The sequence below is a fragment of the Leucobacter sp. UT-8R-CII-1-4 genome (assembly GCF_030010235.1).
GTDB lineage: Bacteria > Actinomycetota > Actinomycetes > Actinomycetales > Microbacteriaceae > Leucobacter.
Genome location: NZ_JASCRS010000001.1, coordinates 228,932 through 690,304, shown reverse-complemented (window position 1 = coordinate 690,304; position 461,373 = coordinate 228,932). Strand labels below are relative to the sequence as shown.

At 58.8% G+C, this 461,373-nt stretch carries 393 protein-coding genes, 4 tRNA genes, 3 pseudogenes and 2 riboswitches (2 of these 402 only partly in view); of the genes and pseudogenes, 239 read left to right on the top strand and 161 right to left on the bottom strand.

Going from position 1 to position 461,373, the window contains the following annotated elements:
* A protein-coding gene (locus tag QBL02_RS03040) for a Calx-beta domain-containing protein (protein ID WP_282724877.1) crosses the window boundary here: on the bottom strand, nucleotides 1-2,488 show its 5' portion. The gene continues 389 nt to the left of window position 1, outside the view; 2,488 of the gene's 2,877 nt are visible here — the first part of the coding sequence; the start codon lies at nucleotides 2,486-2,488; its stop codon lies off the left edge, out of view.
* 301 nt (nucleotides 2,489-2,789) lie between these two features.
* Between QBL02_RS03040 and QBL02_RS03035 the strand changes: the two genes are divergently transcribed.
* The 3 genes from QBL02_RS03035 to QBL02_RS03025 all read left to right on the top strand — a co-directional run bounded on the left by QBL02_RS03035 (nucleotide 2,790) and on the right by QBL02_RS03025 (nucleotide 3,745).
* Nucleotides 2,790-2,987, top strand: coding sequence for a DUF4244 domain-containing protein (locus tag QBL02_RS03035; RefSeq protein WP_282724876.1), 198 nt, complete (start codon nucleotides 2,790-2,792; stop codon nucleotides 2,985-2,987).
* A 14-nt stretch (nucleotides 2,988-3,001) separates the two neighbouring features.
* The gene (locus QBL02_RS03030; protein ID WP_282725273.1) at nucleotides 3,002-3,349 is read left to right on the top strand and encodes a TadE family protein; all 348 of its coding nucleotides are present in this window, start codon (nucleotides 3,002-3,004) and stop codon (nucleotides 3,347-3,349) included.
* Nucleotides 3,350-3,415: 66 nt separating this feature from the next.
* Entirely contained in the window at nucleotides 3,416-3,745 is a 330-nt protein-coding gene (locus QBL02_RS03025; RefSeq protein ID WP_282724874.1) for a hypothetical protein, read from the top strand.
* Nucleotides 3,746-3,838: 93 nt separating this feature from the next.
* Here the strand turns inward: QBL02_RS03025 and QBL02_RS03020 are convergent, their stop codons facing one another.
* Nucleotides 3,839-5,281: an Ig-like domain-containing protein gene (locus tag QBL02_RS03020; protein ID WP_282724873.1), complete on the bottom strand. Its 1,443-nt coding sequence runs from the start codon at nucleotides 5,279-5,281 to the stop codon at nucleotides 3,839-3,841.
* A gap of 337 nt (nucleotides 5,282-5,618) precedes the next feature.
* Entirely contained in the window at nucleotides 5,619-7,010 is a 1,392-nt protein-coding gene (locus QBL02_RS03015; RefSeq protein WP_282724872.1) for a glutamyl-tRNA reductase, read from the bottom strand.
* Nucleotides 7,011-7,144: 134 nt separating this feature from the next.
* Between QBL02_RS03015 and hemE the strand changes: the two genes are divergently transcribed.
* The 8 genes from hemE (at nucleotide 7,145) to tmk (ending at nucleotide 17,724) form a co-directional block, all read left to right on the top strand.
* Nucleotides 7,145-8,263: a uroporphyrinogen decarboxylase gene (gene hemE / locus QBL02_RS03010; protein WP_282724871.1), complete on the top strand. Its 1,119-nt coding sequence runs from the start codon at nucleotides 7,145-7,147 to the stop codon at nucleotides 8,261-8,263.
* 14 nt (nucleotides 8,264-8,277) lie between these two features.
* Nucleotides 8,278-9,810, top strand: a complete 1,533-nt coding sequence (locus QBL02_RS03005) for an FAD-dependent oxidoreductase (RefSeq protein ID WP_282724870.1) — start codon at nucleotides 8,278-8,280, stop codon at nucleotides 9,808-9,810.
* Between the two features lie 2 nt (nucleotides 9,811-9,812).
* The gene (gene hemC, locus QBL02_RS03000) at nucleotides 9,813-10,889 is read left to right on the top strand and encodes a hydroxymethylbilane synthase (protein WP_282724869.1); all 1,077 of its coding nucleotides are present in this window, start codon (nucleotides 9,813-9,815) and stop codon (nucleotides 10,887-10,889) included.
* The gene (locus QBL02_RS02995; protein ID WP_282724868.1) at nucleotides 10,886-11,671 is read left to right on the top strand and encodes a uroporphyrinogen-III synthase; all 786 of its coding nucleotides are present in this window, start codon (nucleotides 10,886-10,888) and stop codon (nucleotides 11,669-11,671) included. The genes hemC and QBL02_RS02995 overlap by 4 nt, the downstream gene beginning before the upstream one ends.
* 106 nt (nucleotides 11,672-11,777) lie before the next feature.
* Nucleotides 11,778-12,767 (top strand): porphobilinogen synthase, encoded by a 990-nt coding sequence (gene hemB / locus QBL02_RS02990; RefSeq protein WP_282724866.1) that lies wholly within the window; start codon nucleotides 11,778-11,780, stop codon nucleotides 12,765-12,767.
* Nucleotides 12,768-12,778: 11 nt separating this feature from the next.
* A complete protein-coding gene (locus QBL02_RS02985; protein ID WP_282725272.1) occupies nucleotides 12,779-14,107 on the top strand; it encodes a glutamate-1-semialdehyde 2,1-aminomutase in 1,329 nt (442 codons plus the stop codon).
* Nucleotides 14,108-14,284: 177 nt separating this feature from the next.
* Complete coding sequence (gene topA, locus QBL02_RS02980; protein ID WP_282724865.1) at nucleotides 14,285-17,098, top strand: type I DNA topoisomerase; 2,814 nt, start codon at nucleotides 14,285-14,287, stop codon at nucleotides 17,096-17,098.
* 2 nt (nucleotides 17,099-17,100) lie between these two features.
* Entirely contained in the window at nucleotides 17,101-17,724 is a 624-nt protein-coding gene (gene tmk / locus QBL02_RS02975) for a dTMP kinase (protein ID WP_282724864.1), read from the top strand.
* A 121-nt stretch (nucleotides 17,725-17,845) separates the two neighbouring features.
* On the opposite strand, the gene QBL02_RS02970 is transcribed toward tmk, so the two are convergent.
* Both QBL02_RS02970 and purL read right to left on the bottom strand, forming a co-directional pair.
* Complete coding sequence (locus QBL02_RS02970) at nucleotides 17,846-18,184, bottom strand: multidrug efflux SMR transporter (RefSeq protein WP_282724863.1); 339 nt, start codon at nucleotides 18,182-18,184, stop codon at nucleotides 17,846-17,848.
* 155 nt (nucleotides 18,185-18,339) lie between these two features.
* Nucleotides 18,340-20,757 (bottom strand): phosphoribosylformylglycinamidine synthase subunit PurL, encoded by a 2,418-nt coding sequence (gene purL / locus QBL02_RS02965; protein ID WP_282724862.1) that lies wholly within the window; start codon nucleotides 20,755-20,757, stop codon nucleotides 18,340-18,342.
* Between the two features lie 102 nt (nucleotides 20,758-20,859).
* On the opposite strand from purL, the gene QBL02_RS02960 reads away from it, so the two are divergent.
* Complete coding sequence (locus tag QBL02_RS02960) at nucleotides 20,860-21,840, top strand: hypothetical protein (protein ID WP_282724861.1); 981 nt, start codon at nucleotides 20,860-20,862, stop codon at nucleotides 21,838-21,840.
* A gap of 123 nt (nucleotides 21,841-21,963) precedes the next feature.
* Nucleotides 21,964-22,476, top strand: coding sequence for a GNAT family N-acetyltransferase (locus QBL02_RS02955; RefSeq protein ID WP_282724860.1), 513 nt, complete (start codon nucleotides 21,964-21,966; stop codon nucleotides 22,474-22,476).
* 163 nt (nucleotides 22,477-22,639) lie between these two features.
* Here QBL02_RS02955 and purQ read toward each other — a convergent pair whose 3' ends face one another.
* From purQ to purD, 4 genes are all read right to left on the bottom strand, one after another.
* Nucleotides 22,640-23,344 (bottom strand): phosphoribosylformylglycinamidine synthase subunit PurQ, encoded by a 705-nt coding sequence (gene purQ, locus QBL02_RS02950; RefSeq protein ID WP_282725271.1) that lies wholly within the window; start codon nucleotides 23,342-23,344, stop codon nucleotides 22,640-22,642.
* Nucleotides 23,341-23,601 carry a phosphoribosylformylglycinamidine synthase subunit PurS gene (gene purS / locus QBL02_RS02945; RefSeq protein ID WP_282724859.1) on the bottom strand — a complete coding sequence of 87 codons (261 nt, stop codon included), beginning with the start codon at nucleotides 23,599-23,601 and terminating at the stop codon, nucleotides 23,341-23,343. The genes purQ and purS overlap by 4 nt, the downstream gene beginning before the upstream one ends.
* Before the next feature lie 197 nt (nucleotides 23,602-23,798).
* Nucleotides 23,799-24,704, bottom strand: coding sequence for a phosphoribosylaminoimidazolesuccinocarboxamide synthase (locus QBL02_RS02940; protein ID WP_282724858.1), 906 nt, complete (start codon nucleotides 24,702-24,704; stop codon nucleotides 23,799-23,801).
* Nucleotides 24,701-25,966, bottom strand: coding sequence for a phosphoribosylamine--glycine ligase (purD, locus tag QBL02_RS02935; protein WP_282724857.1), 1,266 nt, complete (start codon nucleotides 25,964-25,966; stop codon nucleotides 24,701-24,703). The genes QBL02_RS02940 and purD overlap by 4 nt, the downstream gene beginning before the upstream one ends.
* A gap of 255 nt (nucleotides 25,967-26,221) precedes the next feature.
* Between purD and hisC the strand changes: the two genes are divergently transcribed.
* The 4 genes from hisC to QBL02_RS02915 all read left to right on the top strand — a co-directional run bounded on the left by hisC (nucleotide 26,222) and on the right by QBL02_RS02915 (nucleotide 30,198).
* Nucleotides 26,222-27,283: a histidinol-phosphate transaminase gene (hisC, locus tag QBL02_RS02930; protein ID WP_282724856.1), complete on the top strand. Its 1,062-nt coding sequence runs from the start codon at nucleotides 26,222-26,224 to the stop codon at nucleotides 27,281-27,283.
* A gap of 92 nt (nucleotides 27,284-27,375) precedes the next feature.
* Entirely contained in the window at nucleotides 27,376-28,362 is a 987-nt protein-coding gene (locus QBL02_RS02925; protein ID WP_282724855.1) for an ABC transporter substrate-binding protein, read from the top strand.
* A gap of 54 nt (nucleotides 28,363-28,416) precedes the next feature.
* Nucleotides 28,417-29,403, top strand: coding sequence for an ABC transporter permease (locus tag QBL02_RS02920; protein ID WP_282724854.1), 987 nt, complete (start codon nucleotides 28,417-28,419; stop codon nucleotides 29,401-29,403).
* Between the two features lie 3 nt (nucleotides 29,404-29,406).
* A complete protein-coding gene (locus QBL02_RS02915; RefSeq protein ID WP_282724853.1) occupies nucleotides 29,407-30,198 on the top strand; it encodes an ABC transporter ATP-binding protein in 792 nt (263 codons plus the stop codon).
* 182 nt (nucleotides 30,199-30,380) lie between these two features.
* On the opposite strand, the gene QBL02_RS02910 is transcribed toward QBL02_RS02915, so the two are convergent.
* Nucleotides 30,381-30,845: an Lrp/AsnC family transcriptional regulator gene (locus tag QBL02_RS02910; RefSeq protein WP_282724852.1), complete on the bottom strand. Its 465-nt coding sequence runs from the start codon at nucleotides 30,843-30,845 to the stop codon at nucleotides 30,381-30,383.
* A gap of 436 nt (nucleotides 30,846-31,281) precedes the next feature.
* On the opposite strand from QBL02_RS02910, the gene QBL02_RS02905 reads away from it, so the two are divergent.
* From QBL02_RS02905 to QBL02_RS02890, 4 genes are all read left to right on the top strand, one after another.
* Nucleotides 31,282-33,672: a M28 family peptidase gene (locus QBL02_RS02905; RefSeq protein ID WP_282724851.1), complete on the top strand. Its 2,391-nt coding sequence runs from the start codon at nucleotides 31,282-31,284 to the stop codon at nucleotides 33,670-33,672.
* Nucleotides 33,673-33,786: 114 nt separating this feature from the next.
* Nucleotides 33,787-34,158 (top strand): sterol carrier family protein, encoded by a 372-nt coding sequence (locus tag QBL02_RS02900; protein ID WP_282724850.1) that lies wholly within the window; start codon nucleotides 33,787-33,789, stop codon nucleotides 34,156-34,158.
* A gap of 79 nt (nucleotides 34,159-34,237) precedes the next feature.
* Nucleotides 34,238-34,600 (top strand): hypothetical protein, encoded by a 363-nt coding sequence (locus QBL02_RS02895; protein ID WP_282724849.1) that lies wholly within the window; start codon nucleotides 34,238-34,240, stop codon nucleotides 34,598-34,600.
* Between the two features lie 33 nt (nucleotides 34,601-34,633).
* Nucleotides 34,634-34,957 (top strand): twin-arginine translocase TatA/TatE family subunit, encoded by a 324-nt coding sequence (locus tag QBL02_RS02890; RefSeq protein ID WP_282724848.1) that lies wholly within the window; start codon nucleotides 34,634-34,636, stop codon nucleotides 34,955-34,957.
* Nucleotides 34,958-35,031: 74 nt separating this feature from the next.
* On the opposite strand, the gene purF is transcribed toward QBL02_RS02890, so the two are convergent.
* Complete coding sequence (purF, locus tag QBL02_RS02885; protein WP_282724847.1) at nucleotides 35,032-36,492, bottom strand: amidophosphoribosyltransferase; 1,461 nt, start codon at nucleotides 36,490-36,492, stop codon at nucleotides 35,032-35,034.
* A gap of 137 nt (nucleotides 36,493-36,629) precedes the next feature.
* On the opposite strand from purF, the gene purM reads away from it, so the two are divergent.
* Nucleotides 36,630-37,742, top strand: coding sequence for a phosphoribosylformylglycinamidine cyclo-ligase (purM, locus tag QBL02_RS02880; protein WP_282724846.1), 1,113 nt, complete (start codon nucleotides 36,630-36,632; stop codon nucleotides 37,740-37,742).
* 262 nt (nucleotides 37,743-38,004) lie between these two features.
* On the opposite strand, the gene QBL02_RS02875 is transcribed toward purM, so the two are convergent.
* Complete coding sequence (locus tag QBL02_RS02875; RefSeq protein WP_282724845.1) at nucleotides 38,005-38,190, bottom strand: DUF3073 domain-containing protein; 186 nt, start codon at nucleotides 38,188-38,190, stop codon at nucleotides 38,005-38,007.
* 224 nt (nucleotides 38,191-38,414) lie between these two features.
* Between QBL02_RS02875 and QBL02_RS02870 the strand changes: the two genes are divergently transcribed.
* Nucleotides 38,415-39,062, top strand: coding sequence for a hypothetical protein (locus QBL02_RS02870; RefSeq protein ID WP_282724844.1), 648 nt, complete (start codon nucleotides 38,415-38,417; stop codon nucleotides 39,060-39,062).
* A gap of 157 nt (nucleotides 39,063-39,219) precedes the next feature.
* On the opposite strand, the gene QBL02_RS02865 is transcribed toward QBL02_RS02870, so the two are convergent.
* The 4 genes from QBL02_RS02865 to QBL02_RS02850 form a co-directional block, all read right to left on the bottom strand.
* On the bottom strand, nucleotides 39,220-41,190 hold the full coding sequence (locus QBL02_RS02865) for a hypothetical protein (protein WP_282724843.1): 1,971 nt from the start codon (nucleotides 41,188-41,190) through the stop codon (nucleotides 39,220-39,222).
* A 379-nt stretch (nucleotides 41,191-41,569) separates the two neighbouring features.
* Nucleotides 41,570-43,594 (bottom strand): hypothetical protein, encoded by a 2,025-nt coding sequence (locus tag QBL02_RS02860; RefSeq protein WP_282724842.1) that lies wholly within the window; start codon nucleotides 43,592-43,594, stop codon nucleotides 41,570-41,572.
* A 268-nt stretch (nucleotides 43,595-43,862) separates the two neighbouring features.
* Nucleotides 43,863-45,860, bottom strand: a complete 1,998-nt coding sequence (locus tag QBL02_RS02855; protein ID WP_282724841.1) for a hypothetical protein — start codon at nucleotides 45,858-45,860, stop codon at nucleotides 43,863-43,865.
* A gap of 305 nt (nucleotides 45,861-46,165) precedes the next feature.
* Nucleotides 46,166-47,458, bottom strand: coding sequence for a DUF445 family protein (locus tag QBL02_RS02850; protein WP_282724840.1), 1,293 nt, complete (start codon nucleotides 47,456-47,458; stop codon nucleotides 46,166-46,168).
* Between the two features lie 107 nt (nucleotides 47,459-47,565).
* On the opposite strand from QBL02_RS02850, the gene QBL02_RS02845 reads away from it, so the two are divergent.
* Nucleotides 47,566-50,886: an efflux RND transporter permease subunit gene (locus tag QBL02_RS02845; protein ID WP_282724839.1), complete on the top strand. Its 3,321-nt coding sequence runs from the start codon at nucleotides 47,566-47,568 to the stop codon at nucleotides 50,884-50,886.
* On the top strand, nucleotides 50,798-52,303 hold the full coding sequence (locus QBL02_RS02840) for a DEAD/DEAH box helicase (RefSeq protein ID WP_349238627.1): 1,506 nt from the start codon (nucleotides 50,798-50,800) through the stop codon (nucleotides 52,301-52,303). The genes QBL02_RS02845 and QBL02_RS02840 overlap by 89 nt, the downstream gene beginning before the upstream one ends.
* Here QBL02_RS02840 and QBL02_RS02835 read toward each other — a convergent pair.
* From QBL02_RS02835 to ppa, 4 genes are all read right to left on the bottom strand, one after another.
* A complete protein-coding gene (locus QBL02_RS02835) occupies nucleotides 52,300-53,712 on the bottom strand; it encodes an aminotransferase class I/II-fold pyridoxal phosphate-dependent enzyme (RefSeq protein WP_282724838.1) in 1,413 nt (470 codons plus the stop codon). The two genes, QBL02_RS02840 and QBL02_RS02835, sit on opposite strands and share 4 nt — an antisense overlap.
* Nucleotides 53,709-54,962 (bottom strand): aminotransferase class I/II-fold pyridoxal phosphate-dependent enzyme, encoded by a 1,254-nt coding sequence (locus tag QBL02_RS02830; RefSeq protein WP_282724837.1) that lies wholly within the window; start codon nucleotides 54,960-54,962, stop codon nucleotides 53,709-53,711. Before QBL02_RS02830 ends, QBL02_RS02835 begins: the two co-directional genes overlap by 4 nt.
* A gap of 190 nt (nucleotides 54,963-55,152) precedes the next feature.
* Nucleotides 55,153-56,157 carry a polyphosphate kinase 2 gene (gene ppk2 / locus QBL02_RS02825; protein WP_282724835.1) on the bottom strand — a complete coding sequence of 335 codons (1,005 nt, stop codon included), beginning with the start codon at nucleotides 56,155-56,157 and terminating at the stop codon, nucleotides 55,153-55,155.
* A gap of 12 nt (nucleotides 56,158-56,169) precedes the next feature.
* A complete protein-coding gene (ppa, locus tag QBL02_RS02820; RefSeq protein ID WP_282724834.1) occupies nucleotides 56,170-56,664 on the bottom strand; it encodes an inorganic diphosphatase in 495 nt (164 codons plus the stop codon).
* A gap of 128 nt (nucleotides 56,665-56,792) precedes the next feature.
* Here ppa and tilS point away from each other — a divergent pair, with 128 nt between their 5' ends.
* From tilS to QBL02_RS02770, 10 genes are all read left to right on the top strand, one after another.
* Nucleotides 56,793-57,860: a tRNA lysidine(34) synthetase TilS gene (gene tilS, locus QBL02_RS02815; protein ID WP_282724833.1), complete on the top strand. Its 1,068-nt coding sequence runs from the start codon at nucleotides 56,793-56,795 to the stop codon at nucleotides 57,858-57,860.
* Nucleotides 57,861-57,869: 9 nt separating this feature from the next.
* The gene (hpt, locus tag QBL02_RS02810; protein ID WP_282724832.1) at nucleotides 57,870-58,427 is read left to right on the top strand and encodes a hypoxanthine phosphoribosyltransferase; all 558 of its coding nucleotides are present in this window, start codon (nucleotides 57,870-57,872) and stop codon (nucleotides 58,425-58,427) included.
* Nucleotides 58,428-58,718: 291 nt separating this feature from the next.
* The gene (ftsH, locus tag QBL02_RS02805; RefSeq protein WP_282725270.1) at nucleotides 58,719-60,722 is read left to right on the top strand and encodes an ATP-dependent zinc metalloprotease FtsH; all 2,004 of its coding nucleotides are present in this window, start codon (nucleotides 58,719-58,721) and stop codon (nucleotides 60,720-60,722) included.
* A complete protein-coding gene (gene folE, locus QBL02_RS02800) occupies nucleotides 60,719-61,297 on the top strand; it encodes a GTP cyclohydrolase I (RefSeq protein ID WP_282724831.1) in 579 nt (192 codons plus the stop codon). Before ftsH ends, folE begins: the two co-directional genes overlap by 4 nt.
* Before the next feature lie 23 nt (nucleotides 61,298-61,320).
* Nucleotides 61,321-62,562 (top strand): dihydropteroate synthase, encoded by a 1,242-nt coding sequence (folP, locus tag QBL02_RS02795; protein WP_282724829.1) that lies wholly within the window; start codon nucleotides 61,321-61,323, stop codon nucleotides 62,560-62,562.
* On the top strand, nucleotides 62,559-63,119 hold the full coding sequence (folK, locus tag QBL02_RS02790; RefSeq protein ID WP_282724828.1) for a 2-amino-4-hydroxy-6-hydroxymethyldihydropteridine diphosphokinase: 561 nt from the start codon (nucleotides 62,559-62,561) through the stop codon (nucleotides 63,117-63,119). The genes folP and folK overlap by 4 nt, the downstream gene beginning before the upstream one ends.
* Before the next feature lies 1 nt (nucleotide 63,120).
* The gene (locus tag QBL02_RS02785; RefSeq protein ID WP_282724827.1) at nucleotides 63,121-63,615 is read left to right on the top strand and encodes a DUF3180 domain-containing protein; all 495 of its coding nucleotides are present in this window, start codon (nucleotides 63,121-63,123) and stop codon (nucleotides 63,613-63,615) included.
* 56 nt (nucleotides 63,616-63,671) lie between these two features.
* Complete coding sequence (locus QBL02_RS02780) at nucleotides 63,672-64,172, top strand: PH domain-containing protein (RefSeq protein WP_282724826.1); 501 nt, start codon at nucleotides 63,672-63,674, stop codon at nucleotides 64,170-64,172.
* Nucleotides 64,169-66,079: a PH domain-containing protein gene (locus QBL02_RS02775; protein ID WP_282724825.1), complete on the top strand. Its 1,911-nt coding sequence runs from the start codon at nucleotides 64,169-64,171 to the stop codon at nucleotides 66,077-66,079. The genes QBL02_RS02780 and QBL02_RS02775 overlap by 4 nt, the downstream gene beginning before the upstream one ends.
* Nucleotides 66,079-66,792, top strand: coding sequence for a DUF2520 domain-containing protein (locus QBL02_RS02770; RefSeq protein ID WP_282724824.1), 714 nt, complete (start codon nucleotides 66,079-66,081; stop codon nucleotides 66,790-66,792). Before QBL02_RS02775 ends, QBL02_RS02770 begins: the two co-directional genes overlap by 1 nt.
* A gap of 133 nt (nucleotides 66,793-66,925) precedes the next feature.
* Here QBL02_RS02770 and QBL02_RS02765 read toward each other — a convergent pair whose 3' ends face one another.
* Nucleotides 66,926-68,131: a multidrug effflux MFS transporter gene (locus tag QBL02_RS02765; protein ID WP_282724823.1), complete on the bottom strand. Its 1,206-nt coding sequence runs from the start codon at nucleotides 68,129-68,131 to the stop codon at nucleotides 66,926-66,928.
* A 102-nt stretch (nucleotides 68,132-68,233) separates the two neighbouring features.
* Between QBL02_RS02765 and lysS the strand changes: the two genes are divergently transcribed.
* Together lysS and QBL02_RS02755 are read left to right on the top strand one after the other, a co-directional pair.
* The gene (gene lysS / locus QBL02_RS02760; RefSeq protein ID WP_282724822.1) at nucleotides 68,234-69,778 is read left to right on the top strand and encodes a lysine--tRNA ligase; all 1,545 of its coding nucleotides are present in this window, start codon (nucleotides 68,234-68,236) and stop codon (nucleotides 69,776-69,778) included.
* 31 nt (nucleotides 69,779-69,809) lie between these two features.
* Complete coding sequence (locus QBL02_RS02755; RefSeq protein ID WP_282724821.1) at nucleotides 69,810-71,012, top strand: MFS transporter; 1,203 nt, start codon at nucleotides 69,810-69,812, stop codon at nucleotides 71,010-71,012.
* Between the two features lie 38 nt (nucleotides 71,013-71,050).
* Here the strand turns inward: QBL02_RS02755 and QBL02_RS02750 are convergent, their stop codons facing one another.
* Complete coding sequence (locus tag QBL02_RS02750; protein WP_282724820.1) at nucleotides 71,051-72,169, bottom strand: mannose-1-phosphate guanylyltransferase; 1,119 nt, start codon at nucleotides 72,167-72,169, stop codon at nucleotides 71,051-71,053.
* A gap of 235 nt (nucleotides 72,170-72,404) precedes the next feature.
* On the opposite strand from QBL02_RS02750, the gene sdhC reads away from it, so the two are divergent.
* The 6 genes from sdhC to QBL02_RS02720 all read left to right on the top strand — a co-directional run bounded on the left by sdhC (nucleotide 72,405) and on the right by QBL02_RS02720 (nucleotide 83,966).
* Complete coding sequence (gene sdhC / locus QBL02_RS02745; RefSeq protein WP_282724819.1) at nucleotides 72,405-72,821, top strand: succinate dehydrogenase, cytochrome b556 subunit; 417 nt, start codon at nucleotides 72,405-72,407, stop codon at nucleotides 72,819-72,821.
* A 19-nt stretch (nucleotides 72,822-72,840) separates the two neighbouring features.
* On the top strand, nucleotides 72,841-73,284 hold the full coding sequence (locus QBL02_RS02740) for a succinate dehydrogenase hydrophobic membrane anchor subunit (protein ID WP_282724818.1): 444 nt from the start codon (nucleotides 72,841-72,843) through the stop codon (nucleotides 73,282-73,284).
* Between the two features lie 31 nt (nucleotides 73,285-73,315).
* Nucleotides 73,316-75,148, top strand: coding sequence for a succinate dehydrogenase flavoprotein subunit (gene sdhA, locus QBL02_RS02735; protein ID WP_282724817.1), 1,833 nt, complete (start codon nucleotides 73,316-73,318; stop codon nucleotides 75,146-75,148).
* Nucleotides 75,149-75,150: 2 nt separating this feature from the next.
* Entirely contained in the window at nucleotides 75,151-75,924 is a 774-nt protein-coding gene (locus QBL02_RS02730) for a succinate dehydrogenase iron-sulfur subunit (protein WP_282724816.1), read from the top strand.
* Nucleotides 75,925-76,078: 154 nt separating this feature from the next.
* Nucleotides 76,079-77,044 carry a YihY/virulence factor BrkB family protein gene (locus QBL02_RS02725; protein ID WP_282724815.1) on the top strand — a complete coding sequence of 322 codons (966 nt, stop codon included), beginning with the start codon at nucleotides 76,079-76,081 and terminating at the stop codon, nucleotides 77,042-77,044.
* A gap of 295 nt (nucleotides 77,045-77,339) precedes the next feature.
* Entirely contained in the window at nucleotides 77,340-83,966 is a 6,627-nt protein-coding gene (locus tag QBL02_RS02720; protein ID WP_282724814.1) for a DUF5979 domain-containing protein, read from the top strand.
* A 202-nt stretch (nucleotides 83,967-84,168) separates the two neighbouring features.
* Here the strand turns inward: QBL02_RS02720 and QBL02_RS02715 are convergent, their stop codons facing one another.
* The 7 genes from QBL02_RS02715 to QBL02_RS02685 all read right to left on the bottom strand — a co-directional run bounded on the left by QBL02_RS02715 (nucleotide 84,169) and on the right by QBL02_RS02685 (nucleotide 92,531).
* Nucleotides 84,169-85,080: an ADP/ATP-dependent (S)-NAD(P)H-hydrate dehydratase gene (locus QBL02_RS02715; protein WP_282724813.1), complete on the bottom strand. Its 912-nt coding sequence runs from the start codon at nucleotides 85,078-85,080 to the stop codon at nucleotides 84,169-84,171.
* On the bottom strand, nucleotides 85,077-86,840 hold the full coding sequence (locus QBL02_RS02710; protein ID WP_282724812.1) for a phospho-sugar mutase: 1,764 nt from the start codon (nucleotides 86,838-86,840) through the stop codon (nucleotides 85,077-85,079). The genes QBL02_RS02715 and QBL02_RS02710 overlap by 4 nt, the downstream gene beginning before the upstream one ends.
* A gap of 444 nt (nucleotides 86,841-87,284) precedes the next feature.
* Nucleotides 87,285-88,697 (bottom strand): MFS transporter, encoded by a 1,413-nt coding sequence (locus QBL02_RS02705; RefSeq protein WP_282724811.1) that lies wholly within the window; start codon nucleotides 88,695-88,697, stop codon nucleotides 87,285-87,287.
* Between the two features lie 197 nt (nucleotides 88,698-88,894).
* Nucleotides 88,895-89,710: a purine-nucleoside phosphorylase gene (locus QBL02_RS02700; protein ID WP_282724810.1), complete on the bottom strand. Its 816-nt coding sequence runs from the start codon at nucleotides 89,708-89,710 to the stop codon at nucleotides 88,895-88,897.
* Nucleotides 89,711-89,784: 74 nt separating this feature from the next.
* Nucleotides 89,785-90,504: a CoA pyrophosphatase gene (locus tag QBL02_RS02695; protein ID WP_282724809.1), complete on the bottom strand. Its 720-nt coding sequence runs from the start codon at nucleotides 90,502-90,504 to the stop codon at nucleotides 89,785-89,787.
* A gap of 33 nt (nucleotides 90,505-90,537) precedes the next feature.
* The gene (locus QBL02_RS02690) at nucleotides 90,538-90,870 is read right to left on the bottom strand and encodes a hypothetical protein (RefSeq protein ID WP_282724808.1); all 333 of its coding nucleotides are present in this window, start codon (nucleotides 90,868-90,870) and stop codon (nucleotides 90,538-90,540) included.
* 41 nt (nucleotides 90,871-90,911) lie between these two features.
* Nucleotides 90,912-92,531, bottom strand: a complete 1,620-nt coding sequence (locus tag QBL02_RS02685; protein WP_282724807.1) for an acyl-CoA carboxylase subunit beta — start codon at nucleotides 92,529-92,531, stop codon at nucleotides 90,912-90,914.
* Nucleotides 92,532-92,722: 191 nt separating this feature from the next.
* Here QBL02_RS02685 and QBL02_RS02680 point away from each other — a divergent pair, with 191 nt between their 5' ends.
* Nucleotides 92,723-93,577, top strand: coding sequence for a biotin--[acetyl-CoA-carboxylase] ligase (locus QBL02_RS02680; RefSeq protein WP_282724806.1), 855 nt, complete (start codon nucleotides 92,723-92,725; stop codon nucleotides 93,575-93,577).
* Nucleotides 93,578-93,667: 90 nt separating this feature from the next.
* Here QBL02_RS02680 and QBL02_RS02675 read toward each other — a convergent pair whose 3' ends face one another.
* Both QBL02_RS02675 and QBL02_RS02670 read right to left on the bottom strand, forming a co-directional pair.
* Nucleotides 93,668-95,068 (bottom strand): APC family permease, encoded by a 1,401-nt coding sequence (locus QBL02_RS02675; protein WP_282724805.1) that lies wholly within the window; start codon nucleotides 95,066-95,068, stop codon nucleotides 93,668-93,670.
* 33 nt (nucleotides 95,069-95,101) lie between these two features.
* The gene (locus tag QBL02_RS02670; RefSeq protein ID WP_282724804.1) at nucleotides 95,102-96,745 is read right to left on the bottom strand and encodes an amidohydrolase; all 1,644 of its coding nucleotides are present in this window, start codon (nucleotides 96,743-96,745) and stop codon (nucleotides 95,102-95,104) included.
* A 143-nt stretch (nucleotides 96,746-96,888) separates the two neighbouring features.
* Here QBL02_RS02670 and QBL02_RS02665 point away from each other — a divergent pair, with 143 nt between their 5' ends.
* Together QBL02_RS02665 and QBL02_RS02660 are read left to right on the top strand one after the other, a co-directional pair.
* Complete coding sequence (locus QBL02_RS02665; protein WP_282724803.1) at nucleotides 96,889-97,554, top strand: TetR/AcrR family transcriptional regulator C-terminal domain-containing protein; 666 nt, start codon at nucleotides 96,889-96,891, stop codon at nucleotides 97,552-97,554.
* Complete coding sequence (locus tag QBL02_RS02660; RefSeq protein ID WP_282724802.1) at nucleotides 97,551-99,182, top strand: amidohydrolase; 1,632 nt, start codon at nucleotides 97,551-97,553, stop codon at nucleotides 99,180-99,182. The genes QBL02_RS02665 and QBL02_RS02660 overlap by 4 nt, the downstream gene beginning before the upstream one ends.
* A 129-nt stretch (nucleotides 99,183-99,311) precedes the next feature.
* On the opposite strand, the gene QBL02_RS02655 is transcribed toward QBL02_RS02660, so the two are convergent.
* Both QBL02_RS02655 and purU read right to left on the bottom strand, forming a co-directional pair.
* Nucleotides 99,312-101,291 carry a hypothetical protein gene (locus QBL02_RS02655; protein WP_282724800.1) on the bottom strand — a complete coding sequence of 660 codons (1,980 nt, stop codon included), beginning with the start codon at nucleotides 101,289-101,291 and terminating at the stop codon, nucleotides 99,312-99,314.
* Nucleotides 101,292-101,631: 340 nt separating this feature from the next.
* A complete protein-coding gene (gene purU, locus QBL02_RS02650; RefSeq protein WP_282725269.1) occupies nucleotides 101,632-102,507 on the bottom strand; it encodes a formyltetrahydrofolate deformylase in 876 nt (291 codons plus the stop codon).
* Between the two features lie 236 nt (nucleotides 102,508-102,743).
* Nucleotides 102,744-102,826, top strand: a riboswitch (ZMP/ZTP riboswitch).
* A 30-nt stretch (nucleotides 102,827-102,856) separates the two neighbouring features.
* Between purU and glyA the strand changes: the two genes are divergently transcribed.
* Together glyA and QBL02_RS02640 are read left to right on the top strand one after the other, a co-directional pair.
* Entirely contained in the window at nucleotides 102,857-104,140 is a 1,284-nt protein-coding gene (gene glyA / locus QBL02_RS02645; RefSeq protein ID WP_282724799.1) for a serine hydroxymethyltransferase, read from the top strand.
* Complete coding sequence (locus QBL02_RS02640) at nucleotides 104,134-105,009, top strand: bifunctional methylenetetrahydrofolate dehydrogenase/methenyltetrahydrofolate cyclohydrolase (protein ID WP_282724798.1); 876 nt, start codon at nucleotides 104,134-104,136, stop codon at nucleotides 105,007-105,009. The genes glyA and QBL02_RS02640 overlap by 7 nt, the downstream gene beginning before the upstream one ends.
* 291 nt (nucleotides 105,010-105,300) lie before the next feature.
* Here QBL02_RS02640 and QBL02_RS02635 read toward each other — a convergent pair whose 3' ends face one another.
* The gene (locus QBL02_RS02635; protein ID WP_282724797.1) at nucleotides 105,301-108,075 is read right to left on the bottom strand and encodes a LuxR C-terminal-related transcriptional regulator; all 2,775 of its coding nucleotides are present in this window, start codon (nucleotides 108,073-108,075) and stop codon (nucleotides 105,301-105,303) included.
* Between the two features lie 216 nt (nucleotides 108,076-108,291).
* Between QBL02_RS02635 and QBL02_RS02630 the strand changes: the two genes are divergently transcribed.
* On the top strand, nucleotides 108,292-108,978 hold the full coding sequence (locus QBL02_RS02630) for a VTT domain-containing protein (RefSeq protein WP_282724796.1): 687 nt from the start codon (nucleotides 108,292-108,294) through the stop codon (nucleotides 108,976-108,978).
* Nucleotides 108,979-109,053: 75 nt separating this feature from the next.
* Nucleotides 109,054-109,473 (top strand): hypothetical protein, encoded by a 420-nt coding sequence (locus tag QBL02_RS02625; RefSeq protein WP_282724795.1) that lies wholly within the window; start codon nucleotides 109,054-109,056, stop codon nucleotides 109,471-109,473.
* Nucleotides 109,474-109,523: 50 nt separating this feature from the next.
* On the opposite strand, the gene QBL02_RS02620 is transcribed toward QBL02_RS02625, so the two are convergent.
* From QBL02_RS02620 to QBL02_RS02610, 3 genes are all read right to left on the bottom strand, one after another.
* The gene (locus QBL02_RS02620; RefSeq protein WP_282724793.1) at nucleotides 109,524-110,399 is read right to left on the bottom strand and encodes a neutral zinc metallopeptidase; all 876 of its coding nucleotides are present in this window, start codon (nucleotides 110,397-110,399) and stop codon (nucleotides 109,524-109,526) included.
* Between the two features lie 191 nt (nucleotides 110,400-110,590).
* Nucleotides 110,591-111,220 (bottom strand): hypothetical protein, encoded by a 630-nt coding sequence (locus QBL02_RS02615; RefSeq protein ID WP_282724792.1) that lies wholly within the window; start codon nucleotides 111,218-111,220, stop codon nucleotides 110,591-110,593.
* 203 nt (nucleotides 111,221-111,423) lie between these two features.
* Nucleotides 111,424-111,906: a carboxymuconolactone decarboxylase family protein gene (locus QBL02_RS02610; RefSeq protein WP_282724791.1), complete on the bottom strand. Its 483-nt coding sequence runs from the start codon at nucleotides 111,904-111,906 to the stop codon at nucleotides 111,424-111,426.
* A 151-nt stretch (nucleotides 111,907-112,057) separates the two neighbouring features.
* On the opposite strand from QBL02_RS02610, the gene QBL02_RS02605 reads away from it, so the two are divergent.
* Nucleotides 112,058-112,130: transfer RNA gene (locus tag QBL02_RS02605), tRNA-Lys, on the top strand.
* Nucleotides 112,131-112,283: 153 nt separating this feature from the next.
* Here QBL02_RS02605 and QBL02_RS02600 read toward each other — a convergent pair.
* Nucleotides 112,284-113,666 (bottom strand): hypothetical protein, encoded by a 1,383-nt coding sequence (locus tag QBL02_RS02600; protein WP_282724790.1) that lies wholly within the window; start codon nucleotides 113,664-113,666, stop codon nucleotides 112,284-112,286.
* A gap of 421 nt (nucleotides 113,667-114,087) precedes the next feature.
* Nucleotides 114,088-114,267: a hypothetical protein gene (locus QBL02_RS02595; protein WP_282724789.1), complete on the bottom strand. Its 180-nt coding sequence runs from the start codon at nucleotides 114,265-114,267 to the stop codon at nucleotides 114,088-114,090.
* 473 nt (nucleotides 114,268-114,740) lie between these two features.
* On the opposite strand from QBL02_RS02595, the gene QBL02_RS02590 reads away from it, so the two are divergent.
* Together QBL02_RS02590 and QBL02_RS02585 are read left to right on the top strand one after the other, a co-directional pair.
* On the top strand, nucleotides 114,741-115,145 hold the full coding sequence (locus QBL02_RS02590) for a hypothetical protein (RefSeq protein ID WP_282724788.1): 405 nt from the start codon (nucleotides 114,741-114,743) through the stop codon (nucleotides 115,143-115,145).
* Entirely contained in the window at nucleotides 115,142-116,242 is a 1,101-nt protein-coding gene (locus QBL02_RS02585) for a ParB N-terminal domain-containing protein (protein WP_282724787.1), read from the top strand. Before QBL02_RS02590 ends, QBL02_RS02585 begins: the two co-directional genes overlap by 4 nt.
* 85 nt (nucleotides 116,243-116,327) lie before the next feature.
* Here the strand turns inward: QBL02_RS02585 and QBL02_RS02580 are convergent, their stop codons facing one another.
* The 14 genes and pseudogenes from QBL02_RS02580 to QBL02_RS02515 form a co-directional block, all read right to left on the bottom strand.
* A complete protein-coding gene (locus QBL02_RS02580; protein WP_282724786.1) occupies nucleotides 116,328-116,528 on the bottom strand; it encodes a hypothetical protein in 201 nt (66 codons plus the stop codon).
* A gap of 441 nt (nucleotides 116,529-116,969) precedes the next feature.
* A complete protein-coding gene (locus tag QBL02_RS02575) occupies nucleotides 116,970-119,543 on the bottom strand; it encodes a hypothetical protein (RefSeq protein WP_282724785.1) in 2,574 nt (857 codons plus the stop codon).
* A 173-nt stretch (nucleotides 119,544-119,716) separates the two neighbouring features.
* Nucleotides 119,717-120,457, bottom strand: coding sequence for a LysR family transcriptional regulator substrate-binding protein (locus QBL02_RS02570; RefSeq protein ID WP_282724784.1), 741 nt, complete (start codon nucleotides 120,455-120,457; stop codon nucleotides 119,717-119,719).
* A 62-nt stretch (nucleotides 120,458-120,519) separates the two neighbouring features.
* The gene (locus QBL02_RS02565) at nucleotides 120,520-120,858 is read right to left on the bottom strand and encodes an MGMT family protein (RefSeq protein WP_282724783.1); all 339 of its coding nucleotides are present in this window, start codon (nucleotides 120,856-120,858) and stop codon (nucleotides 120,520-120,522) included.
* Nucleotides 120,859-120,904: 46 nt separating this feature from the next.
* Nucleotides 120,905-121,630 (bottom strand): VIT1/CCC1 transporter family protein, encoded by a 726-nt coding sequence (locus QBL02_RS02560; RefSeq protein WP_282724782.1) that lies wholly within the window; start codon nucleotides 121,628-121,630, stop codon nucleotides 120,905-120,907.
* 162 nt (nucleotides 121,631-121,792) lie between these two features.
* Nucleotides 121,793-122,728 (bottom strand): tetratricopeptide repeat protein, encoded by a 936-nt coding sequence (locus tag QBL02_RS02555; RefSeq protein WP_282724781.1) that lies wholly within the window; start codon nucleotides 122,726-122,728, stop codon nucleotides 121,793-121,795.
* A 34-nt stretch (nucleotides 122,729-122,762) separates the two neighbouring features.
* Nucleotides 122,763-123,236: a MepB family protein gene (locus QBL02_RS02550; RefSeq protein ID WP_282724780.1), complete on the bottom strand. Its 474-nt coding sequence runs from the start codon at nucleotides 123,234-123,236 to the stop codon at nucleotides 122,763-122,765.
* Between the two features lie 4 nt (nucleotides 123,237-123,240).
* The gene (locus QBL02_RS02545; protein ID WP_282724779.1) at nucleotides 123,241-123,678 is read right to left on the bottom strand and encodes a DUF4440 domain-containing protein; all 438 of its coding nucleotides are present in this window, start codon (nucleotides 123,676-123,678) and stop codon (nucleotides 123,241-123,243) included.
* 100 nt (nucleotides 123,679-123,778) lie between these two features.
* A complete protein-coding gene (locus QBL02_RS02540) occupies nucleotides 123,779-128,602 on the bottom strand; it encodes a lamin tail domain-containing protein (RefSeq protein ID WP_282724778.1) in 4,824 nt (1,607 codons plus the stop codon).
* Nucleotides 128,603-128,828: 226 nt separating this feature from the next.
* Entirely contained in the window at nucleotides 128,829-129,908 is a 1,080-nt protein-coding gene (locus QBL02_RS02535) for an FAD-dependent oxidoreductase (protein ID WP_282724777.1), read from the bottom strand.
* Complete coding sequence (locus QBL02_RS02530) at nucleotides 129,905-130,135, bottom strand: hypothetical protein (RefSeq protein WP_282724776.1); 231 nt, start codon at nucleotides 130,133-130,135, stop codon at nucleotides 129,905-129,907. The genes QBL02_RS02535 and QBL02_RS02530 overlap by 4 nt, the downstream gene beginning before the upstream one ends.
* A 27-nt stretch (nucleotides 130,136-130,162) precedes the next feature.
* A complete protein-coding gene (locus tag QBL02_RS02525) occupies nucleotides 130,163-130,471 on the bottom strand; it encodes a hypothetical protein (RefSeq protein ID WP_282724775.1) in 309 nt (102 codons plus the stop codon).
* Nucleotides 130,472-130,522: 51 nt separating this feature from the next.
* Nucleotides 130,523-131,374 carry an alpha/beta hydrolase gene (locus QBL02_RS02520; protein WP_282724774.1) on the bottom strand — a complete coding sequence of 284 codons (852 nt, stop codon included), beginning with the start codon at nucleotides 131,372-131,374 and terminating at the stop codon, nucleotides 130,523-130,525.
* Nucleotides 131,375-131,478: 104 nt separating this feature from the next.
* Nucleotides 131,479-131,613: pseudogene (locus QBL02_RS02515) on the bottom strand (alkane 1-monooxygenase); the annotation flags it as partial.
* 255 nt (nucleotides 131,614-131,868) lie between these two features.
* Here QBL02_RS02515 and dcm point away from each other — a divergent pair.
* Genes dcm through QBL02_RS02500 form a run of 3 tightly spaced genes read left to right on the top strand, consistent with a single transcriptional unit; the run spans nucleotide 131,869 to nucleotide 134,988 of the window.
* Entirely contained in the window at nucleotides 131,869-133,206 is a 1,338-nt protein-coding gene (gene dcm, locus QBL02_RS02510; RefSeq protein ID WP_282724773.1) for a DNA (cytosine-5-)-methyltransferase, read from the top strand.
* The gene (locus QBL02_RS02505; protein WP_282724772.1) at nucleotides 133,193-134,704 is read left to right on the top strand and encodes a hypothetical protein; all 1,512 of its coding nucleotides are present in this window, start codon (nucleotides 133,193-133,195) and stop codon (nucleotides 134,702-134,704) included. The genes dcm and QBL02_RS02505 overlap by 14 nt, the downstream gene beginning before the upstream one ends.
* A complete protein-coding gene (locus tag QBL02_RS02500; RefSeq protein ID WP_282724771.1) occupies nucleotides 134,701-134,988 on the top strand; it encodes a hypothetical protein in 288 nt (95 codons plus the stop codon). Before QBL02_RS02505 ends, QBL02_RS02500 begins: the two co-directional genes overlap by 4 nt.
* A gap of 60 nt (nucleotides 134,989-135,048) precedes the next feature.
* Here QBL02_RS02500 and QBL02_RS02495 read toward each other — a convergent pair.
* Nucleotides 135,049-135,168: pseudogene (locus QBL02_RS02495) on the bottom strand (alkane 1-monooxygenase); the annotation flags it as partial.
* A 79-nt stretch (nucleotides 135,169-135,247) separates the two neighbouring features.
* Between QBL02_RS02495 and QBL02_RS02490 the strand changes: the two are divergent.
* Nucleotides 135,248-135,772, top strand: coding sequence for a hypothetical protein (locus QBL02_RS02490; RefSeq protein ID WP_282724770.1), 525 nt, complete (start codon nucleotides 135,248-135,250; stop codon nucleotides 135,770-135,772).
* A 3-nt stretch (nucleotides 135,773-135,775) separates the two neighbouring features.
* Here QBL02_RS02490 and QBL02_RS02485 read toward each other — a convergent pair whose 3' ends face one another.
* Nucleotides 135,776-136,828, bottom strand: coding sequence for an LLM class flavin-dependent oxidoreductase (locus QBL02_RS02485; RefSeq protein ID WP_282724769.1), 1,053 nt, complete (start codon nucleotides 136,826-136,828; stop codon nucleotides 135,776-135,778).
* A gap of 186 nt (nucleotides 136,829-137,014) precedes the next feature.
* Between QBL02_RS02485 and QBL02_RS02480 the strand changes: the two genes are divergently transcribed.
* The 10 genes from QBL02_RS02480 to QBL02_RS02435 all read left to right on the top strand — a co-directional run bounded on the left by QBL02_RS02480 (nucleotide 137,015) and on the right by QBL02_RS02435 (nucleotide 145,039).
* A complete protein-coding gene (locus tag QBL02_RS02480; protein WP_282724767.1) occupies nucleotides 137,015-137,779 on the top strand; it encodes an ABC transporter ATP-binding protein in 765 nt (254 codons plus the stop codon).
* Nucleotides 137,776-139,167, top strand: coding sequence for an FtsX-like permease family protein (locus QBL02_RS02475; protein ID WP_282724766.1), 1,392 nt, complete (start codon nucleotides 137,776-137,778; stop codon nucleotides 139,165-139,167). The genes QBL02_RS02480 and QBL02_RS02475 overlap by 4 nt, the downstream gene beginning before the upstream one ends.
* A gap of 52 nt (nucleotides 139,168-139,219) precedes the next feature.
* Nucleotides 139,220-140,755 carry a leucyl aminopeptidase gene (locus tag QBL02_RS02470; protein ID WP_282724765.1) on the top strand — a complete coding sequence of 512 codons (1,536 nt, stop codon included), beginning with the start codon at nucleotides 139,220-139,222 and terminating at the stop codon, nucleotides 140,753-140,755.
* Between the two features lie 150 nt (nucleotides 140,756-140,905).
* On the top strand, nucleotides 140,906-142,198 hold the full coding sequence (locus tag QBL02_RS02465) for a M18 family aminopeptidase (protein ID WP_282724764.1): 1,293 nt from the start codon (nucleotides 140,906-140,908) through the stop codon (nucleotides 142,196-142,198).
* A gap of 68 nt (nucleotides 142,199-142,266) precedes the next feature.
* Nucleotides 142,267-142,548, top strand: a complete 282-nt coding sequence (locus tag QBL02_RS02460; protein WP_282724763.1) for a hypothetical protein — start codon at nucleotides 142,267-142,269, stop codon at nucleotides 142,546-142,548.
* 376 nt (nucleotides 142,549-142,924) lie between these two features.
* Nucleotides 142,925-142,997, top strand: a tRNA-Glu gene (locus QBL02_RS02455).
* A gap of 22 nt (nucleotides 142,998-143,019) precedes the next feature.
* A tRNA-Asp gene (locus QBL02_RS02450) sits at nucleotides 143,020-143,096 on the top strand.
* A 68-nt stretch (nucleotides 143,097-143,164) separates the two neighbouring features.
* Nucleotides 143,165-143,237, top strand: a tRNA-Phe gene (locus QBL02_RS02445).
* A 170-nt stretch (nucleotides 143,238-143,407) separates the two neighbouring features.
* Complete coding sequence (locus QBL02_RS02440) at nucleotides 143,408-143,827, top strand: DUF6389 family protein (RefSeq protein ID WP_282724762.1); 420 nt, start codon at nucleotides 143,408-143,410, stop codon at nucleotides 143,825-143,827.
* A gap of 105 nt (nucleotides 143,828-143,932) precedes the next feature.
* On the top strand, nucleotides 143,933-145,039 hold the full coding sequence (locus QBL02_RS02435) for a hypothetical protein (RefSeq protein WP_282724761.1): 1,107 nt from the start codon (nucleotides 143,933-143,935) through the stop codon (nucleotides 145,037-145,039).
* 17 nt (nucleotides 145,040-145,056) lie between these two features.
* Here QBL02_RS02435 and QBL02_RS02430 read toward each other — a convergent pair whose 3' ends face one another.
* Nucleotides 145,057-145,950, bottom strand: a complete 894-nt coding sequence (locus tag QBL02_RS02430) for a LysR family transcriptional regulator (RefSeq protein ID WP_282724760.1) — start codon at nucleotides 145,948-145,950, stop codon at nucleotides 145,057-145,059.
* A 71-nt stretch (nucleotides 145,951-146,021) separates the two neighbouring features.
* Here QBL02_RS02430 and QBL02_RS02425 point away from each other — a divergent pair, with 71 nt between their 5' ends.
* On the top strand, nucleotides 146,022-146,921 hold the full coding sequence (locus QBL02_RS02425) for an EamA family transporter (protein ID WP_282724759.1): 900 nt from the start codon (nucleotides 146,022-146,024) through the stop codon (nucleotides 146,919-146,921).
* A 59-nt stretch (nucleotides 146,922-146,980) separates the two neighbouring features.
* On the opposite strand, the gene QBL02_RS02420 is transcribed toward QBL02_RS02425, so the two are convergent.
* Together QBL02_RS02420 and QBL02_RS02415 are read right to left on the bottom strand one after the other, a co-directional pair.
* The gene (locus QBL02_RS02420) at nucleotides 146,981-148,879 is read right to left on the bottom strand and encodes a sensor histidine kinase (protein ID WP_282724758.1); all 1,899 of its coding nucleotides are present in this window, start codon (nucleotides 148,877-148,879) and stop codon (nucleotides 146,981-146,983) included.
* A gap of 1 nt (nucleotide 148,880) precedes the next feature.
* Nucleotides 148,881-149,855, bottom strand: a complete 975-nt coding sequence (locus tag QBL02_RS02415) for a hypothetical protein (protein ID WP_282724757.1) — start codon at nucleotides 149,853-149,855, stop codon at nucleotides 148,881-148,883.
* Nucleotides 149,856-149,966: 111 nt separating this feature from the next.
* Here QBL02_RS02415 and QBL02_RS02410 point away from each other — a divergent pair, with 111 nt between their 5' ends.
* The 4 genes from QBL02_RS02410 to QBL02_RS02395 all read left to right on the top strand — a co-directional run bounded on the left by QBL02_RS02410 (nucleotide 149,967) and on the right by QBL02_RS02395 (nucleotide 153,715).
* Nucleotides 149,967-150,653 (top strand): response regulator transcription factor, encoded by a 687-nt coding sequence (locus QBL02_RS02410; protein ID WP_282725268.1) that lies wholly within the window; start codon nucleotides 149,967-149,969, stop codon nucleotides 150,651-150,653.
* Nucleotides 150,654-150,784: 131 nt separating this feature from the next.
* Nucleotides 150,785-152,206 (top strand): acyltransferase, encoded by a 1,422-nt coding sequence (locus tag QBL02_RS02405; protein ID WP_282724756.1) that lies wholly within the window; start codon nucleotides 150,785-150,787, stop codon nucleotides 152,204-152,206.
* Between the two features lie 49 nt (nucleotides 152,207-152,255).
* Complete coding sequence (locus tag QBL02_RS02400; protein WP_282724755.1) at nucleotides 152,256-152,885, top strand: hypothetical protein; 630 nt, start codon at nucleotides 152,256-152,258, stop codon at nucleotides 152,883-152,885.
* A gap of 134 nt (nucleotides 152,886-153,019) precedes the next feature.
* Complete coding sequence (locus QBL02_RS02395; RefSeq protein ID WP_282724754.1) at nucleotides 153,020-153,715, top strand: FCD domain-containing protein; 696 nt, start codon at nucleotides 153,020-153,022, stop codon at nucleotides 153,713-153,715.
* Between the two features lie 71 nt (nucleotides 153,716-153,786).
* Here QBL02_RS02395 and QBL02_RS02390 read toward each other — a convergent pair whose 3' ends face one another.
* On the bottom strand, nucleotides 153,787-154,629 hold the full coding sequence (locus QBL02_RS02390) for a class I SAM-dependent methyltransferase (RefSeq protein ID WP_282724753.1): 843 nt from the start codon (nucleotides 154,627-154,629) through the stop codon (nucleotides 153,787-153,789).
* Nucleotides 154,630-154,856: 227 nt separating this feature from the next.
* Here QBL02_RS02390 and QBL02_RS02385 point away from each other — a divergent pair, with 227 nt between their 5' ends.
* From QBL02_RS02385 to QBL02_RS02360, 6 genes are all read left to right on the top strand, one after another.
* On the top strand, nucleotides 154,857-155,660 hold the full coding sequence (locus QBL02_RS02385; RefSeq protein WP_282724752.1) for an AraC family transcriptional regulator: 804 nt from the start codon (nucleotides 154,857-154,859) through the stop codon (nucleotides 155,658-155,660).
* Between the two features lie 145 nt (nucleotides 155,661-155,805).
* A complete protein-coding gene (locus QBL02_RS02380; RefSeq protein ID WP_282724751.1) occupies nucleotides 155,806-156,888 on the top strand; it encodes an iron chelate uptake ABC transporter family permease subunit in 1,083 nt (360 codons plus the stop codon).
* Complete coding sequence (locus QBL02_RS02375) at nucleotides 156,885-157,970, top strand: iron chelate uptake ABC transporter family permease subunit (protein ID WP_282724750.1); 1,086 nt, start codon at nucleotides 156,885-156,887, stop codon at nucleotides 157,968-157,970. Before QBL02_RS02380 ends, QBL02_RS02375 begins: the two co-directional genes overlap by 4 nt.
* Nucleotides 157,967-158,821, top strand: coding sequence for an ABC transporter ATP-binding protein (locus tag QBL02_RS02370; RefSeq protein WP_282724749.1), 855 nt, complete (start codon nucleotides 157,967-157,969; stop codon nucleotides 158,819-158,821). Before QBL02_RS02375 ends, QBL02_RS02370 begins: the two co-directional genes overlap by 4 nt.
* A gap of 111 nt (nucleotides 158,822-158,932) precedes the next feature.
* Nucleotides 158,933-159,940 (top strand): ABC transporter substrate-binding protein, encoded by a 1,008-nt coding sequence (locus QBL02_RS02365; RefSeq protein WP_282724748.1) that lies wholly within the window; start codon nucleotides 158,933-158,935, stop codon nucleotides 159,938-159,940.
* Nucleotides 159,941-160,150: 210 nt separating this feature from the next.
* Complete coding sequence (locus QBL02_RS02360; RefSeq protein ID WP_282724747.1) at nucleotides 160,151-161,905, top strand: Ig domain-containing protein; 1,755 nt, start codon at nucleotides 160,151-160,153, stop codon at nucleotides 161,903-161,905.
* On the opposite strand, the gene QBL02_RS02355 is transcribed toward QBL02_RS02360, so the two are convergent.
* Nucleotides 161,906-163,291: an MFS transporter gene (locus QBL02_RS02355; RefSeq protein WP_282724746.1), complete on the bottom strand. Its 1,386-nt coding sequence runs from the start codon at nucleotides 163,289-163,291 to the stop codon at nucleotides 161,906-161,908.
* A gap of 190 nt (nucleotides 163,292-163,481) precedes the next feature.
* Nucleotides 163,482-164,915 (bottom strand): MFS transporter, encoded by a 1,434-nt coding sequence (locus QBL02_RS02350; RefSeq protein ID WP_282724745.1) that lies wholly within the window; start codon nucleotides 164,913-164,915, stop codon nucleotides 163,482-163,484.
* Between the two features lie 26 nt (nucleotides 164,916-164,941).
* Between QBL02_RS02350 and QBL02_RS02345 the strand changes: the two genes are divergently transcribed.
* The gene (locus QBL02_RS02345; RefSeq protein ID WP_282724744.1) at nucleotides 164,942-165,472 is read left to right on the top strand and encodes a CGNR zinc finger domain-containing protein; all 531 of its coding nucleotides are present in this window, start codon (nucleotides 164,942-164,944) and stop codon (nucleotides 165,470-165,472) included.
* A 53-nt stretch (nucleotides 165,473-165,525) separates the two neighbouring features.
* Here QBL02_RS02345 and QBL02_RS02340 read toward each other — a convergent pair whose 3' ends face one another.
* On the bottom strand, nucleotides 165,526-166,287 hold the full coding sequence (locus QBL02_RS02340) for a helix-turn-helix transcriptional regulator (protein WP_282724742.1): 762 nt from the start codon (nucleotides 166,285-166,287) through the stop codon (nucleotides 165,526-165,528).
* A gap of 83 nt (nucleotides 166,288-166,370) precedes the next feature.
* Between QBL02_RS02340 and QBL02_RS02335 the strand changes: the two genes are divergently transcribed.
* The gene (locus tag QBL02_RS02335; RefSeq protein WP_282724741.1) at nucleotides 166,371-167,180 is read left to right on the top strand and encodes a sulfite exporter TauE/SafE family protein; all 810 of its coding nucleotides are present in this window, start codon (nucleotides 166,371-166,373) and stop codon (nucleotides 167,178-167,180) included.
* Nucleotides 167,181-167,213: 33 nt separating this feature from the next.
* Entirely contained in the window at nucleotides 167,214-167,666 is a 453-nt protein-coding gene (locus tag QBL02_RS02330; protein WP_282724740.1) for a hypothetical protein, read from the top strand.
* A 62-nt stretch (nucleotides 167,667-167,728) separates the two neighbouring features.
* Here QBL02_RS02330 and QBL02_RS02325 read toward each other — a convergent pair whose 3' ends face one another.
* The gene (locus QBL02_RS02325) at nucleotides 167,729-168,340 is read right to left on the bottom strand and encodes a thermonuclease family protein (RefSeq protein WP_282724739.1); all 612 of its coding nucleotides are present in this window, start codon (nucleotides 168,338-168,340) and stop codon (nucleotides 167,729-167,731) included.
* Nucleotides 168,341-168,409: 69 nt separating this feature from the next.
* On the bottom strand, nucleotides 168,410-168,871 hold the full coding sequence (locus tag QBL02_RS02320) for a GNAT family N-acetyltransferase (RefSeq protein ID WP_282724738.1): 462 nt from the start codon (nucleotides 168,869-168,871) through the stop codon (nucleotides 168,410-168,412).
* 202 nt (nucleotides 168,872-169,073) lie between these two features.
* On the opposite strand from QBL02_RS02320, the gene QBL02_RS02315 reads away from it, so the two are divergent.
* Nucleotides 169,074-170,525, top strand: coding sequence for a PLP-dependent aminotransferase family protein (locus QBL02_RS02315; RefSeq protein WP_282724737.1), 1,452 nt, complete (start codon nucleotides 169,074-169,076; stop codon nucleotides 170,523-170,525).
* Here the strand turns inward: QBL02_RS02315 and QBL02_RS02310 are convergent.
* Both QBL02_RS02310 and QBL02_RS02305 read right to left on the bottom strand, forming a co-directional pair.
* Complete coding sequence (locus tag QBL02_RS02310) at nucleotides 170,466-170,906, bottom strand: RidA family protein (protein WP_282724736.1); 441 nt, start codon at nucleotides 170,904-170,906, stop codon at nucleotides 170,466-170,468. The two genes, QBL02_RS02315 and QBL02_RS02310, sit on opposite strands and share 60 nt — an antisense overlap.
* Nucleotides 170,903-171,514 (bottom strand): XRE family transcriptional regulator, encoded by a 612-nt coding sequence (locus QBL02_RS02305; RefSeq protein WP_282724735.1) that lies wholly within the window; start codon nucleotides 171,512-171,514, stop codon nucleotides 170,903-170,905. The genes QBL02_RS02310 and QBL02_RS02305 overlap by 4 nt, the downstream gene beginning before the upstream one ends.
* A 300-nt stretch (nucleotides 171,515-171,814) precedes the next feature.
* Here QBL02_RS02305 and QBL02_RS02300 point away from each other — a divergent pair, with 300 nt between their 5' ends.
* From QBL02_RS02300 to QBL02_RS02280, 5 genes are all read left to right on the top strand, one after another.
* A complete protein-coding gene (locus tag QBL02_RS02300) occupies nucleotides 171,815-172,741 on the top strand; it encodes an amino acid ABC transporter permease (RefSeq protein WP_282724734.1) in 927 nt (308 codons plus the stop codon).
* On the top strand, nucleotides 172,738-173,538 hold the full coding sequence (locus tag QBL02_RS02295; RefSeq protein WP_282724733.1) for an amino acid ABC transporter ATP-binding protein: 801 nt from the start codon (nucleotides 172,738-172,740) through the stop codon (nucleotides 173,536-173,538). Before QBL02_RS02300 ends, QBL02_RS02295 begins: the two co-directional genes overlap by 4 nt.
* Before the next feature lie 72 nt (nucleotides 173,539-173,610).
* On the top strand, nucleotides 173,611-174,519 hold the full coding sequence (locus QBL02_RS02290; RefSeq protein WP_282724732.1) for an ABC transporter substrate-binding protein: 909 nt from the start codon (nucleotides 173,611-173,613) through the stop codon (nucleotides 174,517-174,519).
* Between the two features lie 17 nt (nucleotides 174,520-174,536).
* Nucleotides 174,537-175,448 (top strand): acetamidase/formamidase family protein, encoded by a 912-nt coding sequence (locus QBL02_RS02285; RefSeq protein WP_282724731.1) that lies wholly within the window; start codon nucleotides 174,537-174,539, stop codon nucleotides 175,446-175,448.
* A gap of 24 nt (nucleotides 175,449-175,472) precedes the next feature.
* Nucleotides 175,473-176,420 carry a hypothetical protein gene (locus tag QBL02_RS02280; RefSeq protein WP_282724730.1) on the top strand — a complete coding sequence of 316 codons (948 nt, stop codon included), beginning with the start codon at nucleotides 175,473-175,475 and terminating at the stop codon, nucleotides 176,418-176,420.
* 95 nt (nucleotides 176,421-176,515) lie between these two features.
* Here QBL02_RS02280 and QBL02_RS02275 read toward each other — a convergent pair whose 3' ends face one another.
* Nucleotides 176,516-176,899: a hypothetical protein gene (locus QBL02_RS02275; RefSeq protein WP_282724729.1), complete on the bottom strand. Its 384-nt coding sequence runs from the start codon at nucleotides 176,897-176,899 to the stop codon at nucleotides 176,516-176,518.
* A 237-nt stretch (nucleotides 176,900-177,136) separates the two neighbouring features.
* Here QBL02_RS02275 and QBL02_RS02270 point away from each other — a divergent pair, with 237 nt between their 5' ends.
* Nucleotides 177,137-177,958 (top strand): CPBP family intramembrane glutamic endopeptidase, encoded by an 822-nt coding sequence (locus tag QBL02_RS02270; protein WP_282724728.1) that lies wholly within the window; start codon nucleotides 177,137-177,139, stop codon nucleotides 177,956-177,958.
* Between the two features lie 36 nt (nucleotides 177,959-177,994).
* Here QBL02_RS02270 and QBL02_RS02265 read toward each other — a convergent pair whose 3' ends face one another.
* Nucleotides 177,995-178,930, bottom strand: a complete 936-nt coding sequence (locus QBL02_RS02265; protein ID WP_282724727.1) for an alpha/beta hydrolase — start codon at nucleotides 178,928-178,930, stop codon at nucleotides 177,995-177,997.
* Between the two features lie 288 nt (nucleotides 178,931-179,218).
* On the opposite strand from QBL02_RS02265, the gene QBL02_RS02260 reads away from it, so the two are divergent.
* From QBL02_RS02260 to QBL02_RS02235, 6 genes and pseudogenes are all read left to right on the top strand, one after another.
* Nucleotides 179,219-180,160 (top strand): metal ABC transporter substrate-binding protein, encoded by a 942-nt coding sequence (locus tag QBL02_RS02260; protein WP_282724726.1) that lies wholly within the window; start codon nucleotides 179,219-179,221, stop codon nucleotides 180,158-180,160.
* Entirely contained in the window at nucleotides 180,157-180,897 is a 741-nt protein-coding gene (locus QBL02_RS02255) for a metal ABC transporter ATP-binding protein (protein WP_282724725.1), read from the top strand. Before QBL02_RS02260 ends, QBL02_RS02255 begins: the two co-directional genes overlap by 4 nt.
* A complete protein-coding gene (locus QBL02_RS02250) occupies nucleotides 180,894-181,766 on the top strand; it encodes a metal ABC transporter permease (RefSeq protein ID WP_282724724.1) in 873 nt (290 codons plus the stop codon). Before QBL02_RS02255 ends, QBL02_RS02250 begins: the two co-directional genes overlap by 4 nt.
* 258 nt (nucleotides 181,767-182,024) lie before the next feature.
* A pseudogene (locus QBL02_RS02245) lies at nucleotides 182,025-182,726 on the top strand (NAD(P)H-dependent oxidoreductase); the annotation flags it as partial.
* 289 nt (nucleotides 182,727-183,015) lie between these two features.
* Complete coding sequence (locus QBL02_RS02240; protein WP_282724723.1) at nucleotides 183,016-183,219, top strand: cold-shock protein; 204 nt, start codon at nucleotides 183,016-183,018, stop codon at nucleotides 183,217-183,219.
* A 149-nt stretch (nucleotides 183,220-183,368) separates the two neighbouring features.
* Complete coding sequence (locus QBL02_RS02235; protein ID WP_282724722.1) at nucleotides 183,369-184,799, top strand: hypothetical protein; 1,431 nt, start codon at nucleotides 183,369-183,371, stop codon at nucleotides 184,797-184,799.
* Here QBL02_RS02235 and QBL02_RS02230 read toward each other — a convergent pair.
* Together QBL02_RS02230 and QBL02_RS02225 are read right to left on the bottom strand one after the other, a co-directional pair.
* Entirely contained in the window at nucleotides 184,796-185,470 is a 675-nt protein-coding gene (locus tag QBL02_RS02230) for a metal-dependent transcriptional regulator (protein ID WP_282724721.1), read from the bottom strand. The two genes, QBL02_RS02235 and QBL02_RS02230, sit on opposite strands and share 4 nt — an antisense overlap.
* An 82-nt stretch (nucleotides 185,471-185,552) precedes the next feature.
* The gene (locus QBL02_RS02225) at nucleotides 185,553-186,032 is read right to left on the bottom strand and encodes a RimK/LysX family protein (RefSeq protein ID WP_282724720.1); all 480 of its coding nucleotides are present in this window, start codon (nucleotides 186,030-186,032) and stop codon (nucleotides 185,553-185,555) included.
* 24 nt (nucleotides 186,033-186,056) lie between these two features.
* Here QBL02_RS02225 and QBL02_RS02220 point away from each other — a divergent pair, with 24 nt between their 5' ends.
* The gene (locus QBL02_RS02220; RefSeq protein WP_282725267.1) at nucleotides 186,057-187,256 is read left to right on the top strand and encodes a RimK family alpha-L-glutamate ligase; all 1,200 of its coding nucleotides are present in this window, start codon (nucleotides 186,057-186,059) and stop codon (nucleotides 187,254-187,256) included.
* A gap of 50 nt (nucleotides 187,257-187,306) precedes the next feature.
* On the opposite strand, the gene QBL02_RS02215 is transcribed toward QBL02_RS02220, so the two are convergent.
* Nucleotides 187,307-188,035: a YceI family protein gene (locus tag QBL02_RS02215; RefSeq protein WP_282724719.1), complete on the bottom strand. Its 729-nt coding sequence runs from the start codon at nucleotides 188,033-188,035 to the stop codon at nucleotides 187,307-187,309.
* 235 nt (nucleotides 188,036-188,270) lie between these two features.
* On the opposite strand from QBL02_RS02215, the gene QBL02_RS02210 reads away from it, so the two are divergent.
* Nucleotides 188,271-189,083: a 3-keto-5-aminohexanoate cleavage protein gene (locus tag QBL02_RS02210; protein ID WP_282724718.1), complete on the top strand. Its 813-nt coding sequence runs from the start codon at nucleotides 188,271-188,273 to the stop codon at nucleotides 189,081-189,083.
* Between the two features lie 44 nt (nucleotides 189,084-189,127).
* Here the strand turns inward: QBL02_RS02210 and QBL02_RS02205 are convergent, their stop codons facing one another.
* Nucleotides 189,128-189,745, bottom strand: coding sequence for a TetR/AcrR family transcriptional regulator (locus QBL02_RS02205; protein WP_282724717.1), 618 nt, complete (start codon nucleotides 189,743-189,745; stop codon nucleotides 189,128-189,130).
* A 94-nt stretch (nucleotides 189,746-189,839) separates the two neighbouring features.
* Between QBL02_RS02205 and QBL02_RS02200 the strand changes: the two genes are divergently transcribed.
* From QBL02_RS02200 to QBL02_RS02175, 6 genes are all read left to right on the top strand, one after another.
* Nucleotides 189,840-190,613: a cyclase family protein gene (locus QBL02_RS02200; RefSeq protein WP_282724716.1), complete on the top strand. Its 774-nt coding sequence runs from the start codon at nucleotides 189,840-189,842 to the stop codon at nucleotides 190,611-190,613.
* A 119-nt stretch (nucleotides 190,614-190,732) separates the two neighbouring features.
* On the top strand, nucleotides 190,733-192,037 hold the full coding sequence (locus QBL02_RS02195; RefSeq protein WP_282724715.1) for an ABC transporter substrate-binding protein: 1,305 nt from the start codon (nucleotides 190,733-190,735) through the stop codon (nucleotides 192,035-192,037).
* A 73-nt stretch (nucleotides 192,038-192,110) separates the two neighbouring features.
* A complete protein-coding gene (locus QBL02_RS02190) occupies nucleotides 192,111-193,037 on the top strand; it encodes a branched-chain amino acid ABC transporter permease (RefSeq protein ID WP_282724714.1) in 927 nt (308 codons plus the stop codon).
* Complete coding sequence (locus QBL02_RS02185) at nucleotides 193,021-194,010, top strand: branched-chain amino acid ABC transporter permease (RefSeq protein ID WP_282724713.1); 990 nt, start codon at nucleotides 193,021-193,023, stop codon at nucleotides 194,008-194,010. Before QBL02_RS02190 ends, QBL02_RS02185 begins: the two co-directional genes overlap by 17 nt.
* Nucleotides 194,007-194,738: an ABC transporter ATP-binding protein gene (locus tag QBL02_RS02180; protein WP_282724712.1), complete on the top strand. Its 732-nt coding sequence runs from the start codon at nucleotides 194,007-194,009 to the stop codon at nucleotides 194,736-194,738. Before QBL02_RS02185 ends, QBL02_RS02180 begins: the two co-directional genes overlap by 4 nt.
* A complete protein-coding gene (locus QBL02_RS02175; protein WP_282724711.1) occupies nucleotides 194,731-195,438 on the top strand; it encodes an ABC transporter ATP-binding protein in 708 nt (235 codons plus the stop codon). Before QBL02_RS02180 ends, QBL02_RS02175 begins: the two co-directional genes overlap by 8 nt.
* Here the strand turns inward: QBL02_RS02175 and QBL02_RS02170 are convergent.
* Together QBL02_RS02170 and QBL02_RS02165 are read right to left on the bottom strand one after the other, a co-directional pair.
* Nucleotides 195,435-195,932 (bottom strand): SIP domain-containing protein, encoded by a 498-nt coding sequence (locus QBL02_RS02170; RefSeq protein WP_282724710.1) that lies wholly within the window; start codon nucleotides 195,930-195,932, stop codon nucleotides 195,435-195,437. The genes QBL02_RS02175 and QBL02_RS02170 overlap by 4 nt on opposite strands.
* A gap of 182 nt (nucleotides 195,933-196,114) precedes the next feature.
* Complete coding sequence (locus tag QBL02_RS02165) at nucleotides 196,115-198,772, bottom strand: aminotransferase class I/II-fold pyridoxal phosphate-dependent enzyme (protein WP_282725266.1); 2,658 nt, start codon at nucleotides 198,770-198,772, stop codon at nucleotides 196,115-196,117.
* A gap of 336 nt (nucleotides 198,773-199,108) precedes the next feature.
* Here QBL02_RS02165 and QBL02_RS02160 point away from each other — a divergent pair, with 336 nt between their 5' ends.
* Nucleotides 199,109-200,554 carry an NAD(P)H-quinone dehydrogenase gene (locus QBL02_RS02160; RefSeq protein WP_282724709.1) on the top strand — a complete coding sequence of 482 codons (1,446 nt, stop codon included), beginning with the start codon at nucleotides 199,109-199,111 and terminating at the stop codon, nucleotides 200,552-200,554.
* The gene (locus QBL02_RS02155; protein ID WP_282724708.1) at nucleotides 200,551-200,916 is read left to right on the top strand and encodes a cupredoxin domain-containing protein; all 366 of its coding nucleotides are present in this window, start codon (nucleotides 200,551-200,553) and stop codon (nucleotides 200,914-200,916) included. The genes QBL02_RS02160 and QBL02_RS02155 overlap by 4 nt, the downstream gene beginning before the upstream one ends.
* Before the next feature lie 7 nt (nucleotides 200,917-200,923).
* Here the strand turns inward: QBL02_RS02155 and QBL02_RS02150 are convergent, their stop codons facing one another.
* Together QBL02_RS02150 and QBL02_RS02145 are read right to left on the bottom strand one after the other, a co-directional pair.
* Entirely contained in the window at nucleotides 200,924-201,907 is a 984-nt protein-coding gene (locus QBL02_RS02150; protein WP_282724707.1) for an LLM class flavin-dependent oxidoreductase, read from the bottom strand.
* 86 nt (nucleotides 201,908-201,993) lie between these two features.
* Nucleotides 201,994-203,763: a biotin carboxylase N-terminal domain-containing protein gene (locus tag QBL02_RS02145; protein ID WP_282724706.1), complete on the bottom strand. Its 1,770-nt coding sequence runs from the start codon at nucleotides 203,761-203,763 to the stop codon at nucleotides 201,994-201,996.
* Between the two features lie 109 nt (nucleotides 203,764-203,872).
* Here QBL02_RS02145 and QBL02_RS02140 point away from each other — a divergent pair, with 109 nt between their 5' ends.
* The 8 genes from QBL02_RS02140 (at nucleotide 203,873) to QBL02_RS02105 (ending at nucleotide 213,363) form a co-directional block, all read left to right on the top strand.
* Entirely contained in the window at nucleotides 203,873-204,313 is a 441-nt protein-coding gene (locus tag QBL02_RS02140; RefSeq protein WP_282724705.1) for a MaoC family dehydratase N-terminal domain-containing protein, read from the top strand.
* The gene (locus QBL02_RS02135) at nucleotides 204,310-204,735 is read left to right on the top strand and encodes a MaoC/PaaZ C-terminal domain-containing protein (protein ID WP_282724704.1); all 426 of its coding nucleotides are present in this window, start codon (nucleotides 204,310-204,312) and stop codon (nucleotides 204,733-204,735) included. Before QBL02_RS02140 ends, QBL02_RS02135 begins: the two co-directional genes overlap by 4 nt.
* Before the next feature lie 26 nt (nucleotides 204,736-204,761).
* The gene (locus QBL02_RS02130; RefSeq protein ID WP_282725265.1) at nucleotides 204,762-205,859 is read left to right on the top strand and encodes a UDP-N-acetylmuramate dehydrogenase; all 1,098 of its coding nucleotides are present in this window, start codon (nucleotides 204,762-204,764) and stop codon (nucleotides 205,857-205,859) included.
* 229 nt (nucleotides 205,860-206,088) lie between these two features.
* On the top strand, nucleotides 206,089-208,122 hold the full coding sequence (locus QBL02_RS02125; RefSeq protein WP_282724703.1) for an acyl-CoA dehydrogenase: 2,034 nt from the start codon (nucleotides 206,089-206,091) through the stop codon (nucleotides 208,120-208,122).
* 71 nt (nucleotides 208,123-208,193) lie between these two features.
* Nucleotides 208,194-209,168 carry a prolyl aminopeptidase gene (gene pip / locus QBL02_RS02120; protein ID WP_282724702.1) on the top strand — a complete coding sequence of 325 codons (975 nt, stop codon included), beginning with the start codon at nucleotides 208,194-208,196 and terminating at the stop codon, nucleotides 209,166-209,168.
* Between the two features lie 9 nt (nucleotides 209,169-209,177).
* Nucleotides 209,178-210,467, top strand: a complete 1,290-nt coding sequence (locus tag QBL02_RS02115; protein ID WP_282724701.1) for an amidohydrolase — start codon at nucleotides 209,178-209,180, stop codon at nucleotides 210,465-210,467.
* A gap of 253 nt (nucleotides 210,468-210,720) precedes the next feature.
* Complete coding sequence (locus tag QBL02_RS02110; RefSeq protein WP_282725264.1) at nucleotides 210,721-212,073, top strand: PhoH family protein; 1,353 nt, start codon at nucleotides 210,721-210,723, stop codon at nucleotides 212,071-212,073.
* 120 nt (nucleotides 212,074-212,193) lie between these two features.
* The gene (locus tag QBL02_RS02105) at nucleotides 212,194-213,363 is read left to right on the top strand and encodes an acyl-CoA dehydrogenase family protein (protein ID WP_282724700.1); all 1,170 of its coding nucleotides are present in this window, start codon (nucleotides 212,194-212,196) and stop codon (nucleotides 213,361-213,363) included.
* A 100-nt stretch (nucleotides 213,364-213,463) separates the two neighbouring features.
* On the opposite strand, the gene QBL02_RS02100 is transcribed toward QBL02_RS02105, so the two are convergent.
* From QBL02_RS02100 to QBL02_RS02080, 5 genes are all read right to left on the bottom strand, one after another.
* Complete coding sequence (locus tag QBL02_RS02100; protein WP_282724699.1) at nucleotides 213,464-215,479, bottom strand: hypothetical protein; 2,016 nt, start codon at nucleotides 215,477-215,479, stop codon at nucleotides 213,464-213,466.
* Nucleotides 215,480-215,761: 282 nt separating this feature from the next.
* Nucleotides 215,762-217,171, bottom strand: a complete 1,410-nt coding sequence (locus QBL02_RS02095) for a class II fumarate hydratase (protein WP_282724698.1) — start codon at nucleotides 217,169-217,171, stop codon at nucleotides 215,762-215,764.
* A gap of 42 nt (nucleotides 217,172-217,213) precedes the next feature.
* Entirely contained in the window at nucleotides 217,214-217,903 is a 690-nt protein-coding gene (locus QBL02_RS02090; protein ID WP_282724697.1) for a carbonic anhydrase, read from the bottom strand.
* Between the two features lie 9 nt (nucleotides 217,904-217,912).
* The gene (locus tag QBL02_RS02085) at nucleotides 217,913-218,608 is read right to left on the bottom strand and encodes a DUF4245 family protein (RefSeq protein WP_282724696.1); all 696 of its coding nucleotides are present in this window, start codon (nucleotides 218,606-218,608) and stop codon (nucleotides 217,913-217,915) included.
* A gap of 2 nt (nucleotides 218,609-218,610) precedes the next feature.
* Nucleotides 218,611-218,898: an exodeoxyribonuclease VII small subunit gene (locus tag QBL02_RS02080; RefSeq protein ID WP_282724695.1), complete on the bottom strand. Its 288-nt coding sequence runs from the start codon at nucleotides 218,896-218,898 to the stop codon at nucleotides 218,611-218,613.
* A gap of 172 nt (nucleotides 218,899-219,070) precedes the next feature.
* Here QBL02_RS02080 and QBL02_RS02075 point away from each other — a divergent pair, with 172 nt between their 5' ends.
* The 5 genes from QBL02_RS02075 (at nucleotide 219,071) to QBL02_RS02055 (ending at nucleotide 225,232) form a co-directional block, all read left to right on the top strand.
* Nucleotides 219,071-220,195, top strand: coding sequence for a class II histone deacetylase (locus tag QBL02_RS02075; RefSeq protein WP_282724694.1), 1,125 nt, complete (start codon nucleotides 219,071-219,073; stop codon nucleotides 220,193-220,195).
* Between the two features lie 85 nt (nucleotides 220,196-220,280).
* Nucleotides 220,281-221,327 (top strand): LacI family DNA-binding transcriptional regulator, encoded by a 1,047-nt coding sequence (locus QBL02_RS02070; RefSeq protein ID WP_282724693.1) that lies wholly within the window; start codon nucleotides 220,281-220,283, stop codon nucleotides 221,325-221,327.
* 308 nt (nucleotides 221,328-221,635) lie between these two features.
* On the top strand, nucleotides 221,636-222,613 hold the full coding sequence (locus tag QBL02_RS02065; RefSeq protein WP_282724692.1) for a sugar ABC transporter substrate-binding protein: 978 nt from the start codon (nucleotides 221,636-221,638) through the stop codon (nucleotides 222,611-222,613).
* Nucleotides 222,614-222,705: 92 nt separating this feature from the next.
* Nucleotides 222,706-224,178, top strand: a complete 1,473-nt coding sequence (locus QBL02_RS02060) for a sugar ABC transporter ATP-binding protein (RefSeq protein WP_282724691.1) — start codon at nucleotides 222,706-222,708, stop codon at nucleotides 224,176-224,178.
* Nucleotides 224,179-224,209: 31 nt separating this feature from the next.
* Complete coding sequence (locus QBL02_RS02055; RefSeq protein ID WP_282724690.1) at nucleotides 224,210-225,232, top strand: ABC transporter permease; 1,023 nt, start codon at nucleotides 224,210-224,212, stop codon at nucleotides 225,230-225,232.
* Between the two features lie 36 nt (nucleotides 225,233-225,268).
* Here QBL02_RS02055 and xseA read toward each other — a convergent pair whose 3' ends face one another.
* Entirely contained in the window at nucleotides 225,269-226,516 is a 1,248-nt protein-coding gene (xseA, locus tag QBL02_RS02050; protein ID WP_282724689.1) for an exodeoxyribonuclease VII large subunit, read from the bottom strand.
* 115 nt (nucleotides 226,517-226,631) lie between these two features.
* Between xseA and QBL02_RS02045 the strand changes: the two genes are divergently transcribed.
* Nucleotides 226,632-227,375 (top strand): GTP pyrophosphokinase family protein, encoded by a 744-nt coding sequence (locus QBL02_RS02045; RefSeq protein ID WP_349238626.1) that lies wholly within the window; start codon nucleotides 226,632-226,634, stop codon nucleotides 227,373-227,375.
* A 93-nt stretch (nucleotides 227,376-227,468) separates the two neighbouring features.
* The gene (locus QBL02_RS02040) at nucleotides 227,469-227,861 is read left to right on the top strand and encodes a VOC family protein (protein WP_282724688.1); all 393 of its coding nucleotides are present in this window, start codon (nucleotides 227,469-227,471) and stop codon (nucleotides 227,859-227,861) included.
* Nucleotides 227,862-227,917: 56 nt separating this feature from the next.
* Here the strand turns inward: QBL02_RS02040 and QBL02_RS02035 are convergent, their stop codons facing one another.
* The 7 genes from QBL02_RS02035 to QBL02_RS02005 form a co-directional block, all read right to left on the bottom strand.
* Entirely contained in the window at nucleotides 227,918-229,453 is a 1,536-nt protein-coding gene (locus tag QBL02_RS02035; protein WP_282724687.1) for an aminotransferase class V-fold PLP-dependent enzyme, read from the bottom strand.
* The gene (locus QBL02_RS02030) at nucleotides 229,450-230,901 is read right to left on the bottom strand and encodes an MFS transporter (protein WP_282724686.1); all 1,452 of its coding nucleotides are present in this window, start codon (nucleotides 230,899-230,901) and stop codon (nucleotides 229,450-229,452) included. The genes QBL02_RS02035 and QBL02_RS02030 overlap by 4 nt, the downstream gene beginning before the upstream one ends.
* Nucleotides 230,902-231,048: 147 nt before the next feature.
* Nucleotides 231,049-231,969, bottom strand: a complete 921-nt coding sequence (locus QBL02_RS02025; RefSeq protein WP_282724685.1) for a DUF6264 family protein — start codon at nucleotides 231,967-231,969, stop codon at nucleotides 231,049-231,051.
* A complete protein-coding gene (gene fbaA / locus QBL02_RS02020; protein ID WP_282724684.1) occupies nucleotides 231,966-232,994 on the bottom strand; it encodes a class II fructose-bisphosphate aldolase in 1,029 nt (342 codons plus the stop codon). Before fbaA ends, QBL02_RS02025 begins: the two co-directional genes overlap by 4 nt.
* Nucleotides 232,995-233,121: 127 nt before the next feature.
* Nucleotides 233,122-233,319: a helix-turn-helix transcriptional regulator gene (locus tag QBL02_RS02015; RefSeq protein WP_282724683.1), complete on the bottom strand. Its 198-nt coding sequence runs from the start codon at nucleotides 233,317-233,319 to the stop codon at nucleotides 233,122-233,124.
* A gap of 9 nt (nucleotides 233,320-233,328) precedes the next feature.
* Nucleotides 233,329-233,727 carry a hypothetical protein gene (locus QBL02_RS02010; protein WP_282724681.1) on the bottom strand — a complete coding sequence of 133 codons (399 nt, stop codon included), beginning with the start codon at nucleotides 233,725-233,727 and terminating at the stop codon, nucleotides 233,329-233,331.
* Nucleotides 233,728-233,786: 59 nt separating this feature from the next.
* The gene (locus QBL02_RS02005; protein WP_282724679.1) at nucleotides 233,787-234,506 is read right to left on the bottom strand and encodes a type II CAAX endopeptidase family protein; all 720 of its coding nucleotides are present in this window, start codon (nucleotides 234,504-234,506) and stop codon (nucleotides 233,787-233,789) included.
* Nucleotides 234,507-234,674: 168 nt separating this feature from the next.
* Between QBL02_RS02005 and glpX the strand changes: the two genes are divergently transcribed.
* Together glpX and QBL02_RS01995 are read left to right on the top strand one after the other, a co-directional pair.
* Complete coding sequence (gene glpX, locus QBL02_RS02000) at nucleotides 234,675-235,658, top strand: class II fructose-bisphosphatase (protein ID WP_282724678.1); 984 nt, start codon at nucleotides 234,675-234,677, stop codon at nucleotides 235,656-235,658.
* Nucleotides 235,659-235,755: 97 nt separating this feature from the next.
* Nucleotides 235,756-236,370 carry a GNAT family N-acetyltransferase gene (locus tag QBL02_RS01995; RefSeq protein WP_282724676.1) on the top strand — a complete coding sequence of 205 codons (615 nt, stop codon included), beginning with the start codon at nucleotides 235,756-235,758 and terminating at the stop codon, nucleotides 236,368-236,370.
* Here QBL02_RS01995 and QBL02_RS01990 read toward each other — a convergent pair.
* On the bottom strand, nucleotides 236,357-236,944 hold the full coding sequence (locus tag QBL02_RS01990) for an exonuclease domain-containing protein (RefSeq protein WP_282724675.1): 588 nt from the start codon (nucleotides 236,942-236,944) through the stop codon (nucleotides 236,357-236,359). The two genes, QBL02_RS01995 and QBL02_RS01990, sit on opposite strands and share 14 nt — an antisense overlap.
* Before the next feature lie 166 nt (nucleotides 236,945-237,110).
* Here QBL02_RS01990 and QBL02_RS01985 point away from each other — a divergent pair, with 166 nt between their 5' ends.
* From QBL02_RS01985 to QBL02_RS01975, 3 genes are all read left to right on the top strand, one after another.
* Nucleotides 237,111-237,536, top strand: coding sequence for a DUF1761 domain-containing protein (locus QBL02_RS01985; protein WP_282724674.1), 426 nt, complete (start codon nucleotides 237,111-237,113; stop codon nucleotides 237,534-237,536).
* Between the two features lie 96 nt (nucleotides 237,537-237,632).
* Nucleotides 237,633-238,706 (top strand): redox-regulated ATPase YchF, encoded by a 1,074-nt coding sequence (gene ychF / locus QBL02_RS01980; RefSeq protein ID WP_282724673.1) that lies wholly within the window; start codon nucleotides 237,633-237,635, stop codon nucleotides 238,704-238,706.
* Nucleotides 238,699-239,070, top strand: a complete 372-nt coding sequence (locus tag QBL02_RS01975) for a zinc ribbon domain-containing protein YjdM (RefSeq protein ID WP_282724672.1) — start codon at nucleotides 238,699-238,701, stop codon at nucleotides 239,068-239,070. Before ychF ends, QBL02_RS01975 begins: the two co-directional genes overlap by 8 nt.
* Nucleotides 239,071-239,264: 194 nt before the next feature.
* Here QBL02_RS01975 and QBL02_RS01970 read toward each other — a convergent pair whose 3' ends face one another.
* Entirely contained in the window at nucleotides 239,265-240,275 is a 1,011-nt protein-coding gene (locus tag QBL02_RS01970; RefSeq protein WP_282724671.1) for an agmatine deiminase family protein, read from the bottom strand.
* A 241-nt stretch (nucleotides 240,276-240,516) separates the two neighbouring features.
* Between QBL02_RS01970 and QBL02_RS01965 the strand changes: the two genes are divergently transcribed.
* The 4 genes from QBL02_RS01965 (at nucleotide 240,517) to QBL02_RS01950 (ending at nucleotide 249,124) form a co-directional block, all read left to right on the top strand.
* Nucleotides 240,517-242,247, top strand: a complete 1,731-nt coding sequence (locus QBL02_RS01965; protein WP_282724670.1) for a sigma-70 family RNA polymerase sigma factor — start codon at nucleotides 240,517-240,519, stop codon at nucleotides 242,245-242,247.
* Nucleotides 242,248-242,526: 279 nt separating this feature from the next.
* Complete coding sequence (locus QBL02_RS01960; protein ID WP_282724669.1) at nucleotides 242,527-246,444, top strand: SpaA isopeptide-forming pilin-related protein; 3,918 nt, start codon at nucleotides 242,527-242,529, stop codon at nucleotides 246,442-246,444.
* A gap of 84 nt (nucleotides 246,445-246,528) precedes the next feature.
* The gene (locus QBL02_RS01955) at nucleotides 246,529-248,079 is read left to right on the top strand and encodes a SpaH/EbpB family LPXTG-anchored major pilin (protein WP_282724668.1); all 1,551 of its coding nucleotides are present in this window, start codon (nucleotides 246,529-246,531) and stop codon (nucleotides 248,077-248,079) included.
* A 133-nt stretch (nucleotides 248,080-248,212) separates the two neighbouring features.
* Nucleotides 248,213-249,124, top strand: a complete 912-nt coding sequence (locus QBL02_RS01950) for a class C sortase (protein WP_282724667.1) — start codon at nucleotides 248,213-248,215, stop codon at nucleotides 249,122-249,124.
* On the opposite strand, the gene QBL02_RS01945 is transcribed toward QBL02_RS01950, so the two are convergent.
* A complete protein-coding gene (locus tag QBL02_RS01945; protein ID WP_282724666.1) occupies nucleotides 249,078-250,250 on the bottom strand; it encodes a hypothetical protein in 1,173 nt (390 codons plus the stop codon). The two genes, QBL02_RS01950 and QBL02_RS01945, sit on opposite strands and share 47 nt — an antisense overlap.
* Nucleotides 250,251-250,350: 100 nt before the next feature.
* On the opposite strand from QBL02_RS01945, the gene QBL02_RS01940 reads away from it, so the two are divergent.
* From QBL02_RS01940 to QBL02_RS01920, 5 genes are all read left to right on the top strand, one after another.
* Complete coding sequence (locus QBL02_RS01940; protein ID WP_282724665.1) at nucleotides 250,351-251,178, top strand: alpha/beta fold hydrolase; 828 nt, start codon at nucleotides 250,351-250,353, stop codon at nucleotides 251,176-251,178.
* Between the two features lie 86 nt (nucleotides 251,179-251,264).
* Nucleotides 251,265-251,474, top strand: a complete 210-nt coding sequence (locus tag QBL02_RS01935; RefSeq protein WP_282724664.1) for a DUF4287 domain-containing protein — start codon at nucleotides 251,265-251,267, stop codon at nucleotides 251,472-251,474.
* 4 nt (nucleotides 251,475-251,478) lie between these two features.
* Nucleotides 251,479-252,111 (top strand): DUF1345 domain-containing protein, encoded by a 633-nt coding sequence (locus QBL02_RS01930; RefSeq protein ID WP_282724663.1) that lies wholly within the window; start codon nucleotides 251,479-251,481, stop codon nucleotides 252,109-252,111.
* Nucleotides 252,112-252,113: 2 nt separating this feature from the next.
* Nucleotides 252,114-252,581, top strand: a complete 468-nt coding sequence (locus QBL02_RS01925) for an SRPBCC family protein (protein WP_282725262.1) — start codon at nucleotides 252,114-252,116, stop codon at nucleotides 252,579-252,581.
* 46 nt (nucleotides 252,582-252,627) lie between these two features.
* Nucleotides 252,628-253,914 (top strand): hypothetical protein, encoded by a 1,287-nt coding sequence (locus QBL02_RS01920; protein WP_282724662.1) that lies wholly within the window; start codon nucleotides 252,628-252,630, stop codon nucleotides 253,912-253,914.
* A 43-nt stretch (nucleotides 253,915-253,957) separates the two neighbouring features.
* Here QBL02_RS01920 and QBL02_RS01915 read toward each other — a convergent pair whose 3' ends face one another.
* The gene (locus QBL02_RS01915; RefSeq protein ID WP_282725261.1) at nucleotides 253,958-254,749 is read right to left on the bottom strand and encodes a CPBP family intramembrane glutamic endopeptidase; all 792 of its coding nucleotides are present in this window, start codon (nucleotides 254,747-254,749) and stop codon (nucleotides 253,958-253,960) included.
* A 258-nt stretch (nucleotides 254,750-255,007) separates the two neighbouring features.
* Here QBL02_RS01915 and QBL02_RS01910 point away from each other — a divergent pair, with 258 nt between their 5' ends.
* The 8 genes from QBL02_RS01910 to QBL02_RS01875 all read left to right on the top strand — a co-directional run bounded on the left by QBL02_RS01910 (nucleotide 255,008) and on the right by QBL02_RS01875 (nucleotide 266,049).
* Nucleotides 255,008-256,618 carry an ABC transporter substrate-binding protein gene (locus tag QBL02_RS01910; RefSeq protein WP_282724661.1) on the top strand — a complete coding sequence of 537 codons (1,611 nt, stop codon included), beginning with the start codon at nucleotides 255,008-255,010 and terminating at the stop codon, nucleotides 256,616-256,618.
* 57 nt (nucleotides 256,619-256,675) lie between these two features.
* Nucleotides 256,676-257,755, top strand: coding sequence for an ABC transporter permease (locus QBL02_RS01905; protein WP_282724660.1), 1,080 nt, complete (start codon nucleotides 256,676-256,678; stop codon nucleotides 257,753-257,755).
* A 100-nt stretch (nucleotides 257,756-257,855) separates the two neighbouring features.
* Nucleotides 257,856-258,818 carry an ABC transporter permease gene (locus QBL02_RS01900; protein WP_282725260.1) on the top strand — a complete coding sequence of 321 codons (963 nt, stop codon included), beginning with the start codon at nucleotides 257,856-257,858 and terminating at the stop codon, nucleotides 258,816-258,818.
* A complete protein-coding gene (locus QBL02_RS01895; RefSeq protein ID WP_282724659.1) occupies nucleotides 258,815-260,500 on the top strand; it encodes an ABC transporter ATP-binding protein in 1,686 nt (561 codons plus the stop codon). Before QBL02_RS01900 ends, QBL02_RS01895 begins: the two co-directional genes overlap by 4 nt.
* A gap of 171 nt (nucleotides 260,501-260,671) precedes the next feature.
* Nucleotides 260,672-262,276 carry an ABC transporter substrate-binding protein gene (locus tag QBL02_RS01890; RefSeq protein WP_282724658.1) on the top strand — a complete coding sequence of 535 codons (1,605 nt, stop codon included), beginning with the start codon at nucleotides 260,672-260,674 and terminating at the stop codon, nucleotides 262,274-262,276.
* A 185-nt stretch (nucleotides 262,277-262,461) separates the two neighbouring features.
* Nucleotides 262,462-263,388, top strand: coding sequence for an ABC transporter permease (locus QBL02_RS01885; RefSeq protein ID WP_282724657.1), 927 nt, complete (start codon nucleotides 262,462-262,464; stop codon nucleotides 263,386-263,388).
* Nucleotides 263,381-264,364, top strand: coding sequence for an ABC transporter permease (locus QBL02_RS01880; RefSeq protein WP_282724656.1), 984 nt, complete (start codon nucleotides 263,381-263,383; stop codon nucleotides 264,362-264,364). The genes QBL02_RS01885 and QBL02_RS01880 overlap by 8 nt, the downstream gene beginning before the upstream one ends.
* The gene (locus QBL02_RS01875; RefSeq protein ID WP_282724655.1) at nucleotides 264,361-266,049 is read left to right on the top strand and encodes an ABC transporter ATP-binding protein; all 1,689 of its coding nucleotides are present in this window, start codon (nucleotides 264,361-264,363) and stop codon (nucleotides 266,047-266,049) included. The genes QBL02_RS01880 and QBL02_RS01875 overlap by 4 nt, the downstream gene beginning before the upstream one ends.
* A 74-nt stretch (nucleotides 266,050-266,123) precedes the next feature.
* Here QBL02_RS01875 and QBL02_RS01870 read toward each other — a convergent pair whose 3' ends face one another.
* Nucleotides 266,124-267,812 carry a hypothetical protein gene (locus QBL02_RS01870; RefSeq protein ID WP_282724654.1) on the bottom strand — a complete coding sequence of 563 codons (1,689 nt, stop codon included), beginning with the start codon at nucleotides 267,810-267,812 and terminating at the stop codon, nucleotides 266,124-266,126.
* Nucleotides 267,813-268,052: 240 nt separating this feature from the next.
* Between QBL02_RS01870 and QBL02_RS01865 the strand changes: the two genes are divergently transcribed.
* From QBL02_RS01865 to QBL02_RS01835, 7 genes are all read left to right on the top strand, one after another.
* Entirely contained in the window at nucleotides 268,053-268,508 is a 456-nt protein-coding gene (locus QBL02_RS01865) for a CrcB family protein (RefSeq protein ID WP_282724653.1), read from the top strand.
* Nucleotides 268,501-268,896, top strand: a complete 396-nt coding sequence (locus tag QBL02_RS01860) for a CrcB family protein (RefSeq protein WP_282724652.1) — start codon at nucleotides 268,501-268,503, stop codon at nucleotides 268,894-268,896. The genes QBL02_RS01865 and QBL02_RS01860 overlap by 8 nt, the downstream gene beginning before the upstream one ends.
* Nucleotides 268,897-268,977: 81 nt before the next feature.
* Entirely contained in the window at nucleotides 268,978-269,763 is a 786-nt protein-coding gene (locus QBL02_RS01855) for an NUDIX domain-containing protein (protein WP_282724651.1), read from the top strand.
* On the top strand, nucleotides 269,760-271,118 hold the full coding sequence (gene nadA / locus QBL02_RS01850) for a quinolinate synthase NadA (protein ID WP_282724650.1): 1,359 nt from the start codon (nucleotides 269,760-269,762) through the stop codon (nucleotides 271,116-271,118). Before QBL02_RS01855 ends, nadA begins: the two co-directional genes overlap by 4 nt.
* Complete coding sequence (locus QBL02_RS01845; RefSeq protein ID WP_282724649.1) at nucleotides 271,115-272,782, top strand: FAD-binding protein; 1,668 nt, start codon at nucleotides 271,115-271,117, stop codon at nucleotides 272,780-272,782. The genes nadA and QBL02_RS01845 overlap by 4 nt, the downstream gene beginning before the upstream one ends.
* Nucleotides 272,776-273,672 (top strand): carboxylating nicotinate-nucleotide diphosphorylase, encoded by an 897-nt coding sequence (gene nadC, locus QBL02_RS01840; RefSeq protein ID WP_282724648.1) that lies wholly within the window; start codon nucleotides 272,776-272,778, stop codon nucleotides 273,670-273,672. Before QBL02_RS01845 ends, nadC begins: the two co-directional genes overlap by 7 nt.
* 14 nt (nucleotides 273,673-273,686) lie before the next feature.
* The gene (locus QBL02_RS01835; protein WP_282724647.1) at nucleotides 273,687-274,838 is read left to right on the top strand and encodes a cysteine desulfurase family protein; all 1,152 of its coding nucleotides are present in this window, start codon (nucleotides 273,687-273,689) and stop codon (nucleotides 274,836-274,838) included.
* 81 nt (nucleotides 274,839-274,919) lie between these two features.
* Here QBL02_RS01835 and QBL02_RS01830 read toward each other — a convergent pair whose 3' ends face one another.
* The 5 genes from QBL02_RS01830 to QBL02_RS01810 all read right to left on the bottom strand — a co-directional run bounded on the left by QBL02_RS01830 (nucleotide 274,920) and on the right by QBL02_RS01810 (nucleotide 280,685).
* Nucleotides 274,920-276,275: a DUF4192 family protein gene (locus QBL02_RS01830; RefSeq protein WP_282724646.1), complete on the bottom strand. Its 1,356-nt coding sequence runs from the start codon at nucleotides 276,273-276,275 to the stop codon at nucleotides 274,920-274,922.
* A 204-nt stretch (nucleotides 276,276-276,479) separates the two neighbouring features.
* Nucleotides 276,480-276,956: a Fe-S cluster assembly sulfur transfer protein SufU gene (gene sufU, locus QBL02_RS01825; protein WP_282724645.1), complete on the bottom strand. Its 477-nt coding sequence runs from the start codon at nucleotides 276,954-276,956 to the stop codon at nucleotides 276,480-276,482.
* Nucleotides 276,953-278,254, bottom strand: a complete 1,302-nt coding sequence (locus tag QBL02_RS01820; protein ID WP_282724644.1) for an aminotransferase class V-fold PLP-dependent enzyme — start codon at nucleotides 278,252-278,254, stop codon at nucleotides 276,953-276,955. Before QBL02_RS01820 ends, sufU begins: the two co-directional genes overlap by 4 nt.
* Before the next feature lie 125 nt (nucleotides 278,255-278,379).
* On the bottom strand, nucleotides 278,380-279,525 hold the full coding sequence (locus tag QBL02_RS01815; RefSeq protein ID WP_282724643.1) for an MFS transporter: 1,146 nt from the start codon (nucleotides 279,523-279,525) through the stop codon (nucleotides 278,380-278,382).
* 83 nt (nucleotides 279,526-279,608) lie between these two features.
* The gene (locus QBL02_RS01810) at nucleotides 279,609-280,685 is read right to left on the bottom strand and encodes a thioredoxin domain-containing protein (RefSeq protein ID WP_282724642.1); all 1,077 of its coding nucleotides are present in this window, start codon (nucleotides 280,683-280,685) and stop codon (nucleotides 279,609-279,611) included.
* Between the two features lie 196 nt (nucleotides 280,686-280,881).
* Between QBL02_RS01810 and rsmI the strand changes: the two genes are divergently transcribed.
* Both rsmI and QBL02_RS01800 read left to right on the top strand, forming a co-directional pair.
* Nucleotides 280,882-281,706 (top strand): 16S rRNA (cytidine(1402)-2'-O)-methyltransferase, encoded by an 825-nt coding sequence (gene rsmI, locus QBL02_RS01805; RefSeq protein WP_282724641.1) that lies wholly within the window; start codon nucleotides 280,882-280,884, stop codon nucleotides 281,704-281,706.
* 33 nt (nucleotides 281,707-281,739) lie between these two features.
* Nucleotides 281,740-282,243 carry a hypothetical protein gene (locus tag QBL02_RS01800; protein ID WP_282724640.1) on the top strand — a complete coding sequence of 168 codons (504 nt, stop codon included), beginning with the start codon at nucleotides 281,740-281,742 and terminating at the stop codon, nucleotides 282,241-282,243.
* Here the strand turns inward: QBL02_RS01800 and QBL02_RS01795 are convergent.
* Entirely contained in the window at nucleotides 282,240-282,887 is a 648-nt protein-coding gene (locus QBL02_RS01795; RefSeq protein ID WP_282724639.1) for a lysophospholipid acyltransferase family protein, read from the bottom strand. The two genes, QBL02_RS01800 and QBL02_RS01795, sit on opposite strands and share 4 nt — an antisense overlap.
* Before the next feature lie 128 nt (nucleotides 282,888-283,015).
* Here QBL02_RS01795 and QBL02_RS01790 point away from each other — a divergent pair, with 128 nt between their 5' ends.
* The 6 genes from QBL02_RS01790 to QBL02_RS01765 all read left to right on the top strand — a co-directional run bounded on the left by QBL02_RS01790 (nucleotide 283,016) and on the right by QBL02_RS01765 (nucleotide 291,861).
* Nucleotides 283,016-283,996, top strand: a complete 981-nt coding sequence (locus QBL02_RS01790; protein ID WP_282724638.1) for an FKBP-type peptidyl-prolyl cis-trans isomerase — start codon at nucleotides 283,016-283,018, stop codon at nucleotides 283,994-283,996.
* A 168-nt stretch (nucleotides 283,997-284,164) separates the two neighbouring features.
* Nucleotides 284,165-284,256, top strand: a riboswitch (glycine riboswitch).
* 141 nt (nucleotides 284,257-284,397) lie between these two features.
* Entirely contained in the window at nucleotides 284,398-287,292 is a 2,895-nt protein-coding gene (gcvP, locus tag QBL02_RS01785; RefSeq protein WP_282724637.1) for an aminomethyl-transferring glycine dehydrogenase, read from the top strand.
* Nucleotides 287,289-288,401 (top strand): glycine cleavage system aminomethyltransferase GcvT, encoded by a 1,113-nt coding sequence (gene gcvT, locus QBL02_RS01780; protein ID WP_282724636.1) that lies wholly within the window; start codon nucleotides 287,289-287,291, stop codon nucleotides 288,399-288,401. Before gcvP ends, gcvT begins: the two co-directional genes overlap by 4 nt.
* Nucleotides 288,402-288,486: 85 nt before the next feature.
* Entirely contained in the window at nucleotides 288,487-288,867 is a 381-nt protein-coding gene (gene gcvH / locus QBL02_RS01775; protein WP_282724635.1) for a glycine cleavage system protein GcvH, read from the top strand.
* 128 nt (nucleotides 288,868-288,995) lie between these two features.
* The gene (locus tag QBL02_RS01770) at nucleotides 288,996-290,456 is read left to right on the top strand and encodes an L-serine ammonia-lyase (protein WP_282724634.1); all 1,461 of its coding nucleotides are present in this window, start codon (nucleotides 288,996-288,998) and stop codon (nucleotides 290,454-290,456) included.
* A 73-nt stretch (nucleotides 290,457-290,529) separates the two neighbouring features.
* A complete protein-coding gene (locus QBL02_RS01765; protein WP_282724633.1) occupies nucleotides 290,530-291,861 on the top strand; it encodes a site-2 protease family protein in 1,332 nt (443 codons plus the stop codon).
* Between the two features lie 93 nt (nucleotides 291,862-291,954).
* On the opposite strand, the gene QBL02_RS01760 is transcribed toward QBL02_RS01765, so the two are convergent.
* Nucleotides 291,955-292,794 (bottom strand): M15 family metallopeptidase, encoded by an 840-nt coding sequence (locus QBL02_RS01760; protein ID WP_282724632.1) that lies wholly within the window; start codon nucleotides 292,792-292,794, stop codon nucleotides 291,955-291,957.
* Nucleotides 292,795-292,884: 90 nt separating this feature from the next.
* On the opposite strand from QBL02_RS01760, the gene QBL02_RS01755 reads away from it, so the two are divergent.
* Entirely contained in the window at nucleotides 292,885-293,946 is a 1,062-nt protein-coding gene (locus QBL02_RS01755; protein ID WP_282724631.1) for a TIGR00730 family Rossman fold protein, read from the top strand.
* A 6-nt stretch (nucleotides 293,947-293,952) separates the two neighbouring features.
* Here the strand turns inward: QBL02_RS01755 and QBL02_RS01750 are convergent, their stop codons facing one another.
* Nucleotides 293,953-296,325: an excinuclease ABC subunit UvrA gene (locus QBL02_RS01750; protein WP_282724630.1), complete on the bottom strand. Its 2,373-nt coding sequence runs from the start codon at nucleotides 296,323-296,325 to the stop codon at nucleotides 293,953-293,955.
* Between the two features lie 82 nt (nucleotides 296,326-296,407).
* Here QBL02_RS01750 and QBL02_RS01745 point away from each other — a divergent pair, with 82 nt between their 5' ends.
* Nucleotides 296,408-297,271, top strand: a complete 864-nt coding sequence (locus QBL02_RS01745) for a CPBP family intramembrane glutamic endopeptidase (protein WP_282724629.1) — start codon at nucleotides 296,408-296,410, stop codon at nucleotides 297,269-297,271.
* An 84-nt stretch (nucleotides 297,272-297,355) separates the two neighbouring features.
* Here QBL02_RS01745 and aroQ read toward each other — a convergent pair whose 3' ends face one another.
* Nucleotides 297,356-297,799: a type II 3-dehydroquinate dehydratase gene (gene aroQ / locus QBL02_RS01740; protein ID WP_282724628.1), complete on the bottom strand. Its 444-nt coding sequence runs from the start codon at nucleotides 297,797-297,799 to the stop codon at nucleotides 297,356-297,358.
* A 217-nt stretch (nucleotides 297,800-298,016) separates the two neighbouring features.
* Here aroQ and trmB point away from each other — a divergent pair, with 217 nt between their 5' ends.
* Nucleotides 298,017-298,769 (top strand): tRNA (guanosine(46)-N7)-methyltransferase TrmB, encoded by a 753-nt coding sequence (gene trmB, locus QBL02_RS01735; protein WP_282724627.1) that lies wholly within the window; start codon nucleotides 298,017-298,019, stop codon nucleotides 298,767-298,769.
* Between the two features lie 93 nt (nucleotides 298,770-298,862).
* Here the strand turns inward: trmB and QBL02_RS01730 are convergent, their stop codons facing one another.
* The 3 genes from QBL02_RS01730 to QBL02_RS01720 form a co-directional block, all read right to left on the bottom strand.
* Entirely contained in the window at nucleotides 298,863-299,426 is a 564-nt protein-coding gene (locus QBL02_RS01730) for a methylated-DNA--[protein]-cysteine S-methyltransferase (protein WP_282724626.1), read from the bottom strand.
* Nucleotides 299,427-299,457: 31 nt separating this feature from the next.
* Nucleotides 299,458-301,020: an Ada metal-binding domain-containing protein gene (locus tag QBL02_RS01725; RefSeq protein WP_282724625.1), complete on the bottom strand. Its 1,563-nt coding sequence runs from the start codon at nucleotides 301,018-301,020 to the stop codon at nucleotides 299,458-299,460.
* A gap of 85 nt (nucleotides 301,021-301,105) precedes the next feature.
* Complete coding sequence (locus QBL02_RS01720) at nucleotides 301,106-301,933, bottom strand: inositol monophosphatase family protein (protein WP_282724624.1); 828 nt, start codon at nucleotides 301,931-301,933, stop codon at nucleotides 301,106-301,108.
* 55 nt (nucleotides 301,934-301,988) lie between these two features.
* On the opposite strand from QBL02_RS01720, the gene QBL02_RS01715 reads away from it, so the two are divergent.
* From QBL02_RS01715 to rplQ, 9 genes are all read left to right on the top strand, one after another.
* Complete coding sequence (locus tag QBL02_RS01715) at nucleotides 301,989-302,888, top strand: LysR substrate-binding domain-containing protein (RefSeq protein WP_282724623.1); 900 nt, start codon at nucleotides 301,989-301,991, stop codon at nucleotides 302,886-302,888.
* A 130-nt stretch (nucleotides 302,889-303,018) separates the two neighbouring features.
* The gene (locus tag QBL02_RS01710) at nucleotides 303,019-304,170 is read left to right on the top strand and encodes a CoA transferase (RefSeq protein WP_349238625.1); all 1,152 of its coding nucleotides are present in this window, start codon (nucleotides 303,019-303,021) and stop codon (nucleotides 304,168-304,170) included.
* Entirely contained in the window at nucleotides 304,167-305,363 is a 1,197-nt protein-coding gene (locus QBL02_RS01705; protein WP_282724621.1) for an acyl-CoA dehydrogenase family protein, read from the top strand. Before QBL02_RS01710 ends, QBL02_RS01705 begins: the two co-directional genes overlap by 4 nt.
* A gap of 342 nt (nucleotides 305,364-305,705) precedes the next feature.
* Nucleotides 305,706-305,927 carry a translation initiation factor IF-1 gene (gene infA / locus QBL02_RS01700; protein WP_017885304.1) on the top strand — a complete coding sequence of 74 codons (222 nt, stop codon included), beginning with the start codon at nucleotides 305,706-305,708 and terminating at the stop codon, nucleotides 305,925-305,927.
* A gap of 65 nt (nucleotides 305,928-305,992) precedes the next feature.
* A complete protein-coding gene (gene rpmJ / locus QBL02_RS01695; protein ID WP_005050492.1) occupies nucleotides 305,993-306,109 on the top strand; it encodes a 50S ribosomal protein L36 in 117 nt (38 codons plus the stop codon).
* A 179-nt stretch (nucleotides 306,110-306,288) separates the two neighbouring features.
* A complete protein-coding gene (rpsM, locus tag QBL02_RS01690; protein WP_282724620.1) occupies nucleotides 306,289-306,657 on the top strand; it encodes a 30S ribosomal protein S13 in 369 nt (122 codons plus the stop codon).
* A 41-nt stretch (nucleotides 306,658-306,698) separates the two neighbouring features.
* A complete protein-coding gene (gene rpsK / locus QBL02_RS01685; RefSeq protein WP_282724619.1) occupies nucleotides 306,699-307,097 on the top strand; it encodes a 30S ribosomal protein S11 in 399 nt (132 codons plus the stop codon).
* A gap of 162 nt (nucleotides 307,098-307,259) precedes the next feature.
* Nucleotides 307,260-308,246 (top strand): DNA-directed RNA polymerase subunit alpha, encoded by a 987-nt coding sequence (locus QBL02_RS01680; protein ID WP_282724618.1) that lies wholly within the window; start codon nucleotides 307,260-307,262, stop codon nucleotides 308,244-308,246.
* Nucleotides 308,247-308,291: 45 nt separating this feature from the next.
* Complete coding sequence (rplQ, locus tag QBL02_RS01675; RefSeq protein WP_282724617.1) at nucleotides 308,292-308,789, top strand: 50S ribosomal protein L17; 498 nt, start codon at nucleotides 308,292-308,294, stop codon at nucleotides 308,787-308,789.
* Nucleotides 308,790-309,004: 215 nt separating this feature from the next.
* Here the strand turns inward: rplQ and QBL02_RS01670 are convergent, their stop codons facing one another.
* Entirely contained in the window at nucleotides 309,005-311,005 is a 2,001-nt protein-coding gene (locus tag QBL02_RS01670; protein ID WP_282724616.1) for an acyltransferase family protein, read from the bottom strand.
* Between the two features lie 97 nt (nucleotides 311,006-311,102).
* On the opposite strand from QBL02_RS01670, the gene truA reads away from it, so the two are divergent.
* The 8 genes from truA (at nucleotide 311,103) to QBL02_RS01630 (ending at nucleotide 318,879) form a co-directional block, all read left to right on the top strand.
* The gene (gene truA / locus QBL02_RS01665) at nucleotides 311,103-311,939 is read left to right on the top strand and encodes a tRNA pseudouridine(38-40) synthase TruA (protein WP_282724615.1); all 837 of its coding nucleotides are present in this window, start codon (nucleotides 311,103-311,105) and stop codon (nucleotides 311,937-311,939) included.
* A 169-nt stretch (nucleotides 311,940-312,108) separates the two neighbouring features.
* The gene (rplM, locus tag QBL02_RS01660) at nucleotides 312,109-312,555 is read left to right on the top strand and encodes a 50S ribosomal protein L13 (RefSeq protein WP_282724614.1); all 447 of its coding nucleotides are present in this window, start codon (nucleotides 312,109-312,111) and stop codon (nucleotides 312,553-312,555) included.
* Between the two features lie 29 nt (nucleotides 312,556-312,584).
* Nucleotides 312,585-313,061, top strand: a complete 477-nt coding sequence (gene rpsI / locus QBL02_RS01655; protein WP_282724613.1) for a 30S ribosomal protein S9 — start codon at nucleotides 312,585-312,587, stop codon at nucleotides 313,059-313,061.
* 17 nt (nucleotides 313,062-313,078) lie between these two features.
* Entirely contained in the window at nucleotides 313,079-314,428 is a 1,350-nt protein-coding gene (gene glmM, locus QBL02_RS01650) for a phosphoglucosamine mutase (protein WP_282724612.1), read from the top strand.
* Between the two features lie 185 nt (nucleotides 314,429-314,613).
* Nucleotides 314,614-315,057 carry a DUF4190 domain-containing protein gene (locus QBL02_RS01645; protein ID WP_282724611.1) on the top strand — a complete coding sequence of 148 codons (444 nt, stop codon included), beginning with the start codon at nucleotides 314,614-314,616 and terminating at the stop codon, nucleotides 315,055-315,057.
* Between the two features lie 283 nt (nucleotides 315,058-315,340).
* Nucleotides 315,341-316,435 (top strand): pyruvate dehydrogenase (acetyl-transferring) E1 component subunit alpha, encoded by a 1,095-nt coding sequence (gene pdhA / locus QBL02_RS01640; protein WP_282724610.1) that lies wholly within the window; start codon nucleotides 315,341-315,343, stop codon nucleotides 316,433-316,435.
* Entirely contained in the window at nucleotides 316,432-317,427 is a 996-nt protein-coding gene (locus tag QBL02_RS01635) for an alpha-ketoacid dehydrogenase subunit beta (RefSeq protein WP_282724609.1), read from the top strand. Before pdhA ends, QBL02_RS01635 begins: the two co-directional genes overlap by 4 nt.
* Before the next feature lie 3 nt (nucleotides 317,428-317,430).
* Nucleotides 317,431-318,879, top strand: a complete 1,449-nt coding sequence (locus tag QBL02_RS01630) for a dihydrolipoamide acetyltransferase family protein (protein ID WP_282724608.1) — start codon at nucleotides 317,431-317,433, stop codon at nucleotides 318,877-318,879.
* Nucleotides 318,880-318,977: 98 nt separating this feature from the next.
* Here QBL02_RS01630 and QBL02_RS01625 read toward each other — a convergent pair whose 3' ends face one another.
* Nucleotides 318,978-320,303: an MFS transporter gene (locus tag QBL02_RS01625; RefSeq protein WP_282724607.1), complete on the bottom strand. Its 1,326-nt coding sequence runs from the start codon at nucleotides 320,301-320,303 to the stop codon at nucleotides 318,978-318,980.
* A 258-nt stretch (nucleotides 320,304-320,561) separates the two neighbouring features.
* Entirely contained in the window at nucleotides 320,562-321,887 is a 1,326-nt protein-coding gene (locus QBL02_RS01620) for an MFS transporter (RefSeq protein WP_282724606.1), read from the bottom strand.
* Nucleotides 321,888-322,134: 247 nt separating this feature from the next.
* Here QBL02_RS01620 and QBL02_RS01615 point away from each other — a divergent pair, with 247 nt between their 5' ends.
* Genes QBL02_RS01615 through paaZ form a run of 4 tightly spaced genes read left to right on the top strand, consistent with a single transcriptional unit; the run spans nucleotide 322,135 to nucleotide 327,033 of the window.
* Nucleotides 322,135-323,334 carry a thiolase family protein gene (locus tag QBL02_RS01615; protein ID WP_282724605.1) on the top strand — a complete coding sequence of 400 codons (1,200 nt, stop codon included), beginning with the start codon at nucleotides 322,135-322,137 and terminating at the stop codon, nucleotides 323,332-323,334.
* 2 nt (nucleotides 323,335-323,336) lie between these two features.
* The gene (locus QBL02_RS01610; protein ID WP_282724604.1) at nucleotides 323,337-324,086 is read left to right on the top strand and encodes an enoyl-CoA hydratase/isomerase family protein; all 750 of its coding nucleotides are present in this window, start codon (nucleotides 323,337-323,339) and stop codon (nucleotides 324,084-324,086) included.
* A complete protein-coding gene (locus QBL02_RS01605; protein ID WP_282724602.1) occupies nucleotides 324,083-324,964 on the top strand; it encodes a 3-hydroxyacyl-CoA dehydrogenase family protein in 882 nt (293 codons plus the stop codon). The genes QBL02_RS01610 and QBL02_RS01605 overlap by 4 nt, the downstream gene beginning before the upstream one ends.
* 38 nt (nucleotides 324,965-325,002) lie before the next feature.
* Nucleotides 325,003-327,033 carry a phenylacetic acid degradation bifunctional protein PaaZ gene (gene paaZ, locus QBL02_RS01600; protein ID WP_282724601.1) on the top strand — a complete coding sequence of 677 codons (2,031 nt, stop codon included), beginning with the start codon at nucleotides 325,003-325,005 and terminating at the stop codon, nucleotides 327,031-327,033.
* Nucleotides 327,034-327,203: 170 nt separating this feature from the next.
* Here paaZ and QBL02_RS01595 read toward each other — a convergent pair whose 3' ends face one another.
* The 3 genes from QBL02_RS01595 to paaI all read right to left on the bottom strand — a co-directional run bounded on the left by QBL02_RS01595 (nucleotide 327,204) and on the right by paaI (nucleotide 329,697).
* A complete protein-coding gene (locus tag QBL02_RS01595) occupies nucleotides 327,204-327,818 on the bottom strand; it encodes a TetR/AcrR family transcriptional regulator (RefSeq protein WP_282724600.1) in 615 nt (204 codons plus the stop codon).
* 80 nt (nucleotides 327,819-327,898) lie between these two features.
* Nucleotides 327,899-329,191 carry a phenylacetate--CoA ligase PaaK gene (gene paaK / locus QBL02_RS01590; protein WP_282725259.1) on the bottom strand — a complete coding sequence of 431 codons (1,293 nt, stop codon included), beginning with the start codon at nucleotides 329,189-329,191 and terminating at the stop codon, nucleotides 327,899-327,901.
* 32 nt (nucleotides 329,192-329,223) lie between these two features.
* The gene (gene paaI, locus QBL02_RS01585; protein ID WP_282724599.1) at nucleotides 329,224-329,697 is read right to left on the bottom strand and encodes a hydroxyphenylacetyl-CoA thioesterase PaaI; all 474 of its coding nucleotides are present in this window, start codon (nucleotides 329,695-329,697) and stop codon (nucleotides 329,224-329,226) included.
* Between the two features lie 169 nt (nucleotides 329,698-329,866).
* On the opposite strand from paaI, the gene paaA reads away from it, so the two are divergent.
* The 6 genes from paaA (at nucleotide 329,867) to QBL02_RS01555 (ending at nucleotide 334,586) form a co-directional block, all read left to right on the top strand.
* Nucleotides 329,867-330,832 (top strand): 1,2-phenylacetyl-CoA epoxidase subunit PaaA, encoded by a 966-nt coding sequence (gene paaA, locus QBL02_RS01580; RefSeq protein ID WP_282724598.1) that lies wholly within the window; start codon nucleotides 329,867-329,869, stop codon nucleotides 330,830-330,832.
* A gap of 36 nt (nucleotides 330,833-330,868) precedes the next feature.
* Nucleotides 330,869-331,174 (top strand): 1,2-phenylacetyl-CoA epoxidase subunit PaaB, encoded by a 306-nt coding sequence (gene paaB, locus QBL02_RS01575; RefSeq protein ID WP_282724597.1) that lies wholly within the window; start codon nucleotides 330,869-330,871, stop codon nucleotides 331,172-331,174.
* On the top strand, nucleotides 331,171-332,004 hold the full coding sequence (gene paaC, locus QBL02_RS01570; RefSeq protein ID WP_282724596.1) for a 1,2-phenylacetyl-CoA epoxidase subunit PaaC: 834 nt from the start codon (nucleotides 331,171-331,173) through the stop codon (nucleotides 332,002-332,004). Before paaB ends, paaC begins: the two co-directional genes overlap by 4 nt.
* Nucleotides 332,005-332,009: 5 nt before the next feature.
* On the top strand, nucleotides 332,010-332,525 hold the full coding sequence (paaD, locus tag QBL02_RS01565) for a 1,2-phenylacetyl-CoA epoxidase subunit PaaD (RefSeq protein ID WP_282724595.1): 516 nt from the start codon (nucleotides 332,010-332,012) through the stop codon (nucleotides 332,523-332,525).
* A 76-nt stretch (nucleotides 332,526-332,601) separates the two neighbouring features.
* Nucleotides 332,602-333,711: a 1,2-phenylacetyl-CoA epoxidase subunit PaaE gene (gene paaE, locus QBL02_RS01560; RefSeq protein ID WP_282724594.1), complete on the top strand. Its 1,110-nt coding sequence runs from the start codon at nucleotides 332,602-332,604 to the stop codon at nucleotides 333,709-333,711.
* A 101-nt stretch (nucleotides 333,712-333,812) separates the two neighbouring features.
* The gene (locus tag QBL02_RS01555; protein ID WP_282724593.1) at nucleotides 333,813-334,586 is read left to right on the top strand and encodes an enoyl-CoA hydratase-related protein; all 774 of its coding nucleotides are present in this window, start codon (nucleotides 333,813-333,815) and stop codon (nucleotides 334,584-334,586) included.
* A gap of 164 nt (nucleotides 334,587-334,750) precedes the next feature.
* On the opposite strand, the gene coaA is transcribed toward QBL02_RS01555, so the two are convergent.
* On the bottom strand, nucleotides 334,751-335,719 hold the full coding sequence (gene coaA / locus QBL02_RS01550) for a type I pantothenate kinase (RefSeq protein WP_282724592.1): 969 nt from the start codon (nucleotides 335,717-335,719) through the stop codon (nucleotides 334,751-334,753).
* Between the two features lie 31 nt (nucleotides 335,720-335,750).
* Between coaA and glmS the strand changes: the two genes are divergently transcribed.
* The 7 genes from glmS to QBL02_RS01515 are packed head-to-tail and all read left to right on the top strand — an operon-like array spanning nucleotide 335,751 to nucleotide 342,748.
* Nucleotides 335,751-337,601 (top strand): glutamine--fructose-6-phosphate transaminase (isomerizing), encoded by a 1,851-nt coding sequence (gene glmS / locus QBL02_RS01545; protein WP_282724591.1) that lies wholly within the window; start codon nucleotides 335,751-335,753, stop codon nucleotides 337,599-337,601.
* A gap of 2 nt (nucleotides 337,602-337,603) precedes the next feature.
* Nucleotides 337,604-337,966, top strand: coding sequence for a holo-ACP synthase (locus QBL02_RS01540; protein ID WP_282724590.1), 363 nt, complete (start codon nucleotides 337,604-337,606; stop codon nucleotides 337,964-337,966).
* A gap of 1 nt (nucleotide 337,967) precedes the next feature.
* Nucleotides 337,968-339,632 carry an alanine racemase gene (alr, locus tag QBL02_RS01535; protein ID WP_282724589.1) on the top strand — a complete coding sequence of 555 codons (1,665 nt, stop codon included), beginning with the start codon at nucleotides 337,968-337,970 and terminating at the stop codon, nucleotides 339,630-339,632.
* Nucleotides 339,632-340,324: a tRNA (adenosine(37)-N6)-threonylcarbamoyltransferase complex dimerization subunit type 1 TsaB gene (gene tsaB / locus QBL02_RS01530; RefSeq protein WP_282724588.1), complete on the top strand. Its 693-nt coding sequence runs from the start codon at nucleotides 339,632-339,634 to the stop codon at nucleotides 340,322-340,324. Before alr ends, tsaB begins: the two co-directional genes overlap by 1 nt.
* The gene (rimI, locus tag QBL02_RS01525; protein WP_282724587.1) at nucleotides 340,321-340,794 is read left to right on the top strand and encodes a ribosomal protein S18-alanine N-acetyltransferase; all 474 of its coding nucleotides are present in this window, start codon (nucleotides 340,321-340,323) and stop codon (nucleotides 340,792-340,794) included. The genes tsaB and rimI overlap by 4 nt, the downstream gene beginning before the upstream one ends.
* Nucleotides 340,791-341,882 (top strand): tRNA (adenosine(37)-N6)-threonylcarbamoyltransferase complex transferase subunit TsaD, encoded by a 1,092-nt coding sequence (tsaD, locus tag QBL02_RS01520; RefSeq protein WP_282724586.1) that lies wholly within the window; start codon nucleotides 340,791-340,793, stop codon nucleotides 341,880-341,882. The genes rimI and tsaD overlap by 4 nt, the downstream gene beginning before the upstream one ends.
* Nucleotides 341,883-341,929: 47 nt before the next feature.
* Nucleotides 341,930-342,748: a TRIC cation channel family protein gene (locus tag QBL02_RS01515; protein WP_282724585.1), complete on the top strand. Its 819-nt coding sequence runs from the start codon at nucleotides 341,930-341,932 to the stop codon at nucleotides 342,746-342,748.
* Here the strand turns inward: QBL02_RS01515 and QBL02_RS01510 are convergent.
* The 5 genes from QBL02_RS01510 to msrB all read right to left on the bottom strand — a co-directional run bounded on the left by QBL02_RS01510 (nucleotide 342,735) and on the right by msrB (nucleotide 350,472).
* The gene (locus QBL02_RS01510; protein ID WP_282724584.1) at nucleotides 342,735-343,796 is read right to left on the bottom strand and encodes an Rv2578c family radical SAM protein; all 1,062 of its coding nucleotides are present in this window, start codon (nucleotides 343,794-343,796) and stop codon (nucleotides 342,735-342,737) included. The two genes, QBL02_RS01515 and QBL02_RS01510, sit on opposite strands and share 14 nt — an antisense overlap.
* A gap of 63 nt (nucleotides 343,797-343,859) precedes the next feature.
* Nucleotides 343,860-344,846: a diaminopimelate dehydrogenase gene (locus QBL02_RS01505; RefSeq protein WP_282724583.1), complete on the bottom strand. Its 987-nt coding sequence runs from the start codon at nucleotides 344,844-344,846 to the stop codon at nucleotides 343,860-343,862.
* 79 nt (nucleotides 344,847-344,925) lie between these two features.
* The gene (locus QBL02_RS01500; protein WP_282724582.1) at nucleotides 344,926-345,834 is read right to left on the bottom strand and encodes a DUF4190 domain-containing protein; all 909 of its coding nucleotides are present in this window, start codon (nucleotides 345,832-345,834) and stop codon (nucleotides 344,926-344,928) included.
* Nucleotides 345,835-346,190: 356 nt separating this feature from the next.
* Nucleotides 346,191-348,740, bottom strand: a complete 2,550-nt coding sequence (locus QBL02_RS01495; RefSeq protein ID WP_282724581.1) for a LuxR C-terminal-related transcriptional regulator — start codon at nucleotides 348,738-348,740, stop codon at nucleotides 346,191-346,193.
* 1,324 nt (nucleotides 348,741-350,064) lie between these two features.
* A complete protein-coding gene (msrB, locus tag QBL02_RS01490) occupies nucleotides 350,065-350,472 on the bottom strand; it encodes a peptide-methionine (R)-S-oxide reductase MsrB (RefSeq protein WP_282724580.1) in 408 nt (135 codons plus the stop codon).
* Nucleotides 350,473-350,592: 120 nt separating this feature from the next.
* Between msrB and QBL02_RS01485 the strand changes: the two genes are divergently transcribed.
* Nucleotides 350,593-351,126 carry a 2-phosphosulfolactate phosphatase gene (locus tag QBL02_RS01485; RefSeq protein ID WP_282724579.1) on the top strand — a complete coding sequence of 178 codons (534 nt, stop codon included), beginning with the start codon at nucleotides 350,593-350,595 and terminating at the stop codon, nucleotides 351,124-351,126.
* A gap of 27 nt (nucleotides 351,127-351,153) precedes the next feature.
* On the opposite strand, the gene QBL02_RS01480 is transcribed toward QBL02_RS01485, so the two are convergent.
* Nucleotides 351,154-351,588: a CoA-binding protein gene (locus QBL02_RS01480; protein WP_282724578.1), complete on the bottom strand. Its 435-nt coding sequence runs from the start codon at nucleotides 351,586-351,588 to the stop codon at nucleotides 351,154-351,156.
* A 71-nt stretch (nucleotides 351,589-351,659) separates the two neighbouring features.
* Nucleotides 351,660-353,126 carry a SulP family inorganic anion transporter gene (locus QBL02_RS01475; RefSeq protein WP_282725258.1) on the bottom strand — a complete coding sequence of 489 codons (1,467 nt, stop codon included), beginning with the start codon at nucleotides 353,124-353,126 and terminating at the stop codon, nucleotides 351,660-351,662.
* A 220-nt stretch (nucleotides 353,127-353,346) separates the two neighbouring features.
* On the opposite strand from QBL02_RS01475, the gene QBL02_RS01470 reads away from it, so the two are divergent.
* A complete protein-coding gene (locus tag QBL02_RS01470) occupies nucleotides 353,347-353,772 on the top strand; it encodes a MerR family transcriptional regulator (protein ID WP_282724577.1) in 426 nt (141 codons plus the stop codon).
* On the opposite strand, the gene QBL02_RS01465 is transcribed toward QBL02_RS01470, so the two are convergent.
* Nucleotides 353,717-355,333, bottom strand: a complete 1,617-nt coding sequence (locus tag QBL02_RS01465) for an MFS transporter (protein ID WP_282724576.1) — start codon at nucleotides 355,331-355,333, stop codon at nucleotides 353,717-353,719. The genes QBL02_RS01470 and QBL02_RS01465 overlap by 56 nt on opposite strands.
* A 13-nt stretch (nucleotides 355,334-355,346) precedes the next feature.
* On the bottom strand, nucleotides 355,347-356,351 hold the full coding sequence (gene glsA / locus QBL02_RS01460; protein ID WP_282724575.1) for a glutaminase A: 1,005 nt from the start codon (nucleotides 356,349-356,351) through the stop codon (nucleotides 355,347-355,349).
* 308 nt (nucleotides 356,352-356,659) lie between these two features.
* Between glsA and QBL02_RS01455 the strand changes: the two genes are divergently transcribed.
* The gene (locus tag QBL02_RS01455) at nucleotides 356,660-358,000 is read left to right on the top strand and encodes an anaerobic C4-dicarboxylate transporter family protein (protein ID WP_282724574.1); all 1,341 of its coding nucleotides are present in this window, start codon (nucleotides 356,660-356,662) and stop codon (nucleotides 357,998-358,000) included.
* Between the two features lie 28 nt (nucleotides 358,001-358,028).
* Here QBL02_RS01455 and QBL02_RS01450 read toward each other — a convergent pair whose 3' ends face one another.
* A complete protein-coding gene (locus tag QBL02_RS01450; protein WP_282724573.1) occupies nucleotides 358,029-359,135 on the bottom strand; it encodes an N-formylglutamate amidohydrolase in 1,107 nt (368 codons plus the stop codon).
* A 138-nt stretch (nucleotides 359,136-359,273) separates the two neighbouring features.
* Here QBL02_RS01450 and QBL02_RS01445 point away from each other — a divergent pair, with 138 nt between their 5' ends.
* Nucleotides 359,274-360,032, top strand: coding sequence for a GntR family transcriptional regulator (locus QBL02_RS01445; protein WP_282724572.1), 759 nt, complete (start codon nucleotides 359,274-359,276; stop codon nucleotides 360,030-360,032).
* Nucleotides 360,029-360,745 carry a cache domain-containing protein gene (locus tag QBL02_RS01440; RefSeq protein ID WP_282724571.1) on the top strand — a complete coding sequence of 239 codons (717 nt, stop codon included), beginning with the start codon at nucleotides 360,029-360,031 and terminating at the stop codon, nucleotides 360,743-360,745. Before QBL02_RS01445 ends, QBL02_RS01440 begins: the two co-directional genes overlap by 4 nt.
* Nucleotides 360,746-360,778: 33 nt before the next feature.
* On the opposite strand, the gene QBL02_RS01435 is transcribed toward QBL02_RS01440, so the two are convergent.
* The 5 genes from QBL02_RS01435 to QBL02_RS01415 form a co-directional block, all read right to left on the bottom strand.
* Nucleotides 360,779-361,501 carry a type 1 glutamine amidotransferase gene (locus QBL02_RS01435; protein WP_282724570.1) on the bottom strand — a complete coding sequence of 241 codons (723 nt, stop codon included), beginning with the start codon at nucleotides 361,499-361,501 and terminating at the stop codon, nucleotides 360,779-360,781.
* Nucleotides 361,502-361,548: 47 nt separating this feature from the next.
* The gene (locus tag QBL02_RS01430; RefSeq protein ID WP_282724569.1) at nucleotides 361,549-362,292 is read right to left on the bottom strand and encodes a gamma-glutamyl-gamma-aminobutyrate hydrolase family protein; all 744 of its coding nucleotides are present in this window, start codon (nucleotides 362,290-362,292) and stop codon (nucleotides 361,549-361,551) included.
* Entirely contained in the window at nucleotides 362,285-362,989 is a 705-nt protein-coding gene (locus QBL02_RS01425; protein WP_282724568.1) for an ABC transporter substrate-binding protein, read from the bottom strand. Before QBL02_RS01425 ends, QBL02_RS01430 begins: the two co-directional genes overlap by 8 nt.
* Nucleotides 362,986-364,404 (bottom strand): glutamine synthetase, encoded by a 1,419-nt coding sequence (locus tag QBL02_RS01420; RefSeq protein ID WP_282724567.1) that lies wholly within the window; start codon nucleotides 364,402-364,404, stop codon nucleotides 362,986-362,988. Before QBL02_RS01420 ends, QBL02_RS01425 begins: the two co-directional genes overlap by 4 nt.
* Nucleotides 364,405-364,508: 104 nt before the next feature.
* Nucleotides 364,509-365,723: a cytochrome P450 gene (locus QBL02_RS01415; protein ID WP_282724566.1), complete on the bottom strand. Its 1,215-nt coding sequence runs from the start codon at nucleotides 365,721-365,723 to the stop codon at nucleotides 364,509-364,511.
* Nucleotides 365,724-366,016: 293 nt separating this feature from the next.
* Here QBL02_RS01415 and QBL02_RS01410 point away from each other — a divergent pair, with 293 nt between their 5' ends.
* Together QBL02_RS01410 and QBL02_RS01405 are read left to right on the top strand one after the other, a co-directional pair.
* Nucleotides 366,017-367,288, top strand: a complete 1,272-nt coding sequence (locus QBL02_RS01410) for an FAD-dependent oxidoreductase (RefSeq protein WP_282724565.1) — start codon at nucleotides 366,017-366,019, stop codon at nucleotides 367,286-367,288.
* Between the two features lie 26 nt (nucleotides 367,289-367,314).
* Nucleotides 367,315-367,764: a flavodoxin domain-containing protein gene (locus tag QBL02_RS01405; protein ID WP_282724564.1), complete on the top strand. Its 450-nt coding sequence runs from the start codon at nucleotides 367,315-367,317 to the stop codon at nucleotides 367,762-367,764.
* 45 nt (nucleotides 367,765-367,809) lie between these two features.
* Here QBL02_RS01405 and QBL02_RS01400 read toward each other — a convergent pair whose 3' ends face one another.
* The 5 genes from QBL02_RS01400 to QBL02_RS01380 all read right to left on the bottom strand — a co-directional run bounded on the left by QBL02_RS01400 (nucleotide 367,810) and on the right by QBL02_RS01380 (nucleotide 373,164).
* Entirely contained in the window at nucleotides 367,810-368,586 is a 777-nt protein-coding gene (locus QBL02_RS01400) for a gamma-glutamyl-gamma-aminobutyrate hydrolase family protein (RefSeq protein WP_282724563.1), read from the bottom strand.
* 69 nt (nucleotides 368,587-368,655) lie between these two features.
* Complete coding sequence (locus QBL02_RS01395) at nucleotides 368,656-370,245, bottom strand: amino acid permease (RefSeq protein WP_282724562.1); 1,590 nt, start codon at nucleotides 370,243-370,245, stop codon at nucleotides 368,656-368,658.
* Between the two features lie 270 nt (nucleotides 370,246-370,515).
* A complete protein-coding gene (locus QBL02_RS01390; protein ID WP_282724561.1) occupies nucleotides 370,516-371,781 on the bottom strand; it encodes an MFS transporter in 1,266 nt (421 codons plus the stop codon).
* A gap of 1 nt (nucleotide 371,782) precedes the next feature.
* Entirely contained in the window at nucleotides 371,783-372,514 is a 732-nt protein-coding gene (locus QBL02_RS01385) for a FadR/GntR family transcriptional regulator (RefSeq protein ID WP_282724560.1), read from the bottom strand.
* Between the two features lie 113 nt (nucleotides 372,515-372,627).
* Nucleotides 372,628-373,164 (bottom strand): TetR/AcrR family transcriptional regulator, encoded by a 537-nt coding sequence (locus tag QBL02_RS01380; RefSeq protein WP_282724559.1) that lies wholly within the window; start codon nucleotides 373,162-373,164, stop codon nucleotides 372,628-372,630.
* 101 nt (nucleotides 373,165-373,265) lie between these two features.
* Between QBL02_RS01380 and QBL02_RS01375 the strand changes: the two genes are divergently transcribed.
* Nucleotides 373,266-373,769: an FBP domain-containing protein gene (locus QBL02_RS01375; protein WP_282724558.1), complete on the top strand. Its 504-nt coding sequence runs from the start codon at nucleotides 373,266-373,268 to the stop codon at nucleotides 373,767-373,769.
* A 44-nt stretch (nucleotides 373,770-373,813) separates the two neighbouring features.
* Here the strand turns inward: QBL02_RS01375 and QBL02_RS01370 are convergent, their stop codons facing one another.
* Nucleotides 373,814-374,734 (bottom strand): AraC family transcriptional regulator, encoded by a 921-nt coding sequence (locus tag QBL02_RS01370; protein ID WP_282724557.1) that lies wholly within the window; start codon nucleotides 374,732-374,734, stop codon nucleotides 373,814-373,816.
* 113 nt (nucleotides 374,735-374,847) lie between these two features.
* Between QBL02_RS01370 and QBL02_RS01365 the strand changes: the two genes are divergently transcribed.
* The 4 genes from QBL02_RS01365 to QBL02_RS01350 all read left to right on the top strand — a co-directional run bounded on the left by QBL02_RS01365 (nucleotide 374,848) and on the right by QBL02_RS01350 (nucleotide 384,620).
* Complete coding sequence (locus QBL02_RS01365) at nucleotides 374,848-375,231, top strand: cupin domain-containing protein (RefSeq protein WP_282724556.1); 384 nt, start codon at nucleotides 374,848-374,850, stop codon at nucleotides 375,229-375,231.
* 779 nt (nucleotides 375,232-376,010) lie between these two features.
* Nucleotides 376,011-378,278, top strand: a complete 2,268-nt coding sequence (locus tag QBL02_RS01360) for a LuxR family transcriptional regulator (protein ID WP_282724555.1) — start codon at nucleotides 376,011-376,013, stop codon at nucleotides 378,276-378,278.
* A gap of 291 nt (nucleotides 378,279-378,569) precedes the next feature.
* Nucleotides 378,570-382,622, top strand: a complete 4,053-nt coding sequence (locus QBL02_RS01355; protein ID WP_282724554.1) for a hypothetical protein — start codon at nucleotides 378,570-378,572, stop codon at nucleotides 382,620-382,622.
* A 468-nt stretch (nucleotides 382,623-383,090) separates the two neighbouring features.
* Entirely contained in the window at nucleotides 383,091-384,620 is a 1,530-nt protein-coding gene (locus QBL02_RS01350; RefSeq protein WP_282724553.1) for a GMC family oxidoreductase N-terminal domain-containing protein, read from the top strand.
* Nucleotides 384,621-384,750: 130 nt separating this feature from the next.
* Here the strand turns inward: QBL02_RS01350 and QBL02_RS01345 are convergent, their stop codons facing one another.
* The 4 genes from QBL02_RS01345 to QBL02_RS01330 all read right to left on the bottom strand — a co-directional run bounded on the left by QBL02_RS01345 (nucleotide 384,751) and on the right by QBL02_RS01330 (nucleotide 388,541).
* A complete protein-coding gene (locus QBL02_RS01345) occupies nucleotides 384,751-385,746 on the bottom strand; it encodes an iron chelate uptake ABC transporter family permease subunit (RefSeq protein ID WP_282724552.1) in 996 nt (331 codons plus the stop codon).
* Entirely contained in the window at nucleotides 385,743-386,771 is a 1,029-nt protein-coding gene (locus tag QBL02_RS01340; protein WP_282724551.1) for an iron ABC transporter permease, read from the bottom strand. The genes QBL02_RS01345 and QBL02_RS01340 overlap by 4 nt, the downstream gene beginning before the upstream one ends.
* On the bottom strand, nucleotides 386,768-387,775 hold the full coding sequence (locus tag QBL02_RS01335) for an ABC transporter substrate-binding protein (RefSeq protein ID WP_282724550.1): 1,008 nt from the start codon (nucleotides 387,773-387,775) through the stop codon (nucleotides 386,768-386,770). Before QBL02_RS01335 ends, QBL02_RS01340 begins: the two co-directional genes overlap by 4 nt.
* A gap of 169 nt (nucleotides 387,776-387,944) precedes the next feature.
* The gene (locus tag QBL02_RS01330; protein WP_282724549.1) at nucleotides 387,945-388,541 is read right to left on the bottom strand and encodes a TetR/AcrR family transcriptional regulator; all 597 of its coding nucleotides are present in this window, start codon (nucleotides 388,539-388,541) and stop codon (nucleotides 387,945-387,947) included.
* Between the two features lie 51 nt (nucleotides 388,542-388,592).
* Here QBL02_RS01330 and QBL02_RS01325 point away from each other — a divergent pair, with 51 nt between their 5' ends.
* From QBL02_RS01325 to QBL02_RS01270, 12 genes are all read left to right on the top strand, one after another.
* A complete protein-coding gene (locus QBL02_RS01325; RefSeq protein WP_282724548.1) occupies nucleotides 388,593-390,251 on the top strand; it encodes an ABC transporter ATP-binding protein in 1,659 nt (552 codons plus the stop codon).
* Nucleotides 390,252-390,310: 59 nt separating this feature from the next.
* On the top strand, nucleotides 390,311-391,936 hold the full coding sequence (locus QBL02_RS01320; RefSeq protein ID WP_282724547.1) for an ATP-binding cassette domain-containing protein: 1,626 nt from the start codon (nucleotides 390,311-390,313) through the stop codon (nucleotides 391,934-391,936).
* Nucleotides 391,933-392,781, top strand: coding sequence for an SIP domain-containing protein (locus tag QBL02_RS01315; RefSeq protein WP_282724546.1), 849 nt, complete (start codon nucleotides 391,933-391,935; stop codon nucleotides 392,779-392,781). The genes QBL02_RS01320 and QBL02_RS01315 overlap by 4 nt, the downstream gene beginning before the upstream one ends.
* Nucleotides 392,782-392,954: 173 nt before the next feature.
* Nucleotides 392,955-394,679: a peptide ABC transporter substrate-binding protein gene (locus QBL02_RS01310; protein ID WP_282724545.1), complete on the top strand. Its 1,725-nt coding sequence runs from the start codon at nucleotides 392,955-392,957 to the stop codon at nucleotides 394,677-394,679.
* Nucleotides 394,672-395,640, top strand: coding sequence for an ABC transporter permease (locus QBL02_RS01305; RefSeq protein ID WP_282724544.1), 969 nt, complete (start codon nucleotides 394,672-394,674; stop codon nucleotides 395,638-395,640). The genes QBL02_RS01310 and QBL02_RS01305 overlap by 8 nt, the downstream gene beginning before the upstream one ends.
* Nucleotides 395,633-396,538 (top strand): ABC transporter permease, encoded by a 906-nt coding sequence (locus tag QBL02_RS01300; RefSeq protein WP_282724543.1) that lies wholly within the window; start codon nucleotides 395,633-395,635, stop codon nucleotides 396,536-396,538. Before QBL02_RS01305 ends, QBL02_RS01300 begins: the two co-directional genes overlap by 8 nt.
* Complete coding sequence (locus tag QBL02_RS01295; protein ID WP_282724542.1) at nucleotides 396,538-397,542, top strand: ABC transporter ATP-binding protein; 1,005 nt, start codon at nucleotides 396,538-396,540, stop codon at nucleotides 397,540-397,542. Before QBL02_RS01300 ends, QBL02_RS01295 begins: the two co-directional genes overlap by 1 nt.
* Nucleotides 397,539-398,543, top strand: coding sequence for an ABC transporter ATP-binding protein (locus QBL02_RS01290; RefSeq protein ID WP_282724541.1), 1,005 nt, complete (start codon nucleotides 397,539-397,541; stop codon nucleotides 398,541-398,543). Before QBL02_RS01295 ends, QBL02_RS01290 begins: the two co-directional genes overlap by 4 nt.
* Entirely contained in the window at nucleotides 398,540-399,640 is a 1,101-nt protein-coding gene (locus QBL02_RS01285) for a C45 family peptidase (protein ID WP_282724540.1), read from the top strand. Before QBL02_RS01290 ends, QBL02_RS01285 begins: the two co-directional genes overlap by 4 nt.
* Nucleotides 399,641-399,724: 84 nt before the next feature.
* Nucleotides 399,725-400,588, top strand: a complete 864-nt coding sequence (locus QBL02_RS01280) for a hypothetical protein (protein WP_282724539.1) — start codon at nucleotides 399,725-399,727, stop codon at nucleotides 400,586-400,588.
* Complete coding sequence (locus tag QBL02_RS01275) at nucleotides 400,581-401,492, top strand: MurR/RpiR family transcriptional regulator (protein ID WP_282724538.1); 912 nt, start codon at nucleotides 400,581-400,583, stop codon at nucleotides 401,490-401,492. Before QBL02_RS01280 ends, QBL02_RS01275 begins: the two co-directional genes overlap by 8 nt.
* A 205-nt stretch (nucleotides 401,493-401,697) precedes the next feature.
* Complete coding sequence (locus tag QBL02_RS01270; protein WP_282724537.1) at nucleotides 401,698-402,381, top strand: FMN-binding negative transcriptional regulator; 684 nt, start codon at nucleotides 401,698-401,700, stop codon at nucleotides 402,379-402,381.
* Between the two features lie 10 nt (nucleotides 402,382-402,391).
* Here QBL02_RS01270 and QBL02_RS01265 read toward each other — a convergent pair whose 3' ends face one another.
* On the bottom strand, nucleotides 402,392-403,030 hold the full coding sequence (locus tag QBL02_RS01265) for a TetR/AcrR family transcriptional regulator (RefSeq protein ID WP_282724536.1): 639 nt from the start codon (nucleotides 403,028-403,030) through the stop codon (nucleotides 402,392-402,394).
* Nucleotides 403,031-403,094: 64 nt separating this feature from the next.
* Here QBL02_RS01265 and QBL02_RS01260 point away from each other — a divergent pair, with 64 nt between their 5' ends.
* The 5 genes from QBL02_RS01260 to QBL02_RS01240 all read left to right on the top strand — a co-directional run bounded on the left by QBL02_RS01260 (nucleotide 403,095) and on the right by QBL02_RS01240 (nucleotide 411,448).
* Nucleotides 403,095-404,489 (top strand): amidase, encoded by a 1,395-nt coding sequence (locus QBL02_RS01260; protein ID WP_282724535.1) that lies wholly within the window; start codon nucleotides 403,095-403,097, stop codon nucleotides 404,487-404,489.
* On the top strand, nucleotides 404,486-405,907 hold the full coding sequence (locus tag QBL02_RS01255) for an APC family permease (protein WP_282724534.1): 1,422 nt from the start codon (nucleotides 404,486-404,488) through the stop codon (nucleotides 405,905-405,907). The genes QBL02_RS01260 and QBL02_RS01255 overlap by 4 nt, the downstream gene beginning before the upstream one ends.
* A 70-nt stretch (nucleotides 405,908-405,977) precedes the next feature.
* Entirely contained in the window at nucleotides 405,978-407,564 is a 1,587-nt protein-coding gene (locus QBL02_RS01250) for an AMP-binding protein (RefSeq protein WP_282724533.1), read from the top strand.
* A gap of 350 nt (nucleotides 407,565-407,914) precedes the next feature.
* On the top strand, nucleotides 407,915-409,294 hold the full coding sequence (locus tag QBL02_RS01245; RefSeq protein WP_282724532.1) for an NAD(P)/FAD-dependent oxidoreductase: 1,380 nt from the start codon (nucleotides 407,915-407,917) through the stop codon (nucleotides 409,292-409,294).
* Between the two features lie 204 nt (nucleotides 409,295-409,498).
* Nucleotides 409,499-411,448, top strand: a complete 1,950-nt coding sequence (locus QBL02_RS01240) for a hypothetical protein (protein ID WP_282724531.1) — start codon at nucleotides 409,499-409,501, stop codon at nucleotides 411,446-411,448.
* A 137-nt stretch (nucleotides 411,449-411,585) separates the two neighbouring features.
* Here QBL02_RS01240 and QBL02_RS01235 read toward each other — a convergent pair whose 3' ends face one another.
* From QBL02_RS01235 to QBL02_RS01205, 7 genes are all read right to left on the bottom strand, one after another.
* Nucleotides 411,586-413,427, bottom strand: coding sequence for a sigma-70 family RNA polymerase sigma factor (locus tag QBL02_RS01235; protein ID WP_282724530.1), 1,842 nt, complete (start codon nucleotides 413,425-413,427; stop codon nucleotides 411,586-411,588).
* Between the two features lie 374 nt (nucleotides 413,428-413,801).
* The gene (gene solA, locus QBL02_RS01230; protein WP_282724529.1) at nucleotides 413,802-414,977 is read right to left on the bottom strand and encodes an N-methyl-L-tryptophan oxidase; all 1,176 of its coding nucleotides are present in this window, start codon (nucleotides 414,975-414,977) and stop codon (nucleotides 413,802-413,804) included.
* A gap of 45 nt (nucleotides 414,978-415,022) precedes the next feature.
* Nucleotides 415,023-416,153 (bottom strand): tyramine oxidase subunit B, encoded by a 1,131-nt coding sequence (locus QBL02_RS01225; RefSeq protein WP_282724528.1) that lies wholly within the window; start codon nucleotides 416,151-416,153, stop codon nucleotides 415,023-415,025.
* Nucleotides 416,153-416,869, bottom strand: coding sequence for an amino acid ABC transporter ATP-binding protein (locus QBL02_RS01220; protein ID WP_349238631.1), 717 nt, complete (start codon nucleotides 416,867-416,869; stop codon nucleotides 416,153-416,155). Before QBL02_RS01220 ends, QBL02_RS01225 begins: the two co-directional genes overlap by 1 nt.
* An 89-nt stretch (nucleotides 416,870-416,958) precedes the next feature.
* The gene (locus QBL02_RS01215) at nucleotides 416,959-417,915 is read right to left on the bottom strand and encodes an amino acid ABC transporter permease (protein WP_282724527.1); all 957 of its coding nucleotides are present in this window, start codon (nucleotides 417,913-417,915) and stop codon (nucleotides 416,959-416,961) included.
* Complete coding sequence (locus QBL02_RS01210; protein ID WP_282724526.1) at nucleotides 417,912-418,817, bottom strand: transporter substrate-binding domain-containing protein; 906 nt, start codon at nucleotides 418,815-418,817, stop codon at nucleotides 417,912-417,914. The genes QBL02_RS01215 and QBL02_RS01210 overlap by 4 nt, the downstream gene beginning before the upstream one ends.
* Nucleotides 418,818-419,027: 210 nt before the next feature.
* A complete protein-coding gene (locus tag QBL02_RS01205) occupies nucleotides 419,028-420,011 on the bottom strand; it encodes a helix-turn-helix domain-containing protein (RefSeq protein ID WP_282725256.1) in 984 nt (327 codons plus the stop codon).
* Between the two features lie 233 nt (nucleotides 420,012-420,244).
* Between QBL02_RS01205 and QBL02_RS01200 the strand changes: the two genes are divergently transcribed.
* Both QBL02_RS01200 and QBL02_RS01195 read left to right on the top strand, forming a co-directional pair.
* On the top strand, nucleotides 420,245-421,693 hold the full coding sequence (locus tag QBL02_RS01200) for a serine hydrolase domain-containing protein (protein ID WP_282724525.1): 1,449 nt from the start codon (nucleotides 420,245-420,247) through the stop codon (nucleotides 421,691-421,693).
* 9 nt (nucleotides 421,694-421,702) lie between these two features.
* A complete protein-coding gene (locus QBL02_RS01195; protein ID WP_282724524.1) occupies nucleotides 421,703-423,646 on the top strand; it encodes a prolyl oligopeptidase family serine peptidase in 1,944 nt (647 codons plus the stop codon).
* A 53-nt stretch (nucleotides 423,647-423,699) separates the two neighbouring features.
* Here QBL02_RS01195 and QBL02_RS01190 read toward each other — a convergent pair whose 3' ends face one another.
* From QBL02_RS01190 to QBL02_RS01165, 6 genes are all read right to left on the bottom strand, one after another.
* Nucleotides 423,700-424,461 (bottom strand): ATP-binding cassette domain-containing protein, encoded by a 762-nt coding sequence (locus tag QBL02_RS01190; RefSeq protein ID WP_282724523.1) that lies wholly within the window; start codon nucleotides 424,459-424,461, stop codon nucleotides 423,700-423,702.
* Entirely contained in the window at nucleotides 424,458-425,558 is a 1,101-nt protein-coding gene (locus tag QBL02_RS01185) for an iron chelate uptake ABC transporter family permease subunit (protein ID WP_282724522.1), read from the bottom strand. The genes QBL02_RS01190 and QBL02_RS01185 overlap by 4 nt, the downstream gene beginning before the upstream one ends.
* Nucleotides 425,548-426,588 (bottom strand): iron chelate uptake ABC transporter family permease subunit, encoded by a 1,041-nt coding sequence (locus tag QBL02_RS01180; protein ID WP_282724521.1) that lies wholly within the window; start codon nucleotides 426,586-426,588, stop codon nucleotides 425,548-425,550. The genes QBL02_RS01185 and QBL02_RS01180 overlap by 11 nt, the downstream gene beginning before the upstream one ends.
* Before the next feature lie 76 nt (nucleotides 426,589-426,664).
* Nucleotides 426,665-427,660 (bottom strand): ABC transporter substrate-binding protein, encoded by a 996-nt coding sequence (locus tag QBL02_RS01175; RefSeq protein ID WP_282724520.1) that lies wholly within the window; start codon nucleotides 427,658-427,660, stop codon nucleotides 426,665-426,667.
* A gap of 175 nt (nucleotides 427,661-427,835) precedes the next feature.
* The gene (locus QBL02_RS01170; protein WP_282724519.1) at nucleotides 427,836-428,375 is read right to left on the bottom strand and encodes a hypothetical protein; all 540 of its coding nucleotides are present in this window, start codon (nucleotides 428,373-428,375) and stop codon (nucleotides 427,836-427,838) included.
* Between the two features lie 203 nt (nucleotides 428,376-428,578).
* Nucleotides 428,579-429,151 carry a MarR family transcriptional regulator gene (locus QBL02_RS01165; protein WP_282724518.1) on the bottom strand — a complete coding sequence of 191 codons (573 nt, stop codon included), beginning with the start codon at nucleotides 429,149-429,151 and terminating at the stop codon, nucleotides 428,579-428,581.
* A 74-nt stretch (nucleotides 429,152-429,225) separates the two neighbouring features.
* On the opposite strand from QBL02_RS01165, the gene QBL02_RS01160 reads away from it, so the two are divergent.
* From QBL02_RS01160 to QBL02_RS01150, 3 genes are read left to right on the top strand one after another with little or no spacing between them, the layout of a single operon-like run.
* Complete coding sequence (locus QBL02_RS01160) at nucleotides 429,226-431,412, top strand: efflux RND transporter permease subunit (protein WP_282724517.1); 2,187 nt, start codon at nucleotides 429,226-429,228, stop codon at nucleotides 431,410-431,412.
* A 54-nt stretch (nucleotides 431,413-431,466) separates the two neighbouring features.
* Nucleotides 431,467-433,374 (top strand): AMP-binding protein, encoded by a 1,908-nt coding sequence (locus QBL02_RS01155; protein ID WP_282724516.1) that lies wholly within the window; start codon nucleotides 431,467-431,469, stop codon nucleotides 433,372-433,374.
* 32 nt (nucleotides 433,375-433,406) lie between these two features.
* Nucleotides 433,407-434,282: a DUF1295 domain-containing protein gene (locus tag QBL02_RS01150; protein WP_282724515.1), complete on the top strand. Its 876-nt coding sequence runs from the start codon at nucleotides 433,407-433,409 to the stop codon at nucleotides 434,280-434,282.
* 7 nt (nucleotides 434,283-434,289) lie between these two features.
* Here QBL02_RS01150 and coaBC read toward each other — a convergent pair whose 3' ends face one another.
* Entirely contained in the window at nucleotides 434,290-435,540 is a 1,251-nt protein-coding gene (gene coaBC, locus QBL02_RS01145) for a bifunctional phosphopantothenoylcysteine decarboxylase/phosphopantothenate--cysteine ligase CoaBC (RefSeq protein WP_282724514.1), read from the bottom strand.
* 77 nt (nucleotides 435,541-435,617) lie between these two features.
* Here coaBC and QBL02_RS01140 point away from each other — a divergent pair, with 77 nt between their 5' ends.
* Nucleotides 435,618-436,370: an NRDE family protein gene (locus QBL02_RS01140; protein WP_282724513.1), complete on the top strand. Its 753-nt coding sequence runs from the start codon at nucleotides 435,618-435,620 to the stop codon at nucleotides 436,368-436,370.
* 40 nt (nucleotides 436,371-436,410) lie between these two features.
* Here the strand turns inward: QBL02_RS01140 and QBL02_RS01135 are convergent, their stop codons facing one another.
* The 4 genes from QBL02_RS01135 to QBL02_RS01120 all read right to left on the bottom strand — a co-directional run bounded on the left by QBL02_RS01135 (nucleotide 436,411) and on the right by QBL02_RS01120 (nucleotide 440,634).
* Nucleotides 436,411-437,475, bottom strand: coding sequence for an iron chelate uptake ABC transporter family permease subunit (locus QBL02_RS01135; RefSeq protein ID WP_282724512.1), 1,065 nt, complete (start codon nucleotides 437,473-437,475; stop codon nucleotides 436,411-436,413).
* Nucleotides 437,472-438,569, bottom strand: a complete 1,098-nt coding sequence (locus QBL02_RS01130; protein ID WP_282724511.1) for an iron chelate uptake ABC transporter family permease subunit — start codon at nucleotides 438,567-438,569, stop codon at nucleotides 437,472-437,474. The genes QBL02_RS01135 and QBL02_RS01130 overlap by 4 nt, the downstream gene beginning before the upstream one ends.
* Before the next feature lie 14 nt (nucleotides 438,570-438,583).
* Nucleotides 438,584-439,630 (bottom strand): ABC transporter substrate-binding protein, encoded by a 1,047-nt coding sequence (locus QBL02_RS01125; protein WP_282724510.1) that lies wholly within the window; start codon nucleotides 439,628-439,630, stop codon nucleotides 438,584-438,586.
* 161 nt (nucleotides 439,631-439,791) lie between these two features.
* Entirely contained in the window at nucleotides 439,792-440,634 is an 843-nt protein-coding gene (locus tag QBL02_RS01120; protein ID WP_282724509.1) for an AraC family transcriptional regulator, read from the bottom strand.
* A 111-nt stretch (nucleotides 440,635-440,745) separates the two neighbouring features.
* On the opposite strand from QBL02_RS01120, the gene QBL02_RS01115 reads away from it, so the two are divergent.
* Both QBL02_RS01115 and QBL02_RS01110 read left to right on the top strand, forming a co-directional pair.
* Nucleotides 440,746-442,263: a hypothetical protein gene (locus QBL02_RS01115; RefSeq protein ID WP_282724508.1), complete on the top strand. Its 1,518-nt coding sequence runs from the start codon at nucleotides 440,746-440,748 to the stop codon at nucleotides 442,261-442,263.
* A 2-nt stretch (nucleotides 442,264-442,265) separates the two neighbouring features.
* Nucleotides 442,266-442,676 (top strand): DUF4190 domain-containing protein, encoded by a 411-nt coding sequence (locus QBL02_RS01110; protein WP_282724507.1) that lies wholly within the window; start codon nucleotides 442,266-442,268, stop codon nucleotides 442,674-442,676.
* Here QBL02_RS01110 and QBL02_RS01105 read toward each other — a convergent pair.
* On the bottom strand, nucleotides 442,673-444,346 hold the full coding sequence (locus tag QBL02_RS01105; RefSeq protein ID WP_282724506.1) for a VaFE repeat-containing surface-anchored protein: 1,674 nt from the start codon (nucleotides 444,344-444,346) through the stop codon (nucleotides 442,673-442,675). The two genes, QBL02_RS01110 and QBL02_RS01105, sit on opposite strands and share 4 nt — an antisense overlap.
* A 377-nt stretch (nucleotides 444,347-444,723) precedes the next feature.
* Between QBL02_RS01105 and QBL02_RS01100 the strand changes: the two genes are divergently transcribed.
* Nucleotides 444,724-445,671, top strand: coding sequence for an EamA family transporter (locus QBL02_RS01100; protein WP_282724505.1), 948 nt, complete (start codon nucleotides 444,724-444,726; stop codon nucleotides 445,669-445,671).
* 4 nt (nucleotides 445,672-445,675) lie between these two features.
* Here the strand turns inward: QBL02_RS01100 and QBL02_RS01095 are convergent, their stop codons facing one another.
* Nucleotides 445,676-446,425 (bottom strand): GntR family transcriptional regulator, encoded by a 750-nt coding sequence (locus QBL02_RS01095; protein ID WP_282724504.1) that lies wholly within the window; start codon nucleotides 446,423-446,425, stop codon nucleotides 445,676-445,678.
* A 180-nt stretch (nucleotides 446,426-446,605) separates the two neighbouring features.
* Between QBL02_RS01095 and QBL02_RS01090 the strand changes: the two genes are divergently transcribed.
* The 7 genes from QBL02_RS01090 (at nucleotide 446,606) to QBL02_RS01060 (ending at nucleotide 454,844) form a co-directional block, all read left to right on the top strand.
* The gene (locus QBL02_RS01090) at nucleotides 446,606-447,529 is read left to right on the top strand and encodes a phosphate/phosphite/phosphonate ABC transporter substrate-binding protein (protein ID WP_282724503.1); all 924 of its coding nucleotides are present in this window, start codon (nucleotides 446,606-446,608) and stop codon (nucleotides 447,527-447,529) included.
* 54 nt (nucleotides 447,530-447,583) lie between these two features.
* Nucleotides 447,584-448,402, top strand: coding sequence for a phosphonate ABC transporter ATP-binding protein (gene phnC / locus QBL02_RS01085; protein ID WP_282724502.1), 819 nt, complete (start codon nucleotides 447,584-447,586; stop codon nucleotides 448,400-448,402).
* On the top strand, nucleotides 448,399-450,150 hold the full coding sequence (locus tag QBL02_RS01080; protein ID WP_282724501.1) for an ABC transporter permease subunit: 1,752 nt from the start codon (nucleotides 448,399-448,401) through the stop codon (nucleotides 450,148-450,150). Before phnC ends, QBL02_RS01080 begins: the two co-directional genes overlap by 4 nt.
* On the top strand, nucleotides 450,150-451,388 hold the full coding sequence (locus tag QBL02_RS01075) for a TIGR03364 family FAD-dependent oxidoreductase (protein ID WP_282724500.1): 1,239 nt from the start codon (nucleotides 450,150-450,152) through the stop codon (nucleotides 451,386-451,388). The genes QBL02_RS01080 and QBL02_RS01075 overlap by 1 nt, the downstream gene beginning before the upstream one ends.
* Nucleotides 451,385-452,110, top strand: a complete 726-nt coding sequence (locus QBL02_RS01070) for a phosphonatase-like hydrolase (RefSeq protein WP_282724499.1) — start codon at nucleotides 451,385-451,387, stop codon at nucleotides 452,108-452,110. The genes QBL02_RS01075 and QBL02_RS01070 overlap by 4 nt, the downstream gene beginning before the upstream one ends.
* 11 nt (nucleotides 452,111-452,121) lie before the next feature.
* The gene (locus QBL02_RS01065; protein WP_282724498.1) at nucleotides 452,122-453,339 is read left to right on the top strand and encodes a zinc-binding dehydrogenase; all 1,218 of its coding nucleotides are present in this window, start codon (nucleotides 452,122-452,124) and stop codon (nucleotides 453,337-453,339) included.
* A gap of 137 nt (nucleotides 453,340-453,476) precedes the next feature.
* Nucleotides 453,477-454,844 carry an alpha/beta hydrolase gene (locus QBL02_RS01060; RefSeq protein ID WP_282724497.1) on the top strand — a complete coding sequence of 456 codons (1,368 nt, stop codon included), beginning with the start codon at nucleotides 453,477-453,479 and terminating at the stop codon, nucleotides 454,842-454,844.
* 105 nt (nucleotides 454,845-454,949) lie between these two features.
* Here QBL02_RS01060 and QBL02_RS01055 read toward each other — a convergent pair whose 3' ends face one another.
* A complete protein-coding gene (locus QBL02_RS01055) occupies nucleotides 454,950-456,815 on the bottom strand; it encodes a BspA family leucine-rich repeat surface protein (RefSeq protein WP_282724496.1) in 1,866 nt (621 codons plus the stop codon).
* A 237-nt stretch (nucleotides 456,816-457,052) separates the two neighbouring features.
* On the opposite strand from QBL02_RS01055, the gene QBL02_RS01050 reads away from it, so the two are divergent.
* A complete protein-coding gene (locus QBL02_RS01050; protein ID WP_282724495.1) occupies nucleotides 457,053-459,632 on the top strand; it encodes a S8 family serine peptidase in 2,580 nt (859 codons plus the stop codon).
* 108 nt (nucleotides 459,633-459,740) lie between these two features.
* Here the strand turns inward: QBL02_RS01050 and QBL02_RS01045 are convergent, their stop codons facing one another.
* Nucleotides 459,741-461,373, bottom strand: the 3' portion of a protein-coding gene (locus tag QBL02_RS01045; RefSeq protein WP_282724494.1) for a VCBS repeat-containing protein. It continues 191 nt past the right edge of the window; the window shows 1,633 of its 1,824 coding nt (coding positions 192-1,824); its start codon lies beyond the right edge, outside the window; the stop codon is at nucleotides 459,741-459,743.

Below are 461,373 nucleotides of genomic sequence, written 5' to 3'. Positions count from 1 at the left end.
TCCACGGATCAACCGCAGCGTCGGCGCGAGAAACCGTGAAGGTCAGGGTATCTCCGGCATCGCCGCCCTGGTCATCGCCAACCGTAAACACGGTCGCCTCCGGGGTCGGGTAAGTAATTGCGAGAGCACTGAACGGCACTGAAGCCGGCTTCGCGTACGACTCAGGAGGGTCAGTGGAAGTTACCTGGAGACCAAGCACGCGCTTCGGATCGCCAGCATTGCCCGGCTTCACGGTGATCGTGAAATCCTTCGTCGCCGCATCATTCGGCTGCCAAACCAGAGAGACAACCTCGGCGTAGCTTTCGCCATCGCCCGCCATCGGATCGTAAATCTTTACGTCGACACTCGCCCCACCCCGCCAAGGATTCACAGCACTGTCGGTGCGAGTCACCGTGAACGTGACATCTTGCTCACCGTCGCCTGCCTGATGCCCCGGCTGCTTGGCAGCTGCCGAGACCAGTTGGGGCTTGCTGATAGAGAATACAGAAGGCTCGGGCTGAGGGTACGTGATGGTGAGGTCAGTGGTGAAACCGCCACCGAGTTCAGTGTGCTCAGGCGGGGTGGGCTCAGACAGCTCCACTGTAAGCGCGACTTCGTCGCCGCCTGCAGCACCACCGATCACCTTCACCTGTACAGGCTTCGCGGTGGCAGAATTGCCAGCTGCCCAAGTGATCGTTTCATCAAGCGGTTCATAGTGGACGCCAGCCAGCGCAGTGCCGTCAACGGTACGAACACGCACGCTTGCTTCGTTGGTGTAGGGGTTTTCAACGGCATCGGTGCGCGAAACATAGAAGGTGACCTCGTCACCGTTCTCATCGACCTCAATAGATTGGTCTTCGCTGATCTCAAAGTAGCTGTTGTTTGGCTTCGGCACTGTGAGATCAAAGCGCTGCGTCATTGTATTGCCGAGTGCATCCGAAACTTCAATAGTGAAGGTCCAATCGCCAGCTGAGGTTGGTGTGCCCTTCAGTGAACTCCCGTCGACACTCAGCCAAGCAGGAGCATCTCCAGTGAGCGTTACCTGAGCCATTGGGAAGCCAGCGGTGAAAGTCACCTCGTGGGCCCACGCCTCGTTCAGGGGGATCGTCGCGCTATCTTCGCTCGTAATCGTGCTCCACACGATCGGCATTGCCACGGTGCCAGTGAAACGGTCGTTCGATTTGCTGTCCTCGGCGAAGGTGTACTCGAGAGTCTCCCAGGCCTTAATGACCTCAATACTCATCAGCGGAAGCTCTGGGTCGGGGATCGGCTTCAAATTGCCACCCGGCGCTGGGAACGAGCCGTCACGATTCGCAAGCTGTCCCGTCGCATCGTGCCTAAATTGCTTTGCGCCCTTTGGTACGTACTGCTCTGGGCCGGCGATGCGCTGTGCAGTTACGGCGAACGTGCCCTTTGACGCAGTTTCGGGGGCGTCTTGGAGGCCCACGAGCGAAGAAATAGCGTTGCCCATCGCCTGCAGGCTGACAAGACCGGTTAGACCAAAGAGGGGTTCAAGCGAGGTCGCGCCGATGGCATCCATATGTAGTCGGGTGAGCTCGGTCTTGTTGCCGAGCGCTCCGAGATTGTCGCCGATGCCGGAGTTGTGATGAATCTCTAGCGTGCGAAGATCGCTCATGTTCTCGATGCCAGCGAGACTGTCGAGCTTCGCGTACTCGATGCTGAGGTTGCGCATCTTGGTGAGGTTCACGAGGGGAGCAAGCGTCGCCACATTCGTGTAGCCAGCACTGAGGTTTGTGATTTCCGTGAGCTCGGAGAGTGGCTCAAGTGACTCGACGGCGGTCTTGTAGACGCTTATCGAGGTGAGGGTCTTAAGCGTGCGAAGAGGAGAGAGGTCGACGAGCAGCGGGTTCTGCGAAGCGGTGAAATCGCGCAGCTTTGTCGATCCGCTGAGTGGCGACAGATCTGCGAGCTGGGCATTTTTCGACAGATCAAGCTTGCTGAGTTTTTCAAGCGAGCTCAAAGGTGTGATGTCGGTGAGATTTTGGTTGCCAGTCACGCTCAGTGTGGTGAGGCCCTCGATGGTGCCGATGTCGGCGAATGAGGCGTTGCTCACCTGCGCGTCGGTGAGAGTCAGGCTATTGAGCTTCGGCATTTTCGCGGCAGCGGCGAGCGAGCCGCTTTGCGAGAAATCGTGTTTGCCGCCCGCGAAGAACAGGTTGCTGATTTTCTGCGCGTGTTCGATGCCGTCAAGCGACGATACCGAGAACTGGCTACCGCAAGACAGCCCAAAGATTGTGTTGAGCGCATCGAAGGTGACTGGGTCACTCGGTCCGCGTCCGCCGCCGAGTTTTTCATTGACGCACGCCAATAGTTGATTGTCTGCGAACCGCACAGGATCGGAGCCGGCTGGCGGATCCGCTGCGAATGCCGGCGATGCACTAGCGATGCCTGCACCTCCAACCATCGCGAACGCGGCGAGACTCGCGAGCAGTCGTCTGCTCTTCGTCAACCGCTTCTTTGTCACCTGATCCCCACGCACACGCGACATTGCTCCCCTTTGCAGACTTGATAATGCGTCATCAATCGACCGCCCTGTTTCTGCTGAGCTGCATCTACGAGAGTGGATGCGCGTCGGCATACGGCGGTCGGGTATCGGCACTAGCTTATCCAGGAGAAATCGCCTGGTCCAGGACTTATTGGACAACAAGTTGAGAATTATTTACTACTCGCTCACAACTTTCTCGCTTTGCGGAGTTCTGCACATTGGCGTCTCTTTGGTGCGATGTGGACGGGGCCGGAGCGCAAACTGGATTTCTGCCCCGGCACTTCGCCGGAGAACGGAGAAGCAAATGCGAAAGCTGCGACTAATTGGCAACCGTGCCCGCCAATTATTGAGCGAGGATCAAGGGGCCGTAACTGCTGAATATGCCGTCGTGATTATGGGCGGAGTTGCCTTTGCGGGTGTGCTCGTAGCGATCATGAGGTCGGGGGAGGTGCGTGCATTTTTGCTGAATCTTGTCGAACAGGCGCTCGGCACTGCTGGGTAGCTGGCAAAACTGAAATCGCTTCAGAACAGGGATCAGCAACCGCAGAATTTGCGATCGTCTTGCCTGCCATTTTGATGGTGCTTGTGCTGGTAATTGGGTCGATCCAATTGGCCACGGAACGGTTGTTGCTCACTTCGGCAGCCGCTGAAATCTCAAGGCTTGAGGCTCGCGGCGATTCGGTGTCGGCTAGTGCAGTGATTGGGAGGCTCGGCGGAATCGCTGGCGTGCAAATGGAGAGCGGATCTGAGGGACCGCTCTGGTGTGTGACCCTGAGCGTGAATCCCATCAAGGGAATGCTCGGCGGGCTCAAAATCACGGGCAGTGCCTGCGCCGCGATGAGCGAAACCGGCCAAGAGCAGTGAGCGAGGAACGCCTGCCATAAAGAGCGAAGTTTGTGGCGGTGAGCGCGGAATGAACGGAAGTGTGAGATGAGTGCACCGGGCCTGCTGGCGGTCGCTGCTGTCTGCATCGCGCTTGGTGTGCCGGTGCTCACTGCTGGAGTCGCCGCTGATGCGAGCCTGCGGGCAGCAGGGGCCGCCGACGCTGCTGCGCTCGCCGCAGCTGACGCTGCATCTGGCTGGATCGACGCCGATTCGTGCGAGCTGGTTGCGCAGATAGCTGCTGCGGCTTCGGTCGAGGTGGTCAGCTGCGATGTTGAAGTGGCGAGTGGTGAAGCGCGAGTGGTCGTGCGTGCGCAGACGATATTTGGTCCGGTCACCGCCCGAGCGCACGCTGCACCGCAAACGGCCTGGGGCTAGAAGATGTTCCTTCTCGCCCCAGGCCGTTTGGGTGGTGAGCTTTGCGCCGCACGCCACTGCGGGAGTGCGGCGCAAAGCATCGGGACCGTGCGCCTAGCGGGTTTCCGCTCGGCGGCGCAGGCGGTTTGCCGTGAGCGCAGCGAGTCCGAGCAGCGTCGAAACGATTGCGCCGATGAGGATCGGCGCAGGCGAGCTTGAGCCAGTGTTCGCAATCTGCGTCGTAGGGGTCACTGGCTTCACTGGTGCTGGGTCTTCTGGGCCGTCAAAGTGGTTCGTCACGGTGATCGTTGAGGGATCCTCGCCAATCGCTACTTCGTCAGAGACCTCGACGAGCACTGCGCCGCCAGTTTCGGTCTCGGTTGCCGAGCACACTGCGCCGAGTGGCACTGCCTGTGTGAACGCACCTGCGCCAGTGAATGTGTACTGCTTCGGGAAGCCGGTCACGGTGACCGCGTTCACCGAACAAATGACCTCAACCGTGAATGGGCCAGTTTTGCCGGCGGCTCCCTCACCAGCGAGTGCCTTCACAATGCGTAGTTCGCCAAGACCATTGCCAGCCCCCGTGCCGCCTGCGCCGCCGGAGCGCTCGACTGTTGCGATTGCCTGGACGTGGGAGTTGCCATTGTCTACGGTTGCTGTGTTCGGGTACTCCGCGAAGGTCGCATCGGTCACTGTCGAGCGATACTGAATAACGACAACCTCGCCTGGCGCGCTGCCTGCCGGGAGGTCGACGACAAACTCCTGTGGATCGCAGGTGATCGAGTATCGAGAGGGGTCTACTGCAACGAGATTCTGCAGTTCACCGGTTGCTGGATCAACCTTGGTAGTTGATAGCACCTCGAGCGTGCCGCACTCCATGCGCTGGCCGTCGCGCATTGGATCGGTGAAGGTGAGTAGCGGGAATGGGCCACGGGCTGAAGCGATCATCCAGCTGATTGCGCCGTCTGGCGCGGTGACGCCTTGGTCGGAGATGTTTGTCCAGCCGCCAGACTTCGCTACAAAGTTTCGGTCAATGATTGTTTCGGTAACGAGAATGCCGTCTTCGAATTCGCCACTGTTCGTGACAAAAGTGATGGTTACGTTCTCGCCGGCGCCGGCGGTCGAGTTGAACATTGTCCAAATGAAGCCGCTACCCGAGACATTTTGGTGCGATGAGACGTAGTCGGTGAAAGTGAATGTGACAACCTTGCCGACAACTTCAGCGCGGGCGCTCACTGAACCGTCTGGTGCAGTGAGATCGAAACCAGTGACTGTTGACGAGAGTTCCGCAGGCAGTGTGAGCGAGAAGGTATCGCCGGGCAGTGTGCCAGCAGGCACGGTGAAGGTGAACTCGACTTCAACTTCTGACCAGTTAACTGCGGAGTCTTCTGCGACAGAGACGCCGGTGATTACGCCGGGGACAGGCGCGGCGAAAGCGGGTGCTGCTCGCGGCGCAAATACCAGGGACATGGCGAGTGCGAGCACAGCTATTGCGGCAACTCGCAGCAACTGTGTTATCTGACTTGGGGGTGTGCCTCTGCGTGCTGGGGAGCGCATGTATTCCTCCAGGAATAGCTATTCTCGTTTTGGCTATCTTCAACTAAATAACGCTTGGTTTTTTGTAAGAAAGCTCTTATTCCAGTATGGCTGAGTCTGAACGAGAGTTCAAGGTGATCCATTGGGAGATTGGCGCAAATTCAGTCGCCCATCACCCTGTCTAGCACAAAGGTGATGTGTTTTTCGACAAGTGTAGATTTAAAGTCAGGAATTGCGCTCTAATTGCGCAATCTGCTCTGTTGAGGCCCGACGAGGAGAGTGAGGTTGGGTCCGCCTGCTGTCATGAAGGCGCAGCTGCAGAACAATGCGGTGAGCCGCATCGTTTGTCGAGAGACCGCTAGTGGTCTTGGCTGGCGTGCGGATCGAGGCCGAAGAGAGTCTCGATGGCTTCGACCGCGTCGGGAACGCGGCCCTCACGGCCAAGGGTGCGAATGCGGGTCATTGGGGTGTGTAAGAGCTTGCCGGTGAAGCGTCTCAGTGCCGCCTCCACCTCGGCAGCGCGAATATCGCTTTCGCTGTCACCAGCTTGAGCGGCTTCACCGTCGGAACTGAGCGCCGGCGTCGAGCTCAAGTCGAAGTGGTCGGGCGATTTGGCTGAATCACTTTGCATTGGCGTGTTCAGCGTGGCGCCGGCAGCTTTTCGGGCTCGACAAAGCTCGTCCTCGAGAATGCCAAAGACGTGAGAGCGCAGGGCGAGGAGCACCGGGAGGGCGTCGCGTTCAGCCTGAGACGCCGAGAATTCCGCAGCGGCAGCGAGCACGATTTCTTGCGCCTCTGCTTCGGCGCTGAGCTCTTCAACGGGGGAGTGTTTTGCGATTGTTTCTAGGTCGAGCAGTTCGATGCCTGCCAATTCAGCGACAGCGGGATCGATGTTTCGGGGCATTCCAAGGTCGATCAGGAGCAGCGGCCGCGAGCGAGTTTCGCCTGTTTGGTGAGAAGTGTGCGCCTTGTCGTGCCATGCCCTAAATGATTCGGGAGTCAGGACCGGGTCATCGGCGCGGGTGCAGGCAACCACCAGATCTGCCTCGGTGAGGGCGTGAGCCAAGCCGCCAATTGGCACCGGAGTGAGTTCGTGCTGAGCTGCGTACTCTGCGGCCCGGCCCGATTGCGAGAAGACGTGTATCGTTTCGACGCCGCGTGCGCGAAGTGCCGAAACCGTCGCCCCAGAATATGCGCCAGTGCCGATGAGTAGCACTTTTGCTTGCTCCCAAGTGGGGATGCGGGCTTCGGAAATACGTAGCGCGAGCCGCACGAGTGACCGGCCCGACGAGCGAATGTCGGTGCGATGACCGACCTCTCGTGAGGTGCGGGTTGCGGTGCGAAAGAGGTGTTCAAGATTGTGGGTGAGTGTGCCAAGCTCGCGGGCGTCATCGTGTGCTCGACGAACTTGGCCGGCGATTTCGCTTTCGCCCACTACCGCCGATTTGAGGCCGGCTGCGACCGAAAAAAGATGCTCGACTGTCTCTCGGTCAGTGCCAAAGTGCAGGCTGTTACGCAATTGTTGCTCAGCGATTCCCGAAGCAGCCGCGATGCGGGCGAGTACCGCGTCGCTGCGAGAGGCGCCCGCTTCGGCGTACACCTCAAAACGGTTGCAGGTTGCTACCACGACAGAACCCGCGGTGAGAGTGGGGTCGTCGAGCGCCGCAGCGATGTCTTCGCTGCGTTTTGAAAGTTGCTCAAGCAGTTCGAACGGGGTGCGTTCGATGCTAAAAGAAAAAGAAAGGAGCATTCGAGTTTTCTTAAGTTTTTGGCGGTAATCTGCTGCCGAACCGGAGAGTTTCGTGTTCGGATAGTTAAGGAAATCACCCTAAGCTGAGCACATCTGATCTAACACATCAGATCTATGAGCTAACATCTCGTCCGATGAAACTTTCTGCTGACACCCACCCACTTGTTTCCGGTCAAACAAGTGATGCCCCGCTGATCCGCGCGCTTCGAGGCGACCGACCAGAGACCACGCCGGTGTGGTTTATGCGGCAAGCAGGCCGCTCGCTACCCGAGTACCGCGCGCTCCGCTCGGAGCATCGCATGCTCGACGCGTGTGTGAATCCCGAGCTTGCAGCCGAAATCACACTTCAGCCGGTGCGCAGACATGGAGTGGATGCCGCCGTCTTTTTCAGCGACATCGTTGTGCCGATGATGCTGGCCGGGGTCAACGTAGACCTCGTCGCGGGACGTGGTCCGGTGTTTGCTGAGCCGGTTCGCACGGCAGCAGATGTTGCGCGTTGCCGCGCTGAATTCACGCCCGAACGCCTCCGGGCTGCCCTCGGCCCGATCCGTGAGGCCGTCTCACTCACGGTCGCAGAGCTAGGCGCCACTCCGCTGATCGGATTCGCGGGGGCACCGTTTACCCTCGCCGCCTACCTCGTCGAGGGCGGGCCGTCACGTGAGCACCTTCGTGCACGCGCACTGATGCACTCTGACCCCGACACCTGGCGCGAACTACTCGAGTGGGCCGCCGATCTGAGCGCTGTCTTCCTCGAAGCGCAGGTTGAGGCGGGCGCTAGCGCAGTGCAACTCTTTGATTCGTGGGCCGGTTCGTTGAGTGTCAATGATTATCGAGCTCATGTCGCGCCAGCCTCTGAGCGTGCGCTCTCGCTCGTGCGCGGCATTGGCTACCGGCACCCCGAAATGCACGGCTACGCAGACGCGCCGCTATCGGTTCCGGTGATCCACTTTGCGGTCGGTTCGGGCCACCTGCTTGAAGAACTTGCAGCCATCGATCCGAACGCAATCGGCGTCGACTGGCGAACACCGCTCGACGAAGCAAGTGCTCGCCTAGGCCACAGATTCCCACTGCAGGGCAACCTCGATCCAGCGTTCCTGAGCGCTCCTGAACCGGTGCTTGCAGCGCACTTGAACGAGGTGCTGAGCCGGGGTGAAGCCGCGCCAGCGCACATCCTGAACCTCGGCCACGGCGTGCCCCCAGAAACCGATCCAACGGTACTCACCCGCATCGTTGAACTCGCACACGCGTACTAGCAACAAGATTTCTTATGCCAGCTTCAGAACTCCCCGTCGCGAGGTTCACCGACCCCGCAAACCGGCATATTGCCGTGGTCGGCGGCGGAATTTCTGGGCTGGTAGCTGCGCGCGAACTCGCTAAAACCGGGGTACGGGTGTCGATCTGGGAGCAAGAGCCGACGCTCGGAGGCCGAATACGCGCGACTGAGCTCGCGGGGGTGCCCGCCGACATGGGGGCCGAGGCATTTGCGAGCCGGGGCGGCACCGTCGCCTGCTATCTCGCAGAGCTCGGGCTGGCGAAAGACATTGTGTACCCGGCTCCACTCGGATCTTGGGTGCTCGCCGGCGACCAGGCACTCCCGCTGCCGCGCGGGGGAGCCATTGGCATTCCAGCTCAACCCCTGTCGAAAGAAGCCCGGCGGCACCTTGGGATTCGCGGCTCGCTGCGCGCCGCAATCGAACCGTGGCTGCCGCTGCGCTCAGCAAAACTTGGTGAAGATCCGACCATTGCCGACCTGGTTTCTACTCGGCTTGGCTCTCGTGTGCTCGAACGACTGGTGCGCCCGGTCACGCTCGGGGTCTACTCGAGCGACCCGGAGAAGCTTCGGCTCTCGGCGGTGCCGGGGCTTGACGCCGCGTATCAGCGTGAGCGATCGCTGATCAAAGCCGCTAAAAAACTGCGCCAGGCAAGTAGCGCTGCGGGCGGTGCGGTTGCGGCGCTTTCAGGTGGAATGACGCCGCTGATTCGTGCACTTGAAGCCGAAATCAGACGGCTCGGTTGTGAGGTTCACCCAGGCGTTGAAGTTGCTGAGCTGCGCAGCCGCGATCACGGCGCTTGGCAACTTTGCGATCGAAACGGTGCGGTTCTCACCCGGGCAGATGCGGTGTTGCTCGCGGTGCCTGAGGCAGCTGCGCACGGGCTTGTCACTCTGCCGGGGGAAGCTCCCGAACACGACGAGGTTGAGGTGATCGCTCTAGCGGTCGAGAACTCTCGCCTTGATACTGCTCCCCGCGGTACCGGTGTGCTGATTGCCGCTGGTTCAGTGGGCGCGCGTGGGCAGCGCGAAGATTCTGCTGCGCTGGATCAGCCAGCCGACCAGGCATCTGGCAATGTGGCAAAAGAGAATCTGATTCTCGCGAAAGCTCTCACCCATGTCACCGCGAAATGGCCTGATCGGGCTGCCGCACGCCCTTCCGGGCAGCACGTATTGCGACTCTCGTACGGTCGGGCGGGAATCCGGCCTGAAACGTTGGAACTCTCAGACGCTGCCGCGTTTGAGCGGGCCCGGGTTGACGCTGAGCAGATTCTTGGTATTGCAATTGCTGCAGAACAGGTCGTGGACCGGGCCAGGCAGCGTTGGCACATCGCCGCGCCTTCGCAGAACAGGCCGAACGTCGAGGCGCCACCCGGCATTGCCCTCAGCGGCGACTGGGTGCACGGCACAGGTCTTGCCTCTGTGATTCCAGGTGCGCTCAAAGCTGCACAAGAACTCTTCGCATGGCTCATTGCTGAGCCCGTGCATCCCTGCCACTCCGAACCCGAAAGTGAAGTTCGACCAGAATGACCATGAAGTCCGCCCATTCTGCGCCTATCGCGCATTCGTCGGCGACACCCGCACCGCTTCCCGAGGGCCATCCCGCCGCTGGCCGACCCAACGCTGGGAAAGTCACGAGGCCAAGCGGCGAGGTTTCGGCCGAACCGGGCCTGATCCGAATTGGCACGCGGGGGAGCGCGCTTGCGGTGTCGCAGACGACAACTGTCGCTGAACAAATCGCTCTCGCTACGGGATACGAAGTGGCGTTGGTGATCATCACCACACACGGTGATGTTTCGCGAGCTCCGCTAGCACAGCTCGGCGGCACCGGTGTGTTTGTCAGCGCGCTGCGTGATGCTCTGCTCGGTGGCGAGTGCGACCTGGCGGTGCACTCGCTCAAAGATCTGCCGACCGGTCCCTGCGAAGGGATTTCGCTCGGTGCCGTTCCGGTGCGAGCGGATCCACGGGACGCACTTTGCTCGCGCGATGGGTTCACACTCGAAACGTTGCCGGTCGCCGCGAAAGTTGGCACTGGATCGCCCCGCAGGGCAGCGCAGCTTCTTGCGCGCCGCCCCGATCTTCAAGTCTCTGATCTTCGAGGCAATGTTGATACCCGCCTCGGACGCGTCGGGAATGATCTCGACGCGGTCGTGCTTGCTGCGGCCGGGCTTGACCGAATCGGCAGAGCTGACGCGATTGCTGAACGCTTCGAACTGAGTGATGCTCCGCCTGCGCCCGGACAGGGTGCGCTCGCCATTGAAGTGCGCAGTGCCGATGTCGCCGCCGAACCTTTTCGCACCGCGCTCGCGGCGCTCGACGAGGCCAAGGCCCGGGCGGAAGCGCTCGCAGAACGATTTTTGCTCGGCACACTTGAAGCCGGTTGTGCAGCACCGATCGGCGCAACCGCATCACTCACTGATGGGGTGCTGACTCTGAGTGCTTCGGTGTATCGACTCGACGGTAGTGAACAGCTCACCGCAAGCGCTTCGCTGTCGTTTGATGCAGCTGCGCCAGATGCTGAGATTCCAGCTGAGCTTGGTCGTATAGTTGCCGCGGCGTTGCTTGAGCGTGGCGCTGAAGAACTTGCACCACTTCGAGGCACCCGATGAGCGCGGCGGTTCCGCTTGCCGGAATGCGCGTGTTGGTGCCGCGCGATGGATCCTCAGGCGAACAGATCGGTGATCTTGTGCGCGAGCGCGGCGGTGCGCCAGTGCTTGTGCGCCTGATCAAACACGCAGAACCGAGCGATGCTGCAGCGCTGCACGACGCCATCTCGCTCTGGAACAGTGGCTATTTTGATTGGCTGGTTGTGACCAGTGCCAGAACAGTCGAGGTGCTGCTTGAGACGGGTGCGAGGCGAGACATCGGTCGAATCGCTGCAGTTGGCCCGGCAACGGCGAAAGCGTTGAGCGAAGCGGGCTTCCGTGTAGCCCTCACCCCGGAGTGCGAGTTTACGGGAGAGGCGCTTGGCTTGGCGCTGACCGAAGAACTGCGGGCAAATGCTGTGCCCGGGGGCAGCGCTCGTGTGCTGTTGCCGCTCTCTGAAATTGCTGAGCCAACGGTTGAACGCGCACTGTTTGATGCGGGCCACCAGCCCACCAGGGTCACCGCGTACTGCACTGCTCCAGCTCCGGCAGAACCCCTGAACGATGCCGCGCTTGCGAGTGAGCTTGAGGCGGTTCTGGTGTTTAGCGCTTCTGGGGCACGGGCGCTTGCGACCCGGTTTGCGCCGCTCCCAGAACGCACGATTATCGCGGCGATCGGCCAGCCGACCGCGCGTATTTTGACCGGCCTCAAGATGCCGCCCAATGTGATCGCCACTGAACACACAGCCGAGGGCGTGGTCGAAGAACTCGCTGCCTATTGTGAGCGGCTCACCGGATCGCCCTGATCCGCTACAAATCTTGACGAAGCCAGCGGGGGTTGTCTGTCAGAAAACGCCTGGCGATCCTTCGTGATTTTCAAATCTTCTAATGCTTGAACCCAAGGAAACAATCATGATTCCAACCATCCGTCCACGCCGCTTGCGGGCGACTCCCGCGCTGCGCAATCTCGCAGCCGAAACTCGCTTGCATCCCGCCGAACTCGTATTGCCGCTGTTCGTGCGCGAGGGAATCACTGAGCCGCGCCCAATCACATCGATGCCTGGCGTGGTGCAGCACACAGTTGATTCGCTGCGTGGTGCCGTGGCTGAGGCAGCCGAGGCTGGCGTAGGCGGAGTGATGCTTTTCGGCATTCCTGAGGTGCGTGACGCAGTGGGCAGCGCGGCCGATGATCCGAACGGGATACTGAACGTGGCGACCAGGGCTGTTGTTGCCGAAGCTGGCGACGCGCTCGTGGTGCAGACCGACCTCTGCCTTGACGAATTTACCGACCACGGGCACTGTGGAGTGCTCGCTGATGCCCGCACCCCCGGTGCTGTAGCGGGCGTCGACAATGATGCGACGTTAGAGCGCTACCGGGCGATGGCACTCGCGCAAGCCGAGTCGGGCTCTGCGCTGCTGGGGCTTTCGGGCATGATGGACGGCCAGGTGGCGGCGGTTCGTGCGGCTCTCGACGAGCAAGGGTTTAGTCACACCGCGCTGCTGGCCTATTCAGCTAAGTATGCGTCGGCGTTTTATGGGCCGTTTCGTGAAGCAGTTGATTCTCAGCTCACAGGTGACCGCCGGGGTTACCAGATGGATCCAGCGAATCGACGCGAGGGACTACGCGAGGTGGAACTAGATATCGCCGAAGGCGCAGATGTCGTGATGGTGAAACCTGCAATGAGCTACCTAGACGTGCTCGCAGACGTTTCTGAGACAAGCTCTGTGCCAGTGTGGGCGTACCAGGTTTCTGGTGAAGCGGCCATGATCGAGGCAGCGGCAGCAAACGGGTGGATCGACCGGCAGCGAGCCATTGAAGAATCTGTGATCGGTATTAAGCGTGCAGGGGCAGATGCCATTCTGAGCTACTTCGCTACCGAACTTGCGGGGTGGATCCGATGAATTTTGATGAGATGAAGTTTCAAGCGCAACACACTCCGCGCTCTGCAGAGTATGCGGCTCGCGCCACCAGGGTGATTCCCGGCGGCGTAAACTCGCCCGTTCGTGCCTACGGCTCGGTCGGTGGCACGCCACGATTCTTTGTCAGCGGATCAGGGGCCACCGTTACCGACGCCGACGGCAATGACTATGTTGACCTTGTTGGACAGTGGGGGCCAGCGCTACTCGGTCACGCCGAGCCGACAGTAGTTGCCGCCGTACAAGAAGCAGCCGCGCACGGTCTCGGCTTCGGAGCTTCAGTGCCCGCCGAAGCTGAACTGGCCGAAGAGATTATTGCTCGAATGCCCGAAGTAGAGCGGGTGCGCATGGTATCAACCGGCACCGAAGCAACCATGACTGCCATTCGAATCGCGAGAGGCGCGACCGGGCGACCGCTCATCATTAAGTTTGCCGGTCACTATCACGGACACTCAGATGGCCTGCTTGCCGCTGCAGGCTCGGGGCTCGCCACATTTAGTCTGCCAGGATCGGCAGGCGTCACCGAAGCCACCGCAGGGCAGACGCTTGTGCTGCCCTACAACAACCTGGTCGCGATCGCCGACGCTTTCGCGCGGCACGAGGGCCAGATCGCTGCGGTGATCACCGAGTCGGCCGCAGCGAACATGGGCGTACTGCCGCCAGACCCAGGATTCACCGAGGGACTCATCACCCTCGCGCATCGCAATGGTGCGCTCGTGATTACCGATGAAGTTCTCACCGGATTCCGGGCGGGCCCCTCAGGGTATTGGGGAATCGAACGCGACACGATTCCCGCGAACGTTCGCCCAGATCTTTTTACGTTCGGCAAAGTAGTTGGCGGCGGCCTACCATTGGCCGCGATCGGTGGCCGCGCTGAACTGATGGATCTGCTCGCCCCGCTCGGTCCCGTCTATCAGGGCGGCACCCTCTCCGGTAACCCGATCGCCGTCGCCGCGGGCCTTGCCACCCTGCGCGGTGCAGATACAGCAGCCTACGAGAGACTTGCCGCGGCAGCCGATGCGCTAGAGATTGAAGTGACCCGCGCCCTTGGCGAAGCAGGGGTGGCCCACCGGGTGCAACGCGCCGGAACTCTGCTGAGCGTGCTCTTTGGTGACTTCCCGGTAGCACCGGCAAACTACGACCAAGTGCTCACACAAGACACCGCGAAGCACCGCGCTTTCTTCCACGCAATGCTGGCCGGTGGCGTGAACCTGCCGCCGAGTGCATTCGAAGCCTGGTTTGTGAGTGCGGCCCACAACGAAACAGCGATCGCCCGGATCGCCGAGGCGCTGCCAGCAGCGGCAAGAGCGGCGGCTGCGGCGTAGATCTGTTCGCTTTCGACACGTGCGGAGTGAAGCTGAGACGCGGCCAGGTTCGCATCAGCCTGACCGTGCAGACTATGTTTTAGAGAGAGGCCTAGCGTTCACACGCAGCGCCATCATTGACATAGAGTGGTGCCCCAGGACCGCATCACACTTAGATATACCTTGAGAAGGAGCGCTGTGGGCGCGAAGAAACTCGTTATTGTGGAGTCCCCGACGAAGGCGAAGACCATCGGCGGGTACCTCGGCGACGACTATGAAGTAATCGCTTCAGTCGGACACATTCGAGACCTCGCCGAACCCTCAGAACTCCCGGCGGAGCTGAAAAAGGGCCCGTTTGGCAAGTTCGCGGTAGACGTTGAGCAGGACTTCGCTCCGTACTACGTGGTCAACGCAAACAAGAAGAAAACTGTCACCGAGCTCAAGCGGGCGCTAAAAGATGCGGACGAGCTGTGGCTCGCAACCGATGAGGACCGCGAGGGTGAAGCCATCGCGTGGCATCTGCTTGAAGTGCTCAAGCCAAAGGTTCCGGTTCGCCGAATGGTGTTCCACGAGATCACCAAAGAAGCGATCGAGCAGGCGAAAGCAAACACGCGTGACATCGACTTTGCGTTGGTAGACGCTCAAGAAACCCGTCGTATCCTCGACCGGCTCTACGGGTACGACATCTCGCCAGTGCTCTGGCGCAAGGTCGCACCGAAGCTCTCGGCCGGCCGTGTGCAGTCGGCTGCAACCCGTATTGTTGTCGATCGTGAGCGTGAGCGCATGGCGTTCGTCGCTGCCGAGTACTGGGACCTCTCTGCACAGTTCAACCCCGGTGCCGACGCGAGCGATCCAACTCAATTTGAGGCGAAACTGGTTCGCCTCGATGGTGAGCGCTTGGCAACCGGTGCTGACTTCAACGACCTGGGTGAGCTGAAAGAAAAGTCACGCCAGGCAGGTGTCGTACTGCTGCCGCAGACCCGGGCCGAAGCGCTCGCCGCCGCGCTGACCGGCGCAAATGCCGAGGTGCTCTCGGTCGAGACGAAACCGCACACGAGGCGTCCGGCACCTCCGTTCACCACCTCGACCCTGCAGCAGGAAGCTTCGCGCAAACTTCGCTACAGTTCGCGTCAGACCATGTCGCACGCACAGTCGCTCTACGAGAACGGCTACATCACTTATATGCGTACCGACTCGCCAACGCTCTCGAAGCAGGCGATTGAGGCAGCGCGCAAGCAGGCTGCTGCCCTCTACGGCGCCGAAACTCTGCCAGACGCACCCCGCGTCTACACGGGTAAGGCAAAGGGCGCTCAGGAGGCGCACGAGGCAATTCGTCCGGCTGGCGACACCTTCGCCCGCCCGACCGAACTCAAGGGCAAGCTCACTCAGGGTGACTATGCGCTCTACGAGCTGATCTGGAAGCGCACCGTCGCAAGCCAGATGGCTGATGCAAAGGGCTCGACCGATACCGTCACCCTCGGCGTCTCAGTCGCCGACGCTGCCGCAAAAACCGGAACAGCTGCGGCTGAATTCACCGCTAGTGGCACCGTGATTACCTTCCCAGGCTTCTTGCTCGCCTACGAAGAGGGCAAAGACGAAAAGCGCGGCGCGAAAGACCAGAGCGTTGACCTGCCGCAGCTTGCAAAGGGACAGCGTCTCGCTGTCGTTGAGCCAGAGGCAAAGGGCCACGAAACGAGCCCACCACCACGCTTTACTGAGGCCAGCTTGACGAAGCGCCTCGAAGATCTCGGCATTGGCCGACCATCGACCTATGCGGCGATTATCGGCACGATTACTGATCGCGGCTACGTCACCAAGAAGGGCCAGGCGCTTGTTCCAAGCTGGATCGCGTTCTCGGTGGTGCGTCTACTTGAAGAGCACTTCTCAGAGCTCGTGAACTACGACTTCACCGCTGAAATGGAGGGCGACCTCGACCGCATCGCAGCGGGTGAGGCCGAGCGTGCAGCCTGGCTACGCGACTTCTACTTCGGAAGCGACAACCACCCCGGCCTGCGAGGAGTGGTTGATAACCTCGGTGAGATTGACGCTCGTGCGATTAATACGATTCGTATTGACGACGAGATTTCACTGCGCAATGGCAAGTACGGCCCCTACCTTGAAGTCTTTGACGACAAGTGCGAGGTCGGCGAAGACGGAGCGCTCAAGCCACGCAGCGTGAACATTCCTGACGGCCTCGCGCCCGATGAATTGACCGCCGCCCGTGCCCACGAACTTGCCGACGCCGAACCGCTCGAAGACCGCATTGTCGGTCTGCACCCGGTAACCGGTAAGCGGATCGCGGCCAAGAATGGCCGCTTCGGTCCATATGTCACCGAGCTGCCAGACGAAGACGAAGAACTGCCAAAGGGCCACAAAGCTCGCACCGCTTCGCTATTCAAGAGCATGGACCCGGCAACTGTTGAGCTTGACACGGCTGTTGCGCTGCTTGATTTGCCGCGCGTGGTTGGTGCCGACGCTGATGGCACCGAAATCACCGCGCAAAACGGCCGCTACGGTGCCTACCTGAAGAAGGGCACCGACACTCGTACGCTGCCGAGCGAAGACGCAATCTTCTCGATTGATCTTGCCGGTGCCGAAGAGCTGTTTGCGCAGCCAAAGTACGGTGCACGCAAGGCGTCGAGTGCGCTGAAAGAGTTTGACGCGGACCCAGTGAGCGGTAAGCCAGTGAAAGTGAAAGACGGGCGATTCGGCCCATACGTCACCGACGGCGAAACGAACGCGACGATCCCACGTGGCGATAGCGTTGAAGACATTACTTTCGAGCGTGCCACCGAATTGCTCGCGATTAAGCGCGCAAAGGGACCAGTCAAGCGCAAGACCGCCGCGAAAAAGCCAGCAGCGAAAAAGCCTGCCGCCAAGAAACCAGCCGCCAAGAAGACGGCGACCGGCGCGAAGAAGGCGGTTGACCCTAAGCGTTCAGAGGCCGCAAAGAAGGCAGCAGCTACCCGCGCTGCGAAGAAGGCGGCCGAGGCTGCCGCCGCGGCAGAGTAATCATGACTACTGGCCTCTTTATTACATTTGAGGGCGGCGACGGTGCGGGTAAAACCACCCAATCCGAACTGCTGGCCAAATGGCTGAGTAAGCGCGGCTACGAGGTCGTGCACACCCGTGAACCGGGTGGATCAAGCCTTGGCGATTCGGTGCGCAACGTGTTGCTGCACGGTGGCCACGTGATGCCTCGTGCTGAAGCGCTGCTTTATGCTGCGGATCGTGCGCAGAATATCGCCGAGGTGGTGCGCCCTGCGCTTGAACGCGGTGCTGCCGTGGTGCAAGACCGCTACATTGACTCTTCTCTTGCTTACCAGGGCGCCGGACGACCGCTGCCTCAAGACGAGATTCGCCACTTGAACGTTTGGGCCGCACAGGGCCTCTGGCCGGCCGTGACGGTACTGCTTGACGTTGACCCGAGCCTTGCGGTTGAGCGTCGCGCCAAAGACGGTCAGAAAGCGGATCGACTTGAACGTGAGGCGGCTGAGTTCCATAAACGAGTTCGATCCGAGTATCTCGAACTTGCCCGCGCCGAGCCAGAGCGTTTTCTGGTGCTCGACGCGGCGTTGCCGATCGAAGAGCTGCACGCCGCCATCGTAGAACGGGTTGCGCCGCTTGTCAGTAACTGAACCAGTCTGAGACATCGTTTACACGCAAGAAGCGCGTTTCTACGGAATCTATAAATTCTTCCGCAGAAACGCGCTTCTTGCGTAAACCTGGCGTCAAAGGCTAAATGATCGCCACCAACAATTAGCTCATCACTGCCTCGTGGTCGCTCACGATCTTGAGGCCGATCACACAGCCAACAATGCCGATCAGTAAGAGCACCTTAATCAGGCTCGCAGACTCGGCGCCGGTCACCATGCCGTAGATCACTGCGAGCGAGGCGCCAACGGCGACCCAGACCGCGTAGCCGGTGCCTGTCGGAATATCACGCAGGGCCCAGGCCAGGCCGCCCATGCTGATGATGAGTGCACCAAAGAAGGTGACGGTCGGCCAAAGCTTTGTGAAGCCCTCGGACTTACCGAGAGCGGTCGCCCAAACGGCCTCGAAGATGCCTGAAACGATCAGAATAATCCATGCCCACATGGCTTGCTCCTTTGGCAAGTCTTGTCGCACACGGGGTACTTGTCTATCGTCCCGGGGCTTGATTCACAGCCCGCCAAAAGCATGACACCCCCGCCTGGGCAATGCCTGTGCAAGGCCCAGCGGGGGTGTTGTAGCGGGCTGTTCAGCCCAGATGTTTACTCTGAGATGCCTGGGCCTGCCGGCTGCTGCATTGAGCGCTCAAAACGGGCAGCTGCTGCGTTTGGCAGTGCCGTGTTGAAGTCTGGCTCAATAACATCGCCAAAGCGAGCAGGGAGAGTTTCACGTGAAGCACCACGCAGCTCGGCAAGCGGCAGCGTGAAGCGGTCCTGAACCTCAAGGGCAGCGTCTGGGCCAGGCACGTCGGTGACACCGATTCGCAGCACTGGGAAGTCGCGACCCTCGCAAAGGCCACGGAACTTCACGTCCTCCTCGTGCGGCACAGCGACGAGCACGCGCCCCTGCGACTCCGAGAAGAGTGCAGCAACCGCGTCAACGCCGTCACGCGACATGATTTCATCGATCCAAACGCGAGCGCCAACACCGAAACGCAGCACACCATCGGTGAGCGCCTGAGCCAGGCCACCCTCGCCAAGGTCAACGGCAGCCGAAAGCAGACCGCTTTGCGATGCGCCGTGCAGCAGCTCAGCGAGCGCGCGTTCGTCGTCGAGCGAAACCTGAGGTGGCAGACCACCGAGGTGATCGTGCACTGCCTCAGCCCAGGCAGAGCCGTCGAGCTCGTCGCGGGTGGTGCCGAGTAGGTAAAGGTGCTCGCCCTGATCCTGCCAGCCCGATGGCACACGACGAGCTACGTCGTCAATAATGCCGAGCACACCAACAACTGGAGTTGGGTGAATCGGGGTATCACCGGTCTGATTGTAGAACGAGACGTTACCGCCGGTCACTGGCACCTCAAGTGATAGGCAAGCGTCTGACAGGCCCTCAACAGCCTTCGAGAACTGCCACATGACTTCTGGGTTCTCGGGGCTACCGAAGTTCAGGCAGTCGGTGACAGCGGTCGGCACGGCACCAGTGGTGGCGACGTTGCGGTATGCCTCAGCGAGTGCGAGCTGCGCGCCGGCATACGGATCGAGCTGGCAGTAGCGGCCATTTGCGTCGGTCGAGATCGCGACGCCGAGGCCGGTCTCTTCCGAAACACGAATCATGCCCGCTGCATCTGGGAACGACAGTGCGGTGTTACCCAGCACGTAGTAGTCGTACTGGTTGGTGATCCACTCTGCTGATGCCTGGTTTGGTGACGATGCGACGGCGAGCAACTGGGCGCGAAGATCCTCGCCGCTGTTGTTGCGCGCGAGACCCGCAGCGTTTACCGAGTCTGCTTGCAGCGAGTCGATCCAGCTTGGGTAAGCAACGGGGCGCTCGTAAACAGGGCCGTCAACAGCAACGGTCGATGGATCGACATTCACGATCTCTTCGCCGCGCCAGTTGATGATCAGGCGGTTTGTGTCGGTAACTTCGCCGAGCACGCTTGTCTCAACATCCCACTTCGCGGTGACCGCGAGGAACTCGTCAAGCTTCGATGGCTGCACGATAGCCATCATGCGCTCCTGGCTTTCGCTCATCAGAATCTCTTCTGCGGTGAGCGAAGGATCGCGAAGCAGCACGCTATCGAGCTCGATGAACATGCCACCGTCGCCGTTTGCAGCCAGCTCACTGGTTGCGCACGAGATACCGGCAGCGCCGAGATCCTGAATGCCCTCAACCAGCTCGCCCTGGAACAGTTCGAGGCAGCACTCGATGAGTACCTTTTCCGCGAAGGGGTCGCCGACCTGGACGGCTGGGCGCTTAGTTGGGCCACCCTCGTCGAAGCTGTCGGACGCGAGGATCGACGCGCCGCCGATGCCATCGCCACCGGTGCGGGCACCGAAGAGCACCACCTTGTTGCCAAGGCCAGAAGCGTTTGCGGTGTGCAGGTCTTCGTGGCGCAGCACGCCAACACCGAGTGCGTTCACGAGTGGGTTTGCCTGGTAGACCTTGTCGAAGACGGTCTCGCCGCCGATGTTTGGCAGGCCGAGGCAGTTCGCATATGACGAGATGCCGGCAACAACGCCGTGCACCACGCGTGCGGTGTCTGGGTCGTCAATTGCACCGAAGCGCAGCTGATCCATCACGGCAACTGGACGGGCACCCATTGAGATGATGTCGCGGATGATGCCGCCAACACCGGTTGCAGCACCCTGGAAAGGCTCGATGTATGAGGGGTGGTTGTGGCTCTCGACCTTAAAGGTCACCGCCCAGCCCTCGCCGACGTCGATGACGCCCGCGTTCTCGCCCATTCCAACGAGCAGGCGCTCTTTCATCTTGTCGTTTACCTTCTTGCCGAACTGGCGCAGGTAAATCTTTGAAGACTTGTAGGAGCAGTGTTCGCTCCACATCACGGAATACATAGCGAGCTCGCCCGAGGTTGGGCGGCGGCCAAGAATCTCACGAATCTTGGCATATTCGTCAGCCTTCAGACCAAGAGCAGCAAAGGGCTGCTCTCGTTCTGGCGTCGCGATTGCGTCGGCAACGGTATCGGGGCGGGGTTCGGTGGCAGCTGCATGCGTCTCGGTCACCCTCTAAGCCTACCTTTGCTTTTGGGTGCGTTGGATCGCCCGGCCTTGGCGCAATCTTGGTGAACGGTGGCGATTCTCAGCCAGGCGCGCCAAACTGTATCTATGAGCACTCAAAATGACTCGCAGCTTCCCGCTGGAAGCGCGCCTACCGCAGCGCCAAATCCCGTTGTCCCGGCAGCCAAGAAGGCGGCGCCTGAGACTCCGGGTAAAAAAGTGCCAACCTTTTTGAAGATCAGTATTGTGCTGCTCGCGGCACTCTCGATTGCAGCTATCTCGCTGCTGTTTATTGGTGATTTCGAGGGCAAATTTGAGCGGGTCTTCTCGACCTTTATCGCCTTCGCAGTGTTTGTTGCGTTGACCGCATTCGATACTCGTCGTGGCATGCGCAACGAGTGGTATCCACCGGTTGCCTTGCTCGCAAACTCGTACATTCTTGCTCTGCTGCTGATCGTGGTCTGGATGACCCCCTCAGGCTGGTCGCTCGTCTTCGACATTTTCTGGAAGAGCTTGATCGTGATCGTGGCAACGCGAGCAGTGGTCGGTTGCGCACAGCTGCTGCTCTTCTTGGCTGAAGGCAAGCCAAAGCCACTTGGCGTATTTGCCATGATCACGAGCCTTCTGGCTACCGTGACCGGCATTCTCTTCACCGCACCCATCGCAATCGATGTCTTCAACGTTGAGATTCCAGATATCTACTGGCGCTTCGCTGTTGCCGCGCTCTTGCTGACCGGCCTGAGCCTGTCGATTTCGCTGTTGCTGCGCTGGTCGTATGGCAGCGGGGAGCGTGAAGAAGCTCGACGCATGCGTGAGGCCGAGCGCCTTGCCGCAGTGCAGAACTACCCGAACCCGGCAGCACCGTACCGGGACACGCCAGCTCAGCTGCCTGCGATGCCAGTGGCTCCGCACGCAGAACCGGCAGCGTTTGTCGCGCCAGCCGCCCCAGCAGCGCCAGTGCTGCCAGAGGTGCCTGCTCCCGCAGCGACCCCAGAACAGCAGCTTCTGCCGTGGCCTACTTTCGCCGACGGCACGCCACTGCCAGTTGGCGCAGACGGCCAGCCCGATTTCTCGGCGTTGAACCGCTAAATCAGCATCTTGTAAGCGCGTCAACCGCACGAATGTGTTCGACGCGTTGGGCAGCGTGATCGCTCAGAGCCCCAAGCAGCCACCGTGCAGCTTGGGGCTCTTTCGCTGCCCTAGAATCGCTTGGTGAGTATTCCCGCTTCTCTAGTGATTCGTTTAATTCAAGACGACGAGATCGAGGCGGTGAGCACTCTGACTGTTGAGTCGTACACCTCTGCATATGAGATTAACGATCGATACCGCACTGAACTTGGGCAGGTGGCCGAGCGAGTTTCGAAGCAGCAGGTCTGGGTCGCGCGTGATGCTCAGACCGATGAACTGCTCGGCACTGTCTCGACGCCGCTACCCGGTGAGTTCTTGAACGATTACCCGCAGCCCGGCGACATGGATTTCCGGCTACTCGCAACAACTCCAGCAGCGCGCGGTAGGGGAGTGGGGAAGGCCCTCGTCAAGCACTGCGCGCAGCTTGCACGAGAACGGGGCGCGAGCCGCTTGGTGCTACACACGAACGCCGAAATGCACCTCGCTGTTGGCCTGTACACAAGCATGGGATTCGCGCGCCTCAGCGACATCGAAGACGATTTTCCCTACCCACCAAACATTTGGTACCCCGTGCACGTTTACGGAATGGTGCTCTAACCGCGCGCCCGTCTTCCTGCTGCGGCCTCGCAGTCATCCTGCGGACGTGTGGCAGGCCGCAGGATCTTCAAGTGCAAACAACTGAGCCGCAGGCTCTCAACCCGATTGGGCGAGAGCCTGCGGCTCAGTTGATCCAGCGTGATAGCCGAAAGCTCTGGCTGCGTTAGACGCGAGCGGTCAGTGACTCCAAAACGCTCGTGAAGAAACGTAGACCGTCGGTGCCCGAGCGCATTGCTTCTGGGCTGTTCGGGCCAAAGCCTGGCTCGACCGCGTGCTCAGGGTGCGGCATCAGGCCGACCACATTGCCGGCGGCGTTGGTGAGCCCAGCGATGTCGTCGAGCGAGCCATTTGGGTTCACGCCGCGGTAGCGGAACGCCACCTGGCCTTCGCCCTCAAGGCGCTTCAGTGTCTCTGCGTCAGCGATGAAGCCGCCGTCGGCGTTCTTCAGCGGAATGGTGATTTCTTCGCCGACCTCGAACTGGTTGGTCCAGGCGGTCGATGCGTTTTCAACGACGAGGCGCTGATCGCGGCGAATGAACTGCTGGTGTGCGTTGCGAATCAGGCCGCCTGGCAGCAGATGTGCCTCAACGAGTACCTGGAAGCCGTTGCAAATGCCGAGCACTGGCATGCCCTTGTTTGCTGCGTCAACAACCTCAGTCATGATTGGCGCGACAGCGGCAATCGCACCCGCGCGCAGGTAATCGCCGTAGCTGAACCCGCCGGGAAGCACGATCGCGTCGACGTCCTGCAGATCGTGGTCGCCGTGCCAGAGTGCTACTGGCTCTGCGCCGACGAGTCGAATTGCGCGCTGCGCATCGCGGTCGTCGAGTGAGCCGGGAAAAGTGACTACGCCAATGCGTGCCATTATTCGGCCGACCCGTCGCCGAAGTCGATGCCGACGACGTCTTCGATCACGCTGTTCGAGAGCACCTGCTCTGCGAGTTCACGTACTTCCTTTTTCACCTCGTCGGTGATTGGGCCGTCAACGGTCAGCTCAAAGCGCTTGCCGATCCGTACATTCTCAAACTTGCCATGCCCGAGGCGAGCAAGCGCCCCCGTGGTCGCTTTACCCTGTGGGTCAAGCAGCTCGGCCTTCGGCATCACATCAACAACAATCGTAGGCACGTGTTCTCCGTGTTCGCGTATTGGGGGTGGAACGTCGATTCAAGTCTACCCCGGTAAAAAGTATGAATTTTCCGTGACTGGATACGTTGTCATCGAGTGGATACGTGGGACGCCGCGCCCAAGGTATCCACTCGAACACAACGTATCCACTCGGCGCAGGTGCGGGCGATGGGCCCGGGACAGTCAGCCCGGGACGGTCAGCCCGCGATGCGGGTGAAGAGCTCGCGGTAACGGTCGAGCGTCTGCGCGACGATTTCATCTGGCAGCACGGGCGGCTCGCCTTGCTTGTCCCAGTTCGCAGAGAGCCAGTTGCGCACAATCTGCTTATCGAAGCTCGACAGGCGATCCGCGCCCCCCGCCGCGTAAAGCGTGGCATCCCAGTAGCGTGACGAATCACTCGTGAGTACTTCGTCGGCGAGCGTAAGTTCACCGCTCTGCGGATCCCGCCCAAACTCGAACTTGGTATCGGCCAAAAGCACACCGCGAGAAGCCGCAAGCTCGCGGGCCTTCGCAAAGATCGAAAGCGAGACGTCACGAAGTGCCGTTGCCGCTTCAAGTCCCACAATTTCAGCGCTCTGCTCGAACGTGATGTTCTCGTCGTGCTCGCCGAACGGAGCCTTATACGCCGGGGTGTAGATCGGCTGGTCGAGCAGATCGCCGTCGTTCATGCCAGCGGGCAGCGCAATGCCGCAAACCTCGCCAGTGCGAAGATATTCTGCGTATCCGCTACCGGTCAGCGCACCACGCACGACACACTCAATCGGGTACATATCGAGTCGTTTGGTCAGCATCGCGCGATCGGCAACGGCGGCAGGAACTTCAGGTGCGCCTGCCACTTCTGCACCAACGACTAGATGATTGGGCACCTCAAGCTGCTCAAACCACCAATTGGAAAGCGCCGTGAGTACCGCGCCCTTGCCGGTGATCGGCGGGTTCAGCACAAAATCGAACGCGCTGATCCGGTCGCTCGCAACCACCAGCAGGTAATCGCTCGACTCAATTCCTGCGGCGTCCGCAGGAATGTATAGATCGCGAACCTTGCCCGAGTAGACGTGCTGCCAACCAGGAAGTTCTAGGGTCTCGGTTTCCAACCCCTGGCTCACGCGACGCGCTCCGCAATATCGGTGCGATGCTGGCCGCCCTCAAGTGAAAGCTGCGAAACGCCCTGGTACGCGATTGCGCGGGCCGCGCCGAAGTCGGCACCACGAGCCACAACGCCGAGCACACGACCGCCGGTTGCGATCCAGCGTCCCTCTTCGTCAAGCTTGGTCGCCGCGTGCACCAAGTGCGCGTTCTCGATCGCATCGGCAAGCTCGCCGCTCGCGGCGATACCGGAAACCTCGCGCCCGGTCGTGACCTCTGCCGGGTAGCCCTCGCTCGCGACCACAACCACAACAGCGACATCATCACTAAACGTTGGATCGCCGAGCGTATCGAGGCGACCTTCGGCCGAGGCGAGCAGATACTCGCTGAGCGCCGAGGTCATACGAGGCAGTACCACCTGGGTCTCCGGATCGCCGAATCGGGCATTGAACTCGATAACCCTGGTGCCGGCTGCGGTCACAATCAAACCGCAGTAGAGCAGGCCGATAAACGGGGTGCCCTCAGCTTCAAGCTGTCGTACCGTTGGTAGTGCGACCTGATCGGTGATCTGCTGAACGAAGTCATCAGCAACCCAGGGCAGCGGCGAATACGCACCCATTCCGCCAGTGTTTGGCCCCTCGTCGCCGTCAAAAATGCGCTTGTAATCTTGCGCTGGGCTGAGCGGGCGAACGTTGTGGCCATCGGCGAAGAAGAAGAGCGACACCTCTTGGCCGTCAAGAAACTCTTCGATGAGCACCTCGCCGTGTGGCGCCCACGTGGCAACGTGCGCAATTGCTGCGTCGCGATCCTCGGTGACCAGCACACCCTTGCCTGCCGCGAGACCGTCGGCCTTCACCACGTATGGCGCGCCGAACTCGTCGAGCACACTGGCTGCCTCTGCCTCGTTCGATACCTTGCTTGCACGACCGGTCGGCACATTTGCTTCGGCCATGATGCGCTTTGCAAAAGCTTTTGACCCCTCGAGCTGTGCTGCTGCCTCGCCCGGACCGAAGACCGGAATGCCAGCTGCCCGAAGCGGATCGGCTACGCCGGCGACAAGCGGCGCCTCTGGGCCGATCACAACCAGATCGAAACCGCGCTCTGAGACAAACTCGAGCACTGCTGCTGGGTCGGTGTAATCGAGCGCTGGAGTTTCTACTCCGGCGGCTGCGATACCAGCGTTGCCTGGTGCACACACAACCTCATGTGCGGTGGCTTCACTGAGAAGAGCTTTGACAATGGCGTGTTCGCGGGCGCCCGGCCCCAGCACGAGAATTTTCACCTCTCAAGCCTAACTGTCTTCGGCGGGCGAGTCGCCGCTTGGGGTCGCTAAGGTGGTTTGTAGCGCGGCACACTGGGCCAGCACCCCGAATCGCCGCGCTTCCACTGGACGGAATGTAGCAAATTCTTTCAATCGCTTTACAGATTGTCAGATACCTCTCATTTTGTCGGACGTTCAAATTCACATCTCCTAAGCTTCTGTACATCTAGACACGATGCTGTGCAGATGCAGGTCAAGTAACGAATTCGAGGAAGAATGGTTAAGCAGCGCGAACGCGTTGAGCAATTGCCCACGTACATTCAAGGCAAGTCGATCCCCGGAGCGATCAAGCTCTCTTCGAACGAGAACCCGTATCCTCCGCTTGAGTCTGTAGCGCAGGTCGTTCGTGACCAGGCTGGCTCGATCCAGCTTTACCCAGACATGGGTGCCGTTGCCATCCGGGCCCGCATCGCTGAGCGTTTTGAAGTTCGCCCTGAAGAAGTTGCCGTTGGTGCAGGTTCGGTCGAGGTAGCAAACCAGCTGATTTCGGCTGCTGCCGGCGAAGGCGACGAGGTCGTATTTGCCTGGCGTTCGTTCGAGGCCTACCCGATTCTTGTTCAGATTGCTGGCGCAACTCCCGTAGCTGTGCCGCTTACCGCCGACGATCGCCATGACCTGCCAGCTATGGCTGCTGCGATCACGGAGCGCACCCGTCTCGTGCTGGTCTGCAACCCAAACAACCCAACCGGCGCGGGCGTCTCCACCGCCGAACTCGATGAGTTCATGAAAGCTGTGCCGAGCGACGTGCTTGTCGTCGTTGACGAGGCATACGTGCACTTCAACAACGATCCGGAATCAGCCGACGGTATCGACTTCTTCCGCCGCTACGAGAACGTTGCCGTGCTGCACACCTTCTCAAAGGCATACGGCCTTGCAGGTCTGCGCATTGGCTACGCGATCGCCCGCGAGCAGGTTGCCGACAACCTACGCAAGGTGGCAGTGCCGTTTGGTGTGAGCGCTCTCGCTCAACAGGCCGCGATTGCGTCGCTCGACGCCGAGGCAGAGCTTGACGAGCGAGTACAGGTGCTCGTTGCGGAACGTGCCCGGATGACCGAAGAGCTGCGCCGCCTTGGCTGGCCTGTGCTCGACTCGCTCGGAAACTTCGTCTGGATTCGCACCGGAGAGCGCACGTCTGAAATTGATGTCGCACTTCGTGAGAGCGCAGTAATTGCGCGTGCTTACGGCACTGATGGCATCCGAATCTCGGTTGGTTCGCCAGAAATGAATGACCGTTTCCTGGCGGCTATCGCGCCAGTGGCACCTATTTCGGCAGACTAGCTCTTAGTGCGTGCCCGCAGCGCGGGTGCGTGCAATACAAAACTTCTCGTGTTTTCGAGATTTACCCCCCACCTCACAATGAGTTAAGGATCATGAAAATGAAACGCAAAGTAATCGCGGGTATCGCACTCGCAGCTGCGAGCGCTCTGGCACTCGCAGGATGCAGCAACGGCTCAACCGATGGCAACGATGCATCGGCAGCTGACTACAACATCGGTATTTCGCAGCTCGTTCAGCACCCAGCGTTGGATGCGGCAACCGAGGGCTTCCAGAAGGCTTTCGAAGATGCAGGCATCAACGCGAAGTTCGACATCCAGAACGCAAACGGCGAGCAGGGCACCGCGGTCACCATCGCGCAGACCTTCGCTTCGCAGGATCTCGATCTGGTGCTCGCAGTTGCAACCCCAGCTGCGCAGGCAATGGCTCAGGCCATCACCGACAAGCCAGTGCTCTTCACCGCAGTGACCGACGCTGTTGCTGCTGAGCTCGTTGACTCGAACGAGAAGCCAGGCGCAAACGTCACCGGCACCAGCGACATGGCGCCAATTGACGAGCAGCTGAAGCTCCTCAAGCAGATCGTGCCAGATGCCAAGAAGGTCGGCATTGTGTACGCATCGGGCGAGGTTAACTCGCAGGTTCAGGTTGATGCAGCAACCGAGGCAGCACCAGCACTCGGCCTCGAAATCGTGTCAACGACCGTGACCACCGCAAACGACATCCAGCAGGCTGCTGAGGCTCTTGGCGATGTTGACGCGATCTACGTACCTACCGACAACATGGTTGTTTCGGGTATCTCGTCGCTCGTGCAGGTTGCGGAAGCAAAGAAGATCCCTGTGATCGGCGCTGAGTCGGGCACCGTTGAGGGTGGCGCTGTTGCAACTCTCGGTATCGACTACTTCCAGCTCGGTTACCAGACCGGTGAGATGGCAATCAAGATCCTCAAGGATGGTGGCGATCCAGCAACCATGGCCGTAGAGGTATCGAAGACCTTCTCGTACGTGGTGAACCCAGGTGCTGCAGAGCGCATGGGCGTAACTATCCCGGCTGACATCCTCGACCAGGCCGAGACCGTCGAGTAAATCTCCCTCGCACGTTTTTACGTTCGATTGAGTACTAGTTACTAAGGAATACACATGATTGGCGCACTCGAGCTTGGGCTCATTTACGGTGTGATGGCACTCGGGGTCTACCTGACCTTCCGCGTGCTCAACTTTCCAGATCTGACTGTTGACGGAAGCTTTACTACCGGAGCAGCCACAGCCGCGACGCTAATCGGTTCCGGTGTGAACCCCGTCCTCGCCACCCTCGCGGGTGGCGCGGCCGGGGTGATCGCCGGCATTATTACCGGTCTGCTCTACACCAAGGGGCGGATCGACGGCCTGCTCGCAGGCATCTTGACCATGATCGCGCTCTGGTCAATTAACTTGCGCATTATGGGTAAGGCAAACTTCCCACTATTGCGTTCTGAGACTGTGTTCACCCCACTCAAGGAATCGTCGATGCTCGGCACCTGGGTAGGCGTAGGCATTCTCTTTGTGGCCCTGCTTGTGCTGAAGTTCGTGGTCGACTGGTTCCTCTCAACGAACCTTGGCCTTTCGATTCAAGCAACCGGCGATAACGGTCCAATGATTCGTTCGTTCGGCGTTTCGACTGACTTCACCGCGATTCTGACCCTCGGCCTTTCGAACGGTCTTGTTGCACTCTGTGGTGCGCTTGTTGCTCAGTACCAGGGCTTCGCAGATATTTCGATGGGTGTTGGTCTGATTCTGGTTGGTCTCGCTTCGGTGATTCTCGGTCAGGCGGTCTTCGGTCAGCGTTACATCTGGGTGGCAACCTTGGCAGTAATCTTCGGTGCACTGCTTTACCGCCTCATTATTTTCGGTGCGCTGAAGGTGGGTCTGAACCCGAACGACATGAAGATGATCACTGCAGCCCTCGTGATTCTCGCGCTGCTGTTGCCGCGTTGGGGTTTCTTGAAGAAGCTGCCTTCGCTGCGCGGTCGCGGTGGTCGTGTGCAACCGCGTGAACCGAAATCAGCTGAACCAGCTGTTGCGCTCACTGCCGGAGTCGGGGTCATCGACGCTGAAGAAGCTGCCGGTGCCAAGGCGGGTAAGGAATAAATCATGCTGAAAATCGAAAAGATTTCAAAGACATTCTTCGCCGGAACCGTCAACGAGCGTAAGGCTCTTGTCGATCTTGACCTCGAGCTTGCCGAGGGTGACTTTGTTACCATCATTGGCTCAAACGGTGCGGGCAAGTCGACGCTGCTGAACGCGATCGCTGGTCGTTACTTTGTTGACTCTGGTCTCATCGAGATCGATGGTCGCCGCGTGAACAAACTGCAGGAATTTCAGCGGGCGAAGTATGTCGGTCGCGTGTTCCAGGATCCGATGGCAGGCACCGCGCCGAACCTGACGATTGAGCAGAACCTGGCGCTTGCGCTGCGTCGCGGCCAGCGTCGCGGGCTTGGCATGGCACTTGGGGCAAAGCAGCGGGAACGCTTCCGTGAAGAGTTGAAGTCACTTGAGCTTGGCCTCGAGGATCGCCTACCAGCAAAGGTTGGTCTGCTTTCGGGCGGTCAGCGTCAGGCGCTTTCGTTGCTGATGTCGGGCTTCACTCACCCAAGTATTCTGCTGCTCGATGAGCACACCGCGGCTCTTGACCCGCAGCGTGCTGCGCTGGTGACCGATCTCACCGAGCGTATTGTTCAGCAGGGTGGCCTCACCACGCTGATGGTGACGCACAACATGGAGCAGGCGCTGCGTCTTGGCAACCGCCTGATCATGATGCATGAGGGCCGTATCGTCTTCCAAGCTTCGGAAGAAGAAAAGAAGACCCTTACTGTGCCGCGTCTGCTTGAGGAGTTCTCGAAGATCAAGGGTGCGTCGTTCGACGACCGCGCACTGCTGGCGTAACTCAATCAGCTGAAGCAAAACACAAAGCCCCGTTCCTCGGCACTGTCGAGGAGCGGGGCTTTGTGTTTGGTAGAGCGGTTCAGCGCTGAGTAGTTCAGTGCTGGGCGCAGGCTGCTGGGCGCGGGCTGCTGAGCGCTATTGGGACGGGGGATTACTCTGAACGGGTCGGTGAACGGGCGAGGCTACTTTGCCTTGCTCAATGAGCGGCCACCCGTCGCGACCTGAGTGTCTTCGAAGATCAGCTGCGTGCGCGATCCGCGCACTGCTGGAATCGATTGAATCTCTTCAAGAACCACTCGACGCAGGTCTCGATTGTCTCGTGCACGCACCAGCACGATAACGTCAAACTCGCCACCGATGAGCGCAATGTGATGCACCTCGGGGATCGCGACAAGGCGGTTCTTCACTTCTTGCCACTGCGGCTGTTCCACGGCGAGCGTGACGTAGGCAGAGGCGTGCTGGCCCGCGCGAACGGGGTCGAGCTGCACGGTGAACCCGGTGATGACCTGATTGTCGATGAGACGTTTAAAGCGTGCGTGCGCGCTTGCTCGCGAAATATGCACTGCATCTGCGAGCTGCGTCATTGAGACTCTGGCGTCGGCCGAGAGCACGTTCAAAATTGCTAGATCGATGTCGTCGAGATCCATTGACTCTTTGTTATTCCCCATTGAAAAATGCGCGGAAAAATCCGCTTGTCTGGTGATTGTTGCAGGTTATCGAAGATTCGATCACCCTTCTGAGATACATTCCGACAGTTCGATCCCGATTTGCCATATACGGAAACAAACTGTCGCCTCAGGACAATTCGTCTCCAGTCTACGGCCTCCAGGCGTACGAAAAGCCCGATAATCTGGTCAGTCTGTCGGGCCTGGCCTGACAGACTGCTATATCGCGCAACATCCACTGGTGTGCGTCGGTACGGTTGAGCCGGAGATGCAGTACGCGTCTCGGCACGGGGAACACAGTCTTGGCCACGGTCAGGGTTGATCAGGCGTGCCGTTGTCAGAGAGGACACACATATTCATGCTTCCTAAGCACACCCGGTCGCGAGCCTCGTCTCGCGGGCGGAACACCCTATACGCGATGGGAGCAGCAGCACTTGCCGTGCCGTTGGCCTTCTCATCCTCGGTTACCGCGTTCGCGCAGACCGCTGCACCGGAGCCACTGCCGGCTCCGCCAGCTGAGGCGATCTCGGCAATCACGAGCGGCAACCTGCTGCCCGATTTCCAGAACGAATACCTCTCACAGGTAGTCAAGGAAAACATTTGGAACACCGACGTCAAGCTCTCGCACGAGATTGGTCCACGCGTTCGTGGTTCAGAAGCAGAGACCGAGGCTGTGAACTGGATCGCTGAACAGTTCCGCGGTTACGGACTTGAGACTGAGGTTGAAGCCTTCGAAGTGACTCAGGCACGCTTCGCGGACATCACCCCCAACCGCAAGACCGATGAATACGCGAGCTGGCAGTTCAGCCACTCTGCGAACGGCCCACTCACGACCGTTTCGGGCGATGTAGTTGATATCGCGAGCCAGACCACCGGCCTCGCAGAGCGCACCGACCTTGCTGGCAAGATGGTGCTCGCTGACTGGAACACCGTTGCCGGAACTCGCAACACTATGCTCAAGGATCTGCGCACCGCTGGCGTCGCAGGCGTGATCTTCGCCAAGGTCGCCGGTCAGTCGGCGCCGGAGTCACTGCCAAGCGTTGGCAACCTTGCCTCCGAAGAGGCTGGCATGGTCGTACTTGGCTCAGCAGTGAACCAGGGCAAGCGTATGCGTACCTTGCTCGCTGATGGTCCTCTTTCGATCGAGGCAACCACCAAGATCAGTAGCACAACCAGCCACAACGCAATCGGCGTGCTGCCAGCTGCTAGCGGCAACCCAGATGCGCCAATCATCTACCTTGGTGCTCACATTGACTCGGTGCCAGGTAGCCCAGGCGCTAGCGACAACGGTTCTGGCGTCAGTATCCTCGTTGAGATCGCACGCATCATGAGCCAGCACAAGTACGACGCTGAGATTCGTTTCGGTGTCTGGGGTGCTGAAGAAATCGGCTACAAGGGTTCGAACTACCACGTAAAGACCGTGATGACTGCAGCTGAGCAGGCACGCACGCTCGGCGCTTGGAACATGGACATGGCGGGCACTTCATACGAAGGTAACCCTGGCCAGCCATTCAGCTTCTGGGCGTTGACCGCAGACACCACTCGTCCGCCGCTCGAGCCTCACGAGAGCCCAGTGCTTGACTTCTCGAACCAGGTCTCACTGATTGCTGAGCAGGGCAACCTGCCGATTGGTACTGTGAGCCGAAGCGATCACCAGCCATTCCACGACGTGGGAATCAAGGCTGCGGTCTTCAGCTGGATGTTCTACGCAGGTGGGACCAACATTGTGCTTGAACCGGCATACCACCAGACCACAGACACGCTTGAGTTTGTTTCGGCAGAGCGGATGGCACACGCTGCTCGCATTCTCGGCGGTGGCGCATTCCGTGCGGCGATGAACCAGGCAAAGCTTGATGTCGTTGATGCTGATGAAGCAGTGGTTGCGAACGCTCGTGTTGCAATGAGCTGTGAGGGTGACGAAGGCTGGCGCGACGGTGGCAGTACCGACGCTGATGGCAAGCTCACCGTGTTCACGCCAAACACGAGCTGCGACTTCGTCGCACTTGCTGCTGACGGCTCACGTGCGTTCGTAGCCGACACCGCGCTCGCTGCTGGTGGCGCAGCTGTGCCAATGCAGATGCAGAAGGCTAGTGCACCTGTGTTCGCGCTTGAGGCTGGCCAGGCTCCTTCGGCTACCGGCTGGTACCTGAACGCTCCGGTAACCGTGGCAGCTGACGCATCGAACAACTTCGGTGATGAATTGACCGTTGAACAGTCGATCGATGGTCAGAACTGGGTTTCGGGCACCGACGGCACCACCTTCGAAGAAGATGGTCGCTACGAGCTATTCGTTCGCGCAACTGATGCCCAGGGCAACGTTGTTCCTTCGAGTGTGCCAGTGAACCTTGACTCGACTGCACCAAGCCTCGCCGTGGTCGCTGACGCGGCAAAGCGTGGCGCAGTGAGCGGTACCGCGCTTGACGCTACCTCGGGTGTTGCCTCAGTCCAGTATCATGTCGGTAACGGCGCATGGACTGACCTGAAGCTGGAACAGCCCGAGGCCGAAAACGCTCCACAGGCTCGTGCGATGGCGCCACAGGTGATTGAGGCAGCGAAGTTCGCTACTCAGCTCGACCTCGGCAAGGAAGCAACCACGGTTGAATTCCGCGCACTGGATACTGCTGGCAACACAAGCAAGGTTGGCTCAATCAAGATTGCTGCCGGCGCTCCAACCGGTTCGCTATCGAACACCGGTGCTGAGCCAGCGGCCATGTTTGCTATCGCGGCTGCAGCTCTCGTGCTGCTCGGTGGCGGAGCAATGCTCATGGTTCGCCGCAACCGTGCACAGCAGGTAAACGAAGACGCATAATTCGTTATGCGATGAGGGGTGACCGTGCGGCTTGTTCGTGCGGTCACCCGGCGGGGCAGGCACCTTCCGGGTGGCTGCCCCGCTTTAGTCGGTGCCGGCGGATAGGCTTGGTTCATGGCAAAACGGCGCATCTCCCAGGGCGATGGTATGGCTGCGCTACAGGCGGTCCTTGGCGGTAACTCGGAGCGTCTGCAGATCGCGACGGCTGTACGGTTTTTGCTTGAGGAACTGGCTGAACGGGCCCCAGGCAACTCGCTTGAGGTGCGCGTACCGCCATTTGGTGCGACCCAGTGCGTTGCTGGCCCGCGGCACACGCGAGGCACCCCACCGAATGTGGTGGAGTGCGATCCTGCTACCTGGATTGAACTGGCTACAGGGTCGCTTTCATGGGAAGAGGCTCTCGCTTCGGCGAGGATCAGCGCTTCGGGAACGCGTGCCAACCTTGAGGGGCTTGTGCCGCTCGTGCGGCCGTCCTGGGCGCGCTAGCCGGATCCCACGCGTGGCTCCTGGGTGTTCGCTGCACCCCGATGCTCGAACAGTCCGCGGAGCCTGAGAGAATAGAAGTATGTCCAACGAAGAAACCACGCCAGAAGAGGCAGTGGAGAACGCGCAAGAAGCTGCTGAGAACGCGCCCGAGGTCGTGGAGAACGCACACCAGCCTGTTGAGGTAGAGCTGCGACGCTCGGTACGCTACGGTCGCATCATCACGAGCACTATCGTGATTGGCATTGTTGTCGGCATCGTCGCGAGCCTGTTCTTTCCGGTGCTCGAGGGTGCAAACTACGAGCTCGGTCAGGTCGCTGGGCTGATGGCTGTGGTCGGTGGCGCGATTGGCCTCGTCGTTGGCGCGCTGCTGTCATTGCTGCTCGGTCTCATTGCAAACCGCAAACGCGGTTCAGCAATCGCGGTGCAGACTGACGTAAGATAAGGCCATATTCAACCGATCGGAGCTGTTTCAGTTATGGGAAACCTATTTCACGGGCCGACGCCGTTTATTCTGCTTTTCGTCGTGCTCCTCTTGTTTGGTGCACCTAAGCTGCCAGCCCTGGCGAAGAGCCTCGGTCAGTCGATGAAGATCCTGAAAAAGGAAGTCTCGACGCCAGAAGACGAGAAGAAAGCTGAAGCGGCGAACGCCGAGCCAGCAGCAACCGTCGCTGAGCCGACTGCACCAGCCGTCGAAGACGAGCTTGCAAAAGCTAAGGCAGAGGCCGCCGCAGCAAAGGCAGAAGCAGAGGCGCTTCGAGCCGCAGCACAGCAGCGCGCAGAGGGCAAGAGCGAAAACTAAGCCAAGATAGCAAAGGGTCCGGCACCACCAGATGGTGCCGGACCCTTTGCTATTCGGTCGCTGAGCGAGCGAAGTTAGCTGACCTGGGTTGCCTCAAGCCAAGCGAGGTATTCGTCTGTGACATTCCCGGCAAGATATTCGCCGGTGAAGCAGCTTTCTTCGAGCGCCGTAACTTTGTCTTGGCCAGCGAGAATCGCGCGGTTCATGCCCTCGACAGTCTGATAGACCAGATGGTCGGCGCCCATGGTTGCCGCAATCTCGTCGTTGCTGCGGCCGTGCGCGATCAATTCTTTACGGGTAGGCATGTTGATGCCGTAGACGTGTGGGAACAGTACTGGGGGAGCCGCCGAAGCAAATGTTACTGAAGCTGCGCCCGCGGCCCGCGCCATTTCGACGATCTGGCCAGAAGTGGTGCCACGCACAATCGAGTCGTCAACGAGGAGAACGTTCTTGCCCTTGAACTCCGTGCTCATAGCGTTCAGCTTCTGACGTACGCTCTTCTTGCGAACAGACTGGCCGGGCATGATGAAGGTGCGGCCGACGTAGCGGTTCTTGAAGAAGCCCTCGCGGTACTCAACACCAAGACGCTGCGCGAGCTGCATAGCGCTCGGGCGACCCGAATCAGGAATGGGCATCACTACATCAATGTCGCCAGAGGGCACCTCTGCGGTGACCTGCTCTGCGAGCACATCGCCGAGGCGGAGGCGTGCGTCGTACACCGAGATGCCGCTCAGTACCGAGTCGGGGCGAGCCAAGTAAATGTACTCAAACGAGCATGGCAGCAAACGAGGGTTTGCGGCGCACTGGCGTGAATGCATTTCTCCGTCGGGGGTGATCAGAATTGCTTCGCCCGGCTCGACATCGCGTACGATTTCGTAGCCGCCGGACTCAAGTACGAGAGACTCGCTCGCGACAACCCACTCTGAGCGGCCGCCAACAGCCTCTCGGCGACCGAGCACCAGTGGGCGAATGCCGAATGGATCGCGGAAAGCGAGCAGGCCCTGCCCGGCAATCAGCGCGATCGCTGCGTACGAACCCTCCACGCGCTGATGCACGCGGGTCACTGCCTGGAACACCTCATCAGCATCAAGCGATGAGTCGTCGGTCACATGCTGCAACTCATTGGCGAGCACGTTCAAAAGCAGTTCAGTGTCTGAGTGTGTGTTGAGGTGGCGGCGATCGATCGTGTGCAGCTCAGCATTGAGCTCACGCGTATTCGTCAGATTGCCGTTGTGTACAAGGATCAGACCGTACGGTGCGTTCACGTAGAAGGGTTGTGCCTCTTCTTCGCGGCCGGCTGATCCGCTTGTTGCATAGCGAACGTGGCCGAGACCAACGTTGCCAAGCAGTGAACGCATGTCGCGGGTGCGGTACGCCTCGCGCACTTGGCCGCGGGCCTTCACCATGTGCAGCTGGCTACCGTCTGCGGTAGCGATGCCGGTCGAGTCCTGACCGCGGTGCTGCAGTAGGAGCAGACTGTCATAGATCTGCTGGTTGACAGGTTCGTGAGAGACGATGCCTACGATGCCGCACATATGATTTCGCGATGCTCCTGCGATTGGCGAAGTGCCGCGTTCCGCGGCTCAAATAGTCTACCCGCCTCTCACCTATGCTTCGCGCATCTGTCTGCGGTCGTGCAGTTTCACTCGAATAGCCAGGTAGGCTAGATCAGGTGAGCGAACATCAGAGCAACGCATACGCGCAGGCCGGAGTTGATACCGCGGCGGGAGACCTCGCCGTCGAACTGATGAAGTCGGCGGTAGCCCGCACGCACGGACCAGAAGTGATTGGTGGGGTTGGCGGATTCGCCGGACTCTTCGACGCGAGTGCTCTGTTGAGCTACAAGCGCCCGCTGCTGGCCAGTTCGACCGACGGCGTCGGCACCAAGGTCGCTATTGCTCAGGCGATCGACAAACACGACACCATCGGTCAAGACCTCGTCGCGATGGTGGTCGACGACATTGTTGTGGTTGGCGCAAAGCCACTCGTAATGACCGACTACATTGCCTGCGGCAAGGTCGTGCCAGAACGCATCGCCTCGATTGTGCGCGGTATCGCCGAAGCTTGTGAAGCTACCGGCACCGCACTCGTCGGTGGTGAAACTGCCGAGCACCCTGGTCTGCTTGGCCCGGACGACTACGACGTCGCCGGTGCGGCTGTTGGTGTGGTCGAGGCTGACGATCTGCTCAGCCCAGACCGCGTGCGCGATGGTGACATTGTGATCGCTATGGGCGCTTCGGGCCTGCACTCAAACGGTTTCTCGCTCGTGCGTCACATTCTTGCTGGCCGCGACATTCTTTACACCGATCACAGCGCTGACCTTGGCGCGAGCTACGGTGAGGCTCTGCTTGAGCCGACAGCGCTTTACACCGGCCCACTGCTGCGGGTTCTCGAAAACCCAGAACTGGCTGGTGCGATTCATTCGCTCAGCCACGTCACCGGTGGCGGCATTGCGGCGAACCTGGCCCGCGTGCTGCCGGTCGGTTCATGGGTCGAGTTGGATCGCCAGACCTGGTCGCCACTGCCGGTGTTCCGCCACCTTGCCGATCTCGGTGGTCACACGCTTGAAAGCCTTGAGGGTGCCTGGAATCTTGGCGTCGGCATGTTTGCCGTTGTTGAGGCCGAGCGCGCTGCTTCAGTATCTGCAGCGCTTGCGGCTGAGGGCTTGAAGGTTTGGCAGGCTGGCGTGATCAGCACGAGCGCACGTGACTTCGCTGGTTTCGAGCAGGGCGCTAAGGGCGTGAACGGCGGCGCTGTGCGCCTCGTCGGCGACTACGCCAACTAAACACACGTTATGAGCGCAAACTGCGCTGAAACGGCTTTGCCCGTTATTTGGCTATTCTCGCGAGATGCTGCCAAATAACGGGCAAAGCCGTTTTTGGTGGGTGCATGGTGTGGGCGATCCAGCGCGAGTGCCAACGCGGTCGAAGAAGCCGCGCGCGGGTATGTCAAACCGAGCGTGCACCCGCAGGTACACACTCGGTAGGCACACGAAACGTATCACCGTGCGGTGTGCACGGCGCGACGAAGCTTACGAGTGACGAGGGCTACTCGTCGTCGTCGTAGTCATCCTCATCATCGTTGTACTTGTCGGCATATTCAGCCCACTGATCTTCGTTCGCGTTTGTAGACCCCAGCTCGCGCTGAAGTTGCGAAAGATCAGTGTTCGGGCTGAAGTACTTCAGCTCCCGAGCGACTTTGGTGTGCTTTGCTTTTTGACGGCCGCGCCCCACGCGTGACCCCCTTACACATTCGGGCCTCGTGAATGGGCTGTATCCACGTGGCGCTGCTCAAAATAACGAAAATAGACGTATAGATGCGATCTTAGCACTCTTCTGATGCTCAAAATGCTCTTGCAGCGAATGCACGGCCAAGACACATGCTTGCCAGGGCATGTGCAGCAGCAGCCCAGACAAAAGTGTGCCGCTCAACACGGGCACAGGGCTACGATGAGTGCATGAGCGCTCAAGCCCCTAAACGCAAGCCGTCACGGCGTCTGCTGTATGTTTTGCTCGGCAGCGCGGTGGTGCTCTTGCTTGCGATGGCAGCGGTAGTTCTCGTGCCAATTCTCACCCACCAGAGCGCTGGCGGGTCGGGGCAGCAGTTGCCGTCAGGTTTTGTTTCGCAGTCTGAAGCAAAGGGTGCTGACGGTCGCACCCGTACGCTGAGCGTCGAAACTCTCGACGGTGAAGATGTTGATATGCAGAAGCTTGAGCCTGGTCAGGTGATTGCTGTGCGTGGCACCGGTTACGACCCGAAGATCGGCATTTATGTTTCGATTTGTAAGGTGCCTGAAGCGGCGGGTGAGAAGCCTTCGCCGTGCCTCGGCGGTTTGCCTGAGGGTGCAATGGAGGGCGAAGCTGCTGGCTCTGAGAAGCCGATGTCGAGTTTCTGGATCACCGGGGATTGGGCTTGGAAGGCTTTCGCGAATAAGAACTATGACGACCCTGAAAAGGGCGAGTTTGTTGTGCACCTCATGGTTCCGCCTGCTTCGCAGGAGGGTCTTGACTGCACCGTGCAGCAGTGCGCTGTAACGACACGGGCGGACCACACGGCCGCAACTGATCGGGTGCAGGACATGATGTTGCCGGTGAAATTCGGCTAGACGCATCCTCGGGATGGCGGTCAGGGGCCGCAAGCTCGAAATGAACTTGCTGGACTTTATAGGCAGCAAGCGGGCCCTCGTTTACTGAACTGTTCGGGGTCAACGCGGGCCCTTTTCGTGTGTTCTGTGCTGGTTCGCAGCGGCTTGATATTGCTGCTTATGGTGTTGGTGGTGTTTCTACGATGCAGTACCCGTCTGCGCCGAGGTACCAGAGATCAGTTTTTGTGACGCTCGTGTATTTCCCTGTTTCGCCGAGGTAGACCGCTTCGACTGATTGTGACTGGGTGTTCGCGAGTGGGATCCCGGTGAGTGAGACGCTTGCGGTGCCGTCGCCGTTGTCTACGAGTGGGAGCGGGTCGCCCAGTTTCTTGTTTTTCAGGCTGAATTGCACGAGTCCTTGTGGGGTGGTGCCGGTGCCGCGTGCTTTCACGGTCATGGTGAGGTTGGCTGGCGTGTCGGCGGTGTCTCCTCCGGTGCGGGTGAGGGTCGCTGCCGGGGTGGCTGCTGACACGGTGATGAGCGGGGTAGAGATCGTTGTGCCGTCTGTCCCGGTGATGGTGATGATGATGGTGCCGGCCTGGTTGATTGTTAAGACACCTGTCTCGCTGGTGAAGGGGCCAATCGATGCAACAGCGGGGTCTGATGAGACGATGGCGTACGCGCCGTTGACCGAAAGAGACACCGGTGCGTCACCATAGGTGTAGCCGGTGGCGCTGATGTCGGCAATGGAGGGTGAGATTGGTTCAGCAGCTGACACTTCGAACCCGGTGAGTGGAGCCGATTCAGACGGCGCGAGGAATGGTGAAGCGGTCACGCCCATGTATTTGATTTGGTAGCTGTAGGTGCCGATGGGTGGCGCGGTGTGAGTGAAGGTCACTTTGCCTGAGGCGACGTTCTGGGTTTGCGCGAGGGCGCCGTTGATCCAGAGTTGTGCTTGCCCATTGCTGCCAATCAGCGAACTGGTGGAGTTTTGGGTGATGGATCCGTTGATGGTGACGTTGCCGGGGAACGTTTGCCTGCCCGCCGGGGTGGTGGCTACGGTCGGCGTGGTGGAGTACCAGAAGTATGCAGCCTTCGTAGCTGCCCCGGTGACAGGCAGGCGGTAGGTTGTCGAGACGCCATCGGTCGAAACGAACGGGAGCCCGGTGTCTACGGCTCGGAGCTTCGCGCCACTATTCGGAGTCGCAACGAACGTCACATTGCTCCCGGCCACGACGTTGGTTTGGCTTGTGGCGGATACAACGCTGCCGGCCCAATTAAGCATGCGCATCGTGCCCGGACCAGTTTGACTACTGCCAATTGCATAACTATTCACTGTCGCTGCATAGCTGTTGCTCGACTCCCAGCCTCCTCTGCCAACGCCAGGGGACGAGGCGAAAGTGCTGCCGGGTGTTCCTGGAATGGCAGTTACCAGCCCAGTGGTGTTCACGGTGATTTTGCCAACAGGCGGGCTTGCAAACAGCCTGGGGAAACTGATGCCTGTGCCGATACCTGGAGCCGCGGCTGAGCTGGTTGATCCGTCTGAGCCTTTTGCGTAAACGCTCGCATTCCATGAAATGCTGATTGGGCTTGAACTTCCCAGTGCATCTGTGCCGGAAGTGCCAATGCCGGGGAACGCTGGGGTTCCCGTCGAGACTGAGGTTGCCGCCACATGGCCACCCTGAAAATTAATTGCACCGTGCTGGAGGAAAGTATCTCCGATGGCGACACCATTAGAAGCTCTGATGACTGCCTGACCTGAGTTTTTTACCTGCCCGTAAAAGCTGAGTGTGGTGTTCGACGGTACACGGATCCCGTAGGCGCTTCCGTTGATAGTAAGGGTGCAATTATCAGCCAAAATGAGATTGGTTGCAGAGCTTATTGCGACCGATGAATTGATCGTCAGGGTCGAGTTGCAGACGTACCAACCGCCAGAAAGATTGGTTGAGCTTGAGGTGAGCACTGTCGCAGTCACATATGAGGTGCCACCGTTCGCGTCTGACACAAATGTGGCGAGTAGGGTTGCGGCGTTCGCCGCGACTGTAGATGCGACCACCCCGGTAGTAGTGAGACCGAGGGCGACAAGTGCGGCGATCCAGCGTGATCGCCGTTTCCGCGGCGCGATGGTTTCAGTTGACGCGTGGGACACAGTTCCCCTCCAAAATGAGACAAGAGATATTGGGGGGCGTGTGTGGGCGGTTATCCAAAGAAACCTTATGTTAGGCATCACCCCCTTGCCTCTTCGCTAAGGGGAGCGGGGAATATCGGAGTGGCCAGAGGATGAGAAATAGGTAGGTTTGGCTGGGTACTTAGACAGCTTCTGTGCTGTCTAACCCCGAACGGAGTGAGCCGCGGGACTCACCGAAGCTTCAAGGTGAGCGCGGTCCGTGATTCGCCACGCGAACGCAGGATGACGGGGAAGCTGCCTGCCCGAACGCAGCAACACGGAGAGCGAGCACAGGCAGCGGGCTGCGTCGTACCATACACTCATGCCACGTGCCTGATTCGCAGCGGCTTGATATTGCTGCTTATGGTGTTGGCGGTGTTTCTACAACGCAGAACCCGTCTGCGCCGAGATACCAGAAATCAGTTTTCGTGACGGTCGAGTATTTGCCTGTTTGGCCGAGATAGACCGCTTCGACTGATTGTGACTGGGTGTTCGCGAGTGGGATCCCGGTAAGGGAAACGCTCGCGGTGCCGTCGCCGTTGTCTACGAGTGGGAGCGGGTCGCCCAGTTTCTTGTTTTTCAGGCTGAACTGCACGAGTCCTTGTGGGGTGGTGCCGGTGCCACGTGAGTGAACGGTCATGGTGAGATCTACCGGTGTGAAAGCGGTATCACCCCCGGTGCGGGTGAGGGTCGCTGCCGGGGTAGCTGCTGACACTGTGATGGTGGGGGCGGTGAGTGTGGCTTCGCCATAGTTTGTGTCGCCCGCTCTTGTGCCGGTAACGGTGAAGGTGCCTGCCTGGTTGATGGTGAGGGAGCTAGTGCCAGCGGTGATTGTGCCAAACGATGCGACGGCAGGGTTTGAAGAGGTCAGATTAAACACGCCGGTGCCTGACCCGCCGGTTACGGTGACCGGTATGGGGGCGTCACCGTAGGTGTAGCTTGTGCTGTCGAGACCGGTGAGGGTGAGCGGGTTTTGCGGGTTCGCCAGCACTTCGAACCCGGTGAGTGGTGTCGATTCAGACGGTTCGAGGAACGGGGAAGTGGTCACGCCCAAGTATTTGATTTGGTAGCTGTAGGTGCCGATGGGTGGCGCGGTATGGGTGAAAGCAACTCTCCCTAGGGCGTTGACGTTCTGGGTCCCGGCGAGGGCGCCATTGATCCAGAGTTGCGCTTGCCCGGCAGCGCCGATCAGTGCGCCGGTGGAGTTTTGGGTGATGGATCCGTTGATCGTGACATTGCCAGGGAAGGTTTGACTGCCTGCCTGGGTGGTCGTAACCGTTGAGGTGGTGGGGTACCAGAAAGAGGCGGCCTTCGAGACACTCCCGGTGGCGGGTAAGCGGTAGGTTAGCGAGGAGCCTTCGGAGACAAGGGTGAGCCCGGTGTCTATGGTGCGGAGTTTTGCGCCACTGTTTGGGCTCGGAACGAAGGTCACATTGCTGCCAGTAGCGACATAATTGAGAATCGATTCACTTGTGATATCGCCTTGCCAGTCTTTGAGGTACAACTTGCCGGGCCCGGTAGCGGTAGTACTAATGCTGGAAGTGTAAACTGATTGGCCGCCACCGCCGACATTCCAGGGACCCTGGCCGATACCGACAGCATAGAAGAAACTGCCCTTGGTACCCGGAACCCCTTGTACTAGCCCCGTGGTGTTGATCGAGATCGAGCCAGGCGTAGGGGGTGATTGTTGGCTATTGCTGAAGCCTGTGCCGATGCCAGGGGCAGCAGCCTCAGAGGTGCTACCATTTGTGCCCATCGCATATACGCTCGCGTTCCAATAGACGCCGATTGGGTCCGGAATGCCTGATGCAGTCGTGCCGGTGGTGCCGATGCCGGGGAACGATCGTCCATTGCCCGGCCCGGGCTTTCTTGCGTATGCCCACACGTGGCCACCAAAAAAGAGAATCGTACCGTTTGCGCTGGTGAAGCCAGCGTTGCTGGTGCCCTCGCCGATACCGGGGCCATCGGCGCTCGCGATTTTTGCCGCACCAGTGTTGTTTGTCTGTCCGTAAAATTCGAGTCGGCTGCCCTTTGGTACTCGGATTCCTGCATAGGTTCCGTTGATTTGGAGGTAGCATTTATCACCCAAAATGATTCGGACGTTAGCACCGTTGCTCACCACAACTTGTGAAGTGATCGACAGGGTCGTGTTGCAGACGTAGAAGCCGGTCGTCAAAGTGGTGGTGCTTGAGGTGAGCACTGTCGCATTCACCTGCGAGGTGCCGCCGTTCGCGTCGGACACGTAGGTGGTGAGTTCGGTTGCGGCGTGAGCTGCGGCGGTATACACGAGCGCGCCGGTGGCGGTGAGACCGAGGGCAACGAGCGCCGCGATCCAGCGGTGTTGCCGCTTTCGCGGTGCGTTCGTTTGTATGGATGCGTCGGCCACGGTTCTCCCCAAGAGATAGTTCAATGCTTGATTCGTTCGGTGCGTTGAGCGTGAGTAATAGACCGAACTGAGTCGCTAAAGAAATCAGTATGCTTCGGGGTCCCCTCACGCTCAGAGGGAAGGGGAATATCGAAGTAGTCGGAAGAAGAGTAATAGGTAGGTTTGGCTGAGTACTTAGGCGATTTGCTTTGCCATCGAGTGTTCAATGCTTGCGTCGTACCAAACACTCATGCCGCGTGCCTGATTCGCAGGGGCTTAATCCTGCTACCTATGGTGTTGGTAGTGTTTCTGCGAGGCAGAATCCGTCTGCGCCGAGGTACCAGGTGCTCGTTTTTGTGACGGTCGCGTATTTCCCGGTCTGGCCAAGGTAGTTGGCCTGGATTGATTGTGACTGGTTTTTCGTGAGTGGGATCCCGGTGAGGGAGACACTTGCGGTGCCATCGCCGTTGTCTACGAGCGGGAGTGGGGCGCCAAGGGCTTGGTTGTTCAGGCTGAACTGTACGTACCCTTGCGGGGTGGTGCCGGTGCCGCGTGCGTTCACGGTCATCGTGACATCAACTGGCGTGGTTTGCGTGTCGCCGCCGGTGCGGGTGAGGGTCGCTACCGGGGTGGCTGCTGTGACGGTGATTGGCGGGCTGGTGAGGGTCGCTTCGGCATAGTTTGTGTCGCCCGCTCTTGTGCCGGTGACGGTGAAGGTGCCTGCCTGGTTGATCGTGAGGGGGCTAGTACCAGCGGTGATTGTGCCAAATGATGCGACGGCAGGGTTTGAAGAGGTGAGGTCGAATGCACCGGTTCCTGAACCGCCGGTCACGGTAATGGGTGCGGGGGCATCTCCATAGGTGTAGCCGCTGGGGCTGATCCCGTTTATGGCGAGGGGGTTCTGATCTGTGCTCAACACCTCGAACCCGGTGAGTGGCGCCGATTCAGACGTTGCGAGGAACGGGGAATCAGTCACGCCCAAGTATTTGATTTGGTAGCTGTAGGTGCCGATGGGTGGCGCGGTGTGGGTGAAAGCTACTCTGCCTGCGATAACATTCTGGGTCTGCGCGAGCACACCGTTGATCCAGAGTTGCGCTTGCCCGAAGGTACCAATCCGCGCGCTGGTGGAGTCTTGCGTGACGGTTCCGTTGATGGTGACGTTGCCGGGGAAGGTCTGACTGCCTGCTGGGGTGGTGGTCACGGTCGGGGTGGTGGGGTGCCAGAAGTGTGCGGCCTTCGAGACAGACCCGGTAACGGGAAGGCGGTAAGTTGATGAGACACCGTCGGTAGAGACGAAGTTGAGACCGGAATCTACGGTGCGGATCTTCGCGCCACTGTTCGGGGTTGCGACAAATGTCACACTGCTGCCGAACGCGACACTGCTTAGATCGGCTAAGTTCGTGATAACGCCGGCCCAATCTCGAATCTGCATCGTGCCGGGGCCACTCAGGTCTCGAGCGACACTATAAGTGTCAATGAGTGGGCTGTAACTGCCTGATGCCCAAGTGCCTCTACCAATGTTGGGAGACGCGGAGAAGTTCCCCGCTGTGCCGGAGAATGCCTGCACTACCCCACTGGTGCTGATCGCGACTATGCCCGGGTTGGGTGAACTTATTGTGGGAGTGTAAGCGGCTGAGCCGAGACCAGGCCCAGATGGAGTAGAGCTAGTTCCGCTTGATCCGATCGCGTATACGCTTGCGTTCCACCGGACGGAGATCGCATAGGGAGATAACAGCCCACTGCCGCCGGAAACACCGATCCCAGGGTAGGCGTGCCCCACGGCACTCATGCCCTGCGTAGCAATGTGGCCCCCATAGATACGAATCAAGCCGTGATCCTCATTGATCGTCCCGATGCCAGGTCCTTCTTGGGCGATGATCACGGCCCTGCCTGTGTTTTTCACCTGCGAGTACACGTCAAGGCTGCTGTTCACGGGCACCTTGATGCCGATGCTGGACGAATTGAGACTGAGACTGCAGCTATCGCCCAGAATGATGCCGACGCTGGCACCGTTGGCGACAGAGACTGGAGCATTGATTGCCGTGGTTGAGTCGCAGACGTACCAATCATCTGTGAGCGTGAGCGTACTCGAAGTGAGCACCGTGGCATCAACTTGGTCGGTTTCTCCGTCTTGGCTCGACACAAAGGTCGTAAGTTCTGTTGCAGCGTTTGCTGCGGCCGTGTACACCACGACACCTGCCGCGGTGAGGCAAAGGGCGACAAGTGCGGCGATCCAGCGTGATCGCCGTTTCCGTGGCGCGATGGTTTCAGTTGACGCGTGGGACACAGTTCCCCTCCAAAATGAGACAAGAGATATTGGGGGGCGTGTGTGGGCGGTTATCCGAAGAAACCTTATGTTAGGCATCACTCTCTTGCCTCTTCGCTAGGGGGAGTGGGGAATACCGGAGTGGCCAGAAGAAGAGAAATAGGTAGCTTTGGCTGGATACTTAGACAGCTTCTGTGCTGTTTGGCCCGAACGGAGATGAGTCGCAGGATCCACCGAAGCTTCAGGGTGAGTGCGGTCCGTGATTCGCTACGCGCACGCAGGTTCGCTGTGAAGTGGTCGCGCACCCCGGCTGTCGACGACGAGAGCTAGGAAACCAGTGGCGTAATCACCAGGGTCGCAAAAGCAAAAATGAGCAGCCCGGCAAGAGAACCAACGACCGTGCCGTTGATGCGAATGAACTGCAAGTCTTTACCAACCTGAAGCTCAATCTTTTCGGCTGCCTCGCGGGCGTCCCAGCGGCGCACGGTGTCTGACACGACGCGAGCCAGATCGTGCCGGTAATTGCGCACCAAATGCTCAACAACCTGCATAACCCAGACGTCGATCTTGTACTGCAGGGTGCTATCCCTACGTAGGCGCTGACCGAAGTCTTGCAGAGCGGCGCGCAATCTCGTGCGCAATTCACTCTGCGGTTCCTCAAGCATTGTGACAAGGGCGGCGCGCGCATTGGCCCAGGTGCTTTCGGCAACCGCGCGAATGCGGGGGCTGTCAAAGACCTCGTGCTTGAACGATTCAAGTTGTGCCTGCAACTCTGGCTTCTCGCCAAGGTCGCGGGCCAGATCGCACAGAAACTCACTCACCGCAATGCGGAACGGATGCGAGTGGTCATCGCGCACGGCCTGCACAAACTTCACGGCCTCAGCGTGCATGCGGTCGTCTACAAAACGTTGAGCGATGCTTGGCAACCAAGAGGGCAACCGTGAAGAAACCATGCGGTCAAAAGCTTCGGGGTGATTCACGAGCCACTCTTCGAGGCGGCTGGCAGCAATATCAAGCAGCGCCTCATGGTGTTCGCCCTGCACAAAAGACTCGAGTGCGCGCCCGGTAAGTGGGCCCCACGGTGGATCAACCACATGTTTGCGCACGAGGGCCTCAAAGAGGTCTTGCACGTCACTGTCATTGAGCACGGTGAGGGCGCCGAGCCCTGCGTTTGCCACCATGTCGGCGGCACGTTCGGCGTTGGCTGGCTGAGCGAGCCAATCGCCTGCCATGCGAGCGCCACTGATTTCGCTCAGCTTCTCGTGCACCACCTCGTCGGCGAGGAAGTTTTGCTCGATAAACGAGCCGAGCCCGTCACCAATCTCATCTTTCTTGTTTGAGATCAGATTGGTATGTGGAATCGGTAGTCCGAGCGGGTGCCTGAAGATCGCGGTCACCGCAAACCAATCGGCGAGCGCGCCAACCATGCCGCCTTCGGCGGCAGCGCGAACGTAGCCAAGCCAAGGGAAGTGCTGCTGGAGAGCAAAACTCACCACAAACACCACGGCCATAAACAGCAGCAAGCCGAGCGCGATGCCCTGCATTTTTCGCAACTGTGCGAGGCGCTCAAAATCGTCAGGAGTGACGGCACCGAGCGTGCGCTTTCTCGAAGTGATCACTCTAATGATTATGCCCCGTTCGGCTGATCCTCGGATCACCTGTCCAAGACACGCGAAAATTGTTTTGGTATACCATCATTGCTCGCTGTTCGTGACAGAATTCGCGTATGCACTTGCTTGCGAAGTTAAGTCTGAAAAACCGTGCGTTGATTGCACTGGTGACCATCGTTGCTTCGGTATTCGGTCTGATCGGTGTCAGCTCGCTGAAGCAGGAACTGATGCCCTCAGTGCAGTTTCCCGCCATTGTTGTGGTTTCCTCATACGCTGGCGCATCGCCAGAGGTTGTGAAAAACGATGTTTCTGGGCCAATCGAAACAGCCCTGCGCGGTGTGCCCGGGCTCGAACAAACCACAGCAACCTCAACCACTGGCGCATCAATGGTGCTCGCCCAGTTCACCTATGGGGTGGATCTTGCGGTAACTGAGCAAAAGGTCGAGCGCGCTGTCGCCCGCATCTCGAGCCTCTTGCCAGAGAGTGTTGACCCGCAGGTGATGTCCGGCTCGCTCGATGACATGCCAATTGTGCAGATATCGGTCACTCCGCCAAAGGGAGGCGACCCAGAAGAAACGGCCAGATTGGTTGAGCGGATCGCGATTCCTGAACTCAATGACCTGAGCGGGGTGCGTGAGGCCCAATTGCAGGGTGCCCGAGGCGATCGGGTAACGATCACACCAGACACGACAAGACTCAACGACGAGTACTTGACGAAACAATCCATCACCGATGCGCTTCAACAAAGCGGTGCACTGGTCGCTGCCGGCAGCATCACCGAAGAAGGTCGCACACTTGCCGTGCAGGCCGGTTCGAAACTCAGCTCGGTCGACGAGATTCGGGCGCTGCCGCTGGTACGCGACCCCGGCATGCTGCAGGCGAAGGCTGCCGCAGAACAGGCTGCCGCTCAAGCCGCAGCCGCAGGCGCTGGGCGATCCAGCGCAGTCAACGAGTCGCTCGAAACACAGGCGGCCCCCGAAACCGAAGCGATGCCGGTGATCACGCTCGGCGAAGTCGCCGAGGTGACCCTCGAAGCGAACCCACAGCGCAGCATCTCACGAGTGAACGGTGAGCCTGCACTCACGATCGCGGTAACGAAAGCTTCAGCGGCAAACACCGTTGACGTTTCGCACACAGTGCGTACGGCCCTCGCCGATATTGAGCCAGCCCTTGATGGCGCAAAATTGAGCGTCGTATTCGATCAGGCACCCTACGTTGAACGATCGATTGAAACACTCACCACCGAGGGGCTGCTTGGTCTGCTCTTCGCGGTGATTGTGATTTTGGTGTTCTTGATGTCGGTGCGCGCGACCATTGTGACGGCCATCTCGATCCCAGTATCAGTGTTGCTCACCTTCGTTGGCCTAAACTTCGCTGACTACACACTCAACATGCTCACGCTAGGTGCGCTCACAATCTCCATCGGTCGCGTCGTAGACGACTCGATCGTGGTAATCGAAAACATTAAGCGACACCTGAGCGACGCCGCGCCCGATGCAGACCGCGCAGCAACGATTGTCACAGCGGTGCGAGAGGTAGCAGGGGCGATTACCGCCTCAACCATCACGACCGTCGCGGTCTTCTTGCCAATGGCCTTTGTTTCGGGCATGGTGGGCGAACTGTTCAGACCCTTCGCGTTCACGGTGACCATTGCGCTCGCAGCATCGCTGCTTGTCGCGCTCACGATTGTGCCGGTTCTTGCCTACTGGTTCCTGCGCAACTCGACCAAAAAAGAGCACATTCACGAAGAAGAACACGCGACCGCGATGCAGCGAGGGTATTTGCCGATCGTCAAGTGGACACTGAAACACCCAGCAGTGACGCTGCTCGTCGCCGTAGTCGTATTCGGCGGCACCCTCGCGGCAACCCCGCTGATGAAAACCAACTTTATGGGCTCAGACGAACAGAACTCCGTCGGCCTCACCCAAACGCTCGCCCCGGGCACGAGTCTTGATGCACAACTTGAACAGGTTGAGCGAGTTGAAGCTGCCCTCGACAGCCTCAGTGCAGTACAGACAGTGCAGGTGACCATCGGCAGTTCAGGCAGCGGCATGGGCGCCATCTTCGGTGCCGGCGGAGATGGCGTGGTGAGCTACTCAATCACGACCGATCCAGATGCAGTGCAGAGCGAGGTGCAGGATCAGATCCGGACGACAGTAGCGAAGCTTGAGGACGCGGGGGAATTCTCCGTCGGATCATCAGGCGGTGGAGTCACCATGTCGAGTTCCATCGAGGTTGTCGTAACCGCGCCAGACCAAGAAACTCTTGCCGAAGCGAGCGACCAAGTGGTTGCCGCTCTCGACAAGCAAGAAGGCCTGAAGCAAGTCGAGAGTGACCTTGCTGCATCTCGGCCGTACCTCGCTATTGTGGTTGATCGAGCAAAAGCATCTGAAGTGGGCCTCAGCGAGGTCGCGGTAGCCAGTATGGTGTCGCAGCAGATGCAGCCGCGCCAGATCGGTCAGATCGTACTCGACAATACGAGCGTGAGTATTTATCTCTCGCAGGGCGTGGCACCCAATGATCAGGCCAGTGTCGCAGCTCTCACCATTCAAACGGCCGCCGGAGAAAGGCGCCTCGACGAACTGGCGACGGTTGAAGTCGCCGATGGCCCGGTGACGATCCGCACCCAAGACACCAATCGAACCGTCACAGTGACTGCACTGCCAGCAGGCAACGACCTGCGGGCCGCAAGCACCGAAGTGAATGCGGCCCTTGAAAGCACGAAGCTGCCCGCTGGGGCCAGCGCGAGCGTTGGCGGCGTCATGTCGCAGCAGAGTGAAGCTTTCGAACAGCTCGGACTGGCACTGCTTGCGGCAATCCTGATCGTTTACGTCGTGATGGTCGCCACCTTCAAGAGTCTGCTGCAACCGCTGCTCCTGCTGGTTTCGGTGCCATTCGCTGCCACCGGTGCGCTGATTCTTTTGATCGCTACCGGTATGCCGCTCGGTGTCGCCTCGTTGATCGGTGTGCTGATGCTTGTTGGCATTGTGGTGACGAACGCGATTGTGCTGATCGACCTCGTGAATCAACAGCGAGAACGTGGTAAAGCGCTGCTCGATGCAGTGATTAGCGGCTCGTCGCTCCGACTCCGACCAATCGTGATGACAGCGCTTGCGACGATCCTTGCCCTCACGCCGATGGGAATCGGGATCACCGGATCCGGCGGTTTTATTTCACAACCGCTCGCCGTTGTGGTGATCGGAGGTTTGCTCTCCTCGACGGTGCTGACCCTGATTGTGCTGCCGACCCTCTACTATGCAGTTGAGAGCCGTAGAGAACGTGCGCGCGAACATCGCGCTGCGAAACGGGCCCACAAGGCCGCGACTCACGCAGAAGGGGAACACACAGATGGCAGGCCGACGGGGCTTCAAAGCACCGAGCAATTACGACCCGCGCAGGGGCAAGAAGAACAAACCGGGCAACACCCGGCAGAGTGATTCACCGGCCACGCAGCGTGAAGGGCGGCAGCAAGCGCGCGAACCGCAACCGCAGCTACCTGCCCTAAACACCCTTCCCGCTTCGCTCAACGCGACTCGCACCCGACCCGAAGACGTCGCAAAGCTGAGTTTCGCCGATCTTGGTCTCGGCGGAAACATCGTGCGAGCCCTCGCTGAACTTGGCGCAGATCGTCCCTTCGCGATTCAAGCGGCAACGATTCCAGACGTGATTGCGGGCCACCACCTGCTCGGTCGCGCCCGCACAGGCTCTGGGAAAACCATCGCCTTCGGTGCAGCCCTTGTCGAGCGACTGATGCTGCTGAAAGCGGAGGGGGCGTTTCCGAACGAGAAGCCAAAAGAGAAGGCGAAGCGTGGTGAGCGCAGCGCCCGACCAGACAAGCACAGCGCTCGCGCACCAAAGGCACTGATTCTCGCGCCGACTCGCGAACTCGCGCTACAGATTGATCGCACAGTGCAGCCAATCGCGCGTTCGGTGGGGCTATTCACCGGCCAGTTCGTGGGTGGTCAGCCGTTTGAGCCGCAATTGCACGCGCTCAAACGCGGTGTCGATATCGCCATCGGCACCCCTGGCCGCATCGAAGATCTCGCAAAACGCGGGCATCTATCACTCGGGCAGATTGCGGTGACAGTTATCGATGAGGCCGACCACATGGCCGAACTCGGGTTCATCGAACCGGTGCAGCGAATTCTGCGGCAGACTCGAAAGGGCGGCCAGCGGCTGCTCTTCTCGGCAACGCTGGATCGCGGTGTTGACGGCTTGGTGCGTGAGTTCATGCCTCAGCCAGCCATCCACGAGATTTCAGACGGCAGCGAGTCGGGCAACTCAGACTTGCCCGGCGACTGGAAGCCGCAAACAAATGTCTCTCACCGGGTCTACATTGTGCTCAGAGAACACAAAGACGCCGCATTAGTCGAACTCGTTCGCAACGCTGGATCAGCCGCCGCAGGAGCGCCCGGCAGCGGTACTCGAGGCAAACGCCGTGGTCGCGCCGTGGTGTTTTGCCGCACGCGTGCCTACGCCGAGATGGTGACCGAGATGCTCGGCCAAGCCGGCCTAAACGCTATCGCCCTGCACGGCGACCTGAGCCAGGCCCGTCGTGAGCGTAACCTCGAGAAATTCACTCAGGGCAAGGCCGAAGTTCTCGTCGCAACCGATGTGGCAGCCCGCGGTATTCACGTTGACGATATTGATCTGGTGCTGCAAGCTGATCCACCAGACGACCCCAAGGCTTACGTGCACCGAGCTGGACGCACTGGCCGCGTGGGTCGAGCTGGCAGCGTGATTACCGTGATCCCGCGCACCCGACAAAAACGCACCCGAGAACTGTTCGAAGCGCTCGGGTTTGAACCCGAGGTGTTCGAGGACTATCTGCCAGAGATCACTAGCAAGCGCTAGACGCGGTCGAGAGCCGCGCGCAAATCACAGCTGAGGTCGGCGACGCTCTCAAGCCCGATCGAGAGGCGCAACAGGCCCGGAGTGATACCGAGCCGGTCGTTCAACTCGGCCGTAAAACTCGCGTGGGTTGAGGTGAGCGGGTGAATCACCATCGAGCGGGTATCGCCGATGCCGGTCATGCGAGAGAAAATGCGCAGGCCGTTCACAAACTCACGTGCGCCGTCGATCCCTCCGCGCACCCGAACTCCAAACACAGAACCGGTGCGAGCGTGCGTGCCCTGCGCATTCACGCCGTAATCGCGCGCGGCGAGTGCGAACAGCGGGTGTGAGGGCAAGCCCGCGTAATCAACCGCTTCGACCTCGGCCTGTTCTTCGAGCCAGCTCGCGAGTGCGATCGACGAGTCGACATGGCGATCCATCCGAAGCGAAAGTGTTTCCATGCCCTGATGCAGCAAGAATCCGTTGAACGGTGAGAGCGTCGGCCCAATATCGTTCACAACTGCTTCGCGCACCGCACGAGCGTAGGCCGCCGCGCCAAACCGGTCGAGCATCGAGGCAGCGCCGGGCCGAGGCGCTGCCGTAATCAGCGGATACGAACGCCCTGATAGCTCGGCCGCCTCCCAATCGAAATTGCCGCCGTCGACCACAGCGCCGCCGATGGCTGAGCCGTGTCCGGTCAAAAACTTGGTGGTTGAGTGCACCACAATGTTTGCGCCGTGTTCGAACGCTCGAATCAGCGCCGGAGTGCCGATCGTGTTATCGACTACGAGCGGCAGATTGTGGCGCCTCGCGACCGCAGCGACTCGGGCGAGATCAGTGACATCGTTACGGGGGTTTGGGATCGTCTCGGTGTAAATAGCCTTGGTCTGGGGTGTGATCGCACGATCCCACGCAGCGTCGTCTTCGGCGTCCCAAACATAGTCAACTTCGATGCCGAATCGTTTGAAACTGCGGCCGAACAAGATTCGAGTGCCGCCATAGATCGATGCCGTCGACACGATGTGATCGCCGTGCTGCGCAAGTGTGAACAGGGCTGCACTGATCGCCGCTTGCCCACTGGCAACAGCGACAGCATCTACGCCACCCTCCAGAGAGGTGAGGCGCTGCTCAGCGACCGCATTGGTGGGGTTTCCCTGGCGAGAGTAGATCGCCCCGGGCGACGCCTCTGCCGAGCCAACAAAACGCCCACTTGCACCGGCAGGAACACCGGCGAAACGATTCACTTGATCGTCGAAATCATCAAAAACATAGCCGGCTGAAAGTGCAATCGGTGGCACTCGAAGCCCGCTGTTCAAATCAGCAAATTCGCCAGCGTGCACCTGCCTGGTATCAAAGCCAAAGCTGTCCCAAGCGTCGACAGGTTTCGCCGCCGGTCGTGAGACAACGGGCGGCACGGTGTGCGGACTCATCGCCGCGCGCTCACTAGCTCGGCAATCCGATCGATCGCCTGCACAATCGTGTGCGGTGAAGCCGCCATATTCAATCTGGCGAAACCGGCACCGCCGAGGCCAAAATCGCTGCCATTGTTGAGCGCAACGCGGGCTTCTTGCAGCACCCGCTCAACCGGTTCATCGCCGAGGCCAAGCCCATTCAGGTCAATCCAAGCGAGATAGCCCGTGCTGCCGGGCACGTAGCGGACGGCAGGCAGACGATCGTTCAAAAGCGAAATGAGCAGGCGTTGATTTGCCTCGATCTGCGAAACTGTGCGGCCAAGCCACTCGCGAGCGTCATTGAACGCAGCCACATTCGCGTGAAGTCCGAGGATGCTCGTGCGGGTGGCAACCTCAGGCGGTAACGTCTGCAAGAGCTCGTTTGCGCGGTCATCAGCCGCGACAATGACCGAACACTTGGAGCCAGCGAGGTTCCAGCCTTTGCTTGCCGAAGTTGTGGTGACCGAGTGCGCGCCCGCCTTCGCGGCGATTGGCGCGAATGGAGTAAATGTGGCGTGCGAGTGAGTGAGCGGCGCGTGAATTTCATCGCTCGCCACGAACACGTCGTGTTTCGCTGCAAGTTCGGCAAGCTTGGAGAGCTCAACGCTGGTAAATGGGATGCCGTGCGGGTTATGCGGGTTGCACAGCAAGAACGCATCGATGCCATCTTCGCTCGCGAAGGCCTGCTCAATCGCCGCGAGGTCGAGCGATCCAGCGCTACCGAATTCGCTGCCATCGCTGCCAGCTGCAACTCCAGGCAGCAGCGGAATCTCAACAATCTCGAAATTCAGTTCAAGCAGAATCTCAAAAAATCCCGGGTAACAGGGTGTCGGCAGCGCGAGCCTGCCACCAGCTGGGCGGAACACACGAAACGCTTCAACCAGTCCGGTCGCGACATCGGTTGCGAGGTGCACGTGTTCATTGCGAATCTGCCAGCCCCAACTATCTTGAGCGAACGAGGCGATTGCATCGGCAAGCGGGCCCGGCTCAGCGAGGTATCCGGTGTCACTCGCTTCGACAGCGCGAATGATCGCGCGCTGAATTTCGGGGGCGACGGCAAAATCCATCTCGGCGACAAAGAGCGGCAGCACGTCGGCTGGGTAGCGGGTCCATTTAATGCTGTTGCGTTTCTCGCGCAGCAACGCTGGATCAAGTTCATGCCAGGGCAAACCCGATGGATCTACACCAGCTCCAATGGCCTGTGAAAAACAGTCAGCTCCGTCAGTCATGTATTTATTGTGCACTGGAAAAAGCTCGGGGCACAGGGCCGGGGTCACATCGCGTCACAGTGAAGGTTTGGTGCCGTCCAAGCAGGTACACAAAAGGCGTTGCGCGAAATGAAGCGCAACGCCTGAAGGGGGGGGAAGGATCGCAGCGCCGATGGGGCATCTGCCCGACACTGCGACCCTCGCTTGGCGCTTAGACGACCGGGAACGAACCCGACGGCTGTTCGCCCTCATCGTAGACATCAGCTGGCGAGCCAATGATGTTCGAATCAGGAGTGCCGACCAGTTTGTAATCCTTGCCGGGGTAGTCGAAACGTGAGAGCACCCAACGCATGGCTTCAAGCCGGGCACGCTTCTTGTCGTTCGACTTCACTACGGTCCAAGGAGCCTGTGGCGTGTCGGTGTAGAAGAACATCGCCTCTTTCGCCTTGGTGTAGTCATCCCACTTATCAAGCGAGGCGAGGTCGGTAGGTGAGAGCTTCCACTGCTTCACCTCGTCGTTGCTGCGCGCGGTAAAGCGTGCGTGCTGTTCAGCTTTGCCCACCGAGAACCAGAACTTGATCAGGTGGATGCCCGAGTTCACGAGCATGCCCTCAAAATCAGGGGTGGTGCGGGTGAACTCAAGGTACTGCTGCGGTGTGCAGTAACCCATCACACGCTCAACACCGGCACGGTTGTACCAAGAGCGATCGAAGAGCACGATCTCGCCGCCGGCGGGAAGATGCGCAACGTAACGCTGAAAGTACCACTGGCTGCTTTCGCGCGGAGTTGGGATTTCAAGCGCAACAATACGGGCACCACGAGGATTCATGTGCTCCATGAAGCGCTTGATCGCGCCGCCCTTACCGGCAGCATCGCGACCTTCAAAGATAATGACGATCCGCTCGCCCTGCTCTTTGGCCCAAGCTTGCAGCTTGATCAGCTCAATCTGCAGCTTGCGTTTTTGGCGCTCGTACTCGGCGGTGCCGATCTTCTTGTCGTAGGGATAACCCTGACGCCAAGGGGCATCTGGACCGTCGTTCTTCGCCTTCTTGCTCTTGCCTCGTGCAAGTTTGCGAGTGAGTTCGCCGATCTCGTCGATCTCAGGAGTGACATCGACTTGCCCAGGGGCGGCCGCGAGAAATTCCTCTCCCGCGGCCGTCACGACACTTTCTTCGCCGGTGCCGGCGCCCTCACCGTTGAGGTGATCGTGTTGCATAAGCAGTTTCTCCTAGTGTTCCTGTTCTGCGAGGCGCTGCTGCGCTTCAACAATGAGTTTCTCGGCATCTGCGGCTGAACCCCACGCGTCAACCTTGACCCACTTGCCTGGCTCAAGATCCTTGTAGCGTTCGAAGAAGTGCTCGATCTCTTTACGGGTGTACTCAGGAATGTCTGCGACGTCCTGGATGTGCGACCAACGTGGATCCTTGTGCTGCACAGCAATGACCTTGTCATCGCCACCAGCTTCGTCGCTCATCTTGAGCACACCGACGGGGCGCACTTTAATTCCCACGCCGGGGTAAACCGGGTAATCGAGCAGTACGAGCACATCGAGCGGATCGCCATCTTCACCGAGGGTTTCTTCGAAGAAACCGTAGTCGGTTGGGTAAACGAAACCGGTGTAGAGCACGCGGTCGAGGTAAACGCGACCGGTCTCGTGATCAATTTCGTACTTGTTGCGGCTGCCCTTGGGGATCTCGATGACGGCATCGAATGCGGCGGTCATTCGCGCTCCTTCTGCGTAGTAAATTCGCGATTTTTCGCGCGCGTATGCGCGAGGCACTTCCATTTTTAGAGGTGCAACTCTAAGATTACGCGAAATATTGTCCATCGCGGGCGGTAGCGTTGGTGAGTATGGCAAGCCATCCACACACCCCGGCCAGCATGCGAGTGCGCCTGGCCGTTCGTGACACACTGAGCCGGCACATTGCCGCGTCTTCTGCGTTGGATCGCCAGCCGCTCGTGCTCGTCGCGCTCTCTGGTGGCGCCGATTCGCTCGCGCTCGCCGCAGCTGTTGCAGCCGAGAGCTCGGGGCTCGGCTGCCGAGTCGGTGCCGTCATCATTGACCACGGTCTGCAGGAAGGCTCCACCGAAATTGCAGATCGTGCTGCTGACCAAGCCAGAGGGCTTGGTCTCTCGCCTGTAGTAGTGCGCCGAGTTCGGGTGGCCACAGGCCCAGCGGCCTCGACCGGGGGGCCGGAAGCGGCCGCGCGATCCGCTCGCTATCGGGTAATCGCTGAGGTCGCCAAAGAACTTGAATGCCACACTGTGCTGACCGCACACACTCGAGATGACCAAGCCGAACAAGTGCTACTTGCACTCGCTCGAGGGTCTGGCACGAGAAGCATCGCCGGTATTCCGCCGGAACGTGAGCTTGCCGAGGGAGTGAGTATCGTGCGCCCGCTACTCAATGAACGTGCCGGAGTTACCCGCGAAATTACGGAAACCTCGTGTGCTGAAGTCGGACTCGATCCCTGGCACGACCCGCACAACACAGACCCCTCGTATCTGCGAGTCAGGGTGCGTACCGAAGTACTGCCGGTGCTAGAAGACGCGCTAGGCCCGGGGTTCGCCGCAGCACTGGCGCGCAGCGCCGACCTTGCCCGTGAAGATGCCGATGCGCTTGACCTGATTGCGGATCAGAAACTCGCAGAACTCGTCAGAGTTGAATTCTCGGCGAATAACGCACAACTAGCGAGTCGAGTGTGCTGCCCCGTGAACGCGCTCAGCCAAATGAGTGCAGCGCTTCGAAACCGTGTAATCCGGCGGATCGCCGAACACTACTTTGCCACGCAGCTCACCCGGGAGCACACACTTGCCATTGCCTCATTAGTTACCGCATGGCGAGGGCAAGGGCCGATCCACGCGCCCGGAATTGTGGCCAAGCGCGAAGCTGGAGATTTGGTCATTTTCGCGCGCTAAAGTATTTGCATGGATGCAACCGAACTGGGTAACGAACTTACCAAGGTGCTGTACACCGAGGCCGAACTGCACGCACGTCTTGCCGAGATGGCTCGCGAGATTGAAGCCGACTACAGCGCGGAGAACCCGCCGCTGCTGGTTGGTGTGCTGAAGGGTGCTGTCATGGTTATGGCCGACCTTGCTCGCGAACTGCGTTTTCACGCACAGATGGACTGGATGGCTGTGTCGTCGTACGGCACCGGCACCAAGTCGAGTGGCGTAGTTCGTATTCTGAAGGACCTTGACGCAGACCTCACTGATCGTGATGTGCTGATCGTTGAAGACATCATTGACTCGGGACTGACCCTCTCATGGCTCAAGGAAAACCTGGAGAGCCGTGGCGCGCGCTCGGTGCGTATCTGCACCATGCTGCGCAAGCCAGAAGCACTCAAAGTCGAGGTCGACGTCGCCTATGTCGGCTTTGATATTCCGGTTGAGTTTGTTGTCGGCTACGGTCTCGACTACGCAGAGAACTACCGCAACCTGCGCGACGTGGCGGTGCTCGCGCCGCACGTTTACAGCGAATAAGGCAAACTCAACCGGTGCGAGGTGCCGCGGGCCGAGTCCCAGAGGGTCTCGGCGCTGGCGTCGCGGCGAAGCCCAGAAATGGCCTTCGCTTGTGGCTTCAGCGCGCACGTTTACAGCGAGTAATACGCTGTACTTTGACTAATTAGTTTGGGCTGGAGCCGAGCGCTCCGGCCCAAATTGTTTCCGCGCTGGGCGAATCCCCAGATGCAATGTCGCCGGTGGCGGCTACGCTTATGGCAGTTTGAATAGAAAGGCCGCGCTTTGGCTGAGACTGCACCCGGTGGTTCCCGGATGAAGAAGATCTTCAAGGGACCACTGGTTTACCTGATCCTGGCACCAATCATCGTGCTCCTTGGCTGGTCGCTGCTCTCTGGCGCTGGCGTGCGTGAGGTTACGACCGAGCGCGGTCTCGAGCTGCTCGATAAGGGACAGGTGACCAAAGCTGAAATCATCGATGGTGATCAGCGCGTAAACCTGACGCTCGAAAAGGCCGACAAGAAGACCGGCGCAACCGACGTCTACTTCTACTACGTCATGCAGCGCGGCAGCGATGTGGTCGCAGCCGTCAACGAGGCCTCGCCAAAGGACGGCTTCACAGACCAGGTACCAAAGCCGAGCGCATTCTGGTCACTGATGACCTTCATCTTGCCGCTCCTGCTGATCGGTCTGTTCTTCTGGTGGATCCTGTCTTCAATGCAGGGCGGTGGCAATAAGGTCATGCAGTTTGGCAAGTCAAAGGCCAAGCTGATTTCAAAGGACACCCCCCAGGTCACCTTCGCAGACGTCGCCGGTGCTGAAGAAGCCGTCGAAGAACTGCACGAGATCAAAGACTTCCTTACCGACGCAACCCGTTTCCAAGCTGTGGGCGCACGTATTCCTCGCGGCGTACTGCTCTACGGCCCTCCGGGTACCGGTAAGACCCTGCTCGCGCGCGCTGTCGCAGGCGAAGCTGGCGTACCGTTCTACTCAATCTCAGGCTCAGACTTTGTCGAGATGTTCGTCGGTGTCGGCGCAAGTCGCGTTCGCGATCTCTTTAAAGAAGCCAAGACAAACGCGCCAGCCATCATCTTTGTCGACGAGATTGACGCAGTAGGTCAGCGTCGCGGCCAGGGAATGGGCGGCGGCCATGACGAGCGCGAGCAGACCCTGAACCAGCTGCTGGTCGAGATGGACGGTTTCGACGAGCGCGCAAACGTGATCGTGATTGCAGCTACAAACCGCGCAGATATGCTCGACCCGGCGCTGCTTCGCCCAGGCCGATTCGACCGTCAGATCGGCGTTGACGCACCCGACATGAAGGGTCGCCGAGCGATCCTTGACGTGCATGCCAAGGGCAAGCCGCTCTCGAAGAATGTCGACCTCGACGTGGTTGCCCGTAAGACTCCGGGATTCTCTGGTGCCGACCTCGCGAACGTCTTGAACGAAGCAGCCCTGCTGACCGCTCGCTCGAACGCGCAGCTCATTGACGACCGTGCTCTCGATGAGGCCATCGACCGAGTGATTGCAGGCCCACAGCGCCGTACTCGCGTGATGAAAGACCAAGAGAAGTTGATGACCGCCTACCACGAGGGCGGCCATGCCCTGGTTGCTGCGGCAATGAACCACTCCGACCCGGTCACCAAGATTACGATTCTTCCCCGTGGGCGTGCGCTCGGGTACACCATGGTGATCCCACTTGAAGACAAATTCTCGGTTACCCGCAATGAGCTGCAGGACCAGATTGCCTACGCACTGGGTGGCCGCGTTGCTGAAGAACTTGTATTCCACGATCCGACCACCGGGGCCGGTAACGACATTGAGAAGGCAACCGCAACCGCTCGCCGCATGGTGACCGACTACGGCATGTCTGCCTCACTCGGCCCAGTCAAGCTCGGCCAGGCTCAGGCCTCGCCTTACCTTGGCGAATTCGGTTCTGCGCGTGACTACAGTGAAGGCGTTGCAGTCTCGGTTGACGCTGAGGTGCGCGCAATCATTGAGCAAGCACACAACGAGGCGTATGTCGCGCTGACCACAAACCGGGCTGTCCTTGACCGCCTCGCACGCGAACTGATGGAAAAGGAAACCCTTGACCACATTCAGATCGCAGAGATCTTTGAAGACGTCGTGAAGGTTCCGCAACGCGGCCTCTGGCTGTCAAGCAATGATCGTCCGGTGAGCGATCAGCCACCGATCGAAATTCCTGAGAGCGCCCGGGCAGACGAGCCAATCGCAGCAAACAACGCCAGCGAGCAGGCCACCGAAACACCGGCAGACGCAACAGATTCTTCGAACGAGCAAGGCGACCAAGCGAAGTGAGCGGAACCGTCGACCGCGACCGCGTCGCACAGGCCGTGCGGGAATTGCTGATCGCGATTGGCGAGAACCCCGACAGTGCGGAGCTTGCGAGCACACCAAATCGAGTGGCCGAGGCCTACACCGAGTTCTTTAGCGGAGTCGGTGTAGACCCGGTCGCGCTGCTCGCTGATGCGGTGCCGGTCGGCGAAGACACCGGTGAACTGGTGCTCGTACGCGACATTACGCTGCGTTCGATGTGCGAGCACCACCTGCTGCCATTTCGCGGGAGAGCGCACATCGCCTACCGGCCCGGCGAGAAAGTCGTTGGGCTCGGGGCGCTGCCACGGGTAGTCGAGACCCTTGCGGCTAGACCTCAAATGCAGGAGCGTCTCGGCGAGCAAATCGCAGACGCAATGGTCGAAGGGCTCGCTCCCGAAGGAGTCCTCGTCGTGCTCGAAGCATCACACGGCTGCGTTGCAGACCGAGGAGTGAAGCAAGTCGAGGCGACCGCTGTCACAATCGCTGCCCGCGGCACGCTCTCACAGCCGGGCATGCGCGCCGAAATACTCGCACTGATTGGCGCCTCATCGCGATGAGTTCCGATTCTCGCCCCACAACAATGAACACAAACATCATGGGTGTGCTGAACGTCACCCCAGACTCGTTTAGTGACGGCGGAAAATACTTCAATCCTGAGACAGCTCTCGCGCACGCCCGCGAACTGGTCTCGCAGGGCGCGACGATCATTGACGTTGGCGGAGAATCAACGCGGCCCGGCGCCGATCGGGTACACCCTGACGAAGAACAGAGCAGAGTGCTGCCGGTGATTGCTGCTCTCACTGCCGAGGGCATTGCAGTCTCGATCGACACCGTGAACGCGAGTACCGCAAAGCTCGCCGTGGCCGCCGGTGCAAGCGTCATCAACGATGTTTCTGGCGGAACAGCCGACCCAGAAATGCTTCGGGTAGCAGCAGAGACCGGGGCGACCCTGGTGCTGATGCACTGGCGCGGTATTCCCGACCCACAACACAATAAATCTGGGTACCACGATGTTGTCAGCGAGGTGCGGGCAGAGCTCGCTGCCCTCGCCGGCTCAGCCATTGCGGCAGGGGTGCAGCCCGACAAGATCATTCTCGACCCGGGCCTCGGCTTCGACAAGACCGCTGCACAGGGCTGGCAGCTGCTCGGTCAGATAGATCAGATTGCCTCGCTTGGTTACCCGCTGCTCATCGGGATTTCACGCAAACGTATGCTGCGAGAAACTCTGCCGGAGAGCGCAAGCGATCCACTCGATCTTGCGCGGCTCGACGGAGCCACAGCCACAGTGAGTGCGTTCATGGCAGGCGTCTGGGGGGTTCGGGTGCACGCCGTCCGCGCGAGCGCCGACGCGATCGCGATTGCGGCAGCGCTGCAAACTGGCGCAGCGAAAACTCCCGTGTCGAACTCGACAGAGGCCGTTGCGTCAGCAGCAACGCAAAGTGATGGTTTTACGCAGGATCGGATCACGCTCACCGGGCTCGAAGTATTCGCGCACCACGGCGTGTTCGACTTCGAGCGTGAACAAGGGCAGAGCTTCTTCATCGACGCCGACATCTCGGTAGACCTAAGAGCGGCGGCCGCAGGCGACGAACTCGCCGCGACCGTTCACTACGGTGAACTCGCGGATGCGATCCTCGCCGCCGTAAAACGAGACCCGGTCGACCTCATCGAAACTCTCGCCGAACGTGTCGCGCAAGTAGCTCTGAGCTATGCAGCTGTGCGCGAAGCGCGTATTACCGTGCACAAACCTGACGCCCCGATTGACGCGAAATTTGCAGATGTTTCTGTGACAATTGTGCGACGAAGGGGTGATGCTCGGTGATTACGCAGCTCGTGCCAGTGCTGTTAGCCTTTGGCGCCAACCTTGGCGACCGAGGCGAGACCATCGTCGCAGCGCAAGACGAGATTGCAACAGCTGCCGGGATCGAGGGCTTTCGGGCCTCGCCGTTGCGCGAAACGATCGCGCTTACGCCAACTGGGCCAGACCCGGATGCTCCACGCTATTTGAACGGTGTAGCCGCAGCGCAGACGACACTCTCGCCGCACGAACTGCTTGATCTGCTGCAGGCAGTAGAACACAAGTACGGGCGTGTTCGCGATAGGCGATGGGGCGATCGCACCCTCGATATCGACCTGATCCTGTATGGCGGCCGCGTCATCAAAGACGACCGGCTCACCGTGCCGCACCCAAGAGCGCACGAACGGGACTTTGTGCTCTCGCCGTGGCTTGCGCTCGATCCGAACGCGGTATTGCTTGGGCACGGCCGCGTCGAAGAGCTTTTGGCGAGGATCGGCGACACCACAAGTGCGCTCGACGAGACGCTGCCCGGCGAAACTTCACCGAGCGAAAATGCTGGGCATCTCGGAGAAAGGGCCTGAAATGCAGCGCACCTCTCCGCTCACGGTGGCCACCTTTGGGGTGGTCGGTATCGGCATCGGGCTTTTGCTTCAGCTTGTGCGGTCAAACGCAGGCATGGCGCCGCTCGTGCCGCCAATTTCGCTTGCGCTGACTGAATTGGTGCTTGGCGGAGTGCTGGTGACGCTCGGTATTTCCCTTCGACGAGCTGTGACGAACAAGTCGGGCAAAGCAGTGAACCCGTTTCACGCGGTGCGTTTACTTGCCGGCGCTCGGGCTGGTCAATTCGTTGGCGCATTGATTGGCGGATTCGGGGCCGGGCTTGCACTGCAATTGCTCTCGCGCAGCGTGATGCCGCCGGCGGCAAGCTGGGTGCCGATGCTGTGCGTCTTCGGCGGGGGAGTCGCCTTGGTGGTGTGCGGTGTTATCGCCGAATCGCTTTGCCGTGTGCCGCCTGGCGCAGACGATGCTGATGGGCCACGAACCGACGGCACAGAGGCAGAGCCAGGCGCAGCCTAGCCCGATCGCAGGAATTTTGGTGCACCGTGCAGAACAGTCGCCAGTAGGCTTGTCGTATGACCAATACCGAGGGGCCAACCCACAGCAACACCTGGCAGCGAGTCTCACCGAGATACGCCTGGGTAGATCTCATCTTTAATCTGATTTGGGTGTTCCTGATCGGAGTCGGCTACTTTTTTGTGGTTTCGGTCATCTCCGAAGAAAAACCACCGTTTATGGTGCACCTCATCGTGGTGATTCTTCTGATCGTGCTCTTCGTGAATTCGATCTTGGCGTTCCGTCGTGTGCGCGCGATCGGCTATCAATTGCGCGAAGACGACCTGCTGTTCCGTCGCGGAATCATGTTCGAGCGTGTCATCGCGGTACCTTACGGACGTCTGCAACTGGTCGACGTCACTCGCGGCCCACTGCTGCGAATGCTCGGCCTCGCGAACCTGAAGTTTGTTACCGCCAGTGCAGCAACCGGCGTCAACCTGCCAGGCCTGCCAATGGCCGAAGCAGAAGCGCTTCGTGACCGACTGGTTGAACTCGCTGAGACGAGGCGGTCGGGGCTGTGAGCGGCGAACCGACACCCCAGCCACCGGTGCTAGAAACCGAGTGGCGCAGACTGCACCCCCTCTCACCGCTTTTGCGCGGTGGACTGGTGCTTATCGTGGTGGCAGGTATTGTCATCGCGAACCTTCGAGACCGATTCATCGAGCTGTTTCTAGCTCGAGGCGTCGTTGACGCAATGGGTCCAAACGAGGGTGACATCATCGACTATCTCGCGGGCAGGAGCCTGCTCGTGTGGGCACTGCTCGGTGTTGCCGTTGTCGTGCTGCTCATCATTGGCATCGCGTGGTTCAGCTGGCGCTTCAGCACCTACCGTATTACCTCGGAAGCAGTGGAAGTAAAGCACGGTGTGCTGTTTCGACAGCACCGTCGTGCCCCGCTTGAGCGAATTCAGAGTGTGAACCTGCAGCGTTCGCTGCTCGCTCGCATTCTTGGACTGACTCAGGTTGACGTGCAAACTGCCGGGCAGGGTGGCAAGGTTGCTCTGCAGTTCCTCGGGCACAATGATGCGAAGATCGTGCGTGAGCAGATTCTGCTTGCAGCTCGCGTGAGCAAGGCTGGGGCAGCCGGGGTCGCTGTGGCACCCGATGCGGCTGCGTACGGTACGCCAACCGTGCCAGGCATGCCAGGAGCTCCTATCGCCGATGCGCCGGTAGCAATTGACCCGGCGACCGGTCTGCCCTACCCGGCGGCACCAGTTGCGCAGACACCGCAGGGCCCAATCGCTGTTGACTTCGCGGGCCAGCCGTACACGGTGGCCGCGGGAGCGATCGACAGCAGGCTCCGCGACATCGCAGATTTCGACATCGATCCGAGCGCACGCGCTTCGGGCATGATGATCAAGGTGCCGGTCGGTCGACTGATCGGCAGCATCTTGCTGAGCTCCGAAATGATCGTGATGCTCGGTGTAGTTGCCGCGATTATCATCGGCAGCATTTTTGCTTCACCATTCATGCTTGCCGCAATTTTCCCGTTTGGCATCGTCATGGTCGGTGTGCTGATTGCTCAGTTCAACAAGGGTTTCAACTTTGTGCTCTCGCGCGCAGAAGATGGCGTGCGAATTGGGGCTGGCCTTACTGCGACCTCTACAGAGACGATTCCATTTGGTCGAGTACACGCTGTCGAGGCGTTGCAGCCCTTGGGCTGGCGGCCATTCGGTTGGTGGAAGGTTCGCATCACGACAGCGGGGCACTCTGCCGCCGATGCGGGTCAAAACAAGATGCAGAACACCGTGTTGCCAGTCGGCCAGCTCGAAGATGTTGTGCGCGTATTCGAAACGCTGCTGCATGAGGGTGGTCCCGGGTACGAGGATCGCCACGCCACACTTCGTGATGCACTGGTTGGCGCTGGCGATGGCTATATCAAGGCTGGCCGCCGCGGCGCGTGGTTGCTTTGGTTTGGCGTACGCCGTGCGGGTGTGCAGATTGATCAGCCTTACGACCCAAGTGCAAGCTTGCGCGTTCGTCGTGGCTGGCTCACTCGCTCGCTCTCGGTGATGCCGATCGTTCGTGCCCAGTCGGTGCAGTTGACCCGCTCACTTGGGCACTATCTGTTGGGGCTCGCCTCAGTGAAGGCGCACACTGTGCTTGGACCGGTGCGCATGCAGATGCGCGGGCTTGAGCTAAACGAAGCACAGCGATTTTTTGATGCTCTCGCTGCAAACGTTGTCTACGTGCAGGGTCTTGATGCGACGAGTCGTGTTGCCGTGCAGAGCGCACCTGCTCATGCGGCGCCTGCCCACGCGGCACCTGTTTATGACGCTCCGAACGCGCCAGCGACACAGTACGCTCAGCAGCCAGTGCAGCCAGTGCAGCCGCAGCAGCCACCGGTGCAGTACCTGCCGCCGGTGCAACAACCGATTGATCCGCAAGCTCCAACGGCGCAGCCTGACCCACTGAACCCGGAGCAGTAGTGGCTACGCAGCAGCGTGAAGGCCGCCTCGGCATCGGCATTGTTGGCGCTGGAAATGTTGGTCCGGTGCTCGCCCTCGCCCTCGCCGGGGCGGGCCACGCGATCACCGGAATCAGTGCTATCAGTGAGGCAAGCCGAGAGCGTGCCGAAACGCTGTTGCCTGGTGTGCCCGTGCTCGACGTGCAAGAGGTGGTGCGCCGAAGCGAACTGGTGATTTTCGCGATTCCCGGTGCCGAACTGCCTCAGCTTGTACGCGGTCTCACCGAAACGGAGTCGTGGCAGCCAGGGCAGATTGCGTTGCACACCTCGCCAGAACACGGTTACGGAGTTTTTACCCCTGCGCTTGCTGCCGGGGTGATTCCGCTCGCGCTGCACCCAGCACTCATTTTCACTGGAACGAGTCTCGACCTTGGTCGACTCGTCGGTGCCAGTATCGCGGTCACAGCTCCCGCGCCCGTTCTGCCGATTGGGCAGGCGCTGGCAGTCGAGATGGGCGCCGAGCCTGTGGTTGTTGCAGAAGCAGACCGGCCGGCTTACGCCGAAGCCATCTCCGCGGCGACCGAGTTTTCTCGCGCTGTCGTCAAACAGGGTGTTGATTCACTGCGTGAGATTGGTGTCGACAGGCCGGATCGACTGCTCGGCGGCATTGTGCGCGCCGCACTCGAAGAAGAATTGAGAGCCGCAGCAGGCCAGGCCCCTGATCTCGACGTCTGATCCCACGCGCCGCCCGCAACCCCTTCATCGAAACACACTCTTTGTACCGAGATACACTCAAATTTCGCCGAAAAAAGAGTGTATCTCGGTGAAACCAGGCGAACTCGGTGGAGAAGAGCGTTGACAGCGCGGGTTATGCTCGGGCACGCGCAGCGAAGGCTGCAAAGCAGGCCGCGAGGATCGCGCAGCCGCTGATCAGCACGGCCATCGGAACGGCAGTGTCAGGCCCCCAGGCGCCGGCCAGCGGAGCGAGCAAACCGCCGAAGGTGAACTGCAGGCAGCCCATCAGCGCCGCACCAGCACCCCGTGCGTGAGACGCCTCGGCGAGGGCGAGCGCACTCGCATTCGACATGGTGAAACCAGCGCCCGCCGTGAGCACGAATGCGCTCGCGATGAAATTCCAGGGCGAAAGCGCGCCACTCAGACTGAGCGCAAGCATCGCCGCCCCGCCAAGACTGAGCACGGCGACGCCGTAGCCCAGCATGCGTACCGGGCCGACTCGCTCAGCGATCCTCGCGTTCACAATATTGCTCATCACAAGAGCTGCGCCGCCCGCTGAAAACCCAAAAGCGTAAAGCAGCGGAGGCATGCCGAGCACGTCCTGCCCGACAAACGGCGAGGCCGAAATATAGATGATCATGGCGCTGAAACCAAAGACAAACGCGAGCACAAAGCCGATGTATTTTGGCGCGCGCACCAGTGAAGCAAATGTTGCGATGGTCTGGCCGATACGTGCCGGGCGCCGGGACTCTGGCGGGAGCGACTCGGGAATGAAGATCCAAGCGAGCGCGAGCATCACAAGCGAAATCACCGCCAGTGTTGCGAGCGTTCCGCGCCACCCCCAAAGCTCGTGAGTGAGGCCACCGATAGGTGGTGCCAAGATCGGCCCGAGGCCACCCACCATCGCGATCACGCTGAGAGCCTTCACCGCGGTAGCCCCCTCGCTGAGGTCTGCCGCAATCGCGCGGGCCAGCACGATGCCTGCAGATCCGGTGAAACCGAGCAGCAAACGCAACCCAATAAACACCTCAATCGAAGGGGTGAATACCAGTGCGATACCAAGCGCTGAGTAAATGGTGAGGGCCGTGAGCAGCATCGGTCTGCGGCCAAGACTGTCAGAGAGCGGCCCGATTAACAGCTGCCCAACAGCGTTGCCGAGAAAAAACACCGACATCGTGAGCTGCACGAGCGAGGCCGTTGTGCCGAGGTCCGCTTGAATACTGCCGAAAGAGGCGAGATACATATCGGTCGCGAACGGGCTCACCGCGCCGGTAAAGCCAAGCACCCCGAGCAGCAGCGGGGTAAGGCGAGGAGAACGTGAGGTCACAATACCCGTCACAATACATGGCGCCTTTGCGATTGTTGGCCGACGGCTCGCAGCGCCTTGCACACTGGGTAGACTGGATCAGTACGTCAGACCGCAAAAAAGGATGCCGCAAGCATGAGTGACCAGCACGCCCCCGAGACGACCCCACTGAGCGACGAAGAAGTTTTCGAGCAGAAGCGGGTGCGCCTGGAGAAGCGCGACAAACTCAACGCGCTTGCCGGTGATGACCTGGGCGGTGGCGCTTACCCAGTGGCAGTTCCCGTGACCAGCACGATCCCAGAGGTGCGCGCTACCTGGGGCCACCTTGAGGCAGAACCTGATAGCCAGTCGGGCCAGACAGTCGGCATTGCCGGACGCGTTGTCTTCCAGCGCAATACCGGAAAGCTCTGCTTTGCGAGCCTGCAGGCCGGAGACGGCACCCGTATTCAGGCCATGATCAGCCTTGCAAGCGTGGGTGAAGAATCACTCGCGCTCTACAAGGAACTGGTCGACCTTGGCGATCACCTCTTCGTAAGCGGTGAGGTTATCTCGAGCCGTCGCGGTGAGCTTTCGGTGATGGTCAACGAGTGGAGCATCGCGGCAAAGGCGATTGCGCCGCTGCCAAACATGTACGCCGAACTGAACGAAGAATCACGAGTTCGCCAGCGTTACCTCGACCTCATTCAGCGTGAGCGCGCACGCACCAACGTGCTCACCCGCGCAAAAACTATGGCAAGCCTGCGACAGACCTTCGCTGAGCGCGGTTTCATCGAGGTTGAGACGCCGATGCTGCAGACGATGCACGGCGGCGCGAGCGCTCGCCCGTTTGTGACGCACTCGAACGCGTTCGACACGGAACTTTACCTTCGTATTGCGCCCGAGCTTTACCTCAAGCGCGCCGCTGTCGGCGGACTTGAGCGCGTTTTTGAAATCAACCGCAACTTCCGCAACGAGGGTGCAGACTCGACGCACAGCCCAGAGTTCGCGATGCTTGAGTCTTACCAGGCATACACCGACTACAACGGCATCGCCGACCTCACCCAGGCGCTCGTGCAGAACGCTGCACTCGCGACAAATATCGGCACCGAGCGCGAGGGATCGCACGTAGTCGAGTGGGCCGACGGCACACTCTTCGACCTCGGTGGCGAGTGGGATCGCATCTCGATGTACGGTTCGCTCAGCGAGGCAGCCGGACGCGAGATCACGCCAGAGACGAGTGTCGAAGAACTGCAGGCTATTGCCGACGCCGAGGGTGTCGAGGTGAAGCTGCCAAACCACGGCAAGCTGGTCGAAGAGCTCTGGGAGCACTTTGTGATCGACTCGCTCACCAAGCCAACCTTCGTAATGGACTTCCCGGTTGAGACGAGCCCGCTCACCCGCCACCACCGCAGTATCCCCGGTGTGGTTGAGAAGTGGGATCTCTACATTCGCGGCTTCGAACTAGCCACCGGCTACTCCGAGTTGATCGACCCAGTTGTGCAGCGTGAGCGTTTTGTGCAGCAAGCGGCAGAAGCAGCCCGCGGTGACGTTGAGGCGATGAACGTTGACGAAGAGTTCCTGCGCGCGCTTGAGCACGCGATGCCGCCGACCGGTGGCATGGGAATGGGCATGGATCGTCTGCTGATGGCCCTCACTGGCCTCGGCATTCGCGAGACCATTCTGTTCCCGCTCGTAAAGTAACCGCAACAGCCGCGTTAAACGCAGTATTCGCGTGTCCGAAGCAGTAGAGGATCCGCGAGCTCCCGCAGGAAGCCCGCGCTATCGGCGTGCGCTCATTGCACTATTTTGTGCGGGGCTTGCGACCTTTGCGCAGGTGTACTCCCCGCAAGCGGTCTTGCCCGAAATTGCGCGCGACTTTGGTATGAACGAGAGTTCATCGTCGCTCGCAATCGGTGCCACGACGATTGGGCTTGCTATCGGCATGCTGCCGTGGGGTCGATTGAGCGATCGAATCGGACGTGTGCGGGCGATGCGCTGGGCAATTTTGTTGGCAGTTTCGGTTGGTCTGATCACGCCGTTCATGCCGACGTTTGAGAGTCTTGTTGCGCTGCGTTTCGTCGAGGGTTTGTTTCTCGCTGGGTTGCCGGCGATCAGTGTGACGGCGCTCGCCGAGACGGTCACGCCGATGGCGCTCGGCGGCGCTGTCGGGGCGTTTATCGCTGGCAACACGATTGGCGGCTTGGCCGGTCGAATCATTGCCGCGGCCGCTGGTGAAGCGTTCGGGTGGCATTGGGGGTTGTTCGCGGTTGGTGCTGTAGCTGCGGTGGCGGCGGTCAGCTTTGCGCTTTTGATGCCGCCAACTGCGATTGCCCCGGCGAAGGGTTTACCGATTTGGCGGGCGACAATCGCGAACCTGCGAAATCCGGGTGTGATGGTGATGGTGCTGCAGGCGTTTTTGCTGATGGGTGGTTTTGTTTCGGCGTACAACTACCTTGGTTTTCGCTTGCAAGAGGCCCCGTTCGGCCTGAGTCTCACTGCCGTCTCGTGGCTGTTTTTGGCTTATCTTGCTGGCGCGTTTGCCTCGCGCCGCGCCTGGTCGTTGACCGCGCGAGTCTCGCCCATCACGGTGTTGCTGTTGAGTCTCGGTGTGATGTTGCTTGGTATCTTGCTCACCATGCTGCCGTGGCTGATCGCGATTATTGTCGGTCTGGTTTGTTTCACGGTCGGCTTCTTCGGGGCACACTCGATTGCCCTCACGCTTGTTAGTCAGCGTGCCGAGCCGGGCGCGAGAACTCTCGCGCCCTCGCTGTACAACCTGGGTTACTACGCTGGATCAACCCTCATCGGTTGGACCGGCGGTCTTGCTTTTGCCGCAGCAGGATGGAACGGCACCGTGGCGATGATTGTCGCGGTTGTGCTGTCTGCCGCTGCTGCAGCTTGGCTACAGTCACGCTCGCAGAAGCACGGTGTTTGACCTGACGCTTCGCGTTGTGTTGCGTTGATGAGCCTGAGCTAGAGCAGGTGTTTGCCGCCTCGGCCGCGCATCCGTTCGACCAAACTCTTCACATCTTGCGCGTGCTCTTTCGAGGTGACAAGCAACACGTCTGCGGTGTCAACCACAACAATGTCTTGCATGCCAACGAGCGCGACAAGACGATCGCTTTCGCTCACGACAATGCCGCTTGAGCGATCAGAGAGCACCTGTGCACCGTCGCCAAGCACCGCGAGGTCGCCCTTGCGCCCACGCGAGAGCAGATTCGCGACACTCGCAAAATCGCCCACATCGTCCCACTCGAAGTGTGCGGTGACGCAGACCATTCGCCCGGCCTCGGCTGCTGGTTCGGCAACGGTGTAGTCAATGGCAACCTTTGGCAGTGCTGGCCAGAGTCGCTCACGTACTTCGGCTGCGCGATCCGTGCCCCAGGCCGAAGCGATCTCGCGTAGCGACGCGACCATCTCTGGTTCGGACAGTGCCATTTGTTCGAGCAACACGCTGGCCTTAGCAATAAACATGCCGGCGTTCCAAAGGTAGCCGCCGCGCTTCAGATACTCGGTTGCGGTTGCCTCGTCTGGTTTCTCAACAAACTGGGTGACGTCGTAAACGTCGAACGGTGCCAGGTCGCCGCGCGCCTGACCGCATGCAATGTAGCCAAAGCCGGTTGCTGGGAAAGCAGGGTGGATGCCGATGGTTGCGATGTATCCCTGATCTGCGGCTTGCACAGCTGTGCGCACCGCGCGCTGGAACAGAACATTGCCGCGAATCACGTGGTCGGCTGCGAAGGAACCAAGGATCGCGTCTGGATCGCGCAGTTCGAGCAGTGCTGCTGCCAGGCCGATTGCTGCTGAAGAGTCTTTTGGTTCGGTCTCGATCACCAGATTTTCAGAGAGAATCTCGGGCAGTTGCAATTCGACTGAATCGCGGTGGGCCGAACCTGTAACCACCATCATTCGTTCGGCTGGAACGAGTGGCGATAGGCGATCCCACGTGGTGCGCAGGAGTGATGTGCCGCTGCCGGTCAGATCGAGCAAAAACTTTGGTGCATTCGCGCGAGAAAGTGGCCAGAGTCGAGATCCGGCTCCGCCTGCGGGGATGACGCAGGTAAAACGGTCCATCGCCGTGCTGTTGTTCATAGCTGCAAGCCTAGTCGCCTGTGGGTTTGCGCTGGCTCAGAATTGGGGAGTAGGGAACCCCGCGGCGAGCAATCATCTGATGAAGGTGAGTGTCGCAATGGCATCGGGACACGCAAGAACAGTGTCATAATGGAGGGCGCGGCAGGTTTTGCGGTTTGACATCACGACGATGTTGCTGCCTACCTTGCTCCTGATACCGATTTACTTCGGTGCAACCGATTCTAGGAGGATGCTCGTGTCAGCTAGGCCCGCTCAGGCGACGCCGGTAGTTGCGAAGAAGAGCCGCCCAGGCGGCACGCTCTATCGCGGCAATGAGGGAATGTGGTCATGGGTGCTTCATCGCATCACTGGCGTAGCAATCTTCTTCTTTTTGCTCGTGCACGTGCTCGACACGGCACTCATTCGCGTAAGCCCCGAGGCCTACAACGCGGTGATGGGAACGTACAAGAACCCGATTATGGGTCTTGGCGAAACCGGTCTCGTCGGTGCGATTGCTTTCCACGCGCTGAATGGTCTGCGCATCATTCTCGTTGACTACTGGAGCAAGGGCACCAAGTACCAGCGTGCAATGTTCTGGATTGTGATTGCGCTCTGGGTTGTCGTGATGCTCGGCTTTACGCCACGCCACCTCATGAACGTATTCGGACACTAAGGGCGAGAGGTAAATAGAGATGACTATGACTATCGAAAACCCCCGCTCCAAGACTCCTGCAAAGAAGCGCACCAACTGGGAGAAGTGGGGCTGGATCTACATGCGCGTATCGGGCGTTCTGCTCGTCGTGCTGATCTTTGGCCACCTTTTCTCGAACCTCATGGTTGGTGACGGAATCTCGGCGATTGACTTTGGCTTCGTTGGCGGCAAGCTGGCTAGCCCGTTCTGGCAGGTCTGGGATCTGCTGCTGCTTTGGCTCGCACTGATTCACGGTGCGAACGGCATGCGCACGATCGTGAACGACTACGTGAGCCGCCCAGGCCTTGCGAAGGGCCTCAAGGTCGCACTTTTCCTTTCGGCTGCGCTGCTGATCCTGCTCGGCACCCTCGTCGTGCTGACCTTCGATCCATGCCCAGCTGGAGCTCCAGCTGATCTGGTCGCATCGTTCTGCGCCAATCTCTAGATTTCATTCTTTCTAAAGGAGTAGCAAACTCGTGACTACCAACACCCATGAGGGCGAGGAAGTAACCGTCAAGGACGGCGTTACCTACCACCAGTTCGATGTTGTCATCGTTGGTGCTGGCGGCGCCGGCATGCGCGCAGCGATCGAGGCCGGCCCGAAGGCCAAGACTGCCGTGATCACCAAGCTCTACCCAACGCGTTCGCACACCGGTGCAGCGCAGGGTGGCATGGCTGCAGCGCTCGCAAACGTTGAGGAAGACAACTGGGAGTGGCACACCTTTGACACCGTCAAGGGCGGCGACTACCTGGTCGACCAGGACGCAGCTGAGATTCTCGCAAAAGAGGCAATCGATGCTGTGATCGACCTCGAGAACATGGGTCTGCCGTTCAACCGCACGCCTGAGGGCAAGATTGACCAGCGTCGTTTCGGTGGCCACACTCGCGACCACGGCAAGGCCCCAGTTCGCCGTGCGTGCTACGCAGCGGACCGTACCGGTCACATGATTCTGCAGACTCTGTTCCAGAACTGTGTGAAGCTCGGTGTGAACTTCTACAACGAGTACTACGTGCTCGACCTCGTGATGACCGGTGAGGGCAAGGACCGCAAGCCAGCTGGTGTTGTGGCCTACGAGCTCGCAACCGGCGCACTGCACGTCTTCCAGGCAAAGTCGATCGTCTTCGCTACCGGCGGTTTCGGCAAGGTCTTCAAGACCACCTCGAACGCGCACACCCTGACCGGTGACGGCGTTGGCATCGTTTGGCGCAAGGGTCTGCCTCTCGAAGACATCGAGTTCTACCAGTTCCACCCGACCGGCCTTGCTGGCCTCGGTATTCTGCTGACTGAGGGTGCACGTGGTGAGGGCGCGATCCTGCGTAACGCAAGTGGCGAGCGCTTTATGGAGCGTTATGCGCCAACCATTAAGGACCTCGCGCCTCGTGACATCGTTGCACGCTGCATGGTGCAAGAGGTGCTCGATGGTCGCGGTGCTGGCCCGCACAAGGATTACGTCTACCTCGACTGCACCCACCTCGGTGCTGAGGTTCTCGAAACCAAGCTGCCAGACATCACCGAGTTCGCACGTACCTATCTTGGTGTGGATCCAGTGACCGAGCCAGTGCCAGTGTTCCCAACGGCGCACTACGCAATGGGCGGTATTCCGACCAACAACGACGCTGAGGTCCTGATGGACAACGACACCGTCGTGCCAGGTCTCTACGCAGCGGGCGAGTGCGCTTGCGTGTCGGTGCACGGCTCGAACCGTCTCGGCACCAACTCGCTGCTCGACATCAACGTCTTCGGTAAGCGAAGCGGCAACAACGCTGCTGATTACGCGCAGACCGCGTCGTTTGTTGACCTGCCTGCCGATCCTGCGAAGGAAATCCGCGAGCTGGTTGAGCAGGTTCGTACCGCTGCCGGCACCGAGCGTGTTGCTGATATCCGCAAGGAACTTCAGGAAGCAATGGACCGCGGCGCACAGGTGTTCCGCACCGAAGAGTCGCTGACTGAGGTGCTTGGTGTGATTCACAACCTGCGCAACCGTTACAAGGACATCGGAATCCAGGATCGCGGCAAGCGTTACAACACCGATCTGCTTGAGGCAATCGAGCTTGGCTTCCTGCTCGACCTCGCTGAGGTGCTCGTATTCGCTGCTCGTAACCGTAAGGAAAGCCGTGGCGGCCACATGCGCGACGACTACCCGAACCGTGACGATGAGAACTACATGAAGCACACCATGGCGTATCTCACTGGCGACCCGCACTCGGCTGATCCTGAAGATCACATTCGCCTTGACTGGAAGCCTGTCGTCTTCACGAAGAACGAAAAGGGCGAGCTGAACTACCCACCGCTGGAGAGGAAGTACTAAGAATGAGCGCAACTGTGACCTCTACGGCTCCCGGCACTCCAGCTGAAGAAGCTGGCCTCAAGCCGTTTAACGTTACCCTGCTGGTTCGTCGTTACGATCCAGAATCGGGCCGCGAGGCGTACTGGGAGGACTTCGATGTTCCCATGTACCCAACCGACCGTATTCTTGACGCACTGCACCGCATCAAGTGGGATCAGGATGGCTCACTGAGCTTCCGTCGCTCCTGCGCGCACGGCATCTGCGGTAGCGATGCGATGCGAATCAACGGCCGAAACCGTCTTGCCTGCAAGACCCTGGTCAAGGATCTCGACATCAGCAAGCCAATCTACGTTGAGGCGATCAAGGGCCTGCCCCTTGAGAAGGATCTCATCGTCGATATGGAACCTTTCTTCGACGCGTTCCGCGCCGTGAATCCGTTCCTCGTAGCAAGCTCGAAGCCAGAAGCTGGCAAGGAGCGCATCCAGACGATCGAAGATCGCGAGCGCTTCGACGACACCACCAAGTGCATTCTCTGTGCCGCCTGCACCACCTCGTGCCCAGTGTTCTGGACCGATGGTCAGTACTTCGGCCCAGCTGCAATTGTGAACGCCCACCGCTTCATCTTCGACTCGCGCGATGATCAGGCTCAGGTGCGTCTCGATATTCTGAACGATACCGAGGGTGTGTGGCGCTGCCGCACGACCTTCAACTGCACCGATGCATGCCCTCGTGGCATTCAGGTCACCAAGGCAATTGCCGAGGTTAAGGCTGCAATCATCTCGGGCAAGACGAAGTAAGTTTCGTTTCGCTAAAAAGCGCGGTATCCCTTCGGGGGTGCCGCGCTTTTTTGTGCGTTGGATCGCATAGCGCCGGGAGTGTTGGCGTGTGCGGGCTGGGCGATCCCGCGCCGGGAACCGTGCCGATGAATGCGACAGCGTTAGACTCAGCTACATGACATCGACTCGCTCTGCCGAAACGCCAAGCGACCGTGTGCACGACGAACTATCGTCGATTCAGCAGGCGGTTGCCGTTGGCCGAAGCAGGTGGCAGTGGGTGCAGCAGACGCGGCCGTGGCGCGCGTTCTCGCATTTCACCGATGTCGGCGGCAGTGTGCTCACTGCTGGCATGAGCTACCAGGCCCTTTTTGCCGTGGTCGCAGCGCTCTGGGTCGGTTTTGGTGTGCTGGGAATTGCGCTCTCGAACAGACCTGAGTTGCTGAATGCTTTGATCGAACAGATCAATGTTTCGGTGCCGGGGCTGATCGGCCCCGATGGTCTCGTAAAACCTGATGAACTTTTGAAGTCACGAGCCCTCACCTGGACGCAAGTTATTGCATCTATTTCGCTGCTCTGGGTGATGCTGAACTGGTTTACGGGCACGAGGCGTTCGATTCGGATCATCTTTGGTCTTGACGTGCGTAAGTATCGCAATGCGGTGTTGCTGAAGCTTCGTGATTTTTTGCTTGCGTTGCTTTTTGGCATTGCGCTGTTAGTTTCCGCGAGCTTGACGGTGCTCAGTTCGAATATCACTGACGCGATTTTTGACTGGTTCGGGTGGAGCCGGGGTACCTGGCTATTTGGCACGATGGGCACCATTGCGCGTGATGCGGCGATGTATGTCTTTGACGTGCTCATGCTGATGGCTATGCACCGGTATCTTGCTGAGGTGCGAGTGCCACGAATGAAGCTGCTGATTGGGTGTGCGCTCGGTGGTGCTGGCCTGCTGGTGTTGAAGGTGTTGGGCGCTTCGTTGCTCGGTGGCGCTTCAAGTAATCAGCTTCTTGCGAGTTTCGCGGTGTTGATTGGTGTGCTGCTCTGGTTCAACCTGATTTGTCGGGTGTTGTTGCTTACGGCTGCGTGGATCGCAACTGGTGTAGACCGCACGGTTGGCCTGCCGCCTACTGATCTTGAGGATTGATTTTCTCGGTCAAAACTAGGTGATTCACGATTTTTTGGGACCTTCACCTAGTGCTTATGTAAGCGCGCACGATTTTGGCCAAATGTGCACCTAATCTATTGAATTTTATGCACATGAGTGTGAGACTGAGTGGCATATCTGCGTTCACTGCCGGCGAAAATGCCTGTGGAGTGTGACACACCTGTCTTTTGCGCAGGGTTGAAGTAGCGGATTTCCGGCATAGAAGCGAAGGTTCTCACCACAAGTGTGACTCATCTTCTGTCTCGTGAAATCTGGGGGGACAAGCGGGGAGAGTATGACAACCGACACGGCACAGGGCAGCACGAAGCCACGATTGATGAGATTGATTGGCGGGGTGCTCACCACCTTGCTCGTAGTCTCCGGCATTGTCGCAGGCGGCACGCTACAGCCTGCACAGGCAGCTGACGGCGCATCAGTCTCAATTGACAAGCAAGTCAATGACCAAAACTCGGTGAGCGACATTCGCCCGGGCGCCACCCTGAACTACAAGATCAACTTTCAGGCAAACGACGATGATGCTGACGGACCAGTGCTCATCACCGACAAACTGCCCGAGGAGTTTGCCGGATGGGAGATCCGTGGCCTCAGCGCGCGCGTAAACGGCGCGCAGACGGGCCTCACCCTCGAACTTCCTGGTGTCACCTCAGGCCCCGCACCAACGGCCCCGGTGAATGGTGTGCTCTCTGCTGACCCAGAAGAGTTGAAGCTCGCGCTCTCGGTCGCTCTGCCAGTATTTGGTGGCGTAGGCAACGACGACGGACTTGGCCTGCCAGTTGGTAGCGCCGGCGTCATCGAATACACCCTTGTTGTGCCAAGCGATATCGGCACCGACAGCCCAATTCTTAAAAAAGACCTCGTCAATACCGCGACGATCACCGCAAAGGCCGGAGTCACGCCACTTCGCCGCACCGACTCGGCAACCGTGCAGATCGACAACCCGGTCATGCCAAAGGTCGACGCGAAAAAGACCTGGTCACCTGCAGCGCAGCCATTCCAAGCTGGTCTTGAGTCAACGATCACCGTATCGGCAACTCAGGCTTCAAACATTGACGTAGACCAGATCGATCTGCGCGACCCAGCCGATCCAGCGCTTACGCCAAACGGCGCCACCACACTGCCCGCCAATAACCCATTCAACTTCGTTGACTTCGCCGGGTTCCTCGCTCCAAACGATCCGCTCACCACTATCCCCGCTGGTGTCGAAACCGTTCTCGTTGAGGTCTACTACTTCGACGGAGCAAGCTGGAACTGGGTGCCTTGGGATAGTGCAACCCAAGATCCCAAAAACATCGGTGGCGTGCACATCGAATACGATGCCTCCAACGCCGACATTGCTCCGGGCACCAAGGTCACTCAGGGCATGAAGGTCACTCAGCGTGACAAGAACCGTGCAACGAACCAGTCGCTTTCAGGTGGCTGGAGTGTCACCAACACGGCCGCCGCAACCGTAAACACCGGCGACAAAGAAGCAACCACCACGATGGAAGCAACCTTTGAAGCGATCGCTACACGCGTGGACGTGCAGGCGTCGAAGGGTTTCTACCGTCTGCCAGATGGCCAGCCAGAAAAGAATCTGCGTGATGTGCCAGCCGGTGAAGCTGTCGGTGTGGTCGTACAAGCGACCAACCGTGAAGAACCATTCAGTACCGAACTGAACTCGCTCAAGGTCACCGAACCGAGCACCGGCGCCGATGCCGAATACTTTGGTGAGAATCTCATTTTTGCCGGATTCGACAACGCCAAAACCGTGTGGCCAACCGGCAACAACGGTGCAAAGCTCACCTGGACCATGGCCGATGACACTCGCATCGAAGTGATCGTGCCAGCAAACGGACCGCTGCCCGCTGCCCCAAACAGTGGCGTGGTGAAGGGCTTTGAACTCGAGTTCCAGGGTGCGATTGCTCCGGGTGCGCAGGCACTCGTGCACTACAAGATGGCAACGAACGGCACACGCGACTTCGTTGCTGACGGTCAGACCACCAAGGTTAAAAACGTTGCGACCGTAACGGGTGGGGCGACAGGTCTCCCAGAAGACTCCGCGACGGTCGACGCGAGTATCACGCTCGTTGCTCCGAAGGTCACGGTCACCGTGAAGAAGAAGGCAGGCCCGAACACGGTACTGCCAGGACAAGACCTTTACGTGCAGCTTGACACCGTCGTAAAGACCGGCGGCGCTACCACCAAACCAACCGAGATCATTATTGAAGACTCGCTTGCAAGTTCGAGCGGATCGGCAAATAACTTCTGGGACGCATTTGATGCAAAGCAAGTGCTGCCACCAATCACGAGGCCGCTTGGCGGTGACGGTACCCCAACCGCTGCGACACTCACGATCAACGTGCAGAAGTCCGAGGGTGGCCCCTGGGAAATGGTTGCCGTAGATCCACCTTCGGATCAGGCGCTCGATCTGCCAGCCGACACAATTGGCGTGCAGTTTGTCTACACGCATCCCGAGGGTCTCTCGCAGACCGCTTTGCTGAAACCGAACATGAAGTTCACTGCCCGACAGACTCTGCGCAGCGATCCGACGAAGCCAACCGGTGGTCCGAAGGAGGAGCCTGAGGTCACGTACGAAAACACCGTAATCGCTAAGGCCAAGGCAAAGCTTGGACCTCGCGAGGTAACCTCACCGATTGTCAAAGACAAGATTTCGGTAGTGATTCGCGGTGGCGAGGGTGAAACCGGACCGGTCCCGGGTGGCGAGTATGACGTCTGGACCTCGAAGTCTTGGAGCGACAAGCTCCTGACCTCACAGTCGAACGCCAAAGTCTCAACCACACAGAAATGGGCCGTAACAAAAACGGGCATTCCTGAGGTGACTCTGCAAGACCCTGGCACCACGAGTGCCAGTGGCCAGGGCACCGTCTTCGAGGCGTTTAACCTGCTCGGTATTTCTGAGATCCGTACCTCGGGCGCGGCACCAGGCGCGAACGACAACTGGACACTCGATCCACGCCTCAAGTGGGACACGATCACAGATGTGCAGCTCTTCGACGGTACAACCTGGAACAGCGTGCCAGCGCCAGGTGGTAGCTGGATGACTGCAAACGGCAGCTTCAAGGGTTATGAGCTCAACCAACAAACCGGTGAGCACCTGACCGCGCTCGGAATGCGACTGATTGTTCAGGAGAACTCAGCAGCACGTCTCGCTGCAGGCGGCGATCCAAGTGATCCGGCGACATACGATCCGACTGTTCCTGAGGTTGGTAGCGGAGTCTCCTCATCAGCAGACGTGCGCAGCTACAAACTCAAATGGCAGCTGCGCAGCGCCGCCCGCACAGACGGTTACGTCGAAGGCACCCCACCAAAGTGGGTCATCGCAGGTGGCAGCGGCTTCAACTGTGGCCCAAGCAAGTTGGATTGCGTGAGCAACGACTTCAGCATCACCGGTGGCGCAGGCAAGGTTCGCGAGACCAGCACCGCCAAGGCTGAGGTGACCCTCATTGATGGCCGCGTGAACGTCGACCTCGACAAGACCGTGCGCCCTGTGAATCCGAATGGTCAGCCAAGCGGTTCGGCCGCAGCCTCAATCGACCTGGTTGTGCCAAACCAGGGTGAAGTCGCTGCCGCTGATTTCCCAAGAGCGCAGTACAGCCTCACTGCGATGAACACCTCAGAAACGCCAGAAAACGCTAATGGTGCGATGAGTCTCGCGATGCTCCGTATCGCAGACACCCGCAACCCATCTAGCGATCCAGTAATGATCGGTGACAGCCAGTTTGCTGGCCGTAACTTCCTCACCGAAGCAGCAGACGGCATGAACCCGTTTGCAAATGTCAACATTACGAAGGTGAGCTACGGCCCAATTCCCGACTACATCGACCGTGATGAGTCAGAGGTTGAGGTTTGGATCTACGACGGCAGCACCCCGCAAGGAACACGTCAAACGTTCAAGCTGCAGCAGGTGCTTGACAATGATCCAGCGTTCCAAGCGCTGCTGCCGAACCTTATCGGTGTATCGACCACCTTCACCGGCACCGAGCCGCAGGTAAACGGCAACCGCATTCCGGTTGGCGCGAAGCTGACCACGATCATGGATGTGCAGTTGCGCGAGTTTGATCGCGCGACAGGCGAGCGTATTGAGGGTAGCGGCCTTGTCACCATCGAGTCGGTGAAGAACAACGGCGTTGTTCGTGCATGGGACGCAGTCGTTGCGCCGCACGAACAGCCTCGTGACACCGACGAAGCAACGATCGTGCTGAAGAAGCCGACCGTGAACGTTGAGGCAAGCAAGACAATTGCCGTGCTGCACGGTTCGTCGCGTAACACCGAGATCTACGAGACTGAGCCAGAAGCACCAGTGCGTGTTTCGCTCGCGGCTGCGCCGAAGGGCTCGACAGCTCCGATTAGCTCACTGCGAATCGAAGACTCCACCCCAGAATTCTGGGAGAAGTTCGAGCTGAAGAGTGTTGATTCGATCAAGCTGCCAAAGGACGCCGACACGAGTGACGTGCAGGTGAAGGTTGGCAATGCGTGGGTCTCAATCGACACGATTGATCCGGCAGACTTCGCCCAGGTGCGCGGTCTCGCGGTTGACTTCAGCCGTTCGGGTAGCAACCCACTCTTCCCAGATGGGGCTGCTTCGTGGAGCACTTCCTGGGAGTCGGCAGCTCTGCCGTTCACTGTTCAGCTACGTGCCGACGCGGTAGTTGACTGGACTGGTGACAGTGTAGACAACACCGTGCAGGTTACAGCTGTGAACCCGAACTACGAGCCGGTGACTGACGAAATCACGCGTACCGTGACCTTCGGGCCAGGCACCCACGGCATCACCGTAGAGAAGCGTGCGCCGGAAGAGTCTGGTGCTCACCCGGTTGATCCGCTGGCAAGCCTGCCTTGGCAGCTGGTGTTCAAGAACACCGGAAACAGCTACCTGCCGATCGACAAGGTCGTAGATAGCCTGCCAAGCACGCTGAAGTGGGACTGGGAACTCCCGACCTACACGTCTACTCCTGGACCAAAGGGTCAAGGTCTGACTACCGATAAAGAGCAGATCTCGATCGATGTCGCAGACATTGGCAATACGATCACATTCCGCTGGCCAGAAGGACAGCGTATGTATCCGGGCGAGACTATGACGATCACGCTGAATCTCGCGCTTGATCCACTACCAACTGGTACCCACGCAGTGAACAAGTTCACTGTCACCACCGGTGTCGATCTTGCAAGTTGTGTGGCGCCAAAGCGTGGCCTCACCACTGAGCCGCGGCCGACCGCGCTCAACGAGTGTGCGAACAACAACTACGTAACACCTCGCCTCGGCACCTCAGCGGTTTCACTGAAGGGCGTCTCGGGTGAAATCGAAGACACTCTTGGTGAGAACCTGGTGAACGGTGCAATGAACACGCGTGGCGGTGAGTGCACGCTGCCAAACGTTCCGTTCCTGTCAGCTGATTACACTCGCAGCCCATGCGCGTCATACACAGCTCCCGGTGCGACCGATACTTGGTCGATCCAGAATGTGAACACCGGCAGCACGGCGCTGAGCCGTATGGTGGTCGTTGACATGCTGCCACGGGAAGGCGACCGCAGGCTTGACGGCGGTGCAAGCCGTGGTTCAAGCTACAAGCCAGTGCTCGCAAACTCGGTAGTGAAGGACAACTTCAGCAACATCTCCGGTCTGCCTGCAGGCGCTGTCGTTCGAATTGACGTCACTGACCAAGCAGCTGCCTGCATCGGTTCGGGGAGTGACTCGAAGTGGCCACAAGACCCAACGTGTGAGAACACGACGTTGGTGCCTGAAAACCAGTGGTACGACATTGATGCTGGGGCGCTGCCATTCGCTGTTGAAGACATCGCAGGTGTGCGTTTCGATATCGATATGAGTGCGACTCCGCTGCAGCCAACCGGCCGTATCGGTATCAACTTCCGCACCGTGAACCTGGCAAAGGCTGGCACTACTGGAGAGCTCGCACCATCGCTTGATAGCTTCGCAACCCAGCAGTTCGCTTGGAACCAGGCGGGTATGACGGCTTGGGATGAGAGCGGTGCGCAGCTGCGTCTGCCTAGCTCGCAGCACCGTGCAGGCGTCGTAGTGAAGACCATGGACCTTGAAATCTCGAAGAAGATTTCGGGCCAGGGCGCAAACTACGCTCCTGACGAGTTCGACGTGAATCTCAGCTGTACCGTACCTAGCGGTGACGCGAATGGTGACGACCGGGTTGCTCTCGACATGGGCGCAAACGGCACCGTGAAGCTGGTGAAGACTGAGCAGAACGACGGCACCTGGAAGTTCGGCGCAACTGTGCCAAACATTCCGATCGGTGCAGACTGCTCGGCGAGCGAGACTGGTGCAGTTGGCGAGTACGGTGAAACCGCTCGTTCGATTGCGACAACTCCTGGCGTAACGCCCGCTGACGACGGTCTCTCGGCAGAGGTCAAGATTCGCGAGGCTAATGGTTCGCAGACGGAGCTTGAGTTCACCAACTTCTACACTGTTGCCGGTGTTGCTGTGCAGAAGGTGACGACCAGCAACAACTCGCATCCTGTGCCAGACGCGAAGAAGAACGCCGAATACGGCTTCGAACTGAGCTGTGAGGTCAACGGTTACGATCAGCCGATCGTGCGTGATTTCACGGTCAAGGGTGGCGCCCTGCGCACGCAGAGTGACATTCCCGAGGGTGCACGATGCACCGCAGTCGAGACCAACGATGGCGGCGCTCTTGGTACCACGGTCACGATTAACGGCGAGAAGATTGATGGCACCGCCTCTGAGGAATTTGTAGTTCCGAAGGATGGCGTGGTCGTGCTCTTCTCGAACGAATTCGAGGGTGTTGCAAAGCCACTGCCAAATACTGGTTGGTCAGGCACCATGCCGCTTGCGGCAATGGCGGCCCTGCTCCTGATCGGTGGAGCGGCGATCGCGCTTGAGGTTCGAAACCGAAAGCGTAAGCAGGCCTAACTAGTGTGAAGCCCCTGTTCCGCAGCGAAAGTTGCGGGGCAGGGGCTTCTGCATCTCCTAGCGAGGTTTTTGGGTGCGCTGGATCACAAAGCCGCATCTGTGCTGAAACCTGCGTGGACGAGCCGCGTAATCGGAGTGACTGCGTCAGGGCGGCGAGTCCTCTGCCCGGATTGCCGCCCGAATTTCAGCCCGACTGGCTTGCTCAGCCTCGAATCTGTTCGAACGCCGTGCCGAGGGTGCGCGCAACGTCGAGAGCAGTAACCGGGTGACCCGCGCCGCTCGCCTCGGTATCGTGTGAGGCGATGCGGGCGGCGTGATCGTGCAGCACTGCAGCCGTCGCACCAAGTTTCGCGAGCATGTGAACGTCAGCACTTACTTCGGCGCCACGAGCCGCAACCAACGCGCCGAGGGCGCCAGCGAGTACGTCTCCGGTTCCCGCGGTTGCCAGCCACGGCGTGGCAGGTCCGCACACCAGCGCGAATCCATCCGGTGCTGCAACGATGGTGCGCGACCCCTTGAGTAGCACCGTGATTTGCAGGTGCCTTGCCAAAGTGACAGCCGCCTGGTGGCGCTCGTCTTCGGTTTTGTCATGCAGCTCACCGAGCTCGGCAGCCTGCCAGAGCTCTCGAAACTCGCCGAGGTGTGGTGTAGCAATGAGCGGCGCGTGCAGGGGAGTGCTCCCGAGCAGGTCGAGTGCTCCGGCGTCGGCCACAATGACCGCCCAGTCTGCGAGCAACTTGGTGAGAGCCGCCGTTTCAGCCTCATCGCGGGTCGAAGGGTCGGTGCCGCTGCCGAGCACCCAGGCGTCACAGCGTGCGCGATCCTCGTCGAAATCTCTTGAAAATACCGTCTCGGGACGAGTCGCAAGTACAGCCGCGGCGGCACTGGGCAGGCCGTGCAGGGGCGCTGCATCGCCAAACTGGGGTACGAAGCGCACCAGGCCTGCTCCGGTGCGCCAGGCTGCTTCTGCGCCCAGCACAGCGGCACCTGGAAACGCTGCCGAACCTGTTTTCAGGCCAAGCACTCCCCGAGAGTACTTGTGCGCCTGAACATCGGGCACGCCGAGCAGTTCGGCAGCCTCGGCTGCACCCCACTCGACGAGCCCCTCGATCATGCTGTTGCCTGGTCCAGATATGCGCGAAGCGCAGTTTCGATGGTGCCGAGAGCCGCGTCTGCGGCCGCACGCCGTTCCGTGATCGTGCCCTCACCCGAGAAAGTATCGATGTACACCTTCAATTTTGGCTCGGTGCCGCTTGGCCGGATCATCACGCGGGATCCGTCGGCCAACTGGTAGCTCAACACATTGGCCGGGACCGCAGCGGCTCCTGGCACGAGCAGGTCGTGCACTTCGGCCACAGCAACACCGCCAAACTCACTCGGCGGATTCTGGCGCACCCACTCGGCGAGCTGAGCTGACTCGTGCATGCCGCCGAGACGAACCACCACTTGCGAACTGCTGAAATGACCGAAACGTTCACCAGCGTCATCGAGTAGATCCCAGAGGGTCTTGCCCGCAAGTTTCGCTTCGCGAACCATTGCGATCGCGTCGGCGCTGGCCAGAATGCCGTCTTTGTCGCGCACCACTTCTGGGTGAGTGAGGTAGCCAATCGCCTCTTCGAAGCCGAAGATGAGCGCAGGCACACGCGAAACCCACTTAAACCCGGAGAGCGTCTCGGCATAGTCGAGACCGTATTCGCGTGCCACCGCGCCAAGAGCGGGCGACGAGACATTCGTGCAGGCGAGCGCGCCGCGCAGTGCGGTGCCCTCATTTTCGGCGCGCAAGCGTTCACGGGCGGCCGCGCGCCAGCCAAGCAGCAGACCGAGCTCGTTGCCGGTGAGCCGACGGTAACCTTCTGCCGAATTCGGGTCGGGCAATGCGATGGCCAGGCGATCCGCGTCGGGGTCATGGGCGACAATCAGCTCGGCATCAATTTCTCGCGCCGTGCGGAAAGCCAGGTCAAGTGCCCCAGGCTCTTCAGGGTTGGGGAACGAAACCGTGGGGAACGCGCCGTCTGGGCGATCTTGCTCTGGTACGGGCGTCACGGCAGGCAAGTTCAGAGAAGCGAAAACCTGGTGTGCGGTGTCGGATCCCACACCGTGCATGGCGGTGTAAACGATACGAAGCGGTACGTCTGCCGCGAGCGGCTGGTCTGGCTGCGCTGGATCACGCGGCAGTCCGGCCCGCACAGCTGCTGCGGTGTGGGCGACATAAGCCTGCTGAACTTCTGGGCCCGCAACCGTGTAGTCGTTCGATCGGGGCAGGCCGGCAAATGGGCGCGCAGCCACCAGATCGATCTGCGCGGCAATATCGCCGTCGGTGGGCGGAATGATCTGCGAGCCAGCGTCTGCGTCGCCCAGGTACACCTTGTAACCGTTATCGCGGGGCGGGTTATGGCTTGCGGTGACCATCACACCGGCAGAGACGCCCAGGTGGCGCACCGCAAACGCCGTGACTGGGGTGGGCATTGCCTGCGGCAAGAGGGTGACCGAGAGGCCGGCGCCGGCCATGATTTCTGCGGTGTCGCGAGCGAAAACGTCGGAGTTTACGCGGCCGTCGTAGCCGATCACGATGCTAGGTGGGTTGCTCGTCTCGCCATTTGCTGCGCGCTGCAGCAGGTATGCGGCGAAACCGGCACTGGTTTGTGAAACCACGACCCGGTTCATCCTGGCTGGGCCAGCACCGAGTTCTGCGCGGAGGCCAGCGGTGCCAAAGGCTAGACGGCCAGCGAACGCGCTGCGCAGTTGGGTTTCTGCCTCGGTGTCACCAGCGAGGGCTGAAGAAAGAAGAGTATCTGCTTCGGCAATGGTAACGGGGTCTGGATCTGCTGAGATCCATTCACGCACCTGCGCTTCAAGCTGGCTATCGATGGCCATGGCCCACCTCTCGTATAGCTGGGGGTTCAGATTGACTCAAACTACCATCTTGGGAATGGGATTTGCCGAGTCAAGAGTAAACAGTAAAAATCGTGCGGTTCGTAACGGTGCGATTGTCTAATTGCTCTCACCGGTACGCCCTGTGGCATAGCATCGAAGTATCAATCTTTAGGAGAAAACCATGTGCGTAAAAGTTACTTGCGACAACTGCAACAAGGCGACCTGGAGTGGTTGCGGCGAGCACATTGAGCAGGCGCTCGAGGGTGTAGCGACCGCAGACCGCTGCAGCTGCAATGGCTAAGTGCAGCGCCTAGACGCGGTGCATCACCGGGCAGGCGATTGTGCCCAATGAATATGATTGCGACTGAGCAGGGCCGCGATCCAACGTATAACAACGTGGATCGCGGCCCTGCTTTTGTCTAGGCTTCGAACGCGAGTTCTGACTTACTCGTCGATGTCGACATTTTTCGTCTCGCTGCCAAGAATCAGCGCGATCAGGGTGAGTACCGCAGCACCCGTCAAATAGAAGCCAACGTACATTGGGCTGCCCTCGCCGAGGCCCCAGAGCCAAACAGCGATGATCGGTGCGAGCGCTGCGCCGAGGATCGACGACACGTTGTACGCCACCGCCGAACCGGTGTAGCGAACGTTGGTCGGGAACATTTCGGGCAGGAACGCGCCCATTGGCCCAAAGGTGAGGCCCATCAGGGTGAAGCCAAGCGCCAGGAAGAACATGATCGATGCGGTACCGCCACCGAGCAGTGGCACGAAGGTGAAACCGAAGAGCGCGATTGCGATGGTCACCCAGATGAGTGTGCGGCGGCGGCCGAAGCGGTCTGCCAGCGGGCCGGAAACGAGGGTGAAGATGCCAAAGAACACCACACCAAATACGAGCATCAGGATGAAGTCGTTGTAGACGTAACCTGCACCGGCAACGAAGGTTGCTGGGTCGAATTCCTTACCTGCGGCCTCTGCAGCGGCTTGCGCACCCTCTACGGTTGGGCGGGTGCCGAAGCTCAGCGTGAACGAGGTCATCAGGTAGAAGAGCACGTAGGTTGCAAGCATTGCGAAGGTGCCGTAGAGCAGGCCCTTCCAGTGGTTCTTGAAGACCTCAGCGATTGGCAGCTTTTTCACTTGGCCGCTCTGCTTGGTGCGTTCGAAGGCGTTGGACTCAACGAGCTTGAGGCGAACCCATAGACCCACGATCACCATGACAGCCGAGAAGAGGAACGGGATTCGCCAGCCCCAGCTGAGGAATGCTTCGCTTGCTACGCCCGGTGCTGAATCGTCTGCGAGAGCCTTGTTGATGCCGAAGAAGAGCATGTTGGCGATGATGAAGCCGATGGGCGCGCCGAGCTGCGGGAAGGTACCAAACCAGGCACGCTTGCCCTTCGGTGCGTTTTCTGTTGCCACGAGAGCGGCACCCGACCATTCGCCACCGATGGCAAAGCCCTGGGCTAGGCGCAGAATGAGCAGGAGTACTGCCGCCCACGGTCCGATTGCTTCGTGTGTTGGCAGCAGGCCGATCAAGAAGGTGGCTACACCCATGGTGAGCAGTGATGCGACCAGGGTGGTCTTTCGGCCGAGTCGGTCACCGAGATGGCCAAAGAAGATTGCTCCGACTGGGCGTGCGAGCATGGCTGCGCCGAAGGTTGCGAAGCTTGCAAGCAGCGCTGTGGTCTCATTGCCCGTCGGGAAGAAGAGGATCGGGAAAACCAGAACAGCTGCTGTCGCGTAGACGTAGAAGTCGTAGAACTCGATCGTGGTGCCAACGAGGCTGGCCAGAATCACACGAGAGGTTGAGTTGCGCGGCGCCGTTGCGGTGCTCGGGGTTGTGGTGGGGGTGTCGGAAGACATGAATAACCTTTGAAAAGCGGGAGTTCACCCAGTAGATCGCGGGTTATGCGGTCGAGAAGGCTGAAAAGTGGGCGTTTGCTTGTGGCAAAACAGAAATATATTCTACGACGCTCAGCGGCACCGCGCATCTCCGTTCTGTAACGAAAGGGGATGCGCGGTGCTATCGTCCACTTTTTCGGCAGAGCCGACGCGTGTCCCTAAGGAAGCAGCGGGACGATCTGCGAGAGCAGCGAAGCAAGCTTTGGTTCAGCCTCACGACCGGCCTCAATCACCTCAGCATGGCTGAGCGGAGTCTCAGAAATACCAGCAGCCGCATTCGTGATCAGTGAGAAACCCAGCACCTGCATGCCAGCCTGGCGCGCAGCAATCGCCTCAAGCGCGGTAGACATACCCACAATGTCGCCACCGATGATCCCGGCATAACGCACCTCGGCGGGAGTCTCATAGTGAGGCCCCGTGAACTGCACGTAGACACCCTCGTCAAGCGTTGGATCAACCGTGCGTGCAAGGTCACGCAGCTTCGACGAATACAGATCGGTCAGATCAACAAAGTTCGCACCCTCAATTGGCGAAGAAGCGGTGAGATTAATGTGATCGCTGATCAGCACCGGCTGACCTGGAGAATAGTTCGGGTTCACGCCACCGGCACCATTGGTGAGCACCATAGTTGTTGCGCCCGCCGCAGCAGCGGTACGCACACCGTGTACCACCGCACGAACGCCGCGACCCTCATAGAAGTGGGTGCGAGCGCCAATCACAAGCGCGTGGCGACCATCGGGCATCCGAATCGAAGTGAGCTTGCCGCCGTGGCCGACAACTGCAGCCGCATGAAAACCAGGCACCTGCTCAGCAGGAATCTCAGAAACAATCTCACCGATCGCGGTGGCTGCCTTGCCCCAGCCGCTACCGAGAGTGAGGGCAATATCGTGCTTCTCGATACCGCTCAGCTCGGCGATAACGCGAGCTGCTTCTGCTGCCAGTTCTTGGGGAGTTTGTTCGTGCGATTCGCTCATGCCGATCAGTTTACCCAGTGAATCTGACGCGTCGAGTGCGGAACATTCTGGCGCGTAGCGCCCGGCGGATCTGCCTAGCCCCGCTTGATTTCAAAGGTGCGATCTACGTCCCACTCTTGAGTCCAGCCGACGGTATCGAAGATCCCGGCAAGCAGCATTGCTGTAAAGCCCCAAACAATGTGACCACCAAATTGCGAACCAAGCTGAAACGCCGGCCCGCGCATGGTCAGGCCACGATGATGTAGCACCGAGGTGCCGCGAGCCTTCGGGTCGAGAAGCTCAGCGACCGGAACCCGAAACACCTCAACCGACTCCTGCGCATCTGCAGCGATGTCGCTAGGCAAACGCCACCAACCGAGCACCGGTGTAACAAGATAATTGCTCACCGGAATGTGTGCGTCTGGCAGATAGCCGAGCACATCAACCCCGCTTGGATCGAGCCCGGTTTCTTCGTTCGCCTCGCGCAGAGCGGTGGCGGCACGATCGGTGTCATCGGGCTCAACACCGCCGCCGGGGAAAGCGATTTGGCCAGCATGATTTTTGAGCCCGCTGGATCGCATGGTCAGCAGCACGTCGAGGTCGGCGGCGACCGGCGCATCGGCGGGGTCGCCGAACTCACCGCCGGTGGCCCCAGCAGAGAGCACAGAGTCGAGCGTGCCAAAGAGCACAAGCACGGCAGAGTTGCGCACGCCAGATCCCGGCTCAGGCAGATTCTGGCCGATGAACGGAGATTGAAAACCGCGTTCCAGGCCCGCTAGAAGTTCCTGTTTCGCGCGACCCTTGTATTCCCCCATGCCCCCAGCCTATGCCTGATCTCTTCCTTGGAGTTAACCCTCGAGGAAGAGATCGCCAAAGGGCTGTGGCACGCGCTGCGAGCGAGCCCAGGGCTCGTGTTCTCGGCGCTCGACTCGACGCACCTGAGCGGTCTCCTCGGCGCGCACCTGCGTCAGCACCGCGATGACTGCTGCACGCTCTTCGTCGCTCACCCCGCGGGTGATGAAGTCGAAGCCGTCGCTCTTGATGGTGTCATCGTGCGGGCCGGCTTCTTCGCGCTTTGCGGCGTCGCGGGCGGCCGCATCTGGTGGCAGCACGGCGTCTGCCGACAGCAAGTTATCGCTGTCGGCGGCGCGGTGCCGGCCTGGCAAAGTTGAATCGTTCACTGAAATCCTGATGCGTAGCTAAAGCAGATAGGCGAGAGCGCTTAGAGCGGAATGTTTCCGTGCTTCTTCGCTGGCTGCTCGGTTCGCTTGCCGCGAAGCCCCCGCAGCGCTTTGATCACTGCGAGGCGGGTGCCGGCTGGCTCGAGTACGTTGTCGAGTTCACCGCGCTCTGCCGCAAGGAACGGCGAGGTGACATCGGCGTTGTACTTGGCGGTGAGTTCTGCGCGGAGTGCTTCGACATCGTCTCCGCGCTCTGCTGCGGCGGCGAGTTCCTTGCGGTACAGAATGTTCACGGCGCCTGCGCCACCCATGACGGCGATCTCTGCGGTCGGCCACGCGATGTTGAAGTCTGCGCCCATCTGCTTCGAACCCATCACGATGTACGCTCCGCCGTAGGCCTTGCGGGTGATGATGGTGACGAGCGGAACGGTTGCTTCTGCGTATGCGTAGAGAAGCTTGGCGCCGCGGCGGATCACGCCGTTGAATTCCTGCTCGGTGCCTGGCAGGTAGCCGGGCACGTCGACGAGGGTCAAGATCGGGATTGAGAATGCGTCGCAGAAGCGTACGAAGCGTGCGGCCTTCTCGCTTGCGTCGATGTTCAGTGTGCCGGCCATCTGCTTTGGCTGGTTTGCGATGATGCCGACGGTGCGGCCTTCAACGCGGCCAAAGCCGATCAGCATGTTTGGTGCGAATAGCGGCTGTACTTCAAGGAAGTCTCCGCCATCAAGAATCGCCTCAATGACCGTAACCATGTCGTATGGCTGGTTTGGGCTGTCTGGAATGAGCGTGTTCAGGCGGCGATCTGCGTCGGTAATCTCGAGCGCGGTGTCGCTGTCGTAGATTGGCGCTTCTGCGAGGTTGTTGTCTGGCAGGAAGCTAATCAGGGTGCGCGCGTAGTCGAGTGCGTCGTGCTCATCACTCGCCAGGTAGTGGGAGACGCCACTGGTCTGGTTGTGGGTGCGTGCGCCGCCGAGTTCTTCGAAACCGACCTCTTCACCGGTGACGGTCTTGATGACGTCTGGGCCGGTAACAAACATGTGGCTGGTCTTGTCGACCATGATCACAAAGTCGGTGAGCGCTGGTGAGTACACAGCACCACCGGCTGATGGGCCCATCACGATCGAAATCTGTGGGATCACACCCGAGCACATGGTGTTCAGGCGGAAAATTTTGGCGTAGTTCGAGAGTGCGACTACACCCTCTTGAATACGAGCACCACCCGAGTCAAGAATGCCGAGCAGGGGAGCGCCGGTCTTCAGGGCGAACTCCATTGCTTTCACGATCTTTTCGCCGGCGACCTCACCGAGCGATCCACCGAAGGTGGTGAAGTCTTGCGAGAAGACAACAACCTGTCGGCCGTGAATGGTGCCAGCGCCGGTCACTACTGCGTCGCCGAATGGCCGCGAGTTCTCCATGCCGAAGCCCTGCGTGCGGTGCTTCACGAACTTGTCGAACTCGACGAAGCTGCCGGGGTCGAGCAGGTTGGTGATGCGCTCACGCGCGGTCATCTTTCCGCGCGGATGCTGTTTCGCCGCGGCGGCAGCGTCGCGGTCGCCAACGGCCTCCTGGTACTTACGGCGGTGGTCGGCGATCTTCGCTGCGGTCGTGGCAGGGGTTGCCTGCGGGGCCTGTGCGTCGTGTGCTTCGGTGTTTGCGGTCACGCATGCCAGCCTAGCGCGGCAACGATGCCTCTCGTGGTAGGCATTCACCAAAGAAAACCGCGATTCACTCACGAAAGTCTCCAAGGGGCTTCTGAAAAGCGCGTCTTTATGCCCGAAAGTGCGTTCTACCTAGGCTTTTAAACGGTTTGCTTCTCGACAGATTTGTGGGTCGTCACACTAGGGTGAAAAGCGTGCAACTGCCTCTAACTCGTGAAGCGCTGCCTGAAGTGCAGTGGCTCGAATCTTCGCCGTCCACCAATGCTGCCATGCGTGAGCTTGTCGCCGAGCGTGCCTCGATGGGGGTTGCGGCTCCGCACGGGTTGTTGCTGTCGACGGCCGATCAGACGGCTGGCCGAGGCCGCCAAGGGCGAGGGTGGGACACTCCGCCGGGGACCGCGCTCGCTTCGACGCTGCTGATTCGCCCGAGTCAGATCGCTGCAGGGCTTGGGCTGAGCTGGCTGCCCCTTTTGGCCGGTTCTGCTGTTGTGCGCGCGCTACAGCCGCTTTTTATGAACGAGGATCGCGAAGCGCGTTTGCGGGTCGGCGTGAAATGGCCAAACGATGTGCACGCTCGCAACGAAGACGAAGCGATCGCTGGTAAGCCCGGCGCAAAGCTTTGCGGCATCCTCTGCGAGGTGCTGCCAACGGGCGAGGTGGCCGTGGGTTTTGGTATCAATATGCTGCTCGAGGATTGGCAACTGCCAACCGAGCGTGCCGGTTCTGTACTGGCCTGTGGCGGCAATGTTGGTGGCGCAATGTCGATCACCGACCCGCTGGGTGAGGTGCTTGCAGACCAGGTGTTGAGTGTCGCCTGCGCTGAGCTGCTCAGTCTCGTCGAGCTTGCTGCGACGCAGCCAGAGCGTGCCCGCACCAGAGTGCTTCGTGATTCGCTGACTCTCGGGGCAGAGGTGCGTGTGCACTTGCCGGGTGGTGAAATCGTTGATGGTCGCGCTGTCGGCCTGGGTGACGATGGTGCGCTGATTGTAGATCGGCCAACCACCGGGCAGCTTGTGGTGAGCGCTGCCGACGTTGAGCATCTGCGCTAGAGAAGACACTCGCCTATGCGGGCGAATTCGCTTGCTTGAAACTAGTTGAGGGGTGAGGCACCGAGTGCCCCACCCCTCAACTAGTTGTGGTTAGCGAGCTGCTGGGTGATCCTCGCCGACAACATCGATGAATTCGGTCGAAGGCTCATCTTCGCTGAAGTCCATCTTTGGTGCTGGGCGTCGGAACAGCTTGGTCGACCAAGCGAGTACCAGCACGCCGAAGAACAGCCAGATGCCGCCGTACATGAAGGTCTGGCCCGAAAGCGAGGTCCACAGCCACAGCGTCAGGGCGAAACCGATCAGCGGCAAGAGACCGTAGCGCAGCCAATCTCCGACGGTGGCTGGAGTCTTGCGGCCACCCTTCGGGAAGAGGTAGGTGCGGATCACCGAGAGGTTCACGAGTGAGAACGCTGCGAGTGCGCCGAAGCTGATCATTGTCGACACGGTGAGCAGTGGGATCACGAGGCCAAGCAGTGCGAATGCCGACACCACGCCAGCTGCCACAATTGGTGTGCCGTAGCGGGTCCAGATGCGTGCGAATGGCTTTGGCAGTGCTCCGTCTCGACCCATCGAGTAGAGAATGCGCGAGACGCTGGTTGATCCGGTGAGCCCCGAACCGAATGCGCCGGCAACATAAACTGCGACACCGAAGTTTGCGAAGGCTTCGCCGCCCACTGCGAGCATCGCACCGACGCCGGCAGAGTCGAGGTCTGCTTCGCTCATGCTGCCCCAGTCTGGCGAGTACGCCATTGCGCCAGCCCACGAAACCACGATGAAGATCAGGCCGCCGAAAACGGTTGCCAGCACGATCGCGCGTGGAATGTCGCGGCGCGCGTTCTTCGCTTCTTCTGAGAGGGTCGAGATTGCGTCGAAGCCGAGGAACGAAAGCGCCAGAATGCCTGCGCCGGCAAATACTGGTCCAAGCTCACCCATGAACGGTTCGATTGCGCTAGTTGCGCCCTCACCAGCAGTCATGCTGCGCAGTGACAGCACGACGAACATGACGACCATCACGATCGAAATCGCAATGATCACAAAGTTCACGCGGTTGATGAGTTTGATGCCGAGCGCGTTGAGGGCGAAGACGCCAACGAGAGCGATCAGCATGAAGACCTGCCACGGAATATCCGGGAAGCGGGTCTGCATGTAGGTGCCGATCACCATGAAGTTGATCATCGGAATGAAGAGGTAGTCGAGCAGCATTGCCCAACCGGTCAAGAACCCGACCGCGCCACCAAAGGACTGCTGGGTGTAGGTGTAGGCCGATCCAGCGACGGGATACTTTCGCACCATTGCGCCGTAGCTGAGTGCCGTGAAGATCATGGCAACCGCCGCAGCGATGTATGAGGCCGGCAGGTGGCCGTCAGAGGCCAGGTTTGCGAAGCCGTAAGTGGTGAAGACGGTGATGGCCGTCATGTAGGTGAGGCCGAACAGGGTGAGCCCTGCCAAGCCGAGTGTTCGTTTCAGATGTGGTTCTGTTTGCGTGCTCACGATTCTCCTTCGAATGTGTGGGGGATGCTGCAATTAGTAGCTACGTGCCCCGGCCAACCAGGTGCCGAGCACCGTGATTGTGGGGATGTCTGTTGGGGGGAGCTCGAGCGGGCTGGCGCTGAGCCAAACCGCATCGGCGGTCATGCCGATTTCTAGCGAGCCACGATCGCTCGCTAGAGCTTGAGCGGCGATACCTCGGGTGTAGGCGCCATAGGCCTGTGCCGCGCTGATTCGTTCCTCTGGCAACCAGGCTTCGGCTTCGGGTTCGAGATGGCTGTGGCGGGTGATCGCGGTTGAAAGCGCGGGTCGCCAATCTTTAGTGGTGACCGGCCAGTCGCTGCCGAAACTCACTGTTGCTCCGCTGCGCAGCACGCTGCCGATGAGGTACTGCCAGCCCTCGCGGTCGTGGCCGATGTGCGGAATTGTGAGGTCGCGCATTACGGCGTCGCACTGCGCCCAGTAGGGTTCGAAGTTTGCGATTACGCCGATCTTTGCGAAGCGTTCAGCCTCTCCGGGTGCGAGCATCGCGACGTGCGCGATGACGTGCTGGGTCTGGTTTTCTGGCTGTGCGGCTCGCATTGCCTCAAGTGCGTTGAGAGCGACCGTGTTCGCTGCATCGCCGATGGCGTGCAGGTGCAGCTGAAAACCGAGCTCTGCGAAGGCGGCAACTGCTGCATCGAGCTCTTCGTGTTGCCAGTTCGGCAGGCCTGCGTCGTCACTGCGGTCGGCGTATGGCGCGCCCAGTGCAGCTGTGTGGTTTTCAATCACGCCATCAACAAAAAACTTGATGGTGTTTGCGCTGAGGCGGCTGAATCCTGCAGAAACTGGGCCGTAGTGCTGCTCTGCGGTCTCGTGCACTTGCGCGCGCAGTGTGGCAAAGAGCTCAAGTTGTGTGCGCCAGATCGCTGGATCGGCGCGCAGCGCGAGGTTGACTCTGGTGTGGAGGCGATCCTGCGCTGCCGCAACGAGGTAGTGCTCGACGTCGTGTGGTTCTACCCAGGCGTCTTGTACCCAGGTCATGCCGAGTTCGGCGTATTCGCGGGTAGCCTGCTCGACTGCGGTGACCCGATGTTCGAGGCTGAACGGCGGAGCGACATCGGCGAGGAAGTTGTTGGCGGCAGACTCTTGCAGTGTGCCGAGTGGGGTGCCGTCTTCGCGGCGCACAATGCGGCCGAGTTCTGGGTCTGGCGTGTCTGCGTCGATGCCGCCTGCTTTGAGTGCTGCGGTGTTGACCCAGGCGGTGTGGTAATCCCATGCTCGAAGAATCGTGGGGGTATCGCCTGTGACCTCATCGAGCCAGCGAGCGTCGAATGAGCCACCGGGAGCGAAGGTGGCGTCGTAGCTGCCGCCCACGATCCATTCTGCTGCTGGGTTTGCTGCCTTCCACTCGGCTACGGCATCAAGAATGCCTTGCACGTCGTGCGCTGCCCGTACATTGGGGCCGGCCGATTCGAGCGCGCCGAGTACGGGGTGCGCGTGACCATCGCCTGGGGCTGGCGCGAGTGTGCCGCCGGCCAGGTCGATTACTTCCTCGGCTGTGGCAGCGAGTTGTTCGGCTGCTTCGCCGAGTGCCACTACTTTGCCCTGTGTAAACGCGATCGCGGTTGAGTAGTGTGGTGCGCCATTGGTGTCGGTTGACACCAATACCTTGCCGCCAGTGCAGACGGTGAGAGTCATTCTTGCTCCAGTTTCTTGGCAGCTTTGCCAATCTCGGATGTATCACCCATTTCCAAAATGAACACTGTTCGTTATTGTAAACACAAGAACCGAGATTGGGGAACCATTACTTTTCGATAGAGTCGGGTCGAGAAAGAGGAGACATGCCAGCGCAGGCAAGAAAATCCGGTAGACCGCGGGTAGCGGTGCTCAGTCGAGACCTGATCCTAGAAACCGCACTCAATTTGCTCGATAAAAACGGTGAACACGGTGCAGGGATCCGCGATATCGCACGAGCGCTCGACGTTCGCCCATCTGCCCTCTACAACCACGTCAGCGGCCAAGATGACATCATCGCGGGCATTCGAGAACTTGTCAGCGACCGCATCGATGTGAGCGGCTTTGACACCCTTGAGTGGGACGATGCAGTGCGGCAATGGGCACGCTCATACCGGCTCGCGTTCGCAGCACACCCACCAACAATTGGCATGCTCGCGGTTGCACAATTGAAGCCAAAATCACGCACCAGCAAAATGTACGACGCTGTATGCGCCGGGCTCGTCAAATCGGGCTGGCCGGAGGCTCAGGTGCTCAACGTGATTGTTGCACTCGAATGCTTCATTCTTGGTGCGGCCCTCGACCACGTGGCACCAGACGACATGCTGAACCCCGGCGACGACGAAGACTCGACCGCCTTTGTTGGCGCCTACCAAGCCAGAGCCGAGGCTCACACAGACGTTCGCCCAACCGACGCAGTATTCGAACTTGGCCTCGAAGCCATGCTCGCGGGCCTCACCACCACCTACCAGTCATTGAAAGGCGATTCATGACCCCCGAACACACCGGTTTTGCCTTCATTGGTGCGAAACTTCGCACCAATACCGAGCTCGACCAGCTGGCCGCAGAAGACCAGCCAACCGGCCTGCTCTACATTGACGGCCGTATTGTTGCGATCGGCAACGACGATGAGATTAACACCGCGGCAGACGAAGCAGGCGTTGAAGTACGCAACCTTGGCGGAGCAACCATCACGCCCGGGCTCTTCGACTCGCACACCCACCCGAATTGGGCAGCAGAAGTCACCGCGGGAGTCGACCTCGGCGGGCTCGACTCAATCGCGGCGATTCGTGCAGCGCTCGCAGCAGAACACGAAACCCTGCCAGAGGGCGCTTGGCTGCGTGGCTGGAACCTAGAGTACGAACCATTTGAAGAAAGCGGAATGCTCGGATCGCTGCTCGAAGACGCCGCCCCCGGCCGGCCCATCGCACTGATCTGCTACGACCTACACACCGCACTCGGCACCGCACCCGCGCTCGCCGCAGCCGGTATCGACGCTGCACGCGAATTCGATGACAGCAGTGAGATTGTGGTTGACGAAGCCGGCGTGCCAACCGGTGAACTGCGTGAACCAAGCGCCTACCAGCTGCTCTTCGCCGCTGCGCCAAAGGCGAGCGAGGCTGAGCAGCGCGACGCACTGCGCGATATGTTCCGCAAGCTCGCCGCAACCGGCCTCACCGGTGGCGCAATTATGGATGGCAACGAGCCAACAGTTGAACTGCTCGCGCAGCTTGATCAGCGAGGCGAGTTGGATCACCGGGTCACGGTGCACCACTGGCACGGCGTGGGTGACACCGACGAAGACATCGCCAGGGTAATTGCAGGCAAAGACCGTGCTGGCAAACTTTGGCAAACCGGCGCTATCAAGCTGTTCAGTGACGGTGTGATCGACACCGGAACCGCCTGGTTGCATGAGGTTGATGCGATGGGTGATGGTCGCGCCGCATTCTGGCCATCATGGGAACGATTCGAGCACGTAGTGCGTTCGTATCACGACGCCGGCATGTTGATTGCAACTCATGCCGTTGGCGACTACGCCGTGAGCCGGGTGCTTCAGGTGTATGCCGCGCTGCCGGAACGCGAGGGGTTGCCGTTCCATTCGATTGAGCACCTCGAAGTGCTCGCCGATGATGACGTTGAGGCGCTGCGCGGCAGCGGAGTCACCGCGTCGATGCAGCCGTTGCATATGCAGTGGCGTGAAGCAGAAGGCAGTGACAACTGGGCTATTCGTCTCGGCGAAGAACGAGCGGCGACCGGTTACCGAGTGCGTGATGCGTTGAATGCCGGTGCGCGCCTGGTGCTCGGCTCTGACTGGCCTGTGGCTCAGTACGACCCTCGCTTGGGGATGGCTTGGGCACGCGGACGGCACACGCCGGGCGATAGCTCTGCGCATGTGTTCGAGCCCGAACAGCAACTGACCGGCGAAGAAGCATTGCTGGCTTACACCCTCTGGCCGGCGCTTGCGCGCGGGCACGAAGAGCGTGGCAAGCTCGCCGTCGGTGCTGACGCTGATCTCACGATCTGGGCAAGTGATCCGGTTCTTGCGAGTGCAGATGAACTACCAACACTGCCGATCGTGATGACCGTGGTTGACGGTCGCATCGTGCATGAACTGGGCTAGGCCTCACTGAACGCCACTATTTTTTAGCTGGGCTCCCATTTACCGAGTTGTTGACGGTGTGCGGGAGCCCGGCAGATCCTTGTGCTGAGACAATGTGCTCGCTGGAGTTCCGCGGAGCAGGTTTCTGTCTCAGCTTTCAGGTGGTGTTTCTACGATGCAGTACCCGTCTGCGCCGAGGTACCAGAGCTCAGTTTTTGTGACGGTCGCGTATTTGCCTGTTTCGCCGAGGTAGACCGCTTCGACTGATTGTGACTGGGTGTTCGCGAGTGGGATCCCGGTGAGGGAGACACTTGCGGTGCCATCGCCGTTGTCTACGAGTGGGAGCGGGTCGCCCAGTTTCTTGTTTTTCAGACTGAATTGCACGAGTCCTTGTGGGGTGGTGCCGGTGCCGCGTGCTTTCACGGTCATGGTGAGGTTGGCTGGCGTGTCGGCGGTGTCTCCTCCGGTGCGGGTGAGGGTCGCTGCCGGGGTGGCTGCTGACACGGTGATGAGCGGGGTAGAGATCGTCGTGCCGTCTGTCCCGGTGATGGTAATGATGATGCTGCCTGCCTGGTTGATTGTTAAGACACCTGTCTCGCTGGTGAAGGGGCCAATCGATGCAACAGCGGGGTCTGATGAGACGATGGCGTACGCGCCGTTGACCGAAAGAGACACCGGTGCGTCACCGTAGGTGTAGCCGGTGGCGCTGATGTCGACAATGGAGGGTGCGACTGGTTCAGCAGCTGACACTTCGAACCCGGTGAGTGGAGCCGATTCAGAGGTCGCGAGAAACTGTGAAACTGTCGAGCCCATGTACTTGATCTGGTAGCTATAGGTGCCGACGGATGGCGAATAGTGGTTGAAGGACACTTTGCCGTTAATGACGGTCTGGGTTTGTGCGGGCGCACCGTTGATCCAGAGTTGCGCTTGCCCGTAATCTACAAGCAGCGCGATATTGGAGTCTTGGGTGATAGACCCGCTAATGGTGACGTTGCCTGGGTAGGTTTGTTTGCCTACCGGAGTCGTCGTGACTGTTGAGGTGGTGGGATACCAGAAATAAGAGGACTTTGTGGCGTTGCCAGTGACAGGTAGACGGTAGGTTGATGAGTCGCCATCGGTAGAGACAAGGTTGAGCCCGGAATCTACGGTGCGGAGCTTCGCGCCACTATTCGGAGTCGTAACATAGGTCATACTGCTGCCGGCAGCGGCGCTCCAAGAATTGTTATTCGTTAGAGTGCCGTTCCAGTCTTGCGTTTTCATGCTGCCGGGCCCGATAGCAGTGGTAGTGATGATGTACATATTGATTGTTTTGCTTCCGGCGCCGCCAATCCAGGAACCCGTGCCGATCTCGGGGGAGCTTGGGTATTTACCGGCTGCTCCCGCATACGCGAGTACTAGTCCTGTCGTATCTATGTTGATTGAACCAGCGCTTAGGGTGGGTACGGTGCTGCTGCCGGCACCTGTACCGATAGCTGGAGCACCTGGCCGAATGGTGTCGCCGCCTGAACCCATCGCAAAAACGCTCGCGTTCCAGCGAATGGTGATTGGGCCCGGAGTTCCCAACTCGTTGGTGCCGGAGGTGCCAATGCCCGGGTATGAGCGTCCCGTCAAGCCCGCATAGGTGTTTATCCACATGTGGCCACCATTTAAAGTGATCGCACCGTTTGGAGCATCAACGTTTCCGATTGCGACACTGTATACGCCCGTGACAGCTGCCCTACCCGAGTTGTTTTCCTGCCCGTAAATGGTGAGAGCGCTTGAAGATGGTACAAGGATTCCCGTGCCACCCGTTCCGGGGGAGCCGATGATTTCCAAGACACAGCTATCGCCCAAAATGATTTGGACGTTGCTGGAGCTGGCTATCGTCACTTGAGAATCGATCGTCAGGGCCGAGTCGCAGACATACCAACCGTCCATGAGCGTGGTGCTAGTCGAAGTGAGCACCGTGGCATCAACCTGGTCGGTTTCTCCGTCTTGGCTCGACACAAAGGTCGTAAGTTCTGTTGCAGCGTTTGCTGCGGCCGTATACACCACGACACCTGCCGCGGTGAGGCAAAGGGCGATAAGTGCGGCGGTCCAGCGTGATCGCCGTTTCCGTGGCGCGATGGTTTCAGTTGACGCGTGGGACACAGTTCCCCTCCAAAATGAGACAAGAGATATTGGGGGGCGCGTGTGTGGGCGGTTATCCGAAGAAACCTTATGTTAGGCATCACTCTCTTGCCCCTGCGCTATTCGGAGGGGGAGGTATGCGCGTGTTCTCTTGCTGAAGTTGAGCGTTGAATTCTCGCGTGTGGGTACTGAGCAGGCGTCGATTGAGTGAAGTCAAGGCACTCAAAGCGGCGCCACGATTCGCGCTCTCTTCCGGGACCCTTCCTCAGACCCGGAGAGCTCGCGAGCCACCGAAGCACGGTTGCTTCGAGCGCCAAAGCAAGGTCACCACGGCGTCCGAGGTGATCCAGCGCGGCGGAAACTACTTGAAAATAATCGTGCGGTCACCATCAAGCAGCACACGGTTCTCAGCGAACCAGCCCACTGCACGGCGCAGCACACGAGCTTCTTCGTCCTGACCCAACTGCATCAACTCGGTTGGCGAGTAAGAATGATCAACACGAACCACATCCTGCTCAATGATCGGACCCTCATCGAGATCAGTCGTCACAAAGTGCGACGTCGCACCAATCAGCTTCACACCGCGACCATGCGCCTGGCGGTAAGGGTTCGCACCCTTGAAGCCCGGCAAAAATGAGTGATGAATATTAATAGCCATGCCAGCGAGTGCCTCGCACAACTCAGGAGAAAGAATCTGCATGTAGCGGGCAAGCACCACGAGTTCGATTTCTTCCTGCTCAACAACCTCAAGCACACGGCGCTCAAACGCTGCCTTATCTTCGGGGCTCTTGATCGCAAGATGCTCAAACGGAACACTGTAGAAATCAGCGAGATCGCGCATCGTCTCGTGATTCGAGAGAATCAGCGGAACTTCAATAGGCAACTGGCCACCGCGCTGACGGTAAAGCAAATCGTTCACACAGTGCGTAGCAGTACTGCCGAGCAGCAGCGTGCGCACTGGGCGGCCAACCCAATCAAGACGCCAAGTCATGTGATAGCGCTCGGTAACCGGAGCAAGCGCCGATTCAAAACGCGCGTTAAACGTCTCAGGCTGCGACACTGCAGACACCTGAAGGCGCATAAAAAAGCGACCAGTGTCATGACTCGCGAACTGTTGGCTCTCTTCAATATTGCCGCCGGCAGCAACAACCGCGCCACTAATGGCGTGCACAATGCCAGGACCATCAATGCACGAGAGAGTAAGTACCCACTGAGTCTGCGTGTTTGCCTCTGTAATCACTATGCCAGGGTAGTAGATTCCGCGCGCGTGCGCGGAGTCACCCGCGCGAGAACGGGCGATCCAACGATTTACGAAGTGGCCACCCTGTGCGCAACCCATGCCCAGACAAGTACCAATCCCGCCGAAAGCGAGCGATAGTTACGCCATATTTCGCTCGTTTTCGACGGGAACGGGGCCTCTCGGCGGGAGCAAAGCAAACACTCGGCAGGCGAGGGCGCTTCGTTGGTAGAGTTGTACTCGGTCGTGACTGGCGAATAGGTGGAGTACCACCGGGGAGCGGCCAACGCAGAAAAGACCGCACGCCTGGGTCGCAGATCCTGGAAACATCACCCAAGGGAGACGCAACGTGTCGAACCAGTCCGAATTCTTTAACGAGCCGATCGAGGTCGTAGACCCCGAGATCGCTGCGGTGCTCGCAAACGAGCTGAACCGTCAGCGCACCACGCTTGAAATGATCGCGAGCGAAAACTTCGTGCCTCGCGCAGTACTCGAAGCCCAGGGCTCGGTACTCACCAACAAGTACGCCGAAGGCTACCCAGGTCGCCGCTACTACGGCGGTTGCGAATTTGTTGACGTTGCAGAAGACCTCGCACGCGACCGCGCAAAGTCACTCTTCGGAGCGGCATACGCAAACGTGCAGCCGCACTCGGGAGCATCAGCAAACGCTGCAGTGCTGAGCGCAATCGCCGAGCCAGGCGACACCATCCTTGGACTTGAGCTTTCACACGGCGGTCACCTGACCCACGGCATGAAGCTCAACTTCTCAGGCAAGCTCTACAACGTTGTCTCATACGGCGTAGACCCAGAGACCATGCTGCTTGACATGGATGTGGTTCGTGCAAAGGCACGCGAGCACAAGCCAAAGGTCATCATCGCCGGCTGGTCGGCCTACCCACGCACCCTCGACTTCGCCGCATTCCGCGAGATCGCTGACGAAGTAGGCGCAACACTCTGGGTCGACATGGCTCACTTCGCAGGTCTCGTAGCTGCAGGCCTCTACCCGAACCCAGTGCCACACGCGCACGTCGTATCGTCGACCGTGCACAAGACCATCGGCGGCCCACGCTCAGGCTTCATCCTGACCAACGACCTTGAGCTCTACAAGAAGCTCAACTCGAATGTGTTCCCCGGTCACCAGGGCGGCCCACTGATGCACGTAATCGCAGCAAAGGCAACCGCGTTCAAGCTCGCCGCAAGCGACGAGTTCAAGGACCGCCAGGTGCGTACCCTCTCGGGTGCAAAGCTGCTCGCATCGGCACTGACCAGCGAGTCGTCGAAGGCTGCTGGCGTTGACGTGCTCACCGGTGGCACCGATGTGCACCTCGTACTCGCAGACCTGCGCACGAGCGAGCTCGACGGACAGCAGGCTGAAGACGCGCTGCACGAAGTCGGCATCACCGTGAACCGCAACTCGGTTCCATTCGACCCACGCCCACCAATGGTGACCAGCGGCCTGCGCATCGGTACTCCTGCGCTGGCAACCCGTGGCTTTGGCGACGTTGAGTTCACCGAGGTGGCCGACATCATCGCTCAGGTGCTGCAGGGCAACGGCGACATCGAGGCACTTCGCGGTCGCGTCAGCAAGCTTGCTGAGGCGTTCCCGCTGTACCCCGGCCTCGAACAGTGGTAGCCCAAAAACTCGACGGCACCGCTGCGGCAGCTCAGATCAAGTCTGAGCTTGCCGAGCGGGTTGCCGCGCTCGCTGCTGCCGGAATCGTGCCGGGCCTAGCCACCGTGCTGGTCGGATCTGACCCTGGTTCGCAGTGGTACGTAGCTGGCAAGCATCGCGATTGCGCCGAGGTTGGAATCGCCTCGATCAAGCGCGAACTGCCAGAGACAGTCACTCAAGAAGAACTTGAGTCCGTGCTCGACGAGCTGAACGCTGATCCGGCATGCACCGGATACATCGTGCAGCTGCCATTGCCGAAGCACATTGACACCGATCGTATTCTCGAAAAGATCGACCCCGCAAAGGATGCTGACGGGCTGCACCCGACCAACCTCGGTCGCCTCGTGCTGAACGCCAACACCGAAATCACCTCGCCACTGCCGTGCACCCCGCGCGGCGTGATCGAGCTGGTTGAGCGCAACGGTCTTTCCTGGGCAGGCAAGCATGTGGTTGTGGTTGGCCGCGGTGTTACCGTTGGCCGCCCAATCGGACCACTGCTCACTCGCCGCGAGTACAACGCAACCGTGACGCTCACGCATACCGGCACCGCCGATCTTTCGGCTGAGCTGCGTCGTGCCGACGTTATTGTCGCTGCGGCCGGAGTTGAGGGCATTGTGCGTGCCGAAGACGTGAAGCCGGGCGCTATCGTGCTCGACGTTGGAGTGTCGCGCAAGGTTGACCCTGAGACTGGCAAGAGTCGCGTGGTCGGTGATGTTGATCCGGCGGTCGCCGAGGTCGCTGCTTGGATGTCACCGAACCCCGGTGGTGTTGGTCCGATGACTCGCGCGCTGCTGCTCAAGAACGTTGTTGAAATGGCGGAACGCCAGTAAACGCATCGCGTTTACGGCGTTCCGCTGTCGGCGGCACTGCGCCGACCTGAGCTTGCTCGGTGGGGGGTTGTAAACGCATCGCGTTTACGGCGTTCCGCTGTCGGCGGCACTGCGCCGACCCGAGCTTGCTCGGTGGGGGGTTGTAAACGCATCGCGTTGAGAAGCGCCGATCCCGTCGAAAACGATAGATAGTTGCAGTAGTTTCTATCGTTTCCGGCGAGATCGGTGTTTTTTGTTTTTGAGGTCTATTGTGAGCAGCGCGCATTTTTGGGTGCGCTGGATCGCCAAACGTCAGTCGAGCATTCCCATTCGGCTCGCCTGCAAGATAGCCTCGTCGCGCCCACTCACGCGAAGCTTGCGGTACACCGATGCGAGGTGTTTCTTCACTGTTCCGAGCGTGACAAAGAGCGCCGCCGCGGCATCTTTCGCGGTGCGATGCTCAGTGATCGCGCGCAGTGTGCGCAGTTCCATCTCGGTGAGCCTGTCGTAACGCTCCGAGCGGGCAAGCTCTGGCACTGCATCAAGGTACGGCAATAGATCCGCGAAACCGGCTGCCTGCGCTGCGGTCGCTACGTCGCGCAACAGATCGTATGGCACATTGCGAATGACTGAGGGAATGCCGTGGCGTTCCAACAGTTCTGCGGCTGTGCCGATCGCTTGGAAAGCTTCGGCTTCACGCCCGCAGATCCACGCAGTAATTGCAACGATAAGCGCGCGATCAAGACGCTGCCGAGCTGTCGTACCAGGGTCACCGATGCGCTGTGCGATGAGTAATGCCTCAACATCTTCTCCCGCAAAAAGAGCAAGGCGAGCCTGCTCGATCCGGTGCCTCGGCGACTCAGGATTCTTGTGTTCGGCAAGCGTCTGTTGCGCGCGCGCAAGATCACCAATTGTGGTGTTCAGCATGACGCGGAAGAACATCAGATACTCAGACCAATTATCTTTGGGCTGCAGATAGGAGAGCGTGCTCGTAAGACTCGTCTCAAGATGGGAGAGAGCCCAGACAGGGCCGTGGCTCTCACGCAACGATGCGGTCTCGGCGACCAGCAGCAACTGCCAGCCTTCGACGCGGTCGATGATCGGGGTGAGACGCTTCACCGCGGTGTGCAGCATTGATGGGTCGCCCACCTCGACCGAAATATTCGCGCGGGCGAGCTCGGAGCCCACCCAAGAAATACCCGGGAAGAAAGTGCCGGTGCTAGAAATACGCTCAGCGGTTTCAGCTAGCAGTGCGGCGCTTTCGTGAATATTGCCCTCGATCATCTCGGTGAATGCCAGTTCACCCAGTGCGGTGAGCAGCCAGCGCTGCCCAGACTCAACATCGCTCACACGCCTCGTCGAAGCGCGTGGCTGTTCACCGCGAGGTCTTGAAATCTGACGCTCTGCGAAATGGCGCAGCCGTTCTAGGTTGCGTCGCGCGTGCACCAGGTCGCCGACAACCAAACCGGTGACCGCTGTTTCGTGGAAGTAGCTTGGCAGTGAACCAATCAGGCTCAGGTTCGAGCGAGCTTCGCCGTGGTTCTCCGGTTCAACTGCCTGTGGTGTGAGGCGGCTCTCAAGGTAGCGCATGATGGTGCGCGACTTATCGAAGTGACCGCTCTGACGCGCGCCGACCATTGCCTGGCCGAGCAGCACCTTGTAGAGCGGATTCTGTTGTGCTCGCTCATCATTTGTGAGCTGCGCTTCAAGGCCAGCGCTCCACAGCGTGGAAAGATACTTCAGCGTTGAACTCGCAGTGTCTGAGCGTGGCAGTTCGAGCATGATCATGCCCGCAACCAGCGTCGGGTGGCGGCGCAACTCGGCTTCGGGCACGGCTCGCAGTGATTGCGCGCAAAGCTCGCCCTCATCTGTGATCGTCGTGAAGTTTCGTGCGAGCAAGCTTTCGGCCAGGGCATAGTCTTCGGCTGCACAGGCAAGCTGGAATGCCGTGAACGGAGCAGACGCCGAGAGCGCCTTCGCGCGGGTGCCATACACACAGCGCATCAGCTGAGGATCGGCGTTGCGAACGGCGAACGCGCGCAGTGGCGCTGAGATTGCTCGATGGCAACGATACTCAGTGGTGTCACCCTGGGTTTCTTCAACAAGCAGTCCAAGCTCGAGGAGTTGCTGGGCCGCTTGTTCTGCTGATCCATCGCCATCATCAAAGGCTGCGCTGAGCTGGTCGAAACCAATGCCGATCTGGTCAAGCAGCGCGGTAGCAAAGAGCAATTCGCGGCAATGCGCTGGCAAAAGCTCAACCGCGTCTACAGCGAAACTATCGAGGTTCGCAATCGGGTCGAAGTCTGCTGCAGAGGCGTTCTCGTTCCAGCGGCGCTCGTTTGGTGGGCCGTGGTAGAACTCGTCTGAGCCAAGGTTTAGGGCGGCGCGCACTGCGAGCGGCCAGCCATCTGCCTGTTCAAGCGCCGCAGCCAACGCATCACTCATTGGCACACCCAGCGACGAAGCGAGCTCGAACGACTCGGCCAGTGTGAGGGCCAACTCTTCTGGCCCCACCACGCGCACGATCGTGCCTGCGGTCACCACGGTTCGATCGAGCAGCGTCACACGCCGGGCGATAACCACGAGCGTGAGCATCGGTGATGCCGCTGCCAGGTGCGAAAGCGCGATATCGTTTTCGGCGCTTGTTGCGTGGTTGTAGTCGTCGATTACCAGTGTGATGGGTTTGGTGAGCTGGGCGACCAGACTTGACGTGTGTGACTGTACCTGGTCGCTGAGCGGCGCAGCGTTTGCCAGATCGTCTACGCCTGAATAGGTGAAGTCCAGGGTGCGCGCAACCGCTTCCCAGAAGAGATCTGGGTTGCCGGAATGCTCGGGTGTGCAGTGCAGCCAGCGCAGATCTTCGTTTTGCTTTTCGGCGTCGCCTAGCCAGCCGCGTATGGTGCGTGTCTTGCCGTAACCTGCTGGTGCGCGCATGACAGTGAGCCGGTGCACAGCTTCATTGCTGCCCGTCTCATCTAGCAACCGATCAACGATTTTTGCGCGGGCTGAGAGGCGAACACGACTGTCCTCAAGGTTGCGCGCCTGCGTACTTTGAGAAGCTTCAAACTCCTCGTGTAGCAGTGACATCGGGGGACCTTTCACAGATGCTTCTTCTCTCCCGCGCCAGGAGCGAAGAAAGTGGGGGGAGGCTCGGCGCTTTCGACTCAAACTCGTGAGGAAATTGCGAGCCGGTTTCATTATTACACTGCGTGTCTGATAAATGGATTTCTAGATCATCTCATTTCAAATAAATGTTCCCAGGCGGGGCAGTTTTGTGGAGGTTACAATTCATAGGTGCCAGAGATGTTTGAGACTTTGACCGCGTTCGTGCAACCTGCCTTGCTCGGCATCGATTGGCTCGACCCCGAAAAGTTGCTCGAAGTAGGCGGTTGGGTGGCGCTCGTGCTGGCCGTCGCCTTCGTCTTTCTCGAAACAGGCGTGCTCGTACTCGCGTTTTTGCCTGGTGATTCGTTACTCTTCACCGTTGGCCTCTTCAGTGCCACCGGAGTCATCAACATTCCGATCTGGATCACCTGCCTAGTGCTCTTTGTAGCCGCGGTCGCCGGTGACCAACTCGGCTTTACTATCGGCAGAAAAATCGGACCGAGCCTCTTCAACCGTGAAAAGAGCCGCTTCTTCAACCCGCAAAACGTGCAACGCACACACGAATTTTTTGAGAAGCACGGACCGAAGGCAATCATTATTGCCCGATTCTTGCCAGTGTTCCGTGCCTTCGTGCCGGCGGCTGCAGGCATCGGAAATATGACGCGACGTCACTTCCTTACATACAACGTCATTGGTGCACTGCTCTGGGCAGTCGGAGTTACGCTGCTCGGCTACTTCCTTGGCCAGATTCCATTTGTTCGCGAATACAGCGAAGTGTTCATCATTGTGCTCGTACTGATCCCAGGAATCCCAATCCTGATCGAACTCTTCCGAGCTTTCCGCAATTGGCGTGCGAAGCGTCGCTCAGCTGAATCAGCAGAATAATCAAAACTTCTCAAACCGCCCACATTTTCAGCCAACACTCTTCACATCCATAGGCTTCAATGCAACTGTGGTGTCATGAAGCAGACAGCATGGCTCGCACTGGGCACCGCAGCAATTCTCACAGTCACTCTCTCAGCATGCGGCAGCGCATCACCCGATAGCAGCAACTCAAGCAGCAGCGGCACCGAACAGCCAATCGGCGGCGACATCGTCGCACCCGTAACTATGGGCGTGAACGATCTGCAAGGTGCCAAGGTTGAGCTCGTAGTTGGCCAGGTGCTCAACATCGATACCGAGTCGCTCGCGACAGACAGCTACACCGCCGAACTCTCAGACCCGAAGGTTGCAGAGTTTCACCAGGGCGGCAAAAAAGACACCGCAGATTTTAACCCCGGAATCACCGCGCTATCAGCAGGCACCACAACAGTGACAATGGTGAACGCTCAAGGTGGCATACAGCCGCTCGAATTCACGGTGAAGGTCGTCGCAAAGTAGCCTCGCCTGCGGGCGAACGCGATCCAACGTAGAAGTCGAACGCCGAAGCCTTACAGGCTCGCCGCACTCACCGAGAACGTGTCGCACGCACCCGGGCCCGACTCGTAGCCACGCTGGAACCAGCGCTGACGCTGCTCAGAAGTGCCGTGCGTAAACCCATCAGGGTTCACCGACTGCCCGGCCTGCTGCTGAATGTGGTCATCGCCAACAGCGGCGGCGGCGTTCAACGCATCAGCGATCTCTTCGCGCGTGACCGGCTTCATGAAAGTATTGCCGTTTGCATCCTTCACCTGAGATGCGTCTTTCACCCAAGCACCGGCATAACAATCAGCCTGCAGCTCAAGCCGCACAGAACCCGAGCTTGCACCACTGTCATTGCCGACCTGGCCTAGGGTTCCGGTGAGATTTGAAATGTGGTGCCCCCACTCGTGCGCAAGCACATACATTTGAGCAAGAGGCCCAGCAGTCGCACCAAAATCACTTCGCAACGACTGGAAAAAGTCGGTATCAACATAGATTGACTCGTCACGAGGGCAATAAAACGGCCCAACCGCAGTAGACGCGGTGCCACACGCAGAACTTGTGCTGCCGGTGTACAAAATGACGCCCGGAATGCGATACCCGTCGCCGAGCGTGGCATTCCAGTAGACATCGAGCGAATCCGCAGCGCCGGCCATGCGGCAATTGTCATCTTCGTTCGCGGCGGCACCACTCGTGCAGTGCGAAAGATCAAGAGTCTGCTCACTCGAACTCGTCTGCGTCGATGGCATGTCAGCCAGCGGCATCAGATTTACGCCAAGCAACTGCGAGGCGATGAAAAGAATCAGCACGCCTACGAGGCTGCCACCACCAATCATCGCGGTGCGGCCACCCTTACGGCGCTGCACTTTGCTGGTGTCAATGCGCGCGTTGTCGTTGAACGTCATCGTCGCTCCCTGGACTCAGGCAATCACAAAATTGCGAATTAGCTATGTTCCAAGCATAAAGACGAAAAAACCGAACCGCAGAAACGCCTCTCGGCGGAAGGCCGCTCGAAGCGGCGAATATTGGAGCCCGGGGTTACTGCGGCCCGGCGGTTTAATTCTACCCGATGGCTTGCTATCGAGGTGACGGCAGCTCAGCCGAGCGTGCCGTCACGCCAGCGTCGCGCGCCAGCCTGCAGCTCATTCGCGAACGCTGAATAGCGCAGCGCCCGGGTAGTAAGTTCACTCGCGTGCTCGTCATCGAAATCGTCGCGCTCGTCGGCAATAGCTGCCGCACCGAGCGACATCACACGGCAATAGCTCGCGGCACGTTCGAGAGCGAGCGCCAGATTGCCGCTGAACACCCCTCGAAGAATGGTGTCGCAAAGCGCAGCAATAGTGTCGGGCGCAATCGGATCCTCGACCCCCGCAACAACAGGATCGATCGTAGAAGAAACCGCCTGCCCATATCTGAACAGCTCCGCAGTGCCCTCAGGATCGGCATGCACAATGCGGCGCAACAGGTAGATACGCCAGAGCTGGCCAGCGAGCGAGTGCGCGCTAGAGGTGGACCAGAGCTCAGCGATATCGTCGATACCCTCGCCCGACGCGAGAGTGACCACGCGCTCAACCACCTCAGGATCAGCCACACGGCGAACCCGATCAAGCAGCGCCCAAGACGTCTCTTGCGCGAGGTGTTGCGCCGCTCCGGCCTCATCACTGCCGACAATCCAGTCAAATGTGGCTGAAGGCTGCAGCAGTGGCCGGTGGTGCTCTGTCGTCACGCGATTCCTTTCGGGTGGTATGAGGATCTTGCGGTATCGCCGCCATGCGATTCTACGCAGCGCAAGGCAAACGCGTGTGCAGCCCTCGTTCAAGTTACTCGGGTACCATTATGGGTAACGGCAGACCCGGTTCAAACGCACAATTTTTGAGCGTTGGATCGCCTGCCGTTTCGACTTTTCTTCGTGACTTCGCCGTGCGGCCGCTACCGGGCCGCGCGAATCACCTTGCCCTCGACATCTCTCGGGCGCACCGGGTGTTCGCTCAGAATTGAGATTCGATTGAACATGTTGATCGAAGCAGCCACCCATTCGGCGGTCGCAAAAGTGTGGTCTCCGAGGAGCGCCCGCGAAGCCCCAAGATCAGCCCGAGACTCTTCAGAAAGCGGCAGCAGGGTTGCAGCCTCAGCGATAGCGAGCACTGCCTTTTCGCGCTCACTAAAGACGCTTGATTCGCGCCAAGCAGGCAAGATATCGAGTTTCTGCTGCTCGAGGCCAGCCTCACGAGCCTCGCGAGAATGCAGATCCAGACAGAACGCGCAGCCGTTCAACTGCGACGCACGAACCTTAATCAGCTCGGCTTCACGCTGATCAAGCTCGCTCGTAGCAACGGCCTGATCAATTGCCGAAGAGAACTGTTGCGCACTCTGCCACGCTTCGGGAACCGTCTTATCGATGTACAGCGGCATGACTCTCCTTGAAAAACGCGGGCTTGCTGGGCAGATAAAACCAATCTAACGTTCAAAAACTAAAACAAAACAAGGACTCAGGGCATTCCCAAGGCGCGCGACTTGCCGTTCGAGTTCTCGGAGCGGCCCAGAACCATGTACATTAGTCGAGGGGCCTGTAGCTCAGTTGGTAGAGCATCGGACTTTTAATCCGCGGGTCGCGGGTTCGAGCCCCGCCGGGCCCACATTTCATCCCTCGCTGCTTCGGCAGCGGGGGATGTTTCGTTCTCCGAGTTCTTTTCAGCATCGGGAACGACTCGTAGGCTGAGAAGCTTTTCGCTTTTCAGGCAGGTCAGAAGCCTGAATGCGGAACCCAACTTACACAGGCCACACCAGAATCAAGTGAGCTTCTCTGTTCTGCCGTTAAAGCGCCCAGTATTAATCTCTTCGAGCGTGGCGACTGGCAGCAACTCTTTGAGCTTCTGCTCGGTGGCTTCAACACCGCTTGCTGAGGCATGGTCCTCAAACTCCACCAAGATCCGGAATTTGTCTGGCCAAGATTGAATATGGAATCGGTAGATCTCTGGGTTTTCCGCGAGTATCTCAGTTGCTGCACCGTACATGGTGCGTAGGTCGCTGAGGCTTGATACTCCACCATCAAGTCGAATCTTGAAGTTCTTGTTTTCAGTGCTCGTGAGCAGCACTGAAACCTTGTCTGCCCCGTTCACGAACGAGTCATTGAGCGTCTGCACATGCTCGCCACCATTCTGTTCGAAATAGTCGAGAACCTCATCGATTCCGGCCACACTCGTCGTGGTCACCTCGATGGTCGAGTGTTGATCGAGCTGCGCCGACTCTACTGATGGCAGAACCGCGAGGTCGGCAAGAAATTGCTGCCGGACCGCTGAGACAGTTGAAGAACCGTAAGGGTTGTCACCGAAGACCAGATTGAACGGAACGCCAGCAGCATCGGCCAACTCACGAACCCGGTTGGTGTCTTCGCTCGCGAGATACTCAAGATCGTTCATGGCCACAACAATCCCGTCGTCCTCCCTGAACTTGATGCCCCGGTGATCGAGCAAATAGGCCTCAGCGAGTATCGGGAACACCTTGGAAAGGTCCAAACCGGCAGGAACATCAATGTCCAATTCCATGCCCGTATCTGAGAGTAGTGAGACCTTTTCATCGACTGCACCAGTAAATGAAAAGGGGTCGTTGACGCCTACTGCTGCGTGAGCTTGCTCAGCGAACGCGAATAAATCTTCGACCGTGGTTGTTTTGAACCGAATTGACGGCGGCTTTGTTTCTTCTTCGCCGGTGGCGTAGTCAGTTCTTGTTTCGTAACTCCAGACCAGCAGATCTGCCTCAAATGATGCGGGCTGACGGTTAAGCACTTCGAGTATGCGTGAGAAGTTTGCAAGCTCTTCTTCGTCGCTGCACTTGCCTTGAAGGCCCCGCTTTTCGGCAACAATTTTGAAACCTTGAGAGTCTGCCTCGTAGTGAATCTCGTCAAAGATCGCATCTTCGCGGCAACTCAGTTGAGCCATCTCGCGGGCTTGTTGCTCGGTCATTCCCATGTCGAGGATCACTCGGCCTGTATATACGGAGCCGCCTGTTGGCCAATTGTTGAGGTACTCCCAGTCGGCTGAAATTACAGCGTCAGATTGTGAGATGCGCCTTTCCCAATCGCTGTGAGAGATGCTAACGCCACAGCCACTCAGCGCGAGCGTCGCTGTGACCATGATTCCTGTCATTAGAGCAAGGGAAGCTTTTCTCTTCATGCTGGCAGCCTAGCTATAGGGGAGTAAAAAGCCCTTTTGGTTGGTGCAGGTGCTGGTGCTGGTGCTGGTGCTGGTGAGAGTGCCAGTTTTGGGAGGGTGATTATTTTGGGAGGGTGCTAGCAGGTACTTAAACTCGCCCGTTACGCACGCACCGGTCAGCGCTCACTGAACCTGATCCGGTTTTTTGTTCGCTATTCTGTCTGCTTTTCGTTCCGCTTTTCGCTCCGCTTCGCGCGCTGCTTTGCGCTCCGCCGGAGCTGTTCGTCGCAGCTCTCGCCAATCGCGCTCAACTTTCCGTCGAGCGGCACGACCTTCGCGGAACCACTCCGGAAGAAGAAAACCCGGCATAACAAAAACCCAACAATTGCGAGGCCCATAAGCATAAAGAACTAGGTGGGCGACATTGGGAAGCCGAGGCCGGTCAGGGGATCCCAATACGAAACCAGAATGAGGGCAACCTCGAATATGGCGCAGCAAAGCCACCATAGATCAGGTAGTTCGCTGACTCTGCCCATCCGGTCCATTTTCCGGTGGAGGCCAAGATGCCGGCGCACACGAGAACGACTCCTGGAAAGAGGATCAGTAGCGATATGGCGGTCATTTCACTTCCCAGCTTCGCTAGCACGCTCGGTGAGGCGCTTGAGATGGTAAACGCTTCAGAAACACCTAAGGTTGATCGAATGCTCCCTCAGAAACGACGTTAGGGGTACTCAGAGACGATTGTGCGAAATAGCCTTGGCTTGGTTGGTCAGAGCGGCCTAATCAATTACTGAGATTCATCTCACAGCATGAATCTCAAATATCCCCAACGCAGGTCATCCCCAAAATATCCCCTGCGAGGTGGTGGGGCGTCAACACCCCACCACCATTCCCTTGCTTCGAATAAAGATGCTCTGCTGGCGCTGGATCGATCCAGCGCATTAACAGCTCACACCCCTGCCGCGGTAGGGGTTTTGTTGTGTCATCCGGCAGACACTAAAACAGGCTCATGTTGATTGCTAGCCTGCTCGACACCCGCTCGTCGTGAGCGAGCGATCGCGCGGTAGACGCAAAAGACAACGCAAAGGAGTATCCATGGGCCGAGTGGTCAGGCATGAAGTGGTTGCGCTTCGTTGCGAACTGCGCAGCTGTGCGGCACGATACGAGCTTGAGCCGTTTTCAATTTTCGCCGAACCAGAGATGCAGCGTACCCAGATGGAACACGCAGTCTCTCGCGGATGGGTGCTGGTGCTGACTCCTCGATTGCGCAGCTACTGCACACTTCACGCGAGTAGTGCGTTGATGTGCAGCTGTCGCACGAACCCCGACCGGGTGCATCTTTGTGTGCGCCACGATAGTGATGCCGCGGCGCTGATCTGGAGTGACGGGCATGTTGGTGCCGGTGCCGGTGCCGGTGCCAGTGTCGGTGTCGGTGTCGGTGCTGGGCCTCGCCAGGACTGCGCGCCCGGTGACTCAAATGGCGCTTGTGATGCTGCATGAGTGAGACCCAGCGTGTGGTTCGCGTGATCCCTTTGGCGCGCAATTGGCGGGCGGTTGAGGTTGAGGCAATCAACACTGCTACCGTTCGCCGTCGCCTGAACCAAGAACACGTTGATGCGCTTTCTGCTTCATTTCAGTTGCTTGGTGGCGAACTGCTGATTCAGCCGATCGTGGTCGACGAAACACTCATGCTCATCGACGGCTTGCACCGCCTCGAAGCAGCCAAGCAACTCGGCTGGCGCTTTGTTTCGGCGGTCGTGTTTGAACGGGTAAACGATCAGGATCGTGCGCTCTTACTTGCCGAAGCGAATCGAGTGCGTAAACAGCTTTCGGTTGTTGACCTCGAATGGGAGTGGAGAACCCTGTACGCTCCCGAGCTGGAGTTTCAGGCCAAGCAGCGGCAATTGGCCGGACTTCGAAAACGGTTTCCGTTGCGGGCTCAACGCGTGAGCTCGCCTCTTCTCCCGGTTATTGGAAATTCCAATAACCAAGTAAAGCTTGGGGCTCAAGACAGTCAGCCTCGCTCCGAATCACTCGCAAGAGCGGCGAAACGAATAACTGGGTTTTCGATCGATACTCTCAACAAAGTGGCAACCATTCGGGGGATCGCCAACTCCACCACAGCGCCTACCGATTTACAAGCAGCAGCCAAACACGGGCTTCAGAAGATCGCATCGTCTCGTGCCAGTGTTGACGCGGTCTACCGTCAGTTGCTCTATGCGGCGCAGGCTTGCAAAGAAAACTCCGCTCGCGCTGGGCTGAATCCAGAGCGAGCGAGGCAGGACGAATCGCTACTAGAACGACTCCTAGTTGAAACCTCGTTGTTGGCTGAACGGATGGGGGGATCCGCGTTTGAGGCGTTGAGCAGAGTGGAACCCGACGACCTTGTCTCAGCGCAGCTCATCGAGGGGGTGCGATCTTCGCTTTCGATAGCGCTCGCCCACGTTTCGGCTGCAGAGAGTATGCGCCACCGCGAACCCGCAAGAGAGCTTCGCCGGATCATTACCGAAGCGGGGCAGCTGTGCACTTCGATCGCGCACGAGCGTATTTCAAACGCCGGGCAAAGCAGCCCGGTGCGCCCTATGAAAGCTGCTTAGAGCCGTGAGCGATTCACGAGCACTCCGAGAAACGGACCAGATATCGGGAGAAGACCTTGGCGCCTTGCTGCTGCGACTTGCAGGGTCAACCGATCTGCTTCTTGGCAAAGATGGTGCTGAGCTGATTGTTCAGCTCAGACAATTTTTGGTGCCGGGAATCATGCGAACTGCAATTCGAAGTGGCAGAGGCACGCAAACTTGGCTGCAGGAAGATGAGGTGCTGCATGCCGTGTTGCTCGAGCTCTTGGCCGATGGCTGCAGAGTCGCCCGCGTGATAGGTGAGCAAGCACGCGAACCTTGGGAATACCTAGCGGTGTGTGCAACTGAATGGGTGCACAAGATTTGCTTGAGCAGTTGCGATGAACTCACTGAGCACAGCCCGGTCCTGCCTCGACCTGAACCCCATGATCAGCTCACGGAGCTCGAAGAAGTGGTGGCCCGTTCAGCCCAAATGCTTCTTGCGTATGCTCCGGGTGTGCAGCAGGTAGCGCTTCGTTGTCTACTGTTCTGGCTTGCGAGAAATCCGCCGCAGCGGCTCTCCTATGAGACCGAAGACCGGTCCGCGATGCAGGCGCAGTTTCCAGAGTTCACGAGCGGGCAAATTTCAGCTATTGCGAATGTTACGTGGGGAGGGAGGCCGCGAAGAAAGGAAACCTCGCTCTTTGCTGCTCTTCTGCTAGACCCAGATTTTCGACCCGCGGGCTCCCCGACGCATATTCGTGCCCTGCTACATTTTCGCCAAGTGATGCGCAGGGAAGAAACGCAGTCTCTTGCTTTGGGTCGGCTTGCTGCCTAGATGCCGGCCCGTGCCCTCTTCACAGTCTGTGTGTTCTTGCTTCTTTGTGCTCGCTCGCGCCTCTTTTCGGGCATGCGTCATTCGGACAACGCCGCAGATAAGCAGACCACAAGCAACCATTCCCGTCGCCCAAAACGTTGACGGCAATGGGGCAGCTGAACCAGTTTTCGCGAGCGCCGGAGGCGGGCCGGGCACTTCGAACGCCACACTTGTGGTCTCGTTTGGTAGGCCGCACTCGCCAAGGTGCAGAATGGTCTCTTCGCCGGTGTCAGGGTCTCGGTGGATCAGCGACTCTACCCACCAGTAGGTCCCAGGGTCGCCGACGCTCACCTCTTCAGAGTGATAACTCGCATTTTGGGCGAGACCGGGTTGCACCGGAATAGTCGTTGATACGAATACCCGGTTTTCAAGAGTGCACACTGGTTGGCTCTGGGCAAGGGCGAATTCAGATCCGCTCAAAGAATCGGCTGCTCGTTCTGAAGCCAACAACGGTTGGAGACCAGCCAGCTCTGGTTTTTTGAAGAGTTCGAAGACGAGAGCAGCGTTTGCGGGCACTGATCCATTTACGATCGCCTTGTCAGCGATGGCAGTTCCGGGTGCTGCCTCATTTGAAGCCACACTGCGTACCTCTGGATGGATGATTCGAGCCGACTCGCTCGCCAGGCCGAAGTCATCGCAGACTTCTTCCCACAGTCCGCGGGCTTCAGGTAACTGGTCTTCATCGATCACACACCAGCGCAGGGAAACATACTCGAATTCTCGGGGAGTGCCGATGGGAATGCTGATCGCAGGTGAATAGAGGCTTTGCTCATTGAGTTCTGGGTTGGTGGTGACCTGAACCGTTGTGAGTGCAACAGCTGAGTCTGGCACGTCCACTGATTGAGCAAGTTCGGGTCCTGGTACTAGATACGCGGTTCCCGTAAGGGTGAGTGGAATTCGCGAGCCAGTGCTATCTCTGAGCCAGTTTTGCATTTTTGGGACATCGATACGATCCGTCAGCGTGCCGTTGAGTTCAGTAATAGTTGTCGAGATTTCGGTGCTGAATGCAGGCACAGATTTTCCAATTTGGGTTTCTCCGGCAGTGCCGAAGCCATCGCTGAAGAAGTAGTTTTTCGGGAGGGCGCTACACAGCGCGTTCTCGTTGGACTTTGAGCAGCCACTGAGCTCATTGGTTTTCAAAAGCTGCTCACTGCCGTCAATGTTCCATTTGTAGGTGTAGTAGCCCTGTTCCAAAATGGGCTGATCAAACTTGAAGCTGTATCGCTGCGGAACACTTTGATCACGAGTCGGTTCAGTCGTGAGTGAACCTCTTGCGGCAATAGGTGCGCCGACAGGAGCCTCGAAAGAGGGGTTGAGCGCCGGGTCGCTCAGGTATGGGCCGTATGCGGTAACGCTGGCTGTCACTGGCATCCACTCGCGCGTCCCCGTTTCTGAGATTCGCCAACGCCAATCCCCACTCAACCCGTTTGATGCTGATGCTGATGAAAACACCACGTCGTCGCTGTGTGGTGTACCGACGCTCACATATTTGCTGCCTACCAAGCTGGAGACTTCGGGATGCCAGGTGGTGTCGGCGTCTAGCGCGGTCTCCCGGAGGGGCTTGACCTTGGGCTCAGTGAGGGAAATTGACGACTGTGACCCCTGCCCATCAGCCCACAAGATAGACGTTGGCACCTCAAGGTAGTCGCCGGTAAAGCTCACTCGGTAAAACTTGCCCCAGCTGTCACTCGGCGGTACCCCCACCCAGCTGAGAGAAGTGCCTAGCGGCGCGCCGCTTGCGGGCCACTCGTGAGATGTTGATCCATCCAAGAACTTTCCGTTTTGTATTCGTAGGGATCTGGTACCCAGTGGTACTTTCACGGTTCCGCGGTACGGGGAGCTTGGGTCAAGCGTGATCCCAGGAGTGCTTTCGGAGCTCGGCGAGGCTTGAACTGAGGCGACCCAATTCGCAGCCTCTGCCCGAAACTGCTGTGTGAGGGCGACTACTTCTGAGCCAACGGACGCGCGCACGCGGACGAGTTCAGCTTCGTAGGCTGCATTGCCTCGCCCCTGTGCCCCGCGAATTTCCCACACCGCAAGCGCGACCGCAGCAGCCTGAATGTTGTTTGTGGTTTGCCCGTATCGGGCTAACACAAAGGATATTTCGCGCAGTGGCGCCCCAACAGTGGACGCTACTGAGACGCCGTCTGAACTTGCTGCTGGGATGGAGCTCGCCCCGACAAAGTCTGGAGTTGCTGTGCCCGATCTGACCCAAATCTCGGCGCAGTAGGCGTATGTGCCATCCACAATAAATGCGCCAGCGCCGTGGATGTGGATTCCGTTGCCCCAGTTAATTCCGGGGCCGTGCAAGTTCTCGAGTGCGTGCGCGGTTTTAGGTGGGGTAGAGAAAAGCGAAGTCGCGAACACGCCTAGTCCCATCAGAACGGCGCTGAGCGTCATCGCGACGACATAGCGCCACTTCTGCTGTCGTTCTTCGCCGCGGCGCTGCAACTTGTGTTGGGTCACCAATGAGTTCTCCTCAATCTAATAGAAGAGCTTCCGGAGCAAACGGAGGCTCACTTAATAGACAGAGGCGTGCGCGCAGTCGTGATTATGGAGTAAAACTTCTTTGCTTTGGGCGAGCACACTGAGAAGGTGAGGTTACTCGCTTCACAAGGAGTGAGGCCAGAAGGAAATGATCAGCGGCTGCTTCGTGAGGTTCGACCCCGAAGCACTCCCACGAGACGCTGCAGGTCGTTTCCGTCACGTTCAACGCGCCAGCTTGCCCAGATTTCGGTACCTGGCAGAAGGGAGGTATTGCCGCTGGCGACAGGGATAACCGCGTGCACTCGTTTGCTGGCTAAATGTCTGGCGAGTGGTTGCGACATCAATGCGCCACCAAGACCTGTGGCTACAAGCTCTAGTGTCGCTTTGGCGTTCTTTGGCATCCACGAGGGATCTTTCCACTCCTGGGCGTTGGGCCACTCTCTGAAATGGTCAGGGTGGTCAATCAACGTTACGAGTGCGACTTCATCAAGGGTGACGGATTCTTGCTTCGCGAGTTCATGGTCGGAAGGCACCACAAGCGCGACTTTTTCTTCGTAAAGATGCATCGCATGACGCGAGCGAATCAGGTCGTTGCTTCCTTCTGGCGTTGCACCGTGCTCTACTCGCTCGAGCAGAAGATCCAGGGACTCACGGGCATCGGCTACCTCGTGCAGATCTACTGGCACTAGTTCGAGCGCCTGCTCGGGAACCGCGCGTGCCCAACGCTCTGCCCACTTGCTTGGTGCAACCCCGCGCACGAAACCAAGGTGAATGGTGGGCAAAACTTCGGCGGCGGCGGCAGCAGCAGCTTCGGCTGCTGCTTGTTGTTTCTTCGCCGCTAGTTTTTTGGCGGCCTGCTTCTGCGCTTGGGCCTGTTTGGTTCCCGGCAGCATGGGACGCTTGCCAGATCGAGGGGCACCGCCGCGGGGGGCATGGCGTTTTGGGGCTCGACGGTTCACGGCGCTACTTCCGAGTAGATTTCATGGTCGTAGCCAAGCCGTGCTGACGAAAGTGCAATGCGGTAGTCGTCAGTTGCTTCGAGGTGACGCAACGGAGTGGCTTCATCAATGTAGTGGGGGAGTGCCTCGCGGGCGTGCCCCTGGGGAGGCAATCCGCTTGCTGGAACAACTCGCCACCAGCTGACAGCGTGCCCATACAAGGCGAGAACGCGCCCGACGGCGCGAGGCGCGTTCGACCCGAGAGCGTAGGCGATATCTCCGTAGGTCATTACACGACCAGCGGGAATGCGCCGCACGACGTCGAGTACTGCATCGACGAATTCTGGGCTTGGCATACCTCAAGCCTACGGCTAGTAGAACTAGCTGAAGCCAAGAACGCGGTTATCCGAGGGCTGAAACGCCAAGAAGTTTGCCGATGATGTAAGTGGCGGCGACGGCAATACCACCAAATAGGAGCTGCCTGCCAGCGCCTGCGAATGGGTTGCGGTCGGTGAACTTTGCGGCGACGAATCCAGCGATCAACAGACCAACGCCGCCGAAAACGAGTCCCCAGATCAGGTTGCCGAACGCGAAAAGGAAAGGAATCACCGGGATAATTGCGCCGATACTGAAGGCAATAAACGACGAAACGGCGGCCACCATTGGGGAGGGGCGCTCGTCAGGCCGAAGCCCAAGCTCATGGGCAAGATGCACCTTGAGTGCCTGCTCCGAGTTCGCATGCACCTGCGAGGCTGCATCGCGGGCGGTATCTTCGTGCATGCCCAGTGATTGGAACATGACTGACAGTTCCGCTTCTTCACCGACGGGGTTTCGCGAGAGCGCATCGCGCTCGGTCTGTACCTCGACCTCAAGCTGCTCATTCTGAGTTCTGACCGAAGTGTACTCGCCGAGTGCCATCGAAATTGCTCCGGCGATGAGACCAGAAATACCGGTGATCGCGACGATACCCGGTGCAGCACCCGCAGCGGCGATACCTGCGATCAGACCCACGTTTGAGACAAGTCCGTCCATTGCGCCGAAGACCGATGCCCGCAGCCAACCCGAACCGGCTGACGAAGAATGGGTGTGGTCGTACTCGTGCGGGTTCGCAATGTTTATTTCACTCACGAGGGGCAACGTTAGCAAGCAAACTCAGTGCGTGAGAACCCGCTTGTGATGCTTGGAATGGCGCGAAACTTGACTACGTCATGCCGAACATATTTAAGAGTGTTGACCGGCAAAAGGCCACGGGGAGACGTTCCAATGGGCGTGGGGCCCGGGGCCCTGAAATCACTTCTTGAGTTGCAAATGCAAGATCGGATACGGCTTGCCGTCTCCATCAACTTCGCTTCGCCCAATCTCTGTGAATCCCTTGCTGAGGTAAAAACCATGCGCGCCCGGATTCTGCTCATTCACGTCAACCCGCTGCACATCAAATCTCTCTATCGCCGCACGCAAGAGAGCCGATCCAACGCCACCACCGCGTTCCGCATCGTCGACAAACAGCATTTCGAGGTTGTGATCTGCCACGCCCGCGAAACCGACCACGACACCATCCCGTTCCGCAAGCAGCAAACTCACTGCGGGGAAGTACGCGGGGACCAGGTGGCTCTCAATCTCAAGAAAATCTGATTCCGAAAGAAAGTTGTGGGTAGCGCGAACTGCACTGCGCCAAATCTCTACGAGTCGCGGATACTCCTCGACGCCGTGAGGCTCGCGAATTGAAAGTGGGGTGTTCATCTTGTGATCTTTCGTGCGAAGTGAATTTGCATACTCTGCAACAGCCCTCGAATAGAGAGGCAGCGTTGGAGCGAGCGCAAGCAGTGCCGTGCGCAGGGCGGCCGTTGAATCGCCCGCATCATGCAAAGCAAGGGCGAGAAATGCCTGCGCCGCATCGCCCGTGATTTCGTCGGCGCTCTGACCGCTGAGCAGATCCACCGCGGCCCCTGCGTTGCCCACGTTTCGAAGCGAACTTGCCAACTGGATGATGGCCTGCGGACGTCGAGGCCCGCTGAGCCCGTGATCGAGGGCGGCCCGATACAGGGGGATCGCTTCGGCCTCTCGGCCAAGAAAATCATGTACGGAAGCCCACTCATAGAGGGCTGCTGGGTCGTCAGCGTCACGTTCGGCAACGAGCGCGCGCATTGTCTCTAGCGCGAGCTCTGGCTGCTCGCTGCTGGCGGTCTGCCAGAAACGATCAACGCGTTCATCCCAATTCGCGGCCATACAGTTCAGACTACATCCTGAAGTGAAGCAACTTTCAGACGACAGAAGTTGGCGCTATCAGCTCAGCAAACGCAATTGCCTGTGCCCGCTGTGTACGCGATGCTTGCGGATTTAGGGCCTCGCACCAAGATGGATAGACACGAAAACCGCGTTTGCCGGGTATGCCAGGAGCGCTGACTACACGAAGCGATAAAAGGTGCTCGCGAGTAAAACTAAAGACACCGAAACGGTCACCCTCTGAGACGAACACCTTGAGCCCAACACACTCGTCATCGCCCGAAAACGGTTCAGTAGTGCCGTCGAGCGCTCGCCGCCAGAATGCTAAAAATGCACCGGGCTTGTTTGGTGTGATTCGTGCGGTGCGAATGTGCCAAAGCTGTGAATTGATTTCGAGCTGTGCTGACTCGTAATCACTATTCTGCGTCTCAGGGGCAAGCGATCCGAGATTAACGCGGTCTACACTCAATGCTCGATACCGCTCAATCGCAGTGAATGCGGTAGTTGCCATGAGATCAGGCGCCTGTCTCGGTGAAAGCAATTGGCGTGCCCTGGTGAAAAAAGCACTGCACAGTCTCACCCACACGACGCCAAAGAGCTGAACGCAGACTCTGCTTCCCAGCAAAGCTCAGTCGATAACTCACCAGCACTACATCGGGTGCAATCTCGCGAGCAGCACGTTCCCTCATGATCATCGAAGGAGGTGCTGGAGGTTCCGCGACAAGAGCCTCAACCACTGAGCGACGGGACCAATGCACACCAGACTGCCCGATTTCGGTGAAGTCAGGAGCAAGCAAAGCTTCAACACGGGCCGCATCTCCACGAACCTGCGGTGAGAGCAATGCTTCTTCGCCTCGCCAAGCAAGCTGAATCAAGGCTTCATTTTCGGGGTATTCAGTGGGGGAATTTCTTTCGGTTTCATCGAGTCGACTGACCGAATCATTCTGGGTCATGGTTTGGCCTCCTGAACACAATTCTGCCCTGTTACAGGCGAGGGGGCAGAGAGAAAACCTCTCTGCCCCCTCAGCTGTGGCCGATCACCGAGCTATTTGATCAGTGGCGTCGTGCCCTGGCCGCAAGCATTGACGCTACACCGGCGACGGCGGCGAGCACCGCTCCGGCAATGACGAGCCACGGTGTATCCGAGCCGGTATTTGCGATTGGGTCAAGACCGTTCGATCCACCGGTTGAACCGGTGCCACCGTCTGCTGCACCGTTTGCTCCACCGTTTGAGCTCCCGTTAGAGCCCCCGTTAGAGCCCCCGTTAGAGCCACCGTTAGAGCCTCCGTCGCTCCCGTCGCCACCCTCTGATCCGCCATTGTCGGTGACCGTGAAGGTGCGAACCTCGGAATACTCGACGCCCCCGTAGGGTCCGGTAGTGCGCGCATACCAGCTGTGCTCGCCGGGCTTCACCTTGTTCCAGGTCACACTCGCGGTCTCGCCGCTGCGTACGTCTTCGGCGCACGCAATGGTCTTGCCAGTGAGAATGTCTGCCTTGAAAGCGTCAGTTGAGAGAGTTTTTGCTGCAGAAACGAGGTTTCCAGCCGCATAGGGAATCTCGAACTCCTGCATTCCGGGAGGGCTGTTCAACGATGGCTCTTCAGAGTTGAAAAGATCGCGAGACGGTGAGTACGTGCGAACGATAATCTTGCCATTTTCATTGTCGAAGTGCAGCAGGCGCAAGAAGCCCTGGCCGCCCTCGGCAAGTCCCTGGTAGTCAAAGAGCATTGAATACACGGTGCGATCGGCCAAGCCATCACCATCGTCATCAAACTCGTCTTGGCGGGTATACGCGTCGTGGTAATGGCCAGATGCGACCGAAACAACGTTCGCGTTTGGCGCTACGACCTCGTCATAGATTCGCTGCGGAATCGGGCCGAGGCCACCGGTAGTGAGCATGAACTCGTGCAGGTTAATCATGACCTTGCGCTCGGGGTACTGCTGAATAACCGAGTTCATCCAGGCAATATCTTCCGAGTTGGAGGCGTCATTGTTTGGATCTGGCCAGCCCATGTAGAGCATCAGCAGGTCAATGCCACCTGCGCTCACCAGATCGTAATGACCACGATTGTCCTTGTACGAGCCGCCGTACCAGGGGTTCCCAGAAAAGCGCTCTTCGCCGAAGTAATTCCCGTAATTGGTGTAGTCACCGTCAAAATGCCCGACATCATGGTTGCCTGCAAGCACGCCGTATGGCAGACCAGCATCATCGAGCTTCTGGTATGCCGCATCAGCGTTGTCCCACTGGAAAGATTGATCGAAATTGTCGACGATGTCGCCAGTGTGCGTCATGTACTGAATGTTCAGATTCTCACGCTCTTTGAGCACAAAATCGTGAATGTTCACTTGGTGCTGGTACCACGTATCTGAGCCACCAGTGCCGGCCGGCTTGCCCTCGTTCTTGTTGTAGTACTGCGTGTCCGACTCCCAAGCGAGCGTGAAGTCGTAAGAATCACGAGGAGTCGCATCTGCGTTGAACGGGGTCACCGCAGAATCGCGATTGCTGAGGTCTGCGCCTGCCCAGCCCTCAGAATGCTGCACCAGGAAGGTCAACTTGCCATCGCTGACGTGCCCAGCAACCGGAACTTGCGCTTCGAGAGTGAACTCGGTTGGTGCGCCGCCGGTGGTCACATAGCGGTCAACTTCCTGCCAGGCGCCCTTGTCGGTTTGCACATAGAGCAGCACCTTCGCGTTAGAATTCGCCGATCCGCTCCACTGTACCCGAGCATCTGCACCCTTTTGCGAACCCTCGGGTGCCTCCACGGTGAAGAGCTGGTACGGCAACGCGGAGTCTGACGTTTCTGACACGCTCAGGCCGTCAACGCTGGTGAGCCTCGCCAGTTGCTCTGCGCTCAGCGCGGTAGCGTCGCTGCGATTGGTCGATCCAGCGTGCGCGATTGCACCGGTTGCCGAAGTGACCTGGCTGCTCTGCGGGTCGTAGCTGTACCCCTCTACGAAACATACGTCGAGGAGGTCATCAACGTTTGAAACGGGTACGCCCTCGAGCTTCACTGAACTGCCAGAAATCTTCGCGCCGTGCTCTGGGCTGGTCAGTGTGGTCGTCGGTTTCTCGTTAGGCGTGGTGAACTCAATCGTTTTGGTTGCGACGTTGCCGGCAACGTCAGTTGCCGTAATCGCGAGCGAATGGGTGTCTGGCGAGAGCGTGAGCGACGAGGTATCAAAAGGAATCGAAATGGGGTCACCGTCGAGCGTTGCCTTGACTGTGTCGAGACCGGATCCCGAGTCAGTGGCCGACGCATCGATCGTAAAGTCACCTCGGTACTGCGTGTTGTCTTCGATCGGGCTCGAAATCACAGGCGCGGTGTTGTCGACGAGTACGGTGCGGGTGACACTCTCGCTGCCAACGCTTGCGGTTACTTGGTGTGGGCCATCTGCGACTGCCATCGAGTCCCAGACCTTTGCGGTCGAGTTGAACGCGTCTTCCGGAATCGTGAACGTCGCAAGGTAGTACACCAGATCGTTGTCGGTGAGGTTGATGCGTTCAGCCGAATCGCTTGGGCAGTCAATAGCGCGAAGCGGTTTCACTTCTCCGGCACCCTCGCATGAGCTTGGCAGTAGCACACGGCCATCGGGCAGCGCGAGCCTCGGATTCATGAACGAGAAATCATCATTATTTTCGTTCACATCTGGTTGCGGCCAAGCTTTGGTGCCTGAGTACACGCCAATGGTCAGCGCTTCGCCGGGGATCACCTCGCTCATCGGCACCTCGGCGTCGACCGTGACGATTTTGTCGTAGTAGCCCTCGTCAAAGATTCGAAGCACATTGTCACCGTGCTTAATGCCGTTGCGGAAGAACGCATCAGTGGCGGTCGCCTCAATCGCGAACTTTGGTGCGCGCTCAAGCGAGCGAACTCCATCGCTCACCGCAGTGCCATCGACGCTGAGAGAGAGGCCAGCCACATTGTCTGCAGAGGTTGCGACGAGTGGCGTCTGGCCGCTCACATACTGTCCATCGTTAACATTCAGACGCACCGGATCGAGCTCGCCGTCGGTCAACGCAACCCGCACTGGGCCAAGCGTGCTGCTCTGGTGACCGTCACTGGCAGTAACTGTGTATTCAATCCACTGCTTGCCAAAGAGGTCGACCTGGGGAATCGTGTGACGGTATTCATCGGCCGCGCCAAAGGCAAGGTTCCGAGTTTCTGAGTGACCGAGGTTGTCGGTCACTTCAAGAGTGACCCGGCGCACCAGAGAGTCATCGCTGATCAAAAAATCTAGCGCAAGATCCTGCGCTACTGGAACGCCAGGGGTTACCGTGCGGTCCGTGATTTCAGGTGCTGCGCCTGCCTCTGGAAATTGCACAAATGCGTCTGGGATCTGACCGGTGCTGACAGCGCCAGGGCTGGGGGTTTCAAGCCCGAGCATGGTCTGGGTGCTGCCCGCCGGATCTGCTGGGCTCCACATCGGAGTGCTTGTTGCCGGATTCCAGGCGTACTGAATCGCGGTAGTCGGTGTGGTTTGCGCATCGTTGAAATAGTATGCGCGACTCACGTCGTGCCCCGACTTTGTCATGAGCTGGAGGCCGCGCGATCCACCGTTAGACATACCTGCTGACTTGATCACGAGCAAATTTTCGCCCAACACAAGCTCGCTGCCGAACTCTGAGTTGAAGCGATCTGTGTCATATCCGGCCGCAAGCACAGCCGGGTTTTGTACCCAGAGCACCAGGGTGTTGCCCGGTTGAATGACCGGTTCGCCGGGACCGGCTGGCCAGAGCGTCGACGAGTTTGTGGTTGGGTTTGTTAGGTCGTTGTCGGTCGTGAGGTAATTCAGTACGTAGTCTCCGAAATTCACCGGTGCGTTCGAAGCATTGTAGATCTCGATGAATTCGAAGGCATCTGAGCCCGAAACGTTCGCCGTGTCGGGGGCCACCTCGGTGATCTGGAGCACGGGAGCTCCAAGTGACGGATTTGTTGGTTTGGTGAGCAGACTGGTCACCTGTTCGATGGTGATGCTGCCGGGAGTGGGGCTCGCGGTCGCACCGGTGATGTCGTATTCGGTGAGGCGTGAGTCAACACTGTCGAGTTCGTTTGGCACCGCAAATTGCGCGTTCCAATGGGTTTTGGAGTTTCCATCATCTGCGGGAACCCAGGCTCGGGTGAGCGTCTTTCCGGAAGCATCAGTGACGCTAAAACCGCGGTCTCCGCCGTTTGCGAAACCTGCTTGCGGCCCAAAACGGAACACTTGCACGTCTTCGGAAACGCCATAGAAGGCACGGAATTCGTCTTTCGTGAGTGATTGTCGGCTATCGCCTGGCGCGTAGTTCATCCAGAACACGGCAATCCCGCCCGCCGGGATAACTGTCGGAGCATCGTTCTCTCCGTCAAGGTGAATCAGAGGCTGTACGGTGCCTGTGTTCCACTGGCTCGTGTGGTAGCGAAGTTGAATTCCTGCTGCATCAAGGTCGATCGGCTGATCGGTCGTGTTGGTGACCTCAAGATACTCGTAATTATCGGCGCCAACATTGTCGCCGTTGATCTCGGTAATGACTAGCGGCCAGTGCGCGCCAGCGTTTCCTGAGGTGCCAGTGGTCGGTGCTTCCTCTGGTGGGGCGATAGGGGGCGTTGGATCATCAGGAACCGGTTCTTCGCCGGTCTCGGCGGGTGATTCTTCGCCAGTGCCCGGCTCGGTTGTGCCCGGCTCTGTTGTGCCTGGGTCGGTTGTGCCTGGGAGCTCAGTTTCTGGCGTGCTTGGTTCTACTTCGCTGTTGGGCGGTGCGGTGGAGTTGCTGTTCGCGGTGTCTTCGGCGAATGCTGAGGATGGCATTGTGAATGTGACACCGGAGCAAATTGCGGCGCTGACAAATGCGACTGCAACCGCGCCGGCTCCAAGGCGGGAAAGGGGGAGAGGGCTCATTGAAAGAGAAAACCTGTTCGTCTGCGGAAGGATGGCCGCAGACAATTGTGGGAGTCTCAGTTAGCCCAGAGGTTGCCCCAAATGAATCCTTGTTGACTTTGCAGCTGCGGCTCAGTGAACAGCTGCTTGAAAAACCGTATCTTGGGCGAGTGCTCGGTGCCGTTCCCAGGAAAACATGGCATTTCACGTCGTTGCTCTCGCGAGCGTCACCACGCTCAGCCCATCATTAGTTGCCGTTGCCGTTGCCGTTGCCGTTGCCGTTGCCGTTGCTGGGTGCGTGGTCTGCCGTGACCCGTGCACCGATCGCCGCAGCAAGAATGATGGCCGGGTGTGCGACAGCGAGGTAGAGCCCAGGCGTGCCTGCCGCCGGGCCAACGATCGGCTCACCGTTTCGAGGCATCGGGCGATCCACAACGGTCGCGCGTTCAAGGCGTACGCTTTTTGTGTCGACAAAAGTCTCGTGAATGGCGTCGAGCACATCAGGTACCAGCAGCGTTGGATCGCCGGAAAACCCTGCCGGCACATCTTCGGCGGCCAACAACGTGGTGTCGTTGAGCTGCCGCACCTCAACTGCTGGTGTCGAGAGAATGCCGTTCAACAGCGGAGCCTCCGTGCTGAAACGAATCAGACAGCACGGTGCCGGCACCAGATCCACCGCTGCCCCAACCGAAGCGGCGAGGTCGGCCGAAGCAGTTCCCGCAGCAAGAATGACACTTTCGGCGTGAATATCGCCAGCAGAGGTTTGCGCCCCGCTCACCCGGCCTTCTACGCACAGTAGCTCGGTGACTTTTGTATGCATCAGCAAGGTTGCGCCATTGCCTTTGGCGCTATCAAGTAGTGCGCGGGTGAGTGCAACGGGATCGACGCCAGCATCGTTTGTAGCGCGGGCCACGGCTGCGGGAGCGGCCTTGAGATTCGGTTCAAGCGCGAGAGTTTCGACTGAATTCAGCAACTGCATACTGTGACCAGCGGCCAAGTGATCAGCAACAAATTCTCGGGTCTCATCCTCAGATTCTTCCCACGAGATCGCACCAAATTGCCGATATTCAAAGCACTCGGGGGCGTCTGAGTGCTCCGAAAGTTCAGCGCGTAGGCGGTCCCATTCTTTCAGTGCGCTGCCGCGAAGGTCGCCCTGCTGAGCGCTGGCCGAGCTTTTTGCGAGGCCAAGCCAAGCGAACGACGAAGCGGTTACCTGCGAACCGGCTTCGCCCTGCTCAATCACCGTGACTGTGTGCCCGGCGCGAGAGAGGTGATGCGCGATGCTAGCGCCAACAATGCCTGCGCCGATAACAATGATGGTTTTCAATAGCTCGGATACACCACTTCAAGTTCAGGGAAAGAATCCGGCACAAAGCGTTCCAGCTTCTTGCCAACTTCTACATCGAGCACCAGGATCTGGGGGCTGAAAGGGTACAGCACTCGAGTGAAAAGACCCAGCTCATAGTCAAAAACCATGGTCCCTCGCATCGCGGGATCGCTGCCGTGCTCAAAGGTGAGCAGTAGTGAGTGCGATCCAACGCGCTCCGCAAGCATGGGGCGCAGGCCGTGATCGTGTGTTCCCTACCAAAGCAATCCTTCAGGGAAGAACGGGTCGAGCGATGAGGGTCGCTCGCTGAACATCGTCGTCTCGTGTTCGACAGGCTCGCCGCCGTGAAAGGCTGTCGCGTCTCGAAACTCATCGACGTAGCCCGACTCGTCTATCGCGAACCACTCACCGTTCGCCCGATCTACCTCGACATGCGACTGTTCGATACCCGAGGTCGACTGAACAATCACGCGAGCATGAAAGGGCGAAGTGCGTTGCAAGGCCTGTAGCTCGGGCAGCACCAGTACGCTTTCCTCAGGGGAGAGCACCCGGTCAAAGATCATGCTTCTGAGCGTAGCGGGAGAGCCTGGCGCGGTCGAACGGTGCAGTGGACCCTACGCGCTCGCCAGCTCGAGGATCTTCTTTGCGTGGGTCCACAGCAGAGCTCCGCCAGCATCGGAGAACACGGTTCTTGAAGCGCCCGGGATTCGTGAGGTGAGGGTCTCGCCGTGATCCGGTGAGTGACTGAGGTCACCAGCGCCGAAGAGCACCTGCGCCGGGCAGGAGATTGCATCAAAATCTAGCTGCCATGAGCGCATCGCGATCAGGGTGTCTGTCACGTAACCCGATCCATCGTTCATGAAACCCTCGGCCAGGCCGCGACGATAGAGCGAAAGAAATGGTTCGGCCTGGTAGAAACTCGCGTCATCAGCATTTGAGCCTGAGATGACCATTTCTTCCATTGCCTGCGCCGAAAATCCCCCGAGAATCGCGGCCGCTTCTTCGGGAGCTGATTGCGCGAGGTCCGCGAGCATCGTAGCTTCTGGGGGCAGCATGGCGTGGATTGCCGGATGCGCGAGCTCGTCGGCCGGAGAAACCAGAGTGAGGCTCGCCGTGCCGCCCATGCTCGCAAGCTTGAGCGCGAACACAGCGCCCTGCGAATTTGCGACTACCGGGATCGGTGCAGCTTTCTCGCCGAGAGCTGCCGCGACAAACGATCGGTAGTCGGCAGCGGTTGATTCAAGGGTTCGCGCGGGATCAGGCGTTGAATCGCCAAGGCCTGGCCGATCCATCGTGATGATGCGCAGCTTCATTGCTTCGAGCAGGTCGTCACCGAAAAGCATCGATTTGCCGGTGGCTGCGCCCGCGACAAAGAGGATCGGCTGGCCGTCGGCTGGGCCGAAGCTTCGGCCAGCGAGTACTCGCCCGTCAGTCGTAACCGTTTGGAGTTCTCGTTGGCACAGCATAGAAAAATCGTACAAGAGTGTGAGTGAGATCAGCTGAGTGAGGCTTGCTTCTGTTAGCGGTGGGCAGCGCCTAGCGCAGCCCACCGCCAGTTTTGGTCAGCGATCTAGATCGCGTCGCCCTGCACCGGCCCCTCGGTGTTTGGCTTCCAGCCGAGCGCGGGCGCGACATGCTTCGCGAACGATTCCATCACGTGGGCGTTGTACGAAACGCCCTGTCGGTTGGGGATCGCATGAATTAGATTTGAACGTGCCGATCGATAGTGACCCAGAAGAGACCCCATCGTTTGACTCTCCAGGAGGGGCTTGACTAACGGGACGCGAGAAGCGAGCCCATGTTTGGTTGGGGACGGTGTCCTCGACTGTGGCTCTAAGGACAGCAGTTGCCTGTGATCGTGCGCCCCAATTCGCGTTGATACAATTGCCTGCTGCATGTCCGTGCGGGTGCTGCAGGCGAAACGGCGTTGAATGTCGTACCTCGAATTTAGAATGAGGCAATGATCAAACCAAAAATTGTAAGCCTGTTTAGCGGCGTCGGCGGACTGGACTTGGGATTTGTTGACAGCGGGTTTGATGTCTCACTTGCCATAGACTCTGACCCTGCCGCCGTACTCGCTTACAACTTGAATTTTGGCCATAGGGCTAAGACGGTCGATGTAACCTCGGAAGACTATTACCAGAGTCTGAACGAGGTCGGGCATTGTGATGTACTACTTGGGGGATTTCCTTGCCAGGGGTTCTCGAAAGCCGGTCCGAAGCGAATCGATGACGTGCGAAACACGCTGTACCTCGCAATGATTCAGGCCTTGGAGAAGCTAAGACCCCCAATTTTCATCGCTGAAAATGTTGATGGCTTGTCACAAAACTTCAACGGCGAAATGTTGAGCCAGATTGTTCAGGACTGCGAGCAATCGGGTTATAAAGTTGAGTGGAAGATCCTCGACGCATCTTGGTTTGGGGTGCCACAGCACCGCAGGCGAATAATTATCGTCGGAATCCGTGAAGACCTTGCGAACGATTCACGCTTCATTTGGCCGGTGGCCGAGTATAGGCCGGTGCTCAGAAATGGCGAAAGGAATCTTGTAGAAGAATACCCTTCGTGGGCTAGTCAAGAAGACCTAAAGCCACCTCAGACCTTGAGAGATGCCCTTGTTGGGGCGCAGGACAAACCAGACCATGTTCTTGATGGAGTCGTATCCCCTAAAGTCAAGGCAATTCTGTCCAGGATCGGGCCTGAGCAGAAGCTATGCAACGTAAGGCACGACAAAGCTAGCGTCCGTACATGGGATATCCCAGATGTGTTTGGAGTGACTTCGGCCAAAGAGCGGCTCATTTTGGAGACGATTGCCCGAAATCGCCGCCATCGTAAATTCGGTGATATACCAAACGGAAACCCATTGGCTCGAGAAGTGATCGAAACGTTGGCTGGCGTTTGCATTTCAGATGCAGAGCTGCGGTCGCTTTCTGACAGGCGATATCTCAAGTGCATTGATGAAAAGTGGGATATCTCGGGTGCAAAGTTTGCATCAGGAATTTTTAGGCGACCAGCTCTCGATAGCCCGTCCCCGACTGTTCTTACTAGTTTTCACAATGCGAGATTTATGGCCCATCCGGTGGAGCCTCGACCGTTTTCGATCCGTGAAGTAGCTAGGCTCCAGTCATTTCCGGATTCCTTCCAGTTTCTTTCAGCCGGTGTCGAGGCCCTTGACGCATATCGGTTGATCGGGAACGCAGTCCCGCCACGGCTGGCCAAAAAAGTCGCGGAATCAGCGCGAACGCTACTACAAGGCCTAGAAGCGAGCGACCGGTATAATTCGCAAAGTGTGGCTAAATGAGGTTGATCTAACTAACGATGAAGTCGTAGCTGAATTTGACCAGTGGGTGACACCTGCTCTTGAAAGAATCAGAGACACTGAGAAGTTTGTTTCGCAGCTGGTTGGCTTAGATCGGGTTGTTGACGCTCTGAGTACTTCCCTCGAAACAGGTGAAGATATCGAGGACGTGATCGCTTCAGCGATAGAACGATTTTTGCGGGCGGGCACGACTTCCTCGGTTGAAGAAGTCGAAGCGGTGTTCGCTACACTTTCCTTGGTGACCGCTCAGTCAGATAACGCTGCGAAGTGTCAGTATCCTATTTGGCGACGGCGAAATGAAGGCGAATCATACCCCTTAGTCAAGCGCCGGGCTGTGCAGTGGGGCCCTGTGCCCCATGAGCTGAAGCAAGCAAAAGTTGCGTCGAATATTGTGGCGCTTTGGTCATGCGATAAGAGCGAGGCGTTAACGCTCGCAAAGTCCTACGCGAGCTTCTTGCTATCTGACCCGACAGATCAACGTCAATTGGAAGTTTTGCTGAGGTCATATCGGAGCGCCAAATCGGTTGACTCAAATGACGCCACGCTATTGTTGGCTCCGCTGGTGGCGTTCCAGGTTCGAGGGTCAGTTGCAGCGTCCGGAGGACATGGTCCGGAAGCGATTATGCGCGACTACTTGGTCGAATGGGGGCTTAGTTTTCCTGAGTGGTTCAACAACTCAGACGTGGTTGCGGCGCAACTTGCTGATTGGCTTCAGGAAAACGGGGACTCGACTGTTCGCCCGCACCAGCCGGAACGAGCGCTTGTCGATAGCCAAGGGGAAAAAGCAAAGACTCGAGGGTTTGATTTCGTAATTCCCTATCAGCTCCCAGATGTCTCAACTCGGGTTTTTGTCCAGTCCCAGTTTTATGCGGGTGATTCTGGCTCTGTGTCGCACAAGAACGTGGACCAAGCCGGGACTGCTAGGCGGGGAGCCGTTGCCCTGTTCCCTAACGCCCTCTTCGTTGAATTGGTTGACGGGGCCGGCTATTGTTCTTCGCTCCGCAAGGATCTAAGACACCTATTGTTTGCTGAAGATACAGCTGGATTTGTGCAGTTGCGCTCAATACCCATCCGCCTCCGTAGGCTGCTGCAACAAGCTGGGGTTATATCCCCGCTTGAAATTGCGGTGCTTATCAAAGAGGGAGCTGATACTAACGCGGCGCTGATGGAAATACTCTCCGGAAAAATGGATTCAGGCCAGGCTGACGACGCGGTCGCTCGGGCTCAAATTGCTGGATGGATCGAATCTGCGCCAAACGCTAGATGGGGCGTTGCGCCTGGAAAACATGATGTGGTCACTCAATATTTCATGCTGGATTCAGCAATATCTGTATCTAGGAGATTCACAGACCCTGCTCCGCAGGGGTCAATCTTTCTTCCAGGGTTTGGCCCAAGCTTTGGGGCGCCACCTGGAGAATTTGACCCCGCAGTGCTGGAATCTCGTTGGGTTGAGCTTGGCGTAATTGAGGTGGCTCCATGACTGCGTTGAATGCACTGCAGCAGATTATTAACCAGTTCTGTGAAGACGGGACTTTCAAGCCTGTGGAGCTTGAAATGCAGTCTTCCGAGACCGTGGCTCTAGTAAAAATACGATCGAATCCGCAAAGATTCCTCGCAAACATTTTTGACGGAGACTGGGCTGAGCTGGCCAGCCATCCGGACCCGGGTCCCATCCGGGTATTGCGTGTGATTCAAGGTAACGACGAAGTCGTTCGAGCGATTCTGCGACAAGGCCGCGCACTCTACGCATACCCGTTTCTATAGGACTAGTAATTCAATACCTCTGTGTATCTGAGGAATCTTGTGAGGGGTTTTTACTCCTCCCTAGATCACGTCGCCCTGCACCGGTCCCTCGGTGTTTGGCTTCCAGCCGAGCGCGGGCGCGACATGCTTCGCGAACGATTCCATCACGTGGGCGTTGTATTCAACACCCAGCTGGTTCGGCTGTGGATGACATTGCAAAGACTTCCCGAACTCTGCAACGATGAGTTCAGCCTGGCCTGTTTCCCACGAAGGTGTATTGATGTATTCCCTTGATATTTCAGATGCTCCACAGCGTGCAACGCGTTTCAGGGAATACCTCAGCCTGGTGCTCATGCTCTTGCCGCTTGTGGCTGTTGCGACCTTTCTCTCAGCCAACCCACGTGCATGGTCGACTGACTTCGACGTGTTCTTTTCGCAGGATAGAGAAATGCTTCGAAGCGATCCAGGTTGGATCCTTTCAGCGCTAGCGCTCGTTGCGGCGATCCTTTGCGCAGGTATAGGCGTGCTAGGAACGCGGGACAGCTGGAAGTACAACAGACGCTGGCAGAGAGGAGCGCTTGGCTCAGTCGCGGCCACCCTCACAGCTGTCCTGTTCAGTTCCTGGGGAATGACCCAGGCGATTGAGAGCGGCGCGAACGCAAACGTGAGCCTGGCAATGTTTGCCACAATGTGCGCAATGCTTTATGGCGTGCTGTGCGCAGCTATCTCGCCTCGTGACATCGTTGACGTGTGGTATTCGGAGGATGGTGAGTGCGGCGAAGTGTCGTCGTCACACTCACCGTAGCGCTTAGATCGCGTCTCCTTGCACTGGGCCTTCCCAGTTAGGCTTCCATCCCAGAGCCGGAGCTACGTGCTTAGCGAACGATTCCATCACGTGGGCGTTGTATTCAACACCCAGCTGGTTCGGAATGGTGAGCATGAGTGTGTCTGCGGCCATTACGGCTTCGTCGGCGAGGAGTTGCTCGACGAGGCGATCTGGGGTGTCGGCGTAGGTTTTGCCGAAGGTGCTGCGCATGCCGTCGATCACGCCGACCTGGTCGTTATTCTCACGCGAGCGCATGCCGAAGTACATTTCGTCTTCTTCGCTCACAATCGGGAACACGCTGCGACTCACACTTACGCGGGGTGTGCCAGTGTGCCCGGCTGCCTTGTAAGCTGCGCGGAAGCGCTCGATCTGCTCGCGCTGCAACTCGTGGAATGGCTGACCGGTTGCTTCGGTGAGTAGCGTGGAACTCATGAGGTTGAGCCCCTGGCGGCCGACCTGCTCGGCGCTTTCGCGCGATCCAGCGCCCCACCAAATTCGGTCGCGTAGGCCGGGCGCAATTGGCTCGATTGCGAGACGCTGCCCGGGGCCGACCATCTGGGGGTCGCCCTCGACGACCTTTTCGCCGTCGATGGCCTGCAAGAAAAGTTCGAACTTGTCGCGCGCGATATCGGCGCCACGGGGATCTTCTGATCCGGTGTAGCCAAATGCTTCGTAGCCACGAAGTGCAGTTTCGGGTGAACCGCGGCTAATGCCGAGCGCGATGCGCCTGCTTGAAATCAGGTCGAGGGTTGCTGCTTCTTCGGCAAGGTATAGCGGGTTTTCGTAGCGCATGTCGATGACGCCGGTGCCGACCTCGATGCGCTGGGTCTTTGCCGCCATCGCCGTAAGCAGCGGAATTGGTGCGGCTGCCTGCTTCGCGAAGTGGTGCACGCGAACGTAGGCGCCGTTCACGCCAATTTCATCTGCTGCCTGTGCCAGGTCGATGGTCTGGTGCAGCATGTCTGCTGCAGTGCGCGTTCTGCTGCCGCGCACGTTTGCGTAGTGTCCGAAGGAAAGGAACCCGAATGCTCTCATGTCGGGTACAACATGTATGCGTTTGCAAGTATTCCCGGAATTATTTGCGCTGGATCGCTGGGTCTCTTTGCACGCCAACCGCAGCGCGCAAAGAGACCCTGATCCCTGTCTCTCGGTACCGAAGGATGATGTCCTCGGTACCAACGGGCGATTCGCCAGCCACCCGTCAAAATCTAGTTTTGAAACATGGATGAGCATTCACAACTGCCCAAAACCGTTGCCCGCGTTGAAAACCTGAGCCGCTACTACGGCAATGGAGCGCACCGAGTCACCGCGCTCGACGACATCTCACTCAGCCTGAAACAGGGCGAGTTCACCGCAATCATGGGCCCATCAGGTTCAGGAAAATCGACACTGATGCACGTGCTCGCTGGTCTCGATAGCCCGAGCGAAGGCCGCGTTTGGCTCGGCCAAGACGAAATCACAAGACTTGGTGACGCCGAACTGACCAGACTGCGCAGACGCCGGATCGGCTTTGTCTTTCAAGCCTTCAACCTCGTGCCAACACTTGACGTAATGGGCAACCTTCGACTGCCCTTCGAACTCGGCGGCAACGGTCCTACCGTCGCTGATCAAGCGCGTATCGACTCATTGATCGCGAGACTCGGCCTAGACGGGCGTCAAAAACATCGACCGCACGAGCTCTCGGGCGGTCAACAGCAGCGAGTCGCAATTGCCCGGGCACTTGCCACCAGCCCAGACATCATCTTTGCCGACGAACCCACCGGCGCGCTCGATTCACGCACCGGTCGTGAAGTTCTTGGCCTTCTGCGCGACGCTGTCGACAACGCAGGCCAGAGCATCGCAATGGTCACCCACGACCCAATCGCTGCGAGCCATGCCGACAGGATCGTGTTCATCGGTGACGGGAAAATTGTCGCCGACCGCTCCGCAATGAGCGCATCCGCCATCTCAGAAACCATGCTGAACCTGGAGAGTGTGCAGGCATGAAACGCGAACAACTACGCGAACACGCAGCCACGATTGTCGTAGCCGCACTGAGCTCACTTTTTGCGGTCGCGCTGATCCTCGGGGTCGACATTATGGTGACCGCGATGGATCCAGCTCTCGTCGAAGAAAAAGGCACCTTTTGGATGGTGCTGATGCTAGTCGCCCTCATCTTTATTCTGATCGCGCTCTACGTTGGCTCGATTGTGACAGCGAATACCTTCTCGACGATTATCGCCGGACGCACCAGAACCATCGCGCTCTACAGATTGATCGGCGCAACCTCAGCGAAGGTGCGCTCCCGTGTCGCCGCTGAAGGTCTTGTGACGGGGCTCATCGGCGCACTCATCGGCTTCGCGCTCGCCGAAGCGCTGATTGTATTTATGGCAACACTCGGGCCGACGCTCGGCTGGTTGCCACCGCGCGACAGCTACCCAGTTTTTAGCCCGCTGGCCATCGTCGCGGTCGTGATCGTGGCATTGACCACCTGGATCGCAGCGTGGTCCGGCTCTCGCCGAGTCGCCAAAGTCTCGCCGATCGAAGCAACCGGGGCCGCCGTTGAAATGACAGCAGAACAGGCAAGCCAGCGTGGCGGCCGCACTGTGTGGGCGATCCTGCTGATGCTGATCGGTATTGCGCTGATGGCACTCGGAATCGTGCTTGGCCTGATGACCCCACTCGCGCTCCTTATCTCGTTCTTTGGCGGACTGTTCTCATTCACCGGCCTCGCCCTCGGCGCGCACCTGGTGATGCCACCGCTCTTGCGGCTCGCGGGCCGCGCGCTCGGCAACGGTCCGACCGGCAGGCTTGCTGCCGCGAACGCTGTGCGCTTCCCCGAACGCAGCGCAAGAGCGACCATCGGTCTCGTGATCGGTGTCACCCTCGTCACAATGTTTGCTGTCGCGCTCGCGACCTACGAACGAATGGCTCTCGTAGCTTTTGCGCACGACGCCGAAATGGCAGCCGAGCTCTCGGGCACACTCGCAATCACAACAGCGATCTTCTCTGGGCTGGTTGGTTTCTCCGCAGTGATCGCTGCGGTCGGCATGGTGAACACGCTCTCGCTGGGAGTGCTGCAGCGTACCCGCGAACTTGGCCTGCTGCGCGCGCTCGGCTTCACCGGTAGCCAGGTGCGAGCGATGGTCATGGCTGAAAGCGTGCAGATGACCTTTGCAGCGCTTGGGTTCGGGCTGCTCCTTGGCACCTTCTACGGCTGGCTGGCCGCGCAATCACTCGTCGGCTCACAGGTGGGCCTGATGGCTCCGGTCGTGCCGTGGCCCGTGCTCGCATCGGTCGCCGTGCTGGGCGTGCTGCTCGCGCTCGGCGCGGCCGTCGCGCCCGCACGCAGGGCGATCCGCGTATCGCCTGTTGCCGCTCTCGCCGTCGACTAACTGAATCCCTGGAAGCTGTGTTCGCGCAGCTTCCAGGGCTAGGGTTAATGGCATGACCGTTGTGATTAACCCTGACTTTAACCCAGTGCCGTCACTCGACCGACAGGTCTCGGTGTCAGTAAATGCTGACGTCGAGAACGCCGGCGCAGTAGCGCTTTTTGTATCTGCAGAGGGCGAACTGCCAGCAGAACTTGCAGCATCGTTTGACCGCGATTCGCTCGCAGCTGCGGGCTTCCTCGGCAAAGCTGGCCAGACGCTTGTGCTTCCAGGATCGCCCCTCCGCGTGCTCGTTGGCAGCGGCAAGGGCATCGGCACCGAAGCTCAGCTTCGTGACGCTGTTGCCGCGTTCACCCGTGCCGCCCGCGAAATCTCGACTCTCGCGGTTGACCTCAGCGCGCTCGTCGTCGGCGACGACGCTATCTCGGTGGAAGCAGCCGCGCAGGCCGCTACCGAGGGCGCACTGCTCGCCCGCTATCGTTTTGACGCGCTTAAGAGCGACCCAAAGACCGTGCAGCTTGAGCGCCTCACCCTGGTGCTTACTGATGAGGCAGCAGACCTCGCTGAAGCCGCTGAGGTCGGTGTTGAGCGTGGCCTGATTCTTGCCCGCACCGCTAGCCTCTCGCGTGACCTCGGCAACACTCCGCCACGCCACCTGAGCGCAGTGAAGTTCGCTGAGATCGCGCAGAAGTTTGGCCCACAGTTTGGCCTTGAGGTTGAGGTCTTCGACCGTCAGCAGCTGATCGCACTCGGTTGCGGTGGTCTGCTCGGCGTCAACGCTGGCAGCACCGAAGAGCCACGCATGATCAAGCTTCGCTACACCCCTGAGGGTGCAAGCGATGAGACCGCGCACCTCGCGCTCGTCGGCAAGGGCATCATGTACGACTCGGGCGGCATCAGCCTGAAGCCTTCGAACGCGATGCACGCCGCAATGAAGCTCGACATGATGGGCGCTGGCGCAGTGTTCTCGGCGATGACCTCGCTGCGCGAACTCGGCGCAACCAGCATCGTCACCGGCTGGCTCATGTGCACAGACAACATGCCGTCGGGTAGCGCGACGAAGCTCGGCGACGTGCTCACCATTCGCGGAGGCACCACCGTCGAGGTGAAGAACACCGACGCTGAAGGTCGCCTCGTGCTCGCCGACGGCCTCGTGCTCGCCACCGAAGAAGCACACCGCCCAGACGCAATCGTCGACATCGCCACCCTGACCGGCGCGGCAATGATGGCCCTCGGCACCCGCACCGCGGCGATGCTCGCAAATAACGACTCGATCGCTGAGCAGCTGCAGGCAGCCGCAGATAGCACCGACGAGAACACCTGGCGGATGCCGCTCGATCACCGCTACCGTGAGCAGCTGAAGAGCGACGTCGCAGACCTCTCAAACATTGGCGGCCAGTACGGCGGAGTGATCCTCGCTGCCCTCTTCTTGAACGAGTTCGTCGACGGTACCCCTTGGGGCCACCTGGACATCGCAGGCACCATGCAGGCAGAGGGTGACGACCTGTGGCGCTCAACCGGTTCAACCGGTTTTGGCGCCCGTCTGCTCGCAGAGTTCGCAACCGCGTTCGAAGCTCCCGAAAAGAACTAGTTCTCGGTAACTCAGAAAACGCGCATCCTTCGCCCAGATCGGGCAGGGGTGCGCGTTTTTTGGTTGCCACACCGTGTCCATTTTGCGAAGAGATGGCTGGTGGCGACGAGCCTGGGTGCCGATCCAGCGAGCCCATGATTTGATGGATGCATGTCTGCTTCGCATGATTCCCTGCTCACCGACCGCGACGAATACATCGAACGATTTACCGAGTTCGTTGCGGCATCGCCAACTTCGTATCACGCGGCCGCTGCCGTCGCTTCGGCGCTAGAAACAGCAGGATTCACTGAGGTCAGCGAGAGCGACGCCTGGCAACCACTCAGCTCGGGGGAGGGCGCTTTCACTCGTCGAGACGGCGCAATTATTGCTTGGCGCGCTGGATCGGACCTCACCGCGAGCAGCCCAGTGCGTGTGCTCGGGAGCCACACCGATTCGCCCGGGCTCATGCTCAAACCACACCCGGACTTCTCGGCGCGCGGGTGGGCGCAGCTCGGCGTTGAGGTGTACGGTGGACCGCTGCTGTCGACCTGGTTTGATCGCGACCTCGCCGTAGCTGGCCGCGTTGTGACCGCGGACGGTGCCGAGCACCTCGTGCAGACCGAGGCAATCGCTCGCGTTCCAATGCTCGCGATTCACCTTGATCGTGACTCTGGTGGTGCTCTTACGGTGGATCGCCAGCGCCACATGCAACCGGTAATCGGTATGGGCAGTGCGTCGATCGGCGAACTGCTCGCGGCCTCTGCGGGAATTCGCGTCGAAGACATTGTCGGCGCTGACGTGCGCCTCGCAGATACCCAACGCCCCGCGCGCATCGGCGTCTCACGTGAACTCTTCGCGTCGCCACGGCTCGACAACCTGAGCTCGGTGTTTGCCAGCCTCGTTGCCCTGACCGAAGGAAGTGTCGCAGACGGAGAAATCGCAATGCTTGCGGCATTCGATCACGAAGAACTCGGTTCAGAAACCCGTTCTGGTGCATCGGGCCCGCTGCTAGAAGACGTGATTGTGCGGTTGCGGGCAGGTCTTGGCGCAAATGCAGAGGAATCAGCTCGGGCAATGTCTGCCTCGTGGTGCCTCTCGGTTGATGCGGGGCACTCTGTGCACCCGAACTACGCAGAAAAGCACGACCCAAATGTGCAACCGCTCGCTGGCCACGGAGCCATGCTGAAAGTGAATGCGAACCAGCGCTACGCGACCGACGCGCACGGTGCGGCCATGTGGCAGCGAGCCTGCGATCAGGCCGGCGTGCAGACGCAGGTGTTCGTCTCGAATAACGGTGTGCCGTGCGGCTCGACCATCGGCCCGCTCACCGCGACCCGCCTAGGCATGCGCACGGTTGACGCCGGTGTGCCGCTGTTGTCGATGCACTCAGCGCGAGAACTTGCCCACGTCGACGACCTGCACGGTCTCGCCCGGATCACTGCGAGCTTCTTTGCTGGGGCATAAATCGCCGAAGAAACGCATTCGTTACGGTTTCCGATGCGATTCCCTGGTCGATTGGCTAGGATCGATGCATGAGTGAGGTGCAGCAGTCGGAAAACGTGACTCTATCGACGCGCGCAATGGTGCCCTCCATGCAGCGCGTTGGCGACCGCGAGATTGAGATTACGTTTCTAGGAAACAACTCAAAGGGCCAGCCAACCTGGGTGCTTTGGAACCCACGTGAGCCATATTTGATTGGCATGCTGATTCAGGGCAAGCTCGGCTTTCATTTCGAGCAGCGCACCGATCAGGGCATCATGCTGCACGAAAACATCTCGTTGCAGCGGGTGCAGCGCGCACTTGGCGGTTACTGAACAACCTCTTTGCAAAACCCCCGGCTCCGCTATTGCGAGCCGGGGGTTTTCGCGTTCATTGAGTTGCTTGTTGGGCTTGGCGAAACAAGTGAAACTCCTCTTTCGGTGCTTCACTAACATCGCGACACGCGGACTCGCGCTCGGCCCGCAAATTTTTTGACGCAATTTTTGCCCGAAAATGATGCCCGAGCAGGGCCGCATCGGCCCGCGACACGCTGAAAACAAGCGCGCGACGCGCCGATAGTGAAAGGAAATATTTGGCGGAATTATGCGGATCTTTCACGAAAAACGAACAACTGGTGTCTGCCGATTTGCGAAGCCCCCGTCTTTCCACGTAAGCTTAACTCTCGGTAGCCCAGTAGCGCGAAAGTGCTTCGGCCCCATCGTTTAGCGGCCTAGGACACCGCCCTTTCACGGCGGCAGCACGGGTTCGAATCCCGTTGGGGTCACTACGACAATTGAATAGAACATGGCCCTGTGGCGCAGTTGGTTAGCGCGCCGCCCTGTCACGGCGGAGGTCGCGGGTTCAAGTCCCGTCAGGGTCGCCAAGATGAAGATGCCCTTCCTAGGAAGGGTTTCTTCGTCTCAGGTGGCAAATACATGTTATTAGGCACCTGGCTCTGTAGCTCAGTTGGTAGAGCGTTCGACTGAAAATCGAAAGGTCACCGGATCGATGCCGGTCGGAGCCACGTAGCGGAGATTACACCGCTGCTGAACCCCCAAGAGGCTTCTACTCTTGGGGGTTCCTTTATTTGCGGATTGGTTGTTCCCAATTACTCGATAGTTCCGCATCAGATTTGCACTTTCTCGTGCACTGCAGCGCCAGCCATTTGCCTTGTCTCACAGGTACCCTTTAGAGATGCACCCGCAAACATATAACGATGCGCTCAAAGTGATTCTCGACGCACATTCGAGTGAAGTTGCGGCTCGGCTCGTGCGTTTCCGCGCTGCGGCAGAAGACGCCGGAACTGCGATCGACGGGATTATTCTTGACGTCTTCGTGGATCAGGATGGGGAGGGCCCGTTCGATGTCTGGGCGCGATTTAGTGGCCCGAGTGCCTTCAAACTTGACCGCCAATTCGATGATGATCGAAACCTTTTTGGCGTCGAATGGACTGAAGACGGCTGGGAGCCAAACGTGCCAGCGCGCCCACGTGGCTGGACGCGCGATGACCTTGAGAGTGCTTTGTTTGAGGCCGTCAGTGAGTGGCTTTCGCCGCTCATTCCGCTGGGGGATCCCGAAGATTTTTGGCGTATCGGAACGCCGTGGTCTGAATAGCAAGGCCGACTGTGTAGGCGAAGTGTCGCCGATACGAGTTCGCTCGTAGTCTTTACTCTTTCAAGCTAGCTTCAGGAACGAAAAGGGCTTCACTCGATGGGCGCAATGGACGAACTAATTAACCCGTCGGTTGTTGCGCAGCTACGGCGATCGCTCACGCTGGCTGATCCAAGCGTTGATCTTTCTTCGCTGCAAAGCGTGCAAGACGCGCTCGTAGGTGAACTCTCGCAGGCGCGCCTACGTGACCGCGTTGATACGGTCCGTGAGGCGCTTCTGAACGACTTGCCGAGCGACTTTGATGCCGCCAACGGGCTGGTGCGTGATGCGTGGGGCGATCCAGCGTTCACCGGGTGGATGCTTTGGCCGGTGACCGAATTTGTGACCGCCAGCGCCCTCGCTTCGGGGCTTGAAGAAGATTTTGATGCAGCGATGGAATCTCTCGCATTGCTTACGCAGAGGCACACGGGAGAGTTTGCGATCAGGGACATGATTCAGGCTCGCCCGGAACGCGCGCTTGAGCACGCCAACTCGTGGATGCGGCACGAAAATGAACACGTTCGCCGGCTGGCGAGTGAGGGCACACGAGCCTACTTGCCTTGGGCGAAACGAGTGCCCTGGCTACTGGAACAGCCGCGAGCTACCGTTGACATCTTGCTCGCCGGCCATCAGGACCAATCAGAGTATGTGCGGCGTTCGGTCGCAAATCACCTCAACGATCTGAGTCGTCTTTCACCAAGTGTCACGATCGAAGTTGCTGAGCATTGGGCGCAGCACCCCGGTGAACACACCGCATGGGTGCTCCGGCACGGGCTGCGTACGCTGAACAAACAGGGTGATCAGGCGGCGCTGAAACTGCTCGGCTTTTCAGGGGACGAGCTTGTGATCGAGGCCCCGCAGCTTTCGAGTCACATGATTCCGTGGCAGGGTGAGATTCTCTTTCAAGCGAGTGTGACGAACACTGGTGCTGAATCAGCGAATGTGGCGATCGATTACAACATCGGTTTTCAGCGGGCCAATGGCAGTATTAGTCAGAAAACGTTCAAACTCACAACGAAAACGTTGGCGCCGGGTGAGGCTGCTCACGTTGAAAAGAAGCACTCTTTTCGCCCCATCACCACCCGCCGCTATTATCCGGGTAAACACACCATCGCGATCCAGGCTAATGGGCGGGTATCTGACACGGTCAGCTTTGAAATGACAGCTGCGAACTGAGATGTGAGAGTTGGATGCTAGACGCTGGCACCGACTTTTTGTGTAGTGGTCTTGTCTACTGCAACCGTCTCAACCAGTGCCCGCGCGAGGGGGTGCCAGGGTCGTGAGCTCGGGCCGCTCAGCACGAGGCGTCGAGGCTGGCTCGGCGAGAGCGGCTTCATGGTGAGGGTGTCGGGCAGCATCGCGCGCCCGAGTGAGGGCACAATTGCTACGCCGAGTCCCTGCCCGACCATGTGAAAGAGTGTGCTGATTTCGCGTACTCGGTGCGAGTAGCGAAAGCTCAGTTGCTCTTCGGCGTACATGCGATTTACTTCTCCTTCGCAGCCGCCGGTTGAGACGATCAGGCCGTCTTCGAGCATTTCGGCGAGGGGGATCGCCTCGAGTTCTGCCAGTGGGTGGTCTTTGCGCAGCACCGCACAGAATTCGTCTGTTGCGATGAGTTTTCCGTCGGGTGAGGCGTTGCGGGGTTCGGTCAAGATGGCAGCGTCGACCACTCCCGCTTCGACCCATTCGAGCATTTCATCGTCGTCGCCTTCGTAGATCTGCACGGCAACGCCGGGCAGTCGTGCGGCCCAGTTTGCGAGCAGTTCGGGCACGAGACCTTGGTACACGGTTGGTACGGCCCCCAGGCGCACAACTCCGGTGAGCGCATCGTCTGGTCGTAGGGCGCTCTCCATTGCTTCGATTGACGCGAGGGCGGCTCTTGCGTGGGGCAGAATTTGCGACCCCACGTTGGTGAGAGATACCCCGCTACCTCGGCGTATTACTGGCCCGCCGACGACTCGTTCGAGGCCTGCGATTGCGTGCGAGATTGCTGATTGGCTCATCTGTAGCTGAGCTGCGGCTTCTGTGAATGAGCCGCGGTCGAGTACGGCGACGAATGCCCGCAATTGTGAGAGCGAAACGTCCATGAACAAACCTCATATCTACATGAGTGAATTTGATTATGCTCATGTCGTCGGTGTGTGTCACATTAGTGCCCATGAAGACAGCACACAAGCCATCAATCACCCTTTGGGCCTACATCGCGTTGTCCCTGGCGTGGGGCTCAAGCTTTCTCTTCATCAAGGTTGGTCTCGACGGATTATCACCAAACCAAGTGGTGCTGGGCCGTATCGTTCTTGGCGGCCTCACCCTTGCGGCAATTATGGTCGTGACCAAACGGCGTTGGCCTCGTGACCTGCGACTCTGGGGCCACCTCACCGTGGTTGGCCTGCTGTACTGCGTCATTCCGTTCACACTCTATGCCTGGGCAGAACAGTTCATTTCGAGCGGGCTCGCCAGCATCTACAACGCCACAACCCCAATCATGACTCTGCTGCTCACCCCGCTCGTGCTGAGTTCGCAGCGCCTTGGTCGTTTTCAGGTGGTGGGCCTCCTGATCGGAATTGTCGGGGTCACCGTGCTCGTAGCGCCGTGGCAATTCATCGGCAACCCGCAAGGCGGGCTCGCTGCGAACCTCGCTTGCCTTGCCGCACCGATTTGTTACGGTTTCGCTGGTCTCTACATGCGTCGTTTTGTGACGGGACTACCGTATGACACGGTGACGATCGCCGCCGTGCAACTGGCTACCGCCTCCGCGGTTGTGCTGCTGCTTTCACCGTTCACCGCCATGACTCCGGTGACACTCAGCCCGGTAATTGTGCTCTGCATGGTTGCACTCGGCGCCATCGGCACCGGCCTCGCCTACACCTGGAACACCCGAATTATTCGTGAGTGGGGGCCAGCCCGCGCCTCGACCGTGACCTACCTCACCCCGGTTATTGGCGTATTTCTCGGAGTACTGCTGCTCGGCGAAACTCTGCACTGGTACGAGCCGCTCGGCGGCGTCATCATTGTGCTCGGTATTCTCGCGAGTCAGCGAACACCAAAGGTCAGCTAGCGACCGTGTTGGGGCGTTGGATCAACCACCCGCCAACACCGTCGCAGTCAAAGTATTCACTAACCGAGTGGCAGTACTGCGCGAAGTACAAAACCGCCAGCGTGACTTGGGGCAGCCTCGACTGATCCGCCGAGTGCAGCAACTCGCTCGCGCACCCCAGCAAGGCCGAGGCCTGCGCCGGGTGCTGCGGGCTGTGTGCTTTGTGCATCGGCCGGGCCATTTTGTACTTCGACGGTCACCTCGGTGTCGGTTTCGTCAACTCGCACATTGATGTCGGCGCCGGGGGAGTGCCGCATGGCATTGCTCAGTGCCTCTTGCACGATGCGGTACACCGTAAGCCCGGTAGCAGCAGGCAGCGAGCTTGCATTAGCTGCGGCATCAGAAGCAGCGGTATCAGAATCAGAAGCGGTATCGCCGCCGACTGCGGGCAGATTCGCTACGCCGTTTTTGGTTACCGAAAGTGAAATGCTCGCTCCCGACTGGCGAGTCGCTGCAATCAAAGCAGGAATGTCTTGCGCTCCAGGCTGCGGGGCGAGCTGCAACTGGCGATCCTCGTCACTCGTTCGAAGCAGCGTGAGCAGGCTGCGCATCTCGGTGAGCGCTTGGCGCGATGAAGCGGCAATGGACTCAAACTCTTGCTCAGCATCTTCACCGACTTCTGGCAGCCGATATTTCGCTGTCGTGGCTTGAACGCTGATGACAGACATGCTGTGTGCAACGACGTCATGGAGCTCTTGGGCAATACGATTTCGCTCCGCCAGTTCACGGCTTTGCTCGCTCAACTCGGCGCTCGCTTGGCGCTCTGCCTGTAGCGCTCCGCGGCTTGACATAAGCTGCCGCACGATCGCGCTCAAGATGAGCACGCCAAGCGAGACCGAGCCCGAGACCGTGATGGTCACTTGATTCGTTGTGGTGATTCCAAAAGGAAGCGAAGCGAGTGACACAGCCGCCTGCGGTACCGCCCACGCCGCGATCGCCCAGGGCAAGCGGCAACGCAACGCCACCAGCATTGTGAATAGCGTCTGCGCAATGATCGTTGTCACCGGCCACGGCCAAGGCAACTCAGCAGCGCTGCCCGACGTCGCCAGCATCGTCGCCAAAGCCGAACCCGACTGCAACACGATCGCCACAATCGGCAGTCGCCCTGACAGCACGAGTGCTGCGCCGCTTGCCAACACAATCAGCATGGCCACCACGACTGGCACACCGTAGAGCGTTGCAAGGATCGGCCAGCCAACGGCGATCGAGACTATTGCGATCACCCAGGCCGTGATTCTGCCCCAGCCCTGACGTTGCTCGGCTTCGCCGAGCCCCGCTTTCGTCAGCGTGATTTCGAGCACCGCGAGTCCACGAAGCACCAGCGGCAGAGTGAGGATCAGCACACATCCAGCCGCGAGGTTTAGTACGGCTTCTACCCAGAATGGCTCGTGGTTCGTCGCCGAAAAAGACCCACCACTCAGCCACTGCGCGGTGAGGGCGCCAAGTGACAAATTATCTTTTGGTAAAAACCCGCCCCAGAGTGGGAATGTGATTTCGCCGACCGCGGCAAGGCCCCAACACAGGGCCACCGTGAAGTTAAAGGTGCGCAGCGGGAATGCTATCAACGTCTCAAAAGCAAGATCAAGCCATCGGCGACTCTCTTTAATGCGACTGAGAAATCCAGAAAGCCCAGGGTTGCGAACGGGATATAGTGCCGGTGCCAGATCGGCCCCCCATGCGCGAGCGCGTGAGCGCGATCGCTCAGCAAAATAGCTCGCGAGTTGAAGCGTGACCGGTAGGAGTGGCGCGCCAACCCAAATAACAATGGTGCCGATTGAAAGCGAAAACATCGGCACGAGTACCGCGAATGCCGCGAGCGAGAACGGAAACCCGACGAGTAGCAGCCGGTAGTCGCGGCCAATCGCGCGAAGGTCAAAAAGCTTCGAGCGCTGCGATCCTCGGGATATTTCATTCACCATTTCAGCTTCTCCTATTCTGTGGTGCTGCGCTACTTCGCACGCCGATGTTTACCGGTGCATCTCGCTGTGCGAGCCCCGGATGATGCTGTGCAATCAGGCCAATACCGAAGCAGGCGGTACTGCCGCAGACAAACAATCCAAATGCCGCGAGAGGCGTGAGCGCGCCGTATTCGCCCAGCAGCACCGCGCCGATAAGCACGGCAACCATCGGATCGAGCACAGTGAGGCTCGCCAGTACGGTCTCTGGCGGACCGCTTGCATACGCGGTCTGCACCAGCCACATACCCACAACTGCGGCCACAACCAGTACCGCTCCCAACTGCCAGAGCTGCGTGTCACTCGGTGAAGTCACCCCACCAAGTTCGCGCTGTGCCACCTCGCCGATGCGTTCGACGTGAAACGATCCAGCGCGAAAACCCTGCAGCCTCGCAAGCAACTCAACCGAAACGAGATGCGCTGCCGCAGCCACCGCGCCGAAAATCACCCCGGCAGCCGTGACCCTCGCGAGGTGCCCGCGGCAGCGATGCGCCACCAAAAGGCCGAGCAACACCAAACACAGCAGCAACCACGCAAGCATTGAGGCCGCCGCTGCATCGGGCCGCACACTTTGCACGTATCCTGCCGAAATCGCGACGAACCCGGCGATCGAGAACACTGAAAGCGCGATTCCGACAAGAAGACCGCGCCGAATCGGCACCCCGAGCGCGAACGCGCTGATCACCACCGCACTCACCAACGCGAGCGCGCCGACCGGCTGCACCACAGCAACCGGGGCAAGCCCAAGCGCGACAAGATTCAGTAGCGTTTGCAAGGCGAGGATCGCGAGACCAACGATCCACAGCGGCCTGGTGAAGGCACGGCTCACGCCCGACTTGCGAAGGCCGACATCAAGCTGCACGGCACGGTGCTGCAGATGCGTGCCGACCGAAAGGCCGACCGCGCCGATCGCGGCGAGAAGAATGGCAATAAGCAACATGTGCTTCACCGTACGGGCGAGGTCTTGCGGGCAACATCACCCCAGCGAGTGAAGTCGCGTGCTACTTCGGAGTGACCCCGCAAGATTGTGTGCTCGCTAGGATCAATGAGTATGGGGCAGAGCGACATACAAGCAGAGGCCATCCGAGTCGCGATCGTAGACGACCAGGCAATGGTGCGCCAAGGATTTGGTGCACTGCTTGATGCGCAAGAAGACATTGCCGTTGTTGGCAGTGCAGCTGACGGTAGCGAAGCGGTGCAACTGGTGCGCCGGACACAGCCAGACGTGGTGCTGATGGACATTCGTATGCCCCAAATGAATGGTTTGGACGCGACCAGAGCGATCCTCGACATGCCAGGGCTCTCACACCCCAGAATCATTATGCTGACCACTTTCGACGCCGACGAATACGTTTTTTCGGCGCTGCAAGCGGGAGCCAGCGGGTTCTTACTGAAAGACGCGACCGCCGAAGACCTGATTGCTGCCGTGCGAATTGTCGCTGACGGCGAAGCGCTTTTAGCGCCCTCGATCACCAGCAAGTTGATCGCCGATTACGCTGCAAGACCAGCCCCGCGAGATAACTCTGCGCTGCTTTCTCCGCTCACCGAACGCGAACTTGAAGTGATGAAGCTGATCGCTTCAGGCCAGTCGAACGCTGAAATTGCAGAGACCCTGTTTCTTTCGGAACAGACCGTCAAAACTCATGTCTCGCGAGTGCTCGGCAAACTCGCGCTGCGCGACCGCACTCAAATTGTGATTGCTGCCTATGAGTCTGGTCTTGTCAGCCCTGGGCGCTAGATCCCGGAGCTAGCCACCTCACTCGGGCTCTCGGGTCACTCGCGAGTATCGCCTAGATTCACTCGGTAGGGCGACGCGGCGACGGCAGCGGTATTCGTACGTTCTTCTTGTAGCCAATACAAGGAGAAGCGATGCCTGCAGTACTCACCCGCCCCGCGCCGGGCCGTGCCAGCGATCATACGTTGCGAAGTGAACATGCGACGCCCAAACGCGACGCCACCATTGATGCGGTGCGGGCCGCCTGCTTGCTCGCAGTCGTGTTGTTGCACTCGCTCATGGTTGGGGTGCAAGTTGGCCCCGGCGGCTCGCTGCACACAAGCGTCGCGCTTTCTGGTGAGTCGTGGTTTGCGCCAATCACTTGGATCTTGCAGATCATGCCTCTCTTTTTTATCGCCGGCGGTTTTGCCTCGCTCACGCAATGGCGCAGTATGCGCGCGAAGCACGCCAGCGCGGCTGACTATGTGCTGAGCCGAGTGCGCAGGCTCGCGGTGCCAGCAGCGATCATGATCTTTGCGGTGGGCGCGGTGCTGCTCGGAGCGGTAGCGCTCGGTGCTGATACCGCTTTGATCGCCGAAGCGAGCCTGCGAATCGGCCAGCCGCTCTGGTTTCTCGCCGTCTACCTCGGCGTAACCGCGCTCGTGCCAGCGATGGTGTGGCTGCATGAGCGGGTGCCAATGCTCACCATTGGTGCGCTCGGCGCTGGCGTGATCACGATGGATCTGCTGCACTCGCAGGCAGGTATTCCGGTTGGCTACCTGAATCTCATGCTCGTCTGGCCGCTCATGCAGCAGCTGGGTTTTGCGCTCGCAGACGGGGCCTGTGCGAACTGGTCGAAGCGTGCCCTCGTGTTTGGGGCGATGCTGCCGATCGCGGGGCTGCTCGGGCTGCTTGGTCTCGGCTGGTCGCCAGACATGATCGCCAATCTCAACCCGCCAACCATCGCGATTGCGTTGCTCGGCACCGCACAGTTCTTCTTGCTGCAATTGTTTCGGGGCGCGTTGGATCGCCTGACCGCTCAGCCACGAATTGCGCACGCGGCGCAGCGCGCCGGCTCGATCGCGATGACCGTCTACCTCTGGCATATGCCGCTGATCTTGGCGCTTGTTGCGGTGATGTGGTGGGCAGGTCTGCCCCTGCCCGAACCGCACTCACTGAGTTGGTGGGCAACTCGGTTGCCCTGGATCATTGTGATCGCGGAGTTGGTGTTCCCGTTTGCGAGCTGGTTTGTGAAGATCGAGCAGGTGGCCGTGCGAACCGTGGGCACGGGCCGAACGGTGTCGCGCGGATCACAGCGGCTTCGTGCCCTCGCTTCGGTGCCGTTTGCGGCGCTCGGGGTTGCCATTGCGCTGCTCGGAGGCATCGCGACCTCGGGGATGTGGCTTGCATCGCTTGCCTCACTCGGAATCGGTATCGCGTTCGCCGTGCCCGGTACGTTTGCAGCGCTCTGGGCTCGCGCTGCCGAGTTGCCCGCCCTCGACATTGGCGCGCTGCGCGATCTGCGCTTTATGCGGGGGATCGACCTCACGGTGCCACGGTGGGCTTTGAGCTCATAGCGACGTAGGGTCGAGGTAAGAAAGCGCACTGCGAAGCTGGGAGGAACAAATGGGGCATAGCAGCATGTTGAGTACTCGCGTATTCGATAGACAGGTATTCCAGCCGCGCTATCGGGTGTACATCTTTTCGGGCCCCGCGAGTGACACGGCCGCCTGGGAGCTCAAAGAAACCTCGGTTCAGGATGCAATCAAAACCGCCGAGAATCTCGCCGAGTGGAACGATGCTCTCTGGTCGCTCGCACTGATAGTGGAGGGAGCCGAACCTTCGCAGGAATGGTTGCACGGAATGGACTATTGCCAGCAGCCTGAAACAGCGGCGCAATGGAGCTGCCGCTACGAAATGCAATCGAAGTACCTGCGTGCGCGCACGGCGAAGGGGCTGCCGGGAGTGCTGCCAAACGGAAAACGTTCAATACGCATGTTTCCTGAGTGGTGCGTCGATTTCCCGCTCTGGGATACAACTGGAGAACACTATCCTTACCAGGCTGGGGAGCTGCAGCTGAGCGCTGCGCTCGAATCTGAACTCTCAGCCTGGGGGAGGGAGTGGGGCAGCTACCCGATAGAACAAGAATCTCGACCTGATGCTTGGTATGTGCAGGGGAATGTGTTGTACGAGCGGCTGAGTGAAGAACTGCGTGATGTCGCCGAAATCATTCCCCAATATGACTGGCGTCAATGAAACTCGTAGGTGATCCAGCGCGAAAGACTCTCTGGCCAGGCAGCAGCCTGGGGTTGCCGCTGCGTCACGCGCTTGCACCATAGCGGAAAACGCGAGAAAGTTGCGAGAGCAATTGTGCGATCAAAGGATGTGACATGGGTGAGCCGACCAAGGCCTGGCGAGTTGTCGTAGACCGCTTGCAACATGACTTGGTTACGGGAAAACTCGGCCCGGGAGACCACATTCTGCCGGAGCGAGCGCTCGCCGCAGAACTCGGGGTCAGCCGCTCGGCGATCAGAGAGGGTCTTCGGGTGCTCGAATTTCTTGGGCTGCTACGCACTGGAACCGGGTCCGGCCCAAATGCTGGCGCAATTATTACCTCCCGGCCCTCGGTCGCTATGGCGGCCATGATGCGTTTGCAGGTTGCGGCTCAGGGGTTTCGCGCATCAGAAACCGTTTCGGTTCGAGTCATGCTTGAGCAGGCGGTTGTGACCCAGCTTGCGGCAGACCCGAGCCCAGATCTCAGCAGGCCAGTCGAGCTGCTTGAAGCGATGGAGTTTGCCGGGCTTAGCCCGCAAGAGTTTTTGGTGCTGGACGCACAGTTCCACCTTGCGCTTGCCCAGGCTTCGGGAAACGAGGTGTTGCTTGCGATCATGACTGGGCTGCGCGAGTCGATCGAGTGGTACTTCCTTGAGGCCGCGCGCACTTTCCCGAAATGGGATGAGATGGTGGTGCGAGTGCGCGCTGAGCATCGCGAAATCATCAATGCGATTGTCGACGGAGACGCCGAGCGCGCCAAGCTGGCTGTGGCTCAGAACATTGAGCAGTTGTTGCCGTTTCTCGCAGACTAACGAGTTCGGCAGCACTGTTGGTTCGTGCGGCGAGAGCTTGGTTTGCTGGTTGAGCTTGCTACTTCGCTCGCCTATTCACTTGCCGGTTTTGTGGCGCGCAGCGTGTACGTGAGTGGTACCGAGTTCGGTGAATCAATGCGCACCCACTCGCCGTCTTCGCGCAGACGCATCTGATTAGGCAGTGCCTCCCACGGCACGCTTGGGTGCTCGACGAGAAAATCGATACGCAAGCCAGCCTCAATGAGTGCGGTGACGATCTCACCGAGCGATCTGTTCCACTCGTAGGTTCGTGTTGACCGGATGGCCTCAGCGGTTGGCACGTAGCTCTGATCGTCGTCCCATTCAGTTGGTGCTTCATGTTCAAAGTACGGAAAACGTGGTTGTAGGCGGTCTTCGACGCTTTCGTCGAGAGCCCAAAGGATCGGGTGGCCCTCGCGGATGAACAAAAAGCCTCCGGGCGCGAGCAGTGTTGCTACGGTTGTTGCCCAGTCGAGAATGTTTGGCAGCCAGCAGAGTGCGCCGATGCCGGTGTACACCAGGTCGAAACCGCCAGCAGGTAGCTTTTCTGTCGCTGACTGCACGTCTGACTGCACAAAGTCGACGTCGTCACCGGTGTCTTTGACAAGTTGACGTGCTTCTTCGATTGCTGTTTCTGAGAAATCGAGTCCGGTGACACGAGCGCCAAGTCGCGCGAGTGAGAGGGTGTCGGTGCCGATGTGGCACTGCAGGTGTATTGCGCGCAGGCCTTGGATTTCGCCAAGCAGTGGGCGGTCGAACTTCACCACATCAGAGAGTGCTTCGGGGTCGCGAATAAACTCTGCGACGCCGTAGCCGCTGCCGTCTCGTGCGGCGTGCAGCGATGCTCGCTCGTTCCAATTTGCTCGGTTTGCTTCGAAGTATTCAGTGCTGGTCATGATGAATCTTTGTGTCAGTGTTCGCGTCAATTTTGCGAAGTCTGCACCTACGGTATCGCAGCTGCTATCAGGGCAAAGCTGAAATTGCTTGCCTGATATGCGTGAGGGTTCACATCTGATCTGCGAGGCTGATTGGGAAGTAGCGGCACATCTCAGGCGAAATTCAGGTGAATTTAGGTTAACCTAATAAACATCTCATCAACTCAATTGTGTATCCGAGGTTTGTAATGCTTCTCCTGGCGCCACCGCTCCAGTCGCCTTCGCTGCCAAACCTCGACACCGATAACTCGCGTACGGTGCCCTCGTCGTTCCTCCTCACGACCCGCAAACACGAATCAACACGCGGCCAAACATGGGCACCGCACGCGCACCCAGAGCACGAACTACTGTGGTCTGAACGCGGCATCATCACCATGCGAGTGAACGGCAGGCGCTGGACGATCGCGCCCGGCACCGGACTGTGGCTCCCCGCAGGCACCGAACACTCCGGCTCAGCCCCAGACGGCGCAATCATTCGAACCACCTACTTCGCGCCCGAATCACTCACCAAGGCCTGGCACCAGCCAACCGGTCTCAGCCTGCATCCCGCAGTACGAGAACTTCTGGTGCACGTTGGCAAAGCCCCGATGACGGTGGATCAACGTCTCCGTGCCCAACAGGTGTGCATCGATATGCTCCTCTTGACCAGTCCAGTGCAGCTCGACGTTCCCGTGCCGGGAGACCCTCGCCTCGCCGAACTCGTTGAAGCAGTGCTTGACGACCCCGCCGATGATCGCTCACTCGAACAATGGGCCGCGAAACTTAATGTTTCTTCGCGAACTCTGACCCGTGCCTTCGACTCTGAAATTGCTATGAGCTTCGCACGCTGGCGCAGAATGGTGCGAATGCGAGCGGCGATCGCACAGCTCGCAGACGGCAACAGCGTGAAAGTAGTGGCAAGACGCGTCGGGTATAGCTCGACCAGCGCATTTGTTGCCGCTTTTCACAAGACAGCGGGATGCACACCCGGCGACCTTGCCGAACAACTGTGATGGTGTTTGGAGGCGAGCGATCCAGCGAATGCCGATCTGTCTGGAACGAGATACAGGGTGTCCGCCGATCTGCATTCGACGCTCATAACCTCGGTACAGGCTCCCCGCGTTCGAGGGCAGCCAACGCCAGAGAACGAGTCGGAGCATGATCCCCACTACCTCAACCGAGGCCGAGACGCACTCGTCTCGAAGCCCCGGGAAACCCCCGAAAAGTACTACCGGGCTCGCTGCAAACAACGCGAGCAAAACGGTGGTGCTTCTTGTATGCGTGGTGGCACTTGTCGTCACGATGCTGCTCAGCATCGCGATCGGCTCGCGCAATATCGATCTCGCCGTCGTGTGGCAAGCCGTGATTTCGCCGCAAGACCTCGACGAACACTTCGTCATTTGGGATCTGCGAATTCCACGAACCGTGGTCGCCGTCACCGTTGGTGCAGCGCTCGGTATCGCAGGCGCACTGATTCAGGCCCTGACCCGAAACCCGCTCGCAGACCCCGGCATCCTCGGGGTGAGCTCAGGAGCCTCATTCGCTGTCGCCATCGGAGTCGGCGTGTTCGGTGTGCAATCAATGACCGGTGAAGTCTGGTTCGCCTTTGCTGGCGCACTACTCGCCACGCTCGCCGTTTATGCGATCGGTTCGGTTGGCCGTGGCGGGGGAGACCCACTTCGTATGGTGCTCGCCGGCGTCGCCCTCGGTGCGGTACTCAGCGGGCTTACCGGCGCGATGACTCTGCTGAACCCTCAAGCCTTCGACAAGATGCGTGGTTGGGGAGCGGGTTCGGTCGTCGGTCGAAGCCTTGACGTGGTGCTGCCTGTGTTGCCATTCTTTGTGATCGGATTTGTGATTGCGATGCTGGTGGCGAGGCCTCTGAACGCTGTTGCCCTTGGTGAAGACCTCGCTCGGGCGCTTGGCGCACAGGTCATGCGGACCCGAGTGCTCACCATTATCGCGGTCACCCTTTTGGCCGGCGGGGCGACCGCAATCGCCGGGCCAATCGGTTTTGTTGGCCTCATGGTGCCGCACGTCGCGCGCTGGATCGTCGGCCCAGATCAGCGCTGGATCTTCGCCTATACGATCGTGCTTGCGCCAATCCTGCTGCTCACTGCCGACATCTTCGGTCGAGTGCTAATGCGGCCAGCCGAGATCCCGGTCGGCATCGTCACCGCCTTTGTGGGAGCTCCGGTACTGATCGCGCTGATCCGCCGCAAGAAAGCGAGCGGACTGTGAGCGATTACTCTTCTTCTCTTCGAAACGTTGCTCAGCGCGACAGTATGGATGTCGGCCGAAGCGTGCGTCGTGTTCGCATTTTCGGGGCCTGGTTCAGACTCGATCTTCGCGAGTGCATTGTCGCATTAGTGCTGCTAGTTCTCTGCCTCGTAGTTGGTATTGCGGGCCTGGTGAACGGCGAATACCCACTCACTTTGACTCAGGTCTGGAACGCCATCACGAGCGGAACCGAAGATTTCACGCACACCGTGGTTGTTGAGTGGCGTGCACCTCGCGTGCTTGCCTCGATCGTGTTTGGCGCGGCCCTCGGTGTGAGCGGTGCGATTTTCCAATCGCTCACCAGAAACCCGCTGGCAAGTCCAGACATTGTAGGTTTCTCGGCTGGCGCCTATACCGGTGCATTGATCGTGATTATCGTGCTGAACGGTGTGTACCTTCAGGTCGCAGCGGGCGCACTGATCGGTGGGGTGGTCACCGCGGGCCTGGTCTATCTGCTCGCCTTCAAACGCGGGGTGCAGGGCTTCCGACTGATCATTGTCGGAATCGCGGTTTCAGCGATGCTGAGTTCGGTGAACACCTATCTGATGCTTACGGCAAATCTTGATACCGCGCTCATTGCAGCGGTTTGGGGCGCTGGATCACTCAACGGCATTACTTGGCAGCAGGCAGGCATGGGTGCGCTGCTTGTGATCGTGCTGCTCCTGGCCAGCACGCTACTTTCTGGCCCGTTGAAGCAACTCGAACTCGGCGATGATGCGGCTAAGGCCCTCGGTGTGCGGGTGGAGAGTTCAAGGCTTGTGCTTATTCTGCTCTCGGTCGCGCTGATTGCAGTGGTGACCGCTGCCGCCGGACCAATCTCGTTTGTCGCACTCGCCGCCCCGCAACTGGCTAGGCGTCTCACTAGAAGCGCTGGTGTTACTTTGCCGGCCTCAGCTCTGATGGGGGCTGCAGTGCTTGCTGCCTCAGACTTTGTGGCGCTGCACGCGCTGCCTGCAATGCTTCCGGTCGGCACGGTGACTGTGGTCATTGGTGGCGGATATCTTGTTTGGCTGCTCATTCATGAAGCAAGGAGAACTCAATGAATTCATCACCCCTGGTGGCCGAGAAATCTCGGCTCAGCGTTCAAGACGCAACCATCGGTTACGACAAACGAATCATCTCGGAAGATCTTTCCGTATCGATTCCGGACCGTTCGTTCACCGTAATCGTGGGCCCGAATGCCTGCGGTAAGTCGACGCTTTTGCGCACGCTCTCACGGTTGTTGCGGCCGCACGAGGGCGCTGTTTTGCTTGATGGCAAGAGCATCATGAGCTACCGTGCCAAAGATGTTGCGCGAAAGCTCGGTCTGCTGCCGCAGACTTCAATTGCGCCCGACGGTATCACCGTTGCCGATCTGGTTGCCAGGGGTCGCTACCCGCACCAGGGTTTTGTGCGGCAGTGGACCGACGCCGATGAGGCGGCCGTGGTCAGCGCGATGGATGCGACCGGGGTTACCGAGCTTTCGGCGCGGCTGGTCGATGAACTCTCTGGTGGTCAGCGCCAGCGAGTCTGGGTAGCGATGGTGCTTGCCCAGGAGACGCCGTTGCTGCTGCTCGATGAGCCGACCACCTTCCTTGATATTGCGCACCAGATCGAGTTGCTTGAGCTCTTCACCGATTTGCATCTGGCAGGGAACACCATGGTCGCTGTGTTGCATGATCTGAACCAGGCCGCACGCTACGGAACTCACCTGATTGCCATGCGTGACGGGGCTATTGTTGCCGAGGGTCCACCTGCCGAGGTGGTGACTGAGAAGCTGGTCGAAGAGGTGTTCGGTCTGCCTTGTCGAGTGGTCGAAGATCCTGTTAGTGGTACTCCGATGGTCGTGCCGATTGGGCGCGACCGGGGCAGTCGTGCGGGGGATCCGCTCGTAAGCGATTCGGTCCTGTCTTAATCGCGACGCGCCTCGTCTGCCACGCGTCGAGTGCCGCGAATAGCTTGAAATGTGGGGCCGAAATGCCCGCTTATTCACGCACATCTGTGCGTACTCGCACACAAGGAAACCATGTCTCTCACTCATGCTCACACCGGCACCTTCTGGCGCCGTTCAATGCTCACTGTCACTGCCGGCGTCGCCGCACTCGCGCTGCTTACGGGTTGCGCTGCGGGCGGCTCAGCCGATGAATCTACCGCAACCGGCGGAGAAACGATTGATTTCTCGTACGAAGGTTATGAAGCAACGTTGCCGGCTGAGCCCGAGCGCGTGGTTGTGCTTGACAGCCGAGCTGGCCTTGAAATGGCGCTGCTTGCCGACTACCCGATTGTCGCAACTGCTTACGGCGTCGATAGCCCGCTCTCGCCCCTCGTTTCTGCTGATTCAGCGCACCTGAAGAACACTGCGTTTGATCTGAACCGCGAAGAAATCGCTTCGTACAATCCGGACCTGATTGTGGTCGGTATCGGTTGGTACAACTACTACAAGGATGAGGGCTTTGGCCTCGATGAAATCGCGCCAGTGCTCGCGGTGAATGACGGTATTGATGTTGAGGGCGCGTCGGCTGATGATCCTTTCGTCTCGATGACCGATCAGCTCACCCTGCTTGACCGTGCAGACAAGGCTGAGGACGCTATTGCCGGGTACGAGAAGGCCGTTGAAGATGCCAAGAAGAAAATCGGTGCCTACACCGATGGCAAGACTGCGTCAGTGATCCATGCTCCTGTCGATAACTTCACCGTGATCACCGAAGATTCGATCTACCGTGTGGTGCTGCCAGCGCTGGGTTTCACAATTCTTGAGAACGAAGAAATCAGTTCTGCTCCGCGTAACCAGCAGAACCACGGCCACATGCTTAGCTACGAGAGCGCGGTGAGTGCTCTTGGCGACGCTGATGTGTTGTTTGTGTACAAGGCTGAGCGTGATGCCGATCTTGATCCGCTGCTTGCCCGAGTGCCTGCGGTTGCTGCTGGTCACTGGATCGACGGCAATCTTGCCGAGCGTTTCGGCTTCGCCCTGACGTACACGAGCTTCGTGAATGGCATTGTCGATTCGGTTTCGAGCTTCGACAACTTCTAATCTCCGCGCTCTCTGAGCGTTCATCTGCCGCGAAACCGCGTTGCCCAGTTGCCGGGTGGCGCGGTTTTGTGTTTCACCGTTCAGGGCTATGGGGCTTAGAGGGATTCTGCGCGGAATGTGATATTTCACGCAATTGATCGCAAACTATTGACCCGCGTTGATCCCGCTGCATAGTCTGAGCTTGAATGCCCACGGTGATGAGGAGATCTCTTGCGCGCTCGAATGACGAAACTGGCCGGTACTTCTGTCGCGGTCGGTGCCCTGGTACTTGGTGTAGCTGTGGCGCCAGCCTCGGCGGTAGTGAGCGATGGCAACGTGCCACTCGTAGAAACCGTAGAAGGGCTTCAGTACCCATCAGCGATCGTTATCTCCGCCGACGCGACGACGATGTTCGTGCTCGGCACCTCAGGTGGTTCGAGCGCGACGATCGACCTTGCCACTCGCGAAATTACAGCTCAGAGTGCCCCCGTAGCAGACCATATTCCATACAATGTGTTGCGACCCACAGTTGCGGTAGGCAAGATGTTCGCCGTTGCTGGCAGCGGCGGATACTCGCTATTCGAGCTCGGCACCGACCAGGTAGCGACTTTTGAAGATGATTCAAGTAGTTGGCCATACCTCGGACACCTGGTTGCCGACAGCAACGGCGAGGTCAAAGCGATCTCTGAAGACGGCGAATTCTGGACCTTTGACGGGGCTACCCCAACAAAACAGTCTGAAATCCGCCCCGAGGAAAGCTCAAGCTGGGGTGCACGCGGAGTCACCGCAGACGGAATGCTTTACTTTGAAAGCTACGTAGTGCCGAGCGATCCATACAATCCGACCACCGTCATCGTGAACATGCAAGACGGCCAACCACTTGGCACGATCCAGGGCAGCGAAGATAACTCCTTCGAGCCCGTAGCTTTCGATTCTTCTGGAACGTCACTGTGGGGACGCTATTCTGACGACTATGAAACGCTTGTAAACGTGAACTGGGCTTCCGGAGCAAGCGATTTCCCTGCGGCACTCGGCGTAGAAGCCTATTCAGAGGACACCTATATCAACGGTGACAAGAATTGGTATGTTTCGGGCAGTAGCCCGATGGTTGGCGGAACCCTCTCAGACGCATCGCTCCGTGGAGCGAGAGCGGGCGGATTCAAAGTAGTGACACCGTACCTCTTGCCGAGCGACGGTGGTCTTGTGTTCTTCGACGCGGAAATTCAGCGAGTCAGTTTCGTCAACACTCCAAAGATCGACGCACCGGAATCGGTTAGCCGAGTCAAAGTCGGCGATAGCGTGAGTTTCACCGCTGCTGCCGAAGGGCTTGCGATGGCTGACCCGACAGACTTCGATCCCTTCGGCCGATCGTTCAATCCTGATCGACTCTTCGGCTCAATCTGGCAGTCGTCGGCTGACGGTACCAACTGGACCGACATTGCAGGCGCAGACGGTCCGACCCTGACGCTCACCGCGAGTGAAGAGAATGCTCAGCTTGAATATCGTCGCCACTTCCTTGATGCGTTTTGGGGCGAGCAGAACTCGTCAAGTGCACGGATGAGCCTTCTGCAGGGGCCGAAGATTACCCGTGCCGATGACCTGCCAAACGGAATCGCGGGGCAAAATTATGAGCCAGAACTTATTACCGCGACCGGGCAATCTGAATTGTCCTGGGAGAGCGCAGATATCCCTGCAGGCCTTCAGATCAACGCAAGCAGCGGTTGGATCACTGGCACTGTGTCAAAAGCAGGTGACTACGAGTTCACGGTGACTGTGACCGACGAAGAGGGCCTAAGCGATTCGAAGCTTTTCCATTTGAAGGTTACTGACTCCTCGGTTGTGCCTCCGGTCACACCGCCAACCACGACTCCGCTGCCGAACACCGGTGGGAATGAGTGGGGTCCGGCAGCGGGTATCGCAGCAGCTCTGCTCGCGCTAGGTGCAGCTGGCCTGCTGGTCAGCAGGCGGCGACAGCTGACTCGCTAGTTATCTCCTTCGCCGCTGGATCACTCGTACACCGATGAGTGATCCAGCGGCGAGAAGCACAGCCGCAGTGCACATTGCGGCTCCGTATACCGGTGCGTTGCTGCCGGTCATCAGCGCAGTCACCATTCCCGTGGCACCCATCGCGGCCACACCAATGGCGCCGCCTATCTCGGAGGCCGCATTGAGCAGCGCTCCCGCGATGCCGGTGTGTTCGTCAGCAAGATGAGCCATCGCCAACTGGGTGCCGGCAACAAACGCTGGAGCGATGGCGAAGCTGAGCAGCACGAGCGCGGGAAGCGTCACAGCGGTGTAGGGAGCGATCCCCGAGAAGGCGAGCGGTAGCACGCCGATCGCTGAGAGGCCGAGGCCCGTAACCGCTACTTTCTGCGCGGTAAATCTTGCGATGAGTCGGGGCGCGAATTGTGCGCCAAGTACCATTCCCAGCGGGTAAGGCAAGGTGGCGAGCCCGGCTTCGAGGGGTGTCATGCCGTACTGCTGCATCTGCTGACTCAGCACCACAAACACTCCGGTAAGTCCGAGTGCGCCACTGCCGACGGTAATCAAGCCGAGGCAGCGCAGCGGCGAGTCAAATATGCCCTGAGGAACGAGGGGCTCGTGAGCGCGTCGTTCAAGCGCATACAGTGCAAGGCAGCTGAGTAGGCCCACGGAAAGCGCGAGTGTTATTTCGGACACGCCTGAAACCCCGACCCTGGTGATCGCGAACAGCAATGCGCCAAGCGCAACAATCACCAACAATACGCTGAACGGTCGTATGCTCTGATGCTGCCGTTTTTTCGATTGCGGCAACGCGAGAGCAGCACCGATTACGGCGACAAGCGCGATTGGGGCAGAGACGAACATCACCCAGCGCCACGAGAGCGCGTTGGTCAGGGCTCCGCCAACAATCAGTCCGACGCCCCCACCGGCCCCGGTCACCGCGCCGTACACGCCAAAAGCCTTTGCGCGCTGCATCGGCTCCGCAAACACCGTTGAGATGAGGGCTACAGCGGCGGGCGACACAAAGGCCGCGGCAGCTCCCTGCAGGCCTCGCCAAAAGAGAAAGAACCCTGAACTGTCTGCAAAGCCTGCGCCAATGGCAGCTACTGCAGTAATGATGAGACCGGTGATGAGTACCCGTCTATGCCCGAGCGCATCTGCCACTTTGCCGCCGAGGAGCAGCAGAGATCCGAAGGCTAGGAGGTAAATCGTGACGATCCAGGATTCGTTTTGGGGTGCGAAGGCAAGCTCGGTGGCAAGGCTTGGCAGTGCGATGTTGATCATCGCGTTGTTCATGATCACAAGAAATTGAGCAAGACCGATTGCAGCTATCGGTGCCCAGAAACGACGAATGGGCAGGCTTGCGCCTGCGTCCGAGTATGCGGACATAAAAAGAGACCTCAAATGCTGAGCGGGCAACGCCCAGCTGATTTCACAGCGGGCGGCCAGCAAGAACTAGAAAAGCATGCTCGCAGTGATGCGAGCCCAACTAGGCTCTTGAGATCCAGACGAGGCCGTGCGGTCTGCGGTCGCGGCAACGCGCGCCCAGTCCCATGCCTCTGCTCATGCTGGGATCGTATCAGGCGAGTCTGGGCTGATCCAGCGCGCCAGCTTGCTTGCCGCCACGCGCGCCAACGAAGCACACAGCTATGCCAGCGCACACCGCGATAGCAGCGCAGCTCAGAAGCGCGCTGCCGAGAGCGCCGCTACTGCCATCGCGCGCGAGCACTCCGCATACTGCCACGCCGAGCGCGAGTCCAAGCTGCCGAGCCGCGTTTGGCGCGCTCGAAGCCGCGGCCGCATAGCCGCTCGGTGCAGAGTCGAGCGCGAGCTGCGGCAGCGCTGGTGAGATGAGCCCGGCACCAACGCCGCTGAGCAATAAGAACGGAAGCAGTGCCCACCAGTCGTTCCAGCCATTCGCAGCAAACCCGCTCGCAGCGCCTAGCCCGATCAGTAGTAGGGGAGCGCCAAGTCGCCACGCGATAGATCGCTGGGTGAAACGGTGGCTGAGCAGAGCAGAAGCGACAATAAAGACCAGCAATTGACTGACCAGGATCAACGAGACAGTCATCGCATCAACTCCGAGCTGATGGTGCAACCAAAGCGCGAGTGCCGGAAGCGCACCAAATGCTGCGAAATAGTAGGCGAAAGCTGTCAGCAAAACCATCAGGAATGACGCGGATCGCAAAAGTGTGCCGGGCAAAATCGGTGAGCGCGCACCCCGCTCGACAAACGCGAACCCGCACCAGGCCACAGCGCTCATTGCAAATGCGGCCAGTGTGCGAGGTGATCCCCAGCCAACTTCGCTCGCAGATATCACCGCGTACACGCAACTCGCCATCGCAATTGAGACCGTGGCCATGCCTGGCCAATCGAGCGATTTGGCGGTAGCGGTAGAGCGTGTTTCGGGGCCCTCGCTCGGTAGTGTCTTTGCGATGAGCAGCAGTGAAAAGAGACACAGTGGAACTGCGCCAAGAAACAACCACTGCCAGCCCATAAATTGGGTGAGCACTCCGCCAGCAACAGTGCCAACGGCCGAAGCTGCTCCGGCAACTGCGCCCCACACGGCAAAGGCGATGGCTCGGCGTGCGGGTTCGGGGTAGGCCCGCGCAATGAGCGCTGGAATGGTGGCGAACATTGCGGCACCGGCCACTCCCTGCGCGCCACGCGCCGCGATCAGCCACTCGGGGGTCTGGGCGAGGCCGGCGGCAAGAGTTGCGGCGGTGAACACCGCAATGCCTATCAGGTACACCAGGCGTGCACCGAAGGCGTCACCGATCGATCCTGCACCGAGTAACAAACCGGCAAGCGCGAGTGTGTAGATGTCGACGACCCATTGCAACTGTGTGTAGCTGGCAGCGAGTCCGGTACCAATATCGGGCAGGGCTACCGTCGCGATCGAGGTGTACAGCAAGAGCAAAAAGGTGCCGAGCGAGCACGCGATCAGTGGCCACCAGGAATCGCTGGCGGTGTGCGGTGCGTTTGTCCGGCGTGTTTGCTCGTGGCTGGTCATAAGACCTACTGTGCTGTAATGGTCTTGTGCGAGTAAACCCTTACAGTCAAATTCTGCTCGATCTGACCATTGGGCTATTGCGCAACCCGCCAGGGGCAAACGGCGATCTTGAGGCGCGTTGGATCGCCGCTGGTATGCCCATTGAAGACCCTCCGGGGCAAAACGACGGTGAATTGATCGATCGCTATCTCGCGGACTGGCGAAAACTCATAGGTGTGAGTGAAGAGTCTGACCGAGCTCGCCTGATCAACGCGATGCTGTTGCGTTACGCGAGCGTGCCATCGATGACCAACCACGACGGAAGCGGCTGGCACCTGCATTACCGCCCAGAACGGGCAAGCCTGGCCGAAGCACTTGCCGCAGCCACCACCGTTGCCCTCGCAGAACATCTTGCTGCGCACGGCATTCACCGTTTGGGGCGCTGTGCCCTGAGCGAATGCGGGGAGCCATATATCGATCACAGCCGGCCGGGGAAACAGCGCTATTGCACGCAGCTGTGCGCCAACCGAGATGCGGTGCGACGGCACCGAAATCGGCAGCGGGGTGTGGCTGGGTGATCCAGCGCGCTAGAAGGCGCAACTTGCTAGGCAGTCGATGCTAAACGAACCCCCTACTGCGCATGCAGCCGGGAAGGAGCCACATTGAAGGCGCGCGAGAAGGCATACGAGAACGCCGCGGGAGTGGCGTAACCAAGCCGTGCGGCAACCTCGGAAACGTTTTGATGGCGCAAAAGTGGGATCGCGGCGAGTAGTCTCGCTCGGGCCCGCCACGCGGCCGGGCTCATGCCTGTGGAGAGTTTGAACTGGCGGTTCAGGGTGCGCTCACTCATGCCGCAAGTTGCCGCCCAGTCACTATTGCTGATACTCAGATCGGGATCTGCCAGGTAGCTGCGGCACAGCTGCGCAAACGGAGCCGCGGCGGGAATCGGAACGTGCAAGGGCACCTCGGCGAGCGTTGCGATCTCGTGCATGATGAGATCGAGCACGCCGGCTTCCCTTGCGGTCACGCCGTCCCGAGGATCGATGTGTGAGGCGGCGAGAAGTAGCTCCCGAAGCAGGCTCCCAACCTCAACGACACGGCAGGCGTCAAGCGGCCAGTCGATAGCACTCGGCTCGATGTAGAGGCTTGACGTTTCGACATCGAGCATTCGAACCTGGTGACGCGTGTGAGGCGGAATGATGACGGCGCGTTCGCCGGGAACAGTCCACGCACCATCGTCGGTTTCAACCAGCATGGTGCCCGTTGCCGCGTACAGAAACTGGGCGCGACGGTGCTCATGCCAGCGCAGCAAGAAGCCTGCCGGGTACACCGTGGCGAGCGGGATCACCGGAATCGGAAGGTGATCAATGTCATCGAGCTTGGCGTGCCTCACGCCACACATTGTAGGCCCAAGTGGCTGAAATTCGATAAAGAATAGCCCACATTCGAATGCTCGCTTTACGAAGATCGACTTGCATGGATTCAGTGACGATTATTGTGCTGTTATTGATTGGAATACTGACGGGCATCACCACGGTGATGTTTGGGTTTGGTGGGGGATTTGTAACTGTTCCCGTGATTCTTTGGGCAGATGCAGCTGTGGGCAGTGCGGCTGGAACCGTCGCCGTAGCAACCTCGGCTGTGGTCATGGTGGTGAACGCGATTACCGCAACCGCTGCAACACCTCGGAGCATTCTTACGGGATTGAAGCAGCGGGTGCCACTGCTCTTACTGCTTGCCCTAGGCGGTCTGCTCGGCGCACTCCTTGCGATCGGTGTGCCCGCCGAAGTCGCCTCCTGGGGATTCGTCTGCTACGTTGCCATCACCATCGTTGACGGTTGTGTGCGCCCCGGTTTCATTCGGCCGGCGAATGGGTCGCCTACAACCTCGACAAGGGTGGCGATTCCGACCGTGCTCGGGGCACCAATTGGGGCCATCGCCTCGTTTCTCGGAGTCGGCGGCAGCGTCATGACCGTACCAATGCTGCGCCGTTCCGGCCTGCCAATGGCGCATGCCGCGGCGCTGGCGAACCCGCTCACGCTTGCGATCAGCGTGCCGGCAAGCGCGGTATTTTTGCTCAGCAGTCAGGCCCAGGTCTCGGGCGCAATTTTTGCGGTGGGCATCGTTGATCTTGGTGCCGCCGCACTACTGCTCTGTGGCGCGATTCCGGTGATCATCGTGCTGCGCCGACGGCCACCGAGACTGAATGACAGAGCGCATGCGTGGATTTACCTTGCGCTGCTTGCGCTCGTGCTGATTGCCATGGTGGTGCCGCTGCTGCAATAGCCCGCGAAAAAGTCGGCAAGCTAGGCTTGATCCATGCGTTTCTACACCTCAATCGCCCTTGTTGCCGCGCTGAGCTTGACGCTTGCCGGTTGTTCCGCAGCTGCACCCGAGGCGCCCGCAGCTGTTGAACCTGAGGTGTCTGAAGGGCCGAGCGCTGAGGAGTTTCAGGCCGCAGCGTGCACGCAGGCAGAATTGTTGCTTGAAGAGATGCTCGCTGAACCGGCGCTCTCCGAAGCGGCCGGAAACGAAATTAGGCCCGAGGCAGTAAGCGACGCATTCGAAAGCCAATCGCAAAAGTTTGCTGAGGGCGAGGTCGCTGAAGTGTTCCCGGACGCTGCGGTATCGCTGCATGACATCTCGGTTGGCATGCTTGACGGTGCCGGCGCGCTCAACGCGGACGGTACAGGAACACTGCAGGTGGCACTCACGGAGTGGGCGGAGGCACGTCAGCACATTGTGGAGACCTGCGGGATCGCCGAAAACTAGGCGCAACTAGTGTGTGGTCGCGGCTAGTTCGATTTCTCAAGATCCGCGAGGCGTCGATCCGGTTAGCGTGCGGCGCAAGTCGTGGTCTGCACCGAGCGATCTGTGCCAGCTGTCGCCAACTGCGCGGCTCGATATTCTCGTTCATGCGGATGCGAAGGATACCCGTCAAATGAGTCGTATCTTGCGACCGCATTGCCCGCCTGTAACTGCAGCAAGCTGAGGTCTGTGCCGTCGGCGGTGATCACAAATCGAATGAGGCGATCATATTTATCGGCCTTGTTTTGGCCGTCGGGCAAGAGCAATGTGATTTTCTCGCCGGGAGCAACGTGTTCAAGAATGAGTTCGGCTGCATCGTTGTAGCCGCACTCACCTCGCTCTGGGGTGTCAATGCCAATGAGTCGAACTTTGCCGGCTTCGGTGCGAATAGTGTCGCCGTCAACCACCGAATCAAACACCGTCGTGATTGCGCTCATGCCAGGATCATCGACGCTCGCGCCTGTGTAGCTGCCGTCTGAGCTGCTGATGCTTGTTTCGGGAGAGTCGGGCTGCCGGTCGTTGCCCTGCTGTTGTGATGAGTAGATCGTGCCAATAACAACGACTGCAAGCACTGCCAGGATCCCGATCAGCTCTCGCTGAGTGAGCTTCCGACGGCGATTTTTAGACCTACTGTGCACCGATTTAGCTTATCGAGATTGTTTCACCTGGCGGTGAAGCCCTTTTGCTAGCCCGCCAGGTGAAACATGTTATGCCCGAGGGGTTGGCGCTGCCTCGTAGGTAAACCAGGTGGTTTTGGTGGCCAGCGTGTTGTAGAGGGCCTGCGCGGTGTGGTTGTCCTCAGCGGTCATCCACTGTACGCACGCGCGACCCTCTGCTGCCGCCATATCGGTCAAGCGAGCAATGAGAGCTCTGCCGATGCCCTGGCCGCGAGATGCTGGCAGGGTGAAGAGATCGTCGAGGAAGATGCTGCTGGTGCCCGTGTATGGTGATGAGAAGCGGCGGTGATGCGCAAAGCCGAGCACCTTGCCGTCGACCTCGGCGACAAGAGCCTTGCACTCATGGGTCGGGTCCATAAACCAACCCCAAGCGCGCGAAACCACTTCTTCTGAGGGTTCAAGCTTGTAGAACTCGCGGTAGGCGCGGAAAAGCTCGCGCCATTGCTGCTCGTCTGCGGGGGTAATGAATCGAACGGTGGTTGTGGTGGCCATAAGTAACTCCAAAGTGTGTTGGTTTTCGTGACTGCTTTTGTGTGTCTTGCCCTTGGCGATTGGTCGCGGCGGGCCACGCACGGGCGCGAGGGCACAAGTGGCCTGCGCTTGCGGGGGACGGGCACTTTGGGATGGTCGAGAGAACGCGAAAAGCCAGCGTAACGGACTTGCAAAAAGATGCGTAACGTTATCTACTGGCTTCATGTTCAACGATAACAGAGCTGCGCTAATTGCAGAAACTCTGCAGCGGCGGATCGCCAAGCTGCCTGCCGGTGAAAAGCTGCCGGGCGTGCGCGAACTCTCGCGAGAATTTCAGGCGAGTGCGGCCACCGTCTCTGCCGCGCTTTCTGAGCTGAGCGCGCTGGGGTTAGTTCGAGCTGAGCCGGGGAGAGGCACATTTGTTGCCGAGCGAGCTCAGCAAACCGAACCAGATTTCACCTGGCAGTCACAGGCGCTTGGCCCGGCTCGGGTTGATGCAGACAGAGCTTCACGGCTTGGCGGATATGGCACTCCCGATCATCTGCCGCTGTCTTGGGGGTATCTGGCACCGGAGCTCCTGCCGAATGAAGACCTGCATCGGATTGCCTCAAGAGCGGCCAAACACGCTCGTTCCTGGGCTATGACGCCGGCCGTCGGTTCAGCCGAATTGCGACGAGTGTTCGCTGCCGAGTATCGGGTCGATCCAAGTGACGTCATGATTGTTTCCGGCGGTCAGCAGGCGCTCGTGTTTGCGCTGCGAACGCTCGCAGAACCCGGCGACACCGTGATTACCGAAAGCCCGAGCTACCCGGGCGCCATTCTGGCAGCGCAGAGCGCGGGATTGACCATCGCATCGGTGCCGGCTGACCAAGATGGCATTTTGGTTGAACGTCTTGCCGATGAGCTGGAACGCACGAGGGCCCGAGTCATTTATTTGCAGCCCAGCTACGCAAACCCGACAGGCGCAGTACTGAGCCCGGAGCGACGAGTAAAAGTTCTTGAACTCGCCGAAAGGCACGGTGCATTTGTGCTCGAAGACGACTGGGCTAGATACCTGAACATCGATGGCAAGGCGCCCGGTTCATTAATCTCAGCAGATCAACACGGCCACGTAGTAACGGTGTTGACACTCTCAAAATCCGCGTCTCCTGGGCTGCGGCTTGGAGCAATAGTTGCGCGCGGACCCGCTGGTGAACGAATGCGTGCGTCTCGCACAGCCGATGAACTCTGCGTCGCTCCAATGATGCAGGAGATTGCGCACGATCTGCTCACTTCTTCGGTGTGGCCGAAACATCAGAAACGGCTTCGTCTAGAGCTGGCCGAGCGACGCGATGCGCTGGTTTCTGCACTGCGCAGCTTCGCGCCGAGTTTGCGTATTCAGTCGGTGCCGAAGGGCGGCATTCACCTTTGGGTCAGGATGCCTCAGGGGTCGAGTACTTCGGCAACTGTCGCGGCGGCGTATGCCGAGGGCATACTGGTCGGTGATGGCCGCCACTTTTTTGTTGACGAGCCGCCAGCACCGTTTCTGCGCTTTTCGTTCGGTGCGGCCACCCCGGCGCAAATTTCTCGTGGGGTGAGTCAGCTTGCCCGAATTATTGAGGGGCAGGCAGGCAGGCTAGCGCGCGACAGTAGTGAAGACCGCGTCGATTTCCACGGCAACACCGCGAGGCAGTGAGGCCATGCCGAGTGCCTTGCGGGTTGGCAGGTCTTGCTCGCCGAATACCTCACGTAGCAGGCTGCTTGCGCCTTCGGCGACCTCGCCGTGCTGCGTGAAATCTGCGGTGCTATTCACGCAAACGTTGAGTTGCACGCTGCTCAGATCCTCAAGGGTGCCAACGCTTTCTCGCACTGAGTGCAAGAGCCGCAGCATAGCTTCGCGAGCCGCGGTTTTGCCCTGCTCGATCGTGAGGTTGTCGCCGACCTTGCCGAGGGTGAGGCTGGTGTGTCCCGAGGTGAACACCAGGCCCTGAGCCTCGACTACCTGCTGCATTACCGGCGACTGCGGCCCTGCAGTAGCTCCGAGTGCGATTGAGCGGGCATCGCGCGATTCGGTCATGAGTGTGGTCCCTCGTTGCTTCCTACGGTGTTTGGTACGGTCACTGGACTCACGATCCAGTGCACCTCGGCTACCTCGTCGCCGACATTTACGGTGCGGTGCATTTGTGAGCTGCGGTACTCGATGGTGTCACCCGCTTCAAGGATGTGTGAGCGGCCGTCGATCTGCTGATCGACAGAGCCCCGAATCACGATCAAGAACTCCTGGGAGTCGCCGTGGTTGTAGGGCTCTTCGCCGGTTGACTCACCCGGATCGAACTCGCCAGCAAAAATCTCAATGTGTGAGAGCGGGCGTGGGCTCAGCATGTATTTGCGAGCGCCGCCGTCGAGGAGCTGCGGTCGTTCGGCGTGGCGCACGATGCGTGGGCCGGGGGCTTGGTCGGTGTTGAAGAGCTCGGCAAGTGTGGTGCCGAGTGCTTCGGTGACGTCGCGGAGGGTGCCGAAGCTTGCGCTGCAGGCGCCGCGCTCGAGTTGGCTCAGAAAGCTTGCGCTCACTCCCGAGATCTCGCCGAGCTGGGTGAGTGAGAGCCTTCTTAGTTTTCTTATCTCGCGGATTCGTGCGCCGAGCTGGGCGTCATCGAGTCCGGACTTGCGCTTGTTAGTACTCATTAACTCCGAATAGTACATGTAAAGCGACGGCTTGTCTTCAGTTCAGATCCAGTTCCACTGAAAAGTTTTTGAAGTAAGTCGGTTGCAATTTGTTTCATGGTGTTTGTTGAGATTCTGCGGAAGATCCAGCGCCTCTTGCGCGTTTTGAAACAAAATTTTGATTTGAATTAAATCAAGTTGTAGAAATACTGAATTTCATTTACAGTGAATCTCATCGACTTTGCGTCGCCCCGTTTGAGGTCAGCGCAATGTGCGTCAACGTAGACGAAGCCCACTCGGGCTCGACCGAAAGGTGGCCGATTGAAAACCACATCTCCTCCGCAAGGCAAAGACACCTCACAGTCTGAAGCCGCGATCGCCCCGCTCGAATTTGTGCCGCTCAAGCACTACGGCCGCATGGTCATCGCAGGCGTTGCCGTGCTGCTCGTGGGTGGCCTCGTCGTAGCCCTTGTCACCAGCGAAAACCTACAGTGGTCGGTAGTAGGGCAGTACCTCTTCGCGCCGCAGATTCTGCAGGGTGTGCTGCTCACCGTTCAGCTCACCGTGCTCGCGGTAGCAATCGGAATTGTGCTCGGCATTATCTTGGCGCTCATGAAGCTCTCCGAAAACCGAGTGCTCACCGTTCTCGCCGACCTCTATCTTTGGTTCTTCCGCGGCACGCCTCAGCTGATCCAGCTAATTTTCTGGTTCAACCTTGCCTTCCTCTTCCCGACGATCAACCTAGGATTCGTGAGCTGGGACACAAACGCCCTAATTACCCCCTTTATCGCAGCGCTGATCGGCCTCAGCCTGAACGAGGGCGCGTACATGGCCGAGATTATTCGCGGTGGCATCCTCGGTGTACCAAAGGGTCAGCGCGAAGCCGCGGTAGCTCTCGGATTCACCCCACTTGAAATGATGCGCAAAATCATCTTGCCGCAGACGATGCGAATGGTGATTCCGCCAACCGGCAACCAGGCAATTGCGATGCTCAAGGTCACCTCGCTTGTTTCGGTCATTTCTGCGCGGGATCTGCTCACCAATGCGCAGACAATCTACTCACGTAATTACCACATCATTGAGCTACTCATCGTGGCATCCGCCTGGTACCTATTGCTCACCTCGATCGCGACGCTGCTGCAGAACCAGCTTGAAAAGAAGTACGCCAGCCGTAGCGGAAACACCATGACTCGCAGCTCAAACCGAGGGCTCTTCAAGCGCCTCACCCAGACGGGAGCACAACGATGACTTTGGCAAATCAAAACAGTGCCGCAGCCGCGACCGAGCGCCCCATGGTGCAGGCCGTTGAGGTTCGCAAAGCCTTTGGTGGCAACCAGGTGCTTCGCGGCATCACCATGAATGTGCAACCGGGAACGGTCACCGCCCTGATCGGGCCCTCCGGGTCAGGCAAAAGCACCTTCTTGCGCTGCATCAACGACCTAGAGACCTTCGACTCCGGCGACATCCTGGTCAACGGTGAGCGGGTTGCCTACCGCAGAGAAGGCACCAAAGCTTACGAGCTGAAACCGCGCATCGTCGCAAAACGTCGCGCAAAGATCGGCATGGTGTTTCAAGGATTCAACCTCTTCGGCCACCTGACGGTCCTCGAGAACATTGTGATTGCCCCGGTGCAGGTGCTGAAGCAAGACAAAAAGATTGTTGAAGCTCGTGCCATGGAGTTGCTGCGCAAAGTCGGCCTCGCCGACAAGAGCGGTGCCTACCCTGATTCGCTTTCTGGCGGGCAGCAGCAGCGAGTCGCAATCGCTCGTGCGCTCGCAATGGAACCAGATCTGATTCTGTTTGATGAGCCGACCTCTGCCCTCGACCCAGAAACGGTCGGCGAGGTGCTCGAAGTAATGCGCACCCTCGCCCGTGAAGGCATGACGATGATCGTGGTTACCCATGAGATTGGGTTCGCTCGTGAGGTTTGCGACCAGGTGGCCTTCCTCGAAGACGGTGTGATTCAAGAGATGGGTCCGCCAGAGCAAGTACTTGATAACCCCACCCATGAGCGCACCCAGCGCTTCCTGAGCCGAGTCATCTAACTCGTCATCACTTTTTTGTTCATCAATGCGCTCCAAAGGCGGAGCGTCCCCCAACTGAGAAAAGAGAACATCATGGCCCGTAAATCTGCACAGTTCAAAATTGCTTTACCCGCCGCCCTCGCCGCAAGCCTGCTGCTTTCAGCCTGCGCTGCTGGCACCGCTCCGGCAGAGAACGATACGGCTGTAGACGAAGCTGCCATTGTCGAAGAAATTCGCCAGATGCTGCCCGAATCGATTCTTGAAAAGAACACAATTTCGGTCGTCACCGATCCTTCGCAGGCACCATATGAGTTTGTTGATGACGACGACAACATCGTCGGAATCAACCCAGACCTGGCCGCCGAGGTGGCAGCTGTGCTCGGTGTAAAACTCGAGTGGGCTCGAGCTGACTTCGGCGGTCTGATCACCGGCGTCACCACAAAACGCTACGACATGATGAGCGAAGCAATGTGGGACACCGAACAGCGTCAAGAGCAGATCGACTTCGTCGACAACCTCGTTTCGGCAAACAACATTGTGGTAGCCGAAGGCAACCCTGAGGGCATCAAAGATCTGCCTGACCTCTGCGGCAAAGATGTGTCAACGCTTGAGGGCAGCATGATGGTTGAACTCTTCGAGGAGTACCAGCCAAAATGCGGCGGCAACCCAATCAACGTGTTGATCGCGCCGACCACGGCCGACCAGTTGCTCTGGCTTTCGACAGGCCGTGCAGTGGCAACCATCGCAAACCCAATCGTGACCGAGTTTGGTCTTGAGCAGGGTTCAGCTCGCGGCATCGAGGTTGTGCCGGGCGAAGGCTACCTGCGCAACAACTACGGCTGGGGCTTCCACAAAGACAACACCGAACTGCGTGATGCAGTTGCGGCTGCGATCCAGCACCTCATCGAGACCGGTGTCTACGACGAAGTAATGGATAAGTGGAAGGTGTCAGACAACAGCCGTCTTGACCAGGTAGAAATCAACAGCGAGCCAGTGAAGTGACTTTGGAGCAAACACACTTGAATACCTTCGGACATTTTTACGAATTGACGCCAGATGCAGAGATGACTGCTTCGGTTGAGCCGGGAGGGGAGTTTACCGTTCGAACTCTTGACTCCTCGGGTGGTCAAATTCGCACCGATGTTGATTATGCAGACCTCGATTCCAGCAAGTTTTTCCCGGTGGTTGGTCCCATCAATATTGCCGGAGTGAAACGAGGTGACACCGTTGGGATTGAGATTCTCGAAATGAAACTTGACCCGCTGGCGCACACCTGGACGCGGCCCGGTCTTGGGCTTCTTGGACAGGATCGCTTCGCAGTGATGGCCGTTGATACTGAGACGCTTGAGATTCGGCCCGGTGGCCCGGCTTCACCGGTGCTGGCGTCAGCTGAGGCCAAAGCGCATGTTGGTGCGCTTGGTCTGCTTACCGACACGGTAGAACCTGCGCGCACACTCGGTCACTACGGCGGCAACATCGACTTCAGTGCGGTTGGCGTTGGTTCTACGGTGTGGCTCACCGCCTCGGTAGATGGTGGCGGCTTTTTTATCGGTGACATTCACGCGACTATCGGTGATGGCGAAGTGTGTGGCACCGGTGCAGAGACGGGTGCCGAGGTTCGCTTGCGGATCCACCGCCACGAAGCAGTCGAGCCGATCTTGCCAACCGTTCGCGATATTGATGGGCGCCTCTGGGTGATCGGCATCGGTTCGTCGGTCGAAGAAGCTCTCAAAGAAGCGACCGCATATTGCGTGGCGAGGGTTGCCGAGTACGAGGGTATCGACAAAGATGCTGCCTACCTCTCGGTAGGAATGCTGCTCACCGTGAAGGTCTGCCAGGTGGTGAACCCGCGAACGAGTGTTGCGGTGTCGCTTGACGGCGGGCTTGACCGAGTGCTTCGCGCCGTCGAAGCGACCGCCGCAAACAGCTAACGAAACACAGAGAATGGAGTGGTGATGAGTCTCAGAACAGTGCTCGGCGACGTGAACGCCGATCTGATTGACCGGATTTTGCCGCACGAGCACCTGCTCTGCGACTTCAGCTCGGTGACCGCCGATCGAAACCACATCTTTAACAATCCCGATTTCGCAATTCGTGAGCTCGGTTATTTGAACGAAGATATTGCTCCGGCAGCGGGCACTCAGCATGCCCTGGTCGAGGTTACGTTGCGTGACCTCGGCCGGGACCCTGAGGCTATGCGTAGGATCGCGCAGGCCTCAGGCGTGCACGTAGTAATGGGCACCGGCTGGTATCTGGAGCCGTATTACCCGAAGCGGGTGTACAACGATTCCGCTGCGGTGCTCGCCGAGGAGATGATCGAAGAGATTCAGCTCGGTGTGCTCGCCTCGGATGGCAGCCGTATTCGTGCTGGGGTGATCGGGGAGATAGGTACTCACGGTGGCACGCTTTCGCCGGCAGAGGAACGAGTGCTGAGGGCAGCGGCTCGTACCTCAAACGCCACCGGTGCCGCCGTGACTACCCACGCGTTTTTGTACCCGACCGGAGTGGATCAACTCGACATTCTTGAAGAAGAAGGCATCGACCCGAACCGGGTTGCAATCGGCCATGTTGATACCTTCATGGATCACGCTTACCTCACGTCGCTGTTGAGGCGAGGCGTGTATCTGCAATTTGATACTTGTGGTCGCGAGCACCTTTTTCCAGATTCGCTGCGGGTTGAAATGCTGGCGCGACTGATCGATGAGGGCTGGTTGGAACGGTTGCTGCTCTCGAGTGACCGCTGCCATATGAGCGATCTGAAGATGCGGGGTGGTTTGGGTTACTCGTGGGCCATCGCGGGGTTCTGTGATCTTTTGAGAGCGGCTGGCATTGACGAAGCTGGCATCGACATGATGACCAGGGAAAACCCGCTGCGGCTGTTCTCGGGGATTCACGACGCCTAGGGAACGACCTCTTGCGAGCGCCGGTTGCTGCCGAGGTCTGAGGTGAGAGTTGGGCCCGGCAGGGTCAATCGTGCTGGGCCCAACTCGAAGCGAAATTAGTTCCAGGCGACGTTTGAGCCGTCGGCCTGGGTGGCCTGGTACACGTCTCCGCACTTCTGAATGTCTTCGAGTCCGACGTCTTGAAGCAGCAGAATTGAAGTTGTCGAGTTCGGGGTTGCGTCGCTCGCCTTGCAATCGCCCGAGATGCGATCGCCCTTCCACGAAATGCCGAATTCTTTTCCATCGACTTCGACGCGAAGATCTTTCGTTTCCTTCGGGAACGTTGCGGGTAGTTTGCCGCTGTCACGCAACTCTTGGAGCTGGCTTGAGGCGTCAGGCACGGGCTTTTGGGGGTCGGTGGTTTCACCGGAGGCGCAGCCGGAGAGAATGAGCGGGAGTGCGATAACACCGGTGAGGATTGCGGAGGTTCGTGCGAACATGTTGTTCCTTTCGGAGGGGGTATCTCCGAAACTAGGTGATTTTCCTGGTCATGTGCCTGATTTTGGCTGAGGGCGGACCGTATGCCGATCGTGTTCTCGGGGCGTTCCGAGAGCATTTAGAGGTAAAACATAGCGAGTCGTTTCAAAAAATTCCGACAGCTATTGCCCGTTGGCGCGCAGCGACACTACATTTACAACAAGCTGCCACACACCGATTCCTGCGCGGAAGGAACCCCCATGGCTGAGCATATGCAACGAACGCAATGGCAACAATTCTGGGATCGCGGTGGATGGTGGCGCTCGCTGCTCCTGGTTGCGGCGTACTACGGTCTGTACCAACTGGGCTCGTTCGCGTTCTTGCCTCTGCTGCAGGCGACGAGTGATCCAGCGTTACAAATCGTGGTGGGCACAGCGCTGCCGATAGTCCTAGGCGCTCTGTTGCTGATCGCCTTTGCCGCTTCACTGCGATGGCTGCCAGACGTCTTCGGCAGGCAGCCCGTCACTGGTGCTGGCTGGATGTGGATCGCTGTCGCTATCGTGCTGGTCACCAATGTGTTGCGTTTTGCCACTATCGACTACGGCAAAGCCGGTGCGAGCATCGTTGCCGCGTGGCTATTTGCTGGCCTCGCGATTGGCCTCGCTGAGGAACTTCTCACTCGCGGATTCGTAGTCAGGTTTATGCGCAATGCCGGATATCGTGAAGTGAGCGTGGCGCTGGTTTCGGCACTGCTTTTTGCCGCGATGCACGTGGGCAACATGCTCAGCGGTCAGTCGCTATTCGCGACTCTCTTGCAGTTGGCGTACACCTTTGCCTTTGGCCTGTGCATGTATCTTGCGCTTCGAGTCACCGGCAGTTTGATCTGGCCAGTCTTGCTGCACGCGAGCACTGACCCCTCGGTCTATTTGCTCACGCAGTATCCGGGAGATAGTTCGCTGGCCAAGATTGCTGAGCTCGGCAATGTTCCGGTGATCTTGGTCGGTATCGTCTTGATCTTTTTTGTGCGCGGATCGCAGGGCGATGGGCGTCGCCTGAACAACGGAGCGACGCCCGCCGCGTAGCTGGGCAAACCGGGCGAGCCGGGCAAATTATGCCTGCTAGTTGGTAGTGCTTAGAAACGATCTGGTCTCTGCGGCGATCTGCGCCGACTGCGTGTGGTGCAGATAGTGCTCGCCCGGAAGTTCGATGAGCTCACCGTGGTCGAGCCCACTGATTTGTTCAGCGTGCAGATCCTTCCAAATGGGGGTGGTTGGATCTGGTGCGACAAAAAGCAGCACGGGGAACTCAGCTGGAAAACGCTGATCTTTCACTGTCGCGAAACTTTCTGGCAAGAGTGCAGCTTCACTCACGACGGCCTGGCTCATCGAGTTGCGATTTGTGAGCAACCGGATCTGCTCCTTTTCGCTCTCAGTGTATGGGCCGGTGGCGTAAAGCGGATCCTCGCCGCCGTTGAGCAATCGAAGCAAACCAAGCGACTTCAGCGTGCTTGCAGAACTGAGATCCATTGCCTCGTCTGAACCGGGCTGGCCGGGCACGCTATTGTCAATGCCCACAAAAGCGGCGACTTCGCCGGGATAGGTATTGACGTAATTCAGTGCGTAAATGCCGGCAATGGAGTGGCCCATGAGTACGGGATCGGTGATGTCAAGCTCCTCAAGAGTCTCGTGCAACTCTGAGGCGTAGTTCTCGATTGTGCGCGGCGCGGAGGTGTCATCGCTCAGCCCCGATCCGAGTGGTTCGTATGCGATGACGCGATAGGTTGCAGAGAGCTCGTCGATGAGTGGAATGAAGTCGAGCGCTGGTGAAGCGGTGCCGAACCCTGGCAGTAGCACAATGGTTTGACTGCCCGCACCCTGCTGATACACATTCACCTCGCCGGCGCTCGTGCTGATGCGTGTGCCGTAATCGGTAATCTGCGTGGCCTCTTGCTTGCTCGCGTTTGCTTCGATGATGGTGGTCGTAACAAGCCCGAGTGCGACCACTCCAGCTAGCGAGCCGATTGTGATGAGTGTTGCCTTGATGCCTTTTCGCATGTTCTCTGGCCTCTCTGTTGGTCCGCGGGGTATTGCGGCTTCGTGTTCTCATCGTATTTTTCGCAGCCGCCCGGGTCTTCGGTCTCGAGAATGAACCGCTCCGCCGCTGAGTGGAAATCTCAGATTTGGGAAGCGGCACTCAGGTATGACCCGGAATGATTCGGGATGAGACGGTCAAATAAGCTACGCAGAACTTGCAACTACGTCATACCGAACATTAGAGTTGGCGTTGCCATCGTTTGCTTCATTGCATTCGAATTCCTCGTTTTCAGCAAAGGAACCCTCGCCATGTCAAGAACCCCCAGATTTTTTAGCCGACCAGCGCTGGCCCTGGCGGCCATTTTGAGTCTGGCCATCACCCTTGCCTCCTGTGCTGCCACGCCATCGCACGACGATGACGATGATCGGCCCGTTGTACTCACGACATTTACCGTGCTTTCCGACATTGCAGAGAACGTGGCCGGCGAGCACCTACGCGTCGAATCAATAACCAAGGTTGGCGCTGAAATCCACGGATACGAACCAACACCCGGAGACATTCGCCGCGCGGCAGAGGCCGAACTGATCCTCGATAACGGTATGAATCTTGAAGCGTGGTTTGAGAAGTTTGTTGACGGGCTTGACGTACCCCATGTCGTGGTGAGTGAGGGAGTCGAAGCCATCGACATTTCTGAAGATGCCTACGCAGGCACCCCGAACCCACACGCCTGGATGAGCCCGCTCAATGTGCAGATTTATGTCGACAACATGGCTGATGCGTTCATCGAACTCGATCCAACTCACGAAGTCGAGTACCGGGAAAATGCCGAAGCTTACAAAGCACAATTGCAGGAGGTGCAAGACGAACTTGATGCCGCACTTGCCACGCTTCCAGACAATCAGCGCGCGCTCGTGACCTGTGAGGGTGCTTTCTCTTACCTCGCCCGCGATGCCGGACTCACCGAGAAATACATCTGGGCAGTAAACGCCGAGCAGCAGGCGAGGCCACAGCAGATTGCTTCGGCGATTGAATTCGTGCGTGACAACCAGGTGCCTGCGGTCTTCTGCGAATCAACGGTCTCAGCAGCACCAATGAAGCAGGTGGTCGAAGCCACCGATGCGGTGTACGGAGGCACACTCTATGTCGATTCGCTCTCCGAAGCCGACGGCCCAGTGCCGAGTTACCTCGACTTGATTCGACACGATACCGCTGTGATTATCGAAGCGCTCACCGGCAAGGCCGCGCGATGAACCCGGCGATCCAGGTCGAAAATGTCACCGTGCACTACGGCGAAGTGCTCGCACTAGACGGGGCGACACTGGCAATCGAAGCGGGGCGAGTGTGCGGGCTTGTCGGCATGAACGGTTCCGGCAAATCAACACTGTTCAAAACCATCATGGGTATCGTACGACCTGATAGCGGCACGGTTGCGATTCACGGTGAGACCCCGACAAAAGCCAGAAAAACAGGCACCGTTGGGTACGTGCCGCAGAGCGAAGACGTCGATTGGGCATTTCCGCTTTCGGTACGCGACGTTGTGATGACCGGTCGCTACGGCAAGATGGGGTTCACCCGACGACCAAGCGCTGCCGACCACGAAGCTGTCGAGCAGGCGCTTGATCGAGTGGAGCTCACTGATTACGCAAACCGTCAGATTGGGCAGCTCTCTGGTGGGCAGAAGAAGCGTGCTTTTGTGGCGCGCGGGATCGCCCAGGGCGCGACCGTGTTGCTCCTTGATGAGCCATTCGCAGGCGTTGACAAACGATCCGAAGCGACCATCACCCGACTGCTTCGCGAGCTTGCCGGTGGTGGCGCCACCATTTTGGTCTCCACCCACGACCTGCACGCTCTTCCTGAGCTTGCCGACGAGGCGTTACTGCTGATGCGAAAAGTGCTGATGCACGGTGACCCAAACGAAGTACTCAAACCAGAACACCTCGCCTTAGCTTTTGGTCTCGACGTCATGAACCGCGGAGAAACAGCATGAACTTGATCGACTTCTTTCTTGATCCGCTCAGTTACGATTTCATGGTGCGCGCACTGCTCACCACAATCGTGGCGTCGGTCGTGTGTGCGGTGCTTTCGTGCTGGTTGGTGTTGATCGGTTGGTCGCTTATGGGTGACGCCGTTTCGCACGCTGTGCTGCCAGGGGTTGTGATCGCCTACATTGCGGGTATTCCCTTTGCTATCGGCGCGGTAATTTTTGGGTTCTTGGCCGTCGCTCTGATCGGTGCTGTGAGAAACACGAGCCGAGTCAAAGAGGATGCCGCCATCGGTATTGTCTTTACCACGCTATTCGCACTCGGCCTTGTGCTGATCTCGGTGACGCCCTCACAAACCGACCTGAATCACATCATCTTTGGCAATCTGCTCGGTGTTTCGCAGGCGGACCTCGTGCAGATTGTGGTGCTTGGTGCGCTCACCTTCGTAGTACTTGTTGCGAAGCGTCGTGATTTCACTCTCTTCGCTTTCGATCCGACTCACGCGCACGCAATCGGACTGAACCCGCGCATGCTTGGCGCGGTGCTGCTTGCCCTGCTTGCGCTCACCTCGGTGGTTGCGTTGCAGGCGGTTGGCGTCGTGCTGGTTGTTGCAATGCTGATTATTCCTGGCGCTACCGCCTATCTGCTTACGGATCGATTTGGGCGCATGCTTGTAATCGCTCCACTTCTTTCGGCCGCCTGCGCGGTGGTCGGACTGTATCTGAGTTACTACCTCGATACCGCTTCGGGCGGCATGGTGGTACTCACCCAAGGAACCGTTTTCGCGCTGGTGTATTTGGGAAGCCCCCGTCACGGCTTGATTGGCAAGCGTCTTGCTGCCAGAAAGCGGCGGGGGATCGCGGTGGCGGCTTAGCCGCCACCGCAGCACGGCACCGCGCAGACGTGTTTTGGCTGCGTGGTGCCGTGGTTTCTTCGGGGGCAGCCGAAGAAACCACGATTACAGGGTGTGACACAAGATCCAGCAGCGTTGCCGTTTTTGCTTTACTTTTTGCAATAGCTCTGTTTTGTTTCTTTGTAAGAAGGTAGGCGATATGGCAAATGGTCGGGCAAAGGCGCTCTATATCTATGTGCACCCAGAGGCTGAATCATTTAATCGACAGCTTTTGAGGCCGGGCTTGCGGCGCTTGAACGGAACTACGAGGTTGAAGTAAGTGACCTCTACGGTATGGGGTTCCAGCCGGTGCTTGCCGAGCCAGACCTTGGCCAGCACGTAACTGAGGACGGCACATTTCTGCAGCGATGGTCACAGGCGACCGCCTCACACTCACTGCCGGCAGACGTGCGCGATGAGCAGCGTAAATTGCGCGAGGCCGAGTTGATCGTGTTTCAGTTTCCCCTCTGGTGGTATTCAGTCCCGGCCATGCTGAAAGGCTGGATCGACCGGGTGTTTAGTGCCGGCTTTGGATTTGATGTCATTGATCCAGCGACCGGCTACACCCGAAAATATGGTGACGGACTTTTGCTTGGCAAACGCGCACTTATTGTTGTCTCGTTTGGTGAGACAGAAGCGGGTGTCGGCCCGCGTGGACGATCCGGTGATCTGGATTCGCTGCTGTTCAGCTTTACGCACGGCACACTCTTTTACACCGGCATGGAGGTGTACCCGCTGCACGCGATCGGTCGGGCCGACGACCTCGATGAAGACCGGGTCGCCGAGGAGCTTTCGCGGTTCAGTGATCGGCTGCTGAGCCTCGGCGACGAAACGCCCGACTACTATTGCCCGGCTAGAGGCGGTGACTATATCGCTCAGGTATTGCGCGCGGAGATTGCGCAAGGTCGAAACGACCTTGCGATCCACCGTCAAGAAAGCTGAGGAGCTAGTGAAGTAGCAACAGCTTGCGGTTAAGACTCGGGTGGCAGGGAAATTCCTAGGCGCATTTGGCGGTGCCGTGTAGGGTAGTAGGTACGCACCTGAAAATATGTGCTGTTTGTAATACGTTTCACCCTCGCGCTTTTTGAGGATATGCGCGACACCCAAGCCGATAACGGCTCCGCTTCTGGATCAGCGCCTCAGCGCTCTCCGCTTAGACCACCCACCGGCGTCGTCGATGGGTACATATGGGATTGTTCGTACGATCCTCGACACTATTAAGGAAGACAATATGGCCACCGGCACTGTCAAATGGTTCGATTCTGGCAAGGGCTTTGGCTTCATTGCTCCCGATGACGGTTCGCGTGACGTTTTCGCTCACTACAGCGCCATCGTGGGCTTTGGCCACCGCAACCTCGAAGAGAACCAGAAGGTCGAGTTCGAGATCGAAGAGGGTCCAAAGGGTCCTCAGGCGGCAACCATTCGCGCGCTCTAAAGACAAAGACTAAGAAAGACCGGTCGGGCTTTAGCCCGGCCGGTCTTTCTTGCTTTTATGCGAGCCAAAACTGGCTCTGACCAGATAATCTAAACATGTGTCATCGCCTCCCGCGTGGCATTTGAGTCGCATAACACTGGGGGAGTTCGATGGCTGAGACCCGCGAGATTGAAGCGCTACGCGCCAAGGTCGCAGAGCTTGAGGCAGAAAATCTTGAATTGCAGCAGGGCGGGGATGCTGCTGCGGCAAAGAAACCAGCAAAACATCGGGGCCGCGCGATTACGGCTTTCATCCTGATCTTCGTGAGCGCTCTGATCGCCCCGATTGCAGTGATCAGCAGCTGGGCACGCGCCGAATTGGTTGACACCACCCGTTTTGTTGAAACCTTCGCGCCACTCGCGCAAGACCCCAATGTGCAGACCTTCATTGCCGGTGAAGTTTCAACCGGCATCAAGGACAACGTAGATATCGACGGCATTGTTGGTGACCTATTCACGGGCATCTCTTCGCTCGATCTGCCACCGCAAACCCAAACCGTTTTGCCACTCGTCGAGGGCGCTGCTGCAAACGGTGTGCGATCCCTGATCGATACGGGAGTGCAGAAACTCGTTGAGTCACCACAGTTCGCGAGCATCTGGGAGATGACGCTGCGTGAAACTCACAGCCGAGCAATCGCAGTAATTCAGGGGGATCCGAACTCAGAAATCAAGCTGCAAGACGGCACGCTCTCGATTGACCTCAAAGTTGTCACCGCAGAGGTGAAAGCGGCGCTGATTGAGCAGGGCTTTAGCTTCGCCGAGGTGATTCCGGTGATCGATGAGAGCGTGCCGCTGCTCGAATCGGACTCGTTGACGCTGATGCGTACGATTTATCAACTGGCCGTAGGCGTCGGCTATTGGCTGCCTTGGGTCGTGCTCGGGATGCTCGTTGCCGGCGTGATCGTTGCCCGCAACCGGCTTCGCGCGCTCGCGTGGGGCGCCCTCGGTATCGCAGCATCGCTGCTGCTGCTCTCGGGCGGTATGGGCGTCGGCAAGCTGTTCTTCATGAGTGCGGTGAGCCCGTCGATTATGCCCGAGGCTACGGCTGAGGTGATCTTCGCCCAGCTCACCGGTCTGATCGCGGCTTCTCTGCTTGCTCTGGTAACGCTCACTCTCATGATCGCATTCGGTGCCTGGTTCGCTGGATCATCAAAGTTTGCGCGGGCCACCCGATCGGCATTCGATACTGCGTTCCGTGCGATCCGTAAGGCTGCCGACTCTCACGGTCTGAACCCGGGCGCATTCGGTCGCTTTATTGAGCGCTGGCACTCAGCCATTGTGCTGCTCACCGTTGTGATCGGGGTGCTGGTGCTCTTCACCAACCGGCCGATCAGGCTCGGCGGAATTATCGGCACCTTCGTCTGCGTGCTGATTGTGCTGATGCTTACCGAGCTGCTGCGTCGCCCGCTGCTGTCAAGTGGCGAGCGCGCGAGCGAAGTCGCTGTTGAGGTTGGCGCAACGAACGAGGCCGAAAACGCCGAGGTAGCGGGGGCGGCTGTGGTCGTTGAAGCTGCCGAGGAGACAGCGGAAACTCAGAGCTAGTCGCGCGAGACGTAGAGCGCCTCAGCGGCGATCTTGCCGAGGGCGATGGGCTGATCCTCGCCCTCAAGCAAGACATCGATGGCTTCTGAGAACGGTGCGCCCTCGCGAACCAGCAGGCGCGCGCCAAGCACGATGCCACGGTCTTCGAAAAACTGCAGCAGTGCAGGCTCGTCGTCGCTGATTCGCTCAACCGTTACTCGGGTTCCAGGAATTACCTGGGTGAGTTGAACGGCGTCTGGCGACACAATGGTTCCGTCTGCGAGAGGGATCGGATCGCCGTGCGGGTCTCGCGTTGGATGGCCCAGGAGGTCATCAATACGCGCGATCATAAAATCGCTCACCGCATGCTCAAGGTGCTCAGCTTCGTCGTGCACTTGATCCCAGCCGTAGCCGAGCATCCGCACCAGAAAGGTTTCAATCAGTCGGTGCCGGCGAACCATATCCACGGCGTATGCGCGGCCGGTGTCTGTGAGTTCAACCGCGCCGTACGGGGAGTGGTTGAGTAGGCCCTGCGCGGTCAGTTTTCGCACGGCGTCAGAAACCGAAGAAAGCTTCAGCTCGGTGCGCTCAGCGATAAGTGAGGGGGTCACGGGAACATCTGACCACTCACCGAGGGTCCATACGGCCTTGAGATAGTTCTGGGTGCTTGCGGAAAGATCAGAAACCGACATGCATTCAGCGTACCTTTTTGCTGCCACTTCTGCCCGGTTTCGGGCTAGCGGTCCATTGCGGCGAGTTGCCGAGCGTGCCTGCTTAGATTCGGCCTCGGTTGCGCTTGCGCACGGCGCTGCCGGGCTTTCCGCCCAGATATGAGGCTGCTGAATCGACAACGTACCCTTGCCGCAGTGCTTGGCGGCCGATCAGCATGCGAAAGACCATTTCGTCTCGGCTGGTCAGTGTCACCTCAGCGGGAATGACTCGCCCACACAGACCGATATTCATAATGACGACCAGGCGATCCTGCGAGTGCCCAGAAGAGCTTCGGATCGTGCGTCGGTCGTGCACCGGTCGCTCGACAATAACCTCGTCAAGTTCGCTGTCCTGCCAGGGATGCACGGTGAACCTGACCCAGTCTTCGCCGTCGCGAGAGAACTCTTCGAGCTTCGTGGTGTGGAGTGCTGAGGTCTGCGCACCGGTGTCAATTTTGGCTTTTAGCCACGACACGCCGATTTCGGGTAGGCTGACCCATTCACGCCAGCCCGTGAAGGTGCTTGAATGGTGTGGTTCGGTCACGCTTCTATCTTGGCAGGTATCCTCGTGAAATTGGCGATTCTTTCACGCGCCCCTCAGGCGTATTCGACGCAGCGACTCAAAGCTGCGGCAGAGCAGCGCGGTCATAAGGCGCTTGTTTTGAATACCTTGCGCTTCGCAATTGACCTTGCTGGCGACGAGCCTGACCTGCGTTTCCGTGGCAAACAGCTGAGCGATTACGATGCGATTCTGCCGCGTATCGGTAATTCGATCACCTATTTTGGTACCGCTGTGGTGCGTCAGTTTGAGCAGATGGATGTGTACACGCCGAATACGGCAAATGGCATTTCAAATGCTCGCGACAAGCTGCGTGCGATTCAGATTTTGTCGCGTCACAACATTGATATGCCGGCAACCGCATTCGTGCGAAACCGTGCCGATGTTCGGCCAGCTATTGAAAGCGTTGGCGGGGCGCCCGTGGTTATCAAGTTGCTTGAGGGCACTCAGGGTATCGGCGTGATCCTGGCACCAGAGGTGAAGGTCGCCGAGGCCATTATTGAGACGCTGCACTCAACGAGACAGAACGTGCTGATCCAGCGTTTTGTGTCTGAGAGCCGGGGCAAAGATATTCGTGCGCTTGTGGTGGGGGATCGTGTGGTTGCTGCTATGCGCCGCCAAGCAAGCGGCGACGAGTTCCGTTCAAACGTTCATCGCGGCGGCAGCGTCGAAGCGGTCCAACTTGATGCGGCATACGAGCAGACCGCGGTGCGCGCGGCGCAGATCATGGGTCTTCGCGTTGCCGGTGTTGACATGCTTGAGGGTGACGAAGGTCCGCTGGTGATGGAGGTTAATTCTTCGCCAGGGTTGCAGGGCATTGAGCAGGCGACGGGCCTTGACGTTGCCGGTGCGATCATCGACTATATCGCGAACCAGGTGGCGTTCCCCGAGATTGATGTGCGGCAGCGTTTGAGTGTTTCCACCGGTTACGGTGTCGCCGAGCTATTCATGCACGCGGGAGCCGAGCATGTTGGCAAAAAGCTTGGTGACTTGGGTCTCTGGGATCGCGACATTACCGTGCTCACTCTGCACCGTGGCGTGCAGGTGATTCCTAACCCGAGAAAGCACGTGGTGCTTGAACCTGAGGATCGTCTGCTCTGCTTTGGCAAGCTTGAAGAGATGCGCTCCATGATTCCTGATCGGCCGAGACGTCGTGCTCGGGTGCGCAAGCTGCCGCAGGAAGCTCGAGATCTCGCTTCGGAGAGCTAAGCCGTTTCTGAGTTTCGAGACGCTTTTGGGTGTGGAGTCGTGTTTAGGTCTTACTGGCTCGGCTGTGCGCTCAAGCTGAATTCGATGATTCCTGTCTGTTCGACCGATACGAAGCCGAGCTCGGGAGCGGTCATGCCAAAATCTGAAAACACGATTGGTATCTGACCTGAGACTTCGGCGCTTGCTGGCTGGTCGGCGTAGGGCGCGTTGGCTCGAAGTTGTGCACTAAATTTCACCTCTTTGGTGACCCCGTTAATCGTGAGATTGCCGGTGAATTCTTGGTTGATGACTTCGCCTGAGAGGGGCATCGCTGGCACTGTTACGGGTGAGCTGAGCACGAATGTCGCGCTCGGGTGGGCATCTGTGTGCGCAACCTGGGTTCTGAAGTAGTTGTCTCGTTGCGAGTTGTCGGTTTCGATTGAGGAGACATCGACTGAAAAGTTTGCCTCGTGGAGGCTGAGTGCGTCGATAGCAAGTGTGCCGGTGATGGCTTCGGTGCGGCCGGTCACGGTGACGGCTGTGCCATTGAGCACTTCGTCGACTCGGTATCCTGCGAAGGATCCTGCGCCAATCGTCCACTCGCCTGTGAAATCTGCAGGATCTAGCGGTTCGCCGGCTGCCGGCTGCAGTGCGGAGTCATCGGCGCTGAGTCGTGGCGCATCGGCTGCCGGTGCAGCGATGAAGTCGCGGTAGATAACCGGGGCTGCAATAGCAGCCAACGCGCCGACCGCGGTGACGCAGACCGCGGTGATGATGAGCGTCTTTGCGCTCTTTCGCATGTGAGCTCCCAGAAAAATTTGTTGACGTTTTAAGCATGGGCAACGAGACCATGAACTCGCTGGGAGCGGGCAGTGCGCTAGCTGAGCGCGGTGGTCGTGTGCAGTAAACAGTGGGTAGCCGTGGCCAGGATGGCTGTCGCGTTGACAATCCGGTTGGCTGAGCTTAGGCTAAAAACAGAAAGACTGTACGATCGTACAGCTTTCACGAACAGAGTCGTTAGTGAAAGAAGGAACTATGAGTGTCGTCGTGACGGTTGCCCCCACGGGGCCTGTGGCTACCAAAGCAGACAACCCAAACCTGCCAACCACTCCCGCCGAAATCGCCGCAGCGGTGAAGAGCGCGTATGATCTTGGCGCGAGCGTCGCGCACATTCATCTGCGCGACGAACAGCAGCGCCCCACCGCAGACCTGAACATTGCGCGCGATGTCGTTGCGCGCATCGAAGATCAATGCCCGATCCTGATTCAGCTTTCGACCGGTGTTGGAATCGGGGTGAGTTTCGAGGATCGCGCGGCCCTTGTGGAGCTGAAGCCGGCAATGGCGACCCTCAACCCCTGCTCGATGACATTCGGACCCGGTGAGTTCCTCAACCCACCAAACAAGGTGCGAGAGCTTGCTCGCCGAATGGTCGAGCTCGGTGTAAAGCCAGAGCTTGAGATTTACGACACCGGGCACCTCGAAGAGTGCCTGCGCATGCGTGATGAGGGAATTCTGCCTGAGCCGCTGCAGTTCAGCATTGTGATGGGTGTGCAGGGCGGCATGGCGGCAACCCCAGAAAACTTGATCACCATGGTCAACCGTTTGCCAGAGGGCTGCGTGTGGCAGGTGATTGCGATTGGCCGGCCAAATCTTGAGCTGACTGCTATTGGTCTTGCGCTCGGCGGAAACGCTCGCGCGGGCATGGAAGATGCGCTCTACCTCGGACGAGGGCGCCCAGCGCCGGGCAACGATCCGCTGGTTGCACGCGCTGTAAACCTAGTTCGCGACCTGGATCGCGAACTCGCTACGGTCGATCAGACCCGACAGCTCCTTCAGCTTTCGCGATAGTTGGATTGTGTGGTGCGCTTCTCGAGTCGGCAGCGCACCACACATCAGTTCGACGGATCCTTGCGAAAGGCGGCAAGCAAGAAGCTCTTCAAGATTGCCGACTTTTCTGCGACCGGAATGTCGGGGTCGCCGCCAAGTCGCGAAACTCGCTTGTCGAGAGCGCTCATGCTGATCGCGCCAACCGCGAAAAGGTAGTGCCAGGGGATCACTTCGGGGTCAAGGTCGGGCCGTTCTTTGCTGAGCTCGGCGATGAATTCTCGTGCGAACGGGTCGTATTGGCCGCTCAGAATGGTTCTGGTCTCGGCCGATAGATCTGTTGCTTCGCGCGCTAGCAGTCGGGCAAAAGCGAGCCCGTCGGGTGTGGCGCGAATGCGCATCTGCTCGTCTACGAACGCATCAATGATGAGTTCGAGTCGATTTGGTGCGTGTTCTGGGATCGCCCGAAGCTGTTCGATTCGAGCCTCAAGAACCGATTGTCGCTCAGCGAAGATCGACTGGTACAGGTTCTCTTTTGTCTCAAAGTGATAGGTGAGTAGTGCAACCGAGACCTCGGCTGCCGAGGCAATTTCTCGCATGCCCACCGCTTCAAAGCCATGATCCGCGAACATCTTTTCGGCGGTCCGCAAGATGCGTTCCCTGCGAGAAATTGTGGTGCTGGTCATGTGTTCTCCGAATTCTTGACACGGAATTGTGACCATCGTAGTATCTAGTCCAAAGCCTGTACAAGCGTACAGTCTGACCAAAGGAGTTCAGTTCATGCGCCGTATTGTGGACCTCTCTGTTCCGCTGAAGAACGGAATCAAGTCCGATCCTCCGGGGCACACCCCAGCGATCGAGTACTTCGATCACACCCAAACTCGCGACGACATGCTGCAGTTTTTCCCGGGTGCCACCAAGGAAGATTTGCCCGACCAAGAGGGCTGGGCAATTGAGCGAGTAAACCTCACTACCCACGCAGGCACACACCTCGATGCGCCTTACCACTTCGCCTCAACGATGGACGGTGGAGAACGCGCGCTCACCATCGACGAGGTCCCCCTCGAATGGTGCTACCAGCGCGGAGTGAAGCTTGACTTTCGCAACCTGCCAGACGGATACGTGATCACACCGGAAGACGTAGACCGCGAGCTTGAGCGAATCGGTCACAAGCTGGAACCACTAGACATCGTCGTGGTAAATACCGCAGCCGGAGTGCGCTACGGCGAAGACGACTACCTGGCACGCGGTGTCGGGATGGGTCGCGAAGCCACACTGCACTTGCTTCGACAAGGAGTGCGAGTCACTGGTACCGACGCGTGGAGCTGGGACGCCCCCTTCACCTACACCGCGGAGCGATACGAGCGCGATCACGACGCCTCAATCATCTGGGAAGGGCACCGCGCTGGCCGCGAGATCGGCTACTGCCACATCGAAAAGCTGCACAATCTTGAAAGCCTGCCCGCGAGTGGATTCGACATTGTGTGTTTCCCAGTGAAGATCGAGGCGGCCTCGGCCGGCTGGACTCGGGTCGTCGCGATTCTGCACGACTAAGACCGCGCTCGGCAGAGCGCTCTGCATCAACCGTTTCAAGGACGAAGCGGCTGGCAACAGCTGATTCCTGAACCTTGAGGCACTGCTCTTTTTGTTCATTTCAGTCAGGAGAAAATTCAATGAAGAATTCCACTTTTAAGGCATCAGGGATCGTCGCCCTCGCCGCTGTCACGGCACTCACGCTGAGTGCGTGCGGCGGAGTTTCAGATCCAAACGCGGGCGCAAACGAAGAGACAAGCGCCGAAAATGCGAAGCTGGTTGCGCCGGTTTCCAACATGGAGTGCAACGAGGGCGGCGAACTGAGCGGTGACCCCATCGTTGTTGGTGGCTCAATGTCGCTCACCGGGCCGCTCGGCGGCACCGGTGTCGTCCACGAAGCGGTTGGCGAGATTGTTGTCGATTGGGTGAACGCGTGCGGCGGTATCGACGGCCGCCCGATCGAATACAAGGTGCTTGATGACCAGTCGACACCGGCGCAGGTAACCAGCAACTACGAACGTCTGCTCTCAGAGGGTGTCGACCTGGTCGTCGGCCCTTACGCAGGCGCAAACGTGCTCGCCGGTGCCGGTCCGGTAAGCGCAGCTGGATACGCGTACCCAACCGCAACCAACGGTGCACCAGAATCGCTCATCGGTGACAACCACTTCCCGTCATGGCAGATTGGTGGTGGCGCCTCAACCGATATGTGGCTGCCAACTTCAGAGCTGCTCATTGAAGCTCTAGAGTCTTCGGGCAATGCACCTAAGACCGTCTTCATGGCGACCCAGAAGTTCCCAACGGCACTGAGCTTCGCTTCAGCGCAGAAGAAGGCGTTTGCGGCAGCCGGTATTGAAGTTGTTGACGACATCGAATACGAGATGGGCACGACAGATTTCAGCTCGATTGCTACCCGCATGGTGGCTGCCGATGCCGACCTCGTCTGGCTCGGCGCAATCGGTCTTGACGTTTCTAACTTCCAGCTTGCTTTCGACTCGCTCGGGTACGAACCGAAGAACCTGTTCGCTTCGCTCTCAGGACCAGCTGCCGTGGCCTCGCTCGGTGCATCAAGTGAGGGCATCTTAGTGTCGTCAGTGTACGAAGATAATGCTCCGTTGAATGAGACCGATATCGCAAAGTACTTCACTGCGAGCTACCAGAAGCTGGCGAAGGAACGCGATCTTCTACCAGTCATTGAAACGCAGGCAGCAGCGGGCTTCGGCATGTGGCAGATTCTGCTCACCGCTGTGAACGAGGTTGGCCCCGACAACGCCAAGATCATTGAGTGGCTCAACGCGAATAGCGTTGACACCCTCGGTGGCACCATCAACTTTGATGGCTTCAACGGATACGGTTCTGACGTGAACCGCGTTGCTCAGATTCAAGACGGCAAGCGCACGCTGGTTTGGCCAGCTGATGTCGCAGGTGCCGAAATCCGCGTGAACTAGTCGCGAACGTGTGAGGGTGGCGGCGGGCATCGCGCACCGCCACCCTCGCCTCCCGCTTGGAATTGGAGAATTAATGTCTGGTGCGTCTCTTGCCCTGGTGCAGACGCTCTTGAACGGAGCGCTGCTCGGCAGCCTATTTGGCCTTGTCGCTCTGGGTCTCACCATGAAATGGGGGCACCTCGGAGTGCCCGACTTTTTTCATCTCTCACTCACCCTGTTGAGTGGCTACCTCACCTATTCGCTCGTCACTGGGCTGCTTATGAACCCGTTTTTGACGTTGCTCATTACTGTGCCTGCGATGTTCGTTATCGGCGTGCTCACACAGTGGCTGTTCTATGTGATTAAGGCCTCACCCTTTACCTCGCTGCTGTTAACGTTCGCACTTTTCTTGGTTGCAGAGAGCGCAATCTCGGTAATCTGGACTCCCGATCTACTCAGCATGCGCAAGTGGCTGACAGATGATTTCACAAAGCCCATCCGCATTCCTGTTGGTGGCGAAAGCTCCCTTGCTGTGTCGCCGGTCGACTTGATCGCGCTTCTGCTTTCGCTCACTCTCGTGTTGGCTGCATGGTGGATGCTGAAGTACACCCGCTGGGGCCGCGCACTTCAGGCGATGCGTCAAGACGCCCAGGTTGCTCAGGTCTTTGGTGTGAAGATCTTGCCGGTGACCCTGGTTGTCTCGGGGCTTGCCGCAGCAACGGCGGCGGTGGCCGGTATGGCTATGGCAATGCGAACTCCGCTCTCGCCGCATCTTGCAATGAGTTGGATCGGCATTGTTGTCGTGGCAGCCCTGCTTGGCGGGCTTGGCCGACCTGTTGGTGCACTGATCGCTGCGGTCGTGTTGATGATGGCGCAAAACGCGTGGTCGCTCTGGTTCCCGCCGAAGTGGGCGCCGGCAGTGTCGTTTGGCTTGTTGTTTATTTTCCTCGCGTTGCAGCCACTTGTGCGCGTGATCCGCGAGCGTCTCAAGAAGGGGGATCGCAATGCGAAAACTGCTTGATCGTTCGACCAAACGCCAATTGATCGGCACAGGTGTTGCCACAGTTGTGTTGCTGTTGCTTGCTCTTGTTTTCCCAAATAGTTACGTTGCTGCGTTCGCTTTCCAGCTGATGACCTGGATCGTGCTTGCCATGAGCTGGTCGCTGTTCTCTGGGAACTCGGGCTACGCAAGTTTTGGCCACGGCGTCTTTTTTGGCATTGGTACCTATATCGCCGCGGCAGTGTTGAAGATCAACGGAATGCCGTTTGGTGTGGCGCTGCTCGCAGCTGGTCTGGCGGCTGGGGCGCTTGCTCTTGTGGTTGGCTTGGCGGTGTTCTCATCGCCAAGGTTTGCCGGAGACCTTTTCGGGCTCATCACCCTTGCGCTCGCGTTTATTACAATGACCGTCGTTTCGAATACTGAGTGGCTCGATGGCGGCACGGGTGTCTTCGTGCGTGAATTGGTTGCGGGCAGTTGGATCGGTGCGAGCACCGTGAACCTGTATCTCGTTGCCACATTGATCGCCGGGTTCACTGCGATTGTGGCGATCCTCGCCTGGAAAACTCGCTGGGGTGCCGCGCTTCAGGCGATCCGCGACGATGAGCATGTTGCCGAATCTCTTGGTGTCGCAACTTACCGGCAAAAAGTCCTCGCCTTTGCCGCGAGCGGCGCGCTCGCTGGACTCATCGGCGCTCCGCAGGCGGTGTTCCTTGGGTACATCGAGGTTGGTTCTGTGTTCGCGCTCAACATTCCGCTTTTTGTGCTGATGATGGTGATTCTCGGCGGTATCGGTCGCTGGTGGGGCGCGGTTATTGGCGCGGTCGTCGTCGTAGTGCTGCGTGAGACGCTGCTTGGCCTCGGATCAGCAGATATGGCGCAGATTGTGGTTGGTCTTGCGCTGATCATCGTGATCATCGTGATGCCGCACGGTATTTCGGGGTTCTTTGTGCGGTTACGAGAACGAACCCGTCGCAAGGAAGGAGTCGCAGCGTGAGTACGATTCTTGAGTGTCGCGGAATCACGAAGCGTTTTGGCGGCATTGTGGCGCTGCAGAACGTTGACTTTGAGGTTCGTTCTGGTCAGATCGTTGGGCTTGTCGGGCCGAATGGCTCTGGCAAGACAACTCTGTTGAGCTGTATCGCCGGATCATTGCAGCTTACGGCTGGTGAAATTCACTTCGCAGGCAACAACATTACGAAGCAGAAGCCGCATCGCAGAGCTCACGCGGGTATTGCCCGTACTTTTCAGGTGCCGAGGCCGTTGCCCTCGTTTAACGTGGTCGAAAATGTGGCTGTTTCGGCGATGTTTGGTCGTGACGCAATGCCAAAGGCTTCGGCTGTGCTTCGAGCGCGTGAGGTGCTTGACCAGGTTGGTCTCGGTTCGCACGCCGATTCGAGTGTGGCTTCGCTCACGCTGCACGAGCGAAAGTTTCTTGAAATTGCGCGAGCTTTGGCGCTGGATCCGAAGCTCATTTTGCTTGACGAGGTGCTTGGCGGGTTGAATCCCTCCGAGGCTGCCGAGGGCATGGCGCTGATCGCTTCACTTCGTGAGGCCGGTGTTTCGGTTGTTTATATTGAGCACAATGTGAAGGCCGTTTCTTCGCTTGCTGACTACATGTATGTGCTGAATCAGGGCGGGAATCTGGCGCAGGGTGCACCCGCCGAGGTGCTGAGTGATCAGCGTGTGATTGACGCATATCTGGGAGGGGCTGCTCATGCTTAAGGTGCAAGATTTGGTGGTGCATTACGGTGAGGCTTCTGCGCTTCGCGGTGTGTCTCTGCACGTTGAACGAGGCCAGACTGTGTCGCTGATTGGTTCAAACGGTGCAGGGAAGTCAACGCTTGTGAAGGCGTTGCTTGGCATGCAGCCGGTTACCAGCGGATCGATTTCGTTTCTGGGTGATGACATCACTGCGGCGAGCGCTACTGAGCGGCCGCGCCTGGGCATTGCACTCGTGCCAGAGGGACGCCGTCTGTTTAAAGAGATGACGGTGCTCGACAATCTGAAATTGGGTTTGCACGATAAGGCTGCCAAGGCTCGTTCTGGCGGAGACATCGATTTCGTGTTTGATATGTTCCCGGTGTTGGGAAAGCGGCGTAAGCAGATTGCTGGAACCATGTCTGGTGGGGAGCAGCAGATGGTGGCGCTGGGTCGTGCGTTGGTGTCTAAGCCTGAGCTGCTGATCCTTGACGAGCCTTCGCTGGGCCTTGCGCCGATTGTTGTCGAGGAGGTGTTTGCGACCATTCGCCGTGTGACTGCTGAGGGGATGACGGTGCTGCTCGCCGAGCAGAACATGCAGCAGGCTCTTTCGCTTTCGGCCTACGGCTACGTTATTGCTGATGGTGCAGTGGTGCTCTCTGGAACCGGTGATGAGTTGCTGGCTTCTGAGAGTGTGCGCGAGGCGTATCTCGGCGGGGCTTAGCTGTTTGAGTGGGAGGATCGTTGCGCTGCGGCGACCTCCCGCTCGATGCGCAGCCAATAGCTGTGCATAATGCTGCTGCCGCGGGCCCCCATCCACATTGTGAAGTGGCGGGTGAGGCAGGAGTCGACTCGAAACCACTCGTCAAGCCAGGCGTCAACTGCGGTGGCGAGTGCTTCGCAACGAGGTATGCCGATGCCGGGCCTGGTGCTTTCGCGCAAGCGTTCGCGGCAGATCCAGGTGACGTTCACTCCAGGGGGTGTGTGAATTGGTTCAATTTGGATTGGTGAGAACACCTCGATGAATACTTGACCGTAGCTGTCGATCGGCAGGTTTTCGCACCAGGCTCGCAGTCCTGGCAGATCGCCAATGTCGCCTGCGGCGAGGATGCAGTCGAGCTGGCCGTGGTCGTGCATGAGTTCGTCGCCTGTTGCGGGGGCGGTAAAGCCGTGCGCCTCGAAGCCGGTGTCGTCAGAGTGCGAGGAGTTTTCGTTCACGTCTCTAGCTTAGGCTTACCTAACTAACATCTGGTGAAACTCGCAGCGAATCATCAGCGGAGCGATTCTGGCCCGGCCTTGCCCGCATGGGCGTATCGGCCGGACGCGGAGTCTTGCGCCCGGTAAAACGACAGTAGGCGTTCAAATGTTGCCATTCGAACGCCTACTGATCTGTACAAGCTCTAGAGCAATACGCGGTATCCACGCTCCGCATCAAAGCCGTGAATCTCGCGAGTGTCGAGTACCGACATAAAATCGACAACTTCTTTTGTGATGACCTGACCTGGCACAAGCACAGGGAACCCCGGTGGGTAAGGTGTCACAAATCCCGCGCTCACAAGAGTCTCACCATTGGCAATACGCTCGCGCATCTGAGCGGGCAAGACGTACTCAACCGCAGTGCGGCGCTGGCCGTTAAAGAAAGCTGTTCGCATGTCTCCGTCGGGCAGCGAAGCATCGGTCGCAAAATCCTCAGAGAACGAACTGAAATCTGGCAGCGGCGGCATCGGAACCTCACCCGGCAGAGTGATTGGCTGCGTCATATCCCGCTGCTCCTGACGCTCCTCGAAGCGCTCAGCAAGCTTCACAAGCACCTCGATCAGGTAGGCAACGCCGCTTCGCGAGGTGCCGATATTGGTCATAAAGAGCACCGTGTTGCGGCTTGTCTTATTGACCTGAATACCAAAGCGATCCATCAGGTAATCGTGCTTAAAGGTATCCCCGTCGACGCCGGTACGAGTGATTTCAACGGTGATTCTGCTTGGGTCGACAACAAACTCGTCATGTTCCCACGCACGCCACATATCGGCAAGCCCGCGGCGCAACGGCATCGCCGAACCCTCGCCGCGCAACTCCTCTGGAATCAGATCGTGTGCGGTGAGAACCCGGAAGAACTTACGCAGCAGAGAGTGCCTTGCGATCGCCTGAGAAAGGCTCGTTGCCAGGTCAAGCTGACGCTGCACCAAGTCGTAACCCTCAAGCTCAACCTGTCGACGGCCAAGATCAAGCGAAGTCAGAATCTGGTAGTTCGGCGAAGTCGAGGTATGCGTCATGTACGCCTCGGCGAAGGACTCGCGGGCATCACGCACCCACTCCTGATCCCAAACGTGAATCATCGAACCCTGGCGCAGCGAAGTGAGTGTCTTGTGGGTCGATTGCGAGGCGTACACACGAAGCTTCGCCTCTGGTGATGGGATCAAACGTTCGCTCAACCAGACCTCATCAGGGGCGGGCGTGCCATCTTCGTTGAAGAGTCGCTTCTGCTGCTCGGCGTAGGCCGCTGCGTGAGCTGAAGTCTTCAACCTTTCAGAGAGATGCTTCGCCGAGGCCATCGCGGTGCGGCGACGGGTAACCGGGTGGAAAGCGGCAAAAGCGAACCACGCCTCGTCCCACAGGAACACGAGGTCAGGCTTGATCGCGAGGCACTCCGCCATCACTCGCTCAGTGTCATACACAATGCCGTCGAAGGTGCAGTTGGTGAGAGTCACCATGCGCACCTCATCAAGGCGGCCAGCAGCGCGGTAATCGAGCAGCATTTGTTTGATGCTCGACAGCGGCACCGCGCCATAGAAAGCGTAGTCGTTGAGCGGGTATGCCTCGAGGTACGCGGGCCGTGCACCGGTGAGCATGATGGCGTGGTGGTGCGACTTGTGGCAGTTGCGATCCACCAGCACAACCTCGCCCGGCTGCACCATCGCCTGGTGCACAACCTTGTTCGCGGTTGAGGTGCCGTTGGTCACAAAGAAGGTCTGCTTCGCGCCGAAAGCACGAGCCGCGAGCTCTTGCGCTTTCTTCAACGTGTGCACCGGTGCGAGCAGTGAATCCAGTCCGCCAGAAGTTGCGCTGGTTTCAGCCAGCAGCAGATTGAGGCCGTAGAAATCGGCAAGATCGTTGATCCACTTCGAGTTCACAACCGATCCGCCACGGGCAACCGGCAACGCGTGGAACACTCCGACGGGGCGGCGAGCGTGATCCTGGATCGCCGCGAAGAACGGAGTGTCATACAGGTGTGAAACGCGTCGCAGCAGCGAAAGGTGCAGTTCAAGCTGATCCTCGCGGCGGAACACACGGCGGAACCGACGAGAGAGTGCGCCAGCAAGATCCTCGATATTTGCGCCAGCCATCAAATACAGGTCGATTTCGGGGCGAATGCTGTGCAAAACATCAGCAAGTCGCACTACCCGCTGTACCGAAGAAAGCGAACTCGAAGCCGGCGCGGTCGGCACATTCGCCGACTCCCAAGCGAGCGCGATCGTGTCGCGCAGATCACGGCTGAGAGCCTGAGTGCTACGACCGCTGAACCCCGGGCGAATGATGCAGGCGAGAATGTTCGGGTTCGTGAGCAACGCAGCGATGGCGTCATCGGCAGATGGCACCACAACAAAGTCGTAGATGAACTGGTCTGCCGCGGAGCGCAAGCGCAGGTTTTCGCTGCGCATCGAGTCGCGATCGTTGACCGTGGTTTCGTCGATTACGAGCACCTCAAAGCGAGGCCGCGGATCGGCATCATCGTAGAACTCGGCGCTTTCGCCCTCTTCGAGCAACTCATCGCGTGGGTCCTCAGGAACAGTGGATCCGCGCAGCCGCTGCACCACCCGGCCGATTCGCTCGAGCGCGATCTGGTACTCGCCAGCGCTCAACAGCTCGGCAATACCGCGAACGTAGCGCTGGCCAAATCCGGCCCAGTACATCTCAATGGTTTCAAGGGCACGAAGATTGCGGGCAATCTCGCCGTCGCGGGTAAGCGCGGTCTCATCGTCGTTGCCAAGCGCGATGCGCTTCACACCAAAACGCAGGTACTCCCAAGCATCGCTGCGCAAACGCCAAGTGCTTGACGGCATGCCGAGGTCGCGTTCAAGCTCACCCGTGCTGCCCTGCGTCTGCAGAATTGGCTGAATCGTGGTTTCTACGTCGGTGCGCGCCTCAATAGCGGCAGTGTTGCTTACGAACTCCGGGGAAGCATTGCCGAGAAGCGTCATTGCACGATCCTTTCGTGGACTGCATCCGTTGCAGTCCGCCGAGTTAGCGAAATTTAGTAACGATCTTAGGCCGTGCTAGATGCCCCTAGCGGTAGACGCTTCGCCTGGGCGCCGCAAAAAGCGGTCCTTTTCGCACTTATGGGGTTGAAAGTGGTGGCTCGGGCGCTGATCCGCTGCCCTACGCCGTAGACTGATCACATGGCTAAAACGCAAGATCGCAAGCATCGAATTGTGGTACTCGGCGGGGGTCCCGGCGGGTACGAAGCAGCACTCGCAGGAGCGCAGCTTGGTGCCGATGTCACCCTGATCGAACGTGCCGGTGTAGGTGGCGCAACCGTGCTCACCGATGTGGTGCCATCGAAGAGTCTGATCGCAACCGCTGGCGGTGTGCAGGCGGTTCGCGACGCAGGCCGTCTGGGTGTGCAGACATTTGTTCCGGGCGGCGACGGCAAGCCGGTGCGTCCAGAGACAACTGTGAACCTTGCCGCCGTCAATAAACGACTGCTCGCGATGGCTGGCGCACAGTCCATCGACATGCTGCACAGTCTCGAAGAAGCTGGCGTGCGCGTGGTGCAGGGCCAGGGGCGACTCGATGGCGTCAACGCTGTAGTGGTCTCTACCGGCCATGAGGGTGGCGGTACTGATTTTGATCGTGTCGAGGCAGACACCATCGTGGTAGCCGTCGGCGCTAGCCCACGTGAGCTTGAGAGTGCCATGCCTGACGGCGAACGCATTCTGAACTGGAAGCAGCTCTACGATCTGCAAGCGATCCCAGAACACCTGATCGTGGTTGGCTCCGGGGTGACAGGTGCTGAGTTCGCAAACGCTTACCGAACCCTCGGGTCAGAGGTCACCCTGGTTTCGAGCCGCGAACAGGTTCTGCCTGGCGAAGATCCAGACGCGGCAGCCGTGATCGAGCGCGAGTTCACGAAGCTCGGCATGAACGTGATGTCGAAATCACGCGCCACCTCGGTGACTCGCACCGACGAGGGTGTGCTTGTAGAACTCGAAGACGGCAGGACTGTCGAAGGATCACACTGCCTGATGGCGGTAGGTTCGGTGCCGAACACCGCAGGTCTCGGCCTCCGCGCAGCCGGGGTTGAACTCACTGACAGCGGACACATTCGGGTGAACAAAGTGGCCCGAACCCGGGTTCCATCAATCTACGCGGCCGGTGACTGCACCGATTTCTTCCCGCTCGCATCGGTAGCCTCAATGCAGGGCCGCACCGCGATCATGCACGCGCTCGGCGATTTTGTTCGCCCGATCGATCTGCGAAACGTCGCCGCGAACGTTTTCACCTACCCAGAGATTGCGACCGTCGGTTGGAACGAGCGTTCCCTCGCCGACAATAGCGACCTGGCAAAAGCTGTTTCGCACACCATTCCGCTGAACACGAACCCGCGAGCCAAGATGATCGGCCTTGCTGACGGCTTCGTGAAGCTATTTGCTTGGCAGGCCTCTGGCACTGTGATCGGCGGAGTGATTGTTGGCCACCGCGCCAGCGAACTCATCTTCCCGCTCGCGCTCGCCGTCGAGCATCGTCTCACCGTAGACCAGGTTGCCTCGGCCTTCGCGGTCTACCCATCGATGACCGGTGCCATCACCGATGCGGCTCGCGCGATGCACCGGAGCGCCCAGTGAGCGCCGCGATTGGCCGCCGCGCATTCGGTGGAGTGGTCGCTGCAGCGCTTGTAACTGTGCTTGCCGCCTGCGGCAAGAAGAAGCCAGAGGTAGTGCCGTCTGCAAGCGGAGTTGATCCAGTGGTCACCGTTGCAGCGATTGACAACCGTTTCGAACCGGCCTCAATTGAGGTGAAAGAGGGCGACGCAGTTCGCTGGGTGTTCAAGGGCGTCATGGAGCACGACGTTGTTGCCGAGGACGGCAGCTTCGTGAGTGAACTGCAGAAAACCGGCGAATACGTGCATGTTTTCACCAAGGCAGGGGAGTACCCCTACGACTGCTCAGTGCATCCTGAGATGACCGGGGTCGTCACCGTCAAATAGCGGCGCGCTAGCGCTTCGGTGCGGCGAGTCGCACCGAAGCCAGACGCTCCTCTGGGGTCGGTGCCGGGTGCACCGTAATCAGTTCGTCGGCGTCGGCATGCTTCGCAAACGCTGCAAGCTCGGTCTGCACCCGCTCGGGGCCACCGATCGCAGTGAAGCGTAGCATTTCACGAATCTGCTGCCCACCGGGGCTATCGAAGAGTGCGCCTGCCTCGTCGGCGGTGAGTTCTTGTTCGCGGCCACGTGAGAGGAATCGGCGCACTCGGTCGAGTTCGGCACGAGTAAAGAGCGCTTCGGCTGCCTCGTCGGTCTCGGCAGCGACCACGTTCACTGCGGCGATGACGTACGGTTCGGGGTGAGCCGCACTCGGTTGGTAGTTCGCGCGGTAATGCGCGACGGCTTGCGTGAGCAGTTGCGGAGCGAAATGCGAAGCGAACGAGTAGGGTAGGCCAAATTGTGCGGCCAGGCTTGCGCCAAACATGCTCGAACCGAGCACATACAGCGGAACCTGTGTGCCACGGCCCGGATAGGCGTTTACTGCTGCGCGAGGCAAGTCGTTGCCAAGTAGCTGCTGCAATTCGCGAATGTCGCTCGGGAATGCCTCGCTCGCAGCGAGCTCACGGCGCAGCGCCCGGAAAGTGGCCATGTCGCTGCCTGGCGCACGGCCAAGACCAAGATCAATGCGACCGGGGTGCAGCTCTGCGAGCGTGCCGAACTGCTCGGCGATCACGAGGGGCGAATGGTTTGGCAGCATAATGCCGCCTGCGCCGAGCCTGATGGTTTTGGTGTGTGCTGCAATGTGCGCAATCAAAACAGCGGTCGCGCTTGAGGCGATCGATGCCATGTTGTGGTGTTCGGCGTACCAGACGCGGGTGTAGCCGCCTGCTTCTGCCGTCTGCGCTAGGTCGACCGAATGCTGAAGCGCTTCGCCGATTCTCCCGTCTGATTCGACAGTTGCAAGGTCGAGCAGGGAGAGCGGCACTGTGGTCATACCGAGTGCAACGCTTCCAGGGGGTGTTTCATTCCCGCTGGATTGCCCGACCCGGAGTTTCCCGGGTCGGGATCCTACGACTCGATCTATTCGGCGTCTGGCTCGACGGTCATGAGTACGTGGCCTGATGGCACGGTCTTGCCAAGCGGTGCGTCAACACCGCTCACGACACCGCTGTGTGGTGCGTGGATCGGCTGTTCCATCTTCATCGCTTCAAGCACGACCAGCTGCTCACCGGCTTCGACACGCTGGCCTTCTTCAACGGTGAGCTTCACGACAGTGGCCTGCATTGGTGCGGCTACGGCGTTGCCGCCCGCGCCAGCGACCGATCCGCTGTGTGAACGACGAGGGGCTGGGCCGCGCGTAACGTCTTGATCGCCGAGGGGCATCAGGTTCGCTGGCATGGTGACCTCAACGCGACGGCCATCAACCTCTACGGCGACGGTTTGACGTTTGGCCTCAACGGCGAGCGGGCCAACTTCGCCCTCCCACGGCTCGATGTCGTTCACAAATTCGCTCTCGATCCAGAGCGTGTAGACACCAAACTTGCCGTTCTCAGCGGTGAACGCTGGATCGCGCACAATCTTGCGGTGGAACGGAAGCACTGTTGGCAGGCCCTGCACTTCGAATTCATCGAGTGCGCGGCGGGCTCGTTGCAGTGCTTCTTCGCGGGTGGCGCCGGTCACAATGACCTTGCCGAGCATTGAGTCGAATGAGCCAGAGACTTCGTCGCCTGAACCAACACCGGTGTCTACGCGAACGCCTGGGCCGGTGGCTGCTTTGAACAGTGTGACTGGGCCTGGTGCTGGCAGGAATCCGTTGCCGGGGTCTTCGCCGTTGATGCGGAACTCGAATGAGTGACCGTGCGCTACTGGGTCGGCGTAGTCGATCACGCCACCCTCTGCGATGCGGAACTGTTCGCGAACGAGGTCGAGGCCGGTGACCTCTTCGCTGACGGGGTGTTCTACCTGCAGGCGAGTGTTCACTTCAAGGAACGAAACGGTGCCGTCGAGTGCAACCAGGAACTCGCAGGTGCCGGCGCCGACGTAGCCGACCTCTTTGAGGATCGCCTTCGATGCGCTGTACAGTGCTTCGTTCTGGGTGTCGGTCAAGAACGGTGCTGGTGCTTCTTCGACGAGTTTCTGGTGGCGACGCTGCAGTGAGCAGTCGCGAGTTGAGACCACAACAACGTTGCCGTGCTGATCGGCGAGGCATTGGGTTTCGACGTGGCGGGGCTTTTCGAGGTATTTTTCAACGAAGCATTCGCCGCGACCGAAGGCAGCGACTGCCTCACGGGTCGCTGATTCGAAGAGTTCGGCGACTTCGTCACGCTCGTAGGCGACTTTGAGGCCGCGACCGCCGCCGCCAAAGGCTGCCTTAATGGCGATTGGTAGTCCAACTTCGTCGGCAAAAGCGAGTACTTCGTCGGCGTTTGCGACTGGGTCGCTGGTGCCGGCGGCGAGCGGTGCGCCAACCTTTTCGGCGACGTGACGAGCACTGACTTTGTCGCCAAGGCGCTCGATCGCTTCTGGGCTTGGCCCGATCCAGATCAGGCCAGCGTCGATGACGGCGCGAGCGAACTCGGCGTTCTCGGCGAGAAAGCCGTATCCGGGGTGCACGGCGTCTGCGCCTGAGCGGCGTGCGACTGCGAGCAACTTGTCAATGACGAGGTACGTTTCGGCACTTGTGGTGCCACCGAGGGCGTACGCTTCGTCGGCGAGACGCGAGTGCATGGCATCGCGGTCTTGGTCGGCGTAGACGGCGACCGAGGCGATGCCGCTATCAGCGGCGGCTCGAATAATACGGACGGCAATCTCACCACGGTTGGCGATGAGCACTTTACGGATGCGCGACATGAGTTCCAGCATATTCCAGTAGCCCCCCATCTCGTTGGATATGTTCCACAAGGCTTGTTCGTGTTTGTTGCCGAAGGGCACAGCTTCGGCGGCTCTGTAGACTGGTCGTGTGGTGAATGTAGAGATTCAGGGCAAGGTGTATCCGCCAACTGCCCCATACCTGGTTGGTCGCGAGAAGGTGCGCGAGTTCGCTCGTGCGGTGTTGAGCGAGGCTCCGCTGCATCATGATCCAGAGGCCGCGCGTGCGGCCGGATACGCAGATGTGGTTGCTCCGCCGACTTTTGCGATTGTGGTGCAGGACGCCACGCTGCAGCAGTTGCTGAGCGACGACGAGGCTGCGGTCGATTTTTCGATGGTGGTGCACGGCGATCAGCGTTTTAGCTACACGCGGCCAATTGTTGCTGGCGATGAGCTCACCGGCGTAATGACGGTGACGAGTGTGAAGCAGCTCGGCGGAAACAGCATGGTGACCTCGGCAACCGAGATTAGTGACGCGACGGGCGCCCACGTGGTGACCGCTATTTCGACACTTGTAGTGAGGGCATCATGAGTACCCCAGTTTTTGAAAACCTTGCCGTTGGCGACGTTGTCGTCGATCGTGCTATGAACTTCTCGCGCGATACTCTCGTGCGCTACGCGGGCGCTTCTGGCGATTTCAACCCGATTCATTACCGTGACGACGTTGCGACTTCGGTTGGTCTGCCAGGTGTGATTGCGCACGGCATGCTGACGATGGGGGCTGCTTCGTCGCCGGTTGCCGAGTGGCTCGGTGGTGCGGGTACCGTCGCCGATTACCAGGTACGTTTCACCCGGCCAATTCCGGTTGATGGAACGAACGGTGCAGATGTTTCCGTGGTTGCGACGGTTGGTGCGGTAGATGTTGAATCGCGCACCGCTCGAATCGACCTCAAGGTGGTCTTTGAAGAAAAGACCGTGCTCGGCAAAAGTCAGTTGCTGGTGTCGTTCGCGTGAGTGCATTGCTGTCCGAACTGACGACAATGCGCGTCGGCGGTCCGGCCGAGCGTACCCTGATTGCCCACAATAAAGACGAGCTGGTGCAGTACGCACTTGAGCTCTGGGGTTCTGGCGAGCCTTGGTTGTTGCTTGGCGGGGGATCAAACACCATCGTCTGCGATGAGGGTTTCCCCGGCGCGGTGTTGCTCGTGCGTAGTCAGGGTGTTGACCGGGTGGTCGACGATTCGCTTGCTGAGAGTGACCGGGTGCGTCTTCGGGTGCAGGCTGGCCAGGACTGGGACGCGTTGGTTTCGTTCTGCGTTGAGCAGGGTTGGTCCGGTATTGAGGCACTCTCTGGCATTCCTGGTCTTGCGGGTGCTGCGCCTGTGCAGAACATTGGCGCCTACGGTGCTGAGCTCAGTGACGTGTTGCATTCAATTGAGTTTCTCGATGAGCAAAGCGGGGAGGTGCAGCGGCTGAGTGCCGCTGAGCTTGGTCTTGGCTACCGCGATTCCGCGATGAAGCGCGGTCTCGGAGGTGTGGTGCTCTCGATCGATTTGGTGCTCCAGGTAGCTCAGCTTGGGCTATCTGCCCCGATTCGCTATGGTCAGCTTGCCGGTGCGCTCGGTGTTGAGATCGGTGATCGAGTGACCTTGCGTGAATTGCGTGACGCCGTGCTGGGGCTTCGTTCTTCGAAGGGCATGGTGCTCAACAGCAAAGATCACGACAGCTGGAGCGCTGGTTCGTTCTTTACGAACCCGATCGTTTCTGAGGCATTTGCTCGTGCGATGCCGGGAGAGGCGCCACGTTTTGAAATTGTGACAGAGTCGCCGGCACCGGTTGCGATTTCGCTTGAAGATTTGCAGCGCGGCGCAGAGATTCCTTTGCCATCGCCTCAGCCGGAGCGGCAGTTCAAGCTTTCTGCTGCATGGCTCATCGAGCACGCAGGCATCACTAAGGGGTACCGTTTGCCGGGATCTGGCGCGGCGATCTCTTCGAAACACACTCTCGCGATTACCAATCGGGGTGCAGCTTCTGCTGATGAGGTGGCGCAATTGGCTCGCCTCGTGGTGCAGCGTGTGCAGCAGGAATTTGGCGTGCTGCTGGTGCCAGAGCCCAATATCTACGGTCTCGAAATCTAGGCGCGATCCAGCGTCGTGAAGTGTGGGGTGCGTTGAAGATGGCGCGCACCTCACCTGGCGAACCTCTCCATGAACCAGTGTCTGTTTTTGGAGAGACCTTACAAGAATCCCGCGCCCCGCTCCGCGTGTTGATTGTGGGAACACCGAGCATGCCTTGGCACCGCGTACGAACGGTTCTAGCGTTGAAGCACTAGATGTATTCGCTCGCAGACCGCATGGAGGCATCGCGATGAGCAGCACCCCAAAAATTGACCAAAGAGTCGTAGCTGACGCGCTCTACGGTAAATGGAAGAAGGAGCGCCTTGAGGGGCGCGCGGTCGCATCCGATCCGCGCTTCCAGACGATCCCGGGTCAGTCGATGGACGCGCATCGTGAGCGTGTGCTCGAACAACTTGGTTTGCTGGTTGAGGCAGGTGCGATCCAGCGTGCCTTCCCGAAGTCACTTGGCGGTGGCGATAACCACGGCGGCAACATCGCTGCGTTCCAAGAGCTTGTTTATGCAGACCCATCTATGCAGATCAAGAGCGGTGTGCAGTGGGGCCTCTTCGGTGCAGCGATTTTGCATCTCGGTACGGCAGAACACCATAAGAAGTGGCTGCCGGACGTGATGACTTTGAAGTTGCCCGGCGCTTTCGCAATGACTGAAATCGGCCACGGCAGTGACGTAGCTTCGGTAGGCACAACAGCAACCTACGACGAGGCGACCGAAGAATTTGTGATTCACACCCCGTTCAAGGGTGCGTGGAAAGAGTTCCTCGGCAACGCGGCTCTGCACGGTCAAGCTGCTGTGGTGTTTGCCCAGCTGATCACCAAAAATGTAAACCACGGAGTGCACGCATTCTTTGTTCCAATTCGCACGCCGAAGGGCGAAATGCTGCCCGGTGTTGGCAGCGAAGACGACGGCGTAAAAGGCGGACTGAACGGCATCGACAATGGTCGACTGCACTTCACGAACGTGCGTATCCCGCGGGAAAACCTGCTGAACCGCTACGGCAATGTCGCGCCAGATGGCAGCTACACCTCAGACATTGAAAGCCCAGGCCGCCGCTTCTTCACCATGATCGGTACCCTGGTGCAGGGGCGTGTGTCGCTCGACGGTGCTGCCGTGAACGCGATGAAGGGTGCGCTCGCTATTGCTGTGCGTTACAGCACCGAGCGCCGCCAGTTCCCAGGTCCAGACGGGCGCGACACCGTGCTGCTTGATTACGGCCACTACCAGCGACGCATCATTCCGTTGATTGCCGAGACCTACGCGATGCAGTTCGCGAGCCACCGCCTGCTCGAAACCTTCGACGAAGTGTTCTCTGGGACGAACGACACCGACGAGAATCGCGAAGATCTTGAGACTCTGGCGGCAGCGTTGAAGCCGCTGTCGACCTGGGCCGCGCTCGATACCCTGCAAGAAGTACGCGAGGCGACCGGTGGTGCTGGCTTCATGGCAAAAAACCGAGTTACCGGTTGGCGGGCAGACCTCGACATTTACGTCACATTCGAGGGTGACAACAATATTCTGTTGCAGCTCGTAGGTAAGCGTCTGCTCACCGAGTACGCCGCGAAGTTTAAGGACGTTGACGCGGCCGCAATGGCCAAGGTTGTCGCCGGGCAGATCGGCGAGGGTGCGGTGCGATTCGGCCTGCGCCAGATGGGGCAGAGCATTGCCGACTTCGGTCAGCGTGCCCGCTCGGTAGAGGGTATTCGCGATCCAGAATCGCAGCGCGCGCTGCTCACCGATCGCGTCGAAACCATGGTTGCTCAGGTAGCGATGGCAATGCGTGACGCGACGAAGGGTGTGGCACGCGAGGATCGCGCTGTCGCCGGCGCCGCCGCATTTAACTCGCAGCAGGCAAAGTTGATCGAGGCCGCCCGTGCTCACGCAGAACTGCTGCAGTGGGAAGCCTTCACCGAGGCGCTCGAAGGCTTCAGTGGCGACACCCTGAAAGTGATGACCTGGTTGCGTGATCTCTTTGGCTTCCGCCTGATTGAGAAGCATCTTGATTGGTACCTGATCAACGGGCGACTCTCGGGGGCTCGTGCTGAAGCTGTTACTGCCTACATCGATCGCCTGATTGGTCGTATCCGTGAGCAGGCCATCGACCTGGTTGATGCCTTCGAACTTACGCCAGAACTCTTGCGCGCTGAGATTGCTACTGGAATCGAGGCTGAACACCAGCAGGAGGCCCGCGACTACGTTGATGCTCAGGTGGCGGCTGGTACCTGGCCAATTCATGAAAAAGAATTGCGTAAGCGCGCTCGCAAAGCTTAAACACTAGCTCGCGAAAACAATGCGGGGTCACCTCTCTGGTGGCCCCGCATTGCTGCTTATAGGGTGGAGGAATGACCAACCAGCTGCGCGAAATGTACCCACCGATCGAGCCCTACGAACACGGCTTGCTGCCGGTAGGTGACGGGCACGAAATCTACTGGGAGGTTTGCGGCAATCCAGCTGGTAAACCGGTCGTGTTTTTGCACGGTGGACCAGGGGGCGGTTGCAATCCAGACCAGCGGCGGTATTTTGATCCCGCGAAATATCGAATCGTGCTTTTCGACCAGCGCGGATGTGGGCGTAGCCTGCCACATGCAAGCGCACCCGATGCCGATCTGGCAACGAACACTACCTGGCATCTCGTTGCCGACATTGAGCTGCTGCGCGAGCACCTCAGCATTGATACCTGGCAGGTATTTGGCGGCTCGTGGGGGTCGACTCTTGCGCTCTCGTACGCGCAGACACACGCAGATCGTGTGACAGAACTGGTGCTTCGCGGCATTTTCACCCTGCGCGAAACCGAGATTCACTGGTTCTACCAGGAGGGCGCCTCGCAGTTGTACCCGGACGCTTGGGAGAAGTATCTCTCCGTAATTCCAGAGGCCGAACGCGGCGAACTGGTCGCGGCCTACAACCGGCGGCTGTTTCACCCAGACCCAGCGGTGCACGTACCGGCAGGCATCGAATGGACAGTCTGGGAGAACTCGACGGTGCGTCTGATTCCAGACGAGGCAGCAATCGCAGCAGCACGGGCAGACGAAGCGGCTGCTGTGGCCTTCGCTCGGATCGAGAACCACTATTTCTCGAACGCCGGGTTTATGGAAGACGGACAGTTGATTCGAGATGCAGCAGAAAAGCTGAAGGGTATCCCCGGCGTTATCGTGCAGGGGCGCTACGACGTGTGTACCCCCGCGCAGACCGCGTGGGATCTGCACCGCGCATGGCCGGCTGCCGAATTCCATATGATTCCCGATGCCGGTCACTCTGCGACCGAGCCAGGAATCGTTGACGCCTTGATCCGGGCGACAGACGACTTCGCGAGCTAAGGTACACGCATGACCAAGATTCTTCGTGCCGATGTGTTGCTGACCCCGACCGGCGAAATCTCAAACGCCGAGCTTGAGATTGATGACAATGGGCGTATCGCTTATGTCGGTGTCGCCCGGCCAGAGAGTGCGGTTACGCACGATCTTTCGGGTCACGCGCTGCTTCCCGGCCTCGTCAACGGGCACACCCACAGCGCAATGACCGTGCAGCGCGGAGTCAGCGATGATGAGGGTTTTATGCCGTGGCTTGCCGCGGTGCAGCAATTTGAGCAGGGTCTCACCCGTGACGATATCGTCGCCGGGCTCGAGCTTGCAATGCTTGAAATGATTGCAAACGGTACTACCGCTTTTGCTGACATGTATCACTGGGACGAGGGGCTGCTTGAACTCGTGAAAGAGGCGGGCATGCGGGTGCTCGCGGCTCCCGCGATGTTCACAAATGAGGCCGTGGGTTTTCCAGGGGTGAGCCCACTCAACGGTGCTGAGACGCTCGATCTCACCGAGAGCTTGGCAGAGCGTTTCAAGGGTGATGAGCAGATCAAGCTGGCATACGGTCCGCACGCTCCATACACTTGTTCACCCGAACTGTTGCGCGAGATTTCCGAGCGCTCACAGCGCACAGGTATTCCGATTCACATTCACGTTTCTGAGTCGCGTGCCGAGGTTGAACAGATCACCGAACAATACGGCCGCACACCAGCGGCTCACCTCGACTCTTTCGATTTTTTCGACGCCAATGTGCTCGCAGCTCACTGCGTGCATCTCACCCCGGAAGAAATCTCGATCTTCGCGCACACTGGCACCGCAGCAAGCCACAACCCGGTTTCAAACTTGAAACTTGGCTGCGGAGTCGCCTCACTACCTGAGATGCTTGAGGCCGGAATCCGACTCACCCTTGGCACTGACTCGGTGGCGAGCAACAACTCACTCGACCTCTTTGAAGAAATCAAACTTGCCACGATCCTGCACCGAGGCGTGCGCCACGATGCAGCCGCGGTAAAAGCGAGCGACGTCATCGACATTGCGACCCGGAGTGGCGCCGAAGCAATCGGTTTCGCAGAGGCAGGTGCCCTTGAAGTCGGACGTCTAGCCGATGTGATTGCGCTTGACCTCAGCACCTCGCGGGCCACTCCGCTCAGTTCGCTCAGCTCGTTTGTGGCTTTCTCTGCGAGCGGCGAAGACGTGCGCGAAGTGTTTATTGGCGGGCGTCATATTTACTCAAAGGGTGAACATCTGACGCTCGACGCCGACAGAATTCAGGCCCGAGCAGCAGCGGTTCGCGAGCGCCTCGGAAGCTAGCAAGAGGCCGGTGCGCGCGATCCCGTGCCCGATACACCCCGATCAGTTACGCAACGTTCATGTATTCGGGGTGTGTCGGCGTGCCTGAAAAAGCAAAAGCAGGCGTAGCGTGTGCGGTATCAGACATCGCGTTTGATGGGCGGGAGACCCGCTCGAGACAGGGTCTCTTGCCGTAGCCGCCTCGGCTCAAATTGGGGTCGGGGCACCGGTAAAAGGAGTCACCGTGTCAGACACCAAGCACTCATCGGTCGGGATGAGTTCCGATCGCGGCGAGGATCGCGAAACCGCCAATCTCGGCGGCACACACGAGGCGCTACCTCAGCAGGAGCGTACCTATGTGCTCGACACTTCGGTGCTATTGAGCGACCCGGGGGCACTGTTCCGGTTCGCTGAGCACTCGGTGGTATTGCCCGTGGTGGTCATCACTGAGCTCGAGAAGAAACGGCACGACCCCGAGATCGGTTATTTCGCTCGGCGAGCGCTGCGGCTACTCGATGAGTTGCGCGAGCGACACCTACGCCTCGATTTTCCGGTGCCCGTTGGTGAGCAGGGCGGCACCCTTCGGGTCGAGCTGAACCACTCAAACCCTGAACTTTTGCCAAGTGGCATGCGGCTCGGAGATAACGACACCCGCATTCTGGCAGTCGCCCAGAACCTTGCTGCTGAGGGGCTTTCGGTCACGGTCGTCTCTAAAGACCTGCCGATGCGAGTGAAAGCCGCAGCCCTTGGCCTTGGCGCAGAGGAATATCGGGCAGAACTTGCCGGCGATGGCAGCTACACCGGCGTAGAAGAGATCGAGATCAGCGAAGAGCAGATGGCTGCGCTTTGGGATGACGATCGAATCGAATCTGTTTCGGCAGTTGCTGAAGTTCCTCTTGGTACCGGGCTGATTTTGAATTCGCCACGAGGATCGGCGCTTGGCCGAGTTGATGGTGAGCGCTCGTTGCGGCTGGTGCGAGGCGACCGCGAAGTGTTTGGGGTGCATGGGCGCAGCGCTGAACAGCGCCTGGCAATTGACCTGCTGCTCGACCCGCATATCGGTATTGTTTCGCTCGGTGGCAGAGCAGGCACCGGCAAATCGGCGCTCGCGCTCGCGGCGGGGCTTGAAGCTGTGCTTGAACGCCAGCAGCATCGCAAGGTAATGGTGTTTCGTCCGCTCTACGCGGTAGGCGGGCAGGAGCTTGGCTACTTGCCGGGAGACCAGCAAGAGAAAATGAACCCTTGGGGGCAGGCAGTCTTTGACACTCTTGGTTCGATTGTTTCGCCGAATGTGCTTGAAGAAGTAGAAGCGCGGGGACTGGTTGAAGTATTGCCTCTGACGCATATTCGTGGCCGTTCGCTGCACGACGCGTATGTGATTGTCGACGAGGCACAGTCACTTGAGCGCAATGTGCTGCTCACGATGCTCAGCCGAATCGGGCAGAACTCGAAGGTAGTGCTTACGCACGATGTGGCGCAGCGCGACAACCTGCGGGTCGGTCGGCATGACGGGGTTGCCGCGGTGATCGAAAAGCTGAAGGGTCACCCGCTCTTTGGCCACGTCACCCTCATGCGAAGTGAGCGCAGTGAGATTGCCGATCTGGTGACGAGCCTCTTAGAGGGCTAGGGTCCGCCTGCAAGTGAGCGATCTGCCTTCGGTGAGGGAAATTCTGAAGAATTGTCTCACCGAAGGCAGATCGCTCACCCCGGTCGGCTTCCTCAGAGTCCAGAGTCGTATGCTGGTGGCATGGCTGATGCAAAGATCGATGCCCTGCTCCCGGTTGACCTGCTTGAGCGATTTCGTGAGCGAGCGGGGGCTTACGACGCCGCCAACTCATTCTTCGCCGAAGACCTCAATGAGTTGAAGGAGGTCGGCTATCTGGCAGGCCCCGTTCCTGTCGAGTTGGGCGGTGCCGGCCTGAAACTTGAGCAACTTGTCGCGGCCCAGCGACGCCTCGCCGCGCACGCGCCCGCTACCGCGCTGGGTGTGAACATGCACTTGGTTTGGGTTCAGGTTGCTGCGTTTTTGAGAGCGCGCGGCGTCGGGACGCTTGACTGGGTGTTACGTGATGCCGTGGCTGGTGAGGTGTTTGCGTTCGGAATTAGTGAGGCCGGTAACGAGGCCGTGCTGATGGATGCTTTCAGTAGGGCGGAGCCGCAGCCTGGCGGAGCTTTCTCTATCACTGGCACGAAGATCTTTACCACTCTCTCGCCAGTCTGGACGAGGCTTGGGGTACATGCCAAAACTACCGACGATGGCACTTTGGTGTTTGGGTTTGTGCGACGCGAGGGCGCCAACAATACCAATCTTGCCGCTGGCACAATTAGTCATCCGGGTGTCTGGAACCCGCTCGGAATGCGTGCAACGCAGAGTTACACGACAAAGCTTGACGGCGTGCGAATCGAAGCGGATGATGTGGCCGCTCGGATCGCTCCCTTTGATGGCAGTGATCCGCTGGTGCTTGGTATTTTCTCTTCGTTCTCGATCTTGACAGCTGCCGTCTATGCCGGGATCGCGGATCGCGCGCTTGAATTGGCGACGAAGGCGGCGACCGCCGAGGTAGAGCTTGCCGACGGCAGCGTTACGAGCAAACTTGATGACCCGGATGTTGCCGCGAAGCTTACTGCCGCCGTGTTGGCACACCGACAGAGCATTGACGCCTTAACGATCCTCGCCCGAGATATTGATGATCAGCGCGCGCGTGAAGACTGGTTCTTGGCTCTTGCTGCGGCGCGCAATCAGATTACCGATGAAGCGCGGCAGGCCGTTGATGTGGCCATGCGTTTGCTTGGTGCGCGCGGTTTTCAGGCTGATAGCGAGTTGGCGCGGATGTACCGCGACGTACTTGCCGGAATGTTCCACCCCTCGTCGTCGCGGGCGCTTGCGCGAACCGTACGTGGGGCACTTGCGGGGTAGCGGGCCTGCGAGAGGGCCCGCGTTCATCGAACTGTTTAAAGATGAACGCGGGCCCTTTTCGTGTGTTCTGTGCCGGTTCGCAGGGACTTGATACTGCTGCCTATGGTGTTGGTGGTGTTTCTGCGAGGCAGAATCCGTCTGCGCCGAGGTACCAGGAACTAGTTTTTGTGACGGTCGTGTATTTGCCTGTCTGGCCGAGATAGACCGCTTCGACTGATTGTGACTGGGCGCTCGCGAGTGGGATCCCGGTGAGGGAGACACTTGCGGTGCCGTCGCCGTTGTCTACGAGTGGGAGCGGGTCGCCCAGTTTTTTGTTGTTCAAACTGAACTGCACGTACCCTTGCGGGGTGCTGCCGGTGCCGCGTGCGTTCACGGTCATCGTGGCATCAATTGGCGTGGTGACGGTATCACCACCGGTGCGGGTGAGGGTCGCTACCGGGGTGGCTGCTGTGACGGTGATTGGCGGGCTGGTGAGGGTCGCTTCGGCATAGTTTGTGTCGCCCGCTCTTGTGCCGGTGACGGTGAAGGTGCCTGCCTGGTTGATGGTGAGGGTGCCTGCCCCAGCGGTGATCGGGCCAAACGATGCGACGGCAGGGTCTGACGAGATCAGATCAAACACGCCGGTGCCTGACCCGCCGGTCACGGTGACCGGTGCGGGGGCGTCACCGTAGGTGTAGTTTGTGCTGTCGAGACCGGTGAAGCTGAGCGAGTTTTGTGGGGTACCTAGCACTTCGAACCCGGTGAGTGGCACCGATTCAGAAGACGCGAGGTAGGGGGAGGAGGTGGTGCCTAGGTATTTGATTTGGTAGCTGTAGTTGCCGACGGGTGGCGACGCGTGGGTGAAAGCAACTTTCCCTGCAGTGACGTTCTGGGTTTGCGCGAGGGCGCCGTTGATCCAGAGTTGTGCTTGCCCGTTGCTCGCAATCAGGGCGCTGGTGGAGTCTTGGGTGATGGACCCGTTGATGGTCACGTTGCCTGGGTAGGTTTGACTGCCTGCCGGGGTGGTCGTGACGGTCGGGGTAGTGGAGTACCAGAAGTATGCGCCCTTCGTGGCTGCTCCGGTGACGGGTAGCCGGTAGGTCGAGGAGACGCCATCGGTCGAAACGAACGTGAGTCCGGTGTCTACTGCACGGAGTTTCGCTCCGCTGTCTGGGATCGCAACGAAAGTCACATTGCTGCCAGCAGCGACATAAGGGAACGATGAGTTGAGAGGGGATTGATTACCATCCCAGTACCTCATGTTCAACCTGCCAGGTCCGGTATAGGCGCGATTGATGGTGTACGTGTTGATCGTTGGATTGTAGCTGCCCCCGTTCCAAGAGCCTCTGCCGATGTTGGGAGAAGCAGCAAAGCTGCCAGCTGCACCCGCTACTGCCATCACTGCGCCTGTGGTGCCCACAGAGATTGTGCCAAGAGCCGTGCTATTTTGCGCAATGTTGGCGGCGGCTGTGCCTATGCCCGGCCCCGCGGCGGAACCGGCAGTCCCATCTGAGCCTTTTGCATAGACGCTCGCATTCCATCGAATGAGGATCGTGCCTGGGACTGGCAGTGCGCTTGTGCCACTAGTACCGATACCTGGATAAGCAATAGACGCTATGGTTGAGCTTGCGAATGCTCCCACATGGCCGCCATTAAAAGTGATCGGGCCATTGGGCTGATTGGCACTTCCGATGGCAGGCCCCTGAGCACTAGTGACTGTTGCTTTCCCGGTGTTGTTCATCTGCGAATAAAAAACGAGAGAGCTACTCGAGGGCACCTTGATGCCAGTACCGCCCACATTTACAGCGGAGTTGATGGTGAGGCTGCAGCTATCGCCGAGAATGATCGAGACAGGAGCGCCGTCTGCAATTGTCACTTGTGAATTGATCGTCAGGGTTGAGTTGCAGACATAGTAGCCCGCCGCCAAAGTGGTTGAGCTTGAGGTGAGTACGGTGGCGTTGACCTGCGATGTTGCGCCTGCTGCGCTTGAAACGTAGGTGGTGAGCTCGGTTGCGGCGTTCGCAGCGGCGGTGTACGCGACCACGCCGGTAGCGGTGAGGCCGAGGGCAACGAGTGCCGCGATCCAGCGGTGTTGCCGTTTTCGCGGTGCGGAGGGTTGAGTTGATGAGACGGCCACGGTTCCCCCAAGAAACAGTTCACATAATGCTTGATTCGCCGGTGCGTTGATCGTGGACACGGACCGGTTGTGTAAGGGATCAGTATGGTTCGTGGTCTCCTCAAAACATGGGGGAGGGTGGTAATTGGAGTGGTCGAGAGGTGAGAAATAGGTAGGTCTGGCTAGATACTCAGATGGGCCACGGCAGGGAAATATTGGTTGACGTAGTGTGCCGAGTAGACGCAGAAAGGGGCCCGTTCACTACGCCTAGCGCAGTGAACGGGCCCCTTTGTCTGAAATAACCTACTTGGCGACGCCTGGGTGGGTCATCGACAGCAGATCGAGTGCCTTGTCGAGGTCAGCTTCGGTAACCTCGCCACGCTCGACATAGCCGAGATCGACAACTGCCTCGCGCACGGTAATGCCCTTGGCAACCGAGTGCTTTGCGATCTTCGCTGCAGCTTCGTAGCCGATCAGACGGTTCAGCGGGGTGACCGTTGATGGGCTCATACCTGCGAGAGCCGCTGCACGCTCAAGGTTTGCCTCAAGGCCTGCGATGGTCTTGTCTGCGAGCACGATCGAAGCGTTCGAGAGCAGGCGGATCGACTCGAGCAGGGCGGTGCCCATAACTGGGATCTGCACGTTGAGCTCGAACGAACCCGAAGCGCCAGCCCATGCAATGGTTGCGTCGTTTCCGATGACACGTGCGCAAACCATCAGCACAGCCTCGGGAACCACAGGGTTCACCTTGCCTGGCATGATCGACGAGCCTGGCTGCAGATCAGGAATGTGCAGCTCGGCAAGACCGGTGTTTGGACCCGAGCCCATCCAGCGGATGTCGTTGTTGATCTTCGTCAGCGAGACAGCAATGGTGCGCAGTGCGCCCGATGCCTCAACCAGGCCGTCGCGGTTTGCCTGAGCCTCGAAGTGATTGCGTGCCTCGGTGATGGGCAGGCCACTCGAAGCAGCGATCTCAGCAATGACCTTCTCGGGGAAACCGAGTGGAGTGTTGATGCCGGTGCCGACAGCGGTGCCGCCCTGTGGCACCTCTGCAACGCGGGGGAGTGCCGCGTCAATACGCTCGATGCCGTAGCGGATCTGTGCAGCGAATCCGCCGAACTCCTGGCCGAGGGTGACCGGGGTGGCATCCATGAGGTGGGTGCGGCCCGACTTTACTGCGGTCTTCCACAGTTCAGCCTTCTCTTCGAGCGCGGTCGCGAGGTGTGCAAGCGCTGGCTTCAGCTGCTCGATGAGCGCGCCGGTAACAGCGATGTGAACCGAGGTTGGGAACACGTCGTTCGAAGACTGTGAAGCGTTCACGTGATCGTTCGGGTGCACTGGTGCACCGAGGTGCTTGGTCGCGAGAGTTGCGAGCACTTCGTTGGTGTTCATGTTCGAGGAGGTGCCCGAACCGGTCTGGTAGGTGTCTACCGGGAACTGGTCGTGGTGTGCACCGGCGATAACCTCATCAGCTGCAGCAACGATTGCGTCTGCAATCGCGCCGTCAAGGATGCCGAGCTCCTTGTTCGCGATTGCCGCGGCGCGCTTGATGCGAGCAAGTGCCACGATCTGAGCGGGCTCAAGACCCGAGCCCGAGATCGGGAAGTTCTCTACCGCACGCTGCGTCTGAGCTGCGTAGAGAGCATTCTTTGGCACGCGCACTTCACCCATGGTGTCATGCTCAATGCGGTACTCGATTTCAGTCACTGTCATCCTTTGTTTGTAGATTTCTGAGACGTATGTGGAAGGAACTGGTTAGGCGGCTGCACTGTCTGATTCAGCCAAGTTGATTTCGAGCTTGCCCACTGAGATGTAGGGCACTGCTCGACCTTCAACCAAGCTGTACTGGCAACCGACAACTGCAACATCACCCCGGTCGACAGCGTCGCGCAGCGTCTGCGATGAGCGCAGCAGCTGGTCAACGGTGGCGCGCAGGTGAATTCGGCCAATGGCATCGGCATCAACCGAAGACGCATCAACGTAAGGTGTTTCGCGGCGCTCACGCAGCCAGTATTGCTGCACCGAAGGCAGCACTGGCGCGAGCGTGTTCGCTACCGAGTCAGTGACCGACGACGGGGTGCGGTTTGACTGCTCAATCGCGGCAGCGACTGCGCCGCAGGAGTCGTGCGCGAGTACCACAATCAGGGCTGAACCGAGATAGTGCACGGCGTATTCCATTGAGGCGGTGATCGACTCGGCAACTACATGCCCCATGTTGCGGGCAATGAACAGATCGCCAAGACCACAGTCAAAGATAATCTCTGCCGCGAGGCGTGAGTCGGAACAGCCGAAAAGTGCAACATCTGGAGACTGCGAATTTACGAGTTCAGATCGTCGCTCAACGTTCTGATTCGGGTGCTCTGAAATGCCCGTGATGAATCGCTCGTTTCCGGCGATAAAGGTTTCCCAGGCTTCTTGAGGGCTTACTCGTTGCGCAGTGCTCATGCGGCTTCCTTACTGGTTGTCAGATTCGATGCCAGCATCGAGCCCGAGCGTCTTCGCTTGGGTGGCGATATCGGCTGCGAGGGTGCGCAGCACTTCTGGCCGGTCGGTGCCATACACCAGCAGGGTGTTGTTGCCGACCTGGGTCTGTAGGCCGAAAATCATATTGCTCTCATCGGCGCTACGTTTCGGATGGTCGTAGACGGTCCACTCAAGCCCGCCAATGTTCTCGGTGCCGGTGGGCTGCTGCGCCTCGAGCTGCTGGCCGATCCACGTGTCGTTCACGTTGTCGCCACCCTTGGTGAAGGCCTGGGTGACTGCAGCGAACGCGTTGTTTTCGGTGGTGTAGCTGATGTACCAGTAAAGAATGTCGGTACCTTTTTCGGTACGAATCATTGCTTGCTTGGCTTTCCAAGACTCTGGCACATTCGGCGTCACGAGTGGCCGAGCGGCGTTCGCTTCGTTCTGCTGGGCTGCCTCGGCAACGTTCACTTGGTGATCGCTCCACTGATCGGTGCCGCGCGGCACGATCAGCACGATAACCACCATCAGCGCGACGCTGACAAGCAGTGAGAAGACGAGGTTGTTCACGGTTTTGCGCTGCTTGTACAGGCGGCTCTGTTCAGCCTTACGTGATGCAGTCTCCGAGGCGGTTTCTGGCCGACCAAGTTCTGCGACGATTACTGGTCGCTTTTGCTTCTCCGCCATGTCTAGCGGTCGCCTCCGATCGGGCCATTTGTTTCGCTACCGGCGTCGGCAGTATCGTTTTCGCTCGCTGGATCGCCAGCACGGGCGGCTTCGAGTCGCTTTCGGGCGCCAAGCAGCCATTCTTCGCAGCGAGCTGCAAGTGCTTCGCCGCGTTCCCAAAGTTGTAGCGACTCTTCTAGAGTGGCGCCACCCTGTTCGAGTCGGTTCACTACCTGAACGAGTTCGTCGCGAGCCTGCTCATAACTGAGCGCGCTCGTATCGCTCGTCGACTGCGAGCCGTTGTCTGACATGGAACCAAGCTTACCTTGCGCGGCTGTCAGCACGCTTATGTGCTTGCGCTACGCGTTGTGTGCGGTAACATCGCATATGCGGGAACGTTCCCGCGTCGATCAAAATATGGGCAATTCTTCGCTCCTGATTGGCGCGGCCACGCCCCTGATTTGAGCAAAGGAGCTGCAGATTATGAAGCAACGACGTACCGGATACGTGTGGGATGAGCGTTATGCCTGGCATGACACCGGCACCCACGCAGGGCTATTTCCCTCGGGTGGATACGTGCAACCATTTAAAAACTTCGAGAGCCCAGAATCAAAAGCGCGAATGGCCGCTCTTGTCGAGGTCTCGGGAATGATTGGCAACCTGACTCGCGTACCTGCGCGTCAGGTGTCTGAAGAAGACCTGTTGCGGGTGCACACCGCAGGGCATGTGGATCGCATTCGAACCCAATCCGATGATGCCGGAGGGGATGCCGGCGATGGCTTTTCGCCATTCGGGCGGGGCTCGTTTGAGATCGCAAAGTTGGCTGCTGGCGGCACGCTCGCCGCGGCCGAGGCTGTGATGGACGGTCTCGTAGACAACGCCTACGCGCTTGTGCGCCCGCCAGGGCACCATGCTGAACCAGACCAGGGCCGCGGCTACTGCCTGTTCGCAAATGTGCCGGTTGCGATTGAGGCACTGCGTGCGGCTGGAAAGGTGCAGCGAGTCGCGATCTTTGACTATGACGTACATCACGGCAATGGTGCGCAAAAGATTTACTGGAACGATCCGAATGTGTTGGCCATCTCGGTGCACCAAGATCGACTCTTTCCCACCGATAGTGGTCTTGTCACTGAGCGTGGTGAAGAAGCAGGAGCCGGTCGAAACATCAATGTGCCATTGCCCGCCGGGTGCGGAAACGGCGCATATCTTGAGGTGGTCGATGAGGTTGCGCTGCCGGCGATACGAGCGTTCAAGCCAGATCTGATTATGGTTTCGAGCGGTTTCGACCCATCTGCGTTTGACCCGCTCGGCAGAATGACCGTAACCGCCGCCGGCTTCAAGCAAATGGCTGAAAAACTGATTGCGGTAGCCGACGAGGTGTGCGGTGGCAAAATTGTGTTCTCCCACGAGGGTGGATATTCACCTGTGCATGTGCCGTTTTGTGGCCTGGCCGTACTCGAAGCATTGACCGGAATTGAAACGGGCGTTGAAGACCCCGTGGACATTTCGGTCGGGGAATCGCCAGCGCACGAGCTTACTGCTGCGCAGAAAGACACGATCGAACAGTCGGCTTTGCTCGCCAGGGCGCTCGGCATGATCGTCGACTAATTCGCGCATCACTTCTGCCAGTGGTCTTTTACTGCTGGCAGAAGTGGTCCTGCGTGAATCGTTTGCACGTCACTATGCTGGAGGCGTGATAGGCAGGCCGGTAACAATTGTTGATATCGCGCGTGAGCTTGGCATCTCGAAAACGACGGTGTCCTCCGCGCTACACGGCAATGGGCGTGTCTCCGAAGCAACTCGCGAGCAAGTTTCCGAAGCGGCAGAACGGCTCGGCTACGTTTCAAACCAGGCCGCTCAGCGACTTCGTGGCAGCAAATCCCAGAGCATTGGTCTGCATCTTTTTCCGAACAGTCATGCTCGAAACTTCTACATGCAGTTTGTGTTCGGTGTGATGGAGCACGCTGCTGATTTAAGTCTTGACCTCACGGTGCTCACCGAGAACCGGTGGCATCCGCGCAGACGCAGTCTCTGGGCTGACGGAATTTTGGTGCTCGACCCGGCACCAAACGATCCGTTTATCGCCGAGAGCGCGAAGGCGGGTGTGCCGCTTGTTGCCGTTGGTGCGCTCTCGCCAGAGCAACGCGGGCTCGTGCGGGGTCAGTATTCCGGCGGTCAAGATCTGTTCACGGGGCCCGTGCTTGACCAATTGCGGGCAGAAGGCGTGCGGCGTCCCGCAATTGTCACGCTCAGTAAAGAGTTTGCTCCGCTCTGGGCAAAAGAAGTGCTCGACATCTACCTTGCCAAAATGCAGTCGCTCGGAGTGCACCCGCTCGTGTTGCAAACAAGCTTCTGGCCAAGCGCAGATGAGCTTGATCAGATGGTCGAGCAATTGGGAGTTCATGCCGATGTCGATGGCCTGCTGGTGGTTCAGCAGGGTGTAGCTGGCCCGCTCGCGCGGCGGTACCAACAGCGCTACGGCCACTCGCTCTGGGTCGCCGCCCTTGCGGCCGATCCGGTGACGGAGCAGGGTGTCGATCGGCTCATGTCGGTCGAATTGAACGCACAGTCGTTCGGCCGAAAAGCGGCAAAGATGCTGACTGATTTTATTGACAGCGAAGAGGTTGCGCACGGGGGATCGGACGGCGCTACCGCCACCGGCTTTGAAGCCCGGGTGAACCACGAGATCTCACTGCTGGTGCCGGGGCGTGCGCCTCAGCTCTTGTTGCCAGAAGTTTAGCCTGGCTTCGGCAAGGAACTGGGGTCAGTAGCTTCGTCTTTCGGGCGATGTGCTGCGTGACGAGGCCTGCTCGATTCGTGCCAGCAAGGTCTGGTTTTTGATGGGTTCGCGGGTGCAAGTTTTTCTCGTGACTTGGCTTTTTGTCTCACCTCACAAAAAGTTCTTGCAACACAATCCATTTGCCGTGCTAACATCACATTTGCAGGAACGTTCCCGCTAATGCAGCCCGGGGCCGCTCAATCAACGATCAATGGCTGATCTGATTGAAAACGAAGTGACGTTTTCTGCTCGAGCAAAGGAGCCGAAACATGAAACATCTACGTCGTGCGCTCAGCGCAGTATCTCTCGCAGCAGTCGCAGCACTCGCTCTTTCCGGATGCGCCACTGGCGCCGGTGGCAGCGGTTCTGAAGACTCAAAGGGTGCCGTCGCCATGAGCTTCGCTGGGCTGGACATTCAAATCTGGAACGACATGCTGCCGTTCATGGAGGACGTGGTGAACGAAGCCGGATACGACTTCGTTACCGACGATCCAAAGTGGGATGTCAACACCCAAGTTGCCGACTGGGAATCATGGATCGTGCGCGGAGACATTAAAGCGATCATGGGCTACCCCGCACAATCGGACGCCATGGTTGCGGTAACACAACAGGCTCAAGACGCCGGTATTCCAGTGCTTGGCTACGGCAGCACCTGGGACGGGGTTACTGCTGCAGTCGTACTTGACCACAAAGCAGACGGTTACAAAGCAGGCGAGCGCGCCGCCGAATGGATCAAAAAGACCTACGGCAACACAAAAGTAGACGTTGGGTTCCTCGGCTACCCCGACACCGATCTTGGCCGACTACGTGGCGAAGGCATGATGGAAGCCCTGAACAAAGCTGGGCTAAACCTCAACATCAACGAGCACAAGGTACTCAACCTAGATGACGGCTATGCCGCTGCACAGAACCAGCTGAACGCCTTCCCAGAGACGAAGGTCTGGCTGGCGATTGCGAACGATCCAGCGCTCGGCGCATACCAGGCGCTCGTCGACTCGGGTGTCTCGCCAACTGACGAAAGCGTGATGCTGCTGAACCTCGACGCGACCGATGCCGAACTGAAGATCATCGCAGAACCCGGCTCATTCTGGCGCTACGCGTTCATTCCAGTGACCCGCCAAATCGCAGAAGCAAATGCCAAAATGCTCGTCGCTGCAGCCAACGGAGAAAAGGTGGAAGACACCGTGATCCCGACCACCGAGGTCACCAGCGAAAACGCAGAACAGTATCTGATCGCAAACCAGTAACTGCGGCTCGCGCCGCGGGTGCGCCAGCATTGCACGCGCACCCGCGGCCATTCGCGTACCGCAAAACCACACACGAGAAGAAAGGGAGCAACATGGCACACGCAGAAACCAGGCTTGCTTTCGACGGAGTCACCGTTGACTTCGGTGCGACTCGGGCCCTCGAAGACATCAGCTTCGAGGTGCAACCCGGCGAAATCGTCGGTCTGCTTGGTCACAACGGCGCAGGCAAGAGCACCCTCTTCAACGTCACCACAGGCGTGATCGGGGCAAGCGCAGGCAGCTTCACCGTTGACGGCACCCACATCGCCGGAAAACTGACACCAGGCCAAGCTGCCGACCTCGGCATCACCGTGATTCACCAAGAGCCGGCACTCGCACCCAACATGACAGTGCTCGACAACCTATTTCTCGCACGACGAGCTCCCAGCCGAGCCGAACGTGCAGAAAAGGCGCGAGAGGCGCTCAGCATGGTTGGCGCAAACCTGCCACTCGACATGCCAGTTGAAGCGCTTGGCCTCGGTGAGCGTCAGCTCGTTGACCTCGCGCGTGGCCTGCTCTCCGGCGAGATGAAAGTACTGATGCTCGACGAGCCAACCGCGGCACTCGGCAAAGCAGAGACCGAGTCGCTACACCGACTCATCCAAGACTTTGCAGCCCGCGGAGTGTCTGTACTGTACGTCTCACACCGTCTACCCGACATTCTTGAGGTCTGCACGCGAATTGTGGTGCTGCGCGGTGGCAAGCTCGTCGTCGACGGAGCTGCCACGGAATTTACCCCGGCGAAACTCGCCGAAGCCCTTGTGCCAGATCTTCGTTCGCTCGATTTCACCCACGTCGAAGCCGGCGCAGAAATCTTGCGCACAGAAATCGCCGATCAGCCAGTACGAGCGCGTGCTGGTGAAGTGGTCGGACTCTTCGGCATGGCCGGCGGTGAACAATTCGAACTCGCCGCAAAACTTGCCGGCGCATCAGCACACGCTCACGAGTACACCCTCTCTGGCACAGCAGCCCGGTTTAAGACACCGTCACAGGCGATTCGGCGGGGCGTCTTTTTTGTGCCACCGGATCGCGATACCGAGGGGCTGGTCGCAGGCGAGACCGGCATCGACAACGTGATGCTGCCCTGGTACGGAAAGGGAAGCTCTCGCGGGTGGTGGGTCTCTGCCAACTCAGGCGCAGAGATTTACGAGCGGGCCAGGCAATCGCTTGACATACGCGGTCCAGGGGGAGACGCAGCCGTATCGCAATTCTCGGGCGGGAATCGTCAGAAACACCTGCTCGCTCGCTGGCTATACCCGGCCACTCCGACACTCTTGATTCTTGCGCAACCGACTCAAGGAGTCGACGTAGGCGCAAAACTCGACATTGTCGAAGCCGCCCGCGAAGCCGCTCACGCAGGTGCGGCTGTGATCGTCGCGTCGAGCGAATCCGATGAAATTGCGAGCATGTGCGACCGCGCATACACCCTGCTTGGCGACCAAATGCTTGAGGTGCCGCGCTCAAGCTCATTCAACGAAGACCTGCTCGCGTCGTTGCTCACACTCGCTGAGCACGCACACGCATAAGCACCAACAACTCAACTGAGGACAACCACTCATGAACGCTGAACGCCTCAAGATTTTTGCTGCGAAGAACGGAATTTTTCTCGCGCTAATCGTGCTGATCGCAGTCTTCTCGATTCTGCGACCAAACTTCTTCTCATTCGCAAACGGTCAGAGCATTTTGATGCAAGCAACGGAGCTCGGCATTATTGCGATCCCGGCAGCCTTTCTCATCATGTCCGGCACCATCGATCTCTCCGTCGGCGCAGTGGCCTCAGCCGCAGCGATCACCGGTGGTCTCGCAATGGCGGGCACAGGATCAACACTGCTCGGTTTTGTGATCGCGATCGGTACGGGAATGGCCGCCGGTGCGCTGAACGGATTCCTGGTTTCGTACCTCCGCTTGAACTCATTTGTGGTCACCCTCGGTGCGCTCAGCGTATGGGGTGGATTTGCGCTGCTGCTTTCTGGCGGTAAAACCATTCCGCGTTCAGACCTGCCAGATGCATTCCGCGCGATCGGCACGCTCAAAGTCGGGCCGGTCCCGATTCAAATTATTGCCCTCGCAGCCGTGATTGCTCTCGGCTGGTACGTGCTGAATCACACCAAATTTGGTAAGGAGATTCGGGCGATTGGCGGCAACGAACGTGCCGCACGTCTGATGGGAATCAACGTGAAGCGCTCTCGCTTCCTGCTCTTTGTCGCCTCAGGCGCATTCGCTGCATTCGCTGGCATGCTGCTCTCGGCAAAAGTGCAATCAGCCAACCCAACAATTGGTTCTGGCCTCGAACTTGAGGTGCTCACCGTTGTGCTGCTCGGCGGTGTCGCCTTTGAAGGTGGCGTCGGTCGAATCAGCGGCGTTGTAGCGGGTTTGCTGTTCTTCCGAGTGTTGCGTGCCGGCCTCGTCTTTTTGCAGGCTTCGCCGTTCCTGCAAACCATTCTGGTTGGCGCAACCCTGATCATCGCCGTTGCGCTCGACAGCTCGATTCAGAAAATGATTCGCGGGTCGTGGGCAAAACTCGGCAAAAAAGCCGCCGATGAAGAACCACCGCCCGTGCCCGCAAACTCCAAGCCATAAAGGCTTGCGCACCTAAAACGGTGCAACGTGCCCGTACTAGGAAAGCTCGCTGCCTCGCGACACGGCAGCGAGCTTTCCAGCCGCCAACGAGATACGCAGCAACGCGCCGTCCGGCGCATCAGCAGGATCAAGCAAAACTGTGCCCGGGATGCCGTCTGCCGATACCAGCTGCGCGATGGCATAACCCCGCTCAAGGGTGGCTTTTGGCGAAAGTGCGGTAAGTCTTGCTCGCGTGTGCGAAAGCGCACTTGCGCGGTCTTCGATCGAACGATCGGCGAGCTCCGCGCCGCGCGCGATCCAGCGCACAAGCTCTTCGGCGCGCTCGTCAACAAGCCGCTCAGGCCGCGCAAGCACCGGCCGGGCACGCAACTGGGAGACACGGTCGGTTTCGTGCGAAAGCAGCTGGCCGAGGCGGGCGCTCATGCGGCTGCGTGCCTGATCGATGCCAGCAAGCTGCTCGCCAACATCGGGTACAACCCGTTTCGCGGCATCAGTGGGAGTACTCGCGCGCAGATCTGCCACCTCGTCAAGCAGCGGGCGATCCGCCTCGTGGCCAATAGCGCTCACCAAAGGAGTGCTCGCCGAAGCTGCCGCGCGCAGTACCCGCTCGTCACTGAACGGCAGTAGATGCTGAAAATCACCGCCACCGCGGGCGACAATAATGACGTCGACTTCAGGGTCTTGATCAAGCGCAATGATGCCAGCAGTGACCTCAGCAGCTGCGCGTTCACCCTGCACCGCTGCGTAGTGCACAGTAAATTGCACGCCGGGCCAGCGCAGGGTGGCGTTACGAATGACGTCTTTCTCAGCGTCGCTATCTCGACCGGTAACCAGGCCAATGCGCTGAGGCAAAAACGGTAGTGCCTGTTTGCGTGAGGCATCAAAAAGGCCCTCGGCGCTTAACTGCTGTCGCAGTTGTTCCAGGCGCTGCAACAACTCGCCGAGTCCGACATGTGAAATGTCGAACACTTGAACCGAAAGCGAGCCGCCCTTCACCCAAAAATCTGGCTTCACAAGAGCAATCACACGATCACCCTGCGCAAAATCACCACTGAGCTTCTGCGCTACCGAACGCCAAACAGTGAAACTCACGGTGGCATCCTGCTGCAGATCTTTCAGTTTGCCGTAAACGTGACCACCGCGAACTTGCCACTGCGTGATTTCGCCCTCTACCCAAATCTGGCCAAGACGATCAATCCACTCCTTGATCTTTTGGCTCATCAAGCCAACCGGCCACGGAGTTTCCCTGGTTGCTGGCGAAGCTGCTGCTGCGGGAGGAGTCATGATGCGATTCTACGAGGCAGCACTGACTTGCTGTGCAGGCGCTCCCAGTTCGCCGATCGCGTAAGAAAGAGATATTCTCACACGACTCCCACTCGAATCGGGTAGCGTCAGACTCGTGACCGAATATGAGATCAACGGTGACCGTTCGGAGCCTTCCCCCGCTGTCACTACCCCTGGCGCAGTGGCCATCAGGCCGCTGACTGGACCCATCGATCTTTCGAGCATTGACCTGGCATTGATTGAGGGCCGCCGCGAAGTGCGCGAAAACCTCACTCGGTTCTTGATGCCCTACAAGTTCGCCATTGACGAGGTCATGACGAAACTGAAGATCCTTCAGGAAGAGTTCACCCAGACAGGTGAGTACAACCCGATCGAGCATGTCTCCTCACGCCTAAAAGATCCCGACAGCATTATTGAAAAGATGCAGCGGCGAGGCGTCCCACTAGAGACCGAGCAAGTGCGCAGCACCATCACCGACATCGCAGGCGTGCGAGTCGTCTGCTCGTTCATCGCAGACGTGTATCGAGTATTCGAACTGCTCACCGCGCACAGCGATATCACCGTGTACCAGGTAAAGGATTACATCAAGAATCCAAAACCCAATGGGTATCGCAGTCTGCACCTGCTGCTAGAGGTGCCAGTATTCCTATCAAGCGGACCGGTACCCACGATTGTCGAAGTACAAATTCGCACAATCGCGATGGATTTCTGGGCCAGCCTCGAACACAAGATCTACTACAAATACGACACCGAAGTGCCCGAGCATCTACTCAAAGGGCTCAGCGACGCCGCCGAACAAGCCGGACAACTCGACGCCACAATGGAAAGTCTGCACACCGCGATTCGCCGCACAAACTAACCCCGCGCCTAGCTGGGAGCCAGCGGCGAAAGCCAACGGTTCTGCCCGACAGACACCTATTCAAAGCCCAAGCGCAGACGTAGACTGCGAGACATGACTGGTTACATTGATGTCAAGTCATTCGTGGTTACGCTCGATTGCCCGGATGCGCTGGCGCTTGCGAAATTTTATGCCGAATTGCTCGGATGGCAGATTGACTACGACGAACAAGAACCCGAGTGGGTCGACGTGCTGCCTCCAGACGATGCACCGCAGATCTTCTCAATTTCGTGCCAGCAGATTGATCACTATCGCGCACCCGAGTGGCCAAACGGTGACGTACCGCAGCAAATGCACTTCGACCTCTACGTAGATTCAGTTGAGGCAGCCTCGGCCACCGCGCTCGCACGCGGCGCAAGAAAACACGAGGTGCAACCTAGCGAAGAAGGCACCTTTGTCGTGTTCGCCGACCCAGTAGGTCACCTTTTCTGCCTCTGCCAAGGCTAGTTTCGGCAACGCTGGATCACCCAGCCAGAAACCAGCCCGAGCATCGAAGCAGCACCCTACTCTTCCGCTACGCGCGCCAACAGCTCCGTCAAGAGCGCTTCACCGACCGAAGCGGGCAACGCCTCAACAAGAGCCATGAGAGGCGCCATCCGGGTGGGTAAGGGCGCGCCAGCGCCCGATCCAGCGCGCTTCGGCGCTGCCCCAGCGAGCCGCAGAATGTTCCACGCCGCCGACGGGCTGGGCACCCGATCCTCGTGATAACCGAGCATACGCATCGCCGCAAGCGCGACACCAACCGAAGGCCGCGGCCTGCCACGCACCGCGTCTGCCGCGGCCCGCATAGTGGTGGCTAGCTCAGGCAGAAGTTTCTCGGTGACCGGAGTGATCGTGAGGTGCGCGCTGTGCGGCAGCCGAGTACCGTCAGACTGCGCAACACCCGGCTGATGCTGAATGCGAATACCGCGCTTGGCCATTTCATCAACCAAGAGATGCGGATCAACCTGCTGCGTCTCAGGCAAACGGTCATCGGCAATGATCGCAATAGAGGGGCCGATGGGGTTGCCCCACACCCGAAGCCCAGGAACACTCTGCACCGTCTTAGAGATTGACGCTGCCGAGCGAGCACATGAAGCTGTGAGCGATTGAAACCCCGCAGCCCCGAGACGGTTCACAATCGCCCAAGCCGCGGCGAGTGGCGAAGCCGAGCGAGAACCGAGCAGAGTCGGGTTCACCACCGGGTAACCCGGCCACTGCGTGAGCGCAAAAAACTGCTTACGATGACGCACCCGGCCGCGGTGCAGCAACACCGAGACGCCCTTAGGGGCATAGCCAAACTTGTGCAGATCAGCCGAAATGCTGGTGACCCCAGGATTGCGGAAATCCCATACCGGGGTACCCGGCCACCACGGCAGAGCGAGACCGCCAAAGCAAGAATCAACGTGGCAAGAGACGCCGAGGGTCAGCGCCGCCTGAGCGACAGCAGCCACCGGATCGATCGATCCACTCGGGTACGCCGGGGCAGAGACCACCACGAGAGCAACATCTTCATCAAGGCGCTTGATGATAGATCTTGCACGCACCGAGCCATCTGGATCGCACGGCACAACCACCAGCTCAAGATCAAAAAGTCTCGCCGCCTTATGGAAAGCCGCGTGCACCGTGGCAGGCACCACAAGTTTTGGATACCTACCGGCGCTAGCGAGTTCGCTCGCGCGCGCCGGGTGATCCTCACGCCAAAGATCTCGAGCAGTTTTCACCGCGAGCAGGCAACTCTCGGTACCACCACTCGTGACGCTGCCAACAATTTTGCCGCCGAAGCGTTGCGTATCGCCGTTCAGCGCTCGCCGCATAAACGCCACCAGATCGCGTTCCATTGCAGCAATCGAAGGAAAAGTCGTTGGGTCGAGACCGTTCAGCGGGCGGCACAGTTCAGCAGCTTCGCTCGCGAGCCGGTCGAGCTCCTGAATGCCCGAATCGTAGACGTACGACAGCACACGCCCGCCGTGAGTTGGCGCGTCGCCCGCGCGAAGCTGCTGCAAACGGCTGAGCACCGTTGCCGAGTCGGAGCCGTGGGTCAGAGCCTGGTTCATCATGCTGCCTCTGTGCTTGGAGTATTTGGATTGGTGGGAGCGACTGGCGCACTCGGTGGAGTGTCAGTGATGTCGTGCTCGCGAAGACGGTATTTGCCGAGCGTGAACAGACTCAACAGCATCAGAATCGCGGGCAGCAAACTGAATGAGAGCGCGATTGCGGTGACCGCCGCTGCCGGCTGGGTGGTCGTGACACCGGCGACGGACTCAACATAGCCGGTGAGCGAAAGGCCAATCGTGAGAACAGTTGATCCGAGCGCCATACCTGCGGTTTCACCGGCAGTCCAGACACCGCCGAACACACCAGCTCTCGAACCATCGTTGCCCTCCTGCTTCGCGCGGGCCCTGGTGTCGTTCGCGATAACGTCTGGCAGCATGGCCATCGGCAACGTTTGCATGCCTGCGTAGGCAGCTCCCGCCACACCGACCGGAACCACAATCCACCAACCAGGTAGCCACACTGAGGCGGTAAGTACCAGAGCGGCCGCAAGAAAGATCATGCTGGCGATCCGGAACGAACGTTCCTTGCCAAGACTGTCGGCTACCTTTTGCCAAAGTGGGGCCACGAGCAGCGCCGGTGCGATCAGCGAAGCAAAAAGGATGGTGACCGCGCCCTCATCGTGCAGCACCCAGGTCGCAACAAACTGTGCACCCGCAAGCATCAGACCTGTCGCGAGCGCCTGCAACATAAAGGTTGCGAGCAAGGCGCGAAATGGCTGACTCTCGCGGAGCACCGCAAGGCCGTCTCGATAGTGTTTGGCCGAGAATAGTGGAGCGGTAACCCGAGGGTGATCAGCCGGTAGCGGAGCGTGTTTTGGTGCGACAGAAGACGCGATCCAGAGGCCAAGTCCGAGCAGCAGTGCCGCAACGATCGCCATAACGAGATACCCAAGCGGCGCATTCTCGGGAAACAGGCCACGAATTTCAGGGCCGCCAGCACCAAAGAGCAAAATCGCGACGGTGAGCATCACCACGCGCCAAGTGAGCAGGCGAGTGCGCTCGCGGTAGCCGTCAGTGAGCTCGGCAGGGAGCGCTACATAGGGCACCTGGAACAGGCTGAAGAAAGTTGCGGCGGCAACAAAGGCGATCAGTACCCATATGGCGCTTGCCGATGGCGCCAATCCGCTCGGCACCGCGAAGGTAAGAATGAACGCGAAGGGCAGCCCAATAGCGCCGAGCAGCATCGGCCCCTTCCGCGATCCTCGTTTTGCCAAGGCGCGATCGCTCAGTCCACCGATGATCGGGTCGATGAGCACATCCCAGATTTTTGCGCCGGTGACGATAAGTCCGGCAATGATTGCTGCAACGCCGAGTGTGTCGGTTAAGTAGTACACCAGTACAAGACCGGGAAGGGTGGCAAAACCGCCGGTGCCGAGTGACCCGATGGCGTAGCGGGTCACGGTGCCGCGAGAAAGGCGATTCTCTGCGGCTGGATACGTCGCTGTACTCATTCCCTCAGCGTACTGTGCTTCAGCATCGTCTCGTTGCGTCTTGTATCAACTGGCCAATTGCTGCCAGCTCAGATACGTCTGGAAAACGGCGATAGCCCGGGCCGAAAATCGGGCCCGGGCTATCTTGAGTTCTGCTTCAGTGCGCGGCTAGTTGCTGCTTGGTGTGCTCAGCGTGTCGAGCAGTTCCTGCGTAGCCTTCGGATCAGAAGCGATCCGAATGAGCTCTTGCCAGAGTTCTGGCGACTGGTTCAGGCCAACTGTGAACAGCACAAAGAAGATGATCCAAGCAAGCACTCCAGCAGCGAGTGGTGCCCAGAAAGTGAGCTTTCCGCTGCGCATGCGCCGAATCGAGAAGATCAGCACGAGTGCATAAATTGCGAGCACAAGGATCGCACCAACCGTGCCGGTTGTTTTGAGCGCAGGCGATGGGCTGTAGCTTTCGAGCCCGAGCCCGTCGGCAATCTTGCTGAATTCGAGACCAAGTTGCGAAAGCGAGAGCGCCATGCTGAGCGCAAAATAGCCACCAACCACGAGCAGGAGCACCGTGATGATGCGGTCTGCCAGGCGAGGCTTTTTTGCGCCGTAGGGCGAGCCTGGCTGCGGCTGGAACATCGCTGGCTGCTGGCCCGGCTGAACGGCCTGACCTGGCTGTTGCTCGGGTGCTGGCTGCACGACGTGGCCGGCCGGGGCTTGGCCACGGTAGGGGTCGCTAGGCTGAGCTGGTGCTGCCGGTGCAGTTGGGGTTGTCGGTGGATTCGGTGCTGCCGGTACTCCGGGGATCGCAGCTGGCGCAGCGCCGGTATTGCCTCGAACACCAAGGTTGTGTGGCACTCCGGGAATTGGCCCCGCCGCTGGAACACCAGGAACGACATCGGCTGCGGGAGCTGAGGCAGTCGGAGGAACTACTGGCTGCTGCGCAGTAGGTACTACTGGAGCGTCAACTGCCGCGTCAGCGGGCTCGCCCGAAGCGTTCGCATTCGTAGAATCGTTTGCAGCCGGCGTGACCGCTGCATCATCGGAATACTCGCCATACTGGGGGCGAGGGCGTGGATCCTGCTCTGCGGTCACGCGCTCACTGACTTTCCAGCGCTGCCGAGCTGCTGCGCGGCCTCAACAATGCGTGCGGCCATTGCGGTCTCAGCAACCTTGCCATAGGCGCGTGGGTCATACTGCTTCTTGTTGCCCACTTCGCCGTCGATCTTGAGCACGCCGTCGTAGTTCTTGAACATGTAGTCGGCGACCGGGCGAGTAAACGCGTACTGGGTATCGGTGTCGATGTTCATCTTGATGACGCCGTGCGAAACAGCCTCAGCGATTTCTTGCGCAGTCGATCCTGATCCACCGTGGAATACAAGATCAAGCGGCTTCGAACCGGTGCCGTATTTCGCGGCAAGACCCTGCTGAATTTCATTCAGCAGTTCTGGGCGAAGCTTCACGCCACCTGGCTTGTACACACCGTGCACGTTGCCGAAGGTGAGCGCGGTCAGGTAGCGTCCCTGTTCGCCGAGGCCGAGCGCCTCAACGGTCGAGACCGCGTCTTCGAGGGTGGTGTAAAGCTGGTCGTTGATCTCGTGGGTGATGCCGTCTTCTTCGCCACCGACAACACCAATCTCGACCTCAAGAATGATGCCGGCCGCAGCCATACGAGGCAGCAGGGACTTGGCGATCTCAAGGTTCTCGGTCAACGGCACAGCCGAACCGTCCCACATGTGCGACTGGAAGTACGGCAGGCCGCCCTCTGCGACGCGCGCCTCGCTTGCCTCAAGAAGTGGCAGCACGAACGAATCCAGGTGATCCTTTGGGCAGTGATCGGTGTGCAACGCAACCGTGACGTCGTAGGCCTTCGCGACCTCTTCGGCGTACTTTGCGAAGGCGATAGCGCCGCCCGCGCGGTTCTTCACGGTGTGGCCCGCGAAGTAGTCGGCACCGCCAAAGCTCACCTGCAGAATGCCATCACTACCTGCCTCGGCAAAGCCCTGCAGCGCTGCATTGAGCGTCTGCGAGCTAGAGACGTTGATCGCTGGGAAGGCGAACCCGCCGTTCTTCGCGGCGTCGAGCATTGCGGCGTACTGTTGCGGAGTTGCGACGGGCATAGGGGTGCCTTTCTCGGTTGGCGGGCAAGCTGACTTGCTGATCCTTCGCTCAAGTCTAGGCCGTTCGCCCCTGCCTGGCCTGAAACTGCGCGTAGCTACGGGCGGTTTCTGCCGGATCTGTCAGTTCTCATTCGATTTCTGGCACGAATAGCTCTTCGATGCTTGCTTCAAAGACCGCTGCCAGCTTGAACGCGAGGGGCAACGATGGATCGTATTTTCCGTTTTCGATTGCGATCACGGTTTGACGGGAGACCCCGAGGCGGTCGCCAAGCTCGGCCTGCGACCACTGTTTTGCGGTGCGGCGGGCGCGAATGCTGTTTTGCATGTCTGCACCCTAGCGGTAGCGGATGCCCGCGACGATTGATCCGATCAGCCAGCCCGTCATGAGCACGCCAAATGACACCATTCCATTGATGTGCGGGCCACCAAACGTTTCGAGCAAACCGAGCACGAGTACTACCGGCACGCCAATGGCGAATCCAACAATGAATGATTCACCGAGTTTGCGCTGCACGAACTCGTCTGATTCTCGGTAGTACGCAATGACTGCCCAAGCGATGATTGCCACGCTCGGCAGCGTCAGTAGCCCCGGTTGCCAGGTGCCAATACCTTCGTTGCGTATTGCGATCGCGATAAAAAGCGTGACGATATAGAGCACCATGCCAATGCTGAATCTCGTGAGGTAACGAAAGTGCGGGGTTCGGGTAGTTTTTGGGCTTTGCTCGGTGCTCATGGTGGTTCCTAGCTGGCAGTTGGTTCGTGAGGGGCGTTGGCGTTCGAAGTGCTGGCGTCTTAGGCGATGGCCAGGTAAAAGGTCGGCAGGCCGAGGAAGAGTATGTCGAGACCCCAGTGTGCGAGCGCCAACGGCATAATACGTTTCATCCAGAGCATCAGTGCGCCAAGAATTAGACCCGCGAAGAAGGTTGTCAGAACTTTCGCCAGCACATCTTCGAATGTTCCGAGGGCGAAACCTATGTGCTGCACACCAAAGATCACGGCAACAATGATGAGCGAGAGGGCAGTGCCGATGCGCCCAGCCAGTCTCGGTTGTGCGTATCCGCGATAGAGCGCTTCTTCTGCGAAAGCGATTGTTGCCGGTGCGATGATCAGGGCGACAAGACCCAGCCAGAGCGGTACCACTGGCACGTCTGTTGAGAACGGGGGAGCGCCGCCGTACACAATTAGGTTCGCTGCGTAGTTTGACATGAAGAACCCGACGGTCACGATCACGAGCATGAGTGCGCCCCACGCGAGGTCGATCCACCGCCACCGCCCGAAAAGCGCGCCGAGTGAACTGCCTTCTGCTTTCATAGCGGCTGCGAGCGTGAAGAGGGTGATCACGTCGATGACCACGATGAGAGCGTTGGTGTACATCAGCGAGAAGTTCGCGGCGAGTAGGCCGAGGCCCATCGCGAGAATCAGCACGGGGCGAAGTGAAAGCACGCCTGCGATGCGCAGGAGTGGTGTTTTGGCTGTGGATGCAGGTGAAGTGGCGGGAGATGTTGCGGTCATGTTTGAAATGTACAGTTTCCTTTACATTGATGTCAAGCTTGCTTTACATCTCTCGTGAAGGCTCAATGAGCGCCAAATGCCTGACATCGGGCTGAGATTTTTGGTATTTCGCGCGGATCGGCACTGCCGCAGCAAACAGGCGCCCGTCGGCCACGGTACGCTTAAGGCATGACTGAACACGACTCGCTCGGCACCTGGCAACCCGACCGCAACCTGGCCATGGAGCTGGTGCGCGCAACCGAGGCTGCCGCAATCCGGGCAACCCCCTGGATCGGACGTGGCGACAAAAACGCCGCAGACGGTGCCGCCGTCGACGCAATGCGCCGATTCCTTTCGACCGTGAACATGAACGGCACAGTCGTCATCGGCGAGGGCGAAAAAGACGATGCACCCTGGCTCTACAACGGGGAACAGGTTGGCAACGGCGAAGGCGCAGAGTGCGATGTCGCGGTGGATCCCATCGACGGCACCCGGCTTACCGCCGAGGGGCGCCCCGGTGCACTCTCAGTGATCGCGGTCGCGGACCGCGGCAGCATGTACGACCCATCGGCAGTGTTCTACATGGACAAGCTCGTCTGCGGCCCAGAAGGTGTTGGCATCGTCGACATCGAGCGCCCAATCGGCGAAAACATCCGTGCCCTGGCACGCGCAAAAAACGTGGACGTCAGCGACATTCGAGTTGCTGTGCTCGATCGCCCACGCCACGAGCAGCTGATTGCCGACATTCGTGCAGCGGGCGCTGGCACCCGCCTCATCATGGACGGTGACGTTGCTGCAGGCGTGAACGCTGCACAGTGGAACTCGCGTGTTGACCTTGCCGTAGGCATCGGTGGCACCCCAGAGGGCATCATCACCGCGTGCGCAGTGAAAGCTCTCGGCGGTGTGATCCAGGGCAAGCTCTGGCCAAAAGACGACGCCGAGCGTGAGCAGGCGCTCGCCGCGGGTCACGACCTAGAGCGTGTGCTGCACGCAAACGATCTGGTCGCCAGCGACAACTGCTACTTCGTGGCAACCGGCATCACCTCAGCAGACTTCCTCGACGGTGTTCAGCGTCGTGGGCCGTTCTTGCGTTCAGAGAGCGTCGTAATGCGTTCGTTCTCCGGCACAATTCGTCGTGTGATCACCGATCAGCGCCCCGATCGCTGGAGCTAACTTTTCGCAAAAAGCCCCGTGCCGTCCTTTCGGCACGGGGCTTTTTTGTATTACCGAACCGATACCAGGGAGCACGATGGCGCATTATGCTGGGCAAATGACGGAGAAATTCGCACCTACTCAAGCAACGGCTGCCGACCTTGACGCGGTCTGTGAAACCTTCGCCGATGGATTCCACGATGACCCGCTTTGGGGCTGGGCCTTCGGCGGCGATGCCGTGCAGCGCCGCGAGCGGCAGTTGCAATGGTTCCGAATTGTGGTGTCACAGGGCATCGAATACGGCTCCGTGTGGATGACACCAAACGCAGAAGCGGCAACCCTCTGGATTCCAGCTGGCATGGACGAACTGAGTGCCGAACGTGAAGCTGAGCTTCTAGCCTTTGTCGAACGTGATTGTGCCGATCGCGCAAACGTACTCTTTGAAACATTCGAACAGTTCGAAAAGAACCACCCGCGCGATCGCGAGTCGCACTATCTCAGCCTCTTGGCGACCGCGAACAAGCATCGGGGGCGCGGGATCGGCATGGCGCTATTACGTGAAAATCTTGCAGCGCTCGATCAGGTAGGCGAAGCCGCATATCTTGAATCGACAAACCCGGCAAACCTAGCGCGTTACGAGTCCGTTGGATTTGCGCGGCACGGAGAGTTTGTCTCGGCAGCCGGTGCGCCACTCGTGACCACAATGTGGCGGGAGCCCGCTACGAAAGTTTGAGCGGGATCGCCTTCAGCTGCGCAATACGCAACCCGGTGGCCTTCGCGAGCGCTGGCACATCGTCAACGTTGTGACGTCGAGCCGCATCAACCACGATCGCCGCACACGCCTCAGCATCTGCGAGCGCCTCGTGGTGCGAAAACTCTCCGAAACCAGCTGCCGCCGCAGCAAGAGGCAAACGGTGCGAAGGAATGTCGTAGGTTTTGCGCGAAAGCTGAACCGTGCATAGATAGCGCAGCTTCGGGGTTGGCATCACGGTTTCGGCGCAAGCGGTGCGAATAACACCCATATCGAACCCCGCGTTGTGTGCCACGGCGATGTCGTCGCCAATAAACTCACGCAGTTCCGTGAGCTGCTCCGCCCACCCGGCAGCATCCTCAACCATCGCAGGGGTGATCCCGTGAATCTTAATGTTGAAAGGCAAAAACTCATCGTGGCCCGCAGGCGGCTTAATTAACCAGCGCGCGCGATCCGCTACCTTGCCGTCGCGAATGCGAACCAGCCCGACCGAACACGCAGAAGATGCGTGACTGTTCGCGGTCTCAAAATCGATAGCGGTGAAATCAATTGGCACAGTAACTACCTTTCCACACACCCCTGACAAGCGCGCATGTGGGGCCCGATATGGCGCGCCGAAATCGCTGCTACTGCAATGTCGGTAGCTGGGTGTAAGAATGTACGCAGATCTACCAATTGGCCACCGGCGATGCAAGACACCGCCCTTACACACAGGAGTGAACGTGGTCCCCGAAATTAATTATCTCGCCGTCATCGCCGCAACCCTTTCAACAATGGTTGTCGGGTTTATTTGGTACTCGCCAAAGGTGATGGGCAACACCTGGATGCGCTTGACCGGGGTCAAACCCGGCGAAGGCAAAAGCCCACTCGGGCCGATTCTTGCCACCCTAGTTGTGAGCTTCGTCACCTCTTGGGTACTCGCGGGTGCCGCTTACATCGCATGGCAGTTCTACGGCGGCCTATTCGTATACTCGGCACTGATCACCGGTTTGCTGATGTGGGCGGGATTCACCGCTGCGCGCTTTGTCACCCACGATGCGTTCGAGGGTCGGCCAGCGCGGCTCACCGTGCTGAACTGCGCCCACGAACTCGTCACCATTATCGTGCTGTCGCTCGTGATCGGTGTCTGGCCGCCAGCGCTCGCCTAGTTTGCTGGGTGCGGCGCATCGGAGCTGACCGCACCCAATGTTCAATTTGGCGACTGATCAGACGCGCCTGCCCCGTGCCAGGTAGACTTAACCCCCGTGGCTCTTACTATCGGAATCGTGGGACTGCCGAATGTCGGCAAGTCGACCCTCTTCAACGCGCTTACCCATAACGACGCACTCGCGGCAAACTACCCCTTCGCGACAATCGAACCGAACGTCGGCGTAGTCAACCTGCCCGATGCTCGTCTCGACAAGCTTGCTGAAATCTTTGGTAGCGAGCGCATTCTGCCGGCTCCCGTCAGCTTCGTAGATATCGCAGGCATCGTTCGCGGTGCGAGCGAGGGCGAAGGCCTTGGCAACCAGTTCCTCGCGAACATTCGCGAGGCAGACGCCATCGCCCAGGTGGTTCGCGGCTTTGACGACCCAGACGTGATTCACGTTGATGGCTCGGTCAACCCCGCTAGCGACATGGAGACCATCAACACCGAGCTGATCCTTGCCGATCTGCAGACTCTCGATAAGGCGCTGGTGCGTTACGAGAAGGAACTCAAAGGCAAAAAGATTGACGCTTCCGTAGTCGCCGTTGCCAAAGAAGCGCTCGCTGCGTTGAACGACGGCAAGCTGCTTTCGCAGACTTCGCTGGATCTTGAGCCAATCCGTGAACTCGGACTGCTCACCGCAAAGCCATTCCTTTACGTCTTCAACGTCGACGAGGGTGTGCTCGGTGACAAGGACCGACTGGCGGCACTCGCCGAGCTGGTGGCCCCAGCCAAGGCGATCTTCCTCGACGCAAAGCTTGAGAGCGAATTGATCGCTCTCGACGCCGAAGAAGCCGCGGAGCTTCTGTCCTCAATCGGCCAAGAAGAGAGCGGCCTTGACCAGCTTGCACGAGTTGGCTTCGACACTCTCGGCCTGCAGACCTACCTCACGGCAGGACCGAAGGAAGCTCGCGCCTGGACCATTCCAAAGGGTGCCACCGCGCCTCAGGCCGCCGGCGTGATTCACACCGACTTTGAAAAGGGCTTCATCAAGGGCGAGATCATCTCGTTCGAAGACCTCGTCGAGACCGGTTCTGTTGCCGAAGCTCGCTCCAAGGGTAAAGCCCGCATGGAGGGCAAGGAATACATCATGCAGGACGGCGACGTGTGCGAGTGGCGCTTTAATGTCTGACACTCTGCCTCCGTGTCCTGAGTGCGCGGAGCAATACGCGTACGAACAGGGCGCGTTGCTGGTATGCCCCATGTGCGGTCACGAATGGTCTGCGGAAGCTGCTGAATCAGCTGCGGGCAACGAGGCAGCTGACAGTGAAGTCATTCGTGACGACGTGGGCAATGTGCTTTCAGACGGCGACACCGTCACCCTGGTGAAAACTGTGAAGGTATCTGGCGGTGGAGGCGGCACCATCAAAGTTGGAACGAAGGTCACCGGCATTCGGCTGAACGCCGGTGGAGCAGGCGGTCACGACATTGATGCGCGTGTGCCAGGCTTTGGCAATATGCAACTGAAATCAAGCGTTGTGAAGCGCGCTAACTAAGCTGCCGTGATTCGGCGTTTGTAAAAAAGAGCTGCTTACCGCAGCTCAGCAAACGTTGGGCTCTCCACTAGCTGACGACTACCAGTGGGCTCTCTTCAATAGCCGGTGGTTCGAAGCATTCGAAGTACGAGACCGCCATTTGCTCGGTGAGCGGCCAGTCGTCGGCTTCTGTGCCGTGCCGGTTCCCGATCCGGCTACGCGGGCACATCATGCGTGGCGCAATGGATGCCACCACCACCTGAAGCGATTTCATCGATTCGAATCGGGATGATGTCGCGGTCTGGGTAATGTTCGGTGAGGATATCGCGGGCGCGACGGTCTGCTTTGCGATCGCCAAACTCCGGCATGAGCACAACCTTATTGCCCACGAAATAGTTGACGTACGACGCCAAGAAATCTTCGCCAGTACCGCGGATTCGCGCAACATCGGGTTGTGGAAGTTCAATAATCTCAAAACTGCGGCCGCGGGCATCGACCTCATTTGTGAGTGTTTGCCGCACCTGGGCTGAAGCGCGAGACCAGATATCTTCGGGACTACCAGGCCCCGGAACATCTAGCAGGATGACTCCGGGCGCTGCGAAGCGCGCGAGTGAATCTATAGGTGCATCGGTAATGTCCTCCCCGACTACACCGTCAAACCAAATCACCCGATCCAGCCCGAGTAACCGGATAAGTTCTGCCTCAATTTTTGACTCGCTAAGACCTGGGTTTCGATTGGTATTCACGATTGAGCTGCGTGTGAGCAGCAGCGTACCTTCGCCGTCGGTCTCAAACGAACCGCCCTCTGCGACTAGCGAGGTGTTCACCCTTGGAATGCCAAGCTCGCGAAGAATCTGGGAAGCCACGGCACCGTCGTTCGTGTGTTGTTGCTTGTTGCCCCATCCGTTGAAATTCATATCGATGCCGGCGACCCCTCCGGCATCCTCGATAAACACTGGGACGGTGTCTCTCGCCCAGAGATCGTCAACCGGGATCTCCGCAACGTTTACCAATTTGCCGCAGCTCCGGGCGGCATCCTCGGCATGCTGCGGAGCAGCCATGAGCATTACGGTTTCTGACTCCGCGAGTGTCCGAGCGATCCGCGCAATATCTTTGCGCACATAGCGAGTGTCCTCTGCCCAAATGTGCTCACTCGGCCAAGACATCACCGTGTGAGAGTGCAGTTCCCACTCGGCAGGGAAACGTGGAACAGTGGCGGCTGGCATGTTGGCTTTCTGAAGAGGGGGTACAGCTTCTCAGACCCACAACTTATCCGCTCCTACTGGCTGTGCCCTGAGACTTCGTGCGAGCTCTCGGCCCGTACCTTGCATGAACGTAGTGCGCAGAACCTCAACTGAGCTTTTCACGCCCAGAAACTCTACTGAGCAGGCGCTGGCTTGGCTGGCCACTGATCGCGAGGGAGAAGAACCCGGAGAAAGCTCAAGATTTCTCGGTTGGCTGTGGTTGATGTTGCTAGCATTGGCTGCTGTGCTGAGCTATGGAGAGATCGAAACCTCGGGGGAGATCTCCGACGGTGTGCTCTGCAACGCCATTCGGGAAGGCGAAGCCTGGCCGCTTGCGACCCTCTGGGAACGGCACTATGGAATTGCTCTCGCCTGGGCGCGATCAAAAGACCCGGTCAACGCAGAAGACGCAGTCTCAGAAGCTTTCGACTCGGTGTTTCGCGCCTTGCTGGGCGGAGGCGGCCCGACCGATTCTTTTCGCAGCTACCTTTTCCGCGCCATCAACACCGAACTCTCACGCACCTGGAAAGCCGAGCAGCGCAGCTCGAGCATCGAGGGAGTTGATCTTGCCGATCCAACGTTGCCAGCAGCTGGCGACCTCGCTTCAGAACGCGAAGAGCAACTGGCGATAGCGGCAGCACTCGATGATCTGCCGCTTCGATGGAAGCGCGTGATTCTTGAGGTTGATGTCGGCGGTCGCTCCGTGCAAGAGGTCGCGAAAGAGCTCGACCTCACACCAAATTCAACCTCTGTGCTGTTGAAGCGCGCTCGTGAGGGGCTCAAGAAATCTTGGCTCAAGCGAATGCACCCGCCAACAGGGCTCAACCCCGAGTGCGCGGCCTGTGTCGCCGACTTCAGTGAGGTTCGCTGGGGCAAAAAGAATGGCCGCCGCCGCGCCCGGGCAGAGGAACACCTCTCAGGGTGCGCAGGATGTCAATCGCGCTGGCGTCGATTCGTTGAACAAGCCGCCGTGATCGGAATGGTGAGCTCGGGAGTGCTCGCGCTCGGTGACGGCTGGCGGCGCAAGGCAGCCATTGCGAGCGCTGCCGCGGCTGCAGCTGTACTTGTTGTGGGTGCGAGCGTTGCCGCTCCGGCTCTGCTCGCGGGCCCCAAGAGTGAAGTTTCTGATTTGCCGGTGGTCGGCCCGCAAGTCACGCAGCAGCCGAACGACGGCTTGGCTGAAAATAACTCTGGCACTGAGAGTCCGGAATCAGAAGGCGGCGAAAGCGGCGAGGGCACAACCGGGCAACCCGGAAGGCCCGACACAAATGGTTCAAACTCTGGCGGCAACGCTGGATCAACCGGTCAGGCACCGGGAGGTCCACTTTCGCTGGGCGCACCAATCGGCGCAGAGATTCCCAATAGCGCTCACGTGAATATCAACGATCTTGATGCCGATGGCGACGGAGTGCCCGGAACTCCGACCAATGAGGTGTGGACTCGTTGGGGCAGCCTTGAAGCTGGCAAGGTCAACGCGAATGATCACGCCAGCGGTCTTGCCGGGGCGCGCTTCAAATTGTGGATGAGTCAGAAGCCTTCGGATTGTCTACTCGATACTGATCTCACGGCGGTCACTGCGCAAGACGGTAGCGAGTTTGTTGTCGTCTCGGGCAAGGGCGGGCGAATCAGCGTTGCTGGGCTATGGATCGGTGATGATGAGTCGCAGGGCGGCCAGATGACGAACGGTCTTACGCAGCGTTGCTATGTGCTTGAAGAAGTTGCGGCACCAAAGGGTTACCTCTTGCCGAGCGGTGATCAGGCAAAAACTGAGGTCATCGTTCGCTCAGTGGTTGACGAGAATGCTGCAGTTCCGTTGATCCCAAACCAGCCGGAACCGAGCTCGTGGCTATCGAACACCGGTCAAGCTGCGCCGATGTTCATTCTTGCCGGAATCGCACTTGCGGCCATTGCGATCGGTGCTGCCCTGTTTGGTCGCAAAAAACGACGGAATTAGTCTTTTTTTAGTCACCTAACGGTGATATTTTTTGAACTGTGAGACCTCAGGGGATGGGTCTTGCAGCTGCGATGCGCAAAACAGTGCGTGAGCACGCGAAGAAGAGCGAATCAAAAACACTGACGGCTCAGATCCGTGCTCTTCGGCATGCCCAGGCATCAAAGCAAAAAATCTTTTTCTGAACCGCGTCACATTCTTCCAGCTGCGCCCTCTGTATCTGTGAGCCATCTGATGCGCTTAAGAAAGTCGCGTAAGTGGCCAGGAATACACGGGGGAAGTGTGACTGTAAGAAAAGATCGTTCGCGGTCAAAAACATGGCGAGGAATTCTCGCGGCGATGCTGGGAATCATCGTCGTGTTCGGTGGCCTCGCAGCACCTGCGCAAGCAGCGAACGGCAATGTGGGCGTGACCATCGCGCCGGCCGAATCTTCGGTGCCTTCGGGAATGAACATTCCGTTCGAGGTTTCTTGGCAGTGTGGCGATGTTGCCGCAGTGACCTGTGATGGTGCCTCGCTCATCGTGGAGATTCCGCTCAGCCAGCCCGACGGTCTTGCATTGGCTGTTGAAAGCTACCTGCCAGTTGAGATGGATGGCGTGCAATACCCCGCAACGATCCAAGACGTTGGCGGCAACCGCAAGATTATCTGGACCTTCCCTGCCACCATGGCGCCAGGCAGTGCCGGCACCATCGGATTTGTACTGCGAAGCCAGAACTGGGTGACGCCAAACAATACGACGATTGCGCCAGTGGCGACCTTCAGCACGAGCCTTGGCACAGACACGCGAGTATCTGATCCAGCGACAATCACCTCGGACGCCACCGTCAAAGTGGTGAAGACCAAATCTAGCCCGGCGCTTGAACGGCCGTACCTCGACTCAGAAGTGACCTACAAGATCGAAGCCGGTTTCGCACAGCAATGGGGTACGAGCGGCGGACGCACCGCCTTCATCAACCTCTGCAACGCGGAATCAACTACAGGAATCTGGGCGCTGCAAAACCTGAAACTGATTGACGATCTACCCGCCGGTGCGACCTTTGTGCGCGCCAGCGGTGGCGGCGTGTACAACGCTGCCGCGCACACGGTCACCTGGGACCTCGGTGCTGCGATCACCGCAGCACCTGGAACCGAAAAGGGATACACCTGCAACCGAAACTTTGACGACCCTGTGTTTGTGACCGTGATTTACCCCAAGAGCGTTTTCGAGGGTGACGTCGCAACAGGAAAACTGCAGCGCAACGACGTGCACACCGATGCGCGGGCTTGGCTGCGCCCGAACACTCCGCTGCCAGTGGCGACCTCGTACGCACAGCACCCGCTGCAAGACGGTGGCGATGGCGAATTCACCATGCAAAAGGGCTACGCCTACTCAGAGTCGAATCAACGCAATAGCGAATTTTCCCGCGGCGCGCAGAGCGCCTGGGGCGACTGGGGCAAAGGTTTCCTGTATCGCTTCGACGTAGAAGACAAGAGCCAATTGGTACCGGGCAAGTGGTCACTCACCGACACTCTTCCCTGCGGATTCACTTCGCCCGCAGACAACCGCACCGACTGTGCAACACCCGCGTTTACCGGAATCGCTTTTGGCGCAAACCGTTCAATGTCAGAACTGAATGTGACCTGGAAGACCAACCTCGGTCGCAGCGGTAGCTGCGTGATTCCAGAGGGCTCAGACGTGGGCGATCCGACCATGCGCTTCTGTGAAGGCCTTGGCGAGATGCAAGAAATACCTATGGGAGCAGGGGAGTGGATCACCCAGTTCTCGCTCGACAACAATGACATGAAAGTTGGCACCGACGGTAGCCTCTTTGTGTTCGGCACTGTTTCACGCGATCTGCCAATCGACAACTCGCAAGCAGTTGCGAATGGCGAATATCAGGACCATTTCTATACCCAATCTGGCCTGCGTGCTCCAGGTGTGACCCCTGCTTCAGAGCACCCGCTGTGGCTCACGGTAGAAAACTGCACGGCAGACAACACGATTACCTGGGCTGGCGGCAGTGCTACACAAAATGGTTCGCTCGTAGACCCAGACCACCGCGGTCGCTGCGGCTACTTGCGGATCATTCGCACCCCGCTAGAGATTGAAGCGGAAAAGCGGATCTACAACCCAACTGTCGCGAAAACCATCGTTGATCAGCAGAAGCAGGGCACCTCGCTGCCTGGCAGCATGATGCGAGTTGACATGCTCGCAAAACGAACCGTTTGGGACGGCGCAACGCAACAGCAAATCGACGACGCTCGCTTCACGCCAGTGTTCACCGAAATTCTGCCCGAAAACATGGAATACGCGCCGCTTGACCCGGCGAAGCCGCTGTACCTCAGTCTTGAATCACCGTGGGGAGATGACTACCCAGAATACGGTCGGCCAGAAAGCGCCGTGATCGCGAAGCTCGGTGAACCTCGGGTTACCGTGACACAGCTCACTATCGACGGAAAACAGCGCACACAGATTGTGGTTGATTTTCCGAATGCCCCAGCCGGTGGCGGCCTGCTGATTGCTGACCCTGAATTCGGTGGAATCGGTGACACCCTCAAAGTCGGCTTTGACGTGCGTGTGAAAGCCGGCACCGCAACAGGCAACTATCGCAACTACACGCTGACCCAGGCGAAAGAAGCGAGCAACGAGTACCTGCGCTGTGCGACGCCAAGTGTGCTCGCTGATCCAAAGATTGTGGATCCGGCCACCAACTGGGGAAACCTCGATTTTGATAGCAGCGACGTGCAAGGCCCAAGCGCCGATAGCGGATGCCGTGCCACGAAGCCGTACACAGTGCTTGAAGCCGCAGGTGTAAGCACAGCCAAGCTGGTCAAGGGTACACACGATGCGGAGTACATCCCCTCACCGGGCATTGGCAGCACCGACAAAAATGGTGCGGCCAGCTACCAGGTGCCAGTGCGCAACTCAGGCAACGTGAACATTCGCGACGTAGTTCTGTACGACATCCTGCCACGGGTTGGCGACACAGGAGTGCGTCCGGGCGCAGGTGCGCGCGGATCTGCCTTCAACGTCTTCCTGACCGGCCCTGTTACCGGTGCGCCAAGCGGTGCGGTGGTGCAATACTCCAAGAGTGCAAATCCTTGCCGCGGCGATCTCGCCGGTGACGGCGGTGGCGCGCGCAACTCGGCGCCAGCGGGCTGCACCGATGACTGGTCGAGCGCGACACCAAGCAATTGGGCAGACGTAACTGGATTCCGAGTTGACTTCGGCACGCGAGTTTGGGTTCCGCTTGAGAACTACACTTTGAGCTTCCCAGCCAAAGCTGGCGGCAACGGAGATTTCACCAAGGTTGCTTGGAACAACGTCGCTGTCGCGGGTAATCGTGCTTCTGACGGCAGACCGATGCTGCCAACAGAAGCTCCAAAGGTGGGCCTGCAGCTTTCACCAGATCTATCGTGGCGAAAGGTAGACGGCGCAGACAACAGCACTCTGCTCGCCGGTTCGAAGTGGCGGATCACTCCGGTTGTCGCCGAGGGTGCACAGATGCCAGCGGGTGACTGGCCGCGAGAGATCAGCGACTGTCAAGGCGGCAGTTGCAGCGGCGAAGACCGTGATCCAGCGATTGGAAAGTTCTTGCTCACCGGCATTCCGTGGGGCAGCTATCTGATCGAGGAAATTGAGGCGCCGGCTGGCTACGAAAAGCTCGCTCAGCCGAGAACCATCACGGTTGGCCCTGGTGGACTCAACACCACTGACTGGACCTACGAACTCGGCTCCATTGCGAACTACAAGGCTGGCGTCGACGTGAGCTGGGAGAAGGTCGATCCAAGTCTTGCAAGGCTCTCCGGTTCGGCCTGGGAGCTGGTGCAGGTAGATGCTGCTGGGGTGCCGGTTGCTGGGGGCACGAGGATCGCAATCGCCGATTGTGTTGCCGCCTCTGCCGCTGAGTGCAGCGGAGCCGACACCGATCCAGTAGCCGGCAAGTTCCATCTACGAAACGTGCCGCCGGGCAGCTATCACCTGATTGAAACCCAAGCTCCGGCCGGATTCAAGAAGCTTGACGAGCCAAAACTTGTCACCGTGAACGCTGACACTGCCTTGGTAATTGGCCAGATCAAAAATGAACAGATAGCGGTGCCGCCACTGCCATTCACCGGTGGCATCGGCTCCTACCTGTTCACGATTGGCGGCGGACTCTTCCTCGCGCTCACCCTGGTGTTCGCGATCCGCTCAGGGCGCGCACGCAAAAACATTTAATTCACTTCACACACCTCTGACCATCACGCCGTGATGTGTCAGAACTCATCTGCCGATTGTCGGTAGCTCAGAAAGGAAATCCCTATGTCTCAGAACACTGCAACGCGTCACACGCGTCGCGGTCTCACAGCAGTCGCGGCTCTCGCGATTGGTGCTGCGGGACTGTTTACCGGTGGTTCGGCAGCATTCGCGCAGAACATTGACACCGCAGCAGACGGCTCGTTCACGATTCACAAGTTTGAGAATCCGGGTGGTGGCGCACAGAACCCAGGTGGCACCGGAACGAACCCAACCTCGAAGCCCATCGACGACGTGGTCTTTGAATACTGCTCGATCAACGGTGTAGACCTGCTGAACGGCACAAACACGGGCTGGAACCGTCTTCGTGCGATCACCGCCGACGAACTCGTAGGCGCTCGCACCGGGACCTCGCTGTCAGACCTTACTCTGAGTAACTGCACTGAGCTACCAGCAACTGTTGGCGGTATCGCAAAGAGTGGCCGTCTGCCTCTCGGCGCTTACCTGATCCGTGAAAAGTCGGCTCCGGCACACGTCACCAAGCTCTCTGAGCCATTCGTGGTCACCCTGCCAACCCCTGGTATCAACGGTGCTGCTGGCGATGGCAGCTGGGTGTACGACGTAAACCTGTACCCAAAGAATGACGTCGGTGACACCCCAGTCAAGACCATTCAGAACCAGCCAGGAAACGGCTACCTTGTCGGCTCGGACGTCAGCTACTCGATCTCGCAGCGAGTGCCCGCGGTTGCCAACGATACTTACACCAAGTTCATCGTGAGCGATACCCTTGATCCCCGCCTGAAGGGCAGCAAGGATCCGGTTGTGAGCCTGAACGGTACGCCACTTGCGGCCGGCACCGATTACACCGCAGCCTGGACGACCGGCGACACCCCTGAGCGTTCGACGCTGACCGTCACCCTCACCGGAGCCCTCGCAACCCTGCAGGTTGGTCAGACCGTCAAGGTAGATTTCAGTGCAACCGTAGAGTCACTGGGAAACGGTGAAATCGTCAACCAGGCATTCACGAACGTGAATGACCTCGACCTGGATGGCGATAACGAACCAGGCACGCCGACCAACGAGGTATGGACCCGATGGGGCCAGGTCATGCTGAAGAAGACCAACTCGGCAAACGCTGCTGACGGTCTGCAGGGCGCTGAGTTCCGCGTCTGGATGAGCGAAAAGGAAGCTGATTGCCGTCTCGACAGCGATCTGGCGCCAGTCAACAACGCTGATGGCACTCCATACATCGCAACCTCGGGTGCAAACGGCATCATCAGCATTCCAGGTCTCTGGATTGGTGACGACGAGCTCAACGGCGGCACGAAGGTCAACGGCCTCGGCGTGCGCTGCTACGTGCTCGAAGAAGTCAAGGCACCAAACGGCTTTGTACTGCCAAGCGGCAATGACGCTAAGACCGAGGTCATTGTTCGCCCAGGCGAGGTCACCGCTGTGCCAGTGGGTGGCGAGATTCCTAACAAGCAGCAGGAAGTACCAGGCCTGCCACTGACCGGTGCTGCCGGACAGGTGATCATGGTTGTTGGCGGACTCGCCCTAGTATCGATCGCCGTTGGCTCGGTACTGCTTACTCGCCGTCGTCAGCGCGCCGAGGTATAAGCACAGCACAACTTGTGAGTGCACCGCACTCACACCACAACCCGTCGGCTCGATGAATGATTTTTCGACTCCCCCAACTTCTTGAAATCTTCATTCGTCGGGCCGGCGCTCCCCCAAATAGGAGTGCATCAATATGATCCGCCATGCAGCAGCGCCGGTTTCATCCCCCCGGCGCAAACCAACATTCGCAACCTGGATGGTTGTTGTGTGCTGGATGCTTGGTGTCTCAGTCATGATGTACCCCACAGTGGCTGCTTGGTTCGCGCAAGTGAACCAAGCAGCACTGGTAGGTGTGTACGATCGCGAATTGGCTGACGCAGATCCAGACGTCGCCACCCAGATCAAAGACGCGAATCAGTACAACGAAGCGCTCTCTTCTGGCGCTCTTCTCGAAGCCGGTGCCAATGTGGCCGTTGGCGCGGGCGAATCACAAAATGCTGATCTTGAGTATCGCAAACAGCTTGTAACGCCGAGCGGCGTGATGTCACGCTTGCGTATTCCTTCCATTGGTGTGGACCTCGCGATCGCTCACGGAACCGACGAAGCCACTCTGCTGAAGGGTCTCGGCCATCTCGAAGGCACCTCTTTGCCGGTGGGTGGCACCAGCACTCGATCAGTGATCACCGGGCACCGCGGCCTCGCGAGTGCTCGAATGTTCACAGATCTTGACCGGGTGAAGGTGGGGGACACCTTTACCCTTGAAACCTTCGGAGAGGTGCTGAGCTACCGGGTGCGAGATATCACGGTGGTTGAGCCGGACCAAACCGAAACTCTGCATCAAGAAGCAGGCGAAGACCTGGTAACGCTGATCACCTGCACCCCGCTCGGCGTCAACTCGCACCGGATTTTGGTAACGGGTGAGCGGGTCGATCCAACGCCGGAAACCGATCTGCAAGCCGCTGGAGAAGCGTCAGGCGAACCCGGTTTTCCGTGGTGGACGCTGGCTCTGGGCGGTGCCGCAGTGGTTGCGTTCGGTTATGTTCGATGGTCCACTCGGCCTAGCTCGAACTCGTCATTACCAGGTCGCCGCCGTGACCGTCCATAGTGAACCAGTAGTTTTGGTAGGGCGTGTTGATCGCGAGCTGGACCTTCACCGGCCCCACATTCTTTAGGTAGTTATCGCTCGCTGGATCCTCTACGTGGGTGCGGTCGAGGCTGATATGAGTGTCTGAAAGGTCGTTGACCTGAGCCAGCTTTGCTGCACTTTCTAAACCGGGCCAGATTGCGCGCCAGTCGACTTCTGTAACCGGGAATTGCTGATCAGCGCTCTCGGGTTGAATACTTGCGGGTCCGTTGTGCTGCACCGTACCGCCGCGGTAGATCCAAACGTCGCTCTCGCGTGCGCCATCGCTGACAGGTGCCGTGTAATACACGTATTCGGGTGTGACCAGCACACTGATCGCGTTCGGATGGCCCACCTCGCGAACCAGTGCATCGATTGCGTCGGGAAGGTAGTCTGCTTGCCTAAGGTCAGCTTTGAGCTGGCCATTCGAAAGCGCGTGCACTGTCTGTGTGAGCCCGGCACGGTAGGGCAATACGACAAGAGCCGCAGCAGCGATCGCTACCGCGACATACAACAGCACCCGCAGTGGACGCGTGGCGCGCTTCGTGCTGAGCAGGGGTGTTCTGCGACTGCCGTCATCGCGAAGCCCGCCGGATTCGGGGCTGCGCAGCGGGCCAGCTTGATCTGCGGGCGGCACCTGGATTCCAGCAAACGGGCCGGTAAACGGGTCGTCTGGCAGCAGTGCGATGTCAGGTTTGTCGTCTGCGAGGATCGCAACGGCTTTGTGGGTTCCGGCCTGAATGCTCGGGATCTGAATCAGACCAACGACGAGGCGTAACTGTGTGCGGTAGGCCGCGCCGTTCGCGGGCTGTACCGTGAGCTGCAAATCACACACCGGTTGATCGTTGATCTGGGTGCCGGTCTGCGTGAGCGTGTCGATGCGGGCGACTCCGATGCGGCCGGCCACTCTGGCGGATTCGACCAGTACAGGTGCCGGCAGCGAAATTTTGCCTGTAGTTCGCGCTATGAGCACAAACGTGATGCCAACGATCGTGCAGAAGAGGCCTACCGGAATCGCCCAGCTTGCCGCACCGGGCGGGCCCACTATTGCGGCAACAACTCCGCCGAGTCCGATTCCGATTCCGATGGCAGTCAGTATTCGAAGCACGTGATTTATTTTAACCAGCACTCGGCAAAGTGATTGTTGGGAGCCCCTGTCGTGGGCGCGATTGGCTGCGATCAGGTGCGGGGCGCGATAGCGTTGAACCGTGACTGAGATGCCTGAATTCGAATTGCACACGACGCTCGTGCGCTCAACGTCAAACGAAGTCGAAGGGCAGAACGGCTCGGCGAAAGCCGTCTTTCTGCACGGACTTTTCGGGCGTGGCAAGAACTTCACCCGAATTGCATCGGGGCTGCTGCCGGAAACGCAGAGCCTGCTTGTTGATCTGCCAAATCACGGGCGTTCCGGCTGGACCGAAACGTTCGATTATGCCCAGATGGCCGACATCGTTGCAGATGAGCTGCGGAAAGGCTTCGCTGCTGGCGGTCCGGTCGATGTGATTGGGCACTCGATGGGCGGCAAAGTCGCAATGGTGCTCGCGCTGCGCCACCCCGAGTTGGTGCGAAAGCTTGTGGTGATCGATATTTCGCCGGTTGCTGCGGTTTCTGCTCGCGGTGAGTTCCAGCATTTGCTGGGTTCGCTTTCCGCGCTGGATCTACCGTCGTTTGCGCACCGACCAGAGGTTGACGCTGCCCTCAAAGCGAACATTCCGAACAATGTTGTGCGTGGTTTCTTGCTGCAGAATTTGAAGCACCGAGACGGGAACTATGTGTGGGAACCGAATCTGGCTCTGCTCTATGGCGAGCTTGAAACGGTGATGAGTTTTCCTGAATACACGAGTAGTTTCACAGGGCCAGTGCTGTGGATTCGCGGCGACCGGTCGAACTATGTGACCGAGGCTGATGTGCCTGCCATGCGGGCGCTGTTCCCGAAAACTCGTCGGATGACAGTCCACGGGGCGGGACACTGGGTGCACTCAGAAAAGCCAGAAGAGGTTATTGACGCGCTGCGCAGTTTCTTGCTTGGGGGCTAGCGAGCCAAGACGAGTGCTGTCATTCTCTAGTGAAATTACCGTGCCCGAGCGTAGGGTGAATTCACAAGAGTGTTTAGGAGCCGAAGATGTCCGAGCCAGTCAAGGGCCCAAAATCATATTTTCCTTCAATTGAGGCGAAATATGGCAAATCAATTGACGAGTGGGTTGCCGAATTGCGCGAGGTCGCAGGCAAAAAGCACATGGAGCAGGTGCAGTTTTTGAAAGACCGCGGCATGGGCCACGGTCACGCCAATGCGCTCGTCCATGTGTTCCGGGCAGAGCACGACGGCGCGTAGTCTTTTGGGTGCAAAAGCGGTAGTTCGTTTGCGCTGGATCGTTTCTGCGCTGTGCGGACTCGCTGTGGGTGTAGCCGTCGCACCATTTTTGGGTCTCGCTGCGGCACTCCTTGCTGCTTGGGCAAGCCTTGCACTGATCACCAGTGTGTGGGTACTCATCGAAGTTTGGCCGATGAATGCTCAAGCCACCCAAGCGCACGCAATGGTGGAGGACCCCGGGCGGAAGTTTGCCCGCCTGGTCGCGATTGCTGGCAGCGTAGCGAGCCTTGCCGCGGTGCTGGTGGTGGCGGTTCAGGCGCAGCGTGCTCATGGTGCTGAGTCGTATGTCTTGGCTGGTATCGCGGTGCTCAGCGTGGTGTTTTCTTGGTTGTTGATTCAAACGAATTACATGCTGCACTACGCGAGACTGTATTACCAGGCGGGTGGATTTGGAATTGATTTCAACCAGCAAGAAGCACCGGAATACACCGACTTTGCGTACTTCTCGGTTGGCCTTGGTATGACCTACCAGGTTGCTGATACAAGTGTCACCGCGAACTCAATTCGGCGTGTGGTGATTGCGCAAACCATGCTTGGCTACCTCTTTGGCGCGGGCATTATTGCCACCGCTATCAATCTGATTACGAATCTCGGTTGACCGTGCCGATCATCATTATTGAGACCGAAATTCGAGCAAGCGCAGAGGCCGCATTCGATTTGAGTTTGTCGGTTGACGCGCACTCGGACTCGATGGCGAAATCGAAGGAACGCGCTGTTGCTGGCGTTACGACCGGCGTCATGGGGGCCGGCGATGAGGTCACTTGGCAAGCCACCCACTTTGCTGTGCCGATTCGAATGACAAGTGCAATTACGGAGTACGAGAGACCTCATCGATTTGTCGATGAGCAAACAAAAGGTCCCTTCGCCTACTGGCGTCATGAGCACCGATTTGAGCAAAGCGACGGTAACGTACGAATGACTGACCGCATTGAGTTTGCAGCGCCGTTTGGGGTGCTTGGTCGGTTAGTTGAATCGGTGATTCTCAATCGTTATATGAGCCAATTGATCCGGCAGCGCAATCAGTGGTTGAAATCAGAGCTAGAAGACGGCGCAGAATTGGCTGCTTAGGGTATACAAAGCGGTGACTCTCGGCCTGATTATGTAGTCTGTCAGGGTGAATGACGAAGAACTGCGGGCATTTCTCGACTCGGCAACCGTTGGTGATACCGATGAGAAGCCAGAACCTGAGGTCGAAGCTCCACGCCCAGCTCCTGCTGAGCCAACTGCATCCGAAGCACAGTCAGCCCCTCGCCGAGGTGTGCCAAGCTTCGAGGAACTTATGAAGATGCCTGCGGCCCCTGCAGCTGCCCCGGTCGCTCAGCAGCCGGTCGCTCAGCCAGCTCAGCCACCAGTGCAAGCGCCGCCGGTAGCGCAGCAGCCTGTAGCGCAGCAGCCGGCAGCAACACCGCAGCCGGCAGCCGCCCAGTCACAGGCACCGCAAGTAGCCGCAGATCAAGAGGAACTTGTGCCGCTGATCCTTCCTGGCTTCTCGCCGGAACCGCGTCAGCGCCAAGACCTGCCACCGGTGTTCCGCACCGAGCCTGCCGCTGCACAACCGCAGGCCGCACCCGCGCAGGCGCACGATGATCCCGCGCCAACACAGCCTTTTGACGTGCTTTCAGACCAAGCAGCAGCTGCAGCAGCTCCCGCAGCCGTGACGCCAGCAGCAGCGCCCACCGCACCGACCTTCCCAGTAGCGGCTGCGCCGCGCCAAGCAGCCACCAAGCCAACTGAAACTGCGGCACCAGCCACCGACAACCCATTCGCTCTGCTCTCGGAAGACCTCGTGTCTGCCGAGCCAGAAATTGAATACGGTGATGAATACGAACCGATTGCCGTCACCGGCGGCGAATCACGCAGCCGTAAGGCTCTCCCGTGGATCATTGTTGGTGGGGGCGCGATTATCGCCCTCGTTGCCTCAATCTTTGTGATCAACGGCGTTCGCGCAAACGACAGCACCGAACCGGTCGCTCCGCCGACGACAACGACCGAGCCAGCGCCCACCCCAGAGCCCTCGACAAAGCCCGAGCAACCAGAAGAAACAAAGCCGGTTGATCCAACGACCGCCCCTGTTGTTGACCCGGGCAGCACTTGGACCCTGCGAATCGATCAGTGGGATATGACCGTTGAAGTCTCAGAGAAACTTGGCGGCAGCACCCCTTACACGTTGATTGACGGCAACACGCAAGCCATGTTTGATTCGTTGCCCGTGACCTCTGGCATCTCTGACGCGTGTGCGGTTGCCAAGGCCGAGGGAGCTTGGGGCCTCAAGAAGAACGACGACGGCAAGCTCGAAGTTGTTCGCCCTGAGCCGCGATGCTCGAACCCAGCAGATGCTGCCGTCTACGACACCATTTGGGGTGTGCTCGACTACATGGCAAAGAGCGCAAAGGCCGCCTAAGCCATTGCAGCTGTGGCTGATCCTCGCCAGAAGATAGCGAGGATCAGCCCATGCCGAAGAACTGCGGCCACAGAGCAACCGCCAGCGGGTAGCCCACAAAACTGACGATGTCGAGCAGCAGATGGGCAATGACGAGGGGGAGTGCGCGCCCCCACTTTTGGTATGCCCAGCCAAAAACAAGGCCCATCACCACATTGCCGATAAAGCCACCAAAGCCCTGGTAGAGGTGGTAACTGCCGCGTAGCAGCGCGCTCGCGATGATGGTCGCAACCGGGCCGACACCGAGCCGTTTCATCCGGTCGAAGAAGTACGCCACGACAATCAGTTCTTCGCCGAGCGCAGCTTTGAGCGCCATCAAGATAAGCACCGGAACTGTCCACCAATAGGTGTTCAGCGCAGCAGGCACCACGTTCGCGTTGATTCCGATTTCGCGCGCGAAGATGTAGAACACCAACCCGGGCACACCAATCGCCGCCGCAAGCACAAAACCGAAGGCGCTCTCGCGCGCCCACCAGCCACCGCTCATGCCGGGCAATCTGCCAAGCCCCAGGTTTGCGAGGTGCGGTGGTCGCTGCTGCCACAACAAGTAGGCGACGAGGGCGACGGGTGCGAGACCGAACACAAAGCTGAGCAGCTGGTAGATGAGGTCAAAGACCTCCTGATTGGCCATCGGGCGATTGATGGTCGCCGTCTGAGAGGCGAGGGCGACCTCGCGATTCATCGCCTCAATGATGCTCACGATTGCGCGAACTCCGGCCGCGCCGAAGCTGAGCGCGAGCACGATGCCAAGCTCCCAGCGCAACTGAGCCTTTGACTGAGCACCAAAAGGTGGCAGCGATGCCTTGCGCTCGGTTGCTGTGCCTTGTTCTGGTTCTGCCGGTGATGCGTTCACGCGCCAAGCGTAGCGTCTTCGCCAGAGACAAAGGCTCCTATCGTCCAGCACTGCTCAACGAAATTTGTGCAAATGTCTCGATCCGCTCACGATCCGTCACACCCCTGTCCGACGAGTGCGCAAATGGATAGGCTGTGGGCGTTCCAACAAAGCATCGGCGCTTTCGAACGTCGCTGCTTGTTACTCCAAAGGAGACCAAGAGTGAAAATCTCACGTACTGGCTACGGCGTTCTGGCCTTGGCAACTACAAGTGCTCTGCTGCTCGCAGGCTGCTCATCAAATGGCGATGGTGCATCTTCAGGCGGAGCGATCACCGTTGGCACCACCGATGTGGTGACCGCGCTTGATCCAGCAGGCTCATACGACAACGGTTCGTTTGCCGTGATGACAAATGTGTATCCATTCCTGATGAATCACGTGATCGGCTCGAGCGATGTCGCTCCAGATATCGCCGAATCTGCTGATTTCACCAGCCCTACCGAGTACACGGTGAAGCTCAAGCCAGGCCTCAAGTTCGCAAACGGTAACGACCTCACCAGCTCAGACGTGAAGTTCTCGTTTGACCGTCAGGTTGCGATTGCCGATCCAAGCGGCCCATCGAGCCTGCTTGAGAACCTTGAGAGCGTTGATGCTGTCGACGATGTGACCGTCGTGTTCAACCTGAAGGCTGGCAACGACCAGACCTTCCCGCAGGTGCTCTCGACCCCAGTGGCCCCAATCGTTGACGAAGACGTGTTCCCAGCAGACAAGCTGGCAACCGATGCAGAGATCGTCTCGGGCAAGGCGTTCGCTGGCCAGTACACCCTCGAAGCGTTCGACAAGGGCAACCTTGCTTCGTACAAGGCAAACCCTGACTACCAGGGACTCTGGGGTGCTGCAAAGACCGAGCAAGTGAATGTGAAGTACTTCGCAACCGAGTCGAACCTGAGCCAGGGCATTGAGACGAAGGCAGTCGACGTTGCTTTCCGTTCAATCTCGGCAACTGACACCGAGAAGTTCCGTTCGACTGACGGGCTGAAGGTAGTCGATGGCCCAGGCGGCGCAATTCGCTACATCGTATTCAACTTCGATACGCAGCCATTTGGTGCTCGTACTGCTGAAGCCGATCCGGCAAAGGCACTCGCTGTTCGCCAGGCTGCTGCAGACATGATCGACCGCTCGAAGATCGCTTCGCAGGTGTACAAGGACAGCTTCACCCCGCTGTTCAGCCAGGTTGCGCAGGGCTTCACCGGTGCTACCGAGTCGTTCAAGGAGCTCTACGGTAACGGTGAGGGTGGCCCAGACAGCGCTGCTGCGAAGGCTCGTCTTGAGGCTGCTGGTGTAGCAATGCCAGTGCAGCTGCAGCTGCAGTACAACCCGGATCACTACGGTGACTCGTCTTCTGAAGAATACGCACAGATCAAGGCCCAACTTGAGGCCGATGGTGTGTTCGCTGTTGATCTGCAGTCGACTGAGTGGGGCCAGTACAGTGCTGACTTCCCGAAGGACGCCTACCCTGCCTACCAGCTCGGTTGGTTCCCTGACTTCTCAGATGCAGATAACTTCCTCACCCCGTTCTTCATCGACGGCGGCTTCTTCAACAACCACTACAACAACCCTGAGGTAACCGAGCTGATCAACCAGCAGCGCGTCACCCTTGATCCTGCTGAGCGCACCGCGCTGATCGAGCAGGTGCAGGGCCTCATTGCAAACGACGTACCAACTCTGCCGCTGCTTCAGGGCACGCAGGTAGCGGTCACGACCGATGCAATCGACGGCGTTGTGCTTGACGGATCGTTCAAGTTCCGTCTCGGTACGATCACCAAGAAGTAATTCAATTGCGCGCAGGGAGAAGGCCGGCTGGTCTTCTCCCTGTTCGTCTTTGTGCTTATGACTACTGATACCCCGACGCTCACGCCGGCTCCTGGCGCCAAAAAACGTCGCACTAGCGGCAGTTTTGGCCGCTACGTGCTGTGGCGTGCACTGCTCGTGATCCCCACGGTGTTCATCCTTGTCACCATGGTATTCATCTTGATGCGTACCATTGGTGACCCGATCACCGCATCCATCGGCGGAAAACTCCCGCCAGACGAAATCGCAAAACGTATTCACGAAGCTGGTTATGACCGGCCAGTGATCGTGCAGTATTTCGAATACCTTGGTCAGATTTTCACTGGCAACTTCGGCACCACAATCAGCGACCACCGCCCGGTGACAGAGGTGCTGCTCACCTTTGGTTCGGCGACGCTAGAGCTCGCCTTCTTCACGCTGATTGTTGCGTTTATCGTTGGCATTCCGCTTGGAATGTTGGCTGCGTACTACCGTGATCGTGGACCAGACGCAGCGCTGCGTATCTTCGCAATTTTCACCTATGCCACTCCCGTGTTTTTCTCGGGCTTGCTGATGAAGCTGATTTTCGGTGTGTGGCTTGGCTGGTTGCCAACCAGCGGTCGCGCCTCAATCGGTACCGAACTGCAAATACAGATGTTGCCAAACCCGTCAGGCTTCTACCTGATTGATGCGTTCCGCCTCGGTAGTGCCGAAGCTGTTGGCGACGTGCTGATGCACGCAATTTTGCCGGCTCTCACGCTGGGACTTATGACTGCCGGAGTCTTCTTGCGCTTGGTCCGCACCAATATGATCGGCACGCTCGGCCAAGAGTACGTCGATTCGGGTCGCTCGCGCGGAGTGAGCGAGTATCGACTGGTCACCAAGCACGCATACCGGCCGGCCCTTATTCCGATCGTCACTGTGATTGGAATGCAGATTGCGCTGCTACTTGCCGGTGCCGTGCTCACCGAGACAACCTTCGAATGGAAGGGGCTCGGTTTCCAACTTGCTCATTATCTAAGCGCGCGCGATTTTATTGCGGTGCAGGGCATTGTGGCACTGCTCGCGGTGATTGTTGCCATTAGCAACTTCATCGTCGACATGCTTGCCGCTGTGATTGATCCGCGAGTGAGGTACTAACGTGTCAAAACCTAATACTTCGACAGTAGCTATCGCGCTTCGCGGCGGCTTCAACGCTGGATCACCCGACGCCGAACCGCGCGGCTGGCGGGCGTGGCCACTGATTAGTCAATTGCGCCAATCTGTTGGCCTGCAGCGAGGCATGCTGATCGCCGGTCTCAGTCTGATTGTGCTCTTTGTGCTGATGGCAATTTTTGCTCCGCTGATTGCCCCGTACGAGTTCAACCAGTTGTCGGGCCCCGACGGTGATTTCGGTTCACGTTCGGCTCCGTCCGCCGCGCATCCATTTGGCACGACGGTCGCAGGCTACGACGTGCTTTCGCGTGTTATCTGGGGCTCTCGTACCGCGCTCTTGGTGATCGTGATTGCTGTGGTGAGTTCGATCTTCCTCGGCTCGCTGCTTGGCCTGATCTCTGGTTATCTCGGCGGCTGGGTTGATCGGGTGTTCGTGATGATTGCTGATGCAATTTATGCCTTCCCATCTCTGTTGCTCGCCATTGTGATGTCAATCATGATTTCTGGCGGCCAATCTAGCCTTTGGGGTGGTATCTGGTCGGCAGCGCTCTCGATTACCGTGGTGTTCATTCCGCAGTATTTGCGTGTTGTGCGCAGCGAAGTGATCCGTGTGAAATCGGAGGCATTCGTTGAGTCGGCCCGTGTCATTGGAGCGTCGCACTGGCGCATCATGTTCCAGCACGTGTTCCGCAACTCAACCAGGTCACTACCGTTGGTATTCACGCTGAACGCTTCCGAAGCAATTCTGACCCTGGCAGGGCTTGGCTTTTTGGGATTCGGTATTGAGCCGAACTCGGCTGCTGAGTGGGGGTACGACCTCAACAAGGCTGTTGCCGATGTCACCAGCGGAATCTGGTGGACTGCGCTCTGGCCGGGTCTTGCGATTGTGCTGATCGTGACCGGTCTGACTCTGACCGGTGAGAGTCTGAACGATCTTTCCGATCCTCGTCTTCGGCTGCGCAAACGGGCAAAAGTGGGGAGCGGTCGAGTCAGCTCCACCTCTGTGCCCAGCGCTCCCGATACTCCCGAACAGGAGGGCACACGATGAATCACGTGCTCGATATTCGTGACCTTGAAGTCACCTTTTCCACTGACCGCGGACCGGTCAAAGCCGTTGACCAGGTTTCGCTTGAGGTCGCCCCAAAGAGTGTGCTTGCCGTGGTCGGCGAGTCCGGCTCAGGCAAAACGGTGACCGCAAAAACAGTGCTCGGTCTCTTACCTGAGACGGCAGTAACGCGGGGCGTTGTGCTGCTCTCCAACCGCGCAAACGGTGAGGCGCACGATATTCTCAGTCTCAGCCCTGCGCAGCTTCGTGCCGTACGCGGACGCGACGTTGCAATGGTGTTTCAAGAGGCATCAACAGCGTTGAACCCGGTGTACCCGGTTGGGTGGCAGATCGCTGAGGGGCTGCGAGCGCACCAGAAGATCAGCAAGAAAGAGGCGCGAGTTCAAGCAATTGACATGCTGCGCAAGGTCGGAATCCCCGAACCTGAGGCGCGGGTAGATTCCTATCCGCACCAACTCTCTGGCGGCCAGAAGCAACGCGTAGTCATCGCGATGGCGCTATCGCTGAATCCCGGACTCATCGTGGCCGACGAGCCGACGACTGCGCTTGACGTCACCGTGCAAGCAGAGATCCTTGATCTGCTGCGGCAGTGCCGCGACGAGTTTGGTGCGTCGATCATGCTGATCACCCACAACATGGGTGTGGTGGCAGACCTCGCCGATGAGGTTGCGGTGATGTATCAGGGCAAAGTCGTTGAGCGATCCTCTGCCACCGAACTCTTCTCTTCGCCGCGCGAGGCTTACACCCGAGACCTGCTCGCTGCGGTGCCGAAGCTGGGCGGGGAGGGGCGTGCCCGAGCCAAAACGCGTGCTGAAGAGCGAGCTGCACGGCCGGCGACCCCGCCTCTTGTGCAGGCTAGAGGCCTCGAGATTGAGTACCCCGGCAGGCTCGGCAAGCCTGGCTTCAAAGCGATTCAGGGCATCGATTTCGAAATCGGCGCTGGCGAGGTGCTTGGGCTTGTTGGTGAATCTGGTTCGGGTAAATCGACGATCGGGCGGGCAATCGCGGGTCTTACCCCGGTGAGTGCCGGTTCGCTGAGTGTGCTCGGTGTCGAGATGCTTGGTTTCAAAGAACGAAAGTTCCGTTCGGTGCGGCGCGATATCGGCTTTGTGTTCCAGGATCCAGCGACAAGCTTTAATCCGCGCTTCACTATTGCCGAGTGTGTCGCTGAGCCACTGATTGTGCACGGTGTTGTCAGAAGCGTTGACGAGGCAAAAACTCGAGTAGACGAATTGCTTGAAGCGGTGCAATTGCCGGCTAGCTATGGCAACCGTTACCCGCATGAGCTTTCCGGTGGTCAACGTCAGCGTGCTTCGTTGGCGCGTGGGCTCGCACTTGACCCGAAATTGCTCATTGCAGACGAGCCAACCAGTGCGCTCGATGTGTCGGTGCAAGCAAGGGTGCTCGAACTTTTCGCCGAGTTGCAGCGAGAGCTCGGCTTCGCTTCGCTCTTTATTACTCACGACCTCGCCGTTGTTGATGCGCTGGCCGATCGGGTCGGCGTGTTGCTGCGGGGAGAGCTCGTTGAAGTGGGCACAAGTGAGCAGGTGCTTGGCTCACCTGAGCACCCGTACACTCAGCGATTGTTGGCCTCGTTGCCGGTTCCAGACCCGGCTGAACAGGCTATTCGTAGAGAGCTCTGGCGAAACGCGGTTTCAGGGTAGTTGATACTCGACTATCTGCCCGCGCGCGTATTGTCACGATTCTGTTGCGTCTGCACAATTGGCGCGAGACAGATGTACCGGAAAAGCTAGGCTAAGTGTGTTTGATTCCATCTCCACGACACCAAGAATTCAGTTTTCTTGGGGCAAGTGGAAAAACAAGGAGGAAGATCAGTGAAGCGATCACGGGTCGGTCTGGGCTTTATCGCCCTCGCCGCTGCGGGTTCCCTGGCTCTCGCCGGTTGCGCATCGGGCAACAATGGCGACAGCGGCGGAGCTGGCAATGGCATTATCACCGTTAATGCAACCGAGCCCCAGAAGGGCCTCATTCCTGCCGATACCACCGAGGTTGGTGGCGGCAAGGTTGTTGACGCTATGTGGGAAGGTCTCGTCTACTACGCTGCAGACGGATCATCGCAGATGGGTGTTGCAGAGTCGATCGAATCTGAAGACGGCACTACTTGGACTGTGAAGCTGCGCGACGACGCTGTGTTCAGCGACGGTACCAAGGTTCTGGCTCACAACTTCGTTGACGCGTGGAACTACGCGGCAAACGTTGAGAACGCACTGGGCAACCAGGCATTCTTCGCAGACATTGAGGGCTTCAACGAGACCGATCCAAACCCGGCAATGTCGGGTCTGGTCGTTGTTGATGACCTTACCTTCACCATCAAGGCAACCCCGGACTTCCCGGACCGCCTTGGCTACTCGGCGTACTACCCGCTGCCAGATGTTGCTTTCGAGGACATGAAGGCATTCGGCCAGAACCCAGTTGGCAACGGTCTCTACAAGTTTGCAAGCGACAACGCTTGGAAGCACGATGAGTCGATCAGCCTGGTGAAGAACGACACTTACGTCGGTCCTCGCGAGGTCAAGAACGAGGGCATCGAGTTCAAGGTATACGCAACGCTTGACGCTGCTTACACCGACCTGCTCGCAAACAACCTCGACGTGCTCGACCAGATTCCAGACACTTCATTCGGTGTCTTCCAGAAGGAACTGGGCGATCGTGCGATCAACCAGGCTGGCGCGCTCATCACCACGCTGACCATCTCGGAGAACCTCGAGCACTTCACCGGTGAAGAGGGCAAGCTCCGTCGTGCAGCTCTGTCGATGGCAACTGACCGCGACGAGATCATCGACGTGATCTTCGAGGGCACCAACGTTGCTGCGAAGGACTTCACTTCGCCAGTTGTTGATGGCTACAAGGAAGACCTGAAGGGTGTCGAGAAGCTCTCGTTCAACCCTGAAGAGGCAAAGAAGCTGTGGGCTGAGGCCGACGCTATCAGCCCATTCGAGGGCACCCTTGAGGTTGCAACCAACTCGGACGGCCCACACCAGGTCTGGATCGAAGCTGTTGCAAACCAGTGGTCGAACAACCTCGGTATCACCGCAGCTCCAAAGCTGTACCCAACCTTTGCTGCATTCCTCGACGATCGTGAGAATGACGTAGTTGGCGGGCCATTCCGTTCGGGCTGGCAGGCTGACTACCCAGGTGCGTACAACTTCCTGCAGCCTCTGTACTCGACCGGCGCAAGCTCGAACCACGGTTTCTACGCAAACCCAGCATTCGACACGCTGCTCACCGAAGCTGTACAGACCAGCGATCACGATGAGTCGATCGCGAAGCTCCAGGCAGCTCAGGAGATCCTCCTCGAGGACATGCCATCGATCCCACTCTGGTACCAGGGTGCGACCGGCGGCCACAGCGAGGGCGTTTCGAACGTCGCCTTTGGCTGGAACTCAGTGCCGATCTTCAACGAGATCGTCAAGAAGTAATTTACTTCTTCAAGGCCCCGGGTGTCACCGCTCGGGGCCTTGCCCCGTTTGCTGACGTGATCCGTCACAACGCGGGGTTCCAACCCCCGCACCGCACCTGACACAGCGGTCAAGGTGCGTGCGCTCCAAAAGTGCGAGAGAATACGCAACATGTTTACTCATTCAGTGCAGGGGAGGAGTAGCTCTTGTTGAGATACATCCTTTTCCGGGTACTTCAAGTGGTTCCAGTCCTGCTGGGCACCACCTTCCTTATTTACTTCATGGTGTTTGCCATGCCAGGCGACCCTATCGCCGCGATGTTCGGCGATAAGCAGCCGAGCGCAGCAGTGCTTGAGCGGGTTCGCGAGCAGTATCACCTTGATCAGCCGTTCATCATTCAGTACCTGCTGTACTTGAAGGGCATTTTCGTCGGCGACTTTGGCATCAGCTTCTCTGGTGAACCGGTTTCGCAGATCCTTTCTCGAACCTTCCCTGTCACGATCAAGCTCGCTGCGATGGCGATTGCCATTGAGCTCGTGCTTGCTATCGTGATCGGCCTCTTCTCGGGCCTGCGCAAGGGCAAGTTGTTCGACAACATCAACCTGATCATCGGTCTGCTCTTCATGAGTATCCCAATCTTCGTGATCGCGTTCATCGCTCAGTTCGGTCTCGGCCTCAAACTTGGCTGGTTTAAGCCGACAGTGGGTGCCGGAGCTCCCGTGCAAGACCTGCTGTTGCCGGCGATCGTGCTGGGTATCAGTCTGTACGCCACGAGTATGCGACTCACTCGTGCGTCTGTGATCGACACGTTGAACCAGGACTTTGTTCGTACTGCCTATGCAAAGGGCCTCAGCCGCAGCCGCGTTGTTCCCGTACACGTGCTGCGTAACTCGCTGATCCCGACGATCACTAACACCGCCACCGATTTCGGCATCCTGATGGTTGGCGCAACGGTGACCGAGGGTATCTTCAACGTTCCTGGCGTCGGTAACGTGCTCTTTAACGCCATCCTGAAGGGTGAGAACGCGACTGTTGTTTCGTTCGTGACCATCATGGTGCTTATTTACCTCGGCGTGAACCTGGTCGTTGACCTGCTCTATGCCGTACTCGATCCGAGGATTCGTTATGCCTGAGTCGACTGAACCAAAGAACGTGAGCGAGAACCTCGGTTCCGCTCGGATCCCGCACTTCGTCGCCTCATTTGAGGAGACCCCTGTCGCCGCTGTTGATGCGGTGCAGGTCAAGGAGAAGAAGTCCAACCTCTGGCTTGATGCTTGGCGCGATATGCGCAGCCGGCCAATGTTCTGGATCTCTGCCGCAATTATTCTCGTGGTGGCTCTTGTCGCGTTGTTCCCAGGCTGGTTTACCCAGGTGGATCCCCGTGCCTGCTCGCTTACGAACTCGAATGGGGCGCCAGGCGTTGGCCACCCACTCGGGTACAACAAGCAGGGCTGTGATGTTTACTCACGCATTCTGTACGGTACCTCTACCTCGGTCTCGGTTGGCCTGATTGTTGTCTTCATCACCTTTGTTGTGGGCACGATTATGGGTGCCCTCGCAGGCTTCTTCGGTGGCGTTGTTGACACCGTGCTTTCGCGCGCTGGTGACATCTTCTTCTCGATTCCTTACATCCTCGCGGCTGTTGTCGTGATGAGCGTGATGTCGGAGCACCGTAATCCGCTGGTGATTGCATTCGCGATTGGTGGCTTCTCTTGGCCGATCACTGCGAGAATCGTGCGAAGTGAAATTCTTCGAGTGAAGAACGCCGACTTCGTTATGGCGGCTGAGTCGCTTGGGCTTTCACGATTCTCAACACTGGTGCGTCACGTGTTGCCAAACGCGATGGCGCCTGCGATCGTTGTGACCACGCTGTCGCTGTCTTCGGCGATTGTGGCTGAGGCTACTCTTTCGTTCCTCGGCGTCGGTTTGCCTCCGGGAGAATTCATCAGTTGGGGTAACGACATTAGCTCGGCGCAGCTTTCACTGCGTACGGATCCAATGCCGCTGATTTACCCATCGCTCGCGCTGACTGTTACCGTGCTTGGTTTTATCTTGCTTGGTGAAGTTGTTCGCGATGCACTCGATCCGAAAGCGAGGGCACGTCGATGAGCGAACGTAAGCCACTGCTCAGTGTTCGTGACCTGAAGGTTGCGTTCAAGACTGACAAGAATTACAAGCAGGTGCTGCACGGAGTTGACCTTGAGGTTTTCCCGGGCGAAACCGTAGCAATTGTGGGCGAGTCAGGTTCTGGCAAGTCCACGATGATGCATGCCGTGATTAACCTGCTGCCAGGCACCGGAAAGATCACCGATGGATCGGTGAACTGGAACGGTACGGAGCTGGTGGGCATCGGCCGTCGTGCAATGGAGACGATCCGTGGTCGCGAGATTGGTCTTGTTCCGCAAGATCCAATGTCGAACCTGAACCCTGTGTGGTCGGTCGGATTCCAGGTCGAAGAAGCTATCAAAGCGAATGGTGTCGCGAAGTCTCGTGCCGAGGTGAAGAAGCGCGCCGTTGAGGTGCTGGAGCAGGCTGGTCTGCAAGACGCCGAAAAGCGTATGCGTCAGTATCCGCACCAGTTCTCTGGTGGTATGAAGCAGCGTGCTCTGATCGGTATCGGTCTTTCGGCGAACCCGCAGCTGCTGATTGCTGACGAGCCAACTTCGGCTCTTGATGTGACGGTGCAGCGGGTGGTGCTTGATCATCTCGCAAAGCTGACCGGCGAAATGGGTACGGCGGTAGTCTTCATCACCCACGACCTTGGCCTTGCTGCCGAGCGTGCTGAGAAGCTCGTTGTGATGTACCGAGGCAACATTGTTGAATCGGGCCCAAGTCGCGAGATTCTGCAGAACCCACAGCACCCGTACACCAAGCGATTGGTTTCGGCTGCGCCAAGCCTCGCGTCTCGTCGCATTGGCAGCACTGCTGATTTGCCTGCTGCACCAACCTCGTCATTTGACGTTTCTGATTTGGTGCGTGCAGACGAAAACGCCAAGGGCGCGCCGGTGATCGAGGTCGAGGGGCTCCGCAAGGTCTATAAGCTGCGCAAGGGCAACTTTGGTAGCGAAGATTTTGTCGCGGTCAACGACGCGACTTTCTCGATTCGTCGCGGTGAAACCATGGCGCTTGTTGGTGAGTCAGGTTCTGGCAAGTCAACAATTGCCAAGATGGTGCTGCAGCTTGAGAAGCCGACCGCGGGTACGATCCGTATCGACGGTAAAGACACCTCAAAGCTCAGTGGTAGCGAACTCTTTAAGTTGCGTAGCAAGCTGCAGCCGGTCTTCCAAGACCCCTACGGTTCGCTTGATCCGCTCGTGAACATTGGCAATACCATCATGGAGCCGCTGAACATTCACAACATTGGGGATCGGGCCAGCCGACGTGAGCGCGTGCTTGAGCTGCTTGATCAGGTGGCGCTGCCGCGTGAGCTTGCGACTCGCTACCCGAATGAGCTTTCGGGTGGTCAACGTCAGCGTGTGGCGGTAGCTCGTGGTCTCGCACTGAAGCCAGAGATTCTGGTGCTTGACGAGGCTGTTTCGGCGCTTGACGTGCTGGTGCAGGCACAGATCCTTGATCTGCTTGCCGAGCTGCAGCGCGATCTTGGCCTGACCTACCTCTTCATTACGCACGATCTCGCTGTGGTGCGTTTGATCGCTGACCGTGTCTGTGTGATGCAACAGGGCAAGATCGTCGAGCAGGCGACGACTGATGAGGTGTTTGAGAACCCTCAGCAGCAGTACACCCGCAATCTGCTTGACGCTATCCCCGGTCGAAGCATCGAACTCGCGAAGTAATCGCTGGATCAAGATGTGGGGGTGCAGTTCAAATGAACTGCAGCCCCACTTCTTATTTCTTGACGGGTAGCTTGCTAGAGCTCTTCAAGCCCGTCATGGCGCTGTGCGTGGCGCACTCGGTGGATCGTCCAGGCGGCAAGGCCGATCAGACCGATGAGGCCGATACCGAAGACCCAGGGCAGCGTCATCGGAGTTATGCCTGCGCTTGCTGCCGCAAGGGTGCCAGCTCCGTTGTTCACTTCTTCGCTGCCCGAGGCGAGCTTGTCTGCGCCCTCAGCAAGGTCTGAAGCACCGGACGAGAGTTTGCCGGCGCCAGAGTTCAGCTCGCTTGCTCCACCCTTCAGCGTTGAAATGCCGCTTGAGAGTGAGGTGACTCCAATATTGAGGGTGCTAGCCCCCTCAGCGAGACTCTGTGCGCCGGTGTTGAGGTCGGTAGCTCCCGAGCTGAGCTTTTGCACACCAGCGTTGAGGGATCCAGCGCCCGCTGCGAGTTCGCCATTGCCCGTAGCGAGCTTTGACGCACCGTTTACGAGGTCTTGAGTGCCGTTTTTCAGGGTGCCTGTTCCGCCTGAGAGTTTTGCTGCGCCGGCTTCAAGTTTTGCGGCTCCGAGCAGGGGCAAGCTCTTGTCGGTTGCTGCGTTCCCGGTCGAGTTGCTGATCGTGAGGGTTGCGGTGCCTGGCCAAGCGACATCTTTGTCGTTGGCATCTTTAAAAATGCCGCCATGCAGGTACTTCGCCATGTTAGCGTCGAGATCCGTGGCGCCTGCTGCGAGATTCACAGCACCTTCGCCAAGTGGGCCCTCGCTTGAGAGCTTAAAGGAAATGGTTTGGGCCGCGCCCTTGGCTCCTGGATTGTCTGCGGTGCCGTCGCCGTTTAACCCCGCACTCAGCTCTCCGCTGCCTGCGAGCAGGTTGTCAGCACCGGCACGCAGGCCGCCCGCGAGGGCCTGAATCTGCGCCACCTGTGTTGCGTCGGGTGCCGCTGGGTCGAGCTGGTTGATCAACGCAACGAGGGTGTCGAGGTCTTGGCCCGTACCGTTGCTCACGAAGCCGTTGAGACCGGCATCAAGGTTCGCTGCGCCATCGGCCAGCTGCGAGATGCCACCGTCGAGCTGAGCCGCCCCGGCTGCTATTTGCTGTATGCCGCCGTTGAAACTAGCTGCTGAGGCACTCAACATTGCTGTGCCCTCTGTGCGCAGGCCGGTGGCGATTTGGTTTCCGCCAACGAAAGCTGAGGTGAGACCGTTCTTCAGATCACTTGCGCCGGCGCTCAGTTCAGCGGCGCCTGCTTTCAAGTCTTGTGCGCCACCATTGAGCTTGTTCGCGCCTGCGTGGAGATCACCTGCGCCTGAGGCTGCCGATCCAGCGCCCTGTGAAAGCTTTGCTGCTCCTTCGGCGAGTTCGTAGCTGCCCGAGGCGAGTGAGCCGGTGCCTTCGGCGAGCGTTGCGGCACCGGTGCTGAGCGAGTCGGACCCGCTTGAGAGTCGCGCTGCGCCGGCGTCTGCCGTTACCGCGCCGCTGTTGAGCTTTTGTGTGCCCACGGCCAGGTCGCTTGCACCAGAATCAAGCTTTTGTGCGCCAGCTGCAAGGTCGGTCGCGCCGACGCTTGCTTGGCCAGTGCCGCTGGCAAGTTTGCCTGCGCCCGAGGCGACTCCCGAGTGCGTGATGTAGAACAGTGCGAGGATCGAGGCGAGCAAGAGAGCGAGCACGCCGATTGCGATTTTCACTCCTAAGCCGTGTTCGTGGGTGTGTGTACTCGACATTGAGAACTCCGTGTGATCGTGCCCGCGTTTCTGGCTCCATTGCCGGGAACGCTCGGTGGACAAAGGTCGTAGCTGCGATTTTCAGCTAAATGTCAGCAAAGCTAAAACGATTCTCACGGTTGTCCAATTTCAACATCACTTCGGGGGTGTCTCTTGTTTATCTTCAACAATTCAAAATGTTGTCGACTGTGGATAGTGGCGCTACGGGATGAAATCGCCTGGGTGCGCAAGAATAGAGGGGTGAAGCAGCAGCAAACTCCCGCCTACCTGCGGCCGAGTCTGATTGCTCTCGTGTTCGTTGGCGGAGCAGCAGGCGTGTTCACGCGAGAAATGTTAATGCCGGTGGTTCCAGTGGTGGCAGGTGTGCCGCTTGCGGTTTTTCTCGCAAACATTGTTGGCGCATTTTTACTCGGTTGCTTGCTTGAGCGGCTCGCCGTGAGTGGCGACGAGCCTCGTCGAAATCAAAACATGAGGCTGTTGCTGGGCACGGGTTTTCTGGGTGGTTTCACTACCTATAGCGCGATCGCTCAGGGTGTTGTGCTGATGCTGAGTGACGAAGCAGTTTGGCTTGCCGTGACGTATCCGCTCGTCACAATCGTCTTAGGTGCGCTTGCGAGCTGGGGCGGTATCTTGTGTGGCGTGAGAACTCGGGGTCGAGGTGGGTCGCAACCGAGCGGCGGGGGAGACGATGTTTGATCCAGTGCTCATAATGCTGTTTGCTGCCGTAGCAGGTGGGATCGGCGCTGCGCTGCGTTTTGTGGTCGATGGTGCCGTCATGGCACGCGTTGCGCGCAAGGTCGCTGGATCGCCCTTCCCGCTGGGGATCTTGCTCGTGAACCTGAGCGGGTCGCTCATGATTGGTCTGCTCACTGGTCTGGCTTCGAATAGTGGGCAGATTGTTACGGTGTTTGGCATCGGTCTGCTTGGTGGGTACACCACATTCAGTACCGCGAGCGTGGATACGGTGCGGCTGCTGCGGAGGGGCCGCCCGATTGCGGCGCTTGCAAACGGGCCGGGCCAGATGTTGTTCGCGATTGTGTTGGCGGGACTTGGCTTCTGGCTTGGGAAAATCCTCGTAAATTAGTCAGTCAGCTGTTCGGGTGTAAACTGGTGTTTGTGTACTTAGAGTCACAGTGACTTTAACTCTTAAAAAAGGGACCACCTGATGAGCTATCGCAGCATGAGTGTGAGCGAGCGTCGGCTGCTGCCGCCCGCCGTTGCAGTCTCAACGGTCGCTTTCGCCTTGCGCCCGCCAGAAGGCGCGAGACTTGGCCCCGCCACCGCAGTGGCAGCCGGTGCTGAAGCCACACTCTGGCTCCCGCTCGTGCGGCGAATCAGGCCGCCGTTCGCAGAACAGTGGGCGCTCCCCGGAGGGCCAATTCCTTGGAACGAGACACTCGTTGACACGGCGCTACGCACACTGCGGGCGGCAACACAAAGCGATCCCGGCTATCTAGAACAGCTCTATAGCTTCGGCGCGATTGAGCGCTCAGCCGAAGCGCAACGCCTGGTCACCATCGCCTACTGGGCGCTCTATGGCGAAAATGAACTGAGCGCACCGGCAGGCGAAACACCCGATCAGCTTGAAGAAGACCTCAACGTGGCCTGGTTCTCAGCCGATGAGCTGCCAGAGTTGGCCTTCGATCACGCAGACATCGTTGCCTACGCGCTCGACAGGCTACGAAGCAAAACTGCCTACTCGACAGTCGCGTTTCACTTTCTTGGCAATCAGTTCACCCTCGCGCAACTGCGCGAGGTACGCGAAGCGATCCTTGGCGAGACGGTTGATCCCGCGAACTTCCGAAGACAGGCCCTCTCACGCGGCTACCTCATCAGTACCGGAGAACGAACGAGTGGCGACAGACACCGACCAGCAGCTCTCTACCGTTTCGCCGGTAGCCCAGACCAAAACCCAGACTCGCAAACGAGTGCATACAGGAGCAACAAATGACTAGCGTCGCAGAACTCATCCGCCGTACCGCTGCGGCCGAAGCAGCGACTGACGAGCAGGCACCAGCAGAGCACACACCCGCACACCGAAAGCCGATTGTGTTGCGTGCGACCGGGCTCTCAAGCTGCGACTCGGGTCTGGTAAAAGATCCGTGGGCGATTGACCGAGACCCCGGGTACGGCCCCGGAGCCTCAGTTGAAGACGCAGTGCCAAGCGCAGCCCCCCGCCAAGGCGCGTTGCCGGAGCGATACACCAAAGCGAGTGACGAGCAACTGGATCAGTGGATCCTCGCCGCCAAAAAAGAACTCGGCAGCCGTGTGCAGATTCTTGGTCACTTCTACCAGCGCGACGAAATCGTGAAGTATGCCGACTTCGTAGGCGACTCGTTTATGCTCGCGCAAGCAGCGAAACAGCACCCAGAGGCAGAATCATTTGTCTTTTGCGGGGTGCACTTCATGGCCGAAACAGCGGACATACTCTCTGCGCCGAACCAGGCTGTGATACTGCCAAACCTTGCCGCTGGCTGTTCAATGGCAGACATGGCAACGATTGACCAGGTCGAGCAATGCTGGACAGAGCTCACCGCATCACTCGTTGCCTCCGGCGAAAGCGACGCAGAGGGGCGCACCGCTGACGGCCTGCAAGCCGTGATTCCGGTCACCTATATGAACTCTTCGGCCGCAATCAAGGCATTCTGTGGCCGCAACGGCGGAATCGTCTGCACCTCATCAAACGCCCACACCGTGCTCGAGTGGGCATTCGAACGTGGACAGCGCGTAGTGTTCTTCCCGGACCAGCATCTAGGTCGAAACACCGCAAAGGCGATGGGGATAACCGAAGCCGAAATGCCGCTTTGGCGTCCGCACCTGCCCCTTGGCGGAAACACCGCAGAAGAAATTCAAGACGCAAAGGTAATTCTTTGGAACGGTTTCTGCTCGGTACACAAACGATTCACCGTAGAACAGATTGAGCGCGCTCGGGCAGAGCACCCAGGCGTTCGAGTGATTGTGCACCCGGAATGCCCAGCCGCTGTCGTCGACGCAGCAGATGGTGCGGGCTCAACCGAGTACATTCGCAAAGAAGTTGAAGCGGCGCTGCCCGGGGACGTGCTTGCGATCGGCACCGAAATCAACTTGGTGAACCGGCTGCAACAGCAGCGCCCAGACCTCACCATCTTCTGTCTCGACCCAGTGGTCTGCCCGTGCAGCACGATGTACCGCATTCACCCCGCCTACCTGGCCTGGACCCTGGAATCGCTGGTGCGGGGCGAGACACCAAACCGAATCGTGGTTGACGGTTCAGTTGCCGAAGAATCGCGAGTCGCACTAGAACGAATGCTCGCTGCAAAACCATGATGCTCGTGATCGGCGCGGGAGTTGCTGGACTCTCTACCGCACTCGAAGCTGCGGCACTTGGTGCTGAAGTGATGCTGGTGACCCCGGGCGTGCTGCGCGTCGATGCTGCTGCGCCCAGTGGCGCAGGCCTGGCCGAGGCAGTCGCGCTCGGTGGCGGCAATACCGCACTCGCACAGGGAGGCATCGCTGCCGCCCTCGGCGACACCGATAGTGCCCAACTGCACGCGACAGATACCGTTGCAGCGGGAGTGGGCCTGGTAGACCCGCGCGCTGCAAGGGTGCTGGCGGCTGAGGGCGCAGCGATTGTGCGGGCGCACATTACTTCTGGTTTCGCGGTGGATCGAACAGCCTCGGGCGAAGTTGCCCTGGGGCTCGAAGCGGCACACAGCAGGCCACGCATTGTGCATGCGGGTGAGGACCAAAGCGGCGCAGCACTGCACCGATATCTGTGTGAGGCTGTGCTGGCCCTCGTCGCCGCTGGCCGGGTGCAACTCACTGAGCGCGCTCAAGTTGTCTCGCTACTTGGTGACGCCGGAGTGGTTTCGGGCGCAGTCCTGCGCAGTTTCGATGGGCAGCTGAGCGCGGTGCGGGCCGACAACGTGGTGCTCGCGAGCGGCGGCTACGCTTCGCTCTACAGCGAGTCTTCAAATCACGCCGGTGCGCGAGGAGAGGGCATTGTGCTCGCAGCACGCCTCGGCGCGGTGGTCGCCGACCTCGAATATGTGCAGTTTCACCCGACCGTGCTGGCCGGAACAGGTTTTCTGATTTCAGAAGCCGTGCGCGGAGCTGGCGCGGTGCTGCGCGACGAAACGGGGGAGCGCTTTATGACAGCTGCCCACGAAGCCGCAGAGCTTGCGCCTCGCGATGTTGTTTCACGCACGGTCTACCGCAACATGCGCGGCAGCGGAGCCAAGCAGGTGTGGCTTGATGCCACCGAAATCGAGCGGCTGAGCGGTGGCGGCACGCTCGCGCGCCGTTTTCCGCTGATTACCCGCCAGCTGCAAGAACGTGGGATCGACTGGGCCCGTGAGGCTGTACCGGTTGCTCCTGCTGCCCACTACACGATGGGTGGAGTCGCCACGGACCTTCACGGTCGCACAAGCGTGCCGGGGCTTTTTGCTGCCGGTGAGGTTGCCTGCACTGGTGTGCACGGGGCAAATCGATTGGCCTCAAATTCGCTGCTCGAGGGTTTAGTGTTTGGTACGCGTGCCGCGCGCGCGGCCCTCAAATGGTCAAACAGCTCTGCTCGGCAAACACGGCCTTTAGGCCAGCACGAGTGGAGCTTCGACGGCGAGGGCATGACCAACCTCGTCTCGCACGCAGCGCAATTGCCCATGCGGCCAGATTTTGCAGAGAGCGACCTTCAGAACGATGAGGGTGCTGAACTCGCGACAGCCATGAGCGCCGGCCTCGGCATCGAACGAGAAGCGACCGGTATTTCCGCAGTCGCGAAACTCGCAGAGCTGCACGATGGCATGGCAGCAGAACTCGTGAGCATGATGGCCGCTGCCGCGCTCGCGCGCACCGAGTCTCGTGGCGCGCACCAGAGGGCTGACTTCCCTGAGACTGACCCTGCCCAGGCCACTCGTCAGGGATGGGCACGGCGATCCACCGCAGTGAACTACGCACCGAATACCACGTCAAGGAGCGCAAGCGTATGCTGACCACCCACATTGTTGCTGAGGCTGTACGTGCCGCGCTGCAAGAAGATTCACCGTGGGGTGACCTCACGGCTGAGCTAACGATCGCCGCCGAGAGCGAATTTACTGCTCTCTTCAACGCTCGCGAGCCGGGCGTGTTCGCCGGTGGCCCACTCGTTGTTGAGGCCTTCCGGCAGGTGGATCCACGAATCACGGTAAACGATCTGGTGCCAGAGGGTCATACATTTTCTGCGGGTGAAACCTTGGCTGTAATTTCTGGCCCCGCTCGCGGGATTCTTACGGCTGAGCGAATCGCTCTGAACTTTGCGCAGCGAATGAGCGGTATCGCAACGCTTACCGCACAGTATGTGGCAGCTGTGCACGGCACAACAGCTGCAATTGCTGATACCCGAAAGACCACGCCCGGTCTGCGTGCACTCGAAAAGCATGCGGTGCGTGCGGGCGGTGGCAGCAATCATCGTTTTGGCTTGAGCGACGCGATCATGGTGAAAGACAATCACCTGGTTGCGCTTGGGGCGACCGACGGGCCCGAACTCACTGAGGCACTACGTAACTTGCGTGCACGGGCTGGTCATACCACGTCAATTATTGTCGAGGTGGATCGCCTCACACAGCTCGAAGCGGTGCTGTCGGCGAATGTCACAGGAGTGCTGCTCGACAATTTTACGCTTGACGAACTTGCTCAGGGTGTCGCCCTGGTTGGGGGTCGTGCTGTCTGCGAAGCCAGTGGGGGAGTGAATCTTGACACTGTTGCCGCGATTGCTGCGACGGGCGTTGATGTCATCTCGGTGGGCCGGATCACGCACGGAGTGACCGCCCTTGATCTGGGCCTCGATGCGGTTGATGCGACGGGGCGATCGAATGCTGCAGCCATCGCCTCGGCTGGCGCCTAAATAGTTGGGATGTCATGTCGCAATTTGAAGGCTACCTTGACGCTGCGGCAACTGCGCCGCTGCGGCCGGAGGCTCGTGCAGCAATGCTTGAGGTGCTCGACGAGGGCCCGGGCAATCCGTCGAGCGTGCACGCTTTTGGGCACCGCGCCGAAGCGCACCTGACGGCTGCACGCCGAACGATCTCCAAGTTTTTTGGCGCGCGCGAAAGTGAGGTCATTTTCACTTCGGGAGGAACCGAAGCGAACAATCTTGCTGTCATTGGTCTTGCGCTTGCACACCCCAGGGGCAGGCACATTCTCACTTCTGCGCTTGAACACCCGTCGGTGTTAGAGGCTTGCGCGATGCTTGAGCGAGTATTCGGTTTTGAAGTGCAGCAGGTGCCGGTTGGTGCCGCGGGGCTGATGCGCCCCGAGGCAGTTCAGGCGCTGCTGCGTGAAAACACCACGCTCGTCACTCTCGGCCTCGCAAACGCTGAGATCGGCACCGTGCAACCGGTACCGGAGGTGATTGCTCTGGCTCATCACGTTGGCGCATTGGTGCACACCGATGCCGTGCAGGCTGCGGCTTCACTGCCTGTTTCGTTTGCGGTTGACGCTTGGCCCGGTGCCGTCGACGCAATGACGATTGCGAGCCACAAATTTGGTGGACCTCAGGGGGTTGGTGCTTTGCTGCTTCGGGCAGGGACTCCGATCGAGCCCTTACTGTACGGCGGGGGGCAAGAGTTCGGCCATCGCTCGGGCACACAGAACGTAGCAGGTATTGCAGGTTTTGCTGCGGCAGTGACCGCAACAAGTGTTCGCCTTGGATCGCGTGCGCTTGCGCTTGCGCAGTCTCGTGACGCGTTGATTGCGCGCGTGCTCGCCGAAGTGCCCGGCGCGGAACTCACCGGCGATGCTGCTGAGCGGCTACCCGGGCATGCGTCGTTTGTAGTGGCGGGTGTGAGCGGTGAATCGCTGCTGGTCGCACTTGATGCGGCCGGTGTTGCCGCGTCTTCTGGTTCGGCCTGTGCCGCCGGCAAAGATGAGCCGTCGCCTGCGCTCTTGGCGATGGGGCTCAGTGCAGAGCTTGCGCAGACTGCGCTACGCTTCACACTGTTTCAACCGCTCAGCGATGAGCTGGTTGAGCGAATCGTGTCGGTGCTCGTCTCTGAAGTGCGGGGCAGATAGCGCCCCGCCGGGGCTGCGCTCGCTCACTGTGTGTGCGGTCCGATCGAGAGTTCAACGGGCTCACCGGTTTCACCGCTTGGCTTATGCGGCCTCTCGTTTTGCACCTGAGAATTGTTGTTTGAGCTGATTCAAATGTGCCTGCGGTGGCGAAACAATGAGACGTTGCACCAGCAGCACCAGCTCAGCTGCATGGTCTGCGCATTCTGCAGTTTCTAAAGGTTTTGCGGGTTCTGCGCTGGTTTCTAGAGATTTTGCGGGTTCTGCGCTGTCGTTGAGGGTGTTTTTGACTGGCTCAAGGATCTGCGCGGCTACCGACTGTAGACCAAGTAACCACCAGGCCCACGCTAGAAGAGCAAGTACGGCTCTGCGGTAGTGCTCAGGCGAGTGTGCGGCTGCGTCACGAAACACTTCGATCACCGAGAGCAGGCGATTGCGCTCGGGCAGTTCATAGGCAAGCGAACGCAGCAGCGACTCTGCGCTCCAATCTGCGGGTGTGCCTGGTTCAACGTTCTGATTATCAAGCAGCGCCAAGGCAGAGAGCCTAGATGAACCGAGTTCCGCTGTCACACTTGCCACAAACTCCGCTCTCGTCAGGGCGGTAAGCGCGACCACCAGCCAGGAGGCACCGTGTTGTGCAGCGTGAATGAGGCGTGCAAGCTCAGCCGTTCCAGAAGGCCAATGTGTGGGCGATCCAGCGGGAGTGCCTTCTCGAATCGAGGGGCTCGTGGCGAGCCCGCTCCCCGAACCGTCGACAGCGCGGAAGCATGAATCTGAGGCCCGCGCGACTCGCCGAATTTGCTGCAGTGCGGTCGACTCGTCTGAGGGCAAATGAGGCTGGCCCGCGCGAAGAGTGTGCAGGTGCTTTGCAATAGTGGCAGCGCGTTCGGACGATGCCGGGGGCAGCGAAGCAAGACTCTCAAGTGTGAGCGGTGCAGAAGTCGTCGTATGAGAAACCGATGTGGGCGACAACGCACTCTTGTCGTCTGGGCTCTGCGAGAATTTGCTTTCATCGAGTTCGCTGAGTTGCCGCCGAAGGCCCGCTGACTTGCCGAGCAGTTCGCACCAACCATCGGCAGCAACAAGCGCAAACTCGCGAAGTCGCAGGCCTTCCCGACGCAATCTCAGCTGCAATTGTTTGGTGAGATGTTGCCATGGGTGTGCGTCACCCGAAGTGAAACTTCGCTCCGTGCGAATCACTATGGCAGGAGTGGCTGCCCCTGCACCGCTATCGACCAGCAGCGAGACCAAGCCCTCGGCAAGGGCTTCGCTGGCGGCCGCACTGTCTTCTTCGGGGAGGGAGAACCGGAGCACGCGATTGCCACGTTTCCCTTGAAAGAGCATCAAGAAGACGCTGTTGTGATCGGTGAAACCGGTAAGCCGCGGAATCACAGCAATCAAATCTGCCGCGCTATCGCAGCGTAAAACGGTGTGTGTCATGCACCTATGTTCTGCTTCTGCCGAGGTGAGCACCCGGTTATGCACAGTTCCTCGGGCAAAAGATTGAAAACTCTTGCTTGTGAGCGAGGAGTTGCTGGCTTGTAGCGACACCAAATAGTGGGCGCACGCTACCCTCGACCTCACCCAGGCCGCACAAAAAAGTGGTCGAGCGAATACACGCTCGACCACCCAAAAACTCAGCCGTTACGCGGCAGCTAGATCCGCTTCAATCTGCTTGAAATCAGCCTCGAGCGCAACCCAAGCGAGCATCGCGCACTTCACACGCATCACAAACTTTGAGACACCCTGCAGCGCGACTGCATCGCCAAGCAGCTCTTCGTCGGGCTCGACCGCACCGCGAGACTGGATCATCTCGCGAAACGCGTCGATTCGTTCTTTGGCCTGCTCAAGGGTGAGCGAATCATCGCGAACAAGCTGTGAGAGCACTGACGCCGAAGCCATCGAAATCGAGCAGCCCTGGCCCTCCCACGAGAGCACCTCAATCTTTCCAGTCTCGGGTGAAACCGCAACGCTCAAGGTGATCTCATCGCCGCAGCTGGGATTGAACTCGTGATGCGAAGCCGAAAAAGTGCCGTCCGGAGCAGAGAACTCACCCTTGCCCACCGGGCGCTTCGAGTGGTCAAGAATGACCTCTTGGTACAGGGAATCAAGCCCGCTCATGAGGCAACCTCCGTCTTAAAGTAGCGCTGTGCGCCGCGCAGCGCGTCGAGAAAACGATCAATCTCTTCTTCGGTCGTAGTCACATGCACACTCGCGCGAGTGCTCGAAGCCATGCCGAGTGCGCGATGAAGTGGCTGCGCGCAGTGGTGACCAACCCGCACAAGAACGCCCTGCTCATCAAGATACTGACCAACGTCGTGTGCGTGCAGCCCGTCAACCGACACAGCTGCAAGAGCAACGCGACCCTCGGTGCCCTGCGGCCCGAGCAAGCGAAGCCCAGGTGTGTCAAGCACACCCTCAACGAGACGCGTCACCAGTTCGTGCTCGCGAGCAGCTGAACGATCCATACCGATATCGCTCAAAAAGCCGACAGCCTCGCCAAGACCAACCACCTGCGAAACTGGCTGAGTGCCAGCCTCGAAACGCAGCGGCGGCGGCATAAACTGTGCCGACTCCATCGTGACCTTCGTGATGGCGCTACCGCCAGTTCGGGCCGGTGGCAGCGCATCAAGCATTTCTGAACGCCCATACAGCACACCGATACCGTTGGGGCCGAGCGCCTTATGACCCGAGAACGCGGCAAAATCGACGCCGAGTGCTTCAAAGTTCACGGCAATGTGCGGCACCGACTGGCACGCATCAAGCACGGTAACTGCGCCAACTGCTCGCGCCAATTCGACAAGCTCGGCTACTGGCGCCTCAAAGCCAGTGACATTTGAGACGTGAGTAAAGGCAAAAATCTTGGTGCGTGAATTGAGTGCCTCGCGCGCAGCGTCGAGCGACCAAAGGCCGTGCTGATCCACCGGAATGTACTTAAAGGTCGCCCCGGTTTTCGCGGCTAGTCGCTGCCATGGAATGAGGTTCGCGTGATGCTCGGCTTCGGTGACCAGAATTTCATCTCCGGTACCGAGTGCGAAACGATCCGATCCGGCTACGCCGAGACCCGAGTTCGCCTCGCCAATACCGAGTGCCACAATGTTGAGCGCATCGGTTGCGCCCTCAGCCCACACAATTTGCTCAGCTGTCGCCGCACCCACAAAGTCTGCAACAGCAGCCCGCGCCGATTCGAATCGCTCGGTCGCCGTGCCAACAGCTTGGCTCGTTCCGCGATGCACAGCGGCATTATCACGTTCGAGAAATGAGCGCTCCGTATCAAGCACGCGCAGCGGGCGCTGCGACGTAGCTGCCGAGTCTAGGTAGGCAACGGGCACTCCGCCGTTCAGCGGAGGATTCGCGAAATACGGAAACTCCGCGCGCAACGAGAATGCATCGGCTGTGGTCAGAGGTGCAAGCGACATTGTTCCATTCTCCCACTTCGTGCTCGGCAGTGCCTGGCGAAGGTTGCGCCCTCAGCGAAGCACCCCTGTTTTCGTACGCTGGATCACCAGGCTCGAACCGTTCTCACGAATCCGATGGCGAAACACTAGGGGAGCTGCACACTACCTGTCGCCGAGGGGTGCTGCCCGGAGGGGGTGAGCTTCCAGTTCACCAAACCGCCAAGCAGACCGAGCACCACCGACACCAAAGGAATCAAGAATGAAGCCTGGGTACCAAACGATTCGGCGACGATCCCCGTGATAGCAGCCGCGAGAGACTGGCCAACGATCACGCCGGACCCCAGCATTGTCATGACGGTCGCTGAACGGCCGGCAGGGGTGCGGGCCGCGCCAAACCCATAGAGAGTCACAAGCAGTGGCCCGATACCAATACCCAGCACCGAGAGTGAAAGCACCATGCTCGGTACGTCTCGCACCGTTTGCAAGAGCAAGGCTCCCGCGACGAGCAACGTCGAGAAAGCCAGCCAGCGGTAGCGCAGGGTGAATCGCGGCGAGAACCAGGCAACTCCGATTGCGAGAACCGCTGATCCAACGCCCATGACTCCGTACAGTAGCCCGGCCTGTTCAGGGGCGCCGCGATCCTGCATGAATGCGGTCAGCGACGTGAGCATCGAACCAAAAAACAGCCCAACGGTGAAGATACCGAAGACGGTTACGAGAAGTGGCGCGCGCCGCAATTCGGCGACCGGAGCCAACTCGGTTGCGGCGGCCTCAGCCGAGCGTGCAGGTGGGCTGGTGCGGTGGATCGCAAACAGTGTCACAAACACCAGCGTGAGTACTGCTGCGCCGGCGATTGGCGCCCAAGCGCCGAGCGAGGTCGCCAGCAAGCCAACGATCACAGGGCCGAAAACAAACACGACCTCGTCGGCGGCCGACTCGTAAGCGAGCGTTGAGTTAATGGTGCGAGGGCGTTGTTCGCGTGGCAGTTTCGTCTGCGCGATCATCACCAGCCGCGAACGAGACATTGGTGAAATCTGCGGTGCGGTTGCGCCGACTACAAACGAACCGATGAGCATCGCCCAGCTCGGCAGCGGACTGAATGCAACCCAGGCGAGCACGCCAAGTGCGACACTGTTGAGTGCGCCGCTAATGAGCAGAGTTGGGCGCTGGCCGAAGCGGTCGGCAGCCGCGCCGATCAGCGGACCAAAGCAGGCAACACCCAGGCCGACCGTTGCCGAGGTGATACCGCCGAGTTCGACTGAGCCGCGGGCAGCCACGGCGAGCGTAAGCACGCCGACGACCATCATCGCGTAGGGCGCTCGCGCTAGTAGCGCGAGCGGAAAGTAGCCGAAGCCCGTGTGTTGAAGGAGCGGTTTCAGTTCGCCTGCTCCTTGAAGAATGCCTGGAATGCGGCCGAGTCTGCAGCGTCACCCTCGAAAACAACGCCGTTCACCAGAACGGTAGGGGTGCCCTGGATCCGCAAATTTGTATCGAGCGCATTGGGCACCGGGTTCTGGAATACCCACTCGGTCAATGCCTGTGCGAAAGGCACGTAGCTCTCATCTGTGATGCAGGCTGCTGCAGCACTATTGAGCTCACCAGCGGCCAGGCCGAGTGAAGCGATCAGATCGTCATTGTTTGGACCGGCTCCAGCGGCAGGCTGCAGCTTCGGGCTGAGCAGGGCGTTGTGGACTGCCCAGGTAGCGTCGGGCTGGTTTTCAGCGACGCAAGCGAGTGCGCCAGATGCGCGAGAAGAGTAGTACGTGCCCTCGCTGTAGCGATCCATGAAGCTCAGCGGAACGACCTCAACACTCGTATTTCCGTCGTTCATCACCTGGCTCAAAAACTCGGAGTTGGCCTTCTCGAATTCGAGGCAGTGCGGGCAGCGGTAGTCAACGTAAACCAGAATGTCGTTGCTCGCTGCGCGGTCGACCTGGTTTGCCTGCGGTGCAGTGCCAGCTGCCAGCGGTGCGGACTCGCGCGGCATTGGAGCGCCAGGGCCTTCGAAGATCACGCCGCCGCTACCCATATTCTCGGGCCAATCGATGAGCGACTTCGGGGCGGTCTCTGGGGTCCACTCTTCGCCGCTTCCCTCGACTGGATCAATGACCGGCTTGGCGATAGCCCCGACGCCAAAAAGTACGGTGACACCGATAACGGCGACTGCGGCGGAAACCACACCCGCAATGCTTGCACCGGTTGGGCCGCTCTTTTTCACGAGCGCGGTCACACCGAGCACCACGGCGAGCAAGCCGAGGACGCCGCCCGCAATCGCGACGGGACCGTTGAAGTAGGCCACCGAGACCACTACGGTCAAGAGCGCGACGAGACCGACTGCCATCGCGGCAATCGCGAGTGCTTTGCTGCGCTTCGCCTGCTGCTCAGCGGCATAGGGGTTTGGTGGGGCCACCGGTGTCCACTGCGGTTCGGGTTGCTGCTGCTCGTCGCTCATGGCTCCTATTCTGTCAGGCCATCACCTGAGCCCAGCTGGGCAATACCCGTGTTCGTGCGAGCGCCATGACAAAAAGGTGGACTGTTAAGAGCAGACACCGCAGAGAGCAACGGCGGCTTGGTGATGTTTTTGTCACTCTCACTGATGTGTGTGGCCTCGGGCAGGGCTTCGCGGCGCGAAGGCATAGCATTGAGTCATGCTTTGGCTTGCCGCGACTCCCATCGGAAACCTCGGCGACGCATCGCCTCGATTGCGCGAGGCCCTCGCGAGCGCAGATGCTATTGCCGCAGAAGACACCAGGCACACCGCACAATTGTTGCGTCTGCTTGATATCGAAGCTCGCCCCGAGCTGATTGCGCTGCACGATCACAATGAGCGTGACCGGGCCGACATGATTGTGCAGCGAGCCGAAACTGAAGAAATTCTACTGGTGAGCGACGCCGGAATGCCGACTGTTTCTGACCCTGGCTTTCGGGTCGTGCAGCTCGCAGCAGAGCGCGGCGTCACAGTGAGCGCGATCCCCGGCCCGAGCGCCGTGATCACCGCCCTCGCGGTCGCGGGGCTCCCCACAGATCGTTTTACGTTCGAGGGTTTTTTGCCGCGCAAGGCGGGGGATCGGGCCCGCACTCTCCGAGATCTTGCCACCGAGCGCCGTACCCTCGTGTTTTTTGAAGCGCCGTCGCGCATCGCAGATTCTCTCGCCTCGTTGGCTGAGGCCTTTGGTCCAGACCGCGCAGCGGCAGTGTGCCGCGAACTCACCAAATTGCACGAAGAAGTGAAACGCGGCCCTCTTGCGGAGCTTGCAACTTGGGCAGCCGAAGGTGTGCGGGGTGAAATTGTGCTCGTTGTCGCAGGCGCTCCAGAGAGCGTTGTCTCACCAGAGTCAGCACTTGCCGAGGTACTCGAACGTGTTGCCGGTGGCGAACGGATGAAAGATGCTACCCGGGCCGTTTCAGAAGCAACAGGGCTTTCTGCGAAAGATCTATATTCTGCGGCACTTGCCGCAAAAGACCGTAGGTAGACGTAGCGAGACAGCTACAGATCGGAGCGAACCGTGCAGCGCAGTTTGCAGCAGGCAGCCGTGAAACACGAATTGTGGCGCTTGGTGATTCCAGTTCTCTGGTTTGGAATGGTCGCCGCGATCAGCTTCATCGAGGCGCCGCTGAAATTTCAGGCACCGGGGATCACCATTCCACTCGGGCTTGGTATTGGCCGATTGGTGTTCTTCGCGCTCAACGTTGCGGAAGGCATCTTGCTAGTCGCAACACTCCTCTTGGCATTCTTGCCAGGAGTGCGGCGTCTGGCCGCTGCGCGTCTGAGCTGGGTGCTTGCGCTCGCCGCAGTGTTTATCGTGAAAATCACCGTGATTCGTCCGCCGCTGAACGCGCGCACCGATCAGGTGCTGGCCGGAGCCGATCCAGGGCAATCACCGTGGCACTACATCTATATTGCTGCTGATGTGATCACCATGGTGTTGCTCATTGTGATCGCTGTGCAGGCTGCGCGAGCGATCCTCGCACGATTTGTAGTTGTAGAACAAGGCGAAAAGCGCAACTAATTGTCGCGGCTCCCTGCCGCGTATTCTTCCGTGCGAACCTGCCCGGTGAGCGCTTGAATTGCAGACATGATTCGCTCTGTCGCGATCGTACGCGCTTTGCCGCCGGGAAGCCCCTGTAAGCCGCTGAAATCAAGCGGTGCACCGAACTTGATTTCAGCGGCATTCGCTTTGTTGATCAGGCCAACCGGTATGACTGTCGCCCCGGTTTTGAGGGCCATGTACGCGGCTCCACTGTGGCCCCGATACAGGCGCCCGTCGAGAGACCTGCTGCCCTCCGGAAAAACCGCGAAGACTTGCCCGGCCTCAAGAACGGCTACGCCGGCCTGCAGCGCCGTTTGCGCAGCTGAACCGATGTCGCGGTGTACTGGCACAGCCCCAATGTGCCGAAAGAACCATCCGCCAATTGGTGTCTCAAAGAGGGCAGCCTTTGCCAAGAACTGTACTTTTCGTGGTGAGAAGGACGGAATCAGAATTGTGTCAGCTTTCGCCAGGTGATTGCTCGCCAAGAGCACGGCGCCGGTACGGGGCACATGCTCAACACCGCTTACCTTTGGCCGATATCGAAGCCAAAGCAGAGGGCGCAGCACCGCTCGACCAATCGTGAACACGATCCCCGGCTTCGCTGCCCGAGTCTGAATCGCCATGGAAAGACTCTACTCGGCAGGGTGTCCCGACTATTTATACACACAGGGATCGCTCGGAATAATACGAAAGACTAGGCCGTTGTGCGAGATTTCTCGCAGTCAAACTTTGATTCTCTAATGAGGTACCAGTGAAACGCTCTCGCGCACTTCTTGCTCTGATGCCAGCCGCCCTAATTGCGGGCCTGCTCACGAGCTGCTCTCCAGGCAACACCAGCGCTGTTGAGGGCGTTGAGTGCGCGCCAGCTGGTTCTACCAGCAAGTCGCTTGACTTTGAAGGTGAACTTGGTGCTGCCGATCTGAAGCTCACCACCAAGACTCCAGTGCAGAAGGCTGCCAAGCTTGAGGTTTCTCGCCTGATCCAGGGCGACGGAGCACAGCTGAAGCAAGACGACAAGGTCAACGCGCAGCTCTCGCTTTTCAACGGCACAAGCGGTGAACTTCTCTCTTCCGACCAAGCCGTTCTCGAACTGAGCGATACGAAGATGCTGCCCTGGGCGCTAGAAGCCGTTGCCTGCTCTTCAGTTGGTGACCGTGTAGCTGCTGCAGCCCCGGTCGCAGACGTGCTCGGCGACAACGCCGATCAGTACAAGCTCAAGCCAGAAGAAACGCTGGTTATCGTGTTCGACCTGATCTCGGTTGAGCCTGGCATGCCAGAAAACATGCTCAAGAAGGCCGAGGGTGAGGCACAAAAACCAGTCGCTGGTCTCCCGACTGTTGAGCTCGCAGCAAATGGTGAGCCAACCATCACGATTCCCGAGGGTGTTGCGGCTCCAGACAAGCTCACCGTCGAAACCCTGATCAAGGGCGAGGGCGAGAAAGTTCAAGAGGGCGATCGGGTCTACGTGAACTACCGTGGTGTCATCTGGCGCACCGGTCAAGATTTCGATTCGAGCTGGTCACGCGGAACCCCGATTGATTTCACGACTGACGGTGTGATCGGTGGATTCTCGAAGGCCCTCGTTGGTCAGACGGTCGGCTCGCAGGTGATTTCGATAGTTCCTGCTGAAGACGGTGGCTACGGCGCGAGCCAGCTGCAGGCAATGGGTCACGAACCTGACGACGTCATGGTCTTTGTGCTCGACATTCTTGCGACAACGCGCGCGAAGTAGTTTAAATACGCAAAGGGCCGGTCACGAGTGTTCGCGACCGGCCCTTTGCGTTCCCCCGGTGTGGCTGGCATTCTCAGGGCTGCCGGGCTGCCGGGCTGCCGAAAGAAGTGAACCATCGAACGGCGGAGAAGCCTGCTAGGCTGAGCGAACAGTCAAATATCGGCCGCTTTACCCACTGCGGGAGAGTCCGGGTCACACCCGGCGCCGTAGGAGCAATCCCTCCCCGGGAATCTCTCAGGCCCCCGTACCGCAGTGGCGAGGCAACTCTGGAAAGCAGCACGTTCACCCGTGCTCACCGACGGTGCAAAGACGCTCCACGCGTCTGAATCTCTCAGGTCACGGTACAGAGCGGGGAGGATCCCAGTTCCTGTCGCGCATGCGACACCAATACGGAGATCCTCGTGAACCACAGCGGCAGCTATTCATCATTCGAAGACCGTCACATCGGTATCGCCTCAGCGGCAGACCGCGAGCACATGCTCAAAGAGCTCGGTTATGCGAGCCTGAGTGCGCTCGTAGACACGGCAGTACCTGCAGACATTCGTAGCAAGAGCGAGCTTCAGTTGCCTGCGGCCCGAAGCGAAGAACAGATCCTTGCCGATCTGCGCGCGCTCGCCGCCAAAAACACAGTGCGTACCCAGATGATCGGTCAGGGGTTTTACGGCACGCATACTCCGCCGGTAATTCGTCGCAATGTGCTCGAAAGCCCCGCTTGGTACACCGCGTACACGCCGTACCAACCAGAGATTTCGCAGGGGCGGCTTGAAGCACTTCTGAACTTCCAAACAATGGTCTCTGACCTGACCGGGCTTCCCGTCGCGAACGCTTCGATGCTCGATGAGAGTTCGGCGGCGGCCGAAGCGGTGCTGCTGATGCGCCGCGCAAATCGCGCCAACGCTGACGGACGCACGGTGCTCGACGCGAACATCTTCCCGCAAACCGTCGCAGTGATTCGTGGGCGTGCCGAAGCACTCGGTTTCGAGGTTGAAGTCGTCGACCTCACGAACGGCTTGCCCGAGGGCGACATTAACGGCATCGTGTTGCAGCAGCCGGGGAACAACGGCGCAGTCACCGACCACAGTGCTGTGATTAGTGAAGCGAAAGATCGCGGAGCGATGGTTGCCGTTATCGCCGACCTCCTCTCGCTCACCCTGATCACTCCTCCCGGTGAACAGGGCGCAGATGTTGCAATTGGCAACACGCAGCGATTTGGCGTGCCACTGTTCTTCGGCGGGCCACACGCGGCCTATCTCGCCGTGCGTGCTGGGCTTGAGCGATCAATGCCGGGTCGTTTGGTGGGTGTCTCGAAAGATCAGCAGGGTCAGCCGGCCTACCGACTCGCTTTACAGACCCGCGAGCAGCACATTCGCCGTGAGAAGGCCACAAGCAATATCTGCACTGCGCAGGCGCTGCTCGCGATCACTGCTTCGATGTACGCGGTCTACCACGGCCCTGAGGGGCTGCGGGCAATTGCCGAGCGTACACACGCCAAGGCGAGCACTCTTGCGGCTGCACTCAAGAATGCTGACATCGCGCTCGCGAGTGAGTCATTCTTCGACACAATTTGGGCGGATGTTCCGGCTCGCGCAGCCGAGGTCGTCGCGGCGGCTGAGGCAGCAGGCGTGAACCTGCGTCTCGTTGACGCCGACACTGTGGGCGTCTCATGCGACGAGACCACGACCGACGCTGATGTTGCAGCGGTCGCAAGCGCGTTTGGTGTGCCGTCAACTGAGGTCGCCGCCGCGGCAAACGCGATCCAGCGCCTCAACTTTAATGCGGCACTCGTGCGCGAAAGTGACTACCTGACGCACCCGATTTTCCATACGGTACGCAGCGAAACCCAGATGCTGCGCTACCTTCGCCGCCTCGCTGACCGCGATCTCGCGCTCGATCGCACCATGATTCCACTTGGCTCATGCACCATGAAGCTCAACTCGACCGCAGAAATGGAATCGATTTCGTGGCCAGAGTTCGCGGGGATTCACCCTTATGTGCCAGCCGAGCAGAGCATTGGTTGGCGAGAGCTGATTGCATCGCTCGAGTCATGGCTCGTTGAGATCACCGGGTATTCAGCGATTTCACTGCAACCAAACGCTGGATCGCAGGGCGAATATGCTGGCCTGCTCGCAATTCGCAAATATCACCTTGCGCGGGGCGAAGCGCAGCGAGACATCTGCCTGATTCCAGCTTCGGCGCATGGCACGAACGCCGCTTCCGCCGTGCTCGCCGGTATGCGAGTCGTTGTGGTCGCGAACACCGAAACCGGTCACATCGATATGAGCGATCTGCGCGCAAAGGTCGAATCGCATCGCGATGCGCTTTCGGCGATCATGATCACCTACCCATCAACCTATGGTGTTTACGATGCAGACGTGCGCGAAGTCTGTGATCTGGTGCACGAGGCTGGCGGCCAGGTGTACATCGACGGAGCGAACATGAACGCGCTCGTCGGCGTTGCGAAGCCTGGTGAGTTTGGCGGCGATGTTTCGCACCTGAACCTGCACAAAACCTTCGCCATTCCGCACGGCGGCGGTGGCCCCGGCGTCGGCCCGGTCGCCGTGGCCGCGCACCTTGAACCATACCTGCCGGGTAACCCCCTGCAGAACTCGGGCGAAATTACCATTGCCGACGGAGTACCGGTTGTAGCCACCCTCTTCGGCTCTGCGGGTGTCTTGCCGATTTCATATGCCTATGTTGCGATGATGGGTGGGGCGGGTCTCACCCGTGCTACCGAAACTGCACTGCTCAGCGCGAACTACATTGCTTCGCGACTTGGCGAGCACTTCCCAGTGCTCTTCACCGGCAACGAGGGCCTCGTTGCGCACGAGTGCATTCTTGATCTGCGCGAACTGACCGCTGCCTCGGGTGTGACGGCAGAAGACGTGGCAAAGCGTCTCATTGATTTTGGTTTCCACGCGCCAACACTGGCATTCCCGGTTGCCGGCACACTCATGGTTGAGCCAACCGAGAGCGAAGACCTCAGTGAAATTGAGCGATTCATTGAAGCTATGATCACGATTCGCGGCGAGATTGATGCCGTGGTCGATGGAGATTTTTCGATCGAAGACTCTCCGCTGCGAAACGCACCGCACCCGGCCGCTGTGCTGGTTTCAGATAGCTGGGAGCGCGCGTACTCGCGAGAGCGCGGAGCTTTCCCCGTTGACCGCCTGCGCGTTGACAAGTATTTTCCACCCGTATCTCGCATCGACGGAGCCTTCGGCGACCGCAACCTGGTCTGCGCCTGCCCGCCGATCGAAGCATTTGACACCGCAGCTAGCGAAGGAGCAGCACTGTGACCACGCCAAAACACACCGCACTGCACGAAGCCCACGCGGCGCTCGGCGCCTCGTTTACCGATTTCGGTGGCTGGGATATGCCCCTGCGCTATGGCAGCGAACTCGCCGAACATCGGGCAGTTCGCGAAGCAGCAGGTCTCTTTGACCTCTCACACATGGGTGAAATCTGGGTTTCGGGTCCAGAAGCAGCGAGCTTTTTGAACACAGCGCTCGTGGGCAATCTTGCCATCGTCGCGGTCGGCAAGGCAAAGTACTCTCTGCTTTGCAATACCGACGGTGGCATCATCGACGACCTGATCGTGTACCGCATTGCCGAGAGCAGGTATCTGGTCGTGCCAAACGCTGGCAATGTATCGGCTGTTGCTACCGCACTCGCCGAACGTTCGACGGCTTTTGCCGTCGAGGTGATCGATGCCTCAGCCGAAACCTCGCTGATCGCCGTTCAGGGACCAGCCTCAGCCGAGATTGTGGCCAAGCTGGTCGCGCCGGGGGAGCGCGAGGCGGTAAACGATCTGGCCTACTACGCCTGGACAGCAGTGACCGTGAACGGTGTTGACGTGCTCCTTGCTCGCACCGGTTACACCGGCGAAGACGGGTTCGAACTCTATCTGCCAAATGAGAACGCTGAGAACATCTGGCAGCACACCCTGAATCTTGGCGCAGAGCACGGATTGATTCCCGCGGGGCTCGCCGCACGCGACTCACTGCGGCTTGAAGCAGGAATGCCGCTCTACGGCAATGAACTCGGGCTAGAGACCAACCCCTTTGAAGCGGGCCTTGGCCCAGTTGTCTCGTTCAAAAAGACTGAGAACTTTGTGGGCCGCGAAGCACTTGAAGCCGCGAAAACGAATGGCAATAAACGAGTGCTTGTCGGGCTCACCTCGACAGGCCGACGGGCAGGCCGTGCGGGCTACACCGTACAGGCTGGCAATGCGAAGATCGGCGAAATCACGAGCGGCCAGCCAAGCCCAACGCTTGGGCACCCCATCGCACTGGCGTATGTCGAGCCGGCCTTTGCCGAACCGGGAACTGCCGTCGAAGTAGATCTTCGTGGCAAGCCCGAAGCGTTCACAGTGGTTGCACTGCCGTTTTACCGCCGCGAAAAGTAACGCCACGTGGTGTCGCCCAGTGCTGGATGACCGCGATCCAACGAAAAAAGTAATTACCAAACGTAAGAGCAGAAAGAAGCACAAAATGAGCAATGTACAGCAAGGCCTGCGTTATTCGGCAGAGCACGAGTGGGTGCGTGAAGGCAACCCAGTGACCGTTGGTGTCAGCGAAGTTGCCGCGGACGCGCTCGGCGAAGTCGTCTACGTTGACCTGCCACAGGTGGGCGCAACCCTGACAGCTGGAGAGGTATGCGGCGAGATCGAATCGACCAAATCGGTCAGCGACCTTTACGCGCCCGTGAGCGGTGAAGTGGTTGAGGTGAACGAAGCAGTGGTCGCAGAGCCAGGCCTCGTGAACGCAGAGCCCTACGCCGCTGGCTGGCTGTTCAAGGTAGCTGTGAGCGAAGAAGGCCCCCTGCTCAGCGCCGAAGAATACGCAACCGCAAACGACGCTACTGTCGCCTAGGTTGTTGCGGGCTGGAGTTCGTGCGTAGCTACAAACTCCAGCCTGAGAAGACAGTCGGGCGAACAGGCACGAGCAATCCGTTGGGCCCTAGCCTCAACGAAGAGACACGCAAGAAAGGGTGAGCTGCCATGGCGATCAGTGTGTTTGACCTTTTCACCGTGGGCATCGGGCCCTCAAGCTCGCACACGGTAGGCCCCATGCGTGCGGCGCACTCCTTTGTTGCCGCGCTCGAACACCGGGGAGAACTCGCCAAAGTAGCTGGCCTTCGGGTTGACCTCTACGGCTCGCTGGCGGCAACCGGGCGCGGGCACGGAACCTTCACTGCGGTGTTGCTCGGGCTTGAGGGGTATGAACCGCACACAGTGCTACCGAGCGAAGTTGATTCGGCGCTGGATCGCATCACCTCGACCGGGGTGCTTCAGCTCGGCGCAAAGCTGCCCGCTGCGCTTTCGTCCACGTTGCCGTCGGTGCCCACCGTGTCAGCACTGCCACCGCGACCGAGCATTCACTACAGCGTTGAGCAAATGATTCTGCATCCGCTCACTGTGCTACCGCGGCACACGAACGGAATGCGTTTTGCTGCGCTCGCCGCAGACGGCAGCACCATCGACGAGGAACTGTACTTCTCGGTTGGTGGAGGCTTCATTATCCGCGAGGGTGCTGAAGAAGCTGTGCTCGACCGCCTTGAGAGCAGCATCGCTGAAAAGCCCTACCCATTTCGAACTGGCGCCGAACTTCTCGCGCACAGCACAAACACCGGCAAGAGCATTGCCGACATCATGCTCGCAAACGAGCTTGTCACTCGCAGCGAAGACGAGGTGCGTGCCGGCCTTGGCCATATCTGGTCGGTAATGGAAAGCTGCAAAAATGCGGCACTCGAACGCACCGGTGTATTGCCGGGCGGTCTGAATGTGCGCAGGCGCGCCCCCGAATGGCATCGGCGGTTGAGCGAACGCGATCCGGCGCGAGATCCCGTGTACTGGCAAGAGTGGGTCAACCTTGTTGCTCTCGCGGTGAACGAAGAAAATGCTTCCGGTGGTCGTGTCGTCACCGCGCCAACAAACGGTGCGGCAGGCGTTATCCCCGCTGTGCTGTTTTATGCACTGCACTATCTGCCGGGTGCCGGGGACTGGAACGAGAACGAGAAGCAGCGAGTTATCGCCGACTTTCTGCTCGCGGCCGCGGCAATTGGTGTGCTCTATAAAGAGCAAGCTTCCATTTCTGGCGCCGAGGTCGGCTGTCAGGGCGAGGTCGGGTCGGCGTCTTCAATGGCAGCGGCGGGGCTCGCGCAGGTGCTCGGTGGCACTCCCGAGCAGGTCGAGAATGCCGCAGAAATCGCGATGGAGCACAACCTCGGTCTCACCTGCGATCCAATCGGCGGGCTCGTACAGATCCCGTGCATTGAGCGCAACGCAATCGCCTCTTCGAAAGCGATTAACGCTGCCAAAATGGCTTTGATGGGCGATGGATCACATCATGTCAGCCTCGATGAAGTCATTATTACGATGCGCGAAACCGGGCGCGATATGAACGAAAAGTACAAGGAGACCGCTCTTGGCGGTCTCGCCGTCAACGTGATCGAGTGCTGAGCGTTTTGCTCATTCAGCACTTCGGCAGTCTTCATTCAGCGTGCCTTGCAGCGAATCAAAGTAGCCTGTCCTGGTGACTGAAGTATTGCTGTACGCACTGGGCATCCTGATTGTGTTGATCGGGCTTGCCGTGTCCATTGGCCTGCACGAAGTTGGCCATCTTGTGCCAGCAAAGCTGTTTGGTGTGAAGGTCACGCAATACATGATCGGCTTCGGTAAGACGATTTGGTCAAGACGCAAGGGCGAGACCGAGTACGGCGTGAAGATGATTCCGCTCGGTGGCTACATCGCTATGACGGGCATGTTCCCTCCTGCCCACCCGGGCGAAAAGGCTCGAGATGCAAGCACTGGTTTTTTCGACAGCATGGTGCAAGACGCGCGCGAGGCTTCGGCTGAAACTATCGATGATGATGAGGATCACCGAACCTTCTACCGCTTGCCGGTCTGGAAAAAGATCATCATCATGATCGGTGGCCCGTTCATGAACTTGGTGCTCGCTTTCGTCTTTTTTGGCATTGTGCTCACCGGAATCGGCTTGCCTCAGTACAGCACAACTCTCGGCTACGTCAGCCAGTGTGTGAAAACGGCTTCCAGCACCACGCAAGAGTGCACCACCGAAGATCAGGCTGCGCCTGCCGCGGCAGCTGGACTGCAGCCTGGTGACCGGATTCTCACTGTGAATAACACCGAAATCACCTCGTGGGAGCAGATTCGCGATTTGGTGAGTGCCTCGCCTGACAAGGCCCTCACTGTGAGTTATGAGCGCGACGGCAGCACTGATCGCACCACTGTTACTCCGGTAGCTACTGAACGCTGGGTTGTCGATGAAAAGGGCGAGCAGGTGCTCGACGACAATGGTGAGCCAACAACGGTGACAGTTGGCATGATCGGAGTGAACCCGACTTCTGAGATCGTGCAGCAGCCAATCAGTGAGGTTCCGGCGTTTGTCGGCAACAACATTGCGCAGGTGGCCCAGGTAATTATCGGATTGCCCCAGCGAATGGTCGACATTTGGCAAGCCGCATTCGGCACCGAAGAACGTGACCCGAACGGGCCTATCGGTGTCGTCGGGGTGGGCCGCCTCGCTGGTGAGATTGTCAGTATGGATGAGGCGCCCATCACTGCTCGGGCGCAGATGATCTTGTCGCTTCTTGGCTCTTTGAATGTTGCGCTTTTTGTCTTCAACCTCGTGCCACTGATGCCACTTGATGGCGGGCACGTTGCGGGCGCGATTTATGAGGGTATTAAGCGTCGCCTGTTCAAGCTCTTTGGTAAGAAGGATCCGGGCCCGGTAGACACAGCCAAAATGGTACCGATCACCTTTGCCGTGGTTATCATCTTGGGCTCGATGAGTCTGCTGCTGGTGTACGCAGACATTGTGAAGCCAGTCTCGCTCTTTGGTTAGCTAGTCGGCCGCCCTGCGGTTAAGTCGGCCGCCGAATGGCCAACTAGGTGGCCGCCGAGTGCCGTGGTGCTGATCTGAGCGAAGCGAACCCGCCTAGTTCGTTGGCGCAGGAGGCAACCCCAGGAACGTCTCAAGATTCAATTCGTCTTGGTCGTGCATGGCGGTTGCAATCTCAACACCAACGTATCGAAAATGCCAAGGCTCGTACGTGTAGCCCACAATTGCCTGCTCGCCATCGTGGTATCGCAGAATGTAGCCAAACTGGTAGGCGTTGTCGCGCAACCAGATGCCTGTCGCGGTCTCGCCGAAGCAGGCCGATAGTTGGCAGCCTTCGGCTCCAAAAAGATCAACCGCGAGCCCAGTTTGATGCTCAGAATGACTTGGCCGAGCAGTATCTTGGTCGGCGAATTCGACGCCACCTTGCGCTACGAGACCATCGTAAATGTCTTTCTGCAGCCAGTAGTCACGGTATCCGCTTGTGATGGTGAACGGCACTCCAGCATCGCTTGCCGCTTGATACATCTGCTGCAGCGCAGCCGATGCCTCAGCCCGCAGCGGGTGGCCCCACACATTAGGGATGCCCTCGGGGGTCACCAAATCATCGGGTGCCCAGTCGATGGGATTGAGTGAGCGCTGCTTGTTCACTACCACCGAGATCGAAGAAGGAGTATCGACGTCGTACACCGGGGGAGCCGGCTCAATCACCGGTTCGGGTGTTGGGGTCGGTTCTGGGGTCGGTGTTGGTTTGGGTTTGGGTTTCGCGGGAGCGATTTCTGGGGCAGGTTGATTCGAAACTGCCCATACTGTCGCTCCACCGCCGAGCAATGCCACAATCACTCCCGCAGCCACCCCGATGGTGATCTTGCGTTTGCGTTTGCGATCACGGATTGCGCGGTTCTCGCGTCTTCCCGGAAATACTTCTTGCTCGCTCATTGACACCATTTTGCCACGTCAGTATGTGTGCCGTTCGAAGTGAATCAACACACTCGGCAGAGCTTGAGCCTCGCGGTCTAGTCTTGAAGTGTGCATGATCCAAAAGACACCGCCGCTCACCGAGAAGCCGTTGCCGCCCTGTTGAGCGAAACGGGTGTTACCAAACAACGAAATCTTGTTTCACGCATTGTCGATTCGGGTCTTGGCCTTGGACTTGATGAAACGAGTCGACTGAATCTGAAGATTTCAGCGGCAGCTCTCGAAGAGATGCGTGCTGCATTTCGGTTGTTTGCCCCGTTCGCTCATGTGCCGAAGGTCACCATTTTCGGTTCTGCCCGCACAAAAATCGAGGATCCGCTGTACTCGCAAGCGCATGACGTTTCTCGCGATCTTGCCGAGCAGGGCTGGATCGTGGTCACGGGAGCGGGCCCCGGCATTATGGATGCCGCAACTCAGGGCGCAGGTGCAGAACGTTCTCTTGGCGTCTCGATTGTGTTGCCGTTCGAAGAGCAACCGAATCATGAGATCGCGGGCAACGACCGTCTCGTTTCGATGAAGTACTTCTTCACTCGAAAGTTGATGCTTGTCAAAGAGTCTCAGGGATTCATCTGTCTGCCTGGTGGTTACGGCACGATGGATGAGGTCTTTGAACTGCTCACGCTGCAGCAGACCGGCAAGATGGTGCCGGTGCCGATTGTGCTGCTTGACCGACCAGACGGCACCTTCTGGCGCGGCTTTGAGCGTTTTGTGAGTGAACACCTAGAATTTGGCGGCATGATCAGCAAGGGTGACCTTGATCGTGTGCTGATTACCGAGTCCGTGACCGAAGCTGCGGCCGAGATTACTGGTTTTTGGCGCAACTACGATTCGCTACGTTGGATCGGCGACGAAGTCGTGCTGCGCCTCACCGCGGAGCCGAGTGACGGCGAAATAGCGCAGTTGAACGAGCAATTTGCTCATCTGCTTGAAAGCGGAAGTATTTCGCGCTGCGAGCCTTACCGTGAGGAAATTGCTGATCAGGATCGCCTGGAACTACCGCGCATTGTGTTCACCCCGAAGCGGCGTGCAACTGGCGAACTTTTCCGCGTGATTCGTGCTCTGAACGAATTGCCTTCAGCTCCAGCAGAAAAAAGCCCACCGATCGCCGACTGATCCCGGCTATTTGCCCTCACCCACATAGTCTGCGAGGTGCTGCCCGGTGAGTGTGCTGCCATCTGCGATCAGTGCGCTCGGTGTTCCTTCAAAGACCACCTTTCCGCCTTGCTGGCCAGCGCCGGGGCCAATGTCTACGATCCAGTCGGCATGCGCCATGACCGCCTGATGATGCTCGATCACAAGCACGCTCTTGCCAGCGTCAACCAGTCGATCGAGCAGCGCCAGTAGATTCTCGACGTCAGCAAGATGCAGGCCGGTGGTTGGCTCGTCGAGCACGTATACTTCAGCGTCTTCAATCATGTGAATCGCAAGCTTGAGTCTTTGTCGTTCGCCACCAGAAAGGGTTGAGAGCGGCTGGCCCAGCGTCAGGTAGCCAAGGCCAACATCTACGAGACGCTCAAGAATTTTGGCGGCCTTGGGCACCTTGGTTGCCACATCGTTGGCGCCGGAGAAGAACTCTTTCGCTTCAGCCATAGAGAGGTCGAGCACCTCGGCAATGTTTTTGTCGCCCAGTTTGTACTCAAGCACAGCCGCGTCGAAGCGCTTTCCCTCGCAGACCTCGCAGATGCTCTCCATTGTTGCCATCATGCCGAGGTCGGTGTAGATCACGCCAGCGCCCTTGCACTCAGGGCAAGCTCCCTCTGAGTTTGCGCTAAATAGCGCAGGTTTCACCCCATTCGCTTTCGCGAACGCGGTGCGCACGGGATCGAGCAGACCAGTGTAGGTGGCCGGGTTTGAACGACGCGAACCCTTGATCGCACCCTGGTCCACTGCAACGACGCCGTCGCGCTTGGCAACGTAGCCGTGAATCAGTGAACTCTTGCCTGAGCCCGCGACGCCGGTGATGACGCAGAGCACGCCGAGTGGAAGGTCAACATCAACGCTGTCGAGGTTGTGCAGTGTTGCCCCGCGCACTTCGATCGCACCGGTGGATTCGCGCACCTCGGTTTTGAGCTGTGCCCGATCGTCGAGATGGCGCCCAGTGAGGGTATCGGCAGCACGCAACTCTTCGACTGTGCCTTCAAAGCAGATTTCGCCACCCTTTGTGCCGGCAGCGGGGCCGAGGTCAATAACGTGATCTGCAATTGCGATCATCTCTGGTTTGTGTTCGACAACAAGCACCGTGTTGCCCTTGTCGCGCAGCTTGAGCAATAGTTGATTCATGCGCTGAATATCGTGCGGGTGCAACCCAATTGACGGTTCATCAAACACATAGGTCGCGTCGGTAATAGGTGAACCCAGGTGACGAATCATCTTGGTGCGCTGTGACTCACCTCCCGAAAGCGTGCCGGTTGGACGATCGAGCGAGAGATAACCGAGCCCGATCTGTACAAAGGATTCGAGGGTGTCGGAGAGCTTTGTGATCAGTGGTGCCATTCCGGAATCACTGATTGTGTTCACCCACTCGGCCACATCGGAAATCTGCATGGCGCACACATCGGCGATCGAAAGCTCGCCGATCTTTGATGAGCGTGCTGTTTCATTGAGTCGGGTGCCCGCACAGTCGGGGCAGGTGTGAAACACGATCGCGCGATCAACAAACGCGCGAATGTGCGATTGCATTGCTTCCCGATCTTTCGAGAGCATCGATTTTTGAATTCGCGGGATCAAACCCTCATAGGTGAGATTGACACCCTCTACTTTGACTTTTGTTGGCTCTTTGTAAAGCAGGTTGTCGAGCTCGCGTTTGCTGTAGTCGCGGATCTTTTTGTCCATGTCAAAAAGATCATCGAAGATGCGGCCCCACCAACCCTCCATGCTGTAACCGGGAACCTTAAGCGCGCCCTCGCGCAGTGACTTGTCTGCATCATAAAGTTCGTCGAAGTCAAAGTCGCTGACCGATCCGCGCCCCTCGCAACGTGCGCACATGCCGCCAAGAATCTCGAAGCTTCGCCGTTCTTTTACTTGCCTGCCGCCTTTTTCGATGGTGACAGCGCCGGCCCCGCTCACCGAGGCGACATTAAATGAGAACGCATTTGGCGAGCCAATCTGCGGCGAGCCAAGGCGCGAATAAAGAATGCGCAGCATGGCGTTTACGTCGGTTGCGGTGCCAACAGTTGAGCGGGGGTTGGCGCCCATGCGCTCCTGGTCAACTGTGATGGCGGTAGTGAGGCCCTCAAGCACGTCGACATCCGGTCGTGATTGCGAGGGCATGAAACCCTGCACAAATGCGCTGTAGGTCTCGTTGATGAGTCGCTGCGATTCGGCAGCGATGGTGCCGAACACAAGCGAGCTCTTTCCGGAGCCAGACACACCCGTAAACGCGGTAAGCCTTCGCTTTGGGATCTCGACACTGACGTTCTTGAGGTTGTTCTCGCGAGCGCCAGAGACGCGAATGCGATCGTGCGAGTCTGCTGGGTGAGTGTGTGCTGGCATGCAAAAAGAGTACTGCGAGCCACCGACATTTGGATACGTCCAAATCTGGCCGGCACCAAGCCTGCGCCGATAGCCTTAACTCATGGGCACGACCGCACTTCGCCTCAGCGTCAAGCCGTGGCACACCATCGCCGCAAGCCTCACCGTGCTCGCTGCTCCCGCGTTTTTTGTGTTCGAAGACCTGGTCTCTGGTTTTGTCTTGCTGACCCTCGGAATGGCCGCAGCCTACAAAGCAGACCGCGGTGGTTGCGACCCCAACCGGCGCTTTCTCGGCAGGGGAGCGCCATCGCTGCTGCGCGACCTTTCGCTGATCGCGATTGGCTTGCTGATAGTGCGCACCATCTCGCTTGCAGCCGAACTCGGCAATATTGCCATGCTGAAGTTCACCCTGGCGCTTGGCGGGGCGGTCCTCGTGCCCTATCTGGTGTCTAGATTTATCTACCAGGATCGCGCAACCGGTTTTCCGTGGCGCGCCGGGCAGCGCTGGGGCAAACTCCATTGGGGGTGGCTCGCGGCCGTGCTCGTGCTTGGCTGGCTGATCTTGCCGTTCTATTTCATCGGCTCAGGGGTGTACCAAAACTGGCCCGTGGTAGACAGCCCAGAACTGATCGTCAGGTTGTTTGTCGGTGTTGGCGCGGTGGGCATTTGGGACGAGCTCTTCTTCATCTGCACCGTTTTCGCTGTGCTGCTGCGGCATTTTCCGGCCTGGCTGGCGAATGTTCTGCAGGCGGTAGTGTTCGTCTCGTTCCTGTGGGAGCTTGGCTATCGCGCTTGGGGGCCGTTGCTGACGATTCCTTTTGCGCTCGTACAGGGTGTGATCTTTTTGCGCACCAAGTCACTCGGATACGTGGTGACAGTGCACCTGCTCTTTGACGCGGTGGTCTTCGCGGTGCTTGTGCACGCGCATAATCCGACCCTGTTTCAGATCTTCCCAACTGCGCCATGAACTCTGCGCCAATGCGCGGGGGCGATGAACTATTTGGACGCTGGGCGATCCACCGCGTGAGCTGAAAACCCGTGGTCCGAGCAGCTAGTTTTTCGGCAGCAATCTTGCGAGGCGGCGCACAGCGAATTCATACCCTTGAATCCCAGCCCCAACAATGACGCACTCGGCAACCGCAGAAATGTAGCTGTGGTGGCGGAACTCTTCGCGGGCATGCACATTTGACAGGTGCACCTCTGCGACCGGCAGATCGACCCCGGTGAGCGCATCGCGCAACGCGATCGAAGTGTGTGTGAAGGCGCCGGGATTGATGATGATTGCAGCGCAGTCTTCGCGAGCGGCGTGGATCGCGTCGATCAGCACTCCCTCGTGGTTGGACTGTACCGCTCGCACCTCGAAGCCGAAGTCAGCGGCGGTGCTCTGCACCAGATCGATGACGTCTTCGAGGGTGTCGGTGCCGTAGGTGGCAGGCTCGCGCGTGCCGAGAAGGTTGAGGTTCGGCCCGTTCACCAGCAGCATGCGTTGCGTCATGAGGCAATCGTACCTGCCAACAGCTCTTTCTTGAGTGGATACCTTGTTCGTAAATAGATAGTTGGAAACACGGAACGACGTATCCACTCGGCGACAAGGTATCCACTCGCGCCCGCGGGGCACGCAGGCGGCTCGCACAAATGGAGCACGTAGGCGGCACACACAGACGGAGCACCTAGCGGAACCCGAGGGCTCGCAGATCGCTTAGGCTTAGTAGATGCCTGAAATGCCCGCCCAGCCGCTCCCAGACAAGAGTTCAGACCCCCGCACCTTCCGCGACCACCCGGTTTCATTCGTACGCCGAAGCGGACGCATGACACCTTCACAAGATCGTGCCTGGGAAGACCTTGGCCCACGCTTTTTGCTTGAGCTGCCGCGCGGACATGCCGCGACGAGTGTCGCCGATGAGGTGCGAGTCGACCCGGCAGAGGTGTTTGGCCGCGTCGCGCCACTCACCGTTGAGGTCGGTTCGGGCCAGGGACACGCGATTGTGCACGCTGCCGAGGCTCACCCTGAACGCAACTTTCTCGCGATCGAAGTGTTCCGGGCGGGGCTTGCGCGCACCATGATTCGTGCCGAGTGGGCCGCGGCCGACAACCTCAAAATGGTTGAGGCGAACGCCCCGGAGGTGCTCGAGCAGGCATTGCCAGAGGGTTCGGTTGACGAACTTTGGGTGTTTTTCCCAGACCCCTGGGCGAAAGAGCGTCACAAGAAGCGCCGCCTTGTTGCACCGAAGTTTTTGAAGATCGCGGCACGTGCATTACGTCCTGGCGGCGTGCTGCGCCTCGCGACCGACTGGGAAGACTATGCCGAGCAAATGCGCGAGGTCTGCGATTCGGCGCCTGATTTCAGCCGCGATTTCGAGGGTGACTGGGCGCCGCGTTTCGAGGGCCGGGTGCTGACGGCGTTTGAACAAAAGGGCATCAATAAGGGTCGCGATATTCGCGATTTGAGCTACCGCCGCGCGTAACTGCTGCGTGTACCGTCGCGCGTAACTGCTGCGTGTACCGTCGCGCGTAGACACCGCTCTGAACCGCTGGCTCGTGACCGAGCAGCACAGCCGCTATTCCCGAGCGTCAGTGAAACGATGCTCGTGGGCGAGCAGCCTCTCCTTGATGTCGGTGCCGAATAGGTAACCGCCAAAACCACCGTCGCTTCGCACGATGCGGTGGCACGGCACTACCAACGCGACCAGGTTGGTGGCGCAGCCCGACGCGGCGGCGCGAATAGCTCGTGGACGCCCAGCCATTTCGGCGAGCACCGAATAGGTGACTGCTTTGCCCGGCTCGACGAGGCGCAACGTCTGCCACACTTCGTTGCGAAACGGTGGGCCTGGCTGTCGCACGGGCAGATGATCGATTGCGGCTGTGTCACCAGCAGCGTAGGCGCGTAGCGCTTCAGCAGTCGCACCGCTTTCTAGCGGCTGATCATTTACCCCGCGGGCTGCCGTCACTGGGTCGAGTTTCGCGAGTCTGGTTAGGAGCGAGGCTGCTTCGGGGTCGCCCGGGGTTTCGAAGCCGGCAGCGAGGATCGCCCCGTCTGTGGGATCTACTAGCGCGTGGAAGGGCGATCCAACGATTTCTACGATGACTCGGCTGAGCGGTGCTGGTGAGCTGTGAGTGGTCATGAGTGTGACTGCTTTCTGAGATGTGAGCTATTTAGCGAGCTTGCCGCTCTGCTTGAGCCGCGAGAAAATCTGCCCAAAGATGCTGGGTCGCGTAGCCGCGATAGGGTCGCCAGCCTTCTGCCGCGAGAGTGGTCTCGCGTTCGGTTTTCGTACCGAGTGCCTTTTTTAGGATCAGGTCTCCTGCTGGGTAAGCGTCTGGATCGCCGAGCGCGCGCATCGCGATGAGTTCGACACTCCACGGTCCAATGCCGCGTATTGCGAGCAGTTCGCGGCGAGCCAGTTCGCGGTCGCCGCCGTGCCCGAGATTGAGGCCCTCGCTAAGTGCCGCTGCTACCGCGCGCAGAGTGTTGGCCCGAGCCTCAGTCAACCCGATCTTTTCGCGTAATTGGACGATTGGGGTCTTTGCGACAGCGAGCACATCGGGTGCGGCGACAAAACCCTCTGCGGCAACCGGGTTTTCCGAGGCAAATAGCGATGCAAGCCGGCCCTGCAGGGTGCGTGCCGCGGCGAGCGATACCTGCTGTCCAAGTACGGTGCCGAGCGCAAATTCTTGCGGGTTTCTGGTGCCGGGCAGGCGCAGCCCCGGTCTGGCTGCGATCATCTGTGCGAGCAGCGGGTCGTTTCCCAGGGTTTCTGAGATTTGCGTTGGATCGGCATCTAGGTCGAGCATGCGTCTGATCGAGGCGATCGCAGGCATGGTGTCGCTCAATCCTGGTAGGGCCAGTTGCAGCGGAATCAGCACGTGGCCTCGGTGTTCGTGGGTGGCCGACCAGTCGATGCGCGCTACGGCGGTGCCGCCTGGCACATCGACGGCGTGAGCGCTGTGCGTGCCGCTGATCTGGTCGCGACCCGGGATCGCGTGTGCGCTTAAGAATGCGCGAATACCGGCCACATCAAATGGTGCACGGGTGCGTAATTGCAGGGTGAGCGATGGGCGTTCGTCTGAGCTCGGTCCGCCGGTGGGGGAGAGTGATCCGCCTTGGGTGCTTTCCTTAGCCGTCTTGTCAGCGTGTCTTGGTAGGGCTGAGGGGGTTACTCCGAATTCTTCGCGCATGGTGTCGCCAAACTGACGTAGGCTGCCAAAACCTGCGGCAAAGGCGATGTCTGAAAGTGGCAGGGTTGTCTGCTCGATGAGCGTGCGGGCTGCGTGTGCGCGTCTTGATCTTGCCAATTGCAGCGGGCTCGCCCCAACTTCGTCGACGAGCACACGGTGTAGGTGGCGCTCGCTCACGGCGAGTTCGTGGGCGAGGCCGCCGACCCCGGCCGAGTCGATCGCACCGTCTCGAATTCGGCGTACTGCTCTGGCGGCTAGGTCTTCTCGTATGTCCCAGTCTCGGGTGCCTGGCATGGCTTCGGGGCGGCAGCGTTTGCATGCTCGGAATCCGGCGGCAACGCAGGCAGCGGCGCTTGCGAAGAATCGGCAGTTCGCAGCTGCGGGTTTGCGTGCTGGGCAGGAGGGGCGGCAGTAGATTCCGGTGCTGGTGACGCCCAGGTAGACGCGGCCATCCCAGCGGGTGTCTCTGCCAGAGATCGCGCGATAGCAGGCGTCGAAGTCGAGCGGCAGTTGTGCCGGGTGTGGGATCTGGCTGGTCATGCCTTAATTTTGACGCAGCCGAGCCGCACGCGCACGCGGTTTTCGGACATTGCGGTGGCTAGGCCAGTATCCCGGAAGAGCCCAATTAGGCGAGGTGGATCGCTTTGCGCAAGTCAGTTGCCAGAGTGCGTGGGCCAGCGATCAGCAGGGCTTCGCCGGGCAGCGTGTTTTCGTCACGGCCGAGAATTGTTGCGCCTGACTCGCGGGCAATGAGTACTCCGGCGGCATAGTCCCAAGGCTGTAGGCCGCGTTCGTAATACGCATCGATTCGACCGGCTGCGAGATTGCAGAGGTCTGCTGCTGCCGCTCCGAGCCGGCGAATATCTCGCACTTGCGGCAGCACATGGCGCAAGATCTCTGCTTGTTCTGCGCGGCGCTCTGCAGTGTAGCCAAAGCCTGTGGCGATGAGTGACAGCGCAAGTTCGGGGGACTCTTGCAAGCGCAGGGTGCGCCCGTTTAGCCGAGCGCCACCACCTTCTGAGGCTTCAAACAGTTCGTCGAGGGTCGGCACGTACACTGCGCCGGCGACGGCGCGACGACCGTCGGACATGGTGCCGGCTGCACCGTCTTCGACGGTCGCTGCGATACTCACCGCGTAACCGGGCAGATCGTAAAGGTAGTTCACTGTGCCATCGATCGGGTCGACCACCCAGGTGATACCTGTGCTGCCTTCGACGCTGGCGCCTTCTTCGCCCAAAATGCCATCGTTTGGCCGGGCTTTTCGCAGTGCGGCGGTGATCAATCTTTCGGCCTCGCCGTCGGCGGCGGTCACTACATCGGCCAGGCTCGACTTGGTGTTCGCGATTTCGACGCCTTGCGCGCGCATTTCGCGAATCGTATGCCCTACTCTGCTTGCGATACTCGCTGCGATTTCGGCGAGTGCTGGGAATTCGGCTGAATCGATCTGCGTCATAGCTCCGAGCCTACGTGCTTCGCGTGCGCAATAAAGATCGTCTACCCTCAAACTTATGGAGGTTAACAAAGCGCGTGCATTTCTTGCTGTCGCGGAAGAACTGCACTTTGGCAGGGCTGCTGCTCGTTTGCATATCGCGCAGCCTCCACTGAGTCGCATGATCCGAGGCATTGAAGAAGAACTCGATGCCGAGCTTTTTGTGCGGACGCCGCGCAAGGTTTCGCTTACCCCGGTGGGTGAGGCGCTGGTTGAACCGGCACGTGAGCTCGTGATGCAGTCCGAGCGTATGGTGCAGCTCGTGCGCCGCGTGCAGCGTGGTGAGACAGGTCAGATTCGCCTAGGTTTTTCTGGTGCTTCGGTCAATTCGGTGGTTGGCGAATTGGCTCGGCGGGTGCGTGAGGAGCGGCCAGATCTTGCGATTGCGCTGCAGGGTTCCTTGCTTTCGCACCCGGGCTTGGAGCGCATGCTTTCGGGTTCGCTCGATGCGGTTGTTGGCCGGTGGGATGTGCTGCCGCCAGAGGTTGATTCGCGAGTGATTGCTCGTGAAGAACTTGTTGTTGCCCTTCCGGTGAATCATCGCCTTACCGAAAAGACGGCGCTCTCGGCAGAGGATCTTGCGGGGGAGCCGTGGATCACATTGCCGGGTGGCGGCGGAGCAACTCTTTCGCGTCGTCTGCAGGAGCTTGCGGGTCGCGGCAGGTTTTATCCTCGTGTGGTGGAGACCGCGGCAGATTCGGCTACTCAGCTGTTGATGGTTGATGCGGGTATCGGTGTGGCTCTCACTTTTTCTGGGGTGCGCGAGAATGTGCCGGTGCACTCGGTGGCATTTCGGCCAATTGAGCCAACGCTTGGCGAGGTGGAGGTGCGTCTTGCCTGGCGTCGCAATGATGTCTCGCCCGCGCTTGCTGCACTGATTTCAATTGCCGAGGGTTATGTCTCTCAGTCGGCTGGCTAGCTGTAGCACAGCGGCGCCGTGCTTGCGTGCCTGTTGATCCAGCGTCAAAAACACGCAATACCCAAAAGGTATTGCTGAGGATCATGTTTGGTACTTCCAATCATGATTGAAACCCGCAAGACTTATGCACATGGTTCTTCCACTTGACGGCATTCTCGTAGCGGATTTCAGCCGCGTGCTCGCGGGGCCCTACGCCACCACGATGCTCGCCGATCTCGGCGCGCGAGTGGTGAAAGTGGAACGTACCGGGCCTGGCGATGACACCCGCTCGTGGGGTCCGCCATGGACCAGCAATAGTGCCGCCTACTTTGAAAGCGCAAACCGCAACAAAGAGTCCGTCACGCTGGATCTGAGCAATCCTGACGACCAGGTGCTCGCTCGCGAGCTTGCTGCCCGTGCCGATGTGTTTGTGGAGAATTTCCGGCCGGGCGCACTCGCGAAGTTTGGACTTGACTTTGAGAGTGTGCACGCGGCAAATCCGCGCGCGGTGTACTGCTCCATTAGCGGCTTTGGCAGTGGCGGCGGCGCGCACCTGCCAGGCTACGACTTTTTGGTGCAAGCCGTCGGTGGGCTGATGTCAATTACCGGCGACTCGGACTCCGACGGCGGCACCCCGATGAAATCGGGTGTTGCGCTCGTTGATGTGCTCACCGGCAAAGACGCAACAGTCGGTATTCTTGCGGCGCTGCACGCCCGCAACAGCACCGGCAAAGGTCAGCACGTTGAAGTCAACCTGCTCTCAAGCCTGCTCGCCTCGCTCGTGAACCAGGCCTCAAGCTACCTCTCAACGGGCAATGCGCCGGGACGACTCGGCAACGCGCACCCCTCCATTGCGCCTTACGAACTGCTGCCAGCGGCAGACGAGCCGTTCGCGATCGCCTGCGGCAATGACGGTCAGTTTAGAAAACTTGCGATTGTGCTCGGCAACGAGAGCCTCGCCGACGATGAACGATTCGCGACCAACTCTGCCCGCGTACAGCACCGCCCAGCCCTCGTTTCGGCGCTCGGTGAATTGCTAGCAAAAGACACCGCCACCTCTTGGGTGAAACAACTGCTTGCGGTTGGCGTACCCGCGGGTAACGTTGGCAGCATCGCAGACGGATTTGCCCTCGCAACTGAACTGGGCCTTGAGCCACTCGTTGAAGTGGGCGAAGGGCGACCGGCGCAGGTGCGCAACCCAATTACTTACTCAGACACACCAATCACTCGATATCAGGCACCACCAAGCCTTGGCGAACACAGCCAGGGTGTGCGTGAATGGCTTCAACAGGAGGAACAATGAGCCACTTCGATCCGACCAAGCTGCCGGCCCTCGACCCCACCGATCCGGCTGGTCTCGACGATCTGCTCACCGAAGACGAAAAGGCCATTCGTGGCGCTGTTCGTCAGACCCTCGACAGCATTGCTGAGCCATACATTGCTGAGTGGTTCGAGAATGGTGAGATTCCAAACATTCGCGAACTGACCAAGGAACTCGGCTCGCTCGGAGTGCTCGGTATGCACCTCGAAGGCTACGGTTGCGCGGGCATGAGCGCCACCGAATACGGCATCGCTTGCCTCGAAATCGAAGCGACCGACTCCGGTCTGCGCTCGCTCGTTTCGGTGCAGGGCTCGCTCGCAATGTTCGCGATCTGGCGCTGGGGTTCGGAAGACCAGAAGAACGAATGGCTGCCTCGCATGGCCGCGGGCGAAGCTATCGGCTGCTTCGGTCTGACTGAGCCTGACGTTGGATCGGATCCAGGCAGCATGCAGACCCGCGCTCGTCGCGACGGATCTGACTGGATTCTGGACGGCCGCAAGATGTGGATCTCGAACGCGCCATACGCAGACGTTGCAGTTGTTTGGGCACAGACCGACGAGGGCATTCGCGGCTTCGTAGTGCCAACCAACACGCCAGGCTTCTCAGCACCAGAGATCAAGCACAAACTGTCACTGCGCGCATCAGCGACCGGTGAGCTCGTGCTCGACGGTGTTCGCCTGCCAGAATCGGCAATGCTGCCAGAAGCTCGCGGACTCAAAGGCCCACTCTCATGCCTGAACGAAGCACGCTTCGGCATCGTCTGGGGTGCGCTCGGTGCGGCTCGTTCAAGCCTCGAAGCCGCGCGTCGCTACTCGATGGACCGCGTGCAGTTCGGCAAGCCAATCGGTGGCTTCCAGCTCACCCAGCAGAAGCTCGCTGACATGTCACTCGAGTACACCAAGGGTTACCTGCTCGCGATGCACCTCGGACGTCGCAAGGACGCCAACACTCTGCGCCCAGAACAGGTCAGCATCGGCAAGCTGAACAACGTGCGCGAAGCTATTGAGATCTGCCGCACTGCGCGCACGATCCTCGGCGCCAACGGTATCTCGCTTGAGTACCCAGTGATTCGCCACCAGAACAACCTGGAATCGGTACTGACCTACGAGGGCACCGTCGAAATGCACACCCTCGTGCTCGGCCAGGTCCTCACCGGCGAATCGGCATTCCGCTAAACCGGCGATAGAAGTTGCAACCCCGCTCATATCGACAAGTTCGATGAGCGGGGTTGCTTCGTTCACCGAGTCCGGTTTCGTTCATCGCAGCAGTCGCGATGAGCGATCGGGCTGTGTTCACTGCGCTTGTCGAAATGAACACAATCCAGCGAAGCATACGAGCTGGAGAAATCCGCAGACGAAGAGACAAAGATATTTTCGAGGCAAGTGAATTGCACTTGAAAATGTACAACTCTCGCGTATAGTATTGGTCTTTGGTGCTTTGCGCCTGTTTTCGTGATCCCACGAAAGCCTGCAAAGCACTCGCATGATCAACAGATTTATTTAAGCGATACAGGGGATATGGCCAAAAAAGACGGCGTCATCGAGATCGAGGGCCAGGTTGTCGAGGCTCTGCCCAACGCGATGTTCCGCGTTGAGCTGACCAACGGACACAAGGTTCTCGCCCACATCTCGGGCAAGATGCGTCAGCACTACATTCGCATCCTTCCTGAGGACCGCGTCATCGTAGAGCTGACCCCATACGATCTGACCCGTGGCCGGATCGTCTACCGCTACAAGTAAAGCCTGCTGAAAAGTAACGGCTCACGGCATCCCGTGGGTACGAGGACAGCGAGTTAGGAACCGCAATGAAGGTCAACCCCAGCGTTAAGCCAATCTGCGATCACTGCAAGGTGATCCGCCGTCACGGCCGAGTAATGGTGATCTGCAAGAGCAACCCACGTCACAAGCAGCGCCAGGGCTAACACCCGGCGCCACGCCCAGTGGCACGTCACTTCAACGGAGTGACGGGAAGTGCTCAGCACACAACTGAATCAATCAAGCGCATCGAAGAACCCGCTTCCTTGGAAGTGGGGGACACCTCGGGGTGGAGGCCCGAACCCCCGATCCGCTCCACACCTCCACAACACCAAGGAGAGCCAAGATGGCACGTCTCGCCGGAGTTGACATCCCACGCGATAAGCGCGTGGTGATTGCACTCACATACATCTACGGAGTTGGCCGCACCAGCGCCGTAAAGACCCTCGCCGATACCGGCATCGACGGCAGCATCCGCGTGAAGGATCTGACCGACGACCAGCTCGTTCTGCTGCGCGATTACATCGACGCAAACTTCAAGGTTGAGGGTGACCTTCGCCGTGAGGTTGCAGCCGACATTCGCCGCAAGGTTGAGATCGGAAGCTACCAGGGTCTGCGCCACCGCAAGGGTCTTCCCGTGCACGGTCAGCGCACCAAGACGAACGCTCGTACCCGTAAGGGACCGAAGCGTACCGTCGCCGGTAAGAAGAAGTAACCCGGTCAGCGCGACCAAGATAGCTTTCAGGAGAATACTCAATGGCTGCATCAAAGGCCGCGGCGCGCAAGCCGCGTCGCAAGGATAAGAAGAACGTCGTCGTGGGCCAGGCTCACATCAAGTCGACCTTCAACAACACAATCGTTTCGATCACTGACACCACCGGTGCTGTGATCAGCTGGGCTTCTTCGGGTGGAGTTGGCTTCAAGGGTTCACGTAAGTCGACCCCGTTCGCCGCTCAGCTCGCTGCCGAGAGTGCTGCCCGCAAGGCGCAGGACCACGGCATGAAGAAGGTAGACATCTTCGTGAAGGGCCCCGGCTCGGGACGCGAAACCGCGATCCGTTCGCTGCAGGCTGCTGGCCTCGAGGTTGGCTCGATCACCGACGTCACCCCACAGACTCACAACGGCTGCCGCCCACCAAAGCGCCGCCGCGTCTGAGCTTATTGTCGCGAAGGCCGAGGCCTTCGGCGACTGGTGACCTTGGTCGCCGGAGCCGGCAAGGGGCCTTGGCCCTTCGCGACACTCAGTTCGTTTTCGTTCGTTACCTTCCAACAAACCGCATGAGTCATATAGCGGACTCCAGCGAAAGGAACCACCACAGTGCTCATTGCACAGCGCCCCACTCTGACTGAAGAATCAATCTCTGAGTACCGTTCGCGTTTCGTTATCGAGCCGCTGGAGCCTGGCTTCGGCTACACGCTTGGTAACTCGCTGCGCCGTACCCTGCTCTCGTCGATCCCCGGAGCAGCTGTCACCAGCGTTCGCTTCGAGGGTGTCGCTCACGAGTTCACCACGATCGCAGGTGTGTCGGAAGACGTCACCGAGATCATCCTGAACATCAAGGATCTGGTTGTCTCCAGCGAGCACGACGAGCCAATTACGGCTTACCTGCGCAAGACTGGCGCTGGCGAGGTCACCGCTGCTGACATCTCAGCACCGGCTGGCGTCGAGGTGCACAACCCCGAACTCGTTATCGCAACGCTCGGCGACTCGGCTCAGTTTGAGCTCGAGCTCACCATCGAGCGTGGCCGTGGCTACGTTTCGGCAGCTCAGAACCGCAATGAAGATGCAGAGGTCGGCCGTATTCCGGTTGACTCGATCTACTCGCCAGTGCTCAAGGTGACCTACCGCGTCGAGGCAACTCGTGCCGGTGAGCGCACCGACTTCGACCGCCTTGTGGTCGATGTTGAGACCAAGCCTGCGATCAGCCCACGCGACGCAATCGCTTCGGCTGGTTCAACTCTGGTTGAGCTGTTCGGTCTCGCTCGCGAGCTGAACACCGCTGCTGAGGGTGTCGAGATTGGCCCGGCTCCGGTCGAGGTTGTTGTCGACGGCGAGCTTTCGATTCCTATCGAGGATCTCGACCTTTCGGTTCGCAGCTACAACTGCCTGAAGCGCGAGGGCATCAACACGGTCAGCGAGCTCGTTGCGCTCAGCGAGGCCCAGCTGATGAACATCCGTAACTTCGGCCAGAAGTCGGTGTTCGAGGTGCGCGACAAGCTCACCGAGATGGGTCTTTCGCTGAAGGATGCTGTGCCCGGTTTTGACGGTGCGCAGTTCTACAGCTACGAAGACGACGCTAACTAATTTCTTTCGGCCTTCGCGGCCAGCTTTTATTCAACGGAGTACACAATGCCCAAGCCCAACAAGGGCCCCCGCCTCGGAGGCGGCCCCGCACACGAGCGCCTGCTGCTGAACCAGATGGCTTCGCAGCTCTTCGAGCACAAGCGCATCCAGACCACCGAAACTAAGGCGAAGCGCCTGCAGCCAGTGGCTGAGCGCCTCATCACCTTCGCAAAGCGCGGTGACCTGCACGCTCGTCGTCGCGTTATGCGTCAGATCCTGGACAAGTCGGTTGTGCACGAGCTCTTCACCGAGATCGCGCCACTGATGGAGAACCGTGAGGGTGGCTACACCCGCATCATCAAGACCGGTTACCGCAAGGGCGACAACGCTCCACTCGCAGTGATCGAGCTCGTTCTCGAGCCTGTGAACCCAAAGCCAAAGCGTGCGAAGAAGAGCGAAGCTCCAGCAGCAGCCAAGGTTGAGGAAGAGGTCGTAGAGGCTCCAGAGGCTGCTGTAGAAGCAGCTGAGGAAGCTCCAGCGGCTGAGGTTGCAGAAGAGAAGTAATTCCCTTCAGTCACAGTCCTTCTTCAAACACCCCGTCTCGAAAGAGGCGGGGTGTTTGCGTTTGTGCGGCGGGGAAATACTGGTACGGGAGAACTATTTTGGGGTAGAGCGCCGATGTGCCATCACCCTGGCAGTCCTGAACGCTGTGCCGGGCGCTGGAGCCGGCAGGCTATACAGCCGTCAGACTCCCGGGGGCGTTGGATCGCCCTTGCCCGCTAGCTGTTCGACTTCGAGGGCTTTGCGGGCTTGGCTGGGCTTGCCTGCTTCGGCTGCTCTTTGCGGCTCTGCAACTCGGTAAGCGCTGTCTGCACAGCTTCGGCGTAGGCAATGCCGCCAATTGGGTTCGGGTGAATGTCGTCACCGGCGAGGCCGTCGGGTACCTGTGGAATCGCGGTCGCCCAATCTGCGAGCACAACGCCACGATGAGCTGCGGCAAAGTCAGCAAGCTGTTGATTGACCTCTGGCACCCACCAGCGATCTGCGTATGCGTTCACGAGTACTATGCGGCGACCGTCTGCAATACGAAGCAGCTCATTGAGGTCTGTGTCGTCGACGGGGCCGTTGGTACCGAGGCCGACAACAAGCACCTGGCGAAGCTCGCCGCGAGCCGAGAGCTCACTTGTGATTTCGACACCGGCGCTCATGCCGCGTGAAACAGCAGCATCGATCCAGATCTCTGGGAAAGCTTCAGCCAATTCAGGCGCACTGGCAAGCATGACTGAATCACCGACCGCAAATATCTCCCAGCCCTCGATTGGGGCAAGGTTCGGGTTGAATAGTGGCTTGTTCGCCCAGTCCTGACCGAGGCCTTTTGGCATAAGAGAGTCAGTTTCACCCGTGGCTGCTGTCTCGTCGTCTTTCGGTTTGGTGATGATGCCGGTGTTTTGTGATTCAAGGGTGGCTTCACCTCGCGAGACAACCTCTGCAGCTCCCTCTTGGCTTGGCGCTATGGTGATCGCGTAACCGGTAGTCGGCACAGTGAGAATGATCACCAGGATTGTCGCCCAGCCAACTGCAAGCTCGCGACCGCGCATCTGAATCGGCTTCAATAGGCGCTTGATCGACCGGCCAAGGCCGATACGTCGAACTGGCTGTTCAATGAAGCGGAACGAGAGAGCGGCAAAGGCCAGCGTGAGTGCCAGGGTCACGCTCGGGACGAGCCACCAGGTGTCTGCGCCGCTTTGCTCTGCGAACGCTGCGACGATCAATAGCAGCGGCCAGTGCCAGAGGTAGATACCGTATGATCGCTCGCCGATCCAGCGCAGCGGAGCAATATCGAGTACACGGCCCAACCACGCCCCGGGTCGTGTCGCTGCCCATACCAGCACGAGTGCCGCAGCGGTTGCCATTTGAAAGCCGCCTAAGAAGCTTTCCTGGCTGCCCTCGCGAAGCGTGAATGCCAGCCAGCCGACGAGTCCGAACGAGAGTGCGCCAGCGAGGAGCAATCCGATCTGCTGCGGTGTGGTGAGCTGGTGTCGTGACGGCAGCACATTTGAAACTGAGCCGAACTCAGTGGCCGGTGCGCTAAAGGACGGCGTTTTGATTGCACAGGCGAGCGCAACGCCAAGCAGTAGGCCAAAGATGTGAGTGTCGGTGCCGAAATACACCCGGGTTGCTGGAATGCCCTGCAGGGCGAGAGTGCCCATGAGCAGTGCAGAGGCGAGTCCGAGCAGCGTGAAGAACATGACTCTGGTGGCGCGTGAGCGCATCCGCATCGCAAAAATCAGTACCAGTGGTAGCACCACATAAAACTGTTCTTCGATGGCGAGCGACCAGGTGTTTCTGAAGAGCTCTGCGTTGTCTTGCGCGAAGTAGTCGGTGCCGAGCGCAATGTAGACCCAGTTTGCGACGAACAGTGACGCACCGGCCAATTGGGCCATGATATTCACGAGCAGTTCTTTGCCCGCGAAGACTGCGGCGCTTGTGCATACCAGCAGGACCAATGCGAGCGCGGGCAGTAGGCGGCGGGCTCGTCTGCGCCAGAAGCTTGCCAGTGCGAGTTTGCCGGTTGACTCGTGTTCAGAGATCAGCAGTGTGGTGATCAAAAACCCGCTGATCACAAAAAAGATATCGACCCCCAAGAACCCGCCTGGCAGCACCTCTGGAAAGAGATGATAGACAAGCACCAGGCCAACTGCGATTGCTCGGAGCCCATCAAGTCCGCCAAGGCGGTTACGCGAGGCGGGAAGTGCGGAGGTAAGGGCTGCTGAAGTCATATCTATAAGTGCGCGTGGTTAGGCCGCTGTTGCGGGGCGCCAAGCGGCGGCGTTCACGTGCCGAAAAGATACAGCCTAACCTGTATAGTCTAAGCCCATGCGATTGCGCCTCGATATTGGGTATGACGGGACCGGCTTTCACGGCTGGGCGACCCAGCCCGGTCTGCGCACCGTGCAGCAGGAGCTCGAGTCCGCGCTGCACGTGCTCCTGCGCGATGAAGCGGCACCGCGGCTTACCGTTGGTGGGCGCACCGATGCTGGAGTGCATGCCAGGGGGCAGGTCGCGCACCTCGATATTGCGCCTGAGCAATTTGAAAAGGTCACTCCTCGCCGAGTGAACGGTGTGCTGGCCCGACAGGACGCCACTGACGCTGTGGTGCACGCGATTCGAGAGGTGCCTGACGCCTTTGATGCACGCTTTGGTGCGCTGCGTAGGCGGTACGAGTACCGTCTCCGGGATCTCGCTTCGCGTCGGGATCCGCTGAGCGCACGTTTCACCGCTGAGCTTCCGGTCGAGTTGAATCTTGACGCGATGCAGCAGGCAAGTGATGAACTGCTCGGACTGCAAGACTTCACGACTTTCTGCAAAGCGCGCGAGGGCGCGACTGCGGTTCGTGAGCTTTTATGTTTTGACTGGCGACGGTCCGAAGACGGCGCATTGGTCGCTCGTATCGAGGCCGATGCGTTTTGTCACTCTATGGTGCGTGCACTTGTTGGGTCGGTGGTAGCGGTCGGTTCGAAGCGGATCGAACACGCAGAGTTGCTGCGCCTGCGCGATCGGCGCGAACGCAGCAGCAGGTTCACGGTGATGCCCGCTCACGGACTATCGCTTGAGGAAATTGCTTACCCGCCAGATCACGAGCTTGAGGAGCGGGCTGAGCAAACGAGAGCTCGGCGAACTGAACTTCCCAGCGAAATCAACGCGGGGGAATGAGTGCAGTCGCGTGATTTGGGCGCGATTCCTGTGCTAGAGTTGACCCTTGGTGCGTAAGCATCCGAATGTGAGCCCCCCAGGGCCGATGAACTTGTGTTGAGAATTCAGGGCAAGACGCGGCAGGGGAGGGATCCACGAACCACTCCATTTCGAACGAAAGCAGCACACTGTGACTCGCACATATTCGCCGAAGGCCGCCGAGCAGAAGCACGACTGGCTCGTCATCGACGCCACCGACGTGGTACTCGGCCGTCTGGCAACCCACGCTGCCGCACTCCTGCGCGGCAAGCACAAGACCACCTTCGCTCCACACATGGACATGGGTGATCACGTGATCATCATCAACGCTGAGAAGGTTGTTCTGACCGCCAACAAGGCGCAGCAGAAGAAGTACTACGACCACTCGGGTTACCCAGGTGGCCTCCGTACCACCAGCTACACCGAGATGATCGGCAGCAAGCCAGAGCGCGTTGTTGAGCGTGCTATCCGCGGCATGCTTCCAAAGAACTCGCTTGGCCGTGACCAGTTCCGCAAGTTGAAGGTTTACGCAGGCGCAGAGCACCCACACGCTGCTCAGCAGCCAACCGCGTACACCATCGGCCAGGTCGCCCAGTAAGCGCGCTACGGTAGAAAAGGACTTTCAAAGTGACTGAACAGAACGTGGCCGTCGAGAGCTACACCACCGAGACCCCGGCGTCGCAGGCGCCAGCGTCGACTCCTCGCCCAGCACTCACCGTTCCAGGTGCAGCTGTTGGCCGTCGCAAGCAGGCTATTGCCCGCGTGCGCCTCGTACCAGGCACCGGCGCGATGACCGTTAACGGTCGTGAGCTCGCTGAGTACTTCCCAAACAAGCTGCACCAGCAGCTGATCACCGATCCATTCACCGTTCTTGAGCTGACCGGTGCATACGACATCACCGCTCGTATCAAGGGTGGTGGCCCTTCGGGTCAGGCCGGTGCGCTTCGCCTCGCGATCGCTCGTGCACTCAACGAGATCGACGCTGAGCACAACCGTCCAACTCTGAAGAAGGCTGGCTTCCTGAGCCGCGACGCTCGTGTTATCGAGCGTAAGAAGGCCGGTCTGAAGAAGGCCCGCAAGGCGCCTCAGTACTCGAAGCGTTAAGCAGCGCGGGTACTCGCATGGGTCGCCTATTTGGCACCGACGGGGTCCGGGGTCTGGCTGGGGTGGATGTCACCGCCGAGCTGGCCCTGGGCCTCGCTCAGTCTGCAGCCTTTGTTTTGGGGCGGGAGGCTCGCTCAGAGAGCCGCCGCGCTACCGCTGTTGTGGCACGAGATCCTCGTGTCTCGGGTGAGTTTATTGCGGCCGCAGTAGCCGCAGGTCTTGCTTCTGCTGGTGTAGACGTGCTCGAAGCAGGGGTTATTCCGACCCCCGCTGCGGCATATCTGGTCGCAGATACCGGCGCCGACTTTGGCGTAATGGTGTCAGCATCGCACAATCCAGCAGCCGACAACGGTATTAAGTTCTTCGCAAAGGGCGGCCTCAAGCTGCCTGACGACACCGAAGACCAGATCGAAGCTGCAATGGCCAAGCCACTCGCCGGTAATACCGGGCGAGAGGTTGGCCGTATTCGGCGTTTTGCTGACGCTGAAGACCGCTATCTTGTGCACCTGCTTGGCACGCTTGAGGGCGTTCGCCTCGACGGGCTGCATGTCGTGCTCGACTGCGCTCACGGCGCTGCGGCCGGTATCTCGCCAGATGTTTTCCGAGACGCTGGTGCGAAACTGACCGTGATCGGTAACGATCCCGATGGCTTCAACATTAACGATGGCGTCGGATCAACCTATCTGGATCCGCTTCGAGCTGCAGTGCTTGAAAACGGCGCCGACCTTGGTATTGCTCATGACGGTGATGCTGATCGTTGTCTCGCGGTAGACGCTGCCGGCAATGTGGTCGACGGTGACATGATTATGGCGATCCTCGCCCTATCTATGTCAGCGCGGGGCAAGCTTGCTGAAAACACTCTTGTTGCAACTGTAATGAGCAACCTTGGTTTGAAGCTTGCGATGGCGAACAACGGTATCGACGTGGTCGAGACAGGCGTTGGCGATCGTTACGTGCTTGAGCGACTGAACGCCGACGGCTTCTCGCTCGGTGGCGAGCAGTCGGGTCACGTCATTATGAGTGAGTATGCGACCACTGGTGATGGTATTTTGACCGGACTGCATATTGCGGCTGAGATGAAGCGCACCGGTAAGACACTTGCCGAGCTCGCTTCGTGCATGACTGTGTACCCGCAGGTGCTCGTCAATGTGCGCGGTGTAGATCGCACGAAGGTTGCCGGTGACGAGGTGCTGCAGCAGGCAGTTGTGCAGGCTGAGCTTGCGCTTGCCGGTAACGGTCGCGTGCTTTTGCGGCCTTCCGGTACAGAGCCTGTTGTGCGTGTCATGGTTGAGGCTGCCGGTGTTGAGCAAGCTCAGCAGCTCGCTGACGATCTGGCGGCTGTAGTGAAAGAGCGCCTCGCGATTTAGCGATCCACTTACTGACGTGTCTTCGCAACGCTTCAGAGTAGTGCCCTCGGGCAATGCTTCAGATTGTGTTGCGAAGGCACGTTTTGTGCACAATCTCCGTGTAATTGTGACAATTTCGGTCATCTTTGCGTAATCTTGGTAGCTGAACATTCCATAGGAATGCAACTCATCGAGAGGAACCTCTAATGACCACCCCTGAAACCCCGCAGAACCCAGCTCCGCAGGAAACCCCGGCGGCACCGGCGGCACCGGCGTATCAGGCTGCGCCAGCTTACCCGGCAACTCCGGGTGTGCCGGCTCCTGCTGAGCCAGGCAAGGGCCTGAGCATCGCAGCCCTTATTCTTGCAATCTTCTTGCCGCTGGTCGGTCTGATTCTTGGCATCGTTGCTATGGTGCAGTCGAAGAAGGCTGGCCGTAAAAACGGCCTGGCCCTTGCGGCCATCATTATCGGTGCGGTACTTACCGTGTTCTGGATTGTCTTCTTCGTGCTCTTCATGATCGGCCTTGCAGCTGTCGGTGGCGACGTTGTGACCGACCTGAACCAGATGGCCGAGGCTTGCCTGGCCGGCGCTGAAAGCGTCGAGTACATGGGCCAGACCTTCCTCTGCGAAGACCTGCTCGCAAACTAGTACTAGTTTTCGGCCTCAAGCGGCCAGTGACCTCTACCTAGAGTGTCGCTGGCCGCTTTTTGCTTGCTGCAATGATTGGCGACGCCCTCGGCTAAACAGTTGGTGGAGCCGCGTTGGTGACACGCGCAGGGTGACCGGGTAGCTATGCCTTCGAATTTTACGATTGTCTTGTCAAAGCGCCCAAAATGCACAATATGTCTAGATCAAGCTATCTGAGTGTGAACAAACGGTTTGATAACGCCATGATTGGAAGATACTAAGGCATTTCATTCAAGGAGGAACGATGCGCGACGCTGACGCCGCCCAGCTGCCAGATGAGCACCCAGTTCAACTCATCGACGAGCACGGCTCAGGGAAAACCCACGAACGCTACCAGGCGCCAAGCAACGAGTCATTGCTCGCCAGCTATGCAGCGCTGGTAAACGGTCGTCGCATCAACGAGCAGTGCAACGCGCTCGTTCGTCAGGGCCGCCTTGCGGTATACCCCTCCTCTCACGGCCAAGAGGCATGTCAGGTTGCGGTAGCTCAGGTACTCGGTGAAAACGACTGGCTGTTCCCGACCTATCGAGATTCGGTCGCAGTAATGTCTCGCGGAGTCTCGCCAGAAGACACCATGGTGCTGCTTCGTGGCGACTGGCACTCGGGTTACGACTCGCGTGCACACCGGGTAGCCCCGCAAGCAACTCCGCTTGCCACTCAGATGCTGCACGCGGTTGGCTTCGCACACGCCGCGAAACTGCGCGGTGAAGACACTGTAGTGATCGCAATGTGCGGTGATGGTGCCACAAGCGAGGGTGATTTTCATGAGGCGATGAACTTCGCCGCAGTATTTGGCCTCGCCGTGGTCTTCTTCGTTCAGAACAACGAATTCGCGATCTCGGTGCCACTCTCGCGTCAGACAGCCGCGACCTCGCTCGCGCACAAGGCTATTGGGTATGGCATGAGCGGCCAGCGCGTAGACGGCAATGACACCGCTGCTGTGCTGGCAGTGCTGAACGATGCAGTTGATCGTGCCCGCGAGGGTGGCGGACCAACGCTGATCGAAGCGCATACCTACCGTATGCAGGCGCACACCAACGCCGATGATGACACCCGCTACCGCGAGCGCGAAGAGGTGCAGCGCTGGGTTGAACGTGATCCGTTGACCCGCCTTGGCAGTTACCTACGCGAGGCCGGTGTGCTCACGAGTGAGCATGAAGAGAAGTTTGCTGCTGAGGCAGAGAGCATCGCTGCCGAACTGCGCGAGGCGATGAACCGAGATGTCGTTGTCGAACCAGAAGAGCTTTTTGCCCACGTCTACGCAACCCGCCCAGCGACACTGAGCGCTCAGTGGGACCTGCTGCAAGACGAAATCGCACGTACGGAGGCAAGCGCATGAGCGTCAACGCAACTGAAGTTCAGACCATGACCATGGCGGCGGCGCTCAACCGTGCGCTTGCCGATGCAATCGAAGCCGACCCTGCGGTGTTGATTTTTGGTGAAGACGTTGGCGCCCTTGGCGGTGTCTTCCGAGTCACCGATGGGCTCACTGAAAAGTACGGTGAGGAACGCTGCTTTGACACGCCTCTGGCCGAGTCAGGCATTATCGGTAGCGCAGTCGGCATGGCGATGAACGGGATGCGCCCAGTTGCAGAGATGCAGTTCGACGCGTTCGCCTACCCAGCTTTCGAGCAAATCGTGAGCCACGTCGCAAAGATGGGCAATCGCACGAAGGGTGTGTTGCGACTGCCTATGGTGATCCGCATTCCTTTCGGAGGTGGTATCGGCGGCGTTGAGCACCACTGCGATTCTTCAGAGGCCTACTACGCGCACACCCCTGGTCTCACAGTGGTCTCGCCAGCTACGCCGCAGGAGGCGTACTCGTTGCTGCGCGCGGCGATTGCTTCGCCAGATCCCGTTGTCTTTATGGAGCCCAAGAAGCTCTACTGGATGAAGGGCCCGGTCGACACCAGCATCACCGCAGACCTCGGCAAAGCAGCAATTGCCCGTCAGGGTACTGACCTCACCTTGATCGCATACGGCCCTTCGGTGCAGGTCGCACTCGAGGCAGCAGCGGTTGCCGCTGAAGACGGACGCAGTGTGCAGGTCGTTGATGTTCGCACCATCACCCCGTTCGACGACGAGACCGTGATGAATGCTGTGCGTTCGACCGGTCGCGCAATTGTGATTTCAGAAGCACCTGGCTTCGTAAGCGTGGCCTCAGAAATTCAGGCGCGAGTTGCCGAGCAATGCTTCGAATACCTCGAAGCTCCGGTTCGTAAGGTCACCGGTTTTGATGTGCCGTTTGCGCCACCAAAGCTTGAGCACTGGTATCTGCCAGACGTCGACCGCGTGATCGACACGATCGACACCCTGCACTGGGAGGACTAACACATGGCTGCACAGACATTTCTACTGCCAGACCTCGGCGAGGGGTTGACCGAGGCTGTCATTGTTCGCTGGCTGGTTTCCGTTGGCGATACTGTTGCAATTGACCAGGCAATCGCCGAGGTTGAAACTGCAAAGAGTATTGTCGAGCTGCCCTCCCCGTTTGGCGGAACCGTACTGGCGCTGCACGGTGCAGAGGGCGAAGCGGTATTAACCGGGTCTCCAGTGCTTGAAGTCGGCGAGGCCGGCGATCAACCTGCTGCAAACGCTGGATCTGCCGCACCCGCTACCGATACGGCAGACGACCACGAAAACACCGAGCTTGACGCTTACCGTGCTGAAGAGCGCGCAGGATCCGGCTCGGGCAATGTGCTGATCGGTTACGGCACCGGCAGTGTTGCTGCGAAGGGGCGTCGCCGTCGAAAGACAGTCACTGCTCAGACGGCAAACGCCGCAGAAAAGGCTGCGGCAGTTCCGGCGGCTCAGCCGGCATCGGCGCCCAGCGCGGCAGTGGCTGTGGCAGCCGAGGCTGCCGTTCCGGGAGCAGCGTTCGGTCCCGTCGCAGTGCGATCGCCTATTGTGCGTCGCCTTGCCCGCGAGCTCGGGGTTGATCCTCGGAGCATTGCCGCAACCGGCAGTGATGGTGCAGTGACCCGCGCCGATGTGCTGCGTGCCGCCGAAGCTCTCGGGGCATCTGTGGCAACTACGCAGGCAGGCTCCACTCAGCCAGCGGGCGATGAAGTTGCAGGTCTGCACGGACTTCGCCTCGCCTCGGCAGAAAAGCTTTCACCGCTGCGCAAGGTGGTCTCAGCGAAGCTCAGCCGCAGCCGATCGGAAATTCCAGAGGCAACAGTTTGGGTTGATGTCGATTTCACCGAGCTCTGGCAGTTGCGTCCGCAGATGGCTGCAGCAGGGGAGCGCCCACCATCGGTAACGACGCTGATCGCGCGCTTCGTGTTGATGGCACTCGAGGAGTACCCGCTGCTTGCATCGCGCCTGAGCGAAGACGGCACCGAGTTGATGACCTTTGACGGCGTCAACCTTGGTATCGCTGTTGATTCCGAGCGCGGACTCTCCGTGCCTGTGCTGCCACGAGCCACCGATCTGTCGATCATTGAGCTAGATAGCGCGCTGAAGGAACTGAGTGCGGAAGCCCGCACCGGTCGTCTCGCGCCGGCAAAGCTCAGCGGATCAACCTTCACCTTTAACAACTACGGTGGATTCGGTGTGGACGGCTCCGCCGCCATCATCAATCATCCAGAGGTCGCAATTCTTGGTATGGGCCGAGTGATTGAGCGACCTTGGGTAGTGAACGGTGAAATTGTAGTTCGTCGTATTGCGCAGCTTTCGCTTGCTTTTGATCATCGTGTTTGCGATGGCGGGTATGCGGCAGGCTTTATCGGAAGCTTGGTTGAGAAGATCGAGCACCCGCTGCGTTCCTTCCCGAGGCTCTAAGCTTTGTCGGCGGGCTGTTCGCCCGCCGACATTGCCGGCAAGACAACAAAGAGGCGCTGCCCGCGATTTCGCGAGCAGCGCCTCTTTGTGTGTTGAAATTAACCGTGCAGGTCAATCGTGGTGGTGTTGAGAGGAGTGTTGTCCTTGCTCTTCACCAGTGAGACGGCGATGAACGAGATAATCGTGACCGCAACAATGTAGACACCAATCGACCAAGATACGCCGGTCTTGTCGAAGACAAGCTGAGCGATCATAGGTGCGAATGCGCCGCCGAGAATCGCGCCGATGGCGTAACCGATAGAGACACCCGAGTAGCGAATGTCAGCTGGGAACATTTCGGCGTAGAGCGCTGCCTGCGGGCCATAGGAGAGGCCGAGACCAACGGTGAGCAGGAACAGAGCGAGGAAGTACATCACAATGTCGCCGGTGTCGATCAGGAACCACATTGGGATGGCCCAGATAGCGATCAGCGCGTAACCGATCTGGAAGGTACGCACGCGGCCGATCCGGTCGGAAAGAATTCCGCCGTAGAGGGTGAAGCCAAGCCAGCCGAATGAGGCGAGTGTGGTCGCCAGCAGCACTGGCGGGCGCTCAAGACCGAGGCCGCCGGTTTCGACCGGACGGGTCGCGTATGCCGAGAAGAACGCGATCAGCAGGTAGCCAGCTGCGTTGTTCGCAATGAAGATGAGCGCTGCGAGAATGACTTCCTTCGCGTTGCGCTTGAAGAGCGTTTTCAGTGGTGCCGAAGACTCGCCCTTGCGCTCCTGGAGCTCCTTGAAGATTGGTGACTCTTCAACTGCCTTGCGAATGAAGTAGCCAACCAGAATCAGCACGATTGAGAAGATGAACGGCACGCGCCATCCCCAGGTGAGGAACTGTTCTTCAGTAAGCGAAGAGGTGATGACCCACATCGTCGCGGTGGCGAGGATCATGCCTACCGGAACGCCAATCTGCGGGTAGGCGCCGAAGAAGCCGCGCTTTCCAGGGGGTGCGTGCTCGACCGACATGAGGGCGGCTCCGCCCCATTCGCCGCCTGCTGAGAAGCCCTGCAGGATACGAAGTAGCACCAGCAGAATCGGTGCGAGCATTCCGACTTGAGCGTAGGTTGGCAGGACGCCGATCAGGGCAGTGGCTGCGCCCATCAGAATCAGAGTCAGCACCAGCATTTGCTTGCGGCCGAGTTTGTCACCGAGGTGACCGGCAACGATCGCGCCGAGTGGGCGGAAGAGGAATGAGATTCCAAGCGATGCCCAAGCAACAATCTGTCCGATTGTCTCGCCAGCTGGGGCAAAGAAGAGTGGTCCGAGAACCACTCCGGCTGCCTGGGCGTAGATGAAGAAGTCGTACCATTCGATTGAGGTACCGACCACTGTTCCTGCGAGTACCCGGCGCTGTTCGCGCTTGGCATCCATAGTTTGTGTCATTTGAACTCCGTCGTTCCTTTGGGGGGAATAAATAATGCGCCGTGACAGGACGCATTAAGTACCGACAATTACTTGCCGACAGGTCAGTAAGTATAGGCATACGGAGTTATAGTCATGCGAATCGAATGGCCGTAAAAACCCAAATCGTTACCGATAATTTCTGGGAGTTACAAGAAAACACCCGTTTAAGGGGAGTTTTATTCGCATGGATCGAGGGCCGACTGAACGTTTGATCAGCGGCCCCCGAAACGGGGGGATTTAGATGTGCGAATCTGCGGTTGTCTTGTTCAACGGTGCGTTGTCTTTGCTCTTCACGAGTGAGACTGCGACAAGCGAGACGATGGTGACTACGAGGATGTAGACACCGATCGACCACGATGCTCCGGTTTTCCCAAAGACAAGCTCGGCGATCATCGGCGCGAATGCGCCGCCAAGAATCGCACCGATGGCATAGCCAATCGAGACACCCGAGTATCGGATGTCTGCCGGGAACATCTCGGCATACAGTGCTGCCTGCGGTCCATAGGAAAGGCCAAGGCCGACCGTGAGCAAGAACAGTGCAAGGAAGTACATCACGATATTGCCGGTGTCGATCAAAAACCACATCGGAATAGCCCAGATGGCGATAAGGCCGTAACCGATCTGGAAGGTGCGCACGCGGCCGATCCGGTCAGAAATGATTCCGCCAAAGAGAGTAAAGCCGAGCCATCCGAACGAGGCGAGCGTGGTTGCGAGCAGAACCGGCGGGCGTTCAAGCCCAAGGCCTCCCGCCTCGACTGGGCGGGTTGCATAGGCCGAGAAGAACGCGATCAAGAGATAGCCGGCGGCGTTGTTCGCAATGAAGATCAGGGCCGCCAGAAGGACCTCTTTGGCATTGCGTTTGAAGAGAGTCTTCAGCGGTGCCGAGGATTCACCCTTTCGTTCCTGGAGTTCTTTGAACACCGGAGACTCCTCAACGGCCCGCCGAATAGCGTAGCCAATTGCGATGAGCGCGATTGAGAAAATGAAGGGAATCCGCCAGCCCCAGCTAAGAAACTGCTCTTCGGTGAGCGTGGTCGTGATTGCCCACATCGTTGCGGTGGCGAGGATCATGCCAACGGGAACACCAATTTGCGGGTAGGCGCCGAAAAAGCCTCGCTTGCCCTCTGGGGCGTGCTCGACCGACATGAGGGCAGCTCCGCCCCACTCGCCACCGGCCGAGAAGCCCTGCGACACCCGAAGTAGTACCAGTAGCGCTGGTGCGGCCATGCCAATTTGCGCGTAGGTCGGCAATGCCCCGATCAGAGCGGTGGCGATGCCCATGAGAAGAAGAGTCATCACAAGCATTCGCTTGCGACCGAGGCGATCTCCGAGGTGACCTGCGACGATGGCTCCGAGCGGGCGGAAAAGGAACGAAATGCCAAGTGATGCCCAAGCGACAATTTGTGCCACTGTCTCGCCTGCCGGGGCGAAAAAGAGTGGGCCGAGAACCACTCCGGCTGCCTGAGCGTAGATGAAGAAGTCGTACCACTCGATGGAGGTGCCGACGACTGTGCCGGCGAGCACGCGGCGTTGCTCTCGGGTGTGACTGATTGACTGTGTCATGAATGAACTCCATTGTTCAGAGCTCGGCCCGCAACTCAGATGAATGAGTCGCGGGCCGGGCGTGAATTACTTACCAAAAGGACGGCAAGTAGCAGCATCATAAGGTTGGTATACCATTTCTGTCGAGCGTTCAAGCTTGATTGTTGTGTGCGTTGCGAGATTTATCCGGATGCGGCTAGGCTAGGGATCTATTAACTGACCGTTCATTCACTTAATGGGTGTCTGATCGACAAGGAGGTCGGCAAACATGCCAGAGGCATATCTCGTAGACGGTGTACGCACCGCTGTTGGGCGTTACGGTGGAGCCCTCGCGGGTGCACGCCCCGACGACCTTGCAGCGCACGTACTGAAGAGCCTCGTAGAACGCACTGGAGTGCCAGCAGAGGCCATCGACGAGGTCATTTTTGGTGCCGCAAACCAGGCCGGCGAAGACAATCGCAACGTCGCTCGAATGGCAGTACTGCTAGCGGGCCTCCCAGACACACTTCCCGGCTACACCGTGAACCGACTTTGCGCCTCAGGCATGACCGCCGTATCGAATGCTTCCCAAGCGATTCGCGCAGGCGACGCCGATCTGATTCTTGCCGGCGGCGTTGAATCAATGACCCGCGCACCATGGGTGCAAGAGAAGCCAGCGAAGCCATGGGCAAAGCCTGGTGACCAATACGACACTTCGATCGGTTGGCGCTTCACCAACTCGCGCCTCGCAGCTCGCGACAAAGCAACCTTCACCATGCCTGAAACGGCCGAAGAGGTCGCACGCGTGTACGGCATCAGTCGTGAAGACGCTGACGCGTTCTCGGTTGAAAGCCATCGCCGAGCGCTCGCCGCAATTGAGGCGGGCCATTTTGAGCGTGAAATTGCGCCCTACACGGTAGAGCTTGGCCGAGGCAAGCAGTCTGTGGTCTCGGTTGACGAGGGCCCACGCCCCGGCACCACCCTTGAGGTGCTCTCGGGCCTGCGCCCAGTAGTCGCCGGCGGCGAAGTTGTTACCGCAGGCAACGCATCCTCGCTCAACGATGGATCGAGTGCTCTCTTGGTAGCGAGCGAAGCCGCCATTGAGCGCTACGGCCTCACTCCACGCGCACGAATTGTGACGAGCGTCTCGGCGGCGCTCGCGCCAGAGATTATGGGTGTCGGCCCGGTGCCAGCAACTCAGAAAGCGTTGCAGCGAGCAGGCCTGAGCATCGACGAAATTGGTTCGGTCGAGCTGAACGAGGCCTTCGCCTCGCAGTCGCTGGCCTGCATGCGCGAATTGGGTCTCGATCCAGCGCGCGTAAACGTCGACGGCGGCGCAATCGCACTCGGTCACCCACTCGGCTCCTCAGGCTCGCGTCTGCTGGTCACTCTGCTTGGCCGCATGGAGCGCGAAAACTCGCGCTACGGCCTAGCCACCATGTGCGTGGGCGTAGGTCAGGGCACCGCGACCATTATCGAGCGAGTCTAAGCATGACTGAGAACTCACCGCTTCTGGTTGAGCAGCGCGAAGGCTACGTGCTCGCGACACTCAACCGCCCAGAGAAACGCAACGCGATCGATCAAGATCTGATTGATGCACTGCACGAGTTGTGCGAGGGCCTTGAAGCCACGCCTCAGACACTGATTCTGCGCGGCGCAGAGGGCACTTTCGCTGGCGGCGCAGACATTGCGCAACTGCGTGAGCGTCGAGCCGCAGACGCGCTCAAAGGCATCAACACCAAAGCGTTTCAGCGGATCAATGCGCTGCCAATGCCGGTAATTGCTGTGCTCGAGGGTTTTGCTCTCGGCGGCGGAGCCGAACTTGCCTATGCGGCAGACATTCGAGTGGGCACCCCGACGCTGAAAATCGGCAATCCAGAAACTGGTCTTGGCATTATCGCGGCTGCTGGCGCAAGCTGGCGTCTGCGTGAACTCGTAGGGGAGCCACTCGCGGCCGAGATCATGTTGGCCGGGCGGGTGCTGAACGCAGAAGAGTCCCTGCGGGCTGGCCTGATTACCCACCTCGAAGAGACCTCCGAAGCGGCGCTTGAGCGAGCGCAAAAGATAGCCTCACGAATTGGTGCGCTCGATCCAGCGGCAACCATGGCGTCAAAGCGTGTGCTGCAGGCACCGCGCGCAGCGCACCCGCAGATTGATCTTGAAGAACAATCGGTGCTCTTTGAGAGCCCCGAGAAGATGCGTCGAATGACCGAGTTTCTTGAGCGAAAGAAGACGAAGTGAGCGAGCACCACGAACACCCTGAAATTGGCGTACCCTCACGGGTGGGCGTGCTTGGCGGCGGCCGAATGGGTGGCGGAATCGCCCACTCGTTCCTGCTCGCTGGTGCCGACGTTGTCGTCGTTGAGCGCGACGTCGCTTCAGCTGACGCCGCACGTGAGCGGATCGAAGCGAGCATTGATGCCTCGATCGCTCGCGGATTCGACGCTGACGCAGCACAGCTGAAGAACTCGCTTACCGTGGCGACCGAGATGGGCTCGTTTGGCGCTTCTCGTCTTGTTGTAGAAGCAGTGCCAGAGATTCTTGATCTCAAAATTGAGGCGCTGCGCGAGATTGAGCGCCAGCTTCCGGCCGACGCGATTCTTGCTTCAAACACTTCGTCGATTCCGCTCGCTCAGCTTGCCGATTCGCTTGAACGACCAGCGCAGTTCATCGGGCTGCACTTTTTTAACCCAGTACCGGCTTCGACACTGATCGAAATCGTGGTGCACGAGGGCACGGCTGAGGCGCTCCCCGAGCAGGCTCGCGCGTGGGTGCGCGCACTCGGCAAGACGCCAATCACCGTTGCAGACTCACCAGGCTTCGCTTCAAGCCGCCTCGGCGTTGCCATTGCGCTTGAAGCCATGCGTATGGTCGAAGAGGGTGTGGCAAGTGCCGCAGACATCGACCTCGCAATGGAGCTCGGTTACAAGCACCCGAGCGGCCCGCTGAAGACCACCGACATTGTTGGTCTCGACGTGCGCCTCGGCATTGCTGAACAGCTCGAACGCGACCTCGGTCCACGATTCGCGCCGCCACAGATCTTGCGCGACATGGTTGCAGAGGGCAAGCTCGGTCGCAAGAGCGGGCAGGGATTTTACGACTGGAACAACGGCAACTAACGCCGTTCACGGATACCAAGACATAAGGAGTTCACGCGATGACGCGAATGCTACAGAGCTATGTGCAGGACGCATGGTGGTCACCAGCCGAGAGCGTTGCTGGGGTTGAGGTTGTTGATGCTTCTACGGGTGAGGCAATCGCTCGAGTGTCAAGCGAGGGGCTTGACCTTGGTGCAGCGTTGGATCACGCCCGCACCGTCGGTCAGAAGAACTTGAGTGAACTGACTTTTCATCAGCGAGCAGTGCTGCTGAAGCAGCTCGCTCTGGTGCTCACTGAGCGCAAGAACGAACTGTACGAACTGTCGTACCAGACCGGTGCCACCAAGATCGACTCGTGGGTTGATATTGACGGTGGTATCGGTGTGCTCTTCACCTATTCGGGCAAGGGTCGCCGTGAGCTGCCGAACGCCAAGGTGCAGCTCGACGGTCCCGTTGAGGTGCTCGCGAAAGACGGCAGCTTCCTCGGTCGCCACATTCGCACCACGCTGCCGGGTGTTGCCGTGCAGATCAACGCGTTCAACTTCCCAGTCTGGGGCTCGCTAGAAAAGTTTGCACCAGCATTTCTTGCCGGCATGCCAACCGTAATCAAACCAGCAACTCCAGGCGCGTACCTGGCGGAGCACATGGTGCGAATTATGGTTGAATCCGGTCTGCTCCCAGCAGGTTCGGTGCAATTGGTCACCGGATCGATTCGTGAAGTTTTCGATCACGCGAAGCTTGGCGATGTTGTGTCGTTTACCGGATCGGCCTCAACTGCTGAGTCACTGCGTCGTCACGACGCGGTGCAAACCGGGGGCGTGATCTTCGGCGCTGAAACTGACTCAATCAACGCTTCGGTGCTCGGTCCAGACGCTGTAGCTGGCACACCAGAGTTCGACGGATACGTGCGCCAGCTGGTGAATGAAATGACCACCAAGGCAGGCCAGAAGTGCACCGCGATTCGCCGTGCGATTGTGCCAAACGCTGTGGTGAACGACGTGATTGAAGCCGTGCGCGCCCGTATCGCTGAGAAGGTCGTTGTTGGCGATCCTCGCACGGAGGGTGTCACCATGGGTGCGCTCGCTTCTGCTGAGCAGCGCGAAGAGGTATTGCGTCAGGTCGACAAACTGGTAGCTGACGGCGGCAAGATCGTGGTTGGCGAAGGCCAGAGCGCGGCGGACGGCGGTGCCTTCTTGCAGCCGATTCTGCTGCACTTCGCAGACGCCAACGCTGCCCGCGTGCACGACACTGAGGCGTTCGGCCCGGTCAGCTCAGTGATCGGCTACGACAGTGCCGATGAGGCTGCTGAGCTCGTGATTCGCGGCGGCGGTTCGCTCGTCACGAGTGTCGCTTCGCACGACCCAGAGTTTGTTGCCACGCTCACCAAGCGTGCTGCTTCGGCCAATGGTCGTATGCTGGTGCTCGATCGCGATGATGCCCGCTCGTCTACCGGTCACGGCTCACCACTGCCGATGCTGGTACACGGTGGACCGGGTCGCGCTGGTGGCGGAGAAGAGCTCGGCGGTGTGCGCAGCGTGTTCCACTACATGCAGCGCACGGCGATCCAGGGTAGCCCAGCGATGCTGACTGCAATTACCGGTGTTTGGCATGCTGGCGCGACCACGCAAAACGATGTGCACCCGTTCCAGAAGTCGCTGCAGGATCTGCGTATTGGTGACCAGGTTGTGTCTGAGGCTCGCGAGGTCACCCTCGACGACATCAGCCACTTTGCTGACTTCACCGGCGATACTTTCTACGCACACGTCAACGAAGAAGCCGCGGCGGCGAACCCGTTCTTCCCCGGTCGTGTGGCGCACGGATACCTGCTGCTCTCGTTCGCGGCTGGTCTTTTTGTCTGGCCAGACGTTGGCCCGGTCCTCGCAAACTACGGTCTTGAGAACCTGCGGTTTATCACGCCGGTCTCGCCTGGCGATCAGGTGCGAGTGGCGCTAACTGCGAAGCAGATCATTCCGCGTGAAACCGATGAGTACGGTGAGGTGCACTGGGACGCCGTTCTGACAAACCAGAACGATGAGACCGTCGCCACTTATGATGTGCTGACTTTGGTTTCAAAGACACCAAACGCTTAGTCGATAGCAGAAAACCCCGCGCATCTAGCTTGTCTAGATGCGCGGGGTTTTCGCTTTCTCAAAGTTCTGGCCCGCCCACCCCAAATCCGTCGTCATACGCTCGGCAGGGAGACTAGCGCTATCCCTTTTGGTCGCGCCGCACGGTGGGGTGGCGCAGCTTTCAAACTTTGCTAAGCCTTTGGCCGAAGCCCGTCGTTCAAGAATCGCAGCACGGAGTCGGCGATTTCTTCTGCGCTGAATCGTCCGCCTGGGCGGTACCACTCAACGAGCGAGTTGATGAGGCCGAAGGTGAAACGCTCGGCCAGCCCAGGATCAAGGTCTTCTCGTAGGGTCTGTTCTTCGAGCGATTGGTCAAAGAGATGGCGAAGCTTCTGGTCGAATGCGCGGCGTCGCTCCATAGCTTGCAACTCCACCTCAGAGTTGCCGTGTAGACGCAGCAAAAGCAGGAGATAGGGCCGTTCTTCGCAGGCCACGCGCACTGCACCGGTCACAACAAAACGAATGCGGTCTGCAGCGGCGCCCTCGGTTGCCGCACGCGCAGAAAACACGCTCTCGAGTGCGCCTAGCACGCGTTCAAGCGCCATCTCGAGCATTGCCTGTTTCGAATCGAAGTGGTGGTACACCGCTGACTTGGAGAGGCCCAGACGCTTAGCGATGAGTTCAAGGGTTGCTGCGTCGTACCCGTGGTCAGTGAAGACCTTGACGATCACTTCGAGCATTTGCTCTTGGTCGTAGCCTGGGCGTCCGCGACGAGGCGCAACGGCGCCGTTTGTTCGTGACTCCATAGTCGACTCCTTGGCAATATGAGAAGCGGCGGCAAGCGCCCATGGGTACTTGCCGCCGCTTACTGTATCAGTTGACCGGCTTAAATCTGCTCACGCAGGTCATAAACTCGCTTGAGTTTGCCCTGCGAACGCTCGAGCGATCCACACGGTACCAATTCGACACCTACCGAGGTGCCGATGCGGCTCTTGATGTGGTGCTGGAGCACCTTTGCAGCTTCGATGCACTGCGCATCGCTGACGCCCTCGCGAGGCTCAATCTTCACGCAAAGCGCGTCCATCTTGCCCTTGCGGGTGAGCTCAAGCACGAAGTGGGTGCTCAGGTCCGGGCTTTCCAGAGCGATTTCTTCGATCTGAGTGGGGAAGAGGTTCACGCCACGCAGAATGATCATGTCGTCATTGCGGCCGGTGATCTTCGCGATGCGGCGCATGCCGGGGCGAGCGGTGCCTGGGCGAAGCTCGGTGAGGTCACGGGTGCGGTAGCGGATCACGGGGAACGCTTCTTTGGTGAGCGTCGTGAAGACAAGTTCGCCCTGCACGCCGTCTGGGACCTGCTGCAGGTTTTCGTCGATGATTTCTGGCAGGAAGTGGTCTTCCCAAATGTGGGGGCCGTCTTGGGTTTCGACGCACTCGTTGCCAACACCCGGTCCCATAACCTCAGAAAGGCCGTAGATATCTACTGCCTTGATGTCGAGGCGTTCTTCTAGTTCTTTGCGCATAGCGTCGGTCCACGGCTCGGCACCGCACACTGCGACCTTGAGGCTGGTTGAACGGGGGTCAATTCCGGCGGCTTCAAATGCGTCGGCAATGGTGAGCAGGTAGCTCGGGGTGCACATGATTGCATCTGGCTCGAAGTCCATGATCAGCTGAACCTGCTTTTCGGTCTGACCGCCAGACATTGGAATGACGGCGCAGCCTAGGCGTTCGATGCCGGCATGCGCGCCGAGACCGCCAGTGAATAGACCGTATCCGTAGGCGTTGTGTACACGCCATCCCGGGCGAACGCCCGCCGCGTAGAGCGAGCGAGCAATGAGATCAGCCCAGTTGTCGAGGTCGCTCTGGGTGTAGCCGACGACTGTTGGTCGGCCCGTGGTGCCCGAAGAAGCGTGAATCCGGCGAATGTCTTCCTTCGGCACTGCAAACATGCCGAATGGGTAGTTCAGGCGAAGGTCTTCCTTCGTCGTGAAGGGGAGGCGCTGCACATCTGCGAGCGTCTTAATGTCGTCTGGATGTACGCCGGCTTCGTCAAACTTGGTGCGGTACAACGGAACGTTTTCGTACGCGTGGCGTACTGTCCACTGCAGGCGTTCTAGCTGGAGGGCTTCGAGAGAAGCGCGATCGAGCCGTTCTGCGTCGTGCAAGCCGAGCTCTTCCATAGTGATCTGTGACATGTGTCGACTCCTTGGCTCTACTTCGAGGTGGTGGGCAGGGTGCGATTAGTGGTGAACGAGCGACCGCGGAATTCCGCGATGAGTTCACCGTGCTGATCGGTAATAGTGATGTCGTATAGTCCGTTGCGGCCAGAGAGCCAGCGACGAACTGCGGTTGCGGTGAGGGTGTCTCCGGCGTGACTTGCCTTGGTGAAGGTGATGTCTGCGCCTGATGCAACGGTGGGCTGATTGCTTTCGTTGCATGCGTAAGCAAAGGCGGTGTCGGCCAGGGTGAAGACCATGCCGCCGTGAGTGATGCCAAATCCATTGGCCATTTCTGGGCGAACCACCATTGAGAGTACGGCGCGGCCGCGCTCAAGTTCGTGGATCGTCATGCCGAGAAAGCGTTTGGTGTTGTCGGTCGGCGCCATGTGTGTCGCTGCCCATTCGGGATCTGCCGCATATGCGAGCTGGTGATCCTCGGCCTGAATAGTTGATGGGGTGCTGTTCATTGTGACGCTCCGTTGCGTAGTAGGGGTGCTGACCACGGTGTGAGTTTCAAGGTTCTTGCGAACCCGGATGGAATGAGTATACTAACTGAATGGTCGGTCAGTAATTCGAATCGGGCCAGTATTCCCTGTTATCCGGCATTTTCTGCACCTAGAGTCAAGGAGGCCTCAGATGTCAACTCCGGTTACCGCTGTAGAGACCAGCGAAGAGCAGGCTCACTTCGATGCGCTTATCGAGGCTGATCTGCGAATTGAACCACGCGATTGGATGCCAGAGGCATATCGCAAAACTCTGATCCGTCAGATCTCTCAGCACGCGCACTCCGAGATCATCGGTATGCAGCCAGAGGCAAACTGGATCACCCGCGCCCCGAGCCTGAAGCGTAAGGCGATTCTGATTGCCAAGGTGCAGGACGAAGCGGGTCACGGCCTCTACCTTTACTCAGCAGCACAGACACTCGGCATCTCACGCGAAGAGATGACTGATCAGCTGATCGAAGGCCGCGCGCGCTACTCATCAATCTTCAACTACCACACGCCAACCTGGGCCGATATGGGTGCAATTGGCTGGCTCGTTGACGGTGCAGCGATCTGCAACCAGGTGCCACTCTGCCGCGCCTCATACGGCCCCTACGGTCGCGCCATGGTGCGTATCTGCAAGGAAGAGTCGTTCCACCAGCGCCAGGGCTTCGAGATTCTGCTAGAACTCTCGCAGGGCACCCCTGAACAGAAGCAGATGGCGCAGGACGCGGTAAACCGCTGGTACTGGCCATCGCTAATGATGTTCGGCCCAACCGACGACGAATCACCGAACTCGGCGCGCTCGATGGCTTGGAAGATCAAGCGTTTCTCGAACGACGAACTTCGCCAGCGATTTGTTGGCATGTGCGTGCCGCAGTTTGAAGCACTCGGCCTCGAATGCCCTGACAAGGATCTGCGTTTTGACGAAGAAACCGGTCAGTGGATCATGGGCGAAATCGACTGGGACGAATTCTACGCAGTGCTCGACGGCCGTGGCCCAGCAAACACTGAGCGTATTAAGCGTCGCCGCGAGGCACACGACACCGGTGCTTGGGTGCGCGAAGCAGCAGCCGAGTACGCACGCAAGCAGAGCGAGCAGGCCCGCGTAGCGGCCTAACTCGAACGACGATCGAATACGAATAAGGAGACGAAGATGTCAACACCCGGAGAGATGGGTACCGAGGCTTGGCCGCTTTGGGAGGTCTTCATTCGCGCGAATCGCGGTCTGAGCCACGTACACGTTGGATCGCTGCACGCGCCCGACTCTGAAATGGCAGTGCGCAACGCTCGCGATCTGTACACGCGCCGCAACGAGGGCGTGTCGATTTGGGTTGCACCAGCAACCGCTTTCACCACGAGCGATCCCGATAGAAAGGGTGAGTTCTTTGAATCGCCAGCCGGTAAGAACTACCGTCACGCGATCTACTACACCCGCGCTGAAGGGGTGAAGCACCTGTGAGTCACGATCACGACGTTATCGACCACCACGGCGACGTATCACTCGACGAGACCATTCTCGACGAAGAGCTGCCGGGCTCGGGTCGCATCGCGAGCGAAAAGGTAGCCGAGTATGCGTTGCGTCTTGGCGACGATTCGCTGATTCTTTCGCAGCAGCTCGGCTGGTGGGTCTCGCGCGCACCAGAACTCGAAGAAGATCTTGCTCTCGGCAATATCGCACTCGACCTGCTCGGTCACGCCCGCGCCCTGCTCAACTTCGCAGGCTCTGCGAGTGGCAAATCAGAAGATGACCTTGCGTTTTGGCGCGACGAGCCAGAGTTCCGCAATTGCTGGCTCGTAGAGCAGACGGGCACCGATTTCGGTGACATGCTCGCGCGTCAGCTCTACTTCTCGATCTACCAGGTGCAGCTATACACCGCGCTGCTTACGAGCAGTGACGAGTCGATCGCGGCAATCGCTGCGAAGGCAGAGCGTGAGGTTCGCTACCACCAGGATCACGCGGTGCAGTGGACGCTACGCCTCGCCGGTGGCACCGAAGAATCACGGAAGCGGATCATTGTCGCTCTCGAAGATATGTGGCCATACGTTGAAGAGCTCTTTACCGATGACGCGCTTATCGATCAGCTTGAGGGTATCGCGGCTCGTCCGTCTTCGCTTCGCGCTGGTTTCGACGAAACACTCAACACCGTATTTGCTGAGGCTGGCCTAGAACTGCCAACCGCAAAACCAGCAATGACCGGTGGCCGAGAGGGACGTCACTCGACACTGCTCGGGTACATTCTCGCTGAGCTGCAGTGGCTACCACGCCGCCATCCAGGCGCGAAGTGGTGAGTGCCGTGTCTACATCGACCGGTATTCGGCCCACTGATGAGGCATCGGCAAAAGTCTGGGACCTAGCAGCAACGATCCTTGACCCTGAGGTGCCGGCGCTGACCATCGAAGACCTCGGTGTGCTGCGTGAAGCACACGCAGACGGCAAGGTTGCGCACGTAGTGCTCACACCAACGTATTCAGGCTGCCCCGCGATCGACCAGATGCGCGATGACGTCGCTTCTGCCCTTCGCGATGCGGGCTATGAAGACGTGCAGGTGAGCTACACGCTGGCACCAGCCTGGACTACCGACTGGATGACCGAAGCAGGCAAACGCAAGCTCGAAGACTACGGAATCGCCCCGCCAATGGCGCGCTCCGATGAGATGCGCGGGCCGATCCCCGTGAATCTCGGCGTGAAATGCCCGCGCTGCCACTCGCTGCATACCCGTGAGATTTCTCGATTCGGTTCGACTTCATGCAAGGCGCTCTACCAGTGCCAGCGCTGTCAAGAACCTTTCGACTACTTCAAGGTGCACTAGGCGGGCGCTTACCTGAATACTTCGGGTGCCACCAAACCAACCAAATAAATGTACGAGCCGGCTGAAAGGCAAGAACATGGCTGCCATCAATCTCGGCGCAAAGAAGCGCGCGACGTTTAACGAACTGCGTGTTGCCGATGTGCGCCCACTGACTGACACCAGTGTTGAGGTCACCTTTGAGGTGCCCGCAGAACTCGCTGACAACTATGACTACGCTGCGGGCCAATACCTCGCGCTGCGGGCAACGATCGACGGCGAAGAAGTTCGCCGCTCGTACTCGATTTGCCGCCCACCTCGCGACGGCCGCATCTCGGTTGCGATCAAGCGTGACCTTGGCGGTCTGTTCTCGAACTGGGCGAACGATACGCTGCAGCCGGGTCAGACCATCGACGTAATGACACCGCAAGGCACCTTCACTTCAAACCTCGAGGACCTCGACGGCAAGCAGGTAGTAGGCATTGCCGCTGGTTCGGGCATTACCCCCGTGATCACCATGGCGCACCGCGTGCTGGAGCAGAGTGAAACCGCACGTTTTGATCTGCTCTACACAAATAAGTCGTCTCTCGACGTGATGTTTGTTGAAGAGCTCGCAGAGCTGAAAGACCGCTACCCGGATCGCCTCGCCCTGCACCACGTGCTCTCTCGCGAGCAGCGCTCGGCACCGATCATGTCTGGCCGTCTTGACGAAGAAAAATTGCGCACGATCCTGCAGTCGATTATTCCGACCGCTCGCGTGAACGAGTGGGTGCTTTGCGGCCCATTCGAACTTGTGCAGCTCACCCGCGACCTGCTCGCTGAGAACGGTGTAGACGAGAAGCATATTCGTTTTGAGCTATTCAGCACCGGCGAGCCTGGCGCGCAGGCTCCGCGTGCTCGCGACGTTGTGATTCAGTCGGGAGAAAAAACCTTCGAGATCGACTTCACGCTCGACGGCACCTCAGCTACGGTTGAGAGCCCGATTAGCGCAAACGAGACCGTGCTGAATGCGGCACTGCGTGTGCGCCCAGACGTGCCATTTGCGTGCGCCGGTGGTGTCTGTGGCACCTGCCGAGCCCGCGTCGTCGAGGGCAGCGTTAACATGCATGAAAACTACGCGCTGGAAAGCGACGAGATTGAGCGCGGGTACGTGCTTACCTGCCAGTCGCGACCGACTTCCGACCGCATTGTGGTCGACTTCGACGCATAAGCAGCGATATTGCGAGGGCACATCTCTTCCGAGGTGTGCCCTCCTTTGTCATTACCAGCCTGGGCGATGCTGCCCAGCACAACCACGATGGAGAACCTGAGATGATTCGACTGACAATTACCGACGGCGTGGCAGAAATTGTGCTTGACGCGCCAGAGAAGCTGAACTCGCTCGACCCGACTGCGGTTGCTGAGCTCTCAGCTGCCTACGATGAGGCAGCTGCAGCGGGCGTGCGCGCGCTCTTGCTGCGCGGTGAAGGCCGCGCATTCTGTGCGGGCCGAGACATCTCTGGGGTTGATCCTCGTGAGGACGATGTGATCGGCTATCTTGAAGGTCTGATCGAGCCGCTGATGAAAAAGATGAGCGAGTTCCCCGCCCCCACCTTCGCGGTGGCAACGGGTGCGTGCCTAGGAGTCGGACTCGGCCTCTTGATCGCAACCGACGTCGTGTACGTGGCCGAGTCAGCAAAGATTGGCAGCCCATTTGCCAACCTGGGCGCGACGCTCGACTCGGGTGGTCACGCGCTGTTCTTCGAGCGCCTCGGCGCCCATCGCACGCTGGATCTGATCTACACGGGCCGTCTGATGTCGGGCACAGAGGCCGTCACCGCAGGGTTGTTCTCTCAAGTGCTGCCCGATGATGAGGTGCTCGCTGCCGCACAGCAAGCCGCTTCGAAGGCAGCAATCGGCGCGACTCAGGCGTTTCTGGCATCGAAGCGACTCGTCGCAGACCTGCGCGATCAGCGAATTGGGCTGTGGGCCTCAATGAGCGATGAGAACCGTGCTCAGGCGGCGCTGTGCGACACGTCGGACTACCGCGAGGGGTTTGCTTCTTTCCAGGAAAAGCGTCGCCCGAATTTCACGGGCAAGGCTTAACTCGTTGACGGATACTGCGATTCGCTGCGCAAACAGACCAACGCGCTAGGCGCGACGTATCGTGTCGCGCGGCGGATGTCCCGAGCTCATCCTCGGATCCGATGAGAGCGAGAGTCAGAGATGACCCTCGCTCTCAACCGGGCTGTTCGAACGCAGGCTGAAGGTTAGATCTTTCGCAGCAGAACCTTCTGCACGGTGTGGTCGGCGTCTTTGCGTAGCACCAGCGAAGCGCGGGCACGAGTTGGCCGAATGTTTTCGATCAGGTTCGGTTCGTTAATACCTGCCCAGAACTCGTGCGCCAGATCGCGCGCCGCCTGCTCATCAAGGCCAGCAAAGCGCTTAAAGAATGAGTCTGGGTTACTGAACGCCTGATCCTTCAACCGCAAGAAACGATTGATGAACCACTGCTCGATGTCTGCGGTGCGGGCATCGACATAGATCGAGAAATCAAAGAGGTCGCTCACCGCGAGCGGGTGGTCCATTGAGGCAGGCTGCAACACGTTAAGCCCCTCAACGATCAGGATGTCGGGTCGTTTCACCTTGGTGAATTCTCCCGGCACAATGTCGTAAATCAGGTGGTCATAGTGCGGCACATTCGCTTCCGCGGCCCCTGATTTCACCTGGGTCACAAAACGAAGCAGTGCCCGCCTGTCGTACGACTCTGGGAAGCCTTTGCGGTGGGCGATCCCACGCTCATTCAGAACCTCATTCGGGTACAAAAACCCATCGGTCGTAATCAACTGAACATGCGGGGTTTCAGGCCAGCGAGCGAGCATATCGCGCAAAATTCGGGCAACGGTCGACTTGCCGACCGCAACCGAACCCGCAATTCCAATGACAAAAGGTGAGGGCCTGTCATTTGGTCTGCGCAAAAAACTGCGAGTGCGGCGGTGCACCTCTCGCTCTGCAATTGCGTATTGATTGATAAGTCGACTCAGTGGCCGGTAAACATCGCCAACTTCGGCGAGATCTAGCGGTTCTCCGAGCCCACGATAGGCCTCAATCTCGGCCTCTTTGAGGGGCATAGGGGTCTCTCCAGCGAGCCTTGCCCACTCATCACGAGCGATTTCAATGAATGGAGAAGTCAGGTCTGGGCGTACCAGAGCCTGTGTCTCAGTGCTGTACTCAGTCATCACACTTCATCGTGCCACTAAAATAACGTCTATGTGTGGAATCGTCGGATATGTCGGCCCCGGAGACACCGTTGAGGTGCTCACGAGCGGTCTCAAGCGCCTCGAGTACCGAGGCTACGACTCAGCGGGTGTCGCTGTGCTCGATACCAACGGTGAAGTTGCAGTTCGGAAACGATCGGGCAAGCTCGCTCGTCTGGTAGAACTTCTTGAAGCGAGCCCGGTACCAGCCACGGGCACCGGTATCGGTCACACTCGCTGGGCAACACACGGTGGACCAACCGATGTGAATGCACACCCGCATCTCGGTGATGCAGGCAAGCTTGCGCTGATTCACAACGGTATCGTCGAGAATTTTGCTGAACTTCGTGCCGAACTTGATGCCGCTGGTGTTGAACTGCAGAGCGAAACCGATACCGAGGTTGTGGCCGCTCTGCTCGGGCTTGAGGTGGCGAAGGCAGGTGACCTTGAGGTTGCGTTCCGAAGTGTGGTGAAGCGACTGCACGGCACCTTCACCCTGCTCGCAATGCACCGCGACAACTCAAACAAGGTTGTCGCTGCGCGCCACAGCTCACCACTCGTGGTTGGCCTTGGCGAGGGCGAGAACTTCCTTGGTAGCGATGTGGCGGCCTTTGTCGGGTACACCCGACGCGCAGTGGCGGTCGAAGAAGACAACATCGCGATCATCACCCCAGAACTCGTGACCATCACCGACTTCGACGGCAACCCCGTTGAATTCGAGGAGTACGAGGTGGCGTGGGACACTGAAGCTGCCGACAAGGGTGGCTGGTCTTCGTTTATGGCGAAGGAAATCAATGAGCAGCCTGAGGCTGTTGCGAACACCGTTCGCGGACGCATCACCGATGGGCACGTGGTGATCCCTGAGCTGAGCGCGCTCGGTGATGAGACCATCAAGAACGTCGACCGTATTGTGATCATTGCCTGCGGTACCGCCTCCTACGCTGGTCAGATTGGTGCCTATGCGATTGAGCAGTGGGCCCGCATCCCGGTCGAGGTGCAGCTGAGCCACGAGTTCCGCTACCGCGACCCAGTGCTCAGCGAGCGAACTATGGTGATTTCGGTTAGCCAGTCGGGCGAAACCATGGACACCATGATGGCTGTGAAGTATGCAAATGAGCGCGGTGTCACTACCGTTTCAGTCTGCAACACGCAGAGTGCAACGATCCCGCGCGAAAGCGATGCTGCTGTTTACACCCACGCTGGGCCCGAGGTTGCTGTTGCGTCGACAAAGGCTTTCACCGCACAGATCACCGCGCTGTACCTGATCGGTTTGCACTTTGGTCACGTACGCGGCACCCTCTCGGCAGAAGCTGAAGCCGCCGCAATCACCGGCCTCGAAGAGCTGCCGGCAGCCGTAGCCGAGGCAGTTGCGACGCACGACGAAATCGCGCAGCTCGCACACTGGATGGCAGACACCCGTTCGGTGCTGTTCCTCGGTCGTCACGTAGGTTTCCCAACTGCTCTTGAGGGCGCACTGAAGCTCAAAGAGATTGCTTACATTCACGCTGAAGGCTTTGCTGCAGGTGAGCTGAAGCACGGCCCAATTGCGCTGATTGATCACGGCCAGCCAGTGTTCGTGCTGGTGCCAAGCCCGCGTCAGTCGCCAGTGATGCACTCAAAGGTTGTCTCGAACATTCAGGAGATTCGCGCCCGCGGTGCCCGCGTGATCGCACTCGTGGAGAAGGGCGATACCTCGGTGCTGCCTTACGCAGATGATGTGATTCGCCTGCCACTGGTTGACTCGATCTTTGAGCCACTCGTGCAGGTTGTGCCGCTGCAATGGTTCGCGCTTGAACTCTCAACCGCGAAGGGGCTCGATGTTGATCAGCCTCGCAACCTCGCGAAGTCGGTAACCGTCGAGTAACCATGATTCTCGGTATCGGTGTGGATACGGTCGATATTGCGCGATTTGAGCGCTCTATCGACCGCACACCGAGCCTGCGTACAAGGCTCTTCACCGAGGCGGAACGCACGCTCCCGATGGCCTCGCTCGCAGCACGTTTTGCGGCAAAGGAAGCACTGATCAAAGCCATTGGTGACTCCTACGGCCTCGGCTGGCATGACATGGAGGTGCTTCGCGGTCAAGGTCGCAAACCCTCCTTCGCCAGAACTGAGGCACTGGTGCAGCAACTTGTTGCCCTGGGCGGCGACCAAATACACCTTTCAATGACGCACGACGGCGGAATGGCTACGGCTTTCGTTATCGTGGAAGCAGCAACGGAGGCGTGAAATGAGAACTGGATCAATGCGAGTCGCTGAGATCTCTCTGCCAGCGATTCGGCACAATGTGCGGCACCTGCGCGAAATGACCGGCGGCAACGTCATCGCTGTATTGAAGGCAAACGGCTACGGGCACGGTGCAGCAATCGTCGGCAAAGCTGCGATCGAGGGAGGTGCGACGCTGCTTGGTGTGGCCGATCTTGAAGAGGCGATTGCTCTGCGCGATGCCGGTATCGACGCCCCTGTGATCTGCTGGTTGCACGGAGTCCGTGTCGACTTTGTTGCCGCTGTTGAGCGTGACATTGAGATTGCGGTGAGTAATCTTGCCCAGCTCGAAGCGCTCGCCGCAGCCGCCTCACATCTTGGCAAGACTGCGACAATGCAGTTCAAAATCGATACGGGGCTCAGCCGAAACGGCGCATCTCCGGGAGAGTGGTCGGCACTATTTGCGCGCGGTGCCGAGCTGGAACGCGCGGGTGCTGTGCGTGTGCGCGGCCTGTTTAGTCACCTCTCAAACACCAATGACACCGAAGATCGCGCTCAGGCTGCACGTTTTGAGAGTGCACTTGCCATTTTGCGCGCGGCCGGTTGTGATCCAGAGATGATTCACTTGGCTTCATCTGCTGCAACGATGACCTCACCTCACCTGTACTACAACACGGTGCGAGTCGGCATGGCTATTTATGGCCTGAGCCCGTTGGCAGGCAAGACTTCTGCGGATCTCGGCCTTGTGCCAGCGATGACGCTTCGGAGCGAGATTGTTGCTCTGCGCGATGTGCCAGCTGGGGCTGGCGTCTCGTACGGTTTCAACCATGTGACTCAAAGCGACACGACTCTCGCGCTTGTGCCAATTGGCTACGCCGATGGCATGCCGCGTGCGCTCAATGGAGCCGGAGCCACGGTTGCTATCGCTGGCCAGCATTGCCCAATCGTCGGTCGTATAGGCATGGATCAGTGCATCGTCGACATCGGCAAGCTCGGCAAAAAGGTGAGTCTTGGCGATCCGGTGATTCTTTTTGGCGATCCGTGCACTGGCGTGCCGCCGGTTGAGGTTTGGGCTGAGCTCATGCGCACAATCAACTACGAGATTGTTGCGAGTATTGGCACTCGTGTTGTGCGGGTGGCCGTTGACGGTGACGACAGCACACTCAGCGAGCCGGATAACACCGACACGAGCTCGTCATTTTCTTTGCAAATAGCGGATCCCGAAGCCATGCATGCGCTCGGCGTTCGCCTGGGGCGGAGCTTCGCTGCCGGTGATCTTGTGATTCTCACCGGACCGCTTGGTGCCGGTAAGACCACGCTCAGCCGCGGTATTGGTGAGGGCTTGAACGTTCGAGGCCCGGTTACCAGCCCAACGTTCGTGCTGGCCCGCACCCATCCGTCTCTTGGCGGCGGTGCTCCACTGATCCACGTAGATGCGTATCGACTCGCTGATGCCGCTGAACTTGACGATCTCGACCTCGATTTCGAGGGCTCGGTGGTTGTCACGGAGTGGGGCGCTGGTCTTATCGAAGAACGCGGCAGTTGGATCGAAATCGTAATCGAACGGCCAATTGGCGGGGCAGGGAACCCCTCGGACGCTGATGGCTCTGAAGATCTAGATGAGCCTGTTGAACCGCGAACCGTCACGGTTACCGGCTACGGCCCACGTTATAACAATGGAGTGCTCTAGTGACGACCCCCGCTGCTGAACTGTTTGCTGCGGCACCGAGCGAGCGTGAACTTCTCGCAGCAGAACTTGGTGAACACGTGCTGCTCGCCATCGATACCTCGCTTGGCACGAGCGTCGCACTCGGTTACGCCGGGCGAATCTTTGAGGTGTCAAGCGATGACGCTCGCGGCCATGCCGAAGCAATCGGTAGTGTGATCGCTCGTGCATTCGAGCTCGCCGGCGCGCCAAGCGCGGCAGTCACCGGGGTGGTTGCTGGCATCGGCCCCGGCCCATTCACTGGGCTGAGGGTCGGTATCGCCGCAGCACACGCATTCGCTGTTGGCCGCGGTGTGCCGCTCTTGCCCGTGCAAGGGCACGAGGCTGTCGCGCTTGCGATCCTTGAATCGGGTGCCGCAGCGCCCGAGGTTCGAGTGGTACAAGATGCGAAGCGCCGAGAGCTCTTTGTGACTGACTATGCGGGCCTCAACTGGGCTGGGGTGCCGCAGCGGCTCAGCGATCCTCGTTTGGAGACGAGAGCCGACTATCTTGAGAGCCCCGCTGATGTCTGGCCCGAGCGAATTCCGGCCGCTCGTTTGGTGCAGCTTGCGGCAAGAAAACTTGTTGCGGGTGCGGCCTTTGAACCCGATCGTGCGCTCTACTTGCGGGCGCCTGATGTGAAACCGGCAGCCGCAGTGAAGCGAGTTTCGGCGTGAGTGCAGCCGAGGCAGAATTTGAGCTGAGGGCCGCCACTCTGGCAGATCTTGACGCTATCTGGGCGATCGAGCACGCTGTGTTCGATCGCGAGGCCTGGAGCATCGAGATGATGCGCGACGAACTCACGGCTGATCATCGGCAGTATGTGGTGCTGTTGAATGGTCAGGGGGAGATAAAGGGGTATGGTGGGCTCCTCGCGGTGGGTGAAGACGGCGATATTCAGACGATCGCGCTTGCCCCTGAGGTTCGCGGCGCCGGCCACGGGAGGGTGTTGATGGATGCCCTTCTCGACGAGGCCGATTCGCGAGGTGTGCGCAAGGTATTCCTTGAGGTGCGCGCTGATAACCCGATCGCGCGTTCACTTTACGCCTCACTTGGATTTACTGAGATTGCTGTGCGGCCTCGGTATTACCAGCCAGATGACGTAGACGCCGTGGTGATGCAATTGGAAATGGAGAATCGTCGATGAGCGTCGCTGAACCTCTCGTGCTCGGTATTGAAACCAGCTGCGATGAAACAGGTGTCGGAATTGTGCGTGGGCGTACGCTGCTCGCAAACACCATCGCTTCGTCGATGGACGAACACGCTCGCTACGGCGGGGTAGTGCCGGAGGTGGCGGCGCGAGCGCACCTTGAAGCGATGCAGCCAACCCTTGAGAAAGCTATCGCCGAAGCAGGTGTGACTTTTGATGAACTTGATGCCATAGCGGTCACCTGCGGCCCCGGGCTCGCAGGTGCGCTTATGGTTGGTGTCTCGGCTGCGAAGTCGCTTGCTATCGCACTCGATAAACCCCTTTACGCGGTGAACCACCTGGTCGGCCATGTCGGCGCAGATTTGCTGCAGGGGGAGGGGCTGCGCGGTGTCGCGGGCATTGAGGGCGCGATCGGTGAGCTCGAGTTACCGACGGTTGCGCTGCTGGTTTCAGGCGGCCACACTTCACTGCTATTGGTGCGCGACCTGGTGAGTGATGTTGAGCTACTGGGCGAAACTATCGACGATGCTGCAGGCGAAGCCTTCGACAAGGTTGCTCGATTGCTTGGTCTGCCCTATCCCGGTGGTCCACACATCGACCGTTTGGCGGCAGAAGGTGACCGCAACGCAATTCGTTTTCCACGGGGCCTCTCAAAGGCGAAAGACCTTGAGCGTCATCGCTACGACTTCTCGTTCTCAGGGCTCAAAACTTCGGTTGCTCGGTGGGTTGAGCAACAGCAGGACTCGGGCGCAGAGATTCCCGTCGCAGACGTCGCCGCCAGCTTCCGAGAGGCAGTCGCCGATGTGCTGACCGCTAAAGCGCTCGCCGCCTGCGCAGACCTCGGCGTGCCGCGTCTACTGCTCGGCGGTGGTGTCGCGGCGAACGCCAGAGTCCGTGAGCTCGCTGCCGAACGCTGCGCTGCGCAGGGTGTTGAACTCCGGGTGCCGCCACTCTCGCTCTGCACCGACAACGGCGCCATGATTGCCTCTCTCGGTGCGCAATTGTTTGCGGCTGGGCACGATCCATCGTCGCTGAACTTTGGGGCTGACTCGACCCTGCCCGTTACCGACGTTCAGGCGTACTAGGCGTTCTCGCGTATCAGCGTGAGCCAAAAACGCGGCAGAATAGTAGTGTGACCGCAGAGACTTTTCACACACCAATTGCCTTCGACTTGGTCGCTGTTGGCGTCGGCAGTTTGCAGGGCGCCATGTACGCGGCGGGGTTCAAACGGATCGACCTGCTCGGGGTGGCAATTATCGGTATCGCAACCGGTATCGGTGGCGGTTTTTTGCGCGACATTTTGCTCAACGTATCGCCAGCGGCTTTTGCAAACAACTGGTATTTGGTGACGGCGGTCGGCGCAGCCTTTGTCGGCATGCTTCTGCCCCGGCTATTGCGCCGGGTCGATCCGGTGATCACGCTTTTTGACGCGCTCAGCCTCGGCATGTTTGCCGCGATTGGTGCCACCAAGGCTCTCGCGCTAGGGCTGCCGGTGGTTCCAGCACTGTTTATCGGCGTCATCTCGGGTGTCGGTGGCGGCGTGGTGCGCGATGTAATCTTGAACATTCCGATCGCTCTCATGCACGTTGGATCGCTCTACGCCTTCGCGGCACTCGCCGGTGTGGGCGTGCTCGCCACGCTGATCCTCGTTTTTAACGTGCCGGTGTTTATCGCTGGTATCGCCTGCGTTGTCGTGACGACTCTGCTGCGTTTGCTCGCCGTTCGTTTTGGTTGGAGTTTGCCAGAGCAACGGGCCTTGAGTCGCCTCCAGTTGCGCAAGCAGAAGCAGGTTGAAGCGGTGATCGAAGAGGCGCTTCACACGGGTGTGCTCACCGTGCCGATCACTCTGCCCGACCTTGACTCGTTTGCCAAAGAAAATCAAGCCGGCGACGAGTCCTCGCCAAAACACGGGCGACATGGCGAGAGCAGAGACGACCCTAAAACAGTGTAGGTGGGCTCGGAACCCCAGGAAGCTGGGTGGCACTCGTTCGCAGGGCCACTGACGCGGCAGGTCTATTTGCGGGTCGAGCATCTAGGCCGTATCGGCGCATGAGCGGCCGAATTCTGCCTGCCAGCTCAAGTCGATAACGCTGCGGCGCCTTGCTTGAGGCGCCCGGGTAAAGCGAACGATAGGGCTGTACTAAATCAGGGTGTTCGCGTTCAAGCCACTCAAAAAACCACGGTTTGACGTGACTGCGCAGATGCAGCGGGCCATACATAACCGATTCGGCACCTGCAGCGCTAATGTCGCGCAGCAGTGTATTGAGCTGCTCCGTTGAATCGGTGAGATATGGAAGCACCGGCATGATGAACACCATCGGCGCAAAACCCGCAGCCCGCGCAGCGGCAATGGTTTCGAGTCTCGCTCTGGTCGTAGGTGTGCCGGGTTCGATGGACTGTTGAAGTTCGTGCTCACCGATCGCAATCGACATCGCGATCGTGACAGAAGCGCGCGAATTTGCGTCCGCGAGTTGGGCAAGATCGCGACGCAGCAGTGTGCCCTTGGTGAGAATCGAGACTGGGGTTTGCCGTCGTGCGAGAGCCTCGATGATTCCGGGCATGAGGCGGTAGCGGCCCTCGGCGCGCTGATAGGGGTCAGTGTTTGTGCCGAGCGCGACGTACTCGCCCTGCCAGCTTGGCTTAGCTAGCTCGCGGTCGAGCAGCTCAGCCACATTTACCTTGACCACAATCTGGGAGTCAAAATCGCGACCAGTATCAAGATCGAGGTAGCGGTGACTTCCTCGTGCGAAGCAGTACACGCAGGCGTGCGAGCAGCCGCGATAGGGGTTCACCGTCCAGGAGAATGGCATTGACGATTGACCTGGAACTCGATTGAGTGCGCTTTTGGCGAGTACCTCGTGAAACACCATTCCCGCAAACTCTGGCGAGCGAACCGTGCGCAGATGGCCCGGCATGGCAGCCATTTCAGACAGCTCAAGGCCAGGCAGTGCACTCTGCGTATCGCGGGCTGAGCCGACAGCCTGGCTACTCCATCTCACGCATTCATTCGAACATATCTTCGAATGAATGGCAAGTGGGTGAGTTGCGACTCACCGATGCTTCTAGAGCAGGTCGGCGCGTAACTCTGCCGCCGAGCGAGGTGACAGCAGGCCTGGGGCAACGTCGTACACGGTTTTCGCGCCGTGGTCACCAGCGCGGCTCATGCGCGCAGCCGCCCGCGCATAGGCGACGAGCACGGCGGCCGTAAACTCTGGGTTCGAGTCGAGCGCCAGACGGTACTCAATGACCTGCGTGGTGTCTGCTGAGGTCGAGCCGCTGCGAATCACAAAACCGCCGTGCGGCATGCCCTGGTGGTCGCGGGCGAGCTCTTCTGCTGAAATGAAGTGAACCGTGGTGTCATAGGGCTCAAAGTAATCGGGCATCGTGACAATTTCTTCGCGAACTGTGTCAGCATCGGAGCCCTCGGCGAGCACCACAAAACACTCACGAGTGTGCTTGTCACGGGTGGAAAGTTCTGGGTTCTCGCCCGACCGAACCCGTGCAATAGCGTCTTCGGCAGGAAGTGTGTACTGCACACCGTCAGCCACACCTGGCACACGGCGCAATGCCTCTGAGTGGCCCTGGCTCAGTCCACGCCCCCAGAAAGTGTAGCTCTCGCCCTTGGGCAGAATCGCCTCACCGAACACCCGGTTGAGCGAGAACATTCCTGGGTCCCAACCGGTCGAAATGATGGCGGTAGTGCCGGCGCCGGCAGCTACAGCGTCGACAGCGGCGAAATGCTCAGGAATGTGAGCATGGTTGTCATAGCTATCAACCACAGAGTAGCGGGCTGCGAGCTCAGGGGTCTGCACGGGCAAGTCTGAGCGCGAGCCGCCGCAAAGCACAAGCACGTCGATGTCGTCGCGATCCATCGCAAGATCTGAATACGGATATACCCGAGTTGCTTCGTTCAGCGTGATGACGCTTCCCGGATCACGGCGTGAGAATACGCCAACAAGCTCGAGGTCGTTATTCAGTCCAATCGCGGTCTCAACGCCGCGTCCGAGATTGCCGTAGCCAACGATGCCGATACGAATCGGAGTATTCACAAGTGTTCCTTTTCGGAGCTGAAGAGATTGAAGATTACTTGCCCTGCGCCGCGAAAATTGGTGCGGCGCACGACCAAAATTACTGGGTGCAGAGCTTGGCTGAAGACGCAGCGAGGGCATCAACGTAAGCCGCGGTGAGGTTGTAGTCGAAAGACTCGTTGGTGACTAGATAGTCGACGTACTCGCGAATGGCGTCGGCCTCGGGGCTTGGATCCATCAGTCGAGCGAGCGCTTCCTGGGCTGCTAGCCACTCGATATCGTCGTAGAACGCGTCTCCGTCGTTGGTGTCGATCTCCAGCGCAAGCGCGCATGGCTGCCAGGCTTCGAGCACCTTTTCTGGGGTGTCGAGGAGATCTCCGCTGGATCGGTCCGTGCCGTAGTCGTTCGAATCGAAGTCGCCATACTCGCCATACTCTTCGAGCTGCTGTATACCGCTGCCAGCCGCGGTATAGGCGATACCACCCAGGAGCACGGTGAACATGATCGCAATAACCGTGCCGATTACAGCGAGACCGGTAAATACGTACCCGACGATGGTGCCGGCGAGGGCAATGCCTCGACCCGGTTCGCCCGTGCGCTTGATTTTCCCGAGCGCGATATGACCGGTAATAATGCCCGCTGGCGCGACAATAAATGCGAGGATCAACGAGAGTATCGCCAGGGTGTTGGTTGGCTCTTGCGCGGGCGGCATAGGAGCGCCGGGCATTGCAGATACAGCTGGTGCACCCGGTGCGGCTGGAGCCGGCTGTTCAGCGTAGCTGTAGTACCCGCTTCCGGGCTGCTGTGGCGTGGGGTACTGCTGGGGCTGTTGCGGTGCTGGGTATTGCTGTGGCTGCTGTGGAGCTGGGTATTGCTGGGGTTGCTGTGGAGCTGGGTACTGCTGTGGTGCCGAATATTGCGGTGCCGGTGGCTGCGGTGCAGGCTGCTCCGGTGTTGTTGGTGTCGAGTTGTCACCAGTTGCCGGATCTTGTGGAGTCTGCTCTGTCATCGCACTTCTCGTTTCGTCACTTCGTTGCATCGCTTTGTTTTAAGCGTAGCAAGTTGTAAGACGAGGCTCTCACTCCATCTGGAGTCCAGGCGATCCCGAAACGACTTTAGGTGTATTTCGCGGCACTATTGACCTCTGTATTCATCGGGCTGAGACCAGACGCAGGATTGAAATACTCAAGTACAGTGCATCACCACTCTATTTGTGTGAAATCAGCAGGTCGGTGCTACGGAGCAGGGCAAAGTGGTGAGTGCCGGTTCGCTCTGTGAGCCTGCTGGCGATGTCCGCTCCCGCACCCACTTCACATTGCGCGTCCGATGGTGCGGGAGCGTTGACGTCCCACACCATCCGCGCGGCTAGCGCTCGATCAGCGCGCCAACCTGGTGCCGAGACCGTACACCCAGCTTGCGAATAATGCGATGCACGTGGTTCTCAACTGTACGCACACTCAATACCAGGCTTTCTGCGATCTGATGATTCGTGAGACCCTCCGCGACCAGGTGTGCGATTTCTTTTTCGCGCGCGGTGAGCACCGATTGATCTAGACCCAGTTGCACGAGGTCAAAAGCATTGGCGTCAAATTTCTCAATGAAGGCCCGTGCCATGCCGTCAATCTGCTCAGCCACTGAGAAATCACCGCTGTCGCGTTTGATCCTCGCCGCGATCCTATGCGCCCGAACCGCCTGGAGTACACAACCGCAGGCGCGGAGCCGCTCAATAACTGCGAGCAGAGCACCGGTATCTTCATTGATGACCGCTCGCAAATAGTCGAGGAATGCATCAATCAGCTCGCCTCGCACATTCTCAAGCTGCAGAATCAGAGTTTCGAGACGGTCGGATTCGGGCCTGAGCTCAACGGCGACCAGGCAGGACATTGCGCCAGAGAAGAGTAGTTCTCGTTTGATAAGACCTTGACCGCTTTCCCAGAGCAGGTCTGCGGTTGAATCGGTACCACCCAGAATGGCTATTTGCTTTAGTGGCTCCCAGATACCTCCGGCGTTGGCACCTTTTCCCTCCGGATAAATGGTGAGATCCAGTTCTTCTCCGATTGCACGAATCTCGTCTTTTCGACGGAGCCTACCTGCACCAATTGTTGCCGTGAACAGGATGCCGAGGTAGGCAATTTTCGGAAAATGAGGTGCGCCACCAAGAGCTGTCGCGGTTGAACGCAGTACTTGTAGCTGCTGGTCTTGGCCAGACACGGCGAGCACTACTGAAAGGAGGTAACCGTAGGCCGCCATGCTCGCTGCATCAAAGCGCTCGCGAGCCTCAAAATATCCTTCAATCGCAATTGAGACTGACTGTGAAAACTCGCCGAGACCGAGCAGCGCGAAACCGAGTACCACGTTGTGCAAGATTCCGATGTTGCTTTGAGCGCTTGGCACGGAGAGGTGCAACAGATCCTTCGCTTCGCTAAATCTGCCTTGGTTTAGGTAGAGCAGTGCCCGAGTGGTATCTAACTCAAGTTGTACCTCAATGGGCAGGCCATCAACATCAGAGAGCAGCTCTTCCGCTCTGCCCGGCGGGTGACCAAGTTCAAGCTGCACTCGAACCCGAGACGCATCGAGTAGCCGACCATAAGAACCGTGCTCAACCTTGGGCACAGCCGAAGCCAGCGCTGCTTCGAAATCTTCTTCTCCGTAGGCGAGCCACCAGACACTCCAGACATCGACACGGGCGATCTCTTCTGGAGTGGCGGCCAGCTCTCTGGTCGCTGCCAACACCTCGCGCACCTTCCACTGTGTGGCGCGCGACTCATTCAGTAGTTCGAGATATCTCAGACCAGATTCAACACTGGGCGTCGTCGCCCACTCATCAGCGGCAAGGGTGGTGCGCTGCTCCATATGGTCAAACACGAGACGCACGTAGAGCGGGTCTGTGTCGGGAATCTTGATCGCCGTATTCGCCGCTGGAGCACCGTCTGTGTGGCCCCGAGCTATTTCTCCCTGCGATTTCAGTGACTTTGCAACCCGAATGTTTTGCTGGAAATATTCGGCGAGCAACGGGGGAGCGATCGTTAGCCACTTTCGGTCTCCCGAAGGGTAAAAATGCACGATATCTCGTGCTTCTAATCGTTCGATCGTGTCTGCCGAAACGAGCCGCAGAGAGTCATCGAAATCAATGAGCCCGGCTAGCGAGAGCCGTTTGAGCGCCAATTGTTCATTCGGGGTGAGGGAGGAGAGATGCTGTGAGACAACGCCGTCTATCACCTCACTCCAGGAATCACGAACCAGGTGCCAGGTGTCTTCCAACTGCACAAAGCTTCCGAGCGCAAGGCCCGCCTCAACTACGGCTAGGGCGAGTTCGGGGATACCACCCGATTTGGCATAGAGCTTGCTCAGCGAAGAGTGTGCGAGTGGAGCGCCGAGCCTGCGCTGCAGCAGCACGTGCATTTCTTCAACAGTGAGTGGGCCAAGTCTCACCAGCAGCGCAGGGCGGATCCCGCCACTCGGTAAGAGCTGTTTTCCTTCAAGATTGCCGCCTACGAGCCCGGTCGAGACAATGGTGAGTGAGGTGACAGCGCGAACGTGGCGGATGACGCCCCAGCTCAGTTCATCGAGTTCGCTGAGATCATCAACCAGCAGCACAGAGTTTTGTTCTTTCGCTAGCTTGAGTAATAGTGCTGCGGCACTCACAATGGTGGCCGGAGCGGGGCCGCCTTCTTGGACGAGGCCCGCGAGATGGAGCGCACTCAACGGAGTATTGCTCAGCGAAGCGTTTGCGTAGACCCGAAGCACGCGCCAGCCCCGTTCAGAGAGCTTTTCAGAAAGTGCGTTCAGAAATATTGAGCGGCCATCGCCGCGTCTGCCTACGATTTCAATATCCCAACCGGATTGAACGAACTGCAGTGTTTGGCGCAGTTCTTGCTGGCGCCCAATCATCGAATAGCCCTCAACGTTCGCCATGAACGTACCCCCATTGGTTCGTGCTGAAAGCTGAACTCGCTCTCGCAGTAAATAGCTGCACACAAATGTAGAACTTGAGTGAAGTGAGTGGAGGCCTATTGCTAATTGAGGAGTAAGTATGTATAACCGAGTGAGTATTTACGGCTCTGAGTTAGGGGGTCGAGCGTGCGCAAGCACGCGTCTGACACCCCTGTGAGAGTGGTGAATGCCCCACCGTCTGTGAAATAACCCCACGTCAGTGACCGATTTACGAGAAAGCTGACGCGTCGAGCTGAATGCAACGTTGCAATGCTCGGAATGTCGAAACACAAGGCTGAGAGAAAGGGTCCCTGGAACCCCCCAGCACCAGGGACCCTCGCGCATCTGAGAGTGATGCCTCCCGTGGTGCTCAGTGCACGCGCCACGGACTCACGAAAACTAATTGTTGTTACACAGTCACGCGAGATCTTTATCCTGACATCCGAGAGAGGCATTGACTCATCTTTTCAACAGGAGTAAGTAGACCTTTGGAACATAAGGAGTAGCCACGACGAGCGTCGGAGTAGAGCCGTACAAGGTCTCGTGAGTTGATGCCCCGAAAGTTGGATTTGTGGCACCACGCAACTGGCGGCCGCAGCTCTTTCGTATATCGAAGGCGAGTGCCTGGAGCTTCGAGAAGTGCGTGGTGGTTTGGGTCTGAACATAAGGGGAACAAGGATGCCAAACCACCACGCGGGTGACTGGGATGTGAGTCACCGGGGTGTTGAATGGCCGCTTCACTCATTGAACCGGGGAGAGTCCACAAAAGTGAAAATTCAAGGCGACCACTCACGACAGTACGGGGCAGATGGCATGTGAGTCTAGTGTTTTGCGTCGAATGAGTGAGAAATGCGTAAATGTGGAGGGTGAACATTGCCCCGCTAAGTAGTGAACGCAGATGGTTGGGAGCTAGGAATCTCCCGAAAGCACTGAATTTGTCGGCGCGGCAATGAACTAGGACTTCGCGTCTCAGAAGAATACTCAGAAGCCAGAGACATCTTGTGAGCAAATAAAATGGGGGCCTCCGATATCTGACCTACGGAGACCCCCACGCATCTACACGGATGATGCACACCGCAAAACTAGGGTGTAAGTTCTGCGGCCTCGCGATGAGAAGATCCCTGACAAGACCTCGCGAGGAATTCAGTTTCGCATCGAATCACATCCTTGCCTGCCGGGCGCAACGCAAATAGGTAGCGCACGCGGTGGCTTCGAGTAGTGGCATTGCTTAACAGAGTGGTGAAAAAAGCCCCAGGCAATTGCACTATGCAATTGCCTGGGGCTTTAGCCACGATCCCAGTCGCGTTTACTCTGGCTCAGACGCAGTGAAATTCAGCGAGAGCGAGTTCATGCAGTAGCGATCGCCGGTAGGAGTGCCGAAACCATCGGGAAAGACGTGACCGAGGTGACCACCACATTTTGCGCAGCGAACCTCCGTGCGGGTCATCCCGAGCGAGTGATCCTCAAGCAGTTCAACGGCGTCTTCTCGGATCGACTCATAAAACGACGGCCAGCCGCAATTTGAATCAAATTTTGTTCCGCTCACGAAGAGCTCATTTCCGCAGGCCGCGCAGGTGTAGAGACCAGCGCGATCTTCGTCGAGCAACTCACCGGTCCAAGCTCGTTCGGTCGCAGCTTCACGCAAGATCGCGTATTGCTCTTCGCCGAGCTGTTCGCGCCATTCATCTTCAGACTTTTCGACCTCATATCCCATGCTCGTAACTTTACGCCCTCAACTTCTGCGAGAGCACATCGAGAATCTGGGCGTGTACAAATGATGACGGAGTGTGACGTTGGCAAAAACTGGGTGACGAAACTCGCCTATTCTGGCTCCATGAGTGAGACCTCTTCGCAACAGATGTATCAGCTCAGGCTCGGTTGGGGCGAGCACGCGTTGGCCACTCTTGCGAAGTCTGAAATTGTGGTCATCGTTGACGCGATTGAGAGTGACAGCACAGCCTCTGCGCTCGCCGCCGAGGCGGTGTTACAGGCGCAACACCCAACGGTGTTTTTGGCCTCGCTGAGGAACGCCCGTGCGACTGCTGAAGCCGTAGTGGCTGAGCAACTTGAACGCGGAGCTCGCACCTCGATCAACCTGGTGCTGTGCGGCGACAGCGGTCGCTTCGCGGTAGAAGACTATCTCGCTGCTGGCGCAGTCGCGGATAGTCTTTCTGCTCTCGGTATTGACCACTCGTCACCGGAAGTTGCTGTGGCAATTGAGGGTTTCCGGCCGCTCACGCGCGCGCTCAAGCACCTGTTCTCGGCATGCGATGCCGGCGCGAAGTTTTCGGCTCTCGGCAGGGCAGGCGAGGTGAGAGCCGCTGCTCAATTGAACTCGCTGAGCGAGGCAGAGAGATATCCCGCCTAGCTCTGCGTGAAGTTTGCGCCCGGTGAATTACTCGCCGTAGAAGCGGGTGTGTTCAATCTTGATGCAGCGATCCATCACCACATTGAGGCCAGCCGATTCGGCAATCGCTGCTGCTTCCTCGTTCCATGAACCAAGCTGTAGCCATAGAGTTTTCGCGCCGATTGCCACGGCCTCTCGCGCAACCTCTGGCAGATCTTCGTGCTTGCGAAAGACATCAACGATGTCTGGAACCACGGGCAGATCGGACAGTGAAGCGTAGGCTTTCTGGCCGAGGATTTCGTCGGCCATTGGGTTCACAAAGTACAGATCAAATGCAGAGTTTTCTTTGAGATAGTTCGCTACCGCGTAACTTGCGCGTTCGGGATTGGCTGAGGCACCGACAATCGCAACCGACTTTGAACTTCGCAGGATGTCAAATCGCGCCTCTGCGGTGGGAGCTTGCCAAGTACGTGCTTCAGACATTTCACCTCTCCTATCGCCAGGCTGGGGCAACATCCTGCATGAACATGCGGTTTGGCCTGGCACTGCCAATGCTAGCTTGCGTTACCCAGTTCGCCGCTGAGACGACCGTGGACGTTCGCTGAACGCTCAGACATGCCAACGTAGGTGACGGACTTTCCGAGGCGACGATACTTGGTTTCAATGGCATCGAGCACAGCGACACTTGATGCATCCCAAATCTGTGCCTTGCTGAAATCAACAACTACCTGATCTGGATCTTCAGAGTATGAGAACTGCATGGTGAGGTCGTTGCTAGACGCAAACAACAGCTGGCCGTTCACGCTGTAGCGGGCCACCGCGCCTTCAGCGGTATCGAGTACTTCGCGATCCAGCGTTACAAAATGAGCCACTCGGCGCACAAACATGATTGCCGCGGTGCATACCCCGGCGATCACTCCAATTGCCAGGTTGTGGGTAGCAATCACCGCTGCGACCGTGATGAGCATGACCGCCGTTTCGCTCTTTGGCATACGTCGCAGGGTGTTTGGCGAGACCGAGTGCCAGTCGAAAGTGGTGATCGTGACCATAATCATTACGGCGACGAGCGCCGCCATTGGGATAAGCGCAACGACATCGCCGAGCAATACGATGAGCGCCAGCAAAAAGACTCCGGCAAGAAATGTGGAGATTCGGGTGCGGGCACCCGAGGTCTTGACGTTGATCATTGTCTGCCCGATCACTGCGCAGCCGCCCATGCCGCCCAAAAAGCCAGAGAAAATATTGGCGACGCCTTGCGCCCAGGACTCTCGGGTTTTGTTTGACGGGGTGTCGGTGATCTCGTCGACCAGCTTCGCTGTCATGAGTGACTCCATGAGGCCAACGAGTGCCATGGCCAGTGCATAGGGGGCAATGACCGCAAGCGTCTCAAAATTGAGTGGAACATTCGGAATGAACAGCTCGGGCAGGCTGCGTGGCAATTCACCCTGATCGCCAACGGTTGGCACCTGAATAGCGAATGCGACAGTGATCGAAGTCACAAGCGCGATTGAGACCAGTGGTGCTGGCACAACGCTGGTAAGTTTTGGCAGTGCGACCAGCACGATTAGACCCAGCGCTACGAGCGGATATACCTGCCAGGGCACGTCGATGAGCTGCGGCAATTGTGCGAGAAAGATCAGGATTGCGAGGGCATTCACGAAGCCAACCATGACGCTTCTGGGAATAAAGCGCATGAGTTTTGCCACGCCACACAGGCTTAACACGATCTGTAGTGCACCGGCCAGTAGCACCGTCGCGATGAAATAGTCCATGCCGTACTCGCGGGCGACTGGTGCGATGACGAGCGCGACGGCACCGGTGGCGGCGGTAATCATGGCCGGTCGTCCGCCTACAAAGGCAATAGTGATGGCCATGACGAACGACGAAAACAGACCGACCTTTGGATCCACCCCGGCGATAATTGAAAACGCAATGGCTTCTGGAATCAACGCGATTGCCACCACGAGGCCAGCCAACGCCTCCCTGGTAAGTATCCGGGGTGATCTGAGCGCACCGCGCACCGTGTGCGTGGCCGGGCTGGGAGTTGATGCTGAGGAGTTCGTACGTTGAATCTGGCGGGGGGCTGACTTCGACACTGTCGGCTTTCTGCGAGAGTGGGGTCAATGTTTTCGATATGAAAGCATTGAGAGGCACTAAGTGCTGAGTTTGAGGGATGGCGCGTCACGGCGCGCACAACAGAACTCTAACGTAACGTGAGTGTTAGTTTGATGGGAGAGCACGATGCCGGCTGCCGGAATGATGCACATCGGTGAATTGGCAGAGCGAACCGAGCTCTCTTTGCGCACAATTCGTCACTACGACGAGATCGCGCTGCTTACGCCTTCTGGTCGCTCAGACGGCGGATTTCGCTTGTACACCGAGGGCGACTACGACCGGTTGATGCTGATCAGGCGTATGAAGCCACTCGGCTACTCACTTGAGCAGATGCGTGATCTGCTGAGCGCCATCGACTCACTAAATTCGGGCACCGCCAACGCTGCGGTTGCCGCGCAAGCGCTCGCCGACTTTCAACGAGACGCGGTTGAGCGGCGCGAAAAGCTCGCGAAGCAGCTCGCTATGGCCGATGAGTTTTTAGGCCTCTTGGGTGCATCTACTCCGCAGGAATCTCTTCTGGGCGATACTTCGGCAAACGGGACGCAGGAATAGCCGCAATCGCGCTGACCCCAGCGAGAATCAAAAAGCCAAGCTTGAGTGTGCGAAGACGTTCTGACTCATTGAGGGTGACTGCGACCTCAACCTGTTCTGGAGTTGCGGTGGTCTGGGCGAGGATGCCACGCAGAGCCTCGTTGCTCACAAAATTGCTCTGATCAAGATCGACCTGGGCGACGAGCTCCGGCGGGAGCTCAGGGTGCTGCTGCACGGCAGTTGCTATACCGGAACTCAGGATTGTCACCAGCACCGCACCCATGACCGCAGTGCCTACAGCCGAGGCGAGATTCTGGGTGGTGCCGCGAAGCGATCCCACGTCGCCCGCGAGCTCTTTGGGAGCTGCCGTAACCAAGACGTTGAAGACGAGCGTCACAAGCGCGCCCTGACCGATACCAAAAGCGACCAGTCCGACGATGGTCGGGAAGGTTTCCCAGTTATTCGTGACGACGAGCGCCAGCCAAAGCAGTGCGATAGTCGTGAGCGCAAATGAGAACCGCGCGATGTTACGTGGGCTGAACCTCTCGTAGAAACGCACAATGAGGGTTGCCGTGATAAACACCGTAAGGTTGAACGGCATCATTGCAAGCGATGTATCAAACGGTGTGCGGCCCTGCACCACCTGAATATAGGTTGGCACCGTGAAATTCACGGCGGCCTCCATGGAGACAATGATGAACATGGCGTAAATCGCTGCTCGCTCGCTGGGTTTGCGCAGCACACTCAGATCAACGAGCGGCACCCGGCCCTGTTTCATACGGTTCTGTGTGCGCAAAAAGAATAGCTGGCCGAAAATCACACCAAGCACAACGAGTACAGGCGCGGGGGAGAGTCCAAACAGCGAAACCGGTGCGGTGTCGCGGGCGAGCAGAACTCCCCAACCGTTGAGATTGTTGAACCCAAGTGTGAGCATCACAATGGCGAGACCGATCAGCGCAGAAGCCAGCAAGTCGATTCGCACGCTGCGATCCCCACGATCCCGCCGCAGCGAGAAACTGAGCAAAAACACTGCGAGTGCGAGGGCGAGCGTCACAAAAAACACCGGACGCCAGCCGACAAAGGTGCCGAGCGTGCCACCGACCAGAAAGGCACTCACTCCTGAAAACGCCCGGGCTGAGCCGAGCGATCCGATCGCGGTGGCCTGTTGTCTACCCGCATAGTTTTCGGCGATGAGCGCGACGAGCGCAGGCACGATAATCGCGGCACATGCCCCGGCCAGGGTTTGCCCCGCAATCGCCCAGCCCACTGATGGCGACAAGATCATTAGCAACGAGGATCCCGCGAAGGCAGCCACCACCACTCGAAATATGAGAAGCCAGCCAACTCGCTGGCCGAGCTTGGCGCCGGTCATTACGAGAGCGGCGACCGCGAGGCCGTAGACAACTATCGTGGTGCTCGCAGTGGTCGGCGGGACGCCGAAGTCTTGCACCATGCCACCGAGCGAAATCGGCAGGGCTGCGACGTTAAACGACATCAACACTTGCGCGAGGAAGAGCGCGACCATTGGGAGCCAGGAACGGCGCTCCTGCGGAGCTTGCTGCTGCGTTTCGATGAGAGCCATGATTGTGGTCCTTTCAGCGGGCCTGTTGCTGCGCGTTTGAAGCAAAAAGGTTGAGGCCGAGCGCTCGCGAGAGATACGCGCACGCGCGTTGCCCCCGAACGCTGTTGCCGGCAGGGTCGAGGGGTGGGGAATAGGCGCCAATTGCTCCCTTGCCCGGTGCGATTGCGACAATGCCGCCCGAAACACCAGATTTCGCGGGCAGGCCGATTTCGAAAAGCCATTCGCCAGAGCGTTCATAGAGCCCGCAAGATGCCAGCACCGTAAGCGTGTCGCGGGCGACTTCAGCCGACACAATGCGTTCGCCGCTGATTGGATGCACACCCCCGTCGGCAAGGGTGGCGCCCATCATTGCAAGATCCTGCGAGGTGACCGCCAGCGCGCATTGCCGGGTGTACACATCAACTGCGTCAAGCGGATCAACGGGCAGACGCTCATAGCTATCGAGTAGTTCGGCGATTGACCTATTGCGCTGGTTGGTCGAGATTTCAGACTCGTAGACAAGCTCATCGACACGGAGTTCTCTGCCGGCAAATCGAGAGAGGCCGTTGTGAATGTAGTCCCATTGAGCGCTCGGGCTGTCACCAGGAATAAGCGCTGTCGTTGCGATAGCGCCGGCATTCACCATGGGGTTCATGGGGCTGCCGCGATTGAGTTCGACCGCGATCACTGAGTTAAACGGCAGGCCGGTGTTGTTGACCCCGATCCGTCGGTGAACCGCTTCGTGACCGATCGCATCGCACACGAGAGCGAACACGAATGCTTTTGAAATGGACTGGATGGAAAAGGACTGCTGCCAATCTCCGACCGAGTAGGTCGCGCCGGTGGCCTCAATTAGCGAAATGCCAAAGTGCTCTGCCTGTGCACGAGCAAGAATCGGAATGTAGTCGGCTACTTTTCCTTCGGAGTGGGAGGCGTATCTGCTGTGCGCTTCTCGAACTAGCGCGCTGACTTCTGAAGCAGGGGGAAGAGCTCCGGTATTGGCCTGCTGGGCGACCGTGCTGGCATCTGATTCAAACATCGTCGACAACCTTTCGCGCCTGACGCGGTGGCTCTGCAGAACTGAAACGTGCGTGGCAGGTATTGAGCATTTTGCGAGTCTGCCTGTTGGCAGCGCAACGAGGAGCCGCGAAGTTGCGCGAGCGAGTGCGCGGCCGTGAGTAGTTGACGTGGCCCAGTGAGTATCTGTCTCATCTCATTAAGTGTTTGCTACAGCTGCCCAAAGTATTTGCTGATGAGTGAAGTTTCTCTGCCGACTTTGGCGCATACTGGGTTACTCTCAGGAAGAACCCTGTTGAAATTCACTCACTCAGGAGCGAAGGAGCTTCGATGGATATCGCACTCTTCATCACGCAACTATTGGTGGTGCTCGGCTGCATCGTCATGGGCACGCGCTCCAGCGGTGTCGGCCTCGGGCTCTGGGGCGGCACAGGCGTTGCGATCCTCGTCTTCGTATTTCAACTTGCCCCCGGATCACCCCCAGTAGATGCGCTACTTATTGTGCTCGCGGTCGTGCTCGCCTCATCGATGATGCAATCAGCAGGCGGCATCGACTGGATGGTCTCGGTCGCAGCGAAACTAATCGCCCGCAACCCAAAACAGATCACGCTGGTCGCACCACTCGTTGCCTTCTTGTTCTCGGTGGGAGCCGGCACCTCAAACATCCTCTACCCGCTACTCCCAGTGATCCAGGACCTGTCATACCGAAACGGTATTCGCCCATCACGACCACTCTCACTCTCGGTCGTAGCAACCGGTGTCGCCCTCGCGTGCAGCCCTGTCTCAGCCGCTATGGCGGCAATGGTGACACTCACCGACACCGCACCCTGGAACTTCGAACTCATCGACATCTTGAAGGTGACCATTCCCGCGGCAATCGTTGGCATCGTGCTCTCAAGCATCGTGGTGAACAAGCTCGGCAAAGACATCGCGGACGATCCAGAGATTCAAGCCAAAATTGCTTCGGGGGAAATTGCTGCGCCAAGCGGTGACGCAGAAGAAATCCGCGCCCAGGTCACAGTTACCAAGGCAGGCAGAAACGCAGCAGCCATCTTCCTACTGGGTGTTGCCGCAATCGTGGTGTTTGGCCTCTTCAAGCAATTGCGCCCGCTCGATGCCGCCGGCGACCCGGTATCAATGACACCGATCATCGAGATCGTCATGTTTGTGACCGGTACCGTGATCCTGATCGTGTCGAGGCCAAAAGTCGCAGAGATCCCAACGATGACGGTATTCAGGGCCGGTATGGTTTCGGCAATCGCACTCTTTGGTCTTGCTTGGCTCACCGACACCTTCCTTGGGGCTCACTCCGAGATGATCTCCTCGGGTGTCGGCGGTCTGGTCACTGCAGCCCCCTGGATCTTCGCACTCGGTGTGTTCCTGGTTTGTGTGCTCACCACAAGTCAGTCGACTGCAACCAGAACAATTGTGCCGATTGGCCTCGCAGCGGGCATTCCACTCGGCCTGCTCTCCGGCATGTGGGCCGGTGCGTTTGCAGGCATCTATCTGCTGCCAACCAACGGGTCACAGATTGCCGCCGCGAACTTTGACCACACTGGCAGCACAAAACTCGGCACCAAACTTGTTGACCACTCGTTCTTCTGGCCGTCAGTTGTACTCGCAGTAACCACGATCGCGGCCGGTGCGCTTTTTGGCGTGCTGTGGGGTTAAACGCAAGAAGCAGTGAAAACAGTCGCGTTTAGCGCAGGGAACGGTATTCATCCCAGGCGCGCTTACAAGCGTGCGCGAGCATATCAACCCGTGCAAAATCTTCGCTGACCCACTCAGTACCGGGCAGTTGCAGTTCAGCGCTCGCCGCTGGGCCAAGCAAAAACTCGCGCAAAAATTCTGCCTGCACCGCTTCTGCCACAAAACCCGCGGCATCTGCTTCATCACTGATCTGAAGGAACCGATCACGAGCGGCAATGATTTCTTGACTGCCAAGGTAAGGCTGGTTGAGCTGTACAGCGTTGTCGTTCTGCACGTCAAAACCATCGCGGTGCGCCTCAGCCAAAAGTCGCAAGCGCACCGGGTTCATCGTTGGGCTATCGCCTGGCTCAGCAGTGCTGCGCTTTTCCCCGTTGGCATCACCGCGGTTTGAAAGGGCAACCACCTCAGGCAGCCGATCCTTCTCAGCACGCGCCACACTGACGGCCCCTTCACGTGTGGTGGTTGTATTCATAGTGTCGTGGAATGACAAGCGCGTAAACCAGCCGCCATGTTCCAGGCCCTTTGCGAGAAAGCGCTCGGTCAGTTCATCCCGGGTGCGCTCGTAGACGCCCAGCCCCTGCTCGGCGGTCTCAACGAAGGTCTGCACCAGATGATCAACAGCCGCGTCACCCTCGGGAATCTCAAGAATTGGGAAAAAGGAAAAGGTCACCGGGCGAATCGCATCAACACCGCTGAGGTCGACGGACTGCCATGGGCCAGCCTCGCGCACGCGTGCAATAGCTGCGCGCAGGTCACCGCTGACATCGGCTGGTTTCGCGCGGTTCGGATCACGAATCAGGCGCGGGTGCGGGTTGATCACGGCAACAATACGAGGATCAATTTCTGCCCAGCGGCGCACAACTGAAGCCGTGGCGACATCGCTGTAGTCATACTGCAGGCGTTTGGTGAGCGTGGGGGAGAGAAATTCTGCGATTTCAGCGGGGATGGCTGCACCAGAATGCGGAGTGCTGACGAGCAGGTCTGCCTCGGCGATCGCCTGCTCAAGCGTGCGCTCACTTGGCAAGGCATAGTGAGTGATCTGTGTAGCGGTGAAGACCGTGCCGGCCGGGATCAAATCAAGATCGCGCATTCTCATGTACGTAGCGTAGCTTTTTGCGACCAAAGTGTGAATGGCTGGTGTCGATAGAGCTGTGCTGGTAGTGCAAGGCTGAAACATCGTGAAACCGGGCAAATATCTAGCACTTTCGAGGTTTGCCACGGTAGCGTTGGGATCGTGAGCCAGCCCAATTTCGTTGCAGCCCAGTCGCGCGCTGACGCTGTTGAAGAGGTGCCGCTCGACGGGATCGCGCAGCGTATCTCTACCGCGATTTCAATGGGCATGCTGAGCGTCGGCGAACGACTGCCACCAGAGCTTGAACTTGCCAATCAATTTGGCGTCGCGGTTGCAACGCTACGCAAGGCACTGGCTCGGTTGCGAGCTCAAGGAATTGTTGAGACTCGACGCGGCCGCAACGGCGGTACCTTCATCGTGCAGACCCCGTTTCCGTCTGACCAAACTCTGCAACAAGAGCTGCGGCACTCGAGCATCGTCGCGCTGCGTGATTTCTTTGACGAGCACGCCGCAGTGTCAGGTATGGCCGCAACGCTCGCTGCAGAAAGGCTCGAACCCGGCTCCCACACGCGACTGGCAGAATTCGCGTTTGCCACGCGAGAGGCCCGTACCTCACGAGAAAAATCCATGGCAGACAGCCGTTTTCACTTCGAAATTGCGGTGCTGAGCCAATCGCCTCGTCTGTTGGCAGCGGAGCAGCGGTTGCACTCGGAGCTTTCGCCGTTTTTGTGGAGCGAGGGTATCTGCCGAGTGCCAGCACAGCAGGCGTTCTCGGAGCACGTCGCGATCAGCATGGCGATAGAACAGCGTCAGCCTGATGAGAGCTACCGTTTAGCGGTCGCGCATGTCGCGCGCAATCGAGAGTTCATCATGGAGGCGAAGTTTCGTTTGGAGCGTTTGGGTGAGGCGGCTGAAGCATGAGCGCACAAGACAGCCACCCAGTCACCGAAGTCGTCAGCAAGCTCAACGATTGGCTGAACGCACAGTTTTCTCAGCTAGAGCAGCTGGCTCAAACACTGCTTGAGGTTGTACAGCTTGAGGGTTCTGAGCGAGTGAGCATCTCAGGGACTGCACGCAAACACCTTCGTGACGCAACAGCTGCTTTTCTCTCCGAGAATACGGTTGCCGACGGTTGCGGCCTGATCTTCGCTTCGATGGTGACTGAAAATAAACAAAGTGGTCACCTTGAATGGTGGGTGCGCGAAGACGAGCAGCGCTTTTCACGCTATTCATTTGGCCTGATTCCGGGTGCTGATCGCTTCTACGACTATGAACATCACGAATGGTTCACTCGGGCCTACCACGATGGAGCAGTGTCGTTAGTTGGACCCTACATTGACTACCTCGGTATCGAAGCGTACGTGGTGACGCTCACCGTTCCAGCCGAGATTCAGGGCACTCGCGTTGGCGCGATCGGCTGCGATATTCAAGTTCCCGACCTTGAACGCGAACTGTTGCCGATCCTTCTCAAAAATGAGACTGCGCTGGCCGTTGTCGGCGCGCACGGTCACGTGCTTTGCAGCAACTCACCAAAATATTTGCCGGGAGAATACGTTGCCGGTGACGAAGGATCGGTGCGCTGGATCCCACTCGAGCCAGCGGCCACCTCACTCAGACTGCTCGTTGGCCAATAGCGAGAGCTTTCTGCCCGGCCTAGCCATGCGAGACTAGAGCGCGGCGAAACGATCGGCCAGCTGCTGCCAAATAAACCGTAGCCGAGGGGTCTCAGCCGATACCTCAGCAATAATGTCTGCCTCATTGAGGCCGAGCTCTGAAACATCATCAATCTTGGTCCAGGCCCGCACCGCAGAGACAAGTGCCTCCGGATGAAACTGCAGACCCCAGGCTCGGTCTCCAATGCGGAAGGCCTGATTTGTGCAGTGTTCATTGCTGGCGAGCAACACAGACCCCGGTGCCAGCTCAGAACTCTCAAGCCAGTGCCACTGCACCACCGGCAGTGAACGGAGAGTATCGTCGCCATCGCTCAACCCGCCCAGAAGCGGATCGGACTCGCCAGCGTCACTGAGCGTGACCTGTTGCAGGCCAATCTCTGGGCCGTTCGGCATAGTGGTCACCTGGCCGCCAAGCGCCACTGTGAGCAGTTGTGCGCCAAGGCAAATGCCGAGAGTTGGCAGCCCTTGCTCGACAGCCTGCGCGAGCAGTTCGCGAGTCGCAGGCAGCCAGGGAGCCGCAAGATCGTCGAGCGGTCCCACCGATCCGCCGAGCACAATCAGGCCGTCAAATTCACGCAGGGTTTCGCTATTGAGCGACAGTTCACTTGCAGCCGGTCCTTGCACCGTGGTCACCTGGATACCGAGCTCTGCAAAGCGCTCGCCGAGGTGGGCAAGCCCGGCATCGGGTTGATGCTCAATAACAAGAATCTTCTGCAAGTGTGTTGCCTTTCTCTGGTAGCGGGGGATCGCCGGGCCTTCTGGCGCTAAGCCACATGCTCAAGAGCCGCAGTAATTAGCCATCGAAAGATTGCTAGCTGCTGCGGGTTCTCTGCGGCGGAGTCTTCTGGGTGCCACTGCACAGCGAGCAGCGGGATACCTGAATCACTCGGTTCGAGCGCCTCGATGATGCCGTCGGGTGCGCGTGCGACAACGCGCAAGCCAACACCCACCCTGGCGATCGCCTGATGGTGATACGAAGACACCGGCAGCTCAGTGTAACCGATTGCCTGCGCAAGACGTGATTCGGCATCGATCTGCACCGGATGGATGCCCGATCGATGCAGACTGTCGGCGGGAAGATCTTGTAAAAGTGTGCCGCCGTGCTCAACATTCACGAGTTGAAAACCCCGGCAGATTGCGAGCACCGGTAAGCCCATCGCGACAGCGGCATTGAGTAGTTCGGCCTCGAACTGGTCTTGTGCCGCCATATCTGCAGTTTTAGTGGTGGCTAGCGGATCCTCGCCATATCTTTTCGGGTCAATATCGAAGCCACCTGGAAGCAGCAACGCATCAAAGCCCCGAAGCCGCTCGGCCGCGGGTAGCGAGCTTTCGGCAAACAGTGTGAACGGTTCTCCGCCGGCCCGAATTACCGATTGCAGCACCGCGGCAGAAACCGCACTGCCATCAAAACGTAAACCGTGGATCAGCCGCGACCACATGCCCGCAACGGCTATCCGGGGCACACGCGTTTTAGTCGCGTGTGCCCCGCCCGTCTCTGCTCTAGTCATTGCCGAATGGGAAGGCCAAGAGCGGCATCCACTCGCGCCAGACTCGCTCGAGTGAACCATCGGTGATCACCGCGTCAATCGCCGCACTGATCTCGTCTCGCAGGGCGACGTTGTCCGGTGCGACGCCGACTCCCCACTGATTCGCGGTTTGTATCGTGAACGCCTCAGCGAAGTCAGGGTCTTCCCGGCATAGCGGCACCGTGACAACATCGTCGTCAACAAAACCATCGATGGCACCCGAACGTGTCGCCTCGATCATTTCGCCGTAAACGTCGTCACTGGCGCCAAAATTCACCAGTTCAGCACCGGGGAAGGTTTTTGCGAGCGCCATATTGGTCGAGCCAGTGATCGCACCAATTCGGTACCCGGCAAGATCGTTAGGCGATCGCGCTGGATCATCGGCGCGAACTGCGAGCGTCTCATGAAACACGGCGTAGGGCCTGGTGAAAGACACCAGGGCCGAGCGCTCAGCAGTGATGCCTTGGCCGCACCAAACCGCATCAGCATCGCCACGACGCACCGCGGGGATCATGTCGTCCCAAGGCAGCATTACCCACCGTACTTCGGCGCCTAACCTGCTCAACACCAGTTCCGCTGCGGCAGGCTCGTAACCTTCGCGGCGCACACCGTCTGGGCTTTTGTCGAAGAGTGGTAGGGCTGCAGAGTCGATGCAGGCCAGTCGAATGATTCGGGTCACGGAATTGCCTCCCAGTATTGACGGAACTCCCACTCGGTGATCTGACCGCAATAGCGCGCCCATTCGTCACGCTTGAGCTTGAGATACACCTCGGTGAGCTCGCTTGGCATTGTGTTCATGAGGTAACTGTCTGCTTCGAACGCCTCAATAGCGCTGCCGAGAGTGTTCGGCACAGAGATCTCGCCAACTTCTGCGCTCACCTGGCCAGGTTCGCCTGGATCAAGTTGAGTTTCAAGGCCATGCTCAATAGCTGCGAGAAGGTAGAGGTGCGAAAGGTACGGGTTGACGCTGGCATCTGGCAAACGGTACTCCATGCGGCCATTTGCGGAAATGCGGATCGCGACACCGCGAGTGTCGAGGCCCCAATCGGCACCGGATGGTGCGAACTGGCCGGCGTCCCAGAAACGTTTGTAGGAGTTTACGGTGCTCGCCATAACCAGCATCGAGCCGGGGGTGTGCTTCAACATGCCGCCAATGGCATGTTTTGCGGCCTCCGTCACATGCAACTCAACGCGACCATCTTCAATGATGTTGTCTTCGCCGCGCCAGAGACTCATATTGTGGTGGCAACCATTGCCCATTTTTCCGTTGTACGGCTTTGGCATGAAGCTGGCCTGGAATCCGGTTTCGCGCGCAACCTGCTTGCAGATCTGACGGTAAGTCGTCATTCGTTCGGCCGAGAGTTCAGCGCGATCGTACTCCCAGTTGAGCTCAACCTGGCCGTCGTCTTCGTAGTCACCCTGGATCATGTTGAGGCCCATAGCTTGGGCATAGCTGATCACCTTCTTGTAGACGGGGCGCATCTTCTCAAGGTTTTCGACCTGATAGGCCGGGCTTTGATCCTCTTTCGAGATAATCTGCACGTCTGGGCTTACCCAGGTCATCTCTGGTTCGAGGCCGCTGCGCAATTCAAGCCCAGTGCGCTCGGTAAAGGAACGGTGCGCGGCGATGAACAGTGCTCGTGTGTCGAGGGGGATGAGACGGCCGCCATCTTTGAGTTGGGGTGGGTCGTAGGCGATGCAGAACATTCGGCCTACCTCCGGATCCCACGGTAATTGGGTGAAGGTTTCTGGGTTGGGTAGCGCCCAGAACTCGTGCGCAGCTACGCCGCCACCGATGAGTTCGCCCTCGCGACTGGTCTGTAGGTCAGTGAGCGCGGTGCGGTGAAAAGCGATTCCCTTTTTGAGTATTCGTTCGTAGTGCTCGGCAGGCACCACTTTCGCTACTGTGCGACCACCAAGAGTCGGCAGCATGTAGTAGATGTATTTCACCCCGCTCGTGCGAATCTTCTCGCCGAGTGCGCTGACCACTTCGGGGCGTAGATTTGCCTGCTGGTGTCGTGCGAATGCCTGATCGTCGTCAAGAATCTCACGAAGGGCTGTGGCGAAAGCGCCACCTGAATTTGAGTGCGACATATTGGTTCCTTTCGTCATTGGAAGGAGAGTGAGTACACGGGTTCTGCACTGAACCTGTGGCTTGGGTGAAGCTGTGCAAATTGCAGTGCACAGCACGAGGGGTGTTAGCGCAGCTCGAAATTAATCGGGTAGGTGATCGGACCGTGGTTGCCAGAGTCTGGCAGCCACTCGTCACCGCCGGGGCAGCTGAGCTTGGTGAACGCCTTCGCGAGCATAGGCAAGGCCACGCTCATATCTGCTCGGGCGATGTAGTGACCAAGGCAGTGATGCACGCCGCCGCCAAAGGTATGGTGCGCAGGCCGATCGGTCGCGAGAATATCGATTTCGGGGTCAGGGTAGGCAACTGGGTCGGTACCGCTCGTCATGGTGAAGAGATGCACCGTGGTGCCCTTGGCGATTTCGAGGCCGTTGAATTCGAAGTCTTCGTTGGCTTCACGGGTAACCCAGCGGGTGGTCGGATTAACCCGAAGAGCTTCTTCAAGGGCCGGTTTGGTGAGAGCTTCAGGGTCGCCTGCGAGTAGTTCCCACTGTTGAGGCGAGCGAATGTAAGTCTGGATCAGGAGTCCGAGCTGATTGCGAGTGGTATCCATTCCGCCAAAAAGCATCAGCACGAGGGCATTTCGCAGTTCTTCTTCGCTGAGTTTGTCACCGTGGGCGGTGAACGCAATCAGGTGCGAAACAACGTCGTCGCCCGGTTGCGCGGTGCGCTCTTGAATCAGTTCTTCGACGAAGGTGTATAGCTCGGTGACCGCATGATCAATGTTCTCGATATCTTCTTTGATGCTAATGCTGAGGGCATATCCGATGGTGTTTGCGCGATCTGCGATAAACGGCCAGTGCTCGTGTGAAATCCCCATCATGGCGCAGAGTGCGCGGGTTGCGAAGGGCTCAGAGAAGTCATGTACAAACTCCACTTGAGCGCCCTTGGCTTGCTTCTGCTTCATGTTCTCGATGAGTTCGGCGGCGATCGCAGCGAACTCTGGCTTCAGCGATTCGGCCACGCGGGGTGAAAATGCTGGATTCAAGAGGCGGCGAATGCGGTGGTGTTCTTCGCCTTCGAGCACGAGCAGGTTCTTCGACCACCATTCGTAGAAGATGCCTGAGTGCACGCCATTGTGTTCTGGCCACTGAGCACTACCCTGATTGAGGCTTGGATGCTTCAGCAGTTCGGTGACCTCTCGGTAGCGCAGTACCGCGACACCGTAGTTTGTGCGGGCATACCAGTGCTTAGCTCTGGCATCACGCACCGCTTCTGAACTCATTGAGAATCCTGGGGATGCAATATCGAGGTACGCGACCTCGTCGATTGCAGTGCTCATATATCTACTCCTTTGTCGATACTTCGCATACTTTCGGCTCATTGCTCGCGCACCGAGAGGAAAGCTCATCTGCTTGCAAATAAGCTATAACTGAATCTTTTAAGAAGCAAGTGATTCAAGTGAAATTGTTTATCTACCGGCTAAACGTAGGGAAATTAGCGATTAAAACATTCGTTAAATGAATGTTTTGCATCTACACTGACTTCAAGCCACATATTTTGGCATCACCCGGGCGCCCTCAACGTTGAAGTGCAAACCCCTGGACGATGCCAATGATCTGCAAAGGAGCGGTCTTGTCTTCGACACTGGAAATGGCAATAATCGGCAGCGGGCCTGCGGGTTGCTACCTAGCGCAGTCGATCCAGCGCATGCTGCCAGAAGCAAATCTGACCATCATCGATCGGTTACCAGTGCCCTTCGGCCTGATCCGCTACGGAGTTGCCGCGGACCACCAGCACACCAAAGCGATCACGAGGCAATTCGACCGGCTTTTTGTGGCGCCAAACGTGCGCTTCGCGGGCAACATCGAAGTCGGTACAGACGTCAGTGTCGCCGAACTGCGTGCTGCATTTGACACGGTGGTGTTCGCGACCGGACTCTACGCCGACAATAGTATCCATTTGCCGGGTGAGGAGCTGGCGGGTGTCTATGGCTCGGGCACGATTACCCGACTACTGAACTCGCACCCAGCAGAGCGCTCCGAGCTACCAACGCTCGGTGAAGATGTGGTCATTGTTGGTGGCGGAAACGTCGCAATCGACCTATTACGTTTTCTGGTAAAAACCGGGGCCGACTATCAAGGCAGCGACATTGCCGAACACGCGCTTGCAAGCTACCTCGAATCGCCTGCCGCGCGGGTGACCCTGCTGAACCGCTCACAGATCACGAACGCAAAGAGCGACCCGCAAATGCTCGCAGAACTCGCGAAGCTTGAAGCCGGCAACTACCAAATTTTTGGGCTATCCGAGACCATCGCGCTCGAAGAACAGGCAGGGACGCTTGACCGCCAGGCCACCGCGCGGCTCGCGGCATTGCGCGCACTACAATCCCGCGAAGCTGCCCCAGGCGCAAGTGTGCGTCTGCGATTTGGTGCAACGCCTGTGCGACTTGTCGGCGATCAACGAGTCAGCGCCATCGAGTTCGAACAAGACGGCAAACTCGAACAAATTGAGGCGAGCTCGGTCTTGATCGCCACCGGGTTTTCTGCTGGAAACGATCCGCTCGCCACATACGTTGCCACGCCAAGCCAGACAGGTCGGATCGAAATGGGTCTGTACCGAACAGGTTGGGCCAAACGTGGCCCGCGAGGAGCGATCCCAGAAAACCGAGCCTGTGCCAAAGCTGTAGCTGAAGAGATCGTTGCTGATCTCGCTGAATCTACTGGCCCGATTGGCCGAGGCGGTTTCGAGTCGCTGCCCGAAGATGTGCGCACAAACTCGATTTCGTATGAGCAGTGGCACCTGCTCGATGCGCACGAGCGTGCGCAGGCAGGCCCTGACCGAGTGCGCCGCAAAATTCTTGACACCGCGGAAATGCTTCGAATTGCACGACGCGAAACCCAATAACGACCCACACAAACTGGAGAACAGCAATGAACATCACCGTCTTGTACGGCACCGAATCGGGCAATAGCGAACTGATCGCCGAAGACCTTGGCGCAAAACTGCGTGAGACCCACGAAAATGTCGACGTTTTTGACCTGCGTGACTTTGAGCCAGCTGAGCTGAGCGCTGAGAAGTTCTATATCGTGGTTTGTTCGACGCACGGAGAGGGTGATCTGCCCAACACGGCATTGCCGTTCGCGGAGCGATTTGACGAGAACCCGCCAGCGCTTGAGGGGCTGCGGTACGCCATGTTCGGGCTCGGCGACAGTTTCTACGACACCTATAGCCAAGGTAGTGAACAGCTCGACCGCCGTTTTGCCGAGCGCGGCGCGACTCGGGTGGGCGAGTATGGCAGACACGATGCATCATCGTGGGATCTGCCCAGCGATATTGCGCTTGAATGGTTGCCCGGCGTGATTGTGGCCGCCGGGCTGTAAACATTGGCGAAGCGCTCACTGAGACACACTCAGTGAGCGCTTCGTTTATGCCTTTGCCCGAGAGATCAGAGCGTCAAAGATCCGGGCCCGGTCAGTGAGGTCTGCCCCTGCATCGTCGGGATGCCACTGTACGCCGACCATAAAGCTCGCAGTACGGTGCTCCACCCCCTCAACAATGCCATCATCGGCGTTGGCGACGGCGCGCAGCGCGTCGCCAACGCGATCCACCGCTTGATGATGACCATTGCGCACGGTGACCTCAGTGCGACCCAGTATCGCTGCGATGAGGGAGTCTTCATCGAGAGTGAGCCGTTCGTCGATCATGAGCTCTGGCAGGTGGGCGCCACGGTGCATCTGCCACTCGCCGATATCGCCGATCAGTGTGCCACCAAAAGCAACATTCATGAGCTGAGAACCCTTGCAAAACGCAAGTGTAGGTATGTTCTGCGCGGCCGCCTGCTGCAGAAGTTCGATGCAGTATTCATCAGCACGCTTGTCCGCACCGCCATAGTGATTTGGCTCGACTCCACTTTGGTCGTAGAGCGTAACATCGACATCACTGCCGCCGAGAAAGACCAGGCCATCTGCCTCGCTGAGAATCGTGCCGGGTGCCGGGCGATCCAGCGCAGAAGAAGCAACTAAGCGTGGCCGCCCACCGGCTTGCCGAATGCCATCGAATGAGCCGCGAGCTTGAGCGGTGCCAAGCTCGCGGGCAAGCTCGCTCATGCCGGGAAAGTCAAGCTGGCCAATGACATAAATGAGGGGCCCGTTCGGGTCTTCGTTGCCAATGGTGAGTTCGTTTGGGTCGATGGGGGAGGTCAATGGGGGTTCCTTTCGGGCGGGGTAACACGACAGTGGGCGCCCATCGCTGGACGCCCACTGCTGGAAGGGTTATCGAGTGATGGTTTTGATTGGTCCGCTCGCATCGCCAGCTGGTGCGTCGCCGCGCAGGTGCGCTTTTGTGATGAGCATGTAGCCAAAGCCAACAGCCAGCACGATGCCGAGCACGATAAGTACCGCCCAATCGAGGAAGGTGTTGTCATTTACGGGCCAAGGGAACGAGATGTTCACGATGGCAACCACACCCCAAGCGAGCGCGATGATGTTCACGAGGTAAGCCCAAGGACCGAGCTTGAACTTGCCTGCAGGCTTCCAGCCAAGGAATCTTGCCCGGAGTGCCGCCAACACCACCATCTGGAATCCAATGTAGATACCGACCGTGCCGAAGGAGATAAGCGCGGTGAGCGCATTCTCAGCGAAGAGTGACAGCAGAATAAACAGTGCGGGGAACACTGCTGCCGTGAGTACCGCATTGCTTGGTACGCCGCGTGCCGGGGTGTGGTGTGCGAGCCACTTTGACGCAGGCAAGAAGCCATCGCGACCCATTGAGAACAGAAGCCGGCTGGCCGCTGCCTGCAGGCTCGTGACGCACGAGATGAACGCGATCGAGACGACGATCATCACTACAGGGAAGAGTGGACCGAAGGCATCGCTAATTGCGGCACTAATCGGGTTTGCGACGGTGCCGTCTGCGACTGCCGAGTAGTCGGGCACAGCCAAAACGAGTGAGAAGACCAGGAGGTTCGCGGTGATGCCGCCGACGTAAAGTGTCATTCGCATCGACTTCGGCACCCGACGGCTTGGATCTTTCACCTCTTCGGCGACATCGCCATTCGCCTCAAAGCCGTAGTAGGCGTACATGCCGATCAGTGCCGCCCAAGCGAAGGCGCCGAAGTAGCCGCCAACGCCGCTGCCGAATGGGCCATTCTCGCCAATTGCAATCACATTGCCCTGCAGATCGGTGATTTTGTTGGTGAAGAACACGGCAAAGGAGTGACCGGTCGTTGGATCGCCGTCGCCGAGGAACACGAAGTTGCGAATGATGAGGTACACACCAATTGCGACCGAGCCGATCATTTCAGCGATCAGACCGATCATTGCCGCTGCGCTGAGCGCTTTGGTGCCCATGTAATTCAGCACCGAGGCAATCGCAAGGGCGATCAGCGCGATCACCACTGTGAGGCCCGCAGTCGGAGCTGGTCGGCCCTCGTCATAACCGAGAAATGCATCGAGCAGAAACGGCGCGACGCTATAGGCGACCGCGGCAATTGTGCCGACAAGCGCGACGACGTAGATCCAGCCGTTCATCCAGGCCCACTTGCGGCCCCAGAGCCTTCGTGACCAGGGGTAGACGCCACCTGCTACCGGGTAGTTTGACACCACTTCGCCAAACACGAGTGCCACAAAAAACTGGCCGACGAGGGCAATCACGAGCGCCCATGCCATTGGCGGGCCCGCGCTCATAAACGAGAACGCGAACATTGCGTAGACGCCCGCGATGGGCGAGAGATAGGTAAAACCTAGAGACACATTGCCCCAGAAGCCCATCTCTCGTTTGAAGGTTGTGTCGTATTTGTAGCCGAGCGACGCGAGATGCGCTGCATCTTCGTCGTGAATCTCAACTTGATTCTGTTCTGTCATGGCTGCTCGTACTCCCTTGTACATATATGCAGAAACACATCAGCACCGATTCAAGAAAGTGGTGCTTTGAATAAACTACATTTAGATCTTTTGTTTGGCAATGAAATAAATGGAAGGACTTGTGTTTCTTTGATTTTGGTGCAGATGTTCAGAGATTAAAATTTAAAAATGAATGAATTAACAAGAAAGTGGGGCCGCAGTGCGAACACTGCGGCCCCACTGGGCGACAAATCGGTGTGCGGGGGATCCAGCGCACCAAAGGCTGCGAGACTAAGCCACGCTCTCGCCCGGAACGTTCTTTACGCCGAGGAGACGCTCGCGGCTGGCGAGCAAGCCCGCGCCAAGCTGCAGCGCCTGCAAAACGAGCAAGAACAGCAGCACAGGCTGCCAACTACCTGTCGAGTCATGCAGTACGCCAACAAAGACCGGACCGGCCGCCGCGAGAATGTACCCAACCGATTGAGCCATGCCAGAGATTGACGCGGCCTGGCGGTGGTGTGATGCGCGCAAGCTGAACAGTGAGAGCGCGAGCACGATGGTGCCACCGGCCGAGAAACCAACCAGCAAATTCCAGACGAGCGAGAGCTGCGGGAAGAAAAGCTGCCCGGTAAGCCCAAGAATACTGAAAGGCAAAAGCAAGAACAGAATGGGCCGCTGATCGCGTGACCAGCGTACGATCCACGCTCCAACAACAAGGTTGCCCGCGATGCCAACAATCTGGAACAAGCTTTGGTGCAGACCCGCCTCAGCAGAGGTGAAACCATTCGATTCGTCCATCATTGGCCACCAGGTGAGCAGCGTGTAAAACAGTGTCGACTGAAGGCCCATAAACATGGTGATCTGCCAGCCGAGCGCGCTGCCCCAGGGAGAACGGTGCACGACACGCGAGCCACCCTCGCCAATCGAAATGGGGCCGGTCGGTTCCGGGCGCTTGGCATTTGCGACCTGTGGCCAGAAGACCGCGAGCGCAATGAGGGCAAGGCCCGCCCACATCGCAAACGATACGCGCCACCCGGCGTCAGTGAGCCCGGCAACTGGCACTGCGAGGCCCGAAGCTGCTGCTGCGCAACCTGATTGCAGTGCGGAGTAGATGCCGGTGAGTTTGCTGGCCTCAGATGCGAAATCGCGCTTCAGCAGGGCGGGCAGAATCACATTCAGTACGGCGATCGAGAAGCCGATGCCGAGCGTGCCGGCCCAGAGTAGGCCAGCTATTGGCAGCGAGCGGGCCACGAGCGCGAGTGCGAGCAGTACAAGCGCGGCTGCGAGCGTGCGCTCGATGCCGAAGCGGCGTGCAATTAGCGGCGCCACGGGTGAGAAAACTGCGAAGCAGATTACCGGAATGGTGATCAAAAGAGACGCAGTCATGCTGGTGAGGTGCAGCTCATCGCGTACGTCGCCCATGAGGGGGCCAACCACGGTGATGCCCGTGCGGAGGTTCGCTGCAATCAGCAGAATTCCGGCGATGGCAAGCCCGCGTCTGCCGAGACGTTGTCTGCGCTGGGGTGTCAGATCGTCGTCATTGTGTGCCTTAGGCATTTCAGGGCTTTCTAGTTTGGGGGAGAGTTTCTTCGAGTGATTCGCCGCAGAGCGTATTGGCCTGCTCCATGAGCAGAGTGACCGCGGCTACTGCGGCATCGGGGTCACGTTTTTTGATGGCTTCGAGGATCGCCCGATGCGGATCTTCGTCATGCCAGCGGGCGCGCAACGCTGTATTGCGCTGTTGCGCGTCGCCCTCGCCGGGCAGGCCGGTGCTTTGCTGGTGCAGATCTTGGTAGAGATCACCCAGCAGCCGGTTGCCGGAGGCTCGAACGAGTTCGAGGTGAAAGGCGAGGTCGGTTGCGAGATATTCTTCGATGTCGGTGTGCGCGTCGCGCTCGTCGAGCAACTGGGTGAGTGTTTCGATTTGCGCGGCATTGGCCTGTTCGGCTGCGCGTCTTGCGCCGTATTGTTCGAGCGCCGCGCGCACCTCGAAGACATTGTTGATTTCTTCGCGGGAAGCGCGACGTTTGAGTGCGACCTCAAGTTCGGTGCTGGCTAAGACGTAGGTGCCATCGCCGGGGCGAGCCTCGAGGAGGCCCGCGTGTACGAGGCCGCGCAAGGCTTCGCGCACCGTATTGCGGCTGGTGCCCATCGCCTCGGCGAGTTCGTGCTCACCTGGTACTCGGTGGCCGACTGGCCATTCGCCGGATTCGATGCGCTCGCGAACTCGCTCTGCGATCTGGGCAGAGAGGGGTTGGTGGCGCTGAATGGGGCGAGTTGAATCGGTCACCTGTCAAATGTAGGACATTTGACAGCATTCGTCAAAATTGGCGTGTTTCTGCCGTTGTTGCGCGCTGAGTTTGGTGCGCTTTCGGCTTGTTGGCTTGAGCCGTGAATGAAACGCTAGTTTTGGCGGTTGGCGATTCTGGTGAAGCTCTGGGCGAGATCTGCCGGGTAATTCTCTGGATCGAGGCGCTGCATGCTGGCGAGGGAAAGGGCGAGGAGCACGTCGTGTTTCGCTTCAATTTCACTGATGTGCTCATCGTGTTCTGTGAGTGCCCGGGTGAGCTGGTTGAGGCTGTGCGTGAAAGTTGCTGCAAAAGCTGGGCGACGCAGTGCTTCGGTCCAGGCGTCGACCCAGAGTGAGAGTTCTTCGCGACGATCGGGGTCGGAGTGGTTCGCGAAAAACTCTGCGGTGGTGTCGGCGCCTGCCGCGAGGTTTTCGGAGAACTCGGCAATATTCGTATCGATGTACTGCTGCCAGGCGGTTGCGATGAGTTCGTCCATGCTCGGAAAGTGCTGGTGGATGAGGCCGGGTGATCCAGCGACTTCTTGAGCAACGGACCGTGCTGTGACTGCAGCGAAGCCATCGCGCCGAATGATCTTGAGTGCAGCGTCAATAATGGCGGCCCGACGCTGTTCGCGGGGTAGGTACGCCATGTTTGCTCCGTTCTTCACCCTGGTTTGTTCGTGCAATTCAGGATTCCTCGCTATGATTCTATCAATCTGGACATGCGTACAGATTGGAAATGAGAGGAATTATGAAGAAGCGAAGTCTGCGCGAATTTAAGCTCGCGCTCGGCAACGTTGACGAAGCGACACGCAAAGCCGTGCACGCACCCAAAGCGCTCACAAGGCTCGCCTGGGAAGATCTGGATTATCTCGGTTGGCGCGATCCCGGCGCACAGCAGCGGGGATATCTCTTTATCGAACGCAACGAGAGGCTGCACGGAGTGATGGTGCTCAACACCAAAACACAGACCTCGGCCGGGCGCGCAGTGATGTGCGCCTTCTGCCGCATGCCACGAAGGTTCGGACAAGTGGTGCTGTTCTCAAGCCCAACGCTCACAAACCCCAAAGGCACCTCGACCCAGGGCACGTACATTTGCGCCGACCTCGACTGCAACGTTCGAGTAAACGGGCTGCGCCCAATGTCGCCACTCGACCCGCCCGCCGACGAACTGGTCGGTAAGCATCGCGAACAGCTCGCAGATTCAGCGCAACGCTTCATCGCATCGGTGCTCGAATTGCCAGCTGCCAGCTAGTCGGGTGGGCGGCTTGCCTGGTTGATGCTTCGTGTTCGGTCGCGCTAGCGCCGGGCGTCGGGAAGGTACCCGTTGTCGAGCCCGGCACGCAACTCGGCACGGTACGCGCCCGGCGTCTGATCGAAAGCGCGACGGAACGCGCGGATGAAGGTATTTGCCTCAAGCCCGCACATCGCGGCAATATCAGAGATGTTGAGTGCTTGAGCCGCCGGGGCACCAAGGAGCCTGCGAGCCTGTTCGAGGCGAATTTCGGTGAGCTGCGCAGCGCAACTCAGACCCTCCGCCGCAAATGCGAGCTGCAAATAGCGAAGCGAGACATGCAAATTGGCGGCGATAGCCGCTGGATGCAAACCAGGGTCAGCAAAGTGGGCGCGCATAAAAGCCATTGCGCGCAACACAGTTGCGCGAGCATCGCTAGCAGCGCCAGGCTCTGCATGCTGCACGAGCAAGCTTTTAGCCAGGTGTAGCGCAGTATCACCGAGCAAATCGGCGTCGCTCTGGTTATCGAGCAACTCCAGCATGAGTGAGCGCAACACGGCTCCGATAGACCCAGAAACCGGCAACCGCGGAGGAACAACGCTCAGCGTTGGTGCCGGGATCTGCGCAACCAACACATCGCCCCCGCTCGGAAATTCAAGCGAATACGGTTCGTTCGCCGAGTGCAGCGAATACTGCCCAGGTCGTAGGGTGAGGCACGAGTGAGCCCTACGCACAGTTACCTGGCCCGTGCGCGGGGTGAGCAGCAACACATCATCACGCAAGTCGCGAGCCGCGCCCTTCTCGGTTCGCACAATGGTTGAGGCAGTGTGCTGCACGTGGTTCAACTGCAACTGGTCAGAAAAACGGAGCGAACGAATCGAGGCATCAAAGCGCTCGCCCGTCTCACGAACCTCAAGATCGATGAAGGAGTCTGACGCGATGGCGGCCCACTCTGATGCACTGTCGGTGTGCAGTGTGGTCACCATTTTCGCCGCCTTGCGTGAATTGTCGATCATCTGTGCGCTGTGCGTCGATCATAGGCCGAAACTCTGAAATAGCGTCAGAACTGCAACTACATCGCACCCAAAGGAGGGTCATTATGCCTACAGTTTCGAAGCCTTCATACGTAATCGGCGCAAGCGCTGATCAAGAGTTCGTGCCATTTGAGCACCCAAAACCGCACGGAGAGCCGGGCATGGCAGGCTTTGGTGAAATCGCTGTATTGCGTGACAAAGCAAGCAACGGAAATGTGCTCGTTGCTGCGTTTTGGCGCTCACAGCCCGCAGTGTCACCTCTCTATGACGCACCGCTCGGCGACGAAGCCGGCTACGTGACCAAAGGATCAGCGACAGTGGAGCTTCTCGACCTCGGTGAGACACAACATCTAGCCGCAGGCGATCTGTACTTTTTCGAGAAAGGCACGCTGATGCGCTGGACGATCCACGAGCCATTCGAAAAATTCGTTGTGGTCGCTGACTCTTAAACCCTGCGCTGGATCAGAAGATCTTGAGCCGGTGGTTCGCCAAGAACTGGTGTGCTCCGTGCAGGAGTTCACGCCGGCGGCAAACCACCGGCCCGGGGCGGAGGCGGTGCGGCAGACATCTGAGGGGTGAGGTTCTGGGGTGAGAACACTCGCGAGTTGTGGTGGTTGAGCAGTTGTTTCGGGATAGTCGTCTTGCGGGCCACGGCTCGCACAACATCGTCGTGCACTGAAGCCGCAGCCGAGAACTTTCCCCCAAGAAGCTGCAAGCTGTGCTTCAAGAACATTCTCCCGATCTGTTCGCACGATACGGGCGCCTCGGTACAGACAGTCTCGGGGCGCCTGGCACACATGCCTACTGAGGCGTAGAGCCGACCATTTGAAATATTGCTTTGACTGTGAAAAAAGTTGCGATAGCTTTCACAGTAGGGGTTGGGCTTGGCCGTTCTTTCCTGGTATGAGGCGAAACTTCGGCAGCCCTGGGGGAGCACACGGGGGCATAGTTGCGCGAGAATACTTCACATTGGATTAACCGATCTGCACTTCTTGAGCGAATTAACCAGGCCTCTGGAGTGTGCGTTCTGAAAGCCGAAGGCGGCGCGGGGAAAACCTCGCTGGTCAGCCACTGGCTTTCACAGCGACACTCGGATTCGGAAATCTCATGGATATCGTTTTCTGAATCGGACTATGAAATTGCTCTCGCTTGGCGAAAAGTACTCAGGGTGCTGGTTGCGAGCCTTTCTGAAACGATTGCTCCCGTAGTAGCAGGCTACGAAGCTAAATTGATTGACCCAACTGAGGTGCCGAGCTTGCTCATCACTCGACTGCTTTTCCAGTCGACACCGATGATCTGGGTGCTCGACGATTTGCACCTCACCTCGCAGGAGTTTCAGACTCAGTTGCTCTCGGTGTTTCAAGGATGTCCCTCGCTACAACTGATTGTTACCACCAGAAACTCAACCGTGTTCGAGCAAGCCTTGCCCGTTGGCGGGATCGGTATGACACTGATCGGCTCTGACGAGCTAGCCTTCACCATGGATGAGATGCTCACGCTTCTGGGCTACGGGAGAAACGCAGAGTCGATTGAACTTGCAGACAGGCTCCATCGCGCCACAAACGGTCATGTCTTGGCCTCACGTCTTGCCGTTGCAAAATTCCGAGACGCAGGACCCGCAGCAGCCTATCGGATGCTAGACGGCAGAGTTCAAGAGCATACCCGAGCACTCGCTACTCAATATCTGCCCGAGTTTGTCACTGAACAAGAGCGGCAGTTTGCCTGCGCAGTTGCACTATGCCCGGAACTCTCAATTGAACTTGCGGAAGCGCTGCTTCCCAAAAAATTTGATTCTTGGGCTTTAGTTCGAGACTTCGAGTCCAGGGGATTCGGGCGGATCACGGTCAGAGGTTCAGTTGAACTTTTTCAGTTGCATGCATTGATTCGCGCGGCGCTTGTGAGCGAAGCGCCGAAGGTGCTTGGCTCGAGAGATATGCAATATGTCCGTGCGAAAGCTTTTGAGCTTTTGGAAGGGACTGCGGACCCGGTTGCTCTTTTCAGAGTCGCCCTCGACGGCGACCTTGACGACAAAGTGTTTGCGTTTTTTGCTCGGAATTTCTCCGAACTCAGTCTTGTGCGAACGCGGGAGTGTCTCACCGCGGTGGAGCAGATTTCAAATGAGCGGCTGTATCGAGGTTGGCAATTAGCACTTGTCTATGCAGTGTTACTTGTTGAAGACATCGCCAAGCCGTCGGCGCGTAGCAGGAGTCTTGCGAGGCATGCGATGAAAAACCTTGATCGGGCAGCTCAGCCCCCTCAAGGCGCTGAGAGCTTGATGCTCTCACTCGCCAGATTTACGGTGAGCCGAGTAGTACGCGATTGGGAACAAGCTGGGCCAAATGTGGACCAGTTTCTCGAAGACTTGCGCGCGTTTCAGGCGACACAGCAGGAGGGCGACCCGACGCTTTGGTTTGCGGTGCTGCTACAAACGATGCTGACCAAATTGCTCTGCGGTGATCTGCCAGGGGTACTTGCTATCGCGCCGCAACTTGCCACAGATTCGCACCCAGCAAGACGTTTGCATACGCACGGACAATTGAGTTTTGTGCACGCGTACCGGGGAGACATCCTGATCGCTAGCAGGCATCTCAGGGAAATCTCGAGCTCTTTCACTCCAGCGGGGTGGGAAAGCTCGATCCGTTCTGTTGGCTGGCAACTGGGCGGCGCACTTGTGCTTGCCAACGCAGGACAGCCCGGTGAAGCACACCGCCAGCTCGAAATGAATTTGCCAGAACTTGCAAGAGTTGAATACTGGCCTGCGGTGCTCTGGACCAAAGCTCGGTTGAGGTTCCTGGCGGGTGATGCTGCTGCAGGTTTGGCGGAACTCACAGCAGAGAGTCGAAGTCTCGTTGACTATCCGATAAGCCCTTGGTGGCGAGAAAGACTTCGCGTCGTTCGTGCAGAACTATTCCTCGCGGTGGGCGATCTCGCTTCGGCTAGATTTGAGACTCAGCAACTTAGCAAATCTGCTGATGTGCAATTAATTGACGCGAGTGTGTCCCTGGCTTCGGGAGACCTGGAACACGCGTTTCAACTAGTGACATCGGTGCGAACGAATCGAGATGCAACGACTGCCGAGGCAGTCCAGGCTTTGTTGCTGCGTAGTGTCATCAAGGCACACCTCGGGCATGAGAACACTGCGAGGCAGCGGGCCAACGAGGCGATGCACGCAATAGGCAGATCTGGTAATCGAATGCCGCTCTCAATGTTGCCATTTTCAGAGTTGCAACGACTGCGAGCGATGCTGCCGGCGACTGCTTGGATCGAACCCGTCTCAAGTCCACTCAAATTCGATGTTTCTCCGGTGAGCCTTACCGTGCGAGAGCGAGATGTGTTGAAGCAACTCGCTTCTCCCCGGGGTCTCGACGCTATTGCCGCTGAACTTTATGTGTCATCGAACACTCTGAAGACACATTTGAGAAGTATTTATCGAAAGCTTGGCGCTGCGGATCGGCACGAGGCAGTTCGACTTGCGACTGAGCGCGGGGTGTACTGAAGTAGCGCACTCGAGGCAGCTCTCAGCGGAAGCCTCGGGTGATGTTCCAGGGTGAGATCTGAAATTTGGAGTGAGCTCAAAAGTGTTCTGCCAGTTAGCTGAACCTCGGATTGTTTGCCTTCGTGAAATCAGAAGTGCAAGCTCCGCACAACAACTGATGAAACACCAGATTGGGGTCACCTCATGTTTAGGCGATTCAGCGCGGGAAAGCTACTTGGCTCAGCGCGACAACGGACGGACCATGAACCTTCGAATCGATGGCGACAGCGCGGATCAATGCAGGCTGGCGCTATGCTGCTTGCCACTGCTCTGTTTGCTGGAATGCTTGGTTTGCTTTCTACCGTCTCGACGGCACCAGCTGAAGCGGTTCAGGTTGATCCAACTGGTTGTAGCTATGCGCCAGGGAGCAAAGGAAAATTCGCAGACACCATTTGCTGGATCGATTTTTCTGGATATGACCCGGTAAAGGCTAAGTCTGAAGCAGGCCAACCCTACCGCTTGGAAATCGGTGGTGGATACGTAGCTACGTTTGACCTGAAAATGCGTGCAGTCCCTGGCAGCAATTACTACGAGATTGTTCCCCGAGAAACTTCCCAAATGGTATCGGGATCCACCCTGCAGGGTGCGTTCAGCAATAACTATTACGCAAGCGCGCAGGGAAAACCGGTGCTTTGGAATAATGGTCCCGGATCAGGCAGCGGCTCTGGCTTTACGGCTCGTCTCGACAACATCATTGTGTCGGGTCCAGATGGCTCAAAAATTGACGACTTTAGATTTGTTTCAGGTGACGCCGAATCAACAGGTGCCGGCGAATTCGTTACATTTACCTCCGACAAACCGCTGAACTTTCTTGAGGCGCTGCGCCCGCCACAATCAACTATGGGCTGCTTCCGGGAAATCAATATCGTAGGCGAAGGTACCACTTCGGTCACCTGCAACGGTCGCACCGGAGCTGGATCGCACGGCACAAATTTGAACAATGTGGCCGCGAATGTGCTCTACTATTCGCAAACGCCTAGCTTCATCGAGCAGACAGTTCGTTCGGGTTCTCTAAATGCCGGTGTTTTCGGATTCATGATGTCAAAAGTGAAGCTCAATAAGGTTGTTGACTCGCGTGCGTTTGCCTCGGACACTTTCGACCTCAATGTGCGCAGCGGTGATTCGCTGATCGAATCTGCGAACACAGGCTCAGAAACCGCGATTTCGACTGGTGAAGTGACAGTGCTGGCAAATAGCTCGGTAACTCTCGAGGAGGTAGCCGGTGAGGGTACTGATCTTTCAAACTACCGGACTAACTGGTCATGCACCAACAATGGTGATCCAGCGGGAATTATCGTGCCTGAGGACGGAGATACAAGACTTCAGTTGAGTTCTGGCGAAACTAATGTCGGTGATTTTGTTGAGTGCACAATTACCAACACCGCAAAACCTGCTTCGATCAAAATTGAAAAAACTTCGGATGCCACAGTAGATGTTCGACCTGGTGACACCGTCTCATACACAGTAAAGGCCACAAATACGGGCCAAGTGAGCTATTCGGCGGAGAACCCAGCAGTGATTTGGGACGACTTGAGCGGAGTGCTCGACGACGCTGATTACCAAAATGATGCCAGCGCATCGCTACCCGGTGAGCTGTCTTACAGCGAGCCCCGACTTAACTGGTCAGGCGCACTTGCTGTGGGCAAGAGTGTTGAACTGAAGTACACAGTAAAGATCAAGGCTGGCGGCGATCGAGCGGTAAAGAATGTCTCGTTCGTGGGTACTCCGACTGAACCAGAACCTCCAACTCCCGAGTGTGAGCCGGCTTCTGATCAAGTTTCGTGTACCTTGATTGAACTTCCTGCGTTGAAGATCACGAAGGTGGCTGATCAAACTGAGTTGCCAAAAACGGGCGCACCCGTGACTTATACGGTCACGGTGACGAATGTTGGCCCTGGTGCCTACACGGCGGAAAACCCTGCCAAGTTCACCGACGACATGACGGAAGTGCTTGACGATGCTGAATACGCAAACGACGCCGTGGCATCGACAGGAACGGTCACTTTTGACGATCCTAAGCTGAAATGGGAGGGTGCGCTTGATGCGAATGAGAGCGCAACAATTACCTACTCAGTCGTTTACAACGCAAAGGGCGACCAGAAGCTTCGTAATGTCGCCTGTGTGCCCGAGCTTGACGTTGCAACGGGTGAACTTCGGTGTGACACGACAACGATTCCTGGACCACTGCTCAGCAAGTGGAAGACAGTGTCTTCCTCAGCCACACCTACAGTTGCTGGCTCGGTATTGACCTACAGTCTCTTCTTCAAGAACAACGGGCAAGCAAATGCTGTCGTTGACGCAGAGGACATCATGACCGGCGTGCTCGATGACGCCGAAGTGACTTCAGAACCTACGGCGACTGGTGGACTGATCGCTGTGCGCAACGGCGAAGTGATTTCGGTTACTGGTTCTGTCGCGCCGGGAGAAACTGCCTGGGTGACTTATCAGGTAACTGTGAAGCCCGACGGTGATCGGGGTGACGACGAAGCAGCAAACTTCGTGGTTGAATCTGGCGAACTACCTCCCGAAGATTGCAAACCAAAGCAAAACGAAGCAGCGAACTGCACTGTTACACCGATTGCCGCAATCGAATATAAAAAGACCGTTGAAGCAACTACAGACCCAGTGGCCGCGGGCACAGTGCTGCGGTACACAATTACGGCGACAAGCACGGGCAAAGCCGAAGCAAAGGTGTCGAAAGAGGACATCCTGACAGATGTGCTTGATGATGCTGACCTGACAAAAGACCCGTACTCTGACACAGCTTCGGTTACAGCTTCAGCTGTACAGAACAACCGCTTTGAAATTGGTGGAACGTTGGCCGCCGGTGCTTCAGCGCAGATTCGATACGAGGTAACGGTAAAACCAGACAGCGAGCGTGGAAACAATAGTGCCGCAAACTTTGTCGTGGATCCAGGGAAGACGCCTCCGATCGAGTGTATAGAGGCAGACCCAATGTGCACGGTCACTGATTTGCCAAACATCACCGTGACAAAGAGTTCAAACCCTGAAAGCGGATCTGACGTTATGGCGGGCCAGGAGATTACCTACACGCTCACTTACACAAACACCGGAAAGGCGCGCGGTGAGATCCTCGTTGATGGGAAGCCGTCGATCGATAATTTGAGCAGTGTGCTTGATGACGCCGAACTTATCGTGACAGCTGTTTCAAGTTCACCCGACGTGCGAGCCAGCTCTGGTACAAGCGGTGAAATTCTCGTGACTGGTCTGCTCGAAGCGGGCGAAACCGCCACCGTGACCTATACGGTGAAAGTGAAACCCGACGGTGAGCGCGGCGATAACGTGTTGCGCAATGTTGTGCTCTGTAATACTCCAGCAGGGTGCGAAACGGTGCACAACGTTGGTGAGCTGGAGTACGGTAAGTCAGTCGATCCGGCGCACGGATCAACCCTTCGCGCAGGCGAAACTGCCACCTACACCCTAAGATTCGCAAACGTTGGAGAGGCGGCTCTGGAATTTCTGAAAGACGATGTGCTGAGTGATGTACTCGACGATGCTGACCTTGTGGCTGCACCGGTTGCATCGAGCGCAGACATATCGGTTACTGACGTTGTCGACAGCCGTTTTACCATCAGCGGGGTCCTCCAGCCGGGCCAGATCGAAACCGTCACTTACCAGGTGAAAGTCAAGGCCGACGGTGAGCGCGGTGACGACAGAATTGCCAACTTTGTGGTTGATCACGGAACAGAACCGCCTCAAGAATGCGAGATCACTCCGGAAGAAGATCCGAAGTGCACCGTCAATCACGTCTCAGACGTGAAGGTCGAAAAAACAAGCAATCCTGCCAGCGGTTCAGAAGTGAAGCCAGGGCAGAAGGTGAGTTATAGCTTGACCTTTGTAAACCGATCAAAAAACCCTGACGCGGCACCAGTAGGCATCGACTACACCGACGATATGTCGGATGTGCTCGATGATGCTGACCTCATTGGAACCGCGGTTTCCTCTGACCCGGACGTTACCGTGACCACTTCGAACACGAAAATTCGTGTCGTTGGTGCCGTCGCGTCAGGCAAGACCGTTACCGTGACCTATACGGTGCAGGTCAAGGACTACGCGAAACAAGGAAATCATGACCTTGGCAACGTGGTCACCGTCACTGGCGAACCGCCAGTGTGCGTTCCAGACAGCAAGCTATGCACCGAACATCCCGTACCTAAACCTCCGACACTCGCCCTAACGGGTGGAACGGCGATGACCGGAGCTGCAATTACCGCTCTGCTCCTGCTCGGCCTTGGTGCGGGCTTGATTGTGCGCAAACGCAAGCGGGCGAGCTCGCTCAAGTAAGTGAATAGGCGGGTGTTGGCGAGGGGGCTCTTCGTCAACACCCGCATTTCTACCGATCAACTGAACCGTGTCTTCAACAGACTTCCCGCTAGGTGACTGACTTGGGTTTTCACTATCAGATCGACCTCAGCAGCGAGCAAGACTACGTAGTGATGTGCTTAGCTCTCGAACACTTTTCAAACGACATGAGGCAGCATGCAACCGAACTTGATCGAGAGAGCTCGGGGAACGGTGAACCAACGCCCTCGAGATTGTCTGCTGATTGTAGCGAGATGGCAGAACAAGCGATCTTGCTTGCCGAGCGAATCACACGTCACCGCTGAACGTGCAGCACTTGCAGTCTCCATGCGTTTTTAGGCAAGTGTTCTGCACCCGGATCAATGCGCCACCCGAGCTCTCTCGAAATACTCAGAGTGTGCCAAGAACAGAGCTGGTTCTTGGTGTCATTAGGTTCAGGGAGGAACTGCTGTGGCTAAAGAATCGAACGATTTTGTAATTGTTGGAGCCGGATCGGGCGGAAGCGCACTCGCACGCCGACTGGTTGACGCCGGACACACCGTGCACGTCATCGAGGGCGGCAGCGTCGACACAAACCCCAACGTTCACTCACCACAGGGCTGGCCCGCACTGCTGATGTCCGAAAACGACTGGGCGGTAATGACCGTGCCACAGAAGCACCTTGGCGATCGCGTGATCTACTGGCCACGAGGAAAAGTTCTCGGTGGATCAAGCTCAACCAACGGCATGATCTACATGCGTGGCGACAAGAGCGACTACAACGATTGGGCTGCATCCGGCGCGACCGGCTGGGGCTGGGACGAAGTGTTTCCCATCTTTCAGCGGGCCGAGGATCACGAAGACGGTGCCGACGATTTCCACGGTGCGGGCGGGCCACTGCACGTTGAACGAATTCCAAAGGAATCACGCAACCCCCTCGCGCAAGCCTTCGTTGATGCGGCAGTGCAGGCAGGTATCCCAGAGACGGGAGACTTTAACCGAGAACGGCTCGACGGCGTTGGCTTCAACCACACGACCACCAAAAACGGCAAGCGAGCGAGCGCCTGGCAAAGTTTTGTAGCGCCCATCATCGACAATCCGTTGCTCACCGTGACAACCAATGCTGTGGTCAACAAAGTGGTGATTGAAAACGGTCGCGCTATTGGAGTCGAATACTCCGTCAACGGTGAGACTCGAACCGCTTCGGCAGAACGCGAAGTTATCGTGTGCGCCGGTGCAATCGGCAGCCCAGCGATTCTGCTGCGCTCGGGGATCGGCCCGAGGGAGCACTTGCAGGAGCTTGGAATCGAAACCATCGCAGACCTGCCAGGCGTTGGCGAAAATCTACACGATCACTTGCTCGTGAGCGTGCTGTATGAAACTGAAGACGCAGTTCCAGCAGGTCGCTGGAACCTGCTTGAAGCACAGCTCTACGCGCGCTCGTCTGCGTGGGAGGGGCCAGCACCCGATTTGCAGCCGCTATTTGTGCACATGCCATACCCAACTGATGGTGGCGCAGTGCCAGAAAACGGCTACACCATTCTGGCTGGCACGGTTCGACCATATTCACGCGGCACCATTCGCCTCGCCTCGGCAGACCCCGCCGTGGCTCCACTCGTCGACCCGAATATCTTCGCCGATGAGCGAGACCTTGAGGCCATGGTCGATGCCATTGAACTCGTGCGGAACGTCGGTGCACAAGATGCCTTCGCGTCGTTTGCTCCAAACGAGTTTGCGCCGGGTGCGGCTGCACAGAGCCGCGATGATCTGCGTGAATTCGCCCGCAATACCGTCGGCACCTACCACCATCAGGTAGGAACTTGCCGGATGGGTGAGGACGAAATGGCAGTCGTCGATCCACAGTTGCGGGTGCGCGGTGTCGCCGGTCTTCGGGTGGCAGACGCTTCGGTCATGCCGTCTGTTCCGAGTGCAAACACCAATGCGCCGTCGATTATGGTTGGCGATCGCGCATCTGATTTCATCCTGGCTGAACAGCAGTAGTCACTGGTCAACAACCGAGAGTGCTGCCTTCGGCAAGAACCCACTGCGGGTGTCTTCCGTCGGGCAGCACTCTCGCTGGGTTTCAAGACTGGCGGCCCGCCAGCGACAGCGCGCAAACTCCAACGCGAGGCTATCTTTTGCGCAACAGGATGGTGAGGGTGAGATAGGCGCCGCCGAGGCTCACAGTGACCGCGCCGACAGGAATCTGCACGGGAGCGAAGGCGTGCGCCGCCACCCAATCAGCAACACCAAGAAGCAGCGCACCGCTTGCGGCCGCCGCGAGCGTGGGCTGAGCACGGGGAAGCGTGACCCGTGCGAGATGCGGGGCCGCAAGTGCGACAAAAAGGATCGGCCCGGCCGCTGCCGTGGTCACCGCCGTGAGCGTAACAGCGCACGCGATCAGGGCGAGGCGCGTGAGGCCAACTCGCACTCCGAGCGCTTTCGCCATATCGTCGCCAAGCGCCAACAACTGCAGTTTCGGTGCGACGAGTGCGGTGAGAACCGCTGCGAACAAGAGCGCGATCAGTGCCGGAGCAAGGTGCGGCCAGCGGGTGTTGTCGAGTGAACCCGCTGCCCAAACAGAAGCGGTCGTTGCGGTGCCAAGATCTGTCTTATACATCAGCCAGGTGTTCAACGAGCCAAGCAAAGCACTCACCGCAATACCGGTGAGCACAAAGGTACCGCCGCCAAGGCCATGTCGGGCGCTGCCAAGCATCACCACGGCTGCCGCGCCAAGCCCGCCAAGGAGCGCAGCGAATGCGGTGCCTGCAAAGCTGAGACTTGGCACCACCAACATCGCAATAAGCACACCGGTGTAGGCGCCGGTGTTAAAACCAATAATGTCGGGACTGCCGAGCGGATTACGAGTGAGCGATTGGAAAATCGCTCCGGCCGCGCCGAGTGCTGCGCCGAAAACTAGAGCGGCAATAGCGCGAGGAAGACGCCAAGACAGCACAACGGTTTCGGTGAATGTTGCTGCTTGCCCGGTCAACGCCTGCCAGACTTCAAATGGACTGAGCAAAAGATCGCCAGAGACGAGCGCCGCCAGCAGCACTGCGATGAGCAGCGCGGAGGCTGCGATCCAACGCGAAGAAAAACGTGGTTTCCTGGTCAGCGTGAGAGTCATCTTTTCCTTCTGATCGCGAGAAAAATCACCGGCGCACCGATGGCCGCGCAGACCACGCCAACCGGCAACTCGCCGGGCCAGATTACGATACGCGCGAGGATGTCGGCGATCAGTACCAGCGCCGCACCCGCCAGTGTCGATGCCGCAAGCACGCGGCCGATCGCGGGCCCGGTGAACGGTCGCACAATATGCGGCACCATCAAGCCGACAAAGCCGATTGGCCCAGCAATCGCGGTGGCTGCGCCAACCAAACAGGCCGCAGCGACGCTCGTGAGCACCCGGGTGCGCAGCGGGTTCGAACCCAGCGACCGAGCTAGCTCGTCGCCAAGCGAGAGCGTATTGAGCGGGCGGATCAGAGCGAGGGTGCACACTGCACCGACGAGCAGAACCGGGATGCTTTGCTGCAGCACAGCAGAATTGGGGCTGGCAAGCGAACCCGCAGACCAGGAACGCATCGCATCGAGGGCTCGAGGATTGAGCAGAATAATCGCTGATTGCACCCCCGAAACCGTCATGCTGAACGCGACACCAGCGAGAATCAGCTTGGTGCCATCGCCGGTCGAGCCACGTAGCCCGATTACCAGCACGAGCGCGGTCACGATGGCTGCGCCAAAAACCGCGGCCCACGCAATACTTGTGGCCGAGTGCAAACCGAGCCAGCTCATGCCGATAACCACGGCGAAGGCGGCGCCTGAGCTCACTCCCAAAAGCCCCGGATCGGCGAGCGGATTGCGGGTCATTGACTGCATAAGCGTGCCAGCCCAAGCGAGCGCTACGCCCACAAGAGTGGCGGCTACGGTCCGGGGGAGTCGCACCTCCCAAAGCAGCGTGTGAACCTCGCCGCTACCGGCACCGCCGAACAGATCTTTGAGCTCGCTCAGAGTGATCGGCCTCGAACCCACCAAAAGGCTCATGCCGAAGAGAATGGCGACGAGGATCGCGCCAGCGAGTAGCGCTCCGAGCAGGCGGGCAGCGCGTGGTTGCTGCGCGGTGATCTGCCGCGCCGCTCGGAGCGTGTCGGTCACTTCGCTGGAATGAGTTCGAGGCCCGGACGCAACTGCTCAAGCAGCCAAGGCACCGAAGCGACGTTTGGATCCTGCAGGGCGGTAGCGGCTTCGAGGCCGACTGGAACGTAGCGTTCCGACATGATGGGCTGCTTTGAGACGATCGGGTCGTTCTCAAATTTGTCCTTGAGCGCATCTGACTGGAATGTCATAAACAGCACACCAGCTTCGTTGAAGAGCGGGGCTTGTTCGACGCTCACGTCGATTGATCCGGGAACCGAACCCTGCCCACCAAGATTGCTCACCGCTGGCAACGCAACGAGACCAAGCTTTTGCATGAACTGGGCAGTGACGTTGGCCTCATCAACGAGCATCACAACTACGCCATCGCGTGCCTGCCCGTAGAGGAAGGTGCCGCCGTCAAGATTTGGCAACTCTGTTTTCAGGTCGCCAATTGCTTGCTCAGCCTCATCGATCAGGCGCTCGGCGGCTTCGGTCTCACCGAGCGCTTCGCCGATACGCAATGCTGACTCTTCGCTGGTCGCACTGTACAAAGCTTCTTCGTAGCTCACTACCGGTGCGATATCGCTGAGCTGGGCATAGAGCGCTTCATCAAGGGTGAACGCTGCAGTGGCAAGAATCAGGTCGGGTTTTGAAGCCGCAAGCTGCTCAACGTTTACTGCCATTGGGTTTACCCAGGTGGTGTCTGCGGGCAGTTGGTCGATATAGGGAAGATTCTTTTCATCGCCAGCGCCAGCAATGCTCGTGAAAGATTCCGGTGCCGCGACGATGGTGGCACCCATCGCCGAAGCGAGGGCCACATCTGCGTATCCGAGCGCCGCGACTCGCTCGGGTTTTGCTTCGATGGTGGCGTCACCGTATGCGTTGTGCATGGTCACGGGGAAGCCAGCCTCTTGCTTCGCTGTCGCGGAGGTGCTGTCAGATTGCGTCGAACTGCAGCCGGTCAGCAGGAGCGCTGCTGAGACGAGAGTTGCCGTTGCGGCGCGGGAGAAAATACGGGACATAACTGTGCTTTCGAATTGGATTTGTGGGGAAAAGGCATGGCTGCGCCTAGGCTGTGGCTCTTTGATCGCTTCGCTTTGATCGCTTCGCGTTGGTTGCGGCGCGTTGGCCGCGGCTTCTTTGGTGCGGCACCGTCACTGCGGCACCGTCGCTGCGGCGGGTAACGAGGGCTTAAGTGACGAGGGTTAGCGCGATTGCACGGAAGATTTGCTCGGGTCCGGCTGCGTGGTCGAGGGCTTGCCACCGAGGAGCGAGAGCTGCCACTTTTGTCGGTGCGTGGGCGACCGCATGCGCTGGAATCGATCCAGCGCCGCGTAGTGCCTTTGCCTGACTGATTGTTGCCTGGCCAAGAATCGCGGCGAATATGGTGCGGTAAAAAACGAAGGCTGCTTCGTCATCGAGACCGGCTTCGCTGGCGCAGTTTAAAAACCCCTCGGGAAACTGCAAACCGGCGGGACTCGCGAGGCGACCGTTTGCGATCAGCCTGATCATCCACGGGTGTTGCAGCAGGAAATCGTGCAGGCAGAGCGCGAGCTTTACTGAGCGGTCGACCAGCCCGCCGACTGGTTCTGGAAACTCAATCTGTTCGCTCACTTTGGCGACGATTGCAACCAGCAGCGCGTCTCGATCGGCGTAGTAGCGGTAGAGCGCCATCGGCGTGACATCGAGCCGGTTTGCGAGGCCGCGCATAGCTAGGCCTTGCTCGCCCTGTAGCTCAATGATCGACATTGCCTCGTTGAGGATTCGATCGGCATCTATTTTTGTCATGACATCCTATGAAGGTTAGGTTCGCCTAACTATATGCGTATACTTCTGGATGTGGCAAGTTCGAAATATTTTCTTCACCCTGGTGTTCGCCCGTCACTGAAACCCTCAGTGCTCGCGCTGAGCGCTGCCGTGCTGGCAGCAATACTCGCCGGAATAGCCGGGCTCGCCGCGACCATCGGCACAATACGGCTGATCGCCGGGGGCGAATCGCGGCTGGTCACGGCAGTACTCGCGACTTGGCTCGTGGCAGCCATCGCGTCGGCATTCTCGTCATGGCTCGCCCATGCTGCCGAAGGACGATTCGAAGCGCGACTGAGACGCGAAGTAGCAAAACACCTACTTCGCCTACCAGCGGATCGCCTCAGCAACTACTCGGCCGACCGCTTGCGGCGACTCGTGTCAGACGACATTGCCGCCCTGCACCATATGATTGCGCACCTGCCGGCAGAAATTGCAACCATGATCGTGCTGCCACTGTGCGCCACAATCGCGCTGCTCACCATGGCAGGGCCAATGGCATTGCTGGCCCTCATCCCAGGAACGCTCGCCGCAATCGCGTATTTGATTGTGCTGCCAAAACTCTCCGCGGCACACGGCGCAGAACGCGCGCGAGTGATGACCGAAATCACCACCGCTGTTGACGACTACGCCCGAGGAATTCACGTGTTCCGCAGTTTTGGTGCCGAACGCGGAGCCCTTGAAAAATACCAACGCGCGAGTACAGACTTCACCACCGACATGGTGGCCTGGGTGAAACGAGTGGCAACCCCAGCCGCAATTGCCGTCGCCCTGCTGCAAGCCGTGGCAAGCTATGCCATTGCTTACACCGTCGGAGTGCAGCAAGACACCGCAACACTCGCGGCAATGCTGCTCCTGAGCCTCGCGCTCGTGACACCTGCGCTGCGCCTAGGCCATGGCCTCGACTTCGTCGCGGCCGGACGAGGAGCAGCGGCTCGAATTGGTGAGCTGCTGGCCGAACCCCAACTGGCCATCGGCAGTGCTGAGCTGCAGGCAGGACCGCTGGGACTCAGCGTGCAGGGGCTTACCGTGCGGGCAAACACAGCGGAACCGTCTGCCGAGCAGCATCGTATCGAGAACACCGAGACCCGCGAGATTTTTGAGCCCTTTGACCTGGTGGCCAAGCCTGGCACACTCACCGCGATCACCGGTCCCAGTGGAGCCGGAAAAAGCACCGTGTTGCGAGTGCTCGCGGGATACCAAGGCGCAACACGAGGGAGCGTCCGTCTGGCCAGCCCCAACGGGCAAACGCAAGAACTCTCTGACCTGAGTGAATCTGCCCGTGAACGCGCCATCTTGTATGTGCCGCAAGGGCTTGCCGTTCTGAGTGCCACCGTGCGCGAAAACCTTTTGCTCATCGACCCGGAAGCCGATGACGAAGCTTGCGCGGAGGCGCTGCGGCGAGCGCGACTCAACGTGCAGCTTGATGATGATGCGAGCGTCTTTTCGGGAGGCGAGCGGCAGCGCCTATCGCTCGCCCGAGCGTTTCTTTCTTCGGCGAGGGTGCTGTTGCTTGATGAACCAAGCAGCGCGCTCAACTCCGAACTTTCGGCGCAAATTTGGGCAGAGTTTCGGATGCTGGCGCGTGACAAGAGCTGCACGGTTGTTGTGGTTACTCATGATTCTGAACTCGCGCAGCAAGCTGATCAACTGCTCTCGGTAGAGCCAGCGCAGGAAGGGAGCTTGCGGTGAACAAGCTTGACGTAAAAAAGCCCTCAGGATCGAATCACTCAAGTTCGAACCATTCGGACTTGAATAGCTCAGACTCGACCTCTTCAGGGACAAAGCCCGGAAGCGGGCCGAGTCTTACGAAGCTGTTTCCGGGAAGCGCTCGCGCGAGATTGCGAGGTATCGCCCTCGGTTGGGTCGTTGTTGCAGTGCTTGAAGTCGCCGCCTACACATCGCTCGCACTTGCCATTCGAGACGGAGCAGGAGTTATCTCGGTGCTGCTTTCGGCCTCGATTGCTGTGGTCGCAACCATTGCTGTCTCGAGAGCGGGGTACCTTGCTGGCGCCCGGCTTGCTGGTGACCTGTATCAATCGATGGGAGCATCGCTTTCGCGAGCGAAACTCGCCTGGTTTACGGAGGATCACCGGTCGCTCGTGAGTACGGCTGCCGGCAGGTCGGTGCCGGTCCTGATGGGGGTGCCTGCACACCAATTGCAAACTCTGATCCTTGCCCCGTTAGTGCCTCTGCTTCTGGTGCTGAGCATCGCGATAGTGAGCGGGGTGGCGGCTGCACTACTCACCCTTGTGCTGCTCATTGTCGCGCTTGGCATGCAGGTGATCGCGCAACGCAGTCTGGCGCGCGCCGATCAGGTGAGGCATGAGCTCGAACAGGGCGCCGACGCGGCGACACTTGAGTTGGTTGACCAGCTTGAACTACTGCGCACCGCTGCGGGTTCGGAACGAGCACTTGACCGTGCCTCCGAAGCCTGGCAGAAGCAAGAGTCTGCAATGAAACGAAGCAACTACGCTGCTGCACCCGCTACGGCAGTTTCGGCGCTCGCGAGTGTGTTGCCGCTTGCTGGGGTGCTCTGCATGCTCGTTTGGGGCGATGGCTTTTCGCAGCCCGCTGCGGCTCTGGCGTTGATTGTGCTCGCCGCGCGGGCGAGCGCGCCGCTTGATGAGTTGGCTCTGATCGGCATTTCGCTCAACACCTTGCGGGCTCACACACTTGCCTATCGAGAAGTGGTTGGTGCGCCCGCGCTTGTGCAGCCTGTGGCCGACCGGGCACGCACACCGGATGGACTTGAGCTGAGCTTGCAATCAGTGACTCACGGTCCAGTGATTCGCGGCCTTGATGCCACCGTGCCGGCCGGGTCAACCGTGCACATTGCGGGCCCGAGTGGGTCGGGCAAAAGTACGCTTTGCGGCTTGTTTATGAGGTTTGATGACCCAGACGCTGGGCGGGTGTTGCTTGGCGGAGTTGAGCTCAGCGAAATCACTGAGTCCGAGCTTTGCTCTCGCGTTGCCTACGTGTCACAGCACCCAGTGGTGTTTAGTGGCACGCTCGCTGAAAACGTGCGAATTGGCAAACCAGAGGCGAGTGATGCTGAGGTGATTGGTGCGCTGACGAGTGCACAATTGGGCGGGCTGCTCTCTAGAGATGGCAAAGGCATTCACCAGGATGTCGGCACGCACGGCCAGGCGCTATCGGGTGGTGAGCGGCAGCGTGTGGCCATTGCTCGAGCGTTGCTGAAGAATGCACCCGTGTTGTTGCTGGATGAGGCGACTGCGGCTCTCGACGAAGCGACAGAAAAGCGCATCGCAGAGACCGTCGGGCAGCTAGACGCCACGGTGATCGTCGTGACTCATCGTGATCCATCTGTGTGGCAGCCAGAGCGCACAATTCAACTGGTGGGGGCCGAGAAGTGAATACGATTCGCTCGCTAATTCGTGAGTTAAGCGCTGCCGCACCCATTTCGTGTGTTTCGGTGGTGACGGGCATTGAGCGGATCGCGCCAAACTACACGAGAGTGACGGTTTCGGCGCAGGAGCTTCTTGGCTATTCGCCCACCTTGCCTGCCGACGGCATCAAGATCTGTCTCGCCGGGCGGGACGGTGCCCTTGAACGCCGCGCAATGAGCGTCACTGGCCGGCCAACTCCGGCCTCGCTTTCCTTCGATGTCTTGCGGCACGAGGGCGGAATCGTTGCTCCCTGGTTAACCTCATTGTCTCTTGGTGATGAGCTTCAACTGCATGCTGTGCGCCGTGATTTTTCGATTGGCGAGCGGATCGACTCGCACCTGATCGTGGCTGATGCCAGTGCCTTGCCAGCGGCCGCAAGCTTGCTGCGTGAGATTCCTCAGCAGCACAGGATTCGCGCGTTTCTGCACGCGCCGAGCGAGGAGGACGCCGCCGCGCTCCTCATTGAACACCCGGGCTTAGAGCTTTCGCTGTTTACCGGGGAAGAAGCGTGGACGCCGGAACGGATCACTCGTGAGGTTGCTTCGCTGTCTGGCGGAGAGGGCCCCCAAGCTTGGGCCGGGACGCAGGCGTGGTTCGCTGCCGAAGCGGCGACCGTTGCGATGCTGCGTCGGCAGTGGGTAGCTGCTGGGTGCAGCCGGGATCATCTATTCGCTGCCGCCTACTGGAAAAGGGGCAAAGATAGCACCGCGCGCGACGCTGGATTGATGCGAGCGTTTGAAGACGCAATGGCGCGCGAGGTTGATCTGAGCGATCCGGATGTTCGTAGCGAGTTGGAACTCTCGGTCGAGTAGCGCCGGGCGATCCAACGCGCTCTGTTGTGTGAGGCGGTAGTTGTATTGAGCTGCCGCCTCTTGTCGTTTTGGATAAACATCGAAATGTAGTGCTTGTGCGACAAATGTTGATTATGTAGTATCAACTACAACCGTACACGTGTACGGCCAAGCTTTGAAGCAAGGATTCAACGATGAACTCCAGACGCAATTCACTGACCCCACGACGTAGCCGCGGCCTACGCGCCGCAGCAGCCATCGCAGCTGCAACACTCGGAATCGGCCTCGTCGCATGCTCGCCAGGCAACTCAAACGGCGACTCAACCGCAGGCGGCGACCGCGCCCTGATCGCTTTGGTACAGGAACCGGGCGTGCTGAACCACCTCTTCTCCGCGCAAAGCGGATCAGAGCTGATTCGTGCATTCGTGCAAGAACCGATGTTTCTCATTTCCGATGCCGGTGAGTACACCCCGTGGCTCGCCGACAGCATCCCCACCCTTGAAAACGGACAGATCACCGAAGGCGGTACAGTCGTCACCTTCACCATCAAAGAAAACGCGGCCTGGTCTGACGGCGAACCATTCACCGCTGAAGACCTCGCCTTCACCGTTGAAGCCATTCAAGACCCAACTTCGGTGATTATTGCCGACCCCGAATACGCTGCAATTTCCTCGACCAAGGTGATTGACTCCAAAACACTTGAGGTGACGTTCAGCCAACCGGTTCCCTCATTCTTGAACCTGTTCCAAGTAGTGCTTCCCAAGCACAAATTTGATTCAGCGCAGATTGAACAGAGCAACCCTCAGGTGCGCCTGCCGCTTGGCACCGGACCATTCGTGCTCGAAGACTGGAAAGCCGGCGACGCCATAACGCTCAGCCGAAACGACAACTACTGGGTCGATCCAGAACTCCCAAAACTCGACGGCGTAACGATCAAAATCACACCCGATCGTGAATCCACGATGACAGCATTCGCCGGTGGAGAATACGATTCTGTGTTCTTTTTCACCGGAGCAGACTTTGAAAATCTGACAAAACAAGAAGCTGACGGTGCTCCCATCGTGACAAGTATCAGTGACAAGCCCTGGTACGTCGAATGGCTCTGGCTCAATCACAGCGACAACGGAGATCTTTCGAAACCACACCCAGTGCTCGGCGACCCCGCAATTCGTGAGGCCATCGACCGCGGTATTGATCGGCAAGCAATCATCGACGATGTGCTCGGTGGCTTCGGTTCGCTCACCGGCAGTTTCCTCTACGCAGGCGTTGGCTCGGTAGAGTCACAACCCGCAGCCTACGATCCAAAAGCCGCCGAAAAAGCCCTCGATGCAGCAGGTTGGACACCGGGTGCAGACGGTATTCGCGAAAAGGATGGCGTCCGCGCAAGCCTGAAGTTCCAGACAATCGCGGGGGATCAGGTACGTGAGCTTTACCAGCAGCTCATTCAGCAAAACATGGCCGACATCGGTATTGAAATCAAGATCGAAAACGTGCCATCAAACCGACTCTTCGATTCACGCGAGCAGGGTGGTCTGCTGGCGAGCGGAAACTTCGACATGTCGATGACTCGCGACGGCTACCTGCCCGATCCCGCGACCTGGATTTCACAATTCACCACTGCCTCAATTCCAAGCGAGAGTAACCCAGCAGGCATTTCAGCATCGTGGTGGAGCAACCCAGAATACGATGCGCTCGCACAAGCAGCCGCGCAAGAAATGGACCCGGCAGCCCGCAACGAACTGCTCGGCCAGATCAATACCGTCTTTACCGAAGACAGGGTGGCGCTTCCGCTGTACGCGGGGATCAACGGTATGGCCTGGAACTCGCGAATTACCGGTGTTTCAACCGACTCTTGGTACAGCGCTTGGACTCCCGAGAGCGTTGCACACTGGGAGGTCGCGGGAGCCAATAATGGCTAGTTATCTCGCTCGCAGACTTCTGCAAGCGTTGCCGCTGCTACTCGCGATCAGCATTATTGTGTTCGCGCTGTTGCAGATGACACCGGGTGGACCACTCTCGCTTGGCGAGGGTGGTTCCAACCCGGCGGCCGCTGCGCAAATGGAAAAGATACGTGAACAATACGGTCTCAACGACCCAATGCCTGTGCAGTACCTGCGATGGGCTGGGGGAGTTCTGACGGGAGACTGGGGCACTTCGTTCAAGACTGGTCAACCCGTGCTCGACGTCATCGGTCAGCGGGTCAGCGTGACGCTCACGGTATCTGGCCTCGCGTTTCTGTTCTCGACAGTGCTCTCACTTGTCATAGGTGCGGTTGCAGCGGTACACCGGCAATCAGTGTTCGACTACACCACCACAGGTTTCTCGTTTATCGGCCTAGCCACCCCGAGCTTCTGGTTTGCGCTGATGCTGGTCTACGTTTTCTCGTTTCAGCTCGGCTGGTTGCCCGCTTCCGGCCTTCAAGATCTTCGGGCGAACCCGACCGGGTTCGCAGGGTTCATTGATCGCCTAGAACACCTGATCTTGCCGGTGATGGTGCTCAGCCTCGTTTCTGTTGCCACCCTCACCCGCTATGTGCGCTCGGCGATGCTTGACGTGCTCGCGCAAGACTACATCCGCACTGCTCGCGGTTCTGGCCTGGGAGAGCGCACGGTGATCATTGGACACGCGATGAAAAACGCGGCGATTCCGGTGACCACAGTGGTGCTGCTGAGCATTCCAGAAATCTTCCTCGGCGCGGTAATCACCGAAACCATTTTTGGCCTCCCAGGGATGGGGCGCTTGTTCATCGAATCGGCCAATGAGCGGGACTACCCGGTGCTACTCGGCCTCCTCATGATCGCCGCCCTGCTTGTCGTGATTGCCAACATCGTCGCCGATCTTGTGTATGCGCGACTTGACCCGAGGATCAGCTATGCCTAGCCCGACAACAGGCGCCGTCGGCGCAGCCGTTGCGCGTATCCGGCCGCGCACTTCTCGACCCGCAGGATTCCTGCGGCGCTTCATGCGGCACCGGCTCGCAGTCGCCGGAGCAATCACGCTGCTAGTGATTGTGGCTGCGGTTGTGATCGGTCCGCTACTCACCCCGTTCCCGCCAGAAACGGTGGATCTTACGGCGAAAAACCAGGCCCCGTCACTGCTGCACTGGATGGGCACGGACGAGCTCGGCCGTGATCAGCTTTCACGGATTCTGACAGGCGGACGCCTCACCCTTTCGGTGGCCGTCGCAGCAGTACTTTCCTCGTTGCTGCTCGGAGTCACCGTCGGCGCCATCGCCGGATACTGCGGTGGAGTCGTAGACAACATTCTGATGAGAATCGTGGACGTGTTCTATTCGCTTCCCGCCCTCTTCGTGGTGATCTTGCTGGTCACCCTGGTAGGGCCGCATTTCTGGCCGATTGTGATTTCGATCGCTTTGTTTAGCTGGATGAACACCGCCCGCTTGGTCAGAGCAGCATGCCTGGCTGAAAAACAGCAAGAGTTTGTTACGGCAGCACGCGGCCTTGGCGCACGCGATTTGAGACTCGCGACGGTGCACGTGCTGCCCGGTGCGATCACCCCCATTGTGGTCACCGCAACTCTCGGTATTGCAGCGGCGATTCTGGCGGAATCGGCGCTCTCGTTTCTGGGCATGGGGTTCCAGCCGCCCGAATCAACCTGGGGTGCACTGCTCCACCAATCAGTGAAATCGGTGCTCACACAGGGCCACTGGTGGCGTGGGTTCTTCCCTGGACTCATGATCTTTTTGGTCGCTCTCGCAGTGAACTACGTCGGTGACGGCCTCTCAGATGCCCTCGACCCTCGAAGGAGGAGAAGCTAATGGCAACTCCCTTGCTGAACGTGCGCGAACTCGGCGTCGAGTTTCACGCAGAAGACCGACCGCTCATCGCTGTCGACAGCGTTTCATTCAGCCTCGCTCGTGGAGAGGCACTCGCAATTGTTGGCGAGAGCGGATCGGGGAAATCAGTTTCGTCGCTCGCTTTGATGGGCCTGCTCCCCAAAAACGGGGTGCAGCTCGGCGGATCAGCTACTTTCGACGGCATCGAATTGCTTGGAAATGACGCGGGCAGTCAACGCATCCGGGGCGACCGAATCGCGATGATCTATCAAGATGCAATGACAGCGTTGAATCCAACGCTCACCATCGGCCGCCAGTTTCGATTGGTATTGCGCGCGCATGGTGAGCGCAATCGACAAACCATCGAGGCCCGCACGGTACACATGCTCGAACGGGTAGGAATCTCCAATCCGAGTGAGCGGCTGAGTTCGTACCCGCACCAGTTCTCGGGTGGTCAATTGCAGCGAATCATGATTGCGCTTGCCTTGGTTGGTGACCCAGAGTTGCTGATCGCCGACGAGCCGACAACGGCGCTCGACGTGACGGTACAGGCGCAGATTGTTGACCTCGTGATGGGGCTCCGCAAAGAACTCAACATGGCCGTGATCTGGATTACACACGACCTGAGCGTGATCGCCCGGCTCGTTGACCGGATCGCCGTGATGTATGCGGGACGTCTGGTGGAAGAAGGCCCGGTTCGCGAGGTCTTACTGCGCCCGGCTCACCACTATACCGCGGGCCTGATCGCGTCGCTCCCCAGAATTGATCGACCAAGCATGCGACTCGAACCGATTCCCGGCGGTTTGCCGACCGTGACCGTGTCAGAGCCGCTCTGCCAGTTTGCAGACCGCTGCCCAATGGCATCGCGACGGTGCAGAGAAGCCCTGCCACCAATCGTGAGCATAGGCCCCGCCCATCAGACAGCCTGCGTGCATCCGCTTCGCGGGTTGGTTTCCTCCGAGTCAGTAGCACAGGAGCCGTCATGAGTATTCAACACAACGAGGTACTTGTGCGCGTCAGCAATGCCGCAAAAGAGTACCCGATCAAGGGCGGGCTGCTGAGGCGAACCGTGGCGAAAGTGCATGCGGTTTCCGACGTCAGCCTAGAGGTGCATCGTGGAGAAACACTTGGTCTAGTTGGTGAGAGCGGATCAGGAAAATCAACACTTGGCCGCATGCTCGTGAGGCTCGAGGAGCCGAGCAGCGGTGTCGTGCAAATCGGCGATGCCGATCCAATGCGCCAACCGAGCCCAGCGGAGCGCAGACGAGCCCAGTTGGTGTTTCAAAACCCGCAAACCTCGCTCAACCCCAGAGTAAGCATTGGTGCCTCCATTGCCGAGCCGCTGAAAGTACACCGGAGCCTGCCACATCGTGAGATTGCCGGGCGGGTAGCTGAACTGCTGAAACTGGTGCGTTTACAACCAGCGCTCGCTGATCGGCTCCCGTTCGAACTCTCTGGCGGTCAACGGCAGCGAGTGGGAATCGCCCGTGCCCTGGCCTGTGACCCAGAGTTTTTGGTGCTTGACGAGTCGATTGCCTCGCTTGACGTCTCTGTACAGGCGCAGATTATTAATTTGCTCACAGATCTGCAGCGTGAACTCGGCCTGAGCTACGTCTTCATTACACACGATCTTTCGGTTGCGAGACACGTCAGCGATCGAATTGCCGTGATGTATCTCGGTCAGATCGTTGAGATTGGTCCTGCCGAAGAAGTCATTCAGCGCCCACAACACCCCTATACCAGGGCGCTTCGCTCTGCGATACCGGTGCCGGACCCGGATATTGATTCCGTGCACGACCGAATCATGCTTGCTGGCGAAATCCCAAGTCCAGTGACACCGCCGAGTGGCTGTCGTTTTCGCACGCGGTGCGCCTTCGCGACCGAGCGCTGCAGTAGCGAACAACCGGAGCTGATGCCAAGCAGCACAGGCACTGCGACCGTCTCAGTAGCTTGTCACAACCTTTTAACCGTTCAGGAGAACTCATGACCGACCAACTTCCGCGCCACACTTTTGCCGGCTCGCCAAGAGAAATTGGTGAGCAGTACGGCACCGCGTGCCGTGAACTGATTCATGAGCACATCGGCCGATTGCGGGAACGATTTGAAGCTGCCGGTATTTCACCTGCGCTCGCAGCAGAACGCTCGCTTGAATATCGCGAAGCCGTTCGAGCGGTCTCGCCAGACTTCGATGAGGAACTCATCGGGCTTGCCGGAGGGGCGGGACTGAGTCTCGGCGAAGCCTATCTATTGCAATTGCGGGCCGAGATTTATGCCGACCTCATCGGCGATCTTGAGGCTTCGAATGAGTGCACCACCTTTGCATTCGAGGCATCGGCCACCACCGATGGCGGCACCCTCACCGGACAGAATGCTGATCTGCCAGCAATGTATGGCGATTTGTTGATCGTTGCAGAGTTCCGACAGATTGGGGTGCCTGCCATCTTGATGGTGGTGCCTGCCGGGCAGATCTCGTACATAGGTATCAATGAACTTGGGTTGTCTGCCTTTGCCAACTTCCTCACCTGCGACGGTTGGCGCACCGGCTATCCTCGCTACCTTTTTACGAGGCTCGCGTTGCAGCAAACGAATCTCGCTGCGGCAATCGATGTCGTCGAGCATCTAGAGCGGGCATCATCGCGGAATTTGTTGCTACAGGGCGGCGGCAGGGCCATCGACCTTGAAAACACTCCCGACCGGATGACGAGGCTTGAGCCTATTGAAGGGCGTTTGTTCCATTCGAATCACTATCTTGCGAGCGAATTGCAAGACGCTGAAAAATCTGACGGTGATCGCCTGATGAACTCAGAGATTCGGTATCAGCGAATGACCGAACTCGCTGGCCCTGGCACCGCACCGGTGTCACTTGAACGACTCGTGGAAGTCATGCGCGATCGACACGACCCGCTCAATGCAATCTCGGTGGAAGCCGGCGACAGCCATGAATTTGGCGAGTACATGACCGTGTGCGGGGTGATCGCGCAGCCAGAAGCAGCACTGCTCTGGGTGAGTGCTGGTCCACCATCTTCGAACCCGTATCGCCCCGTTGGATTCGAGGGCGCCGAATTGCCGATGCGAATGCTCTAGTCGCACCTTTGCGCGGACACCCGCCAAAAACTGCTCCATTTCTCTCTCTTCCCTTAGCGCCAGCACAGACCCAGGAGTCAACACATGCGTACCACCCCCGGCCACGGCCACACCCTCAGCTACTACCACTTCGGGCAGACCCCGTTTTTCGCGAGCCAATTTGACCAACGTTTTTCCTACTGCCTCGCAGTGCCTGAAGGCTACGAGGAAGACGGCACCGAAGTGCTCGATCTGCTTGTGCTCGTGCACGGCACAGAACGCAACCCAGTCGCGTATCGCGACCTATTCACCGCGTTTGCAAATGAGCACCGCTGCATGGTGCTTGCGCCACTGTTTCCGGTAGGGATTGGTGAACGGGGCGAACTCGACGGGTACAAATACATTGACTTTCACGGAGTGCGCTACGACGAGGTGCTGCTTAGCATGATCGAAGAAGTGAACGAACTGTATCGAATCAACACTGATCGCTTCATGCTCGGAGGTTTTTCTGGTGGCGGTCACTTCACCCACCGCTTCTACTACCTTCACCCCGAACGGCTTCACGCCATCTCGATTGGTGCACCGGGTGTTGTCACCCTTGTCGATCAGCAGAGGGAGTGGCCGACAGGCACCAGCAACCTTGAAGAGGTGTTTGGCCGGGCGATCCAACTCGACGCCATGCGTGAGGTAGCAGTGCAAATGCTGATCGGTGGCCTTGATACCGAGACCTGGGAAATTTCGGTACCTCAGGGTTCGCCGTTTTACCTGCCCGGTGTAAACGATGAGAGCAGCAATCGGCAACAAAAGATGCGTGCGCTCATGGCTGACTTTGCCGAGCATGGCATCGCGAGTGAACAGGCGATTGTGCCAGGCGTCGGTCATAATGCTTATGAGATGGTCCCGGCGGTCACTGATTTCTTCGGCCGCGCACTTGCGCGTTACCGGGGCACGGAAGGAACTCATGACTGATGCACAGGCAGGCTTTGATGCCACAGATGATGTGAGTTTGACTGAGCGGATCGCCGCGCGCGAGGCAGAATTGAGTCCGGCAGAGGCCAGAGTCGCTCGATATATTGCGGACAACCCCGAGCATGTGCTGTACCAAAGCGCCCAGAGAATTGCGAAGCAGGCTCGCACCAGTGATGCAACGGTTGTGCGCACTGCGAGGTCGCTGGGTTACTCAGGTCTTGGTGATTTGAAGCAGAGTATTGGTCGCACCGTCACCACCAAGACGCACCCTGCTGCGCGCCTTGAGTGGCGCTTGCAGGCAGCCCAGCAAGAAGCTGAACGTGACCTGCTGGCTCAGGTGAGCATGGACGCGATTGAGCGGATTGAATCGACGCTGACTTCTGTGCCGGCCGAAACGCTTGATCATTTTGTGAACTATCTTGAGCAGGCCAATTGTGTGTTTACTTTTGGCACCGGTGTATCAAGCACGGTTGCAGAGTATGCCGCTAAAAAGCTTTCGAGGCTGGGCCTCGTGACGAGGCAGATTGGCGGCATGGGATTTGATATTGCCGACGATCTGATGCAATTGCGCAAAGGCGATTGCGTCGTAATTTTTTGCCCAGGGCGATTGTTTCGTGAGATCGAAGTCATTCTTGATTGCGCCGAGCGGCTGAGCGTGCCCGTGTTGTTGGTGACTTCAGGCTTGCCTCCCGAGGTGCGCAATCGTATGGCGGTGATACTTGATCTTGCGGCTTCACCGAGCGGGCTGACCGGGGAGGTGCTGGTGCCGCTTTTGGTCATGGACGCGGTGTTGCTTGGTGTTGGGGCGCAGGACCGTACTCGTGCAACTGCTTCCTCGCGTCAACTAAATGAGACACGACGGCTCATTGACAGCAGGGTTGGCGGTTTGCTGAGGTACCGCTAGCGCTGTTTGTTTGTGAGTCGCTTTGGGCTTTTTGTGGGTCTTTGGTGTTAGATCACCCGGCCCATCGTGAGTGATCTGCCCTCGGTGGGATATTCCTGGTGAGAATTTCTTGCCGAAGGTAGAACTCCCTCTCGGGGCCGAGACAGTGCACGATAATCATTGCCGTACACTGTACGTGTGCCTTCCGATGGTGAAAGGGGAAAATATGTATCAGCCGGTGGAATTTCAAGAACACGACGACAAGTTCGTGAGTGGCCTAGTGGCGGCGCACCCGTTCGGAGTGATCGTTGGCGCGGGCCATACCGGTCTAGGGGCTGCGCACCTGCCGTTTCAATTTGTTCAGGAAAATGGCGTGCGGGTTCTTGAAGGGCACGGCGCGATTCGAAACGAGTGGCTCGCGAGCTTGCAGGACGGCGCGGAAGTTATTGTGATTTTCTCCGGAGCGCACTCGTACATCACGCCCGGCGTGTATCAGGCAGAGCCAGACGTGCCCACCTGGAACTACACGGCTGTGCATGTGAGGGGTCGCTATCGTCGTTTGCCGGAGAGCGATATTGCTGGGGTGCTTGAACGCACCGTGCAGCACAACGAAGCGGGAGTCATGGGATCCGGGTGGTCGACGTCGAGCATGAGCGTTGCCGATCTGCGTTCGCTCGCGCGTGGAGTGATTGCGTTTCGGATAGACACAATCGATGTTTCGGCTGGCCGCAAGCTGAGCCAGGACAAGCTACAGGCCGATGTTGACGCTGTCGAGGCTCACCTTAGCGCTTGCCCGCACTCCGGTGCGCGCGAAGTGGCGGAAGATATGCGGACGGCCGAAGTGGTAGGTCGAAGCGGTGCGCCAAGCACCGATCCGGGGGAATGGTTGGGGCCGCTCACGGAGGAGTAAATGCAGCAGCCTAGGCTGGCCGAATCTCACCGAGTTCGAATTCGAAACCGCGAATAAACACCTCTAGGCCGCGCTCGAAGTTCTCGGGAGCTCGCAGCCGCTGCAGTGCGCGCTCGAATTCGGTCGCCGGCTGGCTGTTCCCAATGGCCGAGCGCACGCTCACTGCGAAATAGCCGGTGAGGTAAGCGTCGAGAGCCGCAAAAACCTCTGTGGCTTGGTCGGGGGTGAGGCCGGTGCGCTCAAGTGCACCAAGCAGGCTCTTGATGTGAGTAACCACGGGCTCCTCCTCGTAGGGAGCCAGGCCGAGGAGTTCGTGTGAGCGCGGGTAGCTGAACGCGAGGTCGCGGTAGGCGTCACAAAGTTCGCGTGCAAGATTCTGCCAGGAATCAAAGCTCTTTCTTGTCACCTCGGGCAGTCTGCTGCGTGCGATCAATTCGGACACGATGGAGTTGCTGAGGTCTTCTCGATTTTTCACGTGCGAATAGAGGCTCATCGTGCCACAGCCGATGCTCGTCGCAAGGTTTCGCATGGAGAGTTTCTCGAGGCTGTGCTCTTCGATGTACCGAATTGCGGCATCGGTGATGATTGCTCGCGACAGGGCAACGCTCTGTCGCGAGGTCTGCAAATTCGGGTCTTGACGTGGAGTCATTCTTGCAGTGTACTTGCTCGTACAGTGTACGGAAAGGCAATGGTGCCTTCCAGAAGGGATGCACATGACCAGCCCATTCATCAGCGCCACCGAAGCGACAACACGCTTCAAGAGTGGCGAACTCTCACCTGTCGAACTGCTCGACGCAGTCATTGCGCGCGCAGATGAAGCCGAGTCACAGATCAACGCCTTCACGGAAGAACATCGAGAAGACGCCTACCGTGCAGCCCGCGAATCAGAGCGACGATTTCGCGAAGGAACCCAACGCCCACTCGAAGGAATTCCGCTCGCACTCAAAGACGAACAGCCAGTGCGCGGACTGTTGCAACAAGACGGCTCCCTGCTGTGCAAAGGCGAGGTTGCCGAATTTGATCACCCAGTAGTCGAACGGGTGCGCGCCGCAGGCGCGGTGATCCACGCGAGAACCACAACACCAGAATTCTGCGCAGCGGCAGTGACCCACAGCAAGATCTGGGGAGTCACCAGAAACCCGCACAACCTTGAGATTTCTCCCGGTGGATCCTCCGGCGGCTCCGGAGCAGCACTCGCGGCAGGAACCACAGTGCTGGCAACCGGATCAGATATCGCCGGTTCAATTCGAATGCCCTCGGCTTTTTGCGGAACAGTCGGTTACAAGCCGCCCTATGCACGAGTACCCGGCATCGCGCCGTTCAACTCGGATAGCTACTGCGCAGACGGCCCAATGGGGCGAACAGTCGCCGATGTCGCTGCGCTGCAAAACGTATTAGTGGGGCAGTGGCCGGGCGATCCAGCGTCGCTACGCGAAAACCCGGTGCTTGCGCCGGTAGCCGAAAACCTCGCAGGCACACGAATCGCACTCAGCCTCAACCTGGGCGCATTCAATCCTGATCCAGCCATCGTGGCGAACACTCTCGCCTTTGCCGATGCGCTGCGCGCGGCAGGCGCGATCGTCGACGAAGTGCTCTTGCCGTGGACACCCGAGCAAATCACAAACATTCTGATGGCCCACTTCAACGCAATCATGGGCGCTTCGGTCGATCTACTGGTTGATGGTGATCCTGATCGGCTCTCGCAGCTGATGCCGTACACGCGAGCTTTTGCAGAGCGCACCGCGAGCGCAAAACTTAGCTACCTCGAAGGCCTCATCGCCGAGCACGAGTTTTACTTGCCACTCGGTCAAATCTTTGAGCAATATGACGCACTCGTTTGCCCAACACTTGCCAACACCGGTTTTGCGGCAGACGACCCCTGCACCGACACCGAGCACATGCTCGATGCGATGATGACGACCCCGTTCAACATTGCCGGCCGAGTTCCCGTGCTCTCAGTGCCTTCGGGTCGCGCCCCCAACGGGGTGCCAACGGGCGTGCAAATCGTTGCGCGCCCGTACGATGACGAAACAGTTTTCCGCATTGGCGCGGCAGTGGAAGCCGAACTGTCGCTGTGGACCTCACAAGATTGGTGGCCAGCACGATGAATGCACAAGCCACGGCCGAGCAACGCTCAGTCGCACCGGGCACAGCCCGACTAGTTCCACAGCTTTCGCTTTCGGGGCTCATCATTTTCGGTGTCTCATATATGGCGCCAGCAATTGTTATTGCCACCTTCGGAGTCATCGCTACCCTCGCGAACGGGGCGACCGTGCTGGCCTACCTCGTCGCAACCCTTGCGATGCTCCTCAGCGCCATGAGCTACGGAAAACTTGCCAAAGCATACCCAAGCTCAGGTTCGATCTACACCTATGCTCGCGGCACACTCGGCTCACACACCGGCTTTCTTGCTGGGTGGGTGATTCTGCTCGACTACCTGTTCCTGCCAATGGTGGCCTGGCTCATCATGGGGTTGTACGTATCAGCACAATTCCCGTTCTTGCCCTCCTGGGCCTGGGGAATCGGCTTCATCGTAATCACCACTGCGGTAAACATTGTGGGCGTAAAGTTTGCCGATCGCCTGAACAGAGTGCTCCTAGTGATTGTGGGCGCGGCAGTAGTCGCAGTGGTGATCTTTGGCACCGTGTTCGCTGCAAAACAGGGGCACCCCGTTGGCCCCGCAGTGTTCCCAGCGGAACTCGCACTGCCCGCCGTCGTAGCCGGTGCTGCGGTTGCCGCCTATTCGTTCCTCGGATTCGACGCGGTAACGACCCTCACCGAAGAAGTGAAAGACGCCAAACGAAACGTTCCCCGGGCGATTGTCTCGGTCGTGTTGATCGGTGGCGGAATATTCGTCTTGGTCGCATTTGTGATGCAGTGGGCACACCCGGGATTGGACTTCGAATCAGCCGACACTGCTGGATTTGAAGTGCTTGGAGCAATTGGCGGCCCAGTGTTTGCTGGCATCGTGAACGCAGCCATATTGATCGGTACTCTGGCGTCCTGCTTCGCGGTTCAGGCCAGCGGTAGCCGCCTGCTTTTCGTGATGGGTCGAGACGGAGTGCTGCCAAAGCGCATATTTGGTCGCCTCTCTCAAAAGTTCCGCACCCCGGTAGTGAGTCTGCTGATCATCGCCGCTATTGGCGTGGCCGGACAGCTGCTCACCATGGGAGACGCCACTTCACTCATCAACTTTGGCGCGTTCCTTGCCTTCGCAACGGCGAACGTCTGCGTGATTGTGCTGTGGCGGAAAAACCCGAATCGGCAGCGCACACCCGGCGCGATTATCGGTTGGATCGTGCTGCCAGTTCTCGCCTGCGCGGTAGATATTTTTCTCCTCATAAGTCTGAGCCCGCTCGCCATCGGCATCGGCACTGCGTGGATCGCCCTCGGCGTACTCATGCTGGCCATACTGACGCGAGGATTTAGACGACCGGTGCCACGCCTGGACATCGGTGCGGCCGAAGCCGCGAGTGCCGCAGTATCTGAAAATACTGAATTGAATCGAGTGCCGGGCTCCCACTAGCCGGACGCTCTCACATAGTCTGTTAACTCAGGCGGTCGACGAAGACCGTCTTGCCGAAGGAGGTAGTTGTATGTACCGAAGCCCCTATCCAGACGTAGACATTCCAAATGTTTCTGTCACCGAATTCCTGTTCTCCTCGATTGCGCCGGAAGACATGGACCGCCCTGCGCTGATCGACTCCGTCAGCGGGGCTGCCACCAGTTATGGGCAACTTGCCGGTCAAATTGAGGCATTCGCTGGCGCCCTTGCCGCACGCGGAGCCGGAGTCGGCACCGTCATCGGATTGCTTTGCCCGAATGTGCCAGCGTTTGCGACGGTGTTTCACGGAGTGCTGAGGATTGGCGCCGTCGTGACTACCCTGAATTCGCTCTACACGCCAGGCGAAATTGAGAAACAACTGAGCGATGCCGGGGCCGAGTGGCTCATCACCGTGTCGCCACTGTTGCCGCAGGCGAAGGCGGCGGCTGCCGCGGTCGGCATTCCTGATGAGCGACTGATCGTGCTCGACGGGGCCGACGGGCATCCGTCACTGCGTGACTTCTTGACCGCAGGGGAGACAGCGCCAGAAGTATCCTTCGATCCAGCGACCCATCTCGCTGTGCTGCCATACTCGTCAGGCACCACAGGGGTACCAAAAGGCGTGATGCTGACCCACCGAAATCTGGTGGCGAATGTGCTGCAGAGTGTTCCCGTCGTGAAAGTGCAGCCTGAAGACCGGGTGCTCGCGGTATTGCCGTTTTTCCACATCTACGGGATGACGGTGCTGCTGAACCTCGCCCTGCGCAACCGGGCGACACTCGTCACCATGCCAAAGTTCGACCTGGTGGCCTTCCTGACCGCGGTACAGGACCACCGATGCACCTTCCTCTTTGTGGCACCACCGATTGCGGTTGCTCTTGCAAAGCACCCAGTCGTTGATGACTTTGATATTTCGAGTGTGCACACTCTCTTCTCTGGCGCCGCTCCGCTCGATGGCGAAACAGGTGAGGCCGCATCACGCAGAATTCACGCACGAATGCTGCAGGGCTACGGTATGACCGAGCTGAGCCCGGTCGCCCACGCGATTCCCGATGATCGCAGCGATATCTCGGTGAGTTCGATCGGTGTGCTCGTGCCGAATCAAGACGCCAAGCTGGTTGACGTTGAAACCGGTGAGGAATTCATGGAAGACGAGCGACCAGGCGAGCTCTGGGTGCGCGGTCCGAACGTTATGACCGGGTATCTCGGCAGGCCGGATGCAACAGCTGAGACACTCGATGCCGACGGCTTTTTGCACACCGGCGATGTGGCAGTGCATCACGCCAACGGCTCGTTCTCAATCGTTGACCGTGTGAAAGAACTCATCAAGTACAAGGGCTACCAGATCGCCCCGGCAGAGCTCGAAGCACTTTTGCTTTCGCACCCAAAGGTGATGGATGTTGCCTGCATCGGCGTGCAAGACAAAGAATCTGGCGAAGAAGTGCCGAAGGCATTCGTGGTCGCCGCACCCGATAGCGGCCTCGACGCCGAATCTGTGATGACATTTGTTGCCGAAAACGTTGCACCCTATAAAAAGGTGCGCAGAGTCGAATTCGTTGACGCCATCCCCAAATCAAGCTCAGGCAAGATCATGCGACGTGATCTGCGAGCGCGCGAGGCAGCGGCGGCTGCCTTGTAACAAAGCGGGTCGCATCGCGTAAAGGTGTGACCTGCGTGAGCCCCGTTGCCACTACCGACCAGGTAGGGCAACGGGGCTCTTTTGTTTTCGACGCAGGATCAGCGGCGAAGCCGGCGCAGGCAAGACCCGAAGCGGCCACGCGATCCCTCGTCGGAACTATCTAAAAAAGCGAGCCTGATACGGTAGGAAGGTTACTCACGCCTCTGGTTTGGAGCGCTGCTCCCTCACGGCGACCTCGTAGACGAGCGAGTCTCATCACACCGTTCGTCTTGTGCTCGCGCAGTCGAGGAGCAGTCAAACCTGCCCAAGTGAGTGACTTGCGAAGAGATGTCTAGAGTGAAGGATGATACGTGAACAGTCAAAAGAGAGTAGCAATCATCGGTGCCGGCCCAAGCGGTATGGCCCAGCTTCGTGCCTTCGAAGCAGCAGAGCAAAATGGTGCCGATGTTCCTGAAATCGTCTGCTTTGAAAAGCAGTCCGATTGGGGAGGCCAGTGGAACTACACCTGGCGCACTGGCCTTGATGAATATGGTGAACCGGTGCACTCGAGCATGTACCGAAACCTCTGGTCAAACGGCCCAAAGGAAGGCCTCGAATTCGCCGATTACTCATTCGATGAGCACTTCGGAAGGCCAATCTCGTCATACCCACCACGTTCCGTGCTGTGGGATTACATTGCCGGTCGGCTCGAGCGCAGCGACGTACGCAAGTACGTGCGATTTGAAACAGTAGTTCGAATGGTGACCTTCGACGAAAAAACGTCACTGTTCACAGTGATGAGCGAACACCTGCCGTCAGCGCAGACGCGCAGTGAAACATTTGATCACGTCGTGATCGCTAGCGGGCACTTCTCATACCCGAACACCCCAGAAATTTCGGGAATCGAAACCTTCCCAGGCAGCGTACGGCACGCGCACGACTTTAGGGGTGCCGAAGCACTCGACGGTCGTCACTTGCTCGTGATCGGCTCAAGCTATTCAGCCGAAGACATCGGCAGCCAGGCATTTAAGATGGGCGCTGCTTCCGTCACGGCAAGCTACCGAACATCGCCAATGGGGTACGAGTGGCCAGAAGGCTTTGAAGAGCGACCGCTCGTTGATCACTTCTCAGGCAACACAGCAGTATTCGCCGACGGCACTTCAAAAGAGTTTGATGCCGTGATCCTGTGCACGGGATATCAGCACAAGTACCCCTTCTTGCCAGACGAGCTCGCACTCGACGGTCCAAACAACGTCTACCCGGAGGGCCTCTACCGCGGTGTCGTCTGGGAGCGGAACCCGGCACTCTTCTATGTTGGCGCGCAGGATCAGTGGTTCACGTTCAACATGTTCGACGTGCAAGCTTGGTACGTACGCGACATGATTCTCGGACAGATCGCGCTGCCCAACGCTGATGCACGTGCGGCATCGATGCAGCAGTGGCGTGAGCGTTTTCTGGCGCTCGAAACCGCTGAAGCAGAGATTCGCTTCCAGGGCGACTACGTGCTTGATCTGCTACAACAGACCGACTATCCAGAATTCGATGTCGACCGCGTTGTGCAGACCTTTGTGCAGTGGAAAAACGACAAGAAAAAAGACATCATGGGTTACCGCGATCGCTGCTACGAGTCGGTAATGACCGGCACTATGGCTGTACAGCACCACACCTCATGGATGCAGGAGCTTGACGACAGCCTTGAGCGATACCTCGATGAAGACATCGAAGACTCACGCTCGGTTGCTTCGCGCTAACTCTGAATAAGACGCGGAAGATTTCTGCGTCACCTTTCGCTCAAGCTGCACTCTCATCTAGATGAGGGAGCAGTGGGCGGCTTGAGTCGCTGTGGGTACGCGTCGCTTTGGCGCGGCCCACAGCCTCAAACAGTCACTACTTCCTTAGATATCGACAACTGTCTTGCCTCGCATTGGGGTCGGGCGCGATGGAAGGAAAACAGAGTGACTACACCAGCTCTCAAAGCGGCGAGGCGGCCGCTCATCGTTGGAGGTGCTGCGCTCGCCCTGCTCCTGCCAATTGCACTGCCGGGGATTGCGCAGGCAGCACCAGCTCAAGACGCAGACACCACCCTGATCACCAGCGGCGGTTCATTTACCCAAGTGGTTCCGGACGGTGTCTGTGCAGTCAACGTCTGGGTTGCTGGCGCCCCCGGAGGCCTCGCAATTTCAGACGGTGATGCTGAACCAGACCCGGAAGATCCGGGTGAGCTTCGCGGTGCAAACGGCGCCGGTGGCACACTCAGCGCCAAACTGCAGCTCGGCGCTGGCAGTCTGATTCACGGAACCGTTGGATTCGCAGGCACCAATAGCGGCGTTGGTGGACACCCAGGACCAGGCGGCAACGGTGGCACCGGCGGACACAACGGTGGCGGCGGTGGCGGCTACTCGTCAATCAGCGTCAACGGCGAACGCCTACTGCTCGCTGCTGGCGGAGGTGGCACCGGTGGTGGACACACTTCTGACGGCGGAGCCGGCGGTGACGGCGGAGCGGGCGTTTACCCAGCGATCAGCGTGGCCGACGGCCTCGTATTCCCCGGTGGCGATGGCGCCACCGGTTTTGACACGGGCTGGAACACTGATCCGGCGACCTTCCCAGGTGGCGGCATCGGCGGCAGCGACGAAGGCGGCGCTGGCGGCACAAACCCTCGCAGCAACACCGACCCAGATGTTGCGCTATGGAACTGGAACGGTTTCAAGGGAACTGACTTTGCCGGTGGCAACGGCGGCAACGACAACAGCCCAGACACCGGTGGCGGTGGCGGCGCAGGCTACTTCGGTGGCGGCGGCGGTGCTTCGACCGATGGTGCCGTTGGTGGTGCTGCGCAATACTTCGTTGGTGGCGGCGGCGGTGGCGGATCCAGCTTCGTTTCAAGCTCGATCGACCAGGACACCTTCTCAATCGCGAAGAACCGTGACGAAGACGGCAAAGCCCACGCCGCGTACATTTCGTTTGAGTGGGTCATGTGCGATTACAACCTCGAAATCACCAAGAGCGTGGTCGGTGCAGTCGATGAAGACGGCGAACTTGTGCGCAGCACACCTGTCTTCGAAGACGGCGACACCGTGCGTTACGCAGTAACCGTCACCAATAGCGGAGCCGACGCAATGGCAATTGGCGATACCGTAACTCTCGTTGACGACCTCGCCGTTGGCGGCAAGGTGGTCTCAGTAGATGGCCTGGACACCACGGTCCCTGCAATCGGTGGAACCATCGCGGCAGCAGGCATCGAAGTGTTCGACACGGTCGAGATCTCAGATGCGAATGACAACCCAATCGAACGACCTCGCGGTCTCGCGGTTGGCCAGAGCGTCACTGTTGTGTACGACACCGTTGTTCGAGGCACCGACCCAGTCACGAACACCGTAAGCACTGCAGACCGCAACGGCTCACACGAGGCAGACGCGATTGTGGCACCAGCGGCTCCGTCGCTCGGCCTGCTGAAGACCGCAGACACCAAGACTGTCACGCATGTTGGTCAGGTCGTGAAGTACTCGTTCCTGGTGACAAACACAGGCAACATCGAGTTGCGAGACATTTCGATTGCTGAGCAGAGCTTCAGCGGCAAGGGCAAGCTCTCTGCTGCCGTCTGCCCGGATGAGATTGTGCAGCCGGGTGACTCGGTGACCTGCACTGCTGAGTACACGGCAGTTGCTGGAGACCTCACCGGAACACCACTCACCAACACCGCAACCGCATCTGCGGCGACCCGCGGCGGTATGGACGTGGACAGCGAAAAGTCAGCGGTTGAGATCACCACAGTGAAGCCTGCCGTGCTCTCAAACACCGGCTCGGCAACCCCGATGGGACTGGCCGCAGCGGCTGCGCTGCTCGTCGCGATCGGTGCACCGCTCGCAGCGGCAACGATTCGCCGAAATCGAGCTCGCGCGTAGTCTGAGCCAAGCAAGATAGCTGCTCGCAGTTGTGGCCCCGGAACTTGTTTCGGGGCCACAACTGTTTCGGCATCACTTCACAAGCGCGCCGACCCGCTCAACAGATGAAACGGCGAACGCCGCGGCACTAAAGCGGCTTAGGCGTTGGAAACCTCAAGCAGTGCCGAGCCCGGGCCATAGTTCCCAAAGATTGGGCCGTTGGGGTCTTCTACATCAACAAACACTTCAAAACCGGGGCTTCGATAGTCGCCCTCGCAGACCCGGAAAACGAGAAAATAGCTGCCAGCTCCGGGTATGCGAAGACGCTGGATCGCCTGGCCGTTTTGATCGAGACCAATGTGCGCAACCTGCCCGGTGTATGCAGAGTCGAGGCATACGGTGCCGAAAGCTGGCCCCTTCACCTGAAACACCACGCCACTCGAGCTGGCCTCATCAATTGGAATTGGATCGTAGGGCGCCGAAAACTCAAGGCCGCTCACTTCAGGAGATGCGAGCGTGAACGTCGAAAGTTGCGGGGCCGAATCGCCCTGCTCAGTATGGGCCCACACTCGATAGTTGTAGACACCGGGGGTCTCAAAGAGAAGATCTTGAAAACGGAACTGCCACGCGCCACTCGCTTGTGTGGTCGCTGCAAAAACCTCTGGGGCGTTTGTTTGACCCTCGTAGAGAGAAGGCCTGGTCACTTCGACAAGAACTTCGGCCCCTGGGCTGCTCGTGCCAGAAATGGTCGGTGCGACATAGTTTCGGGCAATAGGCTGTGACGTGAGTTGAATCTTCGGCGCTACCTCGCTGCCGCTGGGCATTGGCGAGCCACCCCCAGGGAGGTGCCTCGGGGTGCGCGGGGGCGGTACATAGTTGTTCTCAAGAAAGGCAACCGAGGTGATTGACTGATCACCGTTCTTGCGACCCAAAGCGGTTGCGGGGTCGGTAGGTTTTTGAGAAGTAGATTCCGAGTTCTTCTCGCCTGAGCCGTTTGAAGTGGCACCGTTTTCGCGATCCGCCGTGCCATGTTGACCGGAAGACGTGTCAGACGGTGTTGCTCCATTGCCGGGGGAGTTCGGGCCCAGATCGAGCGGCACCGCACCACTGGCAAAGACCAGGCCGACACTCGCAACGATTGCTGCGCCGATCACACTCACCGAAGCGATACCGGCCGCGGTCCCCACCGTAGCAAGGGGTGCCATCGCTGGGACTGTGCCCGCGAGTGCGGCGAAACCAGCCAACGAAAGGGTGACTTTTCGCAGGTGTGCGTAGGAGTTGCGGAGCTCGAAGTTGACGTCTGCACACTGTTTACACGCACGCAAATGTGCGTTGACCTTTTTGCTGATTCCGTTTGCTCTGCCATCAACGATCAACCTGGGCAAGAGGCTTGCGACGTGCACATTATCGTCACGGAGGGAAGCCGGAATTTGTTGATCAAGCCAGTTCATTCGCAGCCCGCTGCGAGCGCGCCTGTGCAATTGAGAAACCGCGTTGGTGCCGATGCCGAGTTCTTGAGCAATCTGGCCGCGGCTGGCTTCTTCTACCTCGGTCAGCCACAGCACCCGCTGCCAGCGCTCGGGCAGTGAGTTCATCGCTGCAAGCAACTCTGCTGAGGTGGTCTCACGGGTGAGGAGGTCGAGTGCGTCTTCATCGTTTTGTGAGGAGAACTCATCAATATTGTCGACTTCGACGGGGAGCAGCCGTTCGGATTCGCGCTGCCACCGCATTGCAGTGTTGCGCATCACGGTAAAAAGATACGCGCGGAACGAGGCGTCTGGCCCTCCGCCAGCAACAGTTACCTGGTGATAGACAGCAAGAAAAGAGTCAGAGACTAAGTCTTCGGCGTGAGTCGGCGCGATCCGACGTGCAAGCGTCAGCGCTGCCGCCACATGCCTTCTCCAAAGTTCGGTGTAGGCGGTTGAGTCGCCCTCGCGAAGTTGTCCGAGAAGTGTGCGATCGCTTGTGTCTTGTGCTCGGTTGATCGAAGAATCATCCAAAGCAGGTCCCCTTTGAGCTCTGAATTTCTCCCGTGGCGTGTTTTCCCCAAAACACTGGGATCTAGAGGGAGCATACACCCGTTTTCGCGACAAAAGGTTTTAAAAAAGTTTTCAAAAAAGTTTTCAAAAGCTGCGTCACTTTTGAAGCAATCTTGACTCAATAGCACAGCGTTCTTTGCTCAGAAAAAAATGCCTCAGTCGAGACTTCTTGCGTCACTTCTCGGAGTTCCGCACTCTCTTCTAGTGAGGAAAGCGTTCGCTGTAGTGCGGGTTTTTCTCAGTGACGATTCCCCAGCAGCTCATGTACCCCAAATGCCCAGCCTGCTGGGGAAGCGTCACCTAGGTGTGCGATCGCTCTGCACAACCCGAATGCTTCAGTGCCCACCGCCCTGGTAGGGGCCGAGCGTGTTGAGCGCCTGCAGACGTGAGGCCAGTGAGAATCGCTCGTCGATGTCAGGGGTGAGGCCGGCGGCAAGCTGCGCAGCGTACTCGCCCAGTGCGGGCGCGAACTTGAAGCCGTGCCCGGATAGTCCGGTGACGGTGATGATACGCTCGTCGGCGCTCCGGTCGACTACGGGTAGCCGGTCAGGGGTGTACGCACAGTGGTGCACACTCTCGCGAACAGGCTCGGGACTGACCCCGTCAAAAAGTTCTACCGCACGCTGCCCAATGCGAATCAGTTCTTCTCTGGAGTGCGAAGTGGGAACTCCCTCGACATCGCGGTACACAGGCCATTTGGGGTTCGTACAAGCTTTAAAGGCGTAGCCATCAAAACTTGGTGCGCCAAAAAAGTGCACGTCGCCCACATCGCGCAAAAACGCCGGGAATCGCTCTGGTGCGTAGAGGGCTGGGTTTCGTGGCAGCAACCAGGTGAGCCCGATGACTTGAATTCTGAGCAGATCCTGCAACTCGGGCATCAGTCTGGTCGACCACGACCCCGAGGCGATGACCACTCGGTCGGCGTGCACCGTGCCCTGCGTGGTTCGCACGATGACGCCACTGCTGCGGCTCTCGATTTCTAGAACGGTGGTGTTGAAATGCAGCTTGGCGCCGTTTGCCTCGGCCAGTTCGAGAGCGCTCATGATCGCAACCTCGGGTCGAAGGCCACCGCCTTGCTCGTCAAACACCGCGATATCTTCATCGCTGACCAGGTGCTGCGGGTACTCCTTTCGCAGCTCTTCATTGGAGAGCATGCGGTGGGGCAGCTCGAAATCTTCAATCGTGCGCATTGCCACGAGCAGATCCGGGAAGCCCTCAGGAGCGATGCTCAGACAACCAACTTCTCGGTAAATCTCGCGACCTGATTCTTTTTCAAGCGTGCGCCATAACTCTCGTGAGCGTTGGATCATCGGCACGTATGAGCCGCCTTCGTGCACGGCAGTTCGAAAGACTCGTGACTCACCGGCGTAAGACCCGTGCGAATGCACTCGTCCGTACTGCTCGATGCCAACTACCTCAAGGTCGGGCTGCTTTGAGAGCTGCCAAAGTGCCATTGCGCCAACCGCGCCAGCACCGACAACTACAACGTTGGTTTTCTTGGTATCCGTCATTGCCTACATCTCGTTTTGTCTAGTGAAAACCGTTGCTGATTCAAGTTATCCGAGGGCGGGAGTGTCCCAGAGCGTGAGCTGTGTGCCGATCCCACGTTCCAGAGCATTGCGGTACACCTTGGTTGCCCACGCGACATCTTCAACAGGCATTCCGCCAGTGCCGTAGATGAATATCTCGTCTGCGTGGCTTCGGCCAGCGGCCCGACCATCAATGATTTCGCCGATGTCTTCGAATCTCTCGCGGGCAAATTCACCGTTGCGCACCCGATCAACAAGAGACATTCCCCACAGGCCGATTGATTCGTAGGCAGGTGCCGGAATCTCATCTGCCCAAGACTCGTAGATTGGGCGTGCGTCAACCACATGCCGGGCGCGTGCGGTCAGCCTCGCATCAAGCGCAAGGTGCGAGGGAGAGCAGATAAAGGCGCCCGGTTTTACCCACTCATTCTTGACGGTGGGGTAGTGCTCTGAGCCAGAGGGCGTTGGCACAGCGATGCTGACGATATCTGAATCACGAACGGCTGCTTCGATGCCTTCGACCTGAGTGATCGAGGTGAGCTGCGGGTAGGTCGACTCTGCCCAGTGCATAAAACCATCAATGTCTTGCTGCAGGAGACCGGCAATTTTGAGTGTGGTGATGCCGGGACGAACCGCCATGTACGCCTCAAAAGATGCTTTATTGATTGGCCCCGGGCCCACGATGCCCACCACACGCGAATCCTCACGGGCGAGCAGTCGTGCGCCCACTCCCGGCACGGCACCGGTGCGATAGGCACTCAGCAAGTTGGCCGACATATACGCGAGAGGTGCGCCGGTGTCTTTATCGTTCAGAGTGAACATCAGAATTGACCGGGGTAAGCCGAGCGCCTTGTTGCTGGTGTTCGAGCCGTACCATTTGCAGCCAGCGACCTGGAAATCACCGCCGAGGTAGGCGGGCATTGCCATGAACCTGCGATCGGGGCCATCGACGGGCATACCAGGGAAGGTTTCTTCTTTCGGAAAAAACAACTGCGCACCGTGCGAGACATTGTCGGGTCCAGCCATCCGATAGTCACCGCGAGCAAAAAGACCGAGAACTTCGGCCATCGTGTCGACACAGGCAGCCATGTCTGTAACGCCCGCTTCAATCATGTCCGGTTCTGAAAGGTACAAAAATTCGATTCGTGTGTTTGTCATTAGCTGAGCTCCAACTGCGAGAAGAACGCTTTTGCCCGTTCATGGCTTGGCCGATGCACAACCTGCTCGGCGGGGCCATCTTCGATGATCACGCCACCATCCATGAACAGCACCCGGTCTGCCACATCGACCGCAAAGCCCATCTGGTGGGTAACCACGATCATGGTCATGCCCTCTTTTGCCAACTGCTGCATTACCTGAAGCACCTCACCAACCAGCTCCGGATCGAGCGCCGAAGTGGGCTCATCGAACAGCATGATTTTTGGACTCATCGCGAGAGCCCTGGCAATGGCGACGCGCTGCTGCTGCCCGCCCGAGAGCTGCGAAGGGTAGAAGTCTGCGCGATCCAGCATGCCCACTCGTTCAAGTTGGCGAAGAGCTTCACGCTTTGCCTCGGCATTGCCTCGCCGCAGTACCTGGCGCTGCGCCTCCATCACATTTTCGACAGCCGTCATGTGCGGGAAGAGATTAAAACGCTGAAACACCATTCCGATACCGCGACGCGACTCGGCCAACTGCTTGGCATTCGCCAGACGCACCACGCCGGGTGCCTCGTCAACGTAACCAACCCGCTCGCCGAAGACATGAATATCACCGGTGGTTACGACCTCGAGACGATTGATGCAGCGCAGAATGGTTGATTTTCCGGAGCCACTCGGCCCCACAAGACACACCACTTCGCCCTCGTTCACATTGAACGAGATATCGCTGAGCACCTCATTGTCGCCGAAACGTTTTGAGACGTGTGAGACCTGTACCGCAGGGGTGGCCACTGCAGCTTGTTCGTTTGTATCGCTCACAATGCTCACTGTGCTTCTCCTACCTGATTGGTCGCGGTCGCCCGACTTGCTGCCGCGGATTTATTCGGCAGTTTGGGATTCTTTTTGCCGGCACGGGCAAGTTCACTGCGACCGAAGTGACGCTCAATACGCGACTGCACAAGCGTGAGCGCGGTGACAATCACGAGATACCAGAAACTCGCGACCAGAAGCAGTGGGATCACCTTGTAGTTCGCGGAGTAAATGATTTGAGCCGAGTACAGCAGGTCGTTCAGCGCAATCACACTCACGAGCGAGGTGGTCTTGAGCATCGAGATAACTTGGTTGCCCGTCGGCGGAATGATGACCCGCATAGCCTGAGGCAAGATGACACGGCGCATGATTTGTCCCGGGCGCATACCGAGCACGGCGGCAGCCTCAGTCTGGCCGCTATCGATCGAGAGAATCCCTGAGCGAATAATCTCAGCCATATATGCCGCTTCGTGCAAAGTCAGTGCGAGAAGCGCGGCCGTAAACGGGCTAATGAGCTGGTTAGCGTTGAATCCGATGAACCAATCGGTGCCGGGAATGCCGATCCCGATGCTTGGAAAGAGAGCGGCAAGGTTGAACCAAATCAGCAGCTGCACTAGCAGTGGTACGCCTCGGAACAACCAAATGTAGCCATCAGCGATCAGCGAAAACTGCTTGGCGCTTGAGAGCTTCATGAGCGCAAGCAACACTCCAAGTAGGGTGCCAGCGACCATCGAGCAGAGTGTCAAGAGCAGTGTGTTTGAGATGCCAATCAGAATGTTTGGATCAAAAAGAAACTCGCCAACGATAGGCCACTTGAAATTCTCGTTGAAAGCGAGCGCAATAATCGCCGCGATGAGTGCGACGAGTGTTGCAATGCCGAAGGCACGCAACCCGCCCTGACGTGCCGGAAGTACACGTTTGGTTGTCGTCTGCCCACGCTCAATCGTGGCGGGCTGCGTGCCGGCGATCAACGGAGAACCTTCGCCTCTTCGACGCCGAGATCCTGGATGCCCCACTTAGCGAGCAACTCGTCGTAGACACCGGTATCCATCAGATGCTGCAGCGCGGCGGTGATAGCAGGAGACATGCCTGATTCCTTGCCCGTGCCGATAGCGCTTGGGCCGCTTGGGCCAACCTTGCCAATTGCCTCGATCTCAGGCTCCTTGGTCATCAGGTACTGCAGAATTGGGCCGTCCATCGTGGCTGCCGAGATGCGGCCACTGAGCACTGCGAGCAGCGCCTTCTGCTGATCCGGGTAAGCCTGAATATCAATTGCCTGCTTGCCGTCAGCGACGCAAGCATCAGAGATTTCTGGCAGCACGACATTCAGTTGGAACGAACCGTTCGAGACCCCAACCGCGTGGCCGCAGAGATCGTCGATCGAAACATTTTCAGGGTTTCCCTGCTTCACGCCCACCTGCGAAGAAGAGAGATAGTACTCGACCAGATCAAGGACTTCGAGACGCTCTGGGGTGATCGCCATATTGGCGAAAGCCACATCGTACTTTTTCGCGTCAATACCTGGAATGATCTGATCGATTGTGGCGGTATCAAGCTTGCGTTCGATACCGAGCACGTCAGCGACTGCCTGTGAAAGGTCAGGGTTAAACCCCTCGACTTCATTCGTCTTCGTGTTGGGGAAGTTCATGGGTGCCATGCCGAGGGTCGTTACCACCTGCATGTAACCCTTGTCAGCGATATCGGCTGGAAGCAGCGCTGCGATCTCATCGACCTTTTCTACCGTGATTGCTTCGGCAGCGGTATCGCTCTCACTCGACGCTGAGGTGTCGACGGCTGCTGGCGCGCAAGCTGCCAGGCCGAGACCGAGACCGACGGTGGTCAAAAGACCAATGAACTTTATGCTGTTGCGCATATTTTGCACTCCTTTGGGACTGGGGGTTCACCTCGTTGGGAAGCCCGCAATGGTCAGCATCCTCAAAATCTAGGTTGCAGGAACAGGGTCAAACCCAATGCCTGAAGTCATGCTAAATCGAGATTTGTCGGCGCTTGGACCTTGCGAGTGCACCATGCCATTGGGGGCATGGCTGCTGCCGCGAGAGGCAAGTTTGGTAACGGTTTGGTCTCAGCCGGTGGCCGTGAGTATTCGCAGCTGTTCTGCCTTAAACTCGCTCGGAGACTGGCCAAAACGCTCTTTAAAAGACCTGCTGAAATGGCTCTGATTGACAAAACCCCAGCGTGCAGCGATCGCGGCGCAACTGTGGGCCGCAAGCCTCGGGCTTGCCAGATCGGCACGGCATCGCTGCAGCCGCCGTTCGCGGATCGTTCCGCTCACTGTGTTGCCCGTGCTTTGAAACAGATCACGAAGCGAACGGCTCGAAATGTAGTGGGCTTTCGCGATTGTTTCGGGGGAGAGCTCTGCATCGGCCAGATGATCCTCGATAAACACCTCAACGCGCTGCAAAAGCTGTGCTCGTGGATCATACGATTCAGCAGTTACCCCTAGAATCTGACCGAACATGGTGCCGAGCAGATCAAGCCCGGTACGGGTGAGTCTGCTCTGCACGCTAGGAGACTGTGTTGCCAATTGCTCTGGCAGATGCAATAGGTAGCTTTGTACCACCGCGCCAAGCGAATGCGCGCGATCAATTGCGGTGGCTGTGAGCTGATCGGTGTACGCCGTCGGCAAGTGCAATCGGTCTTTTGGAAAGCGCATAACAAATTCACGATGTCCGTCACCCAAAAACAGCGCGAGCGGTTGTGAAGTTTCGTAGAACGCGAGATGCCCGGGCTGAATTTGCAGCGAACGCCCGTCTTGATAGAGCACGCCTGAGCCTGAGAGCAGCAGACTGAGCATGTAAAACCCGCTGCCACCCTGCTGCACGGTGCTGCTCGTTCGGCCCAACGCGAGAGACGCCGAAGCGCTGTTGTCAGAGAAATAGGTGTCTTCGACCGCAGTTGAGCGAATGCTCGCGCTGAAAAAGCTTGACTGTGTTGCTCCCGAATCCGAGAGCAGCATAGGCACAAACGATCGTGAGACGGCCTTCCCGAGACTGTCAAACGTTGAGAATCTGCGAATTGTGTGCGGGGGCGCAGACGGTGCGTGCATCACAATTTGATGTTATATCTTTCGAGCGCGCTGGATCGCATGCCTGTGTGCGGTTGCCGCCGCCTCGCTGGCAAACAAGGCACTGGCTAAAATTTTGGGGTCGAAGAACATCCCAACGCATCGAGTCTGTCGAGTTCGACAATCAACAGTCCAGGATTGGTTGAGCCGTCCAAATCGCTTCGGCGCCGAAGCTGAAAGGATGTTCGAAACCGAGAATATCCGGAGGAAACATTTTGACAGCGCAGTCCGTTTCATTGCCCAAAGATCTCCTTGCTACAGCCGAATGGCAAAAGCGAATTGATGATCTCGCAGTCTCGCTTGATATCCCTGGTGCCCAGGTCGGGGTGCTCATGCTGCACTCAGACAATGCTGAAGACGCTGAAATTCGTGTGGTCAACACTGGCGTTGCCAGCCGCGACCACGGCGCACCGGTAAATGACCGCACTCATTTTCACTACGGCTCAATTTCGAAGGTGTGGACCACGACGCTGCTGATGCAGCTAATTGACGAGGGTAAAATTACCCTCGACACCACCGTCGCCGAAGTGCTACCAAAGCTACGAACTGACGTCGACGGAGCCACCGAGCAGATCACGGTTCGCCATCTGTTGACCCACACCTCGGGTATCGAGGGTGACTTCTTCCGATTCACCGGTGAAGATGAGGGCGCGCTGAACGCCTACCTTGACACCATTCCAGAAGCGCAAAGTATCACCGAAGCTGGTGGCCCGCACAGTTACTGCAACTCAGGCTTTTCGATTGCGGGAGCAATTGCTGTTGAGCTTCGGGGCGAGCTTTGGGATGACCTGATTATTTCTCAGATTGCAGCTCCTCTTGGCGTCACCGATCTCTTCTCGAAGACGGCAGACGCAGGTCTCTATCAAACGGCCGCCGGGCACAACCCGCAACCAGATGGTTCACCGGCCGTGGCAACCAAAACTTGGCAGCTCCCTCGCGCGCTCGGTCCGGCCGGTCTGCTCGCCGGCACCGCTGACACTATGCTGCGCTTCGCAGCGAGCCATCTGCGCGACGGTGTTGCCCTCACCGGGGAGCACGTGCTTTCTCCCGAATCGGCCCTCGCGATGCGCTCTGAACAACACAGCTTCGACCAGGTATCGACCACGATGACCGGTTGGGGCTTGGGTTGGGCGCTTGCTGACTGGGGCACCCCGGTGCTCACCCACTCGGGCGGCACTATCGGGCAGAACGCAAACCTCACGGTGTTCCCCGAGCTCGGTTTTGCGATTTGTATTCTGACGAACTCGGCGGTGGGCAGCACTTTTGTTGCACAGCTTGAAGAGATCATTGCGAAAGAGATCGGCCTTACCCGGCCAGTACCGCGCGACGAGGAACTCGCAGATCAGGGTGCGCTGCGCGATCTGATCGGCAATTGGAGTTCGCCGTGGATGTGCCTCGAAATCACCGAAGACGAATCGGGTGTGGTGCGGGCCGCCATGAGTGATGCCTGGTCAGCGAAGCCGGGAGTGACCGCGCCTTCGTTCCCGCTTCGTGCCGCGGGCCAAAACCGTTTTGTGTACGAGCGTTCCGGGCGCACCGCTGAGATTTCAAGGGTCAACCACCAGGGCCGCGAATTCATTTGGACCGGGCGTTTGCTTGAGCGCAGCCCAGAACCCTTCAAACCCGCCGGTGTCGTCGGGTCGGCCGCAAACGCTTCAAATTAAGGATCATTGATGACCTCCGTTCCTCTGCTCGAGACCAAAGACACACTGGTAGTTAGTACCCCTGCTGCTGCGGCAATTTCACCAGACGCAAGCGAAGTGGCGTTCGTGGTGAGTGTCGACAACCACAAAGATGACAGTTTTGATTCGGCGCTTTGGCGCTTGCGTGATGGCGTAGCCGCCCCAATCGCCGAGGTAGCGAAGGGTCGGGCGCCGCAATACCTATCAGACGGCACACTTTCGTTCATCGACGCCGAGAGTGGTATCGGGCAGCTCGCACTGCTCGAGTCAGGAAAGACCGTCGCCGTCACCACCGCCGATACCGCTCCCTTTGGTGTGAGCGGGGTTGCTTGGGCTCCCGACGCCAGCAAAGTTGCTGTGGTTGTGATTGAATCAACCACCCTGCCGGGTGAGCCGCTTGTTGCCAGCACCACATTTCACAAGATGGATGGCATGGGGCGTTTTGGCGACACACTCTTTTCGATTCTGCTGATTGATCGCGCGAGCGGCGAAGTTACCGTGCTGCGCTCTGGGATGCACTCGGCATCTTCGCTTTCATGGTCACCTGATGGGCGCCTTCTCGCGTTCTCGACCTGGCGAGACGATGCGTGGGATCAACACCACGTGAGCGTGTTCGAGGTGCTTGAAGTGGCCAGCAAAGACGGCAAACAGGTCTTCGAGGGATTTCTTGGACTCGGTGCTGCCTCGGCGTTCACGCCAGATGGCTCGGCACTGATTATCACCGGCCTGCAAGAACCGGTTGCCGGAAATACCCAGTTGTTGCTGATCGATCTGGCCAGTGGCGAACTGCGCAGACTTGCGCCAGAGCTCGATCGAAATGTGCTTGTTGGTGGCAACGGTGGTTACCCAGGCTCGGCGCTTCGATTCAGCGCCGACGGTCGAGCCGTGATGTTTACGATTCGTGAGGGCGGCGTCGCACAGGTGTATTCGGTTGACTACACCGATCCCGCTGCACCGGCCGAGTTGCTCTTTGGAGATGACCGCTCGTGCATTTTTGGCCTTGACGTGGCACACGACGGAACAACGACCTTTGTGCGTGCGACCGATACTGAGTTCGCAGAGGTCGAAATTCACGCTCCCGATGGCTCGCTGATCCACCGCACCTCACTCGCGATTGACGTACCTGTTGAGACGCTGCTGCGCGCAAACTGGCAGGAACGCTGGTTTGAAACAGCCGATGGTACTCGGGTCCAGGGCTGGTTGCTGCGACCAGCAGATGCCGTTGGTGCTACGCCGGTGCTGCTTGACGTGCACGGTGGACCACACAACGCGTGGATGCCTATCGCGAACCCCGGCTTTTTGCACCACCATCAGCTGGTTGCGCGGGGCTGGAGCGTGTTGATCGTGAATCCGCGCGGCTCTGACGGCTATGGCGACGAGTTTTTTGGTGGCACCACCGGTAAATGGGGCTACATTGACGCGGACGACCTCACCGTTGGGCTGCACACGCTTGTTGCCGAGGGGTTGGCTGACAAGGATCGCCTCGCGGTGACTGGCTATAGCTATGGCGGGTTCTCGGTCTGCTCGCTCACCAGCAAGTTCCCGCAACTTTTTGCTGCCGGTATTGCTGGCGGTCTGGTCTCGGACCTTGCCTCGATTGCGCACACCGCCGACCTCGCTGGGTATTTCTCGCGCATCGAAATGGGGCAGGGTGACAACCTTGACTACGCGAAGCTGCGTGCGGTGTCGCCGATTGCCGATGTGCACGAGGTACGCACACCAACGCTGATCCTGCACGGTCTCGAAGACCAGCGTTGCCCGGTGCAGCAGGCTGAAGCCTGGTTTGCAGGTCTGCGTGAAGCCGGTGTGCCAAGTCAGATGGTGATTTACCCCGGTGGCTCACACCTGTTCTTTGTGCAGGGTAAGCCGAGCCAAAAGATCGACTACCGCGATCGAGTTCTCGCCTGGCTTGATACTTACGTGCCAGCTGCGTAATCACTCGAAATGGGGTCAGCTGCGGTGCCACGACCCCGGCTGACCCCATTGCGTTAGCACTTGTAGTATGCCGCGATCTTTCCGTGCGGGCCATCTACCACGGTGACCGGAGTGCGGAACACCTGGGTGAGTACCTCATCGCGAATAATCTCGTCGGGGCTGCCATGCATAATGACCGAGCCCTGATCCATCGCTACGATGTAGTCGCTGTAGGCGGCAGCGAAGTTGATGTCGTGCAACACGATCACGATGGTTCGGCCGAGTTCGTCTGCCGCGCGACGCAATTGCTGCATCATCTGCACTGAGTGCTGTGCGTCGAGATTGTTCAGTGGCTCATCAAGCAGCAGATATTCAGTGTCTTGCGCGAGCACCATCGCGACATAGGCGCGCTGACGCTGACCACCCGAGAGCTGATCGAGAAAGCGTTGCTCAAGATCGGTGAGGTTCAAAAAGTCGACTGCCTCAGAGATTTTGTCTTCGTCTTCTTGAGTGAGCCTGCCGCCGCTATAGGGGTAACGGCCAAATCCCACGAGCTGACGAACCGTGAGTCTGGTCACAAAGTGATTTTCTTGACGCAGGATCGACACCCGTGTCGACACCTCTTTCGAGGGCGATTCGTGCACGTCGAGGCCGCCAACCTCGATCGTGCCGTCGTCTGGGCTAAGCAGCCGACCCATCATTGTGAGCAGAGTCGACTTGCCGGCGCCATTTGGGCCCACCAGGGCGATGATGCCGCCCGATGGCAGATCCAGCGAAATCGGTCCAATCGCAACTTCGTTGCTGTAGCGCTTTGTGACGTTGTGAATGTGAATCACAGTCGGCCTCTTTTCAAAATAACGATGAGGAATGCGAGCCCGCCGATTAGTTCGACGATGATGGTGACAGCATCAACCATCGGGAGAACGTGGCGGAGCAAGAAGTAGGCGCCACCCAAAATGACGTAGCCGAGCAGCCAGGCGATCGGGAAGATGAGCCGGTGGTCGTAAGTGTCGGTCAGTGAATAGGCGAGAGTCGCTACCAAAAACCCGAGGAAGGTCATGGGGCCCACAAGCGATGTACTCATTGCCATCAGAATCGTGACCAGGGTCAGCATCAGCATCACCTGGCGACGGTGGTTCATGCCGAGATTTGTGCTGATTTCTGCGCCAAGAGAAAGCACGTTGAGTCGTCTGGCGAGCAGCCAGATTGCAATGCCGGTGGCGGCGCAGATCGGAATCACGATCGGCAAATAACTGGTGTTGGCATTGCCGATGTTGCCGAAGAGCCGTGCCAGCAGCACATCAAATTCATTTGGGTTCAGCATGCGCTGCATGAATGCGCTGAGCGCGCCGAGCCCGGTGCCGAGAATAATGCCGACCAGAAGCATGATGTGCAGGTTGCCCAGTTTGCCTGAGAACAGCCACGAATACAGCAGCACCGCGAATAGCACCATCATCGAGGTTTGCATGAGGAACTGCGTGAGTCCGCTCAGTTCTACCAGTCCGGTCGTGCCAAAGAAGTACACAATCGAGGTCTGAATCAACACATAGAGCGACTCGAAGCCCATGATCGAGGGCGTAATGATGCGGTTGTTGGTGACGGTTTGAAAGGCAACGGTGCCAAAAGAGTGGCAGAAGGTGACGAGCGCGATCACCACGAGCGAGTCAACTCGCATTCCCGAAATGCGCCACCACTTTTCAGAGAGTAGAGGGTAAGAGTTGCCCCAGGTGAGCAGCAGCACGGTGAGGGCAAGAGCTGCAACAATCAGGCCGCCAAGAATCACGTAGTAGCGGCGATGGTGGGTGCGGCTGGCATATGGGCCGACGTGACGAGAGACGTCACCGGGCCTGCCCTCACTGGTGCTCGCGGCTGCAATTGGCGTGTTTGCCCTCGCTGAGTTCGGTGTGGTGAGGGGCGTTGGATCAGCGGACAAGGTTCCTCCTGGTACGCAGCAGCAAGAAGATAAACGTGATGGAGCCGACTACGCCGAGCACAATTGACACTGGAATCTCGAACGGCATGATGATCACTCGGCCGAGAATGTCGCAGATGGTGACGATCCAGATGCCCGTGATGAAGACCCAGGGAATATTTGTGCGAAGATTATCGCCGCGCACCATCGAAACAAGGTTCGGCACGATCAGGCCCAAGAAGGGGAGGGCGCCGATTACCACGGTGACCACGCCGGTCACAATTGAGACAAGGCCAACGCCGAGCAGCACCACACGCTCATAGTTCAAGCCGACGTTTGTGGCAACGTCTTTTCCGAGTCCTGCCACGGTGAAGCGGTTAGCGATGAGCACCACCACAACGGCCACTATGGCGACGACCCAGAGCGGTTCGTAGCGGCCGCTTTCAACTCCGGTGAAACGACCGGCGAGCCAACTGCCGAGGGTCTGCATCAGGTTGAACTTCAGCGCAAGAAATGTGGTGACGGCACTAATGACCGAGCCGAACATGATGCCAACGATGGGCACAATGAGTGAAGACTTGAGTGTGACTTTTCGCAAGAACGCAAAGAAGATCATTGTTCCGGTGAAAGCAAACAGGATCGCAATAATCATTTTTGCGAAGACCCCAGAGCTTGGCAGCAATATGTAGCTGAGCAGGAGGCCGAGCCCTGCCCACTCTGTTGTGCCAACCGTTGTCGGTTCGACGAAACGGTTTTGAGTCATCAACTGCATGATCAGCCCGGCCATTGCCATACTCGCGCCGGCCAAAACAAGGGCAACGGTGCGCGGAATTCGGGTGATCCAGGTGAACTCATGGCCTCGACCGACGGTGTCGGTGATATCGGCGACACCGATGCATACCGATGCGGTCAGCAGGCCGAGCGTGAGAAGAATGGCAATGCCGAGTGACGCATACTTGCGCAATCGGCTTTGCGGCGCGTAGGAACGCGAAGATGCAAGCGCGTCTACATTTGTGACTCGCTTGGCCGGTAGGGGAGCCTGGGTGCTCATGGAAGCCTTCGTTCTTGCGTGGCTTTGCCCCGGCTCGGTGAGTAGCCGGGGCAAAGCGGTTTCGCGTTCGTGCCCGTTACTTGAGCGACTTGAACGAAGCGGTCAGCTCATTCAGCACGGTGGTGTAGGTGACGATGTCTTCGGTCAGGTAGAAGTCACCTGGCATGACATAGATGGCGTCATTTACAACCGCAGGAACGGTGGCTAGTGATGCTGAGCCCTTGATGAGCTCGAGCGCTGGGGTGACCTCTTGCGTGTCTGCGAAGGCTGCGTCACGATCCAATACCAGGAAGAAGTCGGCGTTCGCCTCTGCGATTGCTTCGATCGAGATGTCGTCGCCCTGGTGGTTTGCCGATCCCTCTGCATCGAGTGCGGGGGTGAGTTCAAGCAGGCTGAAGAACACGCTCGCGCCGCGACCGTCGACTGGTGACGAGTAACGAATCTCGTTGCCGCTGGTGACGAGGCCCATAACGCTGACCTTTGGATCGTAAGCGTCCTTGGCTTCCTTGACTGCCTTGTGCAGGTTGTCTACGACGGCCTTTGCCTCGTCCTGCTTGCCAAAGATTTCTCCGAGCAGTTCGGTGCTCTGCACGAGGTACTCATCGGTGCTGAGCTCTTCGTTGTCCATGACAACGATGGCTGCCTCGGGGGCTGCCTTCTGCAGGTCCTCTTCGTACCCGCCGTAGCGGTAGCCGTTGATGATGAGGTCGGGGTCTGCTGCGACAACCTTCTCGAAGTCTGGCTCGCGGTGGGTGCCGAGGTCGAGGATTGCTTCGTCCTTAACCATTGGGTTGTTTGGGCTCATCAGTGCACGAGGTGCTGCCGAAAGCTCAATGCCCCAGTCTGAGACGAGCTGGAACAGGCGGTTGTCGGTGACGATTACGCTGTCTGCGCTCTCGATGGTCACTTCGTTGCCTGCCATGTCGGTCACGGTGACCGGGAATTCTGCGGTGCTGCCCTTTTCTGGCGCCTCTTCGGTTGCCGAGTTGCCGTTTGAGCAACCGGTGAGGGCGAGTGCTGCGACTGCGATGCCTGCGAGCGTGACGAGTCCGCGACGCTTCATTGATGCCATTGTGACGTGTTCTCCTAGCAAGGGTGTGAGTTCATCTGCACTTAGTTAGGTAAACCTAAGCAACATCACACTAACGCTTTTCTGAGTGAAGTGTCGAATTCCGCTGAGGGTCGCCTGAGCGCAGCCAAAACGTTGCCCAAAAGCGATCTTTTGTGGCTACAATCGCGCGAGCGCGTTATTGCGATTGCCAGTTGAGGGCGGCTCTTGCCACGATCAACTGCAAACAATTGCTGTCTTCGTCGACCGGGGCATCGCTAAGGTAAAGCACTACCTCTTGCACCGTCTCGCCCTGCACCATAATTGGCATGAGCGCTTCTGCGAAACCCAGAGAATTGGGCGAAATCTCCCCGCCGCCCGCGCGACTCCCGGTATCGAAACAAGGGTCTATCGCCTTGCCAGAGAGTGTTCCGCCGACTTGGACATTCTCGTAGGGAATGCTGAGGTCGGAGAACGTAATGGTGGCATTCAGGGTGGTTGGAGGTGGCCCTTTTGCTGGCTCATTAACGGTGACCAGCACGGTGCCTGAAATCTTCTCGCCGCTAGTAGAGACAAGCTCGCCAGTAGCGGCCATGCCTCCTGGGGTGGCCTCCCGTTGCTCTGGCGCGGCCTCCGTATCTTGTTTGGAGGCGGTTGCTTGTGGGGGTGGAGCGCTGCAACTAGAGAGTGCGGTGACAAGTAGCGCGTAGACGGCGAGAATGCCTCGAATCTTGTGCAATGCTGCCTGCCTCTCGGCTCACCTCAACGTGCGCTTAAAAGCGTCGAATTGGATTCAACTCTCGCCTTATTTCCTCGAACGATAGCAAGCTTGCTCGGTAGCTTCAATGGTTCGGTAAGGAGAGGTCCTGCGTGAATCTCTGAACTCTGAATTCTCGCGGTTTGCGCGGCTTGTCAACTGTTCCTAGCTGCGCGGGGGAGCTGTTAGCCCAGGCCGTTTGCCCAGGGCTCGTTTGATACGTCGAGTTCGCTGGCCATATCGCGCAAAAAGCGGGTCACGACTTCGCGCTCTTCGCTCGTGAGGCGTGCCGCAGCATGGAAGCGTTTCGCCTGTTGTCTGCCCACGGTCTGCATTGCAGCTTCGCGGGTGTCCGCGGTGATCTGAATCGCGAAGGTGCGTCGATCTTGCGGGTGAATCTCGCGGGTGATGTGGCCGCCGCGTTCCAAGCGATCGAGCATTTTGGTGATCGAGGCGGTCGAGATCCGAAGATGTGTGGCGAGTGCGCCAGGGGTGATGATTTCGCCTCGGTTTGACATCACAATGAGGTAGTGGAGTGCTCGCATGTCGGTCACGCCAAGCTTCATGTACTTCAGTGAGGCCTCGGAGAGGCGATCCTCCGCTTCGCGAAGCGCGCCGAGTGCTGCCATAAGTTTTCCGATGTCTGCGACGGATTCGGCGTCGTGGCTGGAGCGATCAATGAGACGACCGGTTGGGTCGTTGTGCTCGACTTGATACAGGCCTGAATGGTCTGCGAGAGGCCCATTCTTCTCAGACATGGTGCTATGTTAGCCTAAATAAATATTTTAACTTGGTTAGATAACGCAACTTGGCTAGCAAAATGGGGAATGTGATGAACAAGCGCGTCGAAGAAGATCTTGCACCCGGTGAAGCCCGTGCGAGCGGGTGGCGCCGTGCCTTGAGGGTGTTTGTCCCGGCACTGCTGATCCTGGTGTGGGTTGCTGCCGGTGGAATTGGAGGCCCGTACTTCGGGAAGATCTCCGAGGTATCTTCCAACGATCAGACCGCCTACCTGCCTAGCTCTGCCGAAGCAACCAAGGTGCAAGAACGGCTCGGCGAATTCCGTGATTCAAAAGAGATTCCGGCCGTAGTGGTACTGGTTTCCGAAAGCGCCATCGACGAGACCGACTTGACGCAGCTCTCTGAGGCGGTAGCAGATCTCCCCGCTCAGGTCCCCGGTCTTGGCACCGACCTCTCACCGCTCATTCCATCTGCCGACGGCAAAGCCGCCCAGGTGTTTGTGCCAATCGAGAGCAAAGAGAACATTCGAGACGTCACCGATGCGATCAGCAGCTATCTGAACGAACAAGCTCCAGCCGGGGTTCAGGTCTACGTCACCGGTCCAGCCGGGTTCACTGCTGACCTGGTCAAGGGGTTTTCGGGGATCGACGGGCTGCTGCTCGGGGTCGCGCTACTCGCGGTGTTCATCATTCTGATCATCGTGTACCGCTCATTGCTGTTGCCTGTTGCGGTACTCACGACCAGCTTGATGGCGCTCACAGTTGCCCTGCTTGCAAACTGGTGGCTGGCAAAATGGGGGCTATTTATGCTCTCCGGTCAGACCCAGGGCATCTTGTTCATTCTGGTGATCGGTGCCGCTACCGACTATTCGCTGCTTTACGTATCTCGATATCGCGAAGAATTACGTAGCACGCGGGATCGCGGCGCCGCCACGATGCAGGCAATTCGGGGGTCAATCGAACCGATTTTGGCCTCGGGCGGCACCGTGATTGCTGGACTGCTTTGCCTGTTGCTTTCAGACCTGAAATCCAATAGTTCGCTTGGTCCGGTCGCCGCAGTTGGCATCCTGTTTGCGATGCTCGCCGCCTTGACGCTGCTCCCGGCACTGCTCTTTGCCTTTGGTCGCGCCTCGTTCTGGCCGAAAACGCCAACTTATGCCCCAGCAGAGGTGGCAGCTGAGCACGGAATGCACGGCGGAATCTGGGCGAAGCTTGCCCGTGCAGTTCGTGCCCGCCCACGCCCAATCTGGATCATCACGACGCTTGCCCTGCTGCTCGGAGTTTTCGGGGCAACCCAACTCGACGCTTCTGGGGTGCCCCAGTCTGACCTCGTGCTCGGCACGAGCGAGGCCCGCGACGGACAGCGGGCGCTCGGCGAACACTTCCCGGGTGGCTCGGGTAGTCCGGTTTACGTGATCACAGATGCCGCATCTATGCAGCAGACAGCTTCGATGCTGCTTGAGAACGACGGAATCGATAGCGTCTCGGTGGTTTCGGCAGATGCGCCAAGCGGATCAGCGCAGATCACCGCCGACGGCATTCAGGGCTTTGGCGGCCCAAATGCTCCGACACCCACCGCATTGGTCGCCAACGGTGATGTGCTGCTTCAGGCGACACTTGGTGACGCGGCTGATTCCGAAGCTGCCGCGCAGACTGTGCGTGATTTGCGGCAACAACTTGATGGCACCGGTGTGCTTGTTGGCGGTGTCACGGCCACTGCGATTGATACAAATGATGCGTCGATACACGATCGCACGTTGATCATTCCTGTCGTGCTGTTCGTCATTCTGATTATCTTGATGCTGCTGCTGCGATCCATCGTGGCGCCCCTCATCTTGATCGCCACCACGGTGCTGTCCTTCGGCACAGCGCTCGGGGTCGCCGCACTGATGTTTAATCATGTCTTTCAGTTCCCGGGAGTTGACCCGGCAGTGCCACTCTATGGATTTGTCTTCCTGGTCGCACTTGGCATCGACTACAACATTTTCTTGATGACCAGAGTGCGAGAGGAATCACTCGCGCACGGTACCCGTGAGGGAATTTCGAGAGGCCTTGCTATCACCGGCGGGGTGATTACCTCAGCTGGCCTGGTGCTTGCCGCGACCTTCGCGGCGCTCGCGGTGATCCCGATTCTGTTCCTCGTGCAGATCGCCTTCATCGTTGCCTTCGGTGTGCTGCTTGACACCTTTATCGTTCGCTCGCTCCTCGTGCCGGCCATAGCGAGCGATATCGGACGCAAGATTTGGTGGCCGTCAAAACTCTCTTCAGGAGGCAAATAGCCGCGAACTTGCGGCAAGTTCAGCCTGCTCGACACTCCAAGGAAGGTACCCCTCATGCAAACACTTCCAATCGACGACTCGGCTCCCGAGACTATTGTTCAAGTTTCCAGTGCGCCCACGCTGGTTGATACTTCATGGGTCCGAAACGTCACCGACCTGGTAGCCGAGCGAAGTCGTACCTCACCATCGCACATTGCGTTTGAACGACCGCCATCCGATCAATCAGCGAGCGGAGCATGGAGGCAAGTGACGACCATCGACTTTGTTGACCAGGTTTCAAAGATCGCGAAGGGTCTCATCGCCAGCGGAGTTCAGCCTGGTGACGCCGTAATGATTGTTGCGTCTACGCAGTACCTCTGGGCCGTGGTTGATTTTGCCGCACTCTTTGCCGGTGCAATTGTGGTGCCAATGTATGAGACTGCTACGGCAGCTCAAATGCGTGTGATTCTTTCAGATATGCAGCCGAAGGTGGCATTTGTGGGCGATATCGAAACCGCTGAACGACTGGAAACCGTCTGCGTGAGTGTGCGGCAGCAGCCGCAGTTTTTTGTGCTTGATGAGTGTGCTCGCGAAACGGCACACCCAAGTGTGCGAGGGCTGCTTGAGTTAGCGGACCGCGGTAGGGCAGTCGAAGAGCAAGAGTTGCAGACACGGCGAATGAGAGCGGGTCTTGAGGACGTGGCAACTGTGGTGTACACCTCAGGCACCACAGGCGATCCAAAAGGAGCGCTCATCACTCACGGCAATCTTGTTGGTCAAGTGCTCAACACTGCAGCTGCCTATCAAGAAGTGGTGAAAGAAGATGGCAATACGATTCTGTTCTTGCCACTCACTCACGTGCTTGGTCGTGCACTGCAACTGATTTGCGTGGCAAAAGGAATGAGAGTTGCACACCTGGCAAACCCGAAAGAGGTCGTCCCAGCCCTCTCGCAGCTCAGGCCCACCTTCCTGGTAGTGGTGCCAAGGGTACTTGAGAAAATTCGAGGCGCAGCGGCGGCAGCTGCTCGGGAGAAGCGCATTGAAATGGTGTGGCAAGCCGCGCAGCACACCGCGGTCGAGTGGGGCCGCCACTTGGAAGATCACGATCAGGGTCACAAAAGCTCTGCAAATCTGAATCTGCGACTACGTCGTTGGGTGTTCGACAAGGTGTTCTATCGCAGACTGCGTCGGGTAATGGGCGACCAGATTGAATACCTGCTTTCGGGTGCGGCCACGCTTGACCCCGAACTGTCACTGTTCTTCCGTGGCATTGGTGTACCGGTGATCGAAGGATACGGACTCACCGAGACTACGGCGCCACTTGTGGGCGGCAGACCAGGTAATCTCCGCGCCGGAACCGTGGGAACTCCGTTGCCGGGGAACACCGTCGCAATAAGTTCAACCGGAGAGGTGCTTGCAAAAGGAGTTGGTGTATTTGCCGGGTACTACCGGTCCGAACAAGACGCTGATGCCTTTTTCGAGGGTTACTTTCGCACAGGTGACCTTGGGTCGATTGATGAAACGGGATCACTGACGCTGCGTGGGCGAGCGAAAAACGTGATTGTCACCTCAACCGGGCGCACGATTTCTTCGGAACCATGGGAACTGGCTGTCGAAGCCGAAGAGTGCGTTGCCCATGCCGTGCTCATCGGAACGGATCGTCCCTATCTTGTTGGCATCGCAATCATAGAAAACGAACTGGCTACACACATCGATCGCGATACCGAGCGCAGTGCCAAACCACAGACCAATACTTCAACAGACAGTATTCAACTGTGCCACGATCAAATGTTGCTTCGCAGGGTAGACGCAGCCATCGAACGAGCGAACGAATTGCTGGTGCCAGCTGATCGGGCCAAACGCTGGCAAACAATCATGCTCTCGCCTGACCAGCTTGAGAAGTGGGTTACACCAACCATGAAGCTCAAACGCGGCGCGCTGATCACCGCTCTTGAGCCGATGCTTGACGAGCTGTACCGCTGAGCGGACTCACCACCGAACCGAAAGAACGTACCATGAAACAAAACTCTGCTCGTTCATTGATTCTCGTCGTTGTGCCGATTGTGCTCGGAGCCTTGCTTGCGCTTGCCGGGAGCCAGACCAACTGGCTTCTCGGCCAATGGCCGGCATTCGCGGTAGCCGTCACTATTGCTTTCGTGGTGCAATGGGTTGCCTATATCCCTGCGGTCCTCTATCGAACGGACCGATATTTTGATGCAACCGGCAGTGCAACATATTTCACGGTGACCCTGGTGTTGCTCTTGCTGGCGCCAAGCCTTGAGCTACGTCAAGTTGTGTTGGGCGTTATGGTCCTCCTTTGGGCGTTGCGCCTGGGGTCGTTCTTGTTCGTTCGCAATCTCCGCTCTGGCGGTGACGATCGTTTTGATGAGATCAAAAACAATCCGCTTCGGTTTTTATCTGTATGGACAATTCAGGGACTGTGGGTCAGTCTGACGGCATCTGCTGCCTGGATCGCTATTTCCTCGTCGAACGCGAGCTCGTCAGAGTGGACGATCTGGGTTGGCGGCGGGATCTGGTTGATCGGCTTCACGATTGAGATCGTGGCAGACTGGCAAAAGTCTCACTTCAAAAGGCAGCCGGAAAATACTGGAACATTCATTCAGAGCGGTCTCTGGTCGGTAGTGCGTCACCCCAACTACCTCGGCGAGATCACGCTTTGGATTGGAGTGTTTGTGGTGGCAATACCGGCGCTGCACGGTTGGCAGTGGGTCGCAGTGCTCTCGCCACTGTTCGTGATCTTTCTTCTCACCAAAGTGAGCGGCATTCCACTGCTCGAGACAAAAGCAGCACGTAAATGGGGCGACGAGCCGGACTATCAGCGCTATGTCGCTCGCACACCTCGGCTGATTCCGTTTACGGGAAAGCGTTGAAGCTTGCTCAGCTCACGCGGCCAGCCCTCGTCGTGCTGATTGCGTTCAGGAGCGCGTGCGCGGTCTGAGTCTTGCTGCCGCGAGCTGCCTGAAGCACTGCGCCGTCGCTGCCAAGAATCAGTAGTTCGTTGTGGTCCGATTCGAAGCCTTCACCCCATCCAACGGCATTCAAGGCAAGCAGATCGCAGCCTTTTCGCGCGAGTTTTCGGCGGCCGCGTTCGAGCAACTCATCATCGTTCTGCACCGTCTCAGCGGCGAATCCAACGATCAGCTGCCCTGGTTTTCGTGCAGAGACGAGGCCGCGCAACACATCAGGGTTCTCGACGAGGGTCAGCGTGAGCGTGCTGTCGTTTGTCTCTTCTTTGCGTATCTTGCCATCAGCGATTTCGGCGGCACGATAGTCGGCTACTGCCGCAGCCATGATCACCACATCTGCTTGGGCCGACTCGGCACGCATTGCCTTGTCGAGGTCTGCTGTCGTGCCAACTGGTAGCACTCGAATAGTTCCTGCCGTCGCGAGTATCGAATCGTCAATATTGGCAGCAACCAGGGTTACTTCAGCGCCCCTGGCCGCTGCCGCCGCTGCAATCGCCACACCTTGTTTTCCGCTGGATCGATTGCCCAAAAAACGTACCGGGTCAAGCGGCTCTCTGGTACCGCCAGCGCTCACCAGCACACGAAGACCGGCAAGATCTGCGGTCGGGTGATCCAGCGTCTCCTGCTGACTCGGAAGCGAATCAAGTAGCGAATTCGCCGCCGCAAAGATTGTCTCGGGCTCGCTCATGCGGCCGGGGCCGCTGTCATTGCCGGTGAGCCTGCCAATATCTGGGCCCACGAAGTGTACTCCGCGATTGCGAAGTGTTTGCACATTGTGTTGCGTTGCCGCGTGCTGCCACATCTCAGTGTGCATAGCCGGAGCCACGAGCACGGGAGCGGTGCTTGCCAGCAGTGTGGTGCCAAGTAAATCGTCGGCAAGGCCGGCCGTCATTTTTGCGAGCGTGTTGGCTGTTGCCGGGGCTATGACGATCAAGTCTGCGCGCTGGCCGAGACCGACATGCCGCACCTCTGGCACATTGTCGTGCACTGAGGTTGTGACCGGATTTCGGCTAATCGCCTCCCATGTTGGCAGGCCAACAAAACGTAGCGCATCGGCGGTGGGTACCACGTGGAGTTCGTGCCCGCTCTCAACAAAAAGCCGCGCAAGTGAGACTGCTTTATAAGCCGCGATACCGCCAGATACGCCGAGCACGATGTTCATTTCTCCATCCTCGCACGCGAAGCTTGGGCCCTCGTGATACTCCCTCGCTATACTCGCTGCGAGACGAGGGGATGCCAATGTGCACTGTGCTGGTGGAAGTACCGATTTCGAAGACTGAAGCCGTGCGGGTATTGGCCGTGCGTGACGAAGATCCAGCCCGCGCCTGGGACCCGCCCGGAGAGTGGTGGGCAGATCGGCCGGGAGTGCTCGGCGTGCGAGATCGGCGGGCTGGCGGTGCATGGCTTGCGGCAGCTCCTCAGCAGGGGCGGCTTTCTGTGATTCTGAACCGCGCCGATGTCTACTCGGCGGGGCTGCCCGCTGGCGCCAATGGACTCGCCTCGCGGGGAGCGCTGGTACTTGACGCGGTCGCTGGCGATCAGCTCCCAGAGCCGCCAAAAACCGCCGGGTTCAACCTCGTGACGATTTCCGGTGGCTCGGTAACAGTGTCGAGCTGGGATGGTGAGGTACTTGCCCGTTCCGAACTTGCGCCGGGCGTGCATATGATCGCCCACCACGACGTTGACGATCCTCGCTCCGCTCGAATTGCAAAGTGGCTGCCCGAGTTCAGAAAGCTGGCCGGGCTCGGGCAGACTTGGCGTGAGCGTTGGATCGACCTGCTCGCTCAGACTGCGCAATTGTCAGCGGGTGACGATCGCGCAATCATTCGGGACAACCGTGGCCACGGCTATGAAACCCTGTCGCTGCTTGTCTGCACCGCAGAGATACGCAGTGCAGACGCAGCAGATGGCTCGGGCGCTTCGGTTGAGCTTGATAGTGCCACTCTTGAAGAGCCCGCAGTGTGGGGCAGCCCAGAGTTTCGACAGGCTTGATGGGGCGTTGCGCAGCGGTGTTGGTTCGCAGCGGTGTTCGTTAGCTTCGACGAGCGTACTGAGCGGCCAGCAACCAGGCAAGGTAGATGCCACCTACCGATACGGTGACAACGCCAACCGGCACGGCAGCCATTTGCGCAACCGTGTCTGACACGACAACAAGGGCCGCGCCTGTCAGCATTAACGGCACCGTGCCCATGGGGGTGTTTGACCTCGTGAGTCGCTGCGATATTTGCGGAGCAGCGAGTGCAATGAACGAAATCGGGCCAGCAGCAGCCGTCACTAGGGCGACCAGTGAGACTCCAATGACCATCGCCCAGAGTCTCGTGCGTCCAGGCTGAATGCCGAGCGCGGTAGCCGCGTCGTCGCCCATCTCAAGGACCGGCAGTGTGCGAGCGAGCGGAAAGGTGAGCAGGGTCACTACAACAAACACCGCCGCTGCGGGAACGAGCTGATCAAAGCCGAGCGAAGCGAGGGATCCAGCGCCCCATGTTGCCGCCATCATCGCTTTCTCAACGCTGACCGAGATGAGGATCCACGAGGTCAAAGAGCCAAGACCTGCAGAGACGCCAATGCCAACAATGATCAGTCGAAATGACGACACCGAGGTGTGTTTGTTTGCGAGGAGATACACCAGCAGCGCCGTGAGCAGACCGCCGATGAGTGCGCCGGCCGCTTTGAAAAGGTAGGTGTTCAAATCGAGTACGACCATGACAAGGGTGACCCCAAATTGGGCCCCGACACCGAAACCAATAATGTCGGGTGAGCCAAGCGGATTGCGTGTGAGGGACTGAAAGACACCGCCCGCAAGGGCAAGCGCTGCACCGCAAAGCACGGCAAAAAGCACCCGGGGGAGACGCCACTCGACCACAACCTGTCGAACATCGGCATTGTAGCCCGGGTCGAAAAGTGAGCGCACGACAGCGCTGAGGCTGACCTCGTAGGCCCCGATGGTCATAGATGCGAAAGCGGCAGCAAAAATGATGCAAAGCAGCGCAACACTCACGAGGATCGCGCGTACCGGAACGAGTGCTCCAAGATATGGGCGATCGATTCGGATCAGACGACGGCCACGGTCAATGAGAGGAATCTGGGTCGCGTTCACAGTCCGCTTACTCGCTTTCGACGCACCAGCATGATCAGAATGGGGGAGCCGAGCAGCGCCGTCACAATGCCTACCCGCATTTCACTATTTGGCAGCACGACGCGACCGAGAATATCTGCGATCAGCAAAAATGCCGGGCCGATAATGGCCGAATAGCTGAGCACCCATCGCTGATCTGGGCCGGTAAACCAGCGCACTACGTGCGGAATCATGAGCCCGACAAATGCGATGGGTCCGGCTGCCGCCACAGCAGTACCGGCGAGCAAGGTGACCGAGATGATGACAAACAAACGGGTCACTCGCACCCTCGCACCGAGTGCGTGCGCCAAGTCGTCACCGAGTGCCAGCGCATTCAGTGAACGGGCACAAAAGAGTCCAATGATCAGGCCGAGTGCGATCAGTGGAATGGCCCAAGCCAGTTGGTCGGTGGTTCGTCCGCCGATTGATCCAACGCCCCAGAATCGCATGACCTGCAGCGTGCTGTGATCGCGGAGCACGATTGCTGTGGTGAAGCCGGTGAACGTCGCGCCGAGGGCTACGCCTGCGAGCGTGAGTTTCACGGGTGTTGCGCCTGACGCGCCAAATGAGCCGAGCACATACACCAGCACGGTAAGTACGAAGGCGCCCCCGAGTGCGAAGGGAACGTAGCTGCCAGGGGCGGTGAGACCGAGCACGCCTACGGCGAAGGTGACTGCGAATGAGGCACCCGCGTTTACGCCGAGAATGCCAGGATCGGCCAAGGGATTGCGGGTGAAAGCCTGAATGAGACCGCCGCACACGGCAAGGGCAGCGCCCACGACAATGCCGAGAACTGTTCGTGGTACGCGCAGTTCCATCACCATGAGGTGCAGTGGGTTCTCGTCGTCGTAATCGAAAATCGCTTGCAATACGGTGTCGGGCGCTATGCCCCGATTGCCGATTGCGAGTGAGGCGAGTGCCGCGAGAAGCAACACCGCAGCAGAGACGATTAGGCCGAGCGCGAGCGCCCCAGCGCGGCGTGGCGAGTCTGTTTTGGGACTCTCCACGCCGCGAGCTGAGGTGTTCGAGCCGTCGTCAGTTTCTCTCAAATCTGAGGGAGTGGACGGCTGGGACATCTAATGATTTACCTTTACGAGATGGTTGGATCGCCCTGCAGCGCCGCTGCGAGATTGTCGACGTACGTGGGCAGAATGTACTTGAGTGAGAGCACTGTCGGGGCGCTGATCGCTGAAGCCTCGGCGGTATCGGTGTAGATCACGTAGGCGCCATTTGCGATCGGATTCCAGCGCGAGACAACCTTGTTCTCGACGGTGTATTTGCCCTCCTCTACGCTGCCACCCCAGGCTGCAAAGAGATCGGCTTCGACGTCGTAGAGCTTTTCAAGGCTCACGCCGGTGTACCAGTTGTCGCCCTCAGCGCTTGCGAGGAAGCTGTCCATTGCTGAGGTTGAGTTGAATCCGAGTGCCTCGGTAATACGCACGCGCGGGTCGTATTCGAGGTATACACCGAGGTCGGTGCCACCCTCATTGAGAGTGAGACCCCAGACGAAGCTTTTGTCTTCGAACTCTGGGTGGGCTGCTGCGAGTGAGGTGATCTGCGCTTCGGTCTCGGCGATGAGCTCTTCTGCTTTGGCATCGGCCGAGAGTGCTTTGCCGACGGTGCGGGTCATGCCTTCCCAGGTGCCTGGGTTCCAAGGGCCCTCAATGAAGGGTACGGTGGGGGCGATTTCGCTGAGTCGGTTGTATTCGATGTCGCTGAGGCCGGAGTACAGGCTCAGGATCAGGTCGGGGTTGAGGGCCTTTATCGCTTCGTAGTTGGGGCCATTCTCGGCGAAGGGAATGAGCTCGGGGGTTTCACCGTATTCTTCGGTTACGAAGTCTTCGAACCAGGGCTGGTAGCCGCTTTCGCCCGCGCCCCACACCTCTTCAATGCCGATTGGATTTGTGCCGAGCGCTGCGACGATGTCTGGTGTCATCCAGCCAAGCGCCACTACCCGGGTCGGCTTTTCGGGGATGACTGTTTCGCCCAGGCCGTGCTCAATGACTACGCCATCGCCAGACGCAGTCGGTGGCGCCTCGGAACCGTCGGCTGAGCAGCCAGCAAGGGTGAGGGCTACGGCTGCTGCGACGAGAGCGAGGCCTCGGCGAAGTTTCCGGCGGGCGGGGGCAGAAGACATGATTCTCCTTCAAGAACAGGGGTGGCGCGAAGGTGCTCCACAGATGAAGGTTAGGTAAGCCTTTCCTAACAGTCCGATGTTAGGGTTTTGTGGGCTCCCAAAGTGTTGAGAACCAGACTTCTTGTATCGCCTAGACGCCTCGATGGAGCTTTGACGCAGAATTATCGCCAATAGAGATGCTGCGCAGTATCGGCCTGTGTGCGAAGCAGGTACTCCCGTGGGGTTAGGCCGAATCGTTCTTTAAAGCTCGCCGAAAACGCACTGGCTGTTGCATAGCCGCAGCGTGCAGCAGCCGAACCAATCGGCAAACCGTCGACGATCAATCGTGCGGCGAGTGTCATGCGTACTCCGGTGCGCCAGCGAGAAAAACTCATGCCGGTGTCATGCTGGAAAATTCGGAGCACGGTTCGCTCGTGCAATCCGTGGGCGGCGAGGAGTTCACGAACCGTGCGCGGGTCACCCGGGTCGGCCAGCACCGCTTGCATAAGCGGTCGCACCCGTTCGTCGGTGGGCATCGGCACCTCGGTCCACTCATCATTGAGCGCGGGGGCTGGCAGCTGCAACATCTCGATAAGCACCGATTGAATGCGTACCCGTAAATCGGTTGGCATGTCGTTGATGCCAAGATGCAACAGCATCTCTTGCACGGCTCTGGGTAAATAGGCCTGGCTGACCGCAGCTGGCGGAGTCGCAAAATGCGAATCTGGAATGTAGGTGTAGCAGCCGGTTGAGCCTGGTTCATGATGCGCGGTGTGTGGGGTGAACGGGGGGATCCACACGCCCTGACCCGGCGCGAGTCGCCACCGCGCGTCTTGGAGATGCACCCACACGGTGCCGCGGTAACACCAGGCAAGCATGGCGTCTGGGTGGCTGTGCGGTGGCGAAATCGGCCTGCCGGAGGTGTCTTCTGCCGTCACGACGCCCGTGCCCATGAGGTAGGGATCGGCTATTGAGCTCGTGCGTAATGCGCTTCGCTCCCAGTCATCTTTACTGAAAGAGTTCAACTTGATTTCCGTGGACTAAATGGCGGCTGTCGGGTCTTTGCTCATTACCCTAACCCGAGTTCATCAGATCTATATGTGCGAACAGATGTCTAAATAAGGCAGGATGGAACCATGCACCCTCCAGCGCAGCCCCCGAGTGTTTCCCAAGATGCAGCCCCAAGCGGAGGCGTGAAGCGACCCTGGTTGCCAATGAAACAGGTGATCGGCCTCGCCGCGGTCGCCCTCTTTCTCCTCGGCGGTATCACTGGCAGCGGTCTGCTGATCCAGGCTCGATTCGGCGAGATGGACGCATCCCTGCAAGCCCTCGTCGATGGCGATAAGGAAGACATCTATTCAGCGATGTCACTTGCGATGCTTGAAGACGACCGCGAAGGGTTTTTGCGGTGGGCTGAAGGCCCTGCACGGGATCAGCTCGCCCAGATCTGGGATGGGAGCAAAGAGGTCGGTTGGACAGTGGGCCTGATCGACGCCGTGTATGAAGACGACTACAGTTACGACGCCGAAAGCTACGACCCAAGTCGGCCAATGGCAAACGGATTGCGAATCGCATTTGATCTCGGCTTCACGCACACGCGCGCCGCTGTTGGCGAGAACGGCCCAGAGCCTGATTGTGTTGTAGGAGTGCAAAACTGTGGCATTCTCACACAAAGCTTCGACTACGACGTGACAGTTGACGGGGGCGACGGCTCTCACAGCTCGTATCGAATCATTGAAATAGCTCCTCGCACGCCCATGCCATGGGACGACAAAGGTGGGGTCTACGCCGTTCATAGTGAGAACTCCGTGCTTTTTGGCTACGCCGACGAAGCTGCCGCTATCGACGCCATCGCGGGTGACGTGCAGACCGCCGCTGCCGGAGTGCTGCAAACCGAGGTAGCAACTTCGGGGTACTCAACGATTCCCGGGTTTCCTGCGTTCTACTCTGGCAATAGTGAGCGGTACCAGGACGCAGTCTACGGTGTCGGTGAATATCGAAAAGACATCAAGCGCGACTGGGAAGAAGCGGGAGTCACACTTGTTTCGGTCCCGCTTGACGTGACGAACGGTGCCACTGAGCTTGCCGAAAAACGTGGCATGCTGCTTGAACTTGGAATGTTCGGCGGGCAAAGCGGATCGTTGGCAGCATTTAACGGTGAAAAGATTGCTACAAGTGAGCAGACGCCCCTGCGAGTTGCGGCGCATGAATTTGCGCACGCGCTAGAAATGACCACGTTCTCGCACATGATTTTTGATGAGAGCAGCAGCGAGAACCTGGCATTTAGTTTTGGCTCTGAGGGGTATGCGCGATACATCGAAGACCTAGTTGCTTCGCCGCACGATGGAGTACAACTCACTCTGAATCCCAATGTTCAGGCAGCCATAGTTGCGACTCCAGACGAGGGGTTGCAAGGTCTCGTAGGTGCCCATGCGTTTAGCGAGAGCACCACAAGCCCACTAGCCTATGACGCTGCAGGTAACTACTTTGCTTTCATGGCTGCAAGTGGGGTCGATATTTCCCAGGTGATGTATCGAGCTGAGTACATGATGTTTGACCCATATACCTGGATCGGTCTGCACTATCCAACCACCGCCTCGGGCGAAACGATTGACGCGACGCCCACTGCTTGGCGCTCATGGAACGCGAGGTAACAATGAGCTTCCCAAACTCAAATGAAAGTGCGCAGCCGGCTGTGCCTGCGGCTCCTGCTGCCCAGACGCCAGCACAGCCGGTGCCGTCACAATACGTACAGCCGCATGCACAGCCTCAGTACACTCAGCCTCAGTATGCGCCGCCGCAGTACGCACCCCAGCCTCCGACGTATCAGGCCCCCGTTCGCGCGCCGATGAGCGGCCTTGCGATTGCGACGCTGATTGTCTCGTTTTTTGCGGGCCTGCCAGCGGTGGTGATGGGGGTGTTCGCGCTCCGTCAGATTTGGGTGCGTGGCATGCGCGGCACTGGAATCGCCTGGGCCGGCATTATTATCGGCGCCATCGTCTGTGTCGCACAGGTGAGCTTTTTTATTCTGATGGGTTTTGTCGCTGCCAGCAGTGCCGTGAGTTAGCTGCGGTTCTTTCTACGCTGAGAGATAACCACCACTGCTCCAAGCAGCGCGAGCGTACTTGCAACCGCAATGGCTGGCGCTGGATCAAAGCTGCCCGTGCGTGCCAGATCGCTTGGCTTTGTCTGCGGTGTGCCGGGAGATCCACCCGCTGGAGCAGCATTGACACTCACGGTCTGGGTCGCGTCGTTCAAGTCTTCATGCGTGGCAACGGGTGTGCCCAGCGGCTCAGTGCCTTCGAATAGTCGCTCAAAGGCAACCAGTTTTTTACCTGCGTAGCCTTCTGGAATCACGAAGCTCACCTCAGCTGAACCCTCTGATGCGCTCGGTGTGAAAGTCACCGTGCCGGTAATACCGGTACCGGTGCCGTCAGCCTGGTGCATCAGTTCACCGACAAGTGTGTACTCTACGCCGGGTGTGAGGTTCCGGTACTGCACGGTGTCGACAACAGTGCCACCTCGCCAATCAATCAGACGATCCCCGTCTGCAGCATCTACGAGGGAGGTACCGATACTCGGGCTCACCCGAAAATCGAGCGTGGCCCGCGCAGTGATAACCTGCTGCTGCTCATCAGCAACGGTGGAGAAAATCTGGCACAGCGTGTCACCGACATAGCGCGCACTCTGCATAAAACCAATATTTTCAAGCACCGGTGGGGTGGCAGTAACCTCCACCGAGAATGTGCCGCTGTCTGGCCGGGTAACGCAGAAGGTAAGTTCAGCAGGCAGCGCTGCATCGGCGTTGAGACGCAGGGTCGATCCGCTGAGCGTTGCGGGACCGTCGCAGAGCGTGAGCGAGCCGCCGCTGCTCGCCACCTGAAGTGGGATTCCAGCGAGAGTGGTGGTGAGCACAACTCTGCCCTCGGCGCCGGGATCTACGCGCGGCGCAACGGCAAGCGCAGCGAGCATAGTGGCGCGATCTGCGCCAATGACTTGCAGGATTCTGCTTTGGATGCTCGCGCTCATGTTGTTCTCGCAGAACACGATCGCGGAGTCGCGCTCTGGATTATCGATGCAGTGCACCAGGTTTTGGCGCAGCGCGCGAGATTGTGAAGTGGAGTTGTTTGCAACGGTGTCGGCTCCGAGCGTCCCGCCCGAACCGTCGGGCCCGGCGATGACTGGAAGATCATTCTGAATGATGTATGACTGCAATTTTTGTTGATCCGCGGTAAGCCGCAGGTCGGGATCCGTGTGCTCAAGACCCGGCAGCACGGATCCATTGCGCTCGAGCTCACCGTTGAGATTTGTCCAGCCGCAGGTGGATGCACGGTCATAGGTGCAGTAGATCCATGACGATACGGGGCCACCCGCTTCGGCCACGTATCTTGTGGCGCAGAGGGGGTTCGATGAGTACTGTGACCCACCAGCGGTCCAGCCGCTTCTGCCGATGTTGTTGTAAAGAATCACTGGTTTGCCGGCGTTATAGTCGGTCAAACGCTGCCCGAACACGCTGAGCAGATTGCTGACCGGTCCACCATCGGCATCGGACGATGGGTTGCCGATGGTGTTTTCGCATGGCGGAGCGTCAAAAGGCGCCGCGACCGGTGCTTGCGGTGTATCAGCTTGAGCTGCGGTGGCAAGAGTGGCCGGCGCGACGAGAGCCGCTGTCGCAAGGATCGCGGCAGCGATTCGCCGGCCATTGCGAAGAAGGGGGGAGCTGGTGAGGGACTTCATTGTGCGGGACTCTTTCTCGAACGCTCGACAGCAATTACTGTATTCGCGTTTGTTTTCTTCTAAAACAGAGAGAGTCAAACTGTGTGGAAAAGTGATGCAAATGGGAATATTTTTTTGTATCAATGCGCGTACTCTGCCTTGGGGAGCATCCAGCTCATGACTGTCGCTGCGCTGTCCTGAGGCCGTCGCGGTGCTGTTTGAGCTTCGTCGCTGCTAGCATGGTGAGCGATAGCGCCTAGGGTTCCGAGTTGCGGCAGACCGTAACTGACTGGTCCGAGCGGCGCCACGGCAGATTCCGCAATCTGCCGTCATCTGACAGGACAAAAGCCCGGAGGAACCGCGCTTGCCTGCCAGAAAACAGGCAGCAGAAGGTTCCCATGTCTACTGACGCACTCATTCTTGTATTGATCGCGGCCTGCGCCCACGCTGCCTGGAACATCATCGCGCACGGTTCGAGTCGCAGCGGTGTTCCGTTCCTGTTCTGGGGCGCAATAGTCAGCACCCTGCTGTGGCTGCCCGTCGTACCTTTCACCGGCGGCCTCGGTGACGGTGGCTGGCGAGGCCTGCTGCTGGGCGCGAGCGTTTCAGCCCTTCTGCACGTTGGATACATGGTGCTCTTGCAACGCGGGTATGCGGCGGGAGAACTCTCGACCGTTTACGCGACCGCTCGCGGCACCGGGCCAACCCTCACCGTGCTCGTTGCCGTGCTGTTTCTGGGGGAGCAGCCAACACCCCTCGCGTTACTCGGGGTCGGCGTCGTGATTGTCGGGGTGATTGCGATGGGAGTGATCGGGCGCCCTCCTCGCCCGATCACTCTGCCGCACTCGCAGCCAGCCTCGATCGGTGTGCCAGGGTCTGCGCCAGGGCGCAACAATAGCCTCTGGCGCCTACTGTCGCTGGGGCGGGTTGATCCAGCGCTGCTTTTTGGATTGGCAACCGGGGTTGCGATTGCTGCCTATACCGTTTGGGACACCTACGCGTTGCGCGAGTGGCAGGTTTCACCCGTTGCGCTCATGGTTGGCTGCACCGCCTTTGAAGTGCCGTTGCTTGCAGCTCTTGCCTGGCGAAGACGTTCAGAGCTCTTGCCAACGATTCGTGAGCAGTGGCGTCGCCTCCTGGCTTTTGGCGCGCTATCGCCGCTTTCGTACATCCTGGTGCTTGTCGCCGTGACCATTGCGCCGGTTTCGCTTGTCGCGCCAATGCGAGAGGTGAGCGTGGTGCTGGTGAGTCTATTCGGCGCTTTTGTCGGTCGAGAACACCGCCCGGTTCAGCGGGTGATCGCCTCGGCTGCCGTGGTCGGCGGCGCATTCTTGCTGAGCATGTGAGCGGCTAACTGCCTAGCCCGCGAAGGTAGTGCTCGCCGTTTGAAGAACGGCCCGACGATGCAACCGAGAACCGCACAATATCGCTGCGATAGTGGTCATCAGACACTTCGTACACACGGTGATCAGTGTCGTAAGAGATGCGGTGCAGGCGCAGCACGGGTGCTCCTGGCGCGGTTTCGAGTAACTCGCTGTCGAGCGTGTCTGCTGAAACCGCGTCTATCTCGTGGTACACCTCGTTTGAGGGAAAGCCGTGTTCGGCGAGCAACTCGGTAATGGAGACGGCATCAAGGTCGTGCTCGAAAAGCACCTGGCCAACATCTGCGAGGTACCTCAAACGTTCCAGCATGGTTGGTCTGCCATCGAGTAGCCGCAACCGCAGCACCTCAACGACCTGTTCGCTCTCTTCGACGCCAAACGCTGCAGCGAGTTCTGCACCGGCTCGTCGCCTCGAAATCTGCTGGGTAATTGCTCCGGGGCGAGCCCCGATCGACTCGGCCCAACGCGTGAAGGGAATAGACGCGTCGACGGCTTGGGTTGATTTCCGACCGGCGACGCGAGCTGGTCGGCCACGACCTGTTTCGATCAGTCCCTCGCTGCGCAGCAGGGCAAGTGCGTTGCGTACTGGGCCGCGCGAGGTCTGCCAAGTGTCTGCAAGCTCGGCTTCGGTTGGCACGTCGGCCCCGGCGACGAGCTCGCCACTATTGATTTGCTCGCGCAACTCATCGGCGATCCGCTGATATACAACTTTGCTCACATAGGCATACTACATGTGCAATTTGGGTGAAGTTGTATGGTTGCGAACTCGCCATCTACCGTGCATTTGGGCAAATGGTAGGTGAACGGCAGGGGAATAGTCGCTAGTTAGGTACATATCTTGCTCGTTCGGGTGCGACAGTAGATGCGGTTCGTTTCCACACACCTCGAAAGGTCTCCCATGAACCTCCGTAAGTTCGTCACCGCCGGCGCCATCGCGAGCGCCGCACTGCTCGGCCTCGCCGCCTGCTCAAGCACCACCGGTGCTGCCCCAGAATCCGGAGCCGCAGACGCTACTGGCTTCGCCGTGAATTCAGACACTCTCGTGTTCGGCGTGGTGCCAGATTCGGTTGATACCGAGACCAACTACCAGCCGCTGATGGACTACATCGCACAGGAGACCGGAAAGACCGTGGAGTACCACGAGTCAACCGATTACGCGGCACTCATCGAAGCATCGATCGCGGGCAAGGTCGATATCGCCTCCTTCTCAGGCTTCACCTACATCACCGCGACCAACAACGGCGCAAACCTGATTCCAATCTCGTCGATCGTCACAGAAGAAGGCCAGGAGCCCGGTTACTACTCGCAGGCCATCGTGCCAAAGTCGAGCTCGATCACCTCGCTCGATCAGTTCAAAGGCCTCAAAGTCTGCTTCGTTGATCCATCGTCAACCTCGGGCTACCTCTTCCCAAGCTACAACCTGCTCGAACTCGGCATTAACCCCGAAACCGATGTGACCCCGGTCTTCGCAGGCAAGCACGATGTGAGCGTGCAGAAGGTCGGCGAGGGCGTCGAGTGCGAGGCCGGATTCGCCGAGGACAGCGAGGTCGAGAAGTCAGACAAGGTCAAGGTGATCGACCAGGTGATGGTGCCGGGCGCCCCAATTGTGATGTCGGGCACACTGCCAGCAGATCTGCAGAAGCAGCTCGAAGAGATGCTCAGCGAGGTCAGCATTGACCAGATCGTCGAGAGCGGCGTGAAGAGCGCCGACAGCGAAGCTTTCCGCTCAGTGTTCTTCTCAACAGAGCCAGTAGACGATGCCTACTACGACCTGATCCGCGACATCTGCAAGAAGACCAACGCGAAGCAGTGCCAGGCCTAAGCGCCAAGCCACTAGCTCATTCGCACTAAGTCACGATCTGAGAGGCCGAACATCATGCCGCACGAACAGCAGTCCAACACCGCACCCGTCATTCGAGTCGAAACGCTCAGCAAGCGCTTCGACGAGACGGTGGCGCTCGACAATGTCTCGCTTGAAATCAACCGAGGCGAAGTGCTTGTGCTGCTCGGCCTCTCCGGATCGGGCAAATCGACTCTGCTGCGCCACTTCAACGGCCTAGAGACACCAAGCTCAGGCGAGGTGAGCGTGCTCGGTGAGACCGTCAGCTCACTCTCCGGGCGAAAACTGCGCAGCTTGCGCAGCAGAGTCGGTTTTATCTTTCAACAATTCGAGCTAGTCGGCGCGCTAACCGTGCTCGAAAACGTGTTGAGCGGTGCCCTCGGCTCATTGCGCGGGCCAAGGCTCGGGCTCTTCACCTACCCACGTGAGCTGAAACTACGCGCTCTCGGCCATCTCGACCGAGTTGGTCTGCTCGATCGTGCATATCAGCGGGCCGATACCCTCTCAGGTGGTCAGCAGCAACGCGTCGCTATTGCGCGAGCGCTCATGCAAAACCCAGAGGTACTGCTTGCAGACGAGCCTGTTGCTTCGCTCGACCCAGAATCGAGCATGCAAGTGATGGCGCTGATTCGTGAGATTGCGGCCGCCGATGGTCTGACTGTGGTGTGCAGCTTGCACCAGGTTGACCTCGCGATTTCGTGGGCCGACCGCATCGTTGGGCTTCGTCACGGTGCGCTTGTGCTCGATACCCCGGCAGAGGGGCTCAGCAAGGCCGAGGTCATGGAGATCTATGGGCGAGTTGCGACGCCTACCAGCGAACTTGAGGCTGTGAGCCGTGAGCTGGTCGACGCATGAGTGCGACCGCCCTCGCTGCAGACAGCGCCCGATCGCTCGGCGCCCGCATCGCTCCACTGTCAGAGCGCGCTCCAAAGCGGAAGCTTGATCCGCAACGTATTGCCGCCGCAATCGCGCTACTGATTCTTGTTGCGTTCGCCGTTGTGTCGCTCGTTCGTATCGACATTTCTGTGCCGAGCATGCTTGAGAGCGTAGGTAACGCGCAGCGCTTTTTTGAACGAGTGGGCGGGCTTTCCTTCCCGGAACCCGCAAAACTCTTGCAACTCACCGTTCTGACGGTGGGCCTCGTGCTCACCGGCACACTCTTCGCCGCGGTACTTTCGGTGCCGATCGCATATCTTGCGGCCGAAAATACCAGCCCGAATCACACCCTCCGGGCGATCGCTCGTTTTATCGGTGTATTCACTCGAGCGCTGCCAGACGTTGTGCTCGCCATGATGTTTGTGCTGCTGTTCTCCCTTGGCGCCCTGCCGGGTATTCTCGCGATCGGGATTCACTCGATCGGCATGATTTCTAAAATGTTTGCCGACGCGATCGAGCAGATTGACGAGGGCCCACGACTCGCGATTCGGGCCACCGGCGGCAGCAAGATGCAAGAGTTTACGGTGGGTATCTTGCCGCAGGTGCTGCCCTCGTGGGTGGCGACGGTACTGCATCGCAACGACATTAATCTGCGCGGCTCAGTGATTCTGGGTTATGTCGGCGTGGCCGGTCTCGGCCTAGAAATGTCGTACGCGTTTAAGTCACTCGACTACGGCCTCGGCCTCGGCATCGCCCTCGTCATCTTTGTGCTCTGCGTGGTGATGGAAATGATCTCAGGCGGTGTGCGGGTGGCCATGCTCGGCGAGAAGGCTGGCAAGGGCGTGTTCGTTCGTTTGTTCTCCCGCGGGGGATCGCCCCGCGCCAAAGCGAAAGTCCGGAGTGCGGGGGCAACCGCCGACCCAGTGTTCGCCAGTCCCGAAGCTGCCCTGCGTAGACCGTGGACTCCGGCTCGAGTGCGAACCATCGTGTTCGCCTGGATCGCTCTGGCCGTAGTGATTGCCGGTGTTATCGTCAGCGAGATCCAGTGGAGTGACTTTCTCACCTTCTGGGCAAAACTGCCGCCGGTGCTCGCCTCGTTCTGGCCACCAAACTTTGGCAGCTACGGATTTGAACGAATCTTTCTTGCGATGATCGAGACTATCGAGATTGCGCTCGCCGCTGCACTCATCACCTTTGTGGTGTCGATGGTGCTCGGATCGTTCGCAGCGCGCAATGTCGCACCGAACCGAGCCATTAGCGGCGGTGCCCGTCTGTTGTTGGTGGGTATTCGTGGCATTCCAGAGTTGATCCTTGCAATCGTTCTGATTGTGATCACTGGCCTGGGCGCTCAGGCAGGCACCATCGCGCTTGCTGTTGGTGGCGTGGGGTTGCTTGGCAAATTGATCGCCGACTCCTTTGAAGAGGTGCAGCGTGGCCCAGAGCGTGCACTGATCGCAGTCGGCTCAAGCCGCACGCAGATGTTCTTCGGGGCCACACTGCCGCAGGGTGCACAAGCGCTGATCGGTCACAGCTTCTATCTGCTCGACACAAACATTCGCGCTGCGACGCTGCTCGGTATTGTCGGCGGCGGTGGTGTCGGCTACTACCTGCTGAACGCGGGCCAGGGTTCGAACTACCAATTGGTCGGTTCGATTGTGCTGATGATTCTTGTCACGGTGCTTCTGGTTGAGGGGCTAGCTATGTGGATGCGAAAGGTACTGCGCTAATGAATGCAACTCACTCGACAAGCACCAAAACCTATGATGTCGTGATTGTTGGCTCGGGCATTGTTGGACTCGGCGCCGCATATTCGGCGGCGCGACGAGGCCTCAGCGTACGTGTGATTGAGCACAGCACTCGACCTACCGGAGCGAGTATTCGCAACTTCGGCCACCTTTGCATAGGCGCGCAACAGGGCGAAGCCAGAGTGCTCGCTGAAGCAGGGCGCGAAACCTGGCTGCGGCTGTCTCAGGATGCTGGCTTTTGGTTGCGCGAATCTGGCACCCTAATCGCGGCGCGACACCAAGACGAGCTCGACCTCATCGAGGCTGCCGCAGCAGACGGCGGCATCACGTTGTTTTCAGCTGATGAGTTTGCTGACCGCACGCCCGTGGCTCGTAAGGTGCTGGTTGGTGGTGCCCGGATCACGGGTGACTTGCAAACCCATCCGCGCACCGCCGCCGAAAAAATCGCCGCTCATCTCGAGGCACTCGGTGTCGAATTTAGCTACCGCACGGCAGCCACCTCTGTTGGCAAAGGAGTGGTGCACACCACAAGAGGGAGCGTGCACGCCGGGCAGGTGATCCTCGCCGTCAACCAAGACATCGATCGTCTTTTGCCGGACATTGCGGCCGAGGCTGCTGTGCAGCGCTGCGTGCTTGACATGCTGCGGGTGCAGATACCACTCTCGCGATCGCTTGACGCGCCTCTACTGACCGGCTGGTCGCTGCTGCGCTATGGCCGATTCGAATCGCTTGACGAGGTGCACCCGGTGCGGGCCCGCCTGCACGCGGCACGGCCCGACCTTGCCGCCATTGACCTGAACCAGATGTACACCCAGTTGCCTGATGGCAGTGTGATTCTTGGCGACACCCATCATCGAGATCCAGCACCGTTGCCGTTCCAAGCAGAAGACGCCCAGCAGGTGCTTATTGATGAGGCGCACGAGCTATTTGGCACTCCCGCGCTTCGGGTCATTGAGCGTTGGCAGGGCATGTATGCCTCTGGAATCGACGAGTTCTTGGATCGCGAGGTGGTTCCGGGGGTGCGTGCTATTGCCGCGACGACCGGCATCGGAATGACCTGTGGTTTTGGTCTCGCCGAGCGTGCAATCGATCGAGCGTTTGCAGCGACCGAGAGCGAGCCTGCTAGCACTCCCGGCCTGCGCGCTGACTCGGCAACGCAGAGCATCCCGGCAGCACAAAAACTTTTCACAGCACAGAGTTCTAAGGAAGAAACAGCATGAATGACACACTGATCACCGATAGCGGCGCACAGGCGCTGGCCACCCCGATTGAACTCGTCGTGTTTGACATGGCAGGCACCACGGTCCAAGACGACGGCGTGGTCGAGCTTGCCTTCGAGCGCGCCGCGGAACGAACCGGTGTTGTGGTGAACATGAGCTGGGACGAAGCGTTGACATATGTCCGCGACACCATGGGGCAGTCGAAGATCGATGTGTTCAGCCACCTTTCTGGCGGTGATCTTGCGCTCGCGAAACGTGCGACCCAGAGTTTTGAAGAGGCCTACGCCGAAATCGTGCGGGAGTCTGGCGTTGCAGCAATTGACGGGACTGCCGAGCTGATCACAGAGCTACGAGACCGTGGCCTGAGCGTCGCTTTGACCACGGGTTTTGCTCCCGTGACGCGCGATGCCATCCTTGACGCGCTGGGTTGGCGTGAGCTGGTGGACATTGCGCTTTCGCCAGTTGATGTCGGTCGCGGGCGACCGGCACCTGACCTGGTGCTCAGCGCTCTCATGCGCAGCGGTGCCTCGTGTGTGCAGGCGGTCGCTGTGCTGGGAGATACCGAGAGCGATGTGCGTTCGGGGCGGCGCGCCGGCGCGGGTCTCGTGGCCGGAGTGCTCAGCGGCGCGCATGATCGTGCCACTCTCGAAGCTGCTGGCGCCGACTACGTCCTCAACAGCGTCGTCGAGCTGCGCGGTCTGCCAGCTTTTAGCGCGGGTTGATCGTGCGACTCTTGCCGTCACGGCGTGCAAAAACCGCTGCCGCAGTTTCTGTTCCCCCCGACCTCGACGATGGAAGCGGGCTCAAAGCTCAGTCAGCTGAGCCTGTTGAGCCTGAAAAACAACTCACCCTTCCCGAAGCGACGGCGATGCTGTTTATGCGCCCGGGGCAACCGCACGAACCCGTGGCGGTGCCCCAGGTGATGCTTGCAGCGGGGGAGGTGTTGGTTGAAACGGAATTCTCAACCGTGTGTGGCTCAGATGTGCACACCGTGCTCGGGCATCGTAATGAAGCAACTCCGCTGGTGCTCGGGCACGAAACGGTCGGCCGTGTCGTTGGGCTAGGTCCAGCTGCGCCACTCTCGATTGATGGTGCGCCGGTGCAGCTCGGCGACCGAGTGGTTTGGTCGGTTGTCGTGCACTGTGGATCATGTGACCGTTGCCGCCGCGGTCTTCCGCAGAAATGTCGCACTCTGCGCAAATACGGGCACGAACGAATCGGCCAGGGCTGGGAGCTCACCGGAGGGTTCGCCAGCCATGTGCATCTGCGTGCGGGCACGGCGATCCAGCGTGTCGGAGAGGACTTGCCAGCCGCAGTGCTCGCGCCGGCTGGCTGCGGTATTGCGACCGCTTGGGCCGCGCTCGCCGCCGCTGAACGAACCGTGCCCTTCGCAGGTGCCACGGTGTTGATCACGGGCGGTGGGCTGATCGGGTTGGCCGCTGCAGCAATGGCGAGCGAGCGCGGGGCACATGTGGTGCTTTCTGATCCCGAGCCGCTGCGGCGCTCAGAAGCAAAGCGTTTTGGCGCAGACGCCGTGATCGACCCGGTGATGGGTGAGCCGGTGACGGTGAATCCAAGGTACGGCGCGGTTGATGTGGTGATTGAAGCCTCGGGAGTGCCGCGCGCAATTGCTACCGGACTTGACGCCGCTGGCGTCGGGGCTGCGGTGGTGCTTGTGGGCAGCGTTTTTCCGAGTGATCCGGTTGCTTTGACGCCCGAGCGAATTGTGCGGGGGCAGTTGAGTATTTCGGGAGTGCACAATTACGCGCCGGGGGATCTCTTGGGCGCGGTCGATTTTCTCTCGAGGAACTGGCAGCGTTTTCCGTTTGCGGAGCTGGTTGGCGAGACGTATCCGCTTGCGGATCTTGATGCGGCACTTGTGCGTGCTTCACGCCGTAGAGAGGTGCGGGTCGGCATCGATCCGAAGTTTTTTGTCGCCAGTGGAGTTTAAACGCGGTTCGGAATGGTACCTGGGTAGCGATGCCCTCGAGCTGCCGAGTGTTTTGGTAGACCCGGGGACCATTCAATTGCCTGATTTGTGTACCGCAGTCCGATGCGCGACCCGAGAAACTTGAATAGTTTGTACATATGTCCACTAAACAAGCACGCGTTCTACAAACTACGTTCAGTCTCGCCGGGGCAGGTCTTTTAGTGCTCGCCGCCGCTGCGTGCGCGCCAGAACCCGGAACAACTTCGACGGCAGATGGAACGTTGCAATGGGGCTCCTGCGACGAGTTCGTGAAGACAAACAACGAAGTCGCCGCACTGATTGGCACAGCACCGATTGACAAAAGCACTGCAAAACGGATGAGTTGCGCAACGCTCGACGTGCCACTCGACTACGGCAAGCCCGAAGGAAAGACCATCCCCATCGCGGTGTCAAAACTCGAAGCAAAGGGCAACCCGAACGGGCGAGTAGTATTCACCAACCCTGGCGGGCCAGGGCTTGAAGGCCGCACCTTTCCGGCACTCATTGAAAGCTCAGACATGGCTGCGCTTGGCGAAGAAAGCACCCTGGTGGGTATTGACGTTCGCGGCACCGGAGGCTCGGCGTTCATCGACTGCGCCGCACCAGAACTCGACCCGAGCAACATGCCTGAGCGCGCAACACTCATCTCGACCATTGAGAAATCAAACGCCAAGTGCGTCGATCAAGATCCAGCGTTTTTTGAGCAGCTGACCACGCAAAATGCGGCCAAAGACCTCGATGCACTGCGTTCCGCCATGAACCTGTCAAAAGTTGACTACTTTGGAGTCTCGTGGGGCACCGAGCTCGGTGTCGAATTCATGAGCAGCTTTCCCGGATCAGTGGATCGAGTGCTGCTTGATTCCGTGAGCGATATCAGGCAGCAATCAGAATCATCGCTTTTTGATGTGGTCGAGGCCACCCTGAAATTCGCGCCGAATGAGGCTGCTGGTGGGACACCGCAAGAGGGCACAGCCGAAGAAGATGTCGTTGTCGAAGACGACGTTGTCATTGAGGAGGATAGCGAAACGGCTGACACCTCCATGCCTGAAATCTCAGATGAGGCACTTGAGATGATGAGCAGATTTTCGGGGCAATCGGCCAAAACCGCACTGATCTGCAACGCCTATGCAGATGCCGCCGATCAAACGCTGCAACAGCAATTTCTGCAGAACCGCATCGCGACGCTCGGCGAGCAGGGCGGCATCAGGCCACAACACCCGATCAGCCTGACTTCTGATGTCAGCATTTGCGCAGGCTGGCCGTTCGCCCCCGCGCAGATTTCGGCCACAAAGCAAGCCGGACCAACGCTTCAGATCGTGGCTCACGCGAGCGAAATTGTGACCCCGCTTGCCTGGGCTGAACACGCACAGCAGCAACTGGGCGGCGACCTTCTGGTACTCAAAGACGGCAACCACGGCTCACTTGCTAGCGGCCCCGCTGCCACCCAGGGCGCAGAATTTCTGCTCACTGGTACGCCCATGAAATAGCTTTTCAGCGCTGGATCACCCAGCGCCATCACAACACTGCGGGGTCTTCGTCACATCCTGATGAAGACCCCGCAGTGTTGTGTGCGTGGCTACTCGGCGAGAAGACTAGGCAGACTTGCCGCGCGCGATTCTGCGGTAGAGCCAGATACCAACTGCGCTGAGCATCGCGGCACCGCCAATCGCGATGAGAGGAAGCTGTTCGCTGCCGGTATTCACAAGTGCGGGTTCGGTTGGCTTCACTACTTCGGGCTTCACCGGTGGTACGGCGTCGGTGGTCCACTGCGCGTACACCTCCGTCATGCCGCCGGGCAAGAACACAACGTCTCCAGCTTTGTATTTGCTTCCGCTGCCATCTGCTGCGGCGGTCCATCCCGCGAACTTGTGCTTCAGGTATTCAAATACATTTTTTTCAACGGTCAGGCCGTATCCGGTGACACCCGAGACTGAAATTGGATCACCCGAACCGCCGTTTGGAACGTGACGCAATTCAATTGTTTGCTGCCAGACGTAGGTGTCGGCCTGTCCGGAGTGTGATCGAGTTGCGACGTCGGCACCTTCGCCATCCCAGGCGCCGCGAGGTACATCAATGCTGCCAGCGCCAACGGCAACCCAGCGCCCGGTGTACGGTGCGTTTGCGAGTGGCGAATACAGATTGACATCGGGAGCCAGGGTCGTGTGTTCACCCAGCTTCAGCACTTTCAACGAGGTGAGTGATGAGAGCATTCGCCTTTGGTCCGTCACTCCGCGGAGGTCCCAGCCGCTGAGGTCGAGCTCTTCAAGTTTCCACATGCTTGAGAACATTCCTGGCGCATCAATGAGGCTTGCGAGATTCCAGGCGCTGACGTCAAGCTTTGTGATGTTATGCATGTTCTCGAACATGTAATCAGCCTGTTCCAACTTTGCGGTGTTCCAAGCAGATACATCGAGTTCGCGCACCGCGGACTCCTCGAACATGTGTCGGGCATAGCGCAGATTCTCGGTGTTCCATTGCGAGACGTCAAGCGTGCTCAGGCCCGAAGCGTTTTGAAACATACCTATTGTGTTTTGCAGGGAACTGGTATCCCAACGCGACACGTCGATGTAGCTCAATGCTTTCGTGCCGCTAAACATCTGTCCTGTATCCGTAAGGCTTGTTGTGTTCCAATTCGACACATCAAGTGAATTCAGTTTGGTCATGTTTGAGAACATGAAACTTGCGGTACGCAGTTTTGAGGTGTCCCAGCTGCTCACATCAACCGAAGTGAGGTTGGTGCCTGTGAGCATTCCAAACGAGCTCTCAAGGTTGCCGGTTTGCCAGGCTGAGGTATCGATGCTTGTGAGTGAATCTGCCCCAAAAAACATGTAGGCAGTGCTGGTGACGTTGCTGAGATTCCAGTTTGCAACATCGACGGTTTCTAGGTTCTTTGCACGAGTGAACATCGCTTCGAAAGATGTTGCAGAGGCGGTATCCCAGCCGGAGACGTCAATCGAGCTAAGCGCTGCCGCGTCTTTAAACATGTCTCCGAACGACTGCACCTTACTGACATCCCAGCCTGAGAGGTCGATTGAGGTGAGGGAGCTGGCCTCGGTAAACAGCCTAAACATGCTCGTCGTGTGACCGACATACACATCGCTGATGCCTGTCACGGTGGTGAGTTTTGGCATGTAACCAAAGAGACCGTTTGCAATAACGCTGAGTGCGGTCTGCTCAGGGTGTGAAAATACGATCTGCTCAACTTCGCCGCGGTAGTTATGCCAAGGCGCACCATTCCACGAGTAATCGGGCATAGTGCCCGGGCCAATCGTGAGCACACCGGATTCAAACGTGACACCCGGCTCGCTCGTGGGAATGCTCGCGGGCAGTTCGGTTTTCAGAATCGTCTGAGATGGTGCCGAGGCGGCGGTTGCAGCGGCGGCGGGGCCAGCTGGCGATGCTGCCAGAGCACCAAACGCAAGTGCTCCAGTTGCAATAGTCGCGACAAATGTTCTCATCCGGTAGTTCCTCATCATCCACGGGCTGGCGCGCCCGCTCGCTCTCTATTTTTCAGTCGTCAGTACATATAAGTCTACTCTCGGCTACAAAACGGGTCATGAAGCGCGGTTTTGCGAACATTCGATGCAGTTCGCGAAAGAAATAGGAACGAGAGCCGAGACTGGCGAAAAGTTCAGATATTTTTTGTTTGTGTGTTCAGAGGAGGGTGAACTTCCGCACACAGTCAAGGAGAGACTATGCGCCGAAAAACCTCATCCGCACTCTCAGCGATTGCCGCACTTTCACTCATAACGATGTGCGGTGTTTCGGTCGCGGCCTCAGCAGAAGAACCGACGGAAGCCGCCCCACTGGGCACTCTCTCAGAGAAGATTTCGGTTGCCGCCGAATCTGGAGCGAGCCCCGAGCAGATCAGCGAGGCGGCCTCCCTGCCTCTTGAGGGCGCGGGAAGTCTGACCTTTGACGCTGAGAATCGCGTCAGTGCTACCGTCTTTTTTGACGAAGCCCCAAACGACGCGACTCTTGAAAACCTCGCACAATATGCTTCGGTGGATCGAATGCTCGACCTGATTCCGGTTGCAGAAGTTCGAGTGGCTCCCGAGCACATTGACGAGCTGAGTGAGATCCCCGGAGTCCTCAGTGTGACACCAACCCTTGAGCCTTTCGTCGGTGGCGAACTCGCTTCACAGACGGTGGCAGAGCTTCGGCGGGCCTTGCCGGTGGCCGGTGCGCTGCAGACGTCTGCGATTGCGGCAGGACCAGCATCTTGCGGGCCAATTCCAATCGAAGCAGATGCACCGCTTCGAGCAGACGAAGCCCGTTCGAGTTACGCCGTTGACGGCACCGGTGTAACCATCGGCATCATCTCTGATTCTTTTAATCAAACGACCGTTCCTACTTCGATGGAAAACGACGTTCATTCCGGTGCTTTGCCGGGAACTGGAAACCCCTGCGGCAGGGAGACCCCGGTAGAACTCCTTTCCGACATACGTGACGACGGCGACGACGAGGGCCGAGCGATGGCGCAACTGGTGCACGGTATTGCGCCGGGGGCCAAGCTACTTTTTGCCGATGCTGGTCTCAGCGAGGTTGGCATGGCGCAGAACATCGAGCTGCTCGCAAACGCGGGAGCTGACATCATTGTTGACGACATTTCTTGGTCGTCAGAGTCCTACTACCAGAAGGGACTTATTTCTGCAGTGATCGAAGAAGTCAAACGAGAAAAGGGTGTTGCTTACTTCACTTCGGCAGGAAACTCGACTGCTGCTTCTATTAGCGGGCCGAATGAGGGGCTTCCGCACAGCTCATGGCAAACCAACGCCTATCGGCAAATGACCTGTCCCGATTGGGTGACCGTCAACGTGATGAACGGCACAACCATCGAAAAGGTACCCGCCGCATCCGTAGGTATGGACTGCATGGACTTCGATCCAAACGGCTCAACACAGCAGGCCTATGACACCTTGACCACCAGGCAATCAGAGCTTGCCACCGAGTTTCCCGTCAACCTCTACGGCGCGGTCGGCGAAGCCATGTTCGGTGTGACCAGCAAATTCCAAATTCAGTTTTACCGTGAGCTCGATCCAGCGCAGGATCCAGAATTCGTCAACGAAATTGGAATGGTCGGTGGTCCTTTCACCTCGCTCAGCGGCAAGGTCAACCTGCCACTGAGTGCGAAGGTGCGTATGGTCGTCGTCCGCGCGGCGCATGACGCAGCAACGCCACCGCCAGCGCTGTATATTCAGTTCACTCGTGGAGGTGACGGTGTTGCTGAGCGTCAGTTCATGGGAGACGGTGTGCACGACTGGGTAGGTGAGAGCTCTTACGGACACTCTGCTGATGGCTCTGCGATCAGCGTGGGGTCCATGGAATGGCAAAACCCGACGGTGATTCGGGACTACTCATCGCTCGGACCAGGTACTTTGCTCTATGAAATGGTGAGCGGACCAACCCCTGCGCCACGCTTGGCCGCACCGCAGCTCGTGAACATCCCGCATATTGTCTCGGTTGATGGCACCCAAACCACTTTCTTTGGTGAGGAAGATATTGAGGACGGCGAGACCGTATACCGATTTGACGGTACCTCTGCGGCGGCTCCCAACGCCGCAGCCGTTGCTGCGCTTGCTCTCTCGTACCGCCCAGAGTTGAGCGGAACGGAGCTTACCGAACACGTTATTGGTACGGCTCGCACCGAGGTTGATGGTGTGCCGCTTGGCAACCCCTATGCGCCAAGATTTGCGAACGAGCACGTGTTTGGTGCGGGCCTGATTGACGCGCTTGGGCTGCTGAATGCAATTGATGAAGAATTCCCTGCACCGACACCTGCAGCGCCAACCGGCCTGAAAGTGGCAGAACAACAGGTGAATTCGCTCACGGTCGCCTGGGACGCTCCGCAATCGGCAGACGCTGGCAGAGGCGCTGCGACGAAGGCCCCGGTTGAACGCTATTTGATCGTGCTCTACAAAGGCGACGCGGTTCCGGGCAACGAGATTGAAACAAGTCAGCTCGTTGGATCGCCACTGCCAACGAGCTACAAATTCTCTGGACTGACAGCGAACACCCTATACTCCATCAAACTGATCGCATTGGCCAAGGGCGATAGCGTCGGCGCTTCTCAAACCATCGAAGCGAAGACGCTCGCGAATGACGACGGGGGATCCACCGGACCAGATGGCAAGACGCCTGTCGTGAAAGACAAGCTGAGTAACACCGGTTCAGAGAACCTTGGTCCTTGGATCGGTACCGCCGGGGCAATGTTGCTGATTGCCGCTGCCGCGGCGTTTGCTCTCGCGTATCGCAGGCAGAACAAACAAAGCTAGCCGTTTATGCGGCACTGGGCTTGGTGCAAATAAAGGGCCTCCATCAGTTCTGATGGAGGCCCTTTGCGTGTTCGGGTCAGGTGAGAGCCGAACTTTTTCTCGTTGCGGTTAGCGTTCTGACCGAGTGGCGCGATGTGCCAGGAACAGAGCGACGCCGGCAGCGCCTAGGAGCAGCGCACTGAGTGCCGCGATGCCGTTAGCGGTAGGCGATGAGCCGGTGTTTGCGAGATCGCTATTGGCGACTGTGCCGTCAGTGTTTTTGCCGCCGCCGGTGTCGCCGCCTGCGTTTTCGCCTCCGGTGCTGCCGCCTCCCGTGTTGCCGCCTCCGGTGTTTCCGCCACCAGTGTTTCCGCCACCCGTGTTTCCGCCGCCTTCTTCTTCAGCGGGAAGCACCTCGAGGGAGTAGATACGAATTGATGGCACCTCACCCTGCCAGGTGAAGAGCGCTGGAGCGCCAACGGCAAAATCGATTCGGCTTGCTGAGGGGTCTCGGGTGAGGTCTGCGAAGGATCGACCGAGACGTTGATTTGCAAAGTCTCCGTGAATGATCGCGGCGCCCTCGAACTTGCTGCCCTCGCCACCTGCGGCCTGCAGATTGGTGGCTTCGAGAACGCCACTGTCCGAGAGCGGAAGTGAGCCATCTACCAGCGCGCGCGAGTCAACCATTGCAATGTAGCCAGAACCCTCGAGTCCTTCTCCTGCGCTACCGTCCATCGCGCCGATCAATAGCAACGACCAGTCGCTCATCCGCACTGCTCCTACGGCGTGACCGAAGTGGTCGCCCGAAGTGCCGCCATTGATCCACCAGCCGCGCTGCGCTTCGTTGAGTGCTGAGCGAACCGCGGGCGCGCCCTCAGCGAGCGGGTTTGTGATCACGTTTTCACCGTCGGGGCCACCGAGTACTACGAGAGCGCTGCCGGGTAGCGGTTCATCTGACTCGCCGCCGATCATCAGGTCTGCATAACCATCGCCGTTGATATCACCGAGGCCAACCGTTGAGGTGCCCATGAGGTCGTAACCGCGTGGCGGTCCATCAATTCGGAAACCTGGAATTTCAACCGCGCCAATGGTGACGTCTGCGCTGAGGTCGGTAATCACCCAGACCGCACCGGTGCCGAAGCTACTGGCACCCGGTGCTTTCCATGAGGAGGCGCCAACGGCCAAATCTTCTCGTCCGTCGCCGTTCATATCGCCCGCCCGACTTACTGAGACCAGGTCGATACCCTGGCCTGAAATGCGTGGGCCGGTGGTGTCAGCTAGCGCGCCTGTGTCAGCGAGCTCTTCGAAGTTCAAGACCGTCACCTTTCCGGTGGTGTCGGTTACAGCGATTTCGTCGAAGCCATCACCGTCGACGTCTCCGACACCATTGCCGCGCGTGATCGAACCGAGTACGGTTTTGCCGCGTGCACCCAGATTGTCGAGTTCGATCTCTGCGAAGTCGGCCGAGCCGAGCACAATGAACAGGCCGTATCCCTGCGCAACAACGGCAAGATCGTCGTAGCCGTCACCGTTCACATCGCCTGCGCAGCGAACATCGACGCCGCCCATGTAGTTGTTGGTGCTATCGATAATCCGAATGGCGCCCTGGTCTTCGATGGCTCCTGAACTGTGTGACGCATCAGCGTCGAGTACGACATATGCTCCGACTGCTCCTGGCGATGAGTCGAATGTTTGATAGTTGCCGGCGGCCAGGTCGGGAATCCCGTTGCCGTTGAGGTCGCACGAAACCTGTGATGCGGTG

Bases quoted from the DNA above. Each gene is read 5' to 3' on its own strand.
- QBL02_RS03035 (WP_282724876.1), top strand. From the start codon at position 2,790: ATGCGAAAGCTGCGACTAATTGGCAACCGTGCCCGCCAATTATTGAGC.
- QBL02_RS03025 (WP_282724874.1), top strand. From the start codon at position 3,416: ATGAGTGCACCGGGCCTGCTGGCGGTCGCTGCTGTCTGCATCGCGCTT.
- QBL02_RS03020 (WP_282724873.1), bottom strand. From the start codon at position 5,281: ATGCGCTCCCCAGCACGCAGAGGCACACCCCCAAGTCAGATAACACAG.
- QBL02_RS03015 (WP_282724872.1), bottom strand. From the start codon at position 7,010: ATGCTCCTTTCTTTTTCTTTTAGCATCGAACGCACCCCGTTCGAACTG.
- hemE (WP_282724871.1), top strand. From the start codon at position 7,145: ATGAAACTTTCTGCTGACACCCACCCACTTGTTTCCGGTCAAACAAGT.
- QBL02_RS03005 (WP_282724870.1), top strand. From the start codon at position 8,278: ATGCCAGCTTCAGAACTCCCCGTCGCGAGGTTCACCGACCCCGCAAAC.
- hemC (WP_282724869.1), top strand. From the start codon at position 9,813: ATGAAGTCCGCCCATTCTGCGCCTATCGCGCATTCGTCGGCGACACCC.
- QBL02_RS02995 (WP_282724868.1), top strand. From the start codon at position 10,886: ATGAGCGCGGCGGTTCCGCTTGCCGGAATGCGCGTGTTGGTGCCGCGC.
- hemB (WP_282724866.1), top strand. From the start codon at position 11,778: ATGATTCCAACCATCCGTCCACGCCGCTTGCGGGCGACTCCCGCGCTG.
- QBL02_RS02985 (WP_282725272.1), top strand. From the start codon at position 12,779: ATGAAGTTTCAAGCGCAACACACTCCGCGCTCTGCAGAGTATGCGGCT.
- tmk (WP_282724864.1), top strand. From the start codon at position 17,101: ATGACTACTGGCCTCTTTATTACATTTGAGGGCGGCGACGGTGCGGGT.
- QBL02_RS02970 (WP_282724863.1), bottom strand. From the start codon at position 18,184: ATGTGGGCATGGATTATTCTGATCGTTTCAGGCATCTTCGAGGCCGTT.
- QBL02_RS02960 (WP_282724861.1), top strand. From the start codon at position 20,860: ATGAGCACTCAAAATGACTCGCAGCTTCCCGCTGGAAGCGCGCCTACC.
- hisC (WP_282724856.1), top strand. From the start codon at position 26,222: ATGGTTAAGCAGCGCGAACGCGTTGAGCAATTGCCCACGTACATTCAA.
- QBL02_RS02925 (WP_282724855.1), top strand. From the start codon at position 27,376: ATGAAAATGAAACGCAAAGTAATCGCGGGTATCGCACTCGCAGCTGCG.
- QBL02_RS02920 (WP_282724854.1), top strand. From the start codon at position 28,417: ATGATTGGCGCACTCGAGCTTGGGCTCATTTACGGTGTGATGGCACTC.
- QBL02_RS02915 (WP_282724853.1), top strand. From the start codon at position 29,407: ATGCTGAAAATCGAAAAGATTTCAAAGACATTCTTCGCCGGAACCGTC.
- QBL02_RS02910 (WP_282724852.1), bottom strand. From the start codon at position 30,845: ATGGATCTCGACGACATCGATCTAGCAATTTTGAACGTGCTCTCGGCC.
- QBL02_RS02905 (WP_282724851.1), top strand. From the start codon at position 31,282: ATGGGAGCAGCAGCACTTGCCGTGCCGTTGGCCTTCTCATCCTCGGTT.
- QBL02_RS02900 (WP_282724850.1), top strand. From the start codon at position 33,787: ATGGCAAAACGGCGCATCTCCCAGGGCGATGGTATGGCTGCGCTACAG.
- QBL02_RS02895 (WP_282724849.1), top strand. From the start codon at position 34,238: ATGTCCAACGAAGAAACCACGCCAGAAGAGGCAGTGGAGAACGCGCAA.
- QBL02_RS02890 (WP_282724848.1), top strand. From the start codon at position 34,634: ATGGGAAACCTATTTCACGGGCCGACGCCGTTTATTCTGCTTTTCGTC.
- purF (WP_282724847.1), bottom strand. From the start codon at position 36,492: ATGTGCGGCATCGTAGGCATCGTCTCTCACGAACCTGTCAACCAGCAG.
- QBL02_RS02870 (WP_282724844.1), top strand. From the start codon at position 38,415: ATGAGCGCTCAAGCCCCTAAACGCAAGCCGTCACGGCGTCTGCTGTAT.
- QBL02_RS02845 (WP_282724839.1), top strand. From the start codon at position 47,566: ATGCACTTGCTTGCGAAGTTAAGTCTGAAAAACCGTGCGTTGATTGCA.
- QBL02_RS02840 (WP_349238627.1), top strand. From the start codon at position 50,798: ATGGCAGGCCGACGGGGCTTCAAAGCACCGAGCAATTACGACCCGCGC.
- QBL02_RS02835 (WP_282724838.1), bottom strand. From the start codon at position 53,712: ATGAGTCCGCACACCGTGCCGCCCGTTGTCTCACGACCGGCGGCGAAA.
- QBL02_RS02830 (WP_282724837.1), bottom strand. From the start codon at position 54,962: ATGACTGACGGAGCTGACTGTTTTTCACAGGCCATTGGAGCTGGTGTA.
- ppk2 (WP_282724835.1), bottom strand. From the start codon at position 56,157: ATGCAACACGATCACCTCAACGGTGAGGGCGCCGGCACCGGCGAAGAA.
- ppa (WP_282724834.1), bottom strand. From the start codon at position 56,664: ATGACCGCCGCATTCGATGCCGTCATCGAGATCCCCAAGGGCAGCCGC.
- tilS (WP_282724833.1), top strand. From the start codon at position 56,793: ATGGCAAGCCATCCACACACCCCGGCCAGCATGCGAGTGCGCCTGGCC.
- hpt (WP_282724832.1), top strand. From the start codon at position 57,870: ATGGATGCAACCGAACTGGGTAACGAACTTACCAAGGTGCTGTACACC.
- ftsH (WP_282725270.1), top strand. From the start codon at position 58,719: ATGAAGAAGATCTTCAAGGGACCACTGGTTTACCTGATCCTGGCACCA.
- folP (WP_282724829.1), top strand. From the start codon at position 61,321: ATGAACACAAACATCATGGGTGTGCTGAACGTCACCCCAGACTCGTTT.
- QBL02_RS02785 (WP_282724827.1), top strand. From the start codon at position 63,121: ATGCAGCGCACCTCTCCGCTCACGGTGGCCACCTTTGGGGTGGTCGGT.
- QBL02_RS02780 (WP_282724826.1), top strand. From the start codon at position 63,672: ATGACCAATACCGAGGGGCCAACCCACAGCAACACCTGGCAGCGAGTC.
- lysS (WP_282724822.1), top strand. From the start codon at position 68,234: ATGAGTGACCAGCACGCCCCCGAGACGACCCCACTGAGCGACGAAGAA.
- QBL02_RS02750 (WP_282724820.1), bottom strand. From the start codon at position 72,169: ATGAACAACAGCACGGCGATGGACCGTTTTACCTGCGTCATCCCCGCA.
- QBL02_RS02740 (WP_282724818.1), top strand. From the start codon at position 72,841: ATGACTATGACTATCGAAAACCCCCGCTCCAAGACTCCTGCAAAGAAG.
- QBL02_RS02730 (WP_282724816.1), top strand. From the start codon at position 75,151: ATGAGCGCAACTGTGACCTCTACGGCTCCCGGCACTCCAGCTGAAGAA.
- QBL02_RS02725 (WP_282724815.1), top strand. From the start codon at position 76,079: ATGACATCGACTCGCTCTGCCGAAACGCCAAGCGACCGTGTGCACGAC.
- QBL02_RS02720 (WP_282724814.1), top strand. From the start codon at position 77,340: ATGACAACCGACACGGCACAGGGCAGCACGAAGCCACGATTGATGAGA.
- QBL02_RS02715 (WP_282724813.1), bottom strand. From the start codon at position 85,080: ATGATCGAGGGGCTCGTCGAGTGGGGTGCAGCCGAGGCTGCCGAACTG.
- QBL02_RS02710 (WP_282724812.1), bottom strand. From the start codon at position 86,840: ATGGCCATCGATAGCCAGCTTGAAGCGCAGGTGCGTGAATGGATCTCA.
- QBL02_RS02705 (WP_282724811.1), bottom strand. From the start codon at position 88,697: ATGTCTTCCGACACCCCCACCACAACCCCGAGCACCGCAACGGCGCCG.
- QBL02_RS02700 (WP_282724810.1), bottom strand. From the start codon at position 89,710: ATGAGCGAATCGCACGAACAAACTCCCCAAGAACTGGCAGCAGAAGCA.
- QBL02_RS02695 (WP_282724809.1), bottom strand. From the start codon at position 90,504: ATGGGGGAATACAAGGGTCGCGCGAAACAGGAACTTCTAGCGGGCCTG.
- QBL02_RS02670 (WP_282724804.1), bottom strand. From the start codon at position 96,745: ATGACTCTCACCGTCTGCACTGGCGGCAAGGTATTGGTGTCAACCGAC.
- QBL02_RS02665 (WP_282724803.1), top strand. From the start codon at position 96,889: ATGCCAGCGCAGGCAAGAAAATCCGGTAGACCGCGGGTAGCGGTGCTC.
- QBL02_RS02660 (WP_282724802.1), top strand. From the start codon at position 97,551: ATGACCCCCGAACACACCGGTTTTGCCTTCATTGGTGCGAAACTTCGC.
- QBL02_RS02635 (WP_282724797.1), bottom strand. From the start codon at position 108,075: ATGTCACTGCTACACGAGGAGTTTGAAGCTTCTCAAAGTACGCAGGCG.
- QBL02_RS02630 (WP_282724796.1), top strand. From the start codon at position 108,292: ATGTTTGAGACTTTGACCGCGTTCGTGCAACCTGCCTTGCTCGGCATC.
- QBL02_RS02625 (WP_282724795.1), top strand. From the start codon at position 109,054: ATGAAGCAGACAGCATGGCTCGCACTGGGCACCGCAGCAATTCTCACA.
- QBL02_RS02620 (WP_282724793.1), bottom strand. From the start codon at position 110,399: ATGACGTTCAACGACAACGCGCGCATTGACACCAGCAAAGTGCAGCGC.
- QBL02_RS02610 (WP_282724791.1), bottom strand. From the start codon at position 111,906: ATGCCGCTGTACATCGATAAGACGGTTCCCGAAGCGTGGCAGAGTGCG.
- QBL02_RS02600 (WP_282724790.1), bottom strand. From the start codon at position 113,666: ATGAAGAGAAAAGCTTCCCTTGCTCTAATGACAGGAATCATGGTCACA.
- QBL02_RS02595 (WP_282724789.1), bottom strand. From the start codon at position 114,267: ATGACCGCCATATCGCTACTGATCCTCTTTCCAGGAGTCGTTCTCGTG.
- QBL02_RS02590 (WP_282724788.1), top strand. From the start codon at position 114,741: ATGGGCCGAGTGGTCAGGCATGAAGTGGTTGCGCTTCGTTGCGAACTG.
- QBL02_RS02585 (WP_282724787.1), top strand. From the start codon at position 115,142: ATGAGTGAGACCCAGCGTGTGGTTCGCGTGATCCCTTTGGCGCGCAAT.
- QBL02_RS02570 (WP_282724784.1), bottom strand. From the start codon at position 120,457: ATGCTGCCGGGAACCAAACAGGCCCAAGCGCAGAAGCAGGCCGCCAAA.
- QBL02_RS02565 (WP_282724783.1), bottom strand. From the start codon at position 120,858: ATGCCAAGCCCAGAATTCGTCGATGCAGTACTCGACGTCGTGCGGCGC.
- QBL02_RS02555 (WP_282724781.1), bottom strand. From the start codon at position 122,728: ATGGCCGCGAATTGGGATGAACGCGTTGATCGTTTCTGGCAGACCGCC.
- QBL02_RS02550 (WP_282724780.1), bottom strand. From the start codon at position 123,236: ATGGCAACTACCGCATTCACTGCGATTGAGCGGTATCGAGCATTGAGT.
- QBL02_RS02545 (WP_282724779.1), bottom strand. From the start codon at position 123,678: ATGACCCAGAATGATTCGGTCAGTCGACTCGATGAAACCGAAAGAAAT.
- QBL02_RS02540 (WP_282724778.1), bottom strand. From the start codon at position 128,602: ATGAGCCCTCTCCCCCTTTCCCGCCTTGGAGCCGGCGCGGTTGCAGTC.
- QBL02_RS02530 (WP_282724776.1), bottom strand. From the start codon at position 130,135: ATGCTTGCGGAGCGCGTTGGATCGCACTCACTACTGCTCACCTTTGAG.
- QBL02_RS02525 (WP_282724775.1), bottom strand. From the start codon at position 130,471: ATGATCTTTGACCGGGTGCTCTCCCCTGAGGAAAGCGTACTGGTGCTG.
- QBL02_RS02520 (WP_282724774.1), bottom strand. From the start codon at position 131,374: ATGCTGTGCCAACGAGAACTCCAAACGGTTACGACTGACGGGCGAGTA.
- dcm (WP_282724773.1), top strand. From the start codon at position 131,869: ATGATCAAACCAAAAATTGTAAGCCTGTTTAGCGGCGTCGGCGGACTG.
- QBL02_RS02500 (WP_282724771.1), top strand. From the start codon at position 134,701: ATGACTGCGTTGAATGCACTGCAGCAGATTATTAACCAGTTCTGTGAA.
- QBL02_RS02490 (WP_282724770.1), top strand. From the start codon at position 135,248: ATGTATTCCCTTGATATTTCAGATGCTCCACAGCGTGCAACGCGTTTC.
- QBL02_RS02485 (WP_282724769.1), bottom strand. From the start codon at position 136,828: ATGAGAGCATTCGGGTTCCTTTCCTTCGGACACTACGCAAACGTGCGC.
- QBL02_RS02480 (WP_282724767.1), top strand. From the start codon at position 137,015: ATGGATGAGCATTCACAACTGCCCAAAACCGTTGCCCGCGTTGAAAAC.
- QBL02_RS02475 (WP_282724766.1), top strand. From the start codon at position 137,776: ATGAAACGCGAACAACTACGCGAACACGCAGCCACGATTGTCGTAGCC.
- QBL02_RS02470 (WP_282724765.1), top strand. From the start codon at position 139,220: ATGACCGTTGTGATTAACCCTGACTTTAACCCAGTGCCGTCACTCGAC.
- QBL02_RS02465 (WP_282724764.1), top strand. From the start codon at position 140,906: ATGTCTGCTTCGCATGATTCCCTGCTCACCGACCGCGACGAATACATC.
- QBL02_RS02460 (WP_282724763.1), top strand. From the start codon at position 142,267: ATGAGTGAGGTGCAGCAGTCGGAAAACGTGACTCTATCGACGCGCGCA.
- QBL02_RS02440 (WP_282724762.1), top strand. From the start codon at position 143,408: ATGCACCCGCAAACATATAACGATGCGCTCAAAGTGATTCTCGACGCA.
- QBL02_RS02435 (WP_282724761.1), top strand. From the start codon at position 143,933: ATGGACGAACTAATTAACCCGTCGGTTGTTGCGCAGCTACGGCGATCG.
- QBL02_RS02430 (WP_282724760.1), bottom strand. From the start codon at position 145,950: ATGGACGTTTCGCTCTCACAATTGCGGGCATTCGTCGCCGTACTCGAC.
- QBL02_RS02425 (WP_282724759.1), top strand. From the start codon at position 146,022: ATGAAGACAGCACACAAGCCATCAATCACCCTTTGGGCCTACATCGCG.
- QBL02_RS02420 (WP_282724758.1), bottom strand. From the start codon at position 148,879: ATGGTGAATGAAATATCCCGAGGATCGCAGCGCTCGAAGCTTTTTGAC.
- QBL02_RS02415 (WP_282724757.1), bottom strand. From the start codon at position 149,855: ATGTTGCTTATTGCCATTCTTCTCGCCGCGATCGGCGCGGTCGGCCTT.
- QBL02_RS02410 (WP_282725268.1), top strand. From the start codon at position 149,967: ATGGGGCAGAGCGACATACAAGCAGAGGCCATCCGAGTCGCGATCGTA.
- QBL02_RS02405 (WP_282724756.1), top strand. From the start codon at position 150,785: ATGCCTGCAGTACTCACCCGCCCCGCGCCGGGCCGTGCCAGCGATCAT.
- QBL02_RS02400 (WP_282724755.1), top strand. From the start codon at position 152,256: ATGGGGCATAGCAGCATGTTGAGTACTCGCGTATTCGATAGACAGGTA.
- QBL02_RS02395 (WP_282724754.1), top strand. From the start codon at position 153,020: ATGGGTGAGCCGACCAAGGCCTGGCGAGTTGTCGTAGACCGCTTGCAA.
- QBL02_RS02390 (WP_282724753.1), bottom strand. From the start codon at position 154,629: ATGACCAGCACTGAATACTTCGAAGCAAACCGAGCAAATTGGAACGAG.
- QBL02_RS02385 (WP_282724752.1), top strand. From the start codon at position 154,857: ATGCTTCTCCTGGCGCCACCGCTCCAGTCGCCTTCGCTGCCAAACCTC.
- QBL02_RS02380 (WP_282724751.1), top strand. From the start codon at position 155,806: ATGATCCCCACTACCTCAACCGAGGCCGAGACGCACTCGTCTCGAAGC.
- QBL02_RS02370 (WP_282724749.1), top strand. From the start codon at position 157,967: ATGAATTCATCACCCCTGGTGGCCGAGAAATCTCGGCTCAGCGTTCAA.
- QBL02_RS02365 (WP_282724748.1), top strand. From the start codon at position 158,933: ATGTCTCTCACTCATGCTCACACCGGCACCTTCTGGCGCCGTTCAATG.
- QBL02_RS02355 (WP_282724746.1), bottom strand. From the start codon at position 163,291: ATGTCCGCATACTCGGACGCAGGCGCAAGCCTGCCCATTCGTCGTTTC.
- QBL02_RS02350 (WP_282724745.1), bottom strand. From the start codon at position 164,915: ATGACCAGCCACGAGCAAACACGCCGGACAAACGCACCGCACACCGCC.
- QBL02_RS02335 (WP_282724741.1), top strand. From the start codon at position 166,371: ATGGATTCAGTGACGATTATTGTGCTGTTATTGATTGGAATACTGACG.
- QBL02_RS02330 (WP_282724740.1), top strand. From the start codon at position 167,214: ATGCGTTTCTACACCTCAATCGCCCTTGTTGCCGCGCTGAGCTTGACG.
- QBL02_RS02320 (WP_282724738.1), bottom strand. From the start codon at position 168,871: ATGGCCACCACAACCACCGTTCGATTCATTACCCCCGCAGACGAGCAG.
- QBL02_RS02315 (WP_282724737.1), top strand. From the start codon at position 169,074: ATGTTCAACGATAACAGAGCTGCGCTAATTGCAGAAACTCTGCAGCGG.
- QBL02_RS02310 (WP_282724736.1), bottom strand. From the start codon at position 170,906: ATGACCGAATCGCGCGATGCCCGCTCAATCGCACTCGGAGCTACTGCA.
- QBL02_RS02305 (WP_282724735.1), bottom strand. From the start codon at position 171,514: ATGAGTACTAACAAGCGCAAGTCCGGACTCGATGACGCCCAGCTCGGC.
- QBL02_RS02295 (WP_282724733.1), top strand. From the start codon at position 172,738: ATGACTTTGGCAAATCAAAACAGTGCCGCAGCCGCGACCGAGCGCCCC.
- QBL02_RS02290 (WP_282724732.1), top strand. From the start codon at position 173,611: ATGGCCCGTAAATCTGCACAGTTCAAAATTGCTTTACCCGCCGCCCTC.
- QBL02_RS02280 (WP_282724730.1), top strand. From the start codon at position 175,473: ATGAGTCTCAGAACAGTGCTCGGCGACGTGAACGCCGATCTGATTGAC.
- QBL02_RS02275 (WP_282724729.1), bottom strand. From the start codon at position 176,899: ATGTTCGCACGAACCTCCGCAATCCTCACCGGTGTTATCGCACTCCCG.
- QBL02_RS02270 (WP_282724728.1), top strand. From the start codon at position 177,137: ATGGCTGAGCATATGCAACGAACGCAATGGCAACAATTCTGGGATCGC.
- QBL02_RS02265 (WP_282724727.1), bottom strand. From the start codon at position 178,930: ATGCGAAAAGGCATCAAGGCAACACTCATCACAATCGGCTCGCTAGCT.
- QBL02_RS02260 (WP_282724726.1), top strand. From the start codon at position 179,219: ATGTCAAGAACCCCCAGATTTTTTAGCCGACCAGCGCTGGCCCTGGCG.
- QBL02_RS02255 (WP_282724725.1), top strand. From the start codon at position 180,157: ATGAACCCGGCGATCCAGGTCGAAAATGTCACCGTGCACTACGGCGAA.
- QBL02_RS02250 (WP_282724724.1), top strand. From the start codon at position 180,894: ATGAACTTGATCGACTTCTTTCTTGATCCGCTCAGTTACGATTTCATG.
- QBL02_RS02240 (WP_282724723.1), top strand. From the start codon at position 183,016: ATGGCCACCGGCACTGTCAAATGGTTCGATTCTGGCAAGGGCTTTGGC.
- QBL02_RS02235 (WP_282724722.1), top strand. From the start codon at position 183,369: ATGGCTGAGACCCGCGAGATTGAAGCGCTACGCGCCAAGGTCGCAGAG.
- QBL02_RS02230 (WP_282724721.1), bottom strand. From the start codon at position 185,470: ATGTCGGTTTCTGATCTTTCCGCAAGCACCCAGAACTATCTCAAGGCC.
- QBL02_RS02215 (WP_282724719.1), bottom strand. From the start codon at position 188,035: ATGCGAAAGAGCGCAAAGACGCTCATCATCACCGCGGTCTGCGTCACC.
- QBL02_RS02210 (WP_282724718.1), top strand. From the start codon at position 188,271: ATGAGTGTCGTCGTGACGGTTGCCCCCACGGGGCCTGTGGCTACCAAA.
- QBL02_RS02205 (WP_282724717.1), bottom strand. From the start codon at position 189,745: ATGACCAGCACCACAATTTCTCGCAGGGAACGCATCTTGCGGACCGCC.
- QBL02_RS02200 (WP_282724716.1), top strand. From the start codon at position 189,840: ATGCGCCGTATTGTGGACCTCTCTGTTCCGCTGAAGAACGGAATCAAG.
- QBL02_RS02195 (WP_282724715.1), top strand. From the start codon at position 190,733: ATGAAGAATTCCACTTTTAAGGCATCAGGGATCGTCGCCCTCGCCGCT.
- QBL02_RS02190 (WP_282724714.1), top strand. From the start codon at position 192,111: ATGTCTGGTGCGTCTCTTGCCCTGGTGCAGACGCTCTTGAACGGAGCG.
- QBL02_RS02185 (WP_282724713.1), top strand. From the start codon at position 193,021: ATGCGAAAACTGCTTGATCGTTCGACCAAACGCCAATTGATCGGCACA.
- QBL02_RS02175 (WP_282724711.1), top strand. From the start codon at position 194,731: ATGCTTAAGGTGCAAGATTTGGTGGTGCATTACGGTGAGGCTTCTGCG.
- QBL02_RS02165 (WP_282725266.1), bottom strand. From the start codon at position 198,772: ATGCCGTCAAGCACTTGGCGTTTGCGCAGCGATGCTTGGGAGTACCTG.
- QBL02_RS02160 (WP_282724709.1), top strand. From the start codon at position 199,109: ATGGCTAAAACGCAAGATCGCAAGCATCGAATTGTGGTACTCGGCGGG.
- QBL02_RS02150 (WP_282724707.1), bottom strand. From the start codon at position 201,907: ATGACCACAGTGCCGCTCTCCCTGCTCGACCTTGCAACTGTCGAATCA.
- QBL02_RS02145 (WP_282724706.1), bottom strand. From the start codon at position 203,763: ATGTCGCGCATCCGTAAAGTGCTCATCGCCAACCGTGGTGAGATTGCC.
- QBL02_RS02135 (WP_282724704.1), top strand. From the start codon at position 204,310: ATGAGTACCCCAGTTTTTGAAAACCTTGCCGTTGGCGACGTTGTCGTC.
- QBL02_RS02130 (WP_282725265.1), top strand. From the start codon at position 204,762: ATGCGCGTCGGCGGTCCGGCCGAGCGTACCCTGATTGCCCACAATAAA.
- QBL02_RS02125 (WP_282724703.1), top strand. From the start codon at position 206,089: ATGAGCAGCACCCCAAAAATTGACCAAAGAGTCGTAGCTGACGCGCTC.
- pip (WP_282724702.1), top strand. From the start codon at position 208,194: ATGACCAACCAGCTGCGCGAAATGTACCCACCGATCGAGCCCTACGAA.
- QBL02_RS02115 (WP_282724701.1), top strand. From the start codon at position 209,178: ATGACCAAGATTCTTCGTGCCGATGTGTTGCTGACCCCGACCGGCGAA.
- QBL02_RS02110 (WP_282725264.1), top strand. From the start codon at position 210,721: ATGAGTTCCGATCGCGGCGAGGATCGCGAAACCGCCAATCTCGGCGGC.
- QBL02_RS02105 (WP_282724700.1), top strand. From the start codon at position 212,194: ATGGCTGATGCAAAGATCGATGCCCTGCTCCCGGTTGACCTGCTTGAG.
- QBL02_RS02095 (WP_282724698.1), bottom strand. From the start codon at position 217,171: ATGACAGTGACTGAAATCGAGTACCGCATTGAGCATGACACCATGGGT.
- QBL02_RS02090 (WP_282724697.1), bottom strand. From the start codon at position 217,903: ATGAGCACTGCGCAACGAGTAAGCCCTCAAGAAGCCTGGGAAACCTTT.
- QBL02_RS02085 (WP_282724696.1), bottom strand. From the start codon at position 218,608: ATGGCGGAGAAGCAAAAGCGACCAGTAATCGTCGCAGAACTTGGTCGG.
- QBL02_RS02080 (WP_282724695.1), bottom strand. From the start codon at position 218,898: ATGTCAGACAACGGCTCGCAGTCGACGAGCGATACGAGCGCGCTCAGT.
- QBL02_RS02075 (WP_282724694.1), top strand. From the start codon at position 219,071: ATGAAGCAACGACGTACCGGATACGTGTGGGATGAGCGTTATGCCTGG.
- QBL02_RS02065 (WP_282724692.1), top strand. From the start codon at position 221,636: ATGAAACATCTACGTCGTGCGCTCAGCGCAGTATCTCTCGCAGCAGTC.
- QBL02_RS02060 (WP_282724691.1), top strand. From the start codon at position 222,706: ATGGCACACGCAGAAACCAGGCTTGCTTTCGACGGAGTCACCGTTGAC.
- QBL02_RS02055 (WP_282724690.1), top strand. From the start codon at position 224,210: ATGAACGCTGAACGCCTCAAGATTTTTGCTGCGAAGAACGGAATTTTT.
- xseA (WP_282724689.1), bottom strand. From the start codon at position 226,516: ATGACTCCTCCCGCAGCAGCAGCTTCGCCAGCAACCAGGGAAACTCCG.
- QBL02_RS02040 (WP_282724688.1), top strand. From the start codon at position 227,469: ATGACTGGTTACATTGATGTCAAGTCATTCGTGGTTACGCTCGATTGC.
- QBL02_RS02035 (WP_282724687.1), bottom strand. From the start codon at position 229,453: ATGATGAACCAGGCTCTGACCCACGGCTCCGACTCGGCAACGGTGCTC.
- QBL02_RS02030 (WP_282724686.1), bottom strand. From the start codon at position 230,901: ATGAGTACAGCGACGTATCCAGCCGCAGAGAATCGCCTTTCTCGCGGC.
- fbaA (WP_282724684.1), bottom strand. From the start codon at position 232,994: ATGCCCGTCGCAACTCCGCAACAGTACGCCGCAATGCTCGACGCCGCG.
- QBL02_RS02015 (WP_282724683.1), bottom strand. From the start codon at position 233,319: ATGCAAAACAGCATTCGCGCCCGCCGCACCGCAAAACAGTGGTCGCAG.
- QBL02_RS02010 (WP_282724681.1), bottom strand. From the start codon at position 233,727: ATGAGCACCGAGCAAAGCCCAAAAACTACCCGAACCCCGCACTTTCGT.
- QBL02_RS02005 (WP_282724679.1), bottom strand. From the start codon at position 234,506: ATGACCGCAACATCTCCCGCCACTTCACCTGCATCCACAGCCAAAACA.
- glpX (WP_282724678.1), top strand. From the start codon at position 234,675: ATGACTGAACACGACTCGCTCGGCACCTGGCAACCCGACCGCAACCTG.
- QBL02_RS01995 (WP_282724676.1), top strand. From the start codon at position 235,756: ATGACGGAGAAATTCGCACCTACTCAAGCAACGGCTGCCGACCTTGAC.
- QBL02_RS01975 (WP_282724672.1), top strand. From the start codon at position 238,699: ATGTCTGACACTCTGCCTCCGTGTCCTGAGTGCGCGGAGCAATACGCG.
- QBL02_RS01970 (WP_282724671.1), bottom strand. From the start codon at position 240,275: ATGCCAGCCGCCACTGTTCCACGTTTCCCTGCCGAGTGGGAACTGCAC.
- QBL02_RS01965 (WP_282724670.1), top strand. From the start codon at position 240,517: ATGTTGCTAGCATTGGCTGCTGTGCTGAGCTATGGAGAGATCGAAACC.
- QBL02_RS01955 (WP_282724668.1), top strand. From the start codon at position 246,529: ATGTCTCAGAACACTGCAACGCGTCACACGCGTCGCGGTCTCACAGCA.
- QBL02_RS01950 (WP_282724667.1), top strand. From the start codon at position 248,213: ATGATCCGCCATGCAGCAGCGCCGGTTTCATCCCCCCGGCGCAAACCA.
- QBL02_RS01935 (WP_282724664.1), top strand. From the start codon at position 251,265: ATGTCCGAGCCAGTCAAGGGCCCAAAATCATATTTTCCTTCAATTGAG.
- QBL02_RS01905 (WP_282724660.1), top strand. From the start codon at position 256,676: ATGACTACTGATACCCCGACGCTCACGCCGGCTCCTGGCGCCAAAAAA.
- QBL02_RS01895 (WP_282724659.1), top strand. From the start codon at position 258,815: ATGAATCACGTGCTCGATATTCGTGACCTTGAAGTCACCTTTTCCACT.
- QBL02_RS01880 (WP_282724656.1), top strand. From the start codon at position 263,381: ATGCCTGAGTCGACTGAACCAAAGAACGTGAGCGAGAACCTCGGTTCC.
- QBL02_RS01875 (WP_282724655.1), top strand. From the start codon at position 264,361: ATGAGCGAACGTAAGCCACTGCTCAGTGTTCGTGACCTGAAGGTTGCG.
- QBL02_RS01870 (WP_282724654.1), bottom strand. From the start codon at position 267,812: ATGTCGAGTACACACACCCACGAACACGGCTTAGGAGTGAAAATCGCA.
- QBL02_RS01860 (WP_282724652.1), top strand. From the start codon at position 268,501: ATGTTTGATCCAGTGCTCATAATGCTGTTTGCTGCCGTAGCAGGTGGG.
- QBL02_RS01855 (WP_282724651.1), top strand. From the start codon at position 268,978: ATGAGCTATCGCAGCATGAGTGTGAGCGAGCGTCGGCTGCTGCCGCCC.
- nadA (WP_282724650.1), top strand. From the start codon at position 269,760: ATGACTAGCGTCGCAGAACTCATCCGCCGTACCGCTGCGGCCGAAGCA.
- QBL02_RS01845 (WP_282724649.1), top strand. From the start codon at position 271,115: ATGATGCTCGTGATCGGCGCGGGAGTTGCTGGACTCTCTACCGCACTC.
- nadC (WP_282724648.1), top strand. From the start codon at position 272,776: ATGCTGACCACCCACATTGTTGCTGAGGCTGTACGTGCCGCGCTGCAA.
- QBL02_RS01835 (WP_282724647.1), top strand. From the start codon at position 273,687: ATGTCGCAATTTGAAGGCTACCTTGACGCTGCGGCAACTGCGCCGCTG.
- QBL02_RS01830 (WP_282724646.1), bottom strand. From the start codon at position 276,275: ATGACACACACCGTTTTACGCTGCGATAGCGCGGCAGATTTGATTGCT.
- sufU (WP_282724645.1), bottom strand. From the start codon at position 276,956: ATGAGCGGGCTTGATTCCCTGTACCAAGAGGTCATTCTTGACCACTCG.
- QBL02_RS01820 (WP_282724644.1), bottom strand. From the start codon at position 278,254: ATGTCGCTTGCACCTCTGACCACAGCCGATGCATTCTCGTTGCGCGCG.
- QBL02_RS01810 (WP_282724642.1), bottom strand. From the start codon at position 280,685: ATGAGCGACGAGCAGCAGCAACCCGAACCGCAGTGGACACCGGTGGCC.
- rsmI (WP_282724641.1), top strand. From the start codon at position 280,882: ATGCTTTGGCTTGCCGCGACTCCCATCGGAAACCTCGGCGACGCATCG.
- QBL02_RS01795 (WP_282724639.1), bottom strand. From the start codon at position 282,887: ATGGCGATTCAGACTCGGGCAGCGAAGCCGGGGATCGTGTTCACGATT.
- gcvH (WP_282724635.1), top strand. From the start codon at position 288,487: ATGAGCAATGTACAGCAAGGCCTGCGTTATTCGGCAGAGCACGAGTGG.
- QBL02_RS01770 (WP_282724634.1), top strand. From the start codon at position 288,996: ATGGCGATCAGTGTGTTTGACCTTTTCACCGTGGGCATCGGGCCCTCA.
- QBL02_RS01760 (WP_282724632.1), bottom strand. From the start codon at position 292,794: ATGAGCGAGCAAGAAGTATTTCCGGGAAGACGCGAGAACCGCGCAATC.
- QBL02_RS01750 (WP_282724630.1), bottom strand. From the start codon at position 296,325: ATGCCAGCACACACTCACCCAGCAGACTCGCACGATCGCATTCGCGTC.
- QBL02_RS01745 (WP_282724629.1), top strand. From the start codon at position 296,408: ATGGGCACGACCGCACTTCGCCTCAGCGTCAAGCCGTGGCACACCATC.
- aroQ (WP_282724628.1), bottom strand. From the start codon at position 297,799: ATGACGCAACGCATGCTGCTGGTGAACGGGCCGAACCTCAACCTTCTC.
- trmB (WP_282724627.1), top strand. From the start codon at position 298,017: ATGCCTGAAATGCCCGCCCAGCCGCTCCCAGACAAGAGTTCAGACCCC.
- QBL02_RS01730 (WP_282724626.1), bottom strand. From the start codon at position 299,426: ATGACCACTCACAGCTCACCAGCACCGCTCAGCCGAGTCATCGTAGAA.
- QBL02_RS01725 (WP_282724625.1), bottom strand. From the start codon at position 301,020: ATGACCAGCCAGATCCCACACCCGGCACAACTGCCGCTCGACTTCGAC.
- QBL02_RS01720 (WP_282724624.1), bottom strand. From the start codon at position 301,933: ATGACGCAGATCGATTCAGCCGAATTCCCAGCACTCGCCGAAATCGCA.
- QBL02_RS01715 (WP_282724623.1), top strand. From the start codon at position 301,989: ATGGAGGTTAACAAAGCGCGTGCATTTCTTGCTGTCGCGGAAGAACTG.
- QBL02_RS01710 (WP_349238625.1), top strand. From the start codon at position 303,019: ATGGTTCTTCCACTTGACGGCATTCTCGTAGCGGATTTCAGCCGCGTG.
- QBL02_RS01705 (WP_282724621.1), top strand. From the start codon at position 304,167: ATGAGCCACTTCGATCCGACCAAGCTGCCGGCCCTCGACCCCACCGAT.
- infA (WP_017885304.1), top strand. From the start codon at position 305,706: ATGGCCAAAAAAGACGGCGTCATCGAGATCGAGGGCCAGGTTGTCGAG.
- rpmJ (WP_005050492.1), top strand. From the start codon at position 305,993: ATGAAGGTCAACCCCAGCGTTAAGCCAATCTGCGATCACTGCAAGGTG.
- rpsM (WP_282724620.1), top strand. From the start codon at position 306,289: ATGGCACGTCTCGCCGGAGTTGACATCCCACGCGATAAGCGCGTGGTG.
- rpsK (WP_282724619.1), top strand. From the start codon at position 306,699: ATGGCTGCATCAAAGGCCGCGGCGCGCAAGCCGCGTCGCAAGGATAAG.
- rplQ (WP_282724617.1), top strand. From the start codon at position 308,292: ATGCCCAAGCCCAACAAGGGCCCCCGCCTCGGAGGCGGCCCCGCACAC.
- QBL02_RS01670 (WP_282724616.1), bottom strand. From the start codon at position 311,005: ATGACTTCAGCAGCCCTTACCTCCGCACTTCCCGCCTCGCGTAACCGC.
- truA (WP_282724615.1), top strand. From the start codon at position 311,103: ATGCGATTGCGCCTCGATATTGGGTATGACGGGACCGGCTTTCACGGC.
- glmM (WP_282724612.1), top strand. From the start codon at position 313,079: ATGGGTCGCCTATTTGGCACCGACGGGGTCCGGGGTCTGGCTGGGGTG.
- QBL02_RS01645 (WP_282724611.1), top strand. From the start codon at position 314,614: ATGACCACCCCTGAAACCCCGCAGAACCCAGCTCCGCAGGAAACCCCG.
- pdhA (WP_282724610.1), top strand. From the start codon at position 315,341: ATGCGCGACGCTGACGCCGCCCAGCTGCCAGATGAGCACCCAGTTCAA.
- QBL02_RS01635 (WP_282724609.1), top strand. From the start codon at position 316,432: ATGAGCGTCAACGCAACTGAAGTTCAGACCATGACCATGGCGGCGGCG.
- QBL02_RS01630 (WP_282724608.1), top strand. From the start codon at position 317,431: ATGGCTGCACAGACATTTCTACTGCCAGACCTCGGCGAGGGGTTGACC.
- QBL02_RS01625 (WP_282724607.1), bottom strand. From the start codon at position 320,303: ATGACACAAACTATGGATGCCAAGCGCGAACAGCGCCGGGTACTCGCA.
- QBL02_RS01620 (WP_282724606.1), bottom strand. From the start codon at position 321,887: ATGACACAGTCAATCAGTCACACCCGAGAGCAACGCCGCGTGCTCGCC.
- QBL02_RS01615 (WP_282724605.1), top strand. From the start codon at position 322,135: ATGCCAGAGGCATATCTCGTAGACGGTGTACGCACCGCTGTTGGGCGT.
- QBL02_RS01610 (WP_282724604.1), top strand. From the start codon at position 323,337: ATGACTGAGAACTCACCGCTTCTGGTTGAGCAGCGCGAAGGCTACGTG.
- paaZ (WP_282724601.1), top strand. From the start codon at position 325,003: ATGACGCGAATGCTACAGAGCTATGTGCAGGACGCATGGTGGTCACCA.
- QBL02_RS01595 (WP_282724600.1), bottom strand. From the start codon at position 327,818: ATGGAGTCACGAACAAACGGCGCCGTTGCGCCTCGTCGCGGACGCCCA.
- paaK (WP_282725259.1), bottom strand. From the start codon at position 329,191: ATGGAAGAGCTCGGCTTGCACGACGCAGAACGGCTCGATCGCGCTTCT.
- paaI (WP_282724599.1), bottom strand. From the start codon at position 329,697: ATGAACAGCACCCCATCAACTATTCAGGCCGAGGATCACCAGCTCGCA.
- paaA (WP_282724598.1), top strand. From the start codon at position 329,867: ATGTCAACTCCGGTTACCGCTGTAGAGACCAGCGAAGAGCAGGCTCAC.
- paaB (WP_282724597.1), top strand. From the start codon at position 330,869: ATGTCAACACCCGGAGAGATGGGTACCGAGGCTTGGCCGCTTTGGGAG.
- paaE (WP_282724594.1), top strand. From the start codon at position 332,602: ATGGCTGCCATCAATCTCGGCGCAAAGAAGCGCGCGACGTTTAACGAA.
- QBL02_RS01555 (WP_282724593.1), top strand. From the start codon at position 333,813: ATGATTCGACTGACAATTACCGACGGCGTGGCAGAAATTGTGCTTGAC.
- coaA (WP_282724592.1), bottom strand. From the start codon at position 335,719: ATGACTGAGTACAGCACTGAGACACAGGCTCTGGTACGCCCAGACCTG.
- glmS (WP_282724591.1), top strand. From the start codon at position 335,751: ATGTGTGGAATCGTCGGATATGTCGGCCCCGGAGACACCGTTGAGGTG.
- QBL02_RS01540 (WP_282724590.1), top strand. From the start codon at position 337,604: ATGATTCTCGGTATCGGTGTGGATACGGTCGATATTGCGCGATTTGAG.
- alr (WP_282724589.1), top strand. From the start codon at position 337,968: ATGAGAACTGGATCAATGCGAGTCGCTGAGATCTCTCTGCCAGCGATT.
- tsaD (WP_282724586.1), top strand. From the start codon at position 340,791: ATGAGCGTCGCTGAACCTCTCGTGCTCGGTATTGAAACCAGCTGCGAT.
- QBL02_RS01500 (WP_282724582.1), bottom strand. From the start codon at position 345,834: ATGACAGAGCAGACTCCACAAGATCCGGCAACTGGTGACAACTCGACA.
- QBL02_RS01495 (WP_282724581.1), bottom strand. From the start codon at position 348,740: ATGGCGAACGTTGAGGGCTATTCGATGATTGGGCGCCAGCAAGAACTG.
- msrB (WP_282724580.1), bottom strand. From the start codon at position 350,472: ATGGGATATGAGGTCGAAAAGTCTGAAGATGAATGGCGCGAACAGCTC.
- QBL02_RS01485 (WP_282724579.1), top strand. From the start codon at position 350,593: ATGAGTGAGACCTCTTCGCAACAGATGTATCAGCTCAGGCTCGGTTGG.
- QBL02_RS01480 (WP_282724578.1), bottom strand. From the start codon at position 351,588: ATGTCTGAAGCACGTACTTGGCAAGCTCCCACCGCAGAGGCGCGATTT.
- QBL02_RS01470 (WP_282724577.1), top strand. From the start codon at position 353,347: ATGCCGGCTGCCGGAATGATGCACATCGGTGAATTGGCAGAGCGAACC.
- QBL02_RS01465 (WP_282724576.1), bottom strand. From the start codon at position 355,333: ATGGCTCTCATCGAAACGCAGCAGCAAGCTCCGCAGGAGCGCCGTTCC.
- glsA (WP_282724575.1), bottom strand. From the start codon at position 356,351: ATGTTTGAATCAGATGCCAGCACGGTCGCCCAGCAGGCCAATACCGGA.
- QBL02_RS01455 (WP_282724574.1), top strand. From the start codon at position 356,660: ATGGATATCGCACTCTTCATCACGCAACTATTGGTGGTGCTCGGCTGC.
- QBL02_RS01450 (WP_282724573.1), bottom strand. From the start codon at position 359,135: ATGAGAATGCGCGATCTTGATTTGATCCCGGCCGGCACGGTCTTCACC.
- QBL02_RS01440 (WP_282724571.1), top strand. From the start codon at position 360,029: ATGAGCGCACAAGACAGCCACCCAGTCACCGAAGTCGTCAGCAAGCTC.
- QBL02_RS01430 (WP_282724569.1), bottom strand. From the start codon at position 362,292: ATGACTAGAGCAGAGACGGGCGGGGCACACGCGACTAAAACGCGTGTG.
- QBL02_RS01420 (WP_282724567.1), bottom strand. From the start codon at position 364,404: ATGTCGCACTCAAATTCAGGTGGCGCTTTCGCCACAGCCCTTCGTGAG.
- QBL02_RS01415 (WP_282724566.1), bottom strand. From the start codon at position 365,723: ATGAGCACTGCAATCGACGAGGTCGCGTACCTCGATATTGCATCCCCA.
- QBL02_RS01405 (WP_282724564.1), top strand. From the start codon at position 367,315: ATGAACATCACCGTCTTGTACGGCACCGAATCGGGCAATAGCGAACTG.
- QBL02_RS01395 (WP_282724562.1), bottom strand. From the start codon at position 370,245: ATGACAGAACAGAATCAAGTTGAGATTCACGACGAAGATGCAGCGCAT.
- QBL02_RS01390 (WP_282724561.1), bottom strand. From the start codon at position 371,781: ATGCCTAAGGCACACAATGACGACGATCTGACACCCCAGCGCAGACAA.
- QBL02_RS01380 (WP_282724559.1), bottom strand. From the start codon at position 373,164: ATGGCGTACCTACCCCGCGAACAGCGTCGGGCCGCCATTATTGACGCT.
- QBL02_RS01375 (WP_282724558.1), top strand. From the start codon at position 373,266: ATGAAGAAGCGAAGTCTGCGCGAATTTAAGCTCGCGCTCGGCAACGTT.
- QBL02_RS01370 (WP_282724557.1), bottom strand. From the start codon at position 374,734: ATGGTGACCACACTGCACACCGACAGTGCATCAGAGTGGGCCGCCATC.
- QBL02_RS01365 (WP_282724556.1), top strand. From the start codon at position 374,848: ATGCCTACAGTTTCGAAGCCTTCATACGTAATCGGCGCAAGCGCTGAT.
- QBL02_RS01355 (WP_282724554.1), top strand. From the start codon at position 378,570: ATGCTGCTTGCCACTGCTCTGTTTGCTGGAATGCTTGGTTTGCTTTCT.
- QBL02_RS01345 (WP_282724552.1), bottom strand. From the start codon at position 385,746: ATGACTCTCACGCTGACCAGGAAACCACGTTTTTCTTCGCGTTGGATC.
- QBL02_RS01335 (WP_282724550.1), bottom strand. From the start codon at position 387,775: ATGTCCCGTATTTTCTCCCGCGCCGCAACGGCAACTCTCGTCTCAGCA.
- QBL02_RS01330 (WP_282724549.1), bottom strand. From the start codon at position 388,541: ATGACAAAAATAGATGCCGATCGAATCCTCAACGAGGCAATGTCGATC.
- QBL02_RS01310 (WP_282724545.1), top strand. From the start codon at position 392,955: ATGAACTCCAGACGCAATTCACTGACCCCACGACGTAGCCGCGGCCTA.
- QBL02_RS01305 (WP_282724544.1), top strand. From the start codon at position 394,672: ATGGCTAGTTATCTCGCTCGCAGACTTCTGCAAGCGTTGCCGCTGCTA.
- QBL02_RS01300 (WP_282724543.1), top strand. From the start codon at position 395,633: ATGCCTAGCCCGACAACAGGCGCCGTCGGCGCAGCCGTTGCGCGTATC.
- QBL02_RS01295 (WP_282724542.1), top strand. From the start codon at position 396,538: ATGGCAACTCCCTTGCTGAACGTGCGCGAACTCGGCGTCGAGTTTCAC.
- QBL02_RS01290 (WP_282724541.1), top strand. From the start codon at position 397,539: ATGAGTATTCAACACAACGAGGTACTTGTGCGCGTCAGCAATGCCGCA.
- QBL02_RS01285 (WP_282724540.1), top strand. From the start codon at position 398,540: ATGACCGACCAACTTCCGCGCCACACTTTTGCCGGCTCGCCAAGAGAA.
- QBL02_RS01280 (WP_282724539.1), top strand. From the start codon at position 399,725: ATGCGTACCACCCCCGGCCACGGCCACACCCTCAGCTACTACCACTTC.
- QBL02_RS01275 (WP_282724538.1), top strand. From the start codon at position 400,581: ATGACTGATGCACAGGCAGGCTTTGATGCCACAGATGATGTGAGTTTG.
- QBL02_RS01270 (WP_282724537.1), top strand. From the start codon at position 401,698: ATGTATCAGCCGGTGGAATTTCAAGAACACGACGACAAGTTCGTGAGT.
- QBL02_RS01265 (WP_282724536.1), bottom strand. From the start codon at position 403,030: ATGACTCCACGTCAAGACCCGAATTTGCAGACCTCGCGACAGAGCGTT.
- QBL02_RS01260 (WP_282724535.1), top strand. From the start codon at position 403,095: ATGACCAGCCCATTCATCAGCGCCACCGAAGCGACAACACGCTTCAAG.
- QBL02_RS01255 (WP_282724534.1), top strand. From the start codon at position 404,486: ATGAATGCACAAGCCACGGCCGAGCAACGCTCAGTCGCACCGGGCACA.
- QBL02_RS01250 (WP_282724533.1), top strand. From the start codon at position 405,978: ATGTACCGAAGCCCCTATCCAGACGTAGACATTCCAAATGTTTCTGTC.
- solA (WP_282724529.1), bottom strand. From the start codon at position 414,977: ATGACGGATACCAAGAAAACCAACGTTGTAGTTGTCGGTGCTGGCGCG.
- QBL02_RS01225 (WP_282724528.1), bottom strand. From the start codon at position 416,153: ATGACAAACACACGAATCGAATTTTTGTACCTTTCAGAACCGGACATG.
- QBL02_RS01210 (WP_282724526.1), bottom strand. From the start codon at position 418,817: ATGCGCAACAGCATAAAGTTCATTGGTCTTTTGACCACCGTCGGTCTC.
- QBL02_RS01205 (WP_282725256.1), bottom strand. From the start codon at position 420,011: ATGCACGCACCGTCTGCGCCCCCGCACACAATTCGCAGATTCTCAACG.
- QBL02_RS01195 (WP_282724524.1), top strand. From the start codon at position 421,703: ATGACCTCCGTTCCTCTGCTCGAGACCAAAGACACACTGGTAGTTAGT.
- QBL02_RS01180 (WP_282724521.1), bottom strand. From the start codon at position 426,588: ATGAGCACCCAGGCTCCCCTACCGGCCAAGCGAGTCACAAATGTAGAC.
- QBL02_RS01175 (WP_282724520.1), bottom strand. From the start codon at position 427,660: ATGGCATCAATGAAGCGTCGCGGACTCGTCACGCTCGCAGGCATCGCA.
- QBL02_RS01165 (WP_282724518.1), bottom strand. From the start codon at position 429,151: ATGTCTGAGAAGAATGGGCCTCTCGCAGACCATTCAGGCCTGTATCAA.
- QBL02_RS01160 (WP_282724517.1), top strand. From the start codon at position 429,226: ATGAACAAGCGCGTCGAAGAAGATCTTGCACCCGGTGAAGCCCGTGCG.
- QBL02_RS01155 (WP_282724516.1), top strand. From the start codon at position 431,467: ATGCAAACACTTCCAATCGACGACTCGGCTCCCGAGACTATTGTTCAA.
- QBL02_RS01150 (WP_282724515.1), top strand. From the start codon at position 433,407: ATGAAACAAAACTCTGCTCGTTCATTGATTCTCGTCGTTGTGCCGATT.
- coaBC (WP_282724514.1), bottom strand. From the start codon at position 435,540: ATGAACATCGTGCTCGGCGTATCTGGCGGTATCGCGGCTTATAAAGCA.
- QBL02_RS01140 (WP_282724513.1), top strand. From the start codon at position 435,618: ATGTGCACTGTGCTGGTGGAAGTACCGATTTCGAAGACTGAAGCCGTG.
- QBL02_RS01130 (WP_282724511.1), bottom strand. From the start codon at position 438,569: ATGTCCCAGCCGTCCACTCCCTCAGATTTGAGAGAAACTGACGACGGC.
- QBL02_RS01125 (WP_282724510.1), bottom strand. From the start codon at position 439,630: ATGTCTTCTGCCCCCGCCCGCCGGAAACTTCGCCGAGGCCTCGCTCTC.
- QBL02_RS01115 (WP_282724508.1), top strand. From the start codon at position 440,746: ATGCACCCTCCAGCGCAGCCCCCGAGTGTTTCCCAAGATGCAGCCCCA.
- QBL02_RS01110 (WP_282724507.1), top strand. From the start codon at position 442,266: ATGAGCTTCCCAAACTCAAATGAAAGTGCGCAGCCGGCTGTGCCTGCG.
- QBL02_RS01105 (WP_282724506.1), bottom strand. From the start codon at position 444,346: ATGAAGTCCCTCACCAGCTCCCCCCTTCTTCGCAATGGCCGGCGAATC.
- QBL02_RS01100 (WP_282724505.1), top strand. From the start codon at position 444,724: ATGTCTACTGACGCACTCATTCTTGTATTGATCGCGGCCTGCGCCCAC.
- QBL02_RS01090 (WP_282724503.1), top strand. From the start codon at position 446,606: ATGAACCTCCGTAAGTTCGTCACCGCCGGCGCCATCGCGAGCGCCGCA.
- phnC (WP_282724502.1), top strand. From the start codon at position 447,584: ATGCCGCACGAACAGCAGTCCAACACCGCACCCGTCATTCGAGTCGAA.
- QBL02_RS01080 (WP_282724501.1), top strand. From the start codon at position 448,399: ATGAGTGCGACCGCCCTCGCTGCAGACAGCGCCCGATCGCTCGGCGCC.
- QBL02_RS01075 (WP_282724500.1), top strand. From the start codon at position 450,150: ATGAATGCAACTCACTCGACAAGCACCAAAACCTATGATGTCGTGATT.
- QBL02_RS01070 (WP_282724499.1), top strand. From the start codon at position 451,385: ATGAATGACACACTGATCACCGATAGCGGCGCACAGGCGCTGGCCACC.
- QBL02_RS01060 (WP_282724497.1), top strand. From the start codon at position 453,477: ATGTCCACTAAACAAGCACGCGTTCTACAAACTACGTTCAGTCTCGCC.
- QBL02_RS01055 (WP_282724496.1), bottom strand. From the start codon at position 456,815: ATGAGAACATTTGTCGCGACTATTGCAACTGGAGCACTTGCGTTTGGT.
- QBL02_RS01050 (WP_282724495.1), top strand. From the start codon at position 457,053: ATGCGCCGAAAAACCTCATCCGCACTCTCAGCGATTGCCGCACTTTCA.